The sequence below is a fragment of the Sphingobacterium sp. lm-10 genome (assembly GCF_023554555.1).
In the GTDB taxonomy this organism is placed as follows: domain Bacteria; phylum Bacteroidota; class Bacteroidia; order Sphingobacteriales; family Sphingobacteriaceae; genus Sphingobacterium.
The window spans coordinates 115,344-576,716 of record NZ_JAMJWC010000002.1 but is presented as its reverse complement, the minus strand read 5'-3'; the positions used below and the strand labels follow the sequence as shown (position 1 = coordinate 576,716).

The following is a 461,373-nucleotide window of genomic DNA, read 5'->3' as shown; positions in this document are numbered from 1 at the left end:
AAATAAGTAATTGGAGCAATTCGTTTGATGTAACCCCATATTGCTAATAAATCCCTAATTTTGGAGATGGCGATGACACGTCTTATCCAACATTTTAGACAATGCCTGTAGTAGCATTAGGATGTTGCGCCAATAGCGCTATTCCTGCAAAAAAATAAAGCATGAACATAAACGATATAAATAATTTTGAAGTCACCGACCACTTTGTACGCTATGTACAGGTGGACACACAATCTGACCCTTATTCCACTAGCTTTCCCTCTACGGAAAAACAAAAGGATTTAAGCAGGATATTAGTACAGGAGCTTTTGGATTTAGGTATAAGCGATGCCCATCTCGATGAGCATGGCTATGTATACGCGACCATTCCAAGCACTACCGAAAAAGACGTTCCTGTGATTTGTTTTTGCTCACACGTAGACACTTCGCCGGACAGTTCAGGTACAGACGTAAAGCCTTTGATCCATACCAACTATCAAGGTACGGATCTGGTACTGCCAGACGATCCTTCGGTGGTGATCCGTTTTGCCGAGCACCCCGATTTGGCCAATCAGATTGGCAACGATGTGATCACCGCTAGTGGCAAAACCTTGTTGGGCGCTGATGATAAAGCCGGTGTGGCGGAGATTATGGATGCGGCTCGCTTGCTGATGCAAAACCCAGACATTAAACACGGGACGATCAAAATCTTGTTTACCCCCGATGAAGAGGTGGGTCGTGGTGTAAACCATGTAGACATGAAAAAGCTCGGAGCAGACTTTGGCTACACGATGGATGGCGAACGCGCAGGCACCATCGAAGATGAAACCTTTAGCGCAAATGCCTTAACGGTCACGATTCAAGGCGTATCGGTACATCCTGGCTTCGCCAAAGAGAAGATGCAAAGTGCGGTAAAGATTTCCACAGATATTGTAGCAGCATTGCCGACCGATCGTTTATCGCCGGAAACGACGCGTGGAAAAGAAGGTTTTGTACATCCTAACCGAATTTCAGGTACGGTAGAAGAGGCGACAATAGAATTCATTATCCGCGACCACAATACGGCTTTGTTGGATAACCACCAAAAAGAGGTGGAAAATATTGTAAAAACAGTAATTGCCAATTATCCGAAATCCACCTACCACATCGAGGTACAAGAGCAGTACCGCAACATGAAAGAAGTGCTGGATCAGCATCCGGAGATTATGGAGATAGGTATAGAGGCTATTCGTCGCGCAGGCATGGAGCCGGAGCGTCGCAGTATCCGTGGCGGAACGGATGGTTCTCGCTTATCTTTTATGGGATTGCCGTGCCCGAATGTATTCGCTGGCGGACACGCTTTTCATGGCAAGCAGGAATGGGTATCGCGCCAGGATATGGAGAAAGCCGTGAAAACCATCTTACACATCGCCGCGCTTTGGGAAGAGCGTGCATAATGGCTTTCCGTTATACATAATAATACATGGACTAGGAGACGCGCATGATTAATCAGGCGACGGCCTTACAAAAATACTACTGAATAAAAAGACAGACTATGAGCAAGACCAATGACGTATTGCAAACGATCCAACACAGAAGATCGTTGATGCAACCGAGTTTTTTAGATAAAGAAGTAAGCCGCGAAGATATTGAGCTGTTGCTAGAAGCGGCGAATGCTGCTCCTACACACAAGAGAACACAACCTTGGCGTTTTGTGGTATTTAAAGGTGCCGGATTAGAGCGCTTAGGCGGAGAGCTGGCGCGTGTGTACAAACAGGTAACTCCTGCAGAGAAATACACGGAAGCTACCGAGCAAAATATGGCGAAGAAAGCGACGACTACACAGGTAGCGATTGCTATCATCGTGAATTACACCGGTGAATTGCCTGAGTGGGAAGAATTGGCAGCAACGGCCTGTGCCGTGCAAAACCTTTGGTTGGCTGGTCACTCCATCGGCATCGGTGGTTACTGGGCTTCTCCTGGTTTGATCAACCACATGGCAGATTTTCTACAGCTAGAAGAGAAGCAAAAATGTATTGGCTTATTCTACCTTGGTTACGCGGATACCAACCACGACCGCGAACCCGTGCGCTCTCCTATTGCGGAGAAAGTACGTTGGGAAGAGTAGGGTATTAATAAAAGCAGCTTGAAGTTTTAAGCTGATGATAAAGTGAGAGAAGGAGATGCTGAGAGGTGTCTCCTTTTTTTGTGGTGGAGGATGCTAGTTGTTGATCAAAACGAAATACGATACAAGTAAGTAATTTTCAGTAAATTGTTCTGAAAATTTAATCAATCAATTTCATAAAGTTCGGTTTATTTCAGAACTTTATTTTTACTTTTGTTTAGCTTACGGATGCGAATCGTAGGAAAGAAGATTCTATTAAAAATTAAAAAGAAGAACATCGGCAATAAGAAATTGTGCGATGAGATCGACCGACTAATGGATGATTTAGAAAAATTCGAACCCGGCGCCATGAGTATTGCTACTGTTCGCCATGATGCAGATAATGTACATAGCGAAGGGTTTTATTTCTTTGATATACATATTCATCGAACATTAATACTAATTGAAATTGATGAAGATGGAGAGGCCACTATTGTCTGGGCCGGAACGCATCAGGAATATGAGGCTAAATTCAAAAACAATAAGTCAACGATTGAAAGATGGTTGCGTAAAAATGGATACATAGCATAATGAAGACACATTTTGATATAGAAAAGATAGTGGAAGTAGGCGTGATCAGCAATGAGCTGGATTATGATAGAGCCCTTATTGCCGACAGGAAATTACGATTACTTTCAAAAGAAAATTCGCACTTCAAAAAGTTGAGAATGAAGTTGCGGGAGCTCATTGTGGCTTATGAAAATTTGGAATGGACCGACCTCCACAAATTGGACGATGATAAGCTCTCAGAAAGCGAGCAGTCAGAATCCATAGCGGAGCAGGAAAGATTGTTCTTGGAGAACAGAAAACAGGCGATAAGAAAAAAACTAAAACAACTCGACCTAACGCAAGAGAATTTGGGATCGATATTGGGGCATAAGAGCAAAACGCATATGTCCGAATTAATAAATGGCATTAAGCCGTTTACGCTGAAAGATCTCATCGTTATCCATAAACTCCTGAAAATTGATCTCGCCCTATTGATCCCTGTATTTCTATCGGCAGAAGATCAAAGTAAGATTGCCGAAGCTGTCTCGAAGCTCGACAAACCAAAAGTAAAGCTTAGCCCTACGGATTTAGTATTGCTCTAGCTGATAATTACATGTTATTTGTTTCAACCTAACCAATATCTCGATACAAAGAAATTTACCCGGTAAAAGTAAGTTTTTAGATCTAGGAAATTAATGATTTAAGCTGATTATAAAGAAGGGGTGATGCTGAGAAGTATATCCTTTTATTCTTTTATGGAGAATGGATTATGGATTCATCAAAGATATTTTTTTAGCAATTATCAGATGAAAAAGCATTATTCATAAGCATGGCATAATTTGATAAATAATTTGTACTTTGGAAGTATAAAACCAAATTAACTACTGAATAATGAAATTCAATTTTGAAAATCTAGATGATAAAACTAGAGAGCTCATGGTTTCAGAAATAGAATCTGATATTTCTAAAGGGCAACTTTACTATAGTAAGCGATTTAATGAAAAAGGGAACCGAAGTCTACGCCCAACTTCTTTTAGATGCTGCGTCCTCCGGAAATGAACAAAGCCTGGCAACAGCCTTGAAAGAAAATAATTGCTTTGCAGAGAAAGAACCAAGAAATGGAAAAAATGGCGTTAATTATGTTAAAATTCCTCATACAGCAAATCAAACATTAGCGGAAAGTGAATTTAATCGCTTTTACATTCGTGGTCTCGCTTTAAAAGCGATTGAGACTCAACAAGCACTAACTATATACCGCGCGAAACATGCTGAAAATCCTCGATCAGAGTCTGAAATAATGGTTGGCAAACAAGTTAACGCCGAAAAATTACTAAATGACCTTAGGAATAATATAGGCGTAGATACAATTTTGGGATTGCCTCCTGGACCTAATAGTGGGTTATCAGTTAGACTTTAGTCCTGGATAAGAAATACTTTGGTCAAGAAATAAATTACGAATTCAAGGTTTTTGATGGTATAATTAATTGTAATAACAGAAATTCTGCAATAAAAATACCTTAAAGTTTGTATTTAGTCGTATCAACTTACTACTTCTAAAGCTTGAACTTTTTTACATTTATTATATTCCTGATAATCATTGTGCACGCGACATTTCATCAATAATTTACAACAAATTAATCAACTATGCCTTTAGATTTTTCAGAGATTTTAGTAGTAGGCGTTTCTAGCCGCGCTTTATTCGATCTAGAAACCGAGAATGAAATTTTTATAAAAGAAGGTATTTCTGGCTACAGAAATTACCAACAGCAACATGAGGAAGAATTGCTAATTCCAGGAACCGCATTTCACCTCGTTCAACGTCTGCTTCATCTAAATAAAGATGCAAAAAAAAGAATTGTCGAAGTTGTAGTAATGTCACGAAACAGCCCCGAAACAGGTGTTCGAATAATGAACTCTGTTAGACAACACAATCTTGATATAACTCGAATGGCATTCAGCGGTGGAGAACCACTATCTCCTTATATTGACGCTTTCGACATCGACCTATTTCTGAGTAAAGATTCAAATGACGTACAGGCGGTAATTGATTCTAAAAGTTGTGCTGCAGCATATATTTATGCTCCACCTAAGGAGTTTAAACCTCTTGATAATCGAGTAAAAATTGCTTTTGATGCGGATGCAGTACTATTTTCCGACGATTCCGAATACCGGTATAAAACTGAGGGACTAGATGCATTTCATAAATATGAGCAGGAACATGAAAATGAAGAACTTGGTGAGGGACCGTTCGCAAAACTATTAATTAAACTTTCGAAAATTCAAGAAGAACTTCCAACAACAATTGAATTATCTCCTCTAAGATTAGCTATTGTAACAGCAAGAAATGCACCTTCACACATGAGAGTTATTAAGACGTTGAGGAAGTGGGGCGTTTATGTAGATGAAGCTTATTTTCTAGGTGGACTGAGTAAGGATAAGGTGTTAAAAGCATTCGGTGCCCATATATTTTTCGACGATCAAGATATACACCTTAAAGAATCCTCTCGCTTTGTACCTTCAGGACGAGTTCCTTATGCCCATGACTCACCATTGTACAAATCAGATTTGAACACTGTTAAATTAGAAATTATTAAAAAGTCAAATGTTAATGGCAAATCGTAAGTAGATACTGAAATTTCTAAAGCGGTAGCGATTTTCACTAAAGTTCCGAGGCGAGGGTTTGTTTTGCCGCTTTCAATCATGTGCAGTTGGATTCCGCTAATCTTGCAATAAAAGACAACAGCTTTTAATACTGCTTCAGGCGACTTTTCTGATCTTCATTTGTATCTTTTTCATTTATTTTCTTGGTTGTTCATTATAGCGAACATTCATTTTAAAGTATATTTAGATATTCGTCATAACAAATACAAGACGAATGACCACATTCAGGAAATTAAAAATACATCGTAAATTTCTTACTAGAAGGTGGGATAATATCACCATTCCTGAAATTCGGCTAGAAGGAAAATGGCTAGAAGATGCCGGATTTAAGCAGGGTGCTTATGTGACCATTCACGTCAAGAAAAACAGATTAACGATTACGATGGATAAAGGCGACCAAGTAAATACATAACGCACCAAAAATTATCTTACGAAATCTGTTGGGCCTTTAGGTATTTATCGAGAAACGTTCAAAAATTCATTGTACCAACTTCTCCTCGATGAGATTGAAAAATAATCTACGCTATTCGTCCCGTCGTAATGCTATCGCTAATTATTCCAAACTATAAACCCAGCGTGTCGATCAATTCTTTTGCTACTATGCGACCTGCTCTATTTGCGCCTATCGTGGAGGCAGATGGGCCATATCCGGCGAGGTGTATTCGATGATCCTGCGCGACTTGAGTCGCTAATTTCCCTGACATCACGATTCCGCCTTGATCGTTCATCAATTGCAATGGCGCCAGATGATCCAGCGAATGATGAAATCCGGTATTCCAAAAGATCACATCCGCATCAAGCGTGGTACCATCTGCCCATTGCACACCATGCTCGGCAATTTCATCAAACATCGGTTTTCGATCCAAAATCCCTCTGTCCATCATGCCACGAATCGCGGGCGTTGTCGGCAAACCCGTGACAGAAACAACAGAGCGCGGCGGTAAGCCATCTCGCACGCGAGCTTCTACCATGGCGACTGCTTCACGACCTAAATCTGGATTGAAATCAAAATCTTTGAATTCTGGCGGTCTTCGCGTTACCCAAGTCGTTTCGGTTACTTCAGAGATTTCACGTAATAGCTGAATGGCAGAAATACCAGCCCCCACGACGATAACATGCTTGCCAACAAATGCTTGCGCATTTTTATAATCAACGGTATGTAGTTGTTGGCCTTTAAATATTTCCGATCCTGGATATTTTGGAAATCGGGGTGACTTCCACGTGCCCGTTGCGTTGATAATGCCTTTGACACTGAACTGCACGCCATCCGTATGAATGAGAAAACGATCTTTTCTGGGGGTTACTTGTTTTACTTTGAGTGGCCGTATTACCGGTAATTCAAATGCTTTCTCGTACGCTGCATAATATTGTGGCAATGCCACAGAGGCCATCAAGGTTTTATCCTTTGTGTTTACTGTCTCATCAAAAGATAAGCCAGGCAGATCGTTAATGCCATTGACATTATCTAGGGTCAATGAATTCCATCGATGTTGCCAGGCGCCGCCAGCCCCCGTTTCATCATCGATCACCACAAATCCTTTCCCCGGCTCAATGCCTGATTTTTTCAAGTAATAAGCGGCCGACAAACCGGCTTGCCCTGCACCAATCACCACGATATTTACATGATAAAAAGTTTCCGGTTTTGCTTTTTCGGACTGCGAAGCACTATTATTTACCTCTTTGTTATTTGCCATACGGGATGATGATATGCTTTTTGGCGTGATTAGCTTTTTATACCCTCCTATTTTGTCCTGTAAATGGGGTATCCTGGCTCTTTTCCCTGGTGGATTACTCCGCACCGATATGCAAACGGAACTGTGCTTTCGTGCCTTCCCAGCGGAGCTCCTGACGAATTGTTTGCGTGATCTTTTCCATAAATCTCTGATCGCTCAAACCGCTGATCTTGATATCTTTGGCATGCCCGTTTTCGATTATAAATTTTACATCTACCGAAAGGGCATTCGTATAAGAGGACAAGTTTTCATTGAGCTTCTGTGAAAACTGCTCCCACCCTTTCAATGGTCGCGCATCCGAGTTTTCCTCCGGCACCACCTGTACCCGCAGCGTAGATGTCGTTATGGTGATCCCCTCTGCCTGCGTTGAGCTTACGGGCTTCTGGTGTAAGTGCCGAAACACCAAAAGCGAACAAACTACCACAAACATAACTGCAGCCACAAGCCCAACGGCTAAACGCTGCCAGCTGTAAAATCGCTTATGGCGGTCTAGATTTCTCTGCTGCACACGAGCAGCTAATCGCTTTTGCAATAAGCTCAATGGAGCAGTTTCGACCCCATTCTGTAACTTATAGCCATCGATCGCATCTTGTAAAAAAGGATCGTTGATCGCTTCGCGTTCCAGGGCATGCATATCCTCCCGGCTCATGAGCCCAGCCACATAATTGTGAATTCGAGATAATTGATAATTATTGTCCATTACATTCTTTCCATACACAGCTTTAGGTTTCTTTTCCCGTTTTGAATGTAGCTCTTCACTTTATTCAGGTCAAAACCAGTTATCGCTGCAATATCCTTATAACATTTCTTGTCCAGGTAAAATAGGCGTACACATTGCTCTTGCTCGGGGATCAATGCTACCAGACATACCTCCAGCTTTTCGAAATCCTTCTCCAACCATACCACCTCTTCCGGGGCAGACAATTGCTCTTCGGCTTCGGTAAGATGTTGGTCTATCGGAACACGATTTTGTCTTTTATCTCTTCGCAAGTGCATCAAGCAGTAATTACGCGCATACACATAGAGCCAACTCTTAAAATTGTCTACCTCATGGGTTCGCAGTTTGCTGATCAGCTCTTCAAAGATTTGCATCACCGCATCCTGGCTCTGATCCTGGTCTTGCAGGTACTTGTAACACACACCATAAAGCAAGGACATATAGGGAGTGTATAATTCTCCCAAATCTTGCAGATTTCCAGTCTGTCTATAGCGTATGAGCAATGTGCGTTCGTCCATCAAAGTATTTTACCTTGCTATTATCATGATGCTGGAAGATACGATTTTCCATAAAATTAGCAGATAAAAAAATAGCCCGCTACTCTTTCCTAAGGAGTTAGCGGGCATTACTTGGTATTGGTTTGTTAAGAGAGATTTGAAAGTCTTTTTGTGTAAAACCTTGGAATAGTATATTTTTCCGTGTTAGCAATTATCTCCAAGCATAACGGAGTGTGATTCCAAAAGTACGCGGATCGCCCAATACGGCCGCATAGTGCCCTGAATTTCCTGCACCAGGAAGCAGCTGTTCGAAATAATTGGTATCGAAGACATTGCGTGCCCATACCGTTACTGAAACACCATCCTGTGAGCGAAATCCGATTCGCGGATTGACCAATGTATATGCTGGTACAACCAGGTAGGCTGATGGCGACGGATTGGAAGAAAATGAAGAGCGGTAGAATCCATCAAGCGCAAAAAAGTATTCTCCTCGCTGTCCTAGAAATTGTGCTGATTTTGTTTTCACTTCTCCACCAAACGAGGTAGCCCATTCGGAGATGCCTGGCAGTCTGCCGCCAGAAATATCGATAAAGTTAGGGCCTCCGGTGCCTTCTAATGGTGGCGGCGCATTGGTAAATGAGATATACCTACCGTCGGTATAGGCCAATGAACCGTATAGGGTTAACCAATCTTGCACACGCGCATTTCCATCTACCTCAATTCCGCGAACGCGCACTTGCTCGGCATTGGCCAGATATCCTCGATTTACAGAAAGATCAGCGGCTTGCACTTGGGTTTGATAATCATACACATCAGAATTGTGTAGGGTTACATTTAAGATGGTGTTGTCTGTAGGTTGTGTTTTGATACCTAACTCGTAATGAGATACACGCTCAGGTCGGATAACCGCCAGCTCTAGCATAGGTTGACCATCCTGATTTGGCAGACCACCCAGATTAAGTCCTACTGGCTTGAAACTCGTTGAATAGGTCGCAAACGCATTGATCCGCTCGTTAGCTTTATAAGCAACGGTTAACTGCCCTGATAAATTGGTATCGTCAATACTGGCTTCGAATGCCTGATTGCTGTATAATCCTCGTTGTAAGGCAATGAGCGCTGGATCATCTGTTTGTAACCCACCGTAGACCTCTCGCCGAAAATCAACCGATTTATCGTCGTAATTCAGACGCAATCCGGGCAATAAACGCAGGTTTGGTAACACTTCCCAGTCAAATTGGGTAAATACCGCACCACTGAAAGAACGCATACTCGGATAGGAACGGATGCCTAAGCCTTCGAAAAGCCCTGGTGTTTGCCAAAGCGGACTTTCGGAACTTTGCGCAAATCGCCATTGATGGATCCCGGCCTGTTCCGTATGTGCCGGATCTGCATTGAGGGATTGTCCAAAAACATATACACCAAACACCGCCCCTAGCTTGTCAGAAAAATCTCCTGCCCAACGTACTTCCTGCGACCATTGATCATGCCGAGATGGCGCCTGAGAGAGTGCTAATGCCTGTAAACCGGTAAAATCCCGGTCGTTTGACGGATCCCAGTTCCAGAATCGCCAGGCTGTAGTGGAAGTCAATGTACCACCAGCCACCTGTACATCTACATTGGCCGACAGACCACCCAAATCTTGCCCAGAGCGCCAAGGCGTATCGTGATCTATGATGCGATCAAACGGATTACGAGAAGGCAAATCGTAGTTTAGATCCGCAATAATCTGTTCGAATTGCCGATACGGTGCGCGCTGCGTAGGTGCTACTCCGGCAAATACCTGGGCATAACCGTCGGGGCGTTGTCGTGTTAAATCCGCCGCAAATAACACATCGACTTTGTCGGAAGGCTTGTACAATAATTGTCCGCGTAAGCCTAAATTATTCAATTCGTTAGTGTGCTTCTGTGTAGCCACGTTATAGATAAGTCCATCGCGCTGGGTTCCGCTAAACGACAATCTGGCGGCTAGTTTGCTCGTGATCGGACCACTAATAGATCCCTTTGCTTGGATAAAACCATAATTCCCATACGAAACTTCTGCATCGGCGGTAGCGTGAAATGTCGGCTTGCGCGTGGTAATGTTGAATGCACCAGCTACAGTATTCTTTCCAAACAACGTTCCTTGTGGACCACGCAATACCTCAATTTGTTCGACATCAATAAAATCCAGCGTAGTAACAGCGTTTCGTGCATAATACACGCCATCAACATAAAAGCCGACGCCAGGATCTATACCATCGTTGGTAAGCCCGAAGGTAGTTCCCAGCCCGCGGATGCTAATACCGGTATTTCTAGGGTTGGAAGAATACAATTGTACAGAAGGGACAATTTCTTTCAATCGATTGACGTTGAAAGCACCCGCTTCTTCTACAAACTTGCCACTGACTACGGAAATTGGAATAGGTACATCCTGTAGTTGCTCTTGACGACGGCGGGACGTAACAATAACCTCCTGTACCTGATTTTCCGTTTCTAATCGAAGAGTAACCGCCTGCTCAGGTTCTGTAGAAACTAACTGTTCATGCGTCTTATAACCCACCGATACCGCTCTAATATGATAGGGAGGAGCCTGAGTGGGCACTACAGAGAACAGCCCATCTGCGTCGGCAGATAGGCGCTGATTGGTTTCTCTAATCGTAACCGTGGCAAAAGGAATGGGTTGATTCTGACTGTTGACCACTTTACCGCGTAAAGTTTGCTGCCCATATAAAAATGGTGAAATCAATAAAAGAACGCTTAGTGATAGTATAAATTTGTTCATAAAATGAATGGATAAAGACTTCGTTTGGGTAATGAAATGATTAAATGACTTGCAGGGCTATTCCGGAAATATGCATTCGACCTAGTCGACAACACTGCATGACAATATCCATCATTTTTAACACGTCTTTTTTTAGGAACATTCTCAATAGCATCTCTTTGGAAATCTAATATATCAATGGATAATAAACATTAACTCTACAAATATATCATTAAGTTTATAAATACTATAGATTTAGTAGACATTTATTTTAAAATAATGAGCTTTTCTCGCAATTATTAAAAAAGCCTTCAAACTGGAAAGGGATATTCTTCCTTTCCAGTTTGAAGGCTTTAAGATAAGATCGATGTTATTTATCGAACCGTACTTCCGGCTTTTATTGCTGTACTTGGCTGCACAAAATCAAGACGGCCATCCGCATCTTCGGCCATCAGAATCATGCCCTGCGATAGAATGCCTTTAATCTCTCTAGGCTCAAGGTTGACCAAAATGGATACTTGGCGCCCAACAATATCTTCTGGTTTAAAAAACTCGGCAATACCAGAAACCACGGTACGCTGATCTATGCCAGTGTCGATGGTTAGCTTTAATAATTTTTTGGTTTTCGCCACCTTCTCGGCTTCCAAAATAGTACCCACGCGAATGTCTAGCTTCCCAAAATCATCAAAGCTAATGTTTGCTTTAGCTGGTGCTGCAGGAACTACTTTTTGAGCATTTTGTGCTTTGGCTTCTACCAGTTTCTGCAATTGTTGCTCCACCTGCTCGTCCGTAATTTTTTCAAATAAAAGCGAAGCAGCATTCAATTGGTGGCCGTTAGATATCAATTCCGACTGTCCTGCGCGATCCCAAGGCAACGGTGGCATATTTAGCATGTCAAATAGCTTTGTTGCTGTCTTCGGCAAGAAAGGCTGTGCCATGATGGCCAGGTTTGCCACAATCTGTGCCGCTACATAAAGCACGGTTTTCACGCGTTCTTCATCAGTTTTGATCACCTTCCAAGGTTCTTCGTCGGCCAGGTATTTATTCCCTAAGCGGGCAGCGTTCATAAATTGCGCCATCGCCTCACGGAAACGATATTGACCTACCGATTGTTGTATCAACCCTGGGTAGGTTTCCAATTCGGCAAGAAGAGCATTATCTTCGGTAGTTAATGTAGAACCCATACTTACCGCGCCTTCAAAATATTTATGAGACAGTACTAGTACCCTATTCACGAAATTACCGAGAATCGCTACTAACTCATTATTGACACGCGCTTGAAAATCCTTCCAAGTAAACTCACTATCGGATGTTTCTGGCAATATGGACGTTAAGACATAACGTAATTCATCCTGTTTGTCCGGAAATTCCTGTAGGTATTCGTGTAGCCAAACGGCATGGTTACGTGAAGTAGAAAGTTTCTCTCCTTCCAGGTTCAAAAATTCGTTAGCAGGCACATTTTCCGGCAGAATATATTCGCCATGTGCATGTAAAATCGCTGGAAAGATAATACAATGGAAGACGATATTGTCTTTACCAATGAAGTGAATCAAGGTAGATTCTTCTTCGGGATTTCCTTTTGCTTTCCAGTAATCTTCCCAGTTTTTGCTGTGATCCAACGCCCATTGTTTGGTGGCAGAAATGTATCCAATTGGTGCATCCAACCACACATACAACTTCTTACCCTCAGCTTCCTCCAAGGGTACATCGACCCCCCAATCCAAATCGCGAGTCATAGATCTTGGTTGCAAGCCTGATTTTAACCAAGACTGGCATTGGCCAAACACATTCGATTTAAGGACATCTTTCTTTCCTTCAATCAACCACTTCTCTAACCAATCTTGATACTTATCCAAAGGCAGATACCAGTGTTTGGTTTCCTTCAAAACGGGTGGTTTACCACTTAACGTAGATTTTGGGTTGATAAGATCGGTAGGACTCAAGGAAGTGCCACATTTCTCGCACTGGTCGCCATAGGCCCCTTCGTTCTGGCAATGGGGGCAGGTTCCGGTGATGTAGCGATCGGCCAGAAACTGGTGAAACTCTTCATCATAATATTGCGCTGAAAAGCGCTCGATAAACTCCCCTTTTTCGTACAAGTTCAGGAAAAACTCTTGCGATAATTCGTGATGTATACGCTCGGAAGTACGATGGTAAATATCAAAGGATATTCCAAACTCCTCGAAGCTTTCTTTGATCTGGGTGTTGTATTGGTCGATGATTTCTTTGGGCGTTACGCCTTCTTTCTTCGCTTTGATCGTGATCGCCGCGCCGTGCTCATCTGACCCGCAGACATAGACGACATCCTTTCCTTGCAGACGTAGAAACCGCACGAAAATATCGGCGGGTATATAAGCTCCGGCAAGATGTCCAATATGCAGTGGGCCATTAGCATAAGGCAATGCGGAGGTTATTGTATAGCGTTTTTTACTTAGAATATCCAATGTATATCGAAAATAAGTGTTAATATTAGGCAGCGATTACGCCGCTGCGGTAAGAAAGCAAATATAAATCAAATTACCTGATTTCATATGCGTATAATTATTTCATGAGCTCGCTGCGCTCGGTTTGTGTTTTAACAGCCGTATGGGATACTCATAGGTGTATATTTTGTACGAATAGCGGTATATTTAACAAGAGTTGATTATGAAAACACCTCCATACTTGAAAAAAGGTGATGTCGTTGCGATTGTCGCTACGGCAAGTGCTATCCGAGATGGCATTGCCAACGGGATTCGCACGCTAGAACAATGGGGGTTGGAGGTTCGCGTGAGCCATTCGGTCAACGCTACTTGGAATACCTTTGCAGGCACTGATGATATACGCCGAGAGGATCTACAAACGACTTTAGATGACCCAATAGTAAAAGCAGTATTTGCCGCTCGGGGAGGCTATGGCACTGTACGTATTATCGATGGAATTGATTGGACGAAATTTCGTGAGTTTCCAAAATGGGTGATTGGCTTCAGCGATATCACGGTATTGCACAGCCATATTCAGCGACAAACGGATATGCCTTCTATACATGGGCAAATGCCTAAGACCTTTGAAGAAGGTTCCGCCGGATCTATCGCCTCTTTGCGGAAGGCATTATTCGGCGAAGAATACAGCCTCGAATACAGTGCCAATAACCATCACAATCGCTTGGGCGAGGCCAACGCCTCGCTTATCGGCGGAAACCTAGCCATCCTTCAAAGTATTATTGCGTCTCCCTCTGATCCGGTATACGATGGAAAAATCTTATTTCTTGAAGATGTGGGCGAAGCCTTGTATAATATCGATCGCATGCTCTGGACATTGAAACGCGCCGGCAAACTGAACAAACTGCGCGGACTCCTTGTCGGAGGTTTCACTTCGTTAAAGGAGAGCGATCCTCCTTACGGACATACGGTAGAAGCAATCATTATGGAAAAAGTAAAGGAATTTGATTATCCGGTTGCCTTTGACTTTCCGGCTGGCCATATATCGGATAACCGTGCGTTGATATTCGGCCGAGATGCACATTTACAAGTGGAAAACAATCATGTTAAACTGACTTACGATTTATAAAAATGAGACCTGGGAAAGCAAAAGATATTGGTTTATTAATTATTAGAGCGGCAATCGGGTCGACGATGCTCGCCTTCCACGGAATCCCTAAAATCAGCGGAGGTTTGGAAACGATGGAAAAGATTGGGCAATCCATGAAACATATTGGCATTAGCTTTCTCCCAATTTTCTGGGGCGGTATCGCCACGGGTATAGAAGTCATTGGTGCATTATTGTTTATCATCGGTCTATGGACTAGGCCGGTCAGCATTCTACTGGCATCTACCATGTTAATAGCGACAATCTTTCACTTGGGAGAAGGTCATGGCTGGGCCAAATCTTCCCACACCATTGAGTTGCTTTTTGTATTTATCGCCTTTGCCCTAATGGGCGCCGGCAAATATAGTGTGGATAAGAAATAATTTGAGGTACAAATGTTGCTTTTTATCAGAAAATTAGCATCTAATGTCCCACGACACGTTTTAATTGTATTTCTTTCTATTAAATAATGAATGATCTAAGCTGTACTTACCTCCGCCGATAAAGACAAATGCTGCAAAGAACAACCAATAGAAAAAAGTAATTTCACCTCGATCATACGGAAAGATTTTCCAACCTTGCGCAATTACGACTGCTACTGACATAATAACCAGCAATATAAAAGACGAAAGGCGCGTAAATAGTCCTACAGCAAATAAGCATCCGAAAACAATTTCAGAGATTTTTGATAGATAAAGCATCAGAATAGGATTCGAAAAACCCAGACCTTCCTCACCCCATGTTTTGCTACGTTCCTCAAACCAATCGTCAATAAAAATATCTTTACCATACCAAATCATCCAAAGTCCAACTATTACGCGAATGAAAACCAATGGATCGGGCTTAGCTTCACTAAATAACCATACTTGTAATTTGATGTATTGCTTTTTTAAAATTTTACTCTCCATTACGTAGTCCTTTATTAGCAAAATTTCTTTTAATGGATACGTCCATGTATAGGTATAAACCCAACGTAGCTATAGCGTAAAAAATAAGATTTGTCGCGCCGGCATAATTAAGTACTACACTCAAACCAAAGCAAAGCATGATAAATGTGGCGATGGAGAAGGTAAATGACAAGTTCAGGAATGGGGTAGCTTTATCCAGCGAAAACTCTTTCCTAAACAGACTTATAATTAGGAAGATTGGAATAATTAGTTCCAAAAATCCGATAAAATAGATAAATGGCACCACACCTCCCGGCATCATCGAAAGCATCGTACCATCAAACAGTTGCATATATCTATCCATCACTTCTCCAGCATTAAACCATTTTTGCCAGCCAGGAAAGCCGAGAGTGTAGATTAATAAAGCATAAATTGGTAAGGTTTTAATTTTTTCGTACCAACCTTGTATTAGATTGCCTCTTTGCTGCTCCACAAACCATAAGCATAAATACAATCCAGCTGTGTAAAAAAACAAATTTGCTGCTGCATTATGGTTAGATAAGACCCTAACCATAAATCCATAAAAAGTTACTGATAAAATACAAGCGAAAATTCCCCATTTCAAGTACAGCGCATTGCTAGAAGATCGGAACTCCTTTCTAAAAATTGAGATAATAAAAAGTATGGGAGCCGCAATTTGCGTAATAGCAGCAATAAATAATAATACCTTGAAGTAATTCGGATAATCTGTAATTGGCGTTCTGTTATAATGGTTCAAATACGCTGTGTAGATCGCATTATCGCCCATCAATAATTCCCAGCCATTGATCAGCATCGTAAAACCCAACCCTACAATGATAGGAACAATCATTAGCGGTTTTAAATCAATTTTTGTCCATTCCATAAGTGTCGTGCTTTACCCACAAAATTAGATAGACACCCGCTATACCGAAGTATACAAATACGTGTAATAATGATCAAAACACGAAATTTAACTAGGCAAACTATCATTCTAAAAATTTTCTCCTGAAATCCAGCGGCGTAAGACCTGAATTTTTCTTAAAATATTTTATGAAGTTTGTTGTCTCGTCGAAGCCGAGTTTAGCAGCGATTTCTTTGACAGAAAGTTTGTCATATGCCAACATCCTTTTTGCTTCGAGCAGTATTCTATCCTGTACTAATTGCTTAGGCGATTTGTTGAACATGGCGTTCGTAGCTATCTGCAATTGTCGAAGACTCACATGCAGTAAATCAATATAAAATATAAGTTTTTTGTGCGTCAAATAGTGTTTGTCTATTTCCTCCTTAAACCGGATCGCCAGATCCTCCTTGTGTGATGTATGTTTCACTACCCCGGAGTTTTCCTTCATCTCTCGATCGGCAAGTAGGATGATTCTATGCAATAAGTTATGTAATATGTCACCCTGCTTTTTATCCGGAACTCGTTTTAATTCATCAAAAATTTCCGAAAAGATGGCTTCTAATTTTTCGAAGTTTTCATTTATTTTAAAATAAGATTGACAAAAGAAGTTTTTAAACAAGGGTGATGATTGAAAAAACTGTTGATCAGCGGATGTTCTACAAAAAAATTCTTCGGTAAAAATAAGTGCCTTCCCATCGTAGCCTTGGTTTGCATCAAATGCATGAACCTGACCTTGCGAAATAAATAAAATATGTTGTGGTTTTACCTCAATTGGCTCGAAGTCAACCATGTGACTACCAAATCCTTGCGTGAAAAGATAAATCTGAAAAAAATCTGTTCTATGTGGTTTAAAGAGTTGGTGTGGCACTCTACTTAACCTTTCGTTTATAGTGGTGGTGTTAATCTGATGCAGTGGATTAACTGTAAAAAGAAATGGATATGTGACCAGCTTAATAGACATATAGACGCCAGAAAATGATGATAGTTGGTTGCAAATTTATTCATTTATACCGGGAGGTTAAATTCACACTCTTATTAATTAACCTCTTTACACAAAAGTGTTACAAAGTGGTTAACATTTTTTCGAACACACTCGCAAACAGTCTTTCTTGTACTTTTAACAATTTAGATCACTTATCAATTTCGTTAGCTGTAAATATTTTGGGGTTGATATCGCATACTATTACCTCTGGCAGAAAAGCCAGAACATTTCTTTGTTGCAATTATCATTAGCGTCTTCCTAAACGTTGTTCCCAACTCAAAACGTAAATTATTGAGTCCTTTAACCTACGAACCAGTTCAGCGCAAGAACGCCGAAAAGACCGATTAAGGAAACCAAAGTTTCCATTACAGACCAGGAGCGAAAGGTGTCTTTCATACTTAGTCCGAAATAGGATTTAAACATCCAAAACCCGGGATCATTGACGTGGGAGAACATTAAGCTACCTGCTCCGGTAGCAAGTACCATTAATTCAGGACTAGTTCCTGTCGCTTGCATAACGGGCAGTACGATTCCAGCAGCGGTTAATCCCGCTACAGTAGCGGAGCCAATGGCTAGGCGAATTACAGCTGCAATGGACCAGGCCAGAACCAAAGGAGAAAGCGCCAAGTCGGCGGTGCTTTCTGCAATATAAACGGCAACACCGCTATCCACCAACACTTGCTTGAATACGCCCGAAGCGGCAATAATAAACAGAATCATGGTGATCCCACGAATAGCGTCTTCGATTCCTTCAGACTGTTGCTTCAAACTTCGCCCTTGCCGTATGCCCATCGTGTACATAGCCAATAGCGCTGCGACCATCAAAGCCATTACGGGATCGCCCAAGAAGCGAACCGTAGCTAAAAGCATCGAGCCTTCGGGAAGAAACAAATGCGCAAATGAACCTACCGCAATTAGCAAAACAGGGAATAATCCGGTAAAAATGCTAATGGCAAAACTAGGCATGGGTTTATCTTCTGCTATAGTAGGGATTGTAAACAACTCTGGTGGTGGATTAGTCGCGATTCCATTCAAGGTACGCCCGAAAAATGGACCACTGATAATAATAGCCGGAATGGCGACGATAATACCGTAAACCATGGTAAGGCCGATGTCTGCCTGATACGTAATAGCAATGGCCGTAGCCCCAGGATGTGGAGGCAAATAGCCGTGCGTGACGGATAGTGCCGCCAACAATGGAATCGCTACATATAATAAGGGCAGTCGATTGGATGCACACACCATAAACACAAAAGGTACAAGCACAATGAACCCTACATTATAAAACAAGGGAATACCCACTAGAAAACCTGTAAGCACCATAGCCCAGGGCAGATTGCGCACACCGAAAACATCGGTGAGTACGCGTGTAATCCGTTCGGCTGCACCACCATCGGCCATCAACTTCCCTAAAATAGAACCAAAAGCCAGTAGCAAAGCAAGCTGCCCCATCGTGCTGCTCACCCCCACTTCGATAGATCGTACAATGTCCGAGCTGTCCATCCCCATCGCAAAGCCAACAGCAATGGAGGTAATAAGCAAAGAGATGATGGTGTTAAGTCTCACCACTGTTACTAATAGTAAAAGCAGCAGTACCCCGCAAAATACAATGACTAATGGCATCTGTTTTCGGTTATAAAGTTTAAAATTCGTCTTTCAGTATTTCGTACAAACGCTCAAACTGCTGAAAGTTTTTCATATAGATGAGGTGATGATCTTTATTAGGCTCATAGGAATCATCTCCATTTGCCGTATTCGATGCTTTTGGTGCTTCAGCGGCAATCCCGAGCGCCTCCAAGGCGATCATCGCTGCTCCCCAAGCCGAGCTTTCGACGGTGTCTTTCACAAACACAGGTTTATTAAATACATCGGCCAGCATCTGGACCCATACCCGCGAGCGAGCCAGTCCACCACTAGCATAGACGGTGTGAATAGGGCCAGTGGTTTCTTCCAGCGCGAGCGCTACGCTGTACAGCGCGAATAACATGCCTTCGATCATAGCGCGACCAAAATGCGCTTTGGTATGTTGCAGCTGTATCCCGAAGTACACTCCTTTAGCTTTGGCATCCCAATGTGGTGCGCGTTCTCCGGTTAGGTAAGGCAAAAATACCAATCCTTCTGAGCCGGGATTGACAGAGCTGATTACTTCATCAAATAATTGAGAAGTGTTGATATCCTCCGGCAACTGTGCAAACTCGGTCATGAACGTATCCCGAAACCAGTTACGCAATACGCCACCATTATTTACGGCGCCACCTACCACAAATTGCTGCGAATGTAGCAGGTAACTAAAGACCCTTTGTTTATGGTCTGCACTGGCTTTATTGCTGATCACGCGTACGGCTCCGCTCGTTCCGACAGTAACAGACGCAATGCCTGGATGCGTGGCACCAACGCCAAGATTGGCGAGGCAGCCATCACTGGCACCAATGATAAATGGCGTGCCGACTGGCACATGCAACTCCGCGGCGCGTTCCGCATTTTCTAAATTTAAGCTATGCTGGATGGACACTGGCTCAGAAAGATGACTGGGTTTTATGCCAGCCGCTGAAAGTGCCGGAGCGTGCCAGTTTAATGTATGTATGTTGAAAAGACCGGTAGTGGAAGCGATAGAATAATCTATCATATAAGTACCGAACAGACGGAAGAAAAGGTATTCTTTAATGCCAATGAATTTATAGGCTTGCTGAAAGGTATTTGTATCATGTTCCTTCATCCACATCGTTTTGCACAACACCGACATCGGATGAATGGGCGTACCAGTCTGCATATACAGATCGAGTCCTTGCTCCGTTCCTCGCAATGCGGTGGCAATGCCCTCGCTCCTTTGATCTGCCCAGATGATGCTATTCGTTAAGGGAGTACCCGCTTCATCTACCGCGATAAACGCGTGCATGGCACTACTTACCGATATCGCCTCCAGCGGTTCGTTAGGATATTTTTTGGTGATTTCCCGCATCACTTCTCTTACTGAAGTAATGCAGGCCTGGTAGATCTCTTCGGGATCTTGCTCATAATAGCCAGGTTGTGGAGTGAGTATCGGATACGTGATACTATACTGTGTGAGTACCTCGCCACTATGGTCAAAAGAGACCGCTTTAGTAGATGATGTACCAATATCTAAACCAATGATCATATTCTTGTAATAGCTTAGGCCATCAGAAGCAATGGTTTATGCCTGAATCACGCCTTGTCGAAAAAGCAAGATACTGATTTTCTCCTACAAACCGCGGCGCATCACCTTAAGAATTAGGAGCGCTTTGGCATTAATACTTTGCCGGCGCGCCTGCTTCAGGAATACTATTTTTGATAAAGGTGCGGATATCCGCATTGCCCTGCTCCAGATCTGGCTTTCGCAAATACATCATATGACCACTACGGTATCCTTTGAAAGACATGCGATCTTGTAAGCGACCTGAAGGATCCATTTGCCACATGGTGTATTTGGCGTTGAAATAATCGCAGGCACCATCATAATACCCCGACTGGACCATCAGGTGCAGGAAAGGATTTTGGGCCATAGCCTGGCGGAGGTTTTCTCCTGTACGGTCATTGCTGCGATCCCAAGGATATACAGAACCAAACATATTGTACTTCACATCGGTAGCGAAGTTCAACTCATTGCGCATGTAATGGTTGATTGCCGGTGTAAAGGCGTGCAGCCATGCGGTTAGTTCGGCATTGAAATCAGGTCGCTCGCCTCCATCCTTGCGATCTATGCCGCGATAGCGGGAATCTAACCGGCCAACGGTGTATCCGCTGTCGCGCAACAGTTCTTTCCAAAAGAGATTGGTACCTACATCTAGGTTATTTTGCAGGATGACATGTTCGGGAAGTCCGGAATATCGTGCCATCTTCGCGGCAATTGCCTGCCGTCTATCTGCTGCCAATAAGCCGCCTTTGGCTAAGGTAGGCAACAATTCATCCACCGCAAAAGCTTCTACCTCCGGAAGGAACTCTTCTAAATCTCGGCTTTGTAGGTCGGCTGGCAATTTTTGGTGATACCAAGCCGTGGCAGCATAGTATGGCAATCGTAATGCCATATCTACTGGTCCTCCCCGTTCTATCCCTAGTGTAGTAGGCGACACTAGTACGACGCCATTCAAATACATCCAATGCGCACTTTGCAGCTCCAAAGCCAGACCGGAAACGCGCGTGGTACCATAACTTTCTCCGATCAGGTATTTTGGAGAATTCCAGCGGTTGCGCCGTGTTACGAAGGTGTTGATCCAAGATGCTAAGTATTTGACATCTGCATTAACACCAAAAAAAGTATTGGTATTAGTTTCTTTATCCAGAATACGAGAATAACCCGTGTTGACCGGGTTGATAAAGACGATGTCGGCAATATCCAATATGGAATACGGATTTTTGCCAATCCCATAAGGCTGTGTAGGGTAGCCTTCATCATCAATATTCAATAATGCAGGCCCTGTATAGGCAATTTCCATCCAGACGGAGGCAGATCCCGGACCACCATTAAAAGAAATGACCAATGGCCGATTCTCCTTGTTGGCTACGCCATCGCGTTCGTAATAAGTATAATCCAGCGTCGCAATGGCTTTGCCTGCTTCGTTCCACACGGGCTGCGTGCCTTTATGTGCTGTATACTTGATTGCCTGGCCAAGGATGGTCGTACTATGCTTAGTCGTGATAATAGAATCTGCAGGAATGGCAACTTGCGCGAAGGAGGATAGGGTAATGAGGCAAGATAGGAATAAGGTGGCGGAAAGGTATAGTTTCATAAGATTGTGTTAATCGGGGTTGCTATATAATAGCCCAATTTACTAAAATCCTATGTGCCTGCTACAATGTTGTAATTATATTACAAAAGCCGCGGTATATTGGCGCTCATAAAATAGCATCATGAAAATATAAGGAGCCGTTTAAAAAGCAAGGTAAATCTCCTTTTTAAACGGCCCCTTTTTTGATCGCTAAACCAAATCAGGTAATATAAGAAACTGTTACCAGTTTGGATTTTGCTGAATGACTCCTGGGTTGTTGGCTAGCTCATCTAAAGGCAACGGCCATAAGTAATCTCGTTCGGGATTAAAGTTTCGCACACTACTCGGCTGTAGCACAATATGATTATTTTGGTCAACCACAGTGTTTTGAGGGTTCCAGGGCTGAGGGGCAGTACGGTACTCCGTAAAAAAGTAACTCCCTACCAGCGCCTTTGGAAATTCTACCTCTGCTGTTTTCCAGCGGATAAAATCCCAGTAACCGAGCATCTCAAAAGCGAGTTCTACCCGGCGTTCTCTTCGAATTTCCTCTCGCATACTTAGCGAATGTGCACCCACAAAAGCATTGCTCAATTTGGGGAGATCGGTATAGTTTGGTGCTACCGCAGTGCCTGTATTAATTTGAGGTAGTCTGGCGCGAAGCGCATTTATAGTCTGATCCAGATCAGCATCGGCAATGGCTTCCTCTAGTTCAAATTTGGCTTCGGCGTAGTTTAACAGTACCTCGGCATAGCGTAAGACGGGTCTATCAATAACCGAACGCTGGAATGCCCAAGCCTGAGGATCAGCATATTTTCGAATAGCAAATCCGCTACGTTGATTATTAGGGTGTGGCAATACGAACGGTCCGGAGGCGATAAAGGCGTCGCCACGTTTGAAAAAAGTAAAACTCATACGGGGATCTTTCCCTTCAAAGTATTGAGCATGGGTCATTTGTTCATTCGGAGCGCGGTACATAGGTGATTTACCTATAGGCAGTCCGTCGGCCATCAAGTAGTTATTCACAAAGTTTTGGGTGGCGACAATCTGCAAGCCCTCATAATAACGCTGTGCGATGTGCCATGAAACCAGATTCTCTAAGCTTGCACCATAGCCCCTGATAATAATATTTTCTCTGTTGTTAAGACCATTTCCTACTAGCTGAAACAAGTTATAGTAAGCCGGGTTTAACCGCTGTCCATTCGCCCCGCTACTTGGTTGACTAAACAGACTATGCGCTCCAGATTCTATCACTTGACGTGCAGCGTCGGCGGCAAGAGTTAAGTGACGGCGGTAGTCTCCATAGCCGTGGAATTTTGCACGCGTGCCTTCAAAAAGCGCTACACGAGACTTAAAAGCCAATGCTCCAGAAACAGAAATACGACCGTATTCCTGAGCGGCAGTTAGTTCGTCAATAGTGCGTAGATGTTGAATAGCATAATCCAGATCTGCATAGATAAAATTAATCAGCTCTTCACGACTTGATCTTGCCAGGAATATCGCTGGGTCGTCTTCATCCACCGTGCGATCTATCAGCGGAACACCGCCGTAACGGCAAAACATGTCAAAATAAAACAAAGCCCGAAAGAAACGTGCTTCCCCTACGTAGCTATTGACTAAAGTCTCACTACCACCTCTGGAGATGACTTGAGGCGCCATTTCTATCAACTTATTGGCCTGATAGATATTGTAATAATTCCGCCTGTAGTTGAGGGTGTCCTGCGCGGGTGCTACCCGAGACCCGTCGCTAATGGTATTATTCCCCGAAATAGGGAATCCATCTGATGACCAGTTATCCTGAGTCACATCTTCTGAAGACAAACCAGGTAATCCTGTATAAAAGAAATTCGCTGCAAGCCTTAAGTTTTCGGGCGTCTCCCAAAAGAATTGGTCTGTCAAAGTAGCTTCTGGCATCCGATCGACACTGCACGACAGCGACATCGAGAGGCCTAAAAACAATATGCTGATATTAAAAATAATTTTTTTCATGATGATGTGAGCTTAGAAGTCAATGTTTAGTCCGAATGATAAGGTGGTGGCAAAAGGATAGGGCGACTGTCGGTTGACGGTACCTGCCGCCGCGTTCGTAGGCCGTGTATCCATTTCTGGATCAATAACACCTCGAAAAGCCCTTGGTAGACGAGAAACGGTTAGCAAATCTTCTCCCGAGAAAAATACACGCATACGTTGAAACGGCAGTTTGGGTATCTCTTGCCGGTTTAGCGTATAGCCTATCTGAATGTTTTTCAGCCGAGCATAAGCTGCATTTAAAATCCACCGGTCTGAACTTACAAAGTTGTGATTGCCACCTGTGAAGGGTCTTGGAAAATAGGCATTCCGATTTTCTGGTGTCCAATAGTCTGCATGAAAGTTCATCGGCTGATACCAAGGAAACATTTGGGGCTGAATAAATTCATTGCCTGGAAGAATCATCTGCATACCTGTACCTTGGATGAACGCACTAAAATCAAAGTTTTTATACCCCACGTACAGATTAAATCCGAATTGATAACGTGGATTTAGATCACCGAAATGTACCATATCTCCTAAGTCGCTTAGTCGATTGGTTCCCGGAGAAATCTCTCCATCTCCATTGATATCTACATACCGTAAATCGCCCATACTAGGAACGTCCGCCCTATTGAGGACGCGCTGATAACTAGGTGCATTCGCCACCTCTTGTTGGTTTTGGAAAAAGCCATCAGTACGGTAACCCCATACCGAATTTAGCGCGTAACCTTCTATGAGACTATTGACCCCCAGATTTACCACGTCATTGATTCCCGCGTATTGCACCAAGGTATTGGTATTGTCCGTCATGTTTGCTCCAATTCTCACATCCAGTTTGTCCCAAAAGCGATCGCTATATACTAATTCAGCCTCCCAACCCCGTGTTTGCAGTCTTCCATCATTAGAAAAAGGGATGCCTAGCCCAATGGTTCCGGGCAAAGTCAGCGGCACCAACATGTTGTTGTTATTTTTATGGAAATAATCGAATGAGCCGCGTATCTTTCGATTTAATACGGAAAAGTCGACACCTATATTTCTGGTTTCGATTACTTCCCAACCCATAGACCTGCCAGGTAGTGTTCGCTGTTGGAGATAGGCTTGCTGCTGGTTGTTGAGCAACAAATCAGACATCATACCGAGTTGCGTGATAAAATCGAAATACCCAATACCTTCTTGTAGGCCTGCCCTACCCCATGATACCCTTGGCTTTAGCTCCTGAAAAAATGCACCTATTCCTGCACTCCAATCCTCTTTCATCACATTCCATCCCGCAGAGATTCCTGGGAATGTATTTGTTCGGTTGGCAGGGCTAAGACGGGAGCTCTCATCGATGCGCACAGTAGCTTCCAACAAATATTTCTCCGCAAAGGCATAGTTTATCCGTCCGAAATAAGACTGCATAGCCGAGGCAAACTGTTGCTGGTTATTTGTTCTGTTGATCGGATTATCAACAAAGTTTAAACTAGGGTTATCGTTTACAAATAGATTGTTGGATTCCGCTACAACGTGATTGAAGGTTTGATCGAGGAATTGGTAACCTGCCATCACCCCAAAATCGTGCTTATCTGCAAAGGTTTTGGAATAATCTGCAATCGCCTGATAATTCTGAATCAATTGCGACTGATTATCAATACTAAAGTTGTTAGGTCTGTTCTGCCAGCTTTGGTTACCCATATCTGGACCAGAAAAATAAGTCACGGTACGTCTAAATAAATCTTTTTGAAAATTGCGCTGCTCTCGGCTATACATCAAGCGTACCTTAAAACCTTCCAACAGGTTATCGATCGTAGCCGTCACGTTGTTCGTATACGTGGCGATACGATCTTGATCGTATCCTCCATCCCTTAACAAGGCATACCCAAAGGTGGAAGATGTGCCATTAGCGTAATATGTACCGTCGGGATTATAAAGCGGGAAACGCATACGAGATGAATAAAACTGTCGTAAAATTGAATTTCCTCCTTCATCAATAGCGAACTCACCGGTACTGGGATTGTCGATCGCTTCGTTGATATACGCATTTTGTAGATCCAACTTCAGATAAGGATTGATTCTAGCCGAAAAATTGGCGCGCGCATTCCACCGACTATAGCGATCATCACCCACCTTAAACATACCGCTTTGAGTCATATTGCCAACAGACATCAAATATTGGACGTCTTCAGACCCTCCGGATACCGAAGCATTATTGGTAAATAGAGGGTAGGAATTACGAACAATAGTGGAGATCAAATCTTCTTGATTATAGGTTTCCCACTGGTTGTTAGGCCCCACATAGAAAACTTGATTGCCTAAGGCGCGTTCTAAATCAATGGCCTGATATTCTGGCGGTAGGCCGGCATTCGCTCGCGCGAGATTTACGTAATTCATCTCATCAATTAGCGAAAGACGCCCAGGGATGTTGCCGGGTCGCTGGAAAGCCATATTACTAGATACAGATATCCGCGGCTTACCGGGCTCCCCTCGTTTAGTCGTAATCAGCAGCACGCCACCACCTGACTGCGCACCATAGATTGCTGCGGCTGCGCCATCTTTAAGTAATGAAATATTAGCTATATCTGAGGGATTAATTGCCGTGAAAGCTTGTTCGCTACTGATGACTCCATCAATTACAATCAGTGGAGGCGATGCACCGTTCGCTGATGCGGCCCCTCGTATTTGCATCTGTAGGCCTTGTGCTCCTGGACGCCCGGAAGAACGGTTTAGGGTTAACCCTGGTGCAGCACCCTGCAACATATTCGTCACGGTAGGTGCTGGCCGATCTCGCAACACACGGGTGTCTACCTGCGTCACTGCTGCGGTAACATTACTGCGCTTCTGTGTACCATAGCCTACTACCACTACTTCCTCCAGTTCACTTTGATCGTCCTCTAAGCGTACTTCAGCAACTTGATTGGCTGGTAGCTCTACTACGATGTAACCCATGCTGGAAAACACAAGCACCGCATTACCTGTGGTAACACGTAAAGAAAATTGACCCTCTTCGTCCGTGGTCGTTGAGTTTTGACGACCTTTTTCTTGTACTGTAACGCCTTGTATCGGATTTCCTCTACTATCCTTTACGATACCTGAAAGAGTTGTTTGTGCTGATGTAGTGCCAACATCTAAATAAGGGATTGGATTTCTTGTTAATGCGAACGATGGATTTCCAAGCAAAAGGGCAAAAATGATAAGCCCATAAGAAAATAAACATTGTAGGGTTCTGGTTTGTACGACATGGAAATATCTACAAATTTCAATGACAGACATAGTTTTAGGTTTTAGGTTAAATTGATACGCACATCATCATGCGATATTAACCCAAACATAATTAAACATCATGCATAGAACTATAATAAAACTCAACGCAATCGATTGCCTAAATAGCGAAATCGATATCGTGAAAGGAAAAAAATAACTATTTTGACTTATTATATTACAAAAGCCTGAGCGTGCCAGCTTTCTTTAAAGGGCAATTCCCATTGAGTTGGAAACGCTTCGCCAGAAGCCAACAGATTGTTGAATACAATCGTGTCTGATGATACCTGACCATCTTTGACTAGCTGCGCAAAATTACTACGTGATACTAACTGTACAGTACCCGCTGCATCGCGGTACGCCACCATCAGTCGGTCAAACAAGCCAATATTCAGTTCTTGCTCTAACCGTTTTAATAGGTGAACGGACTTATCTACCGAACATCCGGTTACATTGGCGACGGATTCATCGACTTCTAATACAATAAAAAGATGGTGATAAATTTTGGCAGTGCCTGCCAGCTGATCGCCATGTGCGGTCCAGCTTTGGACGAATTGTTGCAAAACAGAAAGTGCTTGTGCTTCTTCGGCTAAGGTAAAGAACCGGTTAGCCTGATAAATCCATACTTTTTTCATCGCCTATTACTTTAAATGTGAAGTTGCATGATGGATGATGGGAAAATCATCATTGTCATCAAGCTTTTAGTACGCAGAGCCTGCCCTCAATCGAATTCCCTTAGTGCGTGTAGTACGGCGAAATCATCCAATATACAATCACACCGGTAACTGCTACATACAACCACATTGGATACGTGATCCGCGCCAGCCGTTTGTGGCGTTCGTAAGCGCCAGCAATCCCACGTACAAAGGTAAACAGTACAAACGGAATGATGATGATAGATAGTAAAATATGACTAATTAGGATAAAAAAGTAAAGGGCACGGATAAAACCTTCACCACCATATGGCGTAGATACAGAGGTCATGTGATAAGCCACATACATCACCAGGAATAGAGAGGAGCATAGTATACAAACCTTAATGAGATTTTCATGCAATTTTACGTTGCCCTTTTTAATGGCAGATACGGCCCATACCAATAAGATGGCCGTCAAGCCATTGATGCTGGCATAGATGGGAGGCAAAAAGCTCAATGGCTCCACGTCGTAACCTAATTTCTGTAGATTGACGCCAAACAATATTGCTACCGCAATGGGTATCACAATAGATAAGGTCCATATAATACCCTTATATTTTTTCTCTTCCGCAGTCATTGCCATAATAACCTAACTTTTTTCTACCCGCATGGGGTTATCTCTTACTTCTTCTACTAATTGCAATTTGATCTCATCTTCTAACCTTTTTAACTCCGTATGCTGACTAAGTGGATAGAAGCCGCGAATGCGGTGCTTGCCATCAATGAGGATAATCTGATCATCAATCAGAAACTTGGTGGAGTCTTTCGTATCCCGACTGGCATTCAATAGCATTTGTTCTCTAGCATATTGAAGCATATCGATTGATGGATTACCTACAATATGCCATTTGCGCCGCTCAAGATCGCCGAAACGATTGGCCATCTTCTGCAGTACTGCTACGTTGTCGTTTGGATCCACGGTGATAGAATACAGGTGTACGCTAGTTTTACTAGCGAACTTAGTCGCAAGGCGATCCATATAATCCAACGCAATATCCGAAAAGGCAGAGTCTGCATTATAAATCAAGTGTGCTACACTGATAATAGAGTCGCTTTGCATCCAGGAAACCGGCCGCCCATCCCAGTTGGTCAACTGCAGCGGTTTCAATTGATGATATAGGGTGTCTGGCACTTCACGCCCCATCACACGACGCATCTCTCCAGACAATGATTTCTGTCCGTAAATCGGCAATTTGACATACTCATGCCGACCCAAGTTCTCCATCAATAAATATAAAAATCCCGGCACAAAGAGTACAATGGCCAGGATTATAATTTTCGAAAACTTCATTGGACGAATAACTGGATTCATCTATGTTTCAATTATATTAATTGTTCGGATAAATCGCATGTGATTGCAGCGCTCCGGATAAGAAGTTGCCCTCAACAAGCATCAGCACAATAAAATAAGCAATGAATATAAATACTATTGAGCTACACACGATAAAACTCGATTTCTCGAATTTTAAGTGCATAAAGAACGCAACAATATAATATGCTTTTAATAAAGTAAGCAAGATGTAAATAGTATTGACAAACATCCCTTTCTCAATAATCTGCCAGTGGTGTACAAAACCAAGCGCGATTAAGAACTCAAGTGCCGTTAGTGCCAGCAAGACAAAAAATACAGACCAGATCTTCTTGGCCCCCATAGTTTCATGGTGCTCTTCGTGGTGTGCTGTTGCTGTATGATCGTGATTAGACATCGTATATGTTGTATTACAGGATAATTATTAAATAAATCAGATAAGGTAGAAGAACGTAAATACGAATACCCATACCAAATCCACAAAGTGCCAGTATAAACCTACCTTTTCTACCATCAAATAGGTTCCGCGACGCTCAAAAGTATTATTTAGTGTCATGCAAAGAATGATGATATTTAGCAATATACCTATCGACACGTGGAAACCGTGAAAACCAGTGATGGTGAAGAATAAGTTGGAAAACTGCAAAGCAGCTGTATAAGATATTTCTCCAGTGAAATAAGGCTTTAATGCTTCAACGATAGCCGTTTCACCTTCTAAACCAGTAGCAGGATTGCGACCAAACCAGAAACCTTCATGATGTAAGTGAGTCCACTCAATCGCCTGACAGCCTACGAACATTAAACCTCCTAAGATCGTCCACAACATCCATTTTATAACGGCATTGCGATCATTACGATGACCAGCATCTACTGCTAATACCATTGTAACAGAAGACATAATTAAAATAAAGGTCATGATACCGACAAATACCAATGGCTGACCAGTTTCGGCGATACCCGGGATAGATTGAAAAACCTTATCAGGATCAATCCAAGTTGCATTAGCGAACTTCTGAGCTCCATAATAAATTAAGAACGCAGAAAATGTGAACGCATCGGATACTAAGAAAAACCACATCATGATCTTTCCGTATTCCAAGTTCCACGGTGATTTACCACCACTCCAAGGTCCGTCTTTAACCTTATCCAATTGCGATACAGTCGTTGTACTCATTGTTTAGTTTTATTGATTCAAAAGTAAGAAAACATAAATATAAATCCACAATAGATCAAGAAAATGCCAAAAAATAGTGGCTAATTCCATCCTATATTGGTTTTTATCTAAGGGTATGCGTTTTACAGCCCCTATATAACATCTTAATAAAACGATCACACCAGCAATAATGTGCATCAGGTGTAACCAAGTGAACACATAGATAAACGACTGCGAAGCGTTGGGGTTCTGAAAGTAGATTCCACGATCGATTAAAGTAGACCAGGCATTTAATTGTGATACGAAGAAAACAATTCCTAATGCGATCGTAACCAGTAAAAATATCTTTTGGCGACCGATCTGCCCTACTCTAGATGCGGTGTATGCGAAGTGCACTGCCACACTACTCAACACAATCGCTACTGTACTATATATAAATGCGTGCGGTAAGATCGTCTTGATCCCTTTATCTATACCACTTGCCGTGTACACGATGAATCCGCTCGAAAGTGCGGCAAACATCATGAACATACCAATCATGCCTAGCCAAAGATTAAATTTTTTGGCTTTGCGAGACTGAAGTAATTGCTCATTGCTATCCATCATCCTATCCATTCCTTCCTAAAAGGGTATAAAATCCAATAATAAAACGATCTGTAAGATCGGTAAATATGCGAAAGACGTAAACATAATCTTACGCGCGGTGGTATCTTGTGGAGATTGTATGTGCTGGTAACCATACCAGGTGAATAACAATCCGCCGAGGAGTGCCACAATGGTAAAAATCCAACCTCCGAAGCCATAATACATGGGTAAGAAACCTACCGGAATCATAGCAATGCAGGATAGGAACAGTAGCCAAGCTGACGCCTTATCTTTCCGTGTAGTAGGCAACAATCGAAATCCTGCTCGCTTATAATCCTCATCAGCTACCCAAGCAATGGCCCAGAAATGCGGAAACTGCCATACAAACTGAATAACAAAGAGCACAAGCGGTGTAATCACTACTGCCGATTCACTAACCGCACTGTATGCCAAACCAAATCCTGCGGATTCAAATGCGGCATAATAGCCAATTAGTGGTGGCAAAGCCCCCGGAAATGCTCCGACAAAAACTGCGATGGGCGACTTTTGCTTTAAAGGCGTATACACAAATGCATACAAGAAGATCGAAAACACAGACAGTAATCCGGCAATGAAATTGAGCTCTACCAATACTAATGTACCCGTAATACCCATAAATACACTCAGCACTAATGCCTGACCGTTAGTCATTCTTCCTGCTGGAAGCGGACGATCTTTCGTGCGTTCCATCAGCTTATCAAGATCTTTCTCAATGATCTCATTAAAGCCATTTGCTGCTCCAGTAACCAAAAAGCCTCCTAAAGTCAACAATAGCCAGTTCGTCCAGATAATGTTGCTTTGTTGTACAGCACCAATCAAAAACGAAATCGAGGCCGAAAACACAACGGTTAACGTCAACCTCAACTTGACAAGCTTATTAAAATCCGAAATAAACGTCCCCATGGATCATCATCAAATTAATTCGACGCAAAACTACCTTAATACATGTAATATACACGTCATAGTTTTGCTTTCGTCATCAACAACATCAAGTAATACTGCGCACCAAAGAAAAGGCTGGCCACTACAAGATGCGTTGTCTGCATATACGGCGGTAATGCAAAACGAGCCAGCACAATGCCAGAACCCATTTGTATGACTGCCAATATTAGTATGATCAAAGCAAACTTGCTTTGAATATTATTTACGCTAAACTTATTTCTCACCATCCAGCATACTACTATGGTAATTCCGAATGTTACATAACCAAGTATTCGGTGATTATCATATGCCGTGCCGATCGCATCTATCCATCCACTACGTACCACTCCTTGCCCGCGTAGTACATCTACCAACTCCCGTACCTCTGTTCCCAAAATAATCTGTATGAACAAAACTAACAGGGAAAGCAGAGAGAGCCATTTTATTCCAGCAGATCCATTATTGACAAGCAAGACGCTATTTCGCCTAGTCGTAGCCAGATAGAAGGTATAAATCGCAATAGCTAAGATGATCAATGCCAACACCATGTGAATCGTAATGACCCAAGGCATAAGATTGGTAGAAACTACTATAGAACCTAACCAGGCCTGAATAACGACAACAAAAAGATTAAGAACACTCCATATCGCAATGGCAGGTTTTGTTTCTCTATACTGTAACGAGAAAAATGCTGTCGCTAGCATACAAAAACCAACAATAACACCGACTAACCGATTGATATATTCTGTCCAGGTTTTGGCTGCATTGAACTCTTCATGCACTAATATGGATAGGTCGGTACGAATTTGCTCCGCCTCTTTATGAAAGCCAAAGCGCTGTACCGTGTTGGCAAATCGCTCGTTCTTCTTCTTCCTTCCCTCAATATACTGCTGCTCATACCCTTCTGGTAATTGCGATATATCTGTAGGAGGTATGACGCGGTTAAAACATTTTGGCCAATCCGGGCAACCCATTCCTGACCCCGTGCTTCTCACAATGCCTCCTGCCGCGATGACCAAAAACAAAAAGATTATTGTGATCCTATTGGCAATAACAAATCGTCTTTCAGTGGTAGGATACATCCTAAGTAGTCGTGGTGTAATCGAAGATATTTAGCCTGGAGCATTTAATCCGCTTCAGGCTAAATATTCTTTAGTGTATTATCGTTTCTTCGCGATTATTCTCCGTGTTCCAGGCTTTCTGGATACGGATCGCCTCTTCATCGCCCTCGAAGTCATGTAGCTGGTTAGAGCTCATTGTTTGCGAATACGGAATATGTTGAGGAATGAAATCTTCATCATGACCTGGCTTAGAATAATCATATGGCCAACGGTATACTGCAGGAATTTCTCCTGGCCAGTTGCCATGAAAATGCTCCACCGGTGTAGTCCACTCTAATGTGTTAGAGTTCCAAGGATTCTGAGGAGCGCGTTTTCCTAACCAGATGGAAGAAAAGAAGTTCCATAGGAAAGCTACTTGCCCTAATGCAGCGATGATCGCCGCCCAGGTAACCAAAATATTGACAGAAACCCACTTTTCCATGAAAGGAAACTCCGTAAATGAATAGTAACGACGTGGTACACCATCAATACCCATAAAGTGCATTGGGAAGAATACCATGTAGGCACCGACAAAAGTAACCCAGAAGTGTAGGTAGCCCAAACGCTCGTCCATCATACGACCAAACATTTTCGGATACCAGTGGTACACACCACAAAGCATTCCGAAAATCGAAGCAGATCCCATTACCAAGTGGAAGTGAGCTACTACGAAGTAGGTATCGTGCAGGTTGATGTCTAATGCAGCATTACCTAAGAAGATACCCGTAACACCACCAGACACGAAGAAGGATACCATACCAATGGCAAACAGCATCGCTGGGGTAAATCGTATGTTACCACGCCACAATGTAGCGATATAGTTAAATGCTTTTACAGCAGATGGTACCGCAATGATTAACGTTGTGATCATAAAAACACCCCCTAAGAAAGGACTCATACCCGTTACAAACATATGGTGACCCCATACGATGAAAGATAGTACTGTAATACCTACTAGAGAGTATACCATCGCATGGTAACCAAAGATTGGTTTACGCGCATTAGTAGAAATTACTTCCGAAGTTAATCCTAATGCAGGCATTACTACGATATAAACCTCAGGGTGACCTAAGAACCAGAATAAGTGTTGGAATAAGATTGGAGAACCTCCTTCGTTCGGTAAGATCTGGCCACCAACTACTAAATCAGATAAGTAGAAAGAAGTACCCGCAGATCTATCGAAGATCAGTAGCACAACGGCAGAAACCAGTACCGGGAATGATAACAAACCTACAATAGCAGTCAGGAAAAAAGCCCAGATAGTTAATGGCATTTTCCACAAATCCATTCCTTTTGTACGCATGTTTAAGATTGTACTCACATAGTTTGTACCACCTAATACCTGCGATGCAATGAAAAGCACCATACTAGCTAACCACAACGTCATACCAAGACCTGAACCAGAAATTGCGGTAGGTACGGCAGATAATGGCGGATAGATGGTCCAACCAGCAGATGCAGGTCCCGACTCTACAAAGAAAGATGCAATCATAATCACACAGGCCACAAAGAAGAACCAGTAAGAAAGCATGTTCATCAATGGAGATGCCATATCACGTGCACCAATCTGATATGGGATTAATAAGTTCGAAAATGTACCCGACAAGCCAGCCGTTAATACAAAGAATACCATCATGGTACCGTGAATCGTTACCAAAGACAGGAAGAAATCGGCTTTAATACGCCCCCCTTCAGCCCATTTACCTAGGAAAACCTCCAAGATTGGGAACTCTGCATCTGGCCAAGCCAATTGTATACGAAACAAGATGGATAGAATCATAGCAAATACGGCCATGATGATACCGGTAATCAAGAACTGCTTAGCAATCATCTTGTGATCCTGGCTAAATACATATTTAGTCAAGAACGTCTCATGATGATGGTGATGATCGTGAGAATCGTGATCTGCTGCGCCGTGCGATATAACTGTAGTTGACATATCTAAAATTAAAACTCTTTAAAAAATTAATTCAATGAGGCTGTATTCAACACTTCCTCACCATTATCAGCCTGAGCATACTCCTTTTGAAGATCTTCGGTGAAAAACTTCGGTTGTTTAGCGAGCCATTCTTTATATTCTGCTTCCGTAACTACTACGACTTTCTTCTGCATATTATAGTGACTTTCTCCACAGATCTTAGCACATAACATCACATAATCGTACGACTGATCGTTTAGTTTATCACGCATATCACGAGTCGTGGTAGTCGGTGTAAACTGGAAATAATTCGTCATCCCTGGTACAGCATTGATCTGTACTCTGAAATCAGGAATATAGAAAGAGTGAATGATGTCTTTAGAAATGATGTGGAAACGTACAGGCTGATTAACCGGTAATACGATATCTGCGCCTTTTACATCATCCCAAGCAGATTTATCTGTAAAATCGATACCGTAAGGGTTAGTCGGTGTAGTTAGCTTGTAATTACGTTTACCAATGACACCGTCAGCACCAGGGTAACGTACAGTCCACATAAACTGCTCTCCCATTACCTCTACTTGTAATGCAGAATCCTGCAATTCTTCTGGAACATTCGTAATCTTTCTCCAAGTAAAGAAACCAAATAATACCAATACTGTAAGTACGATCGCTGGAACAATAGTCCACAGACGCTCGATAGAATCGTTGTGTGGATAGAAATACGCTTTGCGATTCAGACGCATCCGATATAGGTATGCAAATACCAACAGGAGGATGTGTACGACAATCATCACAAATGTGGTGATGATTAACGTGATGATAAACATCTGATCGATGTCTTTACCGTGCTCGGTAACAGCATCTCTCCATGACCATACACCCCATACAGCGTAGGAGTAGTACACGCCGGCTAGAAACAAAATCAGGAATACTAATAACAGTGTAGCCTGAAGGTTATTATTTGCTAGTGGATTGTATTTACCAGTGATGCGACGTGACAAAGTGTAGATGTGCTGTATTTTACCAATTACAGCAACGATGATACAGATCAATAAGAAATACATCAGGTAGTACGTCATGTCTTTATACACCTGCGCATCGATTTGCTTGTCTGCTTCCACAGAAGTGGTCGCCTCATCACCCGTGCTTGTCCGCTGATCTGATACTACCGCAGAGGCGGTTGTATCACCAGACGCGTCATCTGTGGCTACCGTAACACTGTCAACCTGCGTTTGATCACCCGGTGCCGCAGCTGGATCTACTTGTGCATTGTTCACTACCGAATCTTGATAAGAAGCAGATGCTGGTAGAGCCACCAGTAAGTTGAACAGGAGCAAAAAGCCTATTATCGTCTTGAACTTGTTATATATTGTAAACTTCATTTTCTATAAAAACGTTTATACGTAATGCGCTACTTAACCTTTAAATCTGATGATGTAAGCTTTCATCCAAAAATGGATGGTGCTTCGGTGCCAAAGCATGTTTGCTAAGCTTAGTAAGTACCAGGAATGTAAACAATCCGGCGAAGCCAATAGCTGTACCTACTTCAATGACACCAAACCCACGATGCGCTTCTACTGTACCTGGCATGATCATGATATAGTAATCTAACCAGTGACCTAAAAGAAGTAAGATAGCCACACACATCATGAATGTTTCTTTACGTTTTGCATCGCGATCCACTAACAATAGCAAAGGTGCTAAAAAGTTGATAACGATACTCAACCAAAACCAAGGTTTGTACTCTGGCTCCCATCTTTTGTAAAAATATACTGTTTCTTCTGGAATGTTTGAGTACCAGATCAACATAAACTGGGCAAACCATACATAAGTCCAGAAGATAGAGAATCCGAACATCAACTTACCTAAGTCATGTAAATGGTTCTCATTAACCCATGACATATATCCAGCTTTCTTCAGCAATATTAAGATCAATGTAATAGCAGAAATACCGCTTACCCACATCGCCGCAAAGTTGTACCAACCAAACATGGTAGAGAACCAGTGTGCCTCTAATGACATGATGGTATCGAATGACCAGATTGGTGTTGTAAAACCAAAAATTACTAAGAATAATGCGGATAGCTTAAAGCTCTTTTTGTAGCCGTTTAATCCACCGCTTAAATCTTCATTATAAGACAGCTTTGCCAAGATAAATGCGAAAATGCTGTATGAGCCCATAAATAATACCTGACGGATCAAGAATCCTGGTACATTTAAAAATGCTGCTTTACCTGCTATCAGCGGGTCGTAGTTTGGACTAGTTGGATCAGTAAGACCGTCGGCATGCCAATGATGGTATAAGTTATGTGTGTACAATCCTAAGCCTACGATGATCAATAAAATCAACGATGCGATCGGTAATACACTAGCCATCGCTTGCGGGATGCGAAGCAAACCAGCAGACCAGCCAGATTGTGTTACCAACTGCAAAGCCACGAAAAACGCGCCGGCCGCACATACACAGGTGAAATAATAGCCCATCAATAATAAATTGGCGTAAGTACGCTCATGGATGATGTGATCATGCGACAGCAAACCCCATGCAATACTTGCTATACCAATTACAACAGCGACTATGCTCAAAATTTTGGCTACGCCACCAAATTGAAACTGCTCGCTAAAATTATAATCGTGATGATGATTGTGAGTTCCCATTTATTAACTTGATGTTTAATTATTTCTTTTGTAATTCTTGCACATACATAACAACCTTCCAACGATCTTCCGGTGTGATTTGTGATGCATGCGGACCCATAGAGTTCCATCCGTATGTGATGGTGTGGAAGATCTTACCTGCTGTCAATTCAGACATCTGTCCACCACGTGAAGATGGTGTACCAGCAGACTTGTGATAAGAAGGCGGTTCCGGGAAGTTCTCTAATGAACGTTTACCTCTGGAATCCTCTACCTCTCTGTCTTTTGTGATTGCACCATCACCATTACCTTCTGGACCGTGGCATACTGCACAATAGGTAACATATAATGCGTGTCCTTCTTTCAGGTTTTGCTCCGTTACCGTCAGTGGATTGGTTGTAATCTGCGCACCGGCCAACTCATATCCTTCAATACTGTTATCATACTCGAAACGTTCGAATCCGATCGGCGTAGTACCTGTTGGAGGAGTTTGAGCAGTGATCCCGTTTTTAAAATTTCTATTAGGCTGATCCGGATTGAAAGCAATCGGGTCATACATATTACGAGAAAATTCCCAACCTGTACTACGAGTAGTACCGTCTCCGCAAGCAGAAACTACAGCAGCCAAAGCAACCGCCGCGCATACAGTTCCAAGAAAGTTCTTCTTATTCATAGCTAACATATTTCCTTTCATTGAATTTAACCTCTACTGCTCCTGCATCTTTCAATAAACCGTCAATAAGGTCGTGATCTGTATTTTCTTTCGCATCGATAGCAATGATAAATCTATCGTCAGATGCGCGTAGGTCCATCACCCGTGGTGCACGACCTGGAAACAAATGATTGCGGTAGAAAAATGTAGCCACCATTCCGAGTGCACACAATAGAATCGTTACCTCAAAAGTTACCGGCACAAAGTTCGGCAAAGGTAGAGATGGCTTACCGCCCACGTTCATCGGCCAATCGTATGCTGTTGTATAAAACAACAAACTAAATCCTAAAATCGTTCCTGTAGCACCTGCAATAAATGCTGCAATAGGTAAGCGTGAAGGTTTTACACCTAGCTTCGCCTCAATACCGTGAATAGGCATTGGTGTATAGCAATCGTAAATGCTGATATTGTTCTCTTGCAATTTTTCGATCCCGTGCATCATCTCGTCGGGATCTGCAAAACTACCTAGTATATATTTTGTGTTGCTCATTGCTATTATTTTTTACGTAAAGCATTAATATCCTCTTCCGAAACGGAATCATACTTTGTCAAAGAGTTTCTAAAGTATTCCACTTGCTCCTCTGGGAATGCACCCTCTTGAACCAATTTGGTCTTTTGTTGTAGAGAAGCACTTTTCAATAGCAATTTCACCTCTGCCATAGCAATACTTGGCAAGAAACGGATGAAAAGCAAGAATAAGGTAAAGAATAGTCCGATCGATCCAATGAAGATACCCACATCTACCCAAGTAGGATAAAACATCGCCCAAGATGATGGTAGGTAATCACGGTGAAGAGAAGTTACGATAATCACGAAACGCTCAAACCACATACCAATATTTACGACGATGGAAAGTACCCAAGAGATTGGAATACTGGTACGAATTTTCTTGAACCAGAATAACTGTGGAGAGATTACGTTACACGTCATCATCGCCCAGTAAGCCCAAGCATAAGGACCAGCGACGCGATTAGCAAATGCATACATCTCATACTCCGAACCAGAGTACCAAGCGATGAATAACTCGGTCAAGTAAGCGATACCTACGATGGAACCTGTAACCATGATAATTTTGTTCATCGACTCGATGTGGAACATGGTAATGTAGTTCTCAAAGTTCATCACCTTACGAAGGATCAATAATAAGGTCTGTACCATCGCGAAACCAGAGAAGATCGCTCCCGCAACGAAGTACGGAGGGAAAATCGTAGTGTGCCATCCAGGAATAACGGATGTGGCAAAGTCCATGGATACAATCGTGTGTACAGATAGTACAAGTGGTGTAGAGATACCGGCTAATACAAGGGAAACGATCTCAAAACGTTGCCACGTTTTTACTGATCCATTCCAACCGAATGATAGCGTAGAATATACTTTCTTTTTCAAGCCTGTAGCGCGGTCACGTACCGAAGAAATATCCGGCAATAAACCTACGTACCAGAATACTAATGATACGGTGAAATAAGTAGAGATGGCAAATGCATCCCATACTAATGGGGAGTTGAAGTTTACCCAAAGTGAACCATATTGATTCGGCAATGGGAAAATCCAATACGCTAACCACGGACGCCCCATGTGAGCGACAACATACGTAGCGGCACAAATTACAGCGAAGATCGTCATCGCTTCTGCCGAGCGGTTAATGGAGTTACGCCAGTTTTGACGGAAGAGCAAGAGTACAGCGGAGATCAATGTACCGGCGTGACCGATACCTACCCACCATACAAAGTCGGTGATATCCCATGCCCAGCCTACGGTCTTATTCAAACCCCAGGCGCCAATACCAGTCCAAAATGTATAACCGACACTGATAACCCAAAGCATTGCTCCGCAGACGGCCACGATAAATCCTATCCACCAAGCTTTATTTGGCTTGTTTTCTACCGGAAGCAATACATCGTTCGTGATTTGCGCGTACGAGATATCTTTCCCGGTAACTAATGGTTCTCTTAATATTGATTCGTTATGCGATGACATAGTTGTTTATTTCAAAAATTTGAACAAGATTAAGCTTCAAAGGTGTTTCTAACTTTCGTCATATAACCGATGTTCGGTTGTACGTTGATTTCTTCCAACACGTAGTAGATACGCTCACTACGCAATGCTTTGGAAACTTCTGAATTAGGATCGTTAGCATCACCGAAGATCATAGCATTCGCGCTACATACGCTTGAGCAGGCCAATTTGATATCTCCATCTTGCAGTTTACGACCTTCCATTTTGGCGTGAAGCTTACCTGCTTGAATACGTTGAATACACATAGAACATTTCTCCATTACACCACGTGAGCGTGTTGTAACGTCTGGATTAAGCACTAATTGTGTAAACTCGTTGTTCAAGTAGTTATCGAAACGAGAGTCGTTCCAGTAGTTAAACCAGTTGAAACGACGCACTTTATATGGACAGTTATTTGCACAGTAACGTGTACCGAAACAACGGTTGTACGCCATGTGATTCAATCCTTCAGAAGAGTGTACCGTAGCCAATACCGGACAAACGGTTTCACATGGAGCATGCTCACAGTGTTGACACATCATTGGCTGATGTACCACTGTTACATTCTCGAAGGAAGAAAGGTTTGCGATATCATCTTCTTTAGTGTATCCCTGTCCATCTTCTTCGATCGTGTAATAACGGTCGATACGCAACCAGTGCATCTCCCGACGACGGCGAACCTCGTCACGACCTACTACCGGAATATTGTTTTCAATATTACAGGCTACAATACAAGAACCACATCCAGTACATGCGTTCAGGTCGATTGCCATCACCCACTTGTGACCAGGCTGCTCGAACTTGTTCCACAAGTCGTAGGATTTATGATCGTCAGAAAATTTACCCGCTTCAGAAGCTGGGTTTTTCAAATAGTTAGCGAAAGTGGTTTCACGAACAATATTACGACCTTCAATGGTATGGTGCGTTTGCGTCTGCGCCAATTCGTAAATGCGAGATGCTTTGCTAATTGATACTTTATTGACAAATTGTACAGTGCCGTCTTTTACCTGAGCAAAAGGGAATACATTAACACCGACATTATTACCTGCTTTACCTACTTTGGTACGCCCGTAGCCTAATGCAACAGATGCTGTTCCTAAAGCCTGACCTGGCTGTGCCAATACCGGAAGCTCTACTTCTAAGTCTCCAGCTTTTACAGTAGCCGTACTCTTCTCTCCGAAACCAAGACGTTCTGCATCTTTTGGATTAAGTGCTACGTAGTTATCCCAGGTTACTTTAGAAACTGGATCTGGCAATTCTTGCAAGAATGCATTATTGGCATGACGTCCGTCGCGTATAGCAGAAGATTCGTACAAAGCTAATTCGAAGTCGTCACCTGCTTTAATAGCCTGAGCGGCTGTAGTAGCAGCAGATGCTGCCGCGCTAACATTACCAGCAAAATTAGCTGAAGTTGCGCTTGTATCGCCTTTGTATTCAAAACCTGTTTGTAAGATATCTGTCCAGTCTTTGCTACCACCAGGTAAGATGTTTGACTCCCAGATATTACGTACATACGTGTAGATGTCCGTGTTGTTTCCTGCCCAAGTTAATAAGCTAACTTCTGCTTGGCGTGTATTGAATACTGGATTGATCGTAGGTTGTACAATAGTGTAATAACCGACTTTCGAGGACTCATCACCCCAAGATTCTAAGAAGGTACTTGCTGGAGCGATTGCTTTCAATTCTGAAGCAGTCTCATCCGCACGGTCGGAGAAGGAAAGTGTAAAGTCTATTTTAGAAAGTGCTTGTTTTACCGCTGCACTGTCGTAATAATCATATACTGGATTGCTGTTCCAAAGGATAGCAGCACCAATCTGACCTGCATTTGCCATACCTAATAGCGATGCAAATTCTGTTTCAGATCCTTGGTACTTTTTAGAATAGTTGTCTAGATCAATGGTGGTACCATAAGCGCCAATTGCTGCATTAATTGCATTGGTCAACGTTTGGATGTTTACATCGTTTGCACCAGCAACTACCAATGCCTGACCACGGTTTTTCAACAATTCCTGTGCCGCCAACTTAATCGCTGTGGCTGCATTAGATTGCTGAATACCTCCTGTTAATGATGAGCCGGTGATTTCGTTATATAATGAGATCAGTACAGCAGCTTCTTCCGAAGGCTTGATAGCGATACGCACATCCGCATTCGTACCTGTCATGCTCAATCCGGTTTCGAATTGAATATGGCGAGACATCTTGCCTGCTTCTAACGATTTATAGTTTCTATTTTTAATATAGTCTTGCGTATGCTCTTCGCCGTCTAACCAAGTTCCTAAGAAGTCAGCACCTACCGATAGGACAACTAATGCTTGTTCAAACTTATAAGATGGTACTACTGATCGACCAAAACTAGCCTCATTAGCAGCACGGATACCAGCGTAAGAAATCGGATCCAATTGTACGTGTACTGTACCTGGGTACCGATTAGTAAATTCTGCTATAGTAGCTAAAGCAGTAGGACTGTTGATTGTTCTTGATACAATTGCAACACGCTTTCCAGCTTGTACTGCTTTGTTTAACGCTTCGATTACTTTAGCATCCAACTTAGCCCATTCTACATCTCTACCACCAATTTGCGGATTCTGTAGTTTGTTAGTCATATCGTACAAATCCAATACCGAAGCGACTGTAGACGATTCTGTACCTTGTACTAGGCCAACACTATTTGGGTTAGCCTCTATTAAGATAGGACGGCCCTCACGTGTGCGGACTAATACACTTTGTCCGTTAAATGATGAAGCGTAATAGTTAGGAATACCTGGCGTGACCTCCTCTGGCTTGATTAAGTAAGGAACGGCCTTATGAACAGGTGTATTTTGACAAGCAGCCAAAGAAACAGCACCCAAACCAAAGCCTAAGACTTTTAGAAAGTCGCGGCGAGGTGTTTTGGTACTCAATCCCTCTTCATTCAATACATCCTCTACGGGAACAGGCTCAGAAAACTCCCCTTTGCTCGACTGTACGAACGCAGGCGTTTGATTTAGCTCTTCTAACCCTTTCCAATATTTTTTGTTGCTATCCATGTAAAGCTGTATATTAAGATTGCGTTTTTTCTGATTTGATTAATAGTGACACTTACCACATTCTAGACCACCGACCATCGCGGCTGTCATTTTCTCTCCTTTTTTCAATTTATCGTGTGCCTCGATCAATTGATCATAGTATTGATTGTCGGTATCAACGGAAGTTTCCCGGTGACAGTCAATACACCATTTCATGGTAAGTGGAGAGTATTGGTATACTTCTTCCATCGATTCGATCGGACCGTGACAAGTCTGACACTCTACACCAGCTACCACAACGTGTTGTGAGTGGTTGAAGTACGCGAAATCTGGAAGATTGTGAATTCTGATCCATTCGATCGGACGGGTATCATTACCGTAAGTACGTGTTTCCACATCCCAATCTACTGCACGATACAATTTAGCAATCTCTGGAGAGATACCACTCTCGTTATCGTAGTGCTCACCACCTGTAATCGTATTATGGCAGTTCATACATACATTTGCCGATGGAATAGAAGCATTCTTCGATTTAAATGCTCCACCGTGACAATATTGACACTCAATCTGATTGACACCCGCGTGAATCTGGTGAGAGAACTTAATCGGCTGTACCGGCTGATAGCCTTGGTGTACACCAACATTCCAACCTGTCTTCCAGCCAACCACACCTAAAAGTGCAACCAACATTAAGACGGCAAAGAATACCAATTTCTTATTGCGAACGAATGCTTTAGCAAATTGGCCGAATTTCGAACCACCACGTGCAGCATACTCTGCCGTAGCCACATCGATGGATGCTTTGTTGGTATCGATCACCTTTTCTAAGGTCTTCGTAATACGAGACAATAGAATCGATACGCCCACCACAATAACTACCAAGACAGACACAATGACAATCATCAATGTACTTGCTCCTTGGCTAGCACCTCCACCACCTTGCGCAGCAGCTTGCTCTTTTTTCGCAGCAGCCTTTTGCTCTTCTGCCTGAAGATACGCGATGATATCACGTACATCATCATCAGAAAGGTGGCTATATGGCGCCATCATGGTAGGAAACTTTCCTTTCAGCTCTACCGCCTGTGGATCACCAGAATCCACCATACCTTGTGGATTATGCACCCAGTTGATAATCCATGATTCTTCACGACGATCTGTTAATCCTGCCAAATCCGGCCCCGTCAATTGACGACCTACGGCGTGACAAGAATTACATGCGTTTGCTTTAAAAAGAGCTCCTCCATTAGAAGCATCCTGCGCATTTGATACACTTGTAACGGCAAACAACAACACCAAACCAACTGATATTGACTTCGCCAGCTTTCCCAAAACGGATGAGATATTTCTCATATTTAGCACTTTATACTATTTTAATGTGTATGATATATTCAAAATCTCTATTCAAATAGGGTTTTCACCCCACTAAACTTTGCACAAAAGTATAACTATTTAAACAATCCCTGACAATTTCGTGACTGAATAGTTTAATTTATAACCGTTCTAAATAATTAGCGTAAAAGGCCGTTTAAACGGGTTTATTTCGTATTTTTGTGCAGTGAAAGGAAACAATTTGCGCATGAAAACACTTATAAATCTGAGCTTCATTTGCATTTCAATGCTCTGCATGAATTGTAGTCATGAACCCGTTAAAAATAGAACAGAAATGAACAACGACAAGTATAACGAATTAACAGCAGAAGAGAAATATGTAATCGAAGACAAAGGGACTGAGCGTCCTTTTACTGGCTCATTACTGGACAATAAACAGCAGGGTACTTACGTATGTAAACGTTGTGATGCGCCATTGTACCGTTCAGAAGATAAATTTGAATCTTTCTGCGGATGGCCAAGTTTTGATGACGAGATTGAAGATGCGGTAAGACGCGAAACAGATGCCGATGGGCGCCGTACCGAAATCTTGTGTAATACCTGTAATGCCCATCTGGGTCATGTATTCGAAGGTGAAGGTTTCACCACCAAAGATACTCGACACTGCGTAAACTCCATCTCTATGAAATTCGTAGCAGAAGTGGTGAAATAGTTTTTTAGAGGTTGAGGGAGTTAATAATAAAGTTAATATGTTTGATAAAGAAAAGTGAGATTGCCACAGCCTCGTACCTCGGCTTTGCAAAGAGGTATGATATGGCAATCCGACGGATCGCATTCCTTCCCGCCGTCCTTGCGAGGAGACACAACGCGGCAATCTAAGGGATTGAATGACACCTTGTATGGTTTTGGATTGCCGCACCCTCATGCTTCGGGTTCGCAATGACGACTCTTCCTTAACTGACGACCTTTCTTGACTTCGTCATCGCGCGGAGGTACGACAACGCGATCTTAATTATTGAACCCAGAAGGTTCAAAGATTGCCGCAGCCTCGTGCCTCGGCTTCGCAATGACGCAACTCCGAAGGAAACCAGTCTTAAAGCAGTTGCTTAATTCGGATATTTCGGAAGGAAACCGAATCGGTGTGATTTTGCAAAGCAATCTTTCCTGATGGATATTTTCCAAAGTCGGGATAGGCCGTGATAGGACTATTACTGACTAATTCTTGAAACGCAGGCGAATTGATTTCGCGTTCAAAGGTGAGTTTTTCGTTTAACCAAAAGCTCACCTTTCCTTTTTGCTGTACAATTCGCGCTTTATTCCATTGTCCATAGGGCAATGGCAATGAGTTTTCTGCCAAGCAATCTACTGAATACAAGCAACCCGCCCAATGGGTAGAATCGCGCTGATGGCGTAGCTCGGCATATTGATTATCCAACAATTGCATTTCCAAGCCGGTGGCAAATGTAGCGGCATAGGCCGAATCTTCTTTTACATTAATCAGAATTCCGCTATTCCCTCCTTTATTTACTTTCCACTCCAGGGCCAGTTCAAAATCTTCGTAATCATCATCCGTAATAAGATCTCCAAATATGCCATCGGCTTTGTGGGGATCACAAGTTAGTTCACCTTGATCTACCTTCCACTTCGATACCACATTCCCGGCATTATAAAGATGCCAACCAGCCAGAGAATCGCCTATTAATAAATCGTTCCATTCTCCTACTTTATGCTCCTGCTTCGCGATAGCTTGTTTCTTATCCCGCTGCGCGCAGCTAGAAATCATCAGTATAATCAAGATATTGAATAGAATTCTCATAAAAACTTACATTGAGCACACAAGATAGGGATTGCATCAATAAAACGAATGATGCTCATGTTTTATGTTACAAAGCATTTAAAAAATCCATATATAATGGTACACTTCGAGCAATCCACGGTTCTTGCACGTTAAGCTCCAGATCATAGTACGCAAATAATGGACGGTAATCCGCTTTCACATATTCAAAGGTCAGTTCGAAGGGACGCGTTAACTCGTCTAAAGTATATTTATACTTTTCTTCTGGCATGTATACATCTTCTGCTACTCCCGCAGAGATTGCCAGAGCGATTTTTTTACCGGCCATCTTAAAACCACTTTTGCTACCATATGCCCAACCATAGGTGAGCACCTCATCCTGCCAAGTTTTGAAAAGTGGCGGGCTGCTAAACCAATACAATGGAAACTGGAAGACAATTTTATCATATTGCTCCACAAGCCGCTGTTCTGCCTCTACATCAATCATTCTATCTCGATAGTGATGATACAAATCATGTATATGATAACGATCGGGATATTGTTGCAACTCGCTAATCCATCTTTTATTTATTACCGAACTTTCCAAATCCGGATGTATAACTATAACTAATACTTTTTCCATTCTACTCGTTTCAATTTTGAAAACCAATATCCACCTTTATTTTTCGACTAATGTCATCCGGCGATAATAAAGCATTTTCGTAACTTCGCGTTATGACGTCGGATATCATTCAACTATTGCCGGATGCCGTGGCCAACCAGATCGCTGCTGGAGAAGTTGTACAACGACCCGCCTCGGCAGTGAAAGAACTTGTAGAGAACGCTATTGATGCTGGAGCAGATCAGATTAAACTGATCGTAAAAGACGCCGGAAAATCACTCATCCAAGTCATTGACAATGGCTGTGGCATGAGTGTCACAGATGCGCGTTTATGTTTTGAGCGCCATGCTACTTCAAAAATCAGAAAGGCAGAAGACTTGTTTGCTATCCGCACAATGGGATTTCGTGGTGAGGCCATGGCCTCCATTGCAGCGATTGCGCACGTTGAATTGCGTAGCAGACGCGTGGAAGATGAGCTAGGCACCATTGTACAAATTGAAGGCTCTACGGTCATTGATCAATACCCCGAAAATATTCCCGCGGGCACCAATATCTGTATCAAGAATTTATTCTTTAACATTCCTGCACGCCGCAATTTTCTTAAAAGCAACGCGGTGGAAATGCGGCATATCATTGATGAATTTCAACGGGTCGCACTAGCGCATCCCGAGATCAGCTTCTCCTTACACAGCGATGGCAATGAGGTATTTCGTTTGCCGAAGGAAGTTCTCAAACAGCGCATTGTACATTTGTTTGGAAATAGCTATAATCAACGGTTGGTGCCTGTGGAAGAAGATACCACGATCCTACGCGTTCAGGGTTTTGTGGGCAAGCCAGAATTTGCAAAAAAAACACGCGGAGAGCAGTTTTTCTTTGTGAACAAACGCTTTGTGAAAGATCCCTATCTGAATCATGCCGTTATGAATGCCTTTGAAGACATTCTCCCGTCAGACTCATTCCCATTCTATGTGTTATGTATTGATATTGATCCGGCAAAGATAGATATCAACGTGCACCCGACCAAAACAGAGATCAAGTACGAAGATGAGAAATCCATCTACGCTATTTTGCGTTCTGCTGTAAAGCGCTCATTAGGCCGATATAATATCGCACCCACTTTGGACTTTAATCAGGAGACGAGTTTTAACCATATGATTTCTCAAAAGCCATTGGACGAGATTCAAGCACCAACGATTACGTTCAATCCTAGCTTTAATCCATTTGAAGCAGAAGGCGGCGGCAACGCTACGCGCACATCTACCAGAAGTGCAGACTATGCGCTTGGTTTTGAGAAAAAGACGGCTATACCACAAAACTGGGATACTTTATATCAGATCACTGAACAGGATAACGCGGCACAACAATTGCCTTTGATTCCTACACAAGAAGAGGCAACAGCAGAGAAAGAAGAGATCAAGACTGGTTTAGTAAAACAGCCTTTTCAGCTACACAACAAATATATCGTCTCGCAAATACATTCGGGCTTTATGCTAATCGATCAGCAAGCGGCACACGAGCGCATCTTGTATGAGCAGTTTTTGGAGCATCTGGAGCGTCAACAAGGATTAAGTCAGCAAAGCTTGTTCCCGCAAACCATTGAACTGAGCAATGCAGACGCCGCATTAATGCAGGATATACTACCCGACATACAGTCTCTTGGATTCCAGCTACGACCATTTGGAAAAACAACGTATATTGTAGACGGTATTCCAGCAGATGTAGGCAACCACCTAGACGAAACCAAAGTGATCGAGCAATTGCTGGAAGATTTTAAAAATAACAAAGATGAGCTCAAAGTTAGCAAGCGGGAAAACCTGGCAAAAAGTCTGTCGCGTAGTGCTGCTTTAAAAACCGGCACGCCGCTTGACCATACTTCGATGGCCAATCTGATTGATAAACTCTTTGCCTGCGCTGTGCCGAACATCTCATTACAAGGAAAACCGATCATCATTACGTTTACGCTACAAGAGTTAGCGGAACGATTTGCCAAAACACTGTAACATAAACTATACTAAAAAGATTGTATGAACCCGTTGAATAATTTACCACCGATTGCCAAAAATCTGCTTATTATTAATGTTATTTTCTTTGTCGGGTCAGCAATCTTTTCTGGATCTACGTTCTTCTTTGGCGTTTTTTATCCGGACTCTCCCTTATTCAAAATCTGGCAACCCATCACGTACATGTTTATGCATGGCAACTTGATGCATATCTTTTTTAATATGTTTGCGTTGGTCATGTTTGGTGCCATCATAGAGCAATCTTTGGGCAATAAACGGTTTTTAAATTATTATTTGATTTGTGGATTAGGTGCGTTAGTATTACAATATGGTGTACAGGCTATAGAAGTGTATCAGATTACGGGTACGGTCAGCGCACGTGATTGGTTGGACATAGACTTGTATAGTAATAGTGTGCGACCAACCCGCCCGATGGATCCAGAAAGTTACGACTTACTTCGCTCGATTTATACCACACCGATGGTGGGTGCATCAGGAGCTGTTTTCGGATTGCTATTAGCATTTGCTTATTTGTACCCAAATATGCCGTTGCAGTTCTTATTTATTCCCGTGCCTATAAAAGCTAAATACTTTGTAGGAGGATATATCCTGATTGAGGTTTACCTTGGCTTTGCCAACAGTGGTTCTTCTATTGCGCATTTGGCTCACGTAGGAGGTGCCTTATGTGGATTTATCTTACTGAAAGTCTGGGGAATCAGACGGACTAACTTTTATTAGAGATTGTGATGCATAGCGAGGGTACTTTGAAGGAATTTCTGCGAACTACGTATCGCTCAGGATCTCCTGTACCGTATATTATCTCGGCAAAAGTATTGGTTTTTGTGTTGATCTATATATTTGATCTATTGCACGACACAGAAACTATCGCTGCACCGCTATTTGATCAAGCATTAGCTAGCCTTAGTCTTCCAAAAACATTCCCGTTATTTCTACAACAGCCGTGGTCCTTGCTCACGTATTCTTTACTCAATCAAACACTATTCGAGTTACTATTTGACTGTCTGTGGCTTTATTGGACGGGGCGTATTTTCCTCAACCTACTACAAACCAGACAACTCCTAACCGTATACCTTGGCGCTATTTTTCTAGGCGGCTTTGTTTATCTAGCTTTTGGACAGCTCACCCTATTTGCAGAGCAGGGTGCGCCCTACTTATATAGCGGTGCAGTAGCTAATGCAGCAGTCATCGGCTCTTTGCTTATCCTAGTGCCAGAGTCAGAAATTCGGCTCTTTTTATTTGGCAATGTACGCCTCCGTACCATTGGATTAATATATTTGGCATTACAATTGGGATATTACATGATGGTAGATCAGTCGGCTGCTGGATCGTATACGGCCGGAATAGTTTGGGGAGTAGCTTTTATGTTAACTTTGAAGCAAGGAAACGATTGGAGTCATTTCTTTCGTAAGCAAAAAAAGAGAACACTAAAGGTTGTGCACCATAAACCCAAAGGCCCTACGTACAAAAGCTATCGGGCAGATCTTCCTAATCAGGAAGTCATTGATGAAATTTTAGACAAAATATCTCTGAACGGATACGATAGTCTAAGTACATTGGAAAAAGAAATCCTCTTTAAAGCCAGTAAGCAGGAAAAATAGTACCATGCCCAGACACACGAACAAACTTGGTTTCTTTAGTAAATCTGTATTGCTTATAAACGTACTAGCAGTATTGGCATTAATTGCTAGTTATTCAGCTTCATTTATTAACCCGACATTCTTCTGGCCAACGGCACTTTTCGGCCTCGCATACCCACCTATTCTTCTAGCAAATATCATTTTTGTAATTTATTGGTTAGTGAGAAGACCCCTCTTTGCCCTTGCGTCTTTTGTAACCATACTTATTGGATGGCCGCTCATGACCAAACATGTTGCCTTCAATAGTGTAACCGAACATGAGAAAGATAGTGTACTTCGTGTGATGTCTTACAATGTGCATTTATTTGAAGCTATTCAGGATCGGAATACGCATACGCAAGATAGTGTAATCAAGCTCGTACAAGACAACAAGCCTGATGTGCTTTGCATGCAGGAATTTCAAAGTACGGTTGTCGGAGAACAAAAGTTTACGGAGAAAGTGAAGAAAACCTGTGGCTTTAAAGACTACTACTTTTCACCAGCCAATAAGAATTCTTATCATGGATATGGTCATGTGGTATTTTCAAAATACCCTATCGTTGATGCCGGCGTGATCAACGATTATTCTTATGGCATCAACCGGATTGTGTTTACCGACATTGTCAAAGACCTGGATACCATCAGAATATATAATGTACATCTTCGCTCTTTCCTATTACAGGATGAGGACAAAGATTTTATCAAGAACCCATCTGGCGCTCAAGACGAAAAAGTAGCCACCAAGCGCGTAGGTCGTAAGCTGAAAGATGCATTTTACTACCGCAGCAGACAAGTGGAGCATTTACTAGCACATTTTGACACCACTAAATATCCAAAGCTGGTGATGGGCGACTTCAATGATACGCCCATGTCTTACAGTGTAAATACGATTGGGAAAAACATGAACAATGCTTTCCAAAAGAAAGGTAATGGTTGGGGTGTCACTCACTTTGAGGTATTTCCGATCTTACAGATTGATTATATCTTTTCGGATTTTGAAGTGCTGGACTATGGTATCATTAAACGGAAGTTTTCTGATCATTATCCCATATGGGCAGATGTAAAATTATAGGCAGGCTAACCTTTTTACTTCACCAGCTGTTTTAATACTCCCAACGCGGCTTCGGCACACAGGTAATATCAGCCGTCTTGCGCAAGACAATTGCCCGTTGATCGTATCGGCTTTCTAGTACGATACTATCTGCACCCTGTGCTGTTATTTTGAATCTTGGAATATAAGTTCCTTGTCGATAGCACCCGGAGATCTTTTGTTTCCAATTAGGCTTAGTATATACGCCATCTACGATCAAACTATCTCCACGCACCACATAAACGCCTTTGGCATATTCTTTCCAACGGCCTGATCCGAAGCAGCTATCTGGCATATTTTTTACGGTAGAATTCATATGAAAAGTAGCATAGATGGAATCGCAGGTCACCTTGAATTCGTGCAGCGTATAATGCAACATCTCTTCTTGACCTGGAATAGTATCCTGCACCCATTCGCCTTGAAAAAAATCAGCACCTGCAGTCTGCATGTCAGATTGCCGTACGCAGCTAGCAGAAAACAAAAGCATGCCCACTAAAAGTAGGCATGCTTTGCTACGATATCTTTTTATCATCGTAAATATTATACTATTTGATGCTTCCAACCATCGTTTCCGGGCGCACCCAAGCGTCGAAGTCTTCGGCCGATACATACCCCAAACGAACAGCTTCCTCTTTCAAAGTAGTGCCATTTTTATGTGCCGTTTGCGCGATTTCTGCCGACTTGTAATAGCCAATTTTGGTATTCAAGGCAGTAACTAACATCAACGAGTTGTCTACCAACTCTTGAATACGGGTATGATTGGGTTCAATTCCTTGTGCACAGTGTGCATCGAAAGACATACAAGCATCTCCGATAAGACGTGCCGACTGCAAGAAATTGTAGGCCATCAATGGTTTGAACACGTTCAATTCATAATGTCCTTGTGTTCCTCCGATCGTAATCGCCACATCATTGCCCATCACCTGTGCCGCCACCATCGTCAATGCTTCACACTGTGTAGGATTCACCTTTCCTGGCATGATAGACGATCCTGGTTCATTCTCTGGAATTAATATTTCACCAATTCCCGAACGAGGGCCTGAAGCTAACATACGGATATCATTGGCAATCTTATTTAAAGAAACTGCTAACTGCTTCAATGCGCCATGTGATTCTACAATGGCATCATGCGCTGCCAAAGCCTCAAACTTGTTGGGTGCCGTTACAAAAGGAAGACCCGTAAAGTCAGCAATATAGTTGGCTACCAACACATCATATCCTTCTGGTGCATTTAACCCGGTACCTACTGCCGTACCACCCAATGCGATTTCCGATAAATGAGACAGGCTGCTTTTCAACGAACGCAAACCATAGTCCAATTGTGCTACATAGCCAGAGATTTCCTGGCCTAGGGTAATTGGCGTCGCATCCATCAAGTGAGTTCTACCAATTTTTACCACTTCTTTAAAATCAGCAGATTTCTTCGCCAGGGTATTACGCAACTGCGTGACGCCTGGGATGGTGGTCTCTACCACCGCTTTGTACGCAGCGATGTGCATACCTGTAGGGTAGGTATCGTTAGAAGATTGTGATTTATTAACATCATCATTCGCTTTTAATACAGGCTCGCCTTCTCCAATCTGACCACCAGCTAGTACTTGCGCACGATTGGCAATTACTTCGTTCAGGTTCATATTAGATTGTGTTCCAGATCCTGTTTGCCAGATCACCAATGGAAAATGTTCATCTAGCTTACCGGCTAATATTTCATCACAAACTGCAGCGATAGCATCTCTTTTCTCTACAGGCAAAACTCTCAAATCGTAGTTAGCATATGCGGCAGCTTTCTTCAAGTAAGCGAAGCCATCAATCACTTCCTTCGGCATAGATGCAGAGGGGCCTATTTTAAAATTGTTCCGTGAACGCTCCGTCTGTGCTCCCCAGTACTTGTCTGCAGGAACCTGGACTTCACCCATGGTATCCTTCTCGATTCTGAATGACATAGTAAAAAATTAATGTTATTGTATAAAGCAAAGTTAATGAAAATAAGCCTGCTTATGGAATCCACAGGCCACCCTAGACAAGTTGAAATGTCACATTAAGGTCACATACCCAATCTTCTGGTCATGTGTTCCCTGATGTGATGATACAGTTGTTTAGGCTTTAGCGTACGCCATGGAAAATTATTTAGATAATCGCCAAAGCTCACATAATAATCGATCTGATTGCGCACAAATTCTTCAATCACATGCGGTCGGAAGTTGAGACCCACGATCCATCCATCTTCAATATCCTGAAACCATTCCTCGTAATAAGAATCATCCGATGCATGAAAGTTCAATACGTTCTCGCCGATTAATACAAATTGGCTGACCCCGGCATCAATCAGCATGTCGATAATTTCTCGCTTCATCAACATGATGTCGTTGTAGATCGCATCATTCCACTCTCCGATCAGCTCAATAATTGCGTAACCACGATCGTAGTCGGCATATAATATTTTGAGGTATAATGTATTCGACCCGAACTCATCCCACTGCGGGTGCAGCAGAAAGTTGTAGATCTTCTTATCAAATTCAAACTCACTGTACTCTATCCCGAAAAATGGACTTCGCTCATCTTCCGAGGCAATGTAATCATCTCTCCAGTTGTAAAAAGGCTCTATTTCGTGCATTTAAAGATTTTTTCAAATATTACAAATTATTTATTTTTATAAAAATTTGTTGGACTGCATTTTGCAGATAAAATAATTGTTATTACATTCTTAACATTGTGATTTTGCAAGTAATTTTGCTGTCCAAACCACGTAGATGCAGAAGGAGACTAGGAAAAATATTTTTGTTGCCGCCACTTATGGCGCGACCTTAGTGCTGGGGTTAATTTTGGGACAAAATTATGCAGATCAGCAAGGTAATAAGCCGGGCAATACGTTGGTACCTATCGGCCTTTCAGACAACACGTATAAATTACAACAAGTTGTAGATCTTATCTCTGCTGCCTATGTGGATAGCATTAATACCGACTCTATACAAAACGGGGCGATTAACCACATTATTGCCCATCTAGATCCTTATTCTACCTTTCTGCTACCAAAAGAATCTCAATCGCAAACTGAGATTCTGGAAGGAACTTTTGAAGGCATTGGAATGGAGTATTTCAACCTCAATGATACACTCCTTATTGTAGGGCTAATCACAAACGGACCAGCCGACAAAGCGGGGTTTAAAGTTGGTGATCGCATTCTACGCATCGACAACAAGCAGTTAGCAGGCGTAGGCATATCCAAAGAGGAAGTGGATAGGTTGATCCGAGGCAATCGTGGTACGGAAGTGAGCTTTCATATCAAACGGGACAATATTGAGCTTCCTGTTCCGATAAAAGCTATCCGCGATCAGATCAATGTAAGCTCATTAGACGTTGCTTACATGATTGAGCCGACCGTAGGGTTCGTTCGCATCCGTAGATTTGGGCAGCGCACCGCAGATGAGTTTCGCTCGGCAATCATTCAGCTCAAGAAACAGGGCGCACAAAGTTTGGTATTAGATCTTCGTGATAATGGCGGGGGGTACTTTCACGTAGCCATTCAGTTGGCTGGCGAATTCTTCGCAGACAAACGTCTAATTGTATATACCGAAGGAGCGCATGAGAAACGTCGGGAATACTTTTCGGAGCGTCCGGGAGAGTTTAAAGACGGGAAGTTGGTGGTATTGGTTAACGATCGTACGGCATCTGCTAGTGAGGTCGTTGCTGGCGCCATCCAAGACTGGGATCGCGGCACCATCATCGGCCGGCGAAGCTATGGTAAAGGCATTGTGCAGGAGCAGTTTGATTTCGCTGACGGCTCTACCATTAACCTGAGCATTGCCAAGTACTTCACCCCTCTGGGTAGAAGTATCCAAAAGAAATATAGAGCGAACTGGTCTAATATGGACTCATCTGTCGGCATGACCAAAGGTTTATGGGCTTTAGATACGCTCTACGCACACGGGCAGGCCTACAAAACGGGTATGGGTCGGGAAGTATATAGCGGTGGCGGCATTGTCCCCGACGTATTGATTCCTAGAGATTATAATGAGTTGAGCCTTTTATATCAGCAGATCACAAAGTCTAGCTACCTAGATCAGTTTGTCTACGAGCGCTTTACCAAACAGCTTCCGGCGTATTCTATCGAGAACTTTTTGCAAGGTTATGATTTGCCATATAGTGAGTACCTCGCCTTTATTCGGTTTCTCAATGTTACAGGGGGAATTGAGGTATCGCCACAAAAACAGCGCGATTTGCACGATCTGATTCAGACCGATATTGAGGCGCTGGTTGGAAGGTACTATTTTGGCCGCGAGGCGTATTTCAAAGTAAAAAACCGGGACGATAAGTATATTAAAAAAGCGATGGAGGCTTTGTTACCGCAACTATTGGTAAAGCAATAGGCCTTCCGAAAATGAGTTTCGAAAGGCCTATTTTTATTATTGCTGCCGCAATAAATGGTATGAATTTAGAATTTCCAGCGCACGAATGCTTCAATCGCTTCGTAATTTGCCAATCCTAATTTGTGATATAAACCTGCCGTTTCGCTGGTACGATCCTCTGCGCGCACCCAAAATTCACGAGGATCATCTCCTGGGAACACGGGCACATCTTTCTGCGATTGGTGCTTGAAGATTGCGATACGTTTACGTTTTACCTCTTGCGGAGATAGTGGCACGGCCATTTCAATTTCATGAATTGGATATTCATGCCAAGCGCCACGATACAACCACAACCAGCAGTCTTTTGTCCACTCATCGGTTTCTCTCAACCGGAGCAGTGCCTGCAAAATAATATCAAAACAGACTCTATGTGTCCCATGAGGATCCGCGAAATCTCCCGCTGCAAATACCTGTTGAGGTTTTACATGACGCAGTAACTCCATGGTTTGTTGTATATCATCTTCAAAGTCTATTTCCTTAGAAAATTTGCCTCGATCGTAGAACGGCAAATCCTGAAAATGGATATGTTCATCTGGCAAACCGACAAAGCGTGCTCCCGCAATAGCTTCGCCTTTACGGATCAAACCTTTGATAGTTCGTATGACTTCAGGATCGACTTGATTAGGCCTTTTAGAAGCAAAGAAGGCTCTTGCATCATCGTATATCTGTTGTTTCGCCTGTTTTTCTTCACCGATTGATGCAAAATCGATAACAAATTCAAGATAGCGCAGCACATCATCATCCCACACCGCCGTATTTCCAGAAGTCTGGTAAGCCACATGTACTTGATGGCCTTGATCTGCTAGGCGAATAAATGTTCCTCCCATCGAGATCACATCGTCATCTGGATGTGGAGAGAAAAGAATGACATTTTTGGAGGCAGGTTCTGCACGCTCCGGACGATTAGAATCATCAACTCCCGGCTTGCCACCTGGCCAACCTGTAATCGTGCGTTGCAATTCGTTGAACACCCGAATATTGATACCGTATGCTGGCCCCTTTTCAGTAACCAACTGTGCCATACCATGTGTATTATAATCGTCGTCTGTAAGCTTCAAAATGGCTTTGTCTAACTCCAGAGAAAGCCAGACTACCGCCTTTTTCGCTAATTCATCTGTCCATACCACATCCTCGGCCAACCAAGGTGTGTCAAAGCGCGTCAGCAAAGAGGCAGCATCCTGATCCAAGATGAACTCTACATTTTCGGATAGCTGCAAGTAGGTTGCAGGAATGTCGGCAGAAAGTTCACCTTCGATCGCCTTCTTAACAATTTCGGCTTTCTTCTCATTCCAAGCCATCAGGATAATTTCCTTCGCTTTGAAGATCGTGCCGACGCCCATCGTGATTGCTTTGGTAGGTACATTTTCCTTTCCACCAAAATCTCTTGAAGCATCTCTTCGCGTCAAGTCATCCAAAGTGACTAAACGCGTACCCGAATTCGGAGCAGAACCTGGCTCATTGAAACCAATGTGCCCGGTACGACCAATACCCAACAATTGAATATCCAAGCCGCCATAGCTGCTGATTTTTCGTTCGTAATCTTCGCAATAAGCATGTACCTGCTCTGGATCGACCGTACCGTCCGGGATATGAATATTTTCTACCGGAATGTCTACCAGGTCAAATAGATGTTTTTTCATAAAAGAAACATAACTCTGGTCTGCCGTTGGCTGCATCGGATAGTATTCATCCAGGTTGAAAGTCACCACATTTTGAAAGCTTAATCCTTCCTCGCGGTGTAGACGTACCAACTCCCGATACACTTTAATTGGTGTAGCTCCAGTAGCCAATCCTAAGATTGCCTTTTCACCATTGTGCTGCTTGCTTTGAATTAAGTGTGAAATACGATGGGCTACGTCTATCGACGCCTCGTCAGCCGTTGGATATACCTTCACAGGCACCTTCTCAAACCGAGTTTCTTCTAATAAATTTAATCTGGCCATTCTATTAAAAATAAGTTTAAATTACGGTAGTGTAGAATAGCAAATGTAACGAAAAACACAGAAAATTTTGGCCGGATCGAAGAATATTGGGCAAATATATTCAATTGTAGACAAATCATTTCTAGTATGATTAGAAGATGATCTTTGCTATTTAAACTTTTTCATCTTACCAAGTCTAACTTTAATTAATTTTACAAAAACGACGAATTTTATGAAGTCATTAATTGCATTATTGATATTTTGTTTGCCCATCCTAGCAATTGCACAATCTAAGGAGGAATTACTGGAAAAAATAGCAGCAAATAAAAAAGACGTGGGCAGCATTGCATTGATCCAGAAAGTCGGCGGCTACGACCCTGATTACAAAGAATTGACGGCACTATTTAAAACATTGGACAAGAAGGTAAGAAAAACCACACAAGGGCAGGTTTTCGACCGTTATTTAAAAGCCTTGGAAAGCAGTTCGGTTGGTAAGAAAGCCCCTAGTATTACACAATTTGACCTAGAAGGATCACCTTACGCACTTTCGGACCTGCAAGGGCAGTATGTGTTAGTAGATTTTTGGGCAAGCTGGTGCCCTCCTTGTCGTGCTGAAAATCCGAAATTAGTGGCGCTATACAATGAATTTAAAGGTAAAAACTTTGAGATTCTCGGTATTTCATTTGATTCAGAGTTTGATAATTGGGCAAAAGCCGTTAAAGATGATAATTTGAGCTGGAAACACATCTCTGATCTCCAAGGCTGGAATAACTACGCCAGCTTAATTTATGGGGTAAAAGCAATTCCCCAAAATATTCTGGTAGATCCTAAAGGAATCATTATCGGTAGAAATCTTCATGGTGAAGATTTAAGAACCAAGCTGCTCGAAGTATTGTAATATCTCTACCGACCTACCACCTATAGTCTACTGGTTTACCAGACTTTTTTGTATATTAGAAAAAAAGACGCGATGAGGAATTTGGAAACCGATTTGATTCATAAGGGTGAGCAGTACAATGAGACACGGGCAATTACGCCCCCAATTTACCAAACTGCCACGTATATTGCTGGCGAAACCATTGATGAACAACTAGCGGATGCCACTTCCACCAAATCGCCTTTCTTCTATCATCGGCACGGAAATCCCACAAATAGCCAGCTAGGTGAAATATTAGCTAAACTAGAGAAAACAGAAGATGCCCTTCTTCTAGCTACGGGTATGGCTGCCATTTCTACTGCAGTATTGACTTGTGTTGTAGCAGGAGATCATGTTATTGCGCAACATGCACACTATGCTGCTGCGCAGGTATTCTTTAAGGAGTTTCTTCCCGCCTATGGCATTGAGGTTACGCACGTTGATCAAACGGACATCGCGAATTTCGAAGCGGCCGTACAGAAAAACACCAAGTTGATTTATGTAGAAACGCCCTCTAATCCGAACCTAGAAATCACAGATTTGGAAGCGGTAGCGCAATTGGCTCGAAATAATAAGATTTTTACAATCGTAGACAACACCTTTGCATCACCTATAAACCAAACACCGCGTGATTTTGGTATAGATGCTGTAGTACATAGCGCGACCAAATACTTGGGAGGACATAGCGACCTTACCGCAGGGGCTATTTGCGGCAGCAAAGAATTTATTCATCAAGCCTGGCGCAAATCACTCTTACTAGGCGCCTCCCTCAGCCCGATGGATTCTTGGCTATTATTACGAGGTTTGAAAACTCTTACTCTTCGGATCAAACAAATCAACGAAAACGCATTAGAACTTGCCACTTGGCTGGAGGGGCAGCAAGGGATTAAAAAAGTAACCTACGCCGGCTTACCATCTCATTCGCAGCATGCTTTGGCAAAGAAACAAATGCATGGATTTACAGGAATGCTCACGATAGAATTATCAGGAGATAGCGAACAAATCGGCTATAGCAACGCGCAGACGGTATTAAAGCAACTTGAAATTTTTGCCAATGCCGTTAGCTTAGGCGGTGTGGAATCTTTGGTTACACACCCCGCGAGCCTTTGGAACTCTGTGCAACAGCGCGAAGCCGGAGTTAAACCTTTATTTCCCCTAGGTTTACTGCGCATCTCGGTAGGCATAGAGCACATCGATGATCTGAAAGCAGACTTGAAGCAAGCCCTGCTATCATTAATTTAACATCCAGACAAAAAGGAATATTATCCCTGTCCTCGAAGTAACTCGAAGATCGTGATCTCTGGCAATACACCTACTCTGCCTGGGTAGCCTAAGAAGCCAAAGCCTGTATTCACGTACAATTGCTTGTTGCCCTCTTGGTACAATCCTGCCCACTCTGGATAAATATACTGTGCTGGACTCCATTGAAAGTTTTCTGCGCGCACGCCAAACTGCATACCGTGCGTATGTCCGGCAAACATCGCATCCACATCCGTATCCAATACTTGTGCACGCCAATGTGATGGATCGTGCGACATCAGCAATTTGACGGCATCTTCCTCTGTGCCTTTCAAGGCTTTAGCAAGATCTCCCTTTTTAGGAAATCTGCCCATGCCCCAGTTTTCAACACCGACAATAGAAATACTTTCATTACCCATCGTAATTCGGCGATGCTCATCGCGAAGAAGATCCCACCCCATAACTTTGTGCGTCTCTATCAGGTCTTTGAAATTTTTGCGCTTAGCAGCCGAATCTTCAAATCCATACTTATAATCACCATAATCGTGGTTTCCCAACACAGAGAATACGCCCAATTCGGCTTTCACTTTGGAGAAAATATCTTGATAATCGCGCATTTCCGATGCCTCATTGTTGACCAAATCTCCTGTAAAAAAAATCAAGTCTGGCTTCTCTGCCAATAGCATTTCTACACCACCTAACACTGCTTTTCGGTTGTAAAAGGAGCCGGAGTGTACGTCAGACAACTGACCTAACTTCATGCCATGAAATTCCTTTGGGAGGTTTGGAAAATACAGCTTCTGATGGCGCACTTTGTAATCGTATGCACTAGAAACAACTCCCCAAGTGAGTGGAAAAAACGGGATGGACGCTACTGCAATCCCAGATTTCAATAAGAAATCAGAACGGCTAATACCTTCCTTTTGCGTGTCAACGCGTTCTTGTTGTTCCTCGATCACGGGGTTCGGCTTTTTCTGACTAAATAGTCTAGCTAGCCATACGCCTCCGCGACGAATATCGTCGATCAGCAAAATAATCACATAGATCAGCTTGCACACAACCGTTATAAAAAAAGCTACCAATATAATGGATCGGTACATCAGTGGGATACTATATTTGTAAGAGATTAGTACGCCTATAGCCAACGCGACACTGTACCCCCACCATACCCAGCTAAACCATTTCTTTTTGGCAAATTGTATACCCGAGCTCCTTAGCGCAAAGAATATGTATAAGTCAAAAACAAAGAGTAAAATGGTATTATAAATAATCATCATAGTTAATTACTTTCATTTAATGCCAAACGTTTTAAAGAGGCAATCCATTTCGGATTAAGATTCAGGCTTTCTACCATTGCGACCTCTTCACCGCCCAACGCTTTAAATTCGTCAGCATATTCTACTTGTATCTCATCTAGCGTTTCGATACAATCTGCCACGAAAGCCGGACTAAACACCAATAAACGCTTTTTGCCCGCTGTTGCCAAATCGTGCAAAGAATCTGAGGTATAGGGTTGTATCCACGGCGTCTTGCCCAATCGGGATTGAAAGCATACGGAGTACTGCTCTGGCTGAAGTCCTAGTTTCTGCACGATAGCCCGAGTAGTGGCATAACATTGCGATACATAACAGTACGGATTGGTACTTTCTCTGCATACCGCACATCCATTACTCTCACAAGCCTCGTCTTTGCGTGGATTGATTTTTTGCAATTGCCTGACCGGCAGTCCGTGGTAGCTGAAAAGGATATGATCGAAGCTATTGAGATCATGTCGTTGTGCATGTTCGGCAATTACATCAACCAAAAGATCATCCTCACAAAAGCTATTCACAAAACTAATCGACGGAATATATTGCCATTTGCGAACGATCTCCATTACACGGTCTATGACCGAGCCCGTTGTAGCAGATGCGTACTGCGGAAACATGGGGATTACACGTATAGAATCTAACAAGATCCCTTCCATCTCACTGAGCACATCGACGAGTGAGGGGTTTTGATAACGCATCGCTAAAGCCACGTGGTATTCTTCGCCCAAAGCTGCCTGCAACATTTCCTGTTGCTTAACGCTATAATACATCAAAGGCGAACCTGTCTCCTCGTCCCAAATAGTTTTGTATGTAGCAGCAGACTTAGGCGCTCTGCGAGGTACAATAGCCCCTTTCACCAGCAAAGCTCTTGTTATATAGGGAATGTCAATCACCCGTCCATCCATCAAAAACTCATCTAAATAACGACCAACATCACGGGTAGTAGGCTTATCTGGTGTACCCAATTGTACCAGCAATATGCCTTTTTTTGCACTCTTCTTCATGTACCAGCAAATTTAAGATTTCTCGGTTATGCGGCTTGTTATAAGCGCGCAATGTGATGTAAAAATGACCTTAGAGCGTCTCGAGTGATGCCTTTACATCTTTCATTAACCACATCGGAGTCGAAGTAGCACCGCAGATGCCCACCGACTCGTTTGTTTGAAAAAGCGTCGAGTCCAGTTCAGTTACATCAGACACAAAGTAGCTGTTAGGGTTCGCAGTTTTGCACACTTCATATAATACTTTCCCATTGGAAGATTTCTTTCCGGAAACAAAGACTATACGATCGTATGCTTTCGCGAAGCCCAGCAAATCCTCGTACCGATTAGATACTTGTCGGCAGATGGTATCATTCGCTTTCACTTGATAACCGCGATTGATTAACTCCTCTTTAATCGAATAGAATTTATCGACACTCTTAGTCGTTTGGCTGTATAAAGTAAATGACTCTGGCAGTTCCACGTCGTCCAGCTCAGCAATATCCTGAAAAACGAGCGCTTCATCGTTAGTCTGGCCTTTCAGACCAATCACCTCGGCATGACCGTGTTTACCAAAAATTAGAATTTTTTCGGCGTTATCATGCGATGTTTTAATGCGATTTTGCAATTTTAATACTACAGGACATGATGCATCGATCAGCGTAATGTTATTTTCAAGTGCAGTTCGGTACGTTTCTGGCGCCTCGCCGTGTGCACGAATCAATACTTTTGCATTTTGCAACCCCGGCAAATCGGCATGACTAATGATCTGTAGTCCTTTAGCCTTTAGCCTTGCTACCTCTTCATCATTATGTACTATGTCGCCCAGACAATAAAGTTGCCCTTCTTCTTCTAAAATCTCTTCAGCCATATCTATGGCATAGACGACTCCAAAACAAAAACCTGAATCCTTGTCAATGGTAACTTGTAAATTTTTCGACATAGTATACAAAGATAATCAATAGATGCGAGATCTAACTCTGTGCCAATCTGCATTTATATGCAACGATTATGCCTACAATTTGTTCATCTTTATATATGATATGGCACGAATTTAAACTCCCAAAAAAAGAAGGTGTATCAGAGATACAGGTAGATGGCAAGAAACTTTGTATTATCTACCAATCGGGTACACCCCATATTACTAGTGCCAAATGCCCTCATGCCGGTGCTGACCTATCTCAAGGCTGGTGCGAAGGCGGCAAATTGATTTGTCCGTTTCACCGCCATGGGTTTGACATCCAGACGGGACGAGGAAATCCAGGGCAAGGAAACTACATCAACACCTATCCTGTAAAGGAAGAAAATGGCACCTGGTATGTAGGCATTACCAAACCTTGGTGGAAAATATTTTGATGAAATGATCTAACAACAAAAGTATTGTCTTGGCAATTATTCTTTTGTAAATAGTAGCTTCTTATACAACTGCAGCCTTCTATTGGCTAATTTTTCTTGATCAAATGTCTCACGCAAAAATTCGAATGCATTGTTGCACATAGTTAATGACTGCGTTTGATCTTTCAAAATTTTTGAAATTGCATCAATGAATTGAATTTTAGAATCCGCAAAGTAAACATGTTTCCCATCTTCTACGCTTATACCATCTGCTCCTATTACAGTCGTTATAATTGGCTGGAAGTTTGCAATCGCACTTAGAAGTTTTGTTCGTATACCTCCCCCCATACGTATAGGAAGAATATGAATAGCATGGATTCCAAACTCATTGAGATCTTTTACGAACCCTTCAAAAATCACAAAGTCACTTTTAAGATAGTCGATATTTTGCTTTCTCCACCGACCTACGACATGAAGTTTTAAGCCAAAATTATTATAAATATCTTCTCCTAATTCTGAAGCATACCAAGATACTGCATCATAATTCGGGTAATGCCAATCTCCACCAACAAATAATAATTTGTCAATGTTTATACATTTCTTTTTCCTCCCAAATTCACTAGAAAGGATGGGAAAAGGTATCGATTCTACATTCTCCAACCCTTCAGCTATCAATTTCTGTTTGTCATTTTCACTAAACGTTAAAATAGAGTGAAATTTCCGTAAAAGATTGCACTCAATATTCTTCGTAAGGTCTATCGTGTACCTTGAGAAAACATTTATAGCATCATATTTTCCTAACGACTCTAACATCCCAAATTGAACTTCATGGTGAATAAATACTTTTGGGATATCGCCCGTCTCCAAATCAGCAAGGCATAATCCTCTAGAGTGCTCAACCTGAATTAGATCAGGGCTATCTACCGAAATGTGTTCTAAAATAGCAGTTATAAAACCTTCAGAAAAGGGTTTTACGTACCATAAAGCATTGCTAAAAATGGGGTTGGATTTACCTGGCAGACTTTCGTACATCCTTGCACCACTTAAACGACTCGCTACCACACTAATTTTTCGAAAAATTCTCTCCAGAATTGTCAGTGGTTTCGAAAGATGATATTGATCATTATACACTCTAATAATCTTTACATTATCCCATAGCTCTTGTAATTCATTCGCAGATTTCTCGTCATCTTGATTAAAAATTTCGAAAATATAGGTAATAGATATTTTATGCCTCAAATAATCTGAGAAAGCAAATTGAGCAACATTGCCCCCCATGTGTAAAGGATATGGGATATCAGGAGTCAGAATTGTAATTTTCATGGCCAGTTACGAATATCAATGTTCAAAGGTTGAAAAAAAAACTGACTATTAAAGCATCACTCCAACTATGCTGATAATAACTTTAGCGAAAATTTCCAAAATCAAGTATTTTATATTTTTTGGGATAAAATTAACTGCTAATAAAATATTTAGACGGAGTATTCGGCACCTGGTATGTAGGTATTACCAAACCTTGGTGGAAAATATTTTGACAAAGCAATATTCTTATTTATATTTGATCTAAATAAATATAAATAATATGTGTCAATCCAGATTGCTCAGCGCCAACGGGCAAACATCCATCACTTATTGCGATCAATGCAAAGCACATTACATTTGGCAGGATTCGTCTTTATTGTCCTTTGATGCTGGACATTTCCAAAGCTTTGTGCAAAGCGTATACGATTATAAGGGAAGAGAAAAATTCTTTACCTGTCCAGATGGCGTCGTGCGCATGATGCTGCCAACACCACTCCCTGAGCTGGCATTAACATTCACCTTCTCTGATTGGGCGAATTTCATCCTATCTCTCGAAGAAGCCAGTTATATGATGGAAGTCTATCAGATGGTAGGAAAGTTGTAGTTTATAGTGTGTCCACCACACCATTCATCACGTTAGTCATCGTGCGTGATACAGTTGAAATTAATACCTACATTTGTACGTAAAATTTCGACAACTAAACATACGTTACATGATTAAAAAGCGATTACTTCCTATCTGCATGGTGGTAACATCTATTGTAGTAGGTTGTGGAGAGTCTAACCGAAATGACTCTACGGACAACCCTTTGTTAGGATACTTTGACACTCCTTTTAATGTCCCGCCGTTTGATAAAATCAAAGACGAACATTTTCGTCCGGCTTATGATGAAGCGATAAAACTTCACAACACAGAGATAGACTCTATTCTTAACAATGAGGAAGACCCTACCTTTCAAAATACTATTGTTGCCTTGGAAAATGCGGGATCTATGTTGAGCCAGGTATCGGTGATATTTGGCAACCTGAACTCTGCGAACAAAACAGATTCTCTACAAGCTATAGCAGCTGACATGGCTCCGGTGCTTTCTGCACACAGAGATGAGATCCAATTAAACGCAAAACTATTTGCTCGCGTAAAAGCGGTATACGATCATAAGGATCATTTGGGTTTGGATAAAGAAGACATCAAACTATTGGAAGAAACCTACAAGGGATTTGTTCGTTCGGGAGCCAACCTTCCTGAAGAAAGTAAAGAAAAACTGAAGGGAATCAATTCAAAACTGTCTACACTAACTAACTCATTTGGCGAAAACTTGCCTGCAGAAGCGAAAACATACGAACTGGTAATCGAGGATGAGAAAGACCTGTCTGGTTTACCTGAGGGCGTGCGCGCTGCAGCAGCGGCTACTGCCAAGCAAAAGGGTAAAGAAGGAAAGTGGGTATTTACCTTATCGAACCCATCGGTAATGCCTTTTCTTCAATATGCTGATAATCGTGAGCTTCGTAAAGAAATCTGGAATGCCTATCAGATGCGTGGCAACAATGGTGGCGATTTTGACAACAAAAAAAATGCGATTGAAATTGCCAACTTACGATTAGAAAAAGCAAAACTTTTGGGTTATCCTTCCCATGCTGCTTATGTATTGGAGGAGTCTATGGCAGAAAACCCAGACAATGTTCTAAACTTATTAAATAAACTTTGGGGCCCGGCTTTGGCCAAAGCAAAAGTGGAGGAAGCCGATTTGCAACAAGAGATTAAGTTGGCAGGCGACACCTTTCAGGTGGCTCCTTACGACTGGCGTTATTATGCAGAAAAAGTACGCATGAAGCGTTTTGCATTAAATGAAGAAGAAATCAGACCCTATTTCGGATTAGCAGAAGTACGCGAGGGTGCTTTCCAAACTGCGGCTAAGTTGTGGGGATTGAGTTTCGTAGCCTTAAATAATGTTCCGGTATACCATCAGGAAGTGGAAGTATATGAAGTAAAAGACAAAGATGGCTCCCACCTCGGAATTCTATACGCTGATTTTTTTCCACGTGATTCTAAACGCTCTGGCGCATGGATGACATCTTACCGCTCTCAGTACAGCAAAGACGGGAAGCGTGTTGCTCCGGTCGTTTCTATTGTCTGCAACTTTACTAAACCCGTTGGCGACAAGCCAGCATTGCTTACATTTGATGAAGCCAGCACCTTGTTTCACGAGTTTGGTCACGCATTGCATGGCTTATTATCTAACGTTAAATACAAAAGTCTATCCGGCACTTCGGTACCACGCGATTTCGTAGAATTACCTTCTCAAATCATGGAAAACTGGGCCGCTGATCCAGCCGTGATGAAATCGTATGCAAAACACTATGAGACAGGTGAAGCTATTCCTGATGAGTTAATTGAGAAAATGCAGAAAGCAGGAACATTCGATCAAGGTTTTGCAACTGTGGAGTACTTAGCAGCATCATTGCTGGACATGAATTACCATGCAGCTACCTCTCCGATCAATACAGATGCCATCGCTTTTGAAGATGCAGCTATGCGCAAAGTTGGGTTGATTGATGCCATTATCCCTCGTTATAGAACGACAAACTTCCAACATATATTTTCTGGAGGATATTCTTCAGGATACTACAGTTACATCTGGTCGGAGGTATTGGATTCCGATGCATTTGCAGCGTTCAAGGAAAAGGGCTTATACGATCAATCTACGGCAAGTTCATTTCGTCGCAATATCTTGGAGCGCGGTGGAACAGGTAATCCGGCAGAAATGTACCGTACCTTCCGCGGTGCTAATCCAAATCCGATACACTTAATGGAAAAAAGAGGCTTGAACTAACCCGTCTTTCCTCAGCAAACAAAAAGGCCAACTCATTCTGAGTTGGCCTTTTTGTTTGTTATCGCGTCAGCGTATTATCACTAGATTCCACATCCGCCAAGCGCTGAGTAGGATCTATCACCACTTTCTTCGGCTTTTTAGATAGTTTGATGTTGTAAGTTGGTTTCGTCCAGAACCAATCTTCCAATACCGTACGTTTTACATTGCTGTACATCGCAAACCCTTCAGCAGGCTTTTGCCCACGCATCTCGCGAAGCGGGATATAAAACAATTCCTGGCTGCCATCTTCATACGCTACCAGCACATCGAGCGGCATGGCGATATCCGATTTATTGCGCAATACAATTTGCTCATCCGACACGTCTTCTATACCATAATCAATCGTGCGTGTGGTGTTAATAAAGAGGTTGAAATACCATTTCAGATTGATTCCTGAAACCTCTTCTGCCACGCGTTTAAAATCTTGAGGGGTGGGGTGCTTGAACTTCCAGCGCTCATAAAAGGCTAAGAAGGTTTTCTCCAAGTTTTCTTTGCCAATGATGTAACCCAGTTGCTCTGCCAGCACAGCGCCCTTGGTGTATGACGCCTGTGTATACGCGTAGTTGGTTTTATAATAGTCGGCTAACAAACTCATCGGTTCTTCTTTGCCCGAAAGTGCCAGCTTGTAATAAGCCCGGTAAGAACCGATCATTGGATTGGTTTCCACAGCTCCTTTCTTGTCAAACAACTCCTGAAAAGCTAGATCTTGTACATAGCTGGTAAAGCCTTCGTCAAACCATTCATCCACTGTTTCATTGATACCAAATAAATGCTGGTACCAGGAATGTGCCGCTTCATGGAAAATCACTCCCACCAACCCTGCTAAATTACGCCCACCTGTAACCAGCGTCGCTGTACCATACTCCATTCCACCATCGCCCCCTTGCACGATGCTGTAGGTAGGCCATGGATAAGCACCAAATTTTGCAGAAGCAAAATCAAAAAACTCGGTAGACAAATTGAGTGCTGTTTTCCAGTTTTTAATGACGTCGCTATTGGTCGGTAAGAAAACGGTGTAAACCATCACGCCTCCCTTCGTTTGAGCAGAATCGACCACCATTTTGGGATCTGCCGCCCAGGCAAAATCATGAATCTGATTTGCCTTGAAATGCCAAGCGACTTTATTGTTTTTATCGGCCTTAGGCTTGGCAGAGGGGTCATAGCCTTTTACTTGTTTCGGGTTTTGCAATTTGCCTGATCCACCTATTACGTAATCCTTATTCAAGTGAATCGTGACATCAAAATCTCCAAAAGGTGCTATAAACTCCCTTGCTACATACTCATCCAAATGCCATCCATAATCGTCGAAGTGCGCCATCTTAGGATACCATTGTGTCATCGACAGCGCCACACCTTCTTTAGAGTTACGACCACTACGACGAATCTGCTCTGGCACCTGCGCGTCCCAGGTCATGTTGAATTCGCCCACCGCACCATCCTGCAATGCCGCTGGCAATTCCACGGTAAGAATAGTGCCGCTTACCGAGTACGTAGCAGGCACCCCATTAAAGGTTAAAGATTTTATTTTCTGGTAGCCAATCTCATTGGGTTGAAGCAATGCGATGCGGCTTTGTGGGGTATCAGCATTGTTTGGCTTTATCATCATTCTCTTGTCTGGATCTGGAATAGTTTGCAAACGATAATCCATCATACTGCCTGGCTGAAAGGCATTGAAATACAAGTGGAAATACACTTTGTGTAGTTCTTTACCAGAATTGTTGGCATACAGTAATTTCATGTCGCCAGCATACTGATACGTGTTTTCATTTACATCAATATGCATAGTATAGTCCACCTTCTGCTGCCAATAGCCCTTTCGTTGCGCTTGTGCTTGGAGCATGAAAAAAGAAAGGCTTAGGGAAAGAAAAGTATAAAGTCGTTTCATAGTAGCCAAACATACAAAACAAAAGAAACTATTGCTGAGGAACCTTCGTAAAAAATATGCGATACGGAAGCTTTTAGCTCCTACCAGAATTTAGGCCAATGTAACGGGTACACCCGCTGATTCTAAATAACGAAACATTTCGGCCATTTCATCAACAGACTGAAACAGCTTGTTGCGCCAAAAACGGAGAGGTTGAAATTTCTTTTTTTGGTGGATGGCAATTAAGTTGCCTCCAGAACGCATGTGATTTTGAACATAGGTAATGTCCATTAGATCGATTTCCCATTCTTTGCTCCCTTTCACAATGTGCAGCACGCCCGCTGTGATAGACCATGTCGAGGGTTGCTGACTCCACTTCACACTTAAAAATAAAAGCACGGGTAAGCATACCAGCAGCGCAATAATTTTAGGAATCTCCTCGATATTGCTATAGGAAGCGCCAATGCCGATGACAAATAAAGATCCCAGCAGAATCTGAATAAATCTTCCGCGATGTAAGGTATGAATAACGAAAGTGGATTCGTTCATAGGAGCCTGGAGATTGATAGCATGGATTTAGCTTACTTTAGTTTCCAGCAAAATAGGTTCCCGAGAGGAAACAACTTCTACCGAACCCATAAGTTGGCCGCCCATATCAACGGTGAATTGCTGCATAGCCACATCGCCATACAACTTCCCGGCAGACTTCAATATCAGTGTGTGGCAACGTACATTGCCCACCACGTGACCATATACAACTAACGTTTCGCAAGAAACATCACCATCAACTCGAGCAGACTCGCCGATGATCACTCCTTTACCCATCTGGATATCACCTTTGATCTTACCATCAATACGCAAGCTTTCTGCACCAATCAGGTCTCCTTCAATGGATATCCCTTCTGCGATGACCGTGCTGATCTGAAAGGCATCTGGACGATAAAGCTTCTTATCTTTCTTGGTGTTGAACATATATATCAAGTGAACAGGATAGGGACGGGTTAGGTTAGAACTGAAAATATTTCTCTGGGTTCATAGTACGCCCAGCTTGGAGCACTTCATAATGTAAATGTGGCCCTGTACTGCGACCTGTACTGCCCAATAAGCCAACGATAGTACCTACATCTATGCGCTGTCCGCGTTTTACACGTATTCTGCTTAAATGAGCGTATCGTGTTTCGTATCCGTTAGCATGCTTTACGGTAACGAGGTTGCCGTATCCGCCTTTATATCCAGCGAATGTGACCGTACCTTTAGCAGTAGTTTTTATCGTTTCTCCTGTACGTCCTTTTAGGTCAACGCCCGAATGCATCTCTCGCCCTCTTCCTGTAAATGGATTACGTCTGTATCCGAAACGAGATGTGATTCTACCTTGATGCGGACGCCCAAAAGGCGCGCCATCTAGACGATTTTCTACGTCTGTCAGCATATTGACATAAAACTTAGCTAATTCTTCCAGATTCTCTTCCTCCTCTACCAGTGGCCCCCCGGCATTATTCAAAGCGATGGCTTTCAAACCTCTCTTCTTCATTTTGGCATTGATTCGGTTCAATGTGCTATCGAAGCTATTCATAGAGCGTCGTACATCATCTATATTGATCTGGTTATTGGTGCCGTCCAACGTGAGTTGCTGGTTCCGCTTCCGGAGTTTGTCGATCTTCTCCAGGTATACATCCGCGTACAATTTCTCGTTTCGATTGTTTACAAAATAGATAATCCCCACAACGCCCAAAAGCACAAATGCTACAAAGGAAAATGCAATATGTTTCCAATAGGACAGCAAGAATGTAGGTATCTGAATCTTCTTGTTAGGGTTACCATCAGCACTAACAATCAGCACAGAAGTCTTCTTCTTTAGCATAGTTTTTACTCTTTTATTTTTTTACACGAGTGGCAAACTTAATGAATATTCCCACCCGTCCTGGGTATTTCACAATTTTTAACACTAGTTTTTGCAATTCGGCACGAAATTTTCAACCTTTGGCCTCATGTCATTTTCTGTAAAGCTCATCTCCTGGTACCGCCAACATGGGCGGGAATTACCCTGGCGGCAAACCTCGGACCCCTACATTATCTGGCTTTCAGAGATCATCTTACAGCAGACGCGAGTAGAGCAGGGCTTACCTTATTTTCAGACTTTTGTAACACAGCTACCTACCGTTCGTGATTTTGCACATGCAAATGAAGATCTTATCTTACGACTTTGGCAAGGATTGGGTTATTATTCTCGGGCTCGCAACATGCATAAAGCGGCAAAAGCAGTTATGACAGATTTCAACGGCTTTTTCCCTACCTCTTATGCAGAGGTGATTCAGCTGCCAGGAATCGGAGCATATACAGCCAGTGCCATCTCTTCTTTTTCCAGCAATGAGGTACGCGCGGTGGTAGATGGCAACGTATACCGTGTGCTATCCCGCGTTTTCGGAATTGATACAGATATCAACAGCGGAGCTGGAAAGAAACAGTTTCAGGAGCTGGCAGACTCTTTAATCAACCAGAAAGAGCCAGGTTTATATAATCAGGCTATTATGGACTTCGGAGCTACTGTGTGTAAGCCAAAGCAGCCTTTGTGTGCCAGTTGCATTTTCCAAGACCAATGCGATGCGCTAGCAACCAACCGTATTGACGTCTTACCCAAAAAAGTAAAAACTGTAAAAATTCGTAAGCGGTATTTTCATTACTTTATCATTCGTCGTGGTTCGGAAGTGATGGTGGCAAAGCGACCGGAAGGCGATATCTGGGCCAACCTTCACGAATTCCCCATGATAGAAACACCAGCACCTATCGAAGTAACTGAGTTGGAAAAGGATCCGATGTACACCTCGCATTTTGAATCTGCCTCACCCCTTCCGCTGGGTGCACCGATCAAGCAAGTGCTTAGTCATCAGCATATTTTTGCACAATTTTACTTGCTTCCAGAAGACATTGCGGTTAAAAACAAAAAAACAAACTGGATATACACATTATCAGAAAATTTAGATAAATTAGCTAAACATAAGCTGATCTTCTCCTTCTTGCGGACAGACAACTTCCCAAAGTAACACCCTAAATTATCCATATGGCAAGCGTAAACAAAGTTATTCTAGTTGGGCACCTGGGCAAAGATCCCGAAATTCGCTATTTAGACGGCAACGTTTCTGTGGCGAGCTTCCCCCTTGCTACCTCCGAATTTTATAATAAAGACGGCAAAAAGATTGAACAGACAGAGTGGCACAACATTGTTTTGTGGCGCGCGTTAGCGGATTTAGCTGTTAAATACCTGAAGAAAGGCAAGTTGGTTTATATAGAAGGTAAGTTGCGGACACGCACCTACGAAGATAAGGAAGGTGTTCGCCGCTTTGCGACAGAGATCGTAGCAGACAGTTTTAATTTGTTGGGTAGACGCTCTGATTTTGAACCGCAATCACCCGATCGTGCTGCCGACAGACCAGAAGACCAGCCCGAGGATACTAAGGTAGACTTTCGGGAGAATGACGATGATAACGATGGTCTTCCATTTTAACCTGATGTAAACCGTACCAGCGGATTCGTATTGCAGCACATCTACGCGAGGAATTTTTAATATTTTCCAGTATCTTTGAGCCATGTTGCAAGATAAAATAGCGCAGTATACGCAGGAAATTCAGGAAAGTTCATTAACCAATACAGCAGAAATTGAAGCATTTCGCCTCAAGTTTTTGGTATCTAAAGGTATTGTAAAATCCTTATTTGAAGAGTTTAAGTCGGTCTCTACCGAAGAGAAGAGGACGCTCGGAAAAGTATTGAATGAATTTAAAATCCTAGCAGAGTCTACGCTAAAGAATGCACTTGATACAGTCGGTGACTCCAATCAAAGTCAAGACAAACCTTTCGATGGAGATCTTACACTTCCAGGAGAAGGATTTCAACTCGGTTCACGCCATCCGCTTTCACTAGTACGTAAGGAGATTGTTGAAATCTTCAAAAAGCTAGGATTTATTGTTGCAGAAGGACCAGAGATTGAGGATGATTGGCATAACTTTTCTGCTTTAAATTTCCCACCTGAGCATCCTGCTCGAGATATGCAGGACACTTTTTTTATTAAAAAGCAAGATAGAAACGACATTGCATTGCGGACCCATACTTCATCTGTACAAGTCCGCTTGATGCAGGCTGGCAAACCGCCATTCCGTGCCATCATGCCAGGAAGAGTGTTCCGCAACGAGGCAATTTCTGCACGAGCTCATTGCTTTTTTCATCAGGTAGAAGGTCTTTACGTGGATGAGAACGTATCGTTTGCCGACTTAAAACAAACCCTTTTTCACTTTGTGCAAGAGTTGTATGGGGAAGGTACAAAAGTACGCTTTCGTCCCTCTTATTTTCCATTTACAGAGCCCTCGGCAGAGATGGACATTTCGTGTACCATCTGTAAAGGAAAAGGCTGTCAGCTATGTAAAAACTCCGGCTGGGTAGAAATTCTCGGCTGTGGTATGGTAGACCCAAATGTATTGGAAAATTGCGGCATTGACTCCAAAAAATACAGTGGATTTGCCTTTGGAATGGGTATTGAGCGTATCACCAACCTTAAATACGAAATCCGCGATCTTCGGTTATTTTCGGAAAACGACACCCGCTTCTTATCCCAATTCGAAACTGAAATCTTATAACAAAACAGCGCGAAAATCGTTATAAACATCCGCCCCAATAAAGCACAATCTTATGGAAACGGATATTATTATTGCCAATAATATAAAAATAGCGGCGCGCGAGCTGTTTCGGCGCTATGGCTACAATAAAACCAGCGTCAACCAATTGGCTCGTTATGCCAATGTGGCCAAAGCCACGTTTTACAAGTATTATAGCAGCAAAGAACTTATCCTGCACGCCGTGTTAATGGACTATATCAGGGAAAATGTCGAAGACATTTTACGGAAGGAAGTCGGCGAGCAGGATTTACATACTTTCTTAGCCAAAACTATATTGAGGGTGAGTCGTGTGACCTATACTGTTTGCAACGAGTTCATTGGTTGGGAGTTTATCCGAGAATCTGCCAACGCGCAGGAATACCTCAAAATTTTATCAGACGATTTGGAATTCTTACTATTGAGTTCCTTTATCCAAAATGAAACTATCGGCACAGTCGTATCCGAAGATAAGTTGACTTTTTTAATCAAATGCAGCAAGAACATTGTATTTTCCTTTGCCTTTACTGCAGTATCTGATGCGGACGTACGAAAAAATTTCATCTCCTTCCAGAAGGAGATGCTTCCCTATTTAGTAGCCGCCACGCTACAATAATCACCTAATAATTTGTCGGATACCAGCTCTTTTTTCCACCGACAAATTCTTACCTTTGCATAAAATTTCAACCATTATGGCAACAAATAGAACTTTTACGATGATTAAGCCGGATGCAGTAGCAAACGGACATATCGGAGCAATCTTGAACGACATTACCGCTGGCGGTTTTAAAATCGTAGCGATGAAATATGTACATCTTTCGGATGCAACGGCAGGTAATTTTTATGCAGTACATAAAGAGCGTCCATTTTACGGAGAGTTGGTGCAATTCATGACTTCAGGACCTATTGTAGCCGCGATCCTAGAAAAAGAAAATGCAGTAGAGGATTTCCGCACATTGATCGGTGCTACCGATCCAGCTAAAGCGGATGAAGGTACTATTCGCAATAAATATGCAAAATCTATCGAAGCGAACGCTGTTCACGGTTCGGATTCGGATGAGAATGCGGCTATTGAAGGAGATTTCTTCTTCTCTCAATTAGAGCGCTTCTAGTCTACCCAGCTTTGATAAAAAGGCCTGAATTATTTATTAATTCAGGCCTTTTTACTTTTAGATCAGGACCAAACCTGTTGGACCCAAAATCTACTAGAATGCTCTGGTTCCCAAATAATGGTCTTCTTTGGCCGTCATCAGTTTTTTATCCTCTGCTTTTTTGTCCAGATATCCACACAGGTGCAGTACGCCGTGTATAATAACGCGATGCAGTTCATCGCTCTCCGGCACATCAAATTTTTGCGCGTTTTCCTGAATTCGGTCGACGGATATAAATATATCTCCGGATACCACATGCTCTTCTTCTGAGCTGTCGAAAGTGACGATATCGGTAAATGTATCATGATTCAGGTATTGCTTGTTTATCTCCAGCAAATACGCATCAGAGCAGAAGATGAAGTTTAATTCACCGACGCGACCGAAACCCTCTGCTTTGATGGTATCCCCGATCCACTGTCGAATTTTTTGCTTTTGCTTTAACGTGAAGTCGATCTCCTCGACAAAGAATGTGATATCCTTTAATGCCATTAATATATGGATTTGCTGTTCAAATAATCTTGTAAGATGATGGTAGCCGATACCGTATCTACCGTTTCCTTGTTTTGCCTTTTTTTGCGACTCATGCCACTTTGCGAAATCGCAGCAGATGCCATCTTGGAGGTGAAACGCTCGTCTATCTCTACGACGGGTATGGTCGGAAATTCGCGCTGTAATCTGCGGATGAAACCCACCACATGCGCTGCTGACTGTGAATCCGTGCCGTCCAATTGCCGAGGCTTTCCGACGACAAAAGTCACAACGGCTTCGCTCAGCATATATTCGTGCAGGAACGGCCACAGTTTTTCTGGGTGTAATGTCGTTAATGGATTGGCAATGATCTGCAACGGATCCGTAACAGCAATACCTACTCTTTTGGTTCCGTAATCGAAAGCCAGTATGCGCATATCTTTTTTTACAAAAATACGATTTAAAGTGTACTATGCCAGACTCCGGAAAAATCTATACATTTGAATAAACTAATCCACGCCCTATGCACCACGCTTATCTATATACTCTTTTTCTGTGCATGATACAAACCGGGACTATTATGGCACAAAACAACTCTGAAAAACACAAAAATATGCACACTTTTTCTGCGCATGAGCGTGCGCTCATCAACGAAGGAACGGGAACGATGCACGTTTACTTGGTTACCAACGATAAAGAATTGGCCGTATTGAGCTCAGTTTCGGAGGATATTGATCCGAAAGATCCACTATTGCAGATTCTGACAGATCGTATGTTGGCTACCGTGCAAGACGAAGCGCATCCTGGGGTTGGCATTGCGGCTCCGCAAGTGGGCATCAATAAAAATTTGATCTGGGTACAACGTTTTGATAAAGCAGAGCAACCGTTTGAAAGCTATATTAATCCAAAAATCATTTGGCGTTCTACCTTACTGAGAACAGGCGCAGAAGGTTGCTTATCCATTCCAGACAGAAGGGATGAGGTAGAGCGTAGCTATGCGATTCGCCTGCAGTACGCATTGCCTACAGGTGAAATAAAAGAAGAAAACGTGGAAGGCTTTACTGCAGTCATTTTTCAGCATGAGGTAGACCATCTATTAGGCATCCTTTATCCGGATCGTGTCGAGGAACAAGAAGCAACGCCGAGCACCTCGTTAAACACATCTATAAAATTCTCTGCGAAAGAGGGGGCGCCTCGATTGTAGCCTACCTCGGAGATAGGCGTACTTCGAACAACTTGGTCCAATCCTTTCCGGTTACGTAGAAGTTTTTCGTACTGGCATTGTAGGCGATGCCATTCATCTCATTGCCCGTAGACTGGCGCTTGCCATCGTACAAGCCGACGAAATTTATTTTTCCCTCAACAACACCAGTTTCTGGATTGATAATCACGACCTCATCGCGATCAGCATAATATAAGTTTGCGTAAATCTTGCCGTCGACATATTCTAATTCGTTCAGGTTGCTCACCGGCCCATGGTCGTCGAAGACTTCTAAAGAGCCCTGCTCACGAAAGGTGACCGGATCCATAAAATACAGGAAAGCAGATCCATCCGTTTTGATCAACCGTGTACCATCATAGGTAATGCCCCACCCCTCTTGCTGTGGATTGGCGTAATTAAAAGTCTGCAACTTCCGCAGGTTACTTTTGTCGTATACAAAGCCAACACCATTCATCCAAGTCAACAGCACGATCTTATCGCCCATAATTGTCATTCCTTCTCCGAAAAGCTCATCTTCCAAATCCACCTTCTGTATGACGTTTCCAGTCTTTAAATCCACTTTTCTCAACGAGGAGCGACCCTGCATTCCGGTTGACTCATACAAGACCCCGTTCTCGTACTGCAAGCCTTGGGTGAACGCATTGGAATCGTGCGGAAAGGTATTGATCACTTCGAATTGATAGGCGGTAGCCGGAGGCGGAACGATAAGGATATTGGTATATGCGATATCTTCTTTACCAGCATAGTATATTTTGGCGCTCAAACTACGGTTGCCATAGTTGAATTTATCGGTGTCAAACTCTATTGCGGCAGTATCCGTTTTGCGGGCTAGCAAATCCCCATCCACCGAGTACACCACCGAATCCAGAGTTTCATCTGGGAAGCGCAACGCAAGCTGTACTTTCTCTCCTTTTAGCAGAGATGTACCTGCTTCCGGCGCGACAAATTCGAATTTTCCTTTTTGACTTTTACAGCCTACTAGGAATAAGCAGGCGGATAACAACACCGCAAAAGCTTGGTATTTCATATGTTCTTTTTTTTAATCTATAATGGCTAGATGCACTGGTCGTTACTTTAATAGCAAAAGTGCATTGCCTTATTTTTAATAGTGCCAAAAGGCATCTTTAATATGTTCTATTTTTACCTCTTCTTGGGATAAGACCGATACAATATCGAATCGAACTTCTCCCTCATGCCCATATTTAGCCAGATAAACATTCGCCAGCCTAACCATATTCTTTTGTTTGGCATAGTTTACTGATTCTTCTGGATAGCCATATCGCAGTGAGGAACGGGTCTTGACCTCAACAAACACTAAGATATCACCATCCTTCATGATAATATCAGCTTCTACATGTTTGTGTCGCCAATTTACCGTAAGTATTTTGTAACCACAACTTCGAAGATAAGCTTGTGCACGTTGCTCGCCAAAATCGCCCTTATCTTTCTTCTCCGTCATAATAGGCGCTTTACTTGACGATGGTATTGCCCAGATACACTCCTAACATCATCTCCATATCCTTATATTTTTTATAGTTGGCGAGTAATATCTCCATATCTACTGCAGATTGCGGAGATTTTAGTTCGTCACGAATCTTTTGTAACTCCTGCTCGACTTTCCTTTTTTTGAGCCGATACACCGTTTCGGTAACCAAACTTTTCAGGTGATCTATTTCGGTGGTCACATGGATTTTGCGCTTATCGTCATTCCAGTTCGGGCTGAGTTCGTAACGACTGGCTATGAGTGTAACGGCAAGATCGGATACGCCTGGCTGCTGATCGGAAATAAAGTGCTTCGCTTCTGGTATCTCGAAGTTCACCATTTTCTTTTTAAACACATCAAAAATATAGGCACTCGTAGGGTCTTCAAAGCTGATATCATCAAAATTATTGATGAGATAAGGTGCAATCGGCATATTATCTACTTCAGGATCCCAGGTTACTTGCTCCTGTCCATAGTTGAGCAGGATTCGGATTAATTCCCTTTCTTGCAGTATTTCGGACGATAGCTTAGTGCTTTGTGTGGTAGGTTGGCTTGGTGCAGCTCCCAGCTCTTCCGAACCCATCATGGCAGCGAAGAACTCTGCTGGAGGTTGATCACTAGCCGCTACCTTTTTCTCTTTGGCCGCCGACTTATTGATGCGCATCTTATTCAATTCCGACAAGAGAATACGCTCCTCCATATCCAACAAGGTGCTACATTGACGGATGTACAGCGAGACCTTAATTTCGTCGGGAATCAACGAGATACTTTCTACCACGTCACGGATTACACCGGCTCTTTTGACGGGATCATTGCCGGAATCCTTTAAGAGAATGTTGGTCTTGAAGAATACGAAATCTTCCGGGTGCTTGCTGATGTACTCTTTAAAATGTGCCGACCCGAACTTCTGCACATAGGAATCGGGATCGTGCCCATCGGGGAATAGCAATACCTTTACATTCAACCCTTCTTCCAGCAACATGTCGGTACCGCGTAGTGATGCCTTGATACCGGCGGCATCACCGTCGTAAAGGATTACGACGTTTTTGGTATACCTAGAGATTAGCCTAATCTGTCCGCTGGTAAGCGATGTACCGGAAGAAGAAACCACATTTTCGACGCCTGCCTGATGCATGGAGATCACGTCGGCATATCCTTCTACTAAGTAACAGATGTCGGCGTCCGAAATTGCCTTTTTGGCCAAATTAAGACCATATAGCACATCAGATTTATGGTAAATATCACTTTCGGGCGAGTTTACGTATTTCGGCACGCTCTTCTCGGTCTTTAGTGTTCGTCCACCAAATCCGATCACTCTTCCCGTCACGTTGACTATCGGGAAGATCACCCGTCCGCGAAACCGATCATACAGGCTTTGGTCTTCTCGTTGTATAGCGAGACCTATTTCTTTAAGGTATTCCTTATCAAACCCGGCAGCCTGTGCAGCGGTTACCAAAGCTTCCCATTTGTCGGGAGAATAGCCCAATGCAAACTTGCGGATAACATCTTCGCGGTAGCCCCGCTCTTTGAAATAGGATAAGCCAATGGATCGCCCTTCGTCCGATTCCCACATTTGATCCACGAAATACTGACCGGCCCACTTACTGAGCACATACAGACTCTCTCGCTTATCTTGCTTAGCCATCTGTTCGGGAGACCGCTCCACCTCCTCCACCTGAATGTGATATTTGTTGGCCAGGTATCGGATGGCTTCAGGATAGGAGTATTTTTCTATCTCCATCACAAACTTCAAAGAATCGCCTCCTGCACCGCAACCGAAGCATTTGTAGATGCCTTTGGCTACTGAAACATTGAAAGATGGTGTTTTTTCGTCGTGAAACGGACAGTTACCGATGAGGGACGTTCCTCGTTTCTTTAGGGGCACAAAGTCTCCTACGACCTCATCTATACGAGCCGTATCCAGGACTTTGTCTATTACCTCCTGCTTGATCATACCCCGAATGTACTAAGGATAACTAAAAAGAAAAAATTAATGTTTAGAAGCGGATGGATTTTCCGTCGCCGGTAGATCCAGATCCATAAACTTGGAATTCTGGGAAGCAAACTCCGGCACGATGTCTTTCATCCGACTTACTAAATCCATCTGATCTACCTCTGGGTCTGAGCCTTGCACAAAAGTACACAATGCATTGACCTGCAAAATACTAGCCTGATAATCTTGCATATTCACTAAAGCAATCATGATTTTCTTGTGGTGGGTCTGCAAGGTGTTTTCATCGTTAGCAAGTAGCTCTTCATAAATTTTCTCGCCGGGTCGCAAGCCTGTATAGGCAATTTGTATATCTTCCGGATAACGATATCCTTTCAGACGGATCATTCTTTTGGCCAAATCAACGATTCTGATAGGTTTACCCATGTCAAAGACGAATACTTCGCCGCCCTTGCCCATGATAGCTGCTTCCTGCACCAATTGACATGCTTCGGGAATGGTCATGAAATAGCGCGTAATATCATGATGTGTAACAGTTAGTGGTCCACCAGCGCTCAGTTGCTTTTCAAACAGCGGGATGACCGAGCCATTAGAGCCCAGTACATTACCAAATCTAGTGACGATGTAATTCGTTGCACTCAAACCATTCAGCGCCGACACGTAAATCTCAGCGATACGCTTTGTGGCTCCCATCACGTTCGTCGGGTTAACGGCTTTATCTGTCGAGATCATGACGAACTTATCCACGCCGTATTGGCTGGCAAGATCGGCTATCACCTTCGTGCCGTGTACATTAGTTCGTACAGATTCATACGGATTAGCTTCCATTAGCGGCACATGCTTGTATGCTGCTGCATGAAACACCACCTCAGGCTTGTATTTTTTGAAAATGCTTTCCATGAATTGCTTATCACGTACATTTCCGACAATAAATTTGCCTCCTAATTTTTTTACCTGTTTTAGCTCTTGTTGCAGGTCATATAAAGCAGATTCGGCTTGATCAATTACGATTAATCTGGCCGATGTGGTAATCGCTATTTGCCGAACCAATTCTCCACCGATGGATCCTGCTCCGCCAGTTACGAGCACCACTCGCCCTGCTAACGCTTCCGCTATGATGGGGTTGTCTAATTGGATGGCTGCCCTGCCAAGCAAGTCGGCAATCTGCAAAGGACGCAATTGGTTGACAGCGACCTGACCGTGAAGCATTTTTGCGGTGGACGGCATAATCTTTATTTTTACAGCACAGGCTTCTACGACCTGTGTAATACGATTAAGACGCTCTTTATTATTATCATCCAGCGCAATGATCACTTCTTCTACATTCATAAATTCTAATGTAGCCTCATTTAGCTGGTCGATACTCAGAATCTTATAGCCGTGAATCATCTTACCAATCCTGGACGGATTGTCGTCTGCAAAAGCAACGACTTTGTATTTCTGTTTAACATCTCCGCGCAAAATATTTAGGGTGATCGTACCCATATTTCCTGCTCCAAAGATCATCACCCGTGTGAGTTTACGCCCTTGTAAAAACAGGGACTCGTATATGGTGCGGTAGAAAACACGTGCTGCTACGAGCGCTACCGTAGTCAAAAAAGCATGCATAAATACTACTGCGTAAGAAAGACGCAGCAATTGGCCCGGGAGCTCCTCTCTAGAAAGCGTGTTGCGAGCCACTAGCGACACGGCCATAAGAATGCCTAACGCCGTGAAGGTGGCAATCATGATCCTACGCGCATCTTGGATACCTGCCTGCCGCACAATGCCGCGATACGTTCGATAGTACACGAAAGAAGTCGTATACATGGCGGTCACCGTAAGGGACTTTAGGAACATCAGCCCATAATCAAACCTTCCTTTGAAACTATTGATCACGTAATTGGATAAATAATAGCAAAGGAGTACAATCGTAGCGTCGATGAGTAAAATCACCCAACGAGGATTGTCTTTACGAAATCTTTTTGCAATGGATAGAATCGCCATGTATGTTAATAGGGTGAATAGAATACTTTAACGCTGCGTATTGGCTAAAAGGTGTTCTTCCACATCATACTTTCGACTGGTCTCACGGTTTTTTTGTTGTATTTAGCATTTCCCTTGGTGTTGTATAGCGTTTCAATATCGCCCTCTACATCAAAGTAAATCAATTGCCCTATGGGCATGCCGGCATAAATACGAACAGGTTGTGCCACAGATATCTCCAGCGTCCAGGTATTGCAAAAGCCTACATCACCCTTGCCTGCAGTTGCATGAATATCGATACCCAATCTTCCTGTACTGGATTTTCCTTCCAGAAAAGGCACATGTTTGTGGGTTTCGGTATACTCCAACGTTACGCCTAGATATAGGGTATTGGGCTGCAAAACAAAGCCACCTTCCTGAATTTCAAAATGATATATCTCATTGTGTTTCTTCGCATCCAGAACGCGGTCCCGATAGGTTGCCAAATATTTACCCAAGTGTACATCGTACGAATTGGTGCCCAGACAAGCACGATCGAAAGGTTCAATGATTATCGTCCCTTCTTCAATCTCTGTCATTATTCGCTTATCAGATAAGATCATATGTTCGTTTGTTAAACCCGCTATTAGGAAAATAGCCGGGCATCAAAAATACATCATTGAATGATATTCAGCAAATTTGACTTTTGTTGCTTATTTTTGAATATGGGATTAGTTTATCTACGGGAGCTCGATGCGGACTCTAAATTTGCAATCTGGAAAATCGAGGAGACGGCCGATGAGCTATTGTCTTTTCTACAGTTGAGTGAAGTGGAATTGCATACACTACAAAATCTGAATAAAGGTAAACGCACGCTGCATTGGTTAGCTACCCGCGTACTGTTGCGACAGCTATTGCACACGGAAGAATACATTCGTTGCGTGCCAGATAGCAACGGAAAGCCTTACCTCCCAGATTATTCCTTGCAGATATCGCTTACACATTCCTTTGATTACGCCGGTGCCATGTTGAGTAATAAGGGCGTATGCGGTATTGATCTGGAATTGGTAAAAGATAAAATTGAGCGCATCAAAGCAAAGTTTCTTAAACCAGAGGAGCTTTCTTTCTTACCCACCAAATTGAATCGTATCGAGCAGTTGTATGCTTGCTGGTGCGCAAAAGAAGCGGTATACAAATTACAGGGCAATAAAGGAACCTCATTTTTAAACAACATGACCATCTTACCCTTCGAATACACGCCTCAAGGGGTGATGCAGGTCAGGCTAGATGCACATGGTAGCTCGCAGGTATTCGATGTTTACTATGAGCGCTTTAACGACTATATGCTGGGCTATGTGGTTGGCGCCTACTAAGCTGAAATAAAATATTTTGTATCTTTGTGCCGCTATGTCGGTAAAAATTGGAGATCATATAGATTTGGGCGCATTTCCGCTATTGCTTGCACCTATGGAAGATGTAAGTGACCCACCCTTTCGCTTTGTTTGTAAGCAAAATGGGGTGGATATGATGTACACAGAGTTTATCTCGTCTGAGGGCTTAATTCGCGATGCGGCAAAGTCGCGTCAGAAATTAGATATCTTTGAATACGAGCGCCCTATTGGTATTCAGATCTTTGGTTCTGAAATAGAACACATGCGTATGGCATCCGAAATCAGCTCCCAAGCTGGCCCGGATCTTATCGACATCAATTATGGCTGTCCGGTTAAGAATGTCGCTTGTCGTGGCGCTGGTGCTAGCTTGTTGCAAGACATCGATAAAATGGTCGCCATGACCAAAGCCGTTGTCGAAGGAACTCATCTGCCTGTTACAGTCAAAACCCGCTTGGGCTGGGATGATAATACGAAGAATGTATATGAAGTAGCAGAGCGGCTGCAGGATGTGGGGATCAAAGCCCTCTCTATTCATGGTCGTACACGCGCTCAAATGTATAAAGGCCAAGCAGACTGGTCTATGATTCGCGATGTAAAAAAGAATCCTCGGGTAAAAATTCCAATTTTTGGTAATGGCGATGTGGATTCGGTAGAGAAAGCGGCTGCGTGGCGCCAAGAATATGAAGTAGACGGCATTATGATCGGCCGAGCTGCGATTGGTTATCCATGGATTTTCAGAGAGATTAAACACTTCTTCGAAACGGGCGAACATCTTGATGGTCCAACCATTAAAGAACGGGTAGATGTCTGCAAAACACACTTAACGAAGTCCATTGAATGGAAAGGTGATAAGACTGGTATTTTTGAGATGCGCAGGCACTATGCGAACTACTTTAAGGGTATCCCCAATTTCAAAGAGTATAGGATGCGCTTGGTAAGCCTTCCTACTCATAGCGAAATTCTGGAAGTACTGGACGAAATCGAGCATCAATTCGATGCAGAACTCATCGTATCTTAACTTATTTTATTTATCTATCGATGTTTAGCCGATCGGTTTAAACCGATCGGTGATGTATTTGGCTAGCCGGTGATTTACCTCGCTCCAATAGGTTAATAATTCTTCCGCCTCCGTTAGCTTATCTTCCTGATTAAGCAAGGCCTTTTCTAGCACTTTTACTGGACGAATTTCTTTCACTTTAATTTGCGCAAAACGCGAGCTTAACTTGTGTATTAGTTCTCCCAATGCTACGGTATTCTTTTCGTGTAGGTACTGCATCCCATCGGCCAACATAGCACTGTTTCCTTGCTGAAGTTCTTGCAATACCTCTTCCAACATGCCGTCATCCCCCATCGTAAAGGCTTCTAAATCATCCAGATAAAACATAGGCTGAGACGAGGTGCTTCTACTCACATTTGTTGATTCCTGAGCGTCGGTTGTTTCCCAAGCCACATCCAGTATTTCAGTGATTGTTTTTAATAGTTTGATCTTCAGGATAGGTTTGGAAATGTAAGCGTCATATGCCTCTAATTCACTTTTCTCTTCGTCATTAAGTAAGACATTCGCGGTGGAGGCAATCACTTTCTTAGGCCGGACACCATCGGATTTTAATGCCGCCAACAGCTCATGCCCTGTCATGCCTGGCATTTTTACATCAGTAATAACAAGGTCATATACATCCCGTTTTTTGCTCAAGTGTTCAAAAGCCTCTAACGGATCATTCATGGTGGTGATATGAGCACCATACTCGCTTAAAATCATTTCGTAGAGCTTCGTGATCAGTGGATCATCATCTACACAAAAGATCTCCTTCTCTTTTAACAAGGATTTTGACAAGCCTGAAAGTTCGTCGTTTGAGACAGGCGGATCTGACTTCTTTAGCGGCAGGAACAGGTGAAAAGTAGATCCCTCGCCTACCTTGCTCGTTACAGAGATGGTTCCTTGTAATTGTTGCACTACTTTTTTCACCAAACCTAGCCCAAGCCCGATGCCTTTTGATTTATTTTTATAGGTACCAATTTGCTGATATTCCTCAAAGATCATATCAATGTTAGCTTCTTGAATACCAATACCCGAGTCGGCAACATCGATGTTTACTTCATAAATTCCATCGGTTTCCACTACTCCTGCAGTCAATTTTACGAAACCCTTGTAGCTAAACTTAATGGCATTATGAATGAGGTTATAAATGATCTGCTGTATACGGTAACCATCAGACGAGACGTAGAAAGGCTCCTCTGGCAGAATATATTGAGCTTCCAGTTGTGCATCAGCAATCATATTGGCTGTATTGTCCCGTATCTGTTGCAAAAGCTCCGTCAGATCAAAAACGTTATCAGAAATTTCGATAATACCCGACTCAATTTTGGCACTGTCTAATATCTCATTGGCCACATTGAGCAGATGAAGTGACGAGGACTTGATAGACCGCGCTTTTGTATCTGATGAGTCTAGTAATTCGGCGTAGCCGATAATGGAAGTAAGCGGCGTGCGCAGCTCATGGCTCATCGTCGTGAGGAACTGTTGCTTGGCGATTACTTCCCGCTTGGCCTTCTCCTCATTCTTCAGAATCTGTTGTTGATATTCTTTATTCTTATTGATATCGCGTCCCACTAAAAACACCAACAGAAAGCTTAAAACGGCAAAAGATACAATTACGATGATAATGGTGTGCTGAAAGTTTTTGGAAAACGCAGCAGTACGACGGGCCTGCTCCATGGTCTGGTTGTTCTCTTGAAAGCGTAGATCATTTAAGATCTGCTCCAAATCCATCGTGATGCGCGCACTCTTCTGATAGAGCTTGATCTCATTCTGATTGATCCGCTCCATGAGCTCTAGCTCATTGGTATAGTAATTGGCAAATGCATCTTTGATAACCTCCGTTACTTGATCTTCTGCTGGTGGCGGATCTACTCGCTCCACCACGACGGTATCGGTCACCGTATGCACCACAGTATCCGAGATCGTCTTATAGGTCTGTTGCAAAACTCTCGGCTCTGTCCTAGGAGGCTTGGCCTTAGAAAACAATCGTTGAAAAAAGCCTCGTCTTTTGCTACCCGAATCTTCCTTTTGGAAAAACATGCTATCTGGAATATTGCGACTTCGTACTTCTAAAGAGATACGGTCTATAATATTGAGCGAGTCGCTAGAGCTAAATGTATCTAATTTAGAAAGCAAATCCTCTTCCAGATTATCTAGCACTTCGAGTTGTTTTTCACTGCGCATGCTCTTCAACACGCGAAACTCATCTTTTATTTGCTCCAGAACGGTCGGAATAGAGTCCAGATCTTGAATATCTGCTGAATCCAACTCATTAGAATAGAGCGACCGTAATTTAAGGATGTTATCTCCGATAGAGTCGATAAGCAGCACATGTTGGCTATCGAAATCTTCTGCAGGAAGCAAACTTTGGGCATAAAAAACATCGTTTAATCGATGTAAATCTGCCGTAATCTTGCGAAAAAGCTCCCATTTCTTATTAGGATTAGATAATTGAGCTACGCGATCTGTAAGTTCAAAAAGATTATTGATCGAATAAAATCCTATCCCGCCAATGCAAAGCGCAGACAGCATAAGAATGAAGAATATCTTACTTTTTAATGAATTCACGTGCAGCAAATTTAGGGAGCTATATAATCTTCGCTTGTACCTAGCGGTACAAGCGAAGATTTATCAATAGTGCTTCGGCTATTTTAGAAGCGCTAAAAGTTCTGAGGGGTTGAAGGGCTTATTAAGGAAGGTCGTTACGCCCAGCGATTGTGCTTCCTCACGTAATTGCTCATCCAGCATGCGGCTCATGACTATCACTTTGCTCACGCCAGTATTTTCATTAATCCAGCGCACCAAATCCACCCCATTGGTATCTGGCAGCCTATAATCCACCAATGCTACATCAAATTCAGCATTTTGTAACTGCTCTTTTGCAGAAGCACCATCTGTGGCCTGCGATGCCTGATATCCGTTTTTGTTCAAGTAATTGCTCACAAGCTTACAAAACATCAAGTCGTCTTCTATCACCAGTATGTTGTTCATATCTTTCTCTTGTTTAATCAAACATTTTTTTTGCCTGTTGATCTATCGTGTAAACGGCCATACAACTTTGCACAAAACCTTCGATCAATTCATCTAGACCAAGACCTAATATACCGAAATTTTTGATATCGAACAAGATCAGGCGTACATCGTCGTAAGACCAACCATCCGTATTTTTGACCGACAGGTTGGTTCCATAAACTTCCCAGGAATCTAGCCCTTCGGGCAGGGGTTGGTTAAGCGGATACTTGGATTTCCGAGAATAGATGGCTAATGGCCTCATTCCCTTTTCCGTAGCATGCACCATCATCCGTGCGTCGAAGGCAAAGCTTCGGTTCTTCGTATCGGGTAAAGTTCCTATATGATAAAAGGCATTTTCGAACTTTTCGTTTGCATTACTGAAAATTAATTCTTGAATGAGGTACTTATCATCTGGATTTGCAGACAGTGCTTGGTAAGCTTTATCAAACTCGGATTGCGACGTTACAGTGTATACCCCTTGCCCGGCATTGCTATCTGGCACCTTAATGACCATACTACCTTCCAACTGATCGTAATAAGAGGCCAACTCGCCTAGCGATACATCTAAGAAGGTCTTGGGAACATAGATCTCTAAACCATCTTTCTTGAACTCTTCGTTGAAATCTGCGTAAGCCTTGTATGCCGCACTTTTGTTTCGGCCTCCAGCCAAACAAGCTTCAATAGGATTCAGGAGTAATGTTTTTGACTTTTCTGGAATACGATCCCAAGGATGCTGCGTTACGTAGCGAAAAGCGGCTCTGATCGGCACCCAATTGCCCTGTTCGTCTTGAATGTGCAATTTACCATCTTCAAACTTGACAGATTCGACATCGCTCGATTTGTACTCTGCTAAATAGACTGGTTCGCCAAAAACGTCTGCAATCGCGGAAGCATAACCCACGTTTTCCATCGGGTTTTTATCATAGATCAAGGCTAGTGCACCCGTTTCTTCGTGCGCATCTACAATGGGCTTAAAGGTATCGTTCATCAACTTATAATAGCCACCGCTCTCCGGATCAAATTCGGGCAAAGGCATTGATTTTTGCCCTGAAGGGCAGGAGTTGGTCTCAATGACTACTAGCTTTTTCTGCCCTTTGCTATTCACGACATGCATTAAATCCGTGCCCGCCCATTTAAAATACTTGGGTGTATAATTGATCACTTTCTCCAACGCTGCTGACTGTACATGCGGATTTAAGCGGACGTAGCGTTCCACGAGCTGGTGATTATTCAGATTCAAGAAATAAGACACCAGCGGATGTAAATTGGAGTTCAATGCACGGGGATACCAGTGATCCGCTGGCTCGAAATCTCCCGGCTCCACTAAATGAACACCTTTAGAAATTGACAGTTTCATATGTAAATGATTTTATCTTTCATGTAACATACAGTATTCATGGCTATCGAAACGATCAGGCGCATAAATACTGCGTAAAAAATGCTTATTTATATTTATAATGGCACATCGTTCAGGTATGACAAGATGTACTCTTTGTTTTTGATTAACATGTAAATTCCGCTCAGCACCATACTGGAAACGACAATCATGCGAAACATGTATTCTGAAATGCGTCCGAGTAATTTGCGACCAAAATAGGTTCCTACCATGGCTGCACCACCGACGATTAGACCGTATTTCACAATTTCTCCGTCGATTAGCCCTAGTGCCGCGTAGCTGATAATTTTTGTTACGTGTAACAAGATGGCATTGGCAGAACGTGTACCCAGAAGTGCTTCTTTCGACATGCCGTATTGGAGATACGCGGAATTCATCAATGGACCGACGCCACCGATCAAACCCGAAAGAAAGGACACCACCAAACCCATTGGTGCAAAATGCCAGGCTTTGATCGTTTTTTTCTTTTCCGTTTCTGTTGCTTTTGGTGCTTTGAACTGGATTACGGTAGATACCAGAAATAAACCGATGATAATTTGAAGCAGATCTGTGGGCACCTCAGCAAGTAACCGCGCGCCGATCACTGAACCGATCACAGTGGAAGGGAAAAGCCATTTAAACAAGTGCCAATCAATATCTTTCCAGAAGAAAAATGTCTTGGAAACACTACTACAGGCGATTCCGATAGTCATGATCGGAGCCACACCCCGAACACCTATGAATGCCGTGATAATGGGCATGACCAGCAAACTGGCACCTCCTCCGCTGAGGACGCTTAAGACAAAAGTTATGATAACCCCAATGATGAGGAAAATAATATACATATTAACGGGTTTGATTCTATAACAACGTGGACACAGGAAACAAAAATAGTGCCTTTACGCACGTGGAAGCTTCCAAATTACAGCTATTAATCGTTTCAGCCAAGAAAATAGTATATATAAGGGAGAATGTTAACGTTTCTTAACCAAAAGACAATGTTGGAAGAAAGTATCATACTCAAATGGACTTAGGCCGGCAATTCTGCTGTCGTGCTATTTAATGAATCATGTAGTTGTTGCGTGTCTAATTGCTTTTCCCATCTTGCCACCACGACAGTGGCTACTGCATTGCCCACCAAATTAGTGAGCGCGCGGCATTCTGACATAAACTTGTCTACACCTAAGATCAGCGTCATACCGGCCACTGGCACTTCGGGCACCACAGCAAGTGTAGCCGCTAAGGTGATAAAACCGGCTCCAGAAACTCCAGCAGCGCCCTTAGAACTCAACATCGCTACGAGTAACAAAATAATTTGCTGATCTAAGCCCAATTCAATATTACAGGCTTGTGCAATAAACAGCGCAGCTAAGGTCATGTAGATATTCGTGCCATCTAAATTAAAGGAATAGCCTGTAGGTACCACGAGTCCAACTACCGGCTTAGCACATCCTGCCCGCTCCATTTTTTGCATCAAGCTCGGTAGCGCTGATTCAGAAGAACTAGTTGCTAAGACTAATAGCAGCTCGTCTTTGAGATAGCGCAACAACTTAAAGATATTGAAGCCATTATAACGTGCTACGGCCCCTAAAACTACGGAGATAAAGAAGAAAGAGGTGAGGTAAAAGGTTAAGACTAGAAAAGCTAAATTAGACATGGCGCTAAGCCCATATTTGCCGACCGTAAACGCCATAGCACCAAACGCTCCTATAGGTGCTAACTTCATCAGCATATTGACGACTTTAAACACCGGGTGAGACAGCGCCTGAATAAAATCATAAACCGGCTTACTCTTATCGATAGTGGAAGCTATCCCGATTCCAAAAATAATAGCCGTAAATAGCACCTGTAGTATATTCGTACCAGTCAAAGGGCTGATCAATGTCTGCGGAATGATATTTAAAACAAATTTGACGAGAGAGGAGTCTTTCGCGCCGGCCACATAGTCTGAAACGCTGTCAATGTCTAATGTATCTGGATTTATATTAAGTCCTCTCCCGGGCTGAAACACATTGCTCACGACGAGCCCAATGATAAGCGCCAGTGTGGAAAACGTGAGAAAATAAATCATTGATTTTCCTGCTACACGACCAACCTTTTTCATATCATTCATCGAAGCAATCCCCAAAGTCACGGTAATGAAGATTACAGGTGCGATGATCATCTTAATCAATTGGATGAATCCATCTCCCAAAGGCTTCATTAACTCTCCTAAATTGGGTTGAAAGTGTCCCAAAAGCACACCCGCAAGGATGGCAAAAAGTACTTGTACATAGAGCAATTGATAAAACTTTGGCCTACGAGGAGGCATTTCCGCACGTATTTGTTGTAGATCGACTGGCATTGATGTAAAAAGTTATTTTTAGATTTATGTTGTTCGGCGATTCTAAGGTCTAATTGCTTTCCAGAGGCGCGATATGATAGATTTCTCGCTAATTCCTACTATGACAACAAAAGCAGCCAGTAGCCCATTACTCCACCAAACATGATTGCTTAAAAGCGTTTGCATAATAGCGGCTAATGAAATTCCGAGCAGTAAATATATACAAATTTTAGCAACTGAATAAGGTATGGCGTAATTTTTTTGCCCCCAAAAATAAGAAAGCAACACCATGCTTAAATATGTTACTGTGGTAGACAATGCGGCTCCTACATACGAATACTTAGGTATAAGAATGATATTTAAAACGACGGTAATGATCGCTCCAATTACGGAGATATACAGCCCATAGCGCGTTTGATCGGTAAGCTTATACCAAATGGAGAGATTCATATAAATGCCTAAGAGCACATAATTAAACAATAATACGGGTATAATAGGAAGCCCCGACCAATACAAGGCCTGTTGTACAGGATCACCGGACTTATTAATAAAATATTTTAACCAATCCAGATTCGCACAAATGCCCAACATACCGATGACCATAAATAGCACAAAATAGATCATGATATTGGCGTAGGTTTTCTTCGCATTTTCGTTTTTTGCATAAGCAAAGAAGAAGGGTTCTGCTCCAAGACGAAATGCCGTAACGAATAAGCTAATGAAAACTGCGATTTTCGACACGGCACCATAAATACCCAAATCTTGTTTGCCAGATGCTCCTGGCAACAAGTGTGGAAACATCATTTTGTCTAGATGCTCGTTGATGATAAAGGAAATATTTGCAATTAATATCGGAAAACTATACCAAAGCATACTTTTAATAAGCGATTTATCTATCTGCCAACGCAGACTAATAAGCTGAGGTAATAGCATCAACAGGGTGAAGAGACTAGCGATAAGATTAGCCAGGAATATATTGCCCAACACCCAATCCGGCTGAAACCATCCTACTAAGAATTCTCGCCAGAACGCACTATCTACGATTAACGTCGGAAACAGAAATAGAAACAACAGGTTACCGCCTATGTTAACAACAATATTCAGAATTTTCAGGGTACCATATCTTACGGCCTTGCCCTCGGCACGAAGCTTAGCAAAGGGGACTACAGCTAGCGCATCGGCAATGAGTATACCGGTAAACAATTGAATATACGTGGTGTAATCTGCGGACGCTCCACCTTCATTAAACCATGCAGCAATATTCTCTTTGGTGAAATAAATGGTAACCCCAAGCAACAAAGAGGTAATCAACGTAACAAAAAAAGCATGATCAAATACCTTTCCCTTTTCTTCTGGTTTTACCTTCTGCAAATACCTGAAAAAGGTGGTTTCCATGCCAAATGCTAATAGCGCATTGAGCATAGACATCCAGGCATACAGATTGGTAAAAACACCAAATGCGGTAGGACCTTTTAGCCGGTCAATAAAGATTGGTGTGAGGAGAAAGTTGAGCAGCCGGGAGACAATGGTCGTAAAACCATAGATAATCGTATCCGTCAAAAGCCGCTTGATACCTGACACCTACCGCTGTTTTTTTAGTACTTCAAAATTGTGGTAATTCTTTGGCGCCACTTCCAAGACTTGCACATTTTCTACCGCAGCAGCATCCGGTCCTTCCCAACACCATTCTTTGATGCTTTCTAATCCAAAGCTATCACCCACAGCTTCTATAAACACAGAACCATCTTCCTGATTTACTACATATCCCTTCACACCTAATTGATCAGCGACCGCTTTTGTAGCGGCACGGAAATGTACTCCTTGCACCTTGCCGGTTACTGTGATATTCCACTGTTTCATGATTGCAAATATAGTGGGACATTTTCAAATTAAGCCTATACATTTTGTATTGCCTCAACGTCTCAGTTCAATATATAGAAAGAATTATACAATCCGTTGAACAGCGGCTTCAGCAGTAATAGTCAGGCCATCCAAATCTTTAATCAAAAGTAGACCTGGTGATTTTCCTACTTCTAAAGAACCATATTTATCATCCAACTTTAGTGCCTTAGCACCATTGATCGTAGCCCATGAAAGGGTAGTTTCGAAAGATAGATCAGTAAATGCCTCATGGATGGTCTTCAGTTCCTCTAACACATCCAGTGTATCGTTGGATGCTAAACTATCGGTGCCAATCATGATCTTCTGCTTGCTCAACACGAAGCTTTGTATTTTCGGCAAGCGGCCTTCGATATATTGATTGGCCTTTGGACACAAACAGTAATACACATCTCTTCCGATCCGAGTTACGTAGTCCATATCCTTTGGTGCAGTGTACGTATTATGTATTAATAACAGACGATTCTCGGCTGGTAAGAATTGAATGCTGTTTTGCAATGCATTTTTTCCATTCGCCGTCACATGATCGTGTGAAATATTATTCTCCTTATAAAAGTCGAGGAATTCACCTCGCTTGTAACGGAAAAATTTATTTTCCTCATCGCTTTCCTGATTATGAAGGCTGAAGATATTATTGGCATCCACCTTATCCGAAAGGGATCTCAACAATTTCTTGGAACAGGAGTAAGCGGCATGCGGCGTGATCGAAGTGCGCTGTGGTTCGAAATCGTATTCAATATCTCTTGCCTGATCAACCCGATCATCGGCTACCGCCGGATCAAACCCAAGCAATTCTACAAAGGTGTGGTAACAGATCGGACTTTGCGCTTTCACCTTTGCTGACACCGTTGTATTCACATGGTCTCCGACCACCTGTATACCCTTAGCAAACATAGCCTTATCCGCTTCCACCATTGCTTGATTGATAGCTTCTTGCGAAGCGGTTCTTTCCGACATGACGGCATTCAAAAATTTGGGAAGACCCGTTCCTTTTGCCACTTTACCTTTCATGTGTGACAATTCCAAATGGCAATGTCCATTAACAAACCCTGGCGTTAAAACACCTTTGTGCCGGATCAATTTTTTATCCTGAAGTTGAGGATCGGAAGAATGATAGACTCCAACAATAAGTCCTTTTTCATCCAAAGCGACAACTCCCCCTTTAATCGGTGGAGAAGTAACCGGCATAATGTAATCTGCAGTGTAGTAAGTTGCCATTTAGCGTTTCATGAGATAAGGTGAAGAAAAACACTTCACCCTTGCAGTCAAACGTAAAGAAATCTGAGCGAATATAAAAATTAACGGCTCTCAAATTAAGCTTTTATATTCTGCTAGAAAGAATTAGCTTTGCGCCATCGATTAGGGGTGCCTTGTTTTTATTAACACGAATACAGGCTGAGATTATACCCAGTTTCACCCAAGGTGAGACATACCTGATCCGGATAATGCCGGCGTAGGGAGGGAAGTTAAATAAAAAGGTGTTGTAACCCCTTGCAACATCATGTTTAACGAACAACAAACAGATTAACATGATAAAGCAGTATTTTGCCTTATGTGCCCTATGCTTGATGGCGTGCCTGGCTTTTGCGCAGGAAAAACTTTCTATACAAGTAATTGATGAGCGCGCCAATCCAATCGTCGGAGTCACGGTATCTATCGGTAATATAACACAAACTACAAATACCCGTGGTATGACTACCTTTCCTAAGGTAACTGGAGCATCCCAAACCGTGAAAGCAAGCTATCTCGGCTATGAAACGGCATCTCAAGTCATTCCGGCAGGACAATCTACCCTAAACCTTATCTTGAAGCCGGCAATGCACCAGACGGGGGAAGTATTTGTACAATCTACTAGAGCACGCGAAAATGGCCCGACCACCTTTAGTAACATCAGCAAGGAAGAGTTGCGCAAGACCAATTTGGGGCAGGATATTCCATTCTTGCTGGATCAGACGCCGGGTGTAGTTGTTAGTTCTGATGCAGGGGCCGGAATCGGCTACACCAGTATGCGCATTCGTGGATCAGACAATGAACGCATCAATGTAACCTTAAACGGCATTCCGCTCAACGATGCAGAAAGCATGGGTTCCTTTTTTGTCAATCTCCCCGACTTTGCATCATCCGTAGAAAGTATACAGGTACAGCGTGGTATTGGTACCTCTACCAACGGTGCCGGTGCATTCGGCGCATCGGTAAACATACAAACCGATGTGTTGGAAACGCAGCCTTATGCCGAGTTGAATAATTCATATGGCTCATTCAACTCCTGGAAGAATACAGTAAAAGTAGGTTCTGGCTTATTAAAGAATAAATATGCCTTTAATGCCCGTTTGTCGCGCATAGCTACCGATGGTTATGTGGAGCGTGCATCGGCCAATATGCAATCCTTTTATCTTGACGGGGGGGTGTATACGCAGAAACATACCTTGAAAGCAACCTTATTTTCTGGAAAACAAACGACCTATCAGGCTTGGTATGGCACACCAGAACCACTGCTGACCGGCAATCGCGAAGAATTACCTGCGTATGCAGATGCCATGGAAATATTTGATGAAACGGAGAGACAGCGATTGTTTAATGCAGACCGGAGATACAATTTCTACACGTACGATGGGCAAACCGACAATTACCAGCAAACACATGCGCATTTACAATACAGTTTCACACCAAACGATAAGGTAAGTATACAAAGCGCGTTACATTACACACGCGGAGCTGGCTATTTTGAAGAGTTTCGTGCGGATGATCGTCTCTCCAGATATAATCTTCCAAATGTGATTCATGGCACGGATACTATTTCACGTACGGATCTGGTGAGACAGCGCTGGCTAGACAATCATTTTTACGGCGTGACTTATGCTGCCAATTACAAAGTATCCAATGATTTAAGATTTACTGTAGGCGGAGCGTATAATGAATATATAGGCGACCATTTTGGTGAGGTCATCTGGGCACGCTATGCCTCTACAGGTAATTTGGGAGATCGTTATTATTTTAATGATGCCAAAAAGACTGACTTTAACATCTATGGTAAAGCAGATTACAGAAAAGACGATTGGTTACTCAATGCTGATCTGCAATACCGCATCATTAATTACCGGGCGGAAGGGCCAGATCAGCGAGCTGTATATCTAGATTTTAGGGATAATCTGCATTTCTTTAACCCCAAGTTTGGTACCACTTATTTTATCAACGAATCGGCAAATGTATACGGTTCTTATGCCTATGCAAGCAAAGAGCCGGTGCGGAAAGATTACGCAGAGAATCCGCTTAATGAGTTTCCCAGACCAGAACGCATGCATAATGTAGAGCTGGGCTACCGCTTGCGCGAATCAAACTTCAACCTAGGAGTGAATGCGTACGCTATGCTGTACAAAGATCAATTAATTGCAACTGGTGCCTTAAATGATGTTGGTGGTAGTATTCGCCAAAACGTGCCGGATAGCTATCGCGCTGGAGTGGAGTTTGATGGCGCTTGGATTATCTCCCCTCAGTTCGAGTGGAGGGCAACTGCCGCATTGAGTACCAACAAGATTCGAAATTTTGTAGAGTACATCGCTATTTATGATGCAGATTGGAATATGGCTGGTCAGCAGGTGAATACGTATGACAAAACTGATATTGCACTATCACCAAGCACGGTGTTATCCAGTGATTTCACCTATCGACCAATGGAACCTTTGGCGTTGAGTCTGACGAGTAAATATGTTTCGCGCATGTACTTAGACAATACTTCTTCGCTTGACAGAAGTATAGACCCATCTTTTGTAAACAACCTGCGTGCACTCTACACATTATCTGCCTGGGGATTGGAACGGGTGGATCTAAATTTGGCGGTCAACAATGTATTAAACACAAAATTTGCAACCAATGGATACACGTGGGGGTCTATAGACCCATCCGGTACACATAATTTTTATAATTTCTATTTCCCCCAGGCCACCATCAATTTCTTACTAGGGTTGAATATTCGATTCTAGCAAAAGTCTACACTAACCCCCTTAGCACTGTTCGTTGCTGAGGGGTTCGTTACTTTATGCCTCTTAGTTGCGTAACATCTACCTGCCTATTCCCATGCTAATTTGTAGGTAAACAGTGCCAGTACGATCATTTGGTGCATTAATTAATTCGGCATTTCCTACTTTCCAGGCTTGCCGGCTTACTCCCATTTGATAGCCTACTTTGAACTTAGGGCGATAAGTAGCCGTCAGCAAATCATAGGTCTTGACCGTGATACCGAGATCTGCAACAGGCACGATGTGTCTAAGGCGAGTTTGATTGGATCGTATCGTCAAATATTCATCAAAGTCTCCTGTGACATTATTTTTGTTGATTACTGCTGTAGTAAATTGTGGCCCAAAACCCAGTGAAGGTGTGACCACCCATCGGTTGATATAAAACATATTGGTCGCAATATAAGCGGTAGGTGTTGTTGCCGTAAATTCGCTATCGCGCCCAATACCATACATACTGGAAACATTTCCTCCTACAACCACTTTGCCAAATCGATAACCGATTCCTAACGCGACATTAATACCAACCGGAGAGATCGTACTTACTCCTTGTTCTTGCATAGCGTTGTTAAGTGCCGGTGCACTAAAATAGCTCCCTCCTACATGTAAATTCCATTCAAATGGAAGGCTGTGAAATTGCGCAGATGCTTTACCACACATGGCGAGGCATAGAAGTAGAACGACTAAGTATCTGTTCATAGCATGTTGTTGTATAAGATTGAGTTGAAATATTGAACCTGCCTATCTGAATAGGCTTTTTAATAACACAAATACGGTTTACAAGTTTTGTGCTATTTCAAATCCGCATCAGCAGTAAAATTTTCCTATTGCATATATTTCAAATATCCGTAATTTAGCCATTACATATTACCTAGATCGTCAACCATTTACTACCAATGATAAGCATGCCGTATACTACCCATATGGATTATATTTTATTTCTGTGCTGATATGTCGGACTGGGAATTATTGGCGGGTCTTAAAGCTGGAGACAATCGGGCATACAAAAACTTGTATGACACACATTATTACCCCTTATGTGTTTACGCCAATCGAATAATCGACGACGAGTACTACGCTCAAACCATTGTAAATGATGTTTTTTTCGGGATTTGGCAAAATCGTGCGGGTTTGGCAGAAATACAAGCACTCCGTCCTTATTTACTTCGATCCATCCGCAATAGATGCATCACACATATCAAGCAAGAAACTAAACGACGCAAGATCAACCAGCGACTTCCGATCTCGCAAGACGAAGATATGGATGCCGCCGCGGAAGACAACACGATTAGTAAAATACTGGCCTCAGAACTAGATCTTAAGATTGCATCTGCTATTAAGCTACTCCCAGCGCTCACCAGAGAAATATTTACGCTTAGCCGGTTTGGCGATATGAAATACGTTGAGATAGCGGATCATCTGAACGTATCTGTTGATGTAGTGAAATACCATATAAAACAAGCGCTTGCACATCTTCGTCGCTACCTTCAGGAATATTTTTAAAAAATAGTTAACATTCTGTTTACCCTCTCTTCACGAATCGTTGTCTTACTAGTAATTAACCGTCGTACAACCGACCCCCTAAATCAATGACAGAAACCGAACAAGCATATTGGTCTGCCCATATATATGATGTATTGAGCGGCAACGCGTCCGAACAGAAAGTGGAGGAGCTACAACAGTGGCGAAAGCAGTCTGTAGCACATGCCGAATTTTATCAGAAAACCGTAACGCTTTACACGACGATGGATTTTGTACCGTCCAGTGAAACCGATACCATTACAGAAGCGGCTTATCAAGCATTCGTCACAAGAACAAAGGCAAATCGATCTATTCGACTTCGGCGCATACTGCCTTATATTGGCGCAGCGGCATCACTAATTGTATGTTTCTTGCTGGGTTTGATGGTTGCTCGTCAAAAAGCAGACGGCATAGCAGCATTTCCATCCACCATTACCGTGGCTAAAGGATCTAAGACTCAAACCACTTTGCCCGATGGCACAACGGTGTGGCTGAATGCGGAATCTACCTTACACATCCAGCCTGATTTTGGTCTAGACGAGCGTAGGGTAGCAATAACAGGGGAAGCCTTTTTTGATGTCGCAAAAGATGCAACGCACCCCTTCATTGTAGAAACCGCAACCGTAAAAGTGAAAGTGCTTGGCACATCCTTTCACGTGGCTAACCGCCCAAGTCGTCACGAAGTACGTGTTGCTTTGGTAGAAGGTGCTGTGGATATATTGAGTTCAAGAGGTAAAAGGTTACGGATGAAGCCTGATCAAACGGTAGTGTATGATATCGAAAGCGGACAATTCATTCGTACGGAAGCAGCGACTGCGTATGAGTATGGTTGGCGAGATGCAAAATTCATCTTCAAGAACAAAAAATTTGCGGATATCACAGACGAATTAGAGCGTCTTTTCGATGTGGAAATAAAAGTAAACAACCCTAAACTGGCGACGAGGAAGTTTACGGGTGATTTCGAGAACAACGAGAGTTTGGTAGATATTCTCGATGTGATCGCCGAATTAGGTCAATTCCAATATGCTATACGGGGACGCATCATTACCATAAAATAAACAACACGAAACCAATATTATACACTTAACTAAACCTAGAAAGATTATGATAACCTAAAAACTAAAAAACCAGTAAAAAAGAGAATCGGAAGATATTTGCAGCACCCTCCGATTCGAATTGGAGCAACACATCATTGTATTAACCTCAATCAATAGCAAATGTATAAAAAAATACACTGCGGTGGCTTGTTTTGCCTCTTAAAAACACACCGTAGAACCTTGAAAATTATGAAATTAACCTCACTATTGATGTTTGTGGGTGTTATGGCCGTGTCGGCATCTGTATATTCACAAGATGCTACAGTGGCGCTAGACATCCGCAACCAGCCTTTGTCCAGTCTCATTGCCGAGATCAAACGGCAAACAACGTACTCTTTCCTTTTTGATGCCGACGAGGTCGACATCGCCCGGAAGGTCAGCCTGAGCTCATCTAAGATCACCGTCAAGGATGCACTCAAGCGTGTTTTGCAGCATCAAGGTTTGGAATCTCGCATGAGCGGTAACCATATCTTATTGCTCAAAGCCAATACGACACGTACTAACCAACAAAGAACACTATCTGGCGTGGTGAAAGATGCGAGCGGTGCTTTTGTACCCGGTGCAACAATTACCTTACTTGGCACTTCGGTCACTACGCAGACGGATCAGCGTGGTGTATTTCGTATCGCAACGCCAGCAGGTAGCCAAACGATTAGCGTTTCTTACACGGGGCTCGGCGCAGCCGAAATTACGTACGCAGCCAATCAAGATTTTTTAGAAATCACGTTGCAAGGGCAAGTGGCCGATATTGAAGATGTCGTGGTTACGGCATTAGGGATTAAACGTCAAAGCAGATCGTTGACCTACAATGTGCAGCAAATTGAAGCAGAACAAGTAACTCGCATACCTGATCCAAACTTTATCAATAACCTGAATGGTCGTGTGGCCGGCGTGACGATCAATGCATCCTCTTCTGGTGTAGGAGGGGCATCACGCGTGGTCATGCGTGGTGCAAAATCCATCTCGGGCAATAATAATACACTCTACGTGATCGATGGTATACCGATGCCAAATCTTTCGGCAGAGCAGCCAGATGGGATTTTTGCAGGAGCCGGACAAACGGGTGATGGAATCTCTAACTTAAACCCGGAAGATATACAAAGCCTTTCCGTGCTAAGCGGCCCTGCTGCTGCCGCCTTATATGGTAGCGCTGCTGCCAATGGTGTGGTGTTAGTGACTACGCGCGGCGGAATGAAAGATCAAACAGCGATCAGCATCTCTAATCAAACGGTATTTTCACAGCCATTGATTCTTCCAAAGCTTCAAACAAGCTATGGCCCCACCGAGCCTGGGAGTTATTATAGCTGGGGAGAGAGACTCAACACACCTTCTGATTATGATGCGCGCGATTTTTTCCAAACGGGCTTCAACACGACCAATGCCATCAGCCTTTCGACCGGCACAAGCCGTAGCCAAACCTATGTATCCGGTGGTTTAGTGAATGCCAATGGCATCATCAACAATAACGACTACAAACGGTACAACTTTTCCGTCAGAAATACGACCAACTTCTTCGACGAGAAACTTATTTTGGACCTCGGCTTCATGCATGCCAATGTCAACGAGCAGAACATGACCGCGCAAGGCCTTTATTTCAATCCGCTGGTACCTATTTACTTATTTCCGGCCGGAGATGATTTTAGCAAAACGGCACTATTCGAGCGATATGATGCTTCGCGAAATTTCAAAACGCAGTTCTGGCCATATGGAGATCAAGGACTTTCTTTGCAAAACCCGTATTGGATTACGCAACGCGCCTTATTTCCCAACCAAAAGCAACGCTACATGACGAATGCATCGCTTAGATATAACGTATCGGACTGGATCAACCTAACCGGTCGGGTTAAGATGGATCGTAGTAATGATCGTTTTGAGCGGAAATTTCATGCTTCCACCAACATGCTATTCGCTTCAGAAAATGGGTTTTACTCCCTTAATGAGGCGCAAACACAGCAAGTGTATGGAGAGTTCATCGCCAACATGAACAAGCAATTTGTAGACGATGACCTGCGTTTAGTAGCATTATTAGGAGCCAACGTGGAGGATGTACGCTACGAGCAAAACATGTATGGCGGCAAACTGCACGGCGTGCCAAATCTCTTTTCCTACGGTAACGTCAATAATGCGACGGCAGAAGCGGCACAAACTGGTTATCGCCGCAACAAGCAAGCAGTGTTTGCCAGCGCACAGTTGGGCTACAAAGATCGTTTATTCCTGGATTTGACAGGACGTAATGACTGGCCTTCTACCTTGGCTTTATCACAAACAAAATCCTTCTTCTATCCATCGGTCGGTGTATCCGCGGTGATTACAGATCTTTTGCCGATGTCTTCTGATCGCTACCTGTCTTATTTGAAAGTGCGCGGATCCTATTCGGAAGTAGGTAATGAGCCGGAACCATTCTTGACGATTCCAACCTATGGTTTATCAAAAGGGTATCCGCAAACACAAACGCGCATGCCTAATACAGATCTGAGACCAGAGCGCACCCGCTCGGTAGAGGCCGGGTTGAATGCGACCTTCTTCAGAAATCGCCTGACTTTGGATGCGACACTCTATCAATCCAGCACGTTCAATCAATTTTTTGAGCCAACGCTCTCTGCCTCTTCAGGGTATACAAGCGTGGTGGTGAATGCCGGACAGGTCGACAACAAAGGTATCGAGCTGACTGCACGGTACAACCAACCTATCGGAAGCGCTTCCTGGAACACATACATCACCTACTCACTAAACCGCAACAAGATTGTAGAACTACTTCCAAACTGGACTAACCCGATTACAGGCGATCAGATTTCGCTCACTGAGTTAGATATGACAGGTACCGGGAGCTACAAAATGATCTTGAAGGAAGGTGGCCGCATGGGCGATATCTACGTTAACACATTGCGTGTAGATGAACACGGAGCCATCTATGTACACCCCACGGATCAAGTGGTGGTGGCAGAGACCAACGAATATGCCTTTGCCGGCAATAGTAACCCTAAATATAACCTGGGATGGGGCAACGACTTTCATTACCGTGGTGTGCGTTTTGGATTTTTGTTCAACGCACGCGTTGGCGGTGTAGTTGTTTCTAATACGCAGGCGGTACTCGATGCATTCGGCGCTTCGCAAGCTACCGCGGATGCGCGTGATGCTGGCGGCGTATTGGTCAATGGTCGTCCCATTCCTACAAAACCGTACTATGACGTCGTTGGTGGTGGATCTTCTGGTGGTATAGGTTCCATGTATGTGTATAGTGCGACCAATGTACGATTGGGTGAAGTAAGTCTTGGCTATGATTTGCCCGTGGCAAAATGGATGCGTGGCGTGAAGGGTGCCAATGTTTCGGTTATTGGCAAAAACCTGTTGTTCTTATACAACAAAGCTCCTTACGATCCAGAACTTACCGCAAATACCGGCACCTATTTTCAGGGTATCGACTATTTCATGTCACCTAGTTTGCGCAGCATCGGTTTCTCACTTCGTTTACAACTATAAGACACTCGCTATGACCAAAAATATATTTATTACTATGCCTAGAGCAGGATTTGCCCTAGCAGCGCTCGTACTTGGGCTACATAGCTCCTGTACGAAGAACTTTGAAGAATACAATACGAACCCGCACGAGGCGACGGAAGATATGATGACGAGGGATAACCTTAAAACAGGCGCTTTCTTCACGCAAATGCAACGTAATGTGGTCCTATTTAAAGATGGCTCCAATGCCGATTCCGACTATCAAGTCGCTCAAGGATTAACGAGTGATTTGTACTCGGGTTACTTGGCACCAACCGGTAGTTGGTATGGTGGTGTACACAATGGCACGTATTATTTCATCACCAATTGGTTAGAAACGACCTTCCGTTCTGGTTTTTCATCCATTATGCCAGCCTGGCAAGCCATTGTGCAGAACGCGGAAGAGCAAAACTTACCCGAAGTGGCCGCATTAGCTACCATTGTAAAAGTGCAAGGCATGCATCGCTTGGCCGACACGTATGGTCCAATTCCGTACATCAATTATGGCAGCGGTAATTTGGCGAACGAGTACGATGCATTAGCGGATGTCTATTCGAAATTTTTCGAAGAACTCAATCAATCCATCAGCGTGCTGACGAATTTCGCGCAAGCTAATCCAAACACCAACCTATTGGCCACCTATGATCTTATCTACGGCGGAAACGTTCAAAAATGGATCAAGTTTGCGAATACCCTCCGTCTGCGTTTAGCACTACGTGTGGCGTATGCCGACCCAGCAAAGGCCAAGGCAGAAGCCGAGGCCGCGGCTGCCAATCCTTTCGGATTTGTTGCGCAGTCTTCCGAGAAAACCTCGTTGAAGCATTCTTCAAACCTTGTTTACTATCATCCATTATTTGAAATTGCCTACAATTTTAATGCGGGCGAGGTGCGTATGGGCGCAACTATGGATGCCTATATGAATGGTTATCAAGATCCACGACGCGCCCGCTATTTTCGCCCGGCCAATGATGGAAATTACCACGGCGTTCGCCAAGGAATCGTTACTTCCGTGTGGGCGCCGTACGTAAGTCCACGCATCTCTAATCTCAACGTGGATAACGGCACCACCGAGATTGTCTGGATGACCGCTGCCGAATCTCATTTCCTACGTGCTGAAGCGGCATTAAGGGGTTGGAATGTCGGTGGGGGCGCTAAGAGTTTCTATGAAAGTGGTATTGCTGCCTCTTTCGAGGAGAACTCCGTGACCGGCGCCGCAGGCTATGCCAGCAACAGCACGCTACAACCTATTGCCTTTACCGATTTTGCAGAAGGCTCTGCCTACCACGCGCCATCACCCAGTACCGTCACGATTGCCTGGTCGGATACTGAGTCATTTGAGCGTAATTTGGAAAGAGTGATCACCCAAAAATGGCTGGCTATGTATCCAGATGGCCCTGAAGGTTGGGCAGAATTTCGCCGAACAGGTTATCCTCGATTGATCCCTGTAGTGGTCAACAACAGTCCTTCGATTAACCGAGATGTGCAAGTACGTCGTATCCCCTATCCGCAATCGGAATACAACAACAACCGCGCTGGGGTATTAAGTGGCGTAGCCAAATTGCAAGGGCAGGATAATGGAGGAACAAAACTATGGTGGGACAAAAAATAGTGATGGATAGATTAAAAAATTCTGTGATGAAACATATATTAAAAACAACCATAACCAGCCTCTTTGCTGTATTTGTGCTGATGAGCAGCTGCGATACAGAAATTGAAAACCTAGAAATACAGCAAGTAAAAACTTACGACGAGCAGTATTTTGCGAATGTACGTGCGTTTAAGCAAACAGACCATCAAATATCATTCGGCTGGTTTGCCGCTTATGCACCTATCGAAGGTGTTACCGGTTTTAAAGACCCTGCCTCCTGGGGCGAGCGTATCCGTGGCATTCCGGATAGTTTAGACATTTGTTCGCTATGGGGCGGTATTCCGAGCAACGACCCCAACAGCCACCTGTATGCACCTATTGCCTATGCAGACCTGCAGTACGTACGCGAAAATCTAGGTACACGTTTCGTGGTTCCGACAATTGTGCGCATGAACAAAGTGATCAAATTAAAAGACGGACGGGATTATGATTTGCGAGCCAATCAAAACGACGAAGGTATACACGTCTACGCACAACAATTGGTAGATGATGTGCTTGATTATAATCTCGATGGTGTTGACTTAGATTACGAGCCTGAGGGCGATTGGTTGCAGGGCGTTCACTTTACGACGATGGTAAAGTATATCAGTCAATTTTTCGGGCCGAAAGGCAAATACCCGGACAAGTTATTAATCGTCGACTTTTACTCTCAATATCCTCCGGCAGAGACCGAACCTTATGTAGATTATTTTATTCGCCAAGCATATACGCAAGGATTTACCGAGCATTCAGCGGCTCGTTTGCAAGGGTATTATAACAACATCAGCTGGGCCCCTCCAGGCAAGTTTATTGTGACGGAAAACCTGGGAAGCTTCTATGAAAATGGCGGTTCACCTTTTATTGAAGCTAATGGCAACCGTTTGACCACAGATGGTACACCGATGTATTCTTTGGAAGGCATGGCGCGTTGGAACCCTACGCAGGGTCGGAAAGCAGGATTTGGCGCTTTCTACTTTGACCGGGATTATTATAACACGGCAGGTATCCCCTATTACAATATGCGTAGAGCAATTCAGATTGCCAATCCAGCAGTACGTTAGTGGTGTAGAGATATAGTTAAAACTGTTCAACAAAGCAGCTTTAATCGACAACTAAAAATAGAAAGATGAAAAAAATAGCAAGAATAACAGGCGTATTATCTTTGATAATAGGCTTGTGCAGCGGCCTGATGTCGTGTACCGAAGGAGATCGGTTCGACTACGACAAGGAAGCGATTTTAATGACCGGAACGGAAGTAAACCCCATGGTGCGGTTCGTCGTGGAAAACACGCCTTCTACCTACAATGTGACGGCGAGTGCGACCGGCAAGGTAGAAGAGGACGTGACCATAAACTTCGCGTATGACCAATCCAAGTTGGATGCCTATAATACCGCGAATAACACCAATTTTTATGCTGTACCGAATGGCTCTATAATCGTTGAGGGCAGCAGTGGTGTCATCAAGGCGGGTAGTGCTTCATCTACTGGTGTACAGGTGCGCGTCGTGTCTACCGACGAATTTATCGACGGGCGTACCTATGTTATTCCAGTATCGATTACTCAGGTATCGGGCGGCAATATGCAGGTGTTAGAAAGTGCTCGCACCATATACCTGCGCATTTCTAGAGTATCGAATTTCCACTCACTGGATATGAATAATACCGCATTATATAGCAACTTCATTTTCGAGGATAGCAAAGCGGTGAATCTAGATAAATACACGTATGAAGTGCGTTGTTTTATCAACGACTGGCATACCACGCCAGAGCCGATCAGCAGGCTGGTCTCCTTTACTTCAAAAGATGAACAACGCTCTAATATGCTCCGCTTTGGAGAAAACGGGCAAGCGATAAACTCACTACAATGGGTGAATCCAGGAGGTAGTTTGATCTCGAAAACTCGTTTTAACACCGGACAGTGGTACACCATCTCTTTATCGTACGACGGCACCCGGTTTACGATGTATGTAGATGGCGTGAAAGATTCGGAGATGGCTGGTTCAGGAAATGTTACCTTCCAGCGTTTTGAGCTGGGCATGTCTTGGGCAAACTATCCTTCCATGCAATATTTCAATGGCCGTATTGCGGAGGCGCGTGTCTGGAATAAGGCGCTGACTTCTGGTGAGATTCAAAATGGTATCTGTGGTGTTGACCCTACCTCCGAGGCTTTAGTCGCCTATTGGAAACTCAACGAAATGGATGGTTTTATCTTCCACGATGCAACCGGAAAAGGATATGATATGGACTGGTCAAAAACTGTTCGCGATAATGCAGGCAATGGCGTACTGAATGCCTTTGATAAGCGAGGTGCGGTACGTTGGCTTTTGGATGAAAAGAATAAATGCACACAATAATTTAAGCATTCTATGAAGAAGATCATGATAAAAGGATTGTTGGGCATAGCACTGCTCCTCCAATTCTCCTGCTCGGAAAAAGAGCATTTTGATGTAACAGGAGACAATGTGAATAGAATATTTGTCAACACGCGCTCCAGCTATGTTAATGAAGTTAGTTTTAATGTAATACACACCCCAATTGGTAATATGGGTGACGATGTCACCATCAAAATACCGGTGAGAGCGACGATGCCTGTGTCTAACGCGACTCGCGTTACCCTGGCATTGGATCCAAACTTAATTCAACAGTATAATGCACAGATGCAAACTGCATACAAAGCGGTGCCAACCAATTTGCTGGAATTAGGAAACGGGGATCTGACCATTCCGTCAGGTGCTACTTTGTCTGCCGACTCCTTATCGATACGGGTTCGGGATATTGCTACGCTGACCGATCCTTCGTATGTGATACCGCTGAAGATTACGGCTATTTCCGGGGCTTCGAATGCGGCTATAAGTGAGAATTTGAGCACCGTGTTTTTACGGATTCACACGCGGAGGACAAATGTGTATGACAGTCCAACCTCCGTTCTGGGCACTTTAATTACCGACAGAACCGGATGGACAGCGCAAGTGTCGCCAACCCCAACAGCGGGCCAGGCCAACTTGATGTTTACAACATCTACGCAGCAACATTGGACTCTAGCGCCTGCTGCACAATGTGACATTGACGTAGACATGGGCAGCATTAAAGAAGGTGTACAGGGTATTCGTATGGTAAGTGCTAACAATTACCGTGTAACACAAGTGGAAACTTTTACGAGTCTAGATGGTGTAAATTGGGATTCTCAAGGAATTTCAACAGTTTCGAATGCAAACAACCAGTTTATCCGTTTTTATGCTCCCGTCAGGGCACGACATACGCGTATAAGAGTACTAGGCTGGCAAAACGCCAACTTTATCCGCGTTATTCAGTACCATATCTATCAGTAATATTGAGTTAAAACATTTGTATATTTTTTTCCTGAAGGTGGTACCCTATCCATTGGTATCACCTTTTTCTTATACAAATCGATTGTTTGATTTTGTATCGCTACCGATGGTCTACTTCGCTAAAAAGAATCGATGAATAACGCATTTATCGACACAAAATATGTTGTAGTCATCAAAAACCTACTATGTTTTTCAAACATTATGCTAAGCAACTCGGTTGTTACAACTATAAACATGAAAGATATGAAAAAGATAGCCAATCTATTTTGGGTCGCTAGTGCGGCCTTACTCTTAATGAATTCCTGTAATAATGGTCCGCAGAATGCTCATGAGCAAGCTGTAGACCCAGCCTTGGAAGAACCCACAGTCGGCGGAGACAATACACATATAGATTACAAAGTGGCCGATCACTTTTTGGTGAAGCATACGGTGCAGGATGTACCTTCAAATCCTAAAATAGAAACTAAAGAAGAATTCGATCGTATCTTCTATTGCACAGAAGAAGACAAAAAAGCGCACGAAATTGATTTCTCGAAAAATTACGTGATCGCCGTATTGGCGCCAGATCCAGATTTGCGCACAACGGTGCAACCAATCAGTTTACGTGATTCTGAGCCGAATGAGATTGTTTTCTCGTACCGCTGGGTAAGTGGATCCGAGCAGCCAGATACCACACGTTCAAGTATCGCATTGATTGTCGATAAAAAACATGAGGGTACTATAGTACTCAACGAGATCAAATAAATTAATTGATATCATTAAGATACGACAAGAGCCCGACACTATAATGTCGGGCTCTTGTCGTATCATCCTAAGGGGTGTTGTCTAATATTCAGTCTGGAATGTTCGGAATGTCGAACGCAACCCGATTGTAAAGATATTAGCAGTGGTTCTTCCATTCGTATTCGGCGCATCTTGAATTCTGTTTATCAAACCGATTTCTGCACGAAGATTGTACCTCGGATTAATAATATAGGCGGCTCTAAGCTCATTATAAAATAAATTGCGCAGATCTCCCTGCCCAATGCGATAGCCCATTTGCGGCACTTCCTCTCGGAAGAGATCCTGACCTACGTTAGTAAATGCCGTTTGATCAACTCCATACCGTGAAAACATACTCTGTCCATACAGATCCCAACGCTTCCAGCGGTAAGTTAATATACCTAAAATTTCCCTGAAGTTTGCTCCATTTGGGTGCGCTAACGGTTCACCATTAACGCTATAATTTATTCGATTATTCACATGCTGATAGGTGTAAGGTGCAGCCTGATTATACTCAACAGTCGCGTTCAATCTGTCTACGTTAAAAAGATCATGGGTTTTGACCCCAAACTGGTAGGAAGTGCGACGATCCCGATCTTTATCGAAGCCAAATTTAGAAAGTTGATCTGCATACAGCTGTCCGTATACAATCCATTTAGCAATTGGTCGATATTTCACGTTCAGACCTAAGCCACCATTCGCTCCCGGCTCATCGGGTCCATCTCCCTGAGCCCATATTAAGGAATGAAATGCCCCAATAGTCAAATTACTAGTCGCCAAATAATCAACGTATTGAAATGCTGCAAATTTCACACCTTCACCCAAACGGGTATTAAATGCTTGCTCCCCACCATAAACTCGTGGATTATTTCTATCCAGCATAGTACCCCAGATGCTATTGTACTGAAACCGCTTTACCTGTCCTGAGAAATGAGCATGAGCAAAGTTGTATGGACTTTCTGATACGAGCATTGAGCGATAACCATCGCCAATATGTAATTTATCATAAGCCAATGTAACACGAAATGCGGTATCAAGTTCGTATGTCATGTTCACGGTTGTATTCATCCAGTCGAATTCGCTGGTCGGAATATTTCTTGAAAAACCTTGACCAGGAATACCTCCTATGCGTAAGGCACTATTATCAATATGGGTAGGGAAACGCGCCTGATTTTCAAAGAAATTAATGTATAACGAGAATTTGTCTCCCACAGTCAGACCCGCTTGTGCGCCTCGGGTATTTGTCCACAAGGCTTTTTGGTTGGTCCCACGTTGTGTTCCCACCAGCAAATCAGGCAAAAAATCTAAATAAAAGGTATGATCATTCTTGACTATCTGTACTAAATGTTCGTCAAAAATCTTTCGTAAAAACCAGTTTTTGGAGGTATCTGCAGGGCGAAGAGGAAGGTCGAAAGTCCCTAATGTTTTTTGAACCAACGGTTTTACAGCCGTGTGGCCAAGGGTCGTATCGTTATAAAGCTCTTTCTGATAATATTGATATCGTTGATAAGAATAGGGCTGATAGGTGATCTGGCCTATAGCAAACTGTGTAACGAGCCCTGCAAAGAAAAGTAAAAGCGATATTCTTTTTGTGAGGTAGTGTGTATGTTTAAGCGTATCCATCGATTCATCAACTATTTGATGAATCGAAGATACGCTTTTAGAATGGATTGTTCGCCTTAGTTAAGTTTTGACTAGTCGATCAATTTGGATTGATGCTTTTCTAACGTGTTGTACACTTTTTTGACATCCTGTGATTTCTCTTTTTGGACAAAAAGCATTGCATCTGGTGTAGATACCACAATGGTATTTTTCAAGCCAACAAATGCGGTATACAAATCCGACCCTAGCACCATATTACCATTTTCATCAACCTGATGCCCGGTTTGTACTAAATAATCGTACAATGATTCAAATGATCCTAAATCAGACCAAGCGAATTCCGTAGCTACCACTCGGATTTTCTTTGAGCGTTCCATCACGGCATAGTCAATGCTGATGGATGGAATTTTCTTAGATAATGCTTCGTCCAAACGTCCATCTTTTTGACTTTTCCATGTTGCTAATGCAGTCGCGTACACTTGAGGTTCGAATTGCTGTAGTTCCTGTAACAATGTGTCTGCACGAAAGCAAAACATGCCGGAATTCCAGAGGAAATTGCCTCTTTCGATAAAATCTTCGGCGGTATCCTGATTCGGTTTCTCTCGGAAGGAAAGTACCTGATCTTCTTGAAATTCAATATAACCGTAGCCGGTTTCCGGCCTCACGGGCTTAATGCCAAAAGTCACAATGTAACCCTGCTGTGCTTTTGCAATACCTGCCTGCATCGCTTGGCTATACGCTTCATCGCCGACAATAACATGATCGGAAGGCGTTACAATCAAAATATCGTCGGGATTAGCAGCAAAGGCGGCAAAGGCTATTGCAGCAGCTGTGTTACGGGGCGTAGCCTCAATAATATCCGTGTATGTAATGGAGTGAGCATCCATCACTTCCTGACTCAACTGATGATTATCGCAGTTCCCTACGACTGTTACTTGATCACAAAGTGCTTGATTACGCAGCACGGTCATCGCAAAGAGCGAACCTTCTTTAAATAGCTTTAAATACTGCTTTGGATTACTTTTTCGAGATAATGGCCACAGTCGACTTCCTACGCCGCCTGTCAAAATTACATGGATTATATTACTCACAGTTGATTGACTTATTATTGTATGGAATTATTGTAGTATATAAAGGTATTAATATTGAGGTCCTTATTAGCCTTCTCCTATGGCATAATACGAAAAGCCCAATTCTTCCAATTCTGCCCCGTTCAGTAATTTCCTGCCATCGAAAACGAAAGAGGGACGTTTCATGCCTTCTTTGATTTTAGCCCAGTCATATTGCTTAAACTCATCCCATTCCGTTAATACAGCTATTGCATGCGATCCTATCAACGCTTCCTCCGGAGTATCTACCACGGTAACTAAACGACGATTCTCCTCTGATGATCGTGTGCCTAAATAGTCCAAATCACGATAGATTTGTTCTGCGGAAACTTTTGGATCATATACAATGATGCTGGCTTCTTCATCTAATAAATGATCCGCCACGTAGATAGCAGCAGATTCTCGCGTATCGTTAGTGTCTTTCTTAAATGCCCAACCTAAGAATGCGATTTGCTTGCCATTTACCGTGTTATACATCGTTTTGATAATCCGCTCCGCGAAACGCGTTTTCTGATGATCGTTTAACAAGATTACTTGCTCCCAATAATCGGCCACTTCGTTTAGATGATAGGAACGGGCAATATAGACTAAATTCAGTATATCTTTCTGAAAACATGAGCCACCAAAACCTACTGATGCCTTTAAAAACTTGCTGCCTATACGGCTGTCTTTGCCTATTGCATGAGCCACCTCATCTACATTTGCACCGGTAACCTCACACAATTCTGAAATGGCATTGATACTGGAGACACGTTGCGCCAAAAAGGCATTCGCCACTAATTTAGAAAGCTCCGAAGACCATAAGTTGGTCGTTAAAATTCGCTCTCTTGGAACCCAAGCTTCATATACTTTTACTAATGCTTCTATGGCTTCGGCATCTTCACCTCCGATCAATACTCGATCTGGATTATGCAAATCAGTCACCGCTGTTCCTTCTGCCAAGAACTCTGGATTGGAAAGAATATGAAAGTTAACCCCATTGCCCGTATGATCCAAAATGCTTTTCAAAGCCTCAGCCGTACGCACCGGAAGCGTAGACTTCTCTACAACTATTTTATCCGACTTGGCCACCGCTGCAATTTGCCGCGCGCACAACTCGATAAACTTCAAATCCGCTGCTTGGCCTTTGCCTTTGCCATAGGTTTTAGTTGGCGTATTTACCGATATAAAGATCATATCCGCTTCATCGATGGCTTTGTCTACATCCGTAGAAAAAAACAAATTACGACCACGTGCTTCCCCCACTACGGCATCCAGACCCGGTTCGTAAACCGGAAGTTTGGAAAGGTCTGCATCATTCCACGCCGCGATCCTATGTTCATTCAAATCAACAACCGTGACTTCTACATTCGGATTCTTCTGTGCAATCACAGACATTGTGGGACCGCCAACATAGCCAGCTCCAATACAGGTTATTTTTTTTATGTTAGTCATCTTATATATTTTCAATAAATACTACTTCTGCTTTGAGTGTATGTTTCATATAATCTTCAAATTTATCTAATTTGATATTTTACGCCAATCGATCCACCAATATTTTGGTACAATTTACCAAAATCCGCTGCTAAATTGGCATTCCATTGCCAAGCGCCCCAATCGTGGGAAACTCCTACTAAAGAATAACATTGGAATAAACCATTTTCATTCCCATAATATTGTGCATAATTTCTTGCACCGTAATTCATTACTGGCGTAATCTTGGCAAGCGCATTCCATGAATTGGCAACGCGAAATATTCCGGCTATATTGCCGCCTACCAAACGGTTATTTACAATATTATTATTCCCAGGGATGAAGTCTGTACTTCTCCAGTCAAATGGTTCAATCGGCAGGTAATTAGATGCATCTTCTCTATTTGTATACAACGGATTACCTATCACCTGACGTTCATACTCCCAGCCGGTCTTCATGGCGCCATTATTATAATAGCTTTGCATTTCTTTCCCAAAACTTTCCATTTGTTTGGTATGAATAAATTCTACGACTAAATCCTGTACTACATGATCGCTCCTTTTGTTGCGAAAATGTATTCCTATCAAACGATCAATATTCCGAATGTCAATACCTGTTCCACTTTCAATCGGTGTCTGGTTGTAGAAATGTAAGCTGTAGGCATCATGATCATAGTACACCCCCAACTCGGCAAGACCACGTTGTGTACCGGCCCTATTTGGTCTTTTTCCGTTCTCTTCCAGTTCCGTCGGGAGGGATCCATCGTTTGCTTCACGAACAAAAAACACATCCAGAAAACCTCGGAAAGAGCGATCCAGATAGATGTTTTCTGATGGTCGCTGACCTCCCCATTCCGCATAATGTTGTATTCCTCCGTAAGGCTTCCATTTTCCCAAATTTATTCTTGCATAAAACGATTTCTCGTGCAGCCAAGAATCCATGTATCGATTAGTCCCAAACCATCCATGTCCCATCATACCCTTAAATTCTAAGATTCCTTTGGTATAAGGAATTTTAATATAATCATCGATCCCGATTGTGATTTTAGGAATAGGCAAGGCATTTCCACTAGTTCCGAGAGAACCCATAGAAAGTTGTGGATCAAGGTCGTCCCACAAATCACGATGACGTCCAGCGCGTAGAAACCAGCTTTTGTAGCGCAGTTGTGCATACGCCTGTTGTAGTACAAGGCGGCTATAGTGCTCTGAATTGAACGCGGTAGCGCCATAATCCAATGTAAGTGGTGATACCGAATCGCTTAACAGCTTTAACCCTGTAAGATAGTGTGCATTGGTAGCCTCGATCCAAGTGATCTGATCGAATTGCCGATCGCTTGCCATGCCAAAACGATTGGCTTTGGCCCAAAGCGGCTGGAAGGCTTCGGAAGCGACCTGAACTTGTGATCCCACTTGCACACGAAGGGAATCTGGAAAACGAGATTGTGCATTCGCGTGTGCTGTTAAAAATAGGGTGCTTAATAATACAACTAGTTTTCTCATAATACGTTTCATCTTAATCGTTCTTCAATAGTTCTATAAGCTTATTTTCGAAGGATTTGAGTATTTCCTCCTTTTCCAGGTACTGCTGTGCATAATGTCGTGCGTTCTGTTTCAATAAGTTCACATCTGTAAACAAGGCTTTATAGATACCTTGTTCCAATGCCGAATCATCTTCAGGATCTACCAAAATACCCATGTTAAATTTCTGCACTACGTCATATAAAGTAGTCCCCAGACTAGCAGTAACCAATGCACAGCCTCCTGCCGCCAATATTCCTGTCAATTTACTGGGCATCACGAGGTCGGCTGCAGAAGATTTTTGCAACACTAGATGGACATCTGCCATTGCCAGCAAGGCAGACAGCTTGGCGTACGGCTGCAGTGGAAAAAAGAATACATTGGAAAGCAAACTTTCTTCAACTAGTTTCATCAATTTATCTTTTCCCCCACCCGATCCGCATATTACAAACTTCACAGCAGGATTATTTTTAAATTTTGAGGCTACTCGAACAATACTATCTAGTCCCTGCTTTTCGCCCAGATTACCACTGTAGAGCACAATCTTATCCTCCAAAGAAAAGCCCATGTCAGCGCGGAGTGACTGTTCTATCGTCAACGGTTGAATCGCATTTCCATCAACCCAATTGGGGAAGAAGATTAGTTGCTCAGGCATAATCCCTTTAGACAAGATCTTCTTCTGCATACCTTCGGAGATGGTGGATACACGAGCTCCCTTTTTCAAGAAGAATCGTTCCAACCCAAACATAGCACGTAAGAAAGTCTGATTTTTGATCATACCCAGGTCTTTGGCTGCATCTACCTGCAAATCTTGAACGTGATTGATCCATATTGCACTCCGTATCCCGGCATACATCCAAGGAAATATTGACAAATGAAATGGCGGCGCGATACAAAAAACAACGTCGAACTTTTTGGAGAAAACGGATCTTATCCAAAAGGGTAAAGTAGATGCTAGAAAAGAGAATTCATGGACAATACGCTTGACGGATGTCACTTCTTTAGGTACATAAAGCGGTACACGATGCACTTTAACACCACGTAATACTTCCATATGCCAACCCTTTCCTTTATAACTATCATGTACCTGCCATTCCGGATAATAAGGAACCGCGGTAAGCACGTGCACATCATGCCCCTGTGCGGCCAACCATTCAGCCATCTCTCCTGTATATTTTCCGATACCCGTGAGCTCAGGTGCATAATTAATTCCGTGTATTAAAATCCTCATCCGTTCTATCCTAGATTAATTTGATAATTCTCTTTAACAAAGGCTTTAATCTTTTCCGGGTCGTTCCCACAATGTTTCTTAATTTCATACACCTTTGCGTCCACCAATGACCTATACCACCAACCTTGCATAAAATGCCATAAAAATCCTTCTTTGCCTTCCGTAAAACCTAACTTGAACACATAACGATAAATAAAATAGACGAAGCTGCGCCAAAACAACGGCATTCGGGCATATTTTTCCTTTTTATGGCGCTTATCTTCCGCGTCTTTTGCCATTTCGGAAGTTATATTATGGTTATTATCGGGTAAAAAGCCAATTTCTATATTTATAAGATCTATTGCTTCTCGAATGCTATATCCGTTGTGTTTAACAATCCACCAACCCAATGGATTTAGATTATCATCGAAAAAGCACTGCTCTAGCTGAATAGAACTGCCCTTGCGCAATACGATATGCTCATCCATCCAGCGCTCCTCGCAGGTGCCTTCCCCATATTTAAATAACCGCAGCATATTCCATTTGATATTTCCCCGATTAATTGTTTTACCCAAAAAAACCATTTTGCGCTCCATCACCAATCCGGTAATATCCGCTGCTACGGTAGGTACTTTGGTATGCAGTTCTTTTATTAATTCCGGAGAAAGGTATTCGTCTGCATCTAGGCGAAATACCCATTGGGTAGAAACGGGAATATTGGTCAAGCCCCAATTAAGTTGTCGGGCATAGTTATTTTCCCATTTATTCTGGTAGACAATCGCTCCCATGGACTCGGCGATTTCTTTGGTCCTATCGGTAGAAAAGGAGTCGACCAAGTAGATAACTTTAGAAAACTGCCGGGCATTTTCAATGCAGCGAGCAATATGTTTTTCTTCGTTGAAGGTTAGAATTATGGTAGAAATATCCAACATTGTTTAATTCTGTTTTGTTGTAGGTTTATCTGTAATGATACGTTGTTTAATGGTTTTGCAAGGATTTCCCGCGCACACCATCCAGGGTTCAATATTCTTAATTACTACGGAGCGAGCGCCAACAACGGCTCCCTCACCTATGGTTACACCTGGATGCACAAATGCTTCAGCAGCCACCCAAGCATGAGCTTCTACAACTATAGGCGCAGTGATCAGCGGATGCCCGAATTTAGTATAATCATGAGAGCCGGTACAGATGTAGGCTCCTTGCGAAATAATACTACGCTTTCCTAATATAATCCTTCCCTGACTATATAGTATCGCTCCGCTTCCGACACCACATTCATCTTCCAAAATAAGGTTCCAGGGAGCCCATATCTTTACTCCGGGATATACGTGTACATGCTGCCCGACCTTAGCGCCAAAAAGACGTAGCAGAAATGACCTCCATTCATGAAAAGGCCGTGGAGAGAATCTGAAAAACAAAGCATATACTGCTCCCCACAGTACTCTGCCCATCTTATTTTTCAAAGAAAAAGAAGCTCCCGTATAGGTATCTGTATTTAATTTTGACATATCGCTTTTATAAATTTTTGAGCGGCACCTTCTGGAAGATAGTGCTCTTCGTAAGTCCTTCTAGCATTCGCCCCGAGTTGCTTAAGATCTGCTGTAGTGATGGCACTAGATAGCTCTCGAAGAGCATTAGTAACCGCCAAGAGATTATCCTCGAAAACTACACCAGCTTTGTTGTCTTCAATCACTGTATAGATATTGACTTGCTTCGTGATAAATACAGGCTTCTGACAAGACATGGCTTCCACTACTGCAATTCCAAAATTCTCTTGATGAGAAGGTAAAATGAATAGTTCACATCCATAAATTGCACCCCATTTGGCATCTCCACGCAACATTCCTGTAAAAACTATATCTTCTCTTTCGTGCGCGATCTGCTTTAGCTGTTGAGTATAATCGCTATCCAGTGGTCCCGCTATTACTAACTTTGGTAACTGAATACCATCGGCGGTAACTGATTTATAGGCCTCTATTAAAATGTCTACCCCTTTTTTTGCATGGATGCGACTAAGGAATAGCAAGTATGGCTCGTTCAACAGCATTCCTGAGGCCTTCAGAAATGCATCTGTCATGTTATAGTTTAATGCTGGCGGGGGCTGCACACCATAACTTACATTGAGTTCCGCCTTAGGGTGATAGCTGCGGAATGTTTCTCTCGCTAATTCAAGTTCTCTCTCACATGTAAATAAGACCCCATCTACATTATTGACTACCTGTCGTTCGATGGTATGCCAAAAAAAAAGATTTCTTAAGGCTTTCCATTTACGTTCAGGAGCTCGTTGAAAGTAAGGATCTAGCATACCGTGGGGCATCACGTACAAAGATGGGAAGCCTTGTCTTCGGTTCTTTTTTAAGCGATTCCATATCTTATAGGTCCCATAACTATTGTAAAGCCACAATCCGTGAATGATAACCTTATCGAAACGATTGATATTGGCTTCTAACCAAGCTGATAACTCTGGCACGTATGCATATGGACCTTTTGCGGGACCAATTTTATGAATGATGAAATTATCATCTAACCCATATTCTGCATCCTTTTGATCGAAACAAAGAACTTCATTTTCGACCCCCAACGATTTTAACTGTGGAACGGCGTTTCGAATTCCTTGTGAAGGTCCGCCCGAAGCTGGATTCATTGACGATATGATACGAAGTATTTTCATATAATTTTAATTTACAAAACCCTCTAGCCTGCTGAAATATTTTGCACTAGGGTCGATGTCTTTGATCGGTTTTGCAGGAATTCCAGAATAAAGCATCCATGTCTCTTCAAAACGTTTATTCAACAGCGATTTAGCACCCAGTACACTATGGGATGGCAATATAGCACCGCCCAAGACAGTGACGTTTGTACCTACGAAGGTATAGTCACCTATCTCGATTGGTTCACTATGTTGCCTATTTTCATATACATCTACAGAATGTGTTAAAAACTGCGAATTGTATCCAGCTATTGTGGAAAATGAACCTATTTTTATGGAATTTGTACAATCAATATGGTGATTTTTAGTAATCGCTGAATTTGAACCAATAACTAATTCTGATTTACGCAACAATTGGTGCTTGAAGTGCTTGGACTTCGTGCCGAGCGGAAATCCCGTAATCCAATTTGACCGACCAATTTTCGATTTCACCTCTAAATGAATTAGATCCACATGTATCCCAACTGTGAAATGATCAATCTTACTTCCTTCCTTCATCACTAAATGTTTTGGAAAAACATAAGCCAAACCAATCCTAGCTTTGGGATGTATGTCATATTTCCAAATCAATTTTAACATAGGTCTCTTTAGTGCCCAAGGGAGTATTACAACCAAAAAACTTAAAATCTTTTTCATCACTTTATTATGCTTTTATAGAGATTAGAATACATTTCAGCGATCTTCTCAGCATCATATCTTGCAGAATTCTTTTGCCCTTCCGCTATCAGGCTTTCCCTCAATAAACTATCTTCTATAATAGCCTTATAACCTTGTCTTATAGAATCAACATTTTCAGGATCAACCAGAAATGCGGCTTGATTGCCAGCAACCTCTTTCATGGGGCTACGGTTAGATGTTAGCACTACGCGTCCAACTTTTTGCCCTTCGATAATTGGCATTCCAAATCCTTCGAAAAGCGACGGAAAATTAATGATATCAGCATTCTGATATTCATTCACTATTTCTATGTCAGACAGTCCTACAACGTTTGAATAGTCGATACCCTTAGCTGTTAATTGTGAGATTGTCTCGGTATCTAGCTTACCCACGATACGAAGGTGACAAGAGAGAGTACTAATGGCTTCTATAGTTCTTTGTAAATTTTTTCTTTTTAAGGTACCAATATGCAATATGGTTGGCTTCTCGCTATTAAAGGTTTTTTCTTGATAATTGAACAAAGGAGAAACGGGATTTGGGATAATCGAGATTTTTTGCTCTGGCAGATCTAGGTATTCGACGACCTGAGCTTTGGCGTAATCAGACACAAAAACTACATGTTTGCAATACGAAAGAGAATCGATGTACAACCTCTTCCATATCATTTTTTTTATCCCTGATAAATAGGAGAAATACATAATATCATGTACAGTAACAATAGTGGTGCGACCAAGTAAGAAGTAGGAGAGGTAATGAACATCTCCGGAAATATGATAGACTGTCGCTTTTTTATTTCTAGCAAAAAATCCATTCCTAAACATGGATAAAATATTAGCGTATGGGCTAGGAAGAAAAATCTCCTCAATACTTAACCGACATTTAAGTTTCTCAATAGTTGTACTGATAACTTTATGAATAGAAAAACCAACATTGATATTTCTATAAATCACACATATTTTCATCTCTTAACTAAGTAATTAATAGTAAAAACTCACCTATTTATCGCTTGATTGGAAGCAACTTTACGATGAATACGACTAACCAAAATATAAAACACTCTTGCCAAAAACCTCTCAACAAATAAGTCACTAAAACGATCACTCCGATTGAATTTCTAAACATTCCTAAAAACCCAAATACGTTTATCAGTCCCAGTGTCGAGTATACTAAGCGTTTTTTTCGGTAGAAGACAAAACAATCCATCAATTTAAATGATAGAAACAATAAGATGAATTGTAGTGGGAAAGCCCAATATCCGAAAGTCGCTAAGCCATCTGCGACTAAACTTGTCACCCGGAAACCTCCAAGTGCATTTAAATTACCAGCAGTAGTAAATAACATATCACCTGGTGAATACAATAGTTCATCCTTGTCAAGATGAATTCCCAAAAAAGAAAGAAATGGTAAAGGAAAAATTGCTGTTACTTTGTCTATAAAACTATCTCTCATCTTTTCATTTCCATAGCCAACTTTATCTGCATAATAAAGTGTCTGGTCTGAAACACGTAGGTTTCCATACCGATTTAGCATGAAGTTGCTTAGATATGTCTCATCCCATCCTAGATTGTACGCCGTAATATTATCACTCTCCTCTGCTGAGATCATTCGTAAGCGTTCCATAACTTCGTCATCCTGTAAAGTTTCCCAAGTTTTGTCAAATAATTCGCTACGACTAATATCAGAACGTCCACTACGGTTGACTAACATGGCTAATGATACGTCTGAGATTAAATTTAAGCCAAAAATGATTGTGACGGATAAAACAACTAACCGCGCGGGTGATATTAATTTGAATACGGAAATCCGCTCTCGTAGTGTATGTAAGAATGCTAACAACGCTATCGTGAAAATGGGATAAATCATTGCTTGCCTGCTATTTGTTGCAAAGCTCGTTACAAATAATAAGCCCACGTAAAGCCAGACAAATACATTTCTTCTTTCATTAGCAGAAATATTGGCCAATTTGGGAAATAGCATGATCAATGGTGCATATTGCAAATACACGAGGCCAGCTAGAAATTTATTGTTGACATCTCCAAATTCAACTTCATTTGCAACACTTAATTGCTGGATTCGTACTGCTAGTCCTATAGCTCCAAGTATCCATAATGTGATAGTGTCGGTCTTAAAAAACCCTTGTTTGTACAAAAAATTCTGAAGAAAATTATTTTTAGATATATTTTTTCTAGTAGCGAAGTAAAAAGCTAATGCAGCAACAACGAACATGATTGTTTCCCAAAAAAAAGTTTGGTAAGGTGCTTCGAACCCATAAGTGATAGGTTTACCTTCCAAAAGCGTAGCGGGAAGCGGAATGTAGCGCGCTAAAAACAAGGATAAAAAGGCAAAAAAAGAAAAAGGATGTAGAACAATTAAATACTGTTTTAGAAAAAAAATTTTAAATATTAACCAGACAAGTAACGTCATGCCACAGCCAGCAAGGTTTGCCCAAGATGGAAAGAAGATCATTTCACATCCGATAGAAACATAGATAATTATATCCAACCACTTTCGTAGGAGGCTTATAATATTACCTTCTGCAGATGTATTCAATTTGTTAACCATTCAACTGTACAATTTCCAACATTCTTTTAACTGCATCCCGATTCGAATAACCAGAAGTCTCACATCTCGCAACTCCTCCAATGGCGATCTGTTTTCGTTCATTTTCATGCTGCAAATAATATCGACATTTTTGCAAGAGCTCTGAATTACTTGAAAAGAATTCGGCTTCTAGCCCTTCTGAGAATAATTCCAAGTGTTCTGAAGTTCGCTCCGCTAGCATAAATCCTCCACACGCTGGAATTTCCATAGATCGCGAGGTTTGCAAATCCGCGTTTATTTTCCGTAAAAAACACAGCGAGATTTTGAAGGCTTGTAAAGCCTTTGAGTAATCTTCTGAATAAACCGCGGGTAAGATTTCTAGGTTTTCTATATTGTTATATTCCTGCCATTTTCCGCCACCGTAGACCTTCACTTTTATGCCGTTCTTTGCTAAAAAAAGAATACTGTCACATCTCTCTTGCTCCCATATACCAATGAAACCGACATCACCACCGAGTCTATCTAACTCTTCTTTCGATAAATCTCGCGGATAATGAAAAGTATGCTCATAATGCTTGTTGGTAAATACCGCGCGTCGAGCACCTAATCCTTTCAGTTTATCGATCACATAGGATTTGGTGGTAAAATGAATATCATAAAGTGAAATCCCTTTAAGGTAATTTAAGCTTTGATTGTGTCTGAGCACCATGTTATCAGGTGAATAACTTACAATCCTAGTGCTGGGACTCACCTTTTTGATATTTCGGAGTGTATCAGGGTTAATCATTAACCCCTTATCTATCCAGACTATATCATAAGGCCTATTGACAGACTTTTTAACAAATGCATTTATCTTCTTATTCGCATTGGAATCGTCAGGCAAGGGGATAGGCAAACCTTTTTGAAACAACCAATTCGCAACCCGGTAAAGCCATGACGTCTGTTTTTCACGAATATTCACCATATCAATCTCTTCCGCAATCTCTTTTAACGCCCAATTTCTATGCAGACAAGTATTGGATAAACCATTAAACGACCCTATTGATAAGATTTTCATATGCAATTCGTCGGTCAAGACTTTATTGTTGATTTAATATCCTTTAAGTATTCCATCGTCAGACTTCTACAATCTGACATGGCTTCGGGATATACCTTTGCTGCCATCAAATCCGCTTCTAAATCCCCCGTATACAAATGAGGGGAGTATTTATAAAAATTGTATTTCTCAGATCTTGGCGCAAATAGGATAGCCTTCTTGCCCAATAGAGTAGCCCAATAAATTGCATGATAACTATTGGTCAAAACAATTTGAGAACTGCCTATAAACGCGACGAATTCGGATAGCGAAGCGCTATTAGTAAGCAACTCATACTGTCGAAATTCAGTCGGCAAATGATGCAAAACATCTTTATGTCCGATTACGCCAACCTCTCTTTTAATCTCATAGTTGATGCTTAGCTCTGGCATAAAACAGGTCGCACAGGGTACGAATCTGAAGTCTCCGTACTTGAAATCACGAACGGCCACAAGATCAAATAAATTCCAATCGATAGCGTTATGAAACTTCTTGCCCGCATAACTATTAAACCCAGCAGACCATATAATACTCCTTCGAGCTAATTTTGCAGCTTCAATAATATTGTAATTCCATTCTTCCGTAGCATTGAGAAGCCCACCGCCACCAATAATAACGGAATCAATATCTTTTATTTTTGAGAGATCAACACAATTGACATCATGTACAACACACTGATATGCTTTAAAATGATCTAAAAAATACCGATAATAACCACAAGCGATATCACCCGTATTATTTGTGATGTAACGATGTATAAAGTGCACAGTGCTTTTGTTATCTGCTTCATGCAATATTTTTGAAGGATAACGACTGCTAAATCTTTGCAGATGAAGTCGCAAAAAGAAACGATTATTATTTATCAAATAACGGTAAATGCGTTTTAACGAATTTATCATGTAATATCTTTTATTTAATGGTTTATCCTTATCATTCGAGCGCCCTTATTCCATAAAAATTTGGATTGTGACCATAAGGATCTGATCATCTCTTTGAAATCGGTGTTTAAAAATTTATTGTTTTGCATTAGCACACAAATGAGTAAGCCAGTTTCTGTAATGATCAAAACCAACGGGATATAACTTAATGTTGGAAGGACTGATAATACTGCATAACATACCCCTACACCTAGAAACTGAAATAGTAGAAAGGTTAACGTGAATTTCGTATGTGTATTTGTGGAGAGGGGAATCACACTTGCTAACCCCCAGATGCACGAAACAAACATAACGAAAAGCATTCCGGTAAAAAAAGCATGATCAAATGGTACGGCATGTTTGGTCCATTCCAAAAAGATAAACTTTCCTACTAGCAGTAGCATCAGCATACACACTAACGTCGTTACGCCAGTGACTATAAGAGAACGATAATAAATATCAAATATGGCCTTGATATCCTTTCTACCGTACGCTGCGCATACTTCCGGATTGACAGAAGTAGACAACATATTCATTATCTGCCGTAAGAAATTAAGTAGCGTCCGCGTAGTAGTAAAGGCTACCAATATTGCTCCTCCTAGAAACGTATTCACCACAAATACTAGTCCCTGATTTTGGATCGCTTGTCCTAAGGGAAATGCCATAAAAGCTAAAGAAGGCCTAATCATAGTGACAAAAATATCTCGATCAAAATTTCCGAACGATAATTTGACCGAGAATATAGATCGCGTGTAAACATGTTTAAATATGCAGCCACCTATAGATGGTATAATGTAAAGAGATGATAACGTGATAATATCTAATCCAAAAAAAACGGACAGGAATAACACGATTAACTCTAGTATTCTGATAACATTATCGACCACGATAGCAATGTGTGTCTTAGCAGTTGCTCTAAAGACGCCATGGTAAACCCTACCATACATGGTAATAAACACCTGAGAGAGAAGTAAAATGAATGTCGCCGACACTTCAATTTCTGTAAACGAGCTTACTCCCAGCATTCCTTTTAAGCCCCATTGTGTAGATACAAAAGCTGATAGGGATGTGAAACTGAGAAAAACTAATAGGATAAATAGAAACGCATTCAGCTGCAGCTTCTCACATCTTTGATACTCATGACGCTGGTATTGAATCACAAATTCGTTATTGCTTGCCCTATTAAGGCCCATATCTGTCATAGCAAAGAATGTTGACAAAGCAGTAATCAAAATCCAATCAGCATACTTTCCCACTCCCCAATATGTGATGAATAAAGGAACCATCGCAATTTGGGCGACAAAGTTGGTCGCCATTCCGAAGGAATTGGCAGCCAAGTTTTTAACGATGGCTTTATACGCAACCATTTAAATTCAGATTTAAAAATTCTCAAGTAAGGATAGCAATTACCCTACAATATGCTCCCATTGTGTATTATAATTTCCCCTCATTAAAGCAATGTCTGAAATTACCATCTCGGATACTAAAGCGGCCAGATCATATTGTGGTTTCCATCCCAATTTTGTTTTCGACTTCGTTGGATCGCCTAGTAAGAGGTCTACTTCCGTTGGTCTGTAATAGGTAGGATCTACCTGTACCACAACCTGTCCAATCTTAAATTGATAGTCTGTATTATTGATACTTTTGACAATCGCTATTTCCTGTTCTGCTTCGCCACTAAACTCCAGCTCAACCCCCACTTCTTGAAACGCCAGGCGAACAAAGTCTCTAACAGATGTGGTAATGCCTGTTGCTATCACAAAATCTTCCGGCTCATCCTGCTGTAAGATTCTCCACATGGCTTCTACGTAATCCTTCGCATGCCCCCAATCGCGCAATGAATTCATATTACCCAAATAAAGACAATCTTGCTTTCCTAAGGCAATAGCGGCAGTGGCCATCGTGATCTTACGTGTTACAAAAGTCTCGCCTCTTCGAGGTGATTCGTGATTGAAAAGAATACCATTACAAGCATACATATTATACGCTTCGCGATAATTTTTGGTAATCCAAAATCCATAAATCTTAGCTACTCCATACGGAGAACGCGGGTAAAAGGGGGAGCTTTCATCGTAAAACCCTGCTGAATTTTTGTTTTCTTCTAATCCGCCGTACAGTTCTGAAGTCGATGCCTGATAGATCCGAGTTTTACTTTCTAGCTTTAAGATACGTACCGCTTCTAAAATACGCAACGTTCCTAAACCATCGACATTTCCGACATATTCCGGTGAATCAAATGATACCTTTACGTGGGACATGGCGCCAAGATTATAAATCTCATCGGGTTGTACTTCCTGAATAATGCGGATCAGATTAGTCGAATCTGTCAGATCTCCATAATGAAGCTTAAACCGTACGTGCTGTTCGTGCTGATCTATATATAGGTGGTCTATACGATGGGTATTGAACGAAGAAGCCCTACGTTTTACTCCATGAACCATGTATCCTTTTTCTAGCAACAATTCGGCTAGGTAAGAGCCGTCCTGTCCTGTTATTCCTGTAATTAATGCTGTTTTCATGTATTGTAGTATTTAGTAATTAGTACAAAGTATGTAGACCATACATACTTACTAAGATCCATGTTAATTTTATTCGATTGTTGCCTCGTTGCTTCCATCACAACGACCCCGCGTATGTCTATAACTTTACTTGCTTATAATCTTGTTGATTTGCCAAAAACCACGCATAGGTCTTGGCGATACCTTCGCTTAGCTCTATCTGATGTTTCCAACCCAGACTATGCATCTTTGAGATGTCCATTAGCTTTCGAGGAGTTCCATCAGGTTTACTGCTATCCCAGATAATAGTGCCTTCGTGGCCAATGGTTTTTTGGATAATTTCAGCCAGAGCTTTGATCGTCAAATCTACGCCTGTGCCGACATTGTACAGGTAGTCGGGTAACACACTCTCCAAAGCAAACAAAACGGCATTTGCCAGATCGTCTACGAATAGAAATTCACGCATCGGTGTACCGGAACCCCAAAGTGTTACAGGTAAGTGCCCATTCTCTTTGGCTTCATGAAATTTCCGTATCATCGCTGGCAGTACATGAGAGGTATTCAGATCGAAATTGTCCTTGGTTCCGTAGAGATTGGTAGGCATCAGGCTGACATAGTCTTTCCCGAACTGCTTACGGATCGCCTCGCAAGCCTTTACGCCCGTTATTTTGGCGATAGCATACCATTCATTGGTCGGTTCTAAAGAGTCAGTCAACAAATATTCTTCTTTGAGTGGCTGAGACGCCAATTTTGGGTAAATACATGATGATCCCAGAAATATAAATTTCTTTACGTCATGTTTATGAGCCGCATCTATCAAGTTATTTTGAATCTGCATATTATCCATCAAAAACTGATAGGGAAAGTTATTATTCGCTAATATCCCTCCAACTCGTGCAGCCGCGTCTATCACAACATCAGGCTGCTCTGCCTCAAAAAAATCTAGAACGCCTTGTTGATTGCGCAAATCTAATTCAGACGATGATCTTACCAATAGGTTGCCATAACCATTGCTTTCCAACGCCTTTTTTATCGCGGCACCCACCATACCATTATGCCCTGCTATAAATATTTTAGACTGCTTTTCCATTGACCGTTTTATTTACGTTTGAATAATTGTTGCCACCAATTTTTGCTAGATTGCTCTTGACCATATTCCCCATAACCATATCCGTAGCCATAACCATAATTGCTGTAAAATCCACCTGTTGCCTTCACATCATTGACCACTAGTTGAATTGGCTTAATCTTGTCTTTAGAAACTAAATCATTAGGAATACGTAACTGCTCTTTGTACGTGTGCCCATGTCTTACCAGATAGAGACAGAGATCTGCGTAGCGATTGAGGAGTTGCGCATCAGTAACCATACCTACAGGCGGCGCATCCATCAATACATAATCATATTTCTCCTTAACAGTCGCCATTAACTGTTCTGCCCTTCCACTTACTAGTAACTCTGCCGGGTTGGGAGGAATCGCTCCCGCCTGAATAAGATCTACATTCTCGTGCACGCCGGAAGACATAACAATCTCTTCTAAACGCATGTCTGGCCGCACTACATAGTGTGAAAACCCTTTCCCGGCAGGCAAGTTAAGTTTGGTGGTAATCGACGGTTTACGTAAGTCTAACTCCATAATGAGTACTTTCTTATCCAATAAAGCGAGGGACACAGCTAGATTTAGAGCTACATAGGATTTTCCTTCTCCCGACATAGATGAGGTAAATAAAATGGTTTTTTTGCCGTGCAAAGCAAACTCCAAATTGGTACGAATCGCCCGGAACTGTTCTGCTATAGCTGATCGGGAAGTTTTGGTTATGACCACCTGATCCTTATCCTCGGAATGAGCCACGGTACCAAGAATAGGTAATTTATTGTCGCGTTCGATATCTTCCATACTCATAACACGGACATTAAGTAGGTTTTTGAGATATAAAAAGCCCAAAGGCACCAACAGTCCCAAGATCAACCCCATTGCATAGGCCGTTTTACGCTTTGGAGAGATGGGTTCTTCTCTTGACTTCGGTGTATCGATTACTTTTGAGTTGGACACGTTTGCCGTACGACCTATGGCCGTTTCCTCCCATTTTTCCTGCAGAAAAATATATTGAGCCTGCTTAATCTGTTGCAGACGAGCCAAATCTATATAGCCTCTTTCTATAGTAGGTACACGTTGAATTTGCGAGGTCAATTGACCAGACATCTGCTCTTGTTTGGAACGGGACAATTCTAGGTTTCTTTTCGTGGAAGCGAGACTACTAATCATATCTTCTCGCACACCCGCAATCTGCATCGTTATATTTTTGACTAGCGGATTATCTTCTGTATTTGCGAGTAACAGGCGCTCTCGTTGCAAAACTAATTCATTATATCGATTGATTAATGCATTGAAAGCGACATCTTGCAAAACCACCGATGCGGGTACCACACGTGGGTTGCTTGCATCACGCAAATAGCTGGACATGCCGTCTAAGCTGGACAGCTGCACATCTATCTCTGCTAAACTTCTCGTGTAACTAGCTGAATTTTCCAGCAGAATTCTGCTCTGTTCAGTCATATCTGCTAATTGAGTACTTTGCTTGTACCCAGAAATGCGATCTTCAACTCCTGCTAATTCTTGGGTAATCGCCGTTAGTCGTGCATTTATAAAGGATAAGGTAGAGTCTGCCACAACATTTTTGTCGTGCAGATTTCGTTCCATATATTTCTTGATCAATTGTTGTAGTTGCTCTTCACCTCGTTTAGGCTGCGTGCTACTCAATGTCAAATCTATCGTGGAAACGTTTTTGTTGGTTACAGAAACCTTTAATGATCGCATCAAACTGGCAACAACTGTTCCGACAGGTTTTACAGTAAAGCCGTAGTGATTGGACGCTGTGCGAGTATTGCTCTGGTTAAGTAACACTAAGCCGACACCCTCAAGAAGAAAGGGTTTACCCAATTCGGCTTCGATCGTTGTGTCACTCCCAGACAGCACAATTCCCTTTCCTCCGGAGTACTCCACTTGAAAATTAAACGATTCGCGAATGGAGTCTGGGTCAGAAAGTAAGATCAGACGAAAGGGCGCATTGTAAACCGGCCTGTCGTTAAATGTTCCTTCCATATAATAACTAATATAAGAGCTGTCTGCGTGAACAGTCTCTCGCATCAAATCATTCGTAGACAACACTTCTACTTCATTGTCTACAGAGCTTTTCGTCCCCATTAATCCAGACAGATCGGCCATTGGTGATCCGGCAAGCGAATTACCGCCTTTCTTATCGTCCGAGACAAGTAATTTTGCATCCACGGTATATATGGGCAATGTGTATCTCAAGTATAGAAATGAGCCTGTGAGACCGATTAATGCACAAAGCGCAAACCAGTACCAATTGGACATAACCCGTCCTACTAATCTTAAGAGCTCCTTGTTATCCGAGGGCTTTTCTTCAAACTCGAACTCTTCATTCCAGTCATTTTTACTCATAAATCAAAATCTTGATATAACGTTACGTTAATCCAATTATCAGAATATGATGGTTATCTCCATCTTGTTATTAGCACAATCAACAAGGACAATACTGAACCTACAATTGCATAGGTCTGTGTCCTTGCGGCATTGTTCGCTGCTGCTTTGGCCTTGCCTGGCTCCACATAAATTACGTCGTTTTGCCGTAAATAATAGTAGGGCGATTGGAAGATATCGCTATCGTTTAAGTTGAGTCTTACCATAGCTTTCTGACCGTTTTCTTCCCTTATTAATAACACATTCTCACGTTTGCCATAAATTGTTAAATCTCCGGCAAGACCTAGGGCGTCGAGTACAGTCACCTTTTCATTAGGCACTGTATAAGTTGCTGGCCGCATCACTTCTCCTAGCACGGTAATTTTGTAATTGGCAAAGCGTACCTGCGCCGTAGGATCCCGATAGAATTGCGCTGCTTGCTTCGTGATTAATTCTCTTGCCTGATAGGTAGTCAAACCCTTTACCTTAACTCGACCCAGTAAGGTCATATGTACATAGCCGTCCTTATCCACCAAGAAACCCGTGATAATTTGATTTCCAACACTAGCCGCACTACTGGCACCAATTGCTTGCACCGCTTCGGCCTGATTAACGATGCTACTTGTAGTTGGATCGAGTGTCTGAATGGTAATACTTAAGATATCGTCTGCTTGGATTGTTGGCTCTGTAAAGTCAGCCGCAGATTTCATTACTTTTAAAGAATCCGTAGGAAGGTCGTTAAAATATACGATGTTCTTTACAGAGCAACTCCCAAAGAGGAACACGAAAACAAAACTGATGATAGGATACCAAAAGGGGGTTCGTGGCAAAGATTTTTTTAAGTTGTTAGTCATTGTAGTTGTAGTTGTAGTTTTAATATGTTTTATCAGGCATAGGCAATATCATATAACGCCTGATTCTGTAAATTGCATCGCTTGAAGTAAGGCCATAAGTCTTCTTTTCTAATCCAATGTTCCAACGCTTTCACATGGCGCATGTGATGAATATCTGTTCCTACAAGATCCACCAACCCTTTTTCACTTAGTAAGCGAGCTGTCTTTTTTTCATTAGGGCCATAATAGCCGTAGAGCGATAGTAGATTTAATTGAAGAAGACATCCCAGTTCGCGCAATCGCTGTATCGCTTTGATATTTCCATGGTAGAAAACATAACGCTCTGGATGTGCCAAAATTGGCTTATAGCCTTGCATTTGCAAATCGAAAATCACTTTCTCAATCAACGAACTCTCCTGAATGTAAGACATCTCAATAAGGATCTGATTATTTGGTAAAGTCGCAAGCTTTTCTCCCGATTGGAGCAAACTGTCGAAAAAAGTATCGACCATATACTCTGCAGCAAACCCAGCAGCCATCTCTGTGTAATTACTTCCTAATACAAGTTCATAAGCATTGGCAATACCTTGTGTTGTGTTGGGGTACATCCCTTGAAAAATATGGGGTGTAAAAAAAAACTTCTGAATTCCCAAGGCATTGAGCCGCTCCATCAACTGTAAGCCGTCCGCCAATGTCGAGGCTCCATCGTCCAAGCCCGGCAAAATGTGAGAATGCATATCTATTTGCATCCAATCCAGATTTTGAAATTGTCTTTTTCCTCGGAAGATGTTTAGCATATTTTTTCTTGATAACCGATGTAAATTGTAGAAATACCCGGCCGGAGCGACCGCCCGGGATATTTCCCTACAATTACAAGCTAACACTTGTTTCTTTCGTAGACCACCGTGATTTCACGACTCCGCAAATCATTCGAGAGCGCTCATGAAAGCACATGGAATACTTAATTTTTCATGTATAATTCAATTTACAATTTCCCACACTCTTCGGTAAGAATAGCCAAGTTAGTCGCACCGGCTTTTGTACCTATGATATCACCAGGCTGTATTCCAACAGTAGCCGTATTATCTTCTTGAATAGTATGACCGCCAACTACTTTGACGCGATTGTTCCAGATTGCTCTAAAATCATATCTTGTTCCGTCTGTACGCAATAAGGTTGTTCTTAAAAACCCATTAGTTACCGTTCCCAAGAATTGGAAATCTCTAGTACCTGTTTCACGGTAGTATAGCTGAAATGTTGGCAAAAGCGTAATTGGATCCACCTTATCCGGACAGCGTACATACAACTGTAAGGTTGCTGTCGGATTTGTAGGATTCCCTGGATTGGGTAAGGCAATTTGTGTGGTTTGCCCGCATGCGGCTAATGGCCCTTCTGCTAAAATGTTACCTGCAGAATTTCTCACGACTATTGAGACACCACTTACAGGCAGGTTCGCAATCGATATACTTGCCATGTTGGCTGAAATAGAATATTGCCCAGAGAAAATAACATTACCTCCCGACACCGCTTCGACAGTGACAGGGTAAGTTGATCCATTCGCCATCCAATCTCCCGTAAAGTTGATTACTGACTGTACGTTACATGCTCCAGCAAATTCCCCTGCCAAAAAGAAAGTTAAGTGGGTAATCGGAAAAGTAACTCTGTAACCGGAACTAGCATCGCCGGTTATAGAGGTATTCTGCTCAAATCGCCAAACCCTATCACTGCTGCTATTAGTAAACACTTCAAAACTTTCCGCCGCACTGATCGTACGGCCACTAAGCGGACTAACATAGTCGGATCGCACAGGTAACCCCAGCGACAAGGCCTGACTGAATCGTCTTACTTGAATGCCATTGATCACCATATTGATTTGTGCGATAGCTCCGGGACTAAACGCGCCTGCCGAAGTTGAGCCTCCTGCTAGGACGACATTATCACTTCTAAGACTTCCGCCTGGTAAAAAGGATTGTGCTTGGGGATTACGCCCATTGATGCTTCCCAACATCACTTCCAAATTTCTGCCGACAATAACGTTATCTGTTGCATCAAGAAATTGAGTACCCGCTGGAATATCTAATGATACCTGTCCGCCACCTTCTGCTGCAGCCAAAGAAATAGTGATCGCCTCTAATGTAGCGCCGTTCGCTCCCAGTGCGATATTTTGCCGAACCTGGCTTACACCATCGGGAAGCTGAGTCGGTCTTCTCAATATAATAGTTTCAATACCTGCTGAAGCTTCTGTAATGGAAACGGGCACAATTTGAGTAGTATACCCGCTGGCACTTATCGATACACGAAAGCGAACCGGTGCAGCTGCCGTAGGCATACGCTTAGGATCAAGACCAAATGTCACCAAGTTTTCGGTAGGTCTAAAGTCACGAAAACCGTTCATATTGTAAATGTCTTCCGTATCGCCAGATACCAATGCAACAGCGACTCCATTGATGGTATTCCCATTGGGATCAACAATACGCAAAGTTGCGTAGTTTTTGATAACTTCTGTACTGATTTGAAGATCAAAATCTTTTAGTGGATTCTCGCAAGAACCAACGGCACCTAAAAGAATAAGTGCAATTATATAAGTAGCTAATTTTTTCATTTTTGTCATGTGCTAATGGCTGATTGCCTCTTACCAAAAACGGTAACTAAACCCAATTTCTACACGCGGTAAATAGCGATAGTTGCGGATGTTATTTTCAATCCGCGACGCATTAGCCACATTCTCTTCTAATAAACCACTCGCTTCCATGCGAACAGAGGGTTTAGATAAGTAATAAGCTCCTAAATCGATATTCATCGAGAAACGGCTATCGATCACAATATTACTCCAGCCTATCCCAGCGTATGGATTTACAGTCTCCTTCCAATTTACATGTGTGGTAATTGTCCCTACATATTCAGGATCTACTGCAATCTCTCCATACTGATAAGGGTCTGACAAACGTGTCTCCAACCGGCCATCCAGTTTGAAGAAGTAGGCTCCTCCAAGTTGAACATTAAATGTTCGGAAAAAACCAGCATTAGAGGCAAAAGGAGTCCAACCAAAAAGCAAGGATACATTGTGTGCTTTTGCGAATATGTTAGTTCTTGTATCTCGACCACCGTAGTTTCCCTGCACTCTGGTGTTGAAAGGCATGATACTCCCTGCAAGCCTAGCCCCGAAATGAGAGCCAATGGGCTGGTAATACTGTAAACCAACACCGGTAGTTCCGACGTGGACGCCTAATCCTACAGGATACGGATATCCATAGTTGTAGGTTGACGCGGGGATACTATCTCGATCTGCACCATTTGCAAACACGTTAGTGCTGGCAAGTAGGCTGCAGAGACTGAGCAGCAGCATCACGACAAATGTGAATTTAAATTTCATAAAGGTTGATTTGATATTAAAAATAGATTTGGTTGTTAATAAGCATTTTCTTCTCCTTTGATCATATTGATTGCCGTCATACAAACAATTTTAAAATCAAGCATAGCGGACCAATTTCGTAGATATTCTATATCGTATTCTACCCTCTTAGCCATCAAGGCCGGATCTTTAGTCTCGCCTCGATAACCATTGATCTGTGCCCAACCTGTAATACCAGGTTTTACAAAATGACGTACCATATAATGTTGGATGAGTTGACTATAGTGCTCCGTGTGAGATAACATATGCGGACGAGGTCCTACAACACTCATCTGTCCAAGAAACACATTGATGAATTGTGGGAATTCATCCAGATTAGTTTTCCGAAGAAATTGACCAATTGCTGTGATTCTCTTATCGCCTTTGGTCGCCTGCTGTGCATTAGATTGTTTGTTGACGACCATGCTACGAAATTTGTAACATCCAAATGCACGATTATTTCTTCCTGAACGGGGTTGTTTGAAGAAAATAGGACCTGGGCTTTGGATTTTTATGATTAATCCGATAATAGGGATCATCCAGCTAAGAATAAAAATCATCACCATACTACTGATAAAAAGGTCTATTAGACGTTTTTTGAGACGGTTTTCCATGGTCGACATGGGTTCCTCATGCGATTTCAGCACGGGCAAATCAAATTTCACATGTGCATTCTCACTATTATTGTATGTAATCCTCGCACTAATCGCTGGCACGAAGTTTAGCTGTACACATTGAAAATCGGCAGCGACAATCAAATCTTCACTGTAAGCGCTTACATCTGGTGTAGTAACCAAAAAAACATCGTGAATACCCTCTTTGGAGACCGTTTCAAAATATTCTCGGAACCTTTTTAAGGTTTTTTCTTTATTTTCTAAGGCATCTTGATCTTTATAACCAATCGTATTTATGCTGTAGAAATCACCTTGCTTCTCAAAATATTCTGCGACAGGCGCCAAATGATCACCATGTCCAATAATGGCTACACGCTTAGACCACTTGAACCTTTTTGCAAATGCAGGATAGATATAGGTCATAAAAAAGCGAGATACAATAAAGTATGTAGCTAACACAACAGAAAGAATAGCTACGAAAGGCCAGGCATGTGCAAGCTGAAAACCAGACATGACACATAGACCGAAAGAAATAATCAGCCCCATGCCAGCTCGAAGAGTGGCACGAAACATATTTTCCAACCGCTCCATCGAGATATCACGATATAAATGGGAAATCAAGGAGGCTAATATTGCCAGCAGATTGTACATCATCCAGAGCGACTGGAAAGCAGATGTTGATTTATCGATGTATCTGATCAAATTTAACTCTACCGCCAGGTCGAAGGCGAATAAAAAAGCTAAATTCACACAAATAAAATCAGTTGAAATCCAGAAGGCTCTTAAGTATACTAATACTCGATTTTGAACATACCTAAACATAGCTTTTTATGAATTAGTGAATAAATTCTGTTAAAACTCCTTTCAATCTGAAGTAGGATTGTGTAAACACCACTTCAATTTGAATGATACTTCAAAATTTTCTTCAGTAATCGATCTTAACGTTCAAAGTAAGAAGTCAACCTTATGAAAATTTATTCACGAACTAAGGAGAACACTAATTTTTGATTACTTCCAAAGGTACGCGGAGATATATCTTTAAACAATGTTTGAAGGGTTGGAAGGGGTAGACAAATAAGGGACAATCCCCAAAAAACCTCAAAGGAAGAAGTGAGGCAAGGGTCTAAATGATCGATGTCCACCCTTTGTCCACCTTACAAAAAGTAATAAAAAGACAAAGAATGGACGGATAAATTAAAATTAACACAAAAAAAACATGGGAAATTTAAAAATATAAATGTTACAACAACTAAGGCAGGTCGTTTGACTCTTCCATTTTCTTTTTGAGTCGCTGCTTTCCTTTCTTTACGCCATCCATCGAAATGCCCAACAATGTGGACATTCCCATGTTGCTGTACTTGAGTTTTATTAATGCTAGAAGCCTCAAGTCTCCCTCGGTGAGACGAGGGTATTTTAACTTTTTTTTCTTTAAATAATCCGGAAAAACTTGGTCAAATGTTAGCTTGAATTTTGTCCACCGGTCATCCGTCATGATGGGCTCCTTTAACAATTCGTCTAGCACTTCAACAGAGCGTACTTTAATCGTATTATTTTCCTGCCCCAATTTCTCTAAGTCATTCTGTAGGCCGGCGATTAACGTCGTATTTTCCTGCGACTTTTCTTCTGCTTCCTTCCAAGAGTTGGTAATAGTCTCCAGCTCCTTATTAAGCACTTTCCGCTCTAGTGCATAGGCCAATTGTTCTTTCTCCAGCGTAGTAGATTTGATTTTCAGCTTATTTTTACTCCGGTTTAAAAGTAATATGATAATAAATAGAACGGAGGTAAGTAACAACCCAAAAGTAAGCTCTAATAAAATAGTCGTCTTTCGTTCTTCTTCGGAAGCCGTAATAGAGCGTTGAAATTCGTCGGACTGCCATTGCCAATATGCTCTTTGTAACTCATCATACCGTTCTGTAGTACGCAAACTATCATCAAAACGAACGTATTCTTTCAGGTACTGAAGTTCATCCGTTTGATGTCCTTTTATATTAGCTATTTCTGAGCGTAATTTGGCAATATGTGTTTTAATCGGCAGAAAGAAGGGCTTTGATTTTACATATACTTCGCTTCGGGAAAGATATACCTCTGCTTCTTTCCATTCGCCAACATCGATCAAAACGTCTGCTAACTTTACCATAGAACGCATAGCATCTATGTGTTCATTGTATTTCACAGACAATCGCACATTTTCCTTTAGCAAACGGATTGCTTTAATAGGGTTTCCTTTATGTTCTTCAATCGTAGCGAGGTTACCGAAGATAATACCCATCCATAAACTATCCTGATTTCGTTGTGCAATACCAAGGGCTCGTTGGAAATGCACGACTGCCTGCCCCAATAATTGTTGCTTCTCGCTATATACACCCATGGAATTTACCATACTGATATGTAACGCTGTTCCATCTTTGCAGTATGGCAGCCCCCCTTGCAACAATTTGATGGCTCCAGGGTAATTCCCAATATATCCGTAAAATGATGAAATTTGATGTATGTGCCTCCCAAACAAAGGAACTAGGGTATAATCAACTTGCTCAATTAACTCACCTGCTTGGAGAAAATAGGGAATGGCCATTTGCAATTCTCTATAAACAAAGTAATAATAACCTTGCCTAATCAATACGATCAAACGGAGTTCGTCATTTTGTATCCGTTTAGCACTAGAGAGCGCCTTTTTATAATACAGGTCAGATCTGGAATTCACCCTATCATTTACGCGGGAATAATAATCCGCAGCAAGTAAGTCATGGATGATCTCTAATTGAGGACTTTCCTTTGTTTTAGCAGTTTGAAGTAATTTGTTGAGTTCAATCGCTGCACTAGTATCATTTGACCTAAACTTTTGATCTAATAATATAGATTCGAGAGAAGATGGATTATCTACGCCACTGGATTTATTCGATAAGGACTTATGTTGGGCATGTGCAATCACATGGCACAACATAAAAACTATCACGCAGAGATAACGAGACATGGATTGCACTAAATCTTTTTCAAAGGTTGACAATACAATGATACCGATTGTGAATCGGAAATCAAATACTTGTTAAAAACTATTGGAAAAGAATTGATTGGAATATAAAAAGCATATTATCTTCCAATAATTGTAAAAAATTATGTGTGTTTCTCCTTCTCGACAGAAAATACAGAGCTTGGGTTATCTAGAATAGTAAAATCAGAGTTTTGTGATTTAAATTCTGGCACTATTGCTTTCATCTTTGACACTAATTCGAACTTCGAATGAGCAGCATGTACCGATTTTATATGGTCGCATAGTTCCATAATCTGGGCATAGCGTTCGGATAAGTCGTCCGTGCCAACTTTAGCAATCATAATCTTCTCATGATAAGTTTTGATTGTGTTCTCTCCGTTCGCCAATAATTCCTCAAACACCTTCTCTCCAGGACGTAAACCAACAATCTTGATATCAATATCAATAGGGTATTGAAGTCCCTTAAGGGCAATCATTTTCTTAGCAAGCTCCATGATTCTAACTGGCCGCCCCATATCAAACACAAAGACCTCTCCCCCTTTACCCATAACAGCAGCTTCCTGAACCAACTGACAAGCTTCCGGAATTGTCATGAAGTATCTAGTAATATCAGGATGTGTAATGGTCAAAGGCCCTCCTTCCTTAATTTGACGCTCAAAAAGTGGTATTACTGAGCCATTAGATCCTAAAACATTCCCAAATCTGGTTACTATATAAGAAGTTTTGGACTTGCTGTTTAACGCTGCCACATACACTTCTGCGATGCGTTTGGTGGCCCCCATAATATTGGTAGGGTTTACTGCCTTGTCGGTAGACACCATCACAAATTTTTCCACATCGTATTTATCGGCTAGTTGTGCTATTACACTTGATCCAACAACATTAGTCCATATCGCTTCGTAGGGATTATCTTCCATTAAAGGAACGTGTTTGTATGCTGCCGCATGAAATATCAAATCCGGACGTTCTGCCTTGAAAACCTCTTCCATAAAAATGGCATCCCTAACATCCCCTACTACTGGTTTTATCCTTTCCGATTTAATGATGTATTTGAGTTCTTGTTGTACATCATACAATGCCGACTCTGCCTGATCTACAATAACGAGTTTTTTACAAGCAGAACTCGCGATCTGTCGCACCAATTCACTGCCAATAGAGCCTGCGCCGCCAGTAACCATAATTGTTTTACCCAGCAAAGCTCCGGATACGACCGGGTTATCAATATTTATTGCTTTTCTTCCTAAGAGATCAGCTATTTTCAACGTTCTGATGTGTTGCGCTGCAACAGCTCCTTCTATGTATTTGGAAGAAGGTGGAATAACTTTAATTTTCAATGGAAGCTTCTCGGCCACGTTAGAAATTTGACGCAGTCGCTCAGGATCAACGTCATCAATCGCAATAATTAGTTCTTGCACCCCTCCAGTTTCGCCCAATAAATTGGTATTCAGATCGCTCAGCGAACGAACAGGCATTCCATTAATATGTTTTCCAATACGCTGTGGATTGTCGTCAACTATTGCAACAACTCTATATCGGTTTCGTGAGCCCAAATGCAAAAGATTGTACGTATTATGTCCCATATTGCCCGCCCCGAAAAGTATTACTGCTATGGCATTCTTCTTCTTGTGCCAGAATATTTGGTGAAATCCTTCTCGATATAGCAATCGTAAGCCACTCATTGCGATGCCCACCATCATACCGTGTAAGAAAAGTTGCGTATGAGAAAAATGAAGAATATCATGATTTATTGTAAACAGCGTGCTTTGACTGAAAAACAACAAATCTGCAACGTATGCAGACACGAAAAGAATCAGCAAGGAAAGAAGAATACTGTTTCCAATCAAAAACAGATCATGTAGGCTAGTACTCCGAATAATCCCTCTAAATGGCTTAAAAAAAAGAAAAGAAATCAAATAGACTACCGTGACAATCAAAGACTGCCAGAGCATTGTCCTCAAATTCACTTCACCAAGTAGTCGAATAATTAATGCGTAACTGAGACAAAAACAGCCCCATACCACAAAGCTGTCGATGATCAAAACTAACCATCTCGGGCTATGAACTAATAACTTAGATTTCAAAACTCGGCTTACAAACATTATCTTCCTAACAAAAAATTATTTTCACTTGGCAGATCAAATAATAAACTATTCAGAAGCAAATATAAGAAAATAACAAAACTAAATTATGTAGTTGTCCGAAGAATAGGGAATGATAAGGCTTAAGAAAACTCTTGAAAGTAATTAGAAGGCCAAATATGATCGTCTAGGGGGGCGTGTTCTACACCGTAATCTGCGTACACCAATAATTCGGCATTATTCTCAGCAGCTTGAAAAGCGGTGGCATAACCCGCCGGAACATACAATAGCCGCCCTTCAGAAGCTGTTAATATAAGTCTTTTTATGGGCAAGTTGGGAGAGGGATTTACCCAATCATCTATCTCAACTAGATTCACGCGAAACGCACCGGAAATCACATAAAACCACCTCTGCTCAATCTTATGCCCTCTCCAACCTCGTATCACCTGCAGGTCTGCGTTTTTGATAAGATAAAATCGTTTGACCTCAGACATATCAAAATCGTTAACAAAACGGATTTGACCTCGCTCGTCTTTCGCTATTCCACCTGGAATTAAAGTATGTTGTGAATTATTCATCGTGAAAGAATCTAAGTATTTTCTCGCACGTACTTTCTAAGTATAAATTGCTTAGCCCATAAATAAGCGCCGCTTAAAACTAGAAGTAGTACAACCGAAAATGTGATTTGTGTGGAGACGTTATAACTCGTCATGTAGATAATTAGCATACCTAGCAGGACCTGCAGTATCCCGTAAGAAGCTGAAATCCAAAGTTTGTGCACGCCAACTTCGTTGGCTAAGTACTGATATAGATGTGAGCGATGCGCTTTAAAAATGTTCTCCCTTAAATATAGCCGTCGCACGATTGTCCAAACAGTATCTATCCCATAAACGACTAAAAACAGTACATAAAGAAAGTTACCTGTATGTAAAATCAACTTTGCGAGGGCGAACAACAGAATAAATGCAATGGCGACTGATCCGACATCCCCGGCAAAACACTTAGCTTTCACCCTAAAATTAAAATACGCGAATGCGAGCACACCAAGCATAGCAAAACTTAGAAAGTCTGTATCCATAAAATGTATGGAATGATTTACTAAAAGAAGCAATCCACCAACTGCCAAGCTATAGGCTGCTGTAATACCGTTGATGCCGTCCATAAAATTGTATGCATTGATTACACCTACAACCAGAATAAAGGTAATCAACAAGTAAAACCAAGGCATCGTAAATAAACCTAATTCGTAGGTCATTAATAGCACGGAAAAAAAATGAACGACTAATCTAAACCGATTAGACAATGTCATGATATCATCGGCAAAGGATACAACTGTCATCAACGAAAGTCCGAGAAAAAACCATGGATAATTAAATCCAGACCATAGAAAATACACCAATGCGGCGAAATAGAAAACCACGCCACCACCTCTTAAAGTAATGACGGAGTGGGAAGAGCGTTCGTTGGGTTTGTCTACAATATTGAATCGATCAGCAACACGAAAGTAAATCAGTTCAAATAAAATAAAGGCGATTAATAGCAGAATATATAGCATATTGTAGTAATGTGACTTGCGAATATACTAGGATTACTCTTGTTTACCCACAAAAGAACGGATTGTCTTCGCCATACCTTCACGTGCGGTTAACGGAAGTTTGTCTATGCCTAGTGTGTTTTTGATTTTATGATTAGAAACTATATAGGATTCCGTTAATTTCTTCAGTCTTTCTGAATTTAAAGGTAAGGAGAGCGCGTCACCAATTTTCGAGACTCTGGTAATTAATGATGCCGAAATACGCCAAAATTTTGGCTTTTTTCTCCGTATTTCGGAGATGATTGCTACAATTTCATTAGTAGACAAGGTGTCATCATCCGCAAAATTATACACACCTGAAGGCAATTCGGGCCTCTCTATCATCTGATCAATCAGATAGCACAAATTATCAATACTAATAAAAGAGCGATGATTAGGGAATGCTGCTAATGGCCATGGTAGCCCTTTATTGACAACTTTGTATAGAAGATTAAGGTTTCCTTTGTTACCCGGCCCATGTATCATACAAGAGCGAATGATAAACAGCCGTTTTCCTTCCGGCAACTCGGCCTGCAACAAAAATTGTTCAGCTTCCAGTTTCGACTTTCCATACGGAGTGAGTGGGTTAGCTGCTGTATCTTCGACTAAAGTGCCTTCTACCGAATCCGCCACTGCCTTTACCGAAGAGAAATAAAAGAAGTCTCGAATATCTGATGCTAAAAATTTTTGAAAAACTTTTATCGTTAAATCTCGATTTATACTAAAGTATTCATCTTCAGTCGAGGTGTTATTGGTATCATGTGCTTTACCTGCGAGATGAATAATGGTTGCGCTATTGTTATCAAGCTCTTGCTCCCAACCTTTTTCTCTCAATGAAACACATTTTGCATCAATGTTTAGATCCTTGAAATAGTTGAACAGATTTCTTCCGACAAATCCTTTACTCCCTGTAATTGTAATCATACCCTATAATCTGATTTATTCTCCTATCGCGTAGTACGAAAACCCCAATTCTTCCAATTCTGCCCCGTTCAGTAATTTCCTGCCATCGAAAACGAAAGAGGGACGTTTCATGCCTTCTTTGATTTTAGCCCAGTCATATTGCTTAAACTCATCCCATTCCGTTAATACAGCTATTGCATGCGATCCTATCAACGCTTCCTCCGGAGTATCTACCACGGTAACTAAACGACGATTCTCCTCTGATGATCGTGTGCCTAAATAGTCCAAATCACGATAGATTTGTTCTGCGGAAACTTTTGGATCATATACAATGATGCTGGCTTCTTCATCTAATAAATGATCCGCCACGTAGATAGCAGCAGATTCTCGCGTATCGTTAGTGTCTTTCTTAAATGCCCAACCTAAGAATGCGATTTGCTTGCCATTTACCGTGTTATACATCGTTTTGATAATCCGCTCCGCGAAACGCGTTTTCTGATGATCGTTTAACAAGATTACTTGCTCCCAATAATCGGCCACTTCGTTTAGATGATAGGAACGGGCAATATAGACTAAATTCAGTATATCTTTCTGAAAACATGAGCCACCAAAACCTACTGATGCCTTTAAAAACTTGCTGCCTATACGGCTGTCTTTGCCTATTGCATGAGCCACCTCATCTACATTTGCACCGGTAACCTCACACAATTCTGAAATGGCATTGATACTGGAGACACGTTGCGCCAAAAAGGCATTCGCCACTAATTTAGAAAGCTCCGAAGACCATAAGTTGGTCGTTAAAATTCGCTCTCTTGGAACCCAAGCTTCATATACTTTTACTAATGCTTCTATGGCTTCGGCATCTTCACCTCCGATCAATACTCGATCTGGATTATGCAAATCAGTCACCGCTGTTCCTTCTGCCAAGAACTCTGGATTGGAAAGAATATGAAAGTTAACCCCATTGCCCGTATGATCCAAAATGCTTTTCAAAGCCTCAGCCGTACGCACCGGAAGCGTAGACTTCTCTACAACTATTTTATCCGACTTGGCCACCGCTGCAATTTGCCGCGCGCACAACTCGATAAACTTCAAATCCGCTGCTTGGCCTTTGCCTTTGCCATAGGTTTTAGTTGGCGTATTTACCGATATAAAGATCATATCCGCTTCATCGATGGCTTTGTCTACATCCGTAGAAAAAAACAAATTACGACCACGTGCTTCCCCCACTACGGCATCCAGACCCGGTTCGTAAACCGGAAGTTTGGAAAGGTCTGCATCATTCCACGCCGCGATCCTATGTTCATTCAAATCAACAACCGTGACTTCTACATTCGGATTCTTCTGTGCAATCACAGACATTGTGGGACCGCCAACATAGCCAGCTCCAATACAGGTTATTTTTTTTATCATTAATATAACTTTCTACGACAGTATGCCTATTGATGAGAATCATACACTTCACGTTACTTATTCTATGGCACGATCAGACACCAATCTTCTAACATACGCAAAATACTCGCCTTTCAAACCCTCAATGCTTTTGGCAAGCGACTCCGCGGATATATACTTCTTACTAAGCGCTATTTCTTCGAGACAAGCTACTTTTAAAGAAGTTCTTTTTTCTATCGCTTTTATAAATTCTGTAGCTTCACTTAATGATTCATGTGTACCTGTATCGAGCCATGCAAACCCTCTCCCCAAGGGTTGAAGATGTAATATATCTTTAGACAAATATGCTTGGTTAATCGACGTTATTTCGAGTTCTCCCCTATCGGAAGGTTGCGTTATCTTAGCCTCTTCCACCACAGAGTTTGGGTAGAAATACAATCCCACAACAGCATGATTAGACTTTGGTTTGGTCGGTTTCTCTTCAATGCTTAGCACTTGACCAGAAGTGTCAAATTCTGCTACGCCATATCGCTCGGGATCTTCAACATAATAGCCAAATACAACAGCCTTTTCTGACGACTCTACTTTTTGTCGAGCATCTGCAAGGTATTTTTGCAAACCGGCGCCATAAAAAATATTGTCCCCCAAAATGAGACATACAGAATCACTCCCTATAAAATCCGATCCAATTATAAAAGCTTGAGCTAAACCGTCAGGATTTGGTTGTACTGCATACGAAAGTTCTATTCCAAATTGTGAACCATCGCCTAATAACCTTTCAAAATTAGGTAAATCGTGCGGTGTTGATATAATCAGGATTTCTTTAATATCAGCGAGCATAAGTACTGATAACGGATAGTAAATCATGGGTTTATCATAAACAGGTAACAATTGTTTAGAAACCGCAACCGTAAGCGGATGAAGGCGAGTTCCTGACCCGCCCGCTAGTATAATCCCTTTCATATTCTAATCTTTTGATAACATCCGAGACTTCTGTTTAGCTAACATATCACCTAAACTACTTTCCCAATTCGGTATTTCGATGTCAAATGTATCTTTTATTTTAGTTTTGTCCAACAATGAGTAGTTAGGACGCCTAGCCGCTGTCGGAAATTCATTAGAATGCACCGGAAGAATTCGACAGACCGATTTGCTTAAATCTCGAATCATCGATGCAAACTCATACCAAGAACACTTGCCTTCATTGGAATAGTGATATATTCCCGGCTTCCATACGTCTGCAATCGCTATTTTGATAATTACTTGTGCAAGATCCCGTGCATAAGTAGGAGAACCGATTTGGTCGGTTACAACGGATATTTCATCCCTTTCGTCCATCAATCTAAGCATAGTCTTAACGAAGTTACTCCCATAAATAGAGTATACCCAAGAAGTTCGGACAATGATAGAGGAAGGGTTATATTTTTGCATAGCCTTTTCTCCATCAAGTTTAGTCTTTCCATATACATTTATCGGATCTACCTCAGCTACTTCTGAAAGAGGTAAGGTAGATGAGCCATCAAACACATAATCTGTAGATATAGCAATCAGTTTGACATTGTTTTTCGCACAATATTTTGCAATCTGGGCACTTGCTAAGTGATTTATTATATTAGCATTCTCTTGATCAGACTCTGCAAGATCGACAGCTGTATATGCGGCAGTATGAATAATAAGCTCCGGATTATATGTCTGTAATACCTCTGGAATCTGTGAAAGATCGCTGAGGGATAACGACGCTCTATCTAAAAAGAATACACTAAACTTATTGTTGTTTGTTAATACTTCGGATAATTCCGAACCCAATTGTCCATTGGCTCCGGTTATGACTATTTTCATTTTCAATGATTTTTATTCTCCTTTATAGATGTCTTTAAAGGCCGGTAACAGGAGGTCCTTTTCAGAAACAATTAGTCTATCAGACGACAGCTGCCAATCGATACACAATGTTGAGTCATCAAACCTAATTCCCCATTCCGAATCTTTATGGTAGTAGTTATCACATTTATAGAAAAAGGTTGCCGAGTCGCTTAAAACAGCAAATCCATGTAAAAATCCGCGCGGCACAAACAATTGTTTTCCATTGTCCGAAGAAAGCTCAACCGCTACGTGTTCGCCAAACGTAGCAGAGTTTTCTCTCATATCTACCGCTACATCCAATACCGTACCTGCCAACACACGAACAAGTTTAGCTTGTGCGTGATCGCCTTTTTGAGCATGTAAGCCCCGAACGACACCTTTCTTGCTGAAGGATTGATTGTCTTGCACAAAGCATGTATCGGATTTTGTCAATTCTTGAAATGTTCTGACATTAAAACTTTCAAAAAAAAACCCACGTTCATCTTCGAATTTTTTCGCTTCTAAGATATAACAACCTGACAATTTTGTCCCTGTGATTTTCATATAAATATTTCCAAAATGTTTACAATGGTAAAGGTAAATGATTAGAACCGATATCCTAAAGCTAGCCATGTTCTCAGCCCTGCCCATGCCCCTCGCGTATTCATTCGTACTTCGTCGGGTCTGGCATCCACGTCCAGGTTAATTAATGGTGTGTTAAATTCATTGGGTTTATTTTCCAAAACACTTATACCAACATGATCCAATGGATTTCCCCCGATTCTTGTCCCAGTCACTAAACCTTTGTTAAGACCAAAGCTAGGAGCAAAAATTTGCCAATCGAGATAGACTGACTTCCCGAATCGCCACTGCCTGCCTACAGATGCTCCTGCGGTAAACGTATTGATTCCACCATTAAACATAAACTCGGAAGAATTAGCTGCAGATCCACCAACGTAATCTATCCGACCATTATATCCAAAACGAGCATATTGCAAAAACATACCTATATAAAACCCTCGTAACCCACTTACCGTACCTAAGTAACGGCGTAATTCAGGCGTAACAGACAAATGAGACAGCTCCGTTTGATGCACGCTAATATCTTGATCTGAGTAATAGCCTTCAATATCTTCTCGAAATGGGAATGAATTTTTGGGGCGAAGACCAAAAGCTATGGACACAGACCACTGATCACTCCAAGTTGTCTCATAACCAACATTATAACTACGTAAACCCAGCGGTAATAGATTAACTTTTACCACCTGCGTTTCAAATAGACGGTCTTGTCCGTATACATACGGAACAGTGGAGAGAGTAAATAAAATTATCATCAGTTGATGACACGATTTACTAAAGAATCTGCTAAGTATAGACATTCAGGTATTTTGTCAAAAAAGGGAAAAACAAATATATCTAAATTTTGCGGGAACTACTATATTTTGTCAATAGTAATGTCCCTTTGATTTTCTTTTCCAGTAAAATATCTCAACTGTTGTTCAATAAATGTCTGACGGTCTAGTGTAGGGCGTTGTATCAAAATATTTTTCTTGATAGACTGTTGTAATTCGGTATTATGTATAAATCGGTCAATGTCAGCGGCTATTATTTCAGGCGTAGGATTTGATCCGGAGATCAATCCGTTTCTCTCATGTATTATCAAGTCGTGACAGCCACGAGAATCCGATGTTAAGACTGGCACTCCCATAGCTAAAGCTTCAATAATACATACAGGCATACCTTCCTTTTCACTTGGAAAAACAAAAAGATCTGTTATACTCAAGTATTTCTCTACCTCGCTGGAAAATCCAATATTATGTATATTAGGATGCGCAGCCATCCAACTGGCTTCTTCATCATTTAAGCCGGTGGGATGCGCATTGTCGTGACCCCCGATCAATATCAAATGAAGGTCTAAATCACCTGATCTACCAATCAATTCTTTAAACGCCCTGACTACTTTGTCAAAACCTTTAAAAAATACAAATCTACCTGTAAAGCAAAGGACAAAAGAAGACTCTTTAATTTCCAAATGCTGGCGCATTTTTAATCTATCAACCGCGGTAAATTTATCTGGATCGAAACGTCTAAGATCACATCCGAGCCCCTTGGTGGGCAACTGATGAACAATGTTATTTGGAAAATCCTGATTCAACAGCTGGTAATCTGATTTATTTAGTACCCATGCCTCATCTATTCTTCTTAAGCTCCGAGACTCGACATACTTATAAATAATACGCTTCAAAAGTCCCTCTACGACTGGGTAGCCTAATCCATGGAATGTACCAATAGTTCTATAGGGTAATCTTTTATGAAACGTTGTCGTAAATATACCTGTAGTAAAGTGAATAGAAACAATGTCTGGTTGAAAAATGGCTACCTTTTTATGTATTATTCTGCTTACTTTCCAGTGCTTAAAAGGATTAAAACCTCGTGGTAAGTCTACAAATGTAAAATGTATGCCTTCGGCCTCATAGTCATAACGATCAGCAACCTTGATTACGCGATCAGGTGAACATATTATCTGAACTTCATGCGAGTTCCTTGACAGCTGCACGGCAACATCGCCTAAAAAGTTATTAAAGCTACCATAATCTGTAATTATGAACTGTATTTTCATTTAATTGTGTTCGTGAATAAATCGATAACTACTTCCGGATAAAAGTCATTAGCCAAATAATGCTTTAACCAAATCTTCAATAAATGTACCTAGTGAATTCCCCTTCTTGGTTCTTGACTGGTTATCCATTTTACCAAAGTCGTCCCCTAGGTTTGCTCGTGTTTGAAAAGTACAATTTTCAAATCTAGACGCACGACTCGGTCTCGAATAGGTGTTAAATTTAAATTGGGAAGATCTATACGTTACGTTCATTTCATTCTCTCGCCAAAAGGCATCTGAACGTACCTCACTATTGGTTACAACCGCTTTATTGTTATTAGCAAATCCAGTTACAACGCCTTTAGCGCCTCCGAAAAAAGCATCTACATTATCGATAAATTTAGAATTCTCTATACTAATATCGCGAGCTTCAAAACCGTAGACAAACACACCGCAACCGAACCTGTTAAACTCCGTGTTTTTTACATCAAGCGCCGTTCTGCTTGCTTCCATGTGGATAGATCTATGATAACCGATCAGTTTACAATTGCTAACAGATAAGTTTAATAAATTCTTTTGATTGTACTCTGTAACAATGGCCGAGCGAGATAGGTTTTGTGCGAATCCACCTTGAAATGGAGTCGCGCTGTATCCTTCTAGATGACAATTTTCTATTATGGCCTGTGAATCACCACGCGCGAAGCCTAAGTATATAGCATCACCGAACGAATCATAGTCGTTACTCGTATACCATTTCCCACCTACTTCTTTAAAGTCTAAATTACGTGCTGAAAACTGACCAAATACGTTAACACGCACACCAGCTCCGTAAATCTTCCTCATCGATACATTGCTCATGGAGACTGAGAATATACGTTCCGTAAACAGGGGGATAGCTAATCGCAATTTATTGTAATCACGTACAGCAAATTGCGTGGGGTTCTCTGCACCTTCAATATGTAAGTTCGTTATACTCACCGACCCTGTTGAATTATAATCCTTTGAAGAGATATGAAAAAGATAAGACTCTCGATTGCCTGTATTTGCCACAAAATTTATTTTGGCACCATTTCCTTCAATAGAAAACTGCTGACCTGGTTTTAGCTGGATTGGTTTAATCTCTTTATCAATACGATAGGTCCTGTTACGATCTAGCACAATTGTCTTATTTTCCGACAACGCTTTTGTGATAAGTTCATTCAGTTCTTTACTATCATTAACCTGAGCAGCGTTAAGAATAAAGGCTGAACCCAACGAAAACAATAGTACTAAGCATAAAAGCAATTTCTTCTTCATATTTATATATTTAGTTTCAAGTCTTTACTAACTTTTACTGTATTTGTTACACTTAAAAAATCAAACAGGTAGAATAGTAGTAATAAAAACAATAGATAGAAATTAGCTCTATATCGAATACCAGACCCTGGATTAAGATAACCAAAAGGGTAATGAACAAATAAGATGCCTATTATTATTATGAAAAGGGTAAAAAACAGATATGGATTAAAAAAGCCAAATTTAACGAAACGCAATACCCTTCGATAACATAGAAAAAGGAAAAGTGTCACTAAGAAAAAGCTCTCCAAACCAGCAATCAATTGAGCAGGTTTAGCCAACATCTCGCTGAAGGTAGGCCCCCAGAAAGCGATAAACATACCATAAGGAGCTACTCTAAAAAAACCATATGGTTCTAACCATGCATCTGCGGAGCGCGTACTTTGAGCGAGATCGGGGTCATCGTATGTAAAATGGATGTACATGCCTTGCGCAAGCAGATCTATTGTATCTCGTAAAAAGAAGATAGCAAAAACATTACAAAAAACGATAAAAGCCCCGAAAGTAAAGCCCGCAGCAGGGCCCAACTTAAGCCAGCCTGCTAAACGCAGATAAACCAATACTTGTAAAATAAATAGAAAGTATTGGGGTTTGAATAACATGCCCAAATACAGCGCAACAAAGTAAATTGCGTGTAATCGGAAGTTTCCATTTAAAAATCGAACGATCATCACCGCGATCACTCCAGAAAAGAAGCAACCTACCGCTTCTTTAGAATGCACACTCGTCCAAACTGCAAAATTGGGCAAACTTAGAAGAATAAATAACAAGATTGGGTATCTATATAGAGACAGTCGCTCTACGGCATAATAGATCCCGTAAAAGGAAAGCAACATCAAGGGGATACTCGCTAAAACATCCAGAAAGAAAACTTTCTTAAATATTCCTCCGAAAAACACCATCATAGCGGTCGAGGAGTACAGTACATTAGGCGCCAGCACGATGCCACTATTTAGATAAGTAGATGTATCGCCTAAAGAAGTGATTCTCCCGTAGACAAAGAAAGCAAAAAACAAATAAAAAATTTTGACGCCGAAATAGGCGACCCAGAATTTTCTAAATTTCATTCTTATATAAGTTCAACCAAATCTGTATAATTCGATCAATAGAGAATTGTTGACGTACATGCTCTCTTCCTTCAGAATCACGTATCTGTCCACGTTTATAATAGGCTAGCATTCCGTCTGACAAGCGCTCAGCATTCTTTGGAGGAACTAAAATTCCATTACGCCCCATAACTTCCTTTACACCCCCACAGTCCGTGGCTACCACAGGCAAGCTACTTGATAGTGCTTCTGCCACAACCAGACCAAAGCCTTCGAAAGCTGATGAAAGCACAAACGTATCCGCCATACTCATCAGATCCGCTACGTCTGATCTTCTTCCTAAGAACTGAACATGCGTCGAAATATCATAATACATCACTAAAGATTGCAAAGACTCCAATTCAACTCCTTCCCCTACGATCAGGAGCTTTCCAGCACCTCCTGAATCCAGAAATTTTTTGAACGCTTCAAGCATGTTTGGGTAATCCTTTTGCGCATGCAAGCGACCGACTGCTAAAAAGATAAATGTAGATGCTGGTATTGATAAGCTTACACGCATACGATCTCTAACAATCGGACTATATAAAAACCGTTTAGTATCAATAGCATTTGGGACAAACCTGGATTTGTCGGCGGAAAAATATCCCGCGCGAAGATATTCTTCCAAAGCTTCGACACTCACATTGGTATCTATGTCAGAAAGATGATCTGTTAGCTTATAAAGTCCCATTATAAATGGACCTCCTTCTGAGATATTATGAGCCGTACACACCAATTTTTGCATCCTAGTAGTCAACCTTAATAGCCTAGTAAATAAATTGGCGTGGATCATGTGCGCATGTACAACAAACGGCGATTGTGACACCAGGATATTCCTCAATTTACGCCATCCCGTAAATAAAGATAGTACACCCCTGATATTCAGGTCCACCACCTTCACACCAGCTTCTAAAAAAGATGACTTTAAAACGCCATCAGGTCGCATGACCGCCACTGTTACCTGGTAACCAATATTTACTAGTGTTTTTGAAAGCAAAAGCAATTGCATTTCGGCGCCACCCATACGTAGCCCCGTAATGACGAAGACAATATTTTTCTTATCTAAACTAATATCTTCCGCCATTGTTGGAGAACCTTATCTATACTAAAATTTTCACTCTTCTTTAACGCCTGCATCCCCATGCTAGCAAGAAGTTGCTCTTCGGAGATTAATCGTTCCATATTTGTACGCAAATCTACAATGTTACCATCTTCTGCTAAAAAACCATTTACACCATGCTCCACAATTTCCGAGGGTCCAGTAAGGCAATCAAAACTTAAAATTGGCAAACCATAGCTTAAACTTTCAAGTAATACCATCGGTAATCCTTCGAAGCGTGAGCTCATCACCAGAAAAGAAGCCCGACGATAGTACTCGGATATGGAAGACGTATTAGGAATAAGCTGAATTTGCTCGCCTACGCCAGCACGGTCTATCTGACTTCGTAACAAGTGCTCATCCTCTCCGCTACCAATTATCCATAGGCGCCAAGATGGATATTTACGTAGTAATGGAGTGGCAGATTCTATTAAAAGATCAAATCCTTTTTGGTAGGTAAGCCTACCAACAGCAATCATTGTTTTATTCTCAGTTCGATCTATAATACTTTCTTGAACCTTATCGAATGGAATAGGATTGGAAACTACACTAATTTTTGACGGACGCACACTTCCCTGTTGTACCCATAGATCACGATCTCGGTTAGTTAGTACGACAATATGATTTGCCATAATTGCTGCAAGACTTCTCGCATAACTCCTTGTCTTTCGCCCAAGATCAATGGAATAATTAAAATGCTCCCATACGATTGTTTTACAAGATGACAATGCTAATGCCGGTAAGCCAATTAATGCCACCATACTCTCCACAATGATCAGGTGAGTAATCGCGTGTTTTTTAACATATCTTCTCACCTTTAAGTAAACACCCATTTTTTGGAATAATCCTGCTTGACCACTGTCTACCAATTGGGATCCAACAATATTTTCAACTAGCGGAAAACTAGGAGACCCATCTCCCCAAATACTCAATAGATGAACATCAAAGCCTTGCTTTGATAATCCATTAGCAATACTTGCAGAAACGCGTTCGGTTCCTCCAGTGTGAGACCAGTTATGTATTAAAAAGCAAATTTTAGACATGCCGTTTTTTATTCTTTGTTATCTACAATGCCAAAAAATAAGTCATTGAAAACTTTTTGATTACTTAAAAAACTGCGACAGTAACCTGCAACAATACCCCGTTTTAGCGTATACTTTTTTTCCAACACAAAAAACAAATTATAACTTCTCAATTTTTCTTTAAAAATAGAAACCAAATGCTTGTATTGAGTGGCTGACAATGTTTTAATGTCGTGCAGCGCTCGAAAAAAAGAGATTATCTGTATTAACAAGTGCTGATCGACCTCTTCAGGGGTGATGTCATCTTTCAAATAGTGATCTCGTCGTCGATAAAAGAAATCCATCATAATAATATAGTCGTTTACCATACGTTCACTCGCTGTTCGCATGATTGAATCTCCTCGAATTAAATAATTCAAAAACTTTTTCTTCGAGCTAATTACACGATTCAGATGTTGGGCCGAAGCAAAACAAAATATGTGGTCTTCAAAGTTAACTCCCGGCTCAAAAATATTTGGACTAAATTTTTCTAAAAAACTCCTACTGTATAATTTATCGATGGCGGAGGTGCTTATGTTTTTGTAATTCAAAAGTTGCTTCAAGATCTCACCACCTTCAAATATTTTATAATCTTCTTCAAATTGCAAATCAACAAAAGAGCGTGACACCGAGCCTTGCCCTTCGTAAATGTAAGATCTTGCAAAATTGATATAGTCAACATGACCGTTCCCATTTAACATCTCATTTAAGGAGCATAAGGTATCTTCTTCAATGGTATCGTCGCTATCCAGAAACAGAATATATTGTCCAGAAGATCTCGCAAACCCGTTGTTTCTTGCCACACTTAGTCCTTTATTCTCCTGCTCAATGAGTGTGAAATTTGACGGAGCGGTCTCAAAAAATGATTTAAGAATTTCCCGACTGTTGTCGGTAGAACCATCATTTACGATAATCGCTTCAAAATGTTTGTAGGATTGCTTTTTTATAGAGTTCAAGCAACTAATAATATATTTCTCTACGTTGTAGACTGGTACAACAATAGAAAAAAAAACATCTTCTTTCTCAGAAATTGCTTGACTATTGTTTAGCATATACTCTTACGTAATCTACAACGAAATTGGTCGGCCTAGATCCGAAATCTCTTTTAAAAGCATTTCTGTCACTGATCTCACAACTCAAAATTATATATTGATCCATATGTGAAATAGGCTCGCTCACCTCCCAAACAAGTCGACTATCTACGAAAAACCGGTAATACTCAGGCGTCCATTCTAAAGCATAGACATGGTATTGACCATTATCTAGTCTAACGTCTGATCTAGTTTCTGCAGACCTAGATTGTTGATTCGCTCCATATCCATTCCAGTGGAGTGCATGGTTTATATAGTAAGGATCCCCTCTCACAAATTCCATAATATCAATTTCCATCCCGTCTACTACAGGATTAAGAGTTCTACCCATATCAGGGGATTGTAACCAAAATGCAGCCCAATGTCCCATAGATATAGAATCGACTCGAGCTCTGCATTCGTAATAGCCAAACTTCTGTTGAAATTTTCTTTGCGTCCCAATCATACCGGTAAAAGCCGTATCGTTACGCATAAAGTTACTAATAACCAACTCGTTAAGAATCGTATCAATAAACACTGCCTCGCGCACGTTATAAGCCTGCCTTCTTAAACCCAAGCCCCTGTAAGACCACTTTGTGGTATCCAAACTAGAGCCATTGAATTCGTCGCTCCAAACCAACTTGTAACCCTCTGGCGGAAGTGACACCAAAGGCTTGCTATCAAGTCCCACCGAATCTTTTCGGCAAGATGATAGCAGTACACAAAAAATTGACAGATAAAAAATCAGCTTCATTTTACACGATAAACATTGAACAAAGAATTAAACACGCGCTTAGGATGTCGAAATAAGCGATTGAACATTTGACCAACTTCGCTCCCTCCACCTTTGCTAATATAATTAAACATCCTAAATATAGCTGTAAAGTATTTTTTATCTAATATACTCAAATGAAAATCACATCGAGCAACTAGGCGCCTATAGGCATAAAAATCCTCTCTAAATCGGCCGTCTAATAACCGCCTTTGTGCCCACTTACGCATGACTTTAAAGTGCTGATAAGTCGCTGGAATGACGTTTTTGTTGGTCGAAATCCCACCCGTATGTATCCGGTAGTAGTACAATACGTCATCAACAAAGTTGATGGGGCCCTCCTGGTCCATCAAATAATACAAATCTTGATCAACCGCTTTGGTAAACTCTGGTGAAATGCCCGCTGTTTTGCGATAAAGGTCGTTTCTGTACACTGCAAAATGTGTTACCCCACCCCCATCGTATAGTAAATAAGACCCGAGATTGGATACATCTTTAGAGTTTGGATCTACTTCTACTGGATTTAGTTGATCATCACAAAACACATCTTTCGAATTGATCATAGCGGAGTCAGGATATTTTGCAAAAGCTTCAAGCATGGTTGAAAGTGCATGAGGAACTAGTGCGTCATCTGGATCTAAAAAACCACAATATGTTCCTGAAGACTCTTCAGCACAGCGCATTTTGGTATACCCACACCCTCTATTTTCTTCGTTTACAAATACTTTAATTCTTTCGTCAACAAGAAGAGGTTGTAATATCTTCAAAGAATCGTCCGTAGAACAATCGTCTACAATAATTAATTCCCAATTGGTGTAGGTTTGGTTGAGCACACTATCAATTGCCTCGCGGATATAATGGCCATTATTGTAGTTTGCCATTAGGATGGAAATTTTGTTCTTCATATACTTGACTCCGATTTTTGATCTTAAAGATCTCCTGTGTAGATCGCTAATAATCGCTTTCCTAAGACTGCGCTATTATAATTCTCCCTCGCGAAGATATGTGATTTTTCTGAAAATGAATAGATTTCATCTGGGTTGTCTAGAAACCATTTAATCTTCTCGACGAAGGCAACAACATCCCCTTTTGGCAAAACATAACCAGTTTCACCATCCATCAACCCATATTTTGCACCTCCCGCATCAGAAACCAATACGGGAAGTTTTAAAAATTGTGCTTCCTGAATTACTAAACCTTGTGTTTCTGCACGTGCGGTTTTTGGCTCTTCCAGACCTGGCAAAATAAATAGGTGTGCGGAAGACATCAATTCAAAAACTTTTTCCTGATTTAATGCTCCATAAAGAGTGAAATGCCTTGCCAAACCCTGCGCGTCTATTTTGCCTCGTAATTCATGTTCTTGGTCACCCGCTCCAACAATGTGAATCATAAAGTTTTGAACATTTGCAGCAATTAGTTTTTCCGCAATATCAGGTAGCATTAGACATCCTTTAAAATACGTCAGCCTGCCACAATAGATTAGATGGAGACAGTCTCCATGTGCATAAGTATTCGGATTTCTACGAAGGTAATTTTTTAGGAAGTCTGCATCAAATCCAACGGGTAATGCGTGCATTTTTCTTGGTTGGATTGGAAAGCAATCAATGATTCCCTTCATGTATGGTGTATTATATGTAAATCCATCGAAAGAATCAAATAGAGGCTTGTAAGTGTCTGTTAATATCGCCACACTTGACGGCAAAATGTCGTATCCGTGAAACGTACAGATTTTTTTCGACTTATTGAACCAGCCATATTTGAGGTACACCTCGTGAAAAAGTAGTGCATTATCTCCAAAATGGCAATGTACAACATCTATTGATTCAGACATTGTCAATAAATCTTTATTTTGATACGCTCTATTACCTAAAAATAGCTTCAGAAATCGGCGACGTAGACGGGAAACTAAACCTACACTTTGATGCGCCGGCACCAACCTGGAGTATAAATCATTGCGGTTGAAGAGTGAACTATCAATGGTTTTCCCAATACCAGATGAAAAAATAGTCACCTCATTACCATGATCGATCAGGTCGTTGATCTGGTTAGCGATGAAGGTTTCCGAGTACGAAGGAAACTCTGAAAGAACGAAGAGAATACGCATATGACTTTACTTGCACTATTATTTCTGAAATATAGATGTTATGACCGAGATAAATAAAGCGGGTGACCTCTTACCCATTTTTAAAAATGAGCGATTAAAGAACAAAGCCCTCAGTCTGAACAAATCCTGCCACAAATCCACACACTGCTTTAAAGACCATCTGGTGTATAATTTCGAAGTTTTTGCACTAAACCTCTCTCTTACTAAAGCTATCGCCTCGATATATGCATCATGCCTATCTTCAATGTATGCTATTGTCTTAGCCGAATTCGTCAATGATCCTTCTGTGATATGTTGAATATACAGCGTATCCTTCATGGTATGAATAGTGTTTGCATGAGAGACAATAGCTAAGGAGAAGATATGATCTTCATGCGCTATGCGTTCTGTAAATCGCGCCTTAGAGGATACTGCTAGTGCCTTCTTAAAAACAAATGTCCAAACGGCAGCAGACCACTGATCGTGCTCCAGTTGTGAGCGAAGAAAAACGTCTGTGTCGGTAAAAGTTTTGGCAGTTTCGAAACGGATCTTATCTCTATAGACATTAGAATTTTGTAACTTCTGTACAGAGCTATAATATATTACTTCGTGTCCATCATCCATACACATCAATAATCGGCTGACATAGTTTTTGCTAACCGAATCATCAGAATCTATAAAAGCAATATATTCTCCTTTCGCCCTTTCCAAGCCTATCGTCCTAGCTCTCGCTGCACCACTATTAGCGTAGGAATACAAACGAAAATCCATATTCGGAATCTGGCTGATGATATTTTTGATCACATTCTCCGTGTCATCCGTAGAACCGTCATTTATTAGTATAACCTCCATTCTCGGGTCATACTGTTCCATCAGTAACTCTAATAAAGAGGATATGCGATCTGCACAATTATAACAGGGAATAACAATAGACAGCTTTTTCATAAGCGCATTAATAATTTAATGCGTTTTCTAAAAATGCTTTGCTGTTGATCCGGTGCTCGCTAAGCAAGTTATTCACACGTTGCCAATTTATTGGTGTGTTCATCAATTTGTCATTGAGCATACTCGAATCTATAATTAATCGGTCTTCGAGCTCAAACATTTTTAATAAAGATGTAAAACGAGTTAGCCCTCTTTTTGGATTTCCATAGATTACGAAGGGCTTATTGAATATGATGGCAAATGCGCACGCATGGAATGAATCGGCCACTACGAAAGATGCCTCATAAAAGCCTTTTACCCATTCCTCTGTAGGTGGCGCCACACGATTTTTTAGGGGTATTGATTTGTTTTCTATCTCACTATTTACACGCGAAACTTCCAAACTATACGTCTCTGCGATATGGTTTATTACACGAGTTTTGTCTTCATTCTCATCCAAGACGTACACTAACAATTTCTTGCCGAGTTTATCCGGATTTGATGGAGTGAATAATTTGGTGTAATAACTTTCTTCAATAAGCATTGTAGGATCTAGAACATGTGTGGCCGATGTACTAAATTTATTTTGGCATAATATGACGCCTGAATCTTCTCGTACACCAACATGATTAAACTTTTGTAATAGACCCCCACATCCGATGGTTTCCTGATCATTGAATGTCCATTCATCCGTTCCGAAAGAGGCGGCATAGGCAATACGCCTTGTACTAGATTCCGTTGATAAAAAACCTAAGAAATAATCAAAAATATTAGGAGTATAACGTGGACGCCAAACCTGATCGCTACCAACGATTATTGCCTCGAACTGGTCACCTTTGAGTGCCCGATGCAGTGACAAAGAAGAATAAAATGGTTTAGTTTTTGGCTGAACATATTTATCCAAAAAAACCTTAGTCCGCTTTCCCAAAATTTTTAATTGCTGTTCTTCAGCATATTCCTTAAACAATTCAATCCCTGGCCTGCGTAAAATGTATTTCCCTACGAATCGCTTTATCACCGTAATCGGAACGTCTTTAATAGCTATTCTATCTTTTTTTCGATCTATGAGGTAGACTTCATGACCTAATTCTTTCAAGAAAGACATTAATGCATACGCCTGCAGATTACCACCATAATTGGTGTGTAGAGGTAGTGTAAGTATTCCTATTTTCATACACAAGAGTATTATTTAGTAATTTTTTTACTAATAAATGAATAAATCATCTTTCTTTCTAACTTCGAACAGCCAACAAAGAAGAATACTATTAACACGTATATCAAAATCATTGTGCTGGTTTTTACCAGGTCAAAAAAATCTGTTGGTATGCCATGATTTAAATACAGGTATGTAATACCAACTACCGAACATAAGGTAGCTAAGGTCACAGGAATCATAACCCTCTTTAAAAACAAAGAAATACTGAACCGAATCAGTTTGTTCAAAAAAAGAAGTCTCAGAAACAGCATAATAATCGACAACACAATAGCTACGTATAGGAACGTGATCGGTTCACCAGTCCAGTAAAACAACAAGTAACTTAAAGGTAAGTTCAGCATCATAGTTCCACCCAGAGCAATCTGATACCATTTTATTCGACCACTGGCCAATGCCCCAGTTATTAATGGACCTGATATACTTTCTAATAGAATATTAACCAACGAAAAAAACACAAATACTCCGGCATACGGAGGTGGGTTATCAAGCCACCACACGAGAATATAGTCAATACTATATAATAAGGGAGCGATAATCAAAGCCATTAAAAAAAAAGAGAACTTTGAGCCCTGCAATACCAAATTGTGCATTCTCTTTAAATCTTCTGCTGCATAAGATTTATATATCTGTGGGTTTATGGCCATTTGAAAATTACTTACAAAAGACTGTACAGCAACCTGCACCTGTAACATTACGCCGTATGCGGCATTGACTGTTGTACCAAAGAAGATATTCAGCAAGACGTTAGCACCCTGTCCTTTAGCAACAGCTGCAATATTACCAATAAGATTCCAGCTTGAGTAGCTCATCATGTTCTTATAAAGGCTTTTATCTCTCTGAATTTCGATATTACTCTCCGGAAATTGCTTCCTTGAGTAAAGCACATAAATAGCTGATAGAATAAAATTCATCACGAAAATCATCACAGCGAAGCTAACAAGCTTATCGAACATCGAATGGTATAGCAGAAAGACAATGGAAATTCTCAGCAATGCCTCTAATATGCTTATACCTGCAAAAACATTCATCCTCTCATGTGCAATGATCATAGCATGATACGGTACTTGAATAATACCGATAATACTGGCCAGAACAGAAAGTTGATACACAATATTTACCACCCCCATTCGATCGGAAGGGAGATTTAATTTTTCATTTACAAACCATAGTCCCAAAGTTTCCGCAAATAGCAATACTATCGCCGCTATACCTATATGGACGAGCAAAGAAACATTAAAAACTTTATGAAGTTTAGCACTATCTTTCTCCCCAATAGTAATTGCTAAAAATCGCTGTGTCGCGGAAGACATCGCTGAGTTGAAGAAGCTAAAGAGTGTAATCACTCCACCTACAACACTATAAATACCAAAGTTTTCAATTCCTAAAGCCCCTAATACGATTCGTGAGGTATAGAGACTAAGTCCCATATTAAGGAACATCCTCACATATAAAAACAGCGTATTTTTAGCTATTCTACTGTTATTACTTGCCAAAATTTTTGATGATATTTAAACGTGAGATCATAAATAGTCGATATGCACAAAAAATCAGAGTATAGTCTACTTAAGGATATGACGAATAATCTTAATAGTAGACAATACTAGGGTAACCAAAAACACGCTTAAAAATGCTCCTCCAATAGAAAAAAGCATCATACTAGCACGATTTATAGGAAGCGGAAACATCACTTCGTCAACAATTTTTATGATTGGTGCCTCCTTACTCAAAGCAATTTTAGCTTGCTCTAAATTCCGGGTTAATTCCGCTAATACACCTCTACTAGATTCCGTAGATAATTGAGCCTCCTGTAATGGAATACTCCGAAGAGATTGACGTGTAGGATTTAAGTTTGGAGTATAATCTGTTACGCTCTGAGAGGAGGAAATAGATCGAGACATAGCCCTTCGAACAGAGTCAACCTTCAATTGAAGCGTGGCAATGTTTTCTCTAGAAATCCCCCCCTTTGTTTCCAGATAAAATTCATTTACGTTATTTACTAATTCTTCGTTAAAGCGCTTGGCAAACACTTCATCTTCTGCCGATACTGTAACATAGATTAAATTAGCCTTTTTATTCAACTTATCTACTTCGATATAACTTTCGCTTATCTTATCACAAACACGTAAAAGAATGGAATCTCGCGTTCTGGATTCTAAACTATCAGGAGCGAGAAAAAACTCTGTGTCAGTAATTTTAGCGGCGAGCTCAGGACGCTCTTCTAGACTTTCACGAAAGTCCTTGTTTATCTGGTAGAATTTCTGTACAAAAAGCTCGACGGTATCTATTTTTCGCATTAATGTCTTCCGCAATATAGATCGGGATTTATAAAGCTCGAAAAGGCTTTCCCCTTGAAACAGCCCGTCCGCTCCTCCAATACCACCCGCCGCCATTCCTCCTAATGCCGCTAGTCCAGATGCACTCCCTGCATTATTTCCTTCTAAAATAAAGGTAGTGGTTCCGGTGTAAAGGACCTCTTTGGATTTTGCTAAATAATATCCAGCTGCCGATCCTAGCAAAGCAAATACTAAGATGATATACCATTTAGAAAGGAGATATTTAACGCCTTTCCCAATGTAGATAAATAGATCTTTAAGGGCTATTTCGTCTTGACTTTTTTCCATAACTAATCTTAATTACCGTAAAAGACTCAACATTATCGCCAGCGTAGAGATAACTGCAGATGATAGCCCGACTACGGCCTGCGCAGACATAGGAGATTTGACTGGTTTTTGTGGAACAATAATTTCCGCTCCAGGTGTGACTTCCGGGTAAATTCTGCCTAAACCCTTTATTGTTGATCTAACTTCTCCATTCGCATACTGTACAAACGTTTTGCTTTTGTGGGCTCTACTAGTAAATCCCCCAGCTTGATTGATATAGTAAGTTAAAGGCCTACCCTTTCGGTACACAATACGATTGGAATTCAAAACCTCGCCACGAACAGTAATTGTCTGCAACTGTCTAGGCACGATAATGATATCGCCATCTTCCATCAATAAATCATGTCTAGAGTGTGGTTTAGAAATAATTTTATCCAAATCAATACCCACATAGCTGCTGAAATTTAATGGTGTATTTCGCGCCGCCGATCCTGGAGTGCTGGCTAGAATTTTCTCCTTTGTTATGGCGTCATCTTCCAAGACTTCGCTAATAGCAGAATCTGCATCACCTGAGCTTTGGCTATTATCAAGTGCGATACGAGAATCTGATATTTTCCTTTGCAAAGAAGATCCCTCTAAATACGCTATATCGGTAACCCCACCAGCTCTCTGGATGATATCCGATATAGTTTCTTCCCGTGAAATTAGCGTATAAACTCCCGGATACAGAACTTCTCCTTCTATACGAATCTGCTTCTGATACTGATAGCCGGTGCTGGTGCGAATATTGATAATGTCAAAAGGTTTCAGTTCAAAATCAGACTGAAGCGCCTCTTCCTTATTATCAAAGTTGACTATCAATAGTTCAGATAAAACTGAATCCCTTTGATTGACATTTTTACGGATACGACGGGCGATTTCAATTCTTTCTATATTGGCGGCATCCGATAATCCTCCCGCCATATGTATCACATTGCCTAGCGTCATGTCTTCTGCAAAGCTGAATTTACCAGGTTTACGAACTTCGCCATCGATATTGACACTGTACTCTTCTCGAAGATCAAAAATGGAGGATATAATAACCCTATCCTCGCGTCTTAACAATATGTCCTCTATTGTTCCATCTAACAAGCCTTTTAGGTCAAAAGAAATCAAGCGTTGCGTATTGTCAGGATTGAGTCTATTGATGTACGCTCTACTCATAAAAGCATCCTCTTTAATACCATCAGCTTTTTGGATGAGCTGCTTCACCGTAAGTCCATCGTCCAATTGATAAAATCCTGGCCTAAATACGGCGCCTTCCATTTGAACACGATTCTCGTATCTATCCAAAATTTCTTCCACGATATATTGATCGCCATTTTTTGGTTGATAACTCGAAAAATCGGCCTGATATATGTCGTTTATTCTACGATCTCGGTCGGTCGTAGAGAATACTCGTATTTTGGCGGTGTAGGCATCAGCCGTAAAACCGCCCGTATATTCCAATAGGTCAGCAAACCGTTCCCCGTCTTTTGCTTCATAAAATCCTGGTCTATTAATCGAGCCTTGAAATTCTACTCTATTTTTGTAAACGGGAATATGAATCACATCTTGATCTTCTAGTCGAATATTTCCAGATTGAATCCCATTGACCAAAAAATCGTAAGCATCAATACTACCAACAATTTTATTATTTCGAATGACCTGAATGTTACGGAAAGTTCCTCTATCGGATGGCCCTCCAGCAGCATAGAGCGCATTGAAGACAGTCGCAACGGAAGGCAGCGTATATGTTCCGGGTTGTGTAACAAAACCAGTTAATGTTATTTTTATACTTCGAATATTGCCTAGATTCAAATTGACCTGTGTACGACCACTTCGTATCGATGTATAAGTTTGTGCTAGTTGATTCCTAAGTTTGGCGCGAGCAGCCTGAATAGTCAAGCCTCTAACCGAGACAATACCTACATATTCCACGCGAATAGTCCCCTCTGGAGAAACCGCCAGTTGATAACTAGCCTCATTATCTCCCGTTAAATCAATTAATAATTGATCCCCCGCCCCTATTATGTAGTCTTCCGGAGTAGCCATATTCAGATTAGGTTCGAATCGAATATTTCCATTTCTAAATAGAGATGAACCGAAAATAGGTGGTGTATCTTCATTCTCAACAAGCTCTCCACGAGATGTATTTAATAGATCTCCAGAGTTGTCTGCCTTACGCCCTTCCTCAGAAGGATCAACCATCAGTGTAAGCTGATCTTTGCCGAGCTGATCGCGCCTGATTCTTGCCACACGAGTTCGTAACTTAGAAATCTCGCTCTCAGGCATTCCCTGATTAATCAGATTAGCAAACATTTCATCTTGTGAAAGCCCCTCCTCCTCTGCGCGAGTCATTAATTGTAACACTTGTGTATTACTTAGCGCCTCTACTTTGACCTTACTGTAATCCACTGCCTGCGCTAAAGATTGGTTAATAAAACCACCTAACACAAGAATAAATATAGCTATGCTATTAAGTATGAATCTCTTCATCATATAAAAAAGTAACCGCTTATCTGAGTAAAATACACAGGATTACACGCTTTAAAGTTAATATCTGTTTAAAATAATTGTATACCCATTCCTCTCTCAGATACTGCAATCTCTTATAGGTAATTTATAAAAACAACCTCATCGCACGCGCTGTTTCATAAGTTACAGATTTGCAAATGTAGTTAAAATGCGGGACATGTGTCTATCGACTAAAAGCATAATTATGTTAATTAGGGGTATCGCGAAACCGTAATGACATCATATATTATTTTCAGACATCTGGCTTTCAATTTTCAGATGTTTCTTCAACAATCCCAATAATGGACTAGTTGGTATTTTGCGTATTTTTCTCGCAAAAATTGCGTTAGACAACCTTAGTTTCTCAAAATCTGTTTCATCTAAGAACGCCGGATCTCCGCCCCTTTTAGAACTCCAGTCAATAAACCTTAGATTGTCATTCACAATAGTGTGTTGATAAGGAGAGTCTTCCAGAAGAGTCTGAAACACGAATTCTTCCGAACAAAAAGTATATCGTAGCTTTTTAAGTCTATCGCTATCCAATTGATTTAATAAATAACCTAACACCTCTCGATTAAGACTCCAGTAGGTTGAACCGCCAAACTTTTTTTTAACTGAAAAATCCTTGCGTTTTATGTGAAATATTTTTTGAAGAAGCGTTAAAGCGTAGATCAGTCGAGCTCCAAATTTAGTTTTTGCATTAAAGAAGTCATAAAAATGATACCTTCGATATCTATCATGCCCCCCGCTAGAATCCCAGTTATAAAATGGAAAAGAGGTGGATTTAATAAAAGATTTTGATCTATCTAACTTCAAAATATATTGTGTCGTCTTAATGGGGAAGTCTTCTCCAGTAATTAGGTGGAAAAAATCGTTATCCTCATTTTTTAAGGCCTCCTCGATTAAACCCAAAATTACATAAAAGTGGTTTACACCACCCCAGTTTACTTCTAATTCAGCAGTAATGAATACGTTAGGTAGGTCAGCTAATTTCTCAAAGTTTATCCGACTTTTTCTGTCAAAATGAATGTAATAATTAAAACAACTACCCATAGTTTCAATGAGATCCACTATCGATTCTACGTCTTTGTAAGCGGTTATTAAAATAGCGTGCCTCATGTCCAAATTTGTTTGTCGATCGTTACAATTTACCTTGACTCGATGACCTCCCTATAATGTAGTTCCACTTAGGAATATTGATCCTTATAATACTTTTGGTAGTCACCAGAAGTTACATTACGTAACCACTCTTCATTGTTTAAGAACCAATCGATTGTTAAAGAAAGTCCTTGTTGAAAAGTAACGGATGGCACATAGCCTAACTCCTTATTTATTTTAGATGCATCTATGGCGTAACGCAAATCATGGCCTGGCCTATCTTTTACATACATAATTAGGTTTTCTGATGTGCCTTTTGTTCTGCGAAGCTTTTCATCCATTTGCGCACAAAGTTCCTTGACCAAATCAATGTTCTGCCATTCGTTGAAGCCACCTACATTGTAGGAATCACCATTTTTGCCTTTGTGATACACCAAGTCGATAGCCTTAGCATGGTCGATCACGAATAACCAATCACGTGTGTACTTACCATCACCATAGATAGGTAACGGCTTATTATTTAGAATATTGTGAATACATAACGGAATCAATTTCTCTGGAAAATGATTGGGCCCGTAGTTATTAGAGCAGTTCGTCAATATAATTGGCAAACCGTAGGTATCATGATAGGCACGAACGAAATGATCTGAAGCCGCTTTAGAAGCTGAATATGGGGAGTGCGGATCATATTTAGTGTCTTCTGTAAATAATCCCGTACTACCCAAAGCGCCAAAAACCTCATCAGTAGACACATGATGAAAACGTTTTCCTTCAAAATTATCTTTCCAAACCTCACGTGCGGCATTCAATAGGTTGACGGTACCAATGACGTTTGTCATGACGAAAGCCGACGGATCTGCGATCGAACGATCAACATGCGACTCAGCCGCCAAATGAATAATACCATCTGGTTGATATTCTTTAAATACCTCAAGAATATGATTAGCATCCGTAATGTCCGCTTTAACAAAGGTGTAGTTGGGTTTGCCCTGAATATCTTTCAGGTTCTCCAAATTACCTGCATACGTCAGTGCATCTAAGTTTACGATATGATAGTCGAGGTATTTATTGACAAACTCTCTTACCACGTGGGAACCGATAAATCCGGCTCCGCCGGTAATCAATATTGTTTTATTCATATCGATTGTTAGATAAAATTATGATAGCAAGGTTTATTTATTATTTTTAGCTGCTTCTCTTTCAGCAACAATTCTTCTTAATCCAGAACTAGAGAATCGGTGATCGCGGCTATTGAAATACAGCTCGATGCCTTTTTGTTCACAATATTCACGACCGGTGAAATTTTTCTCTGCATATTCATCTCCCACAATACGCACATCCAGCTTAAATGATTTCAAGATATCTTCCAAATCCTGCTCAGTCGAATAAGGCACTATTTCATCTACATACTCACATCCTCTTAATTGTATGTACCGTTCTACGACTGTTTGTGTAGGCGCATTCTTTTCGGGGCGATCCAGTGTTGGATCCATCTGCAAACCGCAGATCAAATAGTCGCACTGCCTTTTAGCTTCAGCCAACATCATGATATGCCCAGCGTGCAATAAGTCGAAAGTAGAAAAGGTAATGCCGACTCGTGGCCCAGGATTGTAATCTTTATTCTTATTTTTTTCCATAGTGTATTGTACGTATAATTTCGCTTAGTTAAACTATTAATTTTTTAGTGAGCCTTTCATATGAATGTTAAGAAAGTGGATGAATAGTCACATTCGCACTGCGCCTTTACATCAAAAAATATGCCACCGGCTATCTAGAAACCCCAATTATAGCCTCGCGTCGACGACTTCGCGAGCGATAACGCCCTTAATATCAAAAACAACGACGCGCTCTTTACAAAATCCAGTCAAATCCAACCTCAAAAACTCTTGATGTGCAACCGCCAATATAATGGCGTCATAACCTCCAAACTGTAGTGCCTCATCTATTGATTTCAACCTCAACCCATACTCATGCTGCACCTCTGCAACACTCGCCCAAGGATCTACAATATCTGCTTTCACCCCATAGTCCTCTAACGCGGCATGAAGATCCTTCACCTTGGTATTGCGGATATCTGGACAATTTTCTTTAAAAGTGACACCGAGTATTAAAGCATTCGCACCCTTAACAGCGATATCCTTTCTGATCATTAGCTTTACCACTTTGGAGGCAATGAATTCTGCGACAGAGTCATTAACCCGTCTACCAGAGAGAATAACATTTGGATGATAGCCCAACTGAACCGCTTTATGTGCTAAATAATAGGGATCTACCGAGATACAGTGCCCACCAACCAAGCCAGGTTTGTAGGGAAGAAAATTAAACTTCGTCCCAGCGGCAGCTAATACATCTTGTGTATCAATACCCACCCGATCAAAGATTAAAGCGAGTTCATTGACAAAAGAAATATTCACATCACGTTGCGCATTTTCAATTGCTTTGGAAGCCTCCGCCACCTTAATGCTAGGAGCTTTGTGCGTACCCGCGTGAATAATGATTCGATACAACTGATCTATCTCTTCCGCTATAGCCGAAGTAGATCCAGAGGTGACTTTTTTTATGGTAGTCAACGTGTTTACCTTGTCCCCAGGATTGATCCGTTCTGGAGAATATCCTGCAAAAAAATCTTCGTTAAATATCAATCCAGATTCCCGCTCTAGAATCGGCACGCAGTCCTCTTCTGTACAGCCTGGGTACACCGTGGATTCGTAGATTACGATGTCGCCTTTTTTCAACACCTTTCCTATCATGCGCGTTGCATGACGCAAAGGTCTTAGATCAGGCGCATTGAATTCATCGATTGGCGTAGGAACGGTGACAATGTAGATAGAGCAACCGCGAAGATCTTCCACTGCAAAGGATGCTGTATAGCCCTTTTGCCCTTCTGTATCCACAATAAGTTGAAGCGCTGATCGTAGCATCTCAGGATTTGCTTCTTTAGTACGATCGATCTCCTGGTTCAGTTCGCTAACGCGCGCTTCATCAATATCAAACCCTACTACTTGCGTGTGGGAAGCAAACGCCAATGCCAGGGGCAACCCGACGTATCCTTGTCCGATAACGGCTATCTTCTTCATTCTCCACGAAAGTACTAAATAGTCTGATAATTCAGAAAATTGAAAATCCGTAATGTGATCCTTATTCTATTACGGGTTCATTTCTCGTTCCATCTTCTGTGCCTCTTTTTCGGCAACAATCCTCCGCAAACCAGAGCTGGAAAACCGATGATCTCTGCTATTGTAATAAAGCTCAATGCCCTTCTGTTCGCAGTATTCTCTTCCTGTAAAGTTTTTCTCCTGGTATTCATCCCCCACAATACGCACATCTAACTTAAAGGATCGTAAGATATCTTCCAAATCTTGCTCTGTAGAATAGGGGACAATTTCATCTACATATTGGCACCCTCGAAGTTGTATGTATCGCTCTACTACAGTTTGTGTAGGCGCATTCTTCTCCGGCCGGTCTAACGTAGGGTCCATCTGTAAACCGCAGATCAGGTAATCACATTGTCGTTTGGCTTCTGCCAACATCATGATATGCCCGGCATGCAACAAGTCGAATGTGGAGAAGGTAATGCCAATGCGTGGGCCAGGATTGTAATCGGAGGGATTGTTATTTTCCATGTTGATACGAGATAGTATGTTTGTATCCACAAGGATAATTGATTTTTTCATTATCCTATGTACATCTAACGATAACAGCCGTGGACAAAAGGTGGACAAATTTTGATCATCAATTAAAATCATTCTGCATTTTGTTATCCCACACGCTTTTCCCATATTTGTGATTGCTTATAGAGAAAGGCTGAGGGATTAGACCCGCGGACGCCTTAGCAACCTGACGCATGTCAAGGTGCTACAATCTACCCTCCATAGTGAAGGGAATGATAAGCGGCCATAGGCATATGTCGGCACCATTTCTCTGCAAGCCTTCCATTCAAGAAACACATACGTATGAAGATCATTGATCATATCAAGAATGCACAAGGAAAAACGCTGTTTTCTTTCGAGTTGTTGCCTCCCGCAAAAGGCCAGGGAATTCAAAACATATTTCAGACGATGGATGAGTTGATGGAATTCAAACCTCCCTTTATCGACGTCACATACCATCGGGAAGATTACTTATACAAACAACATCCAAACGGGTTATTGGAGCGTGTATCTTATCGTAAACGGCCGGGTACGGTGGCCATTTGTGCAGCTATCATGAATAAGTATAAGGTAGATGCGGTGCCACACTTGATTTGCGGCGGATTTACCAAAGAGGAAACAGAGAACGCCTTGATTGATCTTGATTTCCTTGGCATAGATAATGTGCTAGTACTTCGGGGCGACGCACGGAAGGGCGATGCCGATTTTATCCCTACCGAAGGTGGGCATGCTTATGCCACAGACCTATTGAAACAGGTTCGGGATATGAATGAAGGAAAATACTTACATGAGGATATCACCACTTCTTCAAAAACCGATTTTTGCATAGGGGTAGCAGGGTATCCAGAGAAGCATTTTGAAGCTCCAAATTCGCAAACAGACTTTAAATGGTTGAAGAAAAAGGTGGATATGGGAGCCGAATTTATTGTAACACAGATGTTCTTCAACGTTGAGCGCTATAAAGAGTTTGTTACCAAATGTCGTGAGCATGGTATCCACGTGCCTATTATCCCTGGTTTAAAGCCATTAACTACAAAAAAACAACTCATCACGCTACCCCGTATATTTCACTTGGATATACCAGAGGAGTTATCTGAGGCTGTCGATAGCTGCAAGAACAATGCAGAGGTGCGGAAGATAGGTGAAGAATGGTTAGTACAGCAGTGCCGCGAACTCATCGCTTTCGGTGCACCAGTGCTCCACTTTTATACGATGAGTAATCCAGGTCCTACCAAAAATATTGTCCAGCAACTTGCTTAGGCATTTTACGCTTAGTGTAAAAGGAGACTTTTCTAAAAAAGACATTTAAGACCGAAAAAATACATCATTGCGAGGTAGCATAACGTTCGAGCTTTCGTTTTTTGACCTTCCCTTAGTTGGGAAATGGAGCATTAAAACAACACAATGCTTTCAATAACAATTACTTAAATTAAATAAAGCACGAAGACTTTGGCATACGTAACAAATACATCACTGGTAAACAATCATTCGTGATCCCTGTTTACTTAACTGTATGGTCAAACATCTACCTAAAACAATAGCCATCGTAGGATCGGGAGCAAGCGGCGTAGCCTGCTTCATACAACTGGTACAAAAACACATCACGAAAGGAAACCCGTTTCCACTCTCTATTACTCTATTTGAGAAACGGAAAGAATTCGGCGATGGACTGGCATTTGGCACGGAACAACAAGGTCATTTGTTAAATACGAAAGCAGGACTTATGGGTATTTTTCCAAAAGAGCGCATGCATTTCGTACAATGGATGCATCAAAATAGTGATAAAATTGGAGAAACATATCCTCAGGTAAGTACACATCCAGACAGCTATCCGCCGCGTATGCTGTATGGAAATTATGTACAGGCCATGTTGGATAAATACAAAGCATGGGGACTTAAAGCGGGTATCGACATCCAGACAAGACCCACCGAGGCAGTTTCAGCCGATATTACTCCAGAAAATACAGTAATGCTTCATACAGCAGACCAGCGTAAGGTAGCGTTTGACTATGTCATTCTGGCAACGGGTAATCCACAGTCTGCTACTTTTGCGAAGCTAAAATCCAGTGATAACTTTTTCTGCTCGCCTTGGCCAACCAGCCGATTATTGAAAAAAATAAAAGATAAGCAGGCTCGAGTGAGTATTGTAGGAAGCAGCCTTACAGCTATTGACGCACTGATTACACTGGTAGACAACGGGCATGAAGGGCCGATTCAATTTTTCTCCTTGACCGGCTTATTACCTCGTGTACAGACACCGTCGGAAATCCCATATGAACGCAAGGTGCTGACACTGTCCAACATACGCAGTATCATCCGAGAGCAGCAACGAACGTTGCGTATCATCGATCTGATCAGACTTTTTCGATCGGAGGTAGAAAGCGCTTTGGAGAGACCCGTAGACTGGGCCAACGAAGACCGCATTAATAAAGATCAGTTAGCACTGCTAGAAAAGGATATTCAAGAAGCTACTGGAGAAGGAAATATTTTTCAAACAATACTCTATTCGCTTCGAGAAGATTCCTATAGCATTTGGCGCTTATTGCCTCCCGATCAGAAACAGCTTTTTGGCAAATGGGTAAAACCTCATTTCGACATCAACCGACACGCTATTCCTTTAGAAAATGCGATTAAAATCCGCAACATTCTTCGCTCTGGTCAGCTAGAAATCATCGGACATACGGGCGATATCATATGGAGTAAAGACAGATTTATTTTAAAAAAGGAAGATGGCACGCAATACGAAGCAGATTATGTCATCAACGCCTCGGGCCCATCCAGTGATATTGAAAAGATGCAAGACCAGCCCATATTGCCGGACTTACTATCCAAAAAATATATTGAGCAGCATCCTATTGCCGGTGTTTTGGTCGATTTGAATACCATGCGGGTTTGGACCTCCGCGCGGAAGGAGTTGTCGCCATTTTATGTGATTGGCCACCAGCTGGCCGGGTCGCAGTTAGACATTAATTCTTTGTGGTTTAATGTAGAACAGGCTGATCTATTGACAGACGATTTACTTTTACAACTCGGGCATGGATATCATTAACGAATTAGCGACGCGTGTCCTTCCGCTTTATGGTTTCATTTTGATCGGCTGGTTTGCCCATGTCAAATGGAATTTGAAGAGCAAGTGGATTTCTAAAGTTCTGCTGTTTGCACTAATTCCTATCCTAATTATAGAAAACCTCCTGAAAGCTGATTTAGCCGAAACAGCCGTATCAGGTTCGATTATTTTTATTCTGGCACTCGCGATGAACATTCCAGCGATAATTGCAAAACGAAGCTTTGCTAATGATTATGATGGAAGTCTATTAAAAGGTTCTTTTTCGTACTATAATATTGGCTGGTTTGGTATACCGATTGTGATGGCGCTATTTGGCGAAGAGCAGATGCCCCTGATTATCTCCGCTTATGTAGGTAATGCACTGTATGGAGATACCATTGGATTTTACCTGATGTCTCGCACCAAAGACGTGCCAACGAAAGAAGCCGTAAAAAAGGTTTTTCAGATTCCCGCGGTCTATGCCTGTATCGTCGCTATTGGACTTAATTTGCTTTCAGTAGAACTTCCCGAAAGTGTTGAGCCCGTTGGTAAAGTGGTCAGCTGGATAGTATCTGCATTGGGTATGCTTATTATTGGCGTTACGATGGGCGATATTGACTTCAAAAAAGTAGCTTACAAAACATTCAGTAAAATACTGGGATTACGTTACGTGGCTGGCGCCATCATCTTAGGCTTATTGGTTTTTGCCGAGTCGCAGTGGTTTAGTATCTTAGATGAAGATCAATCCATGCTCATGCTGCTGATGGCCAGCTTTCCTATCGCTGCCAATCTAGTTGTCTTTGCCTCATTCTTAGAGACAGAGGAAGAAAACGCCGCGTTGCTGGTGGGCATTTCTTCCATTTTATCGCTAATTTTGGTTCCCATCTTGAGTGTACTACTCTTCTAGTCACAGGCGAGCACTTGTATTTCATCATTTAAAATAAACAGTTCATCTACATTTTATTGTCGTTCGAAGCATCGTGGCCTAATTTCGGTCAAAACGATGTGTCATGCGGTTTATATTTATTTTCACATTCCTCTTTGCCAACTTTTACACCTATTCACAAGAAATAGGCGATCTCCGATCTCTAGAAGGTTATGTCCAAAATTCCAAAAGAGAGGCTATAGCGGGGGCCAATGTATTTATCGACGGTAGTTATGATGGTGCCAACACAGACCATTCAGGCTACTTCCGGTTCAGCACAACACAAAGAGACTCCATACTGCTTCGGGTAACGGCCTTGGGGTATAGCCAAGATTCTATTTGGCTGCAACTACCGCTATCAAAGCCATTGGTCATTTTCCTGACGGCAGATCAGCATATCATTCCAGAAGTTCTTGTCAAAGCTGGAGAATTTCGGATTGGAAATCAAAGTGGCGCAGCGCTCAGCCCATTAGACATTGTATCTACTGCCGGCAGTATGGGCAATATCATCGCGGCTTTGCAAACATTGCCTGGCGCCCAAGTGGCTGGCGAGAATGGAAGACTGATGGTGAGAGGAGGCGATCCGCACGAAACACAAACCTATATTAATGGTGTTCGAGTCGGGCAACCCTATACCATATCGGGCAATAATTTACCTGTTCGTGGGCGATTCTCTCCCATGCTCTTTCAGGGCACGAACTTCTCGACCGGCGCGTATTCTGCCGAGTTCGGCAACGCACTCTCCAGTATTTTAAATCTCAAAACATCGCCTGAGCCCGAAGAAGCAAAAACAGATTTGTCTTTATCTGCATTGGGCCTTGCGGCAGGCCATACCAGCCGAGTTGGGAAGACGTCCATCAGCTTCAATGCAAATTACCTTTCTTTAGCACCATTTACGGAAATATTTCGCCAGAATATAGACTGGATACATCCTTATGAACAATGGAGTGGAGAGGCAGTGATTCGGCAACGGTCGGAAAAGCACTTACTTAATGTATACACTTCTTTTGATACCGAAAGGTTAGGATTTAGAGACTTTAACGTGGATTTCGAACGGGATGTTGAAATACAACTTCGGTCCAATAACATGTATACAAACGCTAATTATACGCGCTATTTACCCAAAAATTGGAAGTGGGATTTGGGGTTAGGGTTAGGATACATGCAAAGAAAAACAACGGTGGACACTTTGATAACACCAATCAGAGCAACCGACTTACACGTGAAGAACAAATGGCACAAATCCATAAATAATTCATTCCGTTATTTCTTTGGATTGGACTACTTTTATCAGAAATATCAGGAGCAGATTTCCTTCGGCCAATTCACAACACCACATTTCGGTTTTACAAACCATATCGCTGCCGCTTTTGGAGAAGTCTCTTACCGCGTTTTTCCAACATGGCATCTGGATGCTGGATTGCGCTACATGATCAATACCCAAGCGGTGTCATTTCTCGAACCGCGCGCCGCATTAAGCTTTCAGTTGGATAAACAGCAAACCGCGTCCTTATCTTACGGCATCTTTCATCAGCAGCCTATGGAGGATGTACAGAAATTTCAACCCCGCCTGCCATGGCAAAAAGCAGATCATCTGGTACTACAGTACAGTTACGCGGCGACTGGAAGACAGTTGCGATTGGAATTGTTTCACAAGTCGTATGGGCAACTGGTACGTTATGAGCGTGGTGACCCGAATTTTGCCCGCCCATACAGTACCGACGGTTATGGGTCCGTCAATGGAGCCGATATATTCTGGCGAGACAACCGTTCTGTCCGAAATCTACAATATTGGATCTCCTACTCATTCACAAATGCTCGTAAGTGGGAACAAGACTATGCATTCGCAGTACAACCGCCTTATGTAGCGAAGCATTATGGTTCGTTCGTGACAAAATATTGGATCAGTACGCTGCGTTCGCAGGTTGGAATCACCAATACCCTGATGTCAGGCCGGCCATTTCACGACCCGAATCAAAGGGGTTACGTACAAGAGTTTACCAAACCAATAAATAACTTATCCATGAACTGGTCTTATCTGATCACACAACAAAAGATTATTCATTTTGCGATCTCCAATGTTTTAGGGAATGAACCGGTATACGGCTATCAATATGCACAGAATAGAAACGCAGAAGGCGTATTTAATCGACAGGACATCACTCCTACGGTGAAAAGATTCGTCTTTGTAGGGTTCTTTTGGACGATCAGTCAGAACAAAAAAGACAACCAGCTGGACAACTTATAACTTCTTATTCCTACAATTCATCCAGCGAATTCTACAGTTCATTAAGATCGCCTTTATCTCCTGTCTCGAAATCCGTAGTTTTCGATTAGCAATTTAACAGCAAACTTAATCTCTAAAAGCATGGCACATATGAAAGTAATTATGATCACCTTATTAATTTTATGCAGTTATAATGGCTTTGCACAAACCCCTTATGAAAAATCAATGAGCGACGCGTTAGAACTTTGGGAAAAAGGCCATAGCACAGAAGCTGCCGCAAAATTAGAACGCATTGCGGCGGCAGATAAACAAACTTGGCTACCGGCTTATTATCAAGCTTTAATATTGATTACAGAATCATTCCGCGCCACAGATATAAGTCAAAAGGCGCTATTCATACAACGTGGGAATGCTATCATTTCGCAGAAAAGTTCTATTGGTTCACCTTCAGAATGGCTGGTACTCAAAGCGCTATCGATTACATCGGAGTTAACGGCAGATCCAATGAATCTAGGACAGAAATTGTCTCCAAAGATCATCGCATCTTATCAACAAGCATTGAAAGCGGATCCCGAAAATCCTAGAGCATTACACGGATTAGCAGAATTTCAGATACAAACCAAAAAATTCACGGGTGGCAACACCGACAACGAGTACAAAGACCTAGAGAAAGCCTTATCTTTATATGACAACGATCGGCACAAAGAGCCTTTCTATCCCTCATGGGGTAAAGATCGGGTCGAAGCTATGATGCAAAAACAACATTAATCAATACCAAACAAAAACCTACTGTGAACGCCAGAAAAATGGTTCCCGATTTATTCATATCATTGCTCTTCGGATTGGTGATTATGCTGATTATTTCTATGCAGGAATGCGGATGTAATATCTCGAATATTCCGGTAGAATGGTTGGCATTCACCTTATTCCTGAGTACATCATTGTACATAATCAACAAGAATTTTGCCATAGCATTGCAAAAGCACCTTGAAAAGAGATGGCACCGTTTCTTTGTGTATCTCTGTGCAAGTCCGATAGTTACTTCTGTGGTATTATTCATTGTGCGTTTCTTGATTTTCGGAAGCGAGTCGAACTATCAACCTATGGACTTCTTGATGGGAGAATCTTTGCAATTTTATATTTTGAGTGCTGCCATTGCATTGGTTACTGGCGGTATATTTTATGCTTTCAATGCATTAAAAGCATTGAAAGATGCGCAGATCACGACAGAAAAAGCCAAGTCGAGCCTTTCGGAAACGAAATTCATTCATCTTAAAAATCAGATAGATCCTCATTTCTTATTCAATAGCCTAAATGTACTGAGCGGTCTGATTGAGGAAGATGCTGAAAAGGCATTTCGCTACACAAACAGTCTATCGGCGATTTATCGGAGTATGTTGAGTCAAAAAGATAAAGATCTAGTTCCATTACGAGAAGAACTGGCAACCGGCGAGGAATTTCTTTATCTTTTACAAATCCGCTTTGAAGGTGCATTGACCTACGAAATAGAAGCAGGCTTGGAGCGAGAGCAAAAGTTTGTGGTGCCACTATGTCTGCAATTATTATTGGAGAATGCCGTAAAACACAACGAAGCTTCGGATGCTCGCCCACTGCAAATCAAAATCTACAGTGATTCGGATTATTTGGTCGTGGAAAACAATCTACAACCGCGGAATTCTTTTGTTGAATCTAATAAATTAGGATTATCAATCATTACCGAACGGTATCGAAGCCTAACGGAAAGATCAGTTCACATCGAGCAAAACGACGGAATATTCCGAGTAGCACTTCCATTAATGCCTAAAATATAATCCCATGCACTTCTTAATAATCGAAGACGAAAAGCCTGCAGCCCGCCTTTTACAGCGAAAACTAGAAAAAGCAGGTTATCCGCAGGTGAATTTGGTGCATTCTGTTGCAGAAGCAGACGCTTGGCTGGCAGCAAACCAAGCGCCCGATTTGATATTTATGGATATACAGCTATCCGACGGCACTGCTTTCGATTTATTAGAAAAGAGCAGTATTCCTTCTGCCATCATTTTTACGACGGCTTTTGATGCATATACGTTGCGCGCTTTCAAAGAGAACAGCGTAGATTATCTCCTAAAACCAATTGTGGAAAGTGAATTGATCAATGCGATAAAAAAATACGTATCTCAAGCTACTATCAGACATGATCTTACCACCATCAAAAGCTTATTAGGTGTAAACCACACGGTATACAAAGATAGATTTACGGTCAAAATCGGGCAGTTTCTGCGACCTGTTGAGGTCAATAAGATCGTTTGTTTCTACAGCGCACATGGTGGTACATATCTACGCACGATCGACGAACATGATTACCTGATTGATCACACATTGGATCAACTAGCCAGCTTGATAAATCCAAAAGATTTCTTCCGAATCAGTCGCAGCTACATTATTCAGCTACATGGTATTCGGGATATTGCTATTCATTCCAATTCCCGATTGAAAGTGACACTTCAAAACTTAGCTAATCCGGATCTCATCGTAAGCCGTGAACGCGTAAATGATTTTAAAGCATGGTTGGGGTGAGTTAATTATATGGTGACAAAAAATTTGGTTAAACCAGAGGTATTTACACTAGCATCATTTGCCCAATTCTTAGGAGCTACAATCACTTTATCTAAATAAGTATTCAACCAAGTTGCCCACCAACTAAACGTATTATTAGAAATAATTTGGTGATTACACAAACTCATCAATTGCATATCAACATACCTATCATTGCCTTGATTGAGCTCAAAAAAGTAGGATTCCAAATGTGAAAAATGTTCATTGCATCAAGACATGTCATCAGAAAAAAAGTGAAAAACAGGATTTTCAACACGTTCCTCTACGTAAGAAATACTATTACGGTAATAATTTAGATCACAAAGGAGAAGATAACAAAAATGGATTAGCATATTTCTTATGGAAATCATCACCATAATATTTCACTTGATATCTTATCAAAATCTTAACATGAAAAGAAAACTTTACCCCCTTTGGAAATCCAAAACTTAATGGCAAGACCAAGATCACCTTTTTGCAGAAAACAAGCATTAATATGCTATTGAAAAAGCCCAAGCATATTTAAATACATGGGCTTAAAACCACCTTAGTTTAACATATTATGGATTTGGAAACGCGTGAAATACTACACCTTCGTTAATCCACCATTGATAATAATTGCCTTGTTCAAAGATGTGGTTTTTCATATCTGAGCTATAATGTTTATAAATAGGAACTGCACTATATACAGAAGAAATAGGGGCGTAAAATATTATCCCCTCATTTAGAACACCAGGTGCTCTTTGGTGAATGTATGGATCAGGAAAATAAACATGTGATTTATATTCTGTTATAAAATACTTATAAATTGGGACTGAATTCGGTGCAGGATAATTATACGCATAAAATGGTATTCTATCTTCTTTTTGCCATACGGGATCATAGTCTCTAACGTTAGCTTGAGGATCGTAGATGTGATCCATCCAACCAGAGAAGTAATATCTGTAGATCGGAATCTTGTTCAGAGTAATTTTAGTTGAATTTGCATTAATATAGCTTTCCAGGTAACTTCTTACTTGAGCCTTTTTTGTCGGATCTGAAATAAATTCATATAAAGGAATCATTCCGTTATCACCATACTCAATCAAGACCGCATTTTGAACATTTACCGTAGACTGCCATTCGTTAATATTTATTTTCTGAGGAGTCTTTCCGTCTAACAATATTTCACCGATTAGCCCTTTACTACCATCACCACCAATAGATCTGTAATTAACTCGTTGCTCAGAGTTATACTTAGCTTCAGATGAACTATATGCATAATTAACATTTACGCTCCAAATTTTTCCCAATCCATTAAGTGCTAGTCCCGCCGCTACTGACTGATGCTTATTGTGTGCTCTGGTTTCAGTTTTGTATCCCAAACTGAACTTAGCGCCCAAATGTATATGCGTTAAAACGTGGGTTCCATAAAAATCTACTAGATCTTTGGGAGAATATCTTAAAACGTCTTGCTTGAATGCTTCACTTAAAAAATTATTCCTAAGCTCATCAGATGTAGTAGCTAATCGCAATGTTCTCATGTAAATCCTTTTATTGGCACTCGCTAAAGAATTACTTCCATGATAGGCTGAACTACCACCAAATGAGGCATTAATCTCTGCTCTGAATAACTTCTTAATTCCAAACCCGCTATTTATACTTATTGACAATGAATCAGAGTAGCTTTCGGCATTGTTAGCTATGATAAATCTAAAATCATCATCCACACCAACATTATCTACGAATCTGGATCTATTATTAGCAACATATTTCGGCACATCGATCACAGCTAACTTAGCAGATAATCTATTTGCATATAATCCAGTGGCGTCGTATCCATGACCTATCAAGTTTGTAGGTCCGTTATCAGAAACCGCCATAACACTTCTGCTGATTGTTGCTTTTCTCTTTTGGATTTCGCTCTGTTCTTGATCCTGATTACTTAAGCCTTCAATTTCAGACACTGAACATCCAACAATGGTAATTAGAAGCGAAAACGCCCCGATAAATTTTAATTTCATTTTAGTTAGTTAAGTCGGGCAAATTTATCAATTATACTTGTATAAGGAAAATTAATTTTAGTTTCTCTACTAATCGCGTACCTATGAGGCGAATAAAAAGAACCAGTTTATAAAAACATGCTATTAGTAATTTTTAACCGAACCTAGAACATTACGCAGCAACTTGCCTAGTTATTCAACTTCTGTAATCCGGATCTAATCGTTAGTCGAGAACTAGTTGGAGCGTTTAAGGATTGGTTGGGGTGAGAGATTCTCTTAGAAAACTTTCCTAATCTTATTGCTAAAAATATTGTATAAGCTTTAGCGGAAAAATATGGTATCTTCGAATTTGAATGTAGATTAACTAAGGAGGGAATAGCATCAACTATAGGTAACCGCTACTGCGTAACGTTTATAAATCTATTTACTTAACTCTGTAACTATTAAGAAAAAATCCCGTTTAATTTACAAAGATTAAATATTAACTTCATTCGAACAGCGTGATAAAAACTTTTCAAGGAAAATCAATAATAGTAGGAACTCCAAAAGACTTTGAGATAAACAAAATGATAATTAAAGAGTTAAGAAATGTAGGTTTTGACTCTGTTTTTGAAATTTCTTTTAAATACCAAAAATTCAAATACAAAAACTTGTGGCAACATGCCAAAAGTTTCTGTAAAAAGAATTTTGGCAACCGACCACATTACAAACAACTGCTTAGATTTGAACAGATCGAACCTGATTTGATTCAACAGCTGAATGAACTTCCAGATGTAGATTATGTTCTTTTAATTCGACCCGATGTTTATTCTCCATCTTACATTGATGTGCTTAAAAAGAAATCAAAAAAATGTGTTGCTTACCAATGGGATGGTCTTAAACGTTTTCCAGCCGTAAATGATGTGATTCAAAAGTTCGATCGCTTTTTCTTTTTCGATCCAGCTGATCTTGAAGGAAATGGGGTATTACCTGTGACTAATTTCAGCCCAATATCCTACAGACCTGAAGAGCTTTTCGATAGTGAACGAATTACAGATGTTTACTTTTCTGGATCATATTTCCCCAAAAGAGCCGCTGTATTAGGGAAAATTTTAAGTCAGCTTTTTAAGTTGGGTAAAAGCATAAAATATCGTCTAAATGCTTGGAAACTGCGTGAAAATAAAAAATATAATCTCACGACAACTAGAGAGTTTATCACTTTTGAAGAAAACATGAAAAATTCTTATAATGCTGATGTGGTCATTGATCTAGTTTTTACTGGACACAGTGGATTATCCTTTCGAATCTTTGAAGCTATAAGATTTGACAAAAAAGTAATTACGACTAACCAAGCAATTTTAAAGTATGATTTTTACGACGCCAATAATATCTTCGTTTGGTCTAAAAAATCTGATATTCAGGATTTAAAAAGATTTCTGGACGCCCCCGTGAATCCTATCAGCGATTTTCTGAAAACAAAGTATGGATTTGAAAATTGGATCAAATATGTTCTTGATGAAGGTGAATATATTTCAATAAATTTACCAGAGAACTAAGGCGATCTATCTAATAAAAACCTATTTAAGTAAAATATGTTTTTATTTAAATACTTGTGTAAACAGTATGGACGCGTAGCAAACACACTGTGTTTAACGTTACTTTAGTTAAATCAGTCATGCTTTTATATACAAATACTAGCTTAATGAGAGACAATTTCAAGGGCAAATCCATTATTTTGGGAGCGCCAAAATACTTTAAGATCAACGATTTTTTAAAAAGAGAATTATACCATTTGGGCTTTGACCAAGTTATTGAAGTCTCTTACGATTATTATAAGTTTAGGTATAAAAACATCTTCCAACATACAAAAAGTTTTATAGCCAAGACATTTAGAAATCGACCACATTATAAGCAGTATCTTATGTTTAAGGCGATTGAGCCACAATTAATTGCATCTTTAAAAGATGTCAAGAAGGTTGATTATGCACTGCTCATCAGACCAGATACGTATTCGTCTTCTTTTATTGATGTTTTACATACTAAAGCAGAGAAAGTAATTGCTTACCAATGGGACGGGTTAGATCGATATCCAGCGACTTATCCTCTTATTGCTAAATTCGACAGCTTTTTTACCTTCAACCCAGCAGATGTAAGTCTTGATGGTGTTTTACCAGTGACAAACTTTGGGCCTGCGTCGTATTCAAGGAAAGAGCTGGAGGACAAAAATCGCTTGATTGATATATACTTTTCAGGCAGCTATGAACCAAAAAGAATTAATACCTTGGAAAGAATGATTGAACAGTGCACGATTCTAGGGTTGAATACAAAATTTATAATAAATTCAAGCAAGGCTCGCATTGTTAAAACCTGTGCACTATCTGTGACCAATAAACAGATCTCATTTGAGGAAAATATACGTAACTCCTACAACGCTAAAATCATTGTCGATCTTGTATTTGAGGGACATACTGGTCTTTCCTTTAGAATATTTGAAGCATTAGCATTCGATAAAAAAATAATAACCACTAATAAACAAATCAGCAAATACGAATTTTATGATACCTCAAATATTTTTATTTGGACAGAGGATACTACTGCAGACGATTTGAGACAATTCATCGAAAAACCATATAGGATTGTAAATGATTTCATCAAAAACAAATACAGTTTTGAAAATTGGATTAAATATGTGCTGGACTACGGAAATTTCACCTCAATTTCACTCCCTGAATAGTTAAAAACCCGCAGGTGCATATAGTGTATTGATATTATGCTATATAATTTTTTTCCTTACCACACATATTCCGCAGAAATACCATTTTACGAGGCCATTTTTGAGTTCTCTTTTTCTCACAAAAGGTATACTTAGAATGAAATATATAGTATCAATACCGTGATCTTCTCCAAGGTTATAGATCTCAAATTTATTTTTGAAGAACTGCTTGAATTCTCTCACTGGTGCTAATTCTCTACTACGATCTGCACGCTTACCACGATTAAATTGAGCAAGTGTGGAGTTTGCTCTGTGTTTATAGAGATACAAAGCCCTTGTTTGCAAAACTACACGATTAGCAGAGTATACGGCCTGAATAGAGAACACCAAATCCTCGCTAATAGAAAGAGTTTCGTCAAAATAAATGGCATGGTCTGATAAAAATTGTTTTTTTAACAGGTATTTAAAACAGTGTCCATCTTCTCCTACTTTAGCCAACATCATCTTATCTTCGACATTGGAAGCTACAAAAATCCCAGTCTTTTCGTGCGACCAAGATGAAGATTTTTCATGGTAAACATTACAGCAAACGACATCGGCATTATAAGTAGAGGCACTATTCAAAAGCTCTTCGTAAAAACAATGATTAATAAGATCATCTACATCTAGAAAATGTATGTATTGACCTACCGCGTTTTTTAAACCTGTGTTTCTGGCGGCTGAAACGCCATTATTACCTTGACTAATAACTTTAACATTGAAAGATTTCGCAATTGTAACTGTTTCATCAATTGAACCATCATCAATTACTAACACCTCAATATCTTTATAAGTCTGATATTTTACATTTTCAATACATTGAGCTATATAAGCTGCCGCATTAAAAGCTGGTATAATCACCGAGATAACAGGAGTATCAGACATTCGCGAGAATAATTAAATTGTTCAAAAAACATTTTCAATAATATAGCGCCAATTCGGCGGCTTGTAGTCTATGAATCTAGATCTTTCATAAAATTTGCTCTGCCAATATTTCTAAAATAATCCTTGAGCCTCTTCATCTGTTCTTCATTTAGATAGGTCAACTTATGAATAGACGTAACATCTAACAGATTAGTAGATTTAATAAAATTTTCGTGCCCATCGACAACCAATCGCAATAAATGCGGATAGGTATCAGATACGACAAGGCATTTTTCATCTTTAAACCTACCATTTACAAGCTCATTATACAAAATTTGAAGAATAAAATAATGGCGTATCCTATTTTGAGTCTTCCAATAATATAATATAAGATCAAGCATAGCTTGTACCAATATATTTTCAACCCTTGCGAACATAATGCTAGTCAGCATTCTTACTTTAAATTTTGGATCGGACGACCAATATTTTATATCAGGGCTTGGCCAATTTGATTCATCAAATACTTTGTCATCGCGCTGAAAGACAAAGAAATCCATACTTTGGAATTGCTTTGGTAATGATCCAGTCAATAAAATGGTTGCATCAATCCAGACACCCCCATATGCTTGAAGCAGGGCCAAACGGAGCAGATCTGAAAAAAAAACATGCTTGAACTTGGGTTGCCCGATATCATTCCACACATAATCTGGAAGATTTATATATCCCTTGATTGAATTATCATCTAACCTGATTATCTCATAGTCATTACAATAGCGATCTATAGACTCAAAGCATATCTTTACTAATTCGGGTAGGTTCTCATCAATTCCTTGACCCCAGTATTGCCATACAATCTTTTTCCCTCTTAAATTGCTTTTAACTCCCAGATTATTCTTAAGTATTTCATCTGCAAAATACCTCTGCATGATTGGACTCCAAAATCGAGCTATTTTATTTTGCTTATTTTGGACAAGCTTCCGCCGACCCGCAGCCCATTGCTTTTTGGAAAGTCGGCCACTAGCGAGTAATTTCTTAATTTTATTTATCATTACAATACAAAGCAAAACCTAACCATAGAGTTAGAAAAACGCCAAGATAATGAATTAGATACTCGGCAACAGTACAATAATAGCTACAATTTTATTTTATCTCAGAAAAACCTTTCGCAACAAATAAGAGAATCTCCCCGTATCTATTCCCGGGATTTTGAGATTGTGCTGTCGGGCAAATTCTTTTCTAAATGCTTTCGCGTGTGACCAATCTATCCGTCTTTTCTCTCTATGTGCTTTATCTTTCTTGCTCATAATCGAGTTTTCGCGATGGTAGTAGATGTACTCTGCACCCGGCACTACGACCAAACTTTTCGCGTGATAAACTGCTGGAAGAGAAAAAGTCAGATCTTCAATAAAACGTCCTTCTTCAAAACGCAAACCTTGCTCTTTGATAAAATCTAAACGGAATAAATAACGCCAAACATAGCCCCATTTACCGACAAATGTCGCCTTTAGCTTATCTTTCGCAGAGTGATACACCACCTGCTTTTTAAAACGCCAGGTTTTATAGCTATGCTTCTCATTGAGCATACCACCACAGGCAATATCGGCTTGAGTTGCCATCACCGCATCAGCCATTTGCTGATAGTATTCCAGATTGATGCCATCGTCTACATCCATAAAATGGATGTAGCTTCCCGAAGCCGCATCTATACCCGTATTTCTTGCTGCCGACAAGCCTCGGTTTTCGTCCAAACGAATCAACTTTACTGGATATTGCAACGCAATTTGACCGGAGCGGTCAGATGAACCGTCATCCACCACTATAATTTCCAGATTCTTGTAGCTCTGTGCAAACATATTTTCCAAACACGATTTGACATACTGCTCCCCGTTAAAAACGGGAATAACAACAGAAATCAAAGGCCCTTGCGTCATATAAGGATATTCTAAATTTATTTATGATAAACGGTCAGCAAGCTCAAACTGCGACTGCTTTGGTAGAATGCTTTCGAATGATTTTTCGATTTCCATCATGGTCTGATCGAAATTCGGCATGTGCTCGTTGTCATTAATACAGACGAGTGAATAAGTTTGCTCTCTGATCGCCTTAATTGCTTTCTTGGATCGAAACAACAACGGAAACATCTTCGTATCTTGATAGGTATTGTAAGCTTCAAAATTAGACTGACAAATCTGCCAGGTTCTGAACAATTCCTGCGTAAAATCTTCCGGCGAGCGAAATTTATGCTCCGACATCTCCATCAACTCCTTCTCCGCATAATTCCAAACTTCTTCGAAGGTAGTCTTAGTATAAGGTTGTGCATTATGCGGAGTCCGCAAAGTGATGAATTTATTATACCAAGAAAGCAGATAGGTTAGCCTCGCCCTACTTCCGTAAATCGGATTGTACCACTTAGCATGATCCCGCTTCATGATGGCGCTTTTATCAAAACGTTGATTGATTAGTCTAATATTATTCTTCAAGCACTTGCTCCACAAAGACATACCCATATTCATCCGGAAAGCGGCAATGTCTTGCGGAACGCCGTTATTAAAAAACCGACTAGGTTTTAAATCGTTGATGATGAAGAAATCGTCATTAAAATATACAAAGTTCTCTGCAAGGTCGGGAATGCGATGCAGATGCACTTCTAATACACTTGAATTAAATAAAGGTAAAAATTGAGGTGGAATATAGTCTTCATGATGTACCAGGTTTAACTTGGGATGATCAACATTGAGCCATTCTGGTTTCTGTCCACAGGTTACGAAATGAATCTTTCGCACCCACGGAGCAAACTGCTCGACTCCTCTAAACCAATACTTTAAGAGCCCATGATCTCGAAAACGCGCTTCCGACACTTCATTCTTTGCATTGTTGATCTTTCCCGAATGTTTAGCAAAGCTTTCCTGCCAGATTGGGTCGTTCATGTCTACCCAGGTGATCACAAAATCTATGTCCATAGCATACTCCTGTCTTTCACTTTTTTTGGAGTCCACTAAGATAGAGATTTTCCAGCATATGTATTCCAGCCCCTAGAAATAATGCCTATATTCGTTGTCAAACAACAAGGGTTGAAATACAGTGAAAAAAGCTCCTCCTAAACGCATACTCATTACTGGCGCCGCAGGTTTTTTGGGTTCCCACCTAAGTGATCGGTTTATTCAGGAAGGCTATCAGGTGATTGGAATGGACAACCTTATTACGGGTAGCTTACGCAATATCGAACATCTTTTCAAGCTTCCTAATTTCGAATTCTATCAGCACGATGTATCCAAGTTTGTGCATATTCCTGGGCATCTGGATTACATTCTTCACTTTGCTTCGCCTGCCAGTCCAGTAGATTATCTGCGCATACCCATACAGACGCTCAAGGTAGGTTCTCTAGGCACCCACAATCTTTTAGGTTTGGCCAAATCAAAAAAAGCAAGAATACTGGTGGCGTCTACTTCTGAGGTATATGGCGACCCTTTGGTTTCGCCACAAGCAGAAACCTATTGGGGAAATGTTAACCCGGTGGGGCCACGAGGTGTTTATGATGAAGCCAAACGTTTTCAGGAAGCTATGACAATGGCTTACCATAATTTTCATGGTGTAGAAACTCGCATTGTGCGTATATTCAATACTTTTGGTCCACGAATGCGGTTGAACGATGGCCGTGCACTGCCAACGTTCATTGCACAGGCCTTACGAGCAGAAGATTTGACTGTCTTTGGTGATGGCCAGCAAACACGTTCATTTTGCTACGTAGATGATCTCGTAGAAGGCATCTTCCGTTTGCTTCACTCTGATTATGCCGAACCAGTCAATATCGGTAATCCAGACGAAATTACCATTACAGATATCGCTCAAGAAATTATTCAACTCACGGAGAGTCCTTCAAAGTTGGTATATTCGGCTTTGCCGGTTGACGATCCAAAACAACGACGACCTGATATTGCCTTAGCACAAAAGCTCCTCGGTTGGGATCCCAAAGTGCATCGCACAGATGGCCTAAGGAAAACGATTGATCACTATCAAACGATGGATAAAACAGTTTTACAAGAAACTACCCAAATATATTTTAAAAGAGATGCATAAGATTTTAGTAACAGGCGGCACTGGGTTTATTGGCTCACATACCGTTGTAGAGTTATACCAAGCAGGGTACACACCTATTATCGTAGATAATCTATCAAACTCCAGTATCCGTATATTGGATCAGATAGAAAAAATCATTGATTATCGCCCAGAGTTTCACCAATTCGACTTGTGCGATGAAGCCGCTGTGAAGAAATTCGTCGATCACAATCCAGACATTAAGGGTGTGATCCATTTTGCTGCTTCTAAAGCGGTTGGTGAGTCTGTTCTCAAACCATTAAAATATTATCACAACAACTTTTTCTCTTTAATCAACCTCTTGAATGCCTATCAAGAACTTCCGATAAATTTTGTTTTTTCGTCTAGTTGTACCGTTTATGGGCAACCGGATGAACTGCCTGTATCAGAGTCTGCCCCTGTAAAGACTGCTGAATCACCGTATGGAAATACCAAGCAAATCGCAGAGGAAATGCTACGCGAAACCGCCAATGCGTACGACAATTATCAGATCATTTCTCTACGGTACTTCAACCCTGTGGGAGCCCATCCATCCGCTATGATTGGAGAGTTACCATTAGGTGTACCGCAAAACTTACTCCCATTTATTACACAAACTGCCATTGGCAAAAGAGAGAAATTAACGGTTTTTGGGGGCGATTATGATACATCTGACGGATCTTGCGTGCGTGATTACATCCATGTGGTAGATTTGGCCAAGGCGCACGTGGCAGCGATCAGACTATTGGAAAAAGGAAATCCTACCGGAAAATACGATGTGTTTAATATCGGTACCGGAGTGGGTTATTCGGTATTAGAAGCTATTAAAACTTTTGAAAGTACATCCGGGAAGAAATTAAATTACGAGATCGGACCAAGAAGAGATGGCGACATTGTCAAAGTTTGGGGAGACGTTTCCAAATCGACCGAAAAACTAGGTTGGAAAGCCGAACTCGGGATCGAAGAGATGATGGCATCTGCCTGGGCTTGGGAAAAATATCTCCAAGATAATCCATTGGTAGATTAACGCATGTCAGTACATCAACAACCAGAACTTAAATCAGCTATTTTATCTCTCCCGAACAAGGAAAAGGACAAACTGCTGTTGCGTCTGATTAATAAAGATAAGTTACTGATTAAAAGGCTACACTTTCAACTGTTAGAAGATGAGAGCGACCTGCAATTACGTGTAGAAAGCTTGCGAACACAATTGAAATTATTATTTTCAGACGCTGCTCAAAACACAGCAAACAATGCAACAGCCGGTAGTATTATCGCATTGAGTAAGTTAGTGCGTCAAGCGAACGGATTGGTGAATGAGCATGAAAAAGTAACCAAAGACACATTTAGTGAAATAGAGTTTAGGATGCTAATTTTAAGGGAAGTTACGGAACGGTTTGCATTGGTGATTGGTAGAAGTCACCTACACGCAAGTCACAAGTTACATCAGTATCTCGCGGCTCGCATCAAATTCGTCTTTGGCAAGTGGAAAAAACTTCACGAGGATCTCCGTTTTGACTTTAGCGAAGATCTTCAGCAAATTATATCCTTTGGTTACGATAGTCCGCTAGCACCCTATCTTCAGCAACATACTATCCCCCAAACAATCAGGTGATTTTTTAAAAATTCCCCATATAACGAAAAAAAACTTAACTATAACTTACATTTGTAGTATTTTGACTACATACTGCAAAAAAAAGACAATATTATCTCCACTGATCAATATATTTGCAGCGGAATTATCAGATAATATTTGGGTTAAAAGGGAATCTAGGCATTATCTGCGATCATCAAAAGAACTAGTGTACCTTACCAAAACATCCAACAGCAATGAAGTATACCTTTATTTTAATCTTGGGAATTGTGACGCATCTGTCCGTTTCAGCCCAAACTTATGAAATTCGGCGCGACACAACCACTATTGTTAACGACGATAAATACAAAGTAGAAACCAATCGTTTCTTCCAAAACTGGTTTATCGGTGCAGGTGCGGGTGCTCAAATTTTTTATGCTGACCATAACAGAAATATGGAATTAGGGGATCGTTTCACCCCTGCATTTGAAGCGTATGTGGGTAAATGGTTCACGCCAGGTATCGGTGTAAGCTTGGGAGTCAATGGCTTCAAATTAAATGGCCTCACACAAAATGGCAGTTATGCCGTTGGACCATACGACAAGCTACCTTGGGAAGGATATTGGTTAGAGCGTAAGGAAGTAAATTTTATCCATCTTCGTGGGGATGTCTTATTCAACTTAAACAACTTATTAGGTGGATACCGCTCCGATCGCTTCTATGAAATCAGCCCTTATGCTGGCTTGGGGCTCATGATGGTCACCAAATACAGATCAGAAAACCCGGGCAGTGGAAGAGATGTAAGTGCTAGTATCGGTGTTTTAAATACTTTTCGCTTAAGCGAAGCTTTTCAACTAACATTAAACGTACGTGGTTCAATGGTTGCTGATAGGTTTAGTGGAGAGACCGGAGGTCGCATGGACGACGGTGTAGCCAGCGCAACAGTGGGTATCAAATACAACTTTGGTAAGAAAAGAGGATGGGATCAATCTAAGACAACCATTATTAAATACAACGAAGAAGATCTTAGCGCCTTACGTAGCGCTGTCAACAGATTGGCTCAGGACAATGACCACTTGAGAAAACAACTAGCAGAAGCGAAATCACCTACCATTACTGAAGTGCAGATTGAGCGCAATACCTTGGTGGCTCCGATATTAGTAACTTTTGAAATCAACAAAAGCATCGTAAGCAATGACGCCCGCGTAAACTTAAGTTTCTTTGCTGATATGATTAAGGAAGGTGATCCAAACATCAGGTACAGCATCACAGGATATGCGGATAAAGGTACCGGAACAACCAAAATCAACGAACGCCTAAGCCGTGAACGTGCTGAAGCAATATACAATGTATTGGTACGTGAATTTAATGTTTCTCCAACACAGCTAATAAAAGAATACAAAGGTGGAGTAGATAATATGTACTATGATGATCCACGCTTGAGTCGCGCAGTGATTGTTATAGCAGATTAGGTGCTGCTGAACAAATAAACAAGAAACCACTTTAGATAGCCGATGTCGATTTATGACATCGGCTATTTTTGTTATATTTAGCGCTTTAATTAACCAACCCTTATATATGTTAAAACAGATTATCCCTTTTATGGCCCTCTTGGCAGGACAGGCTGCGGCTTTGTATGCGCAAGAGGAAACGCTTCTGTTGCGCAATCCAAGCATAAGCGATCAACATATCTCTTTTGTTTATGGCGGAGATATCTGGCTAGCAGACAAAAACGGAGCAAATGCTCGTCGTCTGACTATAAATCCAGGTGTAGAACAGAATCCCATTTTTTCACCAGATGGCTCACAAGTTGCTTTTACGGGTAATTATGACGGCAATACGGATGTCTATGTAATACCCATTCAGGGAGGCGAACCACGTCGGGTAACACATCACCCGGCTTCCGATGTCGTACGCGGATGGCTAAACAATAATGAAGTATATTTTACTACCTCAAGAGAGTTCAATTATTCTCTAGGATCGCGATTATATAAATCCAATGTAAACGAGGGCACAGACCAACCATTACTCATGCCCGAAGCGTATCAAGGATCGCCTTCGGCAGATGGAAGATACTGGGCTTATATCAAAAATGGAGATCCCACCGAAAGAGATCGCGTCGCTTTTAAGCGCTATCGTGGTGGTGGTATGCCATCTATTTGGATATTTGACTCTAAAACCCACCAGGTAGAAATCGTTCCGGGCGAAAACTGTAACGATGTAAAACCTGTTTGGTTAGGCGACTATGTATACTTTTTGTCCGACAGGGATAAAACGGTGAATATTTTCAGCTACAACATAAAAACAAAAAAAGTTGAAAAGCTAACTAACTTCTCCGATTACGACGTACGGTCACTACAAGGCAAGGGCAGCGAACTGGTCTTTGAGTATAATGGCAAGATCAACTTACTGCAAACCAGTTCGAAATCTATAACACCATTGGCCATTCAGATCTATCCAGATGCGATGTACAAACGTCCACATTATGTGAAGATGAAAGATGGTATTCGAGGTCTAAACCTATCTCCCACCGGCCAACGTGCATTATTCGAGGCACGAGGAGAAATATTCTCTGTACCTAAAGAGAAAGGCGATGCACGTAACCTATCCAATTCTCCAGGCACACACGAGCGTTTTCCGGCTTGGTCGCCAGATGGCAAATGGATCTCTTTCATCTCCGACAAAAATGGAAAATATGAGTTAGTTCTTCGCGATCAGAAAGCAGAAAAAGATCCTATTTACATCAAACTAGGCGAAACCGCATTCTACTTTCAACCAGCGTGGTCACCAGATAGCAAGAAGCTATTTTACAACGATGCACACCTTAATCTCTATTATATTGACATCGACACGAAAACCAGTGTAAAAGTAGACGATGATTACTTGGCATCTCATACTGGTCGCACATACAATCACTTCCAGCCAAATTGGTCAACTGATTCTAAGTGGATTTCATACGTTAAAGCCTTGCCAAACGGTGTTACAGCCGTGTTTATGTACAATCTCGACACCAAACAATCACAGCAGATCACCGATGGCATGGGCGCTGTACGCCAACCGGTGTTTACCCGTGACGGCAAATACCTTGTGTTCCAAGCCAGTACCAACACGGGCTTAACAAACTCCGGTTTACACATGACAGCCTATGATCGCAGCCCGGCCTATAACACCTATGCTTTTATATTATCCAATGACACACCTTCCATCTTCAAAAATGAAAGTGATGAAGAAACTGTAAAACCGGAAACTCCAAACACCGACAGTAAGAAAAAGGATGATACCGATAAAAAGGATGGGAAAAGCGACGAGCAGGAAAGCAAAACTCCGAAAACGAAAGACATCAAAGTTGATTTTGACCAAATCAATAACCGTATTGTCGCGCTTTCTATATCACCGGGCGTAGGCCAATTGAGCGGGTTGGTAGAAAACATGCTCATCTATACAAAAGGACGCAGTATTTTCTCCTACGACCTGAATAAGCTCGAAGAAAAAAATCTGATTGACAATGCCTATAACTTCGTGATTAGTGCAGATGGGAAAAAGATGCTATATGGTAATTCGGAAGGATACTACATCGTAGATGCTGGCAAAAAACCAACAGGTACGCCAGAAAAATTGAAGATTGATGATGTGCAGCAGCTGGTAGACCCCAAAGCAGAATGGGATCAGGTATTCAACGAAGTTTGGGCCATGCAAAAGGAGTTTTTCTACGTGGAGAATATGCATGGAGTAGATTGGGATGCCACCAAAACGAAATACGCAAAGTTCCTACCTTATGTTAATCACCGTTCGGATCTGGGCTATCTGCTCAATGAAATGATGGGCGAGATGGTGGTTGGGCACAACTATATCTATCCTGGCGATGAGCCTTCTACCCCATCGGTATCTGCTGGCGTGCTAGGTGCAGATTACGAAATCAGCAACAACCGTTACCGCATCGCTAAGATTTACACACGCATGGATTGGAATCCATCATTCAAAGCGCCTTTGGCAGAACCCGGTCTAAACATTAAAGAAGGCGATTATATCTTGGCCGTCAATGGACAGGATCTTACTGCAGACAAGGATATCTACAGCTTATTTGATTATACCGTCGATAAGCAAGTGACGCTGAAGATCAACTCTAAAGCTTCCACCGATGGCGCTCGAGAGGTCATCGTAAAGCCAATTTCTTACGCCAATGAAGTTGGATTACGTCGCCAAAGCTGGGTGGAGAAAAACCGTCAGAAAGTAGATGCCGCGAGTAAGGGACAAATCGCCTATGTGTACATGCCAAATACTGGTCGTGAAGGCTACGATTCCTTCAATCGCTACTACTTCTCTCAAATGGATAAAAAAGCCTTATTGCTCGATGAACGAAATAATGGCGGTGGCTCCGTGGCCGACTACGTGATCGACCTATTATCCCGGGAGTTGATCTCTGGATGGGGAATTCGCGACGGGCGCAGCTTCACCACACCAGGTAATGGAATCTATGGTCCTAAAGCGATGATCATCAATGAAAATGCTGGATCTGGTGGTGATATGATGCCGTATATGTTCCGGTTCAAAGGATTAGGCAAATTAGTAGGCCGCACGACGATGGGTATTTTGGTAGGTATTTCTGGTTATCCACCGCTTTTAGATGGTGGAAGCATTACCTCTCCTAACTTTGGCGTGTTTGACCTGAAAGGCAACTACATCATTGAAAATGAGGGAGTGGCTCCCGATATTTTCGTAGAGCAAATGCCAAAAGATTTACTGGATGGCAAAGACCCTCAATTGGAGCGTACCATCAATGTCTTGTTAGAAGAGATGAAAACCTATCCTTACCAAGAGATGAAGAAACCAGCTGATCCAATCCGGGTCAACTAAACGCTGTTTATAAATACGTTATTCAGGGGCTGTCTACTCTAGTAGACAGCCCCTTTTTTGAAAGATTTTCCTTATTTTCGAAACATGCAACAGCCCAAATCGCCCGCTAATTCTCCCGGTGTTTCTCTTTTAATTCTCGTCGGATTTGTATTGCTTTGTTCCTTCGTTCTTCAGCTCATTATTCTCTTTGGTTATACGGCTATTTTTGAAAATATCGGCCTGTTACTCCGAAGCGGGCCAGATGCACTGTCACTTGGACAAGGTAGCACCGGGTTAATGTACACAATGCTTGCCACAAGCAGTGTATCGACATTCTTATTACCTCCGATTATCCTTCAATACATAGAACGAAAAAGTAACATCCAATACTTACCTATGTCGAGTGTTACACCGACGCTATCCTACGGATTGGCTGTATTATTTTTAGTGGCATTCAGTCCAATTTTAGGCCTTTTCGGTGAATGGAATAGACATCTGCAGCTTCCAGAGTCCTGGCATGTCGTCGAAAGTTGGATGCGTACTAAAGAAGATGAGATGGCACTACTGACCGAAAACCTCGTGATGAATAGTTCGCTATCAGGGTTAGCATTAAATCTTTTTGTTATTGCAGTACTACCGGCTATTGCCGAAGAGTTTTTTTTCCGCGGCGCTTTGCAAAATATTTTAGGTCGTTGGATTAGCAACAAACATGTCGTTATTTGGACTACGGCTATTATCTTTTCTGCGATCCATGTCCAGTTTTTTGGCTTCTTCCCAAGAATGCTATTAGGCGCCATATTTGGCTACATGTTGGTCTTAACTAACAATATCTGGATTCCGATTCTGGCACACTTTGTAAACAATGCTAGTGTAGTACTCGTGGCATTTTACTATACCACAAAAGGCTATTCTTATCAGCAGTTGATGACAGACGACCCTTATCATATTAGCCTTTATTTTGTGAGTTTAATTGCGAGTGTCGTGGTAGGTTGGTATTTTTATAGGCAATCATCAAAATTAAAATCCGAACTATGGAACCAGGCTGGGTAAAAATTAATACGTATAGCATTGTCGTCGAAGCAGAAATTGTAAGACAGATGCTTATCGAGAATGACATTCCGGCTGTAGTGGTCAACAAACAAGATGTATATGTCCGCTTTGGTAACGTAGAGCTTTATGTACAGGCGGAAAACGAGGCAACAGCGCTACAACTCATCGAACAACAATCCAATAATCCGATCGATTAATGCTAAAACGTGCCATCACAGGAGCGGTATTTATCACCGTCCTGATTGGATCTGCCCTTTCTGGAGCTACTGTCTTTACTATCTTTTTTTCTGCGGTCGGCGTGTGGTGTTTGTATGAATTTTTTGGTATGGTTCGGCAGCAGCAAGACGTACTTCCAGTCACCGGGGTCGGTATTTTTAGCGCCATATTACTAGGCTTCCTATTGGGATTACATCATCTCGAGGCGCTGCCGCTCCGTTATACCGCGATCATTATTCCTTGTATTAGCCTGATATTTATTGTGCCGCTTTATCGCGGAAACGCAAAGCCATTCCATGACATATCCTATACATTAACGGGATTGTTATATACTGCTTTTCCTTTTTTCTGTTTTGTGGCGTTGGGTTTTATTCGAGGTTCTTACCACGCCCACATTCCACTGGGCTTTCTATTTATGCTTTGGAGTAATGACACCGGTGCATACCTGGTGGGGAGAAGTATCGGTCGTACCAAGCTATTCGAACGTATATCTCCCAATAAAACTTGGGAAGGCTTTCTAGGCGGTTTAGCATTCGCCATTGGGGTTGCTGCTTTATTATCTCAATTCTATCCCGTTTTGCCACTTTGGCAATGGATGATCATGGGGCTAATCATCGGCTCATTTGGCACCTTAGGTGATTTGGTCGAATCCATGTTGAAACGTACCTTGGGTGTAAAAGACTCCGGCAATATCTTGCCTGGCCATGGCGGCTTGTTAGATCGTTTTGATGGCCTATTGATTGCCGCACCATTAGTTTGGATATTTTTACTTTTAGTGTAATATGACAACAAATATCTATCCTGCTACCTTTGCCTTCTTAAGCGAACTGGCTCAGCATAATAATCGAGAATGGTTTCAAGAGCATAAAGCGCGTTATGATGCTGCTCAACAAAATATGAAAGACTTCGTACAAGCGATCATCTGGCGCTTGTCTGAGGTAGACCCACATATCCATCAGGATATCAACCCCGCCAAATGTCTTTTTAGGATCTATCGGGACGTTCGCTTTTCCAAGAACAAAGCCCCTTATAAAAACTGGTTAGCGGCCGGCATTTCTGTCGACGGGCGCAAGCTAGACGGTCCAGAGTATTATATTCACATAGAGCCTAACAAAATTTTTATTGCCGTAGGATACTGGCGACCAAATAAAGGCCATCTCGATTTGATCCGTCAGGAAATTGATTATAATGGAGAAGAATTTCATGCAGCTTTGCAGAAGGGCGGTTGGAGCTGGACCGATCTAGGCACAGAAGATAAGCTAGTGAGACCTCCCGCAGGGTACGAGGCAGATCATCCACATATCGATCTACTTAAATTAAAAAGTTTTACGCTGCATAGTGAGCTACCACAAAAGACGATGGAAAGCGAAGGTGCGTTGGATGCCGTACTCAAGATGTATACCGCTTGTCTTCCGTTCAAAAACTACATCCATCAGGCCATTGATCAATAGGGAAAACTAATCTTCCCCATGCACACGGCTGGTGAACCATTAATATGTGCTACATGCTCGGGAGCCCCGGCAATGGTCTCGTTGGCTAAGATCGCAAATAAAGCCGCTTCCTTCGCATCTGGATCGAATCCGATTTCATTAAATGATGCCACACGATACCCCCACAATCCTTTCTGAATTCCTTGCAGTAAATAGGGGTTGTGCAAACCGCCACCACTGATATAAATCGCCGCCGAATCCAATTCACGAACGGCACGCTGAACCCCATCCACAATAACATGTACTGTAAATTCGCTGAGCGTCGCCAGCACATCGGCATGGCTCAAGTTCTCTGTATTTGCGCGCTGCATAGCCTCTTGCAGAAGCACTAAATTAAACATTTCAGGACCTGTTGTTTTGGGAAATTTACTTGTCAGAAATGGCATGGACAATAGCACGTTTAGAAGATCTTCGTGTACCACACCACGCCTAGCCAATGCACCATCGCGATCCATTTCTTCTCCCAGATGCAGCTGCATATACTGATTCATCAGCGTGTTACCTGGTCCTAGATCAGTGGCGTAAGCCTCAAGATAAGAGCTGCTATTGGGAAGAAAAGTAAAATTCGCAATGCCTCCGATATTTAATAAGATACGATGCTCTACTTCAGAGGTATACAGCAATGCATCGCCATACACGACGAGTGGGGCTCCATCTCCTCCGGCCGCGACATGTTTTTGCCGAAAATCGGAAACCGTAATAATCCCTGTTTTCACAGCAATATGGTCCCCATCTCCTATTTGCAACGTACTATTAGGCTGATCAGATCTATTAATAGGGTCTTTAGGCGCATGAAAAACCGTCTGCCCATGGCTTGCGATGACGTCTATATCTGCTGCTCTAATGCCCCAAGCTTTCATACTGGCGTTCACCATATCTGCATGCACTTGCGCTACCTTTACATGTAGCGTACTCCAAAGCAAATGATCTACTTGCTTCTTTGCGAAAATTTGCTTCACCTGATTTCGAAAATCCTCCGTGTAGGGCACCGTAGTAAAATGCAGCAAACGCAATTGCGTATCGGAGCCGCTACCTGTTACTCGACATAGTGCGATATCTAATCCATCGAGCGAAGTACCAGACATCAACCCAATAATGATCCGTTCTTCTTTTTGCGCGATACGATAGAGCTTTTCGAGCTGCTTGTTCATCAAATAAAGTTACATTTAACTTTTGGATTGTCGACCGATAATGATAAATTTGGAAAAACTATAGACAGATAATGAATTTTCCAGCAGATTTAAAGTATACAAAAGACCACGAATGGGTTCGTGTGGAAGGTGATGAAGCCGTTATTGGTATTACGGATTTTGCGCAACGTGAGTTGGGTGATATCGTTTTTGTAGACATCAGTAGTGTTGGTGAAGAAGTGGCAGCAAATGAAGTTTTCGGAACAATCGAAGCCGTAAAAACAGTTTCTGATTTGTTTATGCCCGTTCAGGCAACCGTACTTTCTGTCAATGAGGCGATTGATGCTTCTCCGGAACTGGTAAATAATGACGCTTATGAAGCAGGATGGATTATCCGCGTTAAATTGAGCAATCCAGATGATGTAAATGGTTTATTATCTGCGGATGAATATAAAGCGGAAGTAACTTCGTAGAGCCAATTTACTGGTTTTACTTATAACAAAAATAGAGGCATCCTATACAGATGCGTCTATTTTTATTTAATGATAAGCATGTATGCTTATTGTTTTTCCATCACGACTTTATTGGTAACAGAAGTACCTTGTGCATCAATTTTGGAAGTAATTTCTGATTTCACAATGACGAACGTTTTTGGATCATATAAGTTAAATCCATTAGCTGTAATGGACATCGCGGTTGCTTCCTCGGCAGGTACAGACTCCAAGTTCACACGGATCAAGCCATCTTCTTTACCAACATAAGTCAGTTTGTAATTCAAATCTATCCCCAGCTGCTCATTTGGCACCGCCATGGTCCAGCTTTCGCCTTCTGTGATCGGCTGCTCTGGAAAGCTTGCCGCGCTAAACATCGATTTGATATCACCTAATCCAGAGAATGACTCTGCGTCTGTAATATCGATTACCTCTGCACGATCATTAATTTTTACGTGGATATCTTTCTTCAACAACGGTCCGAATTGCTCGCCCATTTGCTGCGCAACAGGGTTACTTTCGTCTGGATTTTCGGAGTCGTAAGACATCATCATCATCTGCATATTCATGTCCATCTTAATAGACTCTATCTGCGATACGATATTAAATATTTGATCGGCACCTTTATCTTTGGCGGTTTGCGTCATGACCATATTCATATCCATAATCATGGATTGCTCACCTTCGATGTCCATATTCATGGCCGTGTTATAGGTCATTTTTTCTCCAATAGGAGGATTGTATCGAAAGGAGACTTTTTCCTGTGCTTGCACTCCTAGCGCTACGGCTAGAAATAAACAAACACTTAACTTCAATTTCTTCATTTTGACTTGCTAAAATTATTGACAATAGTTAAATATAAGAATAATACGCGGTATTTTTATTAAAAAAGGAAACCTCCATGCTTGCGACATGGAGGTTTCCAAATGATAGTATTGATCTTACTTTTTGATATAAGAAACTTCTTTGATCGCTTTTACCACTTTCGTGATACTTGGAAGGGAAGCTTCTACTAACGTAGGCGCATATCCTAAAGGCACATCCGCTGACGTAACACGCGTAACTGGTGCATCTAAATAATCGAATGCATCTTTCTGCACGCGGAAAGTGATTTCTGAAGAAATGGAAGCCAAAGGCCAAGCTTCTTCAACAACTACTAATCTATTTGTCTTCTTGACCGAAGTGATGATCGCATCAAAGTCAATAGGTCTTACCGTACGTAAATCGATCAATTCAACGCTGATACCTTCTTTCTCCAATTCCTCAACGGCTGGAATGACAATACGCGGCACCATTTTACCGAAAGAAACAACCGTTACATCAGTACCCTCTTTAACCACTTTGGCTTTTCCGATCTCAATGTAATATTCTTCCTCAGGCACTTCACCTTTATCTCCATACATCACCTCAGACTCCATAAAAATAACTGGATCCGGGTCGATAATTGAAGATTTCAATAAACCTTTTGCATCATAAGGGTTGGAAGGAACCACGACCTTAAGTCCAGGTGTATTGGCGTACCAGTTTTCAAAGTTTTGGGAGTGTTGTGCCGCCAACTGACCAGCATTACCGGTCGCGCCGCGGAATACGATCGGACAAGAAAATTGTCCGCCACTCATCTGATGAATCTTTGCTGCTGCATTGATCACCTGATCTATCGCTACTAGGGAGAAGTTAAACGTCATGAATTCAACGATAGGCTTCAAGCCATTCATCGCTGCGCCTACGCTGATACCTGCAAAACCAAGCTCTGCAATTGGCGTATCGATCACACGTTTAGCACCAAACTCGTCGAGCATGCCCTGGCTCACTTTATAAGCGCCATTGTACTCAGCGACTTCCTCGCCCATTAAAAATATCGTTTCATCTTTGCGCATCTCTTCGTTCATTGCTTCACGAAGCGCTTCTCTGAATTGTATTTCTCTCATCAGTATTAGTGAATAGTCTGTTTTTCCAAGGCAAAGCTACTACAATTTATCGAATTATGGTAGTGTGCGTCAAGTATTTTCCTTGATCAAGAGCGCAGGCAAACCACATAACGACGAAGCCATTCATGTAGCTTTTCAATCGCTAGGGGTATATCCCAACGACTGGTATCTCTATGCTCTACGTAGTTAGAAATAGCGCGCACCTGCAAAGCACTTATACTTTTTTTTTCTGCCGCAAGGAATGCAGCTGCTCCTTCCATAGATTCGATAGTTACACTACCGCTAAAGCGTTTACTGATTGATTCAATAGCATCAGCATTTCCATGCACGGTATTTACGGTAATGCCATGCACCTTCTCGAGCCCCGTTTTCGGGATGGGATCGGCTCTCAAAGCGGGGACAAACAAGTATTGACCAAGTCCGAGATCTTCGATCGTCAGAAACTGTTCTCCATCTTGTGCCCCTAGCTCAATTAGTTGATCTTGCTCCACCTCTACTACATCGCCGAGCTGTAGCAGGGGAGAAAAAGAACCTGCCACGCCAACATTGATCAATAGGTCGTATTTTTTTGCAGCCAGCTTATTGCCAAGAGCAAATGCAGTTTCTACCATACCAACTCCAGTTATTAGCGTATCGATTTCCTGATCTTTTAGGAATAATAGCGAAGGCTCCAACTCGCGTGCTGTGGCCGCGACAATTAATATCTCCATATGTAAATTGACCGTTGACTAGTTGGCAAAGTAACTGTTTTTTCATGTATATTTGGCATATGGTCTATATTACACGTCGCGAACGTTTTAGTGCAGCGCACAGGCTGTTTCGAGCCGATTGGTCGAACGAAGAAAACTTGCGCGTATTTGGCAACTGCTCCAATCCTAATTGGCATGGCCACAACTATGAACTTTTTGTTACAGTAAAAGGAGAAGTAAACCCGGAGACAGGCTTTGTAATGGATCTTAAGCAGATGAAGTCTATTATTAATGAGTATGTGATCCGACATGTAGATCATAAGAACATTAATCTGGAAGTAGCTTTCATGAGAGACAAGATGGCTTCTACAGAAGTGATTGCCCAGTCAATTTTTGAGGAACTACAGGTACCCTTTGATCGGGAGGGCGTCATCTTGCACGCCGTAAGACTACACGAGACAGAAAACAACTACGCCGAGTATTTCGGCTCAAATACCCCATAAAACAATTTACATGAACAATTTGCACCATTTGGACGACGACGACGACGAGGTGGAAGGATACCGTAAAATCGATCAATACAACACCAAAGATGTAGAACGTATCGCTGCGCACTACTCCGATATACTAGATGCTTTGGGCGAAAAGCCAGAGCGTGAAGGATTGCTTAAGACACCAGAGCGGGTAGCTAAAGCCTTGCAGTACCTCACACATGGTTATAATGTGGATGCTGCCGGTCTATTGCGCAGTGCGATGTTTGAAGAAGAATATAGTCAGATGGTTGTGGTGAAAGACATAGAAGTTTACTCCATGTGCGAACATCACATGCTTCCGTTTTTCGGAAAAGCACATATTGCCTATATTCCTAACGGACACATCGTAGGGCTAAGCAAAATCCCTCGCGTGGTGGATGCCTTCGCCAGAAGATTGCAGGTACAAGAACGCCTCACAAACGAAATAAGAGACTGTATACAAGATACACTTCAGCCAAAAGGTGTCGCCGTCGTAATGGAATGCAAACACATGTGCATGGCCATGCGTGGCATACAAAAGCAAAACTCAGTAACAACTACATCCGCTTTCACTGGTGCCTTCGAAAATGATGTAACCCGGTCTGAATTTCTACGGTTAATCACCGCATCATTAGACTAAAATAGTTGCACATTATTATCAAGCCTGCCCTCCGCAGGCTTGATTTGTTACTAAAAAATTCTATTTAACTTCCTGCAAAACAGGTTATTAACACTTTTTAACTTGTGTATGTGACGGGAATAAGTATATTTGTCGCGATGAATATGCCCGATCAATTGTGGAGCGAATACCTGGAGAGCACTTGTGATAAGGAGCCAGCGCTGTTGCAAAAGATCAACCGCGACACGTACTTGAAAGAGACAAAAGCACACATGTTGTCCGGTCATTTTCAGGGTAGAGTCTTGTCGATGTTGAGTAAATTGGTTGCTCCAAAACAGATTTTGGAAATCGGCACATTTACCGGCTATGCTACATTGGCTCTGGCGGAAGGGCTGCGACCGGAGGGTATTATTCATACGATTGACATTGATGAGGAGTTACACGATCGCGTGCAGAACTATTTCGACCAAGCCGATCAACGTCAGCAAATCTGTTATCATATCGGAGATGCTATAGACGTTATTCCAACGATCGAAGGGCAGTTTGATCTTGTTTTCATCGATGCAGATAAAAAGCGAAACAAATACTATTATGAGATGGTTATAGACAGGATTCCTTCTGGCGGACTCATTCTAGTAGACAATGTGCTGTGGAAAGGTCGCGTGCTGGATGAAGCACCTGACAATCAGACAAGACAAGTTTTAGAATTAAATACTTTTTTAGCGGCAGATCAACGTGTTGAAAAATTGATCTTGCCCATTAGAGACGGGCTTTTTGTTTTACGCAAAAAGTAATGGTTGAACCAAAAAACGTAGTATGTTAAAAATTTGGATGAAAGTACTATGCGTACTTTTTATCACGTTAACGATCGGCACATCATGGTGCATTGCTCAAAGCAAGTACACGCCGAAAAGTTATCTAGAGAAACACAACAAAGCTGCCAAACAGCTTATGCGGGAGACAGGAGTACCCGCTTCTGTAATTTTAGCAATCGCAATTCACGAAAGCGCTTATGGCAACAGCCGCATTGCCACTTACCTAAACAATCATTTCGGTATAAAAGGTAAAAACAGCAGCAAAAAAATCAACTCTGCTTACAAAGGTTATGATTCGACGATTGCTTCTTATCGTGATTTTGTAGGCTTACTGCAGCGAAGAAAATCCACACAACCGCTTTTCCTTAAACATGACTCAGAAGATTATCATTCTTGGATCAGGGGAATCGCACGTTCTGGATATTCTACTTCTGGAGACTGGTCTAGAAAAGTACTGGCTACAATAGATCGGTACAATCTTGATCAATACGACGAAAAAACGACACTAAATTAAGTTAGCGTCATTCAGTAATTCACATTTATTCCTTAACTGATGGGATGCAAGTTCGGGTTTGCAATACTATTTGTCGCTTTATTGGTACTCTCTGGCTGTAGCTCTAGAAGGCCAGGCACTTTACGAACGTCTAAAACGTATCCGTCTTCCAGGAATAACACGCCCGAAACCAATCACCCCAATACACGGGGAAGATCGACTGGCCACACGAGTAGTAGTGGCAATTCCTATATAGACCGCTACAAATCAATTGCCATATCGGAGATGAACCAATATGGGATTCCGGCAAGCATCAAGCTGGCTCAAGCGCTATTAGAATCTGGCAATGGCAACAGTTACTTAGCGACAGAAGCAAACAACCATTTTGGCATTAAGTGTGGTGGCGTATGGGAAGGGCGTAGTATTACGCGTCCGGATGATGGGCCAAACGATTGCTTCCGCGTATACAGTAACCCGGATGATTCCTTCAAAGATCATTCACAATTCTTACTCCGCAAACGGTATGAAGCACTTTTCACTCTGAAGAAGGATGATTACAAGGGTTGGGCGCACGGCCTTAAAAAAGCTGGTTATGCTACCAATCCCCGATATGCTTACTTACTGATAGATCTTATTGAGCGATATGACCTGCATCGCTATGATAAAGCGGAAACCTTTGTTGAGCAAGTAAAGCGTGAAGACCAAGTTGAAGATCTTATCAAGGAAAAAGAAGTATTGGAAGAGGTCGTACCACCAGAAGAAGTAAAGAAACCGGTTGCGATGATTATCTATCAAGTCAAAGCAAATGACACGCTATATAGCATTAGTCAACAGTATGGTTTATCTGTAGATGAATTGATACAAATCAATGCTTTGGAAGATGAAAATATATCCGTCGGTCAGCTATTAGTTGTCTCTAAATAACATCACATTTCCAAAAAGATGTTAAATATTAGCATTCTTATCTCCGAACACGTAGTTTTACTGTAGTGAACCTATTCATCTATAGCATCGTCCTAATTCTAACCATCCTACCATGCTGTCTGCAAGGGCAGGTTACACTGGAGGGTATTATATACGATGAAGAATCCAAAGACCGACTGGGTAGAGTGCAAATCTACAATACCCGTACACACGAAAGAATATTTAATAATGCTAAAGGAGAATTCCGCTTAGAGGTGGCATCTACAGATACGCTGATCTTTATGAAAGATGGTTTTTTTATGGACACCCTTTCGGTACCCAAACAACCTATTCTAGTGCTGTCTATGTTACGGGATTTTAGGTACATTCAACCGGTCAGAGTAAATGCGCGCCGATCACCGGTGGAGGTATATGAAGAATCCAAACGTACGTATCGAGACGCATACAATCTTGCCGATGCGGGCTCGTTGATCAGTGTTGGCCCCACCGGAGCCGGGCTCAGCATCAATGCCATCTACAACTTACTCAGTAAAGATGGACGCAATGCACGTAGATTTACAGCATACATGGAGCAAGTATATCAAGACAATGTGGTAGACTCTATATTCACGCCCGATCTCGTACATAATTTGCTGGGTCTGAAAGGCGATCAACTGCACAATTTTATGATTCGGTACCGACCTTCCTATGCATTTGCCACGCGAGCAAGTCATTATCAATTGACACAATACATAAAAAGTAAATACAATATGTTTAAAATACTGCCAGATTTGCGACCTTTGCCTGAACTACCACTGGTAGACTTTGATGTAAAACAAGATAATTAATCTATGAAACATGTAATTTGCTTAGTTGCCGTAGCAACCTGTATAGGTTTTGGTAAAGCCGACGCACAAGATTTGAAAGATCTTCGTGCGCTTCCAGATACCAGCATTGTTGGAAGCCGTGCAAACAGGCCGCTAAGCATTCGCAATGTAAAAGTCCCGATTCCTGAATTGGGGTTGTCTGTAGATTATTGGAAGCATTGGACAAGAATAGGTTTCAATCTCAATCAAGCATCATTTAGTGACAATTGGCGCGACGGTGGAATTAATTCCATGGCATGGTCAACTACCGCTTGGCATAAATCGGAGTATAATCGCAACGATTTTAACTTTACCACGGAAGCAGATTTACGCTATGGTGTACTGGCAAATGAAAATCAGCGCGCTCGAAAGAATGTGGACCGTATTCTTTGGGACAATAAATTAGCCTACAAATTTGCCAGCCGATGGTCTATATTTACCTCCATTGCTTTTGAATCTATCTTTGCTCCAGGATATCAAAACGCCGCGGAGGACAATAGAGGGCCAATTATTACCCGCTTTATGTCTCCAGGTTATTTAACAGAAACCCTTGGTTTGGAGTACAAACCGGATAATACGTTCTCTTTACGGTTCGGTACAGGTTCGGCACGACAGACCTTTGTGCTTGATTCAAGCATTCCAACTAATGGACAGGTTGATGGCGTTGACACCAGATTTGGGGTACTACCAGGCAGAACCATAAGAAATGAATTAGGGGTACAATTACTAGCAAATTTAGATAGAGATTTAACCAAGAATCTACACATAAAATCTAGATATATGTTGCTTGCAGATTACACCGAACTAACTAATCCCGATCACAGGCTTGATGTAACATTAACAGCCAAGATAACTCGTTTCATCAGTGTTACAGCCAACGGCACAATGGTGTACGATAGAACTTGGTTATTCGGTCAAGAAACTAGCCCACGTGTCCAGTACAGCCAGGGTTTGGCAATGGGCGTATTATTCAATTTCCCTAGGCAGTAAACAACCATTCATAATTTCAGTTATTACAACTAGCACATACAAATTAGAGGGCAAGCAGCGCAAGATGATAAAATTAAAGTGGATTACGTGTGGAATGATTGTCTTGGCTTCTACCTTTCTTGGTTGTTCTAGTGCAAAAAAGAAATCTCAACCTGTTTTAGCACCAGCTATGGTGTCGCCAAAGCCGCCTCCTGTCTCGCCTACTCCTGTCGTGGACAGCGTACATAAGGATGCGGTAGCCATCTTAACACCGATTGCTGTAACCACAGATCCGTCCCGAGAGTCTTTCCAGCAGTTGTTAACTCCAGAGCAAAAAGTCGAAGAATTACATACCACGGGTATTCAACGCAACTATGGATTTGCACCCGCTATCCACTATGATCTGCGAAAACCGCAGTTTGTGATGATTCATCACACGTCTCAAAATAGTATCGCACAAACCATACGCACCTTCCAATTAGAACATACACAGGTGAGCAGCCACTATGTAATCGGAAGAGACGGGCAGGTGGTGCAGATGCTCAACGATTACGACCGTGCCTGGCATGCTGGTGCTGGCAAATGGGGTAATATTACCGACATGAACTCAGTTTCTATCGGGATAGAGCTGGATAACAATGGCAAAGAACCATTCTCTGATGCACAGATCAATGCGTTGTTAATATTACTTAACAATTTAAAAAGCAAGTACCGTATTCCGCAAACCAATTTTATAGGACACTCAGACTACGCCCCCGGACGTAAAGACGATCCAAGCACCTATTTTCCTTGGGAAATCTTGGCAGAACGTGGATACGGCATTTGGTATAATGCCAATTACCTTGCGCCTCCTCCACCGACATTCAATAGTACCGATGCATTGCGAATTATAGGCTACGATACCTCTAACTTGCGCACCGCAGTACGTGCATTCAAAAAGAAATATATCCGTACCGACCTATCGCCTGAACTCACGCCCTACGACATCATGGTACTGTATGATCTGTACCGAAAATACTACTAGCGATTTATAGCTGCTACCGAATTGCTTCTGTAGCCGACTGACGGCGGTATAACTCTGGGCGGAAACGAAACGAAGGGGTAAGCCAATATAGCAGCACAACGCGTGAATAACGATAATTGAATGGTGCTAGAAGGATGACTGCGGCACAAGCCACAAATAAATACAACCACGGAGACTCCGCATTTCCAGTAATAACATAGGTTGCCACGCACGAAGCGATTAGTTGTGCTACGACAAATACGTAACTTACATACATCGCTACATAAAAATATCCCGGCTCTTTTTCAAACAACAATTCACAATGAGGACAAACTGTTCTCATTTGGCGAGAAGATCGATTCAGGCTTAGAATGGGTCCAGCAAACATGTTGCCTTGACGACAGCGCGGACATTTACAATTCCATGCGCTTTGGATAACACTGGGGTAGTTTTTTTCCTCTGTATCTTTCATAACGATTTACTTTTTCACAGCAGCGAGCATAATACACATATCCTCAAAAACTGCTCTTACAAAGATACCACTTATCTATAGCATAAAACAGTCCTATTCAAGATCAAAAGACCAATTTTATCCTTCAAAATTTAATATAAAAACCACTAAAAAACGAAATAAAAGAACTTTATAAAAAAATAAACTTATTTATATAACAGAATGTCCTTTTTTAAATAAAAAATTAGCAAAAAAAACACAAAATCAATTTTTATCTCAATATATACAATACAATTAAATCACATAATATCTAATTTTTACAAAAAACAACTACATATTTTAAAAAAAATCACATAAATAACTACGATTTAAAAACAAAAACATATATTTACATCGCAAAACAGATAATAAAACATAAAAAAATAACTAACTAACCACTCTATTAACGAAACGCTGAGCATTAGCAAGGCGCGCAAAGGAGTCCCGCGAAAGTGAGGCTCCTTTGCTGTTTTTCGACCGATATCCTTATGTTAATAGACAGTATGTGTCGCCAGCATCGGTAAGGTTTTTGTACATTCGTATTCAAATAGGTATTACGAGTGGATATTCAAGAGATCATCAAAAAATTTGGCAGTTCCGAGCAACTTATTACCCTAGGCAAGGAGATCACTAAAAAGAGCCCAAAAATTCATGCAAAAGGATTAATCGGATCTTCCGATGCAGTCGTGGCGGCTAGTCTATACGAATTACAACAACGACCTTTCGTTTTTATTTTACCTACACACGAAGAGGCTTCTTTTTTTCTGGCCGATTTGGAAAGTCTATTTGACAAACAGATTCTATTTTTCCCGTCTTCCTACCGGAAAGCCTACGATTTCACACAGCTAGATGGCACGCACGTATTGCAACGCGCAGAAACGCTCAGCTCGCTACATCACGCATCAGAGTTACCTAAAATTGTCGTTTCCTATCCTGAGGCCATCGCCGAAAAAGTCATCAACAGAGACGATCTCGAGAAAAACACGTTAGAAATTCGTGTCAACACTAAATTAGGCATTGATTTCATCAATGAATTCTTGTATGAATACGATTTCGAACGGGTGGACTTCGTTTATGAGCCAGGGCAATTTGCTATCCGGGGTGGTATCGTCGATATTTTCTCTTATTCTAATGACCTACCCTACCGGGTAGAGTTTTTCGGAGATGAGATTGAGACAATCCGCACTTTCGACATTGAGAGTCAGGTATCTGTTAAGAAAATAAATGCGGTAACCATTGTGCCCAATGTACAGGCCAAATTTTTGTCCAATAACCACATCTCTTTATTAGAATATATCTCTAATGATTCCGTGATCTGGATTAAGGATGTGCAGTTTACCTTAGACATCTTACGCGAAGGCTATGGGAAGGCAGCACAATTTTGGAAAGCACTTTCCGAAGACGACATCAAAAACAACCCGGAATGGGTAGATCCCCGGTTTACATTTTCCGATGATAAAAATGTAAATGCCCTACTATTTGAGTTTCCGATCATTGAATTTGGCAAGCAATTTTTTTATAATGCGGATGCGACAGTACAATTTGACACGCACCCCCAGCCCTCATTCAATAAGGATTTCAACTTGCTGATCCATAATTTCAAGGAAAATGAGCAAAAGAAAATCACTAACGTCATTTTCTCTGATTCCAATAAGCAAATCGAGCGTATTTATGCCATTCTCGATGATCTAGATAAATCGGTGCAATTCACACCTATATACAAAGCGCTTCGCGAAGGCTTTAGAGACGATACCATTCGAGTAGCCTGTTATACTGATCATCAAATCTTTGACCGGTACTATAAATACAAAAGAAAAAAAGGATACGAAAGATCTCAAGCGATAACGCTGAAAGATCTGCGGGATCTCAAACCGGGAGACTTTATCACACACATCGACCATGGTGTCGGGAAATATGCCGGACTGGAAAAAGTAGAGGTGAACGGAAAAACGCAGGAGATGATTCGGCTTATCTATGCCGATAACGATCTGCTCTATGTTAACATCAATTCCTTAAACCGCATTTCCAAATACACCGGTAAGGAGGGAGCTATTCCCAAGATGAACAAACTGGGGACCGATACTTGGGAGAAGCTTAAAAAGACGACCAAGAAGAAAGTAAAGGATATCGCACGCGACCTGATCAAGTTGTATGCCAAGCGAAAAGCGCAAACAGGAAACGCTTTCAGCCCGGATACTTATTTACAAAAAGAACTAGAAGCATCTTTTATTTACGAAGACACTCCTGATCAGGAGAAATCCACCGCAGATGTAAAGCGCGACATGGAGTCGCCGCACCCTATGGATCGGCTGGTCTGTGGAGATGTGGGCTTCGGGAAAACAGAAGTCGCGATTCGCGCCGCGTTCAAGGCGGTAGCCGACAGTAAGCAGGTTGCTGTATTGGTACCAACCACGATCCTCGCTTTACAGCATCATCGCACCTTTTCGGAGCGATTGAAAGACTTGCCAGCAAACATTGATTACATCAACCGTTTTAAAACTACAAAGCAAATCAAAGAAACACTGCAACGATTGGCCGACGGAAAGGTGGATATCATCATCGGTACCCATCGCTTAGTGAGCAAAGATGTGAAGTTTAAAGATTTAGGCTTGATGATCATCGATGAGGAACAGAAGTTTGGCGTATCCGTCAAGGAAAAGTTGAAGCATATGCGTGCTAATGTAGATTCTTTAACCCTTACTGCAACGCCGATTCCGAGAACATTACACTTTTCGCTGATGGGTGCACGCGACTTGAGTATCATCTCTACACCACCACCAAATCGCCAGCCCGTGCAAACAGAGTTACATGTGTTCAACGATGCGCTGATCCAGGAGTCCGTCTCTTTTGAATTGGATCGTGGCGGTCAGGTTTTCTTCATCCACAATCGTGTGGCAGACTTGAAGCAACTTGGCCTATTGATCCAGAAATTAGTACCCAATGCACGTGTAGGTGTGGCACATGGGCAACTTGAGGGAGATGATCTGGAAGATGTGATGTTAAAATTCATCAACCATGATTACGACGTCTTAATTGCTACTACGATTATCGAAGCGGGATTAGATATTCCTAATGCCAACACGATCATCATCAACCAGGCACATATGTTTGGCTTAAGCGACTTGCACCAGATGCGAGGTCGCGTAGGCCGATCCAACAAAAAGGCGTTTTGTTATTTATTGAGTCCCCCATTATCTACCTTAACCAACGAAGCATATAAACGACTTTCGGCTATTGAGGAGTTTTCTGAGTTAGGCTCTGGATTTAATGTGGCGATGCGCGACTTGGATATCCGTGGTTCTGGGAACTTATTGGGCGCAGAGCAATCTGGTTTTATCGCCGAGATCGGCTTCGAGATGTACAATAAGATTTTAGACGAGGCAGTCCAAGAGCTGAAAGACGACGAATTCGGCGAGTTGTTTGCAGATGATCAGAACCGTACCTATGTTTCCTTCACACAAATAGATACCGACTTGGAGGTTTTGATACCGGATGAGTATGTAACCAACATTTCAGAGCGCTATAACTTATATACCGAACTCTCTAAGCTACAAAGCGAGTCGGAACTAGACGCTTTTGCCAAGGCGCTTGAAGATCGCTTTGGATCGATCCCTGCTCCGGTATTCCAATTGTTTGACACACTGCGCTTGCAGTGGCTCGGCAAAGAAATTGGTTTAGAAAAGATCACATATAAAAAGGACACTTTGAAAGGTTTCTTCGTATCGAATGCTAAATCCAGCTATTTTGAATCAGCTCAATTCGGTCAGGTGCTTGCTTTCGTACAGCAGCATGCCGCCATCAGCAACCTCAAAGAAGTAAAAGGACAATTGCGCATCGCAATCAGTGGCGTAAGCTCTATCCAATATGCGCTGCATCTTCTCCGGGAAATGCACGGGGTGACAGCATAAATAGAAGAGGGATCTGCGAAACAGATCCCTCTTCTATTTTCAAGACGTAGCTCGAATTGGCAGTACCTCTTTCTCTACCAACGACCACTTGCGCCTCCGCCGCCAAATCCACCACCACCAAATCCTCCGAAGCCACCGCCACCGCCGCCTCCGAAACCTCCACCGAATCCACCTCCGGAGCTTCCTCTGCCACCACTTCGACCCATTTGGCTCAGTAGAGTCCACCAGAAAAGATCGGATGCACCTTTACCATTCATCATCTTTCCGCCGCCGCCCTTGCCACCACCTTTCGAGACGATGGAGACGATAATAATAATGATAAAGAAAATCACGACTACTGGCACACCTCCGCTTCCAGGGTTACCGCGTTGTTTCGGGTCGGCTTTGTACTCGCCTTTGGTGTAGGAGATCAGCGCATCTACGCCGCTTTCAATTCCCTGACCGTATCGGCCACTCCTAAAGGCCGGTTTGATTTCATTCTCTATAATACGATAAGCAATCACATCGGGCACTGCACCTTCGATACCATAACCCGTACGTATAGTGACGGCACGATCTTCCAAAGCGACAAGCAAAAGAATGCCGTTATCGTATTTCTTATTTCCCACACCCCAATGCTTCGCCAGACGATCTCCATAATCGGCAATATCATATTCGCCGGTGGATTGCATAACCACTACCGCCAGTTGTATGGATGTCGAATCCTCAAAACGCAACAACTTCTGCTCCAGCTGACGTACTTCGGATTGGCTTAGCGCACCGACATAATCACTGACCAGACTTTTTGGCTGTGCAGGAAAATCTTGCGCGGTAGCCGTAGTGGCGAACCAAAGGCATAAGAAAGCCCAGCATAAACCTATTTTGAATGGCGATGTGAAAAGCGCTTTTGTTTTAATTTTCGCCAAAGTGTATATCATCTGGAAGTTCATTAACATCATCTTGTCCCTTCGGGAAATAGATCCCTAATTGTTCACCCGCTTCGGTGATACCTGCAATTAAACCACGTACCACATCTCCTGCTTTGAAGTGCTCCAGCATGTGAGACGATACGGTCTCCCAGAAGTCGGCAGGAACCTTCTTATGAATCCCGGAGTCCCCGATGATCGCATAAGCATGATCATCATGCGCCAAGTAAATCAACACCCCATTATGAAGTGCTGTAGCACCCATCTTGAGCTTGTCAAAATAATGGGTTGCCCGATCTAATGCTTCGCCCTCCTTGAGCGCACGCTCTACAACCAAGCGAATTTCACCAGAAGTATGGCTTTCGGCCAAGCTGATCGCCTGCACGATAGTATCCTGCTCCTGCTGTGTAAAAATATCCATGTTTCTCTTTCTATATAAACATTAACAAACTATTCTAGACGCTTCCGAAAAGCGCTAATAGTCTAGAAAGAGACCGTGGGTGCTTTATCCGATCCTTCAGCCGCTTTGAAAGTACCCTTCGCTTTGAAGCCAAACATCCCCGCCATCATATTGTTCGGAAAGCTACGAACGGTGGTATTAAAATCTTGCACGGCTTCGTTGTAGGCGCGACGTTCTACAGAAATTCTATTTTCTGTACCTTCTAACTGCGCTTGCAATTCACGGAAGTTTTGGTTTGCTTTCAAGTCCGGATAAGCTTCGACACTCACTAATAAGCGACCAATCGATTGAGAAAATGCATCTTGCGTTTGCTGAAAGTTCGCAATCTCCTCTTCCGAAAGGCTGGAAGGATCTACTGTAACCTGCGTTGCTTTGGCACGTGCTTCTACAACAGCCGTCAGCGTGCCTTCTTCATGATCCGCTGCTCCCTTTACGGTAGACACAAGATTAGGAATCAAGTCTGCTCTACGTTGATACGCATTCTCCACCTGTGCCCATTTACCTTTGACATTCTCGTCTTTGGAAACCATCGTATTGTAGCCACATGAGCTTAAAGATACTGCCGTGAACAAGCTCACCACAGTTAGCATTAAAAATCTTTTCATCTGTACTGTTTTTCTTTTCTATATGGCTAAATATACAAAATTTGCTGTGGATTTCTCCAAAGAATTTTGGCCAGGACCACTTCCTCATATTCCGTATCTTTGTACAAAAATTTGGGATAGCAACCCAACGACAGTAGTTATGCAAAAAGAAATTGAATTGGCCGTAGGCCCCGACTTGATTCACGACGAGGCAGCAATCCAGCGCATGGGCGCCGAGAAACTGGGTGTGTCTGCCAGTCGTATTGGCGGGATACATGTTCGTAAACGATCTATTGACGGCCGCGGCCGTCAGGTCTTATACCGACTTCGCGTCATCTTTTATATTGATGAATCGGCGACTCCATTTACCTACACGTCCAACCTGAAAGACGTAAGAGATGCGAAGCCCGTGATCATCATTGGCGCAGGTCCTGCAGGCTTGTTTGCCGCTTACCGTTGCCTGGAACGCGGGCTAAAACCGATTGTCCTGGAGCGCGGTAAAGCCGTGCAGGATCGCCGTCGCGATCTAGCGCGCATCAATCGCGAAGGCGTGGTCAATCCCGAATCAAATTACTGTTTCGGCGAGGGCGGTGCCGGCACCTACTCTGACGGAAAGTTATACACGCGTTCGGATAAGCGTGGAGATGTACAAAAAGTATTATCCATCTTTGTAGAACATGGTGCGGATGAAGATATTCTGGTCAATGCACGTCCACATATCGGCACCAATAAATTGCCTCATATCATTCAGCTGATGCGTGAGCGCATCGTAGAACAGGGAGGCGAAGTACATTTCGATGCGAAAGTGATTGACATTCTCACCATATCGGGCCAAGCTACTGGTGTGAAGCTCGCCGATGGATCTTCTATCTCAGCGAGCCATATTATTTTGGCTACCGGACATTCGGCCAGGGACATCTTTTACCTTTTTCGCGAAAAAGGCTGGTTGTTAGAAGCGAAACCTTTTGCGCTAGGCGTACGCATCGAACACCCGCAGTACATCGTAGACAATGCGCAATATCATTGTACCGAACGTCACGAAAACTTACCTCCGGCCTATTACAGCTTAGTGGAGCAGGTAGATGGGCGCGGTGTATTCTCTTTCTGTATGTGCCCTGGCGGAATTATTGCTCCCTGCGCCACCGATCAACATGAAATCGTCGTCAACGGTTGGTCGCCGTCCAAACGAAATAACCCTCATGCTAATTCTGGCACCGTTACACAGATCAATCTGGAAGATATACCCACAGCGATAAGCAATCCTTTTGCCCTGCTCGAATTTCAACAGGCAGTGGAGCAAAAGGCTTTCCAAGCTGGAGGAGGCGCACTGGTTGCTCCCGCACAGCGGATGGTCGACTTCGTAGAAGGTCGCCTTTCCAACGATCTGCCAAACCATTCTTACAAACCGGGTACGAAGTCGGTCGAGCTCAAGGAAGTGCTTCCAGATTTTGTACACCGCGCGCTTCAAGGGGCTTTACCTCGCTTTGGCCAGAAGATGAAAGGGTATTACACGAACGAAGCGATAGTGGTTGGGGTAGAGTCCCGTACTTCTTCGCCGGTGCGTATTCCGCGCGACAAAGACAGTCTGCAACATCCACAAATCGCTGGCTTATACCCTTGTGCTGAAGGAGCAGGCTATGCTGGCGGTATCGTTTCGGCGGCCATCGATGGCATGAATTGTATCGATGCGATCAGATAATGCATATTTTTTCATAAAAGTGTTGACATATAACGGTGGAAATATTACCTTTGTTCCACCAATGCGAAAGTAGCTCAGTTGGTAGAGCACGACCTTGCCAAGGTCGGGGTCGCGAGTTCGAATCTCGTCTTTCGCTCACAAAAAAAGTCCATCAGCAATGATGGACTTTTTTTGTTGAAGTCGAGATGCCGGAGCAAACAATTTATCCTGCGACCTGCTTCAGCAGTTCAGTCAGCTCGGCATCCGTCAACGTTGATCTTTGGGATTTATCGTAAATGGCCAACAGGTAAACGGCATCATCTTCAACAACTAGATGCGCAATAACTCTGGCACCACCTGATTTGCCCTTTCTTTTAGAACTAATGGCTAGCCTGATCTTATAACATCTATTCCCTAAAGCTGTGCCTTGCTCAGGGTTATTCTCTAAAGAATCGATAAGATCAATATATTCATTTTTAAGCGAAGGATATTTTTTTACCAGCCTCTTGAGCTGCTTGTCAAATGATCTTAATGTAAATACACTATAGCTCATCGATCAGATCTCTTGCAGGACTTGCTTCTAATTTGCCCTTACGGATTAGTTTAAGATCTTCTACTGCTTCCTTGATCTCATCAACCAAAATAATATCCTCATCAGAAAGTGGCCTCGCTTTTACAAAAGAAAGATTACTCAACAACTCCATCACAAAAGCGGCCTTGCTGTCCTTCACATCTATTATTACCTTCATAGTCTGTATTTTAAGGGTTGTTATACAAAAGTAACTATATCTTATCAAACGTAAAAGAGCATGGAATCTCATCTACGCTCGACCATTAAAAACAAAACAAGCCTTCGATCGATCGAAGGCTTGTTGGTCTATGATAGTCTAAACGAAAATGCTACTTGACAATTTGCTTATGCTTCCGTTTGCTAATTTTATCTGCATTCACTGGCTGTGGCACTTTTACATAATAGCCTGTCCCATCGTATTCACGCTTGCGAGGATGCGTCATACAGACTTCGGAGCAACAGCCTTCCAGCTTCTCGCCACAGGCATCACATTGTGTAAAATGCTCATTGCAATCCGGATTTGCACAGTTGATCATCTTCGCAGTCGTCGTTCCACAATTCCTACAAGTGGACACCACGGATGGGTTTACAGAATTTACATCTACGGTAACCCGGTTATCAAACACATAACATTGTCCGTCAAAATCTTTTCCACCAGCCTCCTTACCGTACTTGATGATACCGCCATGCAGTTGGTAAACATCTTCGAATCCTTCTTTCAGCAACAAAGCCGAGGCTTTTTCACATTTGATGCCGCCAGTACAATAGGTTAAGATCTTTTTGCCTTTATACTGCTCGAGCTCTTTTATCTTTTCAGGGAATTCACGAAAGTTTTCAATATCTAAGGTAACGGCATTTTTGAAACGACCCACCGAATGTTCATAGTTGGAGCGTACATCTAACACGACTACATCCTCCTGATCCTTCATCTGCATAAAATCCTGCGGCTCCAGATGCACACCCGTCTGCCGATTCGGATCGATATCCTTTGGATTTCTTAGACCAGAATGCACAATCTCCGGTTTGTAGCGACAGTGCATCTTAATAAAAGATAACTCATCGACTTCATCAACCTTGAACTCCGTTTTGCGAAACCGTGGATCAGCATGTAACGCCTCCATATAGGCCCGACAGGATTCCGGTGAACCTGAAACTGTACCATTCAAACCTTCATCCGCCACAATGATGCGGCCGACCAGATCCAATGATTTACAAAAGTTTAAATGATCTACAGCAAATTGTGCTGCATCTTCGATAGGGCTGTAACAGTAGTACAGCAATGTATTGTATTTTCCCATGAGCATTGATACCGCTGCAAACGGCGTTTAATGAATTGCGGCACAAAGATACAGATTTTCTACTCTACCTCCTGTTCCAGCTCCACTAATTCTTCGTAATTCTTATTCAACCGCTTCAATAATAGTCCGTATACGATGCGGTAATACAAACGTACTAACAGTATAAAAACGTAGTATACAATAGCCATTAGCAGCACAAACATAAAAACATAGAACACCAACGTACCGATGCTTTTGTCTGCATCCGCCGCCACCTTCTCATACAGCGTAAAGACACTCGCTGTAAAGACACAGAAACTAAAATAATAGATATTGAATTTGATATACCGCTCTACATGAGCCCGTGTGCGTATAATGGATGTTAGCAGTGATTTGGTATCCTTAGTATTACGAATAGCTCGAAAGCTTGTAAAAAATTGATAAATAAAGTAAAGGATGACGACGTAAAACAGCCCCTCTACGATCGTTACGAAGCCTTCTTCAAAAGAAGATCGAAATTCGGTGGAGGGGATGATAAATGCAATTGCCCACCCTAGAAAAAATTCCAGGATACTGATTACAAAGATCCATTTTACCACCGAAGAAGAACTTTTGTGCGCCATCGCTCGAATTTCCTTCGCTTTTATCTGAGGAAAACGTTGCTCTTTCTGCCAATGATCCTTTAAAAAATCTAATTCGTCCATTTATAATGCTCCTCTTTGGCTGAGTATTACCTTCAATTTTGTTTTAATACGGTTCATTCGAACACGTGCATTTACCTCACTCACCCCCAGTGTCTCGGCGATCTCCGCATAATCTTTATCTTCTAGATACATATACACCAATGCCTTTTCAATATCATTCAACTGCTGTACCGCAGCATATAGATAGCTGAGCTTATCTTCTTCTTCCGAGCTATACTCTTCGTATTGTATGTTATGTACGGCATAATCCCAGGTTACGGTTTCCACCCGTCGCTTTTTTACTCTGTATAGCGAGATCGCCGTGTTCAACGATACGCGATACGCCCATGTAGTAAATTTAGCTTGTCCTTTAAAAGTTGGGTATGCTTTCCACAATTGAATCACCATTTCTTGAAACAGATCTTTGTGCGCATCGCGATCTGCTGCATATAGCTTACAGATCTTATGGAGGATATTTTGATGTTCCTCCAACAGATGCACAAATTGTCGTTCAAGCTCTGGGTTCATTTTCTAGGTATTTGACGACAATACTACTGCTTTGTTACGATTTGTCCTCACTTTTTTTCTAAATTCGTGCAATGGCAAAAACGAAATCTGCTTATTTCTGTCAAAGTTGTGGCTACGAATCTGCAAAATGGCTTGGTCAATGTCCATCCTGTAAGGAGTGGAATACTTTTGTAGAAGAAGTAGTGGATAAGGGCTCTTCTCGTGTGCCAGAATGGCGAAGCACTGCCGCTGCGGGTAGCCCAAAGCGCGCCAACAAAGCCGCCGTAATTCATGAAATCGTTTACAGTGAAGAGAAACGCATACTCACACCAGACACCGAGTTTAACCGTGTGCTCGGTGGCGGAATCGTCCCGGGATCGCTGGTGTTGATTGGTGGTGAGCCGGGCATTGGCAAATCTACGCTGATGCTGCAATTGGCCTTATCCATTCCGCAGGTCAAAACCTTATACATTTCGGGAGAGGAGAGCGAACAGCAGATCAAGATGCGGGCAGAGCGTCTTAATCAAAGTAGCAAAGCCAATTGCTTTATCCTCACAGAAACATCAACCCAAAATATCTTCAAGCAGATCGAATCGGTACAGCCAGATGTGATCGTCATTGATTCTATTCAGACCTTGCATTCCGCGCAGATCGAATCGGCACCCGGCTCTGTATCTCAGGTGAAAGAATGTACGGCAGAGCTACTGCGATTTGCAAAGGAAAGCGATACGCCCGTGCTAATTGTGGGCCACATCACCAAAGATGGCGCTATCGCCGGGCCAAAAGTGTTGGAACATATGGTAGATACGGTATTGCAGTTCGAAGGCGACCGACATCATGTGTACCGTATCTTGCGCGCGGTAAAGAATCGCTTTGGTTCTTCTTCCGAATTGGGAATCTATGAGATGCAGGGCAATGGCTTACGTGAAGTATCCAACCCTTCCGAAATTATGCTTTCTCAGCGCGGCGAATCCATGAGTGGCGTCGCGATTGCAGCTATGCTAGAGGGCATCCGCCCGCTCATGATTGAAGTGCAGGCTCTGGTAAGCCCATCGGCCTATGGCACACCGCAACGGAGCTCTACCGGCTTTGACAATAAGCGCCTTCACATGCTTCTGGCGGTACTCGAAAAACGGTTCGGCTTTCGCCTGGGTACGCAGGATGTATTTTTAAATATTGCTGGCGGCTTGCGCGTGGAGGATCCTGCTATTGATTTGGCCGTCATCGCTGCGCTGATTTCCTCGCAGCAAGACATTCCACTTCCGGGCACTTCGGCCTTTGCCGGAGAAGTGGGTTTATCTGGTGAGATTCGCGCGGTAAATCGTGTGGAACAGCGCATCGCGGAAGCCGAGAAACTGGGTTTTGACGGTATTTTTATTTCGAAGTATAACTTGAAAGGCATTGACCCGAAGAAGTATGCTATCGCGATCCGGCCGGTAGCCAATCTCGACGATGTGTTTCGGTCTTTATTCGGATAACAGCGCTTGAATTCATAGGTTGTTTTTCTGGAATATACTCACTATCTTAGGTTTAGTATAAACCTCAATATCCCTATAAAAGACGACTTTACTTATGACAACATCTCCCGGTTCCATCTGGAAGGCATGCATAGCGCCTATTGCGCTAGCCATTACCCTAAGCTCCTGCAATCAAAGTGCGAATACCTCTAAAGAAACTCCCGTAGATACGGTAGATGTGGGTGTTTCCACAAAAGACTTCACCGGATTGGTGGGCCAAGACTCTGTGAAACTATATACCATAAGCAACGGTACCATTACTGCGGCGATCACTAATTATGGCGCCCGCGTGGTGAGTCTGATCGTGCCCGACAGCAAGGGAAATCCTGTAGACGTTGTGCTAGGTTACAAAGATTTGGAAAATTACACTAAAGCGGGTGAAGGGTTCTATGGTGCCATTGTAGGTCGCTTTGGCAACCGTATTGCAAAAGGACAGTTCAAGATCGATGGCAAACCCTATCAGTTGGAGCTAAACGATGGTGTGAATACACTGCATGGCGGAAAAACAGGTTACTACACCAAAGTGTGGACCGTTAATAAGGTAAGCGAGAACAGCGTAGAATTACACCTTCTATCGCCGAACGGCGATGCAGGATATCCCGGCGCTTTGGATGTATACGTCACGTATAGCATTACAGCCGACAATGGATTGGATATTGCCTACCGCGCTACCACAGATAAAAAGACGATCGTGAACTTAACAAATCACGCTTATTTCAATTTGAGTGGCGAAGGGGCGGAAACCATTACGGATCATCAGCTCATGGTGCAAGCCGATCGGTATACGCCAGTAGATAAAACGCTGATTCCTACCGGAGAATTGGCTACTGTAGAAAACACGCCGTTTGATTTCCGTACAGCAAAAGCCATCGGTGAGCACATCGATGCCGACGATGCCCAAATTAAGATTGGTGGCGGTTACGATCATAATTTTGTGTTAAACAAGAAAGATGGCTTGCAGCATATTGCTACGGTGTCTAGTCCAAAAACGGGCATACAAATGGATATCCTGACGGAAGAGCCTGGTTTGCAGTTTTACAGTGGCAACTTTATGGACAATATCCAAAACGCTAAGGGTGGAAAAACCTATGGTCTTCGGTCGGCTTTCTGCCTAGAAACACAGCATTTTCCAGATGCACCCAACCAGGCTTCATTCCCTTCGACCGAGCTAGCACCGGGAGAGACTTATGCGACACAAACTACTTATCGATTTAATACGGTAAAATAATTATCATAAAAGAAGTCTCCTTCTTTACTACGAGAAGGAGACTTCTTTGTTTCCGCCTTAAGGGATTGGAAGCGCTTTAAGGCTGGGGAATAAAGTGTAAAAAAGAACTAAACTTATCCTTGTAGGTTTCTTGATCCAGCTTATAATAGAAGGCTCCTTTGCGAGAGCCTTCTTTATCTTTGTCTGCCTGCTTCACTAACAAACCCGTAGAACGTAATTTGCGCATAAAATTGCGTTTATCTAGCTCCACATTATATACTTGCTCGTACAGCACCATGATCTGCGGAATGGTAAATTTTTCGGGCAAAAGCTCAAACAAAACCGGGTGTAGAGCCGCTTTGTACCGAAGGTGCAATTTTGCTGCAGCGACCATCTCATCATGATCAAAGATCAATGGTGGCACATCTTTCAAGGGAATCCATTCTGCCCGGTAAGCATCGCTCAACTGCGTTTCGTACTCTTTGATATTAATCAAAGCCGAGTACGCAATACTGATGGTTCGCTCCACTGGATCCCGATTCGGCCTGCCAAATACCGATAGTTGCTCCATGTACACATCTTTTAGCCCAGTCAATTTATAGAGTACGCGTGACGCGGCGTGGTTGGGGTCTTCGCCTTTTTCTACAAAACCTCCCATCAAGCTCCAGTTACCGACCTGCGGTTCTAATGCCCGCTGCACCACGAGTAGCTTTAGCTCCGCACCATCGAACCCGAAAATAATACAATCTACGGCGATCAGTACTCGGTGTTGTTCTAAATATTTTGCCATTGCGTTAGTTTATTCCTTCGAATAGTTAGGTAGTGATGATAATCACTACCAGAATTTAACATACAATGCGCCAACTACCAATAGTATAATCACGATTAGGATTAATACAGATGGCTCTACTTTAAACATTTTGCTGTCAATAACAAAGGCTTTCGGATTGATCTTCGGCCCTGCCAGACTTAAAACAATCATCAGCAATACGGCAAACACAAATGCCCAACCCATACAAATCAAGAATGGAATTTCATATTTGCCATTCGCATTCTGAAAAGCGGTGTACAACCAGGTTTCCGGTCCGAATACTGCAGGGGCAAATTCGTTGAAAAATACGGAAAGCATAAAGCCGGATAACAGACCCGCAATCGCTGCCGTACCCGTAGTTCGTTTCCAAAACATCCCCAGCAAGAACATGGCTAATACGCCTGGACTAACGTATCCCGTATATTTTTGAATAAAGGTAAACCCACCTGCTCCGCCGATGCCCAATACATCATCCCAGGTTAGTAACAAAGCAAGTAACATAGACGCCACGATGGCAATCTTACCAACCCACACCATTTTGGTCTCTGATGCATCTTTGTTTAGGTATTTTTTATAGATATCCAAGGTAAAGATCGTTGCAATACTATTTGCTTTTCCTGCAAGGGAAGCGACAATAGCCGCCGTGAGTGCTGCCAGGGAAAGTCCTTTCATACCATCAGGCAAGAAGCTTAGAATAGCGGAGTAAGCATTATCTGCATGGAACTCTCCTCCCGGTGCCATCTCCTGCTGTAGTGCGCCATTTTTATACAATACATAGGCGGCAATACCCGGCAACATCACCACAATAGGCATCAGTAATTTCAGAAATGCCGCGAATAGAATACCTGTTCTGGCTGTTTTCAAATCTGCTCCCAGCGCACGCTGTGTGATGTATTGATTACATCCCCAATAATTCAAATTCACGATCCATTGCCCTGCAAAATACATGGCAATACCAGGCAACATCAGGTACTTGTTGATCTCCTCCTGCGAAGCATCAGGGCCCGGCTTATCGGCGATCATCTCGAAATGCTTTGGAGAGTCCTGCATCATGGCTTTAAAGCCTGCTAGTATATCAGATCCAAGACCGAAATGGTCACTCACTAGTGTTAGCGCCACATAGGTCGTGGCCAAACCACCAATCAATAACACCAAAACTTGAATGACGTCCGTGAAGCCAATCACTTTCATCCCGCCTAAGGTTATAATAATCGCAAACACACAAAGCACCGTCATGATGATCTCGAAATTCTCCCCACCAGCGAAGTTGTTGATTGCCATAGATCCTAAAAACAGAATAGAGGTGAGGTTGACTAGAATATAGAGAAATAGCCAAAAGATAGCCATAATTAACGCCGTAGTCTCATTGTATCGAATCTTGAGAAACTGCGGCATAGTAAAAATCCCATTCTTATGGTACATCGGGATAAACCACACAGCCACAATAATTAAGGCGATCGCTGCAAACCATTCGTAAGCAGCCACGGCCATACCCACTGTAAATCCGTTTCCACTCATCCCAATGAATTGCTCTGCGGAGATATTAGACGCGATCAGTGAGGCACCGATGGCCCACCAGGTTAGCGAACCTTCTGCCAGAAAGAAGTCCTTCGTGGCAGAATCACTTTTGGTTTTACGGCGATAAATCCAGTAACCGTACCCCGCTACAATCACGAAATATACCAGGAATATTACGTAATCAATTGTTGAAAATCTAGTCATTTGTTTGAATAAAATTGGTTAGAAAAAAGGGCACAAAATGGCGCTCTTTTTTATGCAATATAGTTTTTTAACGATTAAGTTTATAAAAAATGGCTACGCTGACGCAGCCTGTTTTACACAGGTATTCAGATTTAATATTCCAAATATTACAAAAAAAAATGTCAAAATGACATTTATGTTTAAAAACTTTTCAGGAAGGGGTTAATGATGTAAATATCCCCAGAGAAACTAACGTTTAATCAATGGCTGTAACAGATATTCTAAGCCATTGAGCTTGATTTCGTACAAGGTGGCCAGCTGCACTCCAAGTTTTCCGGGAGGAAAACCTTTCTGGTGAAACCAATTGAGATATGCTTCGTGTAAATGCCTCAAATAGGTGTCTTTGTATTTACCGAATGGCATTTTCGCGTTCGCCAAATCGAGTAATAACTGCGGATTCAGTTGGTTATTCTCTTGTTTTTCCATGTTTGATTCTGTAAGATACTAATCTCCCCGCGATAATCAGATGGTTAAATAGATTGGCTAATGTGCCGTAATGCTTTTTTAAGATAGCGTACCGCTCTATTAAACTTTGTCGATGCCGTTTCTGGGACATTCCGCCCACCAGATATTTCGCCACTACGGCATCTACAAATTGAGTGGTTTTTGCCTTCTTCGCTGCGCGAATCACCCAGTCAATGTCTGCGCTCAATTGATAGTTAGCATCGTACGGAGAGGCGATATTTCTTTTAACATATATGGCCTGATGGCAAACATTCATCCCATAACGAAAAGATCGCCAATCGAAATGCGCCGGCGCTTTGTGCCTACGGTCACCAACAATATGCCGACCCTCATCGACCAATTTCGTTTCCCCGTAGATAATATCAGCATCATTCCCCTGCGCTACAATCGTGTGTAGGGTGTTTGCATCAAACAAGGTGTCACCAGAGTTTAAAAACAATACATAATCGCCTGTTGCAAGTGCCAACCCTTTGTTCATCGCGTCGTAGATACCTCCATCTTTCTCAGAAACCAACAGATCAATGTGTGAAGCATAATTCTGTATCACCCCCAACGTTCCGTCTGTCGACGCGCCGTCTATTACGATATATTCCACATGAGGATAGCTTTGCTCGGCCACTGAGGATAGTGTATAGCCAATATCCCGCACATTATTATACACAATGGTGATGATAGAGATGACAGGAAGTGTATGATGATGGTCGGGCATAAATATGGGTTTTGGCGAGAAGCTATTTGTTTATGTTTAACGCAGCTTGTTGATGGCAAACCGATACAAACGCTGCAATAAGTTTCCCTTCCGATGCTTAAAGAAATAGCGCAGTGCGGCATACCCAGCAGGATTTTCTACCAAATCTGTTGGAAAATAGGTAATGGGTGTAGATCGTATGGAGGTTTCGAACATCGTATTGATTCCAGAATGAACACCTGAACCATCGTGTCCAATGTTTTCAATGAGCGATTGGCTGGGCTCTATCGCCAAACCATCTTTTAAGAAAACGCTGGCGTACCATCGCACAGCCCAGGAATCTACTTCTCCTTTTTGTTGCTGCAGTATCGTGCGCCAGAAATTCATCGTATGATCAAAGGTAAAGGCTGCGATCTTATCTTCGTTAAATTGTGCTATAATTTGGTCAATGTTGGGTTCGAAGTATCGCCAAGCACGCGACCACGTTGCCCAAGCCTGACTCGCCACATAACGCGTTACGAATGTTTCCTCCAGCGAGGAGCGATCCAGTTCGTACATAAAGCCCCCAATGTGCATCACTTGTTCTTCTTTTTCATACCGGATCAACGCCTCATTAAAGTATTGCAGCGTATGCCGAGCAAATAGTACATCGTCTTCTAAAACGATTGCCCGACCATGTTCTTTCATCACCTGCCCTACCCCATCCATGACATTATTAGCTAAACCCCAATTGCGATCTCGTTCGGTAACGTGCACCGCTTTGAATGCCCATTCCCGTTTAATCACGTCTCTTACTTGCTGCACCGCTTTCTCGGCTCCGACGTTCTTTGCACCATCTGCAAATACATATAAGATACTATCTGCAGCTCCGTCATTGAGCTCCAAAGCTTCTAAAGCACGTTGGGTGTGTTCGGGTCTATTGTAGGCAAAAAGAATAATGGGACTTAGCTGCTCCATGAATGTGTTTAAGAATAGACGAAACTCGCCAAAAAAGTCTGCATATGCAAATACGGGAATTAGCAGACCGTGGATAATCTATGCGTTTCTTTTTCGCGTATGGTAGACGGCTGCCGTTTGCGCCAATACCTTGAATGCGATAGCCAGATAAGGCAATAAGCCTGCGTGAGAAGACGATGATCGCAAAAAAGCTTTCTTGATGGGCGCTACCACGCCGTAGGCAAACGCAGAGAAAAAGGAGTGATTTACATTGGCATATTCTGTCAGGAAATAGATGTATTCCCTTTGGAAGAACTGTGCTCTGGAAACGTTGTTTCTGTTTTGTCGATCATGGTATGCGATGGCTCGCCTACTGACGATTAGGTGCATTCCATGGTATTTAATGCGGTTGGCATAATCACTATCTTCACCATAATGATAGAAGATGGGTGCAAATAGACCAACTTGTTTTAATACAGGTACTGGGATCAACCAAAATGCGGCGTTCACGAATGGGACGGGGAAGGAAGAAAGGTTGGCCTGCCCTGCCTTAATGTACCCTGCGAAGCCTTGATCCAATTGCTCACCGGTTCCGTCGTAATGCATAGGCGACACAATCCCCACGTTAGGTCCGTAATCTTCCTCCATTAAATGCTGCAGACATGATGACTGTACCCAGGCGTCTTGATTAACCAGAAAGACGACATCGTATCTATTCGTGATGGCATAATCGAAGCCTAGATTATTGGCACGGCCAAAGCCAAGGTTTTTGTCGCTTTGACGCAAGATAACTTGTGGATAATCTTGCTGAATTCGTGCTACCGTATGGTCACTCGACGCATTATCGATCACGAAAATATCCGTGGGATACGTTGATTGCAGCAGGCTATCCAAACACTTAGTTAGCCAAGGCTCAAAATTATAGGACACAATGATGGTGAGCACCTTCTTCATACCTTATTACGAAAAAAGTTCTGAATTTCTACAAATGTGTCTTTGGAAAACAGATAACAAATCCCCAAATAAACCGAGCCCATCGACAGCATCGATACGCCCAACCTCAAAACAGCATGTGGCAGTACATCAATCCAAAAATAAGTAGCCATGAAACCAACCAGCGCAGTGAGCGCATAGGCATATACATCGCGCCACATAAACCAATAACTATAGTGTAGGCTCTTCCGAGTAATAAAGAACCAGGTATTGAGCCACAACAAATTAATTGCTGCATAGGCCACGATGATATAGAAAACACCCAGGTGCTTCAACGCAAAGAATAAACCGACTTGCAATACCCCAAATGTGATCATATTCCACATGTAGATGGTAGAGCGACCTTTGCTCAGTGTGTAGTTGGAAAAGGCATTGCCTACTACAGCAAATGCGCCTCCAAAAGCTAGAACGCGAAGGTAATCTGCCGCTTCTAACCATTTCTCGCCGCCACCAGCAAGCAGGAGGAAGTCTGGCGCGATGAGTGCTAAACCAAACATCAACGGAAAAGTGATGAAAGAGATAAAGGAAAGTAGTTTACGGAAAACGCGAATTCTGCGTTCTTCTTCACTTTGCGACACCTCGGTCATCAATGGTTGGATAATGGTATTGGAAATACTCAAAATCAAGCTTTGCCCCATGAGATTCCATTTGTTCCCAGAGTTATATTGCCCCACTTGCGATACTGGTGCATATTTCCCTAAAATGGCTGTCAGGAAATTATTGTTTAGATAGAAAAATACATTTGTAATTACCAATTTACTACTGTATGACAGCAGGGGCTTGATGGGTTTTAAGTTGATTTGAAAAGAAGGACGAAAGTTGGAATGATACCAAAATAGCGCAGCCACAATCACACAATAGGTTAGGTTTTGTAAGACCAAGGACCAGTACTTCAGCCCTTGAAGCGCGGCTACCACACCGATTACATTACTGATCAAAACCGCAAAAAATGTGGCACTAGCACGCTCTTTCACCATTAAGTTTCTAGTTAAGTAAGCATTATGCGCCACGCCGAAGCTACTAATTAGAAAATTTAAAAAGGAGAATTGTGCCAAAGGCCCTAATTCCGGCAACTCATAGAAATTGGCGATATAAGGACTTGCGGTATATAATAAGACATAGATGCCCCCGCCTAATAGCACACAAAACCAGAATACGGCATTATAATCTGCTTCCGTAACGTCTTTCTTGATGCTTAATGCACTCACAAAGCCAGATTCTGTCAACGCGGATGCAATCGCAGAGAAAATCGTTAAAATACCCACCAGACCATAATCTTTGGGTTCTAGTATTCGGAGCAATACAACACCAAAGATGGCGGCAATAACCTGTTGCGCACCATTGGATAGGCCGCCCCATAAAAATCCTTTAGCGGCTTTCTTTTTTAAGCTTTCTTCTGGTAAGGGGCTTATTGGATCCATCGCTTAAGCTTGCTACTGATCATCTTTGGGTTTGTTCGACTTAGTCAGCCCAGCCTTAAATCTTGGTTTAAAACCTGCTGGTTTGTTTGTTGTCGTTGGCGGCTCGTCTGTTGACGGCTTATCTTCCTCTGATGAAGGTGATACGGTATTATTTTCTGCCAAACTAGTTTCTGCTGTCGCATCAGAAGGTTCTTTGTCTTTTGTAGGTTCAGTAGCGGATGCTGGATCGCTTGGTGCTTCTGGCTTGGCGAGCTCTGTAGAGATCGTCTTCGTAGCACCGGCCTTAAATCTTGGCTTAAACCCCGCTGGTTTATTGGCAGGCTGCGGCTGCTCTTCTATTACCGGTTTTTCCTCTATTGGTGGTTTAGATTCTAAACCAGCCTCTGTAGAAACAATTTTATCTGCTTTCGCATCAGGACTTTCAGCAACCGTCTTCGTGGCTCCAGCCTTGAATCGCGGTTTAAAACCTGCTGGTTTACTAGCAAGCTGCGGTTGCTCTCCTCCTGTTGAATTGCCTTCTTTTGAAGGAACTGATTCCACACTTTTTTCTGTCGCACTCGCGGCATCATTCCCTGCATTGACAACAGGTTTAGGCGTAACTTTAGCTGCTCCAGCCTTAAAGCGCGGCTTGAATCCCGCTGGTTTTACTGCCGCGGCCGTTGGCTCAACGGGCACCACCTCCGACACCGGCTTCACCGGTATATCTGAAGTGGCCAAAGGTTTCTCCGGGATTGGTGCAGGCTCTCCAGCAGCGATTAAGTAGTTTTTCCGGAGCTTATTGAACCAGAACTTCTTAGTATGATCAAAGCTCTTCTCCCCCATCTCGGCGTAATGCCTAGAAAATTCTGCATACAAAGTCGGCTCACCCGCCTTCAAAGCAGTCAAGTCAATCTTTTTCTTATGGAAGAACTCTTCAAAGCTGAGCATAATCAAAAGTAACTAAAAATCCCTGCGAAAGAGGTTTCGCAGGGATTTTTATGCATATCAATATTGTTTAGTCCAGATTATGATACACGGCCTGCACATCATCGTCTTCCTCGATTTTGTCGATCAATTTCAGCACGTCCGCTGCTTGTTCTTCCGTCAATGAAGAGTGAGATAGGGCAATACGTTCTAAATTAGCAGAAGACACTTCAATTGCTTTCTCTTCTAATAGCTTTTGCATGTTTCCGAAGTCTTCGAACGAGGTTTGTACCACCACCACATCGTTTCCTTCTGCATCAGCTTCTACATAAAGCTCTTCCAAACCGCCATCTATAAGCTCCAATTCCAGCTCTTCGACATCCAGATCCTCTGGAGCCGGGAACCGGAAAACAGATCTGCGTTGAAAGATAAAATCCAAGGAACCTGTTTTACCTAACGAACCGCCTGCTTTTGTAAAGTAGCTTCTCACATTAGCTACTGTACGATTCGTATTATCTGTTGCTGTTTCGATCAGCACAGGCACACCGTGCGGCCCATAACCTTCGTAAACATATTCTTCATAACCTTTCGCATCCTTTTCGGAAGCACGCTTAATAGCGGCTTCTACCCGATCCTTCGGCATATTTACCGCTTTGGCATTCTGCATTGCGGTACGCAGTCGGGAGTTATTTTCGGCATGCGGGCCACCTTCTTTCACGGCAATGGCAATCTCTTTACCTAACCGTGTAAACTGGACAGCCATCTTTGCCCAACGCTTAAATTTTCTCTCTTTCCTAAATTCAAAGGCTCTACCCATTGTTATATCGTTGATTTTAGATTTTCAATCATATCCTTGGTCATCGCTTCCAAGTCAAAGGAAGGTGCCCATCCCCAGTCCTGACGCGCATAATCATCATTGATACGCTTAGGCCAAGAATCAGCAATAGCTTGTCTAGGGTCGCTTTCTGTGTAGGATATCTCAAAATTAGGAAGAATTTTTTGGATTTCTTCGGAGATATCTTTTGGCGTGAAGCTCATCCCCGCGAGATTGTAACTAGAACGGATGCTGAGCTTTTCTGCTGGCGCATCCATCAACGCTAAGGTGCCGCGCACTGCATCTTGCATATACAACATGGGTAACTCTGTTTCTTCGGAAAGGAAGCTGGTATACGCCCCTTTTCTCAATGCCTCAAAATAGATATGTACCGCATAATCTGTCGTCCCGCCTCCAGGTTCTGTTTTCCAGGATATAATACCCGGGTAACGGATACTTCGAATATCCAAACCATATCGCTTATGATAATACTCACAAAGTCTTTCTCCTGCTAGTTTGCTGATGCCATAAATACTGTTTGGATCCATGACGCAGTATTGCGGGGTATCCACCTTCGGTGAATGTGGTCCGAAAACCGCGATTGAACTTGGCCAGAAGATCTTTTTAGTACCTAGCTCCACCGCAAGATCTAATACGTTTAGCAACCCGTTCATGTTCAAGTCCCAGGCTTTTTGTGGGTATTGTTCTCCAGTTGCAGAAAGCATGGCGGCCAGTAAGTATACTTGAGTAGGCTGGTATTGTTCAAAAAGATGCTTCACTCTTTCCTTGTCTAAGACATTCACCAACTCAAAGATCTCCTGATCTGCACGCTCACGCGGCTCCCGGATATCGGATGTGATGACATTATCTGCACCAAACTTCAAGCGTAAGGCGGCGGCCAGTTCTGATCCAATTTGTCCGTTTGCGCCCAGTATTAATATGCGTTCTCCCATGTTATAGTATATTCGTATCCCGTTGAGAAAACTAAGATTTATTGTCAAATCAAGCTTCAAAACGGTTTATTTCGTGCAAATATACTGTTTTTTGAACCCTTCTCGAAAGTCGTAATGCCGCGTTTTTCAAGATTGACTAATTGCGAAGCAAAAAGGATTCTTTGAAGGTCTGCCGCTGTCCATTATCACGGTAAGCTTCCATCCACATGATATAAATCCCTGGCAAAGCCGGCTGACCATTTTCTCGCAACCCATCCCAGGTGAACCTACCAACATACCCCACTCCTTGGTTGCGTACCAATCTATTTATTAATCGTCCTTTATCATCATAGATGTTCAGGTTTATCATCGTGTTTGCCTCCATAAATTCGTATTGAATACGCAATAAGCGATCTTCATTAGTACTATTTGGATTGATGGTACGTGCAGAAAGGTATACATTGTCTTTCGTGACGGTAGCTGGGCGAATGCGAGAATTCTCATATCCCGGAGTGGCTCCTTCACTATACGTGGACGTTGAAATAAAGTTGCCCCCTTGATTTGTAGGCACATCGGGCGAGATACGCTCCAGCGAAACGCCTCGCGCATTACGAATAAAAGGCTGGTGCATGGTTGCTGTGTATCGTAGGCTATCCATCAATTCCTCGGGCGAAAACAGCGTTACTATCCCTTGGAGATTGGCATATGCAGGCAGACTTGGCAGTAGCACAGCGTTATGTAGCACTGCACTGGGATAATCGTGTTGCAGTTGGTTGGCGTTGGTGGTAATTACAAGATAGCTATTCGGAGGAAAAAGCATTTGCTGACTAGATAGCAACCTATTACCTAAGCGCCAGCCTTGCAGGTTGATGATCTCGTTCGATCGATTGTAAATTTCTACAAAAGTGGGACTGCCAGTATAGGGATTAAACAAGACTTCGTTTATAACAACATCATTATAACGTAAGTTTGTCTCTGCAAAAACGGTATGCGACAAGGATAGGTCTCTTCCACAAAATTGCGCTAACAGGGTTATCTCATGGGGTTGACCTATCGGCAATTCTCCATGGAATCTTACCCGTATTGTATCTCTGGATATTGTCCAATTAAGTGGTTGTGGCAACTCGTTAGCTACCTGAACGCTGCCTAAGCTAAGCATACTTTCCGCATCTATATTCAACACAAAGTTTAGGCTATTTTCTTGTATAAGAACCTGCTGGATCTGCACATTCGGAATTGCTCCGGCAAGATACACACTGTTTTGGCGCCCCGGTGTACCTCCACCTGTTGCGATGGATTCTTGCCAGGCCTGTACAGGGTTGCATCCGAACTCCGGGTTTATCCGTTCCAGACTCCAACCACCTTGTCGTTTTGCAGTGGTTTCATACCAATTACTCTGATAAGAAACGGCATCTACTGTACCTAGTTCTAGATGGGCAAGTGTGATGGTAGCTCCAGCATTACTCATTGTAGGCCATCCTACAATGCCACATACATTTCCATAAGCAAAAAATGCTTGTTCGTTTTGGGCGGCTGTTACGATCAAATACTGTCGGGCAGGGAGGTATATATCTGGAAATTGAAACGATCTGTTATTATAGGATATCGTATAATTTTTTAGCAAAATCGCTACATCAGAGGGATTGTAAAGCTCCAACCATTCTCGCATCGGCAGATTACCACCACTTGGATTCATCATCAACTCGTTGATCACTGGATGTGGCGCGACGAAGCTGACCTCGTGATCAAAAGGAATTGCGCATCCTAGCAAAAAGAGCATTGAACTCCAATAGAATAGGGCCTTTGCTTTTAAAGTCATTTTTAAACGAATTAAAATCTACTTTATCAGTAGATTTTGGAATAAGAATCCAAATAATTTAGTATGTTTGGGGTTGATTACGTGTTAAATATACTTAATCTGGTTTATTTTTTTTAAAGTTTAACGATAATTTATTTATGAAAGTTGCAGTAGTTGGCGCAACAGGTCTTGTTGGGTCAGAAATGTTGACAGTATTGGCGGAACGAAATTTCCCGGTAACAGAATTAATTCCAGTTGCATCAGAAAGAAGCAAGGGTAAAGAAATCGAGTTCAAGGGTAAGAAGTATAAGGTGGTTACTGCTCAAGATGCTATTGCACTTAAACCAGATGTAGCATTGTTTTCTGCTGGCGGTTCTACTTCCACCGAGTTCGCCCCATTATTTGCCGAAGCAGGCATTACCGTTGTCGATAATTCATCGGCTTGGCGCATGGATCCTTCAAAAAAATTAATAGTCCCAGAAGTGAATGGTAATGTATTGACGGCAGAAGACAAGATTATCGCCAATCCAAACTGTTCGACCATTCAGATGGTCGTAGTGATGAAGCCTTTACATGAGAAGTATACTATTAAACGCGTCGTGGTTTCTACTTATCAATCCGTAACTGGGACAGGAGTGGCGGCTGTAAAGCAGTTGAATGACGAACGTGCTGGCATTGATGGTGAAAAAGCTTACCCACATCAGATTGACCTTAATGTGATTCCTCAGATTGATGTCTTCCAAGATAATGGTTACACCAAGGAAGAGATGAAAATGATCAAGGAGACCAACAAAATCATGCGCGACGATTCGATTCGCGTAACGGCAACTACTGTACGTATCCCTGTTATTGGCGGCCACTCTGAATCGGTAAATATCGAATTTGAAAATGATTTTGATTTACAGGAAGTGCGCGACTTACTGGCGGCGCAGGAAGGTATTATTGTGGTAGATAATCCAGAGAAGCTAGAATATCCAATGCCAAAAGATGCGCATGGTAAGGATGAGGTTTTTGTAGGACGTATTCGTAGAGATGAATCTCAGGACAAAACGCTTAACCTTTGGGTAGTAGCAGATAACCTGCGTAAAGGTGCTGCAACGAATGCGGTACAGATTGCAGAATTATTACATAAAAGACAGCTGATCGGATAATCAGATCAGTTACCTTATCGTCTTCCGAATTAGAAAGACATAAAAATAGCCGGATGATTAATAATCATCCGGCTATTTTTATGTATCAAGAAATCCATTTAAGAATTTCCTGATAAAATCTGTTATTATCTAACAGGTGTAAATCCTAGTGTTTCACTATAAAACTGTTCACGACCAGTACCAGCCGAACCTGTTGCAATAAAGCCTCTATTACCAATAGCAAAACCAACAGCTTTCTCACGAGCGCCACTACCCTGTATTGCTTGATGCTGACCTGTCCAAGTATCACTTCCCGGGTCGTATTTCCAAACATTAGCTACCAAGCCTGCAGGAGCTCTACCGCTCACGATATAACCTTGGCCACCGATTACGAAAGAAGAGGTGTTATACCGTCTCACATCGTAAGTCTGACTGGCGTCGTTACGATTTAAATCGTTCAATTTCGTCCAAGTTGTTCCGTCGAAAGAGAAGAAATCTTCTGGTAACTGATTATTGAAACGGCCACCACCAACATATGCTCTATCACCAATGACAAAAGCAAATGCGCCAGTACGCGTCCATCCGAATTGTGTAGGCACTAAAGTCCAAGTATCGTTGGTTGGGTTATAACGATAGATATCGCTAAACGTTCTGCCGGCAGGAGTTTCTCCTAGTCCAACATATCCTGCACCACCCAACGAGAAGGCTACAGCGCCGAAACGTGCATCTCCAGGGAAGTCAGCAATCTTAGTCCAGGTATTTGCGCTTGCATCAAAACGGTAAAAATCTTTTAATGCGTTAGTTCCGTCGTAACCTGTTCCTACAAATCCTACTCCACCAATAGCAAAACCGACTGCGCGATGACGCGCTGGGCCAGCGAATTGTGCTTTAGGCTCCCATTGCGATCCGTTGAAAGCCCAAGCATCTTGTAGAATGGCACGCGTAGCTGTATAGCCACCGACCATATATGCCTGATCATTAATCACAAAAGATGCCGCACCCTCTCTAGGATCTCCCGGTGCTACAGTTGATCTAGTCCACTCTGTTGGTCCAGTATCCGTGCCTGTCCCCGTCTCTTCGTCATCTCTCGAACAGGATTGGAAAGATGTCGTCGCAATCGCACCAACTAAAAGTAATGCTAGCCAGTTTTTCTTCTTCATATGACTAATTAAATTTTGTGTATAAGATGTTTAATTTGATTTTAGGTGTATTGTCTTCCGCTGCAATCATAAATGAGTGAGCTGTGCCCACTAAAAGTGCTGGAGGGAAAGCGAGTACTAACGATCTAGGAATAATAGATTCGCTATTAACGACACGAATGTATTCGATTAAATTAAATCTATATTTCGCGTTTTGCCCGGTATTGTTTGCTGGTGTAAACTGTCCGCGTTGAATGTCGGTAGTAAAAGGAGTTCGTATAAAATCCAATGCCACACCGCTACTGTTTGCCAAATATAATGAGGGCCCTTCTTGCCCCGTAGGTAAAGGATACATCCAATTTTGATTCGATTGTATCTCTACCTCTAGCTCCATCCTATTGACTGCAATACCAGGAGTCTGCAAGAAGTTTCGAAGTGCAGGAAAATCGATGCGTACTGCCGCTCCTGTACCTGCTTGTACTAATCCAACACCATTAGTGGCTGCACCAGGTAAAGGCGTCGTTGCAGACAACCCTTGAAAAGGTGTACCAGATCTATCTGCCGAAAACTTGTTGTATTTGAGACTGTAGTCACGAATAACTAAATTCCTTTGTGCTGTAGTCCGCAGTCCGCCAGCACCGATATAGGAATAATGAATCTCTGCTTGGATGGTATCGTTGTATGCAATTACACTTGTATTCTCTTCATCGGGAATTACTGCAAAGCCATTCATATATTCAGCAAAGTTGGCCGCAGACACTACTCTTGCATCATCTGTCTGCATTTTGTCAAACAGATCTTTTCCGAAAGCATCATTCAGGCGAATAGCAAGCCTTTGTCTGCTTCCTGGTCGTGGCGTGTAGCTTAGTTCTCCTAAAGCGGCTTCTTCGATCTGAAAATTCTGATCACCAAAGATAGCTGGTGTCTGTACATAAAATGGAATCTCCACGTTATTGATACCGCCAGCTTGTAATCTGGTTGTCTCTAGCCGTTGTGTAATGCGGTGTGCACGAATGGTGTGTAACTTGGTCGTATCTCCCTGCACATGCAATTGATTATGTGTTCGAAGCACCAACTTAATAGAATCGAAACGGGCATCTTCAGGAATATCACTGTAATTATAATTTTCTGGTTCTACCTGAAAATAAGGTGCTACTGAAACCGACCCTGCTCCTTCACGGTCATATCTACCTAATAAAATTGCTCCTGCTCCCGAGGTTGGGATATGTTGTAACGTTAAATTCGTGATTTGGACAGATAAAGAATCTACAGAAGCTAGATTTAGCGCATCCACATTATCGTTGTTTAATGCGATAGCCATATCTTTCTCGCAACTAGACAATAGAATATTCGTTCCGAAAAACACGAACCCGAAAGCAATAAATATGAAATGTTTTAGCATAAAAACCAATGAATTGCAAATGTAACCGAACGTTACTGTTAATCAGTGTTATATTTTGTTAAATATTAACAATTACCTATGCGATGCAAATCTACTAAATTAAATTTGTTTTAATAATGTTAAAAAACCACAAAATCCTGGCCGTACTGATCGTTGTAATCACTGCTGGAATACTTTCCGTCCTCAGTTTTTGGCTGTACAACTCCTACGACGATCACCGGGAATTAACCTTTGCTAAGGCGGATCAAGCGTTGCTTAGCACGCTGAATGATTACTATGCACGCCATGAAATTACGGCCAACAATTCGCGTAATAGCTACCAGAAAAATTTGGTTGCAGATATCAACCGTGCTTATCCGAATGTAGCGGTTGATAGTATATACGCATGGATGGAGAAAAACGCTACACGCCGACATGATAGTATTCGTCACCAATATCGCGAAATGCACCGCAATATCCCGAAAGAACGAAGTATGCGTCGCAAACCCAGAGAAATAAACCATTGGATGCTTCAAGGAAGAGATGCGCAGCTGTCTACGGCTGCACTAGATACGCTTTTGAAGGAGTACAAAGAGGAGCTGTCTTATCAAGGAATTCACTTGGCAAATGCACAACTGAGGCTTCAAAAAGTGGATCGGAAAGATTATTCGGATCTACGTGAGAATCACACGAAAAATATATTAACTACTCGCCCTATTTTAATCAATGCAGAAGGCAATCTTTATCTTTATGCAGAGCTGTCGCAAACCTGGCGACATATTGTCTCTAACATGCTTGGACAGATTATCTTCTCCGCCCTCTTGGTCATGGCCTTGATTGGCACTTTTCTGGCTTTATTTAAAACTATTCGCAAGCAAAATAAGTTGGCTATGTTACAAAGATCCTTTGTGACCAACATGACACATGAGCTAAAAACGCCATTGTCTACCGTAACGGCGGCTGTCGAAGCTTTACAACGATTCGGTGCCAAGAATGATCCAGACCGCTGGAACAAATATCTCACGATCTCTAAACGAGAACTGGATCACCTAAGCCAGATGGTAGAAAGTGTACTGCAATTCAATAGTGATGTACGCAGCGGGATCGACTTCAACGACGAGGAGTTTGATCTTCAGTCCCTGCTTCAAGAAATTGTAGACTCATTCCAATTGGTCAATGCGGCACAAATCGACCTTTTGTTCGACACACCGCAGTCACCCCTACTTTTCTCGGGAGACAAAGCGCACCTGCGCAATACCTTCTCTAATGTGATCGATAATGCCATCAAATATAATCAGTCCACTTCACCGCAGGTGAAGGTCTCTTTGATGGCGACCCAAAAAGCACTTCAGATCCGCATTAGTGACAATGGAATTGGAATTCCGAAGTTGTATCAAAAGAATATTTATGATCTGTTCTTTCGAGTGCCGAATGGCGAATTGTATAGTGTCAAAGGCTTTGGATTAGGGTTGGCCTATGTGCAGCAAGTGGTGCATCAGCACGGAGGAAGCATAACCGTCGACAGCACAGAAGGCATAGGAACAACGTTTACCATATCATTCCCTCGAAAATAACGCGCTGCTAAAAAAGAAACTACATGCTGAAAATATTATATGTCGAAGACGAGTTAAGTTTGGCCATGATCGTGGGGGAAAGCCTGGAGGAGCATGGTTTTGAAGTGAAACACGCTGTGAATGGCCAAGATGCATTACAAATATTGAAAAAATTTAGCCCTCATGTGATGGTGCTGGATGTGATGATGCCCTTGATGGACGGTTTTACATTGGCCACCGAAATCCGCAAGATCGACACCAAAACGCCCATCCTATTTTTGACCGCGATGACACAGACGGCAGATTTAGTGAAAGGTTTTCACCTCGGAGGTAATGATTATATCCGCAAACCTTTTAAAATCGAAGAGCTAATCGTGCGGATTGAATCTGCGCATCGCGCAACTCGCCAACACCACGACCAGCAACACTATGATATTGGCACCTACAAACTGGATGCCCAGAAATTTCTACTAAGCCACGAAGGACAGACCGAGAAACTATCTTTCCGGGAGGCCGAATTGTTACGTCGCTTATTTGAGCGCAAGGATCAGGTAGTGCCACGAGAGGAGATTATACGCACCTATTGGGGCGACGACACGTATTTCACCGGCAGAAGTTTAGACGTTTTTATCAGCCGGATCCGAAAATACCTTTCCAAAGATGAACGAATTAAGATTACCAACATTCGTGGTGTAGGCTATCGGTTATCTATCGATTAGTTATATTTGGGTATGAAAGCACTTATCATTGTCGATGTGCAGGTCGATTTTCTACCTGGAGGCTCGTTGGCGGTTCCTGCAGGTGATACCATCATCCCTATCATTAATGTCTTGCAAAAAGACTATGATCTCGTAGTCGCTACGCAAGATTGGCACCCTGCTGATCATGGTAGTTTCTCCAGTCAACACCCCGGTTCTGCGGCATATGATCGGATCGAGCTGAATGGGCTGGAGCAGGTATTATGGCCAGATCATTGTATTGAAGGTACAGCGGGAGCTGCATTTGCGGAGGCGCTGGACACACGAGCAGTAGAGGCTATTTTTAGGAAAGGAACAGACAAAAAGATAGATAGCTATAGCGCATTCTTTGATAACGGCAAATTGAAAGCCACGGGACTACAGGGTTATCTGCAAGCGCGTGCTGTGACCGAAGTACATGTATGCGGACTAGCGGCAGATTATTGCGTTTACTTTACCGCGGTGGATAGTTTGGAAGCAGGTTTTAAGACGGCTATTGTCTCCCGAGCGACCAAGCCAATAGACAAAACCACTTTCATGGATAAAAAAGAAATATTCCTGCAAAAAGGAGGTCGCATACTTTAATAACAACAATACAAACGGCAAGGAACAATATTTTCAATATCTTTGTCACATACAGTTAACTATGAAAGAAACAGCTATTAGTAGGAAAGATAAAATTATACAAACCGCAACCTCACTATTCGCTGATAAAGGTTTTGCTGACACTTCCACCAAAGAAATCTCTATTCGAGCTGGTGTATCAGAAGCATTGATTTTCAAGCATTTTGGGAATAAAGATCGGCTCCTTTCCTTCATCATAAAAACTGGGTATAGCCGCGTGGTGATGCATCACAAGGGCATGCTTACTTATAAAGGTGCCAAAGATTTCTTACGCAACATGATTCTTCTTCCGAATAAACTAGTCGCTGAAGAACCGTTGTTCTGGAAAATGCAGGAGAGACTATCACATGATGAGCTTTCCAGGAGTCAACACGAGCATTTTATAAAACCAGTACAATCTATCATATTGAAGGCCTTTCAAGAATTGGGCTATGCCAAGCCCGAATTAGAAACCCAATATCTATTATTGGTTATCGATCTACTGTGGAAGAAAGAAGCCTCTGGCGAACTGCAAAATGCAGAAGAGCTTACCGCACTGATTGAAGACAAATACCATTTGAGCTAGTTTCCTTTTTATTTTCCTTTTACCCTACACATGAAGCACATCTTCCTACTTATCAACTACATATCTCTGTTTATATCTTCGAGCTATGCACAAGCAAAACGCGACTTTGTTCCGTTCATTAATCAATCACATCCTTGGGTAGAGCGTACATTTCAGCAACTTACTCCGCGCGAACGCATTGCTCAGCTCTTGCTTATTAGGGCACATACAGATCGTGGGCCTCGCTACGTAGATTCTGTAGGCCGCATTGTGCGACAGGAAAAATTAGGCGGATTAGTCGTGTTCCAGGGCGGGCCTGTAAGGCATGCAAATATGTTCAACCGGTATCAGAAAGACAGCAAGGTGCCCCTACTAGTTACCTTTGATGGTGAATGGGGCTTAGGCATGCGACTGGCAGATTCTACGACTTCTTTTCCTTACCAGATGACTTTGGGTGCCATTCAACGCAACGAATTGCTTTACGATATGGGCAAGCAGGTAGCAAAAGATTTTCTGAGGTTGGGCATGCATTTTAACTTTGCGCCCGTGGTAGACATCAACAACAATCCAAAGAATCCCGTGATCAACTTCCGATCTTTTGGAGATAATAAAGAAAACGTGACCCAAAAAGCGAAAGCGTATATGGACGGCATGGTCGCGGGTGGTATTGTAGCATCGCTCAAACACTTCCCGGGACATGGCGATACCGATGTAGACTCACATCACGATCTCCCGCAATTGGATTTCTCCAAAAAAAGGCTTGATGAACTAGAGATATTTCCCTTCCGGGAATTAATTCGTGCAGGAGCGCCGGCTATTATGGTCGCGCATATGCACATCCCTTCTTTGGACGATACACCAAACATTCCTTCTTCGATCTCTAAAAAGGTCGTGACCGATCTGCTCCGTAATGAATTGGGCTTTCAAGGCCTTGCTGTAACGGATGCTATGGATATGAAAGGCGTTACGAAATTCTTCCCTAATGGTCGAGCCGATGTAATGGCGATAGAGGCTGGTAATGATCTATTGGAAATATCGGAAAACAGTGGTCGCGCTATCCAAATGATTGAGCAGGCCGTCAAAAATGGCAGCATCAAACAGGCAGATATAGATCGTCGGGTAAAAAAGGTTTTGGCGACAAAATACTGGCTCGGACTAGACAAATACCAACCTGTTTCCACCAAAAATCTATATAACGACTTAAACAGTACCGCTTCTCGGCAGTTGGTACAGCGCCTGGCAGAGGCTTCGATTACCGTATTACGTTCGCAACGAGCCATCAATTCCTTTAATCGCGGCCGCCCTACCCTAGTCGTCAGTGTGGGTGTCAACAAGCCGCAAGCGTTAGAAGAAGTAATTGCTAGTCGGGTACGTGGAATCATGCAGTTGTATGTAGCAAACAACGAGGCGCCCGAGCGTTTGCAAGAAATTATGATGGAAGCACGCAAATATGGACAAGTTATACTGGCCATTCACGATGCGCGTTCGCGTCCACAAAGCACGCTTCCATTATCCGAAGACGTTATCGAATTTATCGATAAAGTAACCAACAAAAATACCATTACGATAGTACATGCAAACCCTTATACCCTAAATGGTATCGATGTAAGCCAGAGCGGTAGTATTATTCTGGCCTATCAAAATGAGGCTTTTATGCAACGCGCTGCTGCTAAAGTGCTCTTTAAAGATATCCGTTCGGAAGGCAAGCTGCCTGTAACCATCTCTCGTAAGTTCAAATTCGGTGCAGGCATGTAAATAATTATCCTATTTACACACTTAACTCAATCCTTATTATTATTTCACAATTAATAAAAATACGCGCTTTTTATACCTTATTTTTGGAATATTTTTAATCCTCATATGGCTAGCGAACAGATTTCCATTTTCGACATGTTTAAGATCGGCATAGGTCCATCCAGCTCTCATACATTGGGACCATGGCGGGCCGCACAGCGATTTGTACAGGCAGTAGATGCTCGTGCCGGCATAGAAAATGTGCAGCTGATCAATGTATTATTATACGGATCACTAGCAAAAACCGGGGTGGGCCACGGCACAGACATTGCCATCATATTAGGGTTGAGTGGTGATGATCCCGTTACATTTGATGTGTACGATGTGATACCGAAAGTGGAACGTATTAAATCGTCAAAAAAACTACAACTCGGTAACAGCCAAACCATTGATTTTGTCTATGACGAACACATGTTGTTTTTGTATAATGAAAGCCTTCCCTTTCACCCCAACGCGGTCACTTTTCAGGCTTTTCTGAAAGATGGTACAGCCTTAAGTGAAACGTATTACTCCATAGGCGGAGGTTTCGTCGTACAAGAGGAAGAACAAGGAGCCAGCGCTGCCGAAGTGGATCTGCCTTTCCATATGGATACTGCCGAAGATGTGCTATTCTGGTCTAGAAGAACGGGATTGAAGATATCGGAGCTGGTCCTGGAAAATGAGTTGGCTTGGCGAACGGAAGAAGACACCAAAGAGGGTATTTTAAACATATTCTCCACCATGAAAGAATGCATCTATAAAGGATGCCATACTACGGGCATACTTCCGGGTGGGTTAAAGGTAGAACGCCGAGCTTCTAAATTGAATAAGCGTATTGTGAAGGATCGTCCCTACGATGATTTTGCCTCTTGGCTGGAAGCAATTCGTTTGGGAGGAAAGGATTTTGGATATATTCTGGACTGCGTTAGCTGTTTTGCCCTGGCGGTGAATGAAGAAAACGCCTCCTTTGGGAGAGTGGTGACAGCACCTACAAATGGAGCAGCGGGTGTGATACCCGCTGTCTTACAATATTATATTACGTTTTACGACGCGTTTAACGATCAAAAGATTATTCAATTCATTGCGGCAGCATCTGAGATAGGATCGATTTTTAAGAAAGGTGCTACGATATCGGCCGCAATGGGCGGATGCCAAGCGGAGATTGGGGTATCTTCGGCGATGGCGGCGGGCGCACTCACCGAGTGTCTTGGCGGCTCACAGCGCCAAGTATTGATGGCGGCAGAGATTGCGATGGAACATCACTTGGGTTTAACCTGTGACCCGATAGGCGGGCTGGTGCAGATTCCATGCATTGAGCGCAATACCATGGGCGCCATCAAAGCGATTACCGCAGCACAGCTTGCTTTGCAATCTAATCCAGAAAAAGCCAAAGTGAGCTTAGATGCAGTAGTTGGCACGATGTGGGCCACTGCGCAAGATATGAATGTAAAATACAAGGAGACCGCAGACGGCGGACTAGCTGTAAAAGTACCGCTCAGTCTCCCTGAATGTTAATCTGTAGCTAAAAATAAGGCTTGCTCCCGCGGAGGGATTAAACCTAAGCGTTGTGCCTCACTAAATAGATAATTGACGGAAGCACGGCCTTTGTCACCCAAGTTTTCTGAATAAGTATTCACATACAAGTCGATGTGTTGATACATTACCGATTCCTCCATTTCCTGTGCGTGACTCCGAATATAATCCAAACCTGATTTTGGATTGGCGAAAGCAAAACGCACACTATCAGCGATCAGCTTGTTCACCTGCTGTTTGACCGTTTGCGGTAGCGATCGTTTGATGACAATACCACCGAGTGGAATAGGATATCCTGTTCCTTTCTCCCAAAATTCTCCGAGATCCTGCGCCTTGAATAAACCGCGTTCACTATAGGTGAAACGATTTTCATGAATAATCAAACCGACATCTACCCGACCATCCAAAACAGCGCTTTCTATATCAGAAAAAACGAGCTCTTCTTTATTAACCAATTGAGGGTATGCCAGGCCAAGTAGAAAGTTCGCTGTGGTATACTTTCCAGGAATGCCTATCCGCAGATCCAGAAGATCTGCCGGCAGATCTTGACCGGCATATTTTGACAGACGCGCCGCAAGATCTTTATCTTTTGTTATTAACAACGGGCCTACTCCAAAACCTAATGCACTACCAGCATCGAGCAGCTCATAATCTTCTGATGCGTACGCGAATGCATGGTAGCTCAGCTTGGTAATATCCAATTGCTGCGCAAAAGCCATTTTGTTCAATGTCTCCACGTCATGATAGCTCGGCTCGAAAGAAAGATCTCCAGTATCTATCTTGCCGTGAATGAGCGCATCGAAGATAAACGTATCATTCGGGCACGGAGAAAAACCTAGACTTAGCTTCATCGTTATTTTTTCCTATTTTTAAATACCTAACAGATCACGGTTAAAACCTTCGTCGGAACCTGTAGACGCGAAATCATCAAACGCCTTCTCCGTTACCTTGATAATATGCTCGCGAATAAACTGTGCACCTTCTGTAGCACCATCCACACTGTTTTTGATGGCACATTCCCATTCCAGCACAGCCCATCCTTCATAATCGTATGCGGCTAATTTGCTAAAAATAGATTTGAAATCTACCTGCCCATCTCCCAGAGAGCGGAATCGGCCAGCTCTATCTAACCAATTGCTATAACCTCCATATACACCTTGTTTGCCTGTCGGGTTGAATTCAGCATCCTTCACATGAAACATTTTAATACGCTCATGATAATGATCAATATAGCTTAGGTAATCCATTCCTTGCAACAATAAGTGCGATGGGTCATATAACAAGCAAGCTCGAGGATGGTTATTAGCCGCTTCCAGAAAGCGCTCGTACGAAACACCATCATGCAGATCTTCTCCTGGATGTACTTCGTAACATAAATCGATCCCATTGCGATCGAACTCATCTAGAATAGGTAGCCAGCGACTGGCCAATTCTTTGAAGCCTGTTTCCACCAGCCCGGCAGGGCGTTGTGGCCACGGATAGACCATATGCCATAGTAACGAGCCGCTAAATGTAGCATGCGCATTCAAACCTAAATTGGCCGAGGCTTTAGCGGCTAATTTTAACTGATCTATCGCCCAGGCAGTACGCGCCTTTGGGTTGTTGCGCACGGCCGCAGGAGCGAATCCGTCAAACAACTTGTCGTAGGTGGGATGAACGGCCACCAACTGCCCTTGCAAGTGCGTCGATAGTTCTGTAATCTCCACACCAATTTCCGATAATCGGCCTTTGATCTCGTCTGCATATGTTTTGCTCTCCGCTACTTTTTGTAGGTCAAAGAATTCAGGATCGTTGGTGGGTACTTGCACGCCAACGTAGCCCAATGATTTCGCCCATTCGGATATATTTTCTAACGTATTGTAAGGTGCGGTATTATCAATAAATTGTGCTAAAAAGAGGGCGGGCCCTTTTACTGTTTTCATGGTCATTTCGTCTTTTATACGTTTTAAAGGTACTAAAAATATCCCCGTTCCCCGAAGTTCTTCCTTGTGTAAACACCACACCTGGATGGATTACGCAGAACTGCTCTTCTGTCCGATGAGTTTACATTCAAACAACGTAAAATTCCGTAACTTTGCCCCCGTGCAAGGAAACACTCAACGCTACTTTTTGGAAATCGCATATAAGGGTACTGCCTACCATGGGTGGCAAATCCAGCAGAATGCTATCTCTGTACAGGAGAAGCTGCAGCTGGCCCTGAAAACGGTTTTGCGCCAAGAGGTCGAGACCACTGGTGCCGGCCGTACGGATACGGGCGTACATGCAACTCAGTTGTACGTGCATGTAGACATTCCTTCCGAAAAGATCGACTCTTCGAAAAAATTTGTACATGCATTAAATGCTGTTCTTCCGTCGGATATTAGTGTGAAAAGGATTTTGAAAGTACATTCCGATGCACATGCTCGTTTTGATGCCGTATCCAGATCGTACGAGTATCATATACATCTTGGTAAAAATCCTTTTTTGGAAGACGCATCCTGGTTGCTTCGCGACACTCCGGACATATCTAAAATGAATGAAGCCGCAAAGCTGTTGCTCGGAAAAAAAGATTTTGGCTGCTTTAGCAAAGCACACACGCAGGTATTTACGAATATTTGCACGATCCAAGAGGCGCGATGGGTAATGAATGGCGAACGATTGACTTTCCATATTACTGCTGATCGCTTTTTACGCAACATGGTCCGCGCGATTGTAGGTACACTGCTTGAGGTAGGCGCAAAAGGCAAACCTGTGGAGCATGTATCTGAAGTGATCGCTAGCCAAGATCGTGGCCAAGCCGGAGCTTCGGTGCCAGCGCGTGGCCTCTACCTTACCCAAATTATCTACCCTTATATCGATCAACCATCGTGAAGAAAGAACAAGTTGCTGGAAACGCCTACGACACCAAATTACTAAGTCGGCTGGCAAAATATATTCGTCCATACCGCACCGTATTTTGGATTTCTGTCGTGTTGACGATCCTATTGGCGGCAGTAGCACCAGCGCTCCCGATGTTGGTGGAGCATACGGTGGATCGCCACATTTTATCTGGAAATACCGCTGGCTTAACGAACATGCTGATTGCCATGATTGGGTTGCTTATCTTGCAAACCGTCATCCGGTATTTTCATACGCTAATGACTAATACCTTGGGCCAATCTGTGATCCGCGATATTCGTGTTCAGGTGTTCGAGCATATTACCAACTTGCGGCTCAAGTATTTTGACAACACCCCAATTGGACGATTAATTACCAGAACGATTTCTGATCTGGAAACAATTGCGAATATTTTCTCCGAAGGATTGATTCAGATTATCGGCGATCTATTACAGCTTGTGGTGATTTTGCTAGTGATGTTTTACACAGACTGGCGGCTTACATTGGTTATTCTTATCCCCATGCCGTTGATGATTGCCGCAACGTACATCTTTAAAGAAGCCATGAAGTCCGCATTCCAGAGTGTACGCACGTGGGTGTCTAACCTGAATACTTTTCTACAAGAGCACATTTCGGGCATGGCCATCATTCAGTACTTCGCTCGCGAAGATCAAGAAATGCGGAAATTTAAAGAGATCAATGCCGAGCATCGAAACGCACATATCCGCGCAAACTGGTATTTCTCTATTTTCTTTCCTGTGCTAGAAGTGATTGTAGCAATTTCGACGGGCTTATTGGTATGGTACGGCTCCAAGCAGATCTTGGCTGATGTGATCACCCCTGGTGTGGTGGTCGCCTTCCTGATGTACATTACGATGATCTTTCGCCCGATAAGGGAGCTTATCGACAAATTCAACACGTTACAGATGGGTATGGTATCTGCTGAACGTATTTTTGAGGTACTGGATACGAACGAGTTTACGCCAGACCAAGGAGAATATCGACCAGATACAGTACGCGGGAAGATTGAATTCAAGAATGTGTGGTTCGCTTATAATGAGGAAAAATGGGTACTCAAAGACATCAGTTTTACAGTACAACCTGGAGAAACGCTCGCACTGGTTGGCGCTACCGGAGCAGGAAAATCCTCGACCATTAATATTCTAAGTCGTTTTTATGAGATTCAGCGTGGGCAGATACTACTCGACGGTGTGGATATTCGCGAGTACGACTTATCTTACTTAAGGCAAACGATTTCTACGGTATTGCAAGATGTATTTCTGTTTTCAGACACCATTTTACATAACATCAACCTGTACGATGAGACCATCTCAATGGATTCCATCGTCGATGCCGCCAAGAAGGTGGGCGCACATGAATTTATAGAACGGCTGCCGAGCGACTACCAGTATCAGGTTCAAGAACGGGGATCCACTTTATCAGCGGGTCAAGGCCAATTGATCTCTTTTATCAGAGCATTAGTGCACGATCCTAAAATTCTGATCTTGGATGAGGCAACTTCTTCTGTAGATACCGAAACGGAACAATTGATACAATCTGCTATTGAAAATCTAATGGATGGACGCACAGCTATTGTGATTGCACACCGCTTATCGACTATCCAGCGGGCAGATAAAATCATTGTATTAGACAATGGAGAAATGCTAGAAAAGGGATCTCATCAGGAATTGCTCGCACTAGATGGTGCATACAGGAGATTGTACGATCTTCAATTCAATTCTTCTGGACTATAAAACAATTCACCCTTGCTGCGGGAACTGCCACTGCACGTAGTTAATGTTCTTGTCGTCTGCCAAGTATTTCTTTTCGTAATAAGTTTTAATCGATAGTACGTCGTCCACTAAAGCAGAAGCATACAAGTCTGTCGTTTCCTTAGTAATCGGCATTTTGCCTGCTGCGATTTGTTCTAACGTGTAGGCATAAAATTCATCATTATCCGTCTTTAGATGCATGATGCCGTCATCTTGCAAGATAATTTTGTATTTCTGCATAAAGCGCGGACTAGTTAGTCGCTTTTTTTCACGACTGTCTTGTGGCTGCGGGTCAGGGAAAGTTATCCAAATTTCAGCAACTTCATTCTCCGCAAAATGCTCCAGAATGCTCTCGATCTGAATGCGTAAAAATCCGACATTGTGAATTCCTTCTTCCAAGGCAGTTTTCGCACCGCGCCAGATTCGGTTGCCTTTGAAGTCTACACCGATGAAGTTAATGTCTGGAAAAAGCTTGGCTAGGTTAACAGTATATTCCCCTTTTCCACAGGCCAATTCCAACACAATTGGTTGATTATTGCCAAAGAAATCTTTGGCCCATTGCCCTTTAAAATCTTTACCAGCATCCAGTTGAACCACATTTTTAAATGTAGCCACCTCTGCAAATCTGCGTAGTTTGTCTTTACCCATTACTATACTGTACTTTATTATGCTATTGTCGACAGGGTCATCATCTGTCCAAAAAAATGGCTTGATACAGACGCTGCTGCAATATAGCCGGCGCAAAAATAACCTTATATTTGTTGTATTACGAATAGAGGGAAGGTATATTCAGAAAAAACAGCGAAAACTTCTCTTTTACACGCATCTGTAAATGAATACTGTGGATAAAAAAGCTAAAATTTATGTTGCCGGACATCGGGGTATGGTGGGTTCTGCCATTCATCGGATGTTGCAGAAAGCAGGATACGAAAATATCCTAACCAGAACTTCCTCCGAATTGGACTTACGTGATCAAACAGCAGTTGCTCAGTTTTTTGCAGAAGAAACGCCAGAATATGTTTTTTTGGCGGCCGCAAAAGTGGGTGGCATCGTTGCTAACAATACGTATCGGGCAGATTTTATATATGAAAATTTAGCGATACAGAACAACGTAATTCATCAAGCACATGTGCATCAGGTAAAGAAGTTAATGTTTCTGGGATCTTCCTGTATTTATCCGAAAATGGCGCCACAGCCATTAATGGAAGATTATCTATTAACGGGATTATTAGAACCGACAAATGAACCGTATGCCATTGCCAAGATTGCTGGTATCAAAATGTGTGAAGCGTATCGCGCGCAATACGGCTCTAACTTTATCTCGGTGATGCCGACCAATCTATACGGCATTAATGATAATTATCATCCAGAAAACTCTCATGTTCTCCCTGCATTAATTCGCAGATTTCATGAAGCTAAGGAGCAGCAGTTAGAAGAAGTGGTGATTTGGGGCTCTGGCACGCCTATGCGCGAATTTTTGTATGCTGACGATCTTGCAGAGGCCTGTCTTTTCTTGATGGAGACGTACAGTGAAAGCGGATTTATCAACGTGGGCGTTGGTGAAGATATTAGCATCAAAGATTTAGCGCAGCTTATTAAACAAATTGTGGGTTATGAAGGAGCTTTACGATATGATAGTACTAAGCCAGACGGAACTCCTCGTAAGCTAATGGACGTTCAGCGATTGCATGCTCTGGGCTGGAAACACAAAACTGCACTGGAAGATGGTATCTTGTTAGCCTATCAGGATTTTCAAAGCAAACAGCGCGATTGAAAAGACAGTCTTTATTGATATAATTCTGAAGCTCGCAAACGTATTTTTTTAGAAATTTTTCAAAAAAAGCGTTGCCAATAGGGCGAACGCTTTTTAATATATTTTGAAAATTTAGTAAATCTAATAGGCTTCACTATCCTTCGGGATACCGTATTTGTTTCCTTCTACAGCCTCTTCGGCTGTAATTTCACCTGGCAGTAATTTCGCTTTTTTAACCTTCTTTTTAGGTCGGATAAAATTCGCTATTCCAGAAACAGCGCTCGAAATGCTGTTTTGATTCACTTGCCCTACAGCTGTTTCCGAAGCAACAGTTACAACGGCCTTCTTGAACCAACCCGCATTCTTTAAAAGCGTACGGTTAAGTACCAAAGGTGTTGCTAAACGCAACACTTTAGTGATCCAATCAGATTTGCCGGTACTCTTTCCACTATTTGCAGTGAAAGAGGATACCACATCACGCACGCGGCTCACACCAGGCACGTGAGCGGTAATCATATTGACAAACCGAACCGGAGCCTCGATTTTGTGTTTTAATAGCTTATACTGTGTACCAAAGTACAACTCCTGTTCGTCTCGAAGAATACTAATCCGGTCAATCTCGTTTAACAGATCATCGATATTAGTAATCTTATTTCTCAACTCTTTGTTCGTACTCATCTTCTATGATTTCTATTTCTTCCTTAATCTTAGCAGCGTCCTCTTCAGCTTTTGCGGCCTTCTTTCGCAATCGGCTTAACCGGTCTTCTTCCAGGTGATCATCTTCCTCATGCCATTTTCCTAATATCTTTCGAATGGTAAGATCCATCAGCGTGAGCTCTAGCTTACTCTTTGTTAAGTTGATAAGCACTATGATCAACGCAAATGCAATTCCAGCCGCTAAAAATCCCAGAGCATAGTTATTAAATAACTGACCTAAATAAAAAGCAAGCGCCATTGCTAAGAAGAAAACTACCAATAAAGCAAGAAGAATCTTGCTAATATCCAGCACCAACGCAGCTAAAATCCGGGAACCACGAGCGATAGCACGTAATTTTACTAATTCTAACTGCGTATCTACGTATTCCTTTAGTTTACTCAATGATCCTGAAAACGAAAACTTTTGATCCATCATGCAAATATGGGTTTCGAGGAATCTGTTGACCAATCTAAATCAGCCAAGATTCCCCTAACTTGTGTTAATTAATAAGTCTATGCACAAGGCATAGATAGTCATTTTAAGCGTGCTCTTCGATCTCCTCGTCTACAATTTCTCCCGCTTTCGCTGCTTTAGACTTCAAAGAGGCTACTAATTTCTCACGTAAATCACTCAATTGATCTAACTGCTCCTCTGCACGTTCTTTAATTGCATCACCCAGATCACTCAGTGATTCATTCAACTTATCACGAGTTTCAGATCCTTTTTCTGGAGCAAACAATACACCCAAAACTGTTCCTGCCGCCAAACCGGTTAACAATGCTGTTAAAACTTTTCCGCTATAATTCATGTGTATAAATATTAAAATATGACAATTGTGATGATTGACTAATAGAATAACAGTAAAAATATCAAAGTGTTTTTAACTGTACATTGAAAAACAATACCAGTTTTAAAAAAGAAAGTTATTATATTTTAAAGAACAATTTTATCTTTATATATTTTAATACAGCTATTGAATAAATATACCGAATTATGCTCGTAAAAACGCACGCTAGTTCTTGTTATGGGATCGATGCCACCAGTATTGGAGTGGAGGTAAACATTACGACGGGCACTAAATATTATATTGTTGGCCTCCCAGATAACGCGGTTAAAGAAAGTTTACAACGTATTGAAAGCGCTATCGCCGCCGTGGGGTGCCGCATGCCGCGCCAGAAAATTGTCGTTAATTTATTCCCTGCAGACATTCGCAAAGAGGGTTCTGCTTACGACCTCTCCATTGCAGTGGCCATTCTAGCAGCATCCAGCCAATTACAACATACGCATCTAAACCAATATACGATCGTAGGCGAATTGTCATTAGACGGTTCGCTACAAGCCATTCGTGGTGCACTATCCATCGCATTACAAGCAAAAAAGGATGGCTTCAACGGTATTATCCTTCCAGCAGCAAACGCGCCGGAAGCCGCAGTGGTCGATGGCTTGGAGGTATATGGCGCTACGCACCTACGCCAAGTGATTAATCACTTGGAAGGGGGAGAAAAGATCCTTCCTATGCAGGTGGATATACAAGCGCAGTTTTCCCAGCAGTTGGATGCCCATGATCTGGACTTTGCAGATGTGCAAGGACAAGAGAACATAAAGCGTGCATTAGAAATTGCGGCGGCGGGTGGTCACAACTTGATATTAATCGGCCCTCCAGGGGCTGGCAAAACGATGTTGGCGAAGCGTTTGTCTACAATCCTGCCACCACTCACACTAGAGGAATCATTAGAAACAACTAAAATACATTCTGTAGCGGGGCAGCTCAATGCAAAAGATTCGATTATGACGATTCGTCCATTCCGAGCACCGCACCACACCATTTCCAACATTGCCTTAGTTGGAGGAGGCAATAATCCACAGCCTGGAGAGATCTCTCTCGCACACAATGGGGTTCTGTTTCTGGATGAACTTCCAGAATTCAAGCGTAACGTTTTGGAGGTGATGCGGCAACCGCTGGAAGCCCGTAATATTACTATCTCTCGCGCCAAGTTCAGTGTGGATTATCCCGCAAGTTTTATGTTAATCGCGTCCATGAATCCCTGCCCTTGTGGGTATTACAATCATCCAGAAAAAAATTGTACGTGCAGTGCACAGGTCGTACAGAGGTACTTAAGCAAGGTGTCGGGCCCTTTGATGGATCGTATTGATCTACATGTAGAAGTAACGCCCGTGGCGTTCAAAGAGCTCAGTGCTCAGAAAGGAAGCGAAAAAAGTATAGACGTGCGCGAACGGGTTACACTAGCTAGAGAACGGCAAGCAAGGCGATTTAGCGGGCAAGTCAACACCTACAGTAATGCCCAAATGAGCCCAGCATTAGTAAGAAAAATATGTCGTTTGGATGAGCATAGCCAGCAACTGCTGAAATCAGCGATGGAGCGACTGGGGCTTTCTGCACGTGCCTACGATCGGATATTGAAAGTAGCACGCACCTTGGCAGATATGGAATCGGCAGAAGATATACAGGTTCATCATGTTGCCGAAGCGATCCAATACAGAAGCTTGGATAAAGCGAGTTGGGTGAACTAAATTCCGAATTGCTCCAGAAAATGGCGTAAGATCCAGGGATAAAGCATAATGGTTAACACCAAGCCTGTCAGCGCACCAAATAGGTGGGCGTCATGATTAATACCGTCGCGTGCATTCTTTGCTGCCCAAATACAATAGCCCAAGTAAAGAAATCCAAACACGAAAGCCGGAATAGGAATCGCAAAAAATAAATAAAGTAAGGTACGCGGATAAAATAAGATGAAGCTGAACAATACAGCACTAATCGCTCCCGAGGCACCCAGGCTGTGGTAGCCATAATTATCTTTTTGCTGCAGGATAGTCGGAATATCGCTTAACACCAAAGCAACTACGTACATCCCGGCGAAATAGACGTGACCAATAGAACCACTTTGTGCGACTAACAACGCCTCCAAAGCAAACCCAAAAAAATAGAATGTGATCATGTTGAACAGCAGGTGTGACCAATCTTTATGGATCATACCACTAGTAATGACTGTAAACCACTTACTACGATCGCGATACACAGAATAGGGGTGCAACATCATACGACCATATAGCTCCGGTTGAGAAAATGCATATATACTCAAACCTACCGTGAAAGCAAAAATAACACTTGCTACAGGCGTATTAATAATATAATCTGATAACATCGTTTAAAATCTATCTTCCGTCAAAAAAACATAAAGTTGCTCTGGACCATGGCCACCATCCATGGCAGTATAGCCGATAGCATTGCTACAACTTGGTCCAGTAATCGTAGTAAGCATCGAGGGTATCTCTTCAGGATAACGCTCCTGTACTTTTTTGAAAGCATGCTTCAGATCCATCACCAATTGTGAGGCAGTTGCAAAAACAAAATGAACAGGCGAATAAATAGGCAACCTCCTACCTGAAGGACTTGCATTAGACAACAAAACACTTCCAGTTCTAGCAATCAACGATTCACAAGAGGTTATACCGATTTCCACTTGGTCTAACTCCTGATCCGTACGCAGGTACGGAAATCCATACTGATCCAACAACCGTTGTAATTGGGGTTCCCAAACCGCAATCTTAGTGAGCTTCAGTCTCTCTATTAGTACCACGAGATTTTCGATCAGGTCTACTTCCCCGTCACAATAAATGAAATTTCCGCCGGCAGCCGTCAGCTCATGTGCAAAGGTGACATCGAGCGCTTCTTCCTCATCGGCGAAAAGCGGTGCGTCCTCAAAATCAGGATATGGATTCTCCCGCTTATGAAGCAATGCCTGCCTAATTTGCTTGAGCATCTTCTCTTTAGCTGTTGTATTACGGATATTCATAGTAAAAAAGGTGCAGCAAAGTAATTCGGCTGCACCTTCTAATTTAGTTAAAAACTTATTCTTATAATCTTATTCATTCGATGGGTTCTTCGCCTCTGGCTGATCTCCCTCTACAATATCATCCTGAATTGGAGGCAATTGCAAGTCGGTCTGTGGTACACCACCGCCATCTACACCACCATTCACAAACTCTTCATAAGTCGTTCTATTGGAAAAAGGTCTTTTACCCAATAACTCCTCTAAATCAGACTGGAATAAGATCTCTTTTTTCAATAGCTTTTCTGCCACACTGATTAAACCCTCTTGCTTATCCAGCAAAAGCTGACGAGTACGCTCGTATACCGTAGAGATAATGTTACGTACCTCCACATCGATCAACTCTGCCGTCTGGTCAGAATACGGTTTTTGAAACTGTGCATCACCACTTCCGTCTCGGAAAGATACATTGCCCACTTTATCATTCATACCATATACCGCCACCATGGCATACGCTAACTGTGTGATACGCTCTAGATCGTTCTGTGCGCCTGTACTTATTCTGCCAAACGTAATATCCTCTGCCACGCGACCACCCAATGTCATAGACATGCTGTCTACCAACTGCTCGGTCGTGTACAAGAACTGCTCTTTAGGTAAGTATTGCGCATAACCTAAGGCAGCCACACCGCGAGGTACAATAGATACCTTTACCAGTGGATCTGCATGCTCCAAAAACCAGCCTGCAATGGCATGACCCGCTTCATGGTAAGCAACGATCTTCTTCTCCTCAGGAGAGATAATCTTGTTCTTTTTCTCCAATCCGCCAATCACACGATCTATCGCATCTTGGAAATCTTGCATATCAATAGCAGACTTATTTTTACGGGCAGCAATTAAAGCCGCTTCATTACACACATTGGCAATCTCTGCACCGGCAAAGCCTGGGGTTTGAGCAGATAATTTCTTTGCATCTACTTCTTCAGATAGCTTCAATGGTTTCAAATGTACCTTGAAGATATGCTCGCGGCCAATAAGATCTGGCTTATCAATAGAAATCTGACGATCGAAACGTCCCGGACGCAATAAAGCAGAGTCCAAAACATCCAATCGGTTAGTAGCAGCTAAGATAATGACACCAACATTAGTACCAAAACCATCCATCTCCACCAAAAGCTGATTCAATGTGTTTTCGCGCTCGTCATTTCCGCCCATCACCGAGTTCTTACCCCGCGCACGACCAATAGCATCGATCTCATCAATAAAGATAATACAAGGCGCTTTTTCCTTTGCCTGCTTAAAGAGGTCACGTACACGCGATGCTCCTACTCCAACAAACATCTCCACGAAATCGGAACCTGATAAAGAAAAGAAAGGTACTTGCGCTTCTCCAGCAACCGCTTTAGCTAGTAAAGTCTTTCCGGTTCCCGGAGGGCCTACTAACAAGGCGCCTTTTGGAATCTTACCACCCAGATCGGTGTATTTTTTCGGATTTTTCAGAAAATCAACGATCTCCATCACCTCGGTCTTAGCTTCTTCTAAGCCTGCCACGTCGTTAAACGTAATATTGATTTGCGATTCTTTATCAAAAAGCTGCGCTTTAGATTTACCAATATTGAAAAGTTGTCCGCCGCCGCCAGCGCCACCACCACTCATACGGCGCATCAAGAACATCCAGAGCGCTACTAAAATGACTAGTGGTAAGATGAACGACACCAACCAACCTGCCCAAGGATTCGAACGATCCTCGTAATTAACAGATACCTCTGTATGGTCGGCTGCTAAACTATCCTGAGACGTCTTCAACTTAGATTCCAATATCTCGGCAGATGGTTCTGTGAAAAGATACTGAGGACCCACGTTTGGAGATAAGGCTAATGCATTATCTCTTGGCGCGACATCTTTGTACTTGTCATCCTCTTTGAGCTTGTCTTTTTTGATATACACTTCTACTTCCAACAGATCGTTGTTTTTGTAGGCCACCAAACGATCTACATCGCCGGGAATTAACATTTTGGTTTCGAATTCCCGATAGGTAATCCGCTTCGAAGGCTCGGAGCGGAAGAAATATTGCAAACCGATAAAACCAATGATCATCGCTATCCAAATCCAGATCATACTGAATCTTGGCGGCATTGGCGTAATTTTTTTATTTGGTATTTTCTTCATTTTCTACATTGATAGTTGAGACATCTGTCTCGTTAGGCACTCTGGTAGGCTTGGGTGACGGCATCACCCCAAAGATCTTCGATTCCATAATGGTTACGCTTATCCGTTTTGAATATATGCACCACTACATCAACAAAATCCAGTAAAATCCACTCGCCATTTCCTTGGCCCTCTTTACGCCAAGGATCCTGGCCTAAAGCTTTATATACTTCATGTTCTACACTATTGGCTATCGCATTCACCTGAACATTGGAATCGGCATGGCAAATCACAAAATAATCTGAAACCGATCCATTCACCTCCCGCATATCCAACCGCACAATCTCGTTTCCTTTTTTCTCCTGCATCCCCAACACGACAATCTCTGCCAAATTCTCTGACGACAATAACTTTTTGTCTTTACTCATTAAAAAATATTCTATTTTTGGTGTGAGTCACTCATATTTATTCCTTTGCAAAATAACACATTTTCGGGAGATTTCGCCGGTCAGAACATAATTATCGTAGATAATGTATCCTCTACGAATGACTACTTGAAAGCACTAGCTTCAAATTTCAAGCCATGCGACAACTTTACTGCCATTATGGCAAAACACCAATCCAAAGGCCGCGGACAACGTGACAACTCATTCCATAGTGACGAGGGCAAGAGTCTGACATTTAGCTTCATTTTGTTTCCTAAACAATTAGTAGTGGATGATGTTTTCGCGATTCAAACATTGATTAGCCTAAGCTTGTATGATTGGCTAAGTCAATATACAGATCAGTGTCGGATTAAGTGGCCTAACGACATGATGTTGGGCGATAAGAAGGTTTGTGGTGTGCTCATCGAAAATACCATATCTGGGTCACAAATTCGATACAGCATTGTAGGCATCGGTATTAATATTGCCCAAAGTGAACTGCCAGAAGATATCGCGCATAAAGCCACCTCTTTATTGATACATGTGCCTGACCTAGTCGCACAGCCGATGGAGGAGCATTGTGCCACACTCTTAAGTACGATTCAGGAGCGATACGAAGCAGATTGGTCACATCCAGCACGTTTGCTGAATGAATATAATAAACTCCTATACCGCAAGGGAGAGTTAAGCCGATTCGAGGCTGGTGGCACCGTTTTTCAAGGCACCATCTCTCATGCAGATAATCGGGGAATTTTACATATCGATCATGGCGATGTCATCAAGCAGTATTACTTCAAAGAAGTTACCATGCTTCGGTAATTTTATTTCCTATCTTTGACTAACCGTTAAACCCATTTCATATTTATGGGTCTTAATAAAACCGGCTACACAAGCCGTTTAAATTGAATAAAACGTATGAAAAAAGCAGTATTAGCATTCACTATTGTATTTTTTGCGCTTTCTGGCGCTTTTGCTCAAATACATACTCCTGTAAAATGGACAGTAGCAACGAAGAAGTTGAATAATAACGAAGCTGTCGTATTTATTAAAGCGACCATAGAGAATGGTTGGCATATTTACAGCACGGCGGTACCTAATGGTGGCCCAATCGCAACAAGCTTCACTTTTGCAAAATCTAATGACTTCGCATTAAATGGTAAAACATTGGAACCAAAACCAAAGTCCAAATACGAAGAGGTCTTCAAAATGGATGTTCCTTATCACAGTAACGAGGTTGTTTTCCAGCAGAAAATAAAGTTAAACGGCAACAAAGCCACCAAAGTATCAGGTACGGTTGAGTTTATGGCTTGTGACAAATCACAGTGCTTGCCGCCGGACGAATATAGCTTTTCGGTCACCGTAAAATAATGATACGGTAAATAACTGTATATAAAAGGCAGCCTTATCTGCCTTTTTTTTATTTTTACGACGTTTTCAATTTCGCATATGAAGCTTGCATCAATTTATCTATCCATAATTAGTGTCCTACTTTGCCTGTCTTTGGGCACATTATCTACTCACGCACAGGATACGCTGATTCCTTTTGAAGATGTAGAATTTTCAGAATCATCGGCTCCAGAAAGTGAAGCAGAATTACTGGAAGTGCCTACCGATCTTCAATTTGAAGACGGAACGGATACATCTCTGAACGAAGATGAAGTAATAGATGAGGTACAAGCAGCACAAACCCAAGATGAAAAACAATCGCTTTGGGGGATTTTTATCGCTGGCTTGTTGGGAGGTTTCGCGGCATTCATTATGCCCTGCATCTTTCCAATGGTGCCTTTGACGGTTAGTTTTTTTACGAAGCAATCGAAAACCCGAACGGCAGCGGTATCTCAAGCCTTATTATATGGGGTATTTATCATCGCCATTTATGTTGCTCTAGGCATGTTGATTACGGTGACCTTTGGATCCGATGCCCTCAATGCTTTGTCTACCAATGGCATATTTAACTTCTTCTTTTTCTTATTACTGGTGTTCTTTGCCGCTTCGTTTTTTGGGGCATTTGAGCTAACATTACCGAGCTCCTTTGTAAATAAAATAGATGCAAAATCAGATCAAGGAGGTTTCATTGGCTTGTTCTTCATGGCCGCTAGTTTGGCCGTTGTATCGTTTTCTTGTACTGGACCGATCATCGGCACACTCCTGGTAGAAGCCGCATCTAAAGGCGAACGTTTGGGGCCAGCTATCGGGATGCTCGGCTTTGCCATGGCTTTGGCTATTCCATTTGTTCTTTTTGCGATCTTCCCCTCGATGCTGAAATCGATGCCAAAATCGGGTGGCTGGCTCAACAGCGTGAAGATTGTATTGGCATTTTTAGAGCTGGCATTAGCGCTTAAATTTTTATCTAATGTCGATTTGGCCTACCACTGGAACTGGTTGGATCGGGAAGTTTTCTTATCGTTGTGGATTGCTATTTTCGGCTTAATGGGGTTATATCTAATCGGCAAGATTCGCTTTTCGCACGACAGCCCGCTGTCTCATCTTTCGGTACCCCGCACCATCATCGCCGTCATCGTGTTTGCCTTTGTGGTATACATGGTACCGGGATTGTGGGGAGCTCCTCTCAAATCTATTTCGGCATTTCTTCCGCCAAGCGCAACACAAGACTTTGACCTAAGCACGGGCTTTGGACAATCGGCTCCTTCCGCCTCTGCTAACTCTGCTCAGAAAAAGTATTATGATATCTTCCACAAACGTGGTACGCCTAAAGGCTTCGATCCCTATTATGATTATCAAGAAGCTTTAGCAGCCGCTAAAGAGGTAAATAAGCCTGTGCTGATCGACTTCACGGGATGGAACTGTGTAAATTGCCGAAAAATGGAGGCCAATGTATGGACGGATCCTAAAGTGGCGCAGCTTCTACAGGAAGAATTCGTGATGGCAGAGCTATTTGTAGACGATCGTACGGAGTTAGCCGAAGAGGAAAAATACACCTCCACGTACAGCGGTAAAAAAATAAAAACAATAGGTAATAAATGGAGTGATTTTCAGGCAGACACGTTCAATAGCAATTCGCAACCTTTGTATGTCATCGTAGACACTAATGGCAATGTATTGGTGCCACCAACAGGAGCAGACTATGATATTAGTAGTTATGCTGCCTATTTACAAAGTGGTATAGATGCGTTTAAAGCGAAGAAATAATGTGCTGATTTTTGTCCGTTATCTTACAAACAACTTTTGATGAGTCAAATAAAAAATATAGGAGTATTAACTTCCGGAGGAGATTCTCCCGGTATGAATGCGGGAATCCGCGCCGTGATACGAACTGGTATCTACCATGGCTTGAATATGTACGGGGTGCGTAGAGGATACGATGGCCTTGTAAACAAAGAGATCGAAGCGATGGACGCCAAATCTGTCGCCAACATCATCCAACGCGGTGGTACGGTTTTAAAAACAGCGAGGAGCGACGAATTTCGGAGCTATGAAGGTCGTAAGCGCGCTTATGAAAACTTGAAAGAATTTGGGATTGATGCCCTAGTTGTGATTGGCGGTGATGGTACCTTTACCGGAGCTTCCAAGTTTATTGAAGAGTTTGATATCCCAATTATCGGCATGCCCGGTACGATTGATAATGACCTGGCAGGAACTGATTTTACTATTGGCTACGATACCGCAATCAACACGGTGGTCGATGCAGTAGATAAGATACGTGACACGGCTGAATCACACGATCGCGTATTTGTGGTGGAAGTAATGGGACGAGATTCCGGATTAATTGCCCTACGCTCCGGCATCAGTACAGGAGCAGAAGCAGTATTAATTCCCGAACTAACGGTGGATTATGATGCCATTATGAAACGCTTGGATAAATCTCGCTCCAACAAATCTTCTCGCATCATTATTGTAGCAGAAGGCGATAAAGAGGGGGGCTTAGTAGTGGCGGATAAAATTAAAGAAAACTTCCCCCATTATGATGTGCGGGTATCGATCTTAGGCCATATCCAGCGTGGTGGTAAACCAACCTGTATGGATCGCGTGCTGGCCAGTAGATTGGGTGTAGCGGCAGTAGAGGGATTGATAGAAGGTCGCCGAGGAGAAATGGCGGGATTAATCTGTGGACAGATACAGTACACTCCTTTTGAGAAAGCGATTAAGCACATTAAACAGGTAAACACGAACCTGACTCGCATTGTAGAAATACTATCCTTGTAAACGGCTTCAACGCTACGATAAGTGGCACACATAATCATAAAAGAGCCCGCTTCCATTTAGGAAGCGGGCTCTTTAGTTTCAACCGTTTTGTAGCTATTAACGGGGATTAGTCGACATCCCAGAAGATGCGCGTCGTGCGCGTATCTTTTGCTCTTACAGCTTCATAGTTCATACTATTATTCGTCACCTCGTTAGATGGATATAGCATCCGTAACGGAGGATTTTGAAAACCATTCAGATTCGAAACAGGGAATGCTGGCAACACAGGGTATCCCGTTCTGCGGTAGTCGGCCCAAGCTTGCTCCGCTTGCAACCAACCAAAGTGCAACCATTTTTGCGTTCCGATCAATTGCAGTTTTGCTTGTGGCGCACCTTCGTAAGCGATATTAGAGGTTTTAATAAAATCTTGAACTGCGCTCGCAGTAGGTCTTGTTGCTTTCAAACTGTTGGACGACGCGCCATTCAGGTAAAAATAAAAATCTACAGACTGCTCTACAGCGGTCTCATAAGCTGTACGTGCCGCAGCTGTACTTCCCCAACGTTCTTGCGCCTCTGCTTTGATGAAGTTCACCTCAGAAGTCGTCATTAATACGCCTGGAAGGTTATTGTTGATCCACATAGTGGCCGAGTCTACAATCGCGAAACGGCGTAATGTCGCGTTGGCATACTCTGCATCAGCTACCGCTTCACTGGTGTTAATAGGCAAAGCCTGAAACTCTGCATTCGGGATCACGCGACCTCCTTCTGTTCTACCATATTTACCAAATAGGGCATCCATACGAGGGTCATTAGCTGTTTTCAACACCGTATTCAACATATAATCCGGTGCATAATGCGTGTTCAATTCACGCACAGCATCCAATAGGCTGGATGTATACGTCGTCAACTTTTGATTCAACACATCATGGCGCCCGCCTGCCTCTAAAGAAGCCTGTGTACCATCAATCAAAGGATACATTTCTGGCGCATTTAGCATAGCCATAATGTCTGTACGTGCTCTGGTTTCGTCCGACTTAGAAATTTGCATTAACAGACGTAATCTCAACGAGTTGGCATATCTGCGCCATTTCTCGCCATTGCCTCTGTTGATGATATCTGCACGGATAAAATCGTTGGTATTCTGATAGGTACTGAAGAATTCAGCGGCCTCTGCAAATGCCGTGATAAATTGGTCATACAATTCTTTTTGATCGTCGAATTTGCCTAACATAATCTGATCTGTTGCAGGCAAGCTTCCCGCTTCGCTGAAGGGAATATCACCAAAGTTGTTGACCAACTTCGCAGCTTGACCATACACAATTACGCGTGTAGCATGCATAAATGCATCGTACTCCGTACGCTCTGCCTCTGGCATTGCCGCATACGTGCGCTCCATCACCCGAAATACGCCCAACATACCCGGAGAATAAAAATCTCTCCAATAGTCGTTGGTATACGAGTCTTGTTGTTGGTACATCGTATTATTGATACCGAAGTATGTGGTTTGCGTGTAACGTGCATGATGTGGCAATACGAATGTACGGTAATGCCAGTATTCAGAGCGTAAGCGCGAATTGTTTAATATCTGAGTCATAAAAGCCCGGATATTAGGGATGTCCGTTTGCTCTGGATCCATGTAGCGGTTCTCCAACTCAGTCTTGCAGGACTGCACTGCGGTCAAAGAAAGCGCGGCGACCAGTAGACAGATAATATTTCTTAACTTTTTCATGTTTGTTTGTTTTTAACTGCTGTACGTCCTAGAAATTAGCATTTAACGAGAAGCCAAAACTTCTGGTGGCTGCCGTAGAGCCGATATCGATTCCCTGAGAATACCAGAAATTTCCGACTGGTGACTCTGGATCAATGTTTTTGATGGTTCTATAGAAGTAGAACAGGTTACGACCTACTAAGGATACACGTAGATTATTCATCTTCAAGCGATCGCTGAATGAGCTCGGTAGTCTGTAGCTAATTACTGCCTCACGTAGTTTGATGAAGTTATTGTCTAATACCGCTGCTTTTTCATTCCACGCATCATTACCCCAGTAGAAATTATTCATATAGTATTCGGCACCACTAAGGTTTACCGTATTCGCTTCACCGGTATTTTCATTCACTCCTTCCAACGTGATGCCTGTCTCGCGATACTCTAAGGTACTTTCTAGACGACCCGCACCGTAAGCATATTTGTGTGGCGTAGAGATCATTTGTCCACCAAAACGATAATCTGCCGTGAAATCGATTGCGAAATCTTTGTAGGCAAAGGTGTTGCTCAAACCACCGATAGCTTTCGGCATAATATTACCCGCTTTAATGTACCTGCTTTTATCAATGATGTAGTTACCTTCATCAGAGATCAACAATTGACCTTCTGCATTGGTAGCACGTGGATACACAAAGATATCGCCCAACAATTGACCCGGACGCGATTCCATGCGAATCGAACTTTGATCTGCATCGTAGAAAATCAAACTAGGCACGCCGTCGATTAACTCATCTAGACGAGAGCGATTATTCGAGAAGTTCAAACGCGTATTCCAGGTAAAATGCTCGCTACGAATTGGCGTACCTGTCAAAGACACTTCCCATCCACGGTTAGAGATACTACCCACATTCACAATTTGTGTAACCGCTCCTGTAGAATATGCATTAGACAATGGCATGATCTGATCTTTGATCTTATTGTTGTAGTAAGAGATATCCAATCCCAAACGGCTATTCAAGAATTTCAAATCCAAACCAAATTCTACCTCGGTTTTCATCTCTGGCTTAAGCTCAAAATTTCCATAGTTTTCATTCACGTTCAATGCCGGTACCGGACCATTGCCTGTGATGATAGCACTTTGCCTGAAAGCGATATTGGACACGTACATGGCTGCATCATTACCCACCAAACCGTAAGATGCACGCAACTTACCATAATTGAAGAATTCTGGCGTGTCAAATGCTTCGGTGAATACAAAACCCGTGTTTACGGATCCATATCGGTAAGGGCTGTTTTTTACGGGTAAGGAAGAAGAGTATTCTTGGCGACCGGTAGCCTCCAAGAACAAGTAATTACGGTAGCTAAAGTTAGCTAATCCGAAATACGCATACTTGATCAGTTGTTTACGAATGCTCGTCGTGGTAGCTTGCGCAAAGGTGTTGCTTAAACTAAACCAGTTTGCCGTAACCAAACCACCCTCTGTACTCGACGATTGATCATTATAGTCTTCCATCCGCGACTGGAAACCTCCAGTCAAGCTGAAATCCACATCGTCAGAGATTTTGTCGGCATAGGTTAGTAAAGCATCACCGTACACGATAGAATACAATCCTTTATTAACGGAATATCTACCGGTACTATTTGTTTCATTGAACCGCGTAGCATATTCATTATGCTCTTTGTTTTCGATGTTTAACGAAGTCACGTCTGTTCCCAAACGACCTCTCAAACTCAATTTATCCACGATCTTCCAGTTCATCGTCGCACTAGATAGGAAACGATCTTCCTTCTCCGTGTACTCATTACGATTCTGTTGCCAGAAATAGTTTAACAAGTTTGTACCACGAAATCCCAAAGGAAATTCTTCTGGACGATTAGACCCAACGGTAGAAAATTTGTACCCATCAGATGTGCGGTACAATTGATCACGCATTTTAGCTACATCTTCAGCGCCACTAAAGAAGCCACCGTAAGAAGCTAATACATCGCCCATCAATCCCGGACGGTTTTTAGTTTTGGTGCTGATATAAGAAGCCACGACATCTAAAGTCACGTCTTCGTGCATCTTGACCGTACTATTCAAGTTGAATGTACTTCTGTTTTGTCTACTTCCAGGTACAATGGCTTTGTAATCCATGTTGGATGCAGAAAAACGGTAGTTTAGCTTCTCTGTTTGGTCAGAAATACTGACATTGAAGTTACTGTTATGACCTGTTTCGAAAATATCTCCGTAGTTTCCTTTATTAGGAGAATAGGCACGCACCGAACCATCCCACCAGCGAACATCACCACCGTCGTATTTAGGGCCGAATTGTCCCCAAGCATTGTAGTTCAACAAGCGCTCACCTGGATAAGTAGGGTTGTTCGTGATCCAACCTTCTTCGTTAGCACCAGCCTGCAAATTCGTAGCAGCATCATATCCTGGGCCATACTCATATTGCAAGCGAGGCAGGAAAGCAGCCGTCTCGACAGAACCCGTATAGTTGAAATCGATTCCCAATCCACGACCCTTAGAACCTTTCTTTGTGGTAATGACAATAACGCCACTTGCCGCATCCGATCCGTACAACGCTGTAGCACTTGCTCCTTTCAAGATCGTCATAGATTCGATATCATTTGGATTCAAATCCAACATACCATTACCACGGATTCTGTTGTCAGACCAGATGGCCTGCCCGCCCGGATTAGTGATACCACCCGTGTTGTTCACACCAGCTGCACCACCTTGCTGATCATTCCGGATCATCACACCATCTACCACAAATAAGGGCTGACGATTGTTGCTTAAGGAGTTGATACCGCGGATCTGTAGATTTACCGCACTAGATGCACCGCCTGGAGCTGTCGTAACTTGCACGCCTGGTGCTTTACCGTACAATGCCGAACCGATGTTGGTATTTCCAGCTTCGGTCAATTCCTTAGCAGAAATAGTTGTAGCGGCATATCCCAATGCTTTCGCTTCCCGCTTGATACCCATCGCGGTAACCACGACCTCACCGACATCACTGGCATCTTCTCTCAAGACCACATTGATCGTTCTGTTGGTAGCGATAGTAAAGTCTTGAGATACGAAACCAATCATAGAGAAACGTACTACTTCTCCTGCGGCTACATTTATGCTGTATTTACCATCAGTGTTTGTTTGTGCTCCCCGATCGGTTCCTACCACACTGACTGTCACACCCGTGAGTGGACCATTTGCACCTGTCACGCGACCGCTGACAGCTTGCTGTGCGAACGTAGCTGTGGTGCATATCGATAGCAACAGCAGCAGAAGAGCGCAACATTTGTAGTGAAATTTGCTCATTTGTTGTTTGTATTTATGGTTAATAGTTTCTTAGTTTTTCACCGGTATTGTACCGTTCCATTTTGCTTTATCCAAAGCCACACATGCCCCACCGAGTAATTGTACCTGTTCTAATTCCGAGATCAGCAAACGCGTATGCTTGGATAGCCGTTCTATACTGTATTGCAATAAAGCGCTCTGGATCTGAGGAAGTAAGATCCGACCAACCTTCGCCCCGCGTCCGGATATGACGACGTATTCGGGATTGATAATGTGAATCAATGTGGCGACACCTTTGCCCAGCATAAATCCGATCCTATTGAGCACCTCCATAGACAGCTGGTCACCTTCGTTCGCTGCGTGCATCAATTGTTCTCCACGAATGTGCCCTTGTGCCTCGTACAAGCTTTTCAAGCTCGAAATTTCTCCTTCGTCCAGTCGCTTACCCGCAGACTTTACTGCTGCCGTTAGCGATGCCTCTACTTCGAGACAACCTCTTTTACCGCAAGAACACAATCTATTCTCATCAGAAAGGGGAATATGACTGAATTCTCCAGCATAGCCACTATGCCCTTTAAATAAACGGTCGTGGATGATCATGCCTAGCCCCACACCCCAATTCAAGTTCACCACCAAAACATCTTGCGATCGCTGTGCCTCACCGAAGTTCTTTTCTGCAATCGCAATGGCTGTCGAATCATTCTCCATCCAGGTCTGAATGCCGAAATGATCTTCGATAGTTTTACTAAGGTTAAATAAAGGGTGATCGGCCGAATAAGAGTGATTTTGACCCGTAGCGGAATCTACAAAACCGGGGATAGTAAGTCCGATCGCCATAATCGGTAAGCCTTCATTTATCGTCAAAACTTCCCTAATCATTCCCATAATGGCCTGCACACATTCATTGCTATTCGCCAGCGGATTTCTGATCGTTTTTATTGTATCCAAAATTTCAAAGGATAGATCATATATACCGATGCTTGTATAATATTGGTCGATGGATACCGAAAGTATTTTGGGTAGGCTTTGATGATTTAGGCGATACTGTAATGGCCTGCGCCCTCCGCTAGAAACAGCATAACCGCATTCTGAGACGATTCCCAAAGCCATCAATTCGCTGATGGTTTTAGTCACACTTGGTATACTTCTACCCGTGCGAACGGCCAATTCTGCAACCGCTTGCATTTTAGCAAAACATAAATTCTTAATAACCAGTGTCTGCACCGCATTCATAAGTAGGTATTGTAGGATCAGCCAAAGATATTGAATTTAATAATTAATTAACAAGACCTTTTTAATTTTTTTATAAACTGTCCCTTAGTTTCAATTGTAAAAATAAAACGATATAGCTGTTTTCGGCCAGCTTACTTTGTACATATGGAGTAATTCATAAGATGAATGATCATACCACTTACCTGCGAAAATTATTTTGTTGTTAGGTTGTATCTTTAAAAAGTTGCGGGCATAAAAAAAGCATCAATTTCTTGATGCTTTTTGAAGTGGAGGATACTGGGTTCGAACCAGTGACCCCCTGCTTGTAAGGCAGGTGCTCTGAACCAGCTGAGCTAATCCTCCTGTTTTTGGTGGTGGAGAATACTGGGTTCGAACCAGTGACCCCCTGCTTGTAAGGCAGGTGCTCTGAACCAGCTGAGCTAATCCTCCTGTTTTTGGTGGTGGAGAATACTGGGTTCGAACCAGTGACCCCCTGCTTGTAAGGCAGGTGCTCTGAACCAGCTGAGCTAATCCTCCTGTTTTTGGTGGTGGAGAATACTGGGTTCGAACCAGTGACCCCCTGCTTGTAAGGCAGGTGCTCTGAACCAGCTGAGCTAATTCTCCTTTTTGTTTGCGTGTGCAAATATATGCCTAAAATCTGATTTTCAAAATTATTTATCCATATTTATAGAATAAAAAACCGATTTATCGGATAATCAACAAGATACAATTTACAATTGAGCTGCTAACTTTTGTAAATCTTTTTGCAGCGTCGCAATATGAGAAGCACGTGGCTTCAAAGCAGCAGCTTCCTCACCATGATGCGCTTCTGCTGCAGCTACCGACAATCCTATCATTAGCGAATTCACCCGATAAGCCAGCGAATGGAATGCGTATAAGTTTTTCCAGTTCCAGCGTTTCGCACCAGGTTCGCGGCGTAATTGATTCATAGCAGAAGAAAATGCGGCCAAGGTACTATGTGCCATTTTTCGCGCTAATCGAATATCATTAGTATCCACGTCCTGCCTGCCTATTTTTTTAAAAATCACCGTTAGATACTCTTCTCCTTTGTCTACCACGTCTGTTGCCAGCTTAGCTAGTCCTTTGCTCTGCCGTACCGGAATGAAAAACCAACCCGCTAATGCTAGCAAACTACCTATTAAAGTAAAGATGATCCTACTCCCTAATATGTCCGCCATATTTCCTTCATACACATGTAGCGCCACAATAATCCCTGGCGTCAGACACAGTACACTGAGCATATAATCAATTCGGTTGAAGAAGAAAAAGCCGAATAAACCACACACGGCCACCAACAGCAATGTACCCGGTGAAGAAATCGTCAGTAACAGCACAAAACCAAATAAAGCACCAAGCAGAGTACCTATAATTCGCTGGGCATTTCTGGTATTAGTATTGGCAAATCCAGGTCGTGCTACAACCACCAGCGTAATCAGAATCCAGTAGGTGTAATGATATTCTGGTAGAAAAAGCCCGATACTACCTCCAATACCAAAAAGAAGGGCTAATCGTAATGCAAACGGAAAAACTGGCGTACGAAAGGTAAACTGATTCCGCAAGGCCTCTACCCCTCTCGGCGCGCGAGCAACAAAACGGGAATAACTGTATTGACCATTCACATGCTGCTTGCTGTCCTTTCCTTCTAGCACCAAACGGATGCGTTGAATGCACTTCACGATATAATGTGAATTTCGAATCGTGGCAGCCAATATCTGTGCCTCTTCTCCTGATAAGGTATCTCGCTTCGCGGACAACTCTCGTAGGATTCGCTCTATCTCCTTATCTTTTGTATAGCGTTTGGTTACTTGTAGGCTACCGGCACTTTTCCAGGAGAGCAAATCCAGCTCATCAGATAATAATAGGATTAATGCACGAATAGATTCCAACACCCCTTTTGGAGCTAATTGTTTCCGAATGGCATCATAGTCATGATCCAAAGCAACTAATAACTCATACAAGTCTGTCACTCCCACAATTTGTCTGATCCAATATGTAGCAGACTCCGACGACGAATTAACCAGTCGCTTCTCCCGCAATAATAGATTACGCACATTCTCCTGCTGCTCACTCACCTTCAAATGCAGCGTACCTAATTGCTTATAGGCATTTTCCAGCGGTATGCGCTCATCATAAAATTGCGCTTTATTTTTGAGCATTACAGCCATACGATAAAAGCTATCTGCGATCGCATAACGCAACGAGCGATAGGGAAAGAATAGTACTTGCAATACGCTAATCACAAAATACCATACGACACCCAACATGATGTACAATCCATAAGAAAGTGGATCTGTCGGCCAGAGACCGATCGTGAAAGTGACCAAGATCAACCCCATCAATCCCATCGCTGCAAACCGACCGCCGTAGATGGAAATCATAGTGAAGCCAAAAGCTGCAATTATAAGCCACGCAATTAAAGCAATGGGGAAAGCAATAGCGGTTGCTGTAAGCCACGCCGTAATACCAAACAAAGGAATAGTCCAGCATCCAGAACGCAATTTATCCTTCCGGTTACCCGGCAGATCGGTGAGAGAAGCAAATAAAGCTCCTAAACCGATCAAAATGGCTTCATGAAGGTATCCGCAATAAAAGAGGATTAAACCTGGGATTACTGTAGCCAATGTATTTCGTAAGGCATCTCCCCCATGTTCTCCTAGAATAAAAAGGTGGATATGCCTAAATACAAATTTTTCTTTTGTATTTTCAAATATATTTAAAACTATATTCTGAATTTTATTCATTTCATTACAAAAGTACGGATATTAATCCTTATTACATGACACTCCGTCTGGGATGGAGTAAAATGACTTTATTCACATGAAAAGACTGGATGTAAGCAGTTTAGTCGTAGAATTTCCAAGACACACCAAAACGTAGGTTAGCATTTTGCATCGGATATCTCCGCACCGTATAATAGCCGGCCGGATAAATATGCTGGTTAACGAAGTTATAGCTTAGGAATAAGTTTACGCGTTTGATATTAGCCGTAGCCCAGATATCAAATATTGGGTAAGTAGAAAATTCAATTCCTGCGTTATCATTGTAAAACTGTCCAGCATTAAGCGCATACGAAGGGTTCCGAAATGGCGTATTGATTCGCGCATCTAACCCCAATCTGAAGTCTAGGACTTGGCTGAGCACGTCTGCATAATAGAAGCTATGCCAAGTGTACAACTCTGGAATGGCCAACACCGCCATGGCATCAGATTTTTGATAAACGGCCATGTTATCGAGATGAAACTTCCTGAAACTAAAGTTTTGAGATAGGGTAAGCTTCAGTAAGTTGAGAGCGCCATACTGAGCTGGCTCAATCTGTCTCATCAATGAAGGAAGATTTTCTGGGTTAGGTATTTCCCTGAAATACATAAATCCATTCATTAGAAAATATTCGGCTTTACCCGAAAATCTCAACTTTGGATTTACATAGGCAAACGATAAATTCTGTGTAGTGGTGTTATTGAAGTTGGTATTCTCTGGACGCCACTGGTGGTACGATAGGTTGGCACGCTGAAATATCATCTCCGGCGATTTATTCTGTGTATAAGCCCCTAATTGTATATGCCCCAGATTATCACCTCCAGAGATATTCGCCTGCGCTTCATATAGAAAGTCGCCAAAGTTTTCGCCCAATACGATTTGGTTCACGCCCAAGCTCACATCTAAACGATCAGAAAATTGGTAGCCCAACTTTCCTTTAATCATACTATTTTGAAAAAATGTCCGATAGGCAGTATCACGCTGCGGCACCAGATCATTTGGCCCGCCCTGTATGTTTTCACCATACCAGATCAAATCATTCTGAAAGCCCAAATCCAGCTTAATTTCATTCGCGAGAGATGGGCTGCGTAGGAAAAAACTGTATGTAAATTCGTTCGTCAGCGTAGTTACACTCGTAGTATCTCCTACTAGCGACATATTATTCACAGGGAACACGCCGTTAGCATCTGCTTCGTTTTTGAAAAACATATAGCGACGGTTTCGCAAATAGGTGTTATGCGCCATCACGTTTGTCGGACGAATCTCCATTTCTGGAAGATTTTTATTAATCGTATCAATACGCCCAACATATAGCGATTGCCGCAGGAAAAAACCTATATCCTTCCATTTGGTACGCGGTCGATTGGCATTCGTTCCACTTAAATTAGGAAGCTCACTCATCGATCCACGACTTTCGGTGTTATCCGAAAAAACCTGGTCATTTACAATAGAACCATTCTCCGAGGCGTCCAATGTATTGAAAGTGAAGTTCGTCAAGAGGTTATACCGCAGGCTCGGCGATTCGTACCAAGAGAATACACTACCCTTACGGTCGCTATATTGCTGATTCTGATAAAACCCATCGGTATTAGCGGCATTATATTCTGCACCAATGTTTAGGCGGGAATGTAAGTTTTGCGCCAACTTGGCTCTGAATATCTGATCATCAAAGAAAAAACCGACGGCATACAACTCCGAATACCGCGCTCGAGCGCGATAGTACTGCACAGAATCTGCCTTAATCAGGTACCGATCCAAGCCATAATAGCCCGGCTGAAAACCAATGCTTTTATTGGGGTTGAACAATAAGTCGCGGGTAGCCAAGCCGTAAGACCCCAAATGTATGCTAGGATTCCAAGGGAGCTGCTGCTTATTATAGTACTGGAAATTATGGTGTGTGGTATCGATTTGGAAAGTTTGCGTACGTTGTTTCAGCGCCGCAAGCGTGGTATAGCGCACGTAGCGCGCAGAGAAAACCACAGAATCTTGCTTATTATCCTCCGCAGCGCGTGCTGAATCCAATGCCGAACTAAATTCCTGTTCTTGTGCAATAGCTACAAAAGACAAACTCCACAACACCACACCAAGAAGAAACGTCCTCAACAAGATCATCATTAGTAAACTACGCGCAAATCGTGACAAAAATACATCTTATGTGCCAAATTATTGCAACACAATCAGTTCTTTTAACAGTGTGGTCAGTTTAGGCTCTGCATCGGAAGCCACCGCCACAATCTCTTGCAATGATACCGGTTTTAAATCAGCGTGAAATCCTTCGTCAGTAACTACGGAAATCGCACACACTGGTACACCCATATGATTTGCCACGATCACCTCCGGCACGGTACTCATCCCGACAATGTCGCCCCCTATAATACGCATGTATCGGTACTCCGCACGGGTTTCCAAATTCGGACCGGGTGCCGCTACGTACACCGCTTTATGTGCACTGTATCCTAATTTATTAGCGATAGACAAGCTTTGATCGATCATCTGTGTATCGTATGGTCGGCTCATATCTGGAAAACGCGGTCCGAAATCACTATTATTTGCTCCGCGGAGCGGATTATCCGGTAAAAGATTGATATGATCGTCAATAATAGCCAAATCTCCCTTCTTAATATCCGGGTTTAAAGAACCCGAAGCATTAGACAAAAATAGTTTCTGAATGCCCAACAACTTCATAATACGCACTGGAAAAGTGATTTCCTGCATATCATATCCTTCGTAGTAATGCAATCTTCCTTGCATAGCCACAACGGTTCTTCCATTTAATGTACCAAAGATCAGTTTTCCGCTGTGAAATTCGACCGTAGAAATCGGAAAATTAGGAATGTTGGCATACATCAATTGATGGGAGATATCGATTTCATTGACGAGTTTGCCCAAGCCCGTTCCCAGAATAATGCCAAACTCGGGCTGAAAGTCGCCTATCTTACGTCTTATATAGGCTAGGGTTTCATTTAAACTGTCATGCATGTAGAAGAGATGTTAAGATTCAAACATAAACGATTTTTCCTTTCTTCGCAAAAAAGCAGCTGATCATTAGCGTATTTTAACAAAGTGGTGTAGATCAGCGTTGCGGCACTTCTTCCAGAGCACTTGTTTCCGGAGCCATCCTGCCAGGCGAAGTGAATAAAAGCAATAAGAATGTCAGCAATCCATTGTAGATAATTAACTCAAAACCTACCTGATAGGTTCCCAACGTAAAGAGGTAATTGGTATTGATGACCAGATAGATCAAGACGGGCGATACCAGACTAATAATAGGCACCAAGTGATCGCGTACCTTTAGCCGAGTCAGAATACCGAAAGCAAATAGACCGAGCAATGGACCGTATGTATACCCTGCCGCGGTGAAAATCGCGTTAACTACCGAGTCATCATTCACAATCCTGAAGATCATAATCACCAGCAGCATCAGTACCGAAAATCCGGCATGCACATAGTTTCGTTGCCGAATCAGGCCCGGTGCATTGGGATCTGCTTTTTTATTGAAACCAAGAAAGTCCACACAAAAGGATGTCGTTAGCGCAGTTAGTGCCGAATCTGTCGTGGCGAATGTGGCGGCGGTAAGCCCTAGCATAAAGATAATGCCCGGCAACACCGTGAGGTGGTTTAAGGCAATCTCCGGATATAGGTAATCCGGCGTGCGCATTGCAGAAAGATCTATCTGGTTTTTAGCGGCATAGATATACAATAAGGCACCTACGCATAGAAAGAACAAATTGATGACGATGAAGATCCCGGTAAAGGTCAGCATATTCTTCTGCGCTTCTCCAATCGTACGCATGCTCAAGTTTTTCTGCATCAGGTCTTGATCAAGGCCTGTCATAGCAATGGTAACAAAAGCGCCTCCGATCACGTGTTTCCAGAAATGATTTCGTGTACCCAGAAAATCCTCCCAGACAAAAATCTGAGAATAGGAACTTTCTTTTACGGCTTCAAAAGCCGCTACCACCGACATGCCTAACCCGTCTGCCATAAAGTAAATGGACAGCACCACCGCCAACAGCAGGAAAAAAGTCTGCAAAAGATCGGTGATAATAATGGTTTTTAAGCCTCCTTTATTGGTATATAACCAGATCAGTAGCAGACATATTGCAATGGTGACCACAAAAGGCACGTTCCAGGCGTCAAAGATGAACTTTTGCAAAATAATAGCAACCAGATACAAGCGAAAGGCCGATCCTATCGTACGCGAAATCAGAAAAATCATGGCGCCCGTTTTATAGCTTTTGTGTCCCAGTCGCTCTTCCAAATACGTATAGATAGACGTTAGATTTAGCCGATAATAGAGCGGTAGCAGTACATAAGCGATCAATACAAAGCCCAGTGCGTTTCCCAATACAAACTGAAAATAACTAAAGTTATTGCTGCCCACGGCTCCCGGCACGGAAATAAAGGTCACCCCGGAAAGGGCAGTACCAATCATCCCGAAGGCCACCATATACCATTTGGCATTCCGGTTCGCGACGAAGAAGGTTGCATTATCGGAAGACTTCCTGCTCGTGAAGTGTGCTATGGAAAGTAGAATGCCGAAATAGACAATCAGGAAACAAAGTAAAATGATAGGCGACATAATAGAGATCCTTTAGGCGTTATCGGAAGACTTTTCATACTGCTCCACGGCCGCGCGCACGCTACCGTACTGTTCCAGGTACGCTTTCGCATCCTGCTCATTAGCACCAGTCTGTTCCATGACCATCAATACACCACGCTCCACCAGTTTTTGGTTAGACAATTGCATATCGACCATTCTATTGCCTTTTACGCGTCCTAACTTAATCATCACCGCGGTGCTCAGCATATTTAGTACGAGTTTCTGTGCCGTGCCGGATTTCATTCGGGTAGATCCGGTAACGAATTCCGGGCCGACCACTACTTCTACAGGATATTGTGCTGCTGCGGCAATTGGCGATCCTGCATTGCACACGATGCATCCCGTTACCAACCCTGCGGCGTTAGCACGTTCCAACCCACCGATTACATAGGGCGTGGTACCCGACGCGGCAATGCCAACCAACACATCTTTCGAACTAATATCGTAACGTAAAAGATCTGTCCACGCTTGCTCGGCGTCATCTTCTGCATTTTCAACCGCTTTGCGAATCGCGGTATCACCGCCAGCAATTAATCCCATAACCCAATCGTGCGGCACACCAAATGTTGGCGGACATTCTGAGGCGTCTAACACGCCTAAGCGACCACTTGTTCCGGCACCAATATAAAAAAGGCGACCACCTTCTTTCATTCGATCTACGGTGATATCTACTAATTTTTCGATGGCCGGAATATTTGCCGCCACCGCATCCGGCACCGTCTGATCTTCCTTATTCATATTAGTCAGCAAATCCGTGGTAGACATTTTATCCAGCCCTTGATGATTTGATTCCTTTTCGGTCGTTCTTGTGATCATATGTTTGTAATGTGTACTGCTAATATCCTCTCTTAAGATTCAAAATCTGGATAAAGGAGGTATTTTTTGCGCATCAGCTTGTAATCGTCTAATTCTTCTTTCCAAGATGCCCGAATTTGATCTTCAGACAATCCCTGAATAATTTGTTGCCGCAACTGATCCGTTCCTGCCAGTTTATCGAAGAAATCTGGGCGTGTAAAGAACTTCTTTTTATCCGGCATTTTTTGGTAAAAATCTAATAGATACCGCAAAGTAAACTTTTGCTCATCAGGATCTAATCCTCGAAGATCCAATCCGTAGTTTGTTTTGCCCTTACCCTCCACATGTTTGGCCATTCCCGATTTTTCCCCAGGCACAAAGCTAAATTCTCCAAAAATCTGGTCCGGATATCCCACCACCTGAAAAGGCCAATCCGTCCCGCGACCTATCGATACATCTGTTGCTTCAAATAAGCAAAGGGATGAATACAGACGGACAGAGAGGTAGTTAGGTAAGCTTGGCGAAGGTATCACAGGCAATTCATATTTGGTATCATGCGTATAGTTCTCCACCGGGATTACGGTCAAATCACAGGTGCGCCCATTTTCCAACCATTTTTCCCCATTAATCATCGTGGCTAATTCACCGATCGTAAGACCATGCACCATCGCTATTTTATGGAAAGAAATATTGGCTTTAAATCGATCATCGGATCGTACGGGCCCATCCACCTGATCGCCGCAGGGATTGGGGCGATCCAGCACCAAGAGTGTTTTGCCATGCTTGGCACACAGCTCCATCACACGATGCAAAGAAGTAATATAGGTGTAAAATCGGGCGCCCACATCCTGAAGGTCAAAGATCATCACATCGATAGACTGTACGATTTCGTCTTGTTTATCATTGCCACCATACAGACTATGTAGCGGCAATCCGGTGGCAGCATCGATCTCATTGTGTACCGCCTCCCCTCGCTCTACCTCTCCTCGAAAACCGTGCTCCGGTGCAAATACAAATTGAACATCGACTTTTTCTGTTAGTAAGTAATCGACCAGATGTGTCAGGCTATCGCCGACAATAGAAGTTTGGTTAGCCATTACGCCAACTTTTTTTCCTTTGAGCAGCGGCAAATAGGCTATTGTTTGATCGGCTCCAGTCAAAATTTTATTCACTACTTGATTAGTAGAGTCTTTCGACTCTTGGGATGATTCCGATCGGTTGCTACTCGCCGAAGTGCAGCTTATCTGAAACAGACTGGTCAAGAGCAAAATGACAATAACGCCCCTCGTTTGCCTCATAATACATGTTTTATAGGTTTGAATAAAAACTAAAAGCATTCAAATGAATGCTTTTAGTTTACATTTTATAGGTCAATATACCTATTTTCCTTTTATTTCACGTCGTAAGCCAAATAATCACTTGCGTTACCCATTCGATCAATCGCCTGTACTGCTACGCCACGTAACTTAGCGCCGTCTTTATTGGGAGAAAAATCGGCGGAAGTGATATCCTGATCATAGATGGTGTATTCCCATTTATCACCGTACTTGCTATATACTACCCAATGATATACTTCTTCTGGCGTGCGGTGTAACCATTTGGCAAACACGCCGCCGGATTTTTCTTTAGTGAGGAGCAAAGTTGGTGTGACCAGAGGAGCCGTTTGCAACCAGGGCGATGCCGGCACTAAAGCTTTCTCCTTATATGGGCCATTGATCAATGCCTGTACCATCGCCGGACTCTTTGTCAAACCGGCAATACTCCAGTGAATAACCCCTTGGCTGTTAGGCAAGATCTGCCGTGCTAGCTCTACCTGACGGACGATTTCTGTCGGGCGATCTGCGGTGCGTACTTCCACGGTATTAAGGCCTGGCCACAGGTGGCGGTTGTGTTTGTTTTCGGACTGCCACCAGCGCAGTAGAGCTGGGAAGCTTTGCCGTGGGGGATCGATAGCCCAGTACAGCTGTGGCGCAAAATAATCTACCCAACCCTCATTGAGCCAAAGCTTTGCATCCGCGTACAGTTCATCGTACTGAGACGATCCGGTAATGCCTGCTGGGTAACCAGGCTTCCATATTCCGAATGGGCTGATTCCAAATTTGACGTGTTTCTTTTCGGCTTTGATTTCTCCATAAACGCGCTTGATAAAGCGATTCACATTGTCCCGACGCCAATCTCCACGCGAAAGGTTACCCCCTTTTTGTCGATAGGCATTCCAGGAGGTGTTGTCTGGGAAGTCAGCTCCGCCATTGTAAGAAGCGTATGGATAGAAGTAATCATCGAAATGCACGCCATCGATGTCATAACGCTTCACAATATCGCGCACGACCATCGACGCATGATCTTGCGTGTTCTGATCTGTCGGATCAAACCAATACATGCCATTTTTTAAACGCACCACGTTTTGAGAAAACTTCTTAACCAGCGAAGAACTGGTTACGCTACCTCCTGAGCTATGGTGCGCACGATAAGGATTAAGCCATACATGCAACTCCATGCCGCGCTTATGTGCTTCTTCTACCCAAAATTCTAATGGATCGTAATACGGATACGGCTTACGACCGATTTCTCCGGTTAAGAAATAAGACCAGGGCTCCAAAGAGGAGTTATATAGTGCATCTGCAGATGGTCTTACCTGAAAGATCACTGCATTAAAATTATTGGACTGCAAAAGATTTAGCAGTGAGATGGCTTCCTGTTTCTGCTGCTCTGTAGATAGGTTATTTTTTGATGGCCAGTTGATATTAGCCACGGTAGCGATCCACGCCGCACGAAATTCTCGCCGAACCTCTGGAAGCTGAGCGCGTATCGGCTGAGGCACCTCTTTCTCCGCTACTTGAGTCGCCTTCACCACTTCTGCTGCCCGAGAGGTCTGTGCTACTTCGGCCTCCTTTGGCCCTTCCAGCTCCGGCCTGCCTTGGGCTACGCCTGTTACTTCAGTATTTGGTTTTACCAACACTTTGTTTCGCCTATTCTTGCTTCCGCAAGAAAACAAAACAAAAATCATCACTAGTCCTACACAAAAAAAACCAATTTGCTGCCTCATATTCAAAAAGTTCATAACAAGCAAAACTACGGTTTTATCTTTCAAAAAAAAGAATAGTCGCTGGCTATCATCGACAATTAAATTTTAGATTTTTGCCGCTGTGTCGTACATTAGCTGTGAGCATACAAAGACCTCACCATATTTCATCATTACACTATTTATTCCATGTCTGAAAAGAAGCTATTTAACACGGAAGCAGCACCAAAAGCCATTGGCCCATATAATCAGGCGGTACAAGCCGGAGATACCTTATACGTTTCAGGCCAGATTGCCTTCTTACCAGAAACGATGCAACTCGTAGCTACCGGTATTGCTGATGAAACGCATCAAGTTCTGAAAAATGTATCCGCCATTCTTAACCATGCCGGCTATAGCTTTGAAGATGTGGTAAAAACGTCCATCTTCATTAGCAACATGGATGACTTTGGCACCATCAACGAGGTATATGCCCAGTATTTTGTCGAAAACCAACCGGCGCGCGAGACCGTCGCGGTGAAGACCTTGCCAAAGAATGTGAATGTAGAGATCTCGGTAATCGCCTGGAAAAAAGGCTCGTAAATCCTATCTTCATACCATGGCTGTATTAACAGCGATCACTCCGATAGAATACCTCAAAGGCGTTGGCCCTCAGAAGGCCGACGTCTTGAAGAAGGAATTGCAAATTTTTACCATTGGCGACCTCCTACAACTTTACCCTTTTCGCTATGTCGACCGTACGCAATTCTACAAGATTCGCGAACTTGACGCGACGCTGTTGGGCGCCCAAGTGCTCGGGCGACTCATTCGCCTGCAAGAAGTCGGTGAAAAGCGATCAAAACGATTAGTCGGATTACTAAAAGATGAAACCGGAACGGTTGAATTGGTGTGGTTCCAGCAACTCGCCTGGCTCAAAAAAACCTTACAACTCAATGCGGTATATGTGATGTATGGCAAGCCCAGTTCGTTCAATGGCGCATTGTCCATTACGCACCCTGAGATGGAGCTGTATCAAGCTTCTGAGAAGAAGATCGGCAACCAAACCTTGCAACCGGTTTACACCTCCACGGAAAAGCTAAAAAAGTTTAACCTGGACACGAAAGGCTTACAGAAACTGGTTGCCCAAGCCTTAGAAACGGTATTACCAAATTGGGAAGACGACCTACCGGAAGCCTTACGGGTAAAGCACCGTTTAATTCCTTCGCGTGACGCGTTGCTAGGCATTCATTTTCCACCTGATCAGGCTACCTACGAAGCGGCTACCCGGCGACTTAAGTTCGATGAACTTTTTTGGCTACAGTTGCGCCTGTTGCGCAATAAACAACTCAATACCAAGAGGTACCGCGGACACCGATTCACCCAAGTCGGCGACCATTTCAACACGTTTTTCAATAGTAGGTTGCCTTTTCCACTCACCAATGCGCAAAAGCGGGTGATGAAAGAAATCCGAATTGACACCAATACCGGCGCACAGATGAATCGGCTGGTACAGGGAGATGTGGGTTCCGGAAAAACGGTGGTGGCACTAATGGCGATGCTATTGGCGATCGATAATGGTTTTCAAGCTTGTATGATGGCACCAACAGAAATTTTGGCTACCCAGCATTATCACGGCGTGAAAGAACTGTTAGGCGAAGAGCTGTGCGAGGTGGCGCTACTCACCGGATCAACACCTGCTAAAGAACGCCGCCGGATCCACGAACAATTAGAAGACGGCAGCCTGCATATCTTGATCGGTACACATGCTTTGATCGAGGACAAGGTGCGATTCAAAAACATCGGATTCGTAGTGATCGACGAACAGCACCGCTTTGGTGTGGAACAGCGCGCGAAGTTGTGGCGCAAAAACAGCATCCCTCCACACATGCTCGTGATGACCGCAACGCCAATTCCCCGTACCCTGGCCATGACTATGTACGGCGATCTGGATATCTCGGCGATTGATGAATTACCGGCTGGCCGAAAACCCATCAAAACGGTTCATTTCTTTGAAGGGCAACGCCTGCGCGCCTTTGGTTTCATGCGCGAAGAAATCCAGAAAGGACGTCAGATTTACATCGTTTATCCACTCATTAAGGAAAGTGAGAAGCTGGACTTACTCCATTTGGAAGCCGGACTGGAATACCTGATGCGCGAATTTCCCTTGCCGACGTACCGCATTAGCGTGGTGCATGGCAAAATGCCCGTAAAGGATAAGAACTTTGAGATGCAGCGCTTTGTAAAGGGCGAAACGCAGATTATGGTAGCCACTACAGTGATCGAGGTAGGTGTCAATGTGCCCAACGCTTCGGTGATGATCATCGAAAATGCAGAGCGCTTTGGCCTTTCTCAGCTGCATCAGTTACGCGGCCGCGTTGGGCGAGGTGCCGAGCAGTCGTTCTGTATTTTAATGTCGGGCAATAAACTGAGTAAAGACGGCCGCAAGCGGCTGGAGACCATGGTAGAAACGAATGATGGATTTAAAATTGCAGAAGTAGATCTGCAGCTGCGCGGACCCGGCGATATCTCCGGCACGCAGCAATCCGGTATTCTGGAAATGAAAATCGCCAACCTGAGTACCGATCAGGCATTGTTGACCGAAGTGCGCGAAACCGTGATGGATATTTTTCTGCAAGACCCCGAACTTCAACTTCCGCAGCACCAGCTATTGCTCCAAAAACTAGCCTATAAGGGCCCAGCTATCGCCTGGGACAAAATCTCTTAAAAACACGTATCTTTGTACTTTACAATAAACAATACAGAGAGATTTAATGGGAAAAGAACCAAAAATATACGATACCGCTCCAAAACAAGAAACTGCCATTTTAGTCAGTGTGATTCCGCAGGGCGTTTCGGAAGAAACTGCCAAGGAGTACCTGGGTGAGTTGGATTTTCTGGTGCAGACGGCGGGTGGTGTTGTGAAAGGCGTTTTTACGCAAAAACTAGCAAAGCCAGATCGGGCAACGTTTGTTGGATCAGGAAAGCTGGATGAGATCAAGTCATTTATCAAGGCAGAGGAGATTGATATTGTCGTGTTCGACGATGAGCTCTCGCCATCGCAACTGCGAAATATAGAGAAAGAGTTTGAAGTGAAGGTATTGGATCGCTCCAACCTGATCTTAGATATCTTTGCGAACCATGCGAAGACGGCACAAGCAAAAACCCAGGTCGAACTGGCGCAGCTGCAATACTTGTTACCACGACTAACGCGTATGTGGACTCACTTGGAGCGCCAGCGTGGTGGTATCGGTATGCGCGGTCCTGGTGAGAGCCAAATTGAGAGTGACCGTCGGATGATTTTGAATAAGATTTCTCTTTTTAAAGAACGCTTACAACACATCGATAAGCAAAACGAAACGCAACGCAAGAATCGTGGTGAACTCATTCGCGTGGCGCTAGTGGGCTACACCAACGTGGGTAAATCTACGATTATGAACTTGCTGTCCAAGTCTGATGTGTTGATAGAAAACAAACTATTTGCTACGCTAGACACTACCGTTCGTAAGGTCGTGATCGAAAACCTGCCTTTCTTATTGTCAGATACCGTAGGATTTATCCGGAAGCTACCTCACCATTTGGTGGAGTGTTTTAAATCTACTTTAGACGAGGTGCGAGAAGCGGATATTTTGATGCATGTCGTGGATATATCACACCATAGTTTTGAAGATCACATCCATGCTGTAAACGATACATTGAAAGATTTGGATGCGTTGGATAAGCCGATTTTAACTGTTTTCAACAAGATTGACGCGTACAAGCCTGCGGTAGAACAGGATGAGGAAGGCGAAGAAGTGAAAGTGACGCTAGAGGATTTTAAAAATTCCTGGATGGGTCGACATGCCGCTCCAGCCATCTTTGTTTCCGCAACGGATAAGGTCAATGTCGAAGAGTTTCGGGAGAAGCTTTATGAAATGGTTTCTGAATTGCACACTGCGCGCTATCCACACAACAATCTATTGTACTAGATAGCAGCTGCCGGAAAATTAGTTGAATGCTCATGCAAAACAAACACACGCAATTTATCGATTGGGGTTTGGTAGATTACCAGGAAGCTTGGGATCGGCAAGAATCGGTATTTAACCATATTCTTGAAGCCAAGCTACAGAACCGTCAGCAAAAGACGGAAAATCCTACGCCCAATTACCTGATCTTCACGGAGCATCCACATGTGTATACATTAGGAAAAAGTGGTCATCTGGAGTATTTATTGTTGGATGAGGAAGGCTTGCAAAAGCACCAGGCGACTTTTTATAAAATAAATCGTGGTGGTGATATTACCTACCACGGGCCAGGACAGATCGTGGGGTATCCGATTCTGGATTTGGATAATTTCTTTACCGACATCCACCGGTACCTGCGGGTGTTGGAAGAAGCGGTAATTCTTACGTTGGCCGATTACGGCATTGTTGCCGGAAGGTATCCGGGTTTCACGGGTGTGTGGATCGATGCCGACAATGATCGTGCGCGGAAGATCTGCGCCATGGGCGTACGCGCTTCGCGCTGGGTAACCATGCATGGCTTTGCTTTCAATGTCAACGCGGATTTAAATTACTTTAACCATATCGTGCCTTGTGGCATAGACGACAAGGACGTGACCTCTATGCAGCGTGAGCTCGGCCACGCGTTAGACATGGAAGAAGTGAAAGCGAAGTTAAAAGGGCATATTGCGCAGCTGTTTGAGATGGAATTGGTTTCTGCTACAGCGCCAATTCCACCAGGGTTGGACAGTGATCTGAGTGTACTGCCTCTGCCATAATGCTGGAGCGTACAATCTGATTTTCCAACGCTTTGGATACCATATTATAGTCGATACGCCATCCTAAGTTCTTACCCCGCGATCCAGCGCGGTAGCTCCACCAAGTGTATTGATGCGGCTCGGGGTTGAGGTGCCGGAACGAGTCTACAAAACCAGATTGAAGATACTGTTCCATCCATTCGCGCTCCTGCGGCAAGAAGCCTGAGGTATTGGCATTTGTCTTTGGATTGTGAATGTCGATCGCACGATGGCAAATGTTGAAATCACCGCACACCACTAACTTTGGTTGTTCCTGTATCAATTTGTCGCTATACGCCTGAAAGTCGTCGAGAAAACGGTACTTAAAGGTTTGTCGAATATCGCCTGTAGTTCCTGACGGGAAATATACGCTCATGACCGATAGCTCCTCAAAATCCAATCGGATCATCCGACCTTCAAAATCATAATCTTCATGGCCGCAACCATACACCACCTGTTTTGGAGATCTACGGGTGAAGATAGCCGTACCGCTATAGCCTTTCTTTTGGGCCGGATACCAATAGTGTTCGTAGCCCATTTGTTCGAGATACACCAACTCTGGCACTTGATCTGGTGTCGCTTTGATTTCCTGAATGCAGATGACATCGGGAGCAGCCGTTTTCAACCATTCCAACCAGCCTTTTTTGAGCGCGGCACGTATGCCATTTACATTATAGGTGATAATTTTCATGGTTTTTAGCGCTTGCTAGGGGTTAGAATATAGTCCTGTGCTGGAGCTTTGGAGAAGATTCGCGAGAAGAAGCCACGTCTTGGCACTTCGCCCAATTCAATTTTCAATGCTTCATCCAGCTTTAGCGTACGCATAGCCATCCGCTGATTAGCGACAGGACGGTCACGCCCGTCGGTTTCTACCTTGGCGATACCATCCACGACATCCAATCCATTAATCAATTCTCCAAAGACCGTATACTCGCCATCCAAATGGGGCACTCCACCCACCGTGGTATATGCTTCTCGCTGTTGAGGAGTTAGCTTCTTTTTCAGTCGTATGGTTTCTAACGAGTCCAGGCCCGCCTCGGAGTATACCTTACCTTGTACCAGATAGAATTGAGAGCCAGAAGATTTCTTTTCGGGATTATTATCGCGCGCAGCACCAATAGTACCCTTCTTATGGATCAATTGCTCCTTGATTTCTGCCGGAACATCATAGCCTGGCCCGCCTTCTCCCAAACTTTGTTTGTCTACCGCAAACTTAGAACTCGGGTCGCCGCCCTGTATCATAAACTGGTTGATCACCCGGTGAAACAACAAGGAATCATAAAAACCCTGGCGCACCAGACGTACCATATTATCCCGGTGCAAAGGCGTCTCATTGTATAATTTTAAAAGTGCGTTTCCTTTATCTGTCTGGATCTCCACGTAATAGTGAGTCGGTGATTGTGCCAGCGTTGTACTACTGCTTAACAACAGTGCGAAAACAGCTAATATAGTGGTCTTAAATAACCTGTGCATCTTCGAAATAATCTATGATTAATGATTTGATAATTAACTCTTGTTCCATCAGCGTGTAGTTTGGAATAGGTTTTACCAGCTCCCAATGGGGCCAACCTTCCTCGTCTAAGCCCTGTAACTCGTAAAAGCCCATAGAGCTGAACAAGCGGCAGTTGGCAATATGCATCAACTCTTCCTTTTGTCGCTTGGAAAATTCCTGCGGACCTTTGCCTAATTCCTGTACACCAATGAGAAACAGCATCACCTTAAGGTCGGGGATATCCATGTCGAACTGCTCAGCCAACACCTTTTGCAAGTGCCCCCATTTCTTGTTTACTTCTCCCGCATTCATGCCTTTTCCTCCTGCTGCTCTGATTGCCAAGTTTTCAATAATATCTTTGCTTGAACCGCTATCATATCGTATACCGATTCAAACATGGTATCATCGAAATAAGGGTCTGGCACTTCGCCTTCTGTTAGAAATAGTGTCACCTTCTCTCGTTGATCATCTGTTTTTGCTAACGCAATCACATCGCGGTAATTCTGCCGATCCATCACCAGAATTTTATCAAAACGATCGAACATATCTGACTGAAACCATTGTGCTTGTTGGCCGGAGATATCTATTCCAAAACCCTTTGCGGTAGCGATTGATCTTCTATCTGGAGCCTGCCCCACATGCCAGTCGCCTGTACCTGCAGAGTCCACCTGCCAATCTAATCCTTCTTTATCTATCAATGCCTGCATAATGCCGTGCGCTAGCGGCGAACGGCAGATATTACCCAGGCATACCATTAGTATCTTCATCTATGATTACTCCCATTTTGTTGGTGATCGAAATTACTACATTATAAGGAGATATTATAATTGCGCCGTAGCAATGTCTGCATTTGTCTGAAAACAACAAAGCCTCCCCATACGGGGAGGCTCTTCCATTGGGATGGAAACTATCTACTTTTTATTGTTGCTGCAAGGGCACATTCATCTCACGAATGCTTCCTCTGCGTGGCACCGCCACGATATTGATCATATTTCTACGGGTGTTAGACAAAGCACTTTCTATGTCGTCCACATTGCTCACCGGCTTGCCGTTGATTTCGGTAATCACTAATCCAGACTCATAACCAAAGTACTCGAACAAACCACCACGGTGTACCTGAGCGATTACGACACCAGAATTCACTCCTAATTCTTTTTTCTTCGCATCTGAAGCCGGCACGAAACTAGCGCCTAATTTGTTGAAGATCTCTGCACCACTGGCCGATCCGCCTGCCGATTCATTTGCTGCTGTTTTTGATTGTTCACCTGTTAAGGTTACCGCAACCTCTTTCTCCTTGCCGTCGCGTTTGTACGTCAATTTTACTTTATCACCCGGACGAAGTCTGGCTACGCGCTCTTGCAAATCAGGAGTAGATTCTATGGTACGTCCTTCAATTTTCGTCAACACATCTCCTTTACGAATACCAGCTGCTTCTGCACCGCCACCTTTCACAACATCACGTACATATAATCCAGAAACATCTTCAATGCCTACTTCTTTACGTAATGCTTCGTTGATTTCGTTGAAAGTAACGCCGACGTAACCACGTTTTACACTACCGAACTCCTTAAAATCATCCAACACCTTTTTAGCAAGATTAATCGGAATAGCAAATCCATAACCTGCATACACACCAGTCGGAGATGCGATAGCGGAGTTAATGGCAACTAATTCGCCACGCGCATTAACCAGCGCACCACCACTATTTCCCCGGTTAATCACCGCATCGGTTTGTATAAACGATTCGATCGCCGTATTAATCATTTGCTCTTCTTGACCCTGCGGATTGCCAAAGCCTCGTGGACGTTGTTGCTGTTGCTGCTGCGACTCTCCCAAAATACCAATCTGACGGCCTTTCGCACTGACAATACCTGCTGTAACAGTAGATTCCAAACCTAATGGATAACCTACGGCCAACACCCATTCGCCCACTTGCACATTATCAGAATCGCCGAGCTTGACAATTGGAAGATTACTAGCGCTTACTTTGATCAACGCCAAATCTGTATTGGCATCACGGCCAATTACTTTAGCCTCGAAGGTGCGCTTATCCGTTAGTTTTACTTCAATCTTATCCGCATCCTGTACCACGTGGTTATTCGTCACGATGTAGCCATCTGGGGAGATAATTACACCAGATCCAGATCCGGTAGACTGCCTCGGCTGTTGTCTGCGTTGCTGCGGCATACCAAAGAACTCTTCAAAAAGATCAAATGGTTCTCCTCCGCCACGCTGGGAGCCGCGCGCTGTAGATGTAACAGTGATATGTACTACACCCGGTGTTACTGCCGCTGCTGCTTGTGTAAAATCGGGGTTTCCGGTAGAAGACATAATTTCTGCACCCGGATTATTCGCATAAAATACTCTCTGCTGTTCTTCAAAAGTCATCCGATCCAGCTGTCTATTCTCGAAGAGCTTATAGCCCCCCAACGCGATAGCTCCTCCTATCGCTGCTATCAATAATGTTGCTCCTATTTTTTTCATAATGATTTTAATTGTTGAAACATAAATAAACACCGTTACTTAACCGGTGGTGTTTTGATTTAGTCAAATGTAATACCATGCAGCGTGCTGGTACAAGTTTTGTCAGTTAAATAATGTTAATCAAAACCGCATTAATCGGTGTTTTAACAAGATTTAACCATAATGGCTCGGTTTGTAACAAGATTATTAAATTTGTAGCATATTTTCAAGGACATGAGCAGAAAAATTGCATTCTCAAAATATCAAGGCGCTGGTAATGATTTTATCTTAATCGACAATCGAAATAATGATTTTGACCACAATAACCATGATTTGGTAGCCAGAATGTGCGATCGTCGTTTTGGTATAGGGGCGGATGGACTGATGCTATTGGAGTATACAAAAAATTCTGCTATTTCGTCGGATTTTGACATGGTGTATTACAATGCAGATGGTCAAAAAGGTTCCATGTGTGGGAATGGCGGACGCTGTATTGTAGCCTTTGCCCGTGATCTGGGTGTTATCGAACAGGATACTGCCTTTATGGCAGTAGATGGTATGCATCATGCGGCTATTCAAGGCGAGCAAGTACAACTTGGCATGATTGACGTGGATACCTATTCCCGCGACGGTGAAGCCTATATCCTGCAAACGGGATCGCCGCACTATGTGGAATTTGTGAAAGGGTTGGCGGAGCTGGATGTTTTTACGGTAGGCGGTGCGATCCGAAATAATGCTACCTATAAATCCGAGGGGATCAATGTGAACTTCGTAGAGCAAGAAGGAGAAGATGCTTACTTCTGCCGCACTTTTGAGCGGGGTGTAGAGGATGAGACATTTGCCTGCGGTACTGGAGCTACGGCAGCGGCCATGGCTATTGCGTTGCAGGAGAACCGAGAAGGGCATCAGGAAATTGCTATACGCGTTTTAGGAGGACAATTACGGATTGCTTTCGAAAAACAAGGTAATTCGTTTACGAACGTATTCCTGCATGGACCTGCGGAGTGGGTATTTCAGGGCGAATTTTAAACTCTAGCTTGATAATGGTATATTAGTGGTCTTTTTTCGAGACAGCACTACGATCATTTCATGCAGCAAGTTGATTCCGCAATTCCTTTTCGTTTAATCTACTCTTTAGGGGAGCACCCCTACCTGGGCTACCTTATCGAGCCGCACGTGGTACAGCTCAACGCCAATGGCACACTGTCATTGACCTACAAAAGGGTTTTTAGCCATACGGCAGCTGAATACGCAGCAGGCTTATCTGCTGCCGATCTTGAAATGATCCGTTTGCTGGATGAGGTGGAACAAACACACATCATTAAACGCTACCATAAAAAACCAATTCGTCCGGCAGACTATTTCACTAAAATATTCGACCAAAAAATCTTTCAATTTGTTCGCCCTAAGATCGAACAACGCTTACTTCAGGTGCTTGCTCAACTGCAAGGTCAGCCGCTATATCTGATGAGCAAAAAAGATGGCTATCCGGCAGAAACCAGATTAGAGATTGCGCAGGAGCCTGCATCCATCCTATTTCACTTTAGAAGAAATGACATCGAAACCCGGTATTTCCCCACCATCAAATATCAAGGGCATCGCATGGAGTTTATGTACAAAGATGCACATGTCATCATCCAGGAACAAGCCTGGCTATTGCTAGACGGCATGCTCTATCATTTTGACCAGCCGCTGGATGGCAAGAAGCTAAGCCCATTCCTGCAAAAGCGCTACATATCTGTACCCCGCAATACGGAGAAGAAGTATTTTGAGACCTTCGTGACCAATCTGATCGAGCGGCACAACGTGTATGCGGAAGGTTTTGATATCAAAACAATGAAGGAAGATGCTGTGCCGATCTTGACCATCCGCTACGCGGAAGGACAGGCGCCGCAGGTGGAGCTGAGCTTTCGCTATGGTGACTACGTCTTCCCTCCCAGCATTGAACGCCCGATAACCGTACGGCTGCAGCACGATGAAGTACAGGATGCTTATACTTTTACACGGATCAAACGATCGATTAAGTGGGAGCAAAATCAGGAGGCAAAGCTTATCGAACTGGGTTTACATTCTAAAGACCGCCTGTTCGGCTCCTTTGGCGTTGCTGCTTCTTCAGGAGAAAACAGCTTTTCTATCTTCGAATGGCTGAATAAGCATGTCGAACAGCTAGCCGATTTAGGATTTGTAGTCGAGCAGCAGACTGGCACCAAGCGTTTTTTTATTGGCCTGGCCAGTGTAGATATGACGGTGGAGGAAAATAACGACTGGTTTGACCTCCAAGCTTTCGTTTCTTTTGGCCCGTATAAAATACCTTTTGTGCAATTGCGCGATCACATCCTGAATAGGATCCACGAGTTTGTATTGCCTAACGGCGAAATTGCGGTGATTCCGGAAGCCTGGTTCGCGCAATATGAACACCTTTTTCATTTTTCGAGTACTACCGACGGGCTGAAATTGAATAGAATGCATGTGGGCATTCTACAGGATATTAGCGAACATACCATGGTATCCTTCCAACGGAAGCTGGAGAAGCTAAACGCTTTTGAAGAAATTGAGTCTGTAGAGCCGCCATTGCATTTTAAGGGGCAATTGCGCGCGTATCAGGAAGCAGGCTACAACTGGTTTCACTTCCTGCAGCAATATCGCTTTGGTGGCATCCTGGCAGATGATATGGGGCTTGGAAAGACGGTACAAACTATTGCCCTGCTACAACGGCAGAAAGAAAACCGCCAGGAAGGTGAACATGCCTTGACCTCGTTACTCATTTTACCAACATCACTGCTCTACAACTGGCAAAAAGAAGCGGCTCGTTTTGCCCCAAAATTGCGTGTGCTACTCCATACCAGCTACGCCCGCACCAAAGATTCTTTTGCATTTACCCATTACGATTTGGTCATCACCACATACGGCGTGGTGAGGAGCGACGAGGCGCTATTCAGTACTTTTTTCTTTGACTACATCATTCTGGATGAAAGTCAGCACATCAAAAATCCACGATCAAAATCTTTCAAAGCGATTAAGAATTTGCGTAGCAAACATCGCTTGGCGCTGAGCGGTACACCCATTGAAAATTCGGTGGCCGACTTATGGACGCAGATGCACTTCGCCAATCCCGGATTGTTAGGAAATTACCATTATTTCCAACAGGAGTTTGTGATTCCGATTGAAAAAAAGAAAGATGAGGATCGCGCGCAGCGCCTTCAGGCGATGATCAAACCATTTATCTTACGCCGCACCAAGAATCAGGTCGCGACGGAACTGCCTCCCAAGACGGAACAGATCGTTTACTGCGCAATGAATGATAAGCAGGCCAAGTTGTATGACAGTACTAAGTCGGCCTACCGAAATGTCCTATTAGATGGGCCTGCCGCAGGTGAAAACAGCCAGATGACCTTGTTACAAGGATTGATGAAGCTACGTCAATTGGCGAACCACCCGCACATGGTAGATGCCGAATATACGGATGGATCCGGAAAGTTCGATGCGGTATTGGAAATGCTGGAATCGGTACATACCAAGGGAAGCAAAATCTTGATATTCTCTCAGTTTGTGAAGCATTTGGATATCTTCCGAGCACACTTCGACCGCAAGAAGACGAAATACGCCTATCTGGACGGGAGTACGAAAGACCGAGAGGCGGCGGTAAATCAATTTAAAAATGATCCGGAAACACGCCTCTTTTTGATCTCGATTAAAGCGGGTGGTGTGGGGCTCAACCTGACGGAGGCAGATTATGTATTTATTCTGGATCCGTGGTGGAATCCTGCGGTAGAGCAGCAAGCGATTGACCGCAGCCATCGCATCGGCCAAGAGCGCAATGTGTTTATCTACCGATTCATCAGTAAAGATAGCGTAGAAGAGAAGATCGTTTCGCTACAAAACCGTAAAAAGAAACTCTCTTCCGCATTGATCACGACAGAAGAGAGTTTCGTAAAATCCTTATCTCGCGAAGACTTAAACATTCTCTTGGAGTAGGAAATAGCATCTAAAAAGCAGGCTTTACTTATAAAGAATTCTGAACTTGATGGTATTATCAATCTGCTTCAGTTGCTTCAACATATCCTTATCATACTGCGCATCCACATCCGTAATCGCGTAACCGATTTCACCTTTGGTCATCAGAAACTGTGAAAAAATATTGACTTGATTCTCGGCATACACCTTATTGATCTGCGCCATAATGCCGGGCACATTCTGGTGAATGTGGATCAGGCGGTGTGCATGCTTCAACTTAGGTAAGGTTAATGGTGGAAAATTACGACTCATGTACGTATCGCCATGGTTGATGAAATCGGCCATGCGACGCGGAATAAATTCGGCATTACGCTTTTTAAGGCGTTTATCATCGAAGATGACTACGCCTTTTTCGCAACACAACGTGCGCGACACGTGCCCCTTTACATCCCCTAAGTAACCCAATACTTTTAGTTTATTCGCACGACGGAGCTGATCGGGATCTATGATGACACCATCTCCCAGCAACAACATGCCCACATCCTTCACATACTTCTCTTCAAAGCTATCTTTGACCCGAACAGAAAAACCATCATTCTTTAATATCTCGGCAGCAATATTAGGCACATCACCAATTATTAGACACAGAATTCGGTTTTTTGGGTACGAAATAGCTCGTGGCAAATCATTGACATACAGAAACTCATCAAAGCTAGGCGTTACATGATCTGCTTTCTCCGTAACCGACTGGCGTGCGATATTTTCCGTGAAGGCATAGAATCTTTCAATCAAACCCGATTCCTTCAATTGAAAATCAGAATAGCCATCGCCAATACCAAACAGCCTACCTTGTACATTAAGTTCTTTGAGTAGCTTCACCTTCCCCCCTTCATCCGATAATGGATTGGTATCATCGTAGCCGACGATATTCCCTTCATCATCAAACAAGAAGGTATTGGCATAGATGTTTTCGGTTTTGATACCATATGGTGCTACCACTGGCGTGATAAATTCCTTAAAACCACCAGACACGATCCAAGCAGCGTCGGAATTTGCTTTAAAGAATGCACGATTACGGTCAAAGGATTTAGATACTTTCTTTTTCAAGTGTTTAATCAACTGATCCAGATGCGTACGATTTGCTTTTAGCAGACTGATCCTGCCGGTCAGGCTTTCGCGAAAGGAGATCTTTCCTTCCATAGCCAGATTGGTGTATCGTTCGATCTCGCGGTATACCGTCTCTTGTTCGGGGCTTCCTTCTAAAGATATTCTTGCTAATTCGTCCAGCGCTTCTACTTGCGTAAATGTGCTGTCGAAGTCAATGATATAATAATTCTTCACGCTTGGTATTAATTATTGGGCATAATATGCCTGGTATACATTTTTAAGGGTTTCGGACAGCGGCTTGAACGTATGTCCGGTGAGTCGTGTAATTTTAGAATTGTCGTAACTAAGCCGTTCCGACGCTGCTCGCGCGGCATCTTTGGTCAATGCTGTTGGCTGTCTGAAAAGAGTGGCTTTTACCTTTGCCAATCGCCAAGCGATAGACAAAAGCGTTTTTCCGGCTTGTATCGTTGGAGCCGGCCGGCCCATTAGGGTGCTGATATCGGTAAGCAAATTGCGCGAAGATATATTTTCGCTATTTAAGATAAATCGTTCTCCAGAGGTGTCGGAGTCCATCAGCCATATCATGATACTGGCCACATCGGCGACATCGACCACGCCGACCGTGCCTAAAGGATAAATGCGAAGTCCTTTTTTGACTTGATCGAATATGGCATTGGCCGCCACCTTTCCTTTACCTAATCCGACGCCCATGATGAGAGACGGATTGACAATGACGGCATCCAAACCTTCTACAATACCGCGCCACACTTCCATCTCTGCATCGTGCTTAGCCCGGGAATACAGGGAAGTTTTACGGGTCATTTCCCACTTAGCCTCTTCATTGAGTGGCTGACCGCTTTTGTTGGGTCCAAGTGCCGCAATAGAACTTACATGCACCAATCTCACCCGATGCTCCAGGCAGAGGTTGACAATGTGTTTGGTGCCTTCGCGGTTTACTTGTGTGATCTGAACGGCGTCTTTTGGCTGATTGGAAATCAGTGCCGCACAGTGATATACCTGCTTGATTCCGGCAAATACTTCCTTCAAAGCAAAATAATCCGTGATATCGGCATCTTCCCATTGCACTAGTGAGGATGCCTTTAAGGCATCAGGTATAATTGATTGCGGCCGCTTCAGCGCGATGACGCTATGGCCTGCATCGATAAGTTTTTTGATCAGCACAGACCCCAAAAAACCGGTTCCTCCAGTTACTAAAATCATCCTCTAACTAGGTGTTTAACATTGCTTTCTTCAAAAGTATAGTAATTATACATACCATGCAAATGCTTATTTGAGGGAGTAAAAGCGAAGGAATAAATGCATCTTTGTGCTGAACAAATGCTATTTATTCACGGAAAGCACTCATTAGTCCTATTACATTCATGACTCTAGCAGATTTTTTTCAGCCAATCTCTTTAACAGAAATTACATCTACGGCAGATTTTCTTAATTCTCAACTCGGCAAGACCATCGTACGTTACGAAAGTAACTTTCCTGATTTGGACGATGCAGACACCAAGCCACATCTGGCAATTGTAGGCGTAGAAGAAGATCGCGCAGCGGTGAACAACCGCGGTACGGCGAAGGCGCCTAATGAAGTACGCAAGCATTTGTATGAGCTGTATGAAGGGGATTATACCCTGCGGATTGCTGACCTGGGAAATATCAAAGCTGGCGCTCGCATACAGGATACCTATGCCGCACTGCGCAATGTGGTAGAGGAATTGGTAAAAATGCAAATCGTACCTGTTATTATCGGGGGCGGACAAGATCTGACTTATGCCCAATACATGGGCTACGAAAATCTGGAGCAAAAAGTAGAAGTAGCCGTCATTGATTCCCGGTTTGATCTGGATCAGGAAAGTGATGAGCACACGACACTGAATTCTACGACCTATCTTAATCATATCATCTTACACCAACCGGACTATTTATTTAGTCTGAGCAATATTGCGTACCAAACTTATTTGGTGAGCAAGGAGTCTATCAATATGTACAACAAGTTGTTTTTCAACGCGATGCGTATTGGTGCAATGACCGGAAAGCTGGATCAGTCGGAGCCTTTAATCCGTGCAGCAGATATGGTAAGCTTTGACATGGGTGCTATCCGCGCTTCAGAAGCAGGCGGAAATGCCAATGCCACGCCTAATGGCTTATATGGGGATGATGCGTGTCAGCTGGCGCGTTACGCTGGCATGTCAGACAAATGTTCGTCGGTCGGATTCTATGAATTTAACCCAACTTTCGATCCCATGGGGCACAGCGCCATGCTGGTGGCACAGATGATCTGGTGTTTTATCGATGGCTTCTATTCCCGCAAAGGGGATGCCCCAATGTATCCGAAGTCCAATTACATTATTTACCGCACGTCATTGGAAAGCGATGATTATGAATTGGTTTTTGTGAAAAGTAAAAAATCAGATCGTTGGTGGATGCAGGTTCCCTATTTTGGCAGTAAATCCGTCAACGAGCGATTTTTCCTAGTGCCATGTCGGTACGAGGATTATCAACTAGCAGTAGATGGCGAAATGCCAGATCTATGGTGGCGTACGCATCAAAAGTTACAGTAGGGTGTTTATTCAAACTTTTTCTTGATAAAAAGTTTGGCAAAAATCAAGACGGCATTCCTTACTGCTATCCGTCCTCAGAAATCCTACACAAAAATGAACTCGCTTTGCTCAAACAGATTTTTGTGCTTTACGGATTTACTTTTTGACGGCTTGCCGCAGTCAGAACGCTAGGTCGACTAAAGCAGTAACTTTCCAATTTTATCAAAATGCCGCCTTAGCGGATTGGCAATAGCACTAGGACGCACGGACGTTGTGCCAATACGGTCAGCGGCGAGGTTTTTGCATACTTTTTTGCGGGAAAAAAGTATGAGCCCGCCCGGCTCAAGGGCAATACTCAATACTAACTACTAACAAGCCATACAATCATCTCAATACGCAATACTAACTACTCAGTACTACCTACTAAATACTCCAATCTAACTACTCAATACTAAAATCAATACCCCCTCGCCACATCATCGCCTCGTGGATCTGCTCCCGTCTGCAACTTGCCATTCGGCAATACAATAATATTTTCTACACGACCGATGTTTCCACGTTTATAAATTTTGTAACCCGCCTTTTCCAAGCTACTTCTTGTTTCCGCATCGATGGCTTTCTCCTCCACATCAATTTGATCAGGCAACCATTGGTGATGAAAACGGGAAGCCGTAACCGACTCTTGCGCATCCATACCATAATCAATAACATTGGTAATCGTTTGAAAAACGGAGGTAATAATCGTAGAGCCTCCCGGCGTGCCGACCACCATAAACAACTTTCCGTCTTTTTCTACAATGGTTGGCGTCATCGAACTCAACATGCGCTTATTAGGGGCAATCGCATTCGCTTTGCCACCCACCAAACCATATAAATTAGGCACTCCCGGTTTTACCGAAAAATCGTCCATCTCATTGTTTAATAAGAAGCCCGCTCCTTTTACCCAAACACCGGCACCATAAGCACCATTCAATGTTGTGGTCAGGGAAACAGCATTACCTTCTTTATCTACGATACAGTAATGTGTGGTTTCTTCGGATTCGTAACCGGCAAATTTGGAGGCGAGAATTTCACTGCTTGGCGTTGCCTTCGCGAAGTTGATTTCTTGCATCCGAGTTTTGTTGCGCTGGTTGTCCATCAATTCCTTTAAAGGCACTTTGTGATAGTCCGGGTCGCCCATATGCGTGGCACGGTCGGCATAGATTCTACGCTCGGCTTCTACAATTACCCGTACTGCGGAATCGCTTTGAAAGCCCCACTGCGCCAATGGATAGGACTCTACAGATTGTAAAAGTGCAATGAGGGCCGCACCTCCGCTTGATGGCGGAGGCATAGAAATCACGCGATGACCGCGGTATGCTCCTTCTACTGGCTTACGCCACACTGCCTGGTAATTCTCTAGATCGGCTTTGCTCATAATACCATTTCCGCGCTGCATTTCCTTGACGATGTAGTCGGCCGTTTCTCCTTTATAAAAACCATCGCGACCTTCTTTCGCTACGCGCTCCAAAGTGCTGGCTAACTCGGGCTGTTGAAAGACATCATCCTCTTTCCATGTTTCGCTGCGGATGATCGCAGCACCTTCGGTATTGAGCCTGGAAAAAAGTTCCTGATGTTCATTGAATTCCTTGGCTTGCATGCTGGTGATTTTGAAACCCTCTTTGGCAAGCTTTATAGCTGGCGCAACCAACATTTGCCAATCCATCGAGCCATATTTTTGATGCGCAGCGACCATACCCGCCACGGTGCCCGGTACCCCTGCCGCCAGTTGCCCGTAAAGGCTTAAATCAGTAATTGCATTGCCGTCGGCGTCCAAGTACATGTCTTTGTCGGATTTTAAAGGCGCCGTCTCGCGAAAATCCAGGGCATCTACGCCGCCATCGTGACTTCGGTAAACCATAAAACCGCCTCCGCCGATGTTTCCAGCATTGGGATATACGACAGCCAAAGCAAATTGTACCGCAATAGCCGCATCGATGGCGTTACCACCGTCTTTCAGGATTTGTACACCCACATCGGATGCCAATGGATGCGCTGCTACGACCGCACCATGCTCGAATTCGTTACCTTTCGCGCTATCTGATGTATTACTCTTGTTTTGGCAGGAGCTAAATAGTAGAAAGGCAATTAAAAGATGAGACAGTATTTTCATATGTGTTTTTTGTTAGTTCGTTGTTTATTATTTGAGCTTCTCATTATTGGCATGACGATCAGCATCGCGCACCGTTTTCTTCTCCAGGTTCTTTTGCAGCGCTTCGGTCAGGTTAATGCCGGTTTGATTCGCCAGGCAAATTAATACAAAAAGCACATCAGCCATCTCATCGGCCAGATTCACGTCTTTGTCTGAGGCTTTAAAAGATTGTTCCCCATATTGGCGCGCCATGATGCGCGCTACTTCGCCCACCTCTTCCATTAGCATAGCGGTATTGGTTAATTCATTAAAATAACGGATGCCTGTGGTATTTATCCATTCGTCCACCGTTTTCTGTGCTTCCTCAATCGTCATATTTTATGTGTTGTTTTTTAACGGTTCTTAAAAATTATCTTTGTCTTTGGTATTCATGATGATAGTAACTGGTCCATCATTCTGCAAGCTAATCTGCATATCAGCACCAAAAATGCCTGTTTGTACTTGTTGGTTCAATAGGTCGCTACAACGCTTGATGATATCCTCGTACAATGGTTTTGCTTTATCCGGCTTCGCCGCCCGGATAAATGAGGGCCTATTTCCTTTTTTTGTTTGCGCGTAAAGCGTGAATTGCGAAATCAACAACAAACCCCCGCCAACATCTAGTAGAGAGCGATTCATCAAACCTTGATCATCAGCAAAGATACGCATAGCACAGATTTTGGCAGCTAGCCAGGCGGCATCCTCCTCCTTGTCATCTTCTTCCACACCTAGTAGCACCAATAACCCTTGAGTAATGGCTCCGGTTTGAACGCCCTCCACTTGGCACGCGGCGTGGCTGACACGCTGAATTACTGCTCTCATGGTTTAAAATTAGACAAATTTGCTGAAATGCCAGAAGCACATATCCTGACAGCTTGACACACCTATTTTGTAGAAATCTGCCAGTCCGCGAAGGGCTTATGCAAAAATGTCTCCTAAATAGGTGAAAGTCACTTTGGCATAATTGGTGATGCGTGGAATGTGTAAACGTAAATAAAACATAAAATAAATAGAATAATTATGGCTTTAAGTATCAAACCTATCGGCGACAGAGTCGTAGTCGAAGCGGCACCTGCAGAAGAAAAAACAGCGTCAGGAATCTACATTCCAGATACAGCTAAAGAAAAACCTTCTCAAGGAACAGTGGTAGCAGTAGGAACTGGTAAACCAGAAGAACCATTGACTGTACAAGTAGGCGATAAAGTATTGTATGGTAAATATGCTGGTACGGAGATCACGTACGAAGGCAAAGAGTATTTGATCATGCGTGAGTCTGATATTTACGCGGTACTGTAAGTTAAGTTTTAATCGATTATTAGTTCAATAGGAACAAGAAAATGGCAAAACAGGTAAAATATAATGTAGAAGCGCGTGAAGCTCTTAAAAAAGGAGTAGATACGTTAGCAAATGCGGTAAAAGTAACTTTAGGACCAAAAGGTCGTAACGTAATTATCGAGAAAAAATTCGGTTCTCCAGCGATCACTAAAGATGGTGTAACGGTAGCAAAAGAGATCGAATTGAAAGACGCCGTGGAAAACATGGGCGCACAAATGGTGAAGGAAGTAGCTTCTAAAACTGCTGACCAAGCAGGTGACGGTACTACTACTGCTACCGTATTGGCTCAGGCTATCGTAGCACCAGGTATCAAATCGGTAGCGGCTGGTGCAAATCCAATGGATTTGAAACGCGGTATCGACAAAGCGGTATCTGCAGTTGTTGCGAACTTGCAGTCTCAGTCTCAGGCTGTAGGCCAAGACAACAACAAAATCAAACAAGTAGCCTCTATCTCTGCTAACAATGATGATGTGATCGGTTCATTGATCGCACAAGCAATGGAGAAAGTGGGTAACGACGGGGTGATCACGGTAGAAGAAGCAAAAGGTACTGAAACTGAAGTAAAAACAGTGGAAGGTATGCAGTTTGACCGTGGATATTTGTCTCCATACTTCGTAACCAACTCCGAGAAAATGGAAGCAGACTTAGAGAACCCATACATCTTGATCTACGACAAGAAAATCAGCAACATGAAAGAATTGTTGCCGATCTTGGAGAAACAAGTACAAACGGGTAAACCTTTGTTAATCATCGCGGAAGATCTAGATGGCGAAGCTTTAGCTACTTTAGTAGTGAACAAAATCCGCGGATCATTGAAAGTGGCTGCTGTAAAAGCGCCAGGATTTGGTGACCGTCGTAAAGCGATGTTGGAAGATATCGCGATCTTGACTGGCGGCACGGTTATTTCTGAAGAAAGAGGTTACAAACTAGAAAATGCAGAACTAGACATGCTAGGTCAGGCAGAGAAAGTGGTAATCGACAAAGATAACACCACGGTAATCAACGGATCTGGAAACGGAGAAGAAATCAAAGCACGTGTTGGACAAATTCGTTCACAAATCGAAACCACTACTTCTGACTACGATCGTGAGAAATTGCAAGAGCGTTTAGCGAAGCTTTCTGGCGGTGTGGCTGTTCTTTATGTAGGTGCTACTACCGAAGTAGAGATGAAAGAGAAAAAAGACCGTGTAGATGATGCGTTGCATGCTACTCGCGCAGCGGTAGAAGAAGGTATCGTCGCTGGTGGTGGTGTTGCTTTTATCCGTGCGACAGAAGCCTTGAAGGACTTGAAAGGTGAAAACGAAGATGAGAACATCGGTATCGACATCATCCGTCGTGCGATCGAAGAGCCTCTTCGTCAGATCTGTTTCAATGCAGGTATCGAAGGTGCAGTTATCGTACAAAAAGTAAAAGAAGGATCTGGTGACTTCGGTTACAACGCGCGTACAGATGTATTCGAAAACTTAATTGGTGCCGGTGTTATCGACCCAACTAAGGTATCTCGTGTAGCATTAGAAAACGCTGCTTCTGTAGCTTCTATGTTGTTGACCACCGAGTGTGTGTTGGCAGATGAGCCAGAAGAAGCTGGTGCAGCTGGCGGCGGTGCTCCTGCTGGTATGCCAGGCGGCATGGGCGGCATGATGTAAGCCAACAATTGATAATAATTATATAGTGCAAAAGCCGGAGACCCTCGAGGATCTCCGGCTTTTTTTGTGTGTATGTTGCCAGCAGAAGGAGGGGTTTTCGGATCGCCACGGATATCATTAGAGATAAGATAAGTCCTCCTTTTAACATTTTTGCCTCTTAGATCATCACAACAATCGGTTTCACACGTTATATCATTATCCGAGGAAGAATCACTTAAACGTTGTACGACGATGAAACTATTTGATGCCCATTTTCACATTATAAACCCAAAGTTCCCCTTGGTGGAGAACAATGGTTATCTACCGCCCGAATTTGTCGCTGCAGATTACCTCCAGGCAACTGCTGCTTATCAACTAACCGGCGGGGCGATTGTGTCGGGTTCTTTTCAGGCTTTCGATCAGGATTATTTAATGGATGCCTTGAAAACACTAGGCAGTGGTTTTGTTGCCGTGGCGAATATCCCACATACGATTTCGGAGAAAGAATTGGCGGTATTAAACGAAGCGAATGTCGTTGCGGTGCGTTTTAATGTAAAGCGAGGTGGTTCTGAAAAGCTGGAACATATAGAAAAGCTGTCTAATAAATTATATGAGGAATATGGCTGGCATACCGAACTGTACATAGACAGCAACGATTTGAAGGACTTAAGACCGGTCTTACAAAACATCCCCAAATTCTCTATCGATCATCTAGGGCTTTCAAAAGATGGATTGGATGATCTGTACTATTGGGTGGAACAGGGTGTAAAAGTAAAAGCGACGGGTTTTAGCCGAACGGACTTCGAACCGATTCCGGTCATGAAGAAGATCCATCAGATTAATCCACACGCCTTATTATTTGGTACCGACCTACCCTCCACACGTGCCGCTGTCCCCTTCTCCGACAAAGACGTACAATTGATCGCGGATAATTTCTCCACCGATGATCTTGAACAGATTATGTATAAAAATGCGGAAGCTTGGTATAGGAGAGGATAAAGAAAAGCGTGTGCTAGAGACCGATTCCTTTAAAAATTTGTAGCCCCGAGCAGAATCGAACTGCTATCTAATGTTTAGGAAACACCTATTCTATCCGTTGAACTACGGGGCCAGAATGCACTACAAAGATTTGAAAAATTAAGCCCATTATCAAGTCAAAGCATCATTTAGTTCATCGAAAATAAAACATAGCATTCATCAATACCATCATTGCAGCATTATAGATGAAGTTGATATGTGATTGATAAATTCGATGTGGTAAAAGCACGTTTTATGTGTACTTTTGCACAACGAAATTAAAACGAAAAACAAAATATCTTAACTATGAGCTTTACAGGCAAAAACTTCCCTAACATCACCGTAGACGCAATTGATTACATGGGAGATTATATCTCTTTAAATATATTTGAAAAAGCACAACAGGAAAACAAAAAGATCCTTTTATTCTGGTATCCAAAGGATTTCACTTTCGTATGCCCGACTGAATTACATGCTTTTCAGGCTGAAGTGGCAGAATTAGAGAAACGCAATACCATCGTTATCGGTGCATCTTGCGATTCTAACGAAGTACACTTTGCTTGGTTGAACACGGCAAAAGATAACGGTGGTATCGAAGGCGTAGAATACCCAATCATTGCGGATACGAACCGCAACCTCTCTAGCGTATTGGGCATTTTGGAGATGAAAGAAGTAGAACATCCAGAATTCGGCACATTGGTAGAAGGCTCTGCAGTGACTTACCGTGCGACTTACTTGATCGATGAGACTGGAAAAGTATTTCACGAGTCGGTAAATGATATGCCACTAGGCCGTAATGTAAAAGAATACATCCGTCTGATTGATGCGTACACACACGTGCAGAAACACGGTGAAGTATGTCCAGCGAACTGGGAAGAAGGTAAAGAAGCCATGAATGCTACACGCGATGGCGTAGCTTCTTACCTGGCAAGCAACTAATATAGGCCGTCATTCGGCCTCCAAGTAATTTCAGGCTGACTAGAAAGCGTTTCTGCTACAGTGACATTTTTAGTCAGCCCTTTTTGTACACCATTAAGCGAAAACACCATGTTACAAGAATTAGATAATGATAATCTGCAGGAGATTGTAAATAAAAACGAAACCGTGTTGGTACAGTTCTCCGCCTCTTGGTGTGGTAACTGCCGCATCATGAAACCAAAGTTCAAGAAGCTGTCTGGAGAAAATGAAAACGTAGCCTTCGTAATCGTAGACGCGGAGAAATATCCAGAGTCTAGAAAACTGGCAAACGTAGATAACCTTCCGACATTTGCTGCTTTCAGCAATGGCAAATTGGTCAACCAAGTGCAAACTAACAAAATTGATGGCTTAGTAGATTTATTAAATGAAGTTACCAGTAATTAAACATCTCACCAATTTCATCGCTGAAAACGACGTAGACTACGTGTTAGAGACGATCGAAACACTGGAAGCGTTGACCGAGGTCTCTACGTTGAAAGACGAAGAACTGGATGTTATTGGCGAATTGATTTCCAATATGTATGGTGCGGTAGAAGTGGACAAATTGATCAAAGAAGGTCAAGCACCAAAAGACGCTATCAATTCTTTTATGCAACGCGTAATGGGTTCAATAGATCGATAATACGGTTTTCCACAAAAAGCTGTGCATAACTCCAAATTTGTGGAAAAGTTTTTTAAAGCCATTCGTGTTTTTATATCGTATAATGTCCTACTTTTATAGAAATGAAATTAATGCCTGATCCTCTATTCACTTCAGGGCGAAAGAAGTATCAGGTTTAGTATCAAGGGTTTTTAAAAAGGATTTTTAATTGTTGGTAAAAGGAATCAAATAGCTATTTGATTCCTTTTATTGTTAATGTACATTCATCCATGCCGCGTACGCTTACTTTCCTATTCCTGTTAATAACATACACTTCCTCCATTGGCCAGACGATAATTCCAAAAAATTCTTCGGAGATAAAAGCGGGATTAGAAAAACTAAACGTCTTAGGTTCGGTATTGTATTTTGCGGCACACCCCGATGATGAAAACACCAAATTGATCGCTTGGCTGGCGAATGAGAAGAAGTATGAAACAGCCTACCTGTCGCTAACGCGAGGAGATGGTGGACAGAATCTGATCGGCACAGAGCTGGGCATTGAGCTGGGTTTAATACGCACGCAAGAGCTACTGGCAGCACGTCGAATTGATGGTGGTAACCAATATTTCAGCTCTGCATATGATTTCGGATTCTCCAAAACATTTGAGGAAACATTTGATTTTTGGAATAAAGAAGAAACGTTACGCGAAAGCGTGTGGCTGATCCGTAAACTCAGGCCGGATGTCATCATCACGCGTTTCCCACCAGATCCACGAGGTGGTCACGGTCATCATCAGGCCTCTGCCATCCTCGCGCATGAAGCATTTATTGCCGCAGCAGATCCTTCCCGTTTTCCAGAACAACTGCAAGAGCTATCGGTATGGCAGGCCAAACGTTTGTTGTGGAATACGGCCAACTTTGGCGGCCAGAACAACACGTCCGAAAATCAGCTAAAGATTCAGACCGGTGCATTTAACACTTTACTAGGCGCATCGTATGGCGAGGTCGCCGCGATCAGTCGTTCGCAGCACAAAAGTCAAGGCTTCGGCTCCGCATCCACGCGCGGACAGAGCATCGAGTACTTCGAGCATGTAGCTGGCGAGAAGGCTACGCAAACGCTGCTCGACGGCGTGAAGACCGATTGGTCTCGCTTGGCAAATAGTGGCGAGATCACTCAACAGGTAGCCGACATCAATAAAAATTTCGATGTCAATGCTCCGCAAAATAGTATCGCTTCATTAATTGCACTGCATAAAAACGTGCAGAAGATCTCAGATCAGCATTGGCGTGCGGTAAAAACACAGGAAATAGAAGAGTTGATCCTGACCTGCGCGGGTTTTTACCTAGACAACTACACGTTGAGGCCGATCGGCATCTTGGGAGAGCCGGTAGACGTGTTTCAGGAGTTGATCGTGCGAAACCCGAATGTAACGGCTAGCATAGATCGCATCGGAGATCAATCCGTAAGCCAACCGCTGAAAAATAACACGATTTTCCGTCATCAATACGAGTTCACCCCGCAATCCATTACACAGCCTTACTGGCTACGCAATCCCTATACATTGGGGAAATTTGATGTAGAGGAAGCAGACTTCGGCGCTCCAGAAAGCGGTGATCGGCCACAAACGGAATTCGTGGTTACCATTGATGGATTGTCGATTGCCCTAACGCAACCGATCCGGCATCGCTATGTGGATCCGGTGCGCGGAGAAATTCAAAACCCTTTGCATGTGCTGCCCAAGATCACTGCCTCGACGCCCCAAACTTCGATCCTACTGACTGATAACGAAAAGTCACAAAAACTACAGATGACGTTTACCCGTCATGATGCTACTGATCAGGCGGAAATCGTTACTCATGTACCAGCAGGTATACAAATATCCCCTACACAGACTGTTCTTAACTTTGGAACAGCAAAATCCATCACGCAATCTTTTGATGTAAAAGTCATACCGGGAAGTCTTAAAAAAGACGGAAACTCTGCAGAAACGGGGATCAGTTTTAGTATGGAAAAAGATACGATTCGGCAGTACCGTCAGATTCAATATAATCACATCCCATCGCAGGCCTGGTTTCCAAAAGTAGATGTCAAGGTGCAACCGATCGACTTACAAGTCCCAGTTAAGCGTGTGGCTTATGTTATCGGAGCGGGAGATCGCGTGCCAGATGCACTACGCGCGGTTGGTATGGTAGTGGATGTCATCAGCCCGAAGGAAATCCCCACCGTGAGCGCTGCACAATACGATGCATTGATCGTAGGTATACGCGCGTATAATGTGTATGCCGATCTTACGGAATATACACCAGCGCTATTGCGCTATGCCGAAGCTGGCGGCACGGTACTCGTACAATATCAGGTAAACTCCGGCGTAGCCGGACAAGATATCGGGCCCTTCCCCTTTCAGGTTACGCGCGCTCGTGTGACAGAGGAGGATGCGGCCGTAAAATTCTTATTACCTACAGACCCTTCTCTGCAAAAACCTAACAAAATTACGGAAGCAGATTTTGCGAGCTGGATTCAAGAGCGTGGCTTGTATTTTGTCGAAAACACGGATTCGCATTACCGAAAACCCCTTTCGATGCATGACAAGAACGAAGCAGCACACGACGGTGCTCTGATCATTAGCCGACAAGGGAAAGGTAAGTTTGTGTATACCTCACTCGCCTTTTTTAGGCAATTACCCGCTGGAGTTCCGGGAGCTTACAGATTATTTGTAAATTTGCTGGCAAAAGAAGAAGATTAAGGAAAATATCCTAAGTATAAAATCAACATGGAAAATACTAAAAACGAAAAAACCACTTTGCACAATTCTCTTTACCTAATCGGTGCTGTCATGGGTGCAATCATTGCATTTGCTTCATCCGGAGCACCGTTGAGCTTGGTTACAGGAGCAATAGGCGGATTGATTTTCGCCAGCATCTTTGTAAAATTTGTGATCCCACACAAGCCAAGTGACCGATAAGGGGCTTCCCTCTTTTATTGGTAGCTGGAGACGATTTTATTGGCTGGTGGCTTTTTGGCTTATCGTCAATATCGCATTGATGTACTGGTTTACAAAATCTTTTGAATGAGCACTCTCGATTGGATAGTGCTCATTCTCACGTTGCTGGGTATCGTAACTTATGGGATCTACAAAAGCCGCAATGTCCAAAACATTGACGGTTATATGCTCGGTGACCGGGAGCTTCCCTGGTACAATGTAGGTTTTTCGGTGATGGCTACACAAGCCAGCGCCATCACATTCCTTTCTGCCCCGGGACTAGCCTATTCATCGGGCATGAGTTTCGTACAGTTTTATTTTGGACTGCCACTGGCCATGATTGTCTTGTGTGTCACCTTTGTGCCCATCTTCCATCGGCTGAAAGTGTACACCGCATACGAATTTCTGGAAAAGCGCTTTGATACCAACACGCGCGTACTTACGGCAATTCTATTCTTGATTCAGCGCGGCATATCTACCGGCATCACCATCTTTGCACCAGCCGTAATTTTATCTACTATCTTCGAAATTGATCTCACGCTCACGACCCTAGGCATCGGTCTGATGGTAGTTTCCTATACCGTATATGGCGGCACTAAGGCCGTCTCCTACACGCAACTGCTGCAGATGTCCATCATCTTTGGCGGCTTGTTGCTAGCGGGTGTATTGGTCGTCCATTTCCTGCCGGAAGAAATTGGATTTTCTGAAGCGCTGCATATAGCCGGTAAATCTGGTAAAACCAACGCCATCGACTTTAGCTTCGACTTAGACAACCAGTATACGGTATGGACCGGATTGATTGGCGGATTTTTCTTACAGCTGTCGTATTTCGGTACAGATCAGAGTCAGGTAGGTCGCTATCTTACCGGATCATCGGTACGTGAAAGCCGGATGGGCTTGTTGATGAATGGCGTGCTGAAAATTCCACTGCAATTTTGTATTCTATTAATCGGTGTACTCGTATTTGCCTACTATCAATACAACACGCCACCACTTTTCTTCAACCAAACGGAAGTAAAAAAACTGGAAAGCGGTGTGTACTCCGCGGAATACAATAACTTGCTCTCGCAACACGAAGATACTAAAGCCGCGAAGGCGAACGATGTTGAAGGCTTAATCAAAGCCATGAGGGATGGTGATATACAGGCAGAAGATCAGTATACGACCGCACTGGCAGCGCACAACCAGACTACCGACTCGCTCCGGAGTCAAATGATCGTTTTGCTACAGCAAAACGATGCAAAAGCAGATACCAACGACAACAATTATGTGTTCTTGTCTTTTGTGAAGGACGTATTCCCAAAAGGCTTGGTAGGCCTACTTATTGCCATTATTTTTTTAGCATCTATGGGGGCCACCGCCAGTGCTATTAACTCCCTTTCCTCTACAACGGTCATTGATATTATCAAGCGATTTATTCGCAAATCCGACGACGATAAAACCTATTTACGTATCTCTCGCATCACCACCCTTTTTTGGGGGATTTTTACCGTAATCATTGCCTTGTATGCCAATCGGGTAGGCAACTTGTTAGAGGCGGTTAATATTCTGGGATCACTTTTCTACGGTACAATTCTGGGTATTTTTCTCGTCGCCTTTTATGTAAAGAATATTGGTGGCAAGGCGGTATTCATTGCTGCACTACTTACAGAGGTATTGGTAGTCATCATTTGGCAACAAGATATCATCGCATTTCTGTGGCTCAACTTGATCGGCTGTATTGGTGTAGTCGTTATTAGCTACCTCATTCAGATCTTTCTGCCAGCACACAAATCCATCCCGCAGTAACTGTTATTACGAACGCTTTCGGCTAAACGTCTTCCTTATCCAACCATTTGGGTACATTCGGAGCCGTATAGTTGTTCATCTTTGCCAACAGATCGCTGATATCATCAGACACCAACAGCATATCGTGATTCTCCGGTCTTAATAATCCGCTAATCACCATCTGTTCGATAAATGTAATCAGGTGATCGTAAAAACCATTCACATTCAGAATGCCAACTGGTTTGCTATGCAAGCCAAGCTGTGCCCAAGTGATCATTTCAAAAAGTTCTTCCAACGTACCAAAGCCACCCGGTAATGCGATCACACCATCGCATCGTGTGCTCATTTCCATTTTGCGTTCATGCATCGTTTCTACTACGATCAACTCCGTAACGCCGTGATGGCCGACTTCTTTGGCATCGAGAAATTCGGGGATCACACCGACCACCGTGCCTTTTGCATCCAATGCCGCATCAGCTACAGCGCCCATTAATCCGACTTTGCCACCGCCGTAAACCAGGGTGATTCCGGACTGCGCCAAATGCGCTCCAACCCGACGGGCGCTTTCCATCCAGACTCCGTCAAAGCCGGGACTGGAAGCGCAAAAAATAACCACACTTTTCATATTCATGTCTCAAAGATAGGCGTTTTTCAGATGTCCGAAAAACAAGAAATCCTCTTTTACAAAAAGGAGGATTTCTTGTTTTTAAGAATATAAGATTGCTTCGTGGTCGTCCCTCCGTCTCGCAAAGACGTTCATAGCTTGTCTTTTTAGGCTGCTCTTTTAATGAGACGATCAAACCCTATTGAGCCCGATCTCTCTCGTCATTACCACTATCCGTTTTACGGATATTCTGCTTCAAATTACCAAAACGGAAGGTATACGTTAACCGTACGGTTTGGTTGTCGTTGTATTGACGAATATCGGCGAAGAATGCACCAAAATCAGTACTTACGTTGTTACGAATGGTGCGGAAAATATCTGTTGCGGCCAACTTCAACGTACTCCGTGGATCTTTGAAATTATAGTTTATACCGGCATCCAGATTCCAGCGACTATGGATCTTATAAATGTTGTATACGAAGGGGGAAGTATAAGATAAGGAAGTCTCTGCGGAGAAGGACTTATTGATCTTAAAGTTGTTCATATTGTTCAACTGAAACATAAAACCTCCCTGATCTACAAATGAGCCAGCAATAGGTCCTTTGAAGTACATATGCACTAGCGTCATATTGTTGTTGATACTCCAGAAATTCCCCACTTTGTAAGGTGTGTTGATGTTTAGGTAGCTATTCACCTGCCTGCCCAAGTTCTCCCGAATTACCCAAGATTGTTTTGTTTCTTCATCTTGCCCCATACTTTCTGTGATCGCATCGTTGGTAATGTCGCTACCCAAGGTGAAGTTAAATAGCTGCTTCCAGGTATAATTGAGGCTGAAACCATGCGTATATTGCGGTTGCAAATAGGGATTGCCACGCATAAAGGTGAATCGATCTATAAAGTATTCGAATGGATTGAGAAAACGGTAATTGGGCCGCGAAATCTTTTTCGCATAGCTTAAGGATAGTATGTTGTTTTCATTCAGCGTGCGCGTCACACTGGCCGAAGGGAAAAGATCGAAGTAGCGTCGTTTGACATTGGTCTCCATGGTGCGCGACTCTCCATCCGACAACGTCAGTTCGCCTCGCAGACCAGCCTTCACCGACCATTTACCAATCTCTCTACTGTAATCGGCATACGCGGCAGCCACCTGTTCTGTATAAACGAAATGATTCGAACGACCAACGAATTCCTGCCATACACCATTCACCACGTGCTCAAATTGCATGTTATTATCCGATCGTACATTGCTATATTTTAAACCTGTTTCGAACCTAGCTTGGTTTTTCAAGGGTTTGCTATAGTCTACCTTACCCACATAGATATCAATATCTACCGGCATGGCACTGCGTTCGAATTCTGGATCGTACAATAGTGATCCCTGAGCATCGCTCATCAGGTATTGGTAATTGATCGTATTGGTATTTCTGAAGCGACTTAGGTCGGCATCAAAAACCAACTTACCACCAGAAGTATCCGTGAGCAATGTATTGTTGAGGTTCAATGAATACCGGTTGAACCCAGCACGCCCCATCGTGTTGGAGTTGAGCATGGAGTCGATTGGCCCGCTTCTGCGGCTCATCGCGGTAAAACTGGTATTATCTTCATCTTCCGACATATTATTGGCCGAAAATTGAGCCAGTAGGGTGTTACGTTCCGAAGTTTTCTGCTCTATACCAAAGCGGTATGTGTGTGTCCTATCAGTTTGCAACAAGTCCGACGTTTGATCAAAAACCGTGGGATCTTCTTCGCCTACTATACGGTAAATATCTAGATCAAACAGACGCTTATTGTTCATGTAAGAATACGTGCCGAACAATGTCGTATTGTTTTTCTTATAATTCAAACTCGCTGAAGTATTGCCTCGAGTATGATTCCCCTGTGCTAAACTTCCGATTAACGTACCATTAAAACCTTCAATCTTATTTTTTTTCAGCACAATATTGATGCTCCCGGAAGAACCTTCTGCATCATCTTTGGCACTACGGGTAGTGGCCACTTCAATATTTTTGATCTGCCCGCCATCCATAGACTTCAGAAAAGAAGCTAGTTGTTCGCCCGTCATGAATGTTTGTCGTCCATCTATTGTGACGTTTATCCCTTCACGACCCATCAACAAAATGTTTTCATCTTTATCAATAGTTACTCCTGGCGCGCGCTGCAACACTTCTAGGGCATTGTTGCCCGCAGCTAAGGTAGAGTTTTCGACATCCAATACCAGTTTGCCATTGCTACTTCTGATGAGTGGTTGTTGTCCGGTGACGGCTACGGCTTCGATAGCTTGGCTTTGCGCGGAAAGAACAAAAGCAGGCATATCCAGCTTCTTTCCAGCAAATTCAAAAGGATCCGACTGAGCAGAAGTATATCCAATAGACCCTACTTCGAGGTAGTAATTTCCTGTTGGCACATGGCTGAGCGCATACTCTCCTTTATCATCAGTGAGCGCGGATTTTAGGACTACCTTAGAGCTAACGGTCATTAGATAAACGGTTGCTCCAGCTAATGGTTCCTGCTGTTCGTTAAGTACAGAACCCTGTATATGTATGCTTCCCTGCTGGGCAAATGCTTGATTTATTAGGGCAATAGCTGCCAGGGCAACTATAAATAGTATTCGAATCATTGGTCGTTAGGATGTAAATTTGTTTATTCTATTCTGTAGACGCTGCTTAAGACTCAGAAGTTGCAGTCTCTTCCACCTTTTCTTTTTCCTCTTCTGGATCGGCCGTTGCACATTTCAAACCATTCTTTGTCATCACCCACTCCGTAGATTTTTGGTTAATGTCTGGGTAGCACTCATGTATCGATACGCTATGGAATACTTTATGGTCCATATTGTTCATAATGGTCACCTTTGTGCCTACTGGCAAAAATACGCTCACATCGATCCGCTGATCGCGATACAATTTCTTTTTCGAGCTAAACAGAAAGTGACTATCAAACAGAAGACTTGCTCCATCCTGTTTCACCTGGTATGCGATATCGGATGCATTGTCTGAAGCTTGCTTGAAAGTGCGACCTTTAGCCGTATAATTATATTGTATGAAGGGCTTTTCCAAAGAATCCAGGGATTCAATACGGATGCTTAAATCGTCCCGAAGACTAAATCCGTCTTCAATTGCTTTTAGTCGTCCGTTATCAAAATCTTCACTTGACGCATCGATTACCCGCACATCTTTTTCCGAAAACACATAGTTTGGTGCAGATTGTAGCTGCTTCTCTACCTTCACGGTACTAGTTTCCCGAAAGTTTTGAGCCGTAGCTACACTGAAATAGATGATCGCAATGATAGACAACCCCCAAGCAGTGAGCAAGGTAAGAGATGCATAATTATTCATCTTTGGCGCATTGAATAACACCCTTAATAGGAGGTAAAACAATGCCATGAACGGAATAAAGTTCGCTAGAAATCCGGCAAGTAATGCCAGGTAAGCATCTGAAGGATCCAATAGCTCCAACGGCGGGAAGAAAACTTCTGTCTGGAAACCGATCAAATACAGGCCGTTGAATATAAAGAAGATAAATAATCCCAATAAAGTCATACCAACCGAAAACAGAATGATGATCCCCAGTACACGGCCAACGATGCGGAAGAAAGAGCCAATAAACGACTCCACAGAGCGCGCACTTCGGCCGATGTATTCGCGTGTACCAGATAACTGACTGGAAAGCTCATCCATCTCGAACGACTTTTTAAAGTTCTGCAAGTTCGGTGCTTCGCCACGCATCGCCATTTTGTCGGCACGGGTAGCGGCTTTAGGCATAAAGATCCATAATACAATATACAGCATAGCTCCGGACCCAGCGAACAGGAAAAAGGCAAGAAACATCACCCGAACCCACTTTGGTTCTATGCCGAAGTAATGTCCTAGTCCACTACATACACCGCCTAAGATCTTGTCATCCGGATCCTTCATTAATTTTTTAGCAAAATAAGTAGGCTCATTGATCGGTGCCTGCTGCTCTTGCTCTTCATTCGCCTTTTCGGCATCGGCAGTACTTGGAGCTTCTTCATCCTCGCCCACTAGGCCAGCTTCAAAATCACTCACACGCCCCATCTGCCCGATGACCTGGTTGACGTCATCAATACCGATCACCTCTTTCTTACCGGAGTGGATGCGTTCTGAAAACATTTCAGCAATCCGATTCTCAATATCTTCTAAAATTTCTTTGCTGTCCTCCGAACGGCCAAAGTGCCGTTTGATATCGATCATGTAGGAACGCAATATCTCGTAGGCATCCTCCTCAATGTGGAAAACGATGCTGTTTATGTTGATGATTATAGTTTTATTCATTGCCTTAGGGTTTTTAATATCTTGTTGTCACTTACTTAAATCGTTCTATGCTCTAAAGAGGTTTCTACTGCAAATAGCAGCTCCTTCCAAGTTACATCCAGTTTTTGAAGCACTTCCATGCCCTCTGCAGTAATTTCATAGTACTTACGCGGAGGCCCTGATGTAGACTCTTTCCAGTTGTAGCTCAGCAGGCCATTGTTCTTTAGCCGTGTAAGCAAAGGGTACAATGTACCTTCTACGACCAAGAGCTCCGCCTTCTTCAACTCCGCAATTATATCCGATGCATAGATCTCATTTCGAGATATAATAGAAAGAATACAGTATTCCAATATTCCTTTCCGCATCTGCACTTGTGTATTTTCAGCTACCATAACAATACAAAGATATATCTTAAAGACAGTACTTTGCAATACATAGTACTATAAAAATCTAATATTTACACATATCTTACTGATATACAATGAAATAATTTTTTACGCTGTGGAATAGAAAATGTGAAAATGGCGGAAAAAACGTATAAAATTCGTTAAAGGGCTTTTATCTTTACCGGATAAAGACGACTTTTACAGCTATGCGTTTTATTCTAAGCTATTCCTGGGCATTCCTCTGGACCATCTGCATGCTGTACCTCATGCTGAAATCACCAGGGAATACTCCAATACCGCTTTACGAAGGTTTTGATAAGATTGCCCATTGTGGCAGTTTTTTTCTTCTTGCCGCGCTGTTTCTGTATGGAGCAGTAGCCTACACTAAAGGCATGGCAAGGAAGTACCTCTCTGCATTTTGGGTATTGCTAGGTACCGGTTCTTTTGCTTTTTTCACAGAGTTTGCCCAATACTATTTTACCAGTACACGGCAGGCAGATTGGTGGGATATATTTGCGGATGCCGTTGGTATTGGCATGGCACTATTTGCGTATCTTTTGTTTTATCGAAAACGATTTTAGGAAGAGGCAACAACTCTTTTTGTACTAGTTACGAAGTTCTCATTAGCTCTTGCCTTTGCACTAAGCACGTGCTATGGTAAGAATTGATACTTCACAACCTAAACCATCGATCAGCTGTTGCGCAGCAATAGAAATGGTAGCGCCTGTCGTAATTACATCATCCACTAGCAGCACATGGGCAATTGCCCTAGCTCGTCGCTGCGGCACAAAAGTAAATACCCCCTCTACATTATCATAACGTGCTGCGCGGGATTTACGGGTTTGAGAAACCGAATTGACCGTGCGTTTCAACAGCGCCGTATCGTAGGGAATATTTAATACTTCACTCAGCCCACGTGCAAAATACTCCGATTGATTATAGCCACGTCGCCTCTTTTTAACCGGATGTATGGGAATGGGAACAATCAGGTCTACTCCCTTCACTATTGGCGTGCTCCGTAGGATTTTGCCGTACATCTTACCCAGATAGATTCCAACATCAGGTTGTTGTCCATATTTAAGGTGGTGAATTATCCGCTGAACGCGGGATGATTTAGATAGCGTCAGCAAAGATGCCGCACGGTGGAATACCACCTTGCCCCACAGCTGCTTCGCTGTTTCGTTTTCGGGATCCAGATGATAGTTGGTTTTCGGTAGATGGTACAAACAGGTAGTACACAGGATTCGCTCCTGATGGCAGAGCGTCGTATCGCACCCAGCACATCGTTGCGGAAAGAGAATATGCACGAATCCGTGCCAGTATCTATCTAGTCTATACATATCGAATAAACGTATACTGACGTAGAATTGGAATGGCTATACTTCTTCGGCAGTTTTATCTTTAATCGCTAATTGGCCACATGCGGCATCAATGTCTTTACCCCGACTGCGCCGTACGTTGGTGATTACGCCTTGACTACGTAGGTAATCTGCAAATACATCGATCTTATCGGCTTCCGCATTTACAAAATCTGCCAAGGCAATCGGGTTGTACTCAATGATATTTACCTTGCACGGAATGTGTTTACAGAATTTCGCTAAATCTCTGGCGTCTTCCAGCTCATCATTGAAATGATGGAATACGATGTATTCAAACGTTACTGCATTCTTGGTTTTGGCGTAATAATATTTGAGTGCTTCGGCCAATGCTTTCAGCGTATTTTGCTCATTAATGGGCATAATTTCGTTCCGCTTCTCATCGTTGGCTGCATGTAGAGAGAGCGCCAGATTGAAACGAACTTCATCGTCACCCAGTTTTTTTATCATCTTGGCGATACCCGCGGTACTTACCGTAATACGTTTGGCCGCCATATTGAGACCAGTTGGCGAAGTAATTCGTTCTATCGATTTCATCATATTAGCATAGTTGAGCAATGGCTCACCCATACCCATGTACACGATGTTAGATAGCGGTTGTTGATAATGATCTTCTGCTTGCTTGGCAATCAGCACAACTTGATCATAGATTTCATCGGCATTCAAGTTTCGCTTGCGATCCATGTAGCCAGTAGCACAGAACTTACACGTCAAGCTGCATCCTACCTGTGAACTTACACAAGCAGTCATCCGGGAATCGGCCGGAATCAACACGCCCTCAATTACGTTGCCATCATACAGCGTAAAGGTGCTTTTGATGGTCTTATCGGTGCTGATTTGCGATTGCCGAACCTGTGCCGCATTGATGGTAAAATGGTTTTTCAGGTTCTCCCTGAGCGCTTTGCTGAGGTTGCTCATCTCATCGAACGAGGTACAGGATTTCTGCCAAAGCCATTCATAAATTTGCTTTGCGCGGAACGCTTGCTCCCCCATCTCGGTGAGTTTGACCTTCAACTGATCTTCACTCAAACTTCTGATATCCACCAATTTTACATTATCCTTCACAAGTGCAAAGATACAGAATGCGGGCTAAACCTTTGACATTCTTAGCTAATTTTGATAAATTACGACATTCGGAAAACATACTACTATGAAAAAAAGACTAGCAATACTGGCCCTTTCTGTGTTTGCCTACTCGGCTCAAGCTCAGCACAAATTGGAAAAATTGTGGGAATCGACCGAAAAACTTCCCATCCCAGAATCGGTATTACCGATTACGACAAGCTCCACATTATTAGTTTCGTTGATCGACGGCGCTGGCAATGAAAAGGATGGCAAAGGAGGTGTTGCGGTATTGCATGCTGACGGAAAGCTAAAGAACCCATCCTGGGTAACAGGTTTACACGCCCCAAAGGGCATGGCTATACATGATGATCGCCTGTATATTGCCGACATTACGGACGTCGTGGTGGTTAATGTAAATACAGGCGAGCTACTCAAAAAAATTCCGGTAGCAGGTGCCTCCTTCTTAAATGATGTAACTACAGATAGCCAGGGGCGCGTATTTGTGTCTGATACACGTGAGCACAAAATCTATTTGATCGAAAACGACAAAGCCTCTTTGTACCTCGATGAAGCTAATAATGCCAACGGTGTTCGAGTGATCGATAACACACTGTACGTACTTGCTGGCAAAGAATTGTGGAAAGTGGATCAAAATAAAAACAAAACAATAGTAGCAACAGGTTTGGCTGAAAATGGAGATGGTTTAGAGCCTGTGGGTAATGGTGATTTCTTGGTAACCTGCTGGCCTGGATTAATCTATTATGTGAAAGCGGACGGAACTTTAGAGCAACTGTTGGATGTGCGTGGCAAGATGAATACCGCAGACTTAGGATATGACTCGGCAAATCAAACCTTATACATCCCCACATTCAATAACAACAGCGTTGTCGCTTATAAATTGCTTAAAAAATAAAGCCCAGTCCGGTTTCTATGATATTGCTTGTAGGCCGAGGATCCGACGGCGACATATTTTTCCTGTATTGGTAGTTCGCCTTTAATACAATATTCTCTTTTGTATTGAAGTTGACACCCAAAGTTGTAATATGTAGATTACTCTCTACTCTGGGCAGATCTACCAAAAGCGGGTTCACCTGATGGTGCGTATTTAGGCGCTCATATCTTGCAAATAAACTGAGCTTCATCTCATGCGAATCAAAAAGGAAAGAAGACCGGTGTGGGCGCGCGCCATGTGCGCGGCCACGTAGGTATGGTAAGATGTCGTTACCCATTTCAAACAGGTAACCGAAGGTATTACTGCCTAACACCTGACCTGCTTCATTGGTATCGGCAGTCTGCTGAAATATTTTTTCGGTATCGCCTAAGGTGCCATAGGTGCCTACCGCAACGAAGCGAAACGTCCGCCAATCGTACTTTGCATAAGCCGTGGTTAGGTTGATCCGCCCCTTTATTTCCTCTTCCCTATCATTAACACGAACGGTTTCCCCCTGCCCCGAATTGCCATAGTAACCTGAAGCTGATAAGGTGAGGTTATTAACACCATGATAATTAATCTGAGGATTGACGGCAATAGAGCGCGGAACGTCGAGACGAATTTCTCTTCCCTGTCGGATCCAACTAGCACCTAAAAAATTCTGGCTACTTAACCCCTGTGAAAAGCCCAGGGCATAGCTCCAATCTTTGGAAATATTCCCATAAAACATGGCGCCAAACTCAATCCACGTCGACGGCGTGATCAATCGCTCTACTTCGGAACGGTTGACGGAATAGAACATAACCGGCTCATCATTATTGTTGACATAGCCGATAGTAAGTGGATAAAAGCCCAAACGCCCCTTCAAATAGTCTGCAAAAAGATAATCTACAAACGCTTCTACCACGATCTCGTGATGCGTATTCCCCTCTCTATCATGCAGGAATTCCAGCTGAAACTCCGAGTTCCAAATTAGTTTGTCCGTCAATCGGTAGCCGAAAAATGTGGCATAACGATACAATCCAGAATAATAGAGCTCGAGATCACCCAGATCCGAGCTTACATTTTGCTGAAGTGGTACATAATTAAATTCACCGAAGCCACCAATCGACCAGCGCTTTTCTGAAAAAAATATTTTAGAGGCTGCCAGCGCCAGACCGGGTTGCTGTTGGAAACGGGGTTTATCTACGTCGACCGTATCGGTGAATGTGACCAAGGAATCTGGTTGTACTTGACTTGTAGCCATAGCACAACAAAAAAATACAGTTGCTATGGTGATGATAATTTTCCGCATAAAAAGCCCTCCTGATTTGAGGTTTTCGAGTTCGCTGGCGAAGTTAGCCTTTAATTATAAAAAATATCACACAGTTTGTAAAAGGTTTGAAATGGAAGTATAAAATTTCTCAAAAATAAAAATGCCATGCTACACGCAAATCATTTCACGTATAGCATGGCATCAAGAAGCTCTTGAAAAAGATAACTCCGCTGGCAAGAATTTGCCAGCGGCTTTACCGCATTTTACTCAGTCTTATCCTCGTCTGCCACAGCTTCCTGCCAGGTGCTCCACTTGGACACACCAGCGTCGTAGCCATCATAACCAAAGTTTTGACTAAGCACACCTTTGGTGTTTGCCGTAATGGCAGCATATGGGATCGGCCAGTACATATTCTTCTTATCCATCGTATAATTTGGATTACTATTTCCAGTGGCATTGATCTGGATTGGTCCTTTATTGTACATGCTATAATGGTTGATGCGTTGATACCAGTAACTTCCGCCCGCCGCGTCGGTGCCCGACTGCCTATCAAAGTTTGCTAAGCTGTAGGTATTCCCCCATTCATCTGGTCTGCCGCTACGCGCCAAACATAGCGATACACGCTTCAACTCGACGTTGCGCCATTCCTCCCAATACAATTCACGCGCGCGCTCATTCATAATATCACCGATATTGACTGTCCCTTGGTACAATTGGGTACACTGTGCCCGTTGGCGGATACTATTCAAATCATCCTTAATCGTTCCATCGTTTGGATTCAGATAATATTTAGCCTCTGCGCGGAGTAGGTATGCTTCTGCCAGACGGTATAAGTACCAATCGGCAATACCCCCGTTAGTCGCTCCGCGAAGACCATCCGAACCGACAATGTTTGCTTCATTCACCGGGTCATTTAAAAAGAATTTGTAGTGGGGCACATCGAACCACCGGCGAATCGTATCGCTGCACAACAGCGCGCCCGTGGTAGGGTGAAATAGCGTTAGGTTCTGCCCAAATTGTGCTGAAGCTTTGTTGTTGACTTTATAATCTTCCATGCGCATCCAGTTTCCAGTACTGGAGCTATGCCGCAGATCCGTTGCATCTACCTCGCCATTGACACTCCATACGGCATGCGTTTGAAAGTACGTAGGTCGGAAGGTAGAGATGCCACGCCCGAATGCCCGCATATAATCATATAAGGGGTTATAATCCCCGCTATTACGGCGGGTATTAAGTAGGGCTTGGCGACCATCAGGAGCTTGCACGCGGTTGTCGAAAACAAATGGATAAAGAATCCGCATCGTTAGCATTTGCGAAAATGATTCTGCATCCGAGCCGCGATTTGGCATCCCCATAATGACTTCCTTATTGGCCGCGATGAGTTTGTTTTCCGCGCGGTGCATATCCCAAATGACATTTCTAGTTATCGGCCAAGTACGGGCTTCTCCGCCCGGGTTGAAAGTGCCGAAATTACCCGTCATGAGTGAATAACCCGACTGGTTAATCAGTATATCTGTCTGCTCCTTTGCTTTGGCGTATTCACCGATCGCCAAATAAAGTTTTGTTAGCAGCATACGACATGCCCCTTTATTGACTAAGCCAATCAGGTTTGTTTCCTGTTGGGTTGGCACCCATTCTACAGCAAATTCCATATCCTGCACCAGCATCTGTAAAATAGCATCGCGTTCGGTACTACGGTAGTTCTGTTTAGGCACTTCTAACAACTTACTGACCAGAGGAATATCGCCAAACTGAAAGACTAAGGCCATGTACCGGAAAGCACGATGAAAATAGGCTCTGCCTTTATAAGCATTTTTGATATTGTCATCCAGACCTTCTACTCGATCTACGAATTGAATAATGGTATTGGCATACGAAATCCCCTTGTAGGTTTCTTGCCATAGATACCAAATACTATTGGTTCTGTCGAGATTCTGCATTCCGGTTTCGCTCGTTGGTGTGAGCATATTGGCCACATCACAGAGCATATTTCGCTTGTCTGTTGCACCCGCAACCATGAGTTCCGAAAAGATATACTCTGTACCCAACGTTAGCATCTCATTGTGCTCTGTAGCCCAGTACAATTTCAGATGGCGATCACAAATCGCCATAGCCGACATCAATCCCGATTCGGTAGAGAAGGTGGCTGTTGGCTCATATATAGACAGGGGATTGGGTTTTAAAAAGTCTTTAGAACAACTGCTGAGCAGCATAATGCCCCCCATTATCGACGCTATGCAATAGAAAATGCGGTTAGATCGTTGATGAATATTTTTCATGATCAAATATTTTAAAATTTAAAAAACTAGATTTAAGCCAAACGTATACAGGCGAGGCGCCCAATTGCCGGTCTCCGGGTCTCCGTATGGCCATCCTGGTGCCCATGTCGCCACGTTGCGAACAGCACCAAAGAATTTTACGCTGTTTAAATCCAGGTTTGAAGTCCACTGTCTAGGTAAAGTGTAACCTATGGTAATATTTTCCAATCGGACAAAAGAGCGATTGTACAGCTTATTAACACCGCCAGCACCTACTGGGCCACCCGCTTCAATTCGACCAAATTCGTTGGTTGGGTTATCTGGAGTCCAATATTCTTTCCGCTCGCGGTTAGAAAGGCCATATGCCATATGACCACCATTATCATCGTTATTAAGGTAATTCCCATTTAAGCTTTTGTGTCCTGTATATGCATATAAGTTGAAGGAGAACGTCAAGTCTTTCCACAAGGTAAAATCACTTCGCAACGACCATTGGAAAGGTGCCACGCCACGGCCTAAAAATTCTTTGTCTTCATCGTTAAACACCGGCTTTGTGCTGCCATCTGCATTCACTACATCGTCTGCGGTATAATTATTAGCTACTTTAGGGTCTCCCGGAAATTGTCCATAACGCGCGGCCTCTTCCACCTCATGTGTTTGCCAGATTCCGGTAACCCGATAATTCCAGATTACATCAATCGGTTGATCGATAAACCATCCATTAGGTACATCATTTACTTCGCGGCGGCTGAGCACACTCCCGTCTGGGGCGATGATGTCTTCGTATTGATAATACAAATGTTTGATCCGGTTTTTGTTGTACGACATGCCAAAATTGGTAGACCATTGGAAGTTTTCACGCTGAATATTTAGGGTGTTTAGGGTAAATTCAAAACCTCTATTGTCTACCTGTCCTAGATTCGTCGCGATACGCTCAAAGCCGGTAAACGATGGCAATCGCTGCTGCATAATCATATCATGCGTACTCATGGAATAAAACTCCATGGTCGTAGATATGCGATTATTAAGTAGGGAAAACTCTAGACCTACATTCCAGGATGCTGTCTTTTCCCACTGTAAAAAAGGGTTAGCCAAACGATCGGCCATTAAATACCGGTATAACGCCAATTCTCCAGCGCTGTTCAGGTAACCTTGCATTTTACCTGCTCCTTCATAGAGATTCGCCAATGCCAGATTAGGATCTGCTAAAGATCGATTACCATTCTCTCCATACGATACACGGAGCTTACCGTTATCGACAATATTTTTCAGATTGAAAAAGCTTTCGTTGGTAAAATTCCAGGCTACTGCGGCCGATGGGAAAAAAGCATGCGGGTTGGAGGTACCAAAACCGGAATAACCATCGCGCCGTATAGAAGTAGTTATCTGATACCGATCATCGTAAGAGTAAAACAAACGTCCCAGCATTCCATCAGCGGTTTGGCGGGTATCGTAGCTAGAGTAGGAGCTATCTTCTTTCATACCATTTCTAGTATTGTGAAAGCCCAAAGCGTCTGATGGCAATATATTCCTCGCATTGATGATATCTTCCCAGAATTGACGCTCTTCCGCCTCGTAAACGAGGGTGGCATTCAGCCGATGTTTATCATTAAACTCCTTCTCCCAGCTAAGGATATTATTGATAGACCAGTCGAATCGTTGTGCCTGCGCGCGGTTCACTCCCCGTGATTTAGGATCTGACCCCGGCAAAGCTGCCGACATAAAGTAGCGATCATGAAAAAACTGGAAGCGCGGTGAAGCATTGAATGAGTAATTAATATTGAACGGCAACTTCACACGTGCTTGCAAAATAGAATTCAATGTAGTAAAGCCCTTTTCCAGCTCCAGAAACTGTTTGACGAAGTCATAATTGTAACCGCGCTGACTAAATTCCGGACCTAAAGGAAATTGAACCGGGTTGCCGTCGGCATCGGCATAATCGCCATACGGACTATTGCGCAGTGCTTGCGCCTGATCTATATCTACGTTGCCATCGGATCTATTTTGAAAGTTGATGTTTGCCCCCATTTCAAACCAATTGGTGACTTTGGCATCTATCTTCATATTAGCGCGTACTGCACGATAATTGTCGGACACCACCACACCTTGGTTTTTCATGTAACCCATAGAGAGGTAATAGTTCACGCGATCCCCTGCACCGCTCACACTGGCATTATAATCTTGATCTAATCCGGTGCGAAATACATGTCTAGACCAATCGGTAAACTTGCCATCCAGAAAATTCTGCAATGCATTGCCCGTGAAGCCCAACCGCCGTCCCCAAATCGCCATATCGGATTCTCCATCCTCGTTAGAGGTATATCCGCGCCAAGTATCTGCAGAGACGCCAGAAGGCAATCGATCTGGTCGTACAAAAAAACCAGGCTGCTGTGCAAAAAGTCCTGTTTGATAGGCTTCGTAAGCACCTGTAGTTGGGTTTACACCATACGTGTTTTTGGTAAACCAGTCTTCTCTATGTTTTAAATAACCCGCTTCATCAAACGGTTCCCGAAAAGTACTCAAGGTCGATGCGCCCACATTTGTGCGCAAGTTGATAATCGGTTTTCCCGGCTTACCTTTTTTTGTGGTAATGATAATAACCCCGCTGGCCGCCTGCGCACCATACACCGCAGCGGCAGAAGCGTCTTTTAGGATATCAATCTGCTCAATATCATCGGGATTGAGCTCGGAAAGCTCGCCGTAAAAGATCATTCCGTCTAGGATTAATAAAGGACTATTATGTCCTCCTTCATTGTATACGGATCGTTGGCCGCGGATTTGCAAACCACCGCCACCTTTAGCAGAAGGATCAAAACCAACACGTACACCCGGCGTACCACGCAAAATATCTTGCACAGTTCGTGGGTTTTCATTCGCAATATTATCTGGGCGAATTTGCGTAACCGCTCCTGTCAAATCCTTTTTACGCATACTGCCGTAACCCACGACAACGACCTCATCCATCCCGTGTACATCGTTAGCTAAGATAACATCAATGGTATTCCGGTTTTGAATAGCGGTTTCTTGTACCGCAAATCCAGTGCTGGTAAAGATTAGCGTACTGCCGCCAGTAACAGGAAGCTCTAGCGTGTAGCGTCCTTCCGCATTTGTTGAAGTGGCTCGATCGGTACCTTTCACTTGCACCGTCACTCCTTCTAAGGGCGCACCCACTTCGGAGGTTACTATGCCGGAAATTCGACTGTTTTGTGATTGTGCAAAAGCGATAGTTGCCCGATAGGGGCTCAGGCTTGTCAACAGAATGACAAGAATAAGATAGCATTTATTCATCATGATTAACAATTTAGGTTAGGGCTGCACACCATTTTACAGGCATACACAATTCCAGCATCGAAGACATAGGTTAACTTTCTATAATTGGTGTCGCGGTTCAAACGACAATTCAAAAGTCTCTAATCTGGATGGGAAAAAATTGACTAATTAGCTCAATTTATAGCCAAATAGTATCATGATTAGGGGTAATAAAAAAATAAAATGATTAAAAAACTGCTTTGCGAGCGCGCTATATGATCGCCTTTTCGTTATAAGTTGGCTTGGATTCCAGATAGCATTTTTTAAATAGCAAATGTGCTGTAATGAAATTGTCTTAACTTTGCATCTTCAAAGAACACAGCGATGAAAAAAATTGCAGACTATAGAAATTTATTGGGAGTAGACAAAAACGCTACGCTAAAAGAGCTTAAGACCATCTACAGAAATGCGATGAAAGATACTCATCCTGACAAGTTTGTCGATAATGAGGCCGCTAAAATCGAAGCGGAAGAGAAGAGCAAAACTGTTATTGAGGCATATCATTTTCTGGTAAGCATACATGCTGAAACACAGGAAAAGCATAAGGAAGAGTACACTGAAACGACTACAAAATCTAATATTCATGATTTTTATTTAGAGAAGTCAATTCTTAAAGTGCAACATCTAAACGGGCACAAGTTCGAATACATCGGCGTTCCAAAAAACATCTATATTAAGATGGTAAACTCAGATTCGCCGAGCCGTTTCGCAAGAAGACATATCTACGGAAACTTTATATACAGGAAGTCTGGTGAAGCGATGACTGATTAATTTTCTACAACTATGAATCCCGAGATTAAAGTACAGCAACTTACCGCCATTTTAGATGTTTTGCAATTGGCTGAGCGATTAAAATTTGAACTTCGCCATAGCTGGCTATCCAACGGTCGACAGGAGAGTGTAGCCGAACATACGTGGCGCATGTCTTTGATGGCTATTTTGATTGAACCCTTGTTGGATCAAAAAGTAGATTTGGCGCGTTTGCTAAAGATGATTATCATTCATGATTTGGTGGAAGCCGAGGCCGGAGATGTATCGGTGCTGGATCAGATTCGTAATCCTGAAATCAGAAAAGTGAAGCAACAAAGAGAAGCCCTCGCGATCCAACACCTTCGCGACATGTTGAGCAGTGCCAATGGTCAAGAGATTTACGACCTATTCTACGAATTCGAAGACAAACAGACCTTTGAAGCCAAAGTGGCGAATGCAATAGATAAATTAGAAGTACAACTACAGCACAATCATGCTGACATTTCCACGTGGGAGGAAATAGAGTACGATCTATCCTTTGTAATAGGTAAGCATGTTGAGTTTGATGAAACTTTTGTGTTGTTAAAAGACCTTATTGAGCAACAGGCCTCCCAGAAACTGGAATCCGCAGGTTTGAATGTAGAGGAAATCCGCTTTCGCGCATTATCTGCCTTCGGTTAATTCTTTTCTACTCCAAATAGTGTATTAAAAGATTTCGCCCGTTTTCTATCAAGAAGATTATATTGCATTTTCCCAATGCATCATTTTTGAAATCAATTCTTCGGTATCCTCACTAAAAGTCACCAGATTTTTCTCTGGGTTTTCCTTGTAAAGCTGTATATAGTTATGGATAAAACGAATCGGATCTTGTACTACCAGCTCTGTCAATGCTATCGGTCCATCATGAGCTGCCAGCTGTTTGGCCATTTCATAGCCTACACCGTAGAAGACTTCTTCGAACTCCGTCGTAAACCCAATATTATATAATTGGCCGTAACTGGTTTTTGGATTATGATATGCATGGTACAATACCGTTTCCAAAAGATAAAAACTTGTGCGCATGCGCTTCTCATTTTTAATATATAAGTCAATTTGCTCTTGGGAAAACGGCCCAGGATTTTCTATTTTGGTAAAATCACCTACAAAGTTTGCAACGCCTTCCGAATAGAGCTGATACAGTAGCGCATAGGTAGCCTTTTCATTAAAACTTGGTTTGGATTCTAAAGATCGCGCTCGCTGTCCGTATCCTTCACTTTGCACATTGTGGTACAACTCATGAGCCATCAACACCTTTAGACCTTCGATATCATCGCCAATAGGATGCAATGCCACATTGAATGTCTGCGAGTCGCCGATGGTAAACCCCAACGATCCACCTCCAACCAATAGACATGCTCTAGCATGAAGGTTGATACTGGAAGGGGTATACGATTGGATGCGTTGCGAAATATCGTCTTCGAATGCTTGCTGATCTTGGGATATGGAGTTTATCAGGTTTTGTATTTTTGAAAGCCCGCCTTGCACCCTTTTCCATTCGTAGGGATCATCACCTACGATGTCTCCCGTTTCCAACAATTGCCTCAGTGTAGATTTGAATACCGTACTATCTGCTCCGCTATATCCTTTCACCTTTTGAATCAACTGCTGATTACCGTACAACTGCGATACACGCGTCAGTTCTTCTTCCGGCACGGTTTCATTTGCTTGCTTCAGGAGATTGACGATCGCTTGCGCACTTTCGAGATCAATGTCTATACTAATTTGCTGGGCCCGTGCATTACCCACGAAAAATAGAGAGAAAAGAATAATGCTGTATCGGATAATCATATCTTGAGGCGATGGTTGTAGACACTAAAGTACACATTCACCTCTATTTCACCAACTTGGATAAAGCTAGCCTTATTTTCCTAACAGTACCTGAAATGACTTCGCTTGTTTTCTGACTTTCCAGAATGCCATTATACTTGCTGCACCAAGTAACAAAAAGATTGTATCTATCAAGAAGATACCATTGGCTTCGCTGCTCCATGTTTTCCACCACCATAACCCGGTAGTGAACCCATTCACCAAAGGCACAAATAAGCAAAAGATTCCCGATAGTAGTAGCGTGTGCAGATTCACTTTCGACGGATTTCGAAGCGCAATCAGATAGATACTCAAGATCAACCAGCTGTAAAAATAAACACGATAGATCGCAGCCTGATTAATTTCTGGCAATACCTTTAGCATGATAAACGTGAAGGCCGTAACCGGTAACATCGCTAGGCAGGCAGATAGAAATACGTTGCTCGCCCAAAAGTTGAATCGCCTTTTATACAGCGGAATATTGTTCTTATTACGCGCGACCAGCCAGATCATAATCCCAGAGATGATGACCGCACAGCCCATTAACCCCAAAACAAAGAAAACCAGCCGTAATGCCGTACCACCGAAATCGCCAAAGTGCAGATGATAGATCAAGCTACGCACCCCGTCCACATAATTCGCATCTTCAACAGGTGATTTAGACGCTAATACCTCACCTGTCGCGATGTTTTGTTTGACAAAACCTGAGCCCGCAAAGCGCTGGCTAGGATTTGGCTTTGCCTCCAGCACGACCTGCATATTCTGATCCTTAAAATTGCGAATATGGATACGTGAGATAGGACTTCCCTGCCATTGCTGCTCCCACTTGGAGACAAAAGCATTCAGATCAAAATCTTTGTCTAGTGATGTATAGGAATAAGGAACTTCTATCGTGCGGTTGTACTGCAGGTCTTCGAAAAGCTGCTCTTGTTTACCATCGTACAAAAAGTGTGAAAATGGCGTGGTTAAAGCAAAATTCGTAATTAGGATCACTCCGGTGACCGCAAAAATCAGCTGAAACGGAAAGCCAATAACACCCAAAACCGTGTGCATATCGGTCCACACCGTTTTCCACTTGCTCCATGGTCGAAACAGAAAAAAGTTGGCTTTGATTTTATCCCAGTGCAGCAATAGACCGGTAATCAGCGCAAAAAGAAATAAAAACGATACGATGCCGGCCAACAGGTAGCCGAAGGGTGCACCTAATCGTATAGGAATCTGGTTGAGCGGCGCTAGAAAATGTAAGCGATACAGGAACTCTCCCATATCATAGCCTTCGGCGTAGGTTGTTGGCTGTTTGTTGGCAAAGAAATACAGGAAATAGGCACCATCTCCCTGCCCTCTTCGTTTCGATTTACTTTTTATGGCAGCAGGTTTGCTGATCGTGGTATCCTTCGATGCCGACATGTTGATGTATGCCCCTTGCCTGCTATTAAGCAAGTAAAAATCGAAGTCACGCCCTTGCAAATTGGTTGTTTTAGAGAGCGAGTCTATCAGGTAGTTATAATCTGCATGAATGATTTTTGCATGCGTTTCTGCTTTTTGCCATGCACTGATACTATCTTTAAAGAAAGCAAAAGAACCTGCAAAGAAGATTACATACAGCAAAGCCGCAATAATTATCCCGCTAATCGTATGCGTATGAAAGTAGATATTGTATTTCCTTTGATCCATCAGAGATTATGCTTGAAAAAAGTGGTAGATCGCATAGAAAAGCCCCGTGTAAAACAGATAAACCAGCCATACGCGCCAAACATTACGATCGACAAATGCCCATAGCAACAGCAATGCCCACAAGATGTAGCCGGTAAAAAATGCGGTGGCGATTACATTTTCTTTTGGAAAAAAGCAGGTCATCAGCAGATGGAAGCTGAACATCGTGGTATAACCTCCCAAGGTGCCCGCCAGGATTTTGCTGAGCCGTAGCCAGCCCGATTTGGTGAGGTGTTTCTTATTTGCCGGCATAATTACACTACTTCTAAAAAGAGGCAAAGGAGATAAACAACGGCGATATAACGGATTCTGATCCAAGAAAAAGGAAAGCATAAAACGCACAGGCCACCCATCATCATCAGGATCACTATCGCGGCAAACAAACCACTTCCGAAGCCCCATGCCGCAGTGCATAATCCGGTTCCTAAAGCAAATAGCACTATGCTCAGCATTTTGCTGAATCTGCCGTGTTGAAGTTGTATGAACACCACCGGCTTGTCTGGCCAGCTAATTCGCTTGGAAGTATTCATCCAAAGTATAAAGCCCATGAAAAATAACAAACAGCCGGTGGTGATCATATTTTACTTAAAAAGTGTAGCCCAATGTCATTCTAAATCCTCTTGGCGGCAAGGCTCTCCAGCCATAATGTGAGTAACCCCAAGCGCCAGGTAAGAAACCAGTATAATTGTACCGATCCAGCACATTGTTGACCACAACAGCAATGCTGTAATTGTCTCTTTTAAAGGATGCTCCTAAGTCAACCGTGAATAAGTCGTCTGGCAGGTATTTACCTGCCGCGATGGACGGCCATGCCGCACGTTTTGCCTGATATTCGTAGCCTGCCGAAAAGCCCAAACCTTCTAATGCTCCCCCGACTAAGTTATAATTTAACCACGCATTGGTCACATGCTCTGCATTTCCATACAGCATCATGCCAATGCGATCCGGATTATTGTCTTTGCTGATCCTGGCATCTGTATATGCGTAGTTGAACATAACACTAAATGACGGAGAGATCCTACCATTTACGTCTACTTCAATTCCCTTGGAAGTCGCTTCTCCTGACTGTTCTACTAACCCTGGTCTGTCTGGCCCAGCTGTCGTAGTGATATTTGTACGTACGAGGTGATATGCGGTTATACCAGCTAATAAATTACCATTAAACCAGGTTTTCTTTAAACCTAACTCTTTGCTGATGCCGCGAGCCGGATCTACTGGATTGCCGTTTACCTGCGTACCAGTTTGCTCCTGAAATGTCTGATCGTACAAGGCGAACGCTGTAAATGTTGGCGTAATCAGACCCGTCACACTAAATCTTGGTGTCAAGGCACTATTATGCACCCGAGCCCCCTTAGATGCGGCACTGGTACGCATGGTGGTGGTATACCTTAATCCTGCACCTATCCGCAACTTATCGTTTAGGAAGTGAGCTTCATCTTGCAGGTGTAAAGAGTAATAACTGTATTCGGTAAGATAAAGTGCTCCTCTTTCTCGCAAAGACTGGCTTCTGTCATATGTAGGAATATCGGCTTTTCGTAGCTGTCCATATACTGGATTGTAGATATTAAATGTGCCATCAAGTGTATCTATGGACGACCAGTCTGCCACATAAAATTTAGTTCCCATATCTAAACCCATCAATACGTTGTTCTGCACTTCGCCTATGTCAAACTTTCCTTTCATAAATATCTGGCCCACGGTGGAGGTATTCATAGCATCTCCGGCAGCCAAATTCCTCCGTACGTTTCCCTCCTGATCCAAAGAATTGAACGTAGCATACAATGATTCACCCTGCATTTGCGAGTTGATGTAACCGAATTGTCCGGTCATCATCCAGTTATCCGAAAAATAATGGTTTACCGTACCATATACATTGTGCTCACGCACAACTGTCGGGTCAATGATCGGGTCGGAAAAGCTAAATTCTCTTGGCAATTCTTTAAATCCATTGATCCCGTACGCGTATTTTGAGAATCCACCCGTAAAGGCATTTTGGGACAGAATGTATTCTGCCGTAAAGTCTGTTTTTTCGGAGTGTACATATTTTATGGACGGGTTGATCACGAATTGCTCATTGGACGCATGCATCACATGTGAGCCTTTTTTGGTTCCCATCACGCTGAATCGGCCCAACAGCTTACCATCTTGCGAAAGCTTACCATCTACATCGACCTCGGCACGGTACAAGCCAAAGCTACCCAGGCTCAGACGAGCCGTATTCACCGCGTCTTCCCCTTTGGGCTTTTTGGTTACAATGTTATAGAAACCACCCGGCTGTGTATTGCCCATCATAAAGCCAGCCGGACCTTTTACAAATTCGATACGATCTACGAAAGCCATATCTTCGCGAAGCGGACCGAAACTACCACTCACATCCATACCGTTTCTTAGGTTGGAAGCAGAATATCCACGTACCGCGATACCGGCGCTCGCCTCTTCCTGATGATAGATCGTGCGCGCACCACTGACATTACGTGTAAAACCTTCTGCCGTAGAAAATATCATCTGATCGTTCAGTAAACCTTTGTCGATCACCACAATGTTCTGAGGTGTAACCAATAGGTTTTCGGATAACCTCAGAGTCGAGGATGGCACATTTCTTCGGTTTGCTGAGACATGAACCGACTCAATTTCATCGTTCGCTACTTCTAATACAAAATCAAGGGTTAGGACTGATCCCGCATCAACGGTAATACTTTTTTTAACCATCGTCTTCCCATAGGAAGCGGCGATTTCTAGGTTTCCTTCAGGTACATTTTTCAATATGTAACGCCCCGTTTTATCGGTAACCGCTTTTTGAGTACTATTAGCGATTGTAATACCGACTCCGGCTACGGATATTCCCTTACTAGACATTACCCGACCCTCTATCTGTCCGCCATTTTGGGCGGCGGCGGTGCCTGGCCATAGTATCATGCTGAAGCAAAAGGCGATCAGGGCATGTTGCAAACTACGCAAAGCCATTTTATATTTCTTCATTGTCTTATTTAGAATTAGTTTAATTAACTTTGGCAAAAGTAGAAAATGCACGCTATCGTTCTTTTTGCGATTGGTATAAATGTTTTAGAATTCGGGAGGGTTATCATATGGGAAAAAATCAGCAGCGTGCCGTACAGGATTTCTTTTATTTGGATGAAATTTGGAAAGGTAGCAACAGTAACAACACCTGTACTGAGAAGTCATTACACAACGAAGTTGGGGATTTCAAAACTATTTACATCCACGAGTCGAAGAGCGTAGCGATCCGGGAATATCACTCCCTGTATCGTAAAGATTGCAAATTAGCGAGTACGATGGGCGAGAGTTCTTATATTGAGATGAGTTTCTTTCTTCATTCACACACGATTAAGGATAATATTGCTGGCCAACCTCGCGAATACCTGCCTTATCATGGGTACGTGTATTTTGTGCCTAAAGGTGCTGCCATAAAAGTGGTATTGGAGAAAAACAAGAATTACAGACACCTGGATATGTACCTGGAACTTGGCCATTTTACGGAATGGATCGCCACACATTCTTTCGTGAGAAAATTCGTTAACGACGTTACTGCCGGGCGGACGGCGCATCTATTTCCGAAAGGAATTCCAATTTGTCCTGAAATTGCTAATTTATTGCTGGAAATTAAGAGCAGTGAGCTGGATGAAATTAGTCGAGAATACTACATCAAAGGGAAAATATTTCTGCTACTGAGTCTGTTGTTTCAAAAAGCACAAAGTAGTACATCCCCTACTCCAAAAGGTTCGGTCGTGTTTAGACAGGATGAACAAGATAAGCTGCAACGAATCGCAGATCTGCTGGAAAAGAATTTAGATAAGTTTTATTCCATTGAATTTCTTGCTAAAGAATATGCACTGAATGAATTTAAACTTAAAAAAGGTTTTAAACAGTTTTATGGGATGGGCATATTTGAGTATGCCGTGAAACTCAAGATGGAACAAGCCAGAAAATTGATCACCGACAATAACCACACCTTTAAAGAGGTTGCTTATCTGTTAGGTTATTCCGCGCCATCTTCTTTTTCGGTCGCATTCAAACGGGCAACGGGGCTGTCTCCACTTCAGTATAGAAAGGGGTTAACAGAAAAACATAAATCCCATGCAATGTCATAGACTATAAGTCATTATAGTCCATCTTATTCGTACTAAATAAAACATATTGACACAAAAGATTAGTATGGCAGCAAAATGGTGACAAAATTGTCGATGGCTTTATCCGAACTTTCACCAACAACTTAAAAAGACTAAAGCATGCGAGGAGCTTTCGCAGGCTTTAATATGACTTTTTACCTTATGGAATACTCTTGCGTGTTTACTTCGCGCATGAATTTTTTATCCTGATTTCCTGATGCGTAACTTTTAATGGGGTATCTCAAAGCTACAAAGAAAGAAAAGCAAGTACGTTACAAGAGAGCTATTCACTATAAGTACGCAACCTACATTAGCCTAATTTTCAACAATAATAGAAGCAACCCGTAATGGTTGCTTCCTCAACATAGCGTTATGACATCTCCAGGCGCCTATAATCGCAAAATTTTATTGCTGATCATTTTGAATGTGCTAACCAAAAATATGAAGACCACACTCACGCCGAACAAGGGCAAGACCACACCTAAAATGATAATAATTATCACCAACACAATACTTAGCGAAAAATCATCAGGTACTTTAGGAATACTTAAAGTACCCGGCTTTTTTCTATAAAAGTACGTGATAAGAGCTGATAGGCTAAGGATAAATAACCCTATCGCAATTAGAAACATCAGACACCAATTCCATAAGCCAAATTCTCCTTGGTGGAATGCCATCGTCCAAAGCCTCCCCTTCATTAAAACACCGATATCATCCCAAGTATGGCTTACCAGAACTTCCCCAGAGTATTGATCTAAGTGAATCATTTTCGTCGAGCTTAACACATTAGTTTGATTATAGACGCTATAAACACTGGTAGGGCTTTGCGGCAGATCAACCATCGTCTTGCCGGTTAACTGCAGAGATTTGGCTTTGGAGATTACATCATCTAATGATATGTTTCGACCAACAGGCTTAGACCGCAATGTAGTCCCCGACCATGTAGCAGGGTAACCCGTGTTTGTCTTCTGTTGTACCCACTTTAAATTGGCTCCAAATACATCTGTCCAAGGCAACGCACCTGCTAGCACAAGGAGGAGCAAAAAGGAGAACCAAAAGCCCAAAATCGCATGTAAATCACGATATAACACACGCTTATTTTGTCCAGTGCGAATGGTAAAAAAGGCTTTCCAGCTTCTGCCACGAGGCCAAAAAAGAAAAACACCTGTTATGATTAAAACAATCATCCAGCACGCGACCAACTCGACTACTTTGGTACCGTAACTGCCCAATAAAAGTTCCCCGTGCAGTTTACGCACGCTGTACATATCTGTTTCGTGGACATGAACCATACCGGTCACTTTTTGACTATACGGGTCAACATATACGGTTGATTTTTGATCAAACTTCCCCGATATAAACTCTGTCGTTTCATTTTCGGATCTGGGAACTACGATGCTTGTTGGTGCGTCCTGCCATGCCGTTTGTACCAATTCCCATTGTTGTTGAAAACTCATTTTGCTATCCGTCTTTTGCTCAATACGCATCATTATCTGCTTTTGGGGCGCTTCGTAACTGTCCTTAAACAAATATATCAGGCCGGTGATCGCCAATAAGATGACAATAGGCGCAGAGATCATGCCCCCGATGAAATGCCATTTCCAGATCCAAGGATATATCTGCTTACTAATTTTCTTTTTCATATTGGAGTATATTTGGTTTAACATTATTTCTTGCCAACAAAATTGTACTGAATACCAAATACAAAGGTTCTCGGCGCACCTGGGATAAACGTGGTTCGGTCTGTGGGATTATTGCCTCTGGTAGCTGCATTGGCAAACAACTCATCCGCCAGATTCATCACATTTGTATATACCTCTATAACCTTCCAACGATAGCCGACCCTAAGATTTAAAAGGTTATACCCTTCGTATTTTACCGTGTTAATTTGATCCTGATACCAACCAGAAACATACTGCCATTCCAATGATGTTCTGAAGTTCGGAAGCCATTTGGGATAATAACTCAACTCTGTATTCCAAGACCAACGTGGTGCACTTGGCATTTCAAAGCCTCCTAAGTTTTGTAATGGATCATTGGGATTTTCGCTTATTTGAAAATCTTCAAAACGATGTAGAGCTATTGTTCCGCCAAACCTAAACCAATATTCATTTGAGGGCTTTGCACTCATCCCAAATTCGAAACCCCTATGCAATGTTTTCCCGGCAGATTGAAAATCGGTTGAATTATCGGGCTGACGTATGTTTAACAGCTCATTGCGCCCATCCATCTGGTAAAGCGCAACATCCACGTAAATTTTATTTTTTAATAAAGCAGCCCATCCACCGATTTCATAACTATGGAAGTAAGCTGGCTCTAGATTGGTATAAAATTCTACTGGATCTGTATTCGGCCTGGGTCTGAAAATAGCGCTTAAGCCTGGAGGAGAAAAACCTTGTGAGTAGTTGGCATATAGCCCCTTACTGTTTCCCAAGTCGTAGGTAGCTCCAACTTTTGGCGTAAACCTCTGATAGGCAATATCACCAGCACTCGCATTAATGTTATTGATGTAATCCAAGCTCATAAGGTCGTAACGACCACCTAATGAAATTCTTAGCTTTTCCAAAGGCTCAAAGTCATACTGTAGGTAGCCGGCATAATTGACAATATCGCCTTGATAATTCGCGATGGGCAGATCTAGGCGCTCTTGCGCAATAGTAAACTCCTCCACAAACTGTCTGGTAGGGTTCAATCGGGCATTTAGGTCTAACTGGTATGCCCAATAGTCATTGTTTGAAAAGTCTAGTACACCGCCCGCGATCAACCTGGCTTTTAGAAATCGGAACGATTGGCTATGCTGGGCTATCACGCCATAGCTTTTAAAATTGTTAGAATTTACCTCTCCGGTTGCCGTTGTAGGGTTATTGTTTGGCGCCCATCGAATCATATAAAATGGATTTTGACCTAGTTTATTGTTTCGTTGGAAAAGGGTAATAAAAGATTTAGCATTATTATTCCAATCTTGCTCCAAAGTCAGCCGCGAGCGATAAGCGTTCGATTTTCGGTAACTGAAATCTGCATTACTTAGGTATTCTCTACTGTAAAACTGCACGCTGTCTATATTTCCAGTCGTCTGAGAATAGTAATCGCCATATATAAATGTTCCAATAAGCCGTGTTCGCTCCGTAAAATGGTACTCCAGGCGCGCATTTATTGCGGTCTTGTCGTAGTTTGAATTTTCTAACCAAGAATTAGTCTGCCTACTACTTAGTCCGCCCAGGTAAAATCCAAATTTTTTAATCTCTGCACCCGTTCCAAACTGGATTCTGCGATGGCCCCATTGATCAAATTGTATACCTACTCTCGCGGTCGGCACAGCCGTAGGCCTTTGCGTAATGAAGTTTACTGCCCCTCCCACCGCTTCCGGCCCGTAGATAGATGATACAGGGCCCTTCACGACCTCAATACTACTTATGGCAAATTGATTAACCTCCAATAGAGCATTATGATTAAAAACGCCCAGAGGCCTTAATGGTACCCCATCTTCCATATACAAATAATAAGCGCTGGTGCCCATCGGTTGTCGGATAGACATACCGTGTTGCTCGTTGTTATAACTCGGCATGATCACTCCTGGTGTCTTATTAATAAGCTCGAATACCTGTGTAGCCTTTGTCTCATCAATCAACTTTGGCGACAGTTTTGAGATCGCTACTGGACTTTGGGTTCTCAATCCAGCCTCCCTGCTAGCAGTGACCACGATGGATTGAAGTTCCTGCGGATTCGGAGTTAATTCTACTAACACTTCCTCTCGGGCAAATACCGACACGGGTTGGTAGCCAATAAGGCTGACTATGAGAGAGTCGTTTGACGCGATGTCTGTTAGTAGAAATTCACCGTTAAAGTTAGTGGCTGCTTCAACAGTATTGCTACTTAAGATCCGGATTCGAGCGCCTGTAATCGGCTCTTTCGTTTCACGGTCAAACACTTTTCCTTTGACTGTAATGCTCTGGCCAAACAAATTGACAGATGATAGGCATAGAAGTGCCATAATGAGATATTGATAATTCATATTAATTAAAAAAAATAGAAATGAGGAATCTAAGACACACTTGTAGCGTGTCCTAAAACGCGTGTCTAGACGAGGGATAGCGTTTTTCTTTGGGACTATCTATACCCGGTCAAAATGGAGGGTAAATTTGAATAATGGAGGGTGGAAAATATCGGCTACAAAAGAAGAAGTATAAAACTCTATTCCCTTTGCAGGGTTTAATCTGGCAACATATTGTTCCGTTATTGATTGAAAATCTAAGGGAGTATCGGAGCTAAAGAAGGCCATCTCCAGTTTTTCCATCTTGATGAGCGGCACTTTTGTGTCGTTTTGTTCTTCGGCCTTCTTCAATTGCTTGGCTAAGAAACATTGCCCATTACACTTAGTCATTGGTTTGGACTTATTAACACACAAAACCTCTGCAATAAAACTTTGGTTTATTTCAAAATTAATCAAAATCCCCACCTTGGTTAGATTAGGAATCATTATGATGCCGATCATCAATATGGAGAATATCTTTCTCAAAATGATTTAATTTTTTTTAAAAGTTTCGTTATCGCTGAAGTAAAGGTTCGAAAAACGTTCTAATATACGTCGATAACCATCGCATACAAGATTATAGGCATTCATTCTGTCGAATTCTAACATATTGTTACACTTCGTGTTTTCTCTAAAATTATTTTTTTGTTTTCCAGCATCATCTGATGCTATTTGATGGGTTGGATAGCTCATGCGTAAAAGGCGCCCGCCGGAAGAGCTCCCTTAAACGCAAAAAGCTTGCAAATTTTTATTTGCAAGCTTTTGTAAAATTTAACCTCTCGGTTGGTAGCCCGTAGGGGAATCGAACCCCTGTTACCAGAATGAAAATCTGGCGTCCTAACCCCTAGACGAACGGGCCATGCCTTTTTGGTGATGCAAATATAAGGGCTTTCGTTAATTTGCCAAAATAAAAAGCGCTCCAAAAAAGTAACTCACTAATAGTGAGAATATTTTATTTAAATTATATCAAAACCAATGTCCGTTCTGAAGTATTTCCCTTCATAAAAAATACGTCCGGCATCTGCCGTTGCTTGTTGCAAAGCCGTAAATAAGTCGTCCTGTAAGGTGGTTACCGCGATTACCCGTCCACCGGCAGTTACGACCTGACCATCTTCAGCAACTTTTGTTCCTGCATGGAATACAATTGATTCTTTTACATTTTCGATGTTGGATATGACTTTACCAGACTCGTAATCACCTGGATAACCTCCAGAAACCATCATGACAGTCACGGCCGTTTTCGGACTTACAGAGTACGAGCGTTCCGCTAAATTGCCTTCAGCAACACCAGAAAACAGATCCAACAAATCAGATTCAATACGCGGCAATACAGACTCTGTTTCTGGATCACCCAAACGAACATTGTACTCAATCACATAGGGGTCCCCAGACATGTTCATCAATCCGATGAAGATAAAACCCTTGTACGGGATACCATCCTTTTTGAGACCGTCAATAGTCGGCTTGATCACACGCTCTTCTACTTTGCTTAGAAAAGCTTCATCAGCAAAAGGAACTGGAGAGATGGAGCCCATACCGCCTGTATTAAGTCCCGTGTCGCCTTCGCCGATTCTTTTATAATCTTTTGCCGAGGGCAATACCTTATAAGATTCTCCGTCAGTCAATACAAATACCGAAAGCTCTATACCGGTTAGGAATTCTTCGACAACCACCATGTTGCTGGCTTCGCCGAACTTGGCTTCTGCTAGCATCGCTGTTAATTCTGCTTTAGCATCTTCGAGTGTTTCACAAATCAATACACCCTTACCCGCAGCCAGTCCGTCGGCTTTCAATACAATAGGCAAAGACTGGTATTCCAAGTAAGTCAGGCCATCCGCTAATGTGCTCCGATCGAAAGATCGCGAAGCCGCGGTCGGGATATTATGACGCGACATAAATTGCTTGGAAAAATCTTTCGATCCTTCGAGTTGTGCTCCTTGCTGTTGCGGGCCAATCACTGGAATATGTCTTAGATCTTCTCTAGCAAGAAAGTAATCATGAATACCCTTTACCAAAGGTTCTTCTGGGCCCACAATCAGCATGGTGATCTCTTTTTCCAAAGCAAATGCAGCTATCCCCTCAAAATCCGTGACTTTCAAAGGCACATTTTGACCGTACTGCGTAGTTCCGGCATTTCCAGGGGCAATAAACAACTGACTTAACTTGGGGCTTTGGGAGATCTTATAGGCAAGAGCAGACTCTCTCCCACCTGATCCAATGATTAGAATATTCATCTAGCAAAGATAGCTATCTGGTAGATACTATCTAAATGGTTTTATAATTTTGAGGTGAAACCAGGTACATTTGCAAAATACACCACGACTTAAGTTGTTTTAAAGGAATTTTCAAGCGATAACTTCCTAATGCTCTCACCCAAACTGCCACCATTTAAAACACAATGCCAGTCTATAATAGAAGACTGGCATTGCTACAATTAAATATTTTAAGCGTAGTGAACATATTTTCGGGCCAAATAACCTCTTAGAAAAAAGTGATTCCCATAAATAGCCTTACTGCTGCACACATCTTATCGACACCGCGAAGTTTCTATTATTTGATCCTACACCGATAGATGCACCTGCGTCCGGCTGCGTAATAAGCATTCTAAAGGCATTAGTTGCGCTGCTTGGATCCTCGGTAGATGTCCAATACGCTCCTGCATTACCTCGAGAAGCTAAATTTCTATTCTCGGGCACATAGTTTCCGGCTGCAGGAAAGGTCAGCATGACATCTCGATCTCTGCGGCTTCTAAAAACTTTTGCACTGGTATATCTTGTGTTTGATGCAGCCCAGTTGGTGCCATTGTTGTCTGCCTGCAACTGTGTGGTATTGTCAATTAAGTCTTGAAATTCTACTCTTGTCGGTACCCTCCATCCAGTAGGGCATGGGTCATTTGCCATTACTTTTGTCGGACTATTCAAGTTACCACTATTCCAAGCACCATTTGCTGCCCGTGTTGTCCATGCAGCATTTTCTGTAGCTGTAGCCCCTGTTGTTGGTGTTGCTCTCACAGCAGGGCGGCCCCATTGATAATAATTGCCAAAAAGAGACTGAAAATTGCCCGAAGGAGGGTTATCTGGGTTCACATTGGTTGGCGCGCCCAAATTTCTTCTCATCCAGTAACGTCCACCAATCAGAGCCGCATCTTGACCTGCAAAGGTTTCAAAGCGATCTGTAGGAAGAATCCGCAATCTCAGAAAATAACCAGAGCCGGGCCTTAGCTCTACATTATTAAGTGTTAAAGCTGTTGTCCTACTTAAAGGCCCTATAGTTAGAGAGTTAACAGTCAACGCCCCATTGCCCTGATCGGTCGCCATCCAAAACAAATTGCTTGTCGATACATCTTTGTTTAATTCCGATTGAGGAAAAGTGATTGTCGTAGTCGATGTACCTCCGCTAAATGTAACCTGCTGAGATGCTAGGTTTATTTGCGCCCCAGACCGCGTCGATGATAAGGTTGTGTTACCTATACTCGTGATCTGATAGCCATTGGTTCTTGAAGCATCAACTACCACTCTTACTGGTGTAAACTTATACTTAAAGATGATATTTAAATTTGTCGTCTGAGTCGGGGCTACAGTAATCAACCCAGAACCATACATCATCAACTGAGGATTAGTGGCCGGATTAATCGACAATGAGCTATTTATTGTTGTTGATTGTATCGATTCGTTAGGTGCCGTATTCGTATTATATGAGTACGCGATGAAAGAATACCGACCGCTGGGCAGGGTCAAGTCTTGACCATTGGCAGCGGAAACGGCTCCACTTGCTGCAATATTGTAATTCTTATCGAGTACATAATTCCCAGATGCATCATAAACAACCATTCTGAAAACAATTTGTCGCAATATTGGGTTTCTGACGATTTCCGCCTTTGCGCTATTATTTATGCTCGAAGTGGGCGGTGTAAACGAAGCCGGGTCGACTACAAGTTCAGAAGAAATATAGAAGTCTTGATCAAATTCAAATTCTTCCATTATCTTTTTATCAGTACCTACATATTGAGCCTCTTTTTTGGTGGCAGCTCGACTGAACGAATTTTCAATACTATCTACCTCGTCTCCAGATACCGAAACCTTCAATATCACATTATCTCCTCCGAGCGCATCATTTTTGTCGGAAGAACAAGCAATGGTAAGTACAGCGAAATACATACAACCGAATGCGTAAGAAAATCTTGTTCTAATTTTTTTTGACATTATTCCTGTGTTTTATTTTACCAGTTAACATCAAATGGTTGCTCTACTGCATTGTATTCATCCTGGGCAAATGCACCATTCTCGACAGGTGTAACGGTGCTGACCGATCCAGCAGCGAATGCCTCTTCTACCTGCACTTCTACGACTTCTATTAAAGGAGATATATATTTTTTCATAGCTTATACTTTTGTAAAATGTATGCTTCCCGTAAGCACTGTAAAATACAGTTGGCAGATTCGAATAAAAAAACGCCTCAGCACATGGGAAAATTACAGCGGCGGCAAATATACAAATAACAGTCAAAAACAGAAATCGTGGATTGGATTGTGAAAATTACAAATTGTTTCTTGTGGATTTTTAGCCACAAACTCATTAGCGCCTTGACTACTAGCCACCTCCAAAATTACCTGAGGATGCTTTCTTCTACATATGCTCCAGGAACTTAGTGTTGATCAGCCAACGAAATTTTCGTAATTTGCATGAATGACATCCTGATTATTATGCTTAAACAAATCTGCTTATATGCAACTTTCTTGTGGGTAGGTGTCTTAAATGCACAAAGCATTGAGAATCGCCTAGACTCATCTCGTGAGCATTATGCACAAAACCAACAGGAAAAAATATACGTGCACACCGACAGAAATTATTATACCGTTGGGGAAACTATCTGGTACAAAACCTACAATACGATTGGTATTGCCAATATATTATCCATGCTAAGCGGAATCAATTATATAGAGCTGATTGACCCTAAAAACCATATTGTATCGGATCAACGGGTGCAGCTAGAAATGGGTTTGGGAGCTGGAAGCCTAACCCTAGCTGATACCCTTACAGAAGGAACTTATCGCCTGCGTGCCTACACGAATTGGATGCGCAACTTCCCGACAGATTCGTATTTTGAAAAAACGCTGGTAATCACAAACGGACGGACGGATAATGTCACGACACATACTACGCTACGGTCGGATGGCAAAGATTCTTTTGTGGCCGTGGAGTTGAAAACATTAAATGGAAACCCTCTTCCCAAAACTACGGTACGTTATCAAGTAATAGAGGGCGACAAGATCGTTCAAAGAGGAAGCGAACGAACGGATGAACAAGGGCTAATTTTAATCAAGGTAACCGATAAAAACAAAAATAAAGATATTCAGCTTTCTTTTGCGAATCTGGATGAGCGGCCGGTCTCGAAGGTCATTCATACGGCTTCGATAAAGCCGCAAAGCTCCGTTCAGGTACTTCCCGAAGGCGGAAGGATTCTAGCAGGTGCCTTAAATAATCTAGGGATTAAGGCCATCCGGACAGACGGATTAGGCGTGAAAGCACGATTAGAGATTGTCAATTCGCAACAAGAAATTGTTGGCGCCGCAGAAACCAACCAGTTTGGTATGGGCAGCATTTCATTTCTGCCCTCAAACCAGGAAAGCTACATCTTTCGTGCGCTAATAGATGGAGAAGAGGTTCAGCAGTTAGCTGCCCCACCAATTGAATCTAGTGGGATGTCATTTATGGTGAACAATCAAAATCCGAATAAACTATTCGCCCAGGTAAATCTTTCAGACGATCAGCTTTCTGAGGAACCAATGTATATGGTGCTACACCACTTAGGCACTCCCTTTTATGCCTCACGTCAGCCTAAAAACCGCAATGCCATGGTTTACAGTGTTGCGAAAGAGGCCTTACCTTCTGGCGTGATTACCATTTCGGTGTTAGATGCTAACTTCCAACCTGTGTTCGAACGCCCGATATTCCTCATGCAAGAACAAGACTTTGTTCCCCTCCAGATTAACATACCAAATAAAGTAGTTGGCGCCCGTGAAAAGGTGACGGTAAATATTGTCGCTGGCCTACCGGTGGATACTGCTCGACTCGCCTCTCTATCCGCTTCGGTCGTCAACCTGGCCAAGGTACAGGATACGATTGATCATAATACCAATATCTACAGTGCTTTATTACTCGAGGCAGATTTACAGGGACATATAGAATCACCAGGGTACTATTTCTCTTCCGGTGACCATGGCGAGAAGCTTGTGGATCTGGATAAATTGATGCTCACTCAAGGCTGGCGGAAATTTGACTGGCAGGAAAACCCAAATGCCGCAGACACCATCAAGGCATTTGAACCGGAAGATGGTTTGGAGATCAAGGGATATACAAAAAAGCTGGGGAGAAAGTCTGCTGCGCCCTTGTCTGAAGTACAGCTGATTTCTACCGATAACTTTACAGATTATATCGACACGATCAGCACCGAAGAAGGCTTGTTTCATTTTAAAAACTTGCTGTTTCCAGACAGTACTAAGTTTTTGATTTCTGCCAAAGATCAAAAAGGCAAAAATAATATTGATATCGTTTTGGACATGCCGCCACCACCGACCATTGACGCTTTACTTGGTGGGCAAAATGACGCGAACACCATATATTTAAATGAACTGCTGGCCTCAAAACAATTCTTTCGTGAATTGGAGCAGAAGGGATTGATGTCGAACACCATAGATATAGAAAGAGTAGTGGTGACCCGCCAGGAAAAGAAAGTACCAGAGCACTCCCGAAATTTAAATGGAGCCGGCAACGCGGATCAAATTTTGAGTTGGGAAGATATAGAACTATTTCCTACACTGGATATGCTGAATGGCCGGCTCTTAGGGGTCTATTTTCAGGGAGGTATTCCGTACAGTACTCGCAGCAGGGCTCCGATGCAGGTGGTGCTTGATGGCATGTATGTTGAGGGAGATATGCTATCCACTATTCCGGTCATGGATATTGCCAGTATAGAAGTTTTGAGAAATATTAACTATACTTCCATTTACGGTTCGTTCGGCGCGAATGGCCTTATCATCATCACGACCAAAATCGGATCAGAAGGCCGCCTCAACTATGTGCCCAAAGGCATTTTATCATTCACAGCAAAGGGTATTTCTGCTGCTAAACAATTTTATACCCCAACGTATGAAGTGGGTTCAGAACAAACGTTCACCAACGATTTACGCACCACCATCCATTGGGCGCCTTTTGTGGCAACGGACGAGGATGGGAATGCAAGTTTTGACTTCTACACTAGTGACGAACCGGGTGTATACCGCATCATTTTGGAGGGAATTGATATCCATGGAAGAATAGGCAGAAAAGTAGTGGACATGCCCGTGGATAATAAAATCGAATAATATTTCCACAATCAATTGAGCCACTTACTTGTTATCCAAATACAGTAACCATTAGATTATAAACATGAGTGAATTTTTAAAAACGCATATAGATGAACATGTGATGCACGTCATCCTGCATCGTGGAAAGAGTAATGCCATGCACTTGGAAATGATCCGGGAGATAAATGACACCTTTATCGATGCGGAAAAAGATCCGGCATTGGAAGGCGTAGTGATTACCGGTCACGAAGGTTTCTTTACATCTGGGCTCGACCTGATCACCCTGTACGGTTACGACGAATACGAGATGGAGACCTTCTGGCATGCTTTTATCGACCTGTTGTACACGCTTACAGCCTTTCCAAAGCCTTTTGTCGCAGCTATTTCGGGACATAGTCCTGCTGGAGGATGTGTGTTAGCCATCGCGGCAGATGCCCGCGTTATGGCGGAAGGTGAATATATTATTGGGTTGAATGAAGTTCCAGTGGGCATCATTGTACCACACGGTATTTTTGATCTTTATAGTTTCTGGATTGGCGAAGCGCAAGCGTACCGATTTCTTTTAGAAGGTAAACTTCTGTCTCCGCAAGAGGCACTTCAAGTTGGCTTAGTAGATGAGGTAGTCGCTTTAGATAAGATTCAGCGTAGCGCTGTAAGGCATATTAAAAAGTACACACAGCTTGAAAAAAATGCTTGGCAACGCACCAAGCGAAACCTGCGGACACGGGTCTTGGAGAGCATGCGTGCAAATAAGGAGGAGACGATTAAAGAAATGCTGACGCAGTGGTGGAAACCCTCAACGCGAGCCGTGCTTAAGACCATAATCGATAATTTAACCGCTAAAAAAAGATAAAATGAATATACAAGGAGCACTACGTGATGATGCTTTGCAAGGCAAGACTGTCGTTGTCACAGGAGGCGGAAGTGGGTTAGGTAAAGCCATGTCCACCTATTTCTCGGAACTTGGCGCAAATGTCGTGATATCCAGCAGGAAGCTTCCCGTACTTGAAGAAGCCGCTAAAGAGATAGCAGACAAAACAGGTGGAAAGGTGCTACCTGTCGCCTGCGATATACGCCAGATCGAAGAAGTAGAAAACCTCTGGAAACGTGCTGAAGAAGAGTTCGGCCAGGTCGATGTACTGCTCAACAATGCAGCTGGTAATTTTATATCTCCTACAGAGCGACTCTCTGCCAATGCATTTTCTACCATTATCGACATTGTATTGAAAGGTACCACCAACTGTACGCTAACTTTTGGTAAGAAATGGATTGAGAGAAAACAAGCCGCCAGTATATTGAATATAGTCACTACCTATGCTTTCACCGGCTCGGGGTACGTAGTGCCTTCGGCAGTAGCAAAAGGAGGTGTACTTGCACTTACGCGCTCTTTGGCGGTAGAATGGGGTAAATACGGCATCCGAAATAATGCCATTGCGCCGGGTCCATTTCCTACAAAAGGTGCTTGGGAGCGGCTGCTTCCGGGCCACCTGGCAGAAGAATTTAGCTTCGAAAAAAGGGTGCCGCTAAAACGTGTAGGCGATCATCAGGAGCTAGCAAACCTGGCCGCGTTTTTGATATCAGATTTTGCAGGCTACATCAATGGAGAAGTGGTAACTATCGATGGTGGGGAATGGCTGCAGGGCGCCGGACAATTCAACGGACTGGAAGCCATCACTTCGGATATGTGGGACGACATTGAGCAATCCATCCGCAAAAACAATAAGTAATTATGCAAAGAAAATTTTTTGTCTTTCTGTTTGTTTCGCTCTTGCTGTTCATATCATGTACTAACACAAAGAAGCAACAAGAATCTGAGTCCCAAGATGATTCGGGCGTACTGCTAAATGAGGGAGATGCAAGCATCAGCAGTACTGGGGATCGCCGCTTTGTGTCGGACATGGTTACAGCTTTCATAAAGGCATATAATGACCAGGATAATGAGAAGATAAACAGCTATATTCATCCTGAAGCCGGCCTCATGGTTATCCATCGCCCTGGTGCTCTGGATTGGTTTGAGAAGGTGTCGAAGATTGACTTCGACAAGCCTGTACCCTCCTATTATCCTTATGCAAGCGCGGGAAACAACTATCAGATCAGTTACGAGATTGCGCCTAGGTACGATTGCAGTACAGAGAAGTGGAATAAAACCGGCCTGTTTGTAGATCTCACCACACAGACCAATTTCCTTGGTCCTATCGCTGCCAACTTAAAGGAGTACGATGATGTGGAGCTCGACCCAAACTACATCAAACAGATAGAGATGGCTGAGAAAAACAGCTACCGCGTAGTCGTAACGACCGAAGTTCCGCTTATTTTTCATGTGAAACAGTTTGATAATGGCTGGTACGTCACGATATTAGATCGTGGTTATGCCGACTGCGGTGCTTAAGTACCTCGAGTTACTAGATAATCTGCCATTAAAAGTTTATATTTAGTCCATTAAAATCGATAACAAAATTTATATATGTCTACAATTGATCTTGCTACCCAAGCCCGGGTAGATCGCTGGTTAACCGAAGAATACGATAGTGAAACCGTAGCCGCCGTACAACAACTGATTGACTCCAACCAGGAAACTGAATTGGTGGACTCTTTTTATAAAGCGCTTGAGTTCGGTACTGGTGGCCTTCGTGGAATTATGGGCGTCGGCTCCAATCGGATCAATAAATACACGCTCGGGCAGGCGACACAGGGGCTTGCAAACTATCTAAAGAAGCAATTCCCAGATCAGCCCCTAAAGGTGGCCGTATCGTACGATAGTCGTAATAATTCTCAAAAATTAGGGCATCTCGTTGCAGATGTGTTTTCCGCAAATGATATTGAAGTCTATCTATTTGAAGAACTTCGCCCTACTCCAATGCTATCGTATGCGGTTCGACATTTTGGCTGCCAATCGGGTGTGATGTTAACAGCATCGCATAACCCTAAAGAGTACAATGGGTACAAGGCGTATTGGAACGATGGAGGACAATTGGTGGCACCTCACGATAAAAATGTGATCGACGAGGTTAATGCTATCCAGTCGGTTCGCGACATCCAATTTGATCGTAAGGCAGAGCATATCCACTTGGTGAAAGAAGATTTCGATGAAACGTACATTCAGGCCAACAAAGCATTAAGCATCAATCCGGATATCGTAGCCGCACAGAAGGATTTAAAAATTGTCTTCTCTCCTATTCATGGTACAGGCATCACGCTAGTTCCTAAAATTTTAAAAGCTTGGGGCTTTGAAAACATACACATTGTAGCAGAGCAGGCGGAGCCAAATGGTAATTTCCCGACGGTAGTGTATCCAAATCCGGAAGAAGAAGAAGCCATGTCTATAGCGATGAAGCAGGGTAAAGAACTAGATGCCGACATCGTGATGGCGACGGACCCAGATGCGGATCGCGTGGGCTTAGCTGTAAAAAACCATGCCGGCGAAATTCAACTGCTTAACGGCAACCAAATTGGTAGCTTATTGACCTATTATGTGCTATCTGCACGCAAGGATAAAGGGCAACTGCGAGGAAATGACTTCGTCGTAAAAACCATCGTGACTACCAATTTGATTTCTGATATCGCCACTAGCTTTTCGGTAAAAACAGAGGAAACGTTGACTGGTTTTAAATTTATCGGTGAGATCATGACGAAGCTCGAAGGCCAGGAAAATTACCTAGTGGGTGGCGAAGAAAGTTATGGTTTCTTGGTTGGTGACTTGGTTAGAGATAAAGATGCGGTCAATTCCTGTGCATTTATCGCAGAGATGGCTGCTTATTTCAAGAGCCGTGGCAAATCCTTGTTCGATGTCTTAACAGAGTTATATACTACGTATGGCTGTTATCAGGAAAAGCTGATTTCTTTGACAAAGAAGGGAAAAGCCGGTGCGGAGGAGATTCAGCAGATGATGGCAGACCTACGCGCCAACCTACCAACTAGCTTGGGTGGCATTGCCGTGAAAGAAGTGCGTGATTATCACGCTTCTGTAGCTACTTCTCCGGCAGATGGCAGTACAAAAGCAATCGACCTGCCTAAATCAGATGTGCTGCAATTCATCACAGTCGACGGCGATGTGATTTCGGCACGCCCTTCCGGTACCGAGCCAAAGATTAAATTCTATTGCTCGGTGAAGACACCACTTCAAGACGCGTCGGACTATGATCAGACGGCCATCAAATTGGAAGAAAAAGTAACCCGGATTATGGCAGATATTGTCAAAGACTAGCTCGGGTTTTTACATCACGCATCAAAAAAAGCATTATACATGACGGAACCGTGGAAGGTCTTACAGTCTGAGTACATTATAAAGCGTCCCTGGGCGACCTTACGGGTCGACCAGGTGCAATTACCCAACGGCGCAGTAAAGGATGAATATTACATTCTGGAGTATCCAAAATGGGTAAATATGGTCGGCCTCACAGAAGATAACGAGATTATCTTCGCCCGGCAATATCGTCACGGTGCCGAAAAAGTGCTTTTAGAACTCCCTGCCGGTGTGGTAGAAGAAGGTGAAGAGCCAGAAACTGCTGCCCGCCGGGAAATGATGGAAGAAACCGGCTATGCATTTGATGAAGTGACCGAAATCTGCCAGCTCTATGCCAACCCGGCTACCAGCGGTAATATTACCTACACGTACGTAATGAAAGGCGGGCGTAAGGTAGCCGAGCAACAGCTTGATGATTCAGAAGATATTGAAGTCGTCATCCTGTCCGTAGAAGATGCTAAAAAACTATTGCTGGAAAATGGCATTGGCCAAGCTTTGCATACTTCGGCATTATTCTATGTATTGCATCATGAGGGTCTATTTTAGCTAACGGACTAGATGCATAATTAAATATATTAACCGCGCAAGAATTTATAACTTTGCCGCATGGGTAGAGAAATATACGAAACCAAGCGAAAAGCTCTTAAAATAAACCTTACGCCTGAGTTCTATGGCACATTTGCAGAAATCGGTGCCGGGCAGGAAGTGGCCCGTAACTTCTTCGAAGCTGGCGCAGCTTCAGGCACCATTGCTAAAACCATGTCTGCCTATGATATGGCTTTTTCCGATGCGATTTACGGAGCAGAAGAGTCTGGCAGGTACGTAAGCCGTACACGCCTTACAAAGATGATCAGCCGGGAATTTGCTCTGTTAGAAGAACGCCTGCATGGCGACAAGTACGACAAACGTCTTTTCTTTGCCTTTGCCAATACCGTTACGACACTTAATTTCAGTAAAACTAACGATCCGCATGGCTGGATTGGTATTCGCTTTCAGCACGAGGTGGGCAGTCCGCCAAATGACGTTATTATCCACATTCGTTTGCTCGACAGTGATAATACATTACAGCAAAAGGTATTGGGTATTATCGGCGTCAATCTTGTTTTTGCCGCCTATTACTACCGCGCTGATATACAGACATTAATTGAGTCTCTGGTAGACAACCTACCGACCGGATCGGTGGAAATCGACTTAGTAAAAGTTGCCGGCCCTGTATTTTCGAAAGTCAATGAACGCCTGATTAACCTATACCTTATCGCCAAAGGGTTTTCCAAAGCGGCCATTTTTCGGGTCGATGGAAAAGCCGCACAAGTCAAAGACTTTCTCTACAAAAAAGACATCATCATTCTGCGCACCAAATATCGCCAGAAATCCCTGCCTAACTTCGACCTGTTCAACAGTGCGGTAGAGCAGTTTAAGAAAAATACGAATGCCACCGACGAGAGCCTTGTCGTAATTATTGAGGTGCTGATGAGTAATGTATTGGACGAAGAGGTGAATCTCTCTGATGAGGATCTGGAGTACTTCGCAAAACGTGCAGAAGAGCTGTGTGCTACAGGAAATACCATCCTGCTATCCAACTTTTTGCGTAATAATTACTTGGCAGAGTTCTTGAATCAGTTCAAGCCGAAGAATATTGGTATCGCGACCAACATCTCGAACTTAAAAAACATCTTCAATTCCGATAATTATCAGAAAGAGAACTACACCAATGAGCTGCTATCCTACATCTCTGGCTTATTTAGCAAGAATGTAAAGCTATACGCTTATCCTTACTTACAAGGAAAGGATAACGCCATTATCACTACGGCGAATATGCCTGTATCAGCAGATGCTAAGCCGCTCTTCGATTTCTTGACCATGAACCAATACATTATCGATGTGGAAGGTTTTGACACCAAAGATGTGAAGACATTGAAATCTTAGTCAACAAATTATATAACAATTGTTTTCGTAATCACCGCGAGCAGCATGCCAAGGAATGTGACCAATACAATGCCTTTGCCCACCTGCTCGCGGTCGTTGCGGTAGCAATACCATACTGCAATTATGTTGCCGGTTAAGGCCAGCACATACAACCCCAATGGCTTTTGTGGCATCAGCTGCGCTATAATCTCCGAATGCTTCGTGAGCAGGTGCGCTATCACGGGTAGGATGACTCCTAAAATCAGTCCTAAAAACATATTGTTTTTGTGTTGCATCCTTAAGGTTTAGGGATATCAAAGCTCCAGGAATTTAACTCTGGAATCACGTGATGTGCCGTCATATCAAACTGTGTAGGAACCACCGATACATAACCATTATTCAACGCATACACGTCGGTATCTTCGCCGCGATCTTCTAATTGAAACTTACCGGTAAGCCAAAAATACTCTCGCTGATGCGGATCCATACGCTCTTCGAACTCTTCTACCCAACGACCTCCGGCTTGCCGACAGATTTTAATACCTTGCAGCTCGCTTACGTTCGGAAAGTTTACATTGAGTAATGAATGTTTAGGCAAACCGTTCTGTAATACTTGGGATGCAATACCACGTACATAATGGCGACAATGTTCGAAATTCGCATCATAAGAAAAATCATCTAGCGAGAATCCAATCGATGGAATTCCTTCAATTGCTCCTTCGACGGCTGCCGACATGGTGCCAGAATATAGGACATTGATCGAATTATTCAACCCATGATTGATTCCTGAGACACAAAGATCGGGTTTCCGTCCTTTGAAAACCTTGTTTACAGCAAGCTTAACACAATCCACAGGTGTACCCGAGCATTTGTACATTTCCACTTTTGGATATAGATCTACCTTATCTAGTCGCAATGGCTTTCCAATCGTAATGGCGTGCCCCATACCAGATTGCGGGCCGTCTGGTGCCACAACAACTACTTCTCCAAGATGCTGCATCTCTTCCATTAATACCTTTATGCCTGGTGCAGTGATACCGTCGTCGTTCACCACGAGTATCAGGGGTTTCTTTTTGACCATGTTGCGAATTTAACAAGAAATATCTTCGATTCGTTAGAACTTCGGTAAGATTTTTGCGGTGCATCGAACCAAATAAACTCAAACAAGATGAAAAACACAAGTGTTGTATTAGTAGCTACCGCTCTATTGCTGAGCGGTTGTGGAGGTGGAAAATATGCCGCCTCAGAAAAAATTTATCGACAAAAAGCCACTGCTTTTGGCAAGACCATCACAGCGCAGCCGGCCGAGAATCAATGGGAAAAAGTACCTGTAATTGAAAAAGAGTGGATCGCTTCCGTCAATTTTGGTATCAGAAAACCAAATTATGTGATGATTCACCATACCGCACAGAATTCTGCAGATGAGACCATCAAAACCTTTCAAATGGAGCCTACGCAAGTGAGTGCACATTACGTGATAGGCAGGGATGGCAAAGTAATACAGATGGTCAATGATTACTTTCGTGCCCATCATGCTGGTGCTGGTTTGTGGGGAAACAGTACGGATTTGAATTCTTCTTCTATCGGAATTGAATTAGATAATAATGGCACTACTGATCCATGGCCTGAGGTGCAGATTAATGCGTTGATCCAACTACTGACCCAAATCAAAGAAAACTACAAGATTCCGCAAGCAAACTTCATCGGCCACATGGATTTTGCACCTACGCGCAAGTCTGATCCGGCCAATTTTCCCTGGGACCGTTTGTCACAGGCAGGTTTTGGCTTCTGGTATGATGGTAACCTACAACCGGCCCCACAAGACTTCGACGTACGCGCTGCGCTACGTATTATCGGTTACGATATCAAGGATTTAGATGCTGCCATCAAAGGGTTTAAAAAGCATTATATTGCGCAAAGCGCTCTTGATGCTGCGCTCAATGAGCACGAACGTTCCATCTTATACAATATCTATTTGAAGTACCTTTACTTATAAGCAGAATTGGCGTCTTATCGACTATATAAGCCCTTCTTTTCGATAAAGTCTATTACCGTGTCGGGCGTCATAAACTGAACGCTCTGGCCCGCTTGAATAGCTTTTCGAATCGCCGTGGAGGATAACTCCATTTGAGGCGTATCTGTACGGGTAACAGCAGGATGAGCGATCAGCTCTCCTGCTTTATAACTTGGCCTTGGATACACCAAAATATTGTAATCTCGCAAAATAATATCGGCATTCTTCCATTTTTGAAAACCGGCGAGGTTATCTTCCCCCATAATCAGCACGAAATCGTGGTCTGGATAGCGTTCTTTCAGATAAACAAGTGTATCTATCGTGTAAGATGGTTGCGGTAAACTAAATTCAATATCCGATGCCCGAAGCCGATCACTGTCTTTGATGGCCAGATTTACCATCTCCAGACGGTCATACATATTGGCCAAACTTTTTTTGGTTTTGAAAGGGTTTTGTGGCGATACTACAAACCACACTTCATCTAGCGTGGTATAATGAGCCATATAGTTTGCAATAATCAAATGACCCACATGTACGGGGTTAAATGATCCGAAAAACAAACCGATGCGCTTACCCATTTTTGATTTAGGATTTGATAAAAGGAATCACCAGGTCTTCTGCTTGCTGGCACGCATCCTTTAGTTCGAAGTTATTCAGGATCACATCAAACTTATCCGCAAAGCTGAGTTCATGCTCTGCTTTTGCAAAGCGTTCCTGCAACTTTTCTGCACTGTCGGTACCCCTGCCGGCTAAACGTTCTTTTAAAACTGTGAGTGATGGTGGATTTACAAAAATAGCTAAGGCCTGCTCTGGAAATTTTGATTTTAAGCGAAGTCCGCCCACCACATCGATATCAAAAATTACATGCTTACCTTCTGCCCAGATACGCTCTACTTCAGAGCGTAGGGTACCATAAAAAGTGCCAGAATATACTTCTTCGAACTCAATGAAGTTTTGATGCGCTATCTTGTGCAGAAAGTCGTCTTTGGAGATAAAGTAATAATCTTTCCCATCTACTTCTTCGCCGCGTGGAGCACGGGTGCTTGCCGAGATAGAAAAGGCCAGATCATTCGGATATTTGTTTAATAAATGTCTTACTATGGTCGTTTTTCCTGCACCGGATGGTGCAGAAAAGATAATCAATTTGCCACTCATGCTACTCTTATAGTACGTTTAATAACTGTTCTTTTATTTTCTCCAGCTCTTCCTTCATCCGGACGACAATCTGCTGAATGTGGGCATTATTCGCTTTGGAACCCAAAGTATTAATCTCACGACCCATTTCCTGAGAAATAAACCCTAGTTTCTTTCCGCTTGGATTCGGCGCTTTCAACGCTTCTAGAAAATAGGTACAATGAGTTTTCAAGCGCACCTTTTCTTCGGTAATATCTAACTTATCGATATAGTAAATCAATTCCTGCTCGAAGCGGTTCATATCTACATTCTCTTTTCCAACCGCTGTATCCATATACTGAGCAATTCGCTCCCGAATTAGTGGAATACGATCGCCGTCCACCGATTCTACTTCCGTCTGGAATGTCATAATATCTTCCACACGCTTTTTCAGATCGGCACTGAGCACGCTTCCTTCATCCAAACGGAATTGATTGAACTTTTCAATGGCTTGATAGAATGCCTCAAATAAAACACTCACCTCTTCCTCATCTGTTTCCTCCTCATTCGACCCCACCACGTCAGGCATCTGCAACGCGAGTTGCAACAAAGGCGATTGATGATCACCGACCGCATCCGCCAAGCCCTTCAGTTGGGCAAAATATTTCTTGAATAAGGTTTCGTTGATGGTAGATGATTTAGCCGTCTGATCTGCATATTCCGCGGTAACCATGATATTGACCTTTCCGCGCTCAATTAGTTTGCCGCTTTCCGCGCGCAGCGCTAATTCTTTATCAGAGACATGCTTGGGCAAGCGTAAACTCAGCTCTAAAAACTTCGAATTGAGGGATTTTATCTCTACAGTATATTTAACAGTCTGGTTTTCTGCCAGACCTGTACCGTAGCCGGTCATGGATTTTATCATACGCAAAGGTACACATTGTAAAAATATTAGGCCTCCTTCGAAACAAATAAATCTACCCGTGTACGGTGGTAATCTGCGTAATAGTTATGATAAGGTAGAATCTTCCGTCGCCTTGGGGCCTTTTCGATCCTTGATCATCTGGATAATCGGCGGTACGATAGACAAGCCTATGATAGCAAAAATCACGATGGTAAAATTATCTTTGATCACTGGAAGACCGCCAAAAAAGTAGCCGATAAATAAAAAAGAAGTTACCCATAAAATTGCCCCTACAACATTGTAGGACGCAAATTTTCCATAAGGCATGGATCCTACGCCCGCCACAAATGGCGCAAAGGTTCTGATGATGGGTATGAATCGAGCATAAATGATCGTCTTACCACCATGACGCTGGTAAAATTGCTCGGTACGCTCCAGGTATTCACGCTTTAAGAAAGGTACTTTGCCGCTAAAAACACGAGGCCCAAGATACTTGCCGACATAATAGTTGACCATGTCGCCCAAAATTCCGGCAACCATAAGCAGCCCCCACATAAAAAAGATATTCAACTCCGTCTCCGGCTTAGCAATAATTGCTCCTGCGGCGAATAACAAGGAATCTCCTGGAAGAAACGGTGTAACCACCAAACCGGTTTCTGCAAAAATGATGAGAAAGAGGATAAGATATGTCCAGGTCTTATAATCATTGACGATCTCCACCAGGTGATCGTCAATGTGTATGATGAAATCAATGATTCCGTATAAAATATCCGTCATCGCAGAGGTGCTGACTAATTATTGTTTAACATCACCGGCATAACCAGCATCAAGACATCTTCGTTTTCTTCTTTGATGGCTGGGAATAATAATCCGGCACGGTTCGGTGTACTCATTTCTAAGGTTACTTCTTCCGAACCTAAGTTGTTTAACATCTCTACCAAGAAACGTGCATTGAAGCCAATTTCCATATCGTCCCCTTCGTACTGACAGCTCAGGCGCTCATGCGCTTCGTTAGAGAAATCCAAATCCTCTGCCGAGATGTGCAGTTCGCTTCCGGAGATTTTCAATCGTACCTGATGCGTCGTTTTATTGGCAAAAATGACCACACGACGTAAAGAGTTCAAGAAACTAGCGCGTTCCACTGTCAATTTATTAGGATTAACCTGCGGAATAACAGCCTCATAATCTGGATAACGCTCATCAATCAATCGACAGATCAGTGATACATGGCCGAATTGAAAGAATGCGTTGGTATTGTTGTATTCGATAGATACATTGATATCATCTGAAGGCAACGAAGACTTCAAAAGGTTCAAAGCTTTTTTCGGTAAAATTAATGATGTAGGCTTCTCTGCACCGATGTCCGTACGACGATAGCGTACTAATTTATGTGCATCTGTAGATACAAAAGTGATCGATTGCTCCGCCAGCTGTACATATACGCCCGACATAGCCGGTCTCAGCTCATCGCTACTTACCGCAAAGATGGTTTTGCTGATAGCTTCCGCCAGAATCGGTGCCGAAATATTCACCGTGGAGATATTATCTACTACCGGGATCTTTGGAAAGTCATCGGCATTCTCGCCACTCAACTTGTATTTACCATCTCCTGCACTAATCTCGATAGCCATGGTCGTGGTATCTACGGAAAAAGCAACCGGTTGGTCTGGAAGCGTTTTCAATGTTTCGATCAAGATCTTGGATGGCATCGCAACACGCCCTTCTTCTTTGGCTTCTATCTGCAGAGAAGTTACCATACTGGTTTGCAGATCAGTCGCAGAAATGGTCAGTTCATTGTCCTTAATTTCGAACAGAAAGTTCTCCAGAATGGGCAAAACCGTGCTACTGCTAGATGCTCCGCTAATGGCCTGCAATTGCTTTAATAAAGTGGATGTGGATACGATAAACCTCATTTGTAGTTGGCTATTTATACTGCAATAATACAAAAAGATTCCAACTTTCTTCCAAGGTTTTTTCGTTACTTTTGTAGGAATCTGCTATGCGTTTTGAAAAAATAATAGGTCACGACAGCGTTAAACAACATCTTGTTCGTACAGTTCAGGATAACCGGGTAAGCCATGCCCAATTATTTCTTGGGCCCGAGGGTTCCGGCTCGTTAGCGTTGGCCATTGCGTACGCACAATACATTAATTGCGAAGACAAGCGAGAAGCAGATAGCTGCGGAGTGTGTGCCTCTTGCCGCAAGTACGAAAAGCTAATCCATCCGGATTTGCACTTCTCTTATCCCTTTTTTGCTAAATCGTCTGGCGAAGTTGCCATCAATTATATTGAGGCTTGGCGACAGGCTTTTACAGAAAACCCATACCTAGGGATGAATACATGGCGTCAGCAGTTTGATGCACAAAACAAACAGGCAAACATCAACATTGCGGAAGTACATGATATCATTAAGAAATTAAGTTTCAAGACCTTCGAAGCGGAGTATAAGGTGCTGATTATGTGGTTACCAGAATACCTGGATACACAAGGAAATGCTCTGTTGAAACTCATTGAAGAACCGCCCGAGAAAACGCTGTTTTTGCTGGTGGCAGAAAATCAGGATCGTATTCTGAACACCATCATCTCCCGGACACAACTGGTAAAAATTCACAAGTTATCGCATACCGACGTTGATCGGTACCTCACGAAAGAAAAGGGGGTAGATCCACTCAAAGCGGGAGAAATATCTTTTTTGGCGGACGGCAACCTGCAATCGGCATTGGAGCTGTTGCATAGTGATAGCAACGCTTACTTCGATCTGATGATCCAATGGCTGCGTTTGGTCGTTACAGATACGGGGCTCAAGCTGATTCAATTGTCGGAAATTGACTTCCCAAAATTGGGGCGCGAAAACCAGAAAAACTTCCTGATGTACACTGTTGGCATGATGCGTCAGATCGTACTGAAATCACAGGGACTGGAAAGTTTGATTTTCCTGCAAGACAAAGAATTGGATTTTATTACTAAATTTAGTGAAATATTTACACTGGAACAATTAAGCGCAGGGGTAGATCTACTGGAAAAAACGCACTACGCCGTAGAGCGAAATGCAAATGCTAAAATATTATTTTTAGACCTATCTTTGCAGTTAGTTTTATTGTTCAAATACAAAACGTTCCGCCAAGAGGCGGACTCAATATATATATAGACATATGGGATGTGGAAGTTGCGCATCCGGCGGAGGTTGCGGAAGCAAATCTCTAGGGACCGTACCGGCAGGTTGTAATAACAACGGCACGTGTATGACCAGCGGATGCAATAAATTGGATGTTTACGATTGGCTGACCGACATGGATCTGCCCTCTAATTATAAACCGTTTGACATAGTAGAAGTTCGTTTCAAAGGATCTAGAAAGGAATTCTTTGTAAATACTGAAAACCTATACCTGGAAATGGGTGAAATGGTTGCAGTAGAACCATCTACCGGTGGCTACGATATCGGACACGTATCGCTGACAGGCGAACTCGTACGATTACAGCTGAAAAAGAACCGGGTGAAGGGCGAAGATGTGGTGAAGAAAGTGTATCGCAAAGCCAACGAGAAAGACGTAGAAAAATTTAACGCAGCGAAAGAGCTGGAGTGGGAAACCATGCACCGTGCCCGAAAATTGGCGTTAGATCTGGGGTTATCGATGAAAATCTCGGATGTAGATTATCAAGGTGATAAAACGAAGGCGACCTTTTTCTACACGGCCGAAGGCCGGGTGGATTTTCGGGAATTGATCAAACGAATGGCAGAATCGTTTCGCATTCGCATCGAAATGCGACAAATTGGTATGCGTCAGGAAGCGAGCCGATTAGGTGGTATTGGCTCTTGTGGCCGTGAACTATGTTGCTCTACCTGGCTGACGGACTTTAAAACAGTCTCTACCTCAGCTGCTCGGTATCAGAATCTTTCTTTGAATACGTTGAAGCTGGCTGGGCAGTGTGGTAAATTGAAATGCTGTCTGAACTACGAGTTGGACAGTTATATGGATGCCCTGAAGGATATTCCGACAGATATTGATCGCATTGACACGGAGATCGGGATGGCATACCTGCAAAAAACCGATATTTTTAAGAAAACAATGTGGTTTTCGTACCCAAAAGCGGAAAACTGGATTCCATTGACCGTAGATAAGGTGCGGGAATTCGTACAGATGAACAAAGGCGGACAAAAACCAGCAGAGCTTCTTTACGTAGAACCGGAAGAAACCAAGGTGAAGCCAATCAATTACGACTATGAGAACGTAGTCGGACAAGATAGTCTGACCCGCCTAGACGACCGCAACAAGAAGAAACGCCGTAAGAAAAAGCCTGTAGCTAAAACTGCTGGTGGAGATACAGAAAACAGATCGTCGGAAAATCGTCCTCCGCGTCCTCCAAAACCACCACAGGCTAAGGGAGATAAAGGGAATGCAGAAAATCAAAAACCAAGAGCTGCCGCTACTGGCGACGCTACAGAAGGAACTGCTAGGCCGCGTCCAAAAAGACGGAATAACAACAATAGAAACCGAGACAGAAGAAATAATAACGATAGTAAGCCGGAATAGTATGCTGAGAGTGCATAGTATGATATATCTTGGCTTTTTTTTAGGACTATTGTTGCTGGCATCCTGTGATCCGCATATTGCGTACGAGAAAAATACAAGGATCAACGATTGTCGCTGGAATCGGGACTCTGTAGCCCAATTCGATGTACACATCGTGGATGCTTCTCAGCCGTATGAAGTATCGGTTACTATTCGGCATAATAATTTTTACCCCTATAATAACCTAGTATTTTCTTTAGAACAGCGGCCTGCTTTGAAAGATGATACTACAGGTACGGTAGAGCTTTCTTTGGCCAAGTCCGATGGCCGATGGATTGGCCAATCTGCCGGAAACCTGTATCTTATTAATCACACCGTTTTAGAAAGATATCACTTCCCAGATACCGGTATGTACCAATTTTCCGTAAAGCATCATATGGAAGATCACCAACTGAGAGGCATCACAGATGTGGGGTTAAAAATTGCTCAGAAGCCATGATTGGCCTGTTGCGCTGGCTTCTGTTGCCTATTTCGCTCTTATACGGCTGCGTCGTCTGGCTACGCAATTTCTTGTATGATCGGGGCATATGGCACAGCAAATCTTATCCAGTCCGGAGTATCGTAATAGGTAACCTTGCTGTGGGTGGTAGCGGCAAAACTCCAATGACTGAATGCCTAATCCGATGGTTCAACAGCGATTACAAAATAGCGACGTTGAGCCGTGGATACGGCCGTAAAACAAAAGGGTTTCGTTATGTACAAATAGATGATAGTGCGATCGCAACAGGCGATGAACCTTTACAATTTAAACGGAAGTTTCCTCAACTCACTGTGGCGGTGTGTGAAGACCGTCGTACGGGCATAGAAACCTTGCTTAGCGAACATAATCTTATCCTGCTGGACGATGCCTATCAGCATCGCCGTGTGGCTGCTAGCTGCAATATTTTGCTGTTCGAATATGCTTCTTTACTTGGCCCGATTATCCCGCTGCCTACCGGAAATTTTCGGGATATATTGCCGCAGGCAAAAAGAGCACATATTATCGTAATCACTAAAATCCCAAAAGATCTATCTGTACATCAGCGCGCCGCTATCATAAAGAGATTAAGGAAACATAGTGATGCGCCTATTTACTTTGCTTCTATTGCATACGGAGCCCCTAAAGCCCTTTCGCGGCCAAATGATATGACGACTAATTCATCATTGGTGGAACTGAGGGACAAGCATGTACTATTGGTCACCGGAATTGCTAATCCGACTCCGCTCATAGACTACGTACGCCAACAAGCTCAATCAGTACGAAATATTGCTTTGCCGGATCATCATGTATTTACACCGACAGATTACGAACAGATTCAAGTTAGCTACACGCAATTGGCGTCTCAAGGAGATACGATACTTATTACAACGGAGAAAGATGTACAACGATTGTCTATCCATTCTCTGGCGAGTATACCCTGTTATTATATACCGATTACCTTTGTTTTCGATGAAGAAGACCACATCCGCCAAGATGTAATTAACACATTAGCCCGTTATAGTGTAAATGAACCTTAAGAGAAGTTAAAAACTGTTTGTTTTTATTTTGTCCGAAATACATTCTCCACTTTTGTTAAAAGAAAAAGGAGAAATGTTATGAAAAAAGTAATGATTGCATTAGCGTTGTTCATAGGATTAAACGCAGCACAAGCACAGAAACGTGGTAACTTCAATAAAGATCCAGAAGCGCGTGCCAAGGCCAGAGTAGAGCACTTAGATAAAGAGTTGAACTTGACTACAGCTCAAAAAGAATCTATTCACACACTGGTATTAGATCAGGCAAAAAGTCTACAATCGGTTTTCAAAGATTCAGATCGTAAGCAGGACAATGTTCGCGGTAAAGTAAAGGAGATGAATGCACAAACCGATGTGAAAATCGCAGCTTTGTTGGATGCGAGTCAAAAGCAGAAGTTTGCCGAACTACAAAAAAACCGGCCTAATCGAAGACCCGAAGGTGGAAAACGTGAGGTTGGAAAACGCGAAGGCCGAACTCGTTCTTAATACGATCTGGTTCTGAAAAAAGGAACTATTTAAGAAAGAACATGGAAGATCGAAAACTTTCTCATCATCATGAGAGGCACAATCAATCAAAAAGCTTGGAATCAGTTGATTACAAGCTTTTTAAATGTTATTTGACGATCGTATTATTTCACTTTTCCGTACATAGGTAGCTGCACCGTATTTTTGATCTCGACATGCTCGTCCAGACGAATATCATCTGCGGAGGCACCCACCATCACATGAAAACTTCCAGCTTCCATCACGCGCTCCATCTTCGGATTAATGACAGATAAGTCTTCCGGATGTAATTGGAAGACGACTTTCTTGGATTTTCCTGCAGCCAAATGAATCCGATCAAATTTCTTTAACTGCTTGATAGGCTGTACTGTAGAAGCAAATTCATCACGTATATACAACTGCACCACCTCATCCCCATCACGTGCTCCAGTATTTTTCACTTGAAGCGTCACTTCCAAGCCTCCATCTGCACGATGGTTCACTTCCAAGCCGCTATAGCTAAATTCGGTGAAGCTTTTCCCATAACCAAAAGTATACAAAGGCGAGCCCAATGTTTCTACATAATCATGCCCTTTAGGCACTTTTTTATTGTAATATACAGGAAGTTGACCCACCGAGCGTGGAACGGATATCGGCATTCTGCCCGCTGGATTATAATCTCCAAAAATCACATCAGCAATGGCATTGCCGCCTTCCTGACCTGGATACCAGGCATTCAACAAGGCATCTGCATTTTCATGTGCCCAATTCATGTTTAGCGGTCTTCCCTGGATGTACACCACGATCATGGGTTTACCTGTTTTTTTAATAGCTTCCAATAATTGGATTTGGTCACCTAACAAATCTAGGGTGGACCGATCGAAACCTTCACCACTTTCCATATCACTGAGCGATGTAGCATCGGCAACTGCCGCGCCAGTTTCGATGTATTTGGTTTCGAAATCACGTGCACTAGAACCACCAACTACAACTACCGCCACATCAGATTGCAAAGCTGCTTGTACCGCTGCCTCGATATCAGACTGCGTAGTGTCTCGAATAGCGGTGCCTTTGGCAAAGATTACATCTGCAGAAGGCACTTTGGCTTTTATCCCATCCAATACCGTCCGGATCACCGCGCGTTCTTGTGGTGCGGTGTAATCGCCCAGCTGGTTGTAAGGCGTATTCGCATTCGGGCCTATTACGGCAATCTTTTTCACTTTCTTTGCCGAGAGTGGTAATACGTTATTTTTATTTTCGAGCAAGACGATTGACTCTTGCGCTGCTTTATGCGATATGGCTACGTGCTTTTTGCTTCTTACCTCACGTCCAGCCTCTCTCGGATCACGATAGGGATTTTCAAACAACCCCATATCAAATTTCAAACGTAACACACGAGCCGCTGCACTATCAATTTTAGCGATATCTATTTTTCCTGATTCGATCGCTGCGATAAGTTCCCCAAACGGGCGTGCACCTAAATCCACGTCCACACCTGCTTCCAGCGCCATCGTACCTGCTTCTTGTAGGGAAGACGCTACGCGATGACTGGAATAAATGCCATCAATACTTCCCAGGTCGGAAACCACAAAACCATCAAAACCCCAGTCCTTGCGCAATACATCGGTCAACAAATAGCCATCCGCAGTACAGGGTATTCCATCAATGGAGTTATAGGCGGTCATTACCGATAAAGCACCTGCTTCTACTGTTTTAAAAAACGGCGGAAGAAAGCTCTCGTGCAATTCCCGTTGCCCGATGATTGCACTATTCCCATTATGGCCGCCTTCTGGTATCCCATAAGCAATGAAATGCTTGATGGTGGATATCACCGAATACGGATTCTTTAAATCGCCTGCACCAGCTCCTTTTGCCGCTGCAGCACCCATGGTTCCACTCAACACCGGATCTTCACCGTACGTTTCTTCTACTCTTGACCAGCGAGGATCACGCGAAAGATCCAATACTGGGCCGTAGCCAATATGTCCGCCTTGCAAACGAACTTCCTTCGCTGATATCGCCGAAACCTGTTCTTGTAAAGTCGGATTCCATGTAGAAGCCATACCAATACCGGTTGGAAAAACGGTGGTACCGATGGCCATATGACCATGTGGTGCTTCTTCGGCGATGAAAATTGGTATACCTAAACGCGTTTCTTCTACGGCATAGCGTTGCATGGCGTTAGCTGCTTCGGCTGCTAATGTCGGAGTAAGTCCATTTTCTAATGTTTTCTGCGTCCATGGATCTGCACGAAAGACTGCCCAAAACATGCCTACATGCTGCTTATCCAACAGATTTTTATATTTTTCAGAATACGTAACCGTACTGCCTTCCTTGGTGTACATTTCCCAACCAAGCGGACAGAGCAATTGTCCGACCTTTTCTTCGAGCGTCATGTGGCTCAAAAGATCTGCTGTACGCTCACTCGTATTCAAGCGTGCATCTTTATATCGAAATGTTTCTTGCGCTATACTTTTCGACGTACTTAAGCACAATCCCAAGCCTGCCATTAATAGGATGTTTCGAGTTTCTTTAAACATAATAAAAGGTATTAGCAAATTATAATGCAACCGTTTGCATTGTAATTTGACGCAAAATAAGAATATTGATCTAAAATAAAAAGGCGCCAAAGTAACAACTTGGCGCCCGTATACTTGTACCGCTATCTTTGACTACGAAGCTTTCAGCTTTTTTTGAATGTCTTGTACGTAGGTTTTGAATTTCTTGTCCGTTTCGATCAGATCTTCTACGGTTTGGCAAGCGTAGATAACCGTGGAGTGATCACGACCGCCAAAAAAGTTACCGATAGACTTCAAAGAGGATTTGGTGTGGTTCTTCGCCAGATACATAGAGATCTGACGCGCTTGTACAATCTCGCGTTTTCTCACTTTGGATTTGACCATCTCTACCGGCACTTCAAAATACTCACATACCAGTTTTTGGATATAATCCATCGAGATTTCTTTGCTGGTATTTTTCACAAAGTTCTTCAGCATGGATTTCGCTAGATTCAGATCGATCTCCTTTTTGTTGAGCGTAGATTGTGCTAATAGAGAAACCATGGCTCCTTCTAACTCACGTACACTATTATCAATCTGATGGGCAACAAACTCTACCACATTTTCCGGCAACTCAATACCGTCAGAATACATTTTTTTCTTTAGGATTGCCATTCTGGTTTCCAAATCTGGAATCTGAATATCGGCGGAAAGACCCCATTTGAAACGGCTTAACAAACGCTCTTCTAAACCCGACAAATCTTTTGGCGGTTTATCAGACGTTAGAATAATTTGTTTGCCCGACTGGTGTAGGTGATTGAAAATATGGAAGAAAATATCCTGTGTTTTTTCTTTCCCGGCAAAGTTATGTACGTCGTCCATAACGATCACATCCATCGCCTGATAGAAGTTTACGAAGTCATTGATCGTATTATTCTTTAAGGAATCTACAAATTGTTGACAAAATTTTTCACAAGACACGTAGATTACCAGCTTATCGGGCAGGTTTTTCTTAATCTCGTTTCCGATGGCTTGTACTAAATGTGTTTTACCCAAACCAACATCTCCGTACACCATTAAAGGATTGAAGGAGGTGCCTCCTGGTTTGTTGGCCACCGCAAAACCTGCTGAACGTGCCAAGCGATTACACTCACCTTCGATAAAATTATCAAAGGTGTAATTTTGATTCAACTGAGGATCTACCTGCAGCTTTTTCAATCCTGGAATCACAAAAGGATTCTTGATATTTTTATTGAGCGCAACGGGTACCGGGATCGATTGATTCTTCCCTTCGGCCCCATTTCCATTGGAGGGTATATTTGTTGTAAAAGGAATGCTAGTAGAAGATTTTTCTACCACAATGTTATATTCCAGTCTACCCTGCTCTCCTAAAAACTTCTTTACTGTTTTGCGAAGGATACCTACATAATGCTCTTCTAACCATTCGTAGAAAAACAAACTAGGCACCTGAATAGTCAAAACGTTTTCTTCAAGACGTATGGCCTTCACAGGCTCAAACCATGTTTTGAAACTTTGCGCAGGAATATTGTCTTTTATGACTTGAAGACAGCTATTCCACACACTTGTACACGTTTTTTCCATTCGTAAATTGTTAATAACTTGAAAACCAATGATTGACAGAAAAGCTGTTAAAAACTTTCCCTTACAACGAAGATGACAATTTTTTCTGAGCTAAAAAACTAAAAATATAAAAAAAGAATTATGTCTTCATTATCAGATATTTACACAAAAAAATAAGCGTCTATGTATCAAATTTTGATGTCAATGTTTTTTTATTAACACCGATTTTGTAATGGTAAAATATATGACTTTAACACCGTTATTCTGAGTATCTAGATGAGCCCTTGTGGAAAACTTTTAGTAATAATTAGACGTATTTAACCCCAGAAGCAGAAAATACTTCTGGGAACTTATGTTTAAGAAATAGCAAGCAATTATCCGACCAAAGTTTGGGTTTTGCGGCCGGTCATAAGTTTATTTATTACGGCTGCAATAGCAGACGCATCGTAGCGGCAGATTTGCCAAAGTTCCTCTTGATCACCATGTTCCACAATTTCATCTGGAATACCCAATCGTACCACTTGTGCTTGATAACTGTGATCTGCCATAAATTCTAAGATAGCGGATCCGAAGCCCCCGACTACACAACCATCTTCCACCGTGATTATCTTTTTGAACTTAGCGAAGATCTGATGTAATAACTCTTCGTCTAAAGGTTTGGCGAAACGCATATCGTAATGTGCCGGGTGGATGCCTTCTTCGCTTACCTGCTTAAATGCTTTAACTACCTCATTACCTATATGTCCAAAGCTTAGCACAGCGACTTCTTCTCCATCACTGATCTTGTGTCCTTTTCCGATCGCCAATTCGCGGAATGGCTTGCGCCAATCAGGCATTACTCCAGAACCACGTGGATATCGAATACTAAATGGACCTTTATCTGGCAATTGTGCAGTAAACATCATGTTGCGGAGCTCTTCTTCATTCATCGGAGCAGCCACGATCATATTTGGTACACTGCGCATAAACGCAATATCGTAGGCGCCGTGGTGTGTAGGACCATCTGCTCCTACCAAGCCTGCTCGATCCAAGCAAAATACTACATTGAGCTTCTGTAACGCTACGTCGTGTATGACTTGATCGTAGGCGCGTTGCATAAACGAAGAATATATATTACAGAATGGTACTAAACCCTGTGTAGCCAAACCAGCACTAAACGTGACGGCATGTTGCTCGGCAATGCCTACATCAAATGCACGATCTGGCATGGCCTTCATCATGATATTTAAGGATGAACCACTTGGCATCGCCGGAGTGATTCCCATAATGGCTTTGTTTGACTCTGCTAGCTCCACTAGCGTATGTCCGAATACATCTTGATATTTCGGAGCTTGTGGCTTTTCGAAAACAGTTTTTTTAATTTCTCCTGTTATTTTGTCGAACAAACCTGGCGCATGCCATTTGGTTTGATCTTTTTCTGCCAAAGCATATCCTTTACCTTTTACGGTAATGGCATGTAATAGTTTTGGTCCAGGGATGTGTTTTAGATCTTCAATGGTTTTGGCCAACTGATTCACATCATGCCCGTCTACTGGTCCAAAGTATCTAAAATTAAGAGATTCAAATAAATTAGCATTCTCCCAAAGCGTTCCTTTAATCGTTTGTTGCAATTTCTTAGCCCAACCATACGCATTAGGACCATTTTTAGAAATCTTGGCTAGCACACTTACCAAATCGTCTCTAAATCGATTGTAGCTTTTAGATGTGGTAATGTTGGTAAGGTAGTCCTTCAGTGCACCCACATTAGGGTCGATAGACATGCAATTATCATTTAAGATCACCAAAATATTGGATTTCTCAATACCGGCATGATTAAGTGCTTCGAAAGCCATCCCACCAGTGAGAGCTCCATCACCAATGACTGCTACGTGCTGACGATCGTGCTCTCCTTTATAAGCAGAAGCTACTGCCATCCCCAATGCGGCGGATATAGAAGTGGAAGAATGTCCTACTCCAAAAGCATCGTATTCACTCTCTGATCTTTTCGGAAATCCCGAAAGACCACCTATCACGCGGTTCGTATGAAAATTTTCTCTTCTTCCTGTCAGTATTTTATGTCCGTAAGCCTGGTGTCCAACGTCAAATACAATTTGGTCATAGGGTGTATTAAGGACGTAGTGCAAGGCTACTGTTAATTCCACAACTCCTAAACTCGCTGCAAAATGTCCGCCATTTTCAGAAACTATATCGATAATATATTGCCGTAAATCAGAACAAACCTCCTGTAAGTCAGCCTCTTCTAATTTTCGTAAATCGGATGGAAATATAATATCCTTTAGTTTAGAACCAATCTCTATGCTCATAAGGGAGAAGTGTTGAAAATAGTTTACAAAGTAACAAACTTATTAACAATATACATAAATAAAAGTTTCTGATGCTTAAGGGGGCAAGCAGGTGGATCGTACTACAAGCTAATTGCCATAGATGGATTTGCTTCGTATCCGTTGAAAAATGTTATTATCGTTATTGCTATTTATTTCAGCTTGTCCAACACTTGCTTCAGATAACTATAATGCTGATCTGAGGGCATATCCTTCAATGCTCTAATAGACTCGAAACCTGCTTTGAGTACCGTAGGATTAACGTTAGTAAAACGACTCAATAGGGATTGCAGGACATCGTCTTGTAGGTATCCATCTACGATACCGAGGGATAATGCTTCTTCAGCAGAAAAATAGTCGGTATTCAGACAAAGTTGCAGAACCTTCTTTTCGGGTACTACTTTAAGAAGACTTGCCATTACTTGAAAGGGGAAAATGCCTAAATCCAACTCGGGCAATTTAAAGCGTACATCTGGCTTGACCAAAACGTAGGTACAACCCAACACGTAAAGAAATCCACCAGCGATTACATCTCCTTCTACCACCGCAACGGAGGGCTTGTGAAGCTTAGCTAGCACTTCCCCCAAAGATATATTTAGGTGAGGTATATCTTCATTTCTCACGTCTAGACTTTCATCACGAAATGTCTTAAGATCCATTCCAGCACAAAATACGGGTCCTTCCGCTGAAAGTAAAACTACCGTAACTTGATCATCCTGATTTATCTGCTCCACGGCATGTGCAATCTCGCTGATCGTTGCTGGTGTAAATGCATTACGTTTTGCTGGTCTGGATAGGATCAGGTGAAAAATATGTCCTTCCTTTTTGGTTTTTATGTAGTGATATTGAACATCCATAGTTGTAGTTATGCGGTATTTTGTGGTCCGACAAGATCTTTAAAAGCAGCAACAATTGGTTGCAGTTCTTCTAAGGAGCTTTTTTCGAAACGGCGCAATAACAACTCAGTAGGTATATTTCCTACCAAATTATCTTGTGCAAATGGGCATCCACCATATCCTAATATCGCACCTTCAAATTTACGACATCCCGCATCATACGCTGCATCTATCTTGGCAAGGGAATTCTCTGCCCTGCTATGCAAATGAATACTAGGATTGAGGTTAGGATATTGTGTTATTACCAACTGAAATACTTCTGTAATACGATCTGGCATTGCTTCTGCCGTGGTATCCGCCAGTGAGAAATGAGTGATACCAATTTCTTGTAGTTCGTGTAACCAATGTACTACCAACTCTTTGTTCCAGGCATCATCATACGGATTACCGAATGCCATGGACAGATAAATCAGCATTTTTTTATCGCTCGAGGCAGTCATCTCCTGCATCAACTTCACACGCTGAACAGACTCTGCTATACTGCTATGTGTATTTCTTTGTTGAAAAGTTTCGGATATAGAAAATGGATAACCAAGATAATCGATTATATCATATTTCATTGCTTCACTAACGCCACGTTCGTTGGCCACAATCACCGATAACCTCGTGTCATTTTTTTTCTGTAAACCTGCCAGTACTGCTGCTGTATCTGCCATTTGCGGTACCGCCTTCGGAGATACAAAACTCCCTATATCCAGACATGAAAATGCATTACTTGATAGCAGAAGATTGATATATTCAATCTTCTGCTGTACCGGAATGTGTTGGTATAATCCCTGTATGGCATCCCGTACACAATCTATTACTTCAATGTTTTTATAAGACATCTTTCTTTATTTCTCGAGCTATAACCATCTTCTGAATGGCACTTGTGCCTTCGCCGATTGTACAGAGTTTAGCATCTCTAAAATATTTCTCCGCTCCAAAATCTTTAGTGAATCCATACCCACCATGTATTTGTACACTTTCATTGGATACCTTCACGGCTGTTTCCGAAGCATACAATTTGGCCATTGCGCCTGCTTTAGTTACTTTTTCGCCTTGATCTTTTAATTGGGCGGCATGCTGAACCAACAATTCTGATGCTTCAATCTCGGTAGCCATATCCGCTAATTTAAAAGATACATCTTGAAACTCGAAAATAGGTTTGTTAAACTGCTCTCGTTCTTGTGCATAGCGCAAAGCACATTCATATGCACCACGGGCTATACCTAAAGACAGCGCAGCAATGGATATACGTCCTCCATCTAATAATTTTAATGCCTGTACAAAACCAGTACCTATATCTCCAATCATCTGACTTTTGTGCACTCTACAGTTGTCGAAAAATAAGCTGGCTGTTTCTGACGCACGCATCCCCAATTTGTCCATTTTCTGACCAGCAGTAAAGCCAGGTGTACCTTTCTCAATAATAAAAGCAGAAACTCCGTGCTTATCTCCTTTTTCTCCAGTACGCACCATCACCACAGCCACATCGCCAGAAATTGCGTGTGTAATAAACGTTTTATTACCATTAATTACATAATGATCACCATCCAATACACCGACTGTCGACAGACCACCAGCATCCGAACCGGAACCCGTTTCTGTAAGTCCCCACGCGCCAATCCATTCGCCGGTGGCTAACTTTGGAAGGTACTTACGTTTTTGCTCCTCGTTGGCGAAAGTAAGTATATGATTTGTGCACAGAGAGTTGTGTGCTGCAACGGATAGGCCAATAGATCCACATACTTTGGATATTTCATCCAGAATAGCAATATATTCCTGATAGCTTAGTCCCGCACCTTGGTATTCTTCAGGTACGAGAATACCCATAAAGCCATATTCTCCCATTTTTTTAAAGAGCTCTACCGGAAATTTTTGGGGCTCATCCCAAGCCATAATATGGGGTTTGATGTGAGCTTGAGCAAAATCTCTTGCACTCTGCCTCACCATTCTTAATTGTTCTGTATCAATCGAATTTTTCATCATAAAATTTTGCTTAGGTTTATCTAGAGTATTAGAAATACTATACAAATATTATAAAAAACAAATTAAATTTTATGATATTTATAGAAATTTAACGTTGCAACCTCTTATAAATTACTATTCCTAAAGAAACTTGTATATGGAAAGTTTATTGTCTGAACTCCGAAAAAAAATTGAAACATTACGTCTGGGTGGTGGGATCAAAAAAATCGAAAAACACCAATCCAAAGGTAAGCTTACCGCATGGGAACGTGTACACTATGTATTGGACGATGATAGTGAATACGTAGAAATAGGAAGCTTTGCGGGAGACGATTTGTATCCAGAACATGGTGGCTGTCCTAATGGCGGTGTAGTGATCGTAATGGGCTACATACACGGACGGCTATGTATTATCGTATCTAACGATGCTACCGTAAAAGCGGGCGCTTGGTTCCCGATCAGTGCCAAGAAAAATCTTCGTGCGCAAGAAATCGCTATGGAAAACCATTTGCCTATAATTTATCTGGTAGACTCCGCTGGTGTATACTTACCTATGCAGGATGAAATATTTCCGGATAAAGAGCATTTTGGTCGTATTTTTAGAAATAATGCGAAGATATCTTCCATGGGTATTCCACAGATATCGGCGATCATGGGTTCTTGCGTAGCAGGTGGTGCTTACCTACCAATTATGTCGGATTATGCATTAATTGTCGAAGGTACAGGATCTGTATTTCTGGCAGGATCTTATCTAGTGAAATCATCGATCGGTGAAGTAATCGATAACGAAGCTTTGGGTGGTGCTACGACGCACTGTGAGATATCCGGTGTTACAGATAATAAGTACCCGGATGATAAAAGCTGTCTGGATGCTATCCGTGGTATTGTGGATAAGTTTGGCCATCATGAAAAAACACACTTTTCACGTATTGAAGCTGCAGCGCCAGAACGTGACGCAAACTATTTGTACGAATACTTCCCGCAAGATAGATTAAAACCTTATGATATGAATGAGGTCTTGAAATGTATTGTGGATACAGGCAGTCTGGAAGAATATAAAAAGGATTACGGAAAGACTATTATATGTGCGCTCGCACGTATCGATGGATGGGCAGTGGGTATTGTAGCGAATCAAAGACAAGTTGTAAAAGCCAAAAAACCCGGCAATGCAACGGAAATGCAGATGGGTGGTGTGATTTATTCTGACTCTGCCGACAAAGCAGCTCGTTTTATCATGAATTGTAATCAGCAAAAGATTCCGTTAGTTTTCTTACAAGATGTGACTGGTTTTATGGTGGGTTCACGTTCAGAACAGGGTGGCATCATTAAAGATGGAGCAAAAATGGTCAATGCAATGGCCAATTCTGTGGTGCCTAAATTCACTTTTGTGGTTGGAAATAGCTATGGTGCCGGAAACTATGCCATGTGTGGAAAAGCCTATGATCCTCGATTGATCTATGCCTGGCCAACAGCACAGATGGCAGTCATGAGCGGTGCTTCGGCTGGAAAAACCTTACTACAAATCCAGGAAGCTACATTAAAAGCGCAGAATAAAGAACTAACAGAGGTCGAAAAAGAAGAACTTTTGAACAAGATCAATAATACCTACCAGAAGCAATTAAGCCCTTACTATGCGGCTGCTAGATTGTGGGTTGATGGTGTTATTGATCCGAAGGATACCCGCAAAATTATCTCCATGGGGATTGAAGCCGCCAATCATAATCCTACCATGGAACGTTATAATGTTGGTGTTTTGCAGACGTAAAACTTGTACCTTTTAAACTAAGCAAGGCAATCTTTTAACGGATTGCCTTGCTTGTTTATAATTCATGAGCGTTATCAATACTAACTACTAAGAAGATTGCTTCGTCGTCCCTCCTCGCAAATACGTTAAAATTAGAAATTACAACCCTAACCTAAACAGTCATCATTACGAAGCGGAGGTACGATGCTGAAGTAATCTAGTAAAATTATTACTTAAAAGCATTCCAGCCCTGCGCCTGCAAAGGATGCACTTTTCCTGATTTTGAAATCATTTGACAACCGGCAGACGCTTCTGTCATATGACCGATAATAGTGATGTCCAACTGATTTTTTACTTTATCATAATCCGTTTGTGGAATAGTGAATAATAACTCGTAATCCTCTCCTCCACTCAGTGCACATATCGTAGGATCCAAGCCAAATTCCCGAGCCGTATCATAGGTCATCGGATCCAATGGTATCTTATCTTCATAAATCGTACAACCTACATTAGAGGCTTTAGCAATGTGAAGAATCTCAGACGCCAAACCATCAGATACATCAATCATGGCGTTTGGCTTCACGTCTAACTGACGTAATAATTCGACCACATCACCTCGTGCATCAGGCTTTAGTTGACGCTCGATAATATAATCCTTTCCTTCCAGATCGGGTTGAATATTTGGATTTTCCAGAAAAATCTTTTTCTCCCGCTCAAGCAATTGTAATCCTACATATGCGCCACCCAAATCGCCAGAAACACATAATAAATCACCTTCTTTGGCTCCTGATCTGTACGTAATAGCGGCTTCGTCTGCATAGCCTATACTGGTTACGGAAAGTACCAAACCTTGCTGGCTGGCAGAGGTATCTCCGCCAATCAGATCGATATTGTATTTGTTACAAGCTAACAATGCTCCTTCGTAAATTTCTTCGACAGCTTCCAGCGGAAATTTTGATGACATACCGATAGAGAACGTAATTTGCGAAGCAGTACCATTCATCGCATATATATCACTTAAATTAACTTGTACAGCCTTATACCCCAAGTGTTTCAATGGTACATAACGCAGATCGAAATGTACATTTTCCAATAATAGATCGGTAGAAACAAGTGTTTTCGTTCCTTCGAAATTAAGTACGGCAGCATCGTCACCAATGCCTCTGATAGAAGAAGCTTGCGTTAATTTTACGGACTGCGTTAAGTGCGCAATCAGTCCAAATTCTCCTAATTCTTTAATATCTGTTTTTTCGCTATTGTCAAACATAGTATTCGTGTAAAAGGTGAATTACAATCCAAGGCGTTCAGAAATTTCCAGCATACGCTCAATTGGCTTTTGAGCTCGCTTGATCACATCTTCCGGAAGAATAATCTCTGGCAACTCATAATGCAGACAGTTATAGAGCTTCTCCAACGTATTCAATTTCATATGTGGACAATCATTACAAGCACACAAATTATTCGGCGGAGCCGGAATAAATGTCTTACTCGGACTAGCCTTTTGCATCTGATGAAGAATTCCGGATTCGGTAGCTACGATGTACGTATCTGCTGGATCTTCAATAGTGTATTTTAGCATACCAGAAGTAGATCCAATGTAATCGGCTTGCGCTAGGATATGATCTTCACATTCGGGATGTGCTATAAATTTTGCCGTTGGATAATCTGTTCTTAAACCATTGATCCTGTCTTGAGAGAAAATTTCGTGTACCATACAGGCGCCATTCCAAAGTACCAAATCTCTGCCCGTTTTCTTTTTTACATAAGCTCCTAGATTACGATCTGGTCCGAAGATAATTTTCTGATCTTTAGGCAGGCTCTCTACAATTTGTACCGCATTACTGGATGTACAGACAATATCAGAAAGTGCTTTTAGCTCTGCAGTACAATTCACATACGTAATCACCAAGTGATCAGGATATTGTTCCTTAAATTTTGCAAATAAATGTGGTGGACAACTGTCTGATAATGAACAACCTGATTTTAAATCAGGTAATAAAACCTTCTTTTTTGGAGATAATATTTTAGCTGTTTCTGCCATGAAATGCACACCGGCAAACAGGATAACATCAGCTTCCGTCTTTGCGGCCTGTTGGGATAATCCCAGACTATCGCCAATATAATCCGCGATATCCTGTATTTCGCTTTCCTGGTAATAATGCGCCAGGATAACAGCATTTTTTTCTTTTTTTAAGCGCTGGATTTCCTCGATCAAATCTATCGAAGGATCGATAGGTAGATCAATGTATCCTTTAGCTTCCAAAACAGTATCGAACCTATTATTCATTTTCTCTTCTATGCACTGGTGGTTATGTTGCCTATCACGGAGGAACAGGACAAAAGTAAAGAAACAATTTGAAACGAAATCCACATTCCCTTTTTTCAATAATTAATAAAGAGTTTTATATAAAATGATCTTATTGTTTATTAGTGTGTGGAATTTGGGGATAAGTGTTTGGCTTTTCATATGGGACTTATATTTAATTCACTTTATCCACACCTTATCCACATTTAGAGATATAGATTTATGCTGATTATCAGATATCTAATTTTGTACGTTTTATTTTTTCCATGTGGGGATGTGAAATCTTTGTTGTTTACATTTTGTTAATATGGGGTTCATCCTTTGGTAATATGTTTTCACAAATTCTTGGTTTTAGACTCACATTGTGGAATAAAATAAAGTTTTGCTTTTACCTCCACCGTTTTTCTACACGTTTTCCACATTATTTGTTAATTTGTTGATCTATTATCTACGCCATCATTTATGTCTGAACAATGTACTGATTTCTTGATTGTGGGTTCCGGAATAGCAGGTTTAAGTTTCGCGCTGAAAGCTGCTGAGTTGGGTAAGGTGTTGATCATTACAAAGTCCAATGAAGATGAATCCAATACAAAATACGCACAAGGTGGCGTAGCAGTGGTTATCGATGAGTCCGATAGTTTTGCCAACCATATTGCTGACACACATATTGCCGGCGATGGTTTATGTGACCCTATCGTCGTTGAGCATGTTATACAAGAAGGGCCAGAGCGAATTGCAGAACTAATTGCTTATGGAACTAGCTTTGACAAAGAGGCATCTGGTAGTTATGATCTGGCTAAAGAAGGTGGGCATTCGGCACACCGAATCTTGCATTATAAAGATATTACTGGTTATGAGATTGAGCGAGCCTTACTAGCGCGTGTACATGCACATCCGAATATTGAGATACTCACACACTACTTTGCAGTAGATTTGATTACGCAGCATCATGTAGGCGTACATGTGGATAAGCGTTCTTCCGATATTTCTTGTTATGGTATTTATGCTTTAAATACAGGAAGCGGCAAAATAGAAAAATTCCTGTCTAAAGTAACTCTTATGGCTACTGGAGGTGCTGGACATGTCTATTCCAGTACTACTAACCCAACCATTGCGACCGGTGATGGAATCGCGATGGTGTATAGAGCTAAAGGAAAAGTGCGTAATATGGAATTCATTCAATTTCATCCAACAGCACTTTTTAATCCCTTAGAATATCCTGCTTTTCTGATTTCTGAAGCCGTAAGAGGTTTTGGTGGGATACTAAGGAGGGTAGATGGCTCTTCCTTTATGGAGGAATACGATGAACGAGGATCGCTTGCCCCGAGAGATGTGGTGGCTCGAGCGATTGATGTGGAGATGAAGAAGTCTGGTTTAGATTATGTGTATTTGGATATTACGCATCGTAGTAAAGAAGATATTCTGGAGCATTTTCCTAATATTTATGAACAGTGTATGCGAATTGGAGTAGATATGAGTATGGATTATATACCGGTATCTCCAGCCGCTCATTACCTGTGTGGCGGTATTTTGGTCAATGAGCATGGTGCAACGAGTATTCAACAATTGTATGCTTGTGGTGAATGTGCATCAACGGGTTTGCACGGTGCTAATCGATTGGCCTCTAACTCTTTATTGGAAGCAGCCGTTTATGCGCATCGTATTTTTAAACATGTGGAAAACAGCTTCGGTACGCTATCTTATCGTACGGATGTACCTGAATGGGATGATACGAATACTACCTTATCCAATGAAGATATTTTGGTAACCCACAATCTACGAGAAACACAGAAGTTGATGAGTGATTATGTAGGTATTGTACGTTCTGATTTTCGCTTAGAAAGAGCAATGCGCCGTCTAGGCTTACTTTATGATGAGACGGAGTCTTTCTATAAGAATACTCGATTATCAGTAAAACTATGTGAACTCCGAAATGTTATACAAGTGGCCTATCTGGTAGTGAAATCGGCGATGGCTCGAAAAGAGAGTCGAGGTTTGCATTACACGACAGATTATCCAGCACACGCGACCGAACTCCAAGATACGGTTTACTAATTTTTACTTTATGTCAGCTATTATATTACCTGTAGGGGATCATGTCCCTGAGATTGCTTTAGATGCATTCCTTGCTCCCAATTGTACTATTGTGGGTGATGTTACCATTGGTTCGCAATGCTCTATTTGGTTTAATGCGGTTATACGTGGAGATGTAAATTATATTCGGATTGGAAATTTCAGTAACATTCAGGATAACGTCACTATTCATGGCACATATGAACGTAATGGTACCGATATTGGATCGTACGTAAACATTGGTCACAATGCTATTGTGCACGGCTGTGTGATACACTCTCATGTACTGGTGGGTATGGGTGCTATTGTTATGGATCGCGCCGTACTACAAAGCCATGTAATTATTGCCGCCGGTGCCGTGGTTTTAGAAAACACGGTCTGCGAATCCGGTTATTTATATGCGGGAGTTCCTGCCAAAAAGATTAAGCCGCTAACAGATGAGCAATTGGCTTTATTGGATAAACTCCCACACAATTATGTGATGTACAGCTCTTGGTTTAAAGATGAAAAGCCTATCTAATTAGGTGCAAACCGTACATCAATAGTTTCATTTTGTTCCCAATTGGCTCGAATGGTGAATGTCCTGTCTAGGTACCATATGGGTTCTTGTTTTGTTAATGTCCATACATCAGCTGGATCCCACTTCGCATTTCTATTTTTGTCCCATATAACTCGAATGCTGTATTTTCCTGTAGGATATTTCCTATAGGCCAATTGGTGATTCGTTGGTAGCACGTGTGATTCAAATATTTTTTCCTTATTTTCTGAAATTAATTCAATTACGTATTGTTGGGTGGTATCTAAGCCGTTGAATGTTAATGCAATATCGCCGTAACTTTCGGCTTCATTCATCGTAAATTGTAATTTTTCTTCTTTATTCTCTTCGTCGAAAAAACCGTGTATGGCGCCTTCTTCCAGAGTAAGTTCATAATTTCTCTTTGGCCGCCAGTTATACCTGATATGGTATAATTCTTTATTTACGCTATCTGCTTGGAGCTGAAAATTACGACGGGGTATAGAATCTTCTAACAGGATTATCTTGTTTTTATCAACCTGTTTAATAGGGGTGGTTGCAGAAAGTTGTATATGCTTTACACGATCAACCTTATTCGTAATACTGAATTTAGGTGTTACGGTTCGCTCTAATTTTAGATTCCTTGGCCGCCGTATAAGACTGGTATCTAATATACCACTGTTATCAGACATTTGGAATTTGATGGAGTCAAATTCCAAATTTGGTAAATAAATACGAACAGAGTCCATAGTAGGAGCAAAACGTGGAATAGCTTGATCATTTAAAACAACGGGATCTATGATTCGTACAGAGGGGTCCTCTAGTGCTTTATTAAACACTAGTAATGCCATTCCACTACTTTCTAATTTACGCTCAAGGGTTTTGAAAGCACGTGGAGTTCCTTGGCTTAACTCGAGATGAATGCCAGCGGTGTCACGTTTAAGTACGATACTATCTTTCAAGAAGCCGATCCACTCATCTGGTGCATTATAGGTACGATCATTATTTTGTTCCTTAATCGCATAGATGCGATAAGTATCTTCTTTTAGATTTTGTAATCTAAAAGTACCAGAGGTATCAACTGTTGTGAAGATAGATGCTTTTTTGCGTCCAAAGATGGAATCCCGACTGGTTGGAATTAAAATAACGTTAATGTCTTTGTCTTTTTCTGGATCAAACGACTGGGTATATCCATTACTTACCCTGCCCGAGATCGAGAGCGAATCCAGTTCTGGTCCGGTAGAAAATACATAGGTGTAATTTAAGATAGGATTTCCTTCATTAAAATCTACTAGTCCTTTTCCAAGATTTATGGTATAGGTTGTATTTTCCTCGAGGCTATCTGGTAATTGGATATGGAGGTCTCTTTTACGGATTTTGTAGATCGGAGGTATATCCATATCTGGAGATGCACTAAATTCCTTTTGTTGGTTGGTTGTTTTCACGTACTCATCAAAAGATATGATGATTTTTCTTTCGGTAAAGTTTGTGGAAAAGTTTGCAGGTAATTCTGCAACCACACTCGGCGGTATAGAATCTTTTGGTCCACCGGTAGGACGTGACATGTTGGCGCATCGTTGAAATCCAGTCAAAATAATGATTGAAAGGAGAAGCAAACCTAGATTTTGTTTTAACGCTATTTTTAAGCGTTTTAAGACATTTTTATCTGTTTTGGATATGTATGTCATATTATTAAAAATAATTCGTTTAATACGCTTAAATAGTTGTTATGTGAGATATATAATAACTAATTGATTATCAATTAGTTATTATATATGTACCATCAAAATGCTAATATCAGCAGGTGAAACTCCAGAAATGCGTGATGCTTGACCTAAGGTACGAGGTTTGATGGTAGATAGCTTTTGTTTTGCTTCTGTAGAGAGTGAATTTATACTTTTGTAATCAAAGTCTGCATAAATTTCTTTGTCTTCCATTTTTTTCATCTTCTGCACAATTTCCATTTCCTTTTCGAAATAGCTGTCGTATTTTACTTTGATCTCAGCTTGCTCAATAGTTTCTTCGTCAAAATTATTCAGGAATGAACCTAGATTTTTATCTACTGATGCCAATGATTTAATGTCGACTTGCGGTCTGCTTAGTATGCCAAATAATCTAGTCTTTTGATTAATAGCGGTGGATCCCCATGTTGTCAGTGCCGAGTTTACTTCATTGGGTTCTGCGCTTGTGTTACGCAGAAACTGGACTATTTTGTCTGAGTTGCTTATTTTATCTTCTACGCGGTTTAAGCGCTCGTCACTCACCAGTCCTAATTTATGTGCGATAGGAGTTAGTCTGATGTCTGCATTATCTTGACGAAGTAATAAACGATGTTCTGCGCGTGATGTAAACATGCGATAAGGTTCGTCGGTTCCTTTTGTAACGAGATCATCTATTAACACACCGATGTACGATTCTGATCGTTTAAGAATCAGTTCTTTTTGATCATTTATGCGTTGATGTGCGTTGATACCAGCTACGAAACCTTGAGCTGCGGCTTCTTCATAACCAGTAGTTCCATTAATTTGGCCGGCAAAAAAAAGATGCTTTACACGTTGAGTTTCGAGTGTTAGATCCAACTGCATAGGTGGAAAATAATCGTATTCTATAGCATATCCTGGTCTGTACATTTTTACTTGTTCGAACCCTGGAATAAGTCTCAAAGCTTTTAGTTGTACATCTTCTGGCAGTGATGTTGAGAATCCATTAACGTATATCTCTACTGTTCGGAATCCTTCTGGTTCTACAAAGATTTGATGCCTGTCCCGTTCTGCAAATCTATTGATTTTATCTTCTATTGATGGACAATAACGCGGTCCTAACCCTTTGATTCTACCGGTAAACATGGGTGATTGCTCGAACCCAGTTTTTAGTATTTCATGTACATCAGCATTGGTGTATGTAATCCAGCAACAACGTTTTTGAAGCGGGCGTTCCACTTCAGTATAGGAGAATCTACCTGGATTATCATCTCCCCATTGCTCTTCCATTTTGGTATAATCTAAGCTTCTACCATCAATCCGGGGAGGTGTTCCTGTTTTCATTCTCCCAGCTTCAAAGCCAAGGGAAACGAGTTGTTCTGTCAATCCAGTAGCTGCCTTCTCTCCTGTTCTTCCTCCGCCGAAAGTTTTTTCGCCTACATGAATTACGCCATTGAGAAACGTACCATTGGTGAGTATTACTGCATCAGAAGAAATATGGATTCCTAATGAAGTAATCACTCCTTTCACTACATTATCTGACACGATCAGCTCTTTGACTGTATCCTGCCAGATGTCCAAGTTAGGAATATCTTCTAATTGCCAGCGCCATTCTTCAGCGAAGCGCATACGGTCATTTTGTGTTCTCGGACTCCACATAGCTGGACCTTTTGATCGATTCAGCATCCTGAACTGTATAGTAGATTTGTCGGCAATAATACCAGTGTAACCACCCATTGCGTCGATTTCTCTCACTATCTGGCCTTTTGCTACTCCACCTATGGCCGGATTACAACTCATTTGAGCTATTACGCCCATATTCATCGTTATTAATAGCGTTTTGGATCCCATGTTCGCTGCAACAGCGGCTGCTTCGCAACCTGCATGTCCAGCACCGACGACTATTACGTTATATTTATCAAACATGTTATTTTTACTGTGTTTCACGTGAAACAATATCTAGTTGTTTCACGTGAAACATTATACTAATTCTGCTAATTCCAACCAACGAGTAGTCTTTATATCTAATAGCTCTTTCCTATTTTCAATTTGCTCAACTATTTTATTGAGTTCGACATGATCGGTAACTTGTGTTAATTTTTCTGATAAGCCTGAGATATCAGTCTCTATTTCTTCTATTTCCTTTTCCAAAGAGTTATATTCTATTTGTTCCTTGTATGAAATCTTTGCCTTTGATGATTTACTTTCACTAACAGGAATTACTTCTGGAGCTTTACCTTTATTTACTTTCTCCGCTTTTAATTTTTCGTCATTTTCAAACTTGAAATCAGCATAATTTCCATTATACATATTGATATATCCAGTACCATCGAAAATAAATAACTGATCGGTTAGCTTATCCAGTAAATACCTATCATGCGTAACTAGTAATAGCACACCAGGGAAACGCTCTAAAAAATCTTCTAGAATATTCAGTGTGTCCATGTCCAAGTCATTGGATGGCTCATCTAAAATTAGAAAATTAGGATTGAGCATAAGTACTCGCATTAGTTGCAACCTTTTACGCTCTCCACCACTCAATTTGGATACCATACCAAATTGTTTTTCGGGTGGAAATAAAAATTGGGTTAACAGTTGAGAAGCTGTAATTATTCCATCTTTACCCATATCTATGTGTTCCGCCACATCTTTGACTACATCAATCACACGCTGATTTTCTCTAAAATCTAATCCACCTTGTTTGTAATAGCCTATTACTGTAGTTTCTCCGGTAGATATCGAACCTGCATCTGGAGATAAAGAATTGGTGATCAAATTCAAAAATGTAGATTTACCGCTCCCATTTCGCCCAGCCAATCCAATACGATCACCTTTCTTAAAAGTGTAAGAAAAATCAGAAATGACGGGAGATTTCTTAAATGACTTACTCACATCTTCGATTTCCATAATTTTGGATCCCTGACGTGATGTTTGCATTTTAAGCTTTACCTTGTCGTGTTCGGCAGGTGCTTTTGATTTGTCTTGTAAATCATAAAAAGCCTCTATTCTAGATTTTGATTTTGTACCACGGGCTTTAGGCTGGCGACGCATCCATTCCAATTCCTTTTTCCAAAGATTGCGTGCTTTATCAGCGCTAGCTACGTCGGAAGCATATCGCTCTGCTTTTTTTTCAATAAAATTAGCATAATCTCCTTTGTAAGTATATACTTCTCCCCTATCCAATTCGCGTATTTCTTGACATACATGATCCAAAAAGTATCGATCGTGTGATACAATTAATACTGTTTTATTACCAGATGTCAACAATTTCTCCAACCATTCTATTGTCTCGATATCCAAGTGGTTGGTTGGTTCGTCTAATATATATACATCGGGGTCGTCAATTAATAATTTGGCTAAAGCCAAACGTTTTTTCTGCCCACCAGACATGGATGAAATTTTCTTGTCAAAATCGGATATTTGCAAACGATTTAGGATTGTTTTAATCTGGTATTCATATTCCCATGCATTAAGGGCTGTTAATTCGTCAGAAATACGTCCAAGTTCGTTTTCATCATAATGTTCGGAATCCAACAAACGTTCATAGTCTTTAATGAGCTGTTGTTGTTTATTGTCTGCGCTGTAAATAAAATCTTCAACAGTATTCAAATGTGCAAAATCAGGCTCTTGCGGTAAGTAACCCACCCTTATTCCTCGCTCACTAACGACAGTTCCGCTATCTGGATCCATTACGCCAGCTAATATTTTTAGCAAAGTCGATTTTCCGGTACCATTGATGCCTACTAAGGCAACACGGTCTCCAGCCTGCATCCCAAAATGTAATTCACGAAAGAGCCAACGATCGTGAAAGGAATGACTTAATTTTTCTGTACTTAATATACTCACGCTAGTTGTTTTATTAATTCTGTATGATATCTATGCGTACCGTTTTGATCCAAGCTCGCGGTACTTACTAATGCTTCTGCTATCTTTTCTGCATCAATACTTCTATATTTCTTTAATCCTCCTAATAGTATAGGGTTGACGATCTTGAAAAGCGAAGCAGCAAGACCTTCCGCAAGGCGAGTTTCCTCTCTATTACCAGTAATCAATGATGGTTGCATGATATATAATTGTGGAAAATTGAGGCTTTGTATATCTTTCTCTGTAGTGCCTTTCATCCGCAAGTAAAAAGACCTGGAATTAGAATCTGCTCCTAAAGCCGAAACGATTGACAATTTTTTTGCGCCGTTTTGTTGGCCTATCTTTGCCACTTTTAGCGGATAATCATGATCTATCTGAGTATAGTCTTTCTTATTGGGAGTTTTTTTCTGTGTAGAACCTAAGCAACTGAATATGTGATCGATAGATAATTTTTCAATATGAGAATCGATACTATCATAATCAGCGAGGATTTGAACTAATCGCTCGTGCTCTAACGGTATTCCACGCCTGCTAACTGCGTAAATTACATCATAAGTATTTCTTTTCAGAAGCAGTTTAGTAGTGAGCAGACCGACCAATCCGCTAGCGCCTAATACTAAGGCATGTGACTTTGTAGTTGACATAATATTCCAAATGTCAAAAGTACACAATAAATCGACAAGAGATTGTTAAATCAACTTAACGATGGTAAACCAATCCTTAAGTTTACATCATAATTATTATTTAGTTCATTCGGAAATTAGCAATTAGATTGAATCTAGGAATAGCAACTTCCAATAATTCGCCACTTGATAGGCGTTGCATTTCATAGAAACCTTCCATATATCCCATATCGCTTCGAAGATTGCAGCCAGAAGCGTATTGATGTACTTGTCCAGGCTCAAGAATAGGTTGTTCTCCTACTACTCCTTCTCCATCAACCTGTTTGTGATCTCCTATCGTATCGAATATTTCCCAGTGACGTCTCACCAGCTGTATCGTATCTATACTTTGATTTTCTATGGTGATGCGATAAGCAAACATAAAGTGAAGATTATCTGGATTAGAATATTCCGGTTGATAAATTGACTCCACAGAAATTCTCACATCGGAAGTAATTTGACTGATCATAAACTTTATAATTAAGACCCTACTAATGTACTAATTATTTCTTTTTTCCATACCCGTAGCCGTAACCATATCCATACCCGTATCCATACCCATAACCTGCACGTCCTTTGCGAATACCATTTAGGACAATACCTACATTATTTAAGGTGCCTTGTTGATAGATATTTTCGATCTCAGGAAGCTGTCTTCTATCCATTTTACCAGCGCGAATTACGAATATGGTCAATTCTGAAATTCTATTTATAATAGATGAATCGGCCACAACGCCCACTGGAACGTTATCTACAATAATATAGTCATATAACTCCTTTAATTCAGCTATTAAGCTATCTAAGCGATCGCTCAAGAGAAGTTCTACCGGATTAGGAGCAATCACTCCAATAGGAATAATATCGACTGTACCAGCAATTTCATTTTTATATAAGATATCTTGTAGCGTAACGTTTTTATCCGCAAGATAGTGGCTTACCCCTTTGGTTTTCGGAATGGTAATTTTATCACTCAGCGTACCTTTTCGAAGGTCTAAATCTAATAGCAGTACCTTTTTCTTTAAAAAAGCTAAACTGGCAGCTAGGTTAACTGCACAAAAAGTTTTACCAACACCTTCGGAAAGCGAAGTCAAGGTGATTACCTGTTTGCTTTTACCGTTAGACATGAAGTCAATATTAGTACGTAGAATCCGGAAAGTCTCGGTCACTGGATCGGTAGCTTGCTCTCGAACGATAACATGGACATTCTTCTTACTGTTTTTCGAGAAAGGAATTTCTCCAAGAAAAGGTGCGGTCAATACTTTTTCCAAATCTTTGCGATCACGAACGGATGTGTTTAGAAATAGTATCATCAACAATATCGCGGTTGGTACCGCTAAACCTATTCCAATACCAATAGCCAGTTTACGAATCTTGTGCGGCGATATTGGAAAATCACTACCTGAAGCAGGATCTATAACACGGATATTATCATCTGCCATAGCTTGATTCAACGCATTTTCTTCCCGTTTGTTGAGCAATAAGACATAAAGCTCTTCTTTTACTTTCTGATTGCGCTCAATACCTAAGACCAGGCGTTGTTTTGCGGGCATAGATACAGCTCCTCGTTGTGCAAGACTCATATCTCGCTGCGCATTTTGAACCCTCACACGTAAGCCAGAGATAGCATTGTTTACGGCACGTTCAATATTCTGTCTATTGTAGATGAGGTATTGATCGAGCTCTTGTACTACAGGGTTGTTAGAATTATTACCCTCTAATAAACGATTTCTACGCAGCAAAGCACTATTATAATCATTCACATACCGATCTACATTGAGATCTACTAAGCCCATATTACTTGGGATTAAACTCTCAGATCTACCTGCATCTTGAATGTAATCCTGCATCATCTCTGCAAGACTCAATTGTGTTTCTAGTTCGCGGCTTGCAGAAAGGTATTCTCTACTTTCAGCGATGTACATGCCAGCGGCCTGATTGACATCCATACCTTGGTTCTCAATCTTGATACGCTCCAAATCTGTCTCTACGGTTCCTAAGTCGCGTTCAATTATGGCAATACGCTCACGAATAAAATCTGCCGTATTTACCGCTACCCTATTCTTTTCTTCTATAGTCTGCTCATTATATACCTCGATTAATGTTATCAGTAAATCTGTAGCTCGCTTTGGTGAGTGATCTTCTAGGCTAATCTGTAATAGTCCCGCATCTTCTTCAATTTGCGATATTTTCAGGCGAGATAAAAAGTAAGAAACCATGGTTTCTCTAGGAACCTTTGTAACAATAATTTCCTCTCCAAATATAGCTGGTTTGTATAGTTTGCTTGGCGTAATGGTCAATTTACCTATAGGAGTAGCAGTTTCTTCATTTAAAGTAATACTTTGGCTATGAATAATCTTATCTTTTTCCAACAATTGTAAATCTACGTGATTAGAATCTTTGGGTACAATTGTTAAAGATTTATGCGCTTCAGGATCTGCCTTGGAGAAGGTTACTCTAATTGGAGAATCTTTATATAACTCAATATTTCTTAAGCCCTCCGTTTTAGAATAGCTGATGTCTCCCTGAATTTCGTTAATCGTATGACGCATTAATTCTTTTGATTTCAACTGCAGCATTTCACTCGCAACACTGACGGTATTAAACATAGAACTTCGCGTAATTCTCGCTGTGACATTACTATTTTGTGGCGTCTTGATCATCAATATAGCTGACTTGCTATAGACAAAAGGCGTCTTGCTATACTGATAGTAGTAATAACCACCAAAAAACAGCACAGAAAGTAGAAACCACTTCCAATGAATAAATAGATATTTTAATAAGTCAATAACATTGATCGATTTATCTTCAGAACCTTGAATGTTGTTATCTCTTAACATAAGTAATGGTGACTATCGAATTAAAATCAAAATGGATATAATCATACCAATAAAACCAGTGGCTAAACCTAAGTATCTTAAGGTATTGTCTTCTCTAGCTGATGGAACGGGTCCCTTTGGATGGGCATATACGATGTCATTTTGTTGTAAGTAAAATGTGGGTGCATTGAATAAATTGGTTGATTCAATGTCGTTCATATAAATTTTCCGGACACCATTTTCTTCTCGGATCACGCTCACTTTATTCGGTACAGCATTAGCAGTCAAACCACCTGAGCGAGCCAATGCGTCTAACAGAGTAATGCGCGTATCGGGAATATCTAGTATTCCTATGTTAGAAACTTCTCCCATCATGGTAATTTTTACATTGATCAATTCGACTTTGACTATCGGCTCTGCGATTAATTTTTTATTAACCAAATTCTCCCATATCAAGTCACGCACACCATCAATCGTTAAACCTTCTATACTTATTGTGCCGATAATGGGATAGTCAATTTTTCCTTCAGCATCTACCAAGAATGTATTATTGGATTGGCCAGCACGTATGCTTTGGCTCCCATCTGCGTCTATTCCATAGTTACCAATATCCAAATTGAATGGAGCCGCCAATTCGGGATTTTTAGCACTTACTGTAATGCTCAATCGATCATTCTTTTGAATACGGATTGGAGGTGCAGCTATAGTTGGATAAGCCACACCTTCCTGCATGTCTTTCACATATACTACCTTCTTGGAAACAATACAAGAATGTAAAGAAAGCAAAGAAATTAAGGCAGTAAAAACAAGGTATTTTTTCATGAATGTATGATTATGCGTTTTTAATTTCAGAGGCACACAATTGCGCGGCTTCCTCTTCGGGTAGACATTCCAGTTCGCCAATAGGCACTTTAGATACAATGTCTTGTACTAAATCTGCCATGCTAGCAAAAAGGTGCTGATTCCAACGTAGTGCGGAACAACTAGGTAGTAATGTTATAAAAGCGAATTGTCCTGATTTCCAATTCATTGTATTATGTGGAGCTTGTTTAAGCCTCACAAGCGCGCGCAAATCCACACTAACATTTCTATAACAGGGTGTTTTTCCACTCCAAGGTGTTCCATAAATTCGAACAGAACCATCCTCTTCAATTTTCACGGCCGGGTTGTCATCATTTAAAAGTTTAGAACCAGGTATGTGTTTTTTCCACAAATTACTGTGTGTACTTTTTCCTGTTCCGCTTTTGCCCAGAAAAGCATAGCCTTCACTGTTCCGTTCTATGACAGAAGCATGGATCAAAATTGTTTTATGTAGCAAAGCCGATTGAGCAAAGGTGACCATTAATAGCCAACTTATCAGTTCTTTTGGTGCTACAGAATCATACACCCAATGAATGGTTGATTGCGAAAAATCCTTTGTACTGGTCATAAACCAGGTACCAGGAGAATGTGCACTCATAATCGTAGTCACGTATTGATCCGGCATCTCAAAAAATTTGAAACGATTTCCCCAAACAATAGATATGTCGCTTAGCAGTTTAGCTCCGGCCGATGACCGATCAAAGCGCTCTTTAGTAATCAATATACTGCTTATCGGCGTCTGAGCGTGCTCAGGTTTGATTCGAAAATCTTCGAAGCTAGGAAGCAAATCGTCTAGATCTATCTCCGCGTCCGAATGCACTTCCAACGTGCAATTTGCGATCGCGTAGTAAAAAGATTGAAGTACAGATGGGTTTTGATTAATTTCGTTCCTCATTTTTTAGTTAATGCAAATAAACCGTTGTATCACAACATTCTGCTAATTTCAAATCATGCGTTACAAATATCAAGATTTTATTTTTTCCTTCATATAATAATTGAGCAATTAAACGGGCTGATGTTTCTTCATCTAAAGCAGAGGTAGGTTCATCAAAAAGCCATACAGGTACATCACGTATAACCGCTCTCGCTATAGCAATGCGTTGTGCCTGTCCTTCGGACAGGCCATAGCCAGATTCTCCTATGAAGGTATGAATTCCTTGTGGTAAATCATGAACAAAACTTGCACAAGCCAGTTCTAAGGCATCATTTATCTGTAATGAAGATACTGAAAGTTCGCCAACTATATTTTCTTTTATAGTGCCAGTGAATAAGGAATTTCCTTGAGGGACGAAGGCAAAATTACTGCGGTGCTTACCCTCTAAAACTTGTGCGGGATCAAATCCGCTTTGTAAGAAAATTTTACCGTTATCCGGGCTACACAAAGAAAGTAACAGACGCATTAGGGTGGTTTTACCTCTACCGCTACTTCCTAATATAGCTAAAGGTTTTCCGGCAGCCACCTCTAGAGACAGATTATCAATAACGTTTGCCTCTTCGTACTTAAAAGAAACATTTTCAAAAGTTATTCTTTGAATAGTTGAAAATTTGATAGGAGCGACTTCAACTTCCTTATTTCCTTCAAAGAGTTCTAAAATACGATCGAGAGATACTCTAAATCGTACGAATGCCGGTACAAAAGCAGCGGCGGACAAAATAGGAGTCTGTATACGCCCGACTAATTGCAGAAAAGCCGTCATAGTACCAAAGGAGATCTCCTGCTGATGCAAGCGGTATACTCCCCAAATGAATGCGATCAAATATCCGGCATTCATCGTGAGCCGAACGATCGTATTGCTTAATATGCTGAAATTGATTTGACGCATTTTTAGTTGAAGTAGGCGCCCTTGCTCAACTCTAAGTTTCTCATCTCTATAAAAGAGCAAGCCAAGTGCTCGGATAACCATGCGAAAGCGGAGGTTTTCCTGTATAATATTTCCAACCATACTGTCGGCCGCCTTCGCTTGCTGGTTCAATGCTCTGATCTTTTTAAAGTAGAGTTTAGAAAAGAAGAAAAGAGGTGTAATGAATACTATCATAGCCGCTAATACAGGATCCATACTCCATAAAAAAAACAGGGAGGTAAGGAGCTTTAGTAAGGTGATGATAAATGATAAACCGGATGAGCCGATCATCTGTACAACCTCTCGATTATCTTCCTGCAAACGAACCATCAGATCACCAGTTTGCCTTTTTTTGAGCGAACTCCAGCTCGAACGCATCTGTTCTTTGGTAATTTGATTTTGAAGTTGAATACTCATTCGCAAACGCGTGTTTTCATCTATCCAACTACTTATCGATCGAACGATTATTCCGGCCAATACAGCCGAAACAATTAAAATTAATATAGGAGCTATCTCTTTGTCAACATGTCCAGTTGCGCGATCTATAGCAACTTTTGACCAGTAAACAAAAAGAAGAGAAAAGACAATCCCTGATAGTTCTAATATAAAATATATCGACAACCGTGTGCGATACCTTTGAGTGAAGGCCCAGATCCAGCTTATATGTTGTTGATATGAATAGGTCATTGCTGCCTGATCAGTTGCTAAATCGTGAGTAAAATTGTACTACTGGAAACGAAATAGCCTCCATGCGGGCAAGCGGTAAATACCTTAACAGATTCTTCCAAATGCGGGGATTAGTCATGTGTCGACTTCCATTTTTTTCTTCATTGGAATCAGCCGAAAACCCAAAATTTCCAGCGGTCCAAATATCTTGCATCATCGTATCTACAAAGGGGTGTTTGATACGAGGAAAAGGAAGTCTGTCTTCTGGAAGACCTAAGTATTCTACTAGAACACCGTGCAAAACATGAATAAATTTCAACACACCAAAACTCTGATAAACCGCGACTAATTTTGCGGGGCTTAAATCCCTCGAATGGGTATAGCAGACGCGTGCGGCATCACATAATTGACGTAATCCAATACCATATGCCAGTAGATGTTTCAGTATATGTATGGATACCGACACATGCATTAAAAGAGGAGAAGGCAAAGACCAAGAATAGCCCTCATAATGAATAGATTGAGCAAAATCTGCTTCAGACTGATAAAGTTGTCCAATATATTTTGTTTTAAACGGATTATGTATGTCAATCATCCGGCGATGTAGCTCCACTTCCACGTCATTCCAGATTGCGTATGTGCTAAAGCCAGGAACAGAAGCTATCGCGACACCTTCCTCAGTTAATACCTCCCTGGCTAGTTTATAATCTTTTTTATTCTGGAAAAACCAATCAATATCTCCTGGTAGGCGCACGTTTGGTTTTTCGTAACAACGTGCTACTCCCTGCCCTTTTAAGAGGTAAGGATATAGATTGTGAGCAGAAAAAAAATCGACGTGCTTGTTCACTTGTTTATCCATCCAACGGTTTCGTTGTTCAATTTGTTCTATACGTACTGTCCATGACAAAATCAAAGAACGAGGAGGCAACAGATGATCGGGTAGAGTTACAACACCTTGATACAAAAGCCCTTCTACAGTATGACTTAAGGCCACATTAAATAGCTCTTTCCACTGTTCCGCAGATAGTGGAAAACCTTCAAAATCAGTAACAGGCTGATTCCAAAGTCCAGAGCGTAATAACGTAAGAAATACGTAGCGTGCTTTCACTATTAATTATCGTTTTCGTCCAGCAATTTTTGTGATACAAAAATCTCTAATAACTTATCGACATCTCTTCTGGCGTGCTCTTCTGAAACTTCATATTCCCCCAATAGCTTCACCACCATATCTTCCTTGGAAAATTCATGCCCATATAGTTCCTTCCACAACCAGGCAGCCGTTTCGTTCAATGTATATACTATTGAGAGGTCGACTTTGTCCTGCCCAGGCTCTACAATAATATAATCTTTGCCTATTTGCCTTAATGTTAGTTCGTTTCTTAGTTTCATGGGTGTATTTTACGTTTAAATAATTTGGCCCATACCCTTCTGAAAGGTCGCATATAATACCAAAGTTTTGCATAGCATAACATGCGAAGCGTATATAGCGGTATGTTGTTTTTATGTCGACTCGCTTCGCAGAGAAGTCCTATCACTGATTTTCTTTCAATTTTCTCGATTTGTACTAAATTTGCATCACCGGCAATATAAACATAGTCTTGGTCTAGACGTATGATGCGATGAAGAATATAACCATTTTTGAAGTATGCCAAAACAATATGTCCTATCTTTAAGCTAACTCCTGTAAGTGGTTTCACTGTAATGAGGTCCCCTTCCTTCAGGAATGGGCTCATACTGGATCCGCGCAAAGAAAAGGCCACTTCTTTTCCATCACAGATATACTCATAAACTTGCTGGAAAAATAAACTGTTTTCAAAGGTTTTTGATGATGATGGCGCCATAAACAGAAGCTACTTATCCTAAAAGCAAATTTAGCCTTTTTTGTGTTGAATTTGACAGTTTTAAAAGATTGTCAGAGCAAAAAACCTCTACGCTTGTAAAGGAAACACTACATTTCTTTGCTTTTTACTGTAATCCAATGCTTTTGTAAACGTTCAATGTTTTGTCGATCATGCACTGATCGGTAAATAATGTTTCGTAGCGCTCCCGCGCACCAGTACTCAGGCGGTGATAAGTCTCTTCATCTTCCACCAAAAGTCGAATGCCTTCCGCCAGTGCTATAGGGTTTTCTTTTTTTACTACAAAACCGGAAATTTGATCTGCATTTACCCAGCTTACTCCGGAACCCTCGATATGAGTGGATACGATTGGTTTTCCCAAAGACATGGCTTCAATCTGTACTATCGCAAAGGCTTCTGTTTTTTGAGTAGAACTTAAACAAAATACATTACACAAATCGTAATAGGATGGCACCTCCTCGTCGGGGATATAATTTATCAGGTCAACGCGCTTATTAAGTTCCAGTTTCGAAATTAATGCTAATAATTCACCCTTTAAAGGACCTTTGCCACCAATTATGAGATGATAATTTTCATCCAGTAATTTTATAGCTTCTATCAAATGATGATAACCTTTGTATTCGACTAGACGACCTAAGGCAAACACCACCTTCTTGCCTTCATATTTTTTCTGTATCGAACTAGTTAATAACTTATTGGGTTGCAGCGGCTCCACGCCGATCGGGATATAGGTAACCTTATGTTGCACTTTCTGTAAAAAAGGCGATTCCTGTACGTAAGTCGGCGTTGTACCTACTATGATATCTGCGCGTTTGATAAGCCAGTCTTGCAATGGCTTGTACAGCATAAGCAGTTTTTTCTGTTTCACAATGTCACTGTGCCAATGCAACACTACTTTACCCCGATATCCAGATATAAACAAAGCCAGGCTGGCCATCGGGTCTGGATGGTGAATATGGATAACATCGTACTGGTTTTTGATCTTGCGAAGCTTGGAAAGCATAGCCGGAGCTAACATCGTGGATGCGATCTTTATCTGTGTAGGCACCACAATGACACGAGCATATTCATTAAGCTGTATATCTCCGTTTTCGTAATTTTCTGTACTTGCACAAAGCATATCACATTTGATCTTTCGTTTGGATAAACCAAGCGTGAGATCATACATTACTTTTTCTACACCGCCGCGAATAGGATAGAATTTTCCTATCTGCAAAACTCTAAAATCCTGAAGGCTGTCTTTATCCATGTAATAACGTTTTAAATAATTCGCTCCAGCTATGTGCAACGGGTTCTGCTATGGGGTTTTGTGGTACAGATGTTAGAAAAGATCCGTCGCCACTAATTAATTTTTCCATCTGTATAGCCAGTTCTTTTGCGTCGCTGGGATCGAAAAAAGAGACAGCTTTGTTTCCTGCAGCCGTTTCACGTGTGTAGGGAAGATCCGCTAGAAGCATCGGTTTTTCCCATAGCGCAAATTCGGATATAGGCAACCCCCAACTTTCCACTTTGGAAGGAAAGATCATACAATTGCTACCTGCATAAATATCAAAAAGGTGTTTTCTATCCACAAAACCGCCAAAATCCAAGGTTTTTAGGTGTCCCCACTTTTTGAATAACCATTTGGCGTAGGCATTTTCAGTTCCCTTAACAGTAATACGAATCTGAAAATTCTGAACGCTACGACGTTCTAAAATTTCTGCCGCTTCGCAAAGCACTTCAAAGTTTTTATGACTATTAGGAGATGCTGCGTATATAAATTTGTAAAGCGCATCCGATGTATTATCTTGGTTTGTTATCGGAATATGTTTTTCGCGTTCTGGCGGAGCCACTATGATACGTTTTTCATCGAAACCAAACATGTCTGACATGGCTTTTCTAAACCAGACTTGCTGCACCACCAGAAAACTATTTCGATGGATATTGGTGCGATAAATATATTTAGTAGAAGCGGATATTGCTGCAATTTTTGGTGAGAATAACCAGTCATGCATTTTTCGTTTATAAAAAGCATAGGTATTGTGACAATAGACAGCCTGACGTTTGGCTATTACATTAGGGCTGGTATCGTGTAAGGAGAACCATAGGTCTATGCTTCCAATCTGCTTCGAGATCGAATTTAGACTTACATACTCATACCACAAACGGTTTATCCATCGTTTCTTCGGCCAGCGCGTCTCTATATATTCTATATCTGGAAACTTGGCTAATTCTTTATCATGCACGATGGCCACTACTCTATATGCTGGATCGACAGCTAGTGTTGAAAGATAGGATAGACAGTCTTTTAAAATGGTCAAGGTACCTGCTTCCACTAAATTTACCGCCGAAATGACAATGGTTTTTCTCATTTAATCTATACGCTTTTATATTTTAACTCGTCTTTATCCACGCGTAGTACATCTTCGAATAAAGATAACCATTGATTCATAATTTTGTCTTCTGCATAGTTATGCGCCATTTGTGCGGCATTTTTTCCTAAATGAATTCGCAGCGCCGGGTCGCGAATTAGTTTCACTAATTGGGCGGCCATTCCAGCGACATTACTTTCGTCTATAAGATATCCATTAAAACCGTTTCGAATGATATCGCGTGGCCCGCATTTACACGCATACGAGACTAACGGAAGACCACAAGACTGCCCCTCTAATAATGCCATGGGCAAACCTTCATACCGGGATGTCATCGCTAAAATGGCACTATCCGTATATGCTTTCTCTATATCCACCACCGGAGGGTGCAGCGTTACCGAGTTATTGAGATCAAGGCGATCAATTAGTTGTTGTAATTGTTGCTTTTGGGGGCCATGGCCATAGATAGTTAAAGACCAGTCCGTACAATCATTCGCCACTAATCGCCAGGCTTCAATCAGGTCTGAAAAATTTTTCTGGGCATCGTACCGACCTACTGCAATGACTCGATTGTTGCTCCCTGTTGCGAGATTTTTTGGAACAAAGCTATTTGCATTTGGAATAACATGTATGTGAGGAACGGTACCCCAATAGCCTTTATCTTCTTCCGTTAAGACGATGAAGCGACTAAATTTTTTTACCAGACTCAGGTCTTTATAGCTCCTATATGCATCCACCCATTTCCAAAACCCCTTTCTATTATATTGTAGCCTTTTATAGCGAGAGAAATGAATTTCCAAGATCTTCTTACTGCCATCGTTTATTTGTGGAAGTATAGTTGCATCATGGTCAAAAAGCGAGATCACAACATTACAACATAATTTTTTTAGAAGTTGACTGAGCCGTGTACGATGTTTTTTTTGCTTTATTGTATAAGCGATTAATCGTGTAACCAAGCCCTTGTTAAGATCATCCGTATAATTAAGCTGCAGATCAACGCATTTAATCGCAGTGTTTAGGGAGTAGTAGGATACTCTCTCCTGTTGATCAGTTGTGATAATAGTTACCTCATGACCAATTTTTGACAAGTAATTGGCTTTATTTGCCAATACCCGCTCCATGCCACCTGAATTAAATGTACCTAGGACGCAATACGCGATTTTCATAGCTTCTATTTTGGTTAGGTATACGATCATTAGCAAATTTGTCCAGACAAAAGAAAAGCGCATAAAACTGGAAAATATCCGTTGCTACCTTTACCCATATCATAAAACTAAGCGCCATCAACAGTAGAAACATAAAGGTGTACTGGGGATTCGCGCGAGCGAAATACATGGGCAAATACACGAAAAAAGCAGCAAAAATACCAAAGCCAATTAGCCCACAATACAAGATAAATCGGCAGTATCCAATATCTGTGTTATAAACAAAATTGTCGAAAAGACCGCTTCCGATGATCCATGTTTTAAAATCTGTAGGCCATATCCACATCTCTCGATTAAGCTTATCCGTAGAATCTGTACGCCACTCCCCTTTCTCAACGAAATTGAAGAAACCTTCAAAGGCGAAACGTATATATTTATAAAAGGCTTCGTTTGTTTCATAAAGATATACACTTATTACTACAGCAAATGTTAGAAAAAGGGCAAACAATGTGGCTAGCTTTATGGCATCTTGCGTAATTAAAGTGCGAAATACGCCTGAAGATAGCATAAAATATAATCCGGCACAGGCTAAACCCAATATCGTCGTTCTGGAAATTATATTTCCAACAACGGTAATAATAAAGAAGGTTAATAATAAAAATAAAATGTAGAAATTGTTTTTGCGTGTATCTATATCATGATTCAAAACTGCGGCAATTAGAATGAGCACAACAGAAAACCTAACTCCTGCAGGATCTAGTGCGGCACCAATACCATAAAGCCGGTCTACATCTTCAAAGAACTCCTGCCCTTGTACAACGAAAGAATCTACAAAAAGTTGGACTGAAGGAATGTTATCGATCATTAACGCAATAATACACTGACCAGCACATACCGCTGCCAGGTAAAAAGTAACTACACGAAAGCTAACTTCGCCATGTAGTACACGATATAGTGCACATAGTCCATACGCGCCTAAAAGCCAAAGAGACATACTAACGATATAGCTTGCATAAGCATAGTCATTAGTGCTATTTATATCCGCCGCAATAAAGCAAACTAAAGAAAATAGAAAGGAAAAAGCAATTGAGCCCACTATCCCAGAGGTCATAGTAAGGCGTTCATTACGAATCGTATTGAATATCATCATGAAGACTCCTAAAAAGCCAATCATAATTTTAGTGTTGATCGTTTGTGGAATAAACGTAAAACTAAAAGGAAATAGATAGAAACTAGTTAAAATGCCGAAGAGGATATATATCGTAAGCCGAATCATACATATTTATTTATAGATGACACCATACACCAGCCGAATCACTAAATAATAATATAACCGAATGGCCCAGAATTTCTCGTTAAAGGCCCATCGTTCCAGCATCCGAGTGCGCCATGAAATGCTTGGGTTTTTACCTGCATATTCGTTGGCTTCCGGAAACCACGTTTTCCAACGTTTGTATTGGCTTGTCGTACCTGAAATCAATAGCGGCAGCTTTATGTTTAATTTTAAAAAGGCAGCATATTTTTTCAAATTAAACTTTTGCGGAGTTTTACCCAGAAAATCTATTGCCTTGGTCACGTTGCTCATTACTTGCTCTATGTGTGCTTCCGAATAGGTTTTTGTCAGGGATTCACTATTAGACTGGCGGTATAGATAGAGGTATTGGTCTAGGTGCGTAACTTTATTCGTTGATGAAAATAACATGATCATTACGAGTAGGTCTTCTCCCATATTCATGCCCGGTGTAAAGCGGATTTGATTGTCTTCGTAAAGAGCACGTTTCACTAAAAAGAGCCATAGATTCCATCGCATCGACCCACTCATCATTTTTTCCAATGCATCAGTAGCTGATGTAAATGCCGGCTGAGTCATCCGGCGCTTATTGGTTTTAAACGCGAGGTACCAATTAAAACCAACAATATCTGACTGGTTGTGTTCAGCGGCTTCTACGGCTTCACGAATAGTTTTGGGATCCAGCTCGTCGTCTGCATCAACATAGTAGATGTATTCTCCCGTAGCATGGTCTATTCCGGTATTGCGTGCAGCTGCCACTCCTTGATTGTGTTCGAGTGCAATTAGTAAAGCTTCTTTACTAATTGCGTCCGTCCACGAATCTATAAATCGTTGTATCAACCCCGCGCTTCCGTCTGTGCTACAGTCATCGATGAATATTAGCTGTAGGTATGGGTAGTCGAGCTTCTTTAAACTTTGTAAACAAACAGGTAATGTTGCGTAAGCATTATACACAGGGATGATGATAGAAACGATGGGATTAATCGTGAGCATATGTAAAAATAGTTTTATTTGGCACGATTACCAGTAAGAACGCTTAACGTTTTTGGAAGATACCTTTTCATCATAGAATAAATAACGGAGATAACGAGTACGCAGATGATGGGCACCAAAAAATAGCCCACGATTAAAAAAAAGTCGGGTAAAAAATTCAGCGATTTTCGAAGCCCACCTTTCAACCAATTGAGAATATAAATTAAATGTATAGCGTAAATAAAAAATGCGGTTTGTGCCAATGGAAGCACAAGCTCTCGAAGTCTCTTGAATGAAATTAACCTATTCCCTACGTAAAGAATACTAGCAGCTGCAAATAAAGCGTAAAAGCGAATCCAGTATTCATTTTGTGGCATCGCTGTGTAGTAAGTGGCGATCATTAAGCAAACTATTGCGATATAAAAAGAGCGTTTACCATAGCGCATTGACAATTGTAGCATATTCTGCTTATGTAGGCCTAAGTATGCGCCCGCTCCGAAAAAAAATATAGCCGTACTACTTAAACCAGGAAGGCCAGATTCGAAAACACTCAGATAAAAAACAGCGAGGATAAGTAAGCCATAGATCTTGAGGTGCTTGAAGAAATAAAAAAATAGTGGAGATATAATTGTCATTGCGATTAGATCTCGCAGATACCATAGTGGAAAGTTGACGGGCATTCCCCAAAATAAATCATATAGAGAGACGTGAGAAAACTGTGCATAGCTCTCATCGGTGGGTAAGTCCAATGCTACAAATAGGGTGTTTTTTGCTAGAATGGCTATGATCAAAATACTATTCCATAGGATGTACGGTATTAGAAGAGTTTGATAGCGTTTTTTTAAGTTGTCAAAATATAGCCGATTGCTCCATGTCGTTATTTTTAGGAAAAAGAAATATCCTGAAAAAAGAAAAAAGCAAGGTACGGCTATACGACCGATGTGATGCGATATTAATTCCGAGATAAGCACGTACATATTCCGAATGTTCAATTCGAAGAGTATTGGTTGTTGTTCGAATGGAAGCATGTGCACATATACCACCAAAACGATCAGTGGAAATCGTAAGAATTCAATAATTTCGGACTGTCTCTGGTCCATTGTAATTATCTTTTTCATTTTGAACCATTTATATGATCAGCTAATTTGTTCAACAATTCAGAAGACTGACTGTTGAATTTCCGAGCGAAAAGAAGGTCAGATGATATAAGTTTAGAAAAATCCTTTAGCTCCCAATCATAAATTTGATTGTCTATCCACTGAATCATCCGCTGACTTCCTTCTGCTTCATTTTGGAGGTCATAAATGGCCTCTCGGAACGGAGAGTTCCAGCAAAGTGTCTGTACGACAATTTCATCTGCACAGAATGTATTGCGGTATCTATGGAGTGTTTCTTCTTTTTTTGTCAAGATATACGCGACAAAATTGTGGGTAAGACTTACCCATTGTGTGCCTTTTTTGAATATGATCTCCCGATTTCTTTTAATACCTAAAGCAAGTTGCATGCGTAGCCAAAGAAATCTCATACCTTTCCTAGTAAAATTTATCATGGTATTTTCGCCTCGAAAGTGGTTCGGAAATAGATGATAACGTTGTACTTTACGTTCTATGTGCTTTCTTTGATCTCCACAAGAGAAGCCTATAAACTCCTTTCCCTCTCTTTTTTTAAAAAAGCGATGCACATAATCTTGATTATACAAAGGTAAATCTACTCCAGACAGCAAATGATAGTAGCTGTAGTTTCCTTGGAGGTATGCACTCTCAAACAATAATAACTCAGCTGCGACTACACTAACGTCTCCCCAGCGGACGTCTATGCGCTTTTCCAGAATAATTAGCTTAGCCTTTTGGGTAGAGATTTGCGGCAAGTGGGAAAGCTTTTTGTCGTAATGGATATAGATATCGTTGCGAGAGTCGTCTAATGCAGCGACCAAATAGGCTAGCACTTCAAATTCGTGGTGAGCCAAGATTAGGTAGGCATGGCGATCGGAGACTGTAAAACACGTATTGAGAGCTTCTGACATCACAGGTTATTATTTAGGGAGACTATAAAACTTATTTAGTGCGTGGATCACATTACTATTTTTGTCATTAAACTTTCGCGCAAATAAATAGCGCGCTGTTTTCAATGTTTCTAAATCGCTTTCCATAAAAACTCTTGGGTTAGGCCCTTCAAACTCACAAAAAAGAAGATCATTAACAAACAGTATGTCGAAATTTTCTGGTGCAGCGTTTAGGGTTGATGGAATAAAAAACTCATCGGGGCAGAGCGTTCTGTTATATCGAGCCAGGATTAGTTTTTTGTTTTTCAAAAGATACAGGATAGCACTACGATTTAGACTCATCCATTGGGAAGCTTTTGTAGCGGAGGCAATAGGTCGTCTTTTTATGTTTAACCATTGCTGTATCTTGATACTTCCGTGCCAAAAAAGCTGATCTAATTTTTTAAGAAATGGTGTCCGATGATTAAAGTTTTTTACAAATAAATTATAGCGATTAAGCTTTAGTTCTATTTCCTTAGAACTTGTATCCATAGGCATTAGTATATTCTCCGATTTATCTCGGAAGTATGCCTGAATATCAGCCTTTGAACAAATTGGGTAATGTGTGCCCGAGATCAAGTGATAGTAGCGATAAGAATCGGCGTTACGTATAGCAGACTCAAAAAGTTTATATTCTGCCTCTAACATAGATAAGTGCCCCCACCTTATGTCCACAGGGTCATCAATAATTGTGATATGAGACCATTTAGTGATAAGTTTGGGTACGTGTTTTACCTTCTTATCAAAATGAATAAAAACATCGTTATTCGGATCATCAATCCGATCGATGAGAAGCGACAAAACGTGAAAATCTGCGTGCGCAAGAATTAAGTAAGCATGCCTATCCATTTCTTTGTTTACTGCTGCGGTAAATATCTTGTAACCCATCAATTAATAGCCGACCTATCTGCGTCTGGTAAATCTTAAAGAAGTAAAAAACTTTTTTATTAAAAGGATATTGACGCCGAATCCATGCAGGAATTTCGAGATATAACCGCCACCACAAGTCAAATTTGATCGTAAATCCATTCCAAGGCTTTGGACCGGTGTAGTGTATATTTCCATGATCTTGCACATCGTTCCATTCTTGCTCGGGATAATATCTCAGAAAGTAACTTTTGTATTGAGGCAAAAAGAAAGTTCTGATACTGTTCCAAATGGGCCGTAATGCTAATAATTTTCCTTTGCAGAGCATATTGATAACGTCTTGATCGGGAAATTCCAGCGTTTCGTCTTGTGCGGCCTTCAAAAACTTCGTTACCATATCATCTGCGCGAAGCGCTTTTAAATTCATTAATAGAAACCCGCTATTTATATATTCGCCCGATTTACAGCCGATGGCCGACAGGTGTTCTTCTTGCTCTGGTAGCGTTGCTTCCTGAACTCCTGCCATATAATTATGGGAGAGATCAGTTTCTCTAAACAATTTTGCCACATCATTCTGGATAATCATATCACAATCCATATACAACACTTTATCGTACTGGGGCAATAGTTCGGGAATCAGTAATCTATAGGATGCTGCTATGGTATACTTTTCAATAACGTAAACATGACTCAACCGATTATCCATGTCGACAAAAGATAGTGCTGTTTGCTCTCCTACTATTTTCTGTAAAATAGCTCGAGATGGTTGGTCAAGGGGTTCACTGAGCAGACAGATAAAATGGAAGTGGTCTGAGGCATGTGCATTACGAAGAACAGAGAGCATGCTCACGCAGGCTGGAATCAAATAGTTTGGTGTGAAGGCCATTACGATTGGCACAGGATCAAAGTTAGCTGAGGTTGTCTCCATTGCTTAGGGTTTTGGTTTTAACAGCTTGTTGATAATAAACCGAGCGGCCATTACTGCCTTCTTTTTACCGGAGATTAATTTACATTCCGTAATTTTATGAATCTTGTACCATGGCAGGTGTTTTATAACTTGATTATAGTAATCATAAGCGCATTTCTCTAAGATGTAGTTTCGGTTGTTTGATTGAAAATAAAATTGCTCCAGAGGCTTTTTGGGGAGAACGTATGCTAGTTCTAATAACCACTGATAAAATAAGCTATTTGCAGTTAGTTTTTTCTCTAAATGCTGCTTGCTGCTGGAAAGGTGAATGGATGAAATGCGAAAATTGAATAGCATTTCTTTCGTACTCGCTACTCCATTTTCTGCTAGATCAATCACTGTTGCTGCATCTGAACAGAAAGCGGAAGGAAAATCGATGAATTTTTTCTCAACGATAGCATTCCTTTTAAACATATAGTTACCGATACAGGTATATACTACCCCTTGTAACCAGTAATAGAGAAAGCCATGTTTTGAGAGTTTTTCAGGGACTAGTCCGTCAATTCCGATAAGTTGATTTTCTTCGTTAATCACTGTTACGCGACTATGGATTAGATCTACTGTTGGATAGCTTCTAGATAAAGCGATGCATTCCGACAAAAAATCGGGATGGTAAGTATCATCATCGGCAGCAAGAATAACATATTCTCCATGTGCATACTGAAGGCAATGATTCCATTGTTTTACTAAATTAGTTCCACCGATGTTTTCGGGGTTACGGATGTATTGGATGCGGCTATCCTGAAATTCTTCCACGATGGTTTTTAAATCTTCAGGTGAACAATCATCGATAACGACGAGTTCATAATTTGGATATGTCTGATTTAAGATGCTCCTTATCGCATCCCGAAGAAAGCGCCCTTTGTAAGCAGGTAGAATAAATGAAATCTTTGTGTTCGTTAACATAATAAAAAATTTTCTCCGTAGAATGTATCCAAACACCTATCTCCTTTTAAATTTTAGAAACCAGAATCTCATCTTCCGGCTAACCTTCAAGCGTATAAGATTTACCCATAAGCCTATGCCCCAAACACCTTTCGGGTAATGATTGAATTCTTTCAGAATCGAGAACATCGCATTTGTACCTATAATAGGTCGGAAGTTATATCCACAATTAAATAAATAATCAAACCGTTGGGTAATAGACCATGAAAAAACGATGTCTTTCTTGAAACAAAACAGCTCCATCCAATTAAAAAAGGAGACAGAGGTGCTTAGAAAGGTTTCAAAGCGATCTTTAGAGTTGGGTCCGAAAGAAGATGAGATATTGATGCCACTATCTCTCCATAGGACCAACGGTCCGTTAATCGTACGAATGCCTTTTGGAAATGCACTTTGTATGACTGTTGCATTGTCGGATCGAATCGCATCTTTAAATTTGACAAATCCACCACTTTCGAAAAAATGATCTGTTCTAAACACAAATTCTGGCATTCTGGCAACTATTTCGGAAGTGCATAATTGGTCAAAAAAACTCATGGAGGACATGTGTTCTGGAAACTTTGTCGGTAAACCTAAAGGCATACCGACACCGTTTACAATTTGGAGATTGAAGTGTAAAACATCCTCCTCATAAACTTCAATGCTTTTCTTTAGGCTTTCTATACAATTTGGCTCTAACTCATCATCGTCGGAAAACAAGATAAAAAACGTCTCTCCATTCATGAGGCTTAAACACCTATCCCAGTGAGCCACCAAATCCTGACCACCAAGATTATTTTCGAACCGAAAGTAAGTGATGTTAAGAGCATCCTTATATGGTTTAATAAGGGGTTCTAAATCAAATGGACTGCAATCGTCGCCGATATATAAATTGAAAGCGGTATCCGTCTGATTCGCTAAACTTTCTAACGTATTAGAAAAATAAGTAGGCTTATATGCAGGAATAATTATGGCGATATTGTTATCTGGCAGCATACGAATTGAGTAAAAGTTATAACATTGATCTTAACGGGAGAAAAGCCATTTGGGTATAATAGTTGTTTTTAGCTTTGCTAAAGCCAATCCAATCTTGTATGATTTGCTAGTTCTAACTTTCGCAAATTCGAGCCCCTCATTTGCCAGATCGTGCAAGTAATCGATGTGTTCGAGAAAGAAATCTCGGTGCTTGTTATGAATATATTTAAGCATTGATAGTTTTTTTTCTTTGGAGCTATCAAGTGCAACTTGACGGGACATATCTTTTTTTCTATAGTAGAAGTTGACTTCTTTCATTTTTATAGCGCATCCACCATCTTTAATTAAGGTTATCCAGAATTCCCAATCCTCATATCCATAAAGAATATTTTCATCATAGCCGAAAGTATTGTTAAAATCTGATCGACGAAAAAAAGCGGAGCAAAAGATGATATTACCAATTGCAAGTCTCTCGATACTAAACTCAGGTAGTTCCCATTTCCCAACGATACTCCCAAAGTACTCTGCATTACAATAAATTATCTTGTAATCTGAGTTAAAAAACGGACAAGCTAACTCAATATATCTAACGCCAATTTTATCATCAGCATCTAAGGGTAAAATCCAATCTCCTGAACTTTGAATAATTCCAAGGTTTCTTGCGCTAGCTACGCCAGCATTTTCCTTTTTAATATATCTAAAACGATGGTCTAATTCTGTCCATGCTTTAGCTACATTTTCAGTATCGTCTGGAGAACCGTCATCTACTATAATACATTCCCAGTTTGTATAGGATTGTTGATATACAGATTGAAGACATTCATTTAGATAATCAGATTGATTGTAACAAGGAACAATTATAGAAATTAATATCTTATTCATTTTTTTTGTGTATAAAGATTCCTAAAAATGATAAAGCCTTAAAATAGATCTGTACGCCGTTATCACATTAAAATGCTTTAGCCCACAGCGAGATTAATAATTAAAGTATAGTCGTCTTTTAAAGCTCCTGAAGTTGTACCATTTTCTTAAACCTTGAAGAAGACTCTCTAAGTACCTCAAAGGCTCCTTGATCTACGATTTTACCATCATTCATCAGCACAACCTTATCCGCGTTTCGGATAGTAGCCAGTCTATGTGCGATAATGACGATTGTAAACTGACCTTTTAACGCATCAATGTTTTCCTGTATTGTTTTTTCGGTTTCGGAGTCCAATGCCGATGTAGCTTCATCTAATATCAGTATATCAACGTTTTTAAAAAGCTCCCTGGCAATCGATATGCGCTGCTTTTGTCCTCCACTCAGATTAATACCATTATTACCCAAGAGTGTATCCTTGCCTTCTGCTAAACTCGCCACAAAACCCGCTAAAGAAGCGCTACACAAAGCCTCTTCAAACCGAGCAATGTTTTCCGAATTGGGCTCCGCCCAAAGCGTCACATTGTCGTATATACTAGCATTGAAGATCACGGTATCCTGCGATATATAGCCCACCTTTTCTTGAAAGGTATATTTGTCTAATGATTCTAATGGTTGTCCATCGATCAGATATGTACCTTTATTCGCGTCAAGCAAGCCAGCAATAAGGTTAACCATCGTAGACTTTCCACTGCCAGACTCTCCTACTAGCGCAATTGTTTTATTCTTCGGAATATCCAAATTTATTCCCTTTATGATTTGGTGATTACCATAAGAAAATTCGATATCAGTAAACCTCAAACCTTGTTTTAGCGAGTCATATTTAGTTTTGCCCTCCACTTCACGATTTGCCCCAATATCTTCCGTGAATTGAGCCACATTTTCCATGGTGCCCACCTTTCCTAAAAACCAGTTGTATTGCGCTTGTAGGTCCGTTAGGTTCGTTAATGCTCTGTAGAAGAACAGCAAACTGACGATAATAGTACTTAGCGGGCTCTCTCTCACATATACCTGAAGCAAAATCACTGCAGCTACAATAAAGATTAAGATTGGCTCTCTGATTGCGCCAGTGATTGACCCCAGTTTACCCAGTCGATAGTTTACCGCTTCGATCGACTCGATATTTTGAGTTACACGCTTGGCATAACCCTTAATAAAGCCAGTAGCTTTTAAATACTTGAAGTTGGCCACCAACTGAATAATGGTGCCCTGATAATCGTTGCTCTCTTGTACCAACTTCCGTGAAGCGGTTTGAGTGAACTTGTAGATCCACTGGAAGATAAAGTTGAATAAAAAACCTCCTATCATGATAAGGAGCGCAAACTCCGCATTCATAGCAAAAGCAAAAATCATGTAGACGATGACCATTACACCTTTTTGAATGATGACAAGATAATCTCTGAAGGCATATAATAGGTTATTTATCTCATTGGTCATTAAGTTTTGCACCGCACCAACGTCGGCCTTAATAAAATACCTAAAGGATAGATGCGAGAATTTCTCCAATAGATTTTTACGTGTATTGACTATAAAATACCGCGAAACCTTTGCGTCGTAAATGGATTTCACATAAAAGAACAGACCTTTAAAAGCAAAAAACACGACCATCAGGATTAGCATGTTCACTAAAGTGAACTCGATGCCCGCAAAGGAGAAGAAATTCATTAAAAAGTTGTCTTCTGTGGCTGTGCTGGCTGCGCCACCTTCTCTATCTGCCGCTATTTGAAAAAGAGGAAGAAACATGCTCAAGCCAAGCCCATCCATCAAGCCGAACATGAAGGTTAGGGCTATAACGATAAAAATACGGTATCGTAAGTATCTGTAGAAGTAGGTAAAGTTTTTTAGGTATTTTTTAATGAACTGCTTAAGCATGGATCTTGAAGGTTCTGTCGTAAATAATTATTTTCCAAATTCCGCAGCCAGCGTTCTTCTCAAACCCTCTTGCATACTATAGGGCGGTTGAAAGCCCGATGTCATCGCTTTGGTAGAGTCGTATTGCGTCACCGCGCAAAACTTCTTGACTCGAACAGAGCTAATGGGTAATTTTTTCCTAGTCACAAAAGCTAGTATATCAAAGCCATATCCACCTAACATCCCTATCCAATATGGTATACGTACTGTAGGAATGCGTTTTCCCAAAATTTTTCCGGTATGATGAACGAGATCTTTGGTGGTGAAGTCAGGCTTATCCACATAGTTGTAGACTTGCACCCCTGGTGATACATTAGATATTAGAAATTGGAGAAAAGAGACGATATTGCCAATGTATGACATGGATTTTTCGTTATTCCCCTTTCCAATTAGCATAAATTTGCCAGAAGCAATTTGATTCAAAAGGTTATAGACGTTGCCTCGGTTTCCTTCACCGAAGATGACCGTGGGTCTCACAATCCCAATGCTCCAATCTGGATGTGTCTCTGCCCAACGCTGTAATACCAGCTCCGCCTCCCATTTACTTTTTCCGTAGTGATTGAATGGTTCTGCAGGGAAGGATTCGTCTGGGTTTTCCTTATCCAAGCCGTATATAGCCACTGAGCTCGTAAAGATGAGTTTCTTTATACCGTGACGGTTCATCGCTTCCAGCGTGTTTTGCATACCTTCGACATTGACATCATAATATAGGGAGCTGGGAGAAACATCGTCACGATGCTCTGCAGCCAACAGAACTACAACCTCAGTTCCTGACAAAGATCGGGCTAAGGAGTCCGCATCCGTCACATCGCCCAAGACAGTAACATTGGGATGTGCTTGGCTCGGCTGCTTATCAATATTAATAATCGATACCTCTGGAGCAGCGCTCAAGGCGTCAATTAATTTGGTTCCTACAAAACCTGATCCACCAATAATCGCTATTTTCATCCAGAAATATTAAGTTATTTTTAGGCGTTACCGCAAGCTATTTTAATTGATCTGCTACTACTTGGTTATGACTTTCATGTTGTTCAGAATTACTCGCTTCTGTCGCAACAGACTGCTTACGCTTTAGCGTTTTGTCTACCACAGTATGAAATACACCCCACAATACCAAATCTGCTGCCAACACAATGTTATTACTGATCAACCGTACAGCAATGGCATTAAAGATACAAAAAAACCCAGCAAGTGAAATAATAGTAATCATAGCCTTTTGATGAGACATGCCGAGGTCTAGTAGCTTATGATGAATATGGCTGCGGTCTGCACGAAATATAGGTGTACCCAATCGTACACGAACTAACATGACACGAGCGACATCCATTACAGGAACGATTAAAACGGTAAAGGCGACTACAATTGCTCCTTCGGAGAAGGGTTGGATATATCCATTGTTCATGGCATAGCTTACCGATAAAAATGACATAGAAAGGCCGAGCGTTAAGCTACCAGAGTCACCCATAAATATTTTTCGCTTTTTGCGCGAAATTCCGAATACATTATAATGAAAGAAAGGAATCAATAACCCTGCGGTGATAAAGGCAAACAAAGCATGTAGCCAGGCTGCATTAATCATGAACAGCGTGCCTAAAGCCAAACATCCTACTAGTACCAAGCCGGAACAAAGGCCGTCTATCCCATCAATAAGGTTGATCGCATTGATGATGAGTACAGTAACAAAAATGGTTAGTGGAATGCCTATCCATGCCGGTATTTGTGTGATAAAGAATACTCCGTACAAGTCATTGATCCATACGCCAGAAATCGGTAGAAAACCAGCGACCAATATCTGCATGTACAACTTCGTTTTGGCATTAATTCCAATGAGGTCATCTGTTATCCCAACAATAAAGAGCACAACCAACCCACACACCAAGCCCATTACCATAGGATAAACCTCGAAAGTCTCTAAGTTAAAATCCACCAAGTTGTTTCTATAGCACAAAATCAATGTAAGTACTATTAAGACACATTGAATCGGTACAAATGTAACGCCTCCTAGTCGAGAAACTAGTTGGCTGTGTGTCTTTCTGGTATCCACAGGGTCAAAAAGACGCTTGCGATAACTTATCAATAGGACATATGGAATCAGCAATCGTCCTAGCGAAAACGCAACAAGAAAGGCTGTTAGTACGACCAGTATTTTCATTTTTGAACGTTATCTGTTTCGTGTAGTTTTGCTATGTTTCTCTTTTGGCCGAAACCTGAAGTAGCCTTGGGTGTTATCTTTGCAAAGGTACATAACCGGGCACTATGAGCGAATATATGTATAAAATTTATTCTGCAATGTAGTGTTAGTACTACAAATTTATAGGCTATAAGTTCAAAACTTCTTGATATTCCAAATCTAAGATAGGCCTAATTTTTTCTGACCAGATGCCCATATATTCCTGTGTTTAAACATCATAATGCCAATATTTTAGGTCTTTTTTATATGCTGATAGTCTGTTTTTCGGCAGAAATTTGATTACAAAAATAGCACAATAGTTAACGTGTTGGTTTTTAGAGCCTTGTATTTGCCGTGTCGCCTTGATGAGGAAATACTAATGGTTAATCAAAATTATTCAAGCAATATCATCTTTCCTGTTCGTCAATTATTTTGTTGTGCAAGATTAAAATTACTGAATACATAAATGACTAATATAATCTAATTTTCTCAAAGGCAAGATTTTGATTAATCACCAAGAAAGAATTGTCATTTTTTTTATTTGATTTCAGTTTTTCTCATTGACGCATAAAAAATTCACTTGACTAGTATTATATTTAATAGCTTATTAATAAGTGTATTGTTTATTTTATTGTCTTTTATAGACAATGTAAGTATGTTTTAAATTAACATTATAGAGATTTTGTTTCAGATACTATCTGTTCAAAAATCGGATTTAAATTATCACTTTTTTAACTACTAAAATTATGAAAAATCTAAAAAAATCTTACTCAAGACCAATGGTAAATGTCATGTCTTTAACTACAGAATATGGTATTGCCGCCTCTTCTGTAATGGTATCGGGCGGTTCTGAAGGAACTCCTTATCAGCCAACGGTCGAAAATTGGGAGATCGGAGGCGAAGGTTACGGTTCTACGGACTTATAACGAGGTGTAAATTAAATCATAACACCATTATTATCGCTATTATGAAAACACAAAACTACTATGGAACACCACTCCACGCAACCCCCTATATCCTAATTATTTGCTTTATATTATCGGCCTGCGAACGGATATCAAATAATGATGATTTATCAAATGCAGATTCAAGTTGGCTAACAGTCCAGGCATCGGTGGACGATACTGAAAACGTAGAACTCAATTCTCGCGCAAGCGCGCCAAGCAGTGACAAAGCAGGGAAGTCTTCATTATTGAATGAATCAATATCCGATGAGATAGCTGGCAAAGGTGCCTATATTGAAGGAGACGGGTTCGATGTTATCACCTCCGTAACAAATGATTGGAATGGAAGCAGCTTCAACACTGATGCTGACGCTAATCGCCGTATTTCTGAGGGAAGAATAGCAAGAGCTGCAACCCCGATGTCGGTTGGGAATAAGTATAGGTTAGTATTGTATAAGCAGGTTGGTAATACGCAGACTTTTTGGAGACAAAAACAATTAACCTCTTCTACAACAACAGTATTGGATACAACCCAGCAAATTGAAGTGGTGAGAGGGGATACTTATCGCTGGTATGCTTACTCCTATAATGATGCCAATGACATTCCTCCAATAACCAATATGGGAACCAATGTTCAAATATCTACCGGGATAAATTCGGACTTCCTGTATGCAACAGGCACAATATCCATATCAGCTGCAGGAGTTCCAAATACGCCACTAGCAGTGGTATTTCGTCATCAAGTGGCACGCTTGGCCATCGAAGTAGATGCTAGAGGTATGTTTGCAGATGAAATTAGACAGCTTGGGATCAGTGTTGGTGGATTAGTCGGCGGTCCATCGCCGCTCACTAGCGGAATGTTTGGACTACTTGATGGACAGATTACATCCCCAACGACATATACACCAGGAACGAGCTTTACGGTAGCTAACCTTCAGAACGTAGACGCTGGGTTCAACGATCGCAAAGCGATCTATTATTATTCTGCCACTCCAGCGTCTTTTCCCAATTTGACGGTTACCTTATCCAATGTCACAATTGCGATGGATGATGGTCCTACAGTGCGGACATTCGCTGGTTTAAATACGGTTTTTCCTTTCACGGCAACAGGTATGCAGGCTGGTCGGACATATAATGCCAAAATCGATTTAATTGAGTCACCGCTAACCTTGGGAACGGCTAGATGGGCTAGAACGAATTTGTATCTCCATCCAACAAAAAGTAGAAACCCCTATCGATTTCATGGAACCCTTGTGCATACAAATATGCGGTCTTCTTATTTTCCTTTCCGTTCCATCACGCCTTATATGTTTGGCGTCAATGGAGACCCTTGTGCGCAGGTGCACCCAACTACCCGACCAAGCGATGGGCTCAGTGTCTGGAGGCAGCCAACCGGGACTGAATTTTCTAGTTTAGGAACGTCGGGACTGCTGGGGTCTACTGGTCCTTCGAGTAGTGTCTTTTATGGTGTTGTCGATGGCAGGGGGTACTATGAATATACTGCAACTGGAGCTGCGGCTCCATATCCTAGTTCTAATTTGCGGTTTAATATGAATGGATCAGGGACTTCTCTTGGACTTGTTGATGGGATAATTACTATTCAGGCGACTCCTGCCAACTACGGTACGGAAGTGCGGTTATGGTCTTCAGATCGATTGCTAGATGTGGGAGGCGCGCTTGGATTAGGGGCATATGGTTTCCGGGCCACGAGAGTGCCGCCCTTATTCCCTGTGGCTGCCTACAACTCTATCACTCCAAATGTTTTGGAAGCACTCTCAATAAGCGCTATAGGAACGGGTCTTCTCGAATCATCCTTTCAAAATGTTCGCTGCGTGCGTCGTTAATTGTAGACTCAGGGCTGCCTACTGGCAGCTCTGCTTTTTTAATAGTCCATAGCTTCTAGTCTCTAATCATAAACAAACTAAGTTTCTATTATTCCTTTGATGTACAATACGTCGACAAAATGCTATATTTGAATAGATCAACACCTCATACATACGTGATTGAAATATGATTATAGCTGTAGATTTTGATGGAACAATTGTAGAACATCGATACCCTCAAATTGGTAAGCCCATTCCTTTTGCTATTGATGTGTTAATAAAGCTCCGAGAGGAACGCCACACGCTTATATTGTGGACGGTTCGAGAAGGCGCACTTTTGCAGGAAGCCATAGATTATTGTGCCGAACGCGGAGTTATTTTTTATGCGCATAATGCCAACTTCCCCGAGGAAGATCCGGCACAGGCTTCTCGTAAGCTAACAGCTGATTTATTTATCGATGATCGTAATCTTGGAGGGCTTCCGGATTGGACTGCGATGTATCGTGCTATTGCCGCTATGCGACAGGGAGGGCAGGATGTTACAGCAATTTTGTATGGTTCTCCGGAAAATCCAATAGCGAAAAAACGAAAGCGAGGTTTTTTCTCAACCTTGTTTGGTGACAATTAGCGTTTGATATTAATTCGGGTTACTATGCGAAGACATTTCATTTTTTATCTTGCCTTACTTTTAATCTTGTCCTGTACAGAACGCAAGCAGAAAACAAGCACATCTGCTTCCGCAGTTACGGTATTTTGGGATAAGTATGATTTTACTGATAGCATCGCGATCGTACAGCCTGAAGTTGGTGAACAGGCGCTTGTAGACTTTCTGGCCATAGCCCAGCAGAGTGATTACAAAGAATCAGTTGCGGCCATCAAAAAAATGTTGGAACGAGCCGTGTCTTCACCGACTGTATTGAAATTTTTTATAGACAGCTACGACCGGTATTTGTATGACCCCAACTCTCCCATGTACAACGAAGCGTTGTATGTGCCTGTACTTGAGTTTGCTGCCCAAGAGGCAAATTTCCCGAATTACGAACGGCAGCGGTTTCAAGATCGACTAAATCTGATCAAAAGAAATAATCCAGGAAATAAAGCGACAAACTTTAGCTTCAAAACGGTAGCTGGCAACGAAACTAATTTATATAGTCAAGAAGGACAGTACCTATTGCTTTTCTTTTACGAGCCGGGTTGTGCTGGCTGTGCTGCCGCTATCGAAGATTTGCAGCGTCTTAAAGAAGTACAAGAATGGATTAGTCAAGGGAATTTGCATATAATCACACTTTATGCGGGAGTGGATCCCGTCTTGTGGAAGGAATACCAGCAATTTATTCCATCTACATGGGTAAATGGAATAAATGCGGATCGTTCTATCCTTGAGCATAATTTATACGATCTCAAAGCAACACCCACATTCTACTTGTTGGACGAACAAAAAGAGGTGTTACTTAAAGATCGTCCGTTAGCAGAAGTAGTTAACTACCTGGATAGGTCGATCGAGCACTAGATCAAGATTTGTTCCGAAATGCTATAAACCGTAAAACGATATGCAAAGCTACCTGATGGTGATAGCTTTACATATCGTTTTACAATTCCATTCAACAGCCGACTTATCCAGCCTTTACACAACGAATCGATACGGCTGTATTGTCTCCTAGGGAATAAAAGTTGAAAGTATAGATATTTGGCCCAATTTGCATGGATTCAAAATTATTGCCATTTTTAAGCATGTACCAACCAGTGGTATTCGTATCATTACGGTTTTGATTGTCATTATAGATGCCAGAAAAAGTAATAAATAAATATTTTTCAGCGTCTTTTCCCGGATTTGTTTGCACACCGAAGTACATGCCTCGTTTACCGGAATTCTTATAATTTTCATCAATATAGCGTACTGGTGCATAGATATTAGGGCCCGGATGTCCTTTTACCTGAGCTTCTGTAGCAGTTCTTATATTATCCATCTCTGCTCGATTAGGAAGTCTCCAGGTTTTTAATGGTAATACTTTTTCACAAGGGTCGCCAGGACCGCCATTTAGTTCTGCACGAGGCCTTTGATTATTTTCACCCCATGGTCTGGCATCTAAGTCTGTGCGTCTCGGTTTTACGTAGTTTTTAAACCAATAGTCTCCGTCGCCTGATGTCGCAAACTGATAGGTATTCGTGTTGCGATCAAACACAAGATTACCCGGAGCATACGTGCTATTACCTAATTCAATCTCTGGTTCTTGATCCGCGGTGAACGATTTAATATTTAATGTTAATACATACCGAGTGCCTGGTGCAAGTTGAAGCCCTGGAATGGATAATGCTCTTTTAGTGATGTTGTTGATAGTGATTTCGTCAATAGTAAGCGTGCTCGTACTGCTTCCATTATTACAAATTATAGTCGACTCATTCGAGGAGCTGGTTGAAGATGTTTGTACGAAGGTAATGTCTTTACCATTTACGGCCTTACTATTATAAGACAATACAGACCCATTGGATAAGCTGATGGTGGGGGATAGATAGTGATCTCCTACACGTGCCTTTACTGAAGTGATATTACCTACCTGCGATGAGTTTATACGCGCCGTCAATTGGCTGAATATATGTTTCATCGTTACATTCAGTTCATTTCTCCCAGGAGACAATGTAAGGGTCTTACGAAAATGGATAAAATCTGTATTACCATCAATGCTAGTGAAAGCGGCTTCAGACAATTTGCCGGTAGGTGCTGCCGGAACTTGCGTGGTGCTAAGAACCGAATAAAGCACGAATGTGTACGTTTGGCCACTATTTAATAATAGGCCGCCACTTGAGTTTTGTCCAACGGTATAAACTGTGTCGACCACTTTTGTTTCGGTATTGTCGTAGGCTAATAGACGATATTTAATCCCGTCATTCAATTTCCAACTTTGTGGCCCATTTTGCGTTATTCCCACTGCACGTGGTGTAGTATTACTTGTACTAGTCTCTTCGTTTAATGGAGAGGTCTGGGGTCTTTCGGGAGAAAGAGATAGCGTTATACCAAAGTGCTGATCGAATGGGATAGTAGCTAACTGCAAGGACTCATTAGCGGATGAAGCCGCAGATGTGGCCGCCCGATTTGCCGTACCCGATTCAGAGCTGTTATCCGATTCGGATGTGGCCATTTCGATACCTAATAGATTTACCTCTAAAGAGGTTTGCTCATTGACAGAATCTTTGGAACAGGAATACAATAGTACCGCAAGTAGCAGCAGGAGGCCGTATGGTTTGAGAATCATGGTTGTAATTTCTTGAAGTAATTAACTTACCAGTAGATTTCGCGCTCGTCAGCGACATTTGATTCCCAGAGATGGTCGACATCTTGATTCGGAGATTGCACAACAACTTGTGCTGATCCTGATGCAATGCTATTTTCTAATTCTACAATAAAAACATTTAGGGTTGGCGCGACATAAGTGCGACGTATTTTTGTGCTCATTTTCTTCTTTGTTATTATATGAATACATACACACATGCGTGTGTTATTTTCTATAGGTCGCAACAAATGTAGTACAATCTTAAATGTTTAAACATAAATTTTCCCATGCAATTTTCTTTTGTAGCTAGCCGCCTACAAACAAAAAAACCCTCCAAGATTGTCTTGGAGGGCGGAAATTTTCTCATCGCGTGTTACGCTTCTTCTGACGCGATTTCTTCGTCAACTAGTATACGTCCACAGTGTTCGCACACTAAAATCTTTTTTCGCTGTCTGATCTCCGACTGCATCTGAGCAGGGATCTTATTGTGACAACCAGAACAGCTGTCGCGTTCGATGGAAACAATCGCTAGTCCATTACGGAAAGATTTGCGTAATTTGTTCGAAACCTTCAATAAGCGCTCTTCGATGTTACCTTCAGAGGCCTGAGCTTCTTTTAATAAAGAATCTTCTTCTTTTTGTGTTTCCGAAGTGATGTTATCCAATTCCTGTTTTTTCAATTCCAACTCACCTTTACTGTAGTTAAGATTTCCTTCAGTAGTCTCGTACAGTTCTGTTTTATTGGTGATCTCAAATTCAGACTCGCGAATACGCTTCTCACATACCTGGATCTCTAAGCCTTGCAACTCGATCTCTTTTGTTATGGCATCGTATTCTCTGTTATTTTTTACTTCGTTTAGTTGAGTTTCGTATTTTTTGATAGCCGCCTGTGCGTCTTTAATCATGTTTTTACGGGAGACGATGGAATCTTCCAACTCGTCTAACTCGCTGCGAATCTTCTCACTACGAGTTTCCAATCCTGCAATCTCGTCTTCTAGATCAGCCACCTCAATAGGCAGTTCTCCCCTTACCTGGCGAATTTTGTCAACTTTGGTATGGATCGATTGCCATGCCCATAAAGCTTTTAGTTTTTGTTCTACAGTTTGTTCCATTAAATAAAGTACTTTATCGGATTTGTCTCTGTTTCAGTCAACAGGACAGCAAAGTTAGCAAATTTTTTCTGAATTAGTTCCAACAATAATTCTTGCGTAAATTGTTCACTTTCATAGTGTCCCACATCCGCAATAACGATTTTATGCTCCGCGTCGAAAAACTCATGATACTTATAATCCGACGTGATAAAAATATCTGCACCAGAGCGTTTAGCATCTTGTAATAAAAATCCTCCTGCACCGCCACAGACAGCGACACGACTAATTGGGCGATCGAGTAATTCGGTATGTCGAATAACAGAAAGCTGTAATGATTCTTTCAAAAAACTTAAAAATTCCTTGGCAGGCATGGCTTCCGGCAGGTTGCCGATAGCTCCAGAGCCGACCTGTGGTATTGCATTTTCTAGGGTTATGATATCATAAGCTACTTCCTCGTAGGGGTGTGCTGAAAACATAGCAACAAGCACCTGGCGCTCGACATGTGCTGGGTATATCACCTCGATCTTCGTTTCCTCTACGCGCTCCTGTGTGCCGTGGGTTCCGATCGTAGGGTTGGATGCTTCCAACGGACGAAACGTGCCGTATCCCGCCGTGTTGTAGCTACACTGGTCATATTCACCTACCTGACCGGCTCCGCCGGTAAAAAGTGCTTCACGTACCTCCTCAACGTGGGTACGAGGGACATATACTGCCAACTTTTTGAGTAATTTTTTTTTGGGGGATAATATGGATATGGATTCTAGCTGTAGCTTCTCCGCAATTTTTGAATTTACACCTCCCAATACATTATCTAGGTTGGTGTGTATTGCATACAATGCGATACCGCTCTTTATTGCTTTGATCACGGTGCGCTCGACGTAATTCTGTCCTGAAAATCTTTTTAATCCTTTGAAGACAATAGGGTGGTGGGAAATGATAATATCACATCCTTCTGCAATGGCCTCATCCACTACCGCTTCTGTACAATCCAGAGAGATCAGGGCGCGATGTATTTCATCATTTGGATTGCCTACAATCAATCCAGCATTATCATAAGATTCTTGGTAGCTTAACGGAGCAATTTTTTCCAGATAGTCAGTTAATTCTCTAATCTTCATTGGGCGTTTGATTTTTCTTCCAGGCTTCGTGTTCCAGAATTAATGTTTTAAACTGCGTCATCTTATACCAGTAAGATATAAAATAAGTGATACACAAGATGAATGCCAGCAGGCGAATAAAGTCTGGAAAGAATGGAATATTATATATTAAAAAAGACCAAGCATAGCGATTGCCTATCTGCAATGTAGGCATATCTTCTACTGCGACCTTTCGGTCAAAAAACTCGTTGTTCAAGGAGTAAGCCAAACGCTTAGCTACCTCAAAATTCCAAAAAATATTAAATAATGGTACTGCTAGGAACCAGGCTTGATTGGGCAATATAATTTGGTTTTCTGGCTTAATTAGTAACAATGTCTTGCGCACGTTGTAAGCAAATAGAACCCACACAATAAGTATGATGATTAAGACATATACCGTTAACTGCTGTATTTCTGCAATCAATTCTGGTGACAATTCAGACATGTGTGTTTCTTTAATATATATGTTGATCCCTTACTTCTCATCGTGCCGAGATCAACTCAGCTAAATCTACGGATATTATGAAGCAAAAAGGAGGAATATCGCGGGTTTTTTATGAAGATCAATGCCTTCCAAAGTTTTCCATCGAGCGATCGGCTGAGATATGATGTGTTCATCCGTGCCGGTTAAATTCCAAGCAATGCACAGTCGGGTATTCTGCTGGCATGTGCGAAGCAACTCGCTTAGCAATTGTTCATTACGGAATGGTGTTTCTATAAAGATTTGAGTGCTATTATCTCGGGCAGATATTGTTTCCAACTCCTTTATTTTACGACTTCGAGCTGCCTTATCGATAGGTAAGTAGCCATTGAAGTTGAATTGTTGGCCATTGAAACCAGAACCCATCAGCGCTAACAAGATAGAGCTCGGCCCCACCAAAGGACAAACTTGTATGCCTCTTTTATGTGCTTCGGCCACTACTAAAGCGCCAGGATCTGCTATTCCTGGGCATCCTGCATCAGACATCAGGCCAACATCTTTACCAGATATCAACCCTTTAAATAGTGCCGTATAGTCAACCTTTTCACGCGTGTGCTTGCCATAATCATGAATCAACAATTCACTTTGAGGGGTTTTCAATCCAGCTTGTTTCAAAAACCTACGAGCCGTTTTTTCATTTTCCACGATGTATTCATCGATAGATTGAATGATTTCCTGATGCAGTAGTGTGTATGAAGCCTTTTCTGCATCCTCCGCTAGAGGTACAGGTATAAGAAAGAGTTTTCCGTAAGCCATGGTGCAAACCTACTCATTTTGCATGGAATCCAATCCGATTGATTTTATCTTACCTACGCTCTTGTTAGTTTTATGGGGACTTCGGTAAGCAAAAAAGGATCTGGCCGGTAGGCCAGATCCTTTTTTAATATAGTGTTGCGAAGCTTATGCTTCTACATCAGCATAGGCTTCTATCGGAGGGCAAGAGCAGATCAAGGTACGGTCACCTTGCGACTCATTCACCCGGCCTACAGACGGCCAGAACTTATTATTTCGTAAATAGGCTAATGGATAAGCAGCTTGTTGACGGCTGTACGGGCGATCCCATGCATCATCAATCACGACTTGAGCGGTGTGCGGTGCATGCTTCAGTACGTTATTTTTAGCGCCAACTTCTCCGGATTCTACCAAAGCGATCTCTGCCCGTATAGCGATCAACGCATCACAGAAGCGATCCAGTTCTGCTTTAGACTCTGACTCGGTTGGCTCCACCATCAACGTACCCGCCACCGGGAATGATACAGTAGGTGCGTGGAAGCCATAGTCCATCAAACGCTTTGCAATGTCGGCTACTTCAACGCCCACGTTTTTAAAGCTACGGCAATCTAAGATCATTTCGTGCGCACAGCGACCATTAGCTCCGGCATACAATACAGGATAGTGACCCTCAAGACGCGCTTTGATATAATTGGCATTCAAAATTGCCGTTTTCGTTGCTGTAGTAAGTCCGTCGCCTCCCATCATCGCGATATATGCGTGTGGAATGACCAGAATGGAGGTAGAACCATAAGGCGCTGCCGATACCGCTGTAATACCTTCTTTACCAGATACCGGTACCACACGGTGATTAGGCAAGAATGGCACTAGGTGCTCGGCTACTCCGATTGGGCCCATACCAGGGCCACCGCCACCATGAGGAATACAGAACGTTTTGTGCAAGTTTAAGTGACACACATCTGCGCCGATAAATCCAGGGCTAGTTAGCCCTACTTGTGCATTCATGTTAGCGCCATCCATGTAAACCTGGCCGCCATGTTCATGGATCGTTTGGCAAATTTCTATAATCGGCTCTTCAAACACGCCATGTGTAGACGGGTAGGTAACCATCAAAGAGTGTAAGTGCTCGCTATGTTCTGCGGCTTTCGCTTTCAAGTCGGCTACATCAATATTGCCTAATTCGTCGCATTTTACAACGACCACTTTTAAGCCCGCCATGGAAGCAGACGCTGGATTCGTTCCGTGTGCAGAAGCTGGAATCAAACAGATATTGCGATGTGCCTGTCCTTTGCTTTCCAAATAGGCTTGAATCACCATCAAACCAGCATACTCGCCCTGCGCGCCAGAGTTAGGCTGAAACGACATTTTGGCAAAGCCAGTAATCTCTGCCAACCATTGGTTCAACTCGTCTAATAATTGCATGTAGCCAGATGTCTGATCGACTGGTGCGAAAGGGTGCAGGCTGCCAAAGCGAGCCCAAGTAACTGGAACCATTTCAGAAGTGGCATTCAGCTTCATAGTACATGATCCTAATGGAATCATGGAATGACATAAAGAAAGATCTTTTGCTTCTAATGATTTGATGTACCGAAGCATTTCACTTTCTGAGTGGTAGCTGTTGAAAACGGGATGTGTCAAGTAGTCAGACTTGCGGATTAAATCGGCTGGTATAACCTGCTCCAGTTGTTCTGCGATCGCGTCTACATCTACATCATTTGCATTTTTTCCTATTATTCTGGCAAAAACCTTAACGATGGTCTTGATGTCTTCGAATGTGGTCGTTTCGTCGATGGATATACTAACAACCCCGTCTTGGTAGAAGAAGTTGAGACTATTGTCTAATGCTTCACCTTTTAACGAGCTTGCCTGCTCACCTAATTCGAAACGAAGGGTGTCAAAATAGTTGTTGTTCAGCTGTTTGTAACCAAGCGTTTGGATTGCCTGGTCGGCAAGGCGCGTAAGATCGTGGATTCTTGAGGCAATGTCTCTAATGCCTTGAGGGCCATGATATACCGCATAGAAGGAAGCCATAATAGCCAATAGCGCCTGCGCAGTACAGATATTGGAAGAAGCTTTATCGCGGCGAATGTGTTGTTCGCGGGTCTGTAGTGCCATGCGAAGCGCATAATTTCCCGATGAGTCAGAAGTTACGCCGATAATTCTTCCTGGAATTAGTCGTTTAAAGGCATCCTTGGTCGCAAAATAGGCAGCGTGCGGGCCACCAAATCCCATAGGTACACCAAAACGTTGGCTATTTCCTACCACCACATCTGCACCCCATTCACCCGGAGGCGTAAGCAGTGCTAGTGACATCAAGTCTGCCGCTACGGCGGTGGTAATGCCTTTTGCGCTGGCAGCACTAACTAGCTCACGATAGTCGGCCACGGAACCACTCGCGGAAGGGTATTGTAAAAATAGCGCGAATACATCTTCGGTAAGATCACTTTCAGAAAGATCTGCCGTTCTTATTTCCACACCAAAAGGTATAGCACGGGTGTGCAATACGTCCAATGTTTGTGGGAAAATGTCTGAACTTACCAGGAAAGTACGGGCATCTTTGTTTTTACGGGCATTAAACAACATAAACATCGCTTCTGCAGCCGCAGTTGCTTCATCTAATAAAGAAGCATTCACAATTTCCAGACCGGTCAAGTCAGACACCATTGTTTGGAAGTTCAACAAGGCTTGTAAACGTCCTTGAGAAATTTCGGCTTGGTAAGGCGTGTACTGCGTATACCATCCTGGATTCTCAAAAACATTACGCTGGATGACTCCCGGCAGCACGACATTGTAATAACCTTGTCCGATATAAGATTTAAAAACCTTGTTCTTCTCGGCAATCTGGTTTACACGCTCTAGGTAAGCGACCTCACTTAATGCCGCTGGCAAACGCATTTCTTTTCTCCGAATAGGCGCCGGAACGGTTTGTTCGACAAGTTCGTCTAATGACGACAAGCCCAGAAAGTCTAACATATCGTCAACCTCAGTGGCCCGCGGCCCATTATGACGATCTTCAAATTTTTCGCTGTAAAATATGTTGCTCATTGTTGCCCTTAACTTTTTCATTTGCATTGTTCTAGCATCTATTTTACCAGCTCGTGGCGCGATGCTAATTCCTGAACCTTTGAAGGGGCAAAATTACGATTTTTATCGGCTAAAAAAGAGCGTAGCGACTCATTTATTGTAGCAAGTGAAATGATGTACACATGGCATAGGTAAAACGCTGTTGCAACATCATTTGCATGAGATCGACGACGTTTTTTCAAAAGCAAGAATCAATCTCAAAAAATTTACAGAGAATTGAGAAACGTAATAAATTCTTGTCGCCCTTTATTGTCTGTGTTTAGAGCAATAGTATGCTCAATACGATTTGATCCATTTCTTAAGGTAATCATATAGTCTGCTCCATCGACACATCGCCAACATTCTTCAATAGGATTACGGTGCAGATCCAAGATCTCGACAAAACGGGTTAGTTCTTTGAAGACAGCTGCATCAGTCTCTCGCCTTGTCTCTGCTTGCTGAGGTACACATGAATTTTGCGGTACTGACTTACGGGTAAATCTGCGATCAATCTTTACAACTTTAACACCTCCGCACGAACCACCAATTAGAACAATCTCTGCTTCTAAGCCTTCAGGGTCACGAAGCCAATCGCCTTTGGAACACGACAGGATCAGGATGCTGCATAATACAAGCAAAATAAGCGGATTTTTTGTCATAGTTTAAAATAATTAATGATTAGGTATTTATAAAACGACATGGAAAGAAATGTGCTACTGCTAGGCTCAAAATTATTGCTTAAATTTATAGCATAATGTAATCTAGTTTTTGTCTATGCTGAAGCTTTCTGTACGAAACGAAACAAATAAATTGCGCGCCGTTATTTTGGGTAGAGCAGATTCCAATGGTCCGACGCCAACAGAATCGGAAGCTTATGACCCCAAATCATTAGAGCACATCCGCATGGGTACTTATCCTGCGGAGGCAGATATGGTCAAAGAATTGGAGGCTTTTCAGCATGTGCTAGAAAAACATGGTGTGGAAGTTTTACGGCCGCACCGTGTCGAAAACATGAACCAGATCTTCACCAGAGACATAGGATTTGTAGTAGATGATGTTTTTATTAAGGCCAACATATTGCCTGATCGCGCCGATGAGTGGGCAGCTATTCAAGGAATCGTGAATCAGGTAGACCGTCAGAAACTGGTCTTTCCGCCGGAAGAGGTACACATTGAGGGCGGAGACGTACTAGTTTGGCACGATCATATTCTGATTGGAACATATACCGGCGCAGATTACAGCGAATACAATACGGCACGTACCAATGCGGCCGCCATTTTGTTTATGCAAGAATTATTTCCTCATAAAAAGGTTAAAGGGTTTGATTTGATCAAGTCAATGACCGATGCTCGGGCTAACGCCCTGCATCTGGATTGCTGCTTTCAGCCAGTAGGTAACGATAAAGCTATTGTTTACGAAGGCGGGTTTCGCAATCCAGCAGAATACCAATATCTGGTGGATCTATTTGGTATAGAAAACCTTTTCCAGATCACGGCAGAGGAAATGTATGAGATGTTTTCGAATGTATTCTCCATATCTCCTGAGGTGGTCGTGTCCGAAAGACAATTTACCCGATTAAACCATTGGTTACGAGAACAGGGACTGCATGTGGAAGAAATTCCTTATCACGAAATTGGTAAGCAAGAGGGCCTGCTTCGCTGTTCCACATTACCACTTTATCGCGATTAAGTATGAGACAGACTACAGACACAATTTTAATGGTGCGGCCATCCCAATTCCGTAAAAATGAGGACACGGCGGTCAATAATTTTTTTCAGACAGGAGAAGATACGGCAAATAATACGCAGGAGCTGGCTTTGGCAGAATTTAATACCATGGCTCAGCTATTGGAAAGCAAAGATGTACAAGTAATTGTGGTGGAAGACAGCGGACAATTTGATACGCCCGACAGCATCTTTCCCAATAATGTTATTTCCTTTCATGGGACTAAAGCGGTCCTTTATCCGATGTATGCGGAAAACCGCAGGCTTGAACGAAACCTCAATGTGCTAGGAGCGCTACAAAAGGCTGGTTTTTCCTACGATCAAATAATAGACTATTCGATCTACGAAGACCAGCACCAATATTTGGAAAGCACTGGAGTATTGATTTTAGATCGCATCAATGCCACCGTATACTGCTCGTTATCGCCACGCGCAAATCCAATTTTGGTGCAACGATTTTGTGAAGACCTTCATTACCAGGCGGTGGTATTTGAAGCATTTCAACAAGTAGATGGTGACTCTTTGCCTATTTACCATACCAACGTCATGATGTCATTGGGGACAACCTTTGCAGTAATTTGCATAGATTCTATAACAGACGAAGCACAACGCAAGGTGGTGCAACAGGCACTAAAGGATAGCGGGCGAGAGATCATTACCATTAGCGAAGAGCAAATGAACCATTTCTGCGGCAATATTTTAGAGTTACGTACAAAAACGGACGGCGACCCGCTTATCGTGATGAGTGAACAAGCGTATAAGCATTTCACCGATGAGCAGAAGAAAAAATTGGCTACTCACGGAGAGTTGGTGCAGACGCCATTGTATACTATTGAGAAATATGGAGGCGGAAGTGCGCGATGTATGATCGCAGAGATTTTCCACACATAGATCACATCGGTTTTTTATTTATTTTTGTTGGAAATGAACCGACTCATGCAGATCGAACAACTCTACCAACGCTATAAGCAATTCCCGCAAGTAAGTACCGATACGCGGCAGATCAGCCAAGATTCGATTTTCTTCGCATTGAAAGGCGAAAACTTCAACGGCAACGCGTTTGCCAAGCAGGCTTTGGCCAGTGGAGCAAAATATGTCGTTATTGATGAAGCAGCTTATCAGGAGAATGAAACAGACTATATCCTAGTAGAAGATGTGCTCACGACCCTGCAGTTGCTGTCAAAGCATCACCGACAGCAACTAAACATTCCAGTTATTGGGATCACCGGCACCAATGGTAAGACGACTACAAAAGAGCTTATCCACGCAGTGCTGACCGAAAAGTATCAGGTATTGGCTACCAAGGGTAACTTAAATAATCATATAGGCGTGCCACTGACACTTTTGAGCATAGGCACTGATATCGAAATCGCGATCATCGAGATGGGAGCTAATCATGTGGGAGAAATTGCTTTACTTTCCAGCTTAGCACAGCCTACCATGGGATTAATCACGAACGTGGGTAAGGCGCATTTGGAAGGTTTTGGCTCTTTTGAAGGAGTTAAGACTGCCAAAGGAGAGCTGTATACGTATCTGGCGGATCATCAGGCGGTCTTATTTATTCAGGCCGATAATACGCACCTGGTTGGAATGGCCAACGGCAAGCAGTTCAGCCAGATCATACGTTATGGCGCTTCTGAGGATTATGACGTAAGTGGAAAATTAGTGAAAGCAGACCCTTATCTACAGATCGAGTGGAATGTAAACCGAGGCCCTTACCAACCCGTATCGACTCATTTAACGGGCTCTTATAACACAGAGAATATCCTTGCGGCTGTCGCCATTGGGCTTAGCCTAGGTCTTTCTGCGGATCAAATCAAGAAAGGAATAGAAAAATACACACCACAGAATAATCGCTCTCAGGTAAGTAAGACTACGCGTAATACGGTTATTGCAGATTTTTACAATGCAAATGCAAGCAGTATGGCGGCCGCATTGACCAATATGGAAATCGTATCTGCCGATAAAAAAGTAGTTATTCTGGGCGATATGTTTGAAATGGGGGAGGAAAGTGCTAGCGAGCATCGTACGGTGATCCGCCAAGCCGAAACAATCCCAGCAGATTTGCGGATTTTTGTAGGAAGAGCCTTTTATCAGCAGGACAATGGTCAAGACCATTTCTTCGCTACAACGGATGAAGCCGCGGAGTTTTTGAAAGAAAAGCAACTAACAGGATGCTTTATCTTGTTGAAAGGTTCAAGAGGAATGGCTTTTGAAAAGTTGATGGAGACGCTTTAGGCGCTTGATGTCGCTCCGAGCATTTTGAGAACCCTATTCTTCTGGAACGTGGAGGTCTAATTCTTTTTCTTTATTGATCAGCGCAGCAATGCTCGTATCGTTCAAAATCTGTAACATGGCATTACGTACATCGGTAAATGTATCGCGAATACCACATACGCGCTCTTCCATACATTCGTCGCAGGAGCGATAAAAGTTAAGACTAACGCAGGGGAGCAAGGCAATAGGTCCATCAATAAGACGCATGACCTGGGATAAGTAAATATCTTCTGGAGCTTTATTTAAGCTGTAGCCGCCGCCAGCGCCTTTTTTCGAATACAACATACCGGCATTACGCATCTCCAGCAAGATCTGCTCTAGGAATTTTTTAGGAATACGCTCCTCATCTGCGATCTTGACGATTTGCATTGGATCTTTTCCATAATTTCTTCCCAAAAGCATGAGTGCCTTAATAGCGTATTTTGTTTTCTTCGATAGCATAGCAGCACAGATAATCTATAGTATGACCAAAATTACGAAAAAATATCCGTTTGTGTTATGTTTCCCGCTTACGCCTTCGGCAAATGATCCCGTAGAAACTGTCCTGTGTGCGATTTCTTGCAGCTAATCAGTTGTTCGGGTGTGCCGGTAAAAACAAGTTCGCCACCTAGCTGCCCACCTTCCGGACCAATGTCTATAACCCAGTCAGCAGATTTGATCATGTCCATATTGTGCTCAATCACTAAAATACTATTGCCCAATGCGATCAATGCATCGAAAGACTTGAGCAGTTTTTGGATATCATGAAAGTGCAGGCCTGTGGTAGGCTCATCGAAGATAAATAAGGTTTTCTTGCTATTATTGCCTTTGATAAGAAAGGATGCTAGCTTAATCCGTTGTGCCTCTCCACCAGAGAGCGTGCTGGAAGACTGACCCAGTTTCACATAACCCAAGCCCACATCTTGTAACGGTTGCAATTTGGCGATCACTTTGGGTTGATCAACAAAAAATACCAGTGCTTCATCTACACTAAGATCCAACACCTCAGATACGTCCTTTTCTTGGTAGCGTACATCCAGCACATGTTGCTTAAAGCGTTTTCCTCCGCAAGCCTCACATGGCAAGACAATATCGGCAATAAATTGCATCTCAATCTTTACCTCCCCATCTCCCTGGCAGACATCACAACGACCACCTTCTACGTTGAAGGAGAAAGCCGCCGGCTTTAATCCCGCAGCTTTAGCTGCCGGAAGGCCAGCGTATAAAGCACGAACCTCGTCCCATGCTTTTACATAAGTAACCGGGTTAGAGCGCGATGATCGGCCTATTGGATTTTGATCTACCATCTCCACTTGCTCGATGCGTTCGGTGTCGCCCTCAATTCCATCAAATAAGCCCGTCTGATCTCCAGTATAATTTCCTAATTTTTTTTGTAGGGCAGGGTAGAGGATTCGTTTCACCAAGGAGGTTTTTCCAGACCCAGATACACCCGTTACCACCGTAAATACATTTAATGGAAACTCTACATCAATCCCTTGCAGATTATTTTCTCGTGCACCCAGGATGCGGATCGAGTCATTCCATTTACGCCTTGAGGCGGGCACAGGAATCGTTACGTTTCCGCTAAGATATTGTCCAGTCAAGCTTGTCTTGTCGCGTAGAATTTCTTCGTAATTTCCGGCAAATACCAATTCTCCACCATTTATTCCGGCTTCTGGACCAATATCAATCAGGTAATCGGCCGCTTCCATCATTTCTTGCTCATGTTCTACTACAATCACCGTATTGCCTACGTCGCGCAGCGACTTCAAAACGCTGATCAGCCGTTGGGTATCACGAGGGTGCAAGCCAATGCTTGGCTCGTCCAGCACATAGATGGAGCCTACCAGAGAACTTCCTAGTGATGTTGCTAGGTTGATACGCTGAGATTCCCCTCCGGACAAGCTATTACTCAATCTATTCAACGTTAAGTAGCGCAAGCCAACATCACATAAAAATTGGATGCGGTTGCTGATCTCTTCCAGCAGGCGTTTAGCTATCTTTTGCTCTTGCTCCGATAGGGAAAGCTGCTCGAAGAAGCGCAACGCTTCATCAATAGGTAATAGGACAATATCCGTAATGGACTTGTCGGCGATTTTCACATAGGTTGCGTCCTTACGGAGGCGTGAGCCATGGCATTCTGGGCAATCCGTCTTTCCGCGATAGCGAGACAGCATAACACGATATTGAATTTTGTAGGTTTGTTCTTCCAACTCTTTAAAGAAGTCATTCAGGCCACGGAAATATTTATTTCCGGTCCAAAGCACATCACGTTGTGCTTTCGTCAAGTCGCTGTAAGAGCGATGGATAGGGAAGTCGAACTTTAAAGCCGTTTTCACTAGAGCATCTAGCCATACACTCATCTTTTCACCGCGCCATGGCGCGATAGCACCATCGTATACCGATTTACTTTTGTCTGGCACGACCAGATCTGGATCTATGCCAATCACCTTACCATAACCCTCACAACGCTTGCAGGCGCCGTATGGATTATTGAAGCTAAAGAAGTTGGGAGAAGGCTCTTCAAAAGTAATACCATCCAGTTCGAATTTGTCGGAATAGGTTTGGCGTGTACCATCGATATCTACGATACAATAGCCTTTTCCTTCAAAAAAAGCGGTTTGTATCGAATCTGCCATCCTGTTCACCGTATCTTCTTCGCCGTCCCAGCGAATCCGGTCGATGACAATTTCAACATCTTGCGCTCCAAAAGCAGCATTGCGTATACTACTATCTTCCAGTAAAGTTTCTATCTTACGCATTTCCTCTTTGTAATAGACGCGTACAAAACCTTTTTGCAATAACACAGATAGTTCTTCTTTCAACTTCCTACCGTTTAAAGGAATCAGCGGACAGAAAATAGTGAAGGTGCTATCATTGGGGCGACTGGTAAGATCAGAAACAATGGATGTAACCGAATCTTTTGTCACTTCCTGCCCAGACACCGGAGAGAAAGTTCGTCCGATACGGGCAAATAATAACTTCAGGTAGTCGTAGATTTCTGTCGAAGTGCCTACCGTGGATCGTGGATTGCTGGTGATTACTTTTTGCTCGATGGCTATCGCTGGCGCAATGCCTTTTATATAGTCTACCTCCGGCTTATTCATCCTCCCCATAAATTGTCTGGCGTAGGAGGAAAGGCTTTCTACATAACGCCTTTGCCCGTCAGCGTACAACGTATCAAAAGCTAAGGAAGATTTGCCAGAGCCAGACATTCCGGTAATGACGACCAGCTTATTTTTGGGAATATCGACATCAATATTTTTTAAGTTATTGACTCGGGCTCCCTTTATTAATATGTGTGATTGCGCGTCGTGCGTAGACTTCTTTTGCATAGATCGCAAAATTACACAAAAACTAAGTAATATCCGCTAGTCAGGCATCGCTGCTTTCTGCGGAATCATCGGCCAATTTAGCGAGCAGTTGCTGTACTTCTGCCTCGGTACTAGTGAGTTTCGCTTTGCAAATAACAAGAAGTTCGGAAGCACGCTTAATCTTTTCAGAGAGGCGATCTATATCTATGTCGCCCGACTCCATATCCGACACAATCTGTTGCAATTCTGCAAAGGCATCTTCGTAGGTATATTTATTTTCCATGCTTAATTTCTTTTATGGTACTCGTGAAATGCCCGTCCAGCACTTCTGTCTGGATCACATCGCCCACGTGTAAAGCTTCGGTGCTCTGTATGGCTTTGCCATTGATTCGGGTGATGCTGAAGCCACGACGTAGCAAGTGCTTCGGATCAGATAGTTGGATCAATTGGCTCAAGTGTTGCAAAGCCGTATGTTGTACCCGGATTGCTTGTCTGCTCGAACGATCTAGTCTTTGTGTGACATCTTGTAATAGCAGAAGGTGTTTCTGTAAACGCTGCTGACTCTGCCAGCTTAGCGCCTGGGAAATTTGTTTAAGTGCTTGTTTTTCGTGATCAAAACGGCGCTGCCCACTATCTATCATGCGCTCAAGCAAGCGGTCAAGTGGGATTGCAAAGTCGTGAAATCGCTGTAGCAGGAAGTCGGCAAGCTCACTAGGGGTAATGGCATTTTTATAAGAAACTAATTCGGAAACCGTTTCATTGGTAGAATGCCCGATCCCGGTAAGCACCGGCAGCGGAAAAATGCAAATCGCTTTGGCCAGTTGATAGTTATTATAGCTCGAAAGACCCACCTCGCCACCTCCGCCACGAATAATGGCCACCGCATCATAGGCATCTGCCCGTTCTGCAATGTTGGCCAGCTGTCCAATGATAGATGGAATCGATCTATCGCCCTGCAATAATGCAGGGAATAAGGTCATTTCCAATCGGTAACCCCAAGGATTCTGTGTGATAATTTTATTAAAATCCGACAAGCCTTTGCTTGTTTCTACCGATATGATAGCCAGTCGTTTAGGTAGTCTGGCCAGTCGTAATTGCTTATTGAGCTGAAATACGCCTTCTGCTTGCAAACGCCGTAAGCTTTCTTTCTTTTCTTTCTCCAACTCGCCTAATACGAAGGCCGGGTCAATATCTACTATACGCAGGCTAAGGCCATAGAGTGGGTCATAGGAAATGCCCGCTTGAAACAAGATGGTAATGCCATCGCGTAGTGGCTCCTGCAATAACTCTATAAATTGTTGATTGATTCGGGTATAATCTGCTTTCCATAAGATGGAACGTGTCTCGGCCACGACTTTACCGTCTTTCTTCTCTACTAACTCCGGGAAGCAATGGCCTGAATGAGCGTAATGATTTAGTTTATTCATTTCGGCCTTTACCCAATACAAGCTTTGGTAGCGATCGCTAATAGTCTTCTGAATACTTCGGGAAACCTCGAGTAGGGAAAAAACAGTTTTATGATCGATCGATTCAGGCATGTATCCAAACATAGAGAAAAATGCTTTGATATGCAATGGAGTAAAAGAATCACATTATTCCTATCTTGTTTACGGAATCAACAACTATGGATACAATGAAAAGCAGCAAACTACACCTTACGACATTTCGGCAATTATCTGCCCTTGCTTTGTTTTTGTGGATAGTTTTTGGGTCAAGTACTGTGTTTGCTACGGAGCATCCAGTCACCAATCGGACGGAGTTGTTGGCAGATCAGAAGCGTTTTCTTCCGATCGGGGATCTAGCAAAACAAGCTATTGTGCTCATCACACCATCCACAAAGAAATATGACGCTTTTATTCAGCAAGCTTCCCGATATGCACCGATGAGTTCCTATTCCTTTTCTGATCTTGGATCTGCGATGGCTACCTCCCAAGTGATTCTGGTGGTCGCGGCACGAAAAGAATTGCGAAGTGATGTGCTATCCAAATTACGAACTTATGCTGCTAAAGGGAAGGCGATTATATTTTGCGAGATAGGAGGGAACAGCTATAACCTGCCCATAGGGTTAACCGCAGATATGATTCATCTGCGTAATCCAGAAAACACATTATCCGGTCAGCGAGCCTTGGCCATGTCTGTTTTTGGCGGTCTTCCAATTACTTCAGGAATGAATAAACGGGTGCAGATACGATTACGCTATGATGATGGCGGCGCAGACCTACCCGGATTAAACCTGGTGAAGATGACCCGAAAGATCGATGCCATCGCAGAAGAAGCCATGAAAGAACAAGCTGCGCCTGGCATGGTTGTCATGGTCGTCAAGAATGGTGCTGTCCTACTGGAAAAGGCATACGGATATCATACGTATGCCAAAGCCGAACGTACGATGCTTAGTGATATTTTTGATTTGGCATCGGTTTCAAAAATCGCGGCTACGACACCATTAATCATGCACTTATATGAAACAAAACAAGTGCAATTAGATAGCACGTTGGGATTTTATCTTCCGGCAGCACGTGGTACGAACAAAGCTAAAACCAGCTTGCGTACTATTCTGTTGCACGAAGGCGGTTTTGAACCCTATATCCCTTTTTATCGCGATCTCAAACCAGGAGATTTGCAACGTCAGGCTTCATCCACACATGGCATACAGCTTGCAGACCACGCTTTTCTTCGTAATAACTATTATGAGCAGGTGATGTGGCCGAGGATGTTGGCTTCGCCGATAAAGGATGCAGGCAAATACGTCTATTCGGATATCAGTATGTATGCCATGAAGGAAGTCGCCGAACAAGTTACCCATGAGGGGATTGAACAGTATCTACAGGATTGGCTGTATCGTCGGATTGGTATGCAGACGACAGGATACAATCCTAGAAAACGTTTTCCAAAGAATCGATTAGTTCCTACAGAAAATGATACCACGTTCCGAAAAGAATTACTGCAAGGTTATGTCCATGATCAAGGGGCGGCGATGGCGAAAGGTGTAGCTGGGCATGCGGGGTTGTTCGCATCGGCCAACGATTTGGCCATTTACGGACAGATGCTCTTAAACAGGGGTACTTATGGAGGGGTGCGGTATTTTCAACCGACAACAGTTGACCTGTTTACTTCTCGGCAATCGCTCAGCAGCCGTCGTGGATTAGGGTTCGACCGCTATGATATGGATGCCAGCAAAGCCTACCCCTCGCGATTTGCCAACGAATCGGTATTTGGGCATACAGGCTTCACGGGTACTTGTTTATGGGTCGACCCAAAGCATCAGCTGGTTTATATATTTCTGTCGAACAGGGTATATCCCGATGTGTCTGACAAATTGTACGACTTAAATATTCGTAGCCGCATACAAGATGCGGTATATGAGACGATCAATGAAGCTAAATAGTGTCTTCCTCGTTATAAAATTCAATTAAGCTCTGCATATAAACATCGTTCCAACCATCCACAATATCGTCGTAGGCATCCTCTGGAATGTTAGCATGCTGCAATTCGAATGATGTGCCTTTCTTGTGTGGATGTAATTTGATGGTTACGACCGATTGCTCGTCTTGCTCACCGAAATACCATTCTTGTACAATCTTTTGAGCAGGGATTAATTCTAGAAACCGACCGGTGATCGCACCATCCCACATAGAAAATTCTCCATTCGGATGCGCGTCAATCGTTACAATATCTCCAGTCCACAGTCGGATCGTCGTTTCTGTGGTAAGTGCCAGATAGACCTCTTCCGGCGTAGCCGACAGCGTATAGTATTTCTTGAAATGCTTCATAGGCCAAAGATAGGTCAATATTTATGATTTGTGTTTTTTATCCTAACTTTGATGTATGAGTAACTTTCTGCCCAACGAGCTGATTAAACGGTTAAATGAAGAACCTGAATTTAACATGCAAGCTTTTCTACAAGTTCATGAAAATGAGCAGAAAATATCATCCATACGGATAAATCCAGCCAAGCTTCCTGATCCTGAATCGGTGTTAGCCATTTCGGAGCGTGTGCCATGGTGTGATCGTGGTTATTTTTTAGAGAAAAGGCCTGTGTATACATTGGATCCACTGTATCATGCCGGAGCTTACTATTCGCAGGAAGCGAGTTCGATGTTTTTAGCTTTTGCCACACAATCATTGCAATTGGATACAAAGCCACTCGTAGCATTGGATCTGTGTGCTGCACCAGGTGGCAAATCCACGCTCCTACAATCCTACCTGTCGGAGGATTCTTTGTTGGTTTCTAACGAAATTATTAAATCCCGAGCGAATATACTGGAAGAGAACAGCGTGAAATGGGGAGGGGTGAATGTGGTTGTTACGAATAATGACCCAGTGTCTTTCGGGCGTCTACCTGGTTTTTTTGATTTGCTGGTGGTGGATGCACCCTGTTCTGGCTCGGGAATGTTTCGAAAAGATCATGATGCGATCGATGAATGGTCGGAGGCGAATGTGAAGCTATGTGCCGATCGGCAACGCCGGATTCTGGCAGATACGATGACCAGCCTGAAGACGGGTGGTTATTTGTTTTATTCGACGTGCTCTTATTCAAGGGAAGAAAATGAGGAAGTCGTCAACTGGTTGATCGAAGAATTTGAACTAGCGCCAATACCGCTTGAGGTGCCGGAAGAATGGGGAATCATTGAAAGCCGAACAGATGGTGCGCCGGGTTATCGTTTTTACCCGCATGAAGTAAAAGGAGAAGGTTTTTTCTTTGCTGTTTTGCAAAAGAAAGGAGAGCAATCAACCTTCAGCAAGAAAAAGATTAAAACCGAAAAAAATCATGCCCCTAAAGATGAGCTGAGCAAATGGATCAATGACGAAGGGCTGTACGGATTTTTGCACCACGATCAATTACATGCCTTTCCCAAAAAGTTTGAAATAGAACTGGAGGCAATGCAGAAGGTCTTGTATCTCAAAAATGCGGGTACGCGATTAGGTAAATGGACTGGCCGTGAGCTGATCCCAGCACATGATCTGGCGCTAAGTTTGCGCGTTCGTAAGGACATTGCAGGTATAACGTTGGATCTCGACTTGGCACTGCAATTTCTTCGGAAGGAAAATCTGGATGCTTCAATCAACACTTCTGGTAAGACAGGATGGTTGTTAGTACGTTATCAAGGAATCAACCTCGGTTGGATTAAAGCATTGCCGAACCGAATCAACAATTATTATCCAAAAGAATTGCGTATTTCTAACTTATAGTGTATTTCGGTGCGCCAGAATGCGGTCGCAAATATCGGAAGCCACATCGTCTTTGCTTTTTAATTCATAACGATGTTCTTGACCATCTCTTTCGATGATAGTAATGTGGTTGGTGTCTGTAGAAAATCCGGCTCCAGCATCGTTGGTAGAATTCAAGACGATGAAATCCAAGTTCTTACGCGCCAATTTGCTTTTTGCGTTGGCCAATTCGTCGTTCGTCTCTAAAGCAAATCCTACCAAAGTTTGTTGAGCTGTTTTTTGCTGGCCCAAGGTTGCCAGTATGTCTGTCGTGCGGGTAAGCGATAGCGAAAGTACATCCTCTTTTTTCTTTATCTTTTGATCGGTGTATTCACTGGGTGTGTAGTCCGCAACGGCTGCACTCATCACTACGATTTCAGAGGATTCGAAATGATGCTGGCAAGCAGCTAACATCTCTGCTGCGGAGTGCACTTTGATGATATCTACACCTAGAGGAACAATTTCGTGGGATGGGCCTGAAATCAAGGTAACCGTGGCACCTAAATTTTGTAGTCGTCTTGCGATCGCGTATCCCATTTTACCGCTGGAGTGATTGCCGATGAACCGGACGGGGTCGATTGCTTCGTAGGTTGGTCCCGCAGTCACTAACGCATTGACATGTAGTAAAGGCTGCTGCTTGGAATCATTTCTAGACTGTTGCTGTAAGAAAGAAATAATATCTTCTGGTTCGGCTAACCTTCCTTCACCAGAAAGACCACTTGCTAATTCGCCATTTCCTGGTGGAATGATCTGGTTGCCATAAGATTGTAGAAGCGCTATATTGCGTTTAGTAGCCGGGTGTTTCCACATATCCAAATCCATGGCGGGAGCGATGTAGACGGGGCATTTCGCGGAAAGATATACAGCCGTGAGTAGGTTGTCGCATAATCCGTTAGCCATTTTAGCTAGCGTGTTTGCCGACGCGGGAGCAATTAGGAGCAAATCAGCATCAAGACCGATCTGAATATGGTTACTCCATTCTCCGGTTTTCGGATCAAAATAATCTACAGAAACAGGTTGCTTGGATAAGGTGGCCAAGGTGAGCGGAGTGATGAACTCCGTGGCATCGGGGGTCATGATCACACGTACAGAAGCTCCTTCGTGGATCAGTAATCGAACAATCAGGGCAGATTTGTATGCGGCAATACTGCCGCATACTCCCAAAACAATATGCTTGCCCTGCAAAGACATGTTAAATTTATTCTTGCTCTTTAGCAGGGTTTCTGAAATACACTTTGTCGTGCAAAAAGTCGTCCACAGCTACTAAACTAGGCTTAGGAAGGCGTTCGTAGTGTTTAGAGATCTCGATTTGCTCTCTGTTTTCAAAGACTTCCTCTAGGTTGTCGCTGCTAGTCGCAAATTCAGCTAGCTTGCCGCTCAACTCTTCTTTAATGTCTACTGCAATCTGATTCGCGCGTTTGCTCATCACGACGATAGACTCATAAATGTTGTCAGTACCGGTATCCAAGTCGCGTAAATCACGCGTAACGGTAGTATTAGGGACAGTTGATGGGTTATGACTCATAGTTTGATAATAGTTTCGTGTTGTAGTTATTTTATTGTGCTTCGTTGGTAGCGGCGGCCGCCGGACCATTCGCGATACCCAGCTCTTCTTCGTGCTGTTTCCTAGCTTGATTCATCTGATCTGTTTGCTTTACAGCCAATACGATTTTTCGTTCTGCACTGCGTCGTAAGACCTCGAGCTCTTTGGTGTATTTACTTTCTGGATAATTTTGAATGAAGCTCTGATAATAGTCAATCGCTTCATTAAAGCGCTCTTCTTGACGAAAGAAAGCACTATGTTCGGCAAACATGTATTGCGAACGAACGATTAGATAATCTGCTTCTTCTGCATATTTCGTGTCAGGGTACTGCCTAAGCATACTTTCGAAAGCAATGACGGCTGCTCTGAAATCTGCCGGCTGGGCCATATTATAATAAAGCTTCGCATTATCGAACGCCTTTTTCTCGAGTTTGTTGCGTAGATTCTGAATAAGCTCAGAGGCCTCCTCCCCACGTTCAGATTCGGGGTAAAGATTTACAAATAACTGCAGCTCATCAATGGCTTTGTACGTATTCTCCTGATCCAAATTAGTTCGTGGTGAATCTACATAAAAACAATATGCTGACATAAAACGACATTCTTCTGCTCGCACACTGTTTGGGTAGTTTTGTGCAAATGTTTTAAAGTGGTAACGCGCGGAGATATAATCTTTCATCCGGTACGCGGTGTAAGCTGTATAGTAATTTAAATCTTCTGCTTCAGCGCTCGCACGGTATCGTGTTAGTAAGTCGGTAAAAAGAACCGATGCTTTAGAATACTTTCCAGCCTCGTAATACTTCACCGCCTCCAAATATTTCATTTGAATATTGTTACTGGCGCGCAACTTCTCAAAGCGACTTTTACAAGCGCCCATGCCAAATACCAACACTGTACTAAGACAAAAAAACCAAATACGTTTATGTGAAAACATTTTGCAAAGATACTTCAATTCGTACTAATTATCAATTTATTTTTCGAATCTAAGGTAATTTAATAAAATACACAAAGCATTTATGTATCACCTATTTAACATTCTTTAACTCTGTCAAAACTTTAGTCATTACAGTGTTTTATTAGAGATTGCACACGTAGCTGTTTAGATAAAATTGACTATCTTTATACCATAATTATAATAGTTTATAGTAGAATGACTTTACACGAGCGAGTTGAGCAGGCATTGGATACCATCAGACCTTATCTAGAAACAGATGGAGGTAATGTGAGTGTGGAAGAGATTACTGCGGATAATGTTGTGAAGCTGAAATTGTTGGGTGCTTGTGCTAATTGCGCAATGAGTATCATGACTTTTAAAGCAGGTTTGGAGCAAGCTATTAAAAAAGCAGTTCCCGAGATTGTTGCTGTTGAAGCAGTTAATTTAACCGATATGGACGACCCTAATGCGACCACACCTAATTAGTCATCGTAACCTATAGATCTGATTAACACATTTTAACAACGCTACCTGTGGTGATTGTTTATTTTTGTGCTTATGGCAAGAGGGATTCCATTTTTTATTTTTTGTATCTGTTTATTATTCAGTTCTATTGCGCAGGCGCAGAAGAGGGAGATTGTTCAGTTTTCTGGCGTGATCACGGCGACGGGTACAACAATAGAAGTGCCCTATGTTACCATCATTAATTCTAGTTTTGGGAATCAATTATTCATCGCCAATCATGAAGGTTATTTTACTTTTGTAGCTCATAAGGGTGATGTTATAGCTTTTACATCCATCGGATATAAGCCATTGACGGTAACTGTTCCTGATGTACCCGGCGACAAATACAGCTTAAATGTAGAGATGGAGAGTTTAGTAGAGGAGCTACCAATCGTAACGATTGGTCCGCCGCTTCCTTGGGCAAGTATTGAGGAATTTACGATGGCCTTTCTTGGTATGAATGCAGGTACGGATGAGTATTTGAATGCACGTCGTAATCTATCTCCTGAGGCATTGGCTGCGCTTTCCATGATATTGCCACGTAGCCCAGAAGAAATGCAGAGTTTCGACGGGAGGATGAATCATGTGCAGATGAATAATACGGGCATACGGCAGAATGCACTAACACCTTTTCTGAATCCATTCGCGTGGGGGCAGTTTATCAACCAAATTAAAAGCGGGGACTTTAGTAGAAAACGCTTGAGGTACTAGTTACTCTTCATGTATCCCAACTGACCCGAATCGTTTGATGCTCAGCTTTGACGCGGTATAAGAAATTAGTATGGAAGAAAGCATTACCGTAAAAAAGATCAGGGCAAAATCCATATAACGAACATCTACCGGGTATGCATCAAACAAAGTTTGTCCTCCAGTACGTACGAAGCCATATTTTGCTTGAAGCAGGCAAAAAGCGATTCCAAGTCCTATACCTATAACACTTCCTAATAGCGCAATAAGTATTCCTTCAAAAAAGAAAATGCGCTGAATAAGGCTGGCATCTGCTCCAAAACTTTTTAACACCTGGATATCCTTCTTTTTATCGATCACTAACATGGTCAGGGAGCCAATAATGTTAAATATGGCAATTACGCCGATAATGGTCACGATGAAAAATACAATCCATTTCTCCGAACTCACGGTTTTATAGAGTGTAGGGTTTTGTTGCTGCCGATCTTTCACCATAAAATCGTCACCTAATTCTTTTTGTATGGATCGCTGCACTTTATTTACTGCAGAAGGATCCTTGAGAAACAGCTCAATGGCTGAAACACGCGTAGGTTCGCTCAGCAAATCTTTTGCAAAACTCAGGGATGTTATTACCAGATCATCAAATCCGGGTTGAAATTTCATCACGCCTGTTGGCGTAATCCGCCTAACATTAATCTCATCCATCGGGTTGAGATTGCTACTCTGAGGATTGATGTTTTTCTTTGGAATATAGAGCGAGATTGCATTGTCAAACTCCTTGTAGGAAATCTGCAGATTGGTTTGTACTTGCGCACCTATGATGGCAAAGTTAGTACTATCTTCCTGAACCTTAAAATCGCCGAATAGCAACATGTCTTCCGTGGCCTGGGTATGTAAACTTTCCTGCTCTACTCCTTTTATTCGTCCTACAAATTGTTGGTTGCCGTATTGTACAAGTACTCGGTCTTCCAGAATTTCACTATATGATTTGAAGCTTGTATTAGCACGAAGATTTTGAAAGATTGGATCGTTGGCATCAAAGACCTTTCCGGTTGTAGGTTCTATTCGCAGATCTGGAGAGAAGACGCTATACTGCGACAATATGAACTGCTCCATACCATTATAGAAAGATAGCACGATCACCAACGCAGCGCTACTGACCAACACACCGACTACACTAATGGAGGAGATGATATTGATGGCATTTACTGATTTCTTTGAAAACAGGTATCGCTTGGCGAAGAATAAAGGCAACTTCATGATTAACCTTGGATGAACGGGTTACTGGTTTTTTCGAAACCAATTGTCGTACTTGGTCCGTGGCCAGGGTATACCGTGGTTTTTTCAGGCAAGGTGTAAATTCTTTCAGTAATACTTTGTAGTAGTTGTGTGTGATTTCCTCCCGGAAGATCTGTTCGCCCGATACTATTGCGGAATAAGACATCTCCTCCGATCAAAAAATTGTGTTTAGCAGAATAGAAGCACAAGTGAGCTGGTGAGTGGCCCGGAGCTAGAATCGCTTCCAATGTATCATCTCCAAACTTAATGATATCCTTGTCTAAAAGAAACTGTTCTGCAATCGGTGCGGCCTGATAATTAAAACCCATTTGTGGAGCGTAATTCTGCACCTCCATCAATACCGGGATTTCTCCTTCATGAAACTGTGCCAACAATCCAAAATTGTCGTACACACACTTGTTGCCCAACACATGATCCACGTGGCAATGCGTATTCAGTAACAGAACAGGATTTAATCCATTTTCCTTTATATAAGATTGAAAATGCTGCTCCTCGTGCGCGTTATGCATTCCTGGGTCTACAATAATACAGTCCTTCTGCTCATTGTATAGAACGTAGGTGTTTTCCTGATAAGGATTGTAGGTAAGGCACTCGATTGCGATCATCTTCAAAAATAGGAACTATTTTGCCTGTTGCCAAATCTCCCAATTTTTATCGGCTTGCAGTACAAGCATCTCAAAACCGTTTTTGGTTACAGCTCCTTTCAATCTCCCTTGCTTAAGAAACAACGTTTCTTCCGGATTATAGATCAAGTCGTAGAGATAGTGATCTTGCCCTATGCCATCATAAGGAATAGGCGGGCATACATCTACATCAGGGAAAGTGCCTAAAGGCGTACAATTGATAATTAAATGGGTGGCTGCAATTGCTTCTGTCGAAAGCTCCTCGTAACTAATGGCTGTTTCGGATTTTGATCTGCTGACCAGTTGGACGGAAACTCCAAGCTTTTTCAGCACATATAAAACAGCCTTAGCAGCGCCACCATTACCTAAAACCAGCGCTTTATTGTGTTTCTCAGGATTCCAATACCTTCGTAGCGATTTCTCAAACCCGTAGGCATCTGTGTTATACCCAACAAGTTTGGTTGCACCAGCAGGCAAGTGCTGTATCGTAATACAGTTCACCGCGCCAATTTCTCTTGCCTCATCCGATAACTCCTGTAAATAGGGCATAACAGCCTGTTTGTAAGGGATGGTGACATTGCAACCAACAAATGTAGTATTTCCATCGGTGAATAAGCTAGGGAACTCGATAATGCTGGGTATAGGATACAGGTCGTAATCAATTCCAACAATATTTTCTTTCTCCATCTTATCCATATAGTACTTTTTGGAGAAGGAGTGCCCCAAAGGATAGCCAATAAGGCCAAGCTTCTTCATATTAAACAGGATCTTATCCGGTGTATTTTTTTATTAATTCTAAAATAACCTGATTGCCTTCCAACTGCGGTAGGTATTCAAAGATTACATAAGCTTTATCCGGATCTTTTGTAAGTGCTATATCCAGGAAATTCAGTGCTTCATTCAGGTTGCCATTAGCGATAAGATAGGCAACAGTGCGATAATACAACAAAGCCTCATCTGGGTTGCACTTAATGCCTTCCGCCATAGATTCGATAGCGGCTTCTAATTTACCTTGCTCAAATAAGAGTGACGAATAATCCAGCCATGCTTCCGCGTCAGTAGGATTCAGTTCTACCACACGGGAGTAAGCGTATTCGGACTCTTCAATTTGGTGCAGTTTGTAGCGAGCGTCGGCAATAGCGAACCAAAAGTCCGGATTCTCTTCATCAATTTCTAAGGCTTTTTTGTAGTAGTAGAGCGATTCAAAGTACCGACCTTCGGAATCTAGTGTGACACCGATGCCAAACCAGGCATCTGCATGTAGCGTATCTAGCTTGACTGATTTCTCATAGTACTCCCGTGCTTTCGTCATTTTGTCGAGCTTCTCATAACACTCTCCGATAGCACAAAATGTTTCGGCACGCGGACTTTCAAATTCGAATGTATGCTTGAAAACCTCAATGGCTTCTCGATAACGCTCCATATTAATCAATGCGTTTCCCTTATCCAGATAAGCTGGAGAAAACTTCTCTTGGATCAGTATGGCGTAGTCGTAAGCATCAATAGCTTCTTCAAATTTTCCTAAATGATGAAATGCGTTGCCTAAATTGTACCAGGCTACGAACGAATAAGGATCACTATCAATGTATTTTTGGTAAAAGGATATGCTTTCTTCCAAGCGATCTAATCGATCATAACACTCCGCAATTGCGTAGAGCGCATCAGAATTTTCGTTGTTCAGACTTAAGGTCTTTTTGAAAAACTGAATAGCTTTGGTCAGGTCATTATTTGACTGATGCATCTGTCCAATTTGGAAATAGATATCATCCTTTGAATCACTCAATTCCAAAGCCCGATAAAAATTCGCTTCTGCGCTGTCTGAATCACCCAAAGAAGCAAAGACGGCTCCTTTAATTAGGTATATTTCTGATTCTGATGGCTCCAGAAGTTCCGCTTTCTCTAGTGCTTCCAAAGCCATAGAAAGCTGTTGCATACTTAGCAGCAGTTGTGCTTTACGAATAAAGAAATTTGTCTCGAATGGATGCTGGTTCAGCGCAAACTCTGCGACCTGCAAAGCTTTCACAGGATCATTTTTCCCGATGTAATATTCAATGATTCCTTCAAAGGCAATCGTGTCAAAGAAATACTGATCTTCGTTGCGAAGCATTTCCTCATACCGGTCCACTGAATGCTTCTGTTCTTCGGGCGATCCGAAGTCAAAATTTTCTTCCATAGTACAGTATCTCCTAATGGTTGACAAGGCAGCGTAAATCCACTGCGTTGAAATGAAGATAAACGTTTTCAGGCTGAAATTATCCTGATTGTTTTCCACATTTAGACATTAGACTGTAAACGAGCCTAATTGTTTAATGCGTCGAAATTACAGAAAACAGAAAAGCCGACTCATATGAGTCGGCTTTCTTATGTTGATAATTATACTTTCGTATGATTATTTTTTGATCTCAACACGACGGTTTTGAACGCGACCAGCTTCAGTATCGTTAGACGCTACTGGGTTTGATTCGCCTTTACCTTCAGCCGTTACTTTAGCAGCAGCAACACCAGCGTTAACTAGGTATTGACGAACTGCATTAGCACGATCTTTAGAAAGGTTCATGTTGTAAGACTCGTTACCTTCAGCAGAAGCATAACCATCTAATTGTACAGATCCGTTGTTATCACGTAACTCTTTCGCTAATCTATCAAGAGTAGAGTAAGATTCAGTTTTCAATACAGAGCTATCAAATTCGAATTGAATTGGAGCTGTGTAAGATCCTTGAGCTACATTGTTGATTACTTGTGGCTCTGGGAATTTGATTGGACATCCAGCACCATCTACTTGAGTTCCAGCAGGAGTGTTAGGACATTTGTCAAATTTATCAGATACACCGTCACCATCAGAGTCTTTGCTCAACATATCAACAGTACCTTCTAATGTAGATACGCGTTGTTTCAAAGCTTCAACTTCGTTTCTCAATGTGTTGTCTTTCAACTCATCGTAAAGAGCAGCAACTGGGTTAGCAAAAGTCAAGTTTTCTTTGTCACGTGATCCTAGAGTGAACTCTAAACCACCAGTAACAGTCGAGAATCTTCCTTTGTAGTCAGTTCTAGCTGGTCCGTAGAATCTGTTATCATCTGTGAAGTTCATGGTGTAACCTAAGTTTAAGGCAACCACTTCAGATAATTTGAATTTCGCACCAACACCTACTGGAATGAAACCAGAAAGTTTGTTTTTACGATCTCCTGTACGCTCACGATCTCCGAAGATTTCAGAACCCCAGTTTCCTTCGTTGTTATAAACTTCAGCACCTGAAAAGTCATTGTTTGCGAATTGTACTGGATTTGAAGCCAATACTCCCATACCTACTTTAGCGTAGAAGTTAACTGCATTTTCTCTTCTCATGAAGTCGATAGTACCCAATTGGAATACACCGTTCAAGCTACCAGACCAGTCAACGTTAACCTCTGAAGAGCGAGCTCCCAAAGAGTTCTCAATAGCAGGACCAGAAGCATCTGCATTGAAAGTTCTGATGCGGCCACGGTTACCTTCCAACTCTAAACCGAATAGGTGAGAGAATTGTTTACGGATAGTCAAACCATAGTACTCACCAACACTGTTTTGGAAGTAACCAACTTGTTGACCGAATGCGTTAGAACCGCCAGTCAAAACGTTAGGTGCAGTGATACCACCGTGAACACCGATAGACCAAGTTCTGTATTGAGATCTTCCACCGAATACAGTTGGTTGTTGAGCCTGAGCAACTTCAGCAAAACCGAAAGCGGCTACTAAAGAAGCTGCAACAGCTGTTTTTTTAATTGTAGAATAGTTCATACTCTTGTTTTTAAGGTTATTGAATTTTTAATTGTTTCTATTTAATCCCAATCGTTCATCACTCTTACAAGAACGATGCCAAAAATTATCTAGCATCTTTAAATTCTTTAAAATTCTGTCCTATGGGTATTATGGCGTAAAAATACGTTAATACAAACGATGTTTCCAAATTTTAAAAGAAAAATTTCTTCTAAATGGTGCAAGTATTTATTTTCAACGACTAAACGATGTAGTGAATGATTGCAAATGTAATTCCACCTAGTACGGCGCTTACAGGAATAGTCAGTACCCAAGCCCATAAAAGACTGATCGTAACGCCCCATCGAACCGCTGAAACACGTTTTACAACTCCAACACCAATAATAGCACCGGTAATAGTGTGCGTAGTAGAAGCGGGGATCCCAAAATGCTCCGTGATACCCAATGTTAATGCGCCAGCACTTTCTGCACTAACTCCTTCTAGTGGGGTTACTTTGGTAATTTTCGTACCCATGGTTTTGACGATCTTCCATCCACCGCTCATGGTACCGGCGGCAATTGCAACATAACAGGATAATGGCACCCATTCTGGCATGGATTCGAAGTTAGGAATTACCTGCTGTGCGATCAATGCGGTAGCTATAATACCCATTACCTTTTGAGCATCATTACCACCATGTGCAAAGCTCAGTGCGCCAGAAGATATTAACTGAAATATTTTAAACCACTTCTCAGCCACTGCTGGCCTGGATTTTCGAGCTAAATTAATAATCATCAAAGTAATAATGATCGAGATCGTCATACCGATCACTGGCGCTAGTACGATGAAGGAAATAATCTTGGCGGTAGCGCCCAAGTTGACAGCATCCAGAGGATTAGCTCCCTGAATAAGCGCAAAGGCCATCCCCGAGCCAGCAAAACCTCCAATCAGGGTGTGAGATGAGCTGGAAGGAATACCATAATACCAAGTAAATAGATTCCAGGAAATGGCGGCTACCAGTCCGGCGAAAATCACTTCAAGGGTAATGTATTCTTCTAGTACCGTTTTCGCAATGGTATTAGCTACTTTATGGTCGGTAAAGTAAAAGTAGGCCGCGAAATTAAATAAGGCCGCCCATAGTACAGCTACGAAGGGCGTTAGCACTTTCGTAGAAACGATGGTCGCGATAGAGTTAGCCGCATCATGAAATCCGTTGATGTAATCAAACGCGATCGCTAATATGACAACGACGACAAGTAATGTAGTAATCATGTACTATTTGTTTTCTTTGTAAAGTACGCTGGTCTAATTACGCGTTTTTAACTAATATACTCTCCAATACATTGGAAACATCCTCACATTTATCAGTCGCTGTTTCCATAGAAGACAAGATCTCCTTATGCTTGATGAGGATGATGGCGTCTTTTTCGAATTCAAATAATTCCGCTACTGCTTTTTCAAAGATGTAGTCTGCCTTATTCTCAACGCTGTTAATACGTACACAAGAATCTGTGATGTTACGTACATTCTTAATGTCTTTTAATTCGTAGACAGCTTTGGCTACATGCTCCGTCGCTTCGATCAACAGTTCCGCCAGCTCTTTCATTGCCTGTGTAGGTGTTTCTACCTTGTACAAATCCATTCGATTAGACGCGCCGTGTATATAATCCGCGACATCATCCAAAGAACTGGCCAAAGAGTGAATATCCTCCCGGTCGAATGGGGTAATGAAGTTTTTACCTAGCTCCAAGTGTATTTGATGTGTGATATCATCGCCACGATGCTCTAGATCTTCTATTTTTTTCGTTAATGTTTTGCGTACTAACTTGTCTGTAGTATTAACAGACTCATTTAGAACCTTAGCCATTTCGATCAGGTTAGAACCTGCTTGCTCGAAAAGAGGAAAGAATTTTTTGTCCTTAGGAACGAAAAAATTGAAGATATTACCTAATGCCATATGATGTAATGTTTAAGCTTACAAAAGTATGTAGCTAATGTTAAGTTAATGTTAAGTTTCCTTGTTTTTATCCGCTCGTGGCTTTTGCCTTTTGCAGTGTAAATGAAAACGTTGTCCCAATTCCCTCGGTGCTGCGTACATGCACACTTTGCTGATGTGCCTCTACAATATGTTTTACAATTGATAGACCTAATCCCGAACCACCAATATCGCGGGAACGACTTTTATCGGTTCGATAGAAGCGCTCAAAGACACGCGATAAGTTTTTCTCTTCAATACCTTGGCCGTTGTCGGTTACTTCTACTAAGATTTGCTCAAACAGAGAGCTGGTGCGAATGCTCGTTATGCCTCCTTGATTGCCGTATTTGATTGAGTTCTCTACCAGGTTGATAAGTACCTGCTGGATCTTCTTTTTATCTGCTTTTACAAATATCTGTTGCGAAGATTTATTAGACATTTTCAACGTAATACCACTGCTTTTGGATTTATCCTCCAGGTATTCGATGGTATCGTTGATCAAGTCATTAATATCAAAGCGTTCGATATTAAGCACTACTGCTCCAGATTCTAATTTGGCAATTTCATCAAGGTCACTAATTAGATAGCTTAAGCGATCAATGTTTCGAGATGCTTTTGCCAGAAAATTCATCGCCATAGCAGGATCTTCCTCCATAATGCCATCTTGCAATGTTTCTATGTAGCCTTGAACGGCAAAAAGCGGAGTTTTAAACTCGTGTAGTGTATTAGAAAGAAATTCTTTTCTGAATTTTGCCTGTTCTTTCAGACGACCAATCTCGGACATCTTCTGATTGGCCCAAGCGGAAACTTCCTGTTCAGCTTCGGCAATGGGATTTTCAGGGCGATACGGTCCTAAAGCTTCTTTAAGGTCTTTGCCTAGCTTCAAGTTGGTGATCAATTTATACAGGTTGTGAATTCGATCATTTATGGACTTCTCCAGCACGGTGCTGATGATGAGGTAACTGATGACAAAAACGACCGCGGAAGCTGTGGCAGCACGTTTCCATTCTTGCATAAAGTACAATAGGATACCTGAAATTATAAGCGCAAAAATGAGCGAAATAAAGAAAGATATCTGCCTAAAAGTCATAAGGGAATTTTGAGTCTACAAACTCAAATATACAAATCGTTTATTAACGAATTGTTAAAGGTGCGCTAAAGTGGTTTTACCACCAACAACCTTGTCACCGATCTTCACATCGATCTTAGTGCCAATGGGAAGGAAAAGATCCACACGAGAGCCAAACTTGATAAAGCCAAACTCTGCACCTTGCTCCACTTGGTCGCCCTCATTTACATACCAAACGATCCTGCGGGCAAGTGCACCAGCAATCTGTCGGAAAAGAATCTCTACACCGTTTTCTTGCTTTACCACAATGGTAGTGCGCTCATTATCCGAAGAGGACTTTGGGTGCCAAGCGACCAAAAACTTGCCTGGATGATATTTAAAAAAGGAAACCAATCCGGTGATCGGACTTCTGTTAATATGCACGTTTACTGGCGACATGAAGATAGAAACTTGTAAACGTCTGTCCTTAAAATACTCGTTCTCTTCGGTTTCTTCAATAACGACCACTTTGCCATCAGCAGGGCATAGGATTGTGGCAGCATCCTGTTCAATCTTACGTATTGGACTACGGAAAAATTGAAGAATAGTTATCGTCAAAAAAGCAGATAAAAGGTAGAAAAACCACTTTACATAGGTATTGGCATCGTAGTAGTTGGCTACTGCGTTCACTATAAAACAAAACAGAATGACTAGAGCTAAGCTGGTATATCCTTCTTTATGAAATTTCATGCTGATATCTGATTAATTCCCGCAAAAGTAATCTTTTTGTCTTATTATTTGTGTTCCAATTTTCTTTCAATACGATTCGTCTGAAATTGTAGCGTTCCATCTGCGTCTGAAGACATTGTACCATACACTGTAATCGTATCATCAATATACTCTCCATCATTAAAGGATGGCACATAAAACGGAATCGATTCGATCACCTTTTTGAAGTTATCATTTATCTCATCGGGTAATGATTTTATGATTTTACTATCTCGTGGAGATCCATCTTTACGAACACGCACTTCGAAAGCGAAATCTGTTTTGACTGTATTATTTACCTGTACCAGTTGAAATGCGTTACGGAAATATTCCGCAATATATACACTGAACCCCGAAAAATCATCGTAATTACATTGTTTAAATAGCAGTGTCTCCGCGCGATAAAAACTGTCGTAAGGTAGGATTCCGTGCACTGGTGTACTATACTCTGCGTCATCGAATAGGTTATAACCACGCACTAGGACGCCATTGCGATAGAATTCTTCTGCAGCAAATTCACTTTGTTTGGCTTCCGGGTTTTCAAAGTATACGTTCCACGTTCCATTCGGCAGGCCGTCTTTGATACGTCCGCTCATCGAATAAAAGCTAAACCCGTATTCTGAGAAGCCATCCACCGGATTACGGAATTCATACTTTCCGTTGCCCTGATTCACACTCAATCTTCCGCGGCGATCCCATTGAGATACAATGCGCGTAGTGGAGTCAGTAAAAGAAACACTGAGATAAGGTTTCCCGTCCGGGTAGAAATAATTCCAATAACCGGTTGGTCTGTTATCTCGGAAGGTTACTTCCCATTTTTTTTGCTGATTAGGGTGGTAGGCCACAAAATTGCCGTTTTTTGCACCTTGTTTATAAACGCCGGTTAATATAAGCGATCCATCAGCACCGATGTCGGTAAACGACCCATCGAATTTATTAGTCGCGCGATCAAAGACCGCACGTCTTTCAATGGATTTAAACTCACAGTGCTTGTCCACTAGAAAATAGTTTTGGTCATAAAAGAAGCGGACTTCAGATTCGTTAATGCGCTCGAAAAAAGTATTGATAGAATCCTGTGCCGATGCAGTGGGGATGTACCACGATATTAACAGGCTTGATATAAATAAAATAACTGTGCTCGTATTTTTCATGTTTATCATTGAAATGCTAATGTGCCTCCAACCAATTACTTCCCTCGCCGATCTCTACTTCCAAAGGGACTTCCATCGTGATAGCCGTTTTCATACGGTGGCTAATAATCTCTTTAAAAGTGTCGACTTCCGATTTTGGTACATCAAAAACCAACTCATCATGTACCTGCATGATCATTTTGCCTTCTAATCCTTTTTTCAGGATATCTTGATGGATATGAATCATGGCAACCTTGATCATATCTGCTGCAGAACCTTGAATAGGCGCATTGATTGCATTTCTTTCGGCAAAGCCGCGTACCGTCATATTAGCGGAATTGATATCGCGTAAATAACGTCTACGTTTAAGAATTGTTTCCACGTAACCATTTTCCTTTGCCGTTTCTATTGTCTTAGACATATAGTCGCGAATGCCGCTGTATTGCGTAAAATACTGATCGATGATTTCGGCTGCCTCTTTTCTAGAAATATTAAGATTTTGAGAGAGACCAAAGGCAGACTGGCCATATATGATACCAAAATTGACCGCTTTTGCATTACGGCGTTGATCAGAAGTTACCTCCTCTAGCGGTACTCCATATACGCGCGCTGCTGTGGCACGATGGATATCCTGATTCTTTTGGAATGCTTCCATCATGTTTTTATCCTTACTCAGCTCAGCCATCAGGCGCAGTTCAATCTGCGAATAATCGGCAGAAAGTAAGACATGATTCGTGTCGCGCGGAATAAAGGCCTTGCGGACTTCACGACCACGTTCGGTACGGATTGGTATATTTTGCAAATTTGGATTGGTTGAGCTCAATCGTCCAGTAGCTGCCACGGCCTGATTGTACGACGTGTGGATCAATCCGGTGTCTGCATGGATAAGCGTTGGTAACGCATCTACATACGTGGATTTTAGCTTTTGCATTTGCCGAAAATCCAGAATATCTTGTACGATATCGGATTTATGTGCCAGTGCCAGCAGTACATCCTCTCCGGTCTTATATTGGCCGGTCTTTGTTTTTTTAGCTTTCGGATCCAGTTGCAGCTTGTCGAACAAGACTTCTCCCAATTGCTTTGGCGAAGCAATGTTGAAAGTAACTCCAGCCTTTTCGTAGATAGCCGCTTCCAGCTTGGCAACATCTTTCTCCAAACCTATTGAAATAGTCTTCAGGGTATCTACGTCAATCTTTACACCATTCTGCTCGATCGAAGATAACACATATACTAAAGGGAATTCCACTTCTTTGGCCAATTTCTCTGTCGCACTATCTTGTAGTAGCGGTTGAAAAATCTCCTTCAGTTGCAGCGTAATATCTGCATCCTCACTGGCGTACTCTTTTATCTTCTCGAGATCTACATTGCGCATAGATCCTTGTTTTTTGCCTTTTGCACCGATTAGCTCCGTAATGGATACAGGTGTGTAGCTTAAATAAGTTTCGGCAAGCACATCCATGCCATGACGCGTATCGGGGTCTATCAGGTAATGTGCCAACATGGTGTCAAATAATTCTCCACGAAGCTGTACACCGTATCTCGACAATAGCAATATATCATACTTAATGTTTTGGCCTACTTTGCCAATAGATGAATCTTCGAGTACTGCTTTGAACCGGCCGATTACCGAAAGAGCTTCATCGCGATCTGCTGGTGTAGGGACATAATAGGCGACTCCTTTTTCGATGGCGAAAGACATCCCGACTACCTCTGCCGATAACGCATCTAAGCCAGTAGTTTCTGTATCAAAAGCAAATTCCTTGCTTTTGGCAAGCAACTTTATGAGGTCTTCCTGTTTTTCAGAGGTATCAGCCAGATGATAGGTGTGCGCGATGGTATGAATGCTGTGCTCCGCAGCGATAGGCTCCGTTCCCGCTGTTGGCTTATCCGGAAAACCAGATTTATCTGTCTGAAACAGATCCATCTGTGCACTGGTGTTCTTGACGTCGCTGTCTGTGATCGAAAAACCTTCTCCAAATACTCTCTTCCCCAATGTTCTAAACTCGAGCTCTGCAAACAATGGCTCCAACAGCTCTTTATTTGGCGCATTATACAACAGGGCAGCCTCATCCAACTCCGTCGGCACGTCCAATAAGATCGTGGCCAATTTTTTAGAAATCAACCCTTGCTCCGCAAAATTCTCGACATTTTCTTTCTGCTTACCTTTCAGTTTGTCGGTATTAGCAATTAATCCTTCGATACTGCCGTATTCCTGAATTAATTTCTTTGCCGTTTTTTCTCCGATCCCCGGAATCCCCGGAATGTTATCTACGGCATCGCCCCAAAGGCCAAGAATATCGATCACTTGCAACGGATCTTTGATCTCCCACTTTGTCAAAATCTCCTCTACACCGAGCACTTCAGCACCATTGCCCATTCGGGCTGGTTTGTAGATGTATATGTTCTCGGATACGAGCTGACCGAAATCCTTATCTGGCGTCATGCAGTATACCGTAAATCCGGCTTGCTCCGCACGCTTGGCGAGTGTACCAATAATATCATCTGCTTCATATCCGTCTTTGGTAATGATGGGGATATCAAATCCTTCTATCAACCGAAAAATATAAGGAATGGAGGCCGCCAGATCTTCTGGCATCTTCTCTCGATGTGCTTTGTATGCCTCAAAATCGATATGGCGTTGCGTTGGAGCATCGGTATCAAATACCACCGCAATATGGGAAGGTTGTTGATTCTTTAATACCTCCAGCAAGGTATTTGTAAAACCCATGATTGCACCCGTGTTCAAACCATAGGAGGTAAGACGCGGCACTTTATTCAAGGCAAAGTAGGCACGGTAGATTAACGCCATGCCATCCAGAAGAAAAAGTTTTTTATCGCTATTATTTGAGGTGCTCATACCAGATTTTTAAAGATTCGAAGCGTAGCAAATATACTTTTTATTTTATTAGAATCTCCTTTAGCAAAGGATAAATGGCACCTTCCTGTAACCCCATGCACTAGGTACATAATTGTATATTTACAGCTAAGGCAATCTTTCTTTCATCGCTTTTCGTAGCTTTGTATAAGCAGCTTATTATAGCAGCAAAGCATGGCATTATTGCCTGAATGATCAGCGGCAGCCAGTATATAAAAGGCATGATGGAGAACAATGAAGTATAAAACGAAATGATAGATCGGAGCATGTTAAGAGGTCTGGTGACGAAATCTACAGGAAGTTGGTATCAAGTACTTGCTGAAGACAACCAGCGCTACGAATGCCGGATTAAGGGAAAGTTTCGAATTAAGGGAATTAAAACCACCAATCCTATTGCGGTAGGAGATCGGGTGATGATTGAACCGGAACAGGAGGAAGGTTTTGCAGTGATCAATACATTAGAACCGCGAAAAAACTATATTATTCGTCGCTCCATCAACCTATCCAAGCAAACACAAATTATAGGAGCCAACTTAGATCAGGCACTGCTAGTGGTCACTTTGGCTTCCCCCCCTACTTCCATGGGTTTTATCGACCGTTTTCTGGTTACTGCGGAAGCTTATAGCATTCCCGCAGTATTAGTTTTCAACAAACTAGATCTTTTTAGCGATGAAGGATTAGAGATCTTACGAGACTATAAATCCATTTATACGAATATTGGTTATACCTGTCTGGAAGTTTCCGCTTTGGAAGGCACCAATCTAACAACATTGCACAACTTGCTGCAAGATAAGATTACCCTGGTATCAGGCCATTCGGGCGTTGGTAAATCTACCTTGATCAACGCATTGATTCCTGACATCAGTCTAAAGACGGGGCAGATCTCTGCGTGGTCCGACAAGGGGAAGCACACCACTACATTTGCGGAAATGTTAACCCTTCCTTTTGGTGGAAGCTTGATTGATACGCCAGGAATTCGGGAATTAGGAGTAGTAGACATTGAACCACAGGAACTTTCTCACTTTTTTCCGGAAATGAGAGCGCTTATGAATCAGTGCCGATTTAACAACTGCCGCCATGTAAATGAGCCAGGTTGTGCTGTTATTGCAGCTGTTGAAGAGCAAGATATCGACCTCTCCCGCTACGAAAGCTATCTTAGTATCTATCATAATGAAGATTCTCGGCATTAAAATCCTGTATAATAAATTTCTACGGCAAAAACATAGGTTCATTTCCTTTGTTTAGCAGAGGACTTAGTTAGTAAACTTGATCAAATACTATTTATGAAACCTATTTGGAAATGGATCATTGGTATAGTTGGAGCGATAATAGTGCTATTATTGGCCGCCGCTTGGTACCTCAGTAACAATTACAAGCCTATATTGGAGACCAAACTAAAGGAGATTATTGCCGAATCTTCGGACGGTCTATATACGCTAGAGTATGATGCGTTGGATCTCAACCTACTGCTCGGCAACGTAACGTTGAAGAACGCGGTACTTGTGCCAGATAGTGCGGTATACGAAAAGCTGGTCGCAGAAGAAAAGGCGCCAGACAACCGTTTTCATATCGCATTAGATGAATTGAAGGTGCGCCGCTTTAGCGTGATGGATCTCTTACTAGGAAAAGGTTTAAAGGTTAATTCCATCAATTTGGCTAGGCCAAAGGTCCATATGATTAATGAACCACATGCCTTTAACGATACAGTTAGTAACGATCCCCCAAAATCTTTATATGAACAGATCAAAGACGACCTATCTTCTATTGCAGTAAAGAAAATAGATTTTACGAATATGAAGCTCACCCACACACAAATAGTGGACGGCAAGAAATCTAAGATGGCACTAGATAGTGTTCAGCTCCATATTACAGATGTATTGATCGATGAAACTTCTGAGCAAGATTCAACCAGACTGTTTTATACGAAAATGGTGGATCTATCTTTACCCGGTTTTGAGTACGATCTTCCAGATGGGTTTTATCGTGCTAAATTTGATCACCTTAAGCTCAATACTCAACAAAGAGATCTGATTATCAGCAAGTTATCATTTTCTCCGCGAATGAGCAAGGCAGAGTTTTTCAAGAAGCAAGGGAAGAAAACTACGATGGCGATCATGAAGCTAGATACCTTGAAAATAGAAGGTCTGGATATTGCTCGTCTCATCGACCAGAACAAAATCTATGCAAAAGATGCCACACTTAAGAATGGTTCCGTATCGCTCTTTATGGACATGCGTTACCCGTCGGTAGCAGGCTCAAAGATTGGGAAAGCGCCTCATCAACAAATTATGAAGCTAAAGCAATCTATAAAAGTAGATACGGTGCATATCGACAATCTGAATATCTTGTACGGAGAATTTAGCAAGAAATATAGTCAGGAAGGAATTATCACCTTCGATGGAGCTCGCGGAGTAATCACCAACGTAACTAACGACACTCTATCCTTACAAAAAGATAAGTTTATGCGTGCAGATCTTCGGGCGCGCATTATGAATTCAGGAAATTTACATGCTATATTTGGATTCGATATGCTGAGTAAAAATGGTGCGCATACCTATAAAGGTAGCTTAGGCGCTATGAAGGCTACAGCATTCAACCGCATCATAAAACCTTTGGTAAATGTAGAAATCAGTTCTGGAAACATTCGAAAAGTGAGTTTTGATATGGCTGGTACAGACTACCGCAATTGGGGTGATTTTCGCTTCGACTACGATGATCTTAAAATCAAGATCTTGGGTAGCAAAGATGAAGAAGGCAAGCGATCAGGAAAGGGAATTCTCTCCTTTCTTGTCAATCAGCTGATTATCAATGATAGTAATCCGGATGCGAATGAAGTGTACCACAAAGGCTACGTGAAGTACACCCGAGATCCTAGCCATTCTTTCTGGAAAACATTGTGGCAAAGTATGTTGGACGGTATCAAGCAAACAGCCGGTATCACCGCCGAGCGAGAAGCCAAGCTAACGGATGCAGGTAGTAGAACCCAACGTGCTGCTTCGAAGGCAAAAGAAGCAGCGCAAAAGACCGGTGGATTTATCAAAGGCTTATTCAGTAAAAAAGATAAAGACGAACAGGACAAAAAAGAAAAGAAAGATAAAAAATAAAAGAGGATATGTCTATAACGAATGAGCAGGAGCTGATTGGCATGAAGAAGATTAGCGAAGTGGTCGCTTATACATTGAAGGAAATGATCGCTTTTGCGGCGCCAGGAATGTCTACCAAAACATTGGATAATTATGGAAAAGATATTCTAGAATCCTATGGGGCATCATCTGCACCTTTCAAAACCTATGGCTTCCCGGGCTGGACCTGCATCAGTGTAGACAAAGAATTTTGCCATGGTATCCCATCCGATACGCGTATTTTGGAAGAAGGCCAGTTGATCAATATTGATGTTTCGGCAGAATTGAATGGGTTTTGGTCTGATAACGGTAGTTCGTTCGTCGTGGGTAATACCCCATCCGAACACGATAATTTATTAAAAGCATCGCGTGAAATCTTGCACGAGGCTATTGCAAAGATCAGTGGTGGCGTTCGCATCTCCGATGTGGGAGAGTTAATGGAAAAATCTGCAAAACAGCGAGGATACCGTGTTATTAAGAACCTGACCGGACATGGTGTAGGTAGAAGCTTACATGAAGCCCCGCACGAAATTGCGAACTTTCGCGATCGTTTTAACCGCGAACGGTTTAAGAAAAATACGACCGTAGCTATTGAGACATTTATCTCTACCGATTCCTCAGAAGCAGTTACTTTGAAAGATGGCTGGACCATGGTTGGCAATAAAGGCGGTTATATGGCACAACATGAACATACGATATTGGTTACTGGCGGCAAGCCATTGATACTTACTTCGAGTAACGGGGTGTAACACGGGGAGGGCTGTAAGCGCGTTAGTCTTAATTTAGAGAAATCTCGGATATTTTGTGTTCGATTGGTAAAGGGGAATAGCGGGAAATACTTCCTTGTATTTTAAAATATTTATATATTTTTGACCCTTAATCGATAATTAATCCAAAAGCGCGCATGAAAAATTGGTTTAAGGAGAATGCCTCCCACCTCACAATTATAGCGATACTCGTCTTACTCGTCTTTTTTTACTTCACGCCAGTCTGGCAGGGCAAGACATTGGCTCAATCGGATGTGGTACAAGCCGCTGGTGGTCAAAAGGAAATGTTTGATTACAAAGCGAAGGATGGGAAAGCGCCATTGTGGACCAATTCTATGTTTGGTGGTATGCCGGTGTATCAAATCTGGTTAGGACACGAAGCCAACGTAACGACCTATATTTCGAAGGCGCTTCGTGCTGTATTTCCTCCGCCGGCAGATATTCTGCTGCTTTATCTTTTAGGGGGATATTTTCTATTCAGTGTGCTCCGTATCAAACCCTGGTTGGCGGCCATTGGTGCTATTGCATTGGCCTTTTCGTCCTACAATATGATCTATATTGAGGCAGGGCACATGAACAAAACTTATGCGATCGCTTACATCGCTCCGATTATAGCGTCCATTATCTTATGTTATAGAGGCTCTTGGCTTTGGGGTGGGTCATTGCTGGCGCTCTTTATGGCATTAGAAATCCGGACCAATCACATTCAGGTTACCTATTATCTTTTCATCACTTTGTTGATTTTGGTAGGTTTTGAGGTGTATTATGCGATACGCGATAAACGATTAAAACACTTTGGACAATCTACTGCGGTGCAACTGGGCGCGGTCATCATCGCCGTGATGGTAAATGCTACCGTATTATTTCCTACATACGAATATAGCCAGCTAACCACTCGAGGTAAAGCCAATATCAGCAGTACAGAACAGGGCGGGAGCTCTGGCTCTGGTTTGAGTAAAGAATATGCGTATGGCTGGTCGCAAGGCGTTGGAGAGAATATTACCTTCTTGATCCCCAATGCGTATGGTGGTAGGTCGGGTGGTGTTTTGGATAAAAACTCTCATGTCGCCAAATTTGTGAAGAACCTCAATGCAACCGAAGCGCAGGCAGAGCAATTTGCACAATCTATGCCAACCTATTGGGGAGAAAAGATGTTTACTTCAGGGCCTTGGTACTTTGGTGCTGGTGTGATGTTCCTTTTTATCTTAGGTATCGTTATCGTTAAAAATAGGTATAAATGGTGGCTGGTATCTGCCACAGGATTAACCCTATTTTTAGCCTTTGGAAAGAACCTCCCGCTGATCTCAGATTTATTCTTTGATTACTTCCCTATGTACAACAAGTTTAGAGCGGTAGAATCTATCTTGGTGATTCCATCGGTATTGATTCCTATTCTCGCTATTATGGCGCTGGACCAATTGATTAGCCGTGCAGCGGAAGTTAAAAATTTAGATAAAAAATTATTGTATACAGGTGGCGGTGTGGCTGCACTCTGTTTGCTGGTTGCGCTACTGCCAGATTTATTCTTGAATTTTCGTTCATCCAATCACCAAGAATTGGTTGCCTCTTATCAGCAACAAGTGGGTGATGCAGCCATGGGTAATGAATTAGTCAATGCCTTATTGAAGGATCGAGCGGCCATCGCCAGTGCAGATGCTTGGCGCTCTTTGGTTATTGTATTGATTACATTTGGAGCAGTTTGGTTTTATCTGAAGAAAAAAGCTTCGCTAACTGTCCTATTAGCAGTGGTAGGCTTGGTTACTTTGGCCGACCTCTGGACGATAGACAAACGCTACCTAAATAACGATTCTTTCAATAGCCCAACGGCGCTTCAAGATCACATGCCGAAGCGGGAGGTGGATGAATTGATATTGATGGATAAAGATCTATCGTATCGCGTATTTGACTTGACAACAAGCCCATTCCAAGATGCGCGTCAGTCTTACTATCATAAAAGTCTGGGCGGATATCATGCAGCAAAGCTGATGCGTTTTCAAGAGATCTTGGAGCATCAGTTTGATGGAGCCATCAATGAAGATGTATTGGATATGTTCAATGTACGCTACGTGATTACCCGAGATCCAAATAATAATGCTGAACGTATCCAACGACGCAGTTCTGCTGCGGGCAATGCTTGGTTTGTGGACCGCATCACTTTTGTGAAAGATAACAACGAAGAGATGAATGCGTTGGATAGTTTTGATCCGCGCAAGGAAGCATTTGTTAACAAAGAGTTTGAAGGCAAATTGAAGGCTACGCAACTTGGCAATAGTACCAACTCGCAGATCAACCTGATTTCCTACCATCCAGATACACTTCGTTATGAATATACGGCACCTCGCGACGCATTTGCTGTATTCTCCGAAGTATATTATGACAAAGGCTGGAAAGCGTATGTTGATGGGGAAGAAGTGCCGATCATTCGTGCCGATTATATTCTACGCGCATTGCAGCTTCCGGGAGGCAATCATCAGGTAGAGTTTATCTTCGCACCACAGTCTATGAAAACAAGCACCATATTATCTACCATATTCTCCATAGTACTGGTATTAGGCATCGGTGTTGCGCTCTTCTTACATTACCGCAGGAAAAAACAGACGGCTAAAGTAGTCATCAACCATAAATAGCGATTGTCTTGCGCACTCGTAAGATACGGTAGCATGATACAACACAAAAAACCTTTAGAATAAGCGAAGTTGCGGGTCGGTTACTCTAAAGGTTTTTCTATGATGTGGGGTGAGCCCCAGCTGAAGAATAGCATTGCGATGTTTTACAGTTGGATAACCTTTATTGCTCAGCCAATCGTAATCTGGGTGTTCTGCGGCTAAATTATGCATGTATTCGTCGCGGTAGGTTTTGGCCAATATCGACGCCGCCGCAATAGATAAGTATTTCCCATCTCCTTTCACGATACAGGTATAGGGTACAGTCTGATAAGGTACAAATTTATTACCATCTACAATAATGTAATCGGCCGGTACATTGAGCATGTCAAGGGCACGGTGCATGGCTAAATAGGAGGCTTGATGTATATTAATTTTGTCAATCTCTTCGGCAGATACAGATGCTACCGCAAAGTCCAGCGCTTCCTGTTCGATCACAGTGCGTAGCGCCGAGCGTTTCTTTTCCGAAAGCTTCTTAGAATCGTTCAGAACCGGATTGAAATAATCTACCGGAAATACCACCGCAGCTGCAAACACAGGACCGGCGAGACAACCCCGTCCGGCTTCGTCGCAACCAGCCTCGCGCAAGCCCTTTTGATAGTGGGACCATAAAGGAATAAGATCCTGCATAGGGCACAAATTTAAGAAATTATGTAACTTCTGTGTGATAAAACCCCATTTACACTTATTTACACTCCGAATGATTTTCTTTGCCAAAGATTTTATTTTTCCCGTTGTGTATTTTAGCGGCGCCAAAAAATCAAATTAACTTAGCATGAAGAGGTTTACCATATTCCATTTATTATTTTTTTTCGTTTGCGCAGCATCAGCGCAATCAAAAAAGGTGGAGATTAAATTTACCTCCGGTATCGTGGTGAATGTAGATGGACATTTGGAGGAGTGGAATATACATCTCAATCCCGTTGGCGATGTGGAGCCTCTTTGGTCGTACGCCATTGCATATGATAAAGAGAATCTCTTCGTTGCGGTCAAGGTAATGGATCCGGCGCTGCAGCTGGAGGCAGCAGCACATGGTATTTCAGTCATGATCAATCCATACGGCAAGAAAAAAGAGGGAATGCAATTACTCTTCCCAATACCTGATGCAGAAACGATTCGGTCTATGCTGGAAACAGGAGATTTTTCTTCTGCACATGTCCGCCCCTCCTTGATCGCTCGCTCGCGAGGTTATAAGGTGAAGGGTTTCCCTAGGATAGTAGACGGTTTGTTGTCGTTGAATAATGCCTATGGCCTTCAAGCTATTGCTAAAATCGATTCCGCAGATCATTTGGTCTATGAGTCTGTGATTCCAATTGCACAGCTGGGTCTGCGCGAAGTCAACAAGCCCATTGCGGTACAAGTGGCCATCCAGAATCGTTGGGAACAGACACCTAAATTGGCAATGCGTAACCAACAATCAATATCAGCAAGGCAAAACGCTCCAATACGCGTAAAGTCACCCTATAAAGGAAAAACAGAAGTGTGGGTCGTTGATCAGCTTCCAACTAAATAAAGTATTACATATACAACCTATGAAAAGTTTAAAAATCGCCTGCATAAGCGTATTGGTTCTAATCGCCCAATTTGTTTACGGACAAACAGGAAAAACCGTACAAGGCATGCTTCGCGACACGGAAGCCAGACCGATCTCTGGTGCTACAGTTAAACTAGTTTCCGCTCAGGATTCGATGGTCATGACCTCAAGCCCTGCTGGTATTTACAACTTTGAACAAGTCAAAGCAGAAAAATTTAAAATTACTGTTAGCAGCCTAGGATTTGATACCTATTCCAAAGATTTTGAATATCCCTCCGGTCAGCAAAAAATATTTATTCCCAGCTTTGTGCTCGACGTAAATTCTAACCTGATTGAGGAAGTCGTGATCTCTGGTGTGCTCACCGTTCAGGTAAAAGGGGATACGGTAGAATATTCCGCTCAAGGGCTGAAACTACGGGAAGGCGCCGTAGCTGAAGATGCCTTAAAAAGATTGCAAGGCGTAGAGGTGGATAAAGATGGAAACGTAACAGCACAGGGTGAATCCGTAACTCGTGTACGAATTAACGGTAAAGATTTCTTTGGCGGTGATGTAAAGACAGCGACCAAGAACCTTCCGGCTAATATTATCGATAAGATTCAAATCGTAGATGATTATGGAGACATGGCAAACATCACGGGAAATCGCACCGGCGATTCAGAAAAAGTATTGAACATTCAGATCGACCCTAAGTACAACAGCGGCTGGATGACTACCTTGCGTGCAGCTGGAGGTACAGACGAACGCTTCCAAACGACAGGGATGTTGATGGGAATGACCAACAAGACGCAGGTGTCCGTTCTGGGAAATTGGAACAATCTGAATGCTTCGCTTTTTGATTTCCAGACAGTAGGCGGCGGTGCCAGAAACCGATCTGGAGGCGGTGGCAGACCGGGTGGCGGTCAATTTGGAAACAATCAGGAAGGAATTACGGAAACAAGTTCAATTGGATTGAATGTTCGGCATGATTTCACCGATAAGTTCAAAATTTATGGAAGTTATTCTTTCGAACGGAACGACAACAACACGCTTTCCAACACATTCAGGGAGTATATAGGATTGAACCAGATGGAGGAGGAAGATGCGAACAACAACAGTATAAGAGCAAACCATCGCTTCGAAACCAATATTGAGTGGAACATCAGTGATAAAGACTACATCAAGTTGACGCCGCAATTCGGGTTTAACGATAACGCAACGAATAATATGGCAAGTTCAATCTTATTCAGAGATTCCTTACTAGACAACAGCCAGTTACAAAATACCCTATCCAATTCAACGACGCCTCGTTACAACTTAAGCGGTTTGTACAATAGGAGGTTGAATAATCGAGGCCGAAACTTCTTTATCAACTTCAACGTAGATAATTCAGTCACCACACAAGACCTTAATGAAGCACTAGAGCGTTTGGTGTACGATCCAACAAATCAGCAAACACCGATCAGCGAAATTTACCAGCAAGTAATACAAGATGTGCAAAACAAAAGCTGGAATGCTGGAACATCTATCTCTTATACCGAACCGTTGACCGACAAAAGTAAAATTGAAGTAACATACGATTACAATATCAGTGATTACGATAATTTTGACAGGCAAAGGGCTATAGATCGCGAAGAAAATCCGATTGACGGATTACCAGGTTCTAACTACAATTATGACTATGACTACTCCTTTACCACCCATCGTGCTGGTGCGAGCTACATGTTTGAAAACGATAAAATAAAATACTCCTTTGGTGCGGCCGTGCAGCCCTCTCTACTACGAGGAGATGCCTTTAGTATGAATGATGCCGCTGTAATTAATCGGACGAACTTCAACTTTGTTCCGATTGCACGATTTGAATACAAGTTTTCTCGCCAGTCGAATATCACGATGAGTTACTCCGGGAGGGCTACAGAGCCAACCGTTACGCAGATTTTGCCTTTTGAAGTAACCCGTAATTTGATGACTACGACCGGTAACCCTAATTTGGATCCAGAATTTCGTCATCAATTACAATTTCGCGTCCGCGCTGGAGATGTACAAAAGGGGAAAACCTTTTTTGCCGTCTTACGTACCGAGTTGATCAATGACCGTATCGTATCCATGAATCAACGCTTTAATCGTCCGGGAGAAGGTATTTATCAATTTGTAGACTACATAAACGAGAGAGATCCAGTTTATAATATCAACTCATTTTACATGTTCGGCCGGTCGTTGAAAGACAAAACCTATAACATTATGTATATGGGTGGTATAAGCTACAACAAGAATGTGTCTTACTTGGCAACAGATTCCTTGGCCACGTTTGATGATTATCGGAAGAATACGACGAATAATATTGTATTGACGCAAAATGCATTCTTCCGCTATACCCCATCCGAAAATCTGGAGATAAATCCAGGAGTGCGTTTTACGTATAATATGACCAATTCGTCCCTGCCCGAGTTTGAAGCGCCTAACATCACCACGATAGCACCGTCTTTGATCGGGTCAGTCAATCTGGGGCCTAATACGATCTTTGGGGCAGATTTGTCTAAATCATTTAATCGAGGTTTTGCTAACAATGCAAACCCATTTATTATCAACAGTTATATTGAACACCGCTTCTTGAAGGGGCAACGGGGTGCCTTACGCCTGCAAGGATTTGATTTGCTTAACCAACAAATTAATTTAAACCGTTCTGTAGGAGAGGTGTTGACCGATACGCAGACGAACCGGCTGGCACGATACTTCTTACTTTCGTTTACCTTCCGCTTCCAGAAATTTGCATTGGGAGCACCTGAACAAGAAAATAATTTTCCAGGAGGAATGCGTAGACCGCGAATGTAAACCGGATTTTTATTTATAATCGTACCTTTGCGTGCACTTATAAGTAAAGTAAGGTATGGGGTATCATTTAATGCGATTAGACAATGGAATACGTGTGGTGTTGAACCAACAGGTTTCCACCATTACGCACACTTGTCTAATTGTGAATGTTGGCTCAAGAGATGAGGACGACGGCAAATTTGGGATGGCACACTTTATTGAACATTTGTTGTTCAAGCAAACAGCTCGTCGTAACACCAACCAAATCCTCAATCGGCTAGAATCCGTTGGCGGTGATCTGAATGCCTACACAACGAAAGAATACACCTGTATCCATGCATCCGTTCTGCGCCCGTATTTAAGCCGTGCTTTGGATCTTTTCGAAGACATAACCTTTCATTCTACTTTTCCAGAAGCCGAATTAGTGAAGGAAAAAGGGGTAATCTTGGATGAAATGGCCTCTTATCTGGATAGTCCAGAAGAGTCCATCATGGACGATTTTGATGACCTGCTTTTTGCAGGTACGGGTTTAGGACACAATATTCTTGGCCTGGAAAAGGATCTACTCTCCATTACCCAACAAGATGTAAAAGATTTTATTGGTAACAAGTACTCGGCCGAAGATATTGCCATTGGCATTTCTGGTGACTATACACCCAAAGAGATAGAGCGTATGATCAATAAGATTTTTACGTCTCCGCTGCGTGCTTCAAGAAACAAGGCTGCGGCATTGCCCGCGCTACCTGCACCTAAGCACGAAGTGGTGTATAAGCCGATTAATCAAGTGCATTATGCCTTAGGTGTACCTGCTTATGGCATTCACGATTCGCGCAAGACCACGTTGATGCTACTCAATAATATGTTGGGTGGTATTGGTATGAGCTCTATTCTGAATCTGTCAATACGAGAGAAGTATGGCATAGCCTACACGATCGAATCCAGCTATGCTATGTATGGAGATACGGGAATCTTTAGTATTTATTTGGGAACCGATGAAGAAAAGATCGAGCAAGCAACTCGGTTGGTACGTAAGGAGTTGGACAAATTGATCGTGAAGCCGATCAGTGAAAATACATTAAACAAAGCAAAGCATAAATTCAAAGGCCAGATAGCTTTGGCCGAAGAGAATAGAATGAGTGTCATCATTGCCGAAACGAAAAATATCTTAGACTACAATGCCATTATCACTTTGGAAGATGTTTTTCAAAATATTGATGCGGTAACAGCTATTAAAGTACATGAAGTCGCTACGGAGTTATTGGCTCCAGACCGGATGACGTCACTATCGTTCGCTCCAGAAGATTAAACGGCAGTCGTTTGACAGCACAATTAATGATTAATAAGAAACAATAACATGCATATGAAGACAGCGTATATTTTTCCAGGTCAGGGTGCCCAGTTTGTTGGGATGGGACAAGAGTTGTATCAACTGAATGATAAAACCAAAGCTTTATTTGAGCAAGCAAACGATTTATTAGGCTTCCGCATTACAGATATTATGTTTTCAGGGACTGACGAAGATCTAAAACAGACGAAGGTGACACAGCCGGCGATCTTTTTGCACTCCGTGATCTTGGCAATTGCTTTAGGCGAACAATTTCAACCGGCGATGGTTGCTGGACATTCTTTAGGAGAGTTTTCTGCATTGGTAGCAGCGGGCGCTTTATCTTTTGAAGATGGCCTTTTGTTGGTTTCCAAACGTGCCAATGCCATGCAGGCAGCTTGTGAAGCGCAGCCGTCAACGATGGCTGCTATTTTAGGATTAGAAGACGAACTCGTGGAGCGCATTTGCGCAGAAATTGAAGACATTGTTGTTCCTGCAAACTATAATTGTCCGGGTCAATTGGTGATTTCTGGTTCTATAGAAGGCATCGATAAAGCCTGCGTATTATTGACCGAAGCAGGCGCAAAGAGAGCGTTAAAATTAAATGTCGGTGGCGCATTTCACTCCCCATTGATGGAGCCAGCTAAGTTAGAATTACAACAAGCAATTGAAAGCACTAATATTCAAGCACCGATCTGCCCGATCTACCAGAATGTAGATGCTAAAGCGTATACAGATCCAGCCGCCATCAAAACGAATTTGATCGCGCAGCTAACCGGAGCCGTACGTTGGACGCAAACGGTACAACACATGCTGCATGATGGTGCCGATAACTTTGTAGAGGTAGGTCCTGGGAATGTATTACAGGGATTAGTCAAAAAAGTAAACAGACAAGCAGCGACTTCTTCGGCGAGTTTGTAAGTTTTTTTGAAAATTGTCCAACTTTTTCTTGATAAAAAGTTGGACAAAAATCAAGACAGCATTCCTTACTGCTATCCGCCTTCAGAGATCCTAAGCAAAAATAAACTCGCTTTGCTCAGACAGATTTTTGCTCTTTACGGATTTGCTTTCGGACGGTTTGCCGCAGTCGGAACGCTAGGTCAGACGAATGGTTTGCTATTCTTTGCTTTTCGAGCCTAGTTCGGCTTAAGAAGCAACTTTCCATCTTCGTCAAATGTCGCCTCAGCGGATTGGCAATAGCAGTGGGACGCACTACAGTTGTGCCAATACGGTCAGCGACGAGTTTTTTGCCTTCTTTTTTTCCGAAAAAAAGAAGGAGCCAGCCCGGCTCAAGGGCAAAAAGAAGAAGTTTATTGTATAACTTTATTAAACAGGAACGGCTTTACCATTTCGGTAAAGCCGCTCTTGTTTTGTGCGACAAATGGCTTCTACAAGCCAAAAGCTTCTTTTACCTTATCTACATAGTCCAGTTTTTCCCAGGTAAAAAGATCTACCTCTACCGTCTTCGTTTCTCCAGTGCTACTTTCAAACGTTTTGGAAACGGTTACCGGCGTACGGCCCATGTGCCCATAAGCTGCTGTCTCTGAGTAGATGGGGTTACGCAAACCTAGACGCGTCTCAATACCGTATGGCGTCATGTCAAATAGTTGACCAATTTTATCCGCAATAGCACCGTCGCTGAGGTCGACTTTGCTGGTAC

402 protein-coding genes, 7 tRNA genes, 1 pseudogene and 1 riboswitch (1 of these 411 cut by a window edge) are annotated in these 461,373 nt (G+C 42.3%); of the genes and pseudogenes, 141 read left to right on the top strand and 269 right to left on the bottom strand.

The features are described 5' to 3' along the window. Nucleotides 1–161 precede the first annotated feature (161 nt). From pepT to M8998_RS12450, 6 genes are all read left to right on the top strand, one after another. Nucleotides 162–1,415 carry a peptidase T gene (gene pepT / locus M8998_RS12475; protein ID WP_249993361.1) on the top strand — a complete coding sequence of 418 codons (1,254 nt, stop codon included), beginning with the start codon at nucleotides 162–164 and terminating at the stop codon, nucleotides 1,413–1,415. 98 nt (nucleotides 1,416–1,513) lie between these two features. After that, nucleotides 1,514–2,086: a nitroreductase family protein gene (locus M8998_RS12470; RefSeq protein WP_249993359.1), complete on the top strand. Its 573-nt coding sequence runs from the start codon at nucleotides 1,514–1,516 to the stop codon at nucleotides 2,084–2,086. A 225-nt stretch (nucleotides 2,087–2,311) separates the two neighbouring features. Beyond that, nucleotides 2,312–2,653, top strand: a complete 342-nt coding sequence (locus tag M8998_RS12465; protein ID WP_249993357.1) for a type II toxin-antitoxin system HigB family toxin — start codon at nucleotides 2,312–2,314, stop codon at nucleotides 2,651–2,653. Beyond that, nucleotides 2,653–3,213 (top strand): helix-turn-helix domain-containing protein, encoded by a 561-nt coding sequence (locus M8998_RS12460; protein ID WP_249993355.1) that lies wholly within the window; start codon nucleotides 2,653–2,655, stop codon nucleotides 3,211–3,213. The genes M8998_RS12465 and M8998_RS12460 overlap by 1 nt, the downstream gene beginning before the upstream one ends. 395 nt (nucleotides 3,214–3,608) lie before the next feature. Further along, nucleotides 3,609–4,028, top strand: a complete 420-nt coding sequence (locus M8998_RS12455; protein ID WP_249993353.1) for a hypothetical protein — start codon at nucleotides 3,609–3,611, stop codon at nucleotides 4,026–4,028. Nucleotides 4,029–4,255: 227 nt separating this feature from the next. Further along, the gene (locus M8998_RS12450; protein WP_249993351.1) at nucleotides 4,256–5,233 is read left to right on the top strand and encodes a 5'-nucleotidase; all 978 of its coding nucleotides are present in this window, start codon (nucleotides 4,256–4,258) and stop codon (nucleotides 5,231–5,233) included. A 17-nt stretch (nucleotides 5,234–5,250) separates the two neighbouring features. On the opposite strand, the pseudogene M8998_RS16370 reads toward M8998_RS12450, so the two are convergent. Further along, a pseudogene (locus tag M8998_RS16370) lies at nucleotides 5,251–5,313 on the bottom strand (hypothetical protein); the annotation flags it as partial. Nucleotides 5,314–5,486: 173 nt separating this feature from the next. Here M8998_RS16370 and M8998_RS12445 point away from each other — a divergent pair. Continuing rightward, complete coding sequence (locus tag M8998_RS12445) at nucleotides 5,487–5,684, top strand: SymE family type I addiction module toxin (RefSeq protein ID WP_249993349.1); 198 nt, start codon at nucleotides 5,487–5,489, stop codon at nucleotides 5,682–5,684. Between the two features lie 151 nt (nucleotides 5,685–5,835). Here the strand turns inward: M8998_RS12445 and M8998_RS12440 are convergent, their stop codons facing one another. The 5 genes from M8998_RS12440 to metG all read right to left on the bottom strand — a co-directional run bounded on the left by M8998_RS12440 (nucleotide 5,836) and on the right by metG (nucleotide 13,404). Then, the gene (locus M8998_RS12440; RefSeq protein ID WP_249993347.1) at nucleotides 5,836–6,966 is read right to left on the bottom strand and encodes an NAD(P)-binding domain-containing protein; all 1,131 of its coding nucleotides are present in this window, start codon (nucleotides 6,964–6,966) and stop codon (nucleotides 5,836–5,838) included. A 94-nt stretch (nucleotides 6,967–7,060) separates the two neighbouring features. Beyond that, complete coding sequence (locus M8998_RS12435; protein WP_249993344.1) at nucleotides 7,061–7,705, bottom strand: hypothetical protein; 645 nt, start codon at nucleotides 7,703–7,705, stop codon at nucleotides 7,061–7,063. Next, nucleotides 7,705–8,241 (bottom strand): RNA polymerase sigma factor, encoded by a 537-nt coding sequence (locus M8998_RS12430; RefSeq protein WP_249993342.1) that lies wholly within the window; start codon nucleotides 8,239–8,241, stop codon nucleotides 7,705–7,707. Before M8998_RS12430 ends, M8998_RS12435 begins: the two co-directional genes overlap by 1 nt. Nucleotides 8,242–8,431: 190 nt before the next feature. Continuing rightward, on the bottom strand, nucleotides 8,432–10,981 hold the full coding sequence (locus M8998_RS12425; RefSeq protein WP_249993340.1) for a TonB-dependent receptor: 2,550 nt from the start codon (nucleotides 10,979–10,981) through the stop codon (nucleotides 8,432–8,434). Nucleotides 10,982–11,334: 353 nt separating this feature from the next. Next, nucleotides 11,335–13,404 (bottom strand): methionine--tRNA ligase, encoded by a 2,070-nt coding sequence (gene metG, locus M8998_RS12420; RefSeq protein WP_249993338.1) that lies wholly within the window; start codon nucleotides 13,402–13,404, stop codon nucleotides 11,335–11,337. A gap of 202 nt (nucleotides 13,405–13,606) precedes the next feature. Here metG and M8998_RS12415 point away from each other — a divergent pair, with 202 nt between their 5' ends. Beyond that, entirely contained in the window at nucleotides 13,607–14,509 is a 903-nt protein-coding gene (locus M8998_RS12415; RefSeq protein WP_249993330.1) for a S66 peptidase family protein, read from the top strand. Between the two features lie 2 nt (nucleotides 14,510–14,511). Further along, nucleotides 14,512–14,910 (top strand): DoxX family protein, encoded by a 399-nt coding sequence (locus M8998_RS12410; protein WP_249993328.1) that lies wholly within the window; start codon nucleotides 14,512–14,514, stop codon nucleotides 14,908–14,910. A gap of 60 nt (nucleotides 14,911–14,970) precedes the next feature. Here the strand turns inward: M8998_RS12410 and M8998_RS12405 are convergent, their stop codons facing one another. The 24 genes from M8998_RS12405 to M8998_RS12290 form a co-directional block, all read right to left on the bottom strand. Next, complete coding sequence (locus tag M8998_RS12405) at nucleotides 14,971–15,435, bottom strand: DoxX family protein (protein ID WP_249993326.1); 465 nt, start codon at nucleotides 15,433–15,435, stop codon at nucleotides 14,971–14,973. Beyond that, a complete protein-coding gene (locus M8998_RS12400) occupies nucleotides 15,425–16,318 on the bottom strand; it encodes a hypothetical protein (RefSeq protein WP_249993325.1) in 894 nt (297 codons plus the stop codon). Before M8998_RS12400 ends, M8998_RS12405 begins: the two co-directional genes overlap by 11 nt. Nucleotides 16,319–16,421: 103 nt before the next feature. After that, the gene (locus M8998_RS12395; RefSeq protein WP_249993323.1) at nucleotides 16,422–17,297 is read right to left on the bottom strand and encodes an AraC family transcriptional regulator; all 876 of its coding nucleotides are present in this window, start codon (nucleotides 17,295–17,297) and stop codon (nucleotides 16,422–16,424) included. 321 nt (nucleotides 17,298–17,618) lie between these two features. After that, complete coding sequence (locus M8998_RS12390) at nucleotides 17,619–18,941, bottom strand: gluconate:H+ symporter (protein WP_249993321.1); 1,323 nt, start codon at nucleotides 18,939–18,941, stop codon at nucleotides 17,619–17,621. Between the two features lie 19 nt (nucleotides 18,942–18,960). Further along, a complete protein-coding gene (locus M8998_RS12385) occupies nucleotides 18,961–20,454 on the bottom strand; it encodes a gluconokinase (RefSeq protein WP_249993319.1) in 1,494 nt (497 codons plus the stop codon). A 130-nt stretch (nucleotides 20,455–20,584) separates the two neighbouring features. Beyond that, nucleotides 20,585–22,063: a S10 family peptidase gene (locus M8998_RS12380; RefSeq protein ID WP_249993317.1), complete on the bottom strand. Its 1,479-nt coding sequence runs from the start codon at nucleotides 22,061–22,063 to the stop codon at nucleotides 20,585–20,587. A 219-nt stretch (nucleotides 22,064–22,282) separates the two neighbouring features. Continuing rightward, nucleotides 22,283–24,028, bottom strand: coding sequence for a RagB/SusD family nutrient uptake outer membrane protein (locus M8998_RS12375; RefSeq protein WP_249993316.1), 1,746 nt, complete (start codon nucleotides 24,026–24,028; stop codon nucleotides 22,283–22,285). A 12-nt stretch (nucleotides 24,029–24,040) separates the two neighbouring features. Continuing rightward, on the bottom strand, nucleotides 24,041–27,298 hold the full coding sequence (locus tag M8998_RS12370; RefSeq protein WP_249993314.1) for a SusC/RagA family TonB-linked outer membrane protein: 3,258 nt from the start codon (nucleotides 27,296–27,298) through the stop codon (nucleotides 24,041–24,043). 161 nt (nucleotides 27,299–27,459) lie between these two features. After that, nucleotides 27,460–27,921 (bottom strand): ABC transporter ATPase, encoded by a 462-nt coding sequence (locus M8998_RS12365; protein WP_249993312.1) that lies wholly within the window; start codon nucleotides 27,919–27,921, stop codon nucleotides 27,460–27,462. Nucleotides 27,922–28,021: 100 nt separating this feature from the next. Further along, a complete protein-coding gene (locus M8998_RS12360) occupies nucleotides 28,022–28,564 on the bottom strand; it encodes a DUF420 domain-containing protein (protein WP_249993310.1) in 543 nt (180 codons plus the stop codon). Nucleotides 28,565–28,570: 6 nt separating this feature from the next. Next, nucleotides 28,571–29,293, bottom strand: coding sequence for an SCO family protein (locus tag M8998_RS12355; protein ID WP_249993308.1), 723 nt, complete (start codon nucleotides 29,291–29,293; stop codon nucleotides 28,571–28,573). Between the two features lie 16 nt (nucleotides 29,294–29,309). Beyond that, on the bottom strand, nucleotides 29,310–29,687 hold the full coding sequence (locus M8998_RS12350) for a cytochrome C oxidase subunit IV family protein (protein ID WP_249993306.1): 378 nt from the start codon (nucleotides 29,685–29,687) through the stop codon (nucleotides 29,310–29,312). Nucleotides 29,688–29,723: 36 nt separating this feature from the next. After that, nucleotides 29,724–30,464, bottom strand: a complete 741-nt coding sequence (locus tag M8998_RS12345) for a cytochrome c oxidase subunit 3 (protein ID WP_249993304.1) — start codon at nucleotides 30,462–30,464, stop codon at nucleotides 29,724–29,726. Nucleotides 30,465–30,473: 9 nt separating this feature from the next. Beyond that, nucleotides 30,474–31,049: a cytochrome c oxidase subunit 3 gene (locus tag M8998_RS12340; RefSeq protein ID WP_249993302.1), complete on the bottom strand. Its 576-nt coding sequence runs from the start codon at nucleotides 31,047–31,049 to the stop codon at nucleotides 30,474–30,476. A 15-nt stretch (nucleotides 31,050–31,064) separates the two neighbouring features. Then, nucleotides 31,065–31,970, bottom strand: a complete 906-nt coding sequence (gene cyoE, locus M8998_RS12335; RefSeq protein WP_249993300.1) for a heme o synthase — start codon at nucleotides 31,968–31,970, stop codon at nucleotides 31,065–31,067. 56 nt (nucleotides 31,971–32,026) lie between these two features. After that, nucleotides 32,027–33,070: a COX15/CtaA family protein gene (locus tag M8998_RS12330; protein ID WP_249993298.1), complete on the bottom strand. Its 1,044-nt coding sequence runs from the start codon at nucleotides 33,068–33,070 to the stop codon at nucleotides 32,027–32,029. 70 nt (nucleotides 33,071–33,140) lie between these two features. Then, on the bottom strand, nucleotides 33,141–35,027 hold the full coding sequence (locus tag M8998_RS12325; protein WP_249993296.1) for a cytochrome c oxidase subunit I: 1,887 nt from the start codon (nucleotides 35,025–35,027) through the stop codon (nucleotides 33,141–33,143). 26 nt (nucleotides 35,028–35,053) lie between these two features. Beyond that, on the bottom strand, nucleotides 35,054–36,391 hold the full coding sequence (locus M8998_RS12320; RefSeq protein WP_249993294.1) for a cytochrome c oxidase subunit II: 1,338 nt from the start codon (nucleotides 36,389–36,391) through the stop codon (nucleotides 35,054–35,056). A gap of 40 nt (nucleotides 36,392–36,431) precedes the next feature. Further along, a complete protein-coding gene (locus M8998_RS12315; RefSeq protein ID WP_249993292.1) occupies nucleotides 36,432–37,667 on the bottom strand; it encodes a quinol:cytochrome C oxidoreductase in 1,236 nt (411 codons plus the stop codon). A gap of 19 nt (nucleotides 37,668–37,686) precedes the next feature. Further along, nucleotides 37,687–38,319 (bottom strand): c-type cytochrome, encoded by a 633-nt coding sequence (locus M8998_RS12310; protein WP_349665660.1) that lies wholly within the window; start codon nucleotides 38,317–38,319, stop codon nucleotides 37,687–37,689. After that, on the bottom strand, nucleotides 38,312–38,848 hold the full coding sequence (locus M8998_RS12305) for a DUF3341 domain-containing protein (protein ID WP_249993288.1): 537 nt from the start codon (nucleotides 38,846–38,848) through the stop codon (nucleotides 38,312–38,314). The genes M8998_RS12310 and M8998_RS12305 overlap by 8 nt, the downstream gene beginning before the upstream one ends. Before the next feature lie 5 nt (nucleotides 38,849–38,853). After that, entirely contained in the window at nucleotides 38,854–40,335 is a 1,482-nt protein-coding gene (nrfD, locus tag M8998_RS12300; RefSeq protein ID WP_249993286.1) for an NrfD/PsrC family molybdoenzyme membrane anchor subunit, read from the bottom strand. A gap of 29 nt (nucleotides 40,336–40,364) precedes the next feature. Next, nucleotides 40,365–43,379 carry a TAT-variant-translocated molybdopterin oxidoreductase gene (locus M8998_RS12295; protein WP_249993284.1) on the bottom strand — a complete coding sequence of 1,005 codons (3,015 nt, stop codon included), beginning with the start codon at nucleotides 43,377–43,379 and terminating at the stop codon, nucleotides 40,365–40,367. A gap of 39 nt (nucleotides 43,380–43,418) precedes the next feature. After that, on the bottom strand, nucleotides 43,419–44,708 hold the full coding sequence (locus tag M8998_RS12290) for a c-type cytochrome (protein ID WP_249993282.1): 1,290 nt from the start codon (nucleotides 44,706–44,708) through the stop codon (nucleotides 43,419–43,421). 313 nt (nucleotides 44,709–45,021) lie between these two features. Between M8998_RS12290 and M8998_RS12285 the strand changes: the two genes are divergently transcribed. After that, nucleotides 45,022–45,399, top strand: a complete 378-nt coding sequence (locus M8998_RS12285; protein WP_349665659.1) for a methionine-R-sulfoxide reductase — start codon at nucleotides 45,022–45,024, stop codon at nucleotides 45,397–45,399. Between the two features lie 381 nt (nucleotides 45,400–45,780). Here M8998_RS12285 and M8998_RS12280 read toward each other — a convergent pair whose 3' ends face one another. After that, nucleotides 45,781–46,503: a 3-keto-disaccharide hydrolase gene (locus tag M8998_RS12280; protein ID WP_249993277.1), complete on the bottom strand. Its 723-nt coding sequence runs from the start codon at nucleotides 46,501–46,503 to the stop codon at nucleotides 45,781–45,783. A 67-nt stretch (nucleotides 46,504–46,570) separates the two neighbouring features. Then, nucleotides 46,571–47,104 carry an NAD(P)H-dependent oxidoreductase gene (locus M8998_RS12275; protein ID WP_249993275.1) on the bottom strand — a complete coding sequence of 178 codons (534 nt, stop codon included), beginning with the start codon at nucleotides 47,102–47,104 and terminating at the stop codon, nucleotides 46,571–46,573. A gap of 92 nt (nucleotides 47,105–47,196) precedes the next feature. Here M8998_RS12275 and mutL point away from each other — a divergent pair, with 92 nt between their 5' ends. The 4 genes from mutL to M8998_RS12255 are packed head-to-tail and all read left to right on the top strand — an operon-like array spanning nucleotide 47,197 to nucleotide 51,792. After that, on the top strand, nucleotides 47,197–49,083 hold the full coding sequence (mutL, locus tag M8998_RS12270; protein WP_249993273.1) for a DNA mismatch repair endonuclease MutL: 1,887 nt from the start codon (nucleotides 47,197–47,199) through the stop codon (nucleotides 49,081–49,083). A gap of 24 nt (nucleotides 49,084–49,107) precedes the next feature. Beyond that, nucleotides 49,108–49,821 carry a rhomboid family intramembrane serine protease gene (locus M8998_RS12265; protein WP_249993271.1) on the top strand — a complete coding sequence of 238 codons (714 nt, stop codon included), beginning with the start codon at nucleotides 49,108–49,110 and terminating at the stop codon, nucleotides 49,819–49,821. A gap of 8 nt (nucleotides 49,822–49,829) precedes the next feature. Beyond that, nucleotides 49,830–50,702 (top strand): rhomboid family intramembrane serine protease, encoded by an 873-nt coding sequence (locus M8998_RS12260; RefSeq protein ID WP_249994129.1) that lies wholly within the window; start codon nucleotides 49,830–49,832, stop codon nucleotides 50,700–50,702. Nucleotides 50,703–50,706: 4 nt separating this feature from the next. Beyond that, nucleotides 50,707–51,792, top strand: coding sequence for an endonuclease/exonuclease/phosphatase family protein (locus tag M8998_RS12255; RefSeq protein WP_249993269.1), 1,086 nt, complete (start codon nucleotides 50,707–50,709; stop codon nucleotides 51,790–51,792). A gap of 31 nt (nucleotides 51,793–51,823) precedes the next feature. Here the strand turns inward: M8998_RS12255 and M8998_RS12250 are convergent, their stop codons facing one another. The 3 genes from M8998_RS12250 to M8998_RS12240 form a co-directional block, all read right to left on the bottom strand. After that, a complete protein-coding gene (locus tag M8998_RS12250; RefSeq protein WP_249993267.1) occupies nucleotides 51,824–52,342 on the bottom strand; it encodes a fumarate hydratase in 519 nt (172 codons plus the stop codon). 13 nt (nucleotides 52,343–52,355) lie between these two features. Further along, complete coding sequence (gene fumC, locus M8998_RS12245) at nucleotides 52,356–53,753, bottom strand: class II fumarate hydratase (protein ID WP_249993265.1); 1,398 nt, start codon at nucleotides 53,751–53,753, stop codon at nucleotides 52,356–52,358. 101 nt (nucleotides 53,754–53,854) lie between these two features. After that, nucleotides 53,855–54,424, bottom strand: coding sequence for a hypothetical protein (locus tag M8998_RS12240; protein WP_249993263.1), 570 nt, complete (start codon nucleotides 54,422–54,424; stop codon nucleotides 53,855–53,857). A gap of 136 nt (nucleotides 54,425–54,560) precedes the next feature. On the opposite strand from M8998_RS12240, the gene M8998_RS12235 reads away from it, so the two are divergent. Next, a complete protein-coding gene (locus tag M8998_RS12235) occupies nucleotides 54,561–56,177 on the top strand; it encodes a S41 family peptidase (RefSeq protein ID WP_249993261.1) in 1,617 nt (538 codons plus the stop codon). A 65-nt stretch (nucleotides 56,178–56,242) separates the two neighbouring features. Here the strand turns inward: M8998_RS12235 and nagB are convergent, their stop codons facing one another. Next, nucleotides 56,243–58,159, bottom strand: coding sequence for a glucosamine-6-phosphate deaminase (gene nagB, locus M8998_RS12230; protein ID WP_249993259.1), 1,917 nt, complete (start codon nucleotides 58,157–58,159; stop codon nucleotides 56,243–56,245). A 211-nt stretch (nucleotides 58,160–58,370) separates the two neighbouring features. Here nagB and M8998_RS12225 point away from each other — a divergent pair, with 211 nt between their 5' ends. Then, nucleotides 58,371–59,036 carry a TlpA family protein disulfide reductase gene (locus tag M8998_RS12225; protein WP_249993257.1) on the top strand — a complete coding sequence of 222 codons (666 nt, stop codon included), beginning with the start codon at nucleotides 58,371–58,373 and terminating at the stop codon, nucleotides 59,034–59,036. Between the two features lie 72 nt (nucleotides 59,037–59,108). After that, a complete protein-coding gene (locus tag M8998_RS12220; RefSeq protein WP_249993254.1) occupies nucleotides 59,109–60,296 on the top strand; it encodes a trans-sulfuration enzyme family protein in 1,188 nt (395 codons plus the stop codon). 20 nt (nucleotides 60,297–60,316) lie between these two features. Here M8998_RS12220 and M8998_RS12215 read toward each other — a convergent pair whose 3' ends face one another. The 3 genes from M8998_RS12215 to M8998_RS12205 all read right to left on the bottom strand — a co-directional run bounded on the left by M8998_RS12215 (nucleotide 60,317) and on the right by M8998_RS12205 (nucleotide 63,526). Further along, the gene (locus M8998_RS12215; protein WP_249993252.1) at nucleotides 60,317–61,570 is read right to left on the bottom strand and encodes a metallophosphoesterase; all 1,254 of its coding nucleotides are present in this window, start codon (nucleotides 61,568–61,570) and stop codon (nucleotides 60,317–60,319) included. A gap of 2 nt (nucleotides 61,571–61,572) precedes the next feature. Then, entirely contained in the window at nucleotides 61,573–62,607 is a 1,035-nt protein-coding gene (gene hemH, locus M8998_RS12210; RefSeq protein WP_249993250.1) for a ferrochelatase, read from the bottom strand. Between the two features lie 70 nt (nucleotides 62,608–62,677). Next, entirely contained in the window at nucleotides 62,678–63,526 is an 849-nt protein-coding gene (locus M8998_RS12205) for a 4-hydroxy-3-methylbut-2-enyl diphosphate reductase (RefSeq protein WP_249993248.1), read from the bottom strand. Nucleotides 63,527–63,621: 95 nt separating this feature from the next. Between M8998_RS12205 and M8998_RS12200 the strand changes: the two genes are divergently transcribed. After that, nucleotides 63,622–63,939, top strand: a complete 318-nt coding sequence (locus tag M8998_RS12200) for a Rieske (2Fe-2S) protein (protein ID WP_249993246.1) — start codon at nucleotides 63,622–63,624, stop codon at nucleotides 63,937–63,939. Nucleotides 63,940–63,975: 36 nt separating this feature from the next. Here the strand turns inward: M8998_RS12200 and M8998_RS12195 are convergent, their stop codons facing one another. Further along, entirely contained in the window at nucleotides 63,976–65,241 is a 1,266-nt protein-coding gene (locus M8998_RS12195; protein ID WP_249993244.1) for a glycosyltransferase, read from the bottom strand. Nucleotides 65,242–65,500: 259 nt separating this feature from the next. Between M8998_RS12195 and M8998_RS12190 the strand changes: the two genes are divergently transcribed. Together M8998_RS12190 and M8998_RS12185 are read left to right on the top strand one after the other, a co-directional pair. Beyond that, a complete protein-coding gene (locus M8998_RS12190) occupies nucleotides 65,501–65,824 on the top strand; it encodes a hypothetical protein (protein WP_249993242.1) in 324 nt (107 codons plus the stop codon). A 109-nt stretch (nucleotides 65,825–65,933) separates the two neighbouring features. Then, entirely contained in the window at nucleotides 65,934–68,051 is a 2,118-nt protein-coding gene (locus tag M8998_RS12185; RefSeq protein WP_249993240.1) for a M3 family metallopeptidase, read from the top strand. 58 nt (nucleotides 68,052–68,109) lie between these two features. Here the strand turns inward: M8998_RS12185 and M8998_RS12180 are convergent, their stop codons facing one another. The 4 genes from M8998_RS12180 to M8998_RS12165 form a co-directional block, all read right to left on the bottom strand. Continuing rightward, on the bottom strand, nucleotides 68,110–69,975 hold the full coding sequence (locus tag M8998_RS12180; protein WP_249993238.1) for a M1 family metallopeptidase: 1,866 nt from the start codon (nucleotides 69,973–69,975) through the stop codon (nucleotides 68,110–68,112). Between the two features lie 90 nt (nucleotides 69,976–70,065). Further along, nucleotides 70,066–70,503, bottom strand: a complete 438-nt coding sequence (locus M8998_RS12175) for a hypothetical protein (protein WP_249993236.1) — start codon at nucleotides 70,501–70,503, stop codon at nucleotides 70,066–70,068. Between the two features lie 27 nt (nucleotides 70,504–70,530). Beyond that, nucleotides 70,531–70,926 (bottom strand): bactofilin family protein, encoded by a 396-nt coding sequence (locus M8998_RS12170; RefSeq protein ID WP_249993235.1) that lies wholly within the window; start codon nucleotides 70,924–70,926, stop codon nucleotides 70,531–70,533. Between the two features lie 34 nt (nucleotides 70,927–70,960). Next, nucleotides 70,961–71,815, bottom strand: coding sequence for a M23 family metallopeptidase (locus M8998_RS12165; RefSeq protein ID WP_249993233.1), 855 nt, complete (start codon nucleotides 71,813–71,815; stop codon nucleotides 70,961–70,963). A gap of 127 nt (nucleotides 71,816–71,942) precedes the next feature. On the opposite strand from M8998_RS12165, the gene mutY reads away from it, so the two are divergent. The 5 genes from mutY (at nucleotide 71,943) to M8998_RS12140 (ending at nucleotide 75,706) form a co-directional block, all read left to right on the top strand. Further along, nucleotides 71,943–72,995, top strand: coding sequence for an A/G-specific adenine glycosylase (gene mutY / locus M8998_RS12160; protein WP_249993231.1), 1,053 nt, complete (start codon nucleotides 71,943–71,945; stop codon nucleotides 72,993–72,995). 17 nt (nucleotides 72,996–73,012) lie between these two features. Then, nucleotides 73,013–73,456, top strand: a complete 444-nt coding sequence (locus tag M8998_RS12155; protein ID WP_249993229.1) for a single-stranded DNA-binding protein — start codon at nucleotides 73,013–73,015, stop codon at nucleotides 73,454–73,456. 82 nt (nucleotides 73,457–73,538) lie between these two features. After that, nucleotides 73,539–74,579: a phenylalanine--tRNA ligase subunit alpha gene (pheS, locus tag M8998_RS12150; protein ID WP_249993227.1), complete on the top strand. Its 1,041-nt coding sequence runs from the start codon at nucleotides 73,539–73,541 to the stop codon at nucleotides 74,577–74,579. 52 nt (nucleotides 74,580–74,631) lie between these two features. Further along, entirely contained in the window at nucleotides 74,632–75,210 is a 579-nt protein-coding gene (locus M8998_RS12145) for a TetR/AcrR family transcriptional regulator (protein ID WP_249993225.1), read from the top strand. Nucleotides 75,211–75,286: 76 nt separating this feature from the next. Further along, entirely contained in the window at nucleotides 75,287–75,706 is a 420-nt protein-coding gene (locus tag M8998_RS12140) for a nucleoside-diphosphate kinase (RefSeq protein ID WP_249993223.1), read from the top strand. 93 nt (nucleotides 75,707–75,799) lie between these two features. Here M8998_RS12140 and ybeY read toward each other — a convergent pair whose 3' ends face one another. Together ybeY and ruvX are read right to left on the bottom strand one after the other, a co-directional pair. Next, nucleotides 75,800–76,234 (bottom strand): rRNA maturation RNase YbeY, encoded by a 435-nt coding sequence (ybeY, locus tag M8998_RS12135; protein WP_249993221.1) that lies wholly within the window; start codon nucleotides 76,232–76,234, stop codon nucleotides 75,800–75,802. Beyond that, entirely contained in the window at nucleotides 76,234–76,650 is a 417-nt protein-coding gene (gene ruvX / locus M8998_RS12130) for a Holliday junction resolvase RuvX (protein WP_249993219.1), read from the bottom strand. Before ruvX ends, ybeY begins: the two co-directional genes overlap by 1 nt. A 143-nt stretch (nucleotides 76,651–76,793) precedes the next feature. On the opposite strand from ruvX, the gene def reads away from it, so the two are divergent. Next, nucleotides 76,794–77,417, top strand: a complete 624-nt coding sequence (gene def / locus M8998_RS12125) for a peptide deformylase (RefSeq protein WP_249993217.1) — start codon at nucleotides 76,794–76,796, stop codon at nucleotides 77,415–77,417. A gap of 1 nt (nucleotide 77,418) precedes the next feature. On the opposite strand, the gene M8998_RS12120 is transcribed toward def, so the two are convergent. From M8998_RS12120 to dcd, 5 genes are all read right to left on the bottom strand, one after another. Next, complete coding sequence (locus M8998_RS12120; protein WP_249993208.1) at nucleotides 77,419–78,462, bottom strand: glutaminyl-peptide cyclotransferase; 1,044 nt, start codon at nucleotides 78,460–78,462, stop codon at nucleotides 77,419–77,421. Nucleotides 78,463–78,537: 75 nt separating this feature from the next. Continuing rightward, a complete protein-coding gene (locus M8998_RS12115) occupies nucleotides 78,538–78,894 on the bottom strand; it encodes a YraN family protein (RefSeq protein ID WP_249993206.1) in 357 nt (118 codons plus the stop codon). Nucleotides 78,895–78,904: 10 nt separating this feature from the next. Continuing rightward, complete coding sequence (gene dnaG, locus M8998_RS12110; RefSeq protein WP_249993204.1) at nucleotides 78,905–80,872, bottom strand: DNA primase; 1,968 nt, start codon at nucleotides 80,870–80,872, stop codon at nucleotides 78,905–78,907. A gap of 36 nt (nucleotides 80,873–80,908) precedes the next feature. Then, the gene (locus M8998_RS12105; protein ID WP_249993202.1) at nucleotides 80,909–82,855 is read right to left on the bottom strand and encodes a polysaccharide biosynthesis protein; all 1,947 of its coding nucleotides are present in this window, start codon (nucleotides 82,853–82,855) and stop codon (nucleotides 80,909–80,911) included. Between the two features lie 44 nt (nucleotides 82,856–82,899). Beyond that, nucleotides 82,900–83,436 (bottom strand): dCTP deaminase, encoded by a 537-nt coding sequence (dcd, locus tag M8998_RS12100; protein WP_249993200.1) that lies wholly within the window; start codon nucleotides 83,434–83,436, stop codon nucleotides 82,900–82,902. 102 nt (nucleotides 83,437–83,538) lie between these two features. Here dcd and M8998_RS12095 point away from each other — a divergent pair, with 102 nt between their 5' ends. Together M8998_RS12095 and dusB are read left to right on the top strand one after the other, a co-directional pair. Then, on the top strand, nucleotides 83,539–84,186 hold the full coding sequence (locus M8998_RS12095) for a 4'-phosphopantetheinyl transferase family protein (protein WP_249993198.1): 648 nt from the start codon (nucleotides 83,539–83,541) through the stop codon (nucleotides 84,184–84,186). 34 nt (nucleotides 84,187–84,220) lie between these two features. After that, a complete protein-coding gene (gene dusB / locus M8998_RS12090; RefSeq protein WP_249993196.1) occupies nucleotides 84,221–85,222 on the top strand; it encodes a tRNA dihydrouridine synthase DusB in 1,002 nt (333 codons plus the stop codon). Between the two features lie 24 nt (nucleotides 85,223–85,246). Here dusB and M8998_RS12085 read toward each other — a convergent pair whose 3' ends face one another. From M8998_RS12085 to M8998_RS12050, 8 genes are all read right to left on the bottom strand, one after another. Beyond that, nucleotides 85,247–87,811, bottom strand: a complete 2,565-nt coding sequence (locus M8998_RS12085; protein WP_249993187.1) for a hybrid sensor histidine kinase/response regulator — start codon at nucleotides 87,809–87,811, stop codon at nucleotides 85,247–85,249. A gap of 78 nt (nucleotides 87,812–87,889) precedes the next feature. Continuing rightward, nucleotides 87,890–88,234, bottom strand: a complete 345-nt coding sequence (locus M8998_RS12080; RefSeq protein WP_249993185.1) for a response regulator — start codon at nucleotides 88,232–88,234, stop codon at nucleotides 87,890–87,892. 13 nt (nucleotides 88,235–88,247) lie between these two features. Beyond that, on the bottom strand, nucleotides 88,248–89,612 hold the full coding sequence (locus M8998_RS12075; RefSeq protein WP_249993183.1) for an ATP-grasp domain-containing protein: 1,365 nt from the start codon (nucleotides 89,610–89,612) through the stop codon (nucleotides 88,248–88,250). 95 nt (nucleotides 89,613–89,707) lie between these two features. Then, on the bottom strand, nucleotides 89,708–90,475 hold the full coding sequence (locus tag M8998_RS12070; RefSeq protein WP_249993181.1) for a sulfite exporter TauE/SafE family protein: 768 nt from the start codon (nucleotides 90,473–90,475) through the stop codon (nucleotides 89,708–89,710). A 185-nt stretch (nucleotides 90,476–90,660) separates the two neighbouring features. Then, nucleotides 90,661–91,974, bottom strand: coding sequence for a dicarboxylate/amino acid:cation symporter (locus tag M8998_RS12065; RefSeq protein ID WP_284040400.1), 1,314 nt, complete (start codon nucleotides 91,972–91,974; stop codon nucleotides 90,661–90,663). 42 nt (nucleotides 91,975–92,016) lie between these two features. Then, nucleotides 92,017–93,534 (bottom strand): MATE family efflux transporter, encoded by a 1,518-nt coding sequence (locus M8998_RS12060; RefSeq protein ID WP_249993179.1) that lies wholly within the window; start codon nucleotides 93,532–93,534, stop codon nucleotides 92,017–92,019. Beyond that, complete coding sequence (locus M8998_RS12055; protein WP_249993177.1) at nucleotides 93,535–93,813, bottom strand: acylphosphatase; 279 nt, start codon at nucleotides 93,811–93,813, stop codon at nucleotides 93,535–93,537. Between the two features lie 84 nt (nucleotides 93,814–93,897). Then, entirely contained in the window at nucleotides 93,898–95,070 is a 1,173-nt protein-coding gene (locus tag M8998_RS12050; RefSeq protein WP_249993174.1) for an amidohydrolase family protein, read from the bottom strand. A gap of 311 nt (nucleotides 95,071–95,381) precedes the next feature. Here M8998_RS12050 and M8998_RS12045 point away from each other — a divergent pair, with 311 nt between their 5' ends. After that, nucleotides 95,382–97,832, top strand: coding sequence for a TonB-dependent receptor (locus M8998_RS12045; RefSeq protein WP_249993173.1), 2,451 nt, complete (start codon nucleotides 95,382–95,384; stop codon nucleotides 97,830–97,832). A 78-nt stretch (nucleotides 97,833–97,910) separates the two neighbouring features. On the opposite strand, the gene M8998_RS12040 is transcribed toward M8998_RS12045, so the two are convergent. Then, on the bottom strand, nucleotides 97,911–98,564 hold the full coding sequence (locus M8998_RS12040; protein WP_249993172.1) for a hypothetical protein: 654 nt from the start codon (nucleotides 98,562–98,564) through the stop codon (nucleotides 97,911–97,913). Between the two features lie 252 nt (nucleotides 98,565–98,816). Between M8998_RS12040 and M8998_RS12035 the strand changes: the two genes are divergently transcribed. From M8998_RS12035 to M8998_RS12000, 8 genes are all read left to right on the top strand, one after another. Continuing rightward, the gene (locus M8998_RS12035; RefSeq protein WP_249993170.1) at nucleotides 98,817–99,368 is read left to right on the top strand and encodes an RNA polymerase sigma-70 factor; all 552 of its coding nucleotides are present in this window, start codon (nucleotides 98,817–98,819) and stop codon (nucleotides 99,366–99,368) included. A gap of 86 nt (nucleotides 99,369–99,454) precedes the next feature. After that, nucleotides 99,455–100,444 (top strand): FecR family protein, encoded by a 990-nt coding sequence (locus M8998_RS12030; RefSeq protein ID WP_249993168.1) that lies wholly within the window; start codon nucleotides 99,455–99,457, stop codon nucleotides 100,442–100,444. Between the two features lie 228 nt (nucleotides 100,445–100,672). Beyond that, nucleotides 100,673–103,963, top strand: a complete 3,291-nt coding sequence (locus M8998_RS12025; protein WP_249993166.1) for a SusC/RagA family TonB-linked outer membrane protein — start codon at nucleotides 100,673–100,675, stop codon at nucleotides 103,961–103,963. A gap of 10 nt (nucleotides 103,964–103,973) precedes the next feature. Continuing rightward, nucleotides 103,974–105,590 (top strand): SusD/RagB family nutrient-binding outer membrane lipoprotein, encoded by a 1,617-nt coding sequence (locus tag M8998_RS12020; protein WP_249993163.1) that lies wholly within the window; start codon nucleotides 103,974–103,976, stop codon nucleotides 105,588–105,590. A 26-nt stretch (nucleotides 105,591–105,616) separates the two neighbouring features. Further along, complete coding sequence (locus M8998_RS12015; RefSeq protein ID WP_249993161.1) at nucleotides 105,617–106,669, top strand: glycoside hydrolase family 18; 1,053 nt, start codon at nucleotides 105,617–105,619, stop codon at nucleotides 106,667–106,669. 65 nt (nucleotides 106,670–106,734) lie between these two features. Next, the gene (locus M8998_RS12010) at nucleotides 106,735–107,961 is read left to right on the top strand and encodes a DUF1735 and LamG domain-containing protein (protein WP_249993159.1); all 1,227 of its coding nucleotides are present in this window, start codon (nucleotides 106,735–106,737) and stop codon (nucleotides 107,959–107,961) included. Between the two features lie 12 nt (nucleotides 107,962–107,973). Further along, nucleotides 107,974–108,936, top strand: a complete 963-nt coding sequence (locus M8998_RS12005) for a BT_3987 domain-containing protein (protein WP_249993157.1) — start codon at nucleotides 107,974–107,976, stop codon at nucleotides 108,934–108,936. Nucleotides 108,937–109,179: 243 nt separating this feature from the next. After that, a complete protein-coding gene (locus M8998_RS12000) occupies nucleotides 109,180–109,680 on the top strand; it encodes a hypothetical protein (protein ID WP_249993155.1) in 501 nt (166 codons plus the stop codon). Nucleotides 109,681–109,761: 81 nt separating this feature from the next. On the opposite strand, the gene M8998_RS11995 is transcribed toward M8998_RS12000, so the two are convergent. From M8998_RS11995 to M8998_RS11745, 51 genes are all read right to left on the bottom strand, one after another. Next, nucleotides 109,762–111,321 (bottom strand): gliding motility protein RemB, encoded by a 1,560-nt coding sequence (locus tag M8998_RS11995; protein WP_249993153.1) that lies wholly within the window; start codon nucleotides 111,319–111,321, stop codon nucleotides 109,762–109,764. A gap of 71 nt (nucleotides 111,322–111,392) precedes the next feature. Beyond that, the gene (locus M8998_RS11990) at nucleotides 111,393–112,391 is read right to left on the bottom strand and encodes a mannose-1-phosphate guanylyltransferase (protein WP_249993151.1); all 999 of its coding nucleotides are present in this window, start codon (nucleotides 112,389–112,391) and stop codon (nucleotides 111,393–111,395) included. A 66-nt stretch (nucleotides 112,392–112,457) separates the two neighbouring features. Continuing rightward, nucleotides 112,458–113,843, bottom strand: coding sequence for a nucleotide sugar dehydrogenase (locus tag M8998_RS11985; protein WP_249993149.1), 1,386 nt, complete (start codon nucleotides 113,841–113,843; stop codon nucleotides 112,458–112,460). 62 nt (nucleotides 113,844–113,905) lie between these two features. Then, nucleotides 113,906–115,360 (bottom strand): capsule assembly Wzi family protein, encoded by a 1,455-nt coding sequence (locus M8998_RS11980; RefSeq protein WP_249993140.1) that lies wholly within the window; start codon nucleotides 115,358–115,360, stop codon nucleotides 113,906–113,908. Nucleotides 115,361–115,373: 13 nt separating this feature from the next. Next, a complete protein-coding gene (locus M8998_RS11975) occupies nucleotides 115,374–116,609 on the bottom strand; it encodes a WcaI family glycosyltransferase (protein WP_249993138.1) in 1,236 nt (411 codons plus the stop codon). Nucleotides 116,610–116,614: 5 nt separating this feature from the next. Continuing rightward, nucleotides 116,615–117,520 carry a glycosyltransferase family 2 protein gene (locus M8998_RS11970; RefSeq protein ID WP_249993137.1) on the bottom strand — a complete coding sequence of 302 codons (906 nt, stop codon included), beginning with the start codon at nucleotides 117,518–117,520 and terminating at the stop codon, nucleotides 116,615–116,617. A gap of 3 nt (nucleotides 117,521–117,523) precedes the next feature. After that, entirely contained in the window at nucleotides 117,524–118,096 is a 573-nt protein-coding gene (locus tag M8998_RS11965; RefSeq protein ID WP_249993136.1) for a WcaF family extracellular polysaccharide biosynthesis acetyltransferase, read from the bottom strand. Continuing rightward, nucleotides 118,084–119,259 carry a glycosyltransferase gene (locus M8998_RS11960; protein WP_249993135.1) on the bottom strand — a complete coding sequence of 392 codons (1,176 nt, stop codon included), beginning with the start codon at nucleotides 119,257–119,259 and terminating at the stop codon, nucleotides 118,084–118,086. Before M8998_RS11960 ends, M8998_RS11965 begins: the two co-directional genes overlap by 13 nt. Nucleotides 119,260–119,265: 6 nt before the next feature. Next, nucleotides 119,266–119,934: an acyltransferase gene (locus M8998_RS11955; RefSeq protein ID WP_249993134.1), complete on the bottom strand. Its 669-nt coding sequence runs from the start codon at nucleotides 119,932–119,934 to the stop codon at nucleotides 119,266–119,268. Then, the gene (locus M8998_RS11950; protein WP_249993133.1) at nucleotides 119,934–120,917 is read right to left on the bottom strand and encodes a glycosyltransferase family 4 protein; all 984 of its coding nucleotides are present in this window, start codon (nucleotides 120,915–120,917) and stop codon (nucleotides 119,934–119,936) included. Before M8998_RS11950 ends, M8998_RS11955 begins: the two co-directional genes overlap by 1 nt. A 37-nt stretch (nucleotides 120,918–120,954) precedes the next feature. Next, entirely contained in the window at nucleotides 120,955–122,505 is a 1,551-nt protein-coding gene (locus tag M8998_RS11945) for a hypothetical protein (RefSeq protein WP_249993132.1), read from the bottom strand. Between the two features lie 4 nt (nucleotides 122,506–122,509). After that, nucleotides 122,510–123,553: a CgeB family protein gene (locus tag M8998_RS11940; RefSeq protein ID WP_249993131.1), complete on the bottom strand. Its 1,044-nt coding sequence runs from the start codon at nucleotides 123,551–123,553 to the stop codon at nucleotides 122,510–122,512. A gap of 14 nt (nucleotides 123,554–123,567) precedes the next feature. Then, nucleotides 123,568–124,470, bottom strand: coding sequence for a polysaccharide pyruvyl transferase family protein (locus M8998_RS11935; protein ID WP_249993129.1), 903 nt, complete (start codon nucleotides 124,468–124,470; stop codon nucleotides 123,568–123,570). 14 nt (nucleotides 124,471–124,484) lie between these two features. Continuing rightward, the gene (locus M8998_RS11930; protein ID WP_249993127.1) at nucleotides 124,485–125,855 is read right to left on the bottom strand and encodes an MATE family efflux transporter; all 1,371 of its coding nucleotides are present in this window, start codon (nucleotides 125,853–125,855) and stop codon (nucleotides 124,485–124,487) included. A 39-nt stretch (nucleotides 125,856–125,894) separates the two neighbouring features. Continuing rightward, nucleotides 125,895–127,007: a GDP-mannose 4,6-dehydratase gene (gmd, locus tag M8998_RS11925; RefSeq protein ID WP_249993125.1), complete on the bottom strand. Its 1,113-nt coding sequence runs from the start codon at nucleotides 127,005–127,007 to the stop codon at nucleotides 125,895–125,897. A gap of 118 nt (nucleotides 127,008–127,125) precedes the next feature. Then, a complete protein-coding gene (locus tag M8998_RS11920) occupies nucleotides 127,126–128,076 on the bottom strand; it encodes a GDP-L-fucose synthase family protein (RefSeq protein ID WP_249993123.1) in 951 nt (316 codons plus the stop codon). Nucleotides 128,077–128,084: 8 nt separating this feature from the next. Then, nucleotides 128,085–130,451: a GumC family protein gene (locus M8998_RS11915; protein ID WP_249993121.1), complete on the bottom strand. Its 2,367-nt coding sequence runs from the start codon at nucleotides 130,449–130,451 to the stop codon at nucleotides 128,085–128,087. Nucleotides 130,452–130,504: 53 nt separating this feature from the next. Then, nucleotides 130,505–131,179 (bottom strand): polysaccharide biosynthesis/export family protein, encoded by a 675-nt coding sequence (locus M8998_RS11910; protein ID WP_249993119.1) that lies wholly within the window; start codon nucleotides 131,177–131,179, stop codon nucleotides 130,505–130,507. A 176-nt stretch (nucleotides 131,180–131,355) separates the two neighbouring features. Continuing rightward, nucleotides 131,356–132,099, bottom strand: coding sequence for a tyrosine-protein phosphatase (locus M8998_RS11905; protein ID WP_249993117.1), 744 nt, complete (start codon nucleotides 132,097–132,099; stop codon nucleotides 131,356–131,358). A gap of 188 nt (nucleotides 132,100–132,287) precedes the next feature. Next, nucleotides 132,288–133,904: a hypothetical protein gene (locus tag M8998_RS11900; RefSeq protein WP_249993115.1), complete on the bottom strand. Its 1,617-nt coding sequence runs from the start codon at nucleotides 133,902–133,904 to the stop codon at nucleotides 132,288–132,290. Nucleotides 133,905–133,934: 30 nt separating this feature from the next. Next, nucleotides 133,935–134,675, bottom strand: a complete 741-nt coding sequence (locus tag M8998_RS11895) for a hypothetical protein (protein WP_249993113.1) — start codon at nucleotides 134,673–134,675, stop codon at nucleotides 133,935–133,937. Nucleotides 134,676–134,710: 35 nt separating this feature from the next. After that, entirely contained in the window at nucleotides 134,711–136,129 is a 1,419-nt protein-coding gene (locus M8998_RS11890; RefSeq protein ID WP_284040397.1) for an exopolysaccharide biosynthesis polyprenyl glycosylphosphotransferase, read from the bottom strand. Between the two features lie 427 nt (nucleotides 136,130–136,556). Continuing rightward, the gene (locus tag M8998_RS11885; RefSeq protein ID WP_249993102.1) at nucleotides 136,557–138,278 is read right to left on the bottom strand and encodes a tetratricopeptide repeat protein; all 1,722 of its coding nucleotides are present in this window, start codon (nucleotides 138,276–138,278) and stop codon (nucleotides 136,557–136,559) included. A gap of 140 nt (nucleotides 138,279–138,418) precedes the next feature. Further along, nucleotides 138,419–140,245, bottom strand: coding sequence for a polysaccharide biosynthesis protein (locus M8998_RS11880; protein ID WP_249993100.1), 1,827 nt, complete (start codon nucleotides 140,243–140,245; stop codon nucleotides 138,419–138,421). Nucleotides 140,246–140,517: 272 nt separating this feature from the next. Continuing rightward, on the bottom strand, nucleotides 140,518–140,952 hold the full coding sequence (locus M8998_RS11875; RefSeq protein WP_249993098.1) for a cupin domain-containing protein: 435 nt from the start codon (nucleotides 140,950–140,952) through the stop codon (nucleotides 140,518–140,520). An 11-nt stretch (nucleotides 140,953–140,963) separates the two neighbouring features. Beyond that, nucleotides 140,964–141,929: an MraY family glycosyltransferase gene (locus M8998_RS11870; RefSeq protein WP_249993096.1), complete on the bottom strand. Its 966-nt coding sequence runs from the start codon at nucleotides 141,927–141,929 to the stop codon at nucleotides 140,964–140,966. A 33-nt stretch (nucleotides 141,930–141,962) separates the two neighbouring features. Then, nucleotides 141,963–142,871: an NAD-dependent epimerase/dehydratase family protein gene (locus M8998_RS11865; protein ID WP_249993094.1), complete on the bottom strand. Its 909-nt coding sequence runs from the start codon at nucleotides 142,869–142,871 to the stop codon at nucleotides 141,963–141,965. Nucleotides 142,872–142,886: 15 nt separating this feature from the next. Next, nucleotides 142,887–144,263: a nucleotide sugar dehydrogenase gene (locus M8998_RS11860; RefSeq protein WP_249993092.1), complete on the bottom strand. Its 1,377-nt coding sequence runs from the start codon at nucleotides 144,261–144,263 to the stop codon at nucleotides 142,887–142,889. Nucleotides 144,264–144,320: 57 nt separating this feature from the next. Next, nucleotides 144,321–145,205, bottom strand: coding sequence for a glucose-1-phosphate thymidylyltransferase RfbA (rfbA, locus tag M8998_RS11855; protein ID WP_249993090.1), 885 nt, complete (start codon nucleotides 145,203–145,205; stop codon nucleotides 144,321–144,323). A gap of 3 nt (nucleotides 145,206–145,208) precedes the next feature. Then, entirely contained in the window at nucleotides 145,209–146,081 is an 873-nt protein-coding gene (gene rfbD, locus M8998_RS11850) for a dTDP-4-dehydrorhamnose reductase (protein ID WP_249993088.1), read from the bottom strand. A 12-nt stretch (nucleotides 146,082–146,093) separates the two neighbouring features. Continuing rightward, on the bottom strand, nucleotides 146,094–146,645 hold the full coding sequence (rfbC, locus tag M8998_RS11845; protein WP_249993087.1) for a dTDP-4-dehydrorhamnose 3,5-epimerase: 552 nt from the start codon (nucleotides 146,643–146,645) through the stop codon (nucleotides 146,094–146,096). A gap of 41 nt (nucleotides 146,646–146,686) precedes the next feature. Further along, nucleotides 146,687–147,415 (bottom strand): DUF3575 domain-containing protein, encoded by a 729-nt coding sequence (locus M8998_RS11840; protein ID WP_249993085.1) that lies wholly within the window; start codon nucleotides 147,413–147,415, stop codon nucleotides 146,687–146,689. A 101-nt stretch (nucleotides 147,416–147,516) separates the two neighbouring features. Further along, complete coding sequence (locus tag M8998_RS11835; protein ID WP_249993083.1) at nucleotides 147,517–148,701, bottom strand: glycosyltransferase; 1,185 nt, start codon at nucleotides 148,699–148,701, stop codon at nucleotides 147,517–147,519. A 48-nt stretch (nucleotides 148,702–148,749) separates the two neighbouring features. Continuing rightward, entirely contained in the window at nucleotides 148,750–149,976 is a 1,227-nt protein-coding gene (locus M8998_RS11830) for a hypothetical protein (protein ID WP_249993081.1), read from the bottom strand. Nucleotides 149,977–149,978: 2 nt separating this feature from the next. Further along, on the bottom strand, nucleotides 149,979–151,082 hold the full coding sequence (locus M8998_RS11825) for a hypothetical protein (protein WP_249993079.1): 1,104 nt from the start codon (nucleotides 151,080–151,082) through the stop codon (nucleotides 149,979–149,981). After that, complete coding sequence (locus M8998_RS11820) at nucleotides 151,072–152,184, bottom strand: glycosyltransferase (RefSeq protein WP_249993077.1); 1,113 nt, start codon at nucleotides 152,182–152,184, stop codon at nucleotides 151,072–151,074. Before M8998_RS11820 ends, M8998_RS11825 begins: the two co-directional genes overlap by 11 nt. Beyond that, nucleotides 152,163–153,242: a glycosyltransferase family 4 protein gene (locus tag M8998_RS11815; RefSeq protein WP_249993075.1), complete on the bottom strand. Its 1,080-nt coding sequence runs from the start codon at nucleotides 153,240–153,242 to the stop codon at nucleotides 152,163–152,165. Before M8998_RS11815 ends, M8998_RS11820 begins: the two co-directional genes overlap by 22 nt. 8 nt (nucleotides 153,243–153,250) lie before the next feature. After that, complete coding sequence (locus M8998_RS11810; RefSeq protein ID WP_249993073.1) at nucleotides 153,251–154,312, bottom strand: glycosyltransferase; 1,062 nt, start codon at nucleotides 154,310–154,312, stop codon at nucleotides 153,251–153,253. Continuing rightward, on the bottom strand, nucleotides 154,299–155,021 hold the full coding sequence (locus M8998_RS11805; protein ID WP_249993071.1) for a glycoside hydrolase family 16 protein: 723 nt from the start codon (nucleotides 155,019–155,021) through the stop codon (nucleotides 154,299–154,301). Before M8998_RS11805 ends, M8998_RS11810 begins: the two co-directional genes overlap by 14 nt. Before the next feature lie 59 nt (nucleotides 155,022–155,080). Next, nucleotides 155,081–156,007, bottom strand: coding sequence for a glycosyltransferase (locus tag M8998_RS11800; protein ID WP_249993069.1), 927 nt, complete (start codon nucleotides 156,005–156,007; stop codon nucleotides 155,081–155,083). Nucleotides 156,008–156,030: 23 nt separating this feature from the next. Then, nucleotides 156,031–157,206, bottom strand: a complete 1,176-nt coding sequence (locus tag M8998_RS11795) for a glycosyltransferase family 4 protein (RefSeq protein ID WP_249993067.1) — start codon at nucleotides 157,204–157,206, stop codon at nucleotides 156,031–156,033. An 18-nt stretch (nucleotides 157,207–157,224) separates the two neighbouring features. Beyond that, complete coding sequence (locus M8998_RS11790) at nucleotides 157,225–158,130, bottom strand: glycosyltransferase family 2 protein (protein ID WP_249993065.1); 906 nt, start codon at nucleotides 158,128–158,130, stop codon at nucleotides 157,225–157,227. Nucleotides 158,131–158,137: 7 nt separating this feature from the next. Continuing rightward, complete coding sequence (locus tag M8998_RS11785; RefSeq protein ID WP_249993062.1) at nucleotides 158,138–159,283, bottom strand: polysaccharide pyruvyl transferase family protein; 1,146 nt, start codon at nucleotides 159,281–159,283, stop codon at nucleotides 158,138–158,140. Nucleotides 159,284–159,294: 11 nt separating this feature from the next. Beyond that, entirely contained in the window at nucleotides 159,295–160,818 is a 1,524-nt protein-coding gene (locus M8998_RS11780; protein ID WP_249993060.1) for a lipopolysaccharide biosynthesis protein, read from the bottom strand. A 66-nt stretch (nucleotides 160,819–160,884) separates the two neighbouring features. Then, complete coding sequence (locus M8998_RS11775; RefSeq protein ID WP_249993058.1) at nucleotides 160,885–161,946, bottom strand: GumC domain-containing protein; 1,062 nt, start codon at nucleotides 161,944–161,946, stop codon at nucleotides 160,885–160,887. Nucleotides 161,947–161,958: 12 nt separating this feature from the next. Then, nucleotides 161,959–164,445 carry an SLBB domain-containing protein gene (locus M8998_RS11770; protein WP_249993055.1) on the bottom strand — a complete coding sequence of 829 codons (2,487 nt, stop codon included), beginning with the start codon at nucleotides 164,443–164,445 and terminating at the stop codon, nucleotides 161,959–161,961. A gap of 255 nt (nucleotides 164,446–164,700) precedes the next feature. Next, a complete protein-coding gene (locus tag M8998_RS11765; RefSeq protein ID WP_249993054.1) occupies nucleotides 164,701–165,579 on the bottom strand; it encodes a beta-1,6-N-acetylglucosaminyltransferase in 879 nt (292 codons plus the stop codon). 68 nt (nucleotides 165,580–165,647) lie between these two features. Next, on the bottom strand, nucleotides 165,648–166,697 hold the full coding sequence (rfbB, locus tag M8998_RS11760) for a dTDP-glucose 4,6-dehydratase (RefSeq protein ID WP_249993052.1): 1,050 nt from the start codon (nucleotides 166,695–166,697) through the stop codon (nucleotides 165,648–165,650). Nucleotides 166,698–166,730: 33 nt separating this feature from the next. Further along, on the bottom strand, nucleotides 166,731–167,195 hold the full coding sequence (locus M8998_RS11755; RefSeq protein WP_249993050.1) for an adenylyltransferase/cytidyltransferase family protein: 465 nt from the start codon (nucleotides 167,193–167,195) through the stop codon (nucleotides 166,731–166,733). A 147-nt stretch (nucleotides 167,196–167,342) separates the two neighbouring features. Then, nucleotides 167,343–168,635 carry a nucleotide sugar dehydrogenase gene (locus M8998_RS11750; protein WP_249993048.1) on the bottom strand — a complete coding sequence of 431 codons (1,293 nt, stop codon included), beginning with the start codon at nucleotides 168,633–168,635 and terminating at the stop codon, nucleotides 167,343–167,345. Nucleotides 168,636–168,704: 69 nt separating this feature from the next. Beyond that, complete coding sequence (locus tag M8998_RS11745) at nucleotides 168,705–169,232, bottom strand: adenylyltransferase/cytidyltransferase family protein (protein WP_249993039.1); 528 nt, start codon at nucleotides 169,230–169,232, stop codon at nucleotides 168,705–168,707. 114 nt (nucleotides 169,233–169,346) lie between these two features. Continuing rightward, nucleotides 169,347–169,451, top strand: a riboswitch (SAM riboswitch). A gap of 60 nt (nucleotides 169,452–169,511) precedes the next feature. On the opposite strand from M8998_RS11745, the gene metF reads away from it, so the two are divergent. From metF to M8998_RS11710, 7 genes are all read left to right on the top strand, one after another. Continuing rightward, nucleotides 169,512–170,468 carry a methylenetetrahydrofolate reductase [NAD(P)H] gene (metF, locus tag M8998_RS11740; protein ID WP_249993037.1) on the top strand — a complete coding sequence of 319 codons (957 nt, stop codon included), beginning with the start codon at nucleotides 169,512–169,514 and terminating at the stop codon, nucleotides 170,466–170,468. Between the two features lie 253 nt (nucleotides 170,469–170,721). Next, nucleotides 170,722–172,257: an FAD/NAD(P)-binding protein gene (locus M8998_RS11735; RefSeq protein WP_249993035.1), complete on the top strand. Its 1,536-nt coding sequence runs from the start codon at nucleotides 170,722–170,724 to the stop codon at nucleotides 172,255–172,257. Next, nucleotides 172,244–173,161: an AEC family transporter gene (locus tag M8998_RS11730; RefSeq protein WP_249993033.1), complete on the top strand. Its 918-nt coding sequence runs from the start codon at nucleotides 172,244–172,246 to the stop codon at nucleotides 173,159–173,161. The genes M8998_RS11735 and M8998_RS11730 overlap by 14 nt, the downstream gene beginning before the upstream one ends. Nucleotides 173,162–173,264: 103 nt before the next feature. After that, nucleotides 173,265–175,427 carry a TonB-dependent receptor gene (locus M8998_RS11725; RefSeq protein WP_249993031.1) on the top strand — a complete coding sequence of 721 codons (2,163 nt, stop codon included), beginning with the start codon at nucleotides 173,265–173,267 and terminating at the stop codon, nucleotides 175,425–175,427. A gap of 129 nt (nucleotides 175,428–175,556) precedes the next feature. Continuing rightward, nucleotides 175,557–176,174, top strand: coding sequence for a hypothetical protein (locus M8998_RS11720; protein ID WP_249993029.1), 618 nt, complete (start codon nucleotides 175,557–175,559; stop codon nucleotides 176,172–176,174). 23 nt (nucleotides 176,175–176,197) lie between these two features. Beyond that, entirely contained in the window at nucleotides 176,198–177,217 is a 1,020-nt protein-coding gene (locus tag M8998_RS11715) for a sensor histidine kinase (RefSeq protein WP_249993027.1), read from the top strand. Nucleotides 177,218–177,221: 4 nt separating this feature from the next. Beyond that, nucleotides 177,222–177,962: a LytR/AlgR family response regulator transcription factor gene (locus M8998_RS11710; RefSeq protein ID WP_249993025.1), complete on the top strand. Its 741-nt coding sequence runs from the start codon at nucleotides 177,222–177,224 to the stop codon at nucleotides 177,960–177,962. A gap of 5 nt (nucleotides 177,963–177,967) precedes the next feature. Here the strand turns inward: M8998_RS11710 and M8998_RS16365 are convergent, their stop codons facing one another. Both M8998_RS16365 and M8998_RS11705 read right to left on the bottom strand, forming a co-directional pair. Then, nucleotides 177,968–178,189 (bottom strand): alpha-1,2-fucosyltransferase, encoded by a 222-nt coding sequence (locus M8998_RS16365; RefSeq protein WP_502957368.1) that lies wholly within the window; start codon nucleotides 178,187–178,189, stop codon nucleotides 177,968–177,970. A gap of 351 nt (nucleotides 178,190–178,540) precedes the next feature. After that, nucleotides 178,541–179,983 (bottom strand): MAC/perforin domain-containing protein, encoded by a 1,443-nt coding sequence (locus M8998_RS11705; RefSeq protein ID WP_249993023.1) that lies wholly within the window; start codon nucleotides 179,981–179,983, stop codon nucleotides 178,541–178,543. A gap of 479 nt (nucleotides 179,984–180,462) precedes the next feature. Between M8998_RS11705 and M8998_RS11700 the strand changes: the two genes are divergently transcribed. Together M8998_RS11700 and M8998_RS11695 are read left to right on the top strand one after the other, a co-directional pair. Next, entirely contained in the window at nucleotides 180,463–181,497 is a 1,035-nt protein-coding gene (locus tag M8998_RS11700; protein WP_249993021.1) for a WaaS/CpsH family glycosyltransferase, read from the top strand. 146 nt (nucleotides 181,498–181,643) lie between these two features. Beyond that, the gene (locus tag M8998_RS11695; protein WP_249993019.1) at nucleotides 181,644–182,675 is read left to right on the top strand and encodes a WaaS/CpsH family glycosyltransferase; all 1,032 of its coding nucleotides are present in this window, start codon (nucleotides 181,644–181,646) and stop codon (nucleotides 182,673–182,675) included. Nucleotides 182,676–182,714: 39 nt separating this feature from the next. On the opposite strand, the gene M8998_RS11690 is transcribed toward M8998_RS11695, so the two are convergent. The 4 genes from M8998_RS11690 to M8998_RS11675 all read right to left on the bottom strand — a co-directional run bounded on the left by M8998_RS11690 (nucleotide 182,715) and on the right by M8998_RS11675 (nucleotide 186,517). After that, nucleotides 182,715–183,578 carry a glycosyltransferase family 2 protein gene (locus M8998_RS11690; protein ID WP_249993017.1) on the bottom strand — a complete coding sequence of 288 codons (864 nt, stop codon included), beginning with the start codon at nucleotides 183,576–183,578 and terminating at the stop codon, nucleotides 182,715–182,717. Between the two features lie 68 nt (nucleotides 183,579–183,646). Next, complete coding sequence (locus M8998_RS11685; protein WP_249993015.1) at nucleotides 183,647–184,606, bottom strand: capsular polysaccharide synthesis protein; 960 nt, start codon at nucleotides 184,604–184,606, stop codon at nucleotides 183,647–183,649. A gap of 96 nt (nucleotides 184,607–184,702) precedes the next feature. Beyond that, the gene (locus M8998_RS11680) at nucleotides 184,703–185,488 is read right to left on the bottom strand and encodes a glycosyltransferase family 2 protein (RefSeq protein ID WP_249993014.1); all 786 of its coding nucleotides are present in this window, start codon (nucleotides 185,486–185,488) and stop codon (nucleotides 184,703–184,705) included. Nucleotides 185,489–185,509: 21 nt separating this feature from the next. Further along, nucleotides 185,510–186,517 (bottom strand): stealth family protein, encoded by a 1,008-nt coding sequence (locus M8998_RS11675; RefSeq protein WP_249993009.1) that lies wholly within the window; start codon nucleotides 186,515–186,517, stop codon nucleotides 185,510–185,512. A gap of 121 nt (nucleotides 186,518–186,638) precedes the next feature. On the opposite strand from M8998_RS11675, the gene M8998_RS11670 reads away from it, so the two are divergent. The 9 genes from M8998_RS11670 (at nucleotide 186,639) to M8998_RS11630 (ending at nucleotide 196,754) form a co-directional block, all read left to right on the top strand. After that, nucleotides 186,639–187,634, top strand: a complete 996-nt coding sequence (locus M8998_RS11670; protein WP_249993003.1) for a UDP-glucuronic acid decarboxylase family protein — start codon at nucleotides 186,639–186,641, stop codon at nucleotides 187,632–187,634. Further along, entirely contained in the window at nucleotides 187,627–188,658 is a 1,032-nt protein-coding gene (gene galE / locus M8998_RS11665) for a UDP-glucose 4-epimerase GalE (RefSeq protein ID WP_249993001.1), read from the top strand. The genes M8998_RS11670 and galE overlap by 8 nt, the downstream gene beginning before the upstream one ends. A gap of 3 nt (nucleotides 188,659–188,661) precedes the next feature. Further along, entirely contained in the window at nucleotides 188,662–189,246 is a 585-nt protein-coding gene (locus tag M8998_RS11660) for a hypothetical protein (protein WP_249992999.1), read from the top strand. Between the two features lie 215 nt (nucleotides 189,247–189,461). Next, on the top strand, nucleotides 189,462–190,676 hold the full coding sequence (locus tag M8998_RS11655) for an OmpA family protein (protein WP_249992993.1): 1,215 nt from the start codon (nucleotides 189,462–189,464) through the stop codon (nucleotides 190,674–190,676). Between the two features lie 106 nt (nucleotides 190,677–190,782). Next, the gene (locus M8998_RS11650; protein WP_249992991.1) at nucleotides 190,783–194,058 is read left to right on the top strand and encodes a S41 family peptidase; all 3,276 of its coding nucleotides are present in this window, start codon (nucleotides 190,783–190,785) and stop codon (nucleotides 194,056–194,058) included. 84 nt (nucleotides 194,059–194,142) lie between these two features. Continuing rightward, nucleotides 194,143–195,087 (top strand): CPBP family intramembrane glutamic endopeptidase, encoded by a 945-nt coding sequence (locus tag M8998_RS11645; protein WP_249992988.1) that lies wholly within the window; start codon nucleotides 194,143–194,145, stop codon nucleotides 195,085–195,087. Continuing rightward, complete coding sequence (locus M8998_RS11640; protein ID WP_249992986.1) at nucleotides 195,069–195,284, top strand: putative signal transducing protein; 216 nt, start codon at nucleotides 195,069–195,071, stop codon at nucleotides 195,282–195,284. Before M8998_RS11645 ends, M8998_RS11640 begins: the two co-directional genes overlap by 19 nt. Continuing rightward, entirely contained in the window at nucleotides 195,284–196,084 is an 801-nt protein-coding gene (locus M8998_RS11635) for a phosphatidate cytidylyltransferase (protein ID WP_249992984.1), read from the top strand. Before M8998_RS11640 ends, M8998_RS11635 begins: the two co-directional genes overlap by 1 nt. 1 nt (nucleotide 196,085) lies before the next feature. Then, nucleotides 196,086–196,754, top strand: coding sequence for a DUF2461 domain-containing protein (locus M8998_RS11630; RefSeq protein WP_249992981.1), 669 nt, complete (start codon nucleotides 196,086–196,088; stop codon nucleotides 196,752–196,754). Here M8998_RS11630 and M8998_RS11625 read toward each other — a convergent pair. Then, nucleotides 196,748–197,944: an anhydro-N-acetylmuramic acid kinase gene (locus M8998_RS11625; RefSeq protein WP_249992978.1), complete on the bottom strand. Its 1,197-nt coding sequence runs from the start codon at nucleotides 197,942–197,944 to the stop codon at nucleotides 196,748–196,750. The genes M8998_RS11630 and M8998_RS11625 overlap by 7 nt on opposite strands. A 71-nt stretch (nucleotides 197,945–198,015) precedes the next feature. Between M8998_RS11625 and gcvH the strand changes: the two genes are divergently transcribed. Beyond that, nucleotides 198,016–198,396 (top strand): glycine cleavage system protein GcvH, encoded by a 381-nt coding sequence (gene gcvH / locus M8998_RS11620; RefSeq protein WP_249992975.1) that lies wholly within the window; start codon nucleotides 198,016–198,018, stop codon nucleotides 198,394–198,396. Between the two features lie 86 nt (nucleotides 198,397–198,482). Here the strand turns inward: gcvH and M8998_RS11615 are convergent, their stop codons facing one another. From M8998_RS11615 to mqnB, 3 genes are all read right to left on the bottom strand, one after another. After that, nucleotides 198,483–199,238, bottom strand: coding sequence for a DUF6263 family protein (locus M8998_RS11615; RefSeq protein ID WP_249992973.1), 756 nt, complete (start codon nucleotides 199,236–199,238; stop codon nucleotides 198,483–198,485). A 117-nt stretch (nucleotides 199,239–199,355) separates the two neighbouring features. Continuing rightward, nucleotides 199,356–200,342, bottom strand: a complete 987-nt coding sequence (locus M8998_RS11610) for a pyruvate dehydrogenase complex E1 component subunit beta (protein WP_249992971.1) — start codon at nucleotides 200,340–200,342, stop codon at nucleotides 199,356–199,358. 86 nt (nucleotides 200,343–200,428) lie between these two features. Further along, complete coding sequence (mqnB, locus tag M8998_RS11605; RefSeq protein WP_249992968.1) at nucleotides 200,429–201,052, bottom strand: futalosine hydrolase; 624 nt, start codon at nucleotides 201,050–201,052, stop codon at nucleotides 200,429–200,431. Nucleotides 201,053–201,111: 59 nt separating this feature from the next. Here mqnB and M8998_RS11600 point away from each other — a divergent pair, with 59 nt between their 5' ends. The 8 genes from M8998_RS11600 (at nucleotide 201,112) to M8998_RS11565 (ending at nucleotide 207,232) form a co-directional block, all read left to right on the top strand. Continuing rightward, entirely contained in the window at nucleotides 201,112–201,534 is a 423-nt protein-coding gene (locus M8998_RS11600; RefSeq protein WP_249992964.1) for a 6-pyruvoyl trahydropterin synthase family protein, read from the top strand. Between the two features lie 10 nt (nucleotides 201,535–201,544). Continuing rightward, complete coding sequence (gene folE / locus M8998_RS11595; RefSeq protein WP_249992938.1) at nucleotides 201,545–202,183, top strand: GTP cyclohydrolase I FolE; 639 nt, start codon at nucleotides 201,545–201,547, stop codon at nucleotides 202,181–202,183. A gap of 137 nt (nucleotides 202,184–202,320) precedes the next feature. Continuing rightward, nucleotides 202,321–202,956: an O-methyltransferase gene (locus M8998_RS11590; protein WP_249994118.1), complete on the top strand. Its 636-nt coding sequence runs from the start codon at nucleotides 202,321–202,323 to the stop codon at nucleotides 202,954–202,956. Between the two features lie 37 nt (nucleotides 202,957–202,993). Beyond that, on the top strand, nucleotides 202,994–203,491 hold the full coding sequence (locus M8998_RS11585) for a glucosaminidase domain-containing protein (RefSeq protein WP_249992936.1): 498 nt from the start codon (nucleotides 202,994–202,996) through the stop codon (nucleotides 203,489–203,491). A gap of 39 nt (nucleotides 203,492–203,530) precedes the next feature. After that, nucleotides 203,531–204,394 (top strand): glucosaminidase domain-containing protein, encoded by an 864-nt coding sequence (locus tag M8998_RS11580; RefSeq protein WP_249992926.1) that lies wholly within the window; start codon nucleotides 203,531–203,533, stop codon nucleotides 204,392–204,394. A 65-nt stretch (nucleotides 204,395–204,459) separates the two neighbouring features. Beyond that, nucleotides 204,460–205,221, top strand: a complete 762-nt coding sequence (locus tag M8998_RS11575) for a hypothetical protein (RefSeq protein ID WP_249992923.1) — start codon at nucleotides 204,460–204,462, stop codon at nucleotides 205,219–205,221. 3 nt (nucleotides 205,222–205,224) lie between these two features. Then, complete coding sequence (locus tag M8998_RS11570) at nucleotides 205,225–206,229, top strand: DUF3078 domain-containing protein (protein WP_249992921.1); 1,005 nt, start codon at nucleotides 205,225–205,227, stop codon at nucleotides 206,227–206,229. 64 nt (nucleotides 206,230–206,293) lie between these two features. Continuing rightward, the gene (locus M8998_RS11565; RefSeq protein WP_249992918.1) at nucleotides 206,294–207,232 is read left to right on the top strand and encodes an N-acetylmuramoyl-L-alanine amidase; all 939 of its coding nucleotides are present in this window, start codon (nucleotides 206,294–206,296) and stop codon (nucleotides 207,230–207,232) included. 13 nt (nucleotides 207,233–207,245) lie between these two features. Here the strand turns inward: M8998_RS11565 and M8998_RS11560 are convergent, their stop codons facing one another. Further along, nucleotides 207,246–207,683: a DUF983 domain-containing protein gene (locus tag M8998_RS11560; RefSeq protein WP_249992916.1), complete on the bottom strand. Its 438-nt coding sequence runs from the start codon at nucleotides 207,681–207,683 to the stop codon at nucleotides 207,246–207,248. A gap of 578 nt (nucleotides 207,684–208,261) precedes the next feature. Between M8998_RS11560 and mfd the strand changes: the two genes are divergently transcribed. Next, nucleotides 208,262–211,609, top strand: a complete 3,348-nt coding sequence (mfd, locus tag M8998_RS11555) for a transcription-repair coupling factor (protein WP_249992914.1) — start codon at nucleotides 208,262–208,264, stop codon at nucleotides 211,607–211,609. Between the two features lie 74 nt (nucleotides 211,610–211,683). Here mfd and M8998_RS11550 read toward each other — a convergent pair whose 3' ends face one another. From M8998_RS11550 to M8998_RS11540, 3 genes are all read right to left on the bottom strand, one after another. Further along, entirely contained in the window at nucleotides 211,684–212,514 is an 831-nt protein-coding gene (locus M8998_RS11550) for a TPM domain-containing protein (RefSeq protein WP_349665658.1), read from the bottom strand. Next, nucleotides 212,501–212,935: a TPM domain-containing protein gene (locus tag M8998_RS11545; RefSeq protein ID WP_249992911.1), complete on the bottom strand. Its 435-nt coding sequence runs from the start codon at nucleotides 212,933–212,935 to the stop codon at nucleotides 212,501–212,503. Before M8998_RS11545 ends, M8998_RS11550 begins: the two co-directional genes overlap by 14 nt. A 62-nt stretch (nucleotides 212,936–212,997) precedes the next feature. Beyond that, entirely contained in the window at nucleotides 212,998–213,579 is a 582-nt protein-coding gene (locus M8998_RS11540) for a LemA family protein (protein WP_249992908.1), read from the bottom strand. A gap of 139 nt (nucleotides 213,580–213,718) precedes the next feature. On the opposite strand from M8998_RS11540, the gene M8998_RS11535 reads away from it, so the two are divergent. Continuing rightward, entirely contained in the window at nucleotides 213,719–215,257 is a 1,539-nt protein-coding gene (locus M8998_RS11535) for an NAD(P)/FAD-dependent oxidoreductase (RefSeq protein ID WP_249994114.1), read from the top strand. A 63-nt stretch (nucleotides 215,258–215,320) separates the two neighbouring features. Continuing rightward, nucleotides 215,321–215,393, top strand: a tRNA-Gly gene (locus tag M8998_RS11530). A gap of 66 nt (nucleotides 215,394–215,459) precedes the next feature. Here M8998_RS11530 and M8998_RS11525 read toward each other — a convergent pair. From M8998_RS11525 to M8998_RS11505, 5 genes are all read right to left on the bottom strand, one after another. Continuing rightward, on the bottom strand, nucleotides 215,460–215,789 hold the full coding sequence (locus M8998_RS11525) for a type II toxin-antitoxin system RelE/ParE family toxin (protein WP_249992906.1): 330 nt from the start codon (nucleotides 215,787–215,789) through the stop codon (nucleotides 215,460–215,462). Then, nucleotides 215,779–215,985 carry a hypothetical protein gene (locus M8998_RS11520; protein WP_249992902.1) on the bottom strand — a complete coding sequence of 69 codons (207 nt, stop codon included), beginning with the start codon at nucleotides 215,983–215,985 and terminating at the stop codon, nucleotides 215,779–215,781. The genes M8998_RS11525 and M8998_RS11520 overlap by 11 nt, the downstream gene beginning before the upstream one ends. Nucleotides 215,986–216,136: 151 nt before the next feature. Next, entirely contained in the window at nucleotides 216,137–217,105 is a 969-nt protein-coding gene (gene trhO / locus M8998_RS11515) for an oxygen-dependent tRNA uridine(34) hydroxylase TrhO (protein ID WP_249992900.1), read from the bottom strand. A gap of 59 nt (nucleotides 217,106–217,164) precedes the next feature. Then, on the bottom strand, nucleotides 217,165–217,788 hold the full coding sequence (locus M8998_RS11510) for a DUF8845 family protein (RefSeq protein WP_249992898.1): 624 nt from the start codon (nucleotides 217,786–217,788) through the stop codon (nucleotides 217,165–217,167). Next, nucleotides 217,789–218,295 (bottom strand): RNA polymerase sigma factor, encoded by a 507-nt coding sequence (locus tag M8998_RS11505; protein WP_249992895.1) that lies wholly within the window; start codon nucleotides 218,293–218,295, stop codon nucleotides 217,789–217,791. 71 nt (nucleotides 218,296–218,366) lie between these two features. Here M8998_RS11505 and radA point away from each other — a divergent pair, with 71 nt between their 5' ends. Further along, nucleotides 218,367–219,752 carry a DNA repair protein RadA gene (gene radA / locus M8998_RS11500; protein WP_249992892.1) on the top strand — a complete coding sequence of 462 codons (1,386 nt, stop codon included), beginning with the start codon at nucleotides 218,367–218,369 and terminating at the stop codon, nucleotides 219,750–219,752. Nucleotides 219,753–219,846: 94 nt separating this feature from the next. After that, nucleotides 219,847–221,019: an aldose epimerase family protein gene (locus M8998_RS11495; RefSeq protein WP_249992890.1), complete on the top strand. Its 1,173-nt coding sequence runs from the start codon at nucleotides 219,847–219,849 to the stop codon at nucleotides 221,017–221,019. A 76-nt stretch (nucleotides 221,020–221,095) separates the two neighbouring features. On the opposite strand, the gene M8998_RS11490 is transcribed toward M8998_RS11495, so the two are convergent. From M8998_RS11490 to M8998_RS11440, 11 genes are all read right to left on the bottom strand, one after another. Next, nucleotides 221,096–221,788, bottom strand: a complete 693-nt coding sequence (locus tag M8998_RS11490) for an NUDIX hydrolase (protein WP_249992888.1) — start codon at nucleotides 221,786–221,788, stop codon at nucleotides 221,096–221,098. A gap of 45 nt (nucleotides 221,789–221,833) precedes the next feature. Continuing rightward, a complete protein-coding gene (locus M8998_RS11485) occupies nucleotides 221,834–223,531 on the bottom strand; it encodes a sodium:solute symporter family transporter (RefSeq protein ID WP_249992886.1) in 1,698 nt (565 codons plus the stop codon). A 228-nt stretch (nucleotides 223,532–223,759) separates the two neighbouring features. After that, on the bottom strand, nucleotides 223,760–223,996 hold the full coding sequence (locus M8998_RS11480) for a DUF3820 family protein (RefSeq protein WP_249992884.1): 237 nt from the start codon (nucleotides 223,994–223,996) through the stop codon (nucleotides 223,760–223,762). After that, on the bottom strand, nucleotides 223,977–224,744 hold the full coding sequence (locus M8998_RS11475) for a glycosyltransferase family 2 protein (protein ID WP_249992882.1): 768 nt from the start codon (nucleotides 224,742–224,744) through the stop codon (nucleotides 223,977–223,979). The genes M8998_RS11480 and M8998_RS11475 overlap by 20 nt, the downstream gene beginning before the upstream one ends. Before the next feature lie 36 nt (nucleotides 224,745–224,780). Then, a complete protein-coding gene (locus tag M8998_RS11470) occupies nucleotides 224,781–225,680 on the bottom strand; it encodes a glycosyltransferase family protein (protein ID WP_249992879.1) in 900 nt (299 codons plus the stop codon). 78 nt (nucleotides 225,681–225,758) lie between these two features. After that, nucleotides 225,759–226,613 (bottom strand): glycosyltransferase family 2 protein, encoded by an 855-nt coding sequence (locus M8998_RS11465; RefSeq protein WP_249992876.1) that lies wholly within the window; start codon nucleotides 226,611–226,613, stop codon nucleotides 225,759–225,761. After that, nucleotides 226,610–228,073, bottom strand: a complete 1,464-nt coding sequence (locus M8998_RS11460; protein WP_249992874.1) for a lipopolysaccharide biosynthesis protein — start codon at nucleotides 228,071–228,073, stop codon at nucleotides 226,610–226,612. The genes M8998_RS11465 and M8998_RS11460 overlap by 4 nt, the downstream gene beginning before the upstream one ends. 12 nt (nucleotides 228,074–228,085) lie before the next feature. Further along, a complete protein-coding gene (locus M8998_RS11455; protein WP_249992872.1) occupies nucleotides 228,086–229,000 on the bottom strand; it encodes a hypothetical protein in 915 nt (304 codons plus the stop codon). Between the two features lie 67 nt (nucleotides 229,001–229,067). After that, complete coding sequence (locus M8998_RS11450; RefSeq protein WP_249992870.1) at nucleotides 229,068–229,793, bottom strand: YebC/PmpR family DNA-binding transcriptional regulator; 726 nt, start codon at nucleotides 229,791–229,793, stop codon at nucleotides 229,068–229,070. Nucleotides 229,794–229,795: 2 nt separating this feature from the next. Next, nucleotides 229,796–230,743, bottom strand: coding sequence for an NAD-dependent epimerase/dehydratase family protein (locus M8998_RS11445; protein WP_249992867.1), 948 nt, complete (start codon nucleotides 230,741–230,743; stop codon nucleotides 229,796–229,798). A gap of 136 nt (nucleotides 230,744–230,879) precedes the next feature. Beyond that, on the bottom strand, nucleotides 230,880–232,541 hold the full coding sequence (locus M8998_RS11440) for a lamin tail domain-containing protein (protein WP_249992864.1): 1,662 nt from the start codon (nucleotides 232,539–232,541) through the stop codon (nucleotides 230,880–230,882). A gap of 137 nt (nucleotides 232,542–232,678) precedes the next feature. On the opposite strand from M8998_RS11440, the gene M8998_RS11435 reads away from it, so the two are divergent. Next, nucleotides 232,679–233,671: an aspartate-semialdehyde dehydrogenase gene (locus tag M8998_RS11435; protein WP_249992862.1), complete on the top strand. Its 993-nt coding sequence runs from the start codon at nucleotides 232,679–232,681 to the stop codon at nucleotides 233,669–233,671. Nucleotides 233,672–233,796: 125 nt separating this feature from the next. On the opposite strand, the gene M8998_RS11430 is transcribed toward M8998_RS11435, so the two are convergent. Beyond that, nucleotides 233,797–234,810: a Kelch repeat-containing protein gene (locus M8998_RS11430; protein ID WP_249992860.1), complete on the bottom strand. Its 1,014-nt coding sequence runs from the start codon at nucleotides 234,808–234,810 to the stop codon at nucleotides 233,797–233,799. Nucleotides 234,811–234,814: 4 nt separating this feature from the next. Beyond that, the gene (locus M8998_RS11425; protein WP_249992858.1) at nucleotides 234,815–236,191 is read right to left on the bottom strand and encodes a DUF4270 family protein; all 1,377 of its coding nucleotides are present in this window, start codon (nucleotides 236,189–236,191) and stop codon (nucleotides 234,815–234,817) included. 116 nt (nucleotides 236,192–236,307) lie between these two features. On the opposite strand from M8998_RS11425, the gene M8998_RS11420 reads away from it, so the two are divergent. The 6 genes from M8998_RS11420 (at nucleotide 236,308) to M8998_RS11395 (ending at nucleotide 242,916) form a co-directional block, all read left to right on the top strand. Then, complete coding sequence (locus M8998_RS11420) at nucleotides 236,308–237,744, top strand: sensor histidine kinase (RefSeq protein WP_249992855.1); 1,437 nt, start codon at nucleotides 236,308–236,310, stop codon at nucleotides 237,742–237,744. Between the two features lie 23 nt (nucleotides 237,745–237,767). Continuing rightward, nucleotides 237,768–238,442, top strand: a complete 675-nt coding sequence (locus M8998_RS11415) for a response regulator transcription factor (RefSeq protein WP_249992852.1) — start codon at nucleotides 237,768–237,770, stop codon at nucleotides 238,440–238,442. Nucleotides 238,443–238,454: 12 nt separating this feature from the next. Continuing rightward, nucleotides 238,455–239,045, top strand: coding sequence for a bifunctional nicotinamidase/pyrazinamidase (gene pncA, locus M8998_RS11410; RefSeq protein WP_249992849.1), 591 nt, complete (start codon nucleotides 238,455–238,457; stop codon nucleotides 239,043–239,045). 61 nt (nucleotides 239,046–239,106) lie between these two features. Continuing rightward, complete coding sequence (locus tag M8998_RS11405; RefSeq protein WP_249992847.1) at nucleotides 239,107–239,649, top strand: TetR/AcrR family transcriptional regulator; 543 nt, start codon at nucleotides 239,107–239,109, stop codon at nucleotides 239,647–239,649. Nucleotides 239,650–239,679: 30 nt separating this feature from the next. Continuing rightward, the gene (locus M8998_RS11400) at nucleotides 239,680–241,383 is read left to right on the top strand and encodes a glycoside hydrolase family 3 protein (RefSeq protein ID WP_249992845.1); all 1,704 of its coding nucleotides are present in this window, start codon (nucleotides 239,680–239,682) and stop codon (nucleotides 241,381–241,383) included. Nucleotides 241,384–241,488: 105 nt separating this feature from the next. Next, entirely contained in the window at nucleotides 241,489–242,916 is a 1,428-nt protein-coding gene (locus tag M8998_RS11395; protein WP_249992843.1) for an L-serine ammonia-lyase, read from the top strand. Here the strand turns inward: M8998_RS11395 and M8998_RS11390 are convergent. Together M8998_RS11390 and M8998_RS11385 are read right to left on the bottom strand one after the other, a co-directional pair. Further along, complete coding sequence (locus M8998_RS11390) at nucleotides 242,913–243,785, bottom strand: 1,4-dihydroxy-6-naphtoate synthase (RefSeq protein WP_249992840.1); 873 nt, start codon at nucleotides 243,783–243,785, stop codon at nucleotides 242,913–242,915. The genes M8998_RS11395 and M8998_RS11390 overlap by 4 nt on opposite strands. Nucleotides 243,786–243,803: 18 nt before the next feature. Next, on the bottom strand, nucleotides 243,804–244,856 hold the full coding sequence (locus tag M8998_RS11385; RefSeq protein ID WP_249992838.1) for a sugar phosphate isomerase/epimerase family protein: 1,053 nt from the start codon (nucleotides 244,854–244,856) through the stop codon (nucleotides 243,804–243,806). An 85-nt stretch (nucleotides 244,857–244,941) separates the two neighbouring features. Here M8998_RS11385 and truA point away from each other — a divergent pair, with 85 nt between their 5' ends. Both truA and M8998_RS11375 read left to right on the top strand, forming a co-directional pair. Beyond that, nucleotides 244,942–245,784: a tRNA pseudouridine(38-40) synthase TruA gene (truA, locus tag M8998_RS11380; RefSeq protein ID WP_349665657.1), complete on the top strand. Its 843-nt coding sequence runs from the start codon at nucleotides 244,942–244,944 to the stop codon at nucleotides 245,782–245,784. Beyond that, nucleotides 245,781–247,544, top strand: coding sequence for an ABC transporter ATP-binding protein (locus M8998_RS11375; RefSeq protein WP_249992836.1), 1,764 nt, complete (start codon nucleotides 245,781–245,783; stop codon nucleotides 247,542–247,544). Before truA ends, M8998_RS11375 begins: the two co-directional genes overlap by 4 nt. 6 nt (nucleotides 247,545–247,550) lie before the next feature. On the opposite strand, the gene trmB is transcribed toward M8998_RS11375, so the two are convergent. Further along, the gene (gene trmB, locus M8998_RS11370) at nucleotides 247,551–248,210 is read right to left on the bottom strand and encodes a tRNA (guanosine(46)-N7)-methyltransferase TrmB (protein ID WP_249992834.1); all 660 of its coding nucleotides are present in this window, start codon (nucleotides 248,208–248,210) and stop codon (nucleotides 247,551–247,553) included. A 193-nt stretch (nucleotides 248,211–248,403) separates the two neighbouring features. Here trmB and fcl point away from each other — a divergent pair, with 193 nt between their 5' ends. After that, nucleotides 248,404–249,336 (top strand): GDP-L-fucose synthase, encoded by a 933-nt coding sequence (fcl, locus tag M8998_RS11365; protein WP_349665664.1) that lies wholly within the window; start codon nucleotides 248,404–248,406, stop codon nucleotides 249,334–249,336. 120 nt (nucleotides 249,337–249,456) lie between these two features. Here fcl and M8998_RS11360 read toward each other — a convergent pair whose 3' ends face one another. The 3 genes from M8998_RS11360 to M8998_RS11350 form a co-directional block, all read right to left on the bottom strand. Then, complete coding sequence (locus M8998_RS11360; RefSeq protein WP_249992829.1) at nucleotides 249,457–249,993, bottom strand: hypothetical protein; 537 nt, start codon at nucleotides 249,991–249,993, stop codon at nucleotides 249,457–249,459. Further along, on the bottom strand, nucleotides 249,965–250,447 hold the full coding sequence (locus M8998_RS11355; RefSeq protein WP_249992826.1) for a hypothetical protein: 483 nt from the start codon (nucleotides 250,445–250,447) through the stop codon (nucleotides 249,965–249,967). Before M8998_RS11355 ends, M8998_RS11360 begins: the two co-directional genes overlap by 29 nt. Nucleotides 250,448–250,550: 103 nt before the next feature. Next, nucleotides 250,551–250,820 (bottom strand): YtxH domain-containing protein, encoded by a 270-nt coding sequence (locus M8998_RS11350; protein ID WP_249992823.1) that lies wholly within the window; start codon nucleotides 250,818–250,820, stop codon nucleotides 250,551–250,553. 185 nt (nucleotides 250,821–251,005) lie between these two features. Between M8998_RS11350 and M8998_RS11345 the strand changes: the two genes are divergently transcribed. Beyond that, entirely contained in the window at nucleotides 251,006–252,544 is a 1,539-nt protein-coding gene (locus tag M8998_RS11345; protein WP_249992820.1) for a YifB family Mg chelatase-like AAA ATPase, read from the top strand. Here M8998_RS11345 and M8998_RS11340 read toward each other — a convergent pair. From M8998_RS11340 to rsfS, 4 genes are all read right to left on the bottom strand, one after another. Then, nucleotides 252,541–253,176: a rhomboid family intramembrane serine protease gene (locus tag M8998_RS11340; RefSeq protein WP_249992818.1), complete on the bottom strand. Its 636-nt coding sequence runs from the start codon at nucleotides 253,174–253,176 to the stop codon at nucleotides 252,541–252,543. The genes M8998_RS11345 and M8998_RS11340 overlap by 4 nt on opposite strands. 3 nt (nucleotides 253,177–253,179) lie before the next feature. After that, nucleotides 253,180–253,827, bottom strand: coding sequence for a LutC/YkgG family protein (locus tag M8998_RS11335; protein ID WP_249992815.1), 648 nt, complete (start codon nucleotides 253,825–253,827; stop codon nucleotides 253,180–253,182). A 69-nt stretch (nucleotides 253,828–253,896) separates the two neighbouring features. Continuing rightward, nucleotides 253,897–255,972 (bottom strand): ATP-dependent zinc metalloprotease FtsH, encoded by a 2,076-nt coding sequence (gene ftsH, locus M8998_RS11330; protein ID WP_249992812.1) that lies wholly within the window; start codon nucleotides 255,970–255,972, stop codon nucleotides 253,897–253,899. 32 nt (nucleotides 255,973–256,004) lie between these two features. Further along, on the bottom strand, nucleotides 256,005–256,379 hold the full coding sequence (rsfS, locus tag M8998_RS11325; RefSeq protein WP_249992810.1) for a ribosome silencing factor: 375 nt from the start codon (nucleotides 256,377–256,379) through the stop codon (nucleotides 256,005–256,007). A gap of 45 nt (nucleotides 256,380–256,424) precedes the next feature. Between rsfS and M8998_RS11320 the strand changes: the two genes are divergently transcribed. The 4 genes from M8998_RS11320 to pfkA all read left to right on the top strand — a co-directional run bounded on the left by M8998_RS11320 (nucleotide 256,425) and on the right by pfkA (nucleotide 260,540). After that, entirely contained in the window at nucleotides 256,425–257,195 is a 771-nt protein-coding gene (locus M8998_RS11320) for a biotin--[acetyl-CoA-carboxylase] ligase (protein WP_249992807.1), read from the top strand. Nucleotides 257,196–257,291: 96 nt separating this feature from the next. Next, the gene (locus M8998_RS11315; protein ID WP_249992805.1) at nucleotides 257,292–257,744 is read left to right on the top strand and encodes a protein-disulfide reductase DsbD domain-containing protein; all 453 of its coding nucleotides are present in this window, start codon (nucleotides 257,292–257,294) and stop codon (nucleotides 257,742–257,744) included. A 78-nt stretch (nucleotides 257,745–257,822) separates the two neighbouring features. Continuing rightward, a complete protein-coding gene (locus M8998_RS11310; RefSeq protein WP_249992803.1) occupies nucleotides 257,823–259,526 on the top strand; it encodes a protein-disulfide reductase DsbD family protein in 1,704 nt (567 codons plus the stop codon). 39 nt (nucleotides 259,527–259,565) lie between these two features. After that, on the top strand, nucleotides 259,566–260,540 hold the full coding sequence (pfkA, locus tag M8998_RS11305; protein WP_249992801.1) for a 6-phosphofructokinase: 975 nt from the start codon (nucleotides 259,566–259,568) through the stop codon (nucleotides 260,538–260,540). Between the two features lie 106 nt (nucleotides 260,541–260,646). On the opposite strand, the gene M8998_RS11300 is transcribed toward pfkA, so the two are convergent. The 14 genes from M8998_RS11300 to M8998_RS11235 all read right to left on the bottom strand — a co-directional run bounded on the left by M8998_RS11300 (nucleotide 260,647) and on the right by M8998_RS11235 (nucleotide 277,944). Next, nucleotides 260,647–262,248, bottom strand: coding sequence for a SusD/RagB family nutrient-binding outer membrane lipoprotein (locus M8998_RS11300; RefSeq protein ID WP_249992799.1), 1,602 nt, complete (start codon nucleotides 262,246–262,248; stop codon nucleotides 260,647–260,649). A gap of 28 nt (nucleotides 262,249–262,276) precedes the next feature. After that, complete coding sequence (locus tag M8998_RS11295; protein ID WP_249992797.1) at nucleotides 262,277–265,531, bottom strand: SusC/RagA family TonB-linked outer membrane protein; 3,255 nt, start codon at nucleotides 265,529–265,531, stop codon at nucleotides 262,277–262,279. A gap of 30 nt (nucleotides 265,532–265,561) precedes the next feature. After that, nucleotides 265,562–266,743 carry an ROK family protein gene (locus M8998_RS11290; protein WP_249992795.1) on the bottom strand — a complete coding sequence of 394 codons (1,182 nt, stop codon included), beginning with the start codon at nucleotides 266,741–266,743 and terminating at the stop codon, nucleotides 265,562–265,564. 267 nt (nucleotides 266,744–267,010) lie between these two features. Beyond that, a tRNA-Val gene (locus tag M8998_RS11285) sits at nucleotides 267,011–267,085 on the bottom strand. A gap of 9 nt (nucleotides 267,086–267,094) precedes the next feature. Next, a tRNA-Val gene (locus tag M8998_RS11280) sits at nucleotides 267,095–267,172 on the bottom strand. Between the two features lie 9 nt (nucleotides 267,173–267,181). Further along, a tRNA-Val gene (locus M8998_RS11275) sits at nucleotides 267,182–267,259 on the bottom strand. A gap of 9 nt (nucleotides 267,260–267,268) precedes the next feature. After that, nucleotides 267,269–267,346 (bottom strand) — tRNA-Val (locus M8998_RS11270). Nucleotides 267,347–267,453: 107 nt separating this feature from the next. After that, complete coding sequence (locus M8998_RS11265; RefSeq protein ID WP_249992793.1) at nucleotides 267,454–269,484, bottom strand: FUSC family protein; 2,031 nt, start codon at nucleotides 269,482–269,484, stop codon at nucleotides 267,454–267,456. 100 nt (nucleotides 269,485–269,584) lie between these two features. Next, nucleotides 269,585–271,615, bottom strand: coding sequence for a putative porin (locus M8998_RS11260; protein WP_249992790.1), 2,031 nt, complete (start codon nucleotides 271,613–271,615; stop codon nucleotides 269,585–269,587). Between the two features lie 48 nt (nucleotides 271,616–271,663). Beyond that, on the bottom strand, nucleotides 271,664–272,479 hold the full coding sequence (locus tag M8998_RS11255; protein ID WP_249992780.1) for a purine-nucleoside phosphorylase: 816 nt from the start codon (nucleotides 272,477–272,479) through the stop codon (nucleotides 271,664–271,666). Nucleotides 272,480–272,573: 94 nt separating this feature from the next. Beyond that, nucleotides 272,574–274,082: a sodium:solute symporter gene (locus tag M8998_RS11250; protein ID WP_249992778.1), complete on the bottom strand. Its 1,509-nt coding sequence runs from the start codon at nucleotides 274,080–274,082 to the stop codon at nucleotides 272,574–272,576. Nucleotides 274,083–274,094: 12 nt separating this feature from the next. Further along, nucleotides 274,095–274,919, bottom strand: coding sequence for an N-acetylmuramic acid 6-phosphate etherase (murQ, locus tag M8998_RS11245; RefSeq protein WP_249992776.1), 825 nt, complete (start codon nucleotides 274,917–274,919; stop codon nucleotides 274,095–274,097). Nucleotides 274,920–274,951: 32 nt separating this feature from the next. Next, nucleotides 274,952–276,196, bottom strand: coding sequence for an exo-beta-N-acetylmuramidase NamZ family protein (locus M8998_RS11240; protein ID WP_249992774.1), 1,245 nt, complete (start codon nucleotides 276,194–276,196; stop codon nucleotides 274,952–274,954). 92 nt (nucleotides 276,197–276,288) lie between these two features. Next, nucleotides 276,289–277,944: a glycoside hydrolase family 10-like protein gene (locus M8998_RS11235; protein ID WP_249992772.1), complete on the bottom strand. Its 1,656-nt coding sequence runs from the start codon at nucleotides 277,942–277,944 to the stop codon at nucleotides 276,289–276,291. Between the two features lie 165 nt (nucleotides 277,945–278,109). Here M8998_RS11235 and M8998_RS11230 point away from each other — a divergent pair, with 165 nt between their 5' ends. Genes M8998_RS11230 through lipB form a run of 4 tightly spaced genes read left to right on the top strand, consistent with a single transcriptional unit; the run spans nucleotide 278,110 to nucleotide 282,655 of the window. Continuing rightward, on the top strand, nucleotides 278,110–278,502 hold the full coding sequence (locus M8998_RS11230; protein WP_249992770.1) for a RidA family protein: 393 nt from the start codon (nucleotides 278,110–278,112) through the stop codon (nucleotides 278,500–278,502). Between the two features lie 16 nt (nucleotides 278,503–278,518). After that, complete coding sequence (gene recG / locus M8998_RS11225; RefSeq protein WP_249992768.1) at nucleotides 278,519–280,624, top strand: ATP-dependent DNA helicase RecG; 2,106 nt, start codon at nucleotides 278,519–278,521, stop codon at nucleotides 280,622–280,624. A gap of 46 nt (nucleotides 280,625–280,670) precedes the next feature. After that, the gene (hflX, locus tag M8998_RS11220) at nucleotides 280,671–281,864 is read left to right on the top strand and encodes a GTPase HflX (RefSeq protein WP_249992766.1); all 1,194 of its coding nucleotides are present in this window, start codon (nucleotides 280,671–280,673) and stop codon (nucleotides 281,862–281,864) included. Between the two features lie 32 nt (nucleotides 281,865–281,896). Beyond that, complete coding sequence (gene lipB / locus M8998_RS11215; protein ID WP_249992764.1) at nucleotides 281,897–282,655, top strand: lipoyl(octanoyl) transferase LipB; 759 nt, start codon at nucleotides 281,897–281,899, stop codon at nucleotides 282,653–282,655. Here lipB and M8998_RS11210 read toward each other — a convergent pair. From M8998_RS11210 to M8998_RS11190, 5 genes are all read right to left on the bottom strand, one after another. After that, nucleotides 282,597–283,364: an exodeoxyribonuclease III gene (locus M8998_RS11210; RefSeq protein WP_249992762.1), complete on the bottom strand. Its 768-nt coding sequence runs from the start codon at nucleotides 283,362–283,364 to the stop codon at nucleotides 282,597–282,599. The genes lipB and M8998_RS11210 overlap by 59 nt on opposite strands. A 5-nt stretch (nucleotides 283,365–283,369) precedes the next feature. After that, a complete protein-coding gene (locus tag M8998_RS11205; RefSeq protein ID WP_249992760.1) occupies nucleotides 283,370–284,146 on the bottom strand; it encodes a peptidylprolyl isomerase in 777 nt (258 codons plus the stop codon). Then, the gene (locus M8998_RS11200; RefSeq protein WP_249994111.1) at nucleotides 284,130–284,477 is read right to left on the bottom strand and encodes a hypothetical protein; all 348 of its coding nucleotides are present in this window, start codon (nucleotides 284,475–284,477) and stop codon (nucleotides 284,130–284,132) included. Before M8998_RS11200 ends, M8998_RS11205 begins: the two co-directional genes overlap by 17 nt. Next, the gene (locus M8998_RS11195; protein WP_249992758.1) at nucleotides 284,474–284,932 is read right to left on the bottom strand and encodes a low molecular weight protein-tyrosine-phosphatase; all 459 of its coding nucleotides are present in this window, start codon (nucleotides 284,930–284,932) and stop codon (nucleotides 284,474–284,476) included. Before M8998_RS11195 ends, M8998_RS11200 begins: the two co-directional genes overlap by 4 nt. Nucleotides 284,933–285,083: 151 nt before the next feature. Further along, nucleotides 285,084–286,649 (bottom strand): Do family serine endopeptidase, encoded by a 1,566-nt coding sequence (locus M8998_RS11190; RefSeq protein WP_249992756.1) that lies wholly within the window; start codon nucleotides 286,647–286,649, stop codon nucleotides 285,084–285,086. Between the two features lie 213 nt (nucleotides 286,650–286,862). Here M8998_RS11190 and dapF point away from each other — a divergent pair, with 213 nt between their 5' ends. Beyond that, on the top strand, nucleotides 286,863–287,657 hold the full coding sequence (gene dapF, locus M8998_RS11185) for a diaminopimelate epimerase (protein WP_249992754.1): 795 nt from the start codon (nucleotides 286,863–286,865) through the stop codon (nucleotides 287,655–287,657). Between the two features lie 60 nt (nucleotides 287,658–287,717). Continuing rightward, a complete protein-coding gene (locus M8998_RS11180) occupies nucleotides 287,718–290,603 on the top strand; it encodes a DEAD/DEAH box helicase (protein ID WP_249992752.1) in 2,886 nt (961 codons plus the stop codon). A gap of 24 nt (nucleotides 290,604–290,627) precedes the next feature. On the opposite strand, the gene M8998_RS11175 is transcribed toward M8998_RS11180, so the two are convergent. Both M8998_RS11175 and M8998_RS11170 read right to left on the bottom strand, forming a co-directional pair. Beyond that, entirely contained in the window at nucleotides 290,628–291,923 is a 1,296-nt protein-coding gene (locus tag M8998_RS11175; RefSeq protein WP_249992750.1) for an HAD-IB family phosphatase, read from the bottom strand. 12 nt (nucleotides 291,924–291,935) lie between these two features. Beyond that, on the bottom strand, nucleotides 291,936–292,910 hold the full coding sequence (locus M8998_RS11170) for an NAD-dependent epimerase/dehydratase family protein (RefSeq protein WP_249992748.1): 975 nt from the start codon (nucleotides 292,908–292,910) through the stop codon (nucleotides 291,936–291,938). Nucleotides 292,911–293,071: 161 nt separating this feature from the next. Between M8998_RS11170 and M8998_RS11165 the strand changes: the two genes are divergently transcribed. Then, on the top strand, nucleotides 293,072–294,259 hold the full coding sequence (locus M8998_RS11165) for a formimidoylglutamase (RefSeq protein WP_249992746.1): 1,188 nt from the start codon (nucleotides 293,072–293,074) through the stop codon (nucleotides 294,257–294,259). Between the two features lie 436 nt (nucleotides 294,260–294,695). Here M8998_RS11165 and ggt read toward each other — a convergent pair whose 3' ends face one another. From ggt to dtd, 3 genes are read right to left on the bottom strand one after another with little or no spacing between them, the layout of a single operon-like run. After that, a complete protein-coding gene (gene ggt / locus M8998_RS11160; RefSeq protein WP_249992744.1) occupies nucleotides 294,696–296,390 on the bottom strand; it encodes a gamma-glutamyltransferase in 1,695 nt (564 codons plus the stop codon). A 27-nt stretch (nucleotides 296,391–296,417) separates the two neighbouring features. Further along, nucleotides 296,418–296,744, bottom strand: coding sequence for a nucleotide pyrophosphohydrolase (locus M8998_RS11155; protein ID WP_249992742.1), 327 nt, complete (start codon nucleotides 296,742–296,744; stop codon nucleotides 296,418–296,420). A gap of 27 nt (nucleotides 296,745–296,771) precedes the next feature. Further along, complete coding sequence (gene dtd / locus M8998_RS11150; RefSeq protein WP_249992740.1) at nucleotides 296,772–297,230, bottom strand: D-aminoacyl-tRNA deacylase; 459 nt, start codon at nucleotides 297,228–297,230, stop codon at nucleotides 296,772–296,774. A 198-nt stretch (nucleotides 297,231–297,428) separates the two neighbouring features. Here dtd and M8998_RS11145 point away from each other — a divergent pair, with 198 nt between their 5' ends. The 3 genes from M8998_RS11145 to M8998_RS11135 all read left to right on the top strand — a co-directional run bounded on the left by M8998_RS11145 (nucleotide 297,429) and on the right by M8998_RS11135 (nucleotide 300,367). Then, nucleotides 297,429–297,704, top strand: coding sequence for a co-chaperone GroES (locus M8998_RS11145; RefSeq protein WP_130142932.1), 276 nt, complete (start codon nucleotides 297,429–297,431; stop codon nucleotides 297,702–297,704). A gap of 41 nt (nucleotides 297,705–297,745) precedes the next feature. Beyond that, entirely contained in the window at nucleotides 297,746–299,389 is a 1,644-nt protein-coding gene (groL, locus tag M8998_RS11140) for a chaperonin GroEL (protein WP_249992738.1), read from the top strand. Between the two features lie 231 nt (nucleotides 299,390–299,620). Then, nucleotides 299,621–300,367, top strand: coding sequence for an amidohydrolase family protein (locus M8998_RS11135; protein WP_249992736.1), 747 nt, complete (start codon nucleotides 299,621–299,623; stop codon nucleotides 300,365–300,367). A gap of 40 nt (nucleotides 300,368–300,407) precedes the next feature. Here M8998_RS11135 and M8998_RS11130 read toward each other — a convergent pair. Continuing rightward, nucleotides 300,408–300,479 (bottom strand) — tRNA-Arg (locus M8998_RS11130). Between the two features lie 212 nt (nucleotides 300,480–300,691). Here M8998_RS11130 and M8998_RS11125 point away from each other — a divergent pair. From M8998_RS11125 to M8998_RS11100, 6 genes are all read left to right on the top strand, one after another. Further along, the gene (locus M8998_RS11125) at nucleotides 300,692–301,324 is read left to right on the top strand and encodes a peroxiredoxin (RefSeq protein ID WP_249992734.1); all 633 of its coding nucleotides are present in this window, start codon (nucleotides 300,692–300,694) and stop codon (nucleotides 301,322–301,324) included. Nucleotides 301,325–301,432: 108 nt separating this feature from the next. Beyond that, on the top strand, nucleotides 301,433–301,747 hold the full coding sequence (locus tag M8998_RS11120; protein WP_249992732.1) for a thioredoxin family protein: 315 nt from the start codon (nucleotides 301,433–301,435) through the stop codon (nucleotides 301,745–301,747). Then, complete coding sequence (locus tag M8998_RS11115) at nucleotides 301,728–301,985, top strand: DUF6952 family protein (RefSeq protein ID WP_249992730.1); 258 nt, start codon at nucleotides 301,728–301,730, stop codon at nucleotides 301,983–301,985. The genes M8998_RS11120 and M8998_RS11115 overlap by 20 nt, the downstream gene beginning before the upstream one ends. Nucleotides 301,986–302,233: 248 nt before the next feature. Beyond that, nucleotides 302,234–304,687 (top strand): PIG-L family deacetylase, encoded by a 2,454-nt coding sequence (locus tag M8998_RS11110; RefSeq protein ID WP_249992728.1) that lies wholly within the window; start codon nucleotides 302,234–302,236, stop codon nucleotides 304,685–304,687. A 27-nt stretch (nucleotides 304,688–304,714) separates the two neighbouring features. After that, nucleotides 304,715–304,906 carry a hypothetical protein gene (locus tag M8998_RS11105; protein ID WP_249992726.1) on the top strand — a complete coding sequence of 64 codons (192 nt, stop codon included), beginning with the start codon at nucleotides 304,715–304,717 and terminating at the stop codon, nucleotides 304,904–304,906. Between the two features lie 105 nt (nucleotides 304,907–305,011). Further along, nucleotides 305,012–306,712, top strand: a complete 1,701-nt coding sequence (locus M8998_RS11100; RefSeq protein ID WP_249992724.1) for a sodium:solute symporter family protein — start codon at nucleotides 305,012–305,014, stop codon at nucleotides 306,710–306,712. Between the two features lie 22 nt (nucleotides 306,713–306,734). Here M8998_RS11100 and M8998_RS11095 read toward each other — a convergent pair whose 3' ends face one another. The 4 genes from M8998_RS11095 to M8998_RS11080 form a co-directional block, all read right to left on the bottom strand. Continuing rightward, on the bottom strand, nucleotides 306,735–307,322 hold the full coding sequence (locus M8998_RS11095) for an LOG family protein (RefSeq protein WP_249992722.1): 588 nt from the start codon (nucleotides 307,320–307,322) through the stop codon (nucleotides 306,735–306,737). 172 nt (nucleotides 307,323–307,494) lie between these two features. Further along, on the bottom strand, nucleotides 307,495–309,912 hold the full coding sequence (locus M8998_RS11090; RefSeq protein ID WP_249992720.1) for an outer membrane beta-barrel protein: 2,418 nt from the start codon (nucleotides 309,910–309,912) through the stop codon (nucleotides 307,495–307,497). A gap of 46 nt (nucleotides 309,913–309,958) precedes the next feature. Further along, nucleotides 309,959–311,584: a PspC domain-containing protein gene (locus M8998_RS11085; RefSeq protein ID WP_249992717.1), complete on the bottom strand. Its 1,626-nt coding sequence runs from the start codon at nucleotides 311,582–311,584 to the stop codon at nucleotides 309,959–309,961. 35 nt (nucleotides 311,585–311,619) lie between these two features. Next, nucleotides 311,620–311,955 (bottom strand): PadR family transcriptional regulator, encoded by a 336-nt coding sequence (locus tag M8998_RS11080; RefSeq protein WP_249992715.1) that lies wholly within the window; start codon nucleotides 311,953–311,955, stop codon nucleotides 311,620–311,622. Between the two features lie 200 nt (nucleotides 311,956–312,155). Here M8998_RS11080 and M8998_RS11075 point away from each other — a divergent pair, with 200 nt between their 5' ends. Continuing rightward, nucleotides 312,156–312,530 (top strand): VanZ family protein, encoded by a 375-nt coding sequence (locus M8998_RS11075; protein ID WP_249992713.1) that lies wholly within the window; start codon nucleotides 312,156–312,158, stop codon nucleotides 312,528–312,530. Between the two features lie 60 nt (nucleotides 312,531–312,590). On the opposite strand, the gene M8998_RS11070 is transcribed toward M8998_RS11075, so the two are convergent. Both M8998_RS11070 and rlmN read right to left on the bottom strand, forming a co-directional pair. Further along, nucleotides 312,591–313,289, bottom strand: a complete 699-nt coding sequence (locus M8998_RS11070; protein ID WP_249992712.1) for a ComF family protein — start codon at nucleotides 313,287–313,289, stop codon at nucleotides 312,591–312,593. A 36-nt stretch (nucleotides 313,290–313,325) separates the two neighbouring features. Beyond that, nucleotides 313,326–314,390, bottom strand: a complete 1,065-nt coding sequence (gene rlmN, locus M8998_RS11065) for a dual-specificity RNA methyltransferase RlmN (RefSeq protein WP_249992710.1) — start codon at nucleotides 314,388–314,390, stop codon at nucleotides 313,326–313,328. A gap of 85 nt (nucleotides 314,391–314,475) precedes the next feature. Here rlmN and M8998_RS11060 point away from each other — a divergent pair, with 85 nt between their 5' ends. Further along, nucleotides 314,476–315,303, top strand: a complete 828-nt coding sequence (locus tag M8998_RS11060; protein ID WP_249992708.1) for an SMP-30/gluconolactonase/LRE family protein — start codon at nucleotides 314,476–314,478, stop codon at nucleotides 315,301–315,303. Here M8998_RS11060 and M8998_RS11055 read toward each other — a convergent pair. The 3 genes from M8998_RS11055 to M8998_RS11045 form a co-directional block, all read right to left on the bottom strand. Beyond that, entirely contained in the window at nucleotides 315,293–316,567 is a 1,275-nt protein-coding gene (locus tag M8998_RS11055; protein WP_249992706.1) for a hypothetical protein, read from the bottom strand. The two genes, M8998_RS11060 and M8998_RS11055, sit on opposite strands and share 11 nt — an antisense overlap. Before the next feature lie 272 nt (nucleotides 316,568–316,839). Continuing rightward, nucleotides 316,840–318,855: a RagB/SusD family nutrient uptake outer membrane protein gene (locus M8998_RS11050; protein ID WP_249992704.1), complete on the bottom strand. Its 2,016-nt coding sequence runs from the start codon at nucleotides 318,853–318,855 to the stop codon at nucleotides 316,840–316,842. Nucleotides 318,856–318,873: 18 nt separating this feature from the next. Then, complete coding sequence (locus M8998_RS11045; protein WP_249992702.1) at nucleotides 318,874–322,125, bottom strand: SusC/RagA family TonB-linked outer membrane protein; 3,252 nt, start codon at nucleotides 322,123–322,125, stop codon at nucleotides 318,874–318,876. A 342-nt stretch (nucleotides 322,126–322,467) separates the two neighbouring features. On the opposite strand from M8998_RS11045, the gene M8998_RS11040 reads away from it, so the two are divergent. Next, nucleotides 322,468–322,914, top strand: a complete 447-nt coding sequence (locus M8998_RS11040; RefSeq protein WP_249992700.1) for a KTSC domain-containing protein — start codon at nucleotides 322,468–322,470, stop codon at nucleotides 322,912–322,914. A 12-nt stretch (nucleotides 322,915–322,926) separates the two neighbouring features. After that, the gene (locus tag M8998_RS11035; protein ID WP_249992698.1) at nucleotides 322,927–323,574 is read left to right on the top strand and encodes an HD domain-containing protein; all 648 of its coding nucleotides are present in this window, start codon (nucleotides 322,927–322,929) and stop codon (nucleotides 323,572–323,574) included. Between the two features lie 57 nt (nucleotides 323,575–323,631). On the opposite strand, the gene M8998_RS11030 is transcribed toward M8998_RS11035, so the two are convergent. The 4 genes from M8998_RS11030 to M8998_RS11015 all read right to left on the bottom strand — a co-directional run bounded on the left by M8998_RS11030 (nucleotide 323,632) and on the right by M8998_RS11015 (nucleotide 329,430). Continuing rightward, nucleotides 323,632–324,720 (bottom strand): DUF5700 domain-containing putative Zn-dependent protease, encoded by a 1,089-nt coding sequence (locus M8998_RS11030; protein ID WP_249992697.1) that lies wholly within the window; start codon nucleotides 324,718–324,720, stop codon nucleotides 323,632–323,634. A 72-nt stretch (nucleotides 324,721–324,792) separates the two neighbouring features. Then, complete coding sequence (locus M8998_RS11025) at nucleotides 324,793–326,412, bottom strand: PepSY-associated TM helix domain-containing protein (protein WP_249992695.1); 1,620 nt, start codon at nucleotides 326,410–326,412, stop codon at nucleotides 324,793–324,795. A 6-nt stretch (nucleotides 326,413–326,418) separates the two neighbouring features. After that, the gene (locus M8998_RS11020) at nucleotides 326,419–326,853 is read right to left on the bottom strand and encodes a hypothetical protein (RefSeq protein ID WP_249992694.1); all 435 of its coding nucleotides are present in this window, start codon (nucleotides 326,851–326,853) and stop codon (nucleotides 326,419–326,421) included. A 183-nt stretch (nucleotides 326,854–327,036) separates the two neighbouring features. Beyond that, nucleotides 327,037–329,430, bottom strand: coding sequence for a TonB-dependent receptor (locus M8998_RS11015; protein ID WP_249992692.1), 2,394 nt, complete (start codon nucleotides 329,428–329,430; stop codon nucleotides 327,037–327,039). Nucleotides 329,431–329,537: 107 nt separating this feature from the next. Between M8998_RS11015 and M8998_RS11010 the strand changes: the two genes are divergently transcribed. Then, entirely contained in the window at nucleotides 329,538–330,560 is a 1,023-nt protein-coding gene (locus M8998_RS11010; protein ID WP_249992691.1) for an AraC family transcriptional regulator, read from the top strand. Between the two features lie 407 nt (nucleotides 330,561–330,967). On the opposite strand, the gene M8998_RS11005 is transcribed toward M8998_RS11010, so the two are convergent. The 7 genes from M8998_RS11005 to M8998_RS10975 form a co-directional block, all read right to left on the bottom strand. Beyond that, entirely contained in the window at nucleotides 330,968–332,221 is a 1,254-nt protein-coding gene (locus M8998_RS11005; protein WP_249992690.1) for a PepSY-associated TM helix domain-containing protein, read from the bottom strand. Between the two features lie 23 nt (nucleotides 332,222–332,244). Beyond that, on the bottom strand, nucleotides 332,245–334,569 hold the full coding sequence (locus M8998_RS11000) for a TonB-dependent receptor (RefSeq protein WP_249992688.1): 2,325 nt from the start codon (nucleotides 334,567–334,569) through the stop codon (nucleotides 332,245–332,247). Nucleotides 334,570–334,689: 120 nt separating this feature from the next. Further along, nucleotides 334,690–335,094, bottom strand: a complete 405-nt coding sequence (locus M8998_RS10995) for a hypothetical protein (RefSeq protein ID WP_249992686.1) — start codon at nucleotides 335,092–335,094, stop codon at nucleotides 334,690–334,692. Nucleotides 335,095–335,392: 298 nt separating this feature from the next. Then, nucleotides 335,393–335,467: transfer RNA gene (locus M8998_RS10990), tRNA-Glu, on the bottom strand. A gap of 97 nt (nucleotides 335,468–335,564) precedes the next feature. Next, nucleotides 335,565–336,842: a phosphoribosylamine--glycine ligase gene (purD, locus tag M8998_RS10985; protein ID WP_249992685.1), complete on the bottom strand. Its 1,278-nt coding sequence runs from the start codon at nucleotides 336,840–336,842 to the stop codon at nucleotides 335,565–335,567. Between the two features lie 276 nt (nucleotides 336,843–337,118). Beyond that, on the bottom strand, nucleotides 337,119–338,810 hold the full coding sequence (locus tag M8998_RS10980; protein ID WP_249992683.1) for an FISUMP domain-containing protein: 1,692 nt from the start codon (nucleotides 338,808–338,810) through the stop codon (nucleotides 337,119–337,121). A 17-nt stretch (nucleotides 338,811–338,827) separates the two neighbouring features. Continuing rightward, entirely contained in the window at nucleotides 338,828–338,986 is a 159-nt protein-coding gene (locus tag M8998_RS10975; RefSeq protein ID WP_249992681.1) for a hypothetical protein, read from the bottom strand. A gap of 324 nt (nucleotides 338,987–339,310) precedes the next feature. On the opposite strand from M8998_RS10975, the gene M8998_RS10970 reads away from it, so the two are divergent. The 7 genes from M8998_RS10970 to M8998_RS10940 all read left to right on the top strand — a co-directional run bounded on the left by M8998_RS10970 (nucleotide 339,311) and on the right by M8998_RS10940 (nucleotide 348,122). Next, nucleotides 339,311–341,971, top strand: a complete 2,661-nt coding sequence (locus M8998_RS10970) for a hypothetical protein (protein WP_249992679.1) — start codon at nucleotides 339,311–339,313, stop codon at nucleotides 341,969–341,971. Between the two features lie 64 nt (nucleotides 341,972–342,035). After that, a complete protein-coding gene (locus M8998_RS10965; protein WP_249992677.1) occupies nucleotides 342,036–342,806 on the top strand; it encodes an enoyl-CoA hydratase/isomerase family protein in 771 nt (256 codons plus the stop codon). Between the two features lies 1 nt (nucleotide 342,807). Then, a complete protein-coding gene (locus M8998_RS10960; RefSeq protein ID WP_249992675.1) occupies nucleotides 342,808–343,680 on the top strand; it encodes an SDR family oxidoreductase in 873 nt (290 codons plus the stop codon). Between the two features lie 2 nt (nucleotides 343,681–343,682). After that, entirely contained in the window at nucleotides 343,683–344,342 is a 660-nt protein-coding gene (locus M8998_RS10955) for a hypothetical protein (RefSeq protein WP_249992673.1), read from the top strand. Between the two features lie 75 nt (nucleotides 344,343–344,417). Continuing rightward, the gene (locus tag M8998_RS10950; protein ID WP_249992672.1) at nucleotides 344,418–346,157 is read left to right on the top strand and encodes a phospho-sugar mutase; all 1,740 of its coding nucleotides are present in this window, start codon (nucleotides 344,418–344,420) and stop codon (nucleotides 346,155–346,157) included. Nucleotides 346,158–346,196: 39 nt separating this feature from the next. Further along, nucleotides 346,197–346,742 carry an NUDIX hydrolase gene (locus tag M8998_RS10945; protein WP_249992671.1) on the top strand — a complete coding sequence of 182 codons (546 nt, stop codon included), beginning with the start codon at nucleotides 346,197–346,199 and terminating at the stop codon, nucleotides 346,740–346,742. Between the two features lie 60 nt (nucleotides 346,743–346,802). After that, entirely contained in the window at nucleotides 346,803–348,122 is a 1,320-nt protein-coding gene (locus tag M8998_RS10940) for a nicotinamide mononucleotide adenylyltransferase (protein WP_249992670.1), read from the top strand. Nucleotides 348,123–348,130: 8 nt separating this feature from the next. On the opposite strand, the gene M8998_RS10935 is transcribed toward M8998_RS10940, so the two are convergent. Both M8998_RS10935 and surE read right to left on the bottom strand, forming a co-directional pair. Further along, nucleotides 348,131–348,397, bottom strand: a complete 267-nt coding sequence (locus M8998_RS10935; RefSeq protein WP_249992669.1) for a hypothetical protein — start codon at nucleotides 348,395–348,397, stop codon at nucleotides 348,131–348,133. Nucleotides 348,398–348,399: 2 nt separating this feature from the next. Then, complete coding sequence (gene surE / locus M8998_RS10930) at nucleotides 348,400–349,182, bottom strand: 5'/3'-nucleotidase SurE (RefSeq protein ID WP_249992668.1); 783 nt, start codon at nucleotides 349,180–349,182, stop codon at nucleotides 348,400–348,402. Nucleotides 349,183–349,269: 87 nt separating this feature from the next. Here surE and M8998_RS10925 point away from each other — a divergent pair, with 87 nt between their 5' ends. Continuing rightward, entirely contained in the window at nucleotides 349,270–350,097 is an 828-nt protein-coding gene (locus tag M8998_RS10925) for an N-acetylmuramoyl-L-alanine amidase (RefSeq protein ID WP_249992667.1), read from the top strand. Nucleotides 350,098–350,111: 14 nt separating this feature from the next. On the opposite strand, the gene nadD is transcribed toward M8998_RS10925, so the two are convergent. From nadD to dnaN, 5 genes are all read right to left on the bottom strand, one after another. Then, on the bottom strand, nucleotides 350,112–350,693 hold the full coding sequence (gene nadD / locus M8998_RS10920) for a nicotinate (nicotinamide) nucleotide adenylyltransferase (RefSeq protein WP_249992666.1): 582 nt from the start codon (nucleotides 350,691–350,693) through the stop codon (nucleotides 350,112–350,114). Between the two features lie 7 nt (nucleotides 350,694–350,700). Further along, on the bottom strand, nucleotides 350,701–351,270 hold the full coding sequence (gene gmk / locus M8998_RS10915) for a guanylate kinase (RefSeq protein WP_249992664.1): 570 nt from the start codon (nucleotides 351,268–351,270) through the stop codon (nucleotides 350,701–350,703). Nucleotides 351,271–351,277: 7 nt separating this feature from the next. Then, nucleotides 351,278–352,153: a YicC/YloC family endoribonuclease gene (locus M8998_RS10910; protein ID WP_249992662.1), complete on the bottom strand. Its 876-nt coding sequence runs from the start codon at nucleotides 352,151–352,153 to the stop codon at nucleotides 351,278–351,280. A gap of 84 nt (nucleotides 352,154–352,237) precedes the next feature. After that, on the bottom strand, nucleotides 352,238–352,909 hold the full coding sequence (locus M8998_RS10905; protein ID WP_249992660.1) for a DedA family protein: 672 nt from the start codon (nucleotides 352,907–352,909) through the stop codon (nucleotides 352,238–352,240). A 14-nt stretch (nucleotides 352,910–352,923) separates the two neighbouring features. Next, on the bottom strand, nucleotides 352,924–354,045 hold the full coding sequence (dnaN, locus tag M8998_RS10900; protein WP_249992658.1) for a DNA polymerase III subunit beta: 1,122 nt from the start codon (nucleotides 354,043–354,045) through the stop codon (nucleotides 352,924–352,926). An 86-nt stretch (nucleotides 354,046–354,131) separates the two neighbouring features. Between dnaN and M8998_RS10895 the strand changes: the two genes are divergently transcribed. From M8998_RS10895 to M8998_RS10875, 5 genes are all read left to right on the top strand, one after another. Continuing rightward, the gene (locus tag M8998_RS10895; RefSeq protein WP_249992656.1) at nucleotides 354,132–355,280 is read left to right on the top strand and encodes a DNA polymerase III subunit; all 1,149 of its coding nucleotides are present in this window, start codon (nucleotides 354,132–354,134) and stop codon (nucleotides 355,278–355,280) included. Nucleotides 355,281–355,374: 94 nt separating this feature from the next. Continuing rightward, on the top strand, nucleotides 355,375–356,664 hold the full coding sequence (locus M8998_RS10890) for a PSP1 domain-containing protein (protein ID WP_249992654.1): 1,290 nt from the start codon (nucleotides 355,375–355,377) through the stop codon (nucleotides 356,662–356,664). A gap of 1 nt (nucleotide 356,665) precedes the next feature. Then, the gene (locus M8998_RS10885) at nucleotides 356,666–357,142 is read left to right on the top strand and encodes a gliding motility lipoprotein GldH (RefSeq protein WP_249992652.1); all 477 of its coding nucleotides are present in this window, start codon (nucleotides 356,666–356,668) and stop codon (nucleotides 357,140–357,142) included. Next, complete coding sequence (gene lpxK / locus M8998_RS10880) at nucleotides 357,139–358,200, top strand: tetraacyldisaccharide 4'-kinase (RefSeq protein WP_249992650.1); 1,062 nt, start codon at nucleotides 357,139–357,141, stop codon at nucleotides 358,198–358,200. The genes M8998_RS10885 and lpxK overlap by 4 nt, the downstream gene beginning before the upstream one ends. 78 nt (nucleotides 358,201–358,278) lie before the next feature. Then, on the top strand, nucleotides 358,279–358,683 hold the full coding sequence (locus M8998_RS10875) for a hypothetical protein (protein WP_249992648.1): 405 nt from the start codon (nucleotides 358,279–358,281) through the stop codon (nucleotides 358,681–358,683). A gap of 143 nt (nucleotides 358,684–358,826) precedes the next feature. Here the strand turns inward: M8998_RS10875 and M8998_RS10870 are convergent, their stop codons facing one another. The 6 genes from M8998_RS10870 to M8998_RS10845 form a co-directional block, all read right to left on the bottom strand. Beyond that, complete coding sequence (locus M8998_RS10870; protein ID WP_249992646.1) at nucleotides 358,827–361,220, bottom strand: glycoside hydrolase family 3 N-terminal domain-containing protein; 2,394 nt, start codon at nucleotides 361,218–361,220, stop codon at nucleotides 358,827–358,829. Between the two features lie 132 nt (nucleotides 361,221–361,352). Further along, nucleotides 361,353–362,780, bottom strand: a complete 1,428-nt coding sequence (gene dnaA / locus M8998_RS10865) for a chromosomal replication initiator protein DnaA (protein WP_249992644.1) — start codon at nucleotides 362,778–362,780, stop codon at nucleotides 361,353–361,355. Between the two features lie 353 nt (nucleotides 362,781–363,133). Beyond that, nucleotides 363,134–365,062, bottom strand: coding sequence for a 1-deoxy-D-xylulose-5-phosphate synthase (gene dxs, locus M8998_RS10860; protein ID WP_249992642.1), 1,929 nt, complete (start codon nucleotides 365,060–365,062; stop codon nucleotides 363,134–363,136). A gap of 170 nt (nucleotides 365,063–365,232) precedes the next feature. Beyond that, nucleotides 365,233–365,937 carry an enoyl-CoA hydratase/isomerase family protein gene (locus M8998_RS10855; protein ID WP_249992640.1) on the bottom strand — a complete coding sequence of 235 codons (705 nt, stop codon included), beginning with the start codon at nucleotides 365,935–365,937 and terminating at the stop codon, nucleotides 365,233–365,235. An 8-nt stretch (nucleotides 365,938–365,945) separates the two neighbouring features. Continuing rightward, nucleotides 365,946–366,803 carry a hydroxymethylglutaryl-CoA lyase-like TIM-barrel protein gene (locus M8998_RS10850; protein ID WP_249992638.1) on the bottom strand — a complete coding sequence of 286 codons (858 nt, stop codon included), beginning with the start codon at nucleotides 366,801–366,803 and terminating at the stop codon, nucleotides 365,946–365,948. Then, nucleotides 366,793–367,944, bottom strand: coding sequence for an acyl-CoA dehydrogenase family protein (locus tag M8998_RS10845; protein WP_502957375.1), 1,152 nt, complete (start codon nucleotides 367,942–367,944; stop codon nucleotides 366,793–366,795). The genes M8998_RS10850 and M8998_RS10845 overlap by 11 nt, the downstream gene beginning before the upstream one ends. Before the next feature lie 139 nt (nucleotides 367,945–368,083). Between M8998_RS10845 and M8998_RS10840 the strand changes: the two genes are divergently transcribed. Beyond that, nucleotides 368,084–369,691 carry an acyl-CoA carboxylase subunit beta gene (locus M8998_RS10840; RefSeq protein ID WP_249992634.1) on the top strand — a complete coding sequence of 536 codons (1,608 nt, stop codon included), beginning with the start codon at nucleotides 368,084–368,086 and terminating at the stop codon, nucleotides 369,689–369,691. Between the two features lie 208 nt (nucleotides 369,692–369,899). On the opposite strand, the gene thiL is transcribed toward M8998_RS10840, so the two are convergent. Together thiL and nadA are read right to left on the bottom strand one after the other, a co-directional pair. Beyond that, nucleotides 369,900–370,937: a thiamine-phosphate kinase gene (thiL, locus tag M8998_RS10835; RefSeq protein ID WP_249992632.1), complete on the bottom strand. Its 1,038-nt coding sequence runs from the start codon at nucleotides 370,935–370,937 to the stop codon at nucleotides 369,900–369,902. A gap of 21 nt (nucleotides 370,938–370,958) precedes the next feature. Beyond that, a complete protein-coding gene (gene nadA / locus M8998_RS10830; RefSeq protein ID WP_249992630.1) occupies nucleotides 370,959–371,957 on the bottom strand; it encodes a quinolinate synthase NadA in 999 nt (332 codons plus the stop codon). A 480-nt stretch (nucleotides 371,958–372,437) separates the two neighbouring features. Between nadA and nadB the strand changes: the two genes are divergently transcribed. Both nadB and M8998_RS10820 read left to right on the top strand, forming a co-directional pair. Beyond that, nucleotides 372,438–374,030, top strand: coding sequence for an L-aspartate oxidase (nadB, locus tag M8998_RS10825; RefSeq protein WP_249992628.1), 1,593 nt, complete (start codon nucleotides 372,438–372,440; stop codon nucleotides 374,028–374,030). A gap of 10 nt (nucleotides 374,031–374,040) precedes the next feature. Then, nucleotides 374,041–374,568 (top strand): gamma carbonic anhydrase family protein, encoded by a 528-nt coding sequence (locus M8998_RS10820; protein WP_249992627.1) that lies wholly within the window; start codon nucleotides 374,041–374,043, stop codon nucleotides 374,566–374,568. Here the strand turns inward: M8998_RS10820 and M8998_RS10815 are convergent. The 27 genes from M8998_RS10815 to M8998_RS10685 form a co-directional block, all read right to left on the bottom strand. Further along, a complete protein-coding gene (locus M8998_RS10815) occupies nucleotides 374,565–376,127 on the bottom strand; it encodes an Ig-like domain-containing domain (protein ID WP_249992626.1) in 1,563 nt (520 codons plus the stop codon). The two genes, M8998_RS10820 and M8998_RS10815, sit on opposite strands and share 4 nt — an antisense overlap. Nucleotides 376,128–376,331: 204 nt before the next feature. Further along, complete coding sequence (gene mnmG / locus M8998_RS10810) at nucleotides 376,332–378,188, bottom strand: tRNA uridine-5-carboxymethylaminomethyl(34) synthesis enzyme MnmG (protein WP_249992625.1); 1,857 nt, start codon at nucleotides 378,186–378,188, stop codon at nucleotides 376,332–376,334. A gap of 54 nt (nucleotides 378,189–378,242) precedes the next feature. Continuing rightward, nucleotides 378,243–380,108, bottom strand: a complete 1,866-nt coding sequence (locus M8998_RS10805) for an ABC-F family ATP-binding cassette domain-containing protein (protein ID WP_249992624.1) — start codon at nucleotides 380,106–380,108, stop codon at nucleotides 378,243–378,245. Further along, the gene (locus M8998_RS10800) at nucleotides 380,105–380,770 is read right to left on the bottom strand and encodes an NAD-dependent epimerase/dehydratase family protein (protein WP_249992623.1); all 666 of its coding nucleotides are present in this window, start codon (nucleotides 380,768–380,770) and stop codon (nucleotides 380,105–380,107) included. The genes M8998_RS10805 and M8998_RS10800 overlap by 4 nt, the downstream gene beginning before the upstream one ends. A gap of 100 nt (nucleotides 380,771–380,870) precedes the next feature. Next, the gene (gene apaG / locus M8998_RS10795; RefSeq protein WP_249992622.1) at nucleotides 380,871–381,257 is read right to left on the bottom strand and encodes a Co2+/Mg2+ efflux facilitator ApaG/CorD; all 387 of its coding nucleotides are present in this window, start codon (nucleotides 381,255–381,257) and stop codon (nucleotides 380,871–380,873) included. Nucleotides 381,258–381,291: 34 nt separating this feature from the next. Beyond that, on the bottom strand, nucleotides 381,292–383,625 hold the full coding sequence (locus M8998_RS10790; RefSeq protein ID WP_249992621.1) for a GumC family protein: 2,334 nt from the start codon (nucleotides 383,623–383,625) through the stop codon (nucleotides 381,292–381,294). Nucleotides 383,626–383,637: 12 nt separating this feature from the next. After that, nucleotides 383,638–384,426, bottom strand: a complete 789-nt coding sequence (locus M8998_RS10785) for a polysaccharide biosynthesis/export family protein (RefSeq protein ID WP_249992620.1) — start codon at nucleotides 384,424–384,426, stop codon at nucleotides 383,638–383,640. Nucleotides 384,427–384,436: 10 nt separating this feature from the next. Continuing rightward, nucleotides 384,437–385,360 (bottom strand): hypothetical protein, encoded by a 924-nt coding sequence (locus tag M8998_RS10780; RefSeq protein WP_249992619.1) that lies wholly within the window; start codon nucleotides 385,358–385,360, stop codon nucleotides 384,437–384,439. A gap of 7 nt (nucleotides 385,361–385,367) precedes the next feature. Continuing rightward, nucleotides 385,368–386,993, bottom strand: coding sequence for an ABC transporter ATP-binding protein (locus M8998_RS10775; protein ID WP_249992618.1), 1,626 nt, complete (start codon nucleotides 386,991–386,993; stop codon nucleotides 385,368–385,370). 10 nt (nucleotides 386,994–387,003) lie between these two features. Further along, the gene (locus M8998_RS10770) at nucleotides 387,004–388,080 is read right to left on the bottom strand and encodes a nucleotidyltransferase family protein (protein WP_249992617.1); all 1,077 of its coding nucleotides are present in this window, start codon (nucleotides 388,078–388,080) and stop codon (nucleotides 387,004–387,006) included. Between the two features lie 2 nt (nucleotides 388,081–388,082). Further along, nucleotides 388,083–388,361, bottom strand: a complete 279-nt coding sequence (locus M8998_RS10765; protein WP_249992616.1) for a PqqD family protein — start codon at nucleotides 388,359–388,361, stop codon at nucleotides 388,083–388,085. After that, nucleotides 388,358–388,813: a S24/S26 family peptidase gene (locus tag M8998_RS10760; RefSeq protein ID WP_249992615.1), complete on the bottom strand. Its 456-nt coding sequence runs from the start codon at nucleotides 388,811–388,813 to the stop codon at nucleotides 388,358–388,360. The genes M8998_RS10765 and M8998_RS10760 overlap by 4 nt, the downstream gene beginning before the upstream one ends. A 124-nt stretch (nucleotides 388,814–388,937) precedes the next feature. Continuing rightward, a complete protein-coding gene (locus M8998_RS10755) occupies nucleotides 388,938–390,080 on the bottom strand; it encodes a glycosyltransferase (protein ID WP_249992614.1) in 1,143 nt (380 codons plus the stop codon). Beyond that, nucleotides 390,073–391,182, bottom strand: a complete 1,110-nt coding sequence (locus M8998_RS10750; protein ID WP_249992613.1) for a glycosyltransferase — start codon at nucleotides 391,180–391,182, stop codon at nucleotides 390,073–390,075. The genes M8998_RS10755 and M8998_RS10750 overlap by 8 nt, the downstream gene beginning before the upstream one ends. Nucleotides 391,183–391,187: 5 nt before the next feature. Continuing rightward, the gene (locus M8998_RS10745; RefSeq protein ID WP_249992612.1) at nucleotides 391,188–392,348 is read right to left on the bottom strand and encodes a glycosyltransferase family 4 protein; all 1,161 of its coding nucleotides are present in this window, start codon (nucleotides 392,346–392,348) and stop codon (nucleotides 391,188–391,190) included. Then, nucleotides 392,314–393,501, bottom strand: a complete 1,188-nt coding sequence (locus M8998_RS10740; protein WP_249992611.1) for a hypothetical protein — start codon at nucleotides 393,499–393,501, stop codon at nucleotides 392,314–392,316. The genes M8998_RS10745 and M8998_RS10740 overlap by 35 nt, the downstream gene beginning before the upstream one ends. Before the next feature lie 108 nt (nucleotides 393,502–393,609). Further along, a complete protein-coding gene (locus M8998_RS10735) occupies nucleotides 393,610–394,611 on the bottom strand; it encodes a glycosyltransferase family 2 protein (protein ID WP_249992610.1) in 1,002 nt (333 codons plus the stop codon). A gap of 14 nt (nucleotides 394,612–394,625) precedes the next feature. After that, entirely contained in the window at nucleotides 394,626–395,708 is a 1,083-nt protein-coding gene (locus M8998_RS10730) for an acyltransferase family protein (protein ID WP_249992609.1), read from the bottom strand. Then, nucleotides 395,705–396,613 (bottom strand): beta-1,6-N-acetylglucosaminyltransferase, encoded by a 909-nt coding sequence (locus M8998_RS10725; RefSeq protein WP_249992608.1) that lies wholly within the window; start codon nucleotides 396,611–396,613, stop codon nucleotides 395,705–395,707. Before M8998_RS10725 ends, M8998_RS10730 begins: the two co-directional genes overlap by 4 nt. 9 nt (nucleotides 396,614–396,622) lie before the next feature. Next, nucleotides 396,623–397,480 carry a beta-1,6-N-acetylglucosaminyltransferase gene (locus tag M8998_RS10720; RefSeq protein WP_249992607.1) on the bottom strand — a complete coding sequence of 286 codons (858 nt, stop codon included), beginning with the start codon at nucleotides 397,478–397,480 and terminating at the stop codon, nucleotides 396,623–396,625. After that, on the bottom strand, nucleotides 397,473–398,426 hold the full coding sequence (locus tag M8998_RS10715) for a glycosyltransferase family 8 protein (protein WP_249992606.1): 954 nt from the start codon (nucleotides 398,424–398,426) through the stop codon (nucleotides 397,473–397,475). Before M8998_RS10715 ends, M8998_RS10720 begins: the two co-directional genes overlap by 8 nt. A 3-nt stretch (nucleotides 398,427–398,429) precedes the next feature. Further along, on the bottom strand, nucleotides 398,430–399,371 hold the full coding sequence (locus tag M8998_RS10710; RefSeq protein WP_249992605.1) for a glycosyltransferase family 2 protein: 942 nt from the start codon (nucleotides 399,369–399,371) through the stop codon (nucleotides 398,430–398,432). 36 nt (nucleotides 399,372–399,407) lie between these two features. Further along, nucleotides 399,408–400,382, bottom strand: coding sequence for a glycosyltransferase (locus M8998_RS10705; RefSeq protein WP_249992604.1), 975 nt, complete (start codon nucleotides 400,380–400,382; stop codon nucleotides 399,408–399,410). Nucleotides 400,383–400,412: 30 nt separating this feature from the next. Then, nucleotides 400,413–401,243, bottom strand: a complete 831-nt coding sequence (locus M8998_RS10700) for a glycosyltransferase family 2 protein (RefSeq protein ID WP_249992603.1) — start codon at nucleotides 401,241–401,243, stop codon at nucleotides 400,413–400,415. Between the two features lie 118 nt (nucleotides 401,244–401,361). Next, complete coding sequence (locus tag M8998_RS10695; protein ID WP_249992602.1) at nucleotides 401,362–403,152, bottom strand: ABC transporter ATP-binding protein; 1,791 nt, start codon at nucleotides 403,150–403,152, stop codon at nucleotides 401,362–401,364. 27 nt (nucleotides 403,153–403,179) lie between these two features. Beyond that, nucleotides 403,180–404,139, bottom strand: coding sequence for an NAD-dependent epimerase/dehydratase family protein (locus M8998_RS10690; RefSeq protein WP_249992601.1), 960 nt, complete (start codon nucleotides 404,137–404,139; stop codon nucleotides 403,180–403,182). A 37-nt stretch (nucleotides 404,140–404,176) separates the two neighbouring features. Further along, nucleotides 404,177–405,343, bottom strand: a complete 1,167-nt coding sequence (locus M8998_RS10685) for an MraY family glycosyltransferase (RefSeq protein WP_249992600.1) — start codon at nucleotides 405,341–405,343, stop codon at nucleotides 404,177–404,179. Nucleotides 405,344–406,107: 764 nt separating this feature from the next. Between M8998_RS10685 and M8998_RS10680 the strand changes: the two genes are divergently transcribed. From M8998_RS10680 to M8998_RS10665, 4 genes are all read left to right on the top strand, one after another. Further along, entirely contained in the window at nucleotides 406,108–406,287 is a 180-nt protein-coding gene (locus M8998_RS10680; protein WP_249992599.1) for a hypothetical protein, read from the top strand. 41 nt (nucleotides 406,288–406,328) lie between these two features. Next, on the top strand, nucleotides 406,329–408,149 hold the full coding sequence (locus tag M8998_RS10675) for a fimbrillin family protein (protein ID WP_249992598.1): 1,821 nt from the start codon (nucleotides 406,329–406,331) through the stop codon (nucleotides 408,147–408,149). Nucleotides 408,150–408,315: 166 nt separating this feature from the next. Next, a complete protein-coding gene (locus M8998_RS10670) occupies nucleotides 408,316–408,756 on the top strand; it encodes a BT0820 family HAD-type phosphatase (RefSeq protein ID WP_249992597.1) in 441 nt (146 codons plus the stop codon). A 24-nt stretch (nucleotides 408,757–408,780) separates the two neighbouring features. Further along, nucleotides 408,781–409,638 (top strand): DUF5106 domain-containing protein, encoded by an 858-nt coding sequence (locus M8998_RS10665; protein ID WP_249992596.1) that lies wholly within the window; start codon nucleotides 408,781–408,783, stop codon nucleotides 409,636–409,638. A 103-nt stretch (nucleotides 409,639–409,741) separates the two neighbouring features. On the opposite strand, the gene M8998_RS10660 is transcribed toward M8998_RS10665, so the two are convergent. The 8 genes from M8998_RS10660 to M8998_RS10625 all read right to left on the bottom strand — a co-directional run bounded on the left by M8998_RS10660 (nucleotide 409,742) and on the right by M8998_RS10625 (nucleotide 418,558). Continuing rightward, nucleotides 409,742–411,379, bottom strand: a complete 1,638-nt coding sequence (locus tag M8998_RS10660; RefSeq protein WP_249992595.1) for a hypothetical protein — start codon at nucleotides 411,377–411,379, stop codon at nucleotides 409,742–409,744. A 26-nt stretch (nucleotides 411,380–411,405) separates the two neighbouring features. Continuing rightward, nucleotides 411,406–411,579, bottom strand: coding sequence for a hypothetical protein (locus M8998_RS10655; RefSeq protein WP_249992594.1), 174 nt, complete (start codon nucleotides 411,577–411,579; stop codon nucleotides 411,406–411,408). Between the two features lie 191 nt (nucleotides 411,580–411,770). Continuing rightward, nucleotides 411,771–412,508 carry a zinc ribbon domain-containing protein gene (locus tag M8998_RS10650; protein WP_249992593.1) on the bottom strand — a complete coding sequence of 246 codons (738 nt, stop codon included), beginning with the start codon at nucleotides 412,506–412,508 and terminating at the stop codon, nucleotides 411,771–411,773. Continuing rightward, nucleotides 412,508–413,605, bottom strand: a complete 1,098-nt coding sequence (locus M8998_RS10645; RefSeq protein WP_249992592.1) for a Nif3-like dinuclear metal center hexameric protein — start codon at nucleotides 413,603–413,605, stop codon at nucleotides 412,508–412,510. The genes M8998_RS10650 and M8998_RS10645 overlap by 1 nt, the downstream gene beginning before the upstream one ends. Next, nucleotides 413,595–414,068 (bottom strand): hypothetical protein, encoded by a 474-nt coding sequence (locus tag M8998_RS10640; RefSeq protein WP_249992591.1) that lies wholly within the window; start codon nucleotides 414,066–414,068, stop codon nucleotides 413,595–413,597. Before M8998_RS10640 ends, M8998_RS10645 begins: the two co-directional genes overlap by 11 nt. A gap of 75 nt (nucleotides 414,069–414,143) precedes the next feature. Beyond that, the gene (locus M8998_RS10635; protein ID WP_249992590.1) at nucleotides 414,144–414,860 is read right to left on the bottom strand and encodes an SAM-dependent methyltransferase; all 717 of its coding nucleotides are present in this window, start codon (nucleotides 414,858–414,860) and stop codon (nucleotides 414,144–414,146) included. A gap of 144 nt (nucleotides 414,861–415,004) precedes the next feature. Then, on the bottom strand, nucleotides 415,005–417,881 hold the full coding sequence (gcvP, locus tag M8998_RS10630; protein WP_249992589.1) for an aminomethyl-transferring glycine dehydrogenase: 2,877 nt from the start codon (nucleotides 417,879–417,881) through the stop codon (nucleotides 415,005–415,007). A 245-nt stretch (nucleotides 417,882–418,126) separates the two neighbouring features. Next, nucleotides 418,127–418,558, bottom strand: a complete 432-nt coding sequence (locus M8998_RS10625) for a hypothetical protein (RefSeq protein WP_249992588.1) — start codon at nucleotides 418,556–418,558, stop codon at nucleotides 418,127–418,129. A 115-nt stretch (nucleotides 418,559–418,673) separates the two neighbouring features. On the opposite strand from M8998_RS10625, the gene M8998_RS10620 reads away from it, so the two are divergent. The 3 genes from M8998_RS10620 to M8998_RS10610 are packed head-to-tail and all read left to right on the top strand — an operon-like array spanning nucleotide 418,674 to nucleotide 421,861. Beyond that, complete coding sequence (locus tag M8998_RS10620) at nucleotides 418,674–419,588, top strand: dimethylarginine dimethylaminohydrolase family protein (protein WP_249992587.1); 915 nt, start codon at nucleotides 418,674–418,676, stop codon at nucleotides 419,586–419,588. A 2-nt stretch (nucleotides 419,589–419,590) separates the two neighbouring features. Next, complete coding sequence (gene ctlX, locus M8998_RS10615) at nucleotides 419,591–420,514, top strand: citrulline utilization hydrolase CtlX (RefSeq protein ID WP_249992586.1); 924 nt, start codon at nucleotides 419,591–419,593, stop codon at nucleotides 420,512–420,514. Between the two features lie 45 nt (nucleotides 420,515–420,559). Beyond that, on the top strand, nucleotides 420,560–421,861 hold the full coding sequence (locus M8998_RS10610) for a UDP-N-acetylmuramoyl-tripeptide--D-alanyl-D-alanine ligase (protein WP_249992585.1): 1,302 nt from the start codon (nucleotides 420,560–420,562) through the stop codon (nucleotides 421,859–421,861). Nucleotides 421,862–421,894: 33 nt separating this feature from the next. Here M8998_RS10610 and M8998_RS10605 read toward each other — a convergent pair whose 3' ends face one another. From M8998_RS10605 to xseA, 4 genes are all read right to left on the bottom strand, one after another. Beyond that, on the bottom strand, nucleotides 421,895–422,341 hold the full coding sequence (locus tag M8998_RS10605) for an RrF2 family transcriptional regulator (protein ID WP_249992584.1): 447 nt from the start codon (nucleotides 422,339–422,341) through the stop codon (nucleotides 421,895–421,897). A gap of 68 nt (nucleotides 422,342–422,409) precedes the next feature. Further along, nucleotides 422,410–425,214 (bottom strand): excinuclease ABC subunit UvrA, encoded by a 2,805-nt coding sequence (gene uvrA, locus M8998_RS10600; RefSeq protein ID WP_249992583.1) that lies wholly within the window; start codon nucleotides 425,212–425,214, stop codon nucleotides 422,410–422,412. Between the two features lie 40 nt (nucleotides 425,215–425,254). Beyond that, the gene (gene xseB / locus M8998_RS10595) at nucleotides 425,255–425,476 is read right to left on the bottom strand and encodes an exodeoxyribonuclease VII small subunit (protein ID WP_249992582.1); all 222 of its coding nucleotides are present in this window, start codon (nucleotides 425,474–425,476) and stop codon (nucleotides 425,255–425,257) included. Further along, a complete protein-coding gene (xseA, locus tag M8998_RS10590; RefSeq protein WP_249992581.1) occupies nucleotides 425,466–426,743 on the bottom strand; it encodes an exodeoxyribonuclease VII large subunit in 1,278 nt (425 codons plus the stop codon). Before xseA ends, xseB begins: the two co-directional genes overlap by 11 nt. 74 nt (nucleotides 426,744–426,817) lie before the next feature. Here xseA and M8998_RS10585 point away from each other — a divergent pair, with 74 nt between their 5' ends. Continuing rightward, nucleotides 426,818–428,578, top strand: coding sequence for a serine hydrolase domain-containing protein (locus M8998_RS10585; RefSeq protein ID WP_249992580.1), 1,761 nt, complete (start codon nucleotides 426,818–426,820; stop codon nucleotides 428,576–428,578). Here M8998_RS10585 and M8998_RS10580 read toward each other — a convergent pair. Next, nucleotides 428,571–428,963 carry an SRPBCC domain-containing protein gene (locus tag M8998_RS10580; RefSeq protein ID WP_249992579.1) on the bottom strand — a complete coding sequence of 131 codons (393 nt, stop codon included), beginning with the start codon at nucleotides 428,961–428,963 and terminating at the stop codon, nucleotides 428,571–428,573. The two genes, M8998_RS10585 and M8998_RS10580, sit on opposite strands and share 8 nt — an antisense overlap. A gap of 55 nt (nucleotides 428,964–429,018) precedes the next feature. Between M8998_RS10580 and M8998_RS10575 the strand changes: the two genes are divergently transcribed. After that, on the top strand, nucleotides 429,019–430,383 hold the full coding sequence (locus M8998_RS10575) for a methyltransferase RsmF C-terminal domain-like protein (RefSeq protein ID WP_249992578.1): 1,365 nt from the start codon (nucleotides 429,019–429,021) through the stop codon (nucleotides 430,381–430,383). Here M8998_RS10575 and coaBC read toward each other — a convergent pair. From coaBC to M8998_RS10560, 3 genes are read right to left on the bottom strand one after another with little or no spacing between them, the layout of a single operon-like run. Further along, nucleotides 430,378–431,592 carry a bifunctional phosphopantothenoylcysteine decarboxylase/phosphopantothenate--cysteine ligase CoaBC gene (gene coaBC, locus M8998_RS10570; RefSeq protein ID WP_249992577.1) on the bottom strand — a complete coding sequence of 405 codons (1,215 nt, stop codon included), beginning with the start codon at nucleotides 431,590–431,592 and terminating at the stop codon, nucleotides 430,378–430,380. The genes M8998_RS10575 and coaBC overlap by 6 nt on opposite strands. Before the next feature lie 7 nt (nucleotides 431,593–431,599). Continuing rightward, entirely contained in the window at nucleotides 431,600–431,926 is a 327-nt protein-coding gene (locus M8998_RS10565) for a DNA-directed RNA polymerase subunit omega (RefSeq protein ID WP_249992576.1), read from the bottom strand. A 31-nt stretch (nucleotides 431,927–431,957) separates the two neighbouring features. After that, nucleotides 431,958–432,875, bottom strand: a complete 918-nt coding sequence (locus M8998_RS10560; protein WP_284040334.1) for an outer membrane protein assembly factor BamD — start codon at nucleotides 432,873–432,875, stop codon at nucleotides 431,958–431,960. A 216-nt stretch (nucleotides 432,876–433,091) separates the two neighbouring features. Between M8998_RS10560 and M8998_RS10555 the strand changes: the two genes are divergently transcribed. Both M8998_RS10555 and M8998_RS10550 read left to right on the top strand, forming a co-directional pair. Continuing rightward, entirely contained in the window at nucleotides 433,092–433,361 is a 270-nt protein-coding gene (locus tag M8998_RS10555; RefSeq protein ID WP_249992575.1) for a NifU family protein, read from the top strand. Nucleotides 433,362–433,433: 72 nt separating this feature from the next. After that, complete coding sequence (locus tag M8998_RS10550) at nucleotides 433,434–434,090, top strand: hypothetical protein (RefSeq protein WP_249992574.1); 657 nt, start codon at nucleotides 433,434–433,436, stop codon at nucleotides 434,088–434,090. On the opposite strand, the gene M8998_RS10545 is transcribed toward M8998_RS10550, so the two are convergent. From M8998_RS10545 to polA, 11 genes are all read right to left on the bottom strand, one after another. Then, nucleotides 434,091–435,326 carry an FtsX-like permease family protein gene (locus M8998_RS10545; protein WP_249992573.1) on the bottom strand — a complete coding sequence of 412 codons (1,236 nt, stop codon included), beginning with the start codon at nucleotides 435,324–435,326 and terminating at the stop codon, nucleotides 434,091–434,093. Between the two features lie 2 nt (nucleotides 435,327–435,328). After that, a complete protein-coding gene (locus M8998_RS10540; protein ID WP_249992572.1) occupies nucleotides 435,329–435,970 on the bottom strand; it encodes an MBL fold metallo-hydrolase in 642 nt (213 codons plus the stop codon). A gap of 15 nt (nucleotides 435,971–435,985) precedes the next feature. Then, entirely contained in the window at nucleotides 435,986–436,744 is a 759-nt protein-coding gene (locus M8998_RS10535; RefSeq protein ID WP_249992571.1) for a shikimate dehydrogenase family protein, read from the bottom strand. 13 nt (nucleotides 436,745–436,757) lie between these two features. After that, nucleotides 436,758–438,161, bottom strand: coding sequence for a tetratricopeptide repeat protein (locus M8998_RS10530; RefSeq protein ID WP_249992570.1), 1,404 nt, complete (start codon nucleotides 438,159–438,161; stop codon nucleotides 436,758–436,760). 216 nt (nucleotides 438,162–438,377) lie between these two features. Further along, nucleotides 438,378–439,595, bottom strand: coding sequence for an OmpA family protein (locus M8998_RS10525; RefSeq protein ID WP_502957364.1), 1,218 nt, complete (start codon nucleotides 439,593–439,595; stop codon nucleotides 438,378–438,380). Nucleotides 439,596–439,980: 385 nt separating this feature from the next. Then, on the bottom strand, nucleotides 439,981–440,991 hold the full coding sequence (locus M8998_RS10520) for an inorganic phosphate transporter (protein ID WP_249992568.1): 1,011 nt from the start codon (nucleotides 440,989–440,991) through the stop codon (nucleotides 439,981–439,983). Nucleotides 440,992–441,028: 37 nt separating this feature from the next. After that, complete coding sequence (locus M8998_RS10515) at nucleotides 441,029–441,676, bottom strand: DUF47 domain-containing protein (protein ID WP_249992567.1); 648 nt, start codon at nucleotides 441,674–441,676, stop codon at nucleotides 441,029–441,031. Between the two features lie 67 nt (nucleotides 441,677–441,743). Continuing rightward, the gene (locus M8998_RS10510) at nucleotides 441,744–442,709 is read right to left on the bottom strand and encodes a sensor histidine kinase (RefSeq protein WP_249992566.1); all 966 of its coding nucleotides are present in this window, start codon (nucleotides 442,707–442,709) and stop codon (nucleotides 441,744–441,746) included. 129 nt (nucleotides 442,710–442,838) lie between these two features. Continuing rightward, nucleotides 442,839–443,492 (bottom strand): phosphatidylserine decarboxylase family protein, encoded by a 654-nt coding sequence (locus tag M8998_RS10505; RefSeq protein ID WP_249992565.1) that lies wholly within the window; start codon nucleotides 443,490–443,492, stop codon nucleotides 442,839–442,841. Nucleotides 443,493–443,536: 44 nt separating this feature from the next. Then, nucleotides 443,537–444,661 (bottom strand): toxin-antitoxin system YwqK family antitoxin, encoded by a 1,125-nt coding sequence (locus M8998_RS10500; RefSeq protein ID WP_249992564.1) that lies wholly within the window; start codon nucleotides 444,659–444,661, stop codon nucleotides 443,537–443,539. Nucleotides 444,662–444,677: 16 nt separating this feature from the next. Next, nucleotides 444,678–447,497 carry a DNA polymerase I gene (polA, locus tag M8998_RS10495; RefSeq protein ID WP_249992563.1) on the bottom strand — a complete coding sequence of 940 codons (2,820 nt, stop codon included), beginning with the start codon at nucleotides 447,495–447,497 and terminating at the stop codon, nucleotides 444,678–444,680. A gap of 284 nt (nucleotides 447,498–447,781) precedes the next feature. Between polA and rsgA the strand changes: the two genes are divergently transcribed. The 4 genes from rsgA to M8998_RS10475 all read left to right on the top strand — a co-directional run bounded on the left by rsgA (nucleotide 447,782) and on the right by M8998_RS10475 (nucleotide 454,031). Then, the gene (gene rsgA, locus M8998_RS10490; RefSeq protein WP_249992562.1) at nucleotides 447,782–448,705 is read left to right on the top strand and encodes a ribosome small subunit-dependent GTPase A; all 924 of its coding nucleotides are present in this window, start codon (nucleotides 447,782–447,784) and stop codon (nucleotides 448,703–448,705) included. 93 nt (nucleotides 448,706–448,798) lie between these two features. Continuing rightward, the gene (locus tag M8998_RS10485; RefSeq protein WP_249992561.1) at nucleotides 448,799–450,619 is read left to right on the top strand and encodes a hypothetical protein; all 1,821 of its coding nucleotides are present in this window, start codon (nucleotides 448,799–448,801) and stop codon (nucleotides 450,617–450,619) included. Between the two features lie 8 nt (nucleotides 450,620–450,627). Then, nucleotides 450,628–451,386, top strand: coding sequence for a type I methionyl aminopeptidase (map, locus tag M8998_RS10480; RefSeq protein WP_249992560.1), 759 nt, complete (start codon nucleotides 450,628–450,630; stop codon nucleotides 451,384–451,386). A 155-nt stretch (nucleotides 451,387–451,541) separates the two neighbouring features. After that, nucleotides 451,542–454,031, top strand: coding sequence for a YfhO family protein (locus M8998_RS10475; protein WP_249992559.1), 2,490 nt, complete (start codon nucleotides 451,542–451,544; stop codon nucleotides 454,029–454,031). Nucleotides 454,032–454,085: 54 nt separating this feature from the next. On the opposite strand, the gene rnhB is transcribed toward M8998_RS10475, so the two are convergent. Next, complete coding sequence (gene rnhB, locus M8998_RS10470) at nucleotides 454,086–454,697, bottom strand: ribonuclease HII (protein WP_249992558.1); 612 nt, start codon at nucleotides 454,695–454,697, stop codon at nucleotides 454,086–454,088. Nucleotides 454,698–454,911: 214 nt separating this feature from the next. Here rnhB and M8998_RS10465 point away from each other — a divergent pair, with 214 nt between their 5' ends. The 5 genes from M8998_RS10465 to M8998_RS10445 are packed head-to-tail and all read left to right on the top strand — an operon-like array spanning nucleotide 454,912 to nucleotide 460,853. Further along, nucleotides 454,912–455,580, top strand: coding sequence for a hypothetical protein (locus M8998_RS10465; protein ID WP_249992557.1), 669 nt, complete (start codon nucleotides 454,912–454,914; stop codon nucleotides 455,578–455,580). A 19-nt stretch (nucleotides 455,581–455,599) separates the two neighbouring features. Beyond that, nucleotides 455,600–458,410: a TonB-dependent receptor gene (locus tag M8998_RS10460; protein ID WP_249992556.1), complete on the top strand. Its 2,811-nt coding sequence runs from the start codon at nucleotides 455,600–455,602 to the stop codon at nucleotides 458,408–458,410. 55 nt (nucleotides 458,411–458,465) lie between these two features. Then, a complete protein-coding gene (locus M8998_RS10455) occupies nucleotides 458,466–459,695 on the top strand; it encodes a M16 family metallopeptidase (RefSeq protein WP_249992555.1) in 1,230 nt (409 codons plus the stop codon). Nucleotides 459,696–459,749: 54 nt separating this feature from the next. Continuing rightward, nucleotides 459,750–460,634: an ACP S-malonyltransferase gene (fabD, locus tag M8998_RS10450; protein ID WP_249992554.1), complete on the top strand. Its 885-nt coding sequence runs from the start codon at nucleotides 459,750–459,752 to the stop codon at nucleotides 460,632–460,634. 39 nt (nucleotides 460,635–460,673) lie between these two features. Next, a complete protein-coding gene (locus M8998_RS10445; RefSeq protein ID WP_249992553.1) occupies nucleotides 460,674–460,853 on the top strand; it encodes a hypothetical protein in 180 nt (59 codons plus the stop codon). Between the two features lie 248 nt (nucleotides 460,854–461,101). Here M8998_RS10445 and metK read toward each other — a convergent pair whose 3' ends face one another. After that, nucleotides 461,102–461,373 carry the final stretch of a methionine adenosyltransferase gene (gene metK / locus M8998_RS10440; RefSeq protein WP_249992552.1) on the bottom strand. 985 nt of this gene lie beyond the right edge of the window, so only the last 272 of its 1,257 coding nucleotides appear in the window; the start codon falls outside the window, past its right edge; its stop codon occupies nucleotides 461,102–461,104.

Bases quoted from the DNA above. Each gene is read 5' to 3' on its own strand.
- pepT (WP_249993361.1), top strand. From the start codon at position 162: ATGAACATAAACGATATAAATAATTTTGAAGTCACCGACCACTTTGTA.
- M8998_RS12470 (WP_249993359.1), top strand. From the start codon at position 1,514: ATGAGCAAGACCAATGACGTATTGCAAACGATCCAACACAGAAGATCG.
- M8998_RS12465 (WP_249993357.1), top strand. From the start codon at position 2,312: ATGCGAATCGTAGGAAAGAAGATTCTATTAAAAATTAAAAAGAAGAAC.
- M8998_RS12460 (WP_249993355.1), top strand. From the start codon at position 2,653: ATGAAGACACATTTTGATATAGAAAAGATAGTGGAAGTAGGCGTGATC.
- M8998_RS12455 (WP_249993353.1), top strand. From the start codon at position 3,609: ATGAAAAAGGGAACCGAAGTCTACGCCCAACTTCTTTTAGATGCTGCG.
- M8998_RS12450 (WP_249993351.1), top strand. From the start codon at position 4,256: ATGCCTTTAGATTTTTCAGAGATTTTAGTAGTAGGCGTTTCTAGCCGC.
- M8998_RS12445 (WP_249993349.1), top strand. From the start codon at position 5,487: ATGACCACATTCAGGAAATTAAAAATACATCGTAAATTTCTTACTAGA.
- M8998_RS12440 (WP_249993347.1), bottom strand. From the start codon at position 6,966: ATGGCAAATAACAAAGAGGTAAATAATAGTGCTTCGCAGTCCGAAAAA.
- M8998_RS12435 (WP_249993344.1), bottom strand. From the start codon at position 7,705: ATGGACAATAATTATCAATTATCTCGAATTCACAATTATGTGGCTGGG.
- M8998_RS12430 (WP_249993342.1), bottom strand. From the start codon at position 8,241: ATGGACGAACGCACATTGCTCATACGCTATAGACAGACTGGAAATCTG.
- M8998_RS12425 (WP_249993340.1), bottom strand. From the start codon at position 10,981: ATGAACAAATTTATACTATCACTAAGCGTTCTTTTATTGATTTCACCA.
- M8998_RS12415 (WP_249993330.1), top strand. From the start codon at position 13,607: ATGAAAACACCTCCATACTTGAAAAAAGGTGATGTCGTTGCGATTGTC.
- M8998_RS12410 (WP_249993328.1), top strand. From the start codon at position 14,512: ATGAGACCTGGGAAAGCAAAAGATATTGGTTTATTAATTATTAGAGCG.
- M8998_RS12405 (WP_249993326.1), bottom strand. From the start codon at position 15,435: ATGGAGAGTAAAATTTTAAAAAAGCAATACATCAAATTACAAGTATGG.
- M8998_RS12400 (WP_249993325.1), bottom strand. From the start codon at position 16,318: ATGGAATGGACAAAAATTGATTTAAAACCGCTAATGATTGTTCCTATC.
- M8998_RS12395 (WP_249993323.1), bottom strand. From the start codon at position 17,297: ATGTCTATTAAGCTGGTCACATATCCATTTCTTTTTACAGTTAATCCA.
- M8998_RS12390 (WP_249993321.1), bottom strand. From the start codon at position 18,941: ATGCCATTAGTCATTGTATTTTGCGGGGTACTGCTGCTTTTACTATTA.
- M8998_RS12385 (WP_249993319.1), bottom strand. From the start codon at position 20,454: ATGATCATTGGTTTAGATATTGGTACATCATCTACTAAAGCGGTCTCT.
- M8998_RS12380 (WP_249993317.1), bottom strand. From the start codon at position 22,063: ATGAAACTATACCTTTCCGCCACCTTATTCCTATCTTGCCTCATTACC.
- M8998_RS12375 (WP_249993316.1), bottom strand. From the start codon at position 24,028: ATGAAAAAAATTATTTTTAATATCAGCATATTGTTTTTAGGCCTCTCG.
- M8998_RS12370 (WP_249993314.1), bottom strand. From the start codon at position 27,298: ATGTCTGTCATTGAAATTTGTAGATATTTCCATGTCGTACAAACCAGA.
- M8998_RS12365 (WP_249993312.1), bottom strand. From the start codon at position 27,921: ATGAAAAAAGTATGGATTTATCAGGCTAACCGGTTCTTTACCTTAGCC.
- M8998_RS12360 (WP_249993310.1), bottom strand. From the start codon at position 28,564: ATGGCAATGACTGCGGAAGAGAAAAAATATAAGGGTATTATATGGACC.
- M8998_RS12355 (WP_249993308.1), bottom strand. From the start codon at position 29,293: ATGAATCCAGTTATTCGTCCAATGAAGTTTTCGAAAATTATAATCCTG.
- M8998_RS12350 (WP_249993306.1), bottom strand. From the start codon at position 29,687: ATGTCTAATCACGATCATACAGCAACAGCACACCACGAAGAGCACCAT.
- M8998_RS12345 (WP_249993304.1), bottom strand. From the start codon at position 30,464: ATGAGTACAACGACTGTATCGCAATTGGATAAGGTTAAAGACGGACCT.
- M8998_RS12340 (WP_249993302.1), bottom strand. From the start codon at position 31,049: ATGATGGATAGCAATGAGCAATTACTTCAGTCTCGCAAAGCCAAAAAA.
- cyoE (WP_249993300.1), bottom strand. From the start codon at position 31,970: ATGGGGACGTTTATTTCGGATTTTAATAAGCTTGTCAAGTTGAGGTTG.
- M8998_RS12330 (WP_249993298.1), bottom strand. From the start codon at position 33,070: ATGTATCCTACCACTGAAAGACGATTTGTTATTGCCAATAGGATCACA.
- M8998_RS12325 (WP_249993296.1), bottom strand. From the start codon at position 35,027: ATGTCAACTACAGTTATATCGCACGGCGCAGCAGATCACGATTCTCAC.
- M8998_RS12320 (WP_249993294.1), bottom strand. From the start codon at position 36,391: ATGAAGTTTACAATATATAACAAGTTCAAGACGATAATAGGCTTTTTG.
- M8998_RS12315 (WP_249993292.1), bottom strand. From the start codon at position 37,667: ATGGGAACTCACAATCATCATCACGATTATAATTTTAGCGAGCAGTTT.
- M8998_RS12310 (WP_349665660.1), bottom strand. From the start codon at position 38,319: ATGAATAAGAAGAACTTTCTTGGAACTGTATGCGCGGCGGTTGCTTTG.
- M8998_RS12305 (WP_249993288.1), bottom strand. From the start codon at position 38,848: ATGAGCAACACAAAATATATACTAGGTAGTTTTGCAGATCCCGACGAG.
- nrfD (WP_249993286.1), bottom strand. From the start codon at position 40,335: ATGTCATCGCATAACGAATCAATATTAAGAGAACCATTAGTTACCGGG.
- M8998_RS12295 (WP_249993284.1), bottom strand. From the start codon at position 43,379: ATGGATAGCAACAAAAAATATTGGAAAGGGTTAGAAGAGCTAAATCAA.
- M8998_RS12290 (WP_249993282.1), bottom strand. From the start codon at position 44,708: ATGAGAAATATCTCATCCGTTTTGGGAAAGCTGGCGAAGTCAATATCA.
- M8998_RS12285 (WP_349665659.1), top strand. From the start codon at position 45,022: ATGAACAACGACAAGTATAACGAATTAACAGCAGAAGAGAAATATGTA.
- M8998_RS12280 (WP_249993277.1), bottom strand. From the start codon at position 46,503: ATGAGAATTCTATTCAATATCTTGATTATACTGATGATTTCTAGCTGC.
- M8998_RS12275 (WP_249993275.1), bottom strand. From the start codon at position 47,104: ATGGAAAAAGTATTAGTTATAGTTATACATCCGGATTTGGAAAGTTCG.
- mutL (WP_249993273.1), top strand. From the start codon at position 47,197: ATGACGTCGGATATCATTCAACTATTGCCGGATGCCGTGGCCAACCAG.
- M8998_RS12265 (WP_249993271.1), top strand. From the start codon at position 49,108: ATGAACCCGTTGAATAATTTACCACCGATTGCCAAAAATCTGCTTATT.
- M8998_RS12260 (WP_249994129.1), top strand. From the start codon at position 49,830: ATGCATAGCGAGGGTACTTTGAAGGAATTTCTGCGAACTACGTATCGC.
- M8998_RS12255 (WP_249993269.1), top strand. From the start codon at position 50,707: ATGCCCAGACACACGAACAAACTTGGTTTCTTTAGTAAATCTGTATTG.
- M8998_RS12250 (WP_249993267.1), bottom strand. From the start codon at position 52,342: ATGATAAAAAGATATCGTAGCAAAGCATGCCTACTTTTAGTGGGCATG.
- fumC (WP_249993265.1), bottom strand. From the start codon at position 53,753: ATGTCATTCAGAATCGAGAAGGATACCATGGGTGAAGTCCAGGTTCCT.
- M8998_RS12240 (WP_249993263.1), bottom strand. From the start codon at position 54,424: ATGCACGAAATAGAGCCTTTTTACAACTGGAGAGATGATTACATTGCC.
- M8998_RS12235 (WP_249993261.1), top strand. From the start codon at position 54,561: ATGCAGAAGGAGACTAGGAAAAATATTTTTGTTGCCGCCACTTATGGC.
- nagB (WP_249993259.1), bottom strand. From the start codon at position 58,159: ATGGCCAGATTAAATTTATTAGAAGAAACTCGGTTTGAGAAGGTGCCT.
- M8998_RS12225 (WP_249993257.1), top strand. From the start codon at position 58,371: ATGAAGTCATTAATTGCATTATTGATATTTTGTTTGCCCATCCTAGCA.
- M8998_RS12220 (WP_249993254.1), top strand. From the start codon at position 59,109: ATGAGGAATTTGGAAACCGATTTGATTCATAAGGGTGAGCAGTACAAT.
- M8998_RS12215 (WP_249993252.1), bottom strand. From the start codon at position 61,570: ATGATGATTATTTATAATACCATTTTACTCTTTGTTTTTGACTTATAC.
- hemH (WP_249993250.1), bottom strand. From the start codon at position 62,607: ATGAAGAAGAGTGCAAAAAAAGGCATATTGCTGGTACAATTGGGTACA.
- M8998_RS12205 (WP_249993248.1), bottom strand. From the start codon at position 63,526: ATGTCGAAAAATTTACAAGTTACCATTGACAAGGATTCAGGTTTTTGT.
- M8998_RS12200 (WP_249993246.1), top strand. From the start codon at position 63,622: ATGATATGGCACGAATTTAAACTCCCAAAAAAAGAAGGTGTATCAGAG.
- M8998_RS12195 (WP_249993244.1), bottom strand. From the start codon at position 65,241: ATGAAAATTACAATTCTGACTCCTGATATCCCATATCCTTTACACATG.
- M8998_RS12190 (WP_249993242.1), top strand. From the start codon at position 65,501: ATGTGTCAATCCAGATTGCTCAGCGCCAACGGGCAAACATCCATCACT.
- M8998_RS12185 (WP_249993240.1), top strand. From the start codon at position 65,934: ATGATTAAAAAGCGATTACTTCCTATCTGCATGGTGGTAACATCTATT.
- M8998_RS12180 (WP_249993238.1), bottom strand. From the start codon at position 69,975: ATGAAACGACTTTATACTTTTCTTTCCCTAAGCCTTTCTTTTTTCATG.
- M8998_RS12175 (WP_249993236.1), bottom strand. From the start codon at position 70,503: ATGAACGAATCCACTTTCGTTATTCATACCTTACATCGCGGAAGATTT.
- M8998_RS12170 (WP_249993235.1), bottom strand. From the start codon at position 70,926: ATGTTCAACACCAAGAAAGATAAGAAGCTTTATCGTCCAGATGCCTTT.
- M8998_RS12165 (WP_249993233.1), bottom strand. From the start codon at position 71,815: ATGCTAAAGAAGAAGACTTCTGTGCTGATTGTTAGTGCTGATGGTAAC.
- mutY (WP_249993231.1), top strand. From the start codon at position 71,943: ATGTCATTTTCTGTAAAGCTCATCTCCTGGTACCGCCAACATGGGCGG.
- M8998_RS12155 (WP_249993229.1), top strand. From the start codon at position 73,013: ATGGCAAGCGTAAACAAAGTTATTCTAGTTGGGCACCTGGGCAAAGAT.
- pheS (WP_249993227.1), top strand. From the start codon at position 73,539: ATGTTGCAAGATAAAATAGCGCAGTATACGCAGGAAATTCAGGAAAGT.
- M8998_RS12145 (WP_249993225.1), top strand. From the start codon at position 74,632: ATGGAAACGGATATTATTATTGCCAATAATATAAAAATAGCGGCGCGC.
- M8998_RS12140 (WP_249993223.1), top strand. From the start codon at position 75,287: ATGGCAACAAATAGAACTTTTACGATGATTAAGCCGGATGCAGTAGCA.
- ybeY (WP_249993221.1), bottom strand. From the start codon at position 76,234: ATGGCATTAAAGGATATCACATTCTTTGTCGAGGAGATCGACTTCACG.
- ruvX (WP_249993219.1), bottom strand. From the start codon at position 76,650: ATGCGCATACTGGCTTTCGATTACGGAACCAAAAGAGTAGGTATTGCT.
- def (WP_249993217.1), top strand. From the start codon at position 76,794: ATGGCACAAAACAACTCTGAAAAACACAAAAATATGCACACTTTTTCT.
- M8998_RS12120 (WP_249993208.1), bottom strand. From the start codon at position 78,462: ATGAAATACCAAGCTTTTGCGGTGTTGTTATCCGCCTGCTTATTCCTA.
- M8998_RS12115 (WP_249993206.1), bottom strand. From the start codon at position 78,894: ATGACGGAGAAGAAAGATAAGGGCGATTTTGGCGAGCAACGTGCACAA.
- dnaG (WP_249993204.1), bottom strand. From the start codon at position 80,872: ATGATCAAGCAGGAGGTAATAGACAAAGTCCTGGATACGGCTCGTATA.
- M8998_RS12105 (WP_249993202.1), bottom strand. From the start codon at position 82,855: ATGGCGATTCTATCCATTGCAAAAAGATTTCGTAAAGACAATCCTCGT.
- dcd (WP_249993200.1), bottom strand. From the start codon at position 83,436: ATGATCTTATCTGATAAGCGAATAATGACAGAGATTGAAGAAGGGACG.
- M8998_RS12095 (WP_249993198.1), top strand. From the start codon at position 83,539: ATGGGATTAGTTTATCTACGGGAGCTCGATGCGGACTCTAAATTTGCA.
- dusB (WP_249993196.1), top strand. From the start codon at position 84,221: ATGTCGGTAAAAATTGGAGATCATATAGATTTGGGCGCATTTCCGCTA.
- M8998_RS12080 (WP_249993185.1), bottom strand. From the start codon at position 88,234: ATGAACAACATACTGGTGATAGAAGACGACTTGATGTTTTGTAAGCTT.
- M8998_RS12075 (WP_249993183.1), bottom strand. From the start codon at position 89,612: ATGAAACTGTCAATTTCTAAAGGTGTTCATTTAGTGGAGCCGGGAGAT.
- M8998_RS12070 (WP_249993181.1), bottom strand. From the start codon at position 90,475: ATGTATATTATTTTCCTCATCATTGGGGTTATCATAACTTTTGTCTTA.
- M8998_RS12065 (WP_284040400.1), bottom strand. From the start codon at position 91,974: ATGCCAGTCGATCTACAACAAATACGTGCGGAAATGCCTCCTCGTAGG.
- M8998_RS12055 (WP_249993177.1), bottom strand. From the start codon at position 93,813: ATGAAACAGTGGAATATCACAGTAACCGGCAAGGTGCAAGGAGTACAT.
- M8998_RS12050 (WP_249993174.1), bottom strand. From the start codon at position 95,070: ATGGCAACTTACTACACTGCAGATTACATTATGCCGGTTACTTCTCCA.
- M8998_RS12045 (WP_249993173.1), top strand. From the start codon at position 95,382: ATGATAAAGCAGTATTTTGCCTTATGTGCCCTATGCTTGATGGCGTGC.
- M8998_RS12040 (WP_249993172.1), bottom strand. From the start codon at position 98,564: ATGAACAGATACTTAGTCGTTCTACTTCTATGCCTCGCCATGTGTGGT.
- M8998_RS12035 (WP_249993170.1), top strand. From the start codon at position 98,817: ATGTCGGACTGGGAATTATTGGCGGGTCTTAAAGCTGGAGACAATCGG.
- M8998_RS12030 (WP_249993168.1), top strand. From the start codon at position 99,455: ATGACAGAAACCGAACAAGCATATTGGTCTGCCCATATATATGATGTA.
- M8998_RS12025 (WP_249993166.1), top strand. From the start codon at position 100,673: ATGAAATTAACCTCACTATTGATGTTTGTGGGTGTTATGGCCGTGTCG.
- M8998_RS12020 (WP_249993163.1), top strand. From the start codon at position 103,974: ATGACCAAAAATATATTTATTACTATGCCTAGAGCAGGATTTGCCCTA.
- M8998_RS12015 (WP_249993161.1), top strand. From the start codon at position 105,617: ATGAAACATATATTAAAAACAACCATAACCAGCCTCTTTGCTGTATTT.
- M8998_RS12010 (WP_249993159.1), top strand. From the start codon at position 106,735: ATGAAAAAAATAGCAAGAATAACAGGCGTATTATCTTTGATAATAGGC.
- M8998_RS12005 (WP_249993157.1), top strand. From the start codon at position 107,974: ATGAAGAAGATCATGATAAAAGGATTGTTGGGCATAGCACTGCTCCTC.
- M8998_RS12000 (WP_249993155.1), top strand. From the start codon at position 109,180: ATGAAAAAGATAGCCAATCTATTTTGGGTCGCTAGTGCGGCCTTACTC.
- M8998_RS11995 (WP_249993153.1), bottom strand. From the start codon at position 111,321: ATGGATACGCTTAAACATACACACTACCTCACAAAAAGAATATCGCTT.
- M8998_RS11985 (WP_249993149.1), bottom strand. From the start codon at position 113,843: ATGACTAACATAAAAAAAATAACCTGTATTGGAGCTGGCTATGTTGGC.
- M8998_RS11980 (WP_249993140.1), bottom strand. From the start codon at position 115,360: ATGAGAAAACTAGTTGTATTATTAAGCACCCTATTTTTAACAGCACAC.
- M8998_RS11975 (WP_249993138.1), bottom strand. From the start codon at position 116,609: ATGAGGATTTTAATACACGGAATTAATTATGCACCTGAGCTCACGGGT.
- M8998_RS11970 (WP_249993137.1), bottom strand. From the start codon at position 117,520: ATGTTGGATATTTCTACCATAATTCTAACCTTCAACGAAGAAAAACAT.
- M8998_RS11965 (WP_249993136.1), bottom strand. From the start codon at position 118,096: ATGTCAAAATTAAATACAGATACCTATACGGGAGCTTCTTTTTCTTTG.
- M8998_RS11960 (WP_249993135.1), bottom strand. From the start codon at position 119,259: ATGAAAATACTTCGTATCATATCGTCAATGAATCCAGCTTCGGGCGGA.
- M8998_RS11955 (WP_249993134.1), bottom strand. From the start codon at position 119,934: ATGAAAAAGATTTTAAGTTTTTTGGTTGTAATACTCCCTTGGGCACTA.
- M8998_RS11950 (WP_249993133.1), bottom strand. From the start codon at position 120,917: ATGAAAATATGTGTGATTTATAGAAATATCAATGTTGGTTTTTCTATT.
- M8998_RS11940 (WP_249993131.1), bottom strand. From the start codon at position 123,553: ATGAAAATCTTATCAATAGGGTCGTTTAATGGTTTATCCAATACTTGT.
- M8998_RS11935 (WP_249993129.1), bottom strand. From the start codon at position 124,470: ATGATAAATTCGTTAAAACGCATTTACCGTTATTTGATAAATAATAAT.
- M8998_RS11930 (WP_249993127.1), bottom strand. From the start codon at position 125,855: ATGGTTGCGTATAAAGCCATCGTTAAAAACTTGGCTGCCAATTCCTTC.
- gmd (WP_249993125.1), bottom strand. From the start codon at position 127,007: ATGAAAACAGCATTAATTACAGGAATAACAGGACAGGACGGCTCTTAC.
- M8998_RS11920 (WP_249993123.1), bottom strand. From the start codon at position 128,076: ATGGAAAAGCAGTCTAAAATATTTATAGCAGGGCATAATGGTATGGTG.
- M8998_RS11915 (WP_249993121.1), bottom strand. From the start codon at position 130,451: ATGAGTAAAAATGACTGGAATGAAGAGTTCGAGTTTGAAGAAAAGCCC.
- M8998_RS11910 (WP_249993119.1), bottom strand. From the start codon at position 131,179: ATGAAATCTGCGGCTGACTTTACAGAGCCAACAATCCAAGCAGACGAT.
- M8998_RS11905 (WP_249993117.1), bottom strand. From the start codon at position 132,099: ATGCTAAACATCTTCCGAGGAAAAAGACAATTTCAAAATCTGGATTGG.
- M8998_RS11900 (WP_249993115.1), bottom strand. From the start codon at position 133,904: ATGAAAAAATTAGCTACTTATATAATTGCACTTATTCTTTTAGGTGCC.
- M8998_RS11895 (WP_249993113.1), bottom strand. From the start codon at position 134,675: ATGAAATTTAAATTCACATTTGTCGTGATGCTGCTGCTCAGTCTCTGC.
- M8998_RS11890 (WP_284040397.1), bottom strand. From the start codon at position 136,129: ATGTTTAGGTATGTTCAAAATCGAGTATTAGTATACTTAAGAGCCTTC.
- M8998_RS11885 (WP_249993102.1), bottom strand. From the start codon at position 138,278: ATGTCTCGTTATCTCTGCGTGATAGTTTTTATGTTGTGCCATGTGATT.
- M8998_RS11880 (WP_249993100.1), bottom strand. From the start codon at position 140,245: ATGCTCTGGCAGTCTTTGATTGTCACGGTAGTCTATTTGATTTCTTTT.
- M8998_RS11875 (WP_249993098.1), bottom strand. From the start codon at position 140,952: ATGAATAATTCACAACATACTTTAATTCCAGGTGGAATAGCGAAAGAC.
- M8998_RS11870 (WP_249993096.1), bottom strand. From the start codon at position 141,929: ATGCTATATATTCTGCTATTAATCGCCTTTATTTTATTTGAACTGATT.
- M8998_RS11865 (WP_249993094.1), bottom strand. From the start codon at position 142,871: ATGATTACAATTACAGGGAGTAAAGGATTTGTCGGAAGAAATCTGTTC.
- M8998_RS11860 (WP_249993092.1), bottom strand. From the start codon at position 144,263: ATGATAAAAAAAATAACCTGTATTGGAGCTGGCTATGTTGGCGGTCCC.
- rfbA (WP_249993090.1), bottom strand. From the start codon at position 145,205: ATGAAAGGGATTATACTAGCGGGCGGGTCAGGAACTCGCCTTCATCCG.
- rfbD (WP_249993088.1), bottom strand. From the start codon at position 146,081: ATGAAAATAGTCATAACCGGAGCCAATGGACAATTGGGTTCGGAATTA.
- rfbC (WP_249993087.1), bottom strand. From the start codon at position 146,645: ATGAAAATCACAGGGACAAAATTGTCAGGTTGTTATATCTTAGAAGCG.
- M8998_RS11840 (WP_249993085.1), bottom strand. From the start codon at position 147,415: ATGATAATTTTATTTACTCTCTCCACTGTTCCGTATGTATACGGACAA.
- M8998_RS11835 (WP_249993083.1), bottom strand. From the start codon at position 148,701: ATGAAAATACAGTTCATAATTACAGATTATGGTAGCTTTAATAACTTT.
- M8998_RS11830 (WP_249993081.1), bottom strand. From the start codon at position 149,976: ATGAAGAAGAAATTGCTTTTATGCTTAGTACTATTGTTTTCGTTGGGT.
- M8998_RS11825 (WP_249993079.1), bottom strand. From the start codon at position 151,082: ATGAAATTTAGAAAATTCTGGGTCGCCTATTTCGGCGTCAAAATTTTT.
- M8998_RS11820 (WP_249993077.1), bottom strand. From the start codon at position 152,184: ATGGCGGAAGATATTAGTTTAGATAAGAAAAATATTGTCTTCGTCATT.
- M8998_RS11815 (WP_249993075.1), bottom strand. From the start codon at position 153,242: ATGTCTAAAATTTGCTTTTTAATACATAACTGGTCTCACACTGGAGGA.
- M8998_RS11810 (WP_249993073.1), bottom strand. From the start codon at position 154,312: ATGCTAAACAATAGTCAAGCAATTTCTGAGAAAGAAGATGTTTTTTTT.
- M8998_RS11800 (WP_249993069.1), bottom strand. From the start codon at position 156,007: ATGAAGAACAAAATTTCCATCCTAATGGCAAACTACAATAATGGCCAT.
- M8998_RS11795 (WP_249993067.1), bottom strand. From the start codon at position 157,206: ATGCGTATTCTCTTCGTTCTTTCAGAGTTTCCTTCGTACTCGGAAACC.
- M8998_RS11790 (WP_249993065.1), bottom strand. From the start codon at position 158,130: ATGAAAAAGCTGTCTATTGTTATTCCCTGTTATAATTGTGCAGATCGC.
- M8998_RS11785 (WP_249993062.1), bottom strand. From the start codon at position 159,283: ATGAAAATAGGAATACTTACACTACCTCTACACACCAATTATGGTGGT.
- M8998_RS11775 (WP_249993058.1), bottom strand. From the start codon at position 161,946: ATGGAAAAAAGTCAAGACGAAATAGCCCTTAAAGATCTATTTATCTAC.
- M8998_RS11770 (WP_249993055.1), bottom strand. From the start codon at position 164,445: ATGATGAAGAGATTCATACTTAATAGCATAGCTATATTTATTCTTGTG.
- M8998_RS11765 (WP_249993054.1), bottom strand. From the start codon at position 165,579: ATGAGGCACGCTATTTTAATAACCGCTTACAAAGACGTAGAATCGATA.
- rfbB (WP_249993052.1), bottom strand. From the start codon at position 166,697: ATGAATAAAACAATATTGATTACCGGCGGAGCCGGATTTATCGGTTCC.
- M8998_RS11755 (WP_249993050.1), bottom strand. From the start codon at position 167,195: ATGGAAAAAAATAAGAATAAAGATTACAATCCTGGGCCACGAGTCGGC.
- M8998_RS11750 (WP_249993048.1), bottom strand. From the start codon at position 168,635: ATGAAGAAGATAGCCGTTATCGGACAAGGATACGTCGGGTTGCCCCTG.
- M8998_RS11745 (WP_249993039.1), bottom strand. From the start codon at position 169,232: ATGAAAAAATCAATTATCCTTGTGGATACAAACATACTATCTCGTATC.
- metF (WP_249993037.1), top strand. From the start codon at position 169,512: ATGAAGATCATTGATCATATCAAGAATGCACAAGGAAAAACGCTGTTT.
- M8998_RS11735 (WP_249993035.1), top strand. From the start codon at position 170,722: ATGGTCAAACATCTACCTAAAACAATAGCCATCGTAGGATCGGGAGCA.
- M8998_RS11730 (WP_249993033.1), top strand. From the start codon at position 172,244: ATGGATATCATTAACGAATTAGCGACGCGTGTCCTTCCGCTTTATGGT.
- M8998_RS11725 (WP_249993031.1), top strand. From the start codon at position 173,265: ATGCGGTTTATATTTATTTTCACATTCCTCTTTGCCAACTTTTACACC.
- M8998_RS11720 (WP_249993029.1), top strand. From the start codon at position 175,557: ATGAAAGTAATTATGATCACCTTATTAATTTTATGCAGTTATAATGGC.
- M8998_RS11710 (WP_249993025.1), top strand. From the start codon at position 177,222: ATGCACTTCTTAATAATCGAAGACGAAAAGCCTGCAGCCCGCCTTTTA.
- M8998_RS11705 (WP_249993023.1), bottom strand. From the start codon at position 179,983: ATGAAATTAAAATTTATCGGGGCGTTTTCGCTTCTAATTACCATTGTT.
- M8998_RS11695 (WP_249993019.1), top strand. From the start codon at position 181,644: ATGAGAGACAATTTCAAGGGCAAATCCATTATTTTGGGAGCGCCAAAA.
- M8998_RS11690 (WP_249993017.1), bottom strand. From the start codon at position 183,578: ATGTCTGATACTCCTGTTATCTCGGTGATTATACCAGCTTTTAATGCG.
- M8998_RS11685 (WP_249993015.1), bottom strand. From the start codon at position 184,606: ATGATAAATAAAATTAAGAAATTACTCGCTAGTGGCCGACTTTCCAAA.
- M8998_RS11680 (WP_249993014.1), bottom strand. From the start codon at position 185,488: ATGACGCAAGGGCCTTTGATTTCTGTTGTTATTCCCGTTTTTAACGGG.
- M8998_RS11675 (WP_249993009.1), bottom strand. From the start codon at position 186,517: ATGGACATAGATTTTGTGATCACCTGGGTAGACATGAACGACCCAATC.
- galE (WP_249993001.1), top strand. From the start codon at position 187,627: ATGCATAAGATTTTAGTAACAGGCGGCACTGGGTTTATTGGCTCACAT.
- M8998_RS11660 (WP_249992999.1), top strand. From the start codon at position 188,662: ATGTCAGTACATCAACAACCAGAACTTAAATCAGCTATTTTATCTCTC.
- M8998_RS11655 (WP_249992993.1), top strand. From the start codon at position 189,462: ATGAAGTATACCTTTATTTTAATCTTGGGAATTGTGACGCATCTGTCC.
- M8998_RS11650 (WP_249992991.1), top strand. From the start codon at position 190,783: ATGTTAAAACAGATTATCCCTTTTATGGCCCTCTTGGCAGGACAGGCT.
- M8998_RS11645 (WP_249992988.1), top strand. From the start codon at position 194,143: ATGCAACAGCCCAAATCGCCCGCTAATTCTCCCGGTGTTTCTCTTTTA.
- M8998_RS11640 (WP_249992986.1), top strand. From the start codon at position 195,069: ATGGAACCAGGCTGGGTAAAAATTAATACGTATAGCATTGTCGTCGAA.
- M8998_RS11635 (WP_249992984.1), top strand. From the start codon at position 195,284: ATGCTAAAACGTGCCATCACAGGAGCGGTATTTATCACCGTCCTGATT.
- M8998_RS11630 (WP_249992981.1), top strand. From the start codon at position 196,086: ATGACAACAAATATCTATCCTGCTACCTTTGCCTTCTTAAGCGAACTG.
- M8998_RS11625 (WP_249992978.1), bottom strand. From the start codon at position 197,944: ATGAACAAGCAGCTCGAAAAGCTCTATCGTATCGCGCAAAAAGAAGAA.
- gcvH (WP_249992975.1), top strand. From the start codon at position 198,016: ATGAATTTTCCAGCAGATTTAAAGTATACAAAAGACCACGAATGGGTT.
- M8998_RS11615 (WP_249992973.1), bottom strand. From the start codon at position 199,238: ATGAAGAAATTGAAGTTAAGTGTTTGTTTATTTCTAGCCGTAGCGCTA.
- M8998_RS11610 (WP_249992971.1), bottom strand. From the start codon at position 200,342: ATGAGAGAAATACAATTCAGAGAAGCGCTTCGTGAAGCAATGAACGAA.
- mqnB (WP_249992968.1), bottom strand. From the start codon at position 201,052: ATGGAGATATTAATTGTCGCGGCCACAGCACGCGAGTTGGAGCCTTCG.
- M8998_RS11600 (WP_249992964.1), top strand. From the start codon at position 201,112: ATGGTCTATATTACACGTCGCGAACGTTTTAGTGCAGCGCACAGGCTG.
- folE (WP_249992938.1), top strand. From the start codon at position 201,545: ATGAACAATTTGCACCATTTGGACGACGACGACGACGAGGTGGAAGGA.
- M8998_RS11590 (WP_249994118.1), top strand. From the start codon at position 202,321: ATGAATATGCCCGATCAATTGTGGAGCGAATACCTGGAGAGCACTTGT.
- M8998_RS11585 (WP_249992936.1), top strand. From the start codon at position 202,994: ATGAAAGTACTATGCGTACTTTTTATCACGTTAACGATCGGCACATCA.
- M8998_RS11580 (WP_249992926.1), top strand. From the start codon at position 203,531: ATGGGATGCAAGTTCGGGTTTGCAATACTATTTGTCGCTTTATTGGTA.
- M8998_RS11570 (WP_249992921.1), top strand. From the start codon at position 205,225: ATGAAACATGTAATTTGCTTAGTTGCCGTAGCAACCTGTATAGGTTTT.
- M8998_RS11565 (WP_249992918.1), top strand. From the start codon at position 206,294: ATGATAAAATTAAAGTGGATTACGTGTGGAATGATTGTCTTGGCTTCT.
- M8998_RS11560 (WP_249992916.1), bottom strand. From the start codon at position 207,683: ATGAAAGATACAGAGGAAAAAAACTACCCCAGTGTTATCCAAAGCGCA.
- M8998_RS11545 (WP_249992911.1), bottom strand. From the start codon at position 212,935: ATGGATATTTTTACACAGCAGGAGCAGGATACTATCGTGCAGGCGATC.
- M8998_RS11540 (WP_249992908.1), bottom strand. From the start codon at position 213,579: ATGAAAAGATTTTTAATGCTAACTGTGGTGAGCTTGTTCACGGCAGTA.
- M8998_RS11535 (WP_249994114.1), top strand. From the start codon at position 213,719: ATGCAAAAAGAAATTGAATTGGCCGTAGGCCCCGACTTGATTCACGAC.
- M8998_RS11525 (WP_249992906.1), bottom strand. From the start codon at position 215,789: ATGAGCTATAGTGTATTTACATTAAGATCATTTGACAAGCAGCTCAAG.
- M8998_RS11520 (WP_249992902.1), bottom strand. From the start codon at position 215,985: ATGAAGGTAATAATAGATGTGAAGGACAGCAAGGCCGCTTTTGTGATG.
- trhO (WP_249992900.1), bottom strand. From the start codon at position 217,105: ATGGGAAAATACAATACATTGCTGTACTACTGTTACAGCCCTATCGAA.
- M8998_RS11510 (WP_249992898.1), bottom strand. From the start codon at position 217,788: ATGGACGAATTAGATTTTTTAAAGGATCATTGGCAGAAAGAGCAACGT.
- M8998_RS11505 (WP_249992895.1), bottom strand. From the start codon at position 218,295: ATGAACCCAGAGCTTGAACGACAATTTGTGCATCTGTTGGAGGAACAT.
- radA (WP_249992892.1), top strand. From the start codon at position 218,367: ATGGCAAAAACGAAATCTGCTTATTTCTGTCAAAGTTGTGGCTACGAA.
- M8998_RS11495 (WP_249992890.1), top strand. From the start codon at position 219,847: ATGACAACATCTCCCGGTTCCATCTGGAAGGCATGCATAGCGCCTATT.
- M8998_RS11490 (WP_249992888.1), bottom strand. From the start codon at position 221,788: ATGGCAAAATATTTAGAACAACACCGAGTACTGATCGCCGTAGATTGT.
- M8998_RS11485 (WP_249992886.1), bottom strand. From the start codon at position 223,531: ATGACTAGATTTTCAACAATTGATTACGTAATATTCCTGGTATATTTC.
- M8998_RS11480 (WP_249992884.1), bottom strand. From the start codon at position 223,996: ATGGAAAAACAAGAGAATAACCAACTGAATCCGCAGTTATTACTCGAT.
- M8998_RS11475 (WP_249992882.1), bottom strand. From the start codon at position 224,744: ATGCCCGACCATCATCATACACTTCCTGTCATCTCTATCATCACCATT.
- M8998_RS11470 (WP_249992879.1), bottom strand. From the start codon at position 225,680: ATGGAGCAGCTAAGTCCCATTATTCTTTTTGCCTACAATAGACCCGAA.
- M8998_RS11465 (WP_249992876.1), bottom strand. From the start codon at position 226,613: ATGAAGAAGGTGCTCACCATCATTGTGTCCTATAATTTTGAGCCTTGG.
- M8998_RS11460 (WP_249992874.1), bottom strand. From the start codon at position 228,073: ATGGATCCAATAAGCCCCTTACCAGAAGAAAGCTTAAAAAAGAAAGCC.
- M8998_RS11455 (WP_249992872.1), bottom strand. From the start codon at position 229,000: ATGCTCAGCTTTGAAGAGTTCTTCCATAAGAAAAAGATTGACTTGACT.
- M8998_RS11450 (WP_249992870.1), bottom strand. From the start codon at position 229,793: ATGGGTAGAGCCTTTGAATTTAGGAAAGAGAGAAAATTTAAGCGTTGG.
- M8998_RS11445 (WP_249992867.1), bottom strand. From the start codon at position 230,743: ATGGGAGAACGCATATTAATACTGGGCGCAAACGGACAAATTGGATCA.
- M8998_RS11440 (WP_249992864.1), bottom strand. From the start codon at position 232,541: ATGACTTTAAAAGCAAAGGCCCTATTCTATTGGAGTTCAATGCTCTTT.
- M8998_RS11435 (WP_249992862.1), top strand. From the start codon at position 232,679: ATGAAAGTTGCAGTAGTTGGCGCAACAGGTCTTGTTGGGTCAGAAATG.
- M8998_RS11430 (WP_249992860.1), bottom strand. From the start codon at position 234,810: ATGAAGAAGAAAAACTGGCTAGCATTACTTTTAGTTGGTGCGATTGCG.
- M8998_RS11425 (WP_249992858.1), bottom strand. From the start codon at position 236,191: ATGCTAAAACATTTCATATTTATTGCTTTCGGGTTCGTGTTTTTCGGA.
- M8998_RS11420 (WP_249992855.1), top strand. From the start codon at position 236,308: ATGTTAAAAAACCACAAAATCCTGGCCGTACTGATCGTTGTAATCACT.
- M8998_RS11415 (WP_249992852.1), top strand. From the start codon at position 237,768: ATGCTGAAAATATTATATGTCGAAGACGAGTTAAGTTTGGCCATGATC.
- pncA (WP_249992849.1), top strand. From the start codon at position 238,455: ATGAAAGCACTTATCATTGTCGATGTGCAGGTCGATTTTCTACCTGGA.
- M8998_RS11405 (WP_249992847.1), top strand. From the start codon at position 239,107: ATGAAAGAAACAGCTATTAGTAGGAAAGATAAAATTATACAAACCGCA.
- M8998_RS11400 (WP_249992845.1), top strand. From the start codon at position 239,680: ATGAAGCACATCTTCCTACTTATCAACTACATATCTCTGTTTATATCT.
- M8998_RS11395 (WP_249992843.1), top strand. From the start codon at position 241,489: ATGGCTAGCGAACAGATTTCCATTTTCGACATGTTTAAGATCGGCATA.
- M8998_RS11390 (WP_249992840.1), bottom strand. From the start codon at position 243,785: ATGAAGCTAAGTCTAGGTTTTTCTCCGTGCCCGAATGATACGTTTATC.
- M8998_RS11385 (WP_249992838.1), bottom strand. From the start codon at position 244,856: ATGAAAACAGTAAAAGGGCCCGCCCTCTTTTTAGCACAATTTATTGAT.
- truA (WP_349665657.1), top strand. From the start codon at position 244,942: ATGGATTACGCAGAACTGCTCTTCTGTCCGATGAGTTTACATTCAAAC.
- trmB (WP_249992834.1), bottom strand. From the start codon at position 248,210: ATGGGTAAAGACAAACTACGCAGATTTGCAGAGGTGGCTACATTTAAA.
- M8998_RS11360 (WP_249992829.1), bottom strand. From the start codon at position 249,993: ATGAGTACGAACAAAGAGTTGAGAAATAAGATTACTAATATCGATGAT.
- M8998_RS11355 (WP_249992826.1), bottom strand. From the start codon at position 250,447: ATGATGGATCAAAAGTTTTCGTTTTCAGGATCATTGAGTAAACTAAAG.
- M8998_RS11350 (WP_249992823.1), bottom strand. From the start codon at position 250,820: ATGAATTATAGCGGAAAAGTTTTAACAGCATTGTTAACCGGTTTGGCG.
- M8998_RS11345 (WP_249992820.1), top strand. From the start codon at position 251,006: ATGCTCGTAAAAACGCACGCTAGTTCTTGTTATGGGATCGATGCCACC.
- M8998_RS11340 (WP_249992818.1), bottom strand. From the start codon at position 253,176: ATGTTATCAGATTATATTATTAATACGCCTGTAGCAAGTGTTATTTTT.
- M8998_RS11335 (WP_249992815.1), bottom strand. From the start codon at position 253,827: ATGAATATCCGTAATACAACAGCTAAAGAGAAGATGCTCAAGCAAATT.
- ftsH (WP_249992812.1), bottom strand. From the start codon at position 255,972: ATGAAGAAAATACCAAATAAAAAAATTACGCCAATGCCGCCAAGATTC.
- rsfS (WP_249992810.1), bottom strand. From the start codon at position 256,379: ATGAGTAAAGACAAAAAGTTATTGTCGTCAGAGAATTTGGCAGAGATT.
- M8998_RS11315 (WP_249992805.1), top strand. From the start codon at position 257,292: ATGAAAAAAGCAGTATTAGCATTCACTATTGTATTTTTTGCGCTTTCT.
- M8998_RS11310 (WP_249992803.1), top strand. From the start codon at position 257,823: ATGAAGCTTGCATCAATTTATCTATCCATAATTAGTGTCCTACTTTGC.
- pfkA (WP_249992801.1), top strand. From the start codon at position 259,566: ATGAGTCAAATAAAAAATATAGGAGTATTAACTTCCGGAGGAGATTCT.
- M8998_RS11300 (WP_249992799.1), bottom strand. From the start codon at position 262,248: ATGAAAAAGTTAAGAAATATTATCTGTCTACTGGTCGCCGCGCTTTCT.
- M8998_RS11295 (WP_249992797.1), bottom strand. From the start codon at position 265,531: ATGAGCAAATTTCACTACAAATGTTGCGCTCTTCTGCTGCTGTTGCTA.
- M8998_RS11290 (WP_249992795.1), bottom strand. From the start codon at position 266,743: ATGAATGCGGTGCAGACACTGGTTATTAAGAATTTATGTTTTGCTAAA.
- M8998_RS11265 (WP_249992793.1), bottom strand. From the start codon at position 269,484: ATGAATAAAATTCAGAATATAGTTTTAAATATATTTGAAAATACAAAA.
- M8998_RS11260 (WP_249992790.1), bottom strand. From the start codon at position 271,615: ATGATGATCTTGTTGAGGACGTTTCTTCTTGGTGTGGTGTTGTGGAGT.
- M8998_RS11255 (WP_249992780.1), bottom strand. From the start codon at position 272,479: ATGCATGACAGTTTAAATGAAACCCTAGCCTATATAAGACGTAAGATA.
- M8998_RS11250 (WP_249992778.1), bottom strand. From the start codon at position 274,082: ATGTCGCCTATCATTTTACTTTGTTTCCTGATTGTCTATTTCGGCATT.
- murQ (WP_249992776.1), bottom strand. From the start codon at position 274,919: ATGATCACAAGAACGACCGAAAAGGAATCAAATCATCAAGGGCTGGAT.
- M8998_RS11240 (WP_249992774.1), bottom strand. From the start codon at position 276,196: ATGAGGCAAACGAGGGGCGTTATTGTCATTTTGCTCTTGACCAGTCTG.
- M8998_RS11235 (WP_249992772.1), bottom strand. From the start codon at position 277,944: ATGAGGCAGCAAATTGGTTTTTTTTGTGTAGGACTAGTGATGATTTTT.
- M8998_RS11230 (WP_249992770.1), top strand. From the start codon at position 278,110: ATGTCTGAAAAGAAGCTATTTAACACGGAAGCAGCACCAAAAGCCATT.
- recG (WP_249992768.1), top strand. From the start codon at position 278,519: ATGGCTGTATTAACAGCGATCACTCCGATAGAATACCTCAAAGGCGTT.
- hflX (WP_249992766.1), top strand. From the start codon at position 280,671: ATGGGAAAAGAACCAAAAATATACGATACCGCTCCAAAACAAGAAACT.
- lipB (WP_249992764.1), top strand. From the start codon at position 281,897: ATGCAAAACAAACACACGCAATTTATCGATTGGGGTTTGGTAGATTAC.
- M8998_RS11210 (WP_249992762.1), bottom strand. From the start codon at position 283,364: ATGAAAATTATCACCTATAATGTAAATGGCATACGTGCCGCGCTCAAA.
- M8998_RS11205 (WP_249992760.1), bottom strand. From the start codon at position 284,146: ATGCACAGGTTATTTAAGACCACTATATTAGCTGTTTTCGCACTGTTG.
- M8998_RS11200 (WP_249994111.1), bottom strand. From the start codon at position 284,477: ATGAATGCGGGAGAAGTAAACAAGAAATGGGGGCACTTGCAAAAGGTG.
- M8998_RS11195 (WP_249992758.1), bottom strand. From the start codon at position 284,932: ATGAAGATACTAATGGTATGCCTGGGTAATATCTGCCGTTCGCCGCTA.
- M8998_RS11190 (WP_249992756.1), bottom strand. From the start codon at position 286,649: ATGAAAAAAATAGGAGCAACATTATTGATAGCAGCGATAGGAGGAGCT.
- dapF (WP_249992754.1), top strand. From the start codon at position 286,863: ATGAGCAGAAAAATTGCATTCTCAAAATATCAAGGCGCTGGTAATGAT.
- M8998_RS11180 (WP_249992752.1), top strand. From the start codon at position 287,718: ATGCAGCAAGTTGATTCCGCAATTCCTTTTCGTTTAATCTACTCTTTA.
- M8998_RS11170 (WP_249992748.1), bottom strand. From the start codon at position 292,910: ATGATTTTAGTAACTGGAGGAACCGGTTTTTTGGGGTCTGTGCTGATC.
- M8998_RS11165 (WP_249992746.1), top strand. From the start codon at position 293,072: ATGACTCTAGCAGATTTTTTTCAGCCAATCTCTTTAACAGAAATTACA.
- ggt (WP_249992744.1), bottom strand. From the start codon at position 296,390: ATGAAAATACTGTCTCATCTTTTAATTGCCTTTCTACTATTTAGCTCC.
- M8998_RS11155 (WP_249992742.1), bottom strand. From the start codon at position 296,744: ATGACGATTGAGGAAGCACAGAAAACGGTGGACGAATGGATAAATACC.
- dtd (WP_249992740.1), bottom strand. From the start codon at position 297,230: ATGAGAGCAGTAATTCAGCGTGTCAGCCACGCCGCGTGCCAAGTGGAG.
- M8998_RS11145 (WP_130142932.1), top strand. From the start codon at position 297,429: ATGGCTTTAAGTATCAAACCTATCGGCGACAGAGTCGTAGTCGAAGCG.
- groL (WP_249992738.1), top strand. From the start codon at position 297,746: ATGGCAAAACAGGTAAAATATAATGTAGAAGCGCGTGAAGCTCTTAAA.
- M8998_RS11135 (WP_249992736.1), top strand. From the start codon at position 299,621: ATGAAACTATTTGATGCCCATTTTCACATTATAAACCCAAAGTTCCCC.
- M8998_RS11125 (WP_249992734.1), top strand. From the start codon at position 300,692: ATGAGCTTTACAGGCAAAAACTTCCCTAACATCACCGTAGACGCAATT.
- M8998_RS11120 (WP_249992732.1), top strand. From the start codon at position 301,433: ATGTTACAAGAATTAGATAATGATAATCTGCAGGAGATTGTAAATAAA.
- M8998_RS11115 (WP_249992730.1), top strand. From the start codon at position 301,728: ATGAAGTTACCAGTAATTAAACATCTCACCAATTTCATCGCTGAAAAC.
- M8998_RS11110 (WP_249992728.1), top strand. From the start codon at position 302,234: ATGCCGCGTACGCTTACTTTCCTATTCCTGTTAATAACATACACTTCC.
- M8998_RS11105 (WP_249992726.1), top strand. From the start codon at position 304,715: ATGGAAAATACTAAAAACGAAAAAACCACTTTGCACAATTCTCTTTAC.
- M8998_RS11100 (WP_249992724.1), top strand. From the start codon at position 305,012: ATGAGCACTCTCGATTGGATAGTGCTCATTCTCACGTTGCTGGGTATC.
- M8998_RS11095 (WP_249992722.1), bottom strand. From the start codon at position 307,322: ATGAATATGAAAAGTGTGGTTATTTTTTGCGCTTCCAGTCCCGGCTTT.
- M8998_RS11090 (WP_249992720.1), bottom strand. From the start codon at position 309,912: ATGATTCGAATACTATTTATAGTTGCCCTGGCAGCTATTGCCCTAATA.
- M8998_RS11085 (WP_249992717.1), bottom strand. From the start codon at position 311,584: ATGAATAAAACTATAATCATCAACATAAACAGCATCGTTTTCCACATT.
- M8998_RS11080 (WP_249992715.1), bottom strand. From the start codon at position 311,955: ATGGTAGCTGAAAATACACAAGTGCAGATGCGGAAAGGAATATTGGAA.
- M8998_RS11075 (WP_249992713.1), top strand. From the start codon at position 312,156: ATGCGTTTTATTCTAAGCTATTCCTGGGCATTCCTCTGGACCATCTGC.
- M8998_RS11070 (WP_249992712.1), bottom strand. From the start codon at position 313,289: ATGTATAGACTAGATAGATACTGGCACGGATTCGTGCATATTCTCTTT.
- M8998_RS11060 (WP_249992708.1), top strand. From the start codon at position 314,476: ATGAAAAAAAGACTAGCAATACTGGCCCTTTCTGTGTTTGCCTACTCG.
- M8998_RS11055 (WP_249992706.1), bottom strand. From the start codon at position 316,567: ATGGCTACAAGTCAAGTACAACCAGATTCCTTGGTCACATTCACCGAT.
- M8998_RS11050 (WP_249992704.1), bottom strand. From the start codon at position 318,855: ATGAAAAATATTCATCAACGATCTAACCGCATTTTCTATTGCATAGCG.
- M8998_RS11045 (WP_249992702.1), bottom strand. From the start codon at position 322,125: ATGATGAATAAATGCTATCTTATTCTTGTCATTCTGTTGACAAGCCTG.
- M8998_RS11040 (WP_249992700.1), top strand. From the start codon at position 322,468: ATGAAAAAAATTGCAGACTATAGAAATTTATTGGGAGTAGACAAAAAC.
- M8998_RS11035 (WP_249992698.1), top strand. From the start codon at position 322,927: ATGAATCCCGAGATTAAAGTACAGCAACTTACCGCCATTTTAGATGTT.
- M8998_RS11030 (WP_249992697.1), bottom strand. From the start codon at position 324,720: ATGATTATCCGATACAGCATTATTCTTTTCTCTCTATTTTTCGTGGGT.
- M8998_RS11025 (WP_249992695.1), bottom strand. From the start codon at position 326,412: ATGGATCAAAGGAAATACAATATCTACTTTCATACGCATACGATTAGC.
- M8998_RS11020 (WP_249992694.1), bottom strand. From the start codon at position 326,853: ATGGGGCTTCGGAAGTGGTTTGTTTGCCGCGATAGTGATCCTGATGAT.
- M8998_RS11015 (WP_249992692.1), bottom strand. From the start codon at position 329,430: ATGAAGAAATATAAAATGGCTTTGCGTAGTTTGCAACATGCCCTGATC.
- M8998_RS11010 (WP_249992691.1), top strand. From the start codon at position 329,538: ATGGGAAAAAATCAGCAGCGTGCCGTACAGGATTTCTTTTATTTGGAT.
- M8998_RS11005 (WP_249992690.1), bottom strand. From the start codon at position 332,221: ATGAAAAAGAAAATTAGTAAGCAGATATATCCTTGGATCTGGAAATGG.
- M8998_RS11000 (WP_249992688.1), bottom strand. From the start codon at position 334,569: ATGGCACTTCTATGCCTATCATCTGTCAATTTGTTTGGCCAGAGCATT.
- purD (WP_249992685.1), bottom strand. From the start codon at position 336,842: ATGAATATTCTAATCATTGGATCAGGTGGGAGAGAGTCTGCTCTTGCC.
- M8998_RS10980 (WP_249992683.1), bottom strand. From the start codon at position 338,810: ATGTCAAAAAAAATTAGAACAAGATTTTCTTACGCATTCGGTTGTATG.
- M8998_RS10975 (WP_249992681.1), bottom strand. From the start codon at position 338,986: ATGAAAAAATATATATCTCCTTTAATAGAAGTCGTAGAAGTGCAGGTA.
- M8998_RS10970 (WP_249992679.1), top strand. From the start codon at position 339,311: ATGCTTAAACAAATCTGCTTATATGCAACTTTCTTGTGGGTAGGTGTC.
- M8998_RS10965 (WP_249992677.1), top strand. From the start codon at position 342,036: ATGAGTGAATTTTTAAAAACGCATATAGATGAACATGTGATGCACGTC.
- M8998_RS10960 (WP_249992675.1), top strand. From the start codon at position 342,808: ATGAATATACAAGGAGCACTACGTGATGATGCTTTGCAAGGCAAGACT.
- M8998_RS10955 (WP_249992673.1), top strand. From the start codon at position 343,683: ATGCAAAGAAAATTTTTTGTCTTTCTGTTTGTTTCGCTCTTGCTGTTC.
- M8998_RS10950 (WP_249992672.1), top strand. From the start codon at position 344,418: ATGTCTACAATTGATCTTGCTACCCAAGCCCGGGTAGATCGCTGGTTA.
- M8998_RS10945 (WP_249992671.1), top strand. From the start codon at position 346,197: ATGACGGAACCGTGGAAGGTCTTACAGTCTGAGTACATTATAAAGCGT.
- M8998_RS10940 (WP_249992670.1), top strand. From the start codon at position 346,803: ATGGGTAGAGAAATATACGAAACCAAGCGAAAAGCTCTTAAAATAAAC.
- M8998_RS10935 (WP_249992669.1), bottom strand. From the start codon at position 348,397: ATGCAACACAAAAACAATATGTTTTTAGGACTGATTTTAGGAGTCATC.
- surE (WP_249992668.1), bottom strand. From the start codon at position 349,182: ATGGTCAAAAAGAAACCCCTGATACTCGTGGTGAACGACGACGGTATC.
- M8998_RS10925 (WP_249992667.1), top strand. From the start codon at position 349,270: ATGAAAAACACAAGTGTTGTATTAGTAGCTACCGCTCTATTGCTGAGC.
- nadD (WP_249992666.1), bottom strand. From the start codon at position 350,693: ATGGGTAAGCGCATCGGTTTGTTTTTCGGATCATTTAACCCCGTACAT.
- gmk (WP_249992664.1), bottom strand. From the start codon at position 351,270: ATGAGTGGCAAATTGATTATCTTTTCTGCACCATCCGGTGCAGGAAAA.
- M8998_RS10910 (WP_249992662.1), bottom strand. From the start codon at position 352,153: ATGATAAAATCCATGACCGGCTACGGTACAGGTCTGGCAGAAAACCAG.
- M8998_RS10905 (WP_249992660.1), bottom strand. From the start codon at position 352,909: ATGACGGATATTTTATACGGAATCATTGATTTCATCATACACATTGAC.
- dnaN (WP_249992658.1), bottom strand. From the start codon at position 354,045: ATGAGGTTTATCGTATCCACATCCACTTTATTAAAGCAATTGCAGGCC.
- M8998_RS10895 (WP_249992656.1), top strand. From the start codon at position 354,132: ATGCGTTTTGAAAAAATAATAGGTCACGACAGCGTTAAACAACATCTT.
- M8998_RS10890 (WP_249992654.1), top strand. From the start codon at position 355,375: ATGACCAGCGGATGCAATAAATTGGATGTTTACGATTGGCTGACCGAC.
- M8998_RS10885 (WP_249992652.1), top strand. From the start codon at position 356,666: ATGCTGAGAGTGCATAGTATGATATATCTTGGCTTTTTTTTAGGACTA.
- lpxK (WP_249992650.1), top strand. From the start codon at position 357,139: ATGATTGGCCTGTTGCGCTGGCTTCTGTTGCCTATTTCGCTCTTATAC.
- M8998_RS10875 (WP_249992648.1), top strand. From the start codon at position 358,279: ATGAAAAAAGTAATGATTGCATTAGCGTTGTTCATAGGATTAAACGCA.
- M8998_RS10870 (WP_249992646.1), bottom strand. From the start codon at position 361,220: ATGTTTAAAGAAACTCGAAACATCCTATTAATGGCAGGCTTGGGATTG.
- dnaA (WP_249992644.1), bottom strand. From the start codon at position 362,780: ATGGAAAAAACGTGTACAAGTGTGTGGAATAGCTGTCTTCAAGTCATA.
- dxs (WP_249992642.1), bottom strand. From the start codon at position 365,062: ATGAGCATAGAGATTGGTTCTAAACTAAAGGATATTATATTTCCATCC.
- M8998_RS10855 (WP_249992640.1), bottom strand. From the start codon at position 365,937: ATGGATGTTCAATATCACTACATAAAAACCAAAAAGGAAGGACATATT.
- M8998_RS10850 (WP_249992638.1), bottom strand. From the start codon at position 366,803: ATGTCTTATAAAAACATTGAAGTAATAGATTGTGTACGGGATGCCATA.
- M8998_RS10845 (WP_502957375.1), bottom strand. From the start codon at position 367,944: ATGAAAAATTCGATTGATACAGAACAATTAAGAATGGTGAGGCAGAGT.
- M8998_RS10840 (WP_249992634.1), top strand. From the start codon at position 368,084: ATGGAAAGTTTATTGTCTGAACTCCGAAAAAAAATTGAAACATTACGT.
- thiL (WP_249992632.1), bottom strand. From the start codon at position 370,937: ATGTTTGACAATAGCGAAAAAACAGATATTAAAGAATTAGGAGAATTT.
- nadA (WP_249992630.1), bottom strand. From the start codon at position 371,957: ATGAATAATAGGTTCGATACTGTTTTGGAAGCTAAAGGATACATTGAT.
- nadB (WP_249992628.1), top strand. From the start codon at position 372,438: ATGTCTGAACAATGTACTGATTTCTTGATTGTGGGTTCCGGAATAGCA.
- M8998_RS10820 (WP_249992627.1), top strand. From the start codon at position 374,041: ATGTCAGCTATTATATTACCTGTAGGGGATCATGTCCCTGAGATTGCT.
- M8998_RS10815 (WP_249992626.1), bottom strand. From the start codon at position 376,127: ATGTCACGTCCTACCGGTGGACCAAAAGATTCTATACCGCCGAGTGTG.
- mnmG (WP_249992625.1), bottom strand. From the start codon at position 378,188: ATGTTTGATAAATATAACGTAATAGTCGTCGGTGCTGGACATGCAGGT.
- M8998_RS10800 (WP_249992623.1), bottom strand. From the start codon at position 380,770: ATGTCAACTACAAAGTCACATGCCTTAGTATTAGGCGCTAGCGGATTG.
- apaG (WP_249992622.1), bottom strand. From the start codon at position 381,257: ATGATCAGTCAAATTACTTCCGATGTGAGAATTTCTGTGGAGTCAATT.
- M8998_RS10790 (WP_249992621.1), bottom strand. From the start codon at position 383,625: ATGTTAAGAGATAACAACATTCAAGGTTCTGAAGATAAATCGATCAAT.
- M8998_RS10785 (WP_249992620.1), bottom strand. From the start codon at position 384,426: ATGAAAAAATACCTTGTTTTTACTGCCTTAATTTCTTTGCTTTCTTTA.
- M8998_RS10780 (WP_249992619.1), bottom strand. From the start codon at position 385,360: ATGAGGAACGAAATTAATCAAAACCCATCTGTACTTCAATCTTTTTAC.
- M8998_RS10775 (WP_249992618.1), bottom strand. From the start codon at position 386,993: ATGACCTATTCATATCAACAACATATAAGCTGGATCTGGGCCTTCACT.
- M8998_RS10765 (WP_249992616.1), bottom strand. From the start codon at position 388,361: ATGAAACTAAGAAACGAACTAACATTAAGGCAAATAGGCAAAGATTAT.
- M8998_RS10760 (WP_249992615.1), bottom strand. From the start codon at position 388,813: ATGGCGCCATCATCATCAAAAACCTTTGAAAACAGTTTATTTTTCCAG.
- M8998_RS10755 (WP_249992614.1), bottom strand. From the start codon at position 390,080: ATGGATAAAGACAGCCTTCAGGATTTTAGAGTTTTGCAGATAGGAAAA.
- M8998_RS10750 (WP_249992613.1), bottom strand. From the start codon at position 391,182: ATGAGAAAAACCATTGTCATTTCGGCGGTAAATTTAGTGGAAGCAGGT.
- M8998_RS10745 (WP_249992612.1), bottom strand. From the start codon at position 392,348: ATGAAAATCGCGTATTGCGTCCTAGGTACATTTAATTCAGGTGGCATG.
- M8998_RS10740 (WP_249992611.1), bottom strand. From the start codon at position 393,501: ATGATTGGCTTTTTAGGAGTCTTCATGATGATATTCAATACGATTCGT.
- M8998_RS10735 (WP_249992610.1), bottom strand. From the start codon at position 394,611: ATGCTCACGATTAATCCCATCGTTTCTATCATCATCCCTGTGTATAAT.
- M8998_RS10730 (WP_249992609.1), bottom strand. From the start codon at position 395,708: ATGAAAAAGATAATTACAATGGACCAGAGACAGTCCGAAATTATTGAA.
- M8998_RS10725 (WP_249992608.1), bottom strand. From the start codon at position 396,613: ATGTCAGAAGCTCTCAATACGTGTTTTACAGTCTCCGATCGCCATGCC.
- M8998_RS10720 (WP_249992607.1), bottom strand. From the start codon at position 397,480: ATGGATAGGCATGCTTACTTAATTCTTGCGCACGCAGATTTTCACGTT.
- M8998_RS10715 (WP_249992606.1), bottom strand. From the start codon at position 398,426: ATGGAGACAACCTCAGCTAACTTTGATCCTGTGCCAATCGTAATGGCC.
- M8998_RS10710 (WP_249992605.1), bottom strand. From the start codon at position 399,371: ATGTTAACGAACACAAAGATTTCATTTATTCTACCTGCTTACAAAGGG.
- M8998_RS10705 (WP_249992604.1), bottom strand. From the start codon at position 400,382: ATGCTGCCAGATAACAATATCGCCATAATTATTCCTGCATATAAGCCT.
- M8998_RS10700 (WP_249992603.1), bottom strand. From the start codon at position 401,243: ATGAATAAGATATTAATTTCTATAATTGTTCCTTGTTACAATCAATCT.
- M8998_RS10695 (WP_249992602.1), bottom strand. From the start codon at position 403,152: ATGCTTAAGCAGTTCATTAAAAAATACCTAAAAAACTTTACCTACTTC.
- M8998_RS10690 (WP_249992601.1), bottom strand. From the start codon at position 404,139: ATGAAAATAGCGATTATTGGTGGATCAGGTTTTGTAGGAACCAAATTA.
- M8998_RS10685 (WP_249992600.1), bottom strand. From the start codon at position 405,343: ATGAAAATACTGGTCGTACTAACAGCCTTTCTTGTTGCGTTTTCGCTA.
- M8998_RS10680 (WP_249992599.1), top strand. From the start codon at position 406,108: ATGAAAAATCTAAAAAAATCTTACTCAAGACCAATGGTAAATGTCATG.
- M8998_RS10675 (WP_249992598.1), top strand. From the start codon at position 406,329: ATGAAAACACAAAACTACTATGGAACACCACTCCACGCAACCCCCTAT.
- M8998_RS10670 (WP_249992597.1), top strand. From the start codon at position 408,316: ATGATTATAGCTGTAGATTTTGATGGAACAATTGTAGAACATCGATAC.
- M8998_RS10665 (WP_249992596.1), top strand. From the start codon at position 408,781: ATGCGAAGACATTTCATTTTTTATCTTGCCTTACTTTTAATCTTGTCC.
- M8998_RS10660 (WP_249992595.1), bottom strand. From the start codon at position 411,379: ATGATTCTCAAACCATACGGCCTCCTGCTGCTACTTGCGGTACTATTG.
- M8998_RS10655 (WP_249992594.1), bottom strand. From the start codon at position 411,579: ATGAGCACAAAAATACGTCGCACTTATGTCGCGCCAACCCTAAATGTT.
- M8998_RS10650 (WP_249992593.1), bottom strand. From the start codon at position 412,508: ATGGAACAAACTGTAGAACAAAAACTAAAAGCTTTATGGGCATGGCAA.
- M8998_RS10645 (WP_249992592.1), bottom strand. From the start codon at position 413,605: ATGAAGATTAGAGAATTAACTGACTATCTGGAAAAAATTGCTCCGTTA.
- M8998_RS10640 (WP_249992591.1), bottom strand. From the start codon at position 414,068: ATGTCTGAATTGTCACCAGAATTGATTGCAGAAATACAGCAGTTAACG.
- M8998_RS10635 (WP_249992590.1), bottom strand. From the start codon at position 414,860: ATGGCTTACGGAAAACTCTTTCTTATACCTGTACCTCTAGCGGAGGAT.
- gcvP (WP_249992589.1), bottom strand. From the start codon at position 417,881: ATGAGCAACATATTTTACAGCGAAAAATTTGAAGATCGTCATAATGGG.
- M8998_RS10625 (WP_249992588.1), bottom strand. From the start codon at position 418,558: ATGACAAAAAATCCGCTTATTTTGCTTGTATTATGCAGCATCCTGATC.
- M8998_RS10620 (WP_249992587.1), top strand. From the start codon at position 418,674: ATGCTGAAGCTTTCTGTACGAAACGAAACAAATAAATTGCGCGCCGTT.
- ctlX (WP_249992586.1), top strand. From the start codon at position 419,591: ATGAGACAGACTACAGACACAATTTTAATGGTGCGGCCATCCCAATTC.
- M8998_RS10610 (WP_249992585.1), top strand. From the start codon at position 420,560: ATGCAGATCGAACAACTCTACCAACGCTATAAGCAATTCCCGCAAGTA.
- M8998_RS10605 (WP_249992584.1), bottom strand. From the start codon at position 422,341: ATGCTATCGAAGAAAACAAAATACGCTATTAAGGCACTCATGCTTTTG.
- uvrA (WP_249992583.1), bottom strand. From the start codon at position 425,214: ATGCAAAAGAAGTCTACGCACGACGCGCAATCACACATATTAATAAAG.
- xseB (WP_249992582.1), bottom strand. From the start codon at position 425,476: ATGGAAAATAAATATACCTACGAAGATGCCTTTGCAGAATTGCAACAG.
- xseA (WP_249992581.1), bottom strand. From the start codon at position 426,743: ATGTTTGGATACATGCCTGAATCGATCGATCATAAAACTGTTTTTTCC.
- M8998_RS10585 (WP_249992580.1), top strand. From the start codon at position 426,818: ATGGATACAATGAAAAGCAGCAAACTACACCTTACGACATTTCGGCAA.
- M8998_RS10580 (WP_249992579.1), bottom strand. From the start codon at position 428,963: ATGAAGCATTTCAAGAAATACTATACGCTGTCGGCTACGCCGGAAGAG.
- M8998_RS10575 (WP_249992578.1), top strand. From the start codon at position 429,019: ATGAGTAACTTTCTGCCCAACGAGCTGATTAAACGGTTAAATGAAGAA.
- coaBC (WP_249992577.1), bottom strand. From the start codon at position 431,592: ATGTCTTTGCAGGGCAAGCATATTGTTTTGGGAGTATGCGGCAGTATT.
- M8998_RS10565 (WP_249992576.1), bottom strand. From the start codon at position 431,926: ATGAGTCATAACCCATCAACTGTCCCTAATACTACCGTTACGCGTGAT.
- M8998_RS10560 (WP_284040334.1), bottom strand. From the start codon at position 432,875: ATGTTTTCACATAAACGTATTTGGTTTTTTTGTCTTAGTACAGTGTTG.
- M8998_RS10555 (WP_249992575.1), top strand. From the start codon at position 433,092: ATGACTTTACACGAGCGAGTTGAGCAGGCATTGGATACCATCAGACCT.
- M8998_RS10550 (WP_249992574.1), top strand. From the start codon at position 433,434: ATGGCAAGAGGGATTCCATTTTTTATTTTTTGTATCTGTTTATTATTC.
- M8998_RS10545 (WP_249992573.1), bottom strand. From the start codon at position 435,326: ATGAAGTTGCCTTTATTCTTCGCCAAGCGATACCTGTTTTCAAAGAAA.
- M8998_RS10540 (WP_249992572.1), bottom strand. From the start codon at position 435,970: ATGATCGCAATCGAGTGCCTTACCTACAATCCTTATCAGGAAAACACC.
- M8998_RS10535 (WP_249992571.1), bottom strand. From the start codon at position 436,744: ATGAAGAAGCTTGGCCTTATTGGCTATCCTTTGGGGCACTCCTTCTCC.
- M8998_RS10530 (WP_249992570.1), bottom strand. From the start codon at position 438,161: ATGGAAGAAAATTTTGACTTCGGATCGCCCGAAGAACAGAAGCATTCA.
- M8998_RS10520 (WP_249992568.1), bottom strand. From the start codon at position 440,991: ATGATTACTACATTACTTGTCGTCGTTGTCATATTAGCGATCGCGTTT.
- M8998_RS10515 (WP_249992567.1), bottom strand. From the start codon at position 441,676: ATGGCATTAGGTAATATCTTCAATTTTTTCGTTCCTAAGGACAAAAAA.
- M8998_RS10510 (WP_249992566.1), bottom strand. From the start codon at position 442,709: ATGCAAGAATGGAAACGTGCTGCCACAGCTTCCGCGGTCGTTTTTGTC.
- M8998_RS10505 (WP_249992565.1), bottom strand. From the start codon at position 443,492: ATGAAATTTCATAAAGAAGGATATACCAGCTTAGCTCTAGTCATTCTG.
- M8998_RS10500 (WP_249992564.1), bottom strand. From the start codon at position 444,661: ATGAAAAATACGAGCACAGTTATTTTATTTATATCAAGCCTGTTAATA.
- polA (WP_249992563.1), bottom strand. From the start codon at position 447,497: ATGAGCACCTCAAATAATAGCGATAAAAAACTTTTTCTTCTGGATGGC.
- rsgA (WP_249992562.1), top strand. From the start codon at position 447,782: ATGTTAAGAGGTCTGGTGACGAAATCTACAGGAAGTTGGTATCAAGTA.
- M8998_RS10485 (WP_249992561.1), top strand. From the start codon at position 448,799: ATGAAACCTATTTGGAAATGGATCATTGGTATAGTTGGAGCGATAATA.
- map (WP_249992560.1), top strand. From the start codon at position 450,628: ATGTCTATAACGAATGAGCAGGAGCTGATTGGCATGAAGAAGATTAGC.
- M8998_RS10475 (WP_249992559.1), top strand. From the start codon at position 451,542: ATGAAAAATTGGTTTAAGGAGAATGCCTCCCACCTCACAATTATAGCG.
- rnhB (WP_249992558.1), bottom strand. From the start codon at position 454,697: ATGCAGGATCTTATTCCTTTATGGTCCCACTATCAAAAGGGCTTGCGC.
- M8998_RS10460 (WP_249992556.1), top strand. From the start codon at position 455,600: ATGAAAAGTTTAAAAATCGCCTGCATAAGCGTATTGGTTCTAATCGCC.
- M8998_RS10455 (WP_249992555.1), top strand. From the start codon at position 458,466: ATGGGGTATCATTTAATGCGATTAGACAATGGAATACGTGTGGTGTTG.
- fabD (WP_249992554.1), top strand. From the start codon at position 459,750: ATGAAGACAGCGTATATTTTTCCAGGTCAGGGTGCCCAGTTTGTTGGG.